Annotated in this window: 411 protein-coding genes and 1 pseudogene (2 of these 412 running past the window's edge); 230 read left to right on the top strand and 182 right to left on the bottom strand. The window is 44.2% G+C overall.

Going from position 1 to position 461,373, the window contains the following annotated elements; genetic code table 11:
* Positions 1-272: the 5' portion of an HTH-type transcriptional regulator UlaR gene (ulaR, locus tag VME0621_RS05600; protein WP_006069732.1), read on the bottom strand. It extends 484 nt beyond the left edge of the window; only the first 272 of its 756 coding nucleotides appear in the window; its start codon is at positions 270-272; its stop codon lies off the left edge, out of view.
* A 365-nt stretch (positions 273-637) separates the two neighbouring features.
* Here ulaR and VME0621_RS05595 point away from each other — a divergent pair, with 365 nt between their 5' ends.
* The 7 genes from VME0621_RS05595 to VME0621_RS05565 all read left to right on the top strand — a co-directional run bounded on the left by VME0621_RS05595 (position 638) and on the right by VME0621_RS05565 (position 6,566).
* Positions 638-2,398 (top strand): PTS ascorbate-specific subunit IIBC, encoded by a 1,761-nt coding sequence (locus VME0621_RS05595; protein WP_006069733.1) that lies wholly within the window; start codon positions 638-640, stop codon positions 2,396-2,398.
* A 56-nt stretch (positions 2,399-2,454) separates the two neighbouring features.
* The gene (locus VME0621_RS05590; protein ID WP_062456467.1) at positions 2,455-2,934 is read left to right on the top strand and encodes a PTS sugar transporter subunit IIA; all 480 of its coding nucleotides are present in this window, start codon (positions 2,455-2,457) and stop codon (positions 2,932-2,934) included.
* 10 nt (positions 2,935-2,944) lie between these two features.
* Positions 2,945-3,637 (top strand): L-ribulose-5-phosphate 4-epimerase, encoded by a 693-nt coding sequence (locus VME0621_RS05585; RefSeq protein WP_006069735.1) that lies wholly within the window; start codon positions 2,945-2,947, stop codon positions 3,635-3,637.
* Between the two features lie 4 nt (positions 3,638-3,641).
* Positions 3,642-4,463 carry a Cof-type HAD-IIB family hydrolase gene (locus tag VME0621_RS05580; RefSeq protein ID WP_006069736.1) on the top strand — a complete coding sequence of 274 codons (822 nt, stop codon included), beginning with the start codon at positions 3,642-3,644 and terminating at the stop codon, positions 4,461-4,463.
* A 5-nt stretch (positions 4,464-4,468) separates the two neighbouring features.
* Positions 4,469-5,116, top strand: coding sequence for a 3-keto-L-gulonate-6-phosphate decarboxylase UlaD (locus VME0621_RS05575; protein ID WP_006069737.1), 648 nt, complete (start codon positions 4,469-4,471; stop codon positions 5,114-5,116).
* Positions 5,117-5,125: 9 nt separating this feature from the next.
* Complete coding sequence (locus VME0621_RS05570) at positions 5,126-6,004, top strand: L-ribulose-5-phosphate 3-epimerase (RefSeq protein WP_062456464.1); 879 nt, start codon at positions 5,126-5,128, stop codon at positions 6,002-6,004.
* A gap of 136 nt (positions 6,005-6,140) precedes the next feature.
* Positions 6,141-6,566 carry a hypothetical protein gene (locus tag VME0621_RS05565; protein ID WP_062456461.1) on the top strand — a complete coding sequence of 142 codons (426 nt, stop codon included), beginning with the start codon at positions 6,141-6,143 and terminating at the stop codon, positions 6,564-6,566.
* A 16-nt stretch (positions 6,567-6,582) separates the two neighbouring features.
* Here the strand turns inward: VME0621_RS05565 and VME0621_RS05560 are convergent, their stop codons facing one another.
* Complete coding sequence (locus tag VME0621_RS05560; protein WP_062456589.1) at positions 6,583-7,041, bottom strand: GNAT family N-acetyltransferase; 459 nt, start codon at positions 7,039-7,041, stop codon at positions 6,583-6,585.
* A 163-nt stretch (positions 7,042-7,204) separates the two neighbouring features.
* Between VME0621_RS05560 and yegD the strand changes: the two genes are divergently transcribed.
* Positions 7,205-8,557, top strand: coding sequence for a molecular chaperone (gene yegD, locus VME0621_RS05555; protein ID WP_062456459.1), 1,353 nt, complete (start codon positions 7,205-7,207; stop codon positions 8,555-8,557).
* Between the two features lie 55 nt (positions 8,558-8,612).
* Here the strand turns inward: yegD and VME0621_RS05550 are convergent, their stop codons facing one another.
* Positions 8,613-10,631 carry an alkyl/aryl-sulfatase gene (locus VME0621_RS05550; RefSeq protein WP_038227602.1) on the bottom strand — a complete coding sequence of 673 codons (2,019 nt, stop codon included), beginning with the start codon at positions 10,629-10,631 and terminating at the stop codon, positions 8,613-8,615.
* Positions 10,632-10,737: 106 nt separating this feature from the next.
* Here VME0621_RS05550 and VME0621_RS05545 point away from each other — a divergent pair, with 106 nt between their 5' ends.
* Complete coding sequence (locus VME0621_RS05545; RefSeq protein WP_062456456.1) at positions 10,738-11,652, top strand: LysR family transcriptional regulator; 915 nt, start codon at positions 10,738-10,740, stop codon at positions 11,650-11,652.
* 44 nt (positions 11,653-11,696) lie between these two features.
* On the opposite strand, the gene VME0621_RS05540 is transcribed toward VME0621_RS05545, so the two are convergent.
* The 5 genes from VME0621_RS05540 to VME0621_RS05520 all read right to left on the bottom strand — a co-directional run bounded on the left by VME0621_RS05540 (position 11,697) and on the right by VME0621_RS05520 (position 19,884).
* The gene (locus tag VME0621_RS05540) at positions 11,697-13,037 is read right to left on the bottom strand and encodes an MATE family efflux transporter (RefSeq protein WP_062456453.1); all 1,341 of its coding nucleotides are present in this window, start codon (positions 13,035-13,037) and stop codon (positions 11,697-11,699) included.
* A 97-nt stretch (positions 13,038-13,134) separates the two neighbouring features.
* Positions 13,135-13,971: an AraC family transcriptional regulator gene (locus VME0621_RS05535; protein WP_062456449.1), complete on the bottom strand. Its 837-nt coding sequence runs from the start codon at positions 13,969-13,971 to the stop codon at positions 13,135-13,137.
* A gap of 432 nt (positions 13,972-14,403) precedes the next feature.
* Positions 14,404-16,146: a methyl-accepting chemotaxis protein gene (locus tag VME0621_RS05530; RefSeq protein WP_006069747.1), complete on the bottom strand. Its 1,743-nt coding sequence runs from the start codon at positions 16,144-16,146 to the stop codon at positions 14,404-14,406.
* A gap of 204 nt (positions 16,147-16,350) precedes the next feature.
* Positions 16,351-17,055, bottom strand: a complete 705-nt coding sequence (locus VME0621_RS05525; protein ID WP_062456447.1) for a DUF445 domain-containing protein — start codon at positions 17,053-17,055, stop codon at positions 16,351-16,353.
* 78 nt (positions 17,056-17,133) lie between these two features.
* Positions 17,134-19,884, bottom strand: a complete 2,751-nt coding sequence (locus tag VME0621_RS05520) for a hybrid sensor histidine kinase/response regulator (RefSeq protein WP_062456444.1) — start codon at positions 19,882-19,884, stop codon at positions 17,134-17,136.
* A gap of 170 nt (positions 19,885-20,054) precedes the next feature.
* On the opposite strand from VME0621_RS05520, the gene VME0621_RS05515 reads away from it, so the two are divergent.
* Together VME0621_RS05515 and VME0621_RS05510 are read left to right on the top strand one after the other, a co-directional pair.
* The gene (locus VME0621_RS05515) at positions 20,055-20,465 is read left to right on the top strand and encodes a hypothetical protein (protein WP_231892910.1); all 411 of its coding nucleotides are present in this window, start codon (positions 20,055-20,057) and stop codon (positions 20,463-20,465) included.
* Between the two features lie 3 nt (positions 20,466-20,468).
* Positions 20,469-21,554 carry a porin gene (locus VME0621_RS05510; RefSeq protein ID WP_062456442.1) on the top strand — a complete coding sequence of 362 codons (1,086 nt, stop codon included), beginning with the start codon at positions 20,469-20,471 and terminating at the stop codon, positions 21,552-21,554.
* An 81-nt stretch (positions 21,555-21,635) separates the two neighbouring features.
* Here VME0621_RS05510 and VME0621_RS05505 read toward each other — a convergent pair whose 3' ends face one another.
* Entirely contained in the window at positions 21,636-22,559 is a 924-nt protein-coding gene (locus VME0621_RS05505) for a polyprenyl-phosphate transporter (RefSeq protein ID WP_062456439.1), read from the bottom strand.
* Positions 22,560-22,927: 368 nt separating this feature from the next.
* Between VME0621_RS05505 and phnF the strand changes: the two genes are divergently transcribed.
* From phnF to VME0621_RS05440, 13 genes are all read left to right on the top strand, one after another.
* On the top strand, positions 22,928-23,623 hold the full coding sequence (gene phnF / locus VME0621_RS26535; RefSeq protein WP_038227594.1) for a phosphonate metabolism transcriptional regulator PhnF: 696 nt from the start codon (positions 22,928-22,930) through the stop codon (positions 23,621-23,623).
* Positions 23,624-24,070, top strand: coding sequence for a phosphonate C-P lyase system protein PhnG (gene phnG / locus VME0621_RS26530; protein WP_062456436.1), 447 nt, complete (start codon positions 23,624-23,626; stop codon positions 24,068-24,070).
* 55 nt (positions 24,071-24,125) lie between these two features.
* A complete protein-coding gene (gene phnH / locus VME0621_RS05490) occupies positions 24,126-24,767 on the top strand; it encodes a phosphonate C-P lyase system protein PhnH (protein ID WP_062456434.1) in 642 nt (213 codons plus the stop codon).
* Positions 24,758-25,867: a carbon-phosphorus lyase complex subunit gene (locus tag VME0621_RS05485; RefSeq protein ID WP_062456428.1), complete on the top strand. Its 1,110-nt coding sequence runs from the start codon at positions 24,758-24,760 to the stop codon at positions 25,865-25,867. The genes phnH and VME0621_RS05485 overlap by 10 nt, the downstream gene beginning before the upstream one ends.
* Complete coding sequence (locus VME0621_RS05480; RefSeq protein ID WP_006069757.1) at positions 25,864-26,763, top strand: alpha-D-ribose 1-methylphosphonate 5-phosphate C-P-lyase PhnJ; 900 nt, start codon at positions 25,864-25,866, stop codon at positions 26,761-26,763. The genes VME0621_RS05485 and VME0621_RS05480 overlap by 4 nt, the downstream gene beginning before the upstream one ends.
* On the top strand, positions 26,760-27,602 hold the full coding sequence (gene phnK / locus VME0621_RS05475) for a phosphonate C-P lyase system protein PhnK (protein ID WP_062456426.1): 843 nt from the start codon (positions 26,760-26,762) through the stop codon (positions 27,600-27,602). The genes VME0621_RS05480 and phnK overlap by 4 nt, the downstream gene beginning before the upstream one ends.
* 24 nt (positions 27,603-27,626) lie before the next feature.
* Positions 27,627-28,382 carry a phosphonate C-P lyase system protein PhnL gene (phnL, locus tag VME0621_RS05470; protein WP_062456425.1) on the top strand — a complete coding sequence of 252 codons (756 nt, stop codon included), beginning with the start codon at positions 27,627-27,629 and terminating at the stop codon, positions 28,380-28,382.
* A 14-nt stretch (positions 28,383-28,396) separates the two neighbouring features.
* Entirely contained in the window at positions 28,397-29,530 is a 1,134-nt protein-coding gene (gene phnM, locus VME0621_RS05465; RefSeq protein WP_062456423.1) for an alpha-D-ribose 1-methylphosphonate 5-triphosphate diphosphatase, read from the top strand.
* A gap of 3 nt (positions 29,531-29,533) precedes the next feature.
* Positions 29,534-30,172 (top strand): ribose 1,5-bisphosphokinase, encoded by a 639-nt coding sequence (gene phnN / locus VME0621_RS05460; protein ID WP_081875825.1) that lies wholly within the window; start codon positions 29,534-29,536, stop codon positions 30,170-30,172.
* Positions 30,172-30,939, top strand: coding sequence for a phosphonate metabolism protein PhnP (gene phnP / locus VME0621_RS05455; RefSeq protein ID WP_062456422.1), 768 nt, complete (start codon positions 30,172-30,174; stop codon positions 30,937-30,939). Before phnN ends, phnP begins: the two co-directional genes overlap by 1 nt.
* Entirely contained in the window at positions 30,936-31,580 is a 645-nt protein-coding gene (locus tag VME0621_RS05450; RefSeq protein ID WP_038227585.1) for a DapH/DapD/GlmU-related protein, read from the top strand. Before phnP ends, VME0621_RS05450 begins: the two co-directional genes overlap by 4 nt.
* 307 nt (positions 31,581-31,887) lie before the next feature.
* The gene (locus VME0621_RS05445; RefSeq protein WP_062456420.1) at positions 31,888-32,655 is read left to right on the top strand and encodes a hypothetical protein; all 768 of its coding nucleotides are present in this window, start codon (positions 31,888-31,890) and stop codon (positions 32,653-32,655) included.
* Between the two features lie 80 nt (positions 32,656-32,735).
* The gene (locus VME0621_RS05440; protein ID WP_062456419.1) at positions 32,736-34,007 is read left to right on the top strand and encodes a DUF1254 domain-containing protein; all 1,272 of its coding nucleotides are present in this window, start codon (positions 32,736-32,738) and stop codon (positions 34,005-34,007) included.
* Positions 34,008-34,091: 84 nt separating this feature from the next.
* On the opposite strand, the gene VME0621_RS05435 is transcribed toward VME0621_RS05440, so the two are convergent.
* The 5 genes from VME0621_RS05435 to VME0621_RS05415 form a co-directional block, all read right to left on the bottom strand.
* Complete coding sequence (locus tag VME0621_RS05435) at positions 34,092-35,030, bottom strand: LysR family transcriptional regulator (RefSeq protein ID WP_062456416.1); 939 nt, start codon at positions 35,028-35,030, stop codon at positions 34,092-34,094.
* Between the two features lie 117 nt (positions 35,031-35,147).
* Positions 35,148-35,711 (bottom strand): HdeD family acid-resistance protein, encoded by a 564-nt coding sequence (locus VME0621_RS05430; RefSeq protein WP_006069768.1) that lies wholly within the window; start codon positions 35,709-35,711, stop codon positions 35,148-35,150.
* Positions 35,712-35,774: 63 nt separating this feature from the next.
* Positions 35,775-36,392 (bottom strand): protein-methionine-sulfoxide reductase heme-binding subunit MsrQ, encoded by a 618-nt coding sequence (msrQ, locus tag VME0621_RS05425; protein WP_062456413.1) that lies wholly within the window; start codon positions 36,390-36,392, stop codon positions 35,775-35,777.
* Positions 36,389-37,393 (bottom strand): protein-methionine-sulfoxide reductase catalytic subunit MsrP, encoded by a 1,005-nt coding sequence (gene msrP / locus VME0621_RS05420; RefSeq protein WP_062456409.1) that lies wholly within the window; start codon positions 37,391-37,393, stop codon positions 36,389-36,391. The genes msrQ and msrP overlap by 4 nt, the downstream gene beginning before the upstream one ends.
* A 161-nt stretch (positions 37,394-37,554) precedes the next feature.
* Entirely contained in the window at positions 37,555-38,052 is a 498-nt protein-coding gene (locus VME0621_RS05415) for a GlcG/HbpS family heme-binding protein (RefSeq protein WP_031495903.1), read from the bottom strand.
* A gap of 164 nt (positions 38,053-38,216) precedes the next feature.
* Here VME0621_RS05415 and VME0621_RS05410 point away from each other — a divergent pair, with 164 nt between their 5' ends.
* Entirely contained in the window at positions 38,217-38,891 is a 675-nt protein-coding gene (locus tag VME0621_RS05410; RefSeq protein ID WP_006069772.1) for a response regulator transcription factor, read from the top strand.
* Positions 38,875-40,257: a sensor histidine kinase gene (locus VME0621_RS05405; protein ID WP_062456406.1), complete on the top strand. Its 1,383-nt coding sequence runs from the start codon at positions 38,875-38,877 to the stop codon at positions 40,255-40,257. Before VME0621_RS05410 ends, VME0621_RS05405 begins: the two co-directional genes overlap by 17 nt.
* A 142-nt stretch (positions 40,258-40,399) precedes the next feature.
* On the opposite strand, the gene VME0621_RS05400 is transcribed toward VME0621_RS05405, so the two are convergent.
* The gene (locus VME0621_RS05400) at positions 40,400-40,831 is read right to left on the bottom strand and encodes a GNAT family N-acetyltransferase (protein WP_062456403.1); all 432 of its coding nucleotides are present in this window, start codon (positions 40,829-40,831) and stop codon (positions 40,400-40,402) included.
* Between the two features lie 251 nt (positions 40,832-41,082).
* Here VME0621_RS05400 and ahpC (VME0621_RS05395) point away from each other — a divergent pair, with 251 nt between their 5' ends.
* Positions 41,083-41,640, top strand: coding sequence for an alkyl hydroperoxide reductase subunit C (gene ahpC, locus VME0621_RS05395; RefSeq protein ID WP_006069782.1), 558 nt, complete (start codon positions 41,083-41,085; stop codon positions 41,638-41,640).
* Positions 41,641-41,754: 114 nt separating this feature from the next.
* On the opposite strand, the gene VME0621_RS05390 is transcribed toward ahpC (VME0621_RS05395), so the two are convergent.
* Entirely contained in the window at positions 41,755-42,462 is a 708-nt protein-coding gene (locus tag VME0621_RS05390; protein ID WP_082795468.1) for an ArsR/SmtB family transcription factor, read from the bottom strand.
* An 87-nt stretch (positions 42,463-42,549) separates the two neighbouring features.
* Entirely contained in the window at positions 42,550-42,894 is a 345-nt protein-coding gene (locus VME0621_RS05385) for an antibiotic biosynthesis monooxygenase family protein (protein ID WP_062456400.1), read from the bottom strand.
* Between the two features lie 376 nt (positions 42,895-43,270).
* Here VME0621_RS05385 and VME0621_RS05380 point away from each other — a divergent pair, with 376 nt between their 5' ends.
* Positions 43,271-44,473, top strand: a complete 1,203-nt coding sequence (locus VME0621_RS05380; RefSeq protein ID WP_062456397.1) for an alpha/beta hydrolase — start codon at positions 43,271-43,273, stop codon at positions 44,471-44,473.
* Positions 44,474-44,689: 216 nt separating this feature from the next.
* On the opposite strand, the gene VME0621_RS05375 is transcribed toward VME0621_RS05380, so the two are convergent.
* Positions 44,690-45,184, bottom strand: coding sequence for a YcxB family protein (locus VME0621_RS05375; RefSeq protein ID WP_038227573.1), 495 nt, complete (start codon positions 45,182-45,184; stop codon positions 44,690-44,692).
* Between the two features lie 274 nt (positions 45,185-45,458).
* Between VME0621_RS05375 and ahpC (VME0621_RS05370) the strand changes: the two genes are divergently transcribed.
* Both ahpC (VME0621_RS05370) and ahpF read left to right on the top strand, forming a co-directional pair.
* Complete coding sequence (gene ahpC / locus VME0621_RS05370; RefSeq protein ID WP_006069782.1) at positions 45,459-46,016, top strand: alkyl hydroperoxide reductase subunit C; 558 nt, start codon at positions 45,459-45,461, stop codon at positions 46,014-46,016.
* Between the two features lie 211 nt (positions 46,017-46,227).
* Positions 46,228-47,820 (top strand): alkyl hydroperoxide reductase subunit F, encoded by a 1,593-nt coding sequence (ahpF, locus tag VME0621_RS05365; RefSeq protein WP_062456394.1) that lies wholly within the window; start codon positions 46,228-46,230, stop codon positions 47,818-47,820.
* Between the two features lie 60 nt (positions 47,821-47,880).
* Here the strand turns inward: ahpF and VME0621_RS05360 are convergent, their stop codons facing one another.
* A complete protein-coding gene (locus VME0621_RS05360; protein WP_062456391.1) occupies positions 47,881-48,852 on the bottom strand; it encodes a hypothetical protein in 972 nt (323 codons plus the stop codon).
* On the bottom strand, positions 48,849-50,177 hold the full coding sequence (locus VME0621_RS05355; RefSeq protein WP_062456388.1) for a sphingomyelin phosphodiesterase: 1,329 nt from the start codon (positions 50,175-50,177) through the stop codon (positions 48,849-48,851). The genes VME0621_RS05360 and VME0621_RS05355 overlap by 4 nt, the downstream gene beginning before the upstream one ends.
* Positions 50,178-50,487: 310 nt before the next feature.
* Between VME0621_RS05355 and VME0621_RS05350 the strand changes: the two genes are divergently transcribed.
* Together VME0621_RS05350 and VME0621_RS05345 are read left to right on the top strand one after the other, a co-directional pair.
* Entirely contained in the window at positions 50,488-51,420 is a 933-nt protein-coding gene (locus VME0621_RS05350) for an esterase/lipase family protein (protein ID WP_051868086.1), read from the top strand.
* Positions 51,421-51,423: 3 nt separating this feature from the next.
* Positions 51,424-52,278, top strand: coding sequence for a lipase secretion chaperone (locus VME0621_RS05345; RefSeq protein WP_062456385.1), 855 nt, complete (start codon positions 51,424-51,426; stop codon positions 52,276-52,278).
* Positions 52,279-52,352: 74 nt separating this feature from the next.
* Here VME0621_RS05345 and VME0621_RS05340 read toward each other — a convergent pair whose 3' ends face one another.
* From VME0621_RS05340 to VME0621_RS05330, 3 genes are all read right to left on the bottom strand, one after another.
* On the bottom strand, positions 52,353-52,811 hold the full coding sequence (locus tag VME0621_RS05340) for a hypothetical protein (RefSeq protein WP_062456382.1): 459 nt from the start codon (positions 52,809-52,811) through the stop codon (positions 52,353-52,355).
* A gap of 209 nt (positions 52,812-53,020) precedes the next feature.
* The gene (locus VME0621_RS05335; protein ID WP_062456379.1) at positions 53,021-53,785 is read right to left on the bottom strand and encodes a hydratase; all 765 of its coding nucleotides are present in this window, start codon (positions 53,783-53,785) and stop codon (positions 53,021-53,023) included.
* A gap of 99 nt (positions 53,786-53,884) precedes the next feature.
* Positions 53,885-54,799 (bottom strand): LysR family transcriptional regulator, encoded by a 915-nt coding sequence (locus VME0621_RS05330; RefSeq protein WP_062456377.1) that lies wholly within the window; start codon positions 54,797-54,799, stop codon positions 53,885-53,887.
* A gap of 162 nt (positions 54,800-54,961) precedes the next feature.
* Here VME0621_RS05330 and VME0621_RS05325 point away from each other — a divergent pair, with 162 nt between their 5' ends.
* Entirely contained in the window at positions 54,962-55,822 is an 861-nt protein-coding gene (locus tag VME0621_RS05325; protein WP_062456374.1) for an SDR family oxidoreductase, read from the top strand.
* A gap of 72 nt (positions 55,823-55,894) precedes the next feature.
* Here the strand turns inward: VME0621_RS05325 and VME0621_RS05320 are convergent, their stop codons facing one another.
* From VME0621_RS05320 to VME0621_RS26525, 4 genes are all read right to left on the bottom strand, one after another.
* Complete coding sequence (locus tag VME0621_RS05320; RefSeq protein WP_062456371.1) at positions 55,895-56,413, bottom strand: phosphoribosyltransferase; 519 nt, start codon at positions 56,411-56,413, stop codon at positions 55,895-55,897.
* A gap of 3 nt (positions 56,414-56,416) precedes the next feature.
* Complete coding sequence (locus VME0621_RS05315) at positions 56,417-56,983, bottom strand: sugar O-acetyltransferase (RefSeq protein ID WP_031493768.1); 567 nt, start codon at positions 56,981-56,983, stop codon at positions 56,417-56,419.
* Between the two features lie 24 nt (positions 56,984-57,007).
* Positions 57,008-57,604 (bottom strand): sugar O-acetyltransferase, encoded by a 597-nt coding sequence (locus VME0621_RS05310; RefSeq protein ID WP_062456368.1) that lies wholly within the window; start codon positions 57,602-57,604, stop codon positions 57,008-57,010.
* A gap of 86 nt (positions 57,605-57,690) precedes the next feature.
* Complete coding sequence (locus VME0621_RS26525; protein ID WP_006069804.1) at positions 57,691-57,858, bottom strand: hypothetical protein; 168 nt, start codon at positions 57,856-57,858, stop codon at positions 57,691-57,693.
* Positions 57,859-58,060: 202 nt separating this feature from the next.
* Here VME0621_RS26525 and VME0621_RS05305 point away from each other — a divergent pair, with 202 nt between their 5' ends.
* Positions 58,061-59,821, top strand: a complete 1,761-nt coding sequence (locus VME0621_RS05305) for an SgrR family transcriptional regulator (RefSeq protein ID WP_065311650.1) — start codon at positions 58,061-58,063, stop codon at positions 59,819-59,821.
* Between the two features lie 95 nt (positions 59,822-59,916).
* The gene (locus VME0621_RS05300; protein WP_062456582.1) at positions 59,917-60,390 is read left to right on the top strand and encodes a peptide-methionine (S)-S-oxide reductase; all 474 of its coding nucleotides are present in this window, start codon (positions 59,917-59,919) and stop codon (positions 60,388-60,390) included.
* A 13-nt stretch (positions 60,391-60,403) separates the two neighbouring features.
* Here the strand turns inward: VME0621_RS05300 and VME0621_RS05295 are convergent, their stop codons facing one another.
* The 3 genes from VME0621_RS05295 to VME0621_RS05285 all read right to left on the bottom strand — a co-directional run bounded on the left by VME0621_RS05295 (position 60,404) and on the right by VME0621_RS05285 (position 62,849).
* Positions 60,404-61,066 carry an NADPH-dependent FMN reductase gene (locus tag VME0621_RS05295; protein ID WP_062456358.1) on the bottom strand — a complete coding sequence of 221 codons (663 nt, stop codon included), beginning with the start codon at positions 61,064-61,066 and terminating at the stop codon, positions 60,404-60,406.
* 124 nt (positions 61,067-61,190) lie between these two features.
* On the bottom strand, positions 61,191-62,396 hold the full coding sequence (locus tag VME0621_RS05290) for a multidrug effflux MFS transporter (protein ID WP_006069808.1): 1,206 nt from the start codon (positions 62,394-62,396) through the stop codon (positions 61,191-61,193).
* Between the two features lie 21 nt (positions 62,397-62,417).
* Positions 62,418-62,849, bottom strand: a complete 432-nt coding sequence (locus tag VME0621_RS05285) for a MarR family winged helix-turn-helix transcriptional regulator (RefSeq protein ID WP_231892909.1) — start codon at positions 62,847-62,849, stop codon at positions 62,418-62,420.
* 278 nt (positions 62,850-63,127) lie between these two features.
* On the opposite strand from VME0621_RS05285, the gene phnC reads away from it, so the two are divergent.
* From phnC to phnE (VME0621_RS05265), 4 genes are read left to right on the top strand one after another with little or no spacing between them, the layout of a single operon-like run.
* Positions 63,128-63,967, top strand: a complete 840-nt coding sequence (gene phnC, locus VME0621_RS05280) for a phosphonate ABC transporter ATP-binding protein (protein ID WP_038227561.1) — start codon at positions 63,128-63,130, stop codon at positions 63,965-63,967.
* 42 nt (positions 63,968-64,009) lie between these two features.
* The gene (gene phnD / locus VME0621_RS05275) at positions 64,010-64,933 is read left to right on the top strand and encodes a phosphonate ABC transporter substrate-binding protein (RefSeq protein ID WP_006069811.1); all 924 of its coding nucleotides are present in this window, start codon (positions 64,010-64,012) and stop codon (positions 64,931-64,933) included.
* Positions 64,934-64,993: 60 nt separating this feature from the next.
* On the top strand, positions 64,994-65,869 hold the full coding sequence (gene phnE, locus VME0621_RS05270; RefSeq protein WP_062456353.1) for a phosphonate ABC transporter, permease protein PhnE: 876 nt from the start codon (positions 64,994-64,996) through the stop codon (positions 65,867-65,869).
* Positions 65,866-66,732, top strand: a complete 867-nt coding sequence (phnE, locus tag VME0621_RS05265; protein ID WP_062456349.1) for a phosphonate ABC transporter, permease protein PhnE — start codon at positions 65,866-65,868, stop codon at positions 66,730-66,732. Before phnE (VME0621_RS05270) ends, phnE (VME0621_RS05265) begins: the two co-directional genes overlap by 4 nt.
* 62 nt (positions 66,733-66,794) lie before the next feature.
* Here phnE (VME0621_RS05265) and VME0621_RS05260 read toward each other — a convergent pair whose 3' ends face one another.
* A complete protein-coding gene (locus tag VME0621_RS05260) occupies positions 66,795-67,805 on the bottom strand; it encodes an arginine deiminase-related protein (RefSeq protein ID WP_062456346.1) in 1,011 nt (336 codons plus the stop codon).
* A gap of 436 nt (positions 67,806-68,241) precedes the next feature.
* Between VME0621_RS05260 and VME0621_RS05255 the strand changes: the two genes are divergently transcribed.
* Positions 68,242-68,898: a Qnr family pentapeptide repeat protein gene (locus VME0621_RS05255; protein ID WP_006069815.1), complete on the top strand. Its 657-nt coding sequence runs from the start codon at positions 68,242-68,244 to the stop codon at positions 68,896-68,898.
* A gap of 32 nt (positions 68,899-68,930) precedes the next feature.
* Here VME0621_RS05255 and VME0621_RS05250 read toward each other — a convergent pair whose 3' ends face one another.
* Entirely contained in the window at positions 68,931-69,719 is a 789-nt protein-coding gene (locus VME0621_RS05250; RefSeq protein ID WP_006069816.1) for an IclR family transcriptional regulator, read from the bottom strand.
* Between the two features lie 156 nt (positions 69,720-69,875).
* On the opposite strand from VME0621_RS05250, the gene pta reads away from it, so the two are divergent.
* A complete protein-coding gene (gene pta / locus VME0621_RS05245; RefSeq protein WP_062456343.1) occupies positions 69,876-70,925 on the top strand; it encodes a phosphate acetyltransferase in 1,050 nt (349 codons plus the stop codon).
* Between the two features lie 8 nt (positions 70,926-70,933).
* Positions 70,934-71,692 carry a sulfite exporter TauE/SafE family protein gene (locus VME0621_RS05240; protein ID WP_062456340.1) on the top strand — a complete coding sequence of 253 codons (759 nt, stop codon included), beginning with the start codon at positions 70,934-70,936 and terminating at the stop codon, positions 71,690-71,692.
* Positions 71,693-71,758: 66 nt separating this feature from the next.
* On the opposite strand, the gene VME0621_RS05235 is transcribed toward VME0621_RS05240, so the two are convergent.
* Together VME0621_RS05235 and VME0621_RS05230 are read right to left on the bottom strand one after the other, a co-directional pair.
* Positions 71,759-73,489: a cobaltochelatase CobT-related protein gene (locus VME0621_RS05235; RefSeq protein WP_062456337.1), complete on the bottom strand. Its 1,731-nt coding sequence runs from the start codon at positions 73,487-73,489 to the stop codon at positions 71,759-71,761.
* Positions 73,482-74,471: an AAA family ATPase gene (locus tag VME0621_RS05230; protein ID WP_062456334.1), complete on the bottom strand. Its 990-nt coding sequence runs from the start codon at positions 74,469-74,471 to the stop codon at positions 73,482-73,484. The genes VME0621_RS05235 and VME0621_RS05230 overlap by 8 nt, the downstream gene beginning before the upstream one ends.
* Positions 74,472-74,739: 268 nt before the next feature.
* On the opposite strand from VME0621_RS05230, the gene xsc reads away from it, so the two are divergent.
* From xsc to VME0621_RS05150, 16 genes are all read left to right on the top strand, one after another.
* Positions 74,740-76,551, top strand: a complete 1,812-nt coding sequence (gene xsc / locus VME0621_RS05225) for a sulfoacetaldehyde acetyltransferase (RefSeq protein WP_006069821.1) — start codon at positions 74,740-74,742, stop codon at positions 76,549-76,551.
* Positions 76,552-76,759: 208 nt separating this feature from the next.
* A complete protein-coding gene (locus VME0621_RS05220) occupies positions 76,760-77,650 on the top strand; it encodes a YeiH family protein (protein ID WP_231892908.1) in 891 nt (296 codons plus the stop codon).
* Positions 77,651-77,678: 28 nt separating this feature from the next.
* A complete protein-coding gene (locus VME0621_RS05215) occupies positions 77,679-78,491 on the top strand; it encodes an FRG domain-containing protein (protein ID WP_062456331.1) in 813 nt (270 codons plus the stop codon).
* Positions 78,492-78,757: 266 nt separating this feature from the next.
* The gene (locus VME0621_RS05210) at positions 78,758-79,183 is read left to right on the top strand and encodes a nuclear transport factor 2 family protein (protein ID WP_006069824.1); all 426 of its coding nucleotides are present in this window, start codon (positions 78,758-78,760) and stop codon (positions 79,181-79,183) included.
* A gap of 49 nt (positions 79,184-79,232) precedes the next feature.
* Entirely contained in the window at positions 79,233-80,684 is a 1,452-nt protein-coding gene (locus tag VME0621_RS05205; RefSeq protein ID WP_062456328.1) for an NAD(P)/FAD-dependent oxidoreductase, read from the top strand.
* A 114-nt stretch (positions 80,685-80,798) separates the two neighbouring features.
* Entirely contained in the window at positions 80,799-81,800 is a 1,002-nt protein-coding gene (locus VME0621_RS05200; protein ID WP_006069826.1) for a TRAP transporter substrate-binding protein, read from the top strand.
* A 123-nt stretch (positions 81,801-81,923) separates the two neighbouring features.
* A complete protein-coding gene (locus tag VME0621_RS05195; RefSeq protein WP_062456325.1) occupies positions 81,924-82,466 on the top strand; it encodes a TRAP transporter small permease in 543 nt (180 codons plus the stop codon).
* Between the two features lie 21 nt (positions 82,467-82,487).
* Positions 82,488-83,828, top strand: coding sequence for a TRAP transporter large permease (locus tag VME0621_RS05190; RefSeq protein WP_006069828.1), 1,341 nt, complete (start codon positions 82,488-82,490; stop codon positions 83,826-83,828).
* 11 nt (positions 83,829-83,839) lie between these two features.
* Complete coding sequence (locus tag VME0621_RS05185; RefSeq protein ID WP_062456322.1) at positions 83,840-84,742, top strand: cache domain-containing protein; 903 nt, start codon at positions 83,840-83,842, stop codon at positions 84,740-84,742.
* Positions 84,743-84,991: 249 nt separating this feature from the next.
* The gene (locus VME0621_RS05180; RefSeq protein ID WP_082795466.1) at positions 84,992-85,456 is read left to right on the top strand and encodes a toxin-activating lysine-acyltransferase; all 465 of its coding nucleotides are present in this window, start codon (positions 84,992-84,994) and stop codon (positions 85,454-85,456) included.
* A gap of 69 nt (positions 85,457-85,525) precedes the next feature.
* Positions 85,526-91,993 (top strand): calcium-binding protein, encoded by a 6,468-nt coding sequence (locus tag VME0621_RS05175; RefSeq protein ID WP_062456317.1) that lies wholly within the window; start codon positions 85,526-85,528, stop codon positions 91,991-91,993.
* 61 nt (positions 91,994-92,054) lie between these two features.
* On the top strand, positions 92,055-92,342 hold the full coding sequence (locus tag VME0621_RS05170) for a hypothetical protein (protein WP_031493268.1): 288 nt from the start codon (positions 92,055-92,057) through the stop codon (positions 92,340-92,342).
* A 32-nt stretch (positions 92,343-92,374) separates the two neighbouring features.
* Positions 92,375-94,558: a peptidase domain-containing ABC transporter gene (locus VME0621_RS05165; RefSeq protein WP_082795465.1), complete on the top strand. Its 2,184-nt coding sequence runs from the start codon at positions 92,375-92,377 to the stop codon at positions 94,556-94,558.
* Positions 94,555-95,901: an HlyD family type I secretion periplasmic adaptor subunit gene (locus VME0621_RS05160; protein ID WP_062456312.1), complete on the top strand. Its 1,347-nt coding sequence runs from the start codon at positions 94,555-94,557 to the stop codon at positions 95,899-95,901. The genes VME0621_RS05165 and VME0621_RS05160 overlap by 4 nt, the downstream gene beginning before the upstream one ends.
* Positions 95,902-97,371, top strand: a complete 1,470-nt coding sequence (locus tag VME0621_RS05155) for a TolC family protein (protein WP_062456310.1) — start codon at positions 95,902-95,904, stop codon at positions 97,369-97,371.
* A 221-nt stretch (positions 97,372-97,592) separates the two neighbouring features.
* Positions 97,593-99,287: a hypothetical protein gene (locus VME0621_RS05150; protein WP_062456307.1), complete on the top strand. Its 1,695-nt coding sequence runs from the start codon at positions 97,593-97,595 to the stop codon at positions 99,285-99,287.
* 72 nt (positions 99,288-99,359) lie between these two features.
* On the opposite strand, the gene VME0621_RS05145 is transcribed toward VME0621_RS05150, so the two are convergent.
* On the bottom strand, positions 99,360-99,566 hold the full coding sequence (locus tag VME0621_RS05145; RefSeq protein WP_038227536.1) for a hypothetical protein: 207 nt from the start codon (positions 99,564-99,566) through the stop codon (positions 99,360-99,362).
* Between the two features lie 197 nt (positions 99,567-99,763).
* On the opposite strand from VME0621_RS05145, the pseudogene VME0621_RS26080 reads away from it, so the two are divergent.
* A pseudogene (locus tag VME0621_RS26080) lies at positions 99,764-99,972 on the top strand (ABC transporter permease); the annotation flags it as partial.
* A gap of 441 nt (positions 99,973-100,413) precedes the next feature.
* A complete protein-coding gene (locus VME0621_RS05140; protein ID WP_062456306.1) occupies positions 100,414-103,227 on the top strand; it encodes a DUF3472 domain-containing protein in 2,814 nt (937 codons plus the stop codon).
* A gap of 181 nt (positions 103,228-103,408) precedes the next feature.
* Here the strand turns inward: VME0621_RS05140 and malT are convergent, their stop codons facing one another.
* A complete protein-coding gene (gene malT, locus VME0621_RS05135; protein WP_006069831.1) occupies positions 103,409-106,117 on the bottom strand; it encodes an HTH-type transcriptional regulator MalT in 2,709 nt (902 codons plus the stop codon).
* Positions 106,118-106,662: 545 nt separating this feature from the next.
* On the opposite strand from malT, the gene VME0621_RS05130 reads away from it, so the two are divergent.
* From VME0621_RS05130 to VME0621_RS05110, 5 genes are all read left to right on the top strand, one after another.
* Entirely contained in the window at positions 106,663-109,116 is a 2,454-nt protein-coding gene (locus VME0621_RS05130) for a glycogen/starch/alpha-glucan phosphorylase (protein WP_038227534.1), read from the top strand.
* A 250-nt stretch (positions 109,117-109,366) separates the two neighbouring features.
* Positions 109,367-111,544 (top strand): 4-alpha-glucanotransferase, encoded by a 2,178-nt coding sequence (gene malQ, locus VME0621_RS05125; protein WP_006069833.1) that lies wholly within the window; start codon positions 109,367-109,369, stop codon positions 111,542-111,544.
* 310 nt (positions 111,545-111,854) lie between these two features.
* Entirely contained in the window at positions 111,855-114,038 is a 2,184-nt protein-coding gene (glgB, locus tag VME0621_RS05120; RefSeq protein WP_062456304.1) for a 1,4-alpha-glucan branching protein GlgB, read from the top strand.
* Positions 114,039-114,156: 118 nt separating this feature from the next.
* A complete protein-coding gene (locus VME0621_RS05115) occupies positions 114,157-114,543 on the top strand; it encodes an MAPEG family protein (RefSeq protein ID WP_062456301.1) in 387 nt (128 codons plus the stop codon).
* A 3-nt stretch (positions 114,544-114,546) separates the two neighbouring features.
* The gene (locus tag VME0621_RS05110) at positions 114,547-115,062 is read left to right on the top strand and encodes a hypothetical protein (RefSeq protein WP_038227531.1); all 516 of its coding nucleotides are present in this window, start codon (positions 114,547-114,549) and stop codon (positions 115,060-115,062) included.
* An 83-nt stretch (positions 115,063-115,145) separates the two neighbouring features.
* Here the strand turns inward: VME0621_RS05110 and kdgR are convergent, their stop codons facing one another.
* Positions 115,146-115,928, bottom strand: a complete 783-nt coding sequence (kdgR, locus tag VME0621_RS05105) for a DNA-binding transcriptional regulator KdgR (RefSeq protein ID WP_006069853.1) — start codon at positions 115,926-115,928, stop codon at positions 115,146-115,148.
* A gap of 259 nt (positions 115,929-116,187) precedes the next feature.
* Between kdgR and kduD the strand changes: the two genes are divergently transcribed.
* The 6 genes from kduD (at position 116,188) to VME0621_RS05080 (ending at position 120,935) form a co-directional block, all read left to right on the top strand.
* The gene (gene kduD, locus VME0621_RS05100; RefSeq protein ID WP_038227527.1) at positions 116,188-116,949 is read left to right on the top strand and encodes a 2-dehydro-3-deoxy-D-gluconate 5-dehydrogenase KduD; all 762 of its coding nucleotides are present in this window, start codon (positions 116,188-116,190) and stop codon (positions 116,947-116,949) included.
* Between the two features lie 17 nt (positions 116,950-116,966).
* Positions 116,967-117,479 carry a YgjV family protein gene (locus tag VME0621_RS05095; protein ID WP_062456298.1) on the top strand — a complete coding sequence of 171 codons (513 nt, stop codon included), beginning with the start codon at positions 116,967-116,969 and terminating at the stop codon, positions 117,477-117,479.
* A gap of 87 nt (positions 117,480-117,566) precedes the next feature.
* Positions 117,567-118,202 carry an RpiB/LacA/LacB family sugar-phosphate isomerase gene (locus tag VME0621_RS05090; protein WP_062456296.1) on the top strand — a complete coding sequence of 212 codons (636 nt, stop codon included), beginning with the start codon at positions 117,567-117,569 and terminating at the stop codon, positions 118,200-118,202.
* 149 nt (positions 118,203-118,351) lie between these two features.
* A complete protein-coding gene (locus VME0621_RS05085; protein ID WP_062456293.1) occupies positions 118,352-119,209 on the top strand; it encodes an alpha/beta hydrolase in 858 nt (285 codons plus the stop codon).
* Between the two features lie 210 nt (positions 119,210-119,419).
* Complete coding sequence (locus VME0621_RS26075; protein WP_082795464.1) at positions 119,420-119,791, top strand: hypothetical protein; 372 nt, start codon at positions 119,420-119,422, stop codon at positions 119,789-119,791.
* Positions 119,792-119,987: 196 nt separating this feature from the next.
* Entirely contained in the window at positions 119,988-120,935 is a 948-nt protein-coding gene (locus tag VME0621_RS05080; RefSeq protein ID WP_062456291.1) for a DMT family transporter, read from the top strand.
* A 71-nt stretch (positions 120,936-121,006) separates the two neighbouring features.
* Here VME0621_RS05080 and VME0621_RS05075 read toward each other — a convergent pair whose 3' ends face one another.
* The 4 genes from VME0621_RS05075 to VME0621_RS05060 all read right to left on the bottom strand — a co-directional run bounded on the left by VME0621_RS05075 (position 121,007) and on the right by VME0621_RS05060 (position 125,022).
* Positions 121,007-122,761, bottom strand: a complete 1,755-nt coding sequence (locus VME0621_RS05075; RefSeq protein WP_006069860.1) for a sodium:solute symporter family transporter — start codon at positions 122,759-122,761, stop codon at positions 121,007-121,009.
* Positions 122,762-123,094: 333 nt separating this feature from the next.
* A complete protein-coding gene (locus VME0621_RS05070; RefSeq protein WP_006069861.1) occupies positions 123,095-123,718 on the bottom strand; it encodes a bifunctional 4-hydroxy-2-oxoglutarate aldolase/2-dehydro-3-deoxy-phosphogluconate aldolase in 624 nt (207 codons plus the stop codon).
* A 13-nt stretch (positions 123,719-123,731) separates the two neighbouring features.
* Positions 123,732-124,661 carry a 2-dehydro-3-deoxygluconokinase gene (gene kdgK / locus VME0621_RS05065; protein WP_038227520.1) on the bottom strand — a complete coding sequence of 310 codons (930 nt, stop codon included), beginning with the start codon at positions 124,659-124,661 and terminating at the stop codon, positions 123,732-123,734.
* Positions 124,662-124,686: 25 nt separating this feature from the next.
* Entirely contained in the window at positions 124,687-125,022 is a 336-nt protein-coding gene (locus tag VME0621_RS05060; RefSeq protein ID WP_031496039.1) for a cupin domain-containing protein, read from the bottom strand.
* Between the two features lie 306 nt (positions 125,023-125,328).
* On the opposite strand from VME0621_RS05060, the gene VME0621_RS05055 reads away from it, so the two are divergent.
* The 3 genes from VME0621_RS05055 (at position 125,329) to VME0621_RS05045 (ending at position 131,449) form a co-directional block, all read left to right on the top strand.
* Positions 125,329-127,467 (top strand): heparinase II/III domain-containing protein, encoded by a 2,139-nt coding sequence (locus tag VME0621_RS05055; protein WP_006070259.1) that lies wholly within the window; start codon positions 125,329-125,331, stop codon positions 127,465-127,467.
* Entirely contained in the window at positions 127,468-129,618 is a 2,151-nt protein-coding gene (locus VME0621_RS05050; protein ID WP_062456289.1) for a heparinase II/III domain-containing protein, read from the top strand. It abuts the gene before it with no gap.
* Between the two features lie 73 nt (positions 129,619-129,691).
* A complete protein-coding gene (locus tag VME0621_RS05045; protein ID WP_006070261.1) occupies positions 129,692-131,449 on the top strand; it encodes a sodium:solute symporter family transporter in 1,758 nt (585 codons plus the stop codon).
* A gap of 432 nt (positions 131,450-131,881) precedes the next feature.
* On the opposite strand, the gene VME0621_RS05040 is transcribed toward VME0621_RS05045, so the two are convergent.
* The 9 genes from VME0621_RS05040 to VME0621_RS05000 all read right to left on the bottom strand — a co-directional run bounded on the left by VME0621_RS05040 (position 131,882) and on the right by VME0621_RS05000 (position 142,456).
* On the bottom strand, positions 131,882-133,882 hold the full coding sequence (locus VME0621_RS05040) for a methyl-accepting chemotaxis protein (protein ID WP_062456286.1): 2,001 nt from the start codon (positions 133,880-133,882) through the stop codon (positions 131,882-131,884).
* A gap of 231 nt (positions 133,883-134,113) precedes the next feature.
* A complete protein-coding gene (gene choV, locus VME0621_RS05035) occupies positions 134,114-135,301 on the bottom strand; it encodes a choline ABC transporter ATP-binding protein (RefSeq protein WP_062456282.1) in 1,188 nt (395 codons plus the stop codon).
* A 2-nt stretch (positions 135,302-135,303) separates the two neighbouring features.
* On the bottom strand, positions 135,304-136,146 hold the full coding sequence (choW, locus tag VME0621_RS05030) for a choline ABC transporter permease subunit (protein WP_006070265.1): 843 nt from the start codon (positions 136,144-136,146) through the stop codon (positions 135,304-135,306).
* Between the two features lie 51 nt (positions 136,147-136,197).
* Entirely contained in the window at positions 136,198-137,136 is a 939-nt protein-coding gene (locus VME0621_RS05025) for a choline ABC transporter substrate-binding protein (protein ID WP_062456279.1), read from the bottom strand.
* Between the two features lie 37 nt (positions 137,137-137,173).
* Complete coding sequence (gene betA / locus VME0621_RS05020) at positions 137,174-138,862, bottom strand: choline dehydrogenase (RefSeq protein WP_062456276.1); 1,689 nt, start codon at positions 138,860-138,862, stop codon at positions 137,174-137,176.
* Positions 138,863-138,885: 23 nt separating this feature from the next.
* Positions 138,886-140,346, bottom strand: coding sequence for a betaine-aldehyde dehydrogenase (gene betB, locus VME0621_RS05015; protein WP_062456274.1), 1,461 nt, complete (start codon positions 140,344-140,346; stop codon positions 138,886-138,888).
* A gap of 19 nt (positions 140,347-140,365) precedes the next feature.
* Positions 140,366-140,962, bottom strand: a complete 597-nt coding sequence (betI, locus tag VME0621_RS05010; RefSeq protein ID WP_038227511.1) for a transcriptional regulator BetI — start codon at positions 140,960-140,962, stop codon at positions 140,366-140,368.
* A 434-nt stretch (positions 140,963-141,396) separates the two neighbouring features.
* Entirely contained in the window at positions 141,397-141,717 is a 321-nt protein-coding gene (locus VME0621_RS05005) for a cupin domain-containing protein (RefSeq protein ID WP_006070270.1), read from the bottom strand.
* Between the two features lie 22 nt (positions 141,718-141,739).
* On the bottom strand, positions 141,740-142,456 hold the full coding sequence (locus VME0621_RS05000; protein ID WP_062456272.1) for a FadR/GntR family transcriptional regulator: 717 nt from the start codon (positions 142,454-142,456) through the stop codon (positions 141,740-141,742).
* A 330-nt stretch (positions 142,457-142,786) separates the two neighbouring features.
* On the opposite strand from VME0621_RS05000, the gene VME0621_RS04995 reads away from it, so the two are divergent.
* From VME0621_RS04995 to VME0621_RS04985, 3 genes are all read left to right on the top strand, one after another.
* Positions 142,787-143,506, top strand: coding sequence for a FadR/GntR family transcriptional regulator (locus VME0621_RS04995; protein ID WP_006070272.1), 720 nt, complete (start codon positions 142,787-142,789; stop codon positions 143,504-143,506).
* Positions 143,507-143,640: 134 nt separating this feature from the next.
* A complete protein-coding gene (locus VME0621_RS04990; protein ID WP_062456269.1) occupies positions 143,641-145,548 on the top strand; it encodes a DUF294 nucleotidyltransferase-like domain-containing protein in 1,908 nt (635 codons plus the stop codon).
* 27 nt (positions 145,549-145,575) lie between these two features.
* Complete coding sequence (locus VME0621_RS04985) at positions 145,576-146,280, top strand: 3'-5' exonuclease (RefSeq protein WP_167542815.1); 705 nt, start codon at positions 145,576-145,578, stop codon at positions 146,278-146,280.
* A gap of 59 nt (positions 146,281-146,339) precedes the next feature.
* Here the strand turns inward: VME0621_RS04985 and VME0621_RS04980 are convergent, their stop codons facing one another.
* A complete protein-coding gene (locus VME0621_RS04980; protein ID WP_062456263.1) occupies positions 146,340-147,026 on the bottom strand; it encodes an oligogalacturonate-specific porin KdgM family protein in 687 nt (228 codons plus the stop codon).
* A 1,253-nt stretch (positions 147,027-148,279) separates the two neighbouring features.
* Between VME0621_RS04980 and VME0621_RS04975 the strand changes: the two genes are divergently transcribed.
* Positions 148,280-150,055: a sodium:solute symporter family transporter gene (locus tag VME0621_RS04975; protein WP_062456261.1), complete on the top strand. Its 1,776-nt coding sequence runs from the start codon at positions 148,280-148,282 to the stop codon at positions 150,053-150,055.
* Positions 150,056-150,177: 122 nt separating this feature from the next.
* On the top strand, positions 150,178-151,803 hold the full coding sequence (locus VME0621_RS04970) for a polysaccharide lyase 6 family protein (RefSeq protein ID WP_062456258.1): 1,626 nt from the start codon (positions 150,178-150,180) through the stop codon (positions 151,801-151,803).
* Positions 151,804-151,884: 81 nt separating this feature from the next.
* On the opposite strand, the gene VME0621_RS04965 is transcribed toward VME0621_RS04970, so the two are convergent.
* Together VME0621_RS04965 and VME0621_RS04960 are read right to left on the bottom strand one after the other, a co-directional pair.
* Entirely contained in the window at positions 151,885-152,781 is an 897-nt protein-coding gene (locus tag VME0621_RS04965) for a GGDEF domain-containing protein (RefSeq protein WP_062456256.1), read from the bottom strand.
* A gap of 193 nt (positions 152,782-152,974) precedes the next feature.
* A complete protein-coding gene (locus VME0621_RS04960; protein ID WP_062456251.1) occupies positions 152,975-153,370 on the bottom strand; it encodes a MaoP family protein in 396 nt (131 codons plus the stop codon).
* Positions 153,371-153,639: 269 nt separating this feature from the next.
* On the opposite strand from VME0621_RS04960, the gene VME0621_RS04955 reads away from it, so the two are divergent.
* Both VME0621_RS04955 and VME0621_RS04950 read left to right on the top strand, forming a co-directional pair.
* Positions 153,640-155,013: a DNA-3-methyladenine glycosylase 2 family protein gene (locus tag VME0621_RS04955; protein WP_062456248.1), complete on the top strand. Its 1,374-nt coding sequence runs from the start codon at positions 153,640-153,642 to the stop codon at positions 155,011-155,013.
* The gene (locus VME0621_RS04950) at positions 155,010-155,486 is read left to right on the top strand and encodes a methylated-DNA--[protein]-cysteine S-methyltransferase (RefSeq protein WP_062456244.1); all 477 of its coding nucleotides are present in this window, start codon (positions 155,010-155,012) and stop codon (positions 155,484-155,486) included. Before VME0621_RS04955 ends, VME0621_RS04950 begins: the two co-directional genes overlap by 4 nt.
* Before the next feature lie 423 nt (positions 155,487-155,909).
* On the opposite strand, the gene VME0621_RS04945 is transcribed toward VME0621_RS04950, so the two are convergent.
* On the bottom strand, positions 155,910-157,457 hold the full coding sequence (locus tag VME0621_RS04945; RefSeq protein WP_081875821.1) for a DUF3612 domain-containing protein: 1,548 nt from the start codon (positions 157,455-157,457) through the stop codon (positions 155,910-155,912).
* A 155-nt stretch (positions 157,458-157,612) separates the two neighbouring features.
* Between VME0621_RS04945 and VME0621_RS04940 the strand changes: the two genes are divergently transcribed.
* The 3 genes from VME0621_RS04940 (at position 157,613) to VME0621_RS04930 (ending at position 164,198) form a co-directional block, all read left to right on the top strand.
* The gene (locus tag VME0621_RS04940) at positions 157,613-158,185 is read left to right on the top strand and encodes an aldolase/citrate lyase/malate synthase family protein (RefSeq protein WP_038227499.1); all 573 of its coding nucleotides are present in this window, start codon (positions 157,613-157,615) and stop codon (positions 158,183-158,185) included.
* A gap of 282 nt (positions 158,186-158,467) precedes the next feature.
* Positions 158,468-161,248 (top strand): HD domain-containing phosphohydrolase, encoded by a 2,781-nt coding sequence (locus VME0621_RS04935; protein WP_065311667.1) that lies wholly within the window; start codon positions 158,468-158,470, stop codon positions 161,246-161,248.
* 55 nt (positions 161,249-161,303) lie between these two features.
* Positions 161,304-164,198, top strand: a complete 2,895-nt coding sequence (locus VME0621_RS04930; protein WP_062456238.1) for an HD domain-containing phosphohydrolase — start codon at positions 161,304-161,306, stop codon at positions 164,196-164,198.
* Positions 164,199-164,272: 74 nt separating this feature from the next.
* Here VME0621_RS04930 and VME0621_RS04925 read toward each other — a convergent pair whose 3' ends face one another.
* Both VME0621_RS04925 and VME0621_RS04920 read right to left on the bottom strand, forming a co-directional pair.
* Positions 164,273-165,295 (bottom strand): GGDEF domain-containing protein, encoded by a 1,023-nt coding sequence (locus VME0621_RS04925; protein WP_038227496.1) that lies wholly within the window; start codon positions 165,293-165,295, stop codon positions 164,273-164,275.
* Positions 165,296-165,534: 239 nt separating this feature from the next.
* On the bottom strand, positions 165,535-166,776 hold the full coding sequence (locus VME0621_RS04920; RefSeq protein WP_062456236.1) for an NADH:ubiquinone reductase (Na(+)-transporting) subunit B: 1,242 nt from the start codon (positions 166,774-166,776) through the stop codon (positions 165,535-165,537).
* A gap of 143 nt (positions 166,777-166,919) precedes the next feature.
* Between VME0621_RS04920 and VME0621_RS04915 the strand changes: the two genes are divergently transcribed.
* From VME0621_RS04915 to VME0621_RS04905, 3 genes are read left to right on the top strand one after another with little or no spacing between them, the layout of a single operon-like run.
* Positions 166,920-168,260 carry a DASH family cryptochrome gene (locus VME0621_RS04915; RefSeq protein ID WP_062456578.1) on the top strand — a complete coding sequence of 447 codons (1,341 nt, stop codon included), beginning with the start codon at positions 166,920-166,922 and terminating at the stop codon, positions 168,258-168,260.
* An 11-nt stretch (positions 168,261-168,271) separates the two neighbouring features.
* Positions 168,272-169,822, top strand: a complete 1,551-nt coding sequence (locus tag VME0621_RS04910) for a cryptochrome/photolyase family protein (protein WP_062456233.1) — start codon at positions 168,272-168,274, stop codon at positions 169,820-169,822.
* Between the two features lie 16 nt (positions 169,823-169,838).
* Entirely contained in the window at positions 169,839-170,555 is a 717-nt protein-coding gene (locus VME0621_RS04905; RefSeq protein WP_062456575.1) for an SDR family NAD(P)-dependent oxidoreductase, read from the top strand.
* A gap of 5 nt (positions 170,556-170,560) precedes the next feature.
* On the opposite strand, the gene VME0621_RS26070 is transcribed toward VME0621_RS04905, so the two are convergent.
* Complete coding sequence (locus tag VME0621_RS26070) at positions 170,561-170,719, bottom strand: DUF2256 domain-containing protein (protein ID WP_081875819.1); 159 nt, start codon at positions 170,717-170,719, stop codon at positions 170,561-170,563.
* Between the two features lie 133 nt (positions 170,720-170,852).
* Here VME0621_RS26070 and VME0621_RS04900 point away from each other — a divergent pair, with 133 nt between their 5' ends.
* From VME0621_RS04900 to VME0621_RS04890, 3 genes are read left to right on the top strand one after another with little or no spacing between them, the layout of a single operon-like run.
* Entirely contained in the window at positions 170,853-171,650 is a 798-nt protein-coding gene (locus VME0621_RS04900) for a PhzF family phenazine biosynthesis protein (protein ID WP_062456230.1), read from the top strand.
* A 43-nt stretch (positions 171,651-171,693) separates the two neighbouring features.
* Positions 171,694-172,275, top strand: a complete 582-nt coding sequence (locus tag VME0621_RS04895; protein WP_062456572.1) for an HD domain-containing protein — start codon at positions 171,694-171,696, stop codon at positions 172,273-172,275.
* On the top strand, positions 172,272-172,511 hold the full coding sequence (locus VME0621_RS04890) for a GNAT family N-acetyltransferase (RefSeq protein WP_038227490.1): 240 nt from the start codon (positions 172,272-172,274) through the stop codon (positions 172,509-172,511). Before VME0621_RS04895 ends, VME0621_RS04890 begins: the two co-directional genes overlap by 4 nt.
* Before the next feature lie 59 nt (positions 172,512-172,570).
* On the opposite strand, the gene VME0621_RS04885 is transcribed toward VME0621_RS04890, so the two are convergent.
* Positions 172,571-174,424 carry a heparin lyase I family protein gene (locus tag VME0621_RS04885; RefSeq protein WP_062456228.1) on the bottom strand — a complete coding sequence of 618 codons (1,854 nt, stop codon included), beginning with the start codon at positions 174,422-174,424 and terminating at the stop codon, positions 172,571-172,573.
* 534 nt (positions 174,425-174,958) lie between these two features.
* Between VME0621_RS04885 and VME0621_RS04880 the strand changes: the two genes are divergently transcribed.
* From VME0621_RS04880 to VME0621_RS04855, 6 genes are all read left to right on the top strand, one after another.
* The gene (locus VME0621_RS04880) at positions 174,959-175,735 is read left to right on the top strand and encodes an alpha/beta fold hydrolase (RefSeq protein WP_038227488.1); all 777 of its coding nucleotides are present in this window, start codon (positions 174,959-174,961) and stop codon (positions 175,733-175,735) included.
* A gap of 425 nt (positions 175,736-176,160) precedes the next feature.
* On the top strand, positions 176,161-177,612 hold the full coding sequence (locus VME0621_RS04875; RefSeq protein ID WP_062456225.1) for a YfcC family protein: 1,452 nt from the start codon (positions 176,161-176,163) through the stop codon (positions 177,610-177,612).
* 597 nt (positions 177,613-178,209) lie between these two features.
* Positions 178,210-179,430 carry an arginine deiminase gene (gene arcA / locus VME0621_RS04870; protein WP_062456569.1) on the top strand — a complete coding sequence of 407 codons (1,221 nt, stop codon included), beginning with the start codon at positions 178,210-178,212 and terminating at the stop codon, positions 179,428-179,430.
* Between the two features lie 38 nt (positions 179,431-179,468).
* Positions 179,469-180,380 (top strand): carbamate kinase, encoded by a 912-nt coding sequence (gene arcC / locus VME0621_RS04865; protein WP_062456222.1) that lies wholly within the window; start codon positions 179,469-179,471, stop codon positions 180,378-180,380.
* A gap of 95 nt (positions 180,381-180,475) precedes the next feature.
* Positions 180,476-181,486, top strand: coding sequence for an ornithine carbamoyltransferase (locus VME0621_RS04860; RefSeq protein ID WP_006070300.1), 1,011 nt, complete (start codon positions 180,476-180,478; stop codon positions 181,484-181,486).
* Between the two features lie 189 nt (positions 181,487-181,675).
* The gene (locus VME0621_RS04855; protein WP_050798595.1) at positions 181,676-182,161 is read left to right on the top strand and encodes an arginine repressor; all 486 of its coding nucleotides are present in this window, start codon (positions 181,676-181,678) and stop codon (positions 182,159-182,161) included.
* Positions 182,162-182,247: 86 nt separating this feature from the next.
* Here the strand turns inward: VME0621_RS04855 and VME0621_RS04850 are convergent, their stop codons facing one another.
* Together VME0621_RS04850 and VME0621_RS04845 are read right to left on the bottom strand one after the other, a co-directional pair.
* Positions 182,248-183,918 carry a glycoside hydrolase family 13 protein gene (locus tag VME0621_RS04850; protein WP_442478146.1) on the bottom strand — a complete coding sequence of 557 codons (1,671 nt, stop codon included), beginning with the start codon at positions 183,916-183,918 and terminating at the stop codon, positions 182,248-182,250.
* Between the two features lie 47 nt (positions 183,919-183,965).
* On the bottom strand, positions 183,966-184,985 hold the full coding sequence (locus VME0621_RS04845) for a LacI family DNA-binding transcriptional regulator (protein ID WP_006070303.1): 1,020 nt from the start codon (positions 184,983-184,985) through the stop codon (positions 183,966-183,968).
* Between the two features lie 327 nt (positions 184,986-185,312).
* Here VME0621_RS04845 and VME0621_RS04840 point away from each other — a divergent pair, with 327 nt between their 5' ends.
* The 4 genes from VME0621_RS04840 (at position 185,313) to VME0621_RS04825 (ending at position 190,118) form a co-directional block, all read left to right on the top strand.
* A complete protein-coding gene (locus tag VME0621_RS04840) occupies positions 185,313-186,665 on the top strand; it encodes an ABC transporter substrate-binding protein (protein WP_006070304.1) in 1,353 nt (450 codons plus the stop codon).
* A 116-nt stretch (positions 186,666-186,781) separates the two neighbouring features.
* Positions 186,782-187,795, top strand: coding sequence for a carbohydrate ABC transporter permease (locus tag VME0621_RS04835; protein WP_231892907.1), 1,014 nt, complete (start codon positions 186,782-186,784; stop codon positions 187,793-187,795).
* Positions 187,795-188,994, top strand: coding sequence for a carbohydrate ABC transporter permease (locus tag VME0621_RS04830; RefSeq protein ID WP_062456216.1), 1,200 nt, complete (start codon positions 187,795-187,797; stop codon positions 188,992-188,994). Before VME0621_RS04835 ends, VME0621_RS04830 begins: the two co-directional genes overlap by 1 nt.
* Positions 188,995-189,026: 32 nt before the next feature.
* Complete coding sequence (locus VME0621_RS04825) at positions 189,027-190,118, top strand: ABC transporter ATP-binding protein (protein WP_006070307.1); 1,092 nt, start codon at positions 189,027-189,029, stop codon at positions 190,116-190,118.
* A 46-nt stretch (positions 190,119-190,164) separates the two neighbouring features.
* Here VME0621_RS04825 and VME0621_RS04820 read toward each other — a convergent pair whose 3' ends face one another.
* From VME0621_RS04820 to VME0621_RS04810, 3 genes are all read right to left on the bottom strand, one after another.
* Positions 190,165-190,953: a helix-turn-helix transcriptional regulator gene (locus tag VME0621_RS04820; RefSeq protein WP_062456213.1), complete on the bottom strand. Its 789-nt coding sequence runs from the start codon at positions 190,951-190,953 to the stop codon at positions 190,165-190,167.
* Positions 190,954-191,010: 57 nt separating this feature from the next.
* Positions 191,011-191,685: a GntR family transcriptional regulator gene (locus tag VME0621_RS04815; protein WP_006070309.1), complete on the bottom strand. Its 675-nt coding sequence runs from the start codon at positions 191,683-191,685 to the stop codon at positions 191,011-191,013.
* A 186-nt stretch (positions 191,686-191,871) separates the two neighbouring features.
* Positions 191,872-192,975, bottom strand: a complete 1,104-nt coding sequence (locus VME0621_RS04810; protein ID WP_082795462.1) for a DUF3541 domain-containing protein — start codon at positions 192,973-192,975, stop codon at positions 191,872-191,874.
* A 244-nt stretch (positions 192,976-193,219) separates the two neighbouring features.
* On the opposite strand from VME0621_RS04810, the gene VME0621_RS26785 reads away from it, so the two are divergent.
* Positions 193,220-193,375 (top strand): hypothetical protein, encoded by a 156-nt coding sequence (locus VME0621_RS26785; protein WP_006070311.1) that lies wholly within the window; start codon positions 193,220-193,222, stop codon positions 193,373-193,375.
* A gap of 81 nt (positions 193,376-193,456) precedes the next feature.
* On the opposite strand, the gene VME0621_RS04805 is transcribed toward VME0621_RS26785, so the two are convergent.
* Positions 193,457-195,118 carry a methyl-accepting chemotaxis protein gene (locus VME0621_RS04805; RefSeq protein WP_031493454.1) on the bottom strand — a complete coding sequence of 554 codons (1,662 nt, stop codon included), beginning with the start codon at positions 195,116-195,118 and terminating at the stop codon, positions 193,457-193,459.
* Between the two features lie 402 nt (positions 195,119-195,520).
* Here VME0621_RS04805 and VME0621_RS26780 point away from each other — a divergent pair, with 402 nt between their 5' ends.
* Positions 195,521-195,676 (top strand): hypothetical protein, encoded by a 156-nt coding sequence (locus VME0621_RS26780; RefSeq protein ID WP_006070313.1) that lies wholly within the window; start codon positions 195,521-195,523, stop codon positions 195,674-195,676.
* 29 nt (positions 195,677-195,705) lie between these two features.
* Here the strand turns inward: VME0621_RS26780 and VME0621_RS04800 are convergent, their stop codons facing one another.
* The 9 genes from VME0621_RS04800 to VME0621_RS04760 are packed head-to-tail and all read right to left on the bottom strand — an operon-like array spanning position 195,706 to position 205,707.
* Positions 195,706-196,209 (bottom strand): YgjV family protein, encoded by a 504-nt coding sequence (locus VME0621_RS04800; protein ID WP_062456210.1) that lies wholly within the window; start codon positions 196,207-196,209, stop codon positions 195,706-195,708.
* Positions 196,206-196,835: a hypothetical protein gene (locus VME0621_RS04795; RefSeq protein ID WP_062456207.1), complete on the bottom strand. Its 630-nt coding sequence runs from the start codon at positions 196,833-196,835 to the stop codon at positions 196,206-196,208. The genes VME0621_RS04800 and VME0621_RS04795 overlap by 4 nt, the downstream gene beginning before the upstream one ends.
* Before the next feature lie 56 nt (positions 196,836-196,891).
* The gene (locus VME0621_RS04790; RefSeq protein ID WP_062456204.1) at positions 196,892-197,521 is read right to left on the bottom strand and encodes a bifunctional 4-hydroxy-2-oxoglutarate aldolase/2-dehydro-3-deoxy-phosphogluconate aldolase; all 630 of its coding nucleotides are present in this window, start codon (positions 197,519-197,521) and stop codon (positions 196,892-196,894) included.
* A gap of 9 nt (positions 197,522-197,530) precedes the next feature.
* A complete protein-coding gene (locus VME0621_RS04785) occupies positions 197,531-198,490 on the bottom strand; it encodes a sugar kinase (RefSeq protein WP_062456201.1) in 960 nt (319 codons plus the stop codon).
* A gap of 14 nt (positions 198,491-198,504) precedes the next feature.
* Positions 198,505-199,914, bottom strand: a complete 1,410-nt coding sequence (gene uxaC, locus VME0621_RS04780; RefSeq protein ID WP_038227453.1) for a glucuronate isomerase — start codon at positions 199,912-199,914, stop codon at positions 198,505-198,507.
* Positions 199,915-199,935: 21 nt separating this feature from the next.
* Positions 199,936-201,399, bottom strand: a complete 1,464-nt coding sequence (locus VME0621_RS04775; protein WP_062456198.1) for a fructuronate reductase — start codon at positions 201,397-201,399, stop codon at positions 199,936-199,938.
* A 12-nt stretch (positions 201,400-201,411) separates the two neighbouring features.
* Positions 201,412-203,808, bottom strand: a complete 2,397-nt coding sequence (locus tag VME0621_RS04770) for a glycoside hydrolase family 31 protein (protein WP_062456195.1) — start codon at positions 203,806-203,808, stop codon at positions 201,412-201,414.
* A gap of 60 nt (positions 203,809-203,868) precedes the next feature.
* Positions 203,869-205,170 carry a TRAP transporter large permease gene (locus VME0621_RS04765; RefSeq protein ID WP_062456192.1) on the bottom strand — a complete coding sequence of 434 codons (1,302 nt, stop codon included), beginning with the start codon at positions 205,168-205,170 and terminating at the stop codon, positions 203,869-203,871.
* Between the two features lie 18 nt (positions 205,171-205,188).
* The gene (locus VME0621_RS04760) at positions 205,189-205,707 is read right to left on the bottom strand and encodes a TRAP transporter small permease (RefSeq protein WP_006070322.1); all 519 of its coding nucleotides are present in this window, start codon (positions 205,705-205,707) and stop codon (positions 205,189-205,191) included.
* Positions 205,708-206,015: 308 nt separating this feature from the next.
* Between VME0621_RS04760 and VME0621_RS04755 the strand changes: the two genes are divergently transcribed.
* The 4 genes from VME0621_RS04755 (at position 206,016) to uxuA (ending at position 210,968) form a co-directional block, all read left to right on the top strand.
* Positions 206,016-207,005 carry a TRAP transporter substrate-binding protein gene (locus VME0621_RS04755; RefSeq protein WP_006070323.1) on the top strand — a complete coding sequence of 330 codons (990 nt, stop codon included), beginning with the start codon at positions 206,016-206,018 and terminating at the stop codon, positions 207,003-207,005.
* Positions 207,006-207,059: 54 nt separating this feature from the next.
* Positions 207,060-208,859 carry a glycoside hydrolase family 2 protein gene (locus VME0621_RS04750; protein ID WP_062456189.1) on the top strand — a complete coding sequence of 600 codons (1,800 nt, stop codon included), beginning with the start codon at positions 207,060-207,062 and terminating at the stop codon, positions 208,857-208,859.
* Between the two features lie 81 nt (positions 208,860-208,940).
* Positions 208,941-209,690: an FCD domain-containing protein gene (locus VME0621_RS04745; RefSeq protein WP_006070325.1), complete on the top strand. Its 750-nt coding sequence runs from the start codon at positions 208,941-208,943 to the stop codon at positions 209,688-209,690.
* Between the two features lie 96 nt (positions 209,691-209,786).
* Positions 209,787-210,968: a mannonate dehydratase gene (uxuA, locus tag VME0621_RS04740; protein WP_062456186.1), complete on the top strand. Its 1,182-nt coding sequence runs from the start codon at positions 209,787-209,789 to the stop codon at positions 210,966-210,968.
* 61 nt (positions 210,969-211,029) lie between these two features.
* Here the strand turns inward: uxuA and VME0621_RS04735 are convergent, their stop codons facing one another.
* Positions 211,030-211,761 carry a sulfite exporter TauE/SafE family protein gene (locus VME0621_RS04735; RefSeq protein ID WP_006070327.1) on the bottom strand — a complete coding sequence of 244 codons (732 nt, stop codon included), beginning with the start codon at positions 211,759-211,761 and terminating at the stop codon, positions 211,030-211,032.
* A 244-nt stretch (positions 211,762-212,005) separates the two neighbouring features.
* Positions 212,006-212,149, bottom strand: a complete 144-nt coding sequence (locus VME0621_RS26775) for a hypothetical protein (RefSeq protein ID WP_006070328.1) — start codon at positions 212,147-212,149, stop codon at positions 212,006-212,008.
* A 255-nt stretch (positions 212,150-212,404) separates the two neighbouring features.
* Here VME0621_RS26775 and VME0621_RS04730 point away from each other — a divergent pair, with 255 nt between their 5' ends.
* Positions 212,405-213,061 (top strand): cupin domain-containing protein, encoded by a 657-nt coding sequence (locus tag VME0621_RS04730; RefSeq protein ID WP_062456183.1) that lies wholly within the window; start codon positions 212,405-212,407, stop codon positions 213,059-213,061.
* Positions 213,062-213,106: 45 nt separating this feature from the next.
* Here the strand turns inward: VME0621_RS04730 and VME0621_RS04725 are convergent, their stop codons facing one another.
* Entirely contained in the window at positions 213,107-213,826 is a 720-nt protein-coding gene (locus VME0621_RS04725; RefSeq protein ID WP_062456181.1) for an SDR family oxidoreductase, read from the bottom strand.
* A gap of 233 nt (positions 213,827-214,059) precedes the next feature.
* On the opposite strand from VME0621_RS04725, the gene VME0621_RS04720 reads away from it, so the two are divergent.
* Positions 214,060-214,563 carry a L,D-transpeptidase family protein gene (locus VME0621_RS04720; protein ID WP_006070331.1) on the top strand — a complete coding sequence of 168 codons (504 nt, stop codon included), beginning with the start codon at positions 214,060-214,062 and terminating at the stop codon, positions 214,561-214,563.
* Positions 214,564-214,650: 87 nt separating this feature from the next.
* On the opposite strand, the gene VME0621_RS26520 is transcribed toward VME0621_RS04720, so the two are convergent.
* Complete coding sequence (locus VME0621_RS26520; RefSeq protein ID WP_006070332.1) at positions 214,651-214,794, bottom strand: hypothetical protein; 144 nt, start codon at positions 214,792-214,794, stop codon at positions 214,651-214,653.
* A gap of 182 nt (positions 214,795-214,976) precedes the next feature.
* Between VME0621_RS26520 and VME0621_RS04715 the strand changes: the two genes are divergently transcribed.
* The gene (locus VME0621_RS04715; RefSeq protein ID WP_062456177.1) at positions 214,977-216,755 is read left to right on the top strand and encodes an SgrR family transcriptional regulator; all 1,779 of its coding nucleotides are present in this window, start codon (positions 214,977-214,979) and stop codon (positions 216,753-216,755) included.
* Here the strand turns inward: VME0621_RS04715 and VME0621_RS04710 are convergent.
* Both VME0621_RS04710 and VME0621_RS04705 read right to left on the bottom strand, forming a co-directional pair.
* Positions 216,725-217,351, bottom strand: coding sequence for a hypothetical protein (locus VME0621_RS04710; protein WP_062456175.1), 627 nt, complete (start codon positions 217,349-217,351; stop codon positions 216,725-216,727). The two genes, VME0621_RS04715 and VME0621_RS04710, sit on opposite strands and share 31 nt — an antisense overlap.
* Positions 217,352-217,449: 98 nt before the next feature.
* The gene (locus tag VME0621_RS04705; protein WP_062456171.1) at positions 217,450-218,325 is read right to left on the bottom strand and encodes a DMT family transporter; all 876 of its coding nucleotides are present in this window, start codon (positions 218,323-218,325) and stop codon (positions 217,450-217,452) included.
* Between the two features lie 225 nt (positions 218,326-218,550).
* On the opposite strand from VME0621_RS04705, the gene VME0621_RS04700 reads away from it, so the two are divergent.
* Both VME0621_RS04700 and VME0621_RS04695 read left to right on the top strand, forming a co-directional pair.
* Entirely contained in the window at positions 218,551-219,036 is a 486-nt protein-coding gene (locus VME0621_RS04700) for a GNAT family N-acetyltransferase (protein WP_062456168.1), read from the top strand.
* A gap of 20 nt (positions 219,037-219,056) precedes the next feature.
* Positions 219,057-219,941 (top strand): LysR family transcriptional regulator, encoded by an 885-nt coding sequence (locus VME0621_RS04695; RefSeq protein WP_062456166.1) that lies wholly within the window; start codon positions 219,057-219,059, stop codon positions 219,939-219,941.
* Positions 219,942-219,966: 25 nt separating this feature from the next.
* On the opposite strand, the gene VME0621_RS04690 is transcribed toward VME0621_RS04695, so the two are convergent.
* Positions 219,967-220,461 (bottom strand): SRPBCC domain-containing protein, encoded by a 495-nt coding sequence (locus VME0621_RS04690; RefSeq protein WP_231892906.1) that lies wholly within the window; start codon positions 220,459-220,461, stop codon positions 219,967-219,969.
* A gap of 262 nt (positions 220,462-220,723) precedes the next feature.
* On the opposite strand from VME0621_RS04690, the gene VME0621_RS04685 reads away from it, so the two are divergent.
* Both VME0621_RS04685 and VME0621_RS04680 read left to right on the top strand, forming a co-directional pair.
* Positions 220,724-221,602 (top strand): NAD(P)-dependent oxidoreductase, encoded by an 879-nt coding sequence (locus VME0621_RS04685; RefSeq protein ID WP_006070339.1) that lies wholly within the window; start codon positions 220,724-220,726, stop codon positions 221,600-221,602.
* Positions 221,603-221,803: 201 nt separating this feature from the next.
* Positions 221,804-222,826, top strand: coding sequence for an MBL fold metallo-hydrolase (locus tag VME0621_RS04680; RefSeq protein WP_062456164.1), 1,023 nt, complete (start codon positions 221,804-221,806; stop codon positions 222,824-222,826).
* A gap of 50 nt (positions 222,827-222,876) precedes the next feature.
* Here VME0621_RS04680 and VME0621_RS04675 read toward each other — a convergent pair whose 3' ends face one another.
* Complete coding sequence (locus tag VME0621_RS04675) at positions 222,877-223,533, bottom strand: HAD family hydrolase (RefSeq protein ID WP_031493809.1); 657 nt, start codon at positions 223,531-223,533, stop codon at positions 222,877-222,879.
* 471 nt (positions 223,534-224,004) lie between these two features.
* Between VME0621_RS04675 and VME0621_RS04670 the strand changes: the two genes are divergently transcribed.
* The 5 genes from VME0621_RS04670 (at position 224,005) to glmS (ending at position 230,703) form a co-directional block, all read left to right on the top strand.
* Complete coding sequence (locus VME0621_RS04670) at positions 224,005-225,897, top strand: PTS mannitol transporter subunit IICBA (protein ID WP_062456561.1); 1,893 nt, start codon at positions 224,005-224,007, stop codon at positions 225,895-225,897.
* A 131-nt stretch (positions 225,898-226,028) separates the two neighbouring features.
* Complete coding sequence (locus tag VME0621_RS04665) at positions 226,029-227,177, top strand: mannitol-1-phosphate 5-dehydrogenase (protein ID WP_038227437.1); 1,149 nt, start codon at positions 226,029-226,031, stop codon at positions 227,175-227,177.
* 50 nt (positions 227,178-227,227) lie between these two features.
* Complete coding sequence (locus VME0621_RS04660) at positions 227,228-227,761, top strand: MltR family transcriptional regulator (RefSeq protein WP_088879014.1); 534 nt, start codon at positions 227,228-227,230, stop codon at positions 227,759-227,761.
* A 268-nt stretch (positions 227,762-228,029) separates the two neighbouring features.
* Positions 228,030-228,797 (top strand): DeoR/GlpR family DNA-binding transcription regulator, encoded by a 768-nt coding sequence (locus tag VME0621_RS04655; RefSeq protein WP_038227436.1) that lies wholly within the window; start codon positions 228,030-228,032, stop codon positions 228,795-228,797.
* A 73-nt stretch (positions 228,798-228,870) separates the two neighbouring features.
* Entirely contained in the window at positions 228,871-230,703 is a 1,833-nt protein-coding gene (gene glmS / locus VME0621_RS04650; protein ID WP_062456160.1) for a glutamine--fructose-6-phosphate transaminase (isomerizing), read from the top strand.
* A gap of 706 nt (positions 230,704-231,409) precedes the next feature.
* On the opposite strand, the gene VME0621_RS04645 is transcribed toward glmS, so the two are convergent.
* Both VME0621_RS04645 and VME0621_RS04640 read right to left on the bottom strand, forming a co-directional pair.
* Positions 231,410-232,963: an alpha-glucoside-specific PTS transporter subunit IIBC gene (locus VME0621_RS04645; RefSeq protein WP_038227420.1), complete on the bottom strand. Its 1,554-nt coding sequence runs from the start codon at positions 232,961-232,963 to the stop codon at positions 231,410-231,412.
* A 57-nt stretch (positions 232,964-233,020) separates the two neighbouring features.
* Positions 233,021-234,349, bottom strand: a complete 1,329-nt coding sequence (locus VME0621_RS04640; protein ID WP_062456157.1) for a 6-phospho-alpha-glucosidase — start codon at positions 234,347-234,349, stop codon at positions 233,021-233,023.
* Positions 234,350-234,533: 184 nt separating this feature from the next.
* Here VME0621_RS04640 and VME0621_RS04635 point away from each other — a divergent pair, with 184 nt between their 5' ends.
* Both VME0621_RS04635 and VME0621_RS04630 read left to right on the top strand, forming a co-directional pair.
* Positions 234,534-235,241, top strand: coding sequence for a GntR family transcriptional regulator (locus VME0621_RS04635; RefSeq protein ID WP_062456154.1), 708 nt, complete (start codon positions 234,534-234,536; stop codon positions 235,239-235,241).
* A 163-nt stretch (positions 235,242-235,404) separates the two neighbouring features.
* A complete protein-coding gene (locus VME0621_RS04630) occupies positions 235,405-236,664 on the top strand; it encodes a metal-dependent hydrolase family protein (protein WP_006070347.1) in 1,260 nt (419 codons plus the stop codon).
* 106 nt (positions 236,665-236,770) lie between these two features.
* On the opposite strand, the gene ykgO is transcribed toward VME0621_RS04630, so the two are convergent.
* Both ykgO and VME0621_RS04620 read right to left on the bottom strand, forming a co-directional pair.
* Positions 236,771-236,914, bottom strand: a complete 144-nt coding sequence (gene ykgO / locus VME0621_RS04625; RefSeq protein WP_006070348.1) for a type B 50S ribosomal protein L36 — start codon at positions 236,912-236,914, stop codon at positions 236,771-236,773.
* A gap of 9 nt (positions 236,915-236,923) precedes the next feature.
* Positions 236,924-237,181, bottom strand: coding sequence for a type B 50S ribosomal protein L31 (locus VME0621_RS04620; RefSeq protein WP_006070349.1), 258 nt, complete (start codon positions 237,179-237,181; stop codon positions 236,924-236,926).
* Positions 237,182-237,359: 178 nt separating this feature from the next.
* Between VME0621_RS04620 and VME0621_RS04615 the strand changes: the two genes are divergently transcribed.
* Positions 237,360-237,803, top strand: a complete 444-nt coding sequence (locus tag VME0621_RS04615) for a DUF2753 family protein (RefSeq protein WP_006070350.1) — start codon at positions 237,360-237,362, stop codon at positions 237,801-237,803.
* 233 nt (positions 237,804-238,036) lie between these two features.
* The gene (locus tag VME0621_RS04610; RefSeq protein WP_062456152.1) at positions 238,037-238,327 is read left to right on the top strand and encodes a hypothetical protein; all 291 of its coding nucleotides are present in this window, start codon (positions 238,037-238,039) and stop codon (positions 238,325-238,327) included.
* Between the two features lie 81 nt (positions 238,328-238,408).
* Here the strand turns inward: VME0621_RS04610 and VME0621_RS04605 are convergent, their stop codons facing one another.
* Both VME0621_RS04605 and VME0621_RS04600 read right to left on the bottom strand, forming a co-directional pair.
* Complete coding sequence (locus VME0621_RS04605) at positions 238,409-238,975, bottom strand: hypothetical protein (protein ID WP_062456149.1); 567 nt, start codon at positions 238,973-238,975, stop codon at positions 238,409-238,411.
* A gap of 139 nt (positions 238,976-239,114) precedes the next feature.
* Positions 239,115-240,713, bottom strand: a complete 1,599-nt coding sequence (locus tag VME0621_RS04600) for an isocitrate lyase (protein WP_038227404.1) — start codon at positions 240,711-240,713, stop codon at positions 239,115-239,117.
* A 173-nt stretch (positions 240,714-240,886) separates the two neighbouring features.
* Here VME0621_RS04600 and VME0621_RS04595 point away from each other — a divergent pair, with 173 nt between their 5' ends.
* Together VME0621_RS04595 and VME0621_RS04590 are read left to right on the top strand one after the other, a co-directional pair.
* On the top strand, positions 240,887-241,840 hold the full coding sequence (locus tag VME0621_RS04595; protein ID WP_038222008.1) for a LysR family transcriptional regulator: 954 nt from the start codon (positions 240,887-240,889) through the stop codon (positions 241,838-241,840).
* 113 nt (positions 241,841-241,953) lie between these two features.
* Positions 241,954-244,140, top strand: coding sequence for a malate synthase G (locus VME0621_RS04590; RefSeq protein WP_062456146.1), 2,187 nt, complete (start codon positions 241,954-241,956; stop codon positions 244,138-244,140).
* A gap of 323 nt (positions 244,141-244,463) precedes the next feature.
* On the opposite strand, the gene recQ is transcribed toward VME0621_RS04590, so the two are convergent.
* The 3 genes from recQ to ohr all read right to left on the bottom strand — a co-directional run bounded on the left by recQ (position 244,464) and on the right by ohr (position 248,422).
* A complete protein-coding gene (gene recQ / locus VME0621_RS04585) occupies positions 244,464-246,596 on the bottom strand; it encodes a DNA helicase RecQ (protein WP_062456557.1) in 2,133 nt (710 codons plus the stop codon).
* A gap of 332 nt (positions 246,597-246,928) precedes the next feature.
* Positions 246,929-247,729 carry a glucosamine-6-phosphate deaminase gene (gene nagB, locus VME0621_RS04580; RefSeq protein ID WP_031493925.1) on the bottom strand — a complete coding sequence of 267 codons (801 nt, stop codon included), beginning with the start codon at positions 247,727-247,729 and terminating at the stop codon, positions 246,929-246,931.
* A gap of 270 nt (positions 247,730-247,999) precedes the next feature.
* Complete coding sequence (gene ohr / locus VME0621_RS04575; RefSeq protein WP_062456143.1) at positions 248,000-248,422, bottom strand: organic hydroperoxide reductase Ohr; 423 nt, start codon at positions 248,420-248,422, stop codon at positions 248,000-248,002.
* Positions 248,423-248,527: 105 nt separating this feature from the next.
* On the opposite strand from ohr, the gene ohrR reads away from it, so the two are divergent.
* The 3 genes from ohrR (at position 248,528) to VME0621_RS04560 (ending at position 251,051) form a co-directional block, all read left to right on the top strand.
* Positions 248,528-248,983: a transcriptional regulator OhrR gene (gene ohrR, locus VME0621_RS04570; protein WP_062456141.1), complete on the top strand. Its 456-nt coding sequence runs from the start codon at positions 248,528-248,530 to the stop codon at positions 248,981-248,983.
* Between the two features lie 6 nt (positions 248,984-248,989).
* Positions 248,990-249,904 carry a LysR family transcriptional regulator gene (locus tag VME0621_RS04565; RefSeq protein ID WP_062456139.1) on the top strand — a complete coding sequence of 305 codons (915 nt, stop codon included), beginning with the start codon at positions 248,990-248,992 and terminating at the stop codon, positions 249,902-249,904.
* Positions 249,905-250,133: 229 nt separating this feature from the next.
* Positions 250,134-251,051, top strand: coding sequence for a DMT family transporter (locus VME0621_RS04560; protein ID WP_062456135.1), 918 nt, complete (start codon positions 250,134-250,136; stop codon positions 251,049-251,051).
* 61 nt (positions 251,052-251,112) lie between these two features.
* On the opposite strand, the gene VME0621_RS04555 is transcribed toward VME0621_RS04560, so the two are convergent.
* A complete protein-coding gene (locus VME0621_RS04555) occupies positions 251,113-252,249 on the bottom strand; it encodes a BamA/TamA family outer membrane protein (protein WP_006070362.1) in 1,137 nt (378 codons plus the stop codon).
* 388 nt (positions 252,250-252,637) lie between these two features.
* Between VME0621_RS04555 and rarD the strand changes: the two genes are divergently transcribed.
* Positions 252,638-253,564 carry an EamA family transporter RarD gene (gene rarD / locus VME0621_RS04550; protein WP_006070363.1) on the top strand — a complete coding sequence of 309 codons (927 nt, stop codon included), beginning with the start codon at positions 252,638-252,640 and terminating at the stop codon, positions 253,562-253,564.
* 34 nt (positions 253,565-253,598) lie between these two features.
* Positions 253,599-254,138 carry an RNA polymerase sigma factor SigZ gene (gene sigZ, locus VME0621_RS04545; protein WP_082795474.1) on the top strand — a complete coding sequence of 180 codons (540 nt, stop codon included), beginning with the start codon at positions 253,599-253,601 and terminating at the stop codon, positions 254,136-254,138.
* A 71-nt stretch (positions 254,139-254,209) separates the two neighbouring features.
* Here the strand turns inward: sigZ and VME0621_RS04540 are convergent, their stop codons facing one another.
* The 4 genes from VME0621_RS04540 to VME0621_RS04525 form a co-directional block, all read right to left on the bottom strand.
* Entirely contained in the window at positions 254,210-254,518 is a 309-nt protein-coding gene (locus VME0621_RS04540) for a DUF6482 family protein (RefSeq protein WP_062456128.1), read from the bottom strand.
* Between the two features lie 197 nt (positions 254,519-254,715).
* Complete coding sequence (locus VME0621_RS04535; RefSeq protein ID WP_062456125.1) at positions 254,716-255,864, bottom strand: iron-containing alcohol dehydrogenase; 1,149 nt, start codon at positions 255,862-255,864, stop codon at positions 254,716-254,718.
* A 218-nt stretch (positions 255,865-256,082) separates the two neighbouring features.
* Positions 256,083-256,421, bottom strand: a complete 339-nt coding sequence (locus VME0621_RS04530; protein ID WP_062456122.1) for a hypothetical protein — start codon at positions 256,419-256,421, stop codon at positions 256,083-256,085.
* A gap of 95 nt (positions 256,422-256,516) precedes the next feature.
* Positions 256,517-257,056 (bottom strand): NUDIX domain-containing protein, encoded by a 540-nt coding sequence (locus VME0621_RS04525; RefSeq protein WP_006070368.1) that lies wholly within the window; start codon positions 257,054-257,056, stop codon positions 256,517-256,519.
* Positions 257,057-257,194: 138 nt separating this feature from the next.
* Here VME0621_RS04525 and VME0621_RS04520 point away from each other — a divergent pair, with 138 nt between their 5' ends.
* Together VME0621_RS04520 and VME0621_RS04515 are read left to right on the top strand one after the other, a co-directional pair.
* Positions 257,195-258,829, top strand: a complete 1,635-nt coding sequence (locus VME0621_RS04520) for a mechanosensitive ion channel family protein (protein ID WP_062456554.1) — start codon at positions 257,195-257,197, stop codon at positions 258,827-258,829.
* 155 nt (positions 258,830-258,984) lie between these two features.
* A complete protein-coding gene (locus VME0621_RS04515) occupies positions 258,985-259,839 on the top strand; it encodes an SMP-30/gluconolactonase/LRE family protein (RefSeq protein WP_082795460.1) in 855 nt (284 codons plus the stop codon).
* Positions 259,840-259,895: 56 nt separating this feature from the next.
* Here VME0621_RS04515 and VME0621_RS04510 read toward each other — a convergent pair whose 3' ends face one another.
* The 3 genes from VME0621_RS04510 to VME0621_RS04500 all read right to left on the bottom strand — a co-directional run bounded on the left by VME0621_RS04510 (position 259,896) and on the right by VME0621_RS04500 (position 262,493).
* Positions 259,896-260,147 carry a hypothetical protein gene (locus tag VME0621_RS04510; RefSeq protein ID WP_062456117.1) on the bottom strand — a complete coding sequence of 84 codons (252 nt, stop codon included), beginning with the start codon at positions 260,145-260,147 and terminating at the stop codon, positions 259,896-259,898.
* A 299-nt stretch (positions 260,148-260,446) separates the two neighbouring features.
* Positions 260,447-261,178 (bottom strand): carbonic anhydrase, encoded by a 732-nt coding sequence (locus VME0621_RS04505; RefSeq protein WP_062456115.1) that lies wholly within the window; start codon positions 261,176-261,178, stop codon positions 260,447-260,449.
* Positions 261,179-261,302: 124 nt separating this feature from the next.
* Positions 261,303-262,493, bottom strand: coding sequence for an MFS transporter (locus tag VME0621_RS04500; protein ID WP_062456112.1), 1,191 nt, complete (start codon positions 262,491-262,493; stop codon positions 261,303-261,305).
* Positions 262,494-262,610: 117 nt separating this feature from the next.
* Between VME0621_RS04500 and VME0621_RS04495 the strand changes: the two genes are divergently transcribed.
* The 8 genes from VME0621_RS04495 to VME0621_RS04460 all read left to right on the top strand — a co-directional run bounded on the left by VME0621_RS04495 (position 262,611) and on the right by VME0621_RS04460 (position 274,655).
* The gene (locus VME0621_RS04495) at positions 262,611-263,378 is read left to right on the top strand and encodes an ABC transporter ATP-binding protein (RefSeq protein ID WP_062456110.1); all 768 of its coding nucleotides are present in this window, start codon (positions 262,611-262,613) and stop codon (positions 263,376-263,378) included.
* A 21-nt stretch (positions 263,379-263,399) separates the two neighbouring features.
* A complete protein-coding gene (locus VME0621_RS04490) occupies positions 263,400-264,326 on the top strand; it encodes an ABC transporter substrate-binding protein (protein WP_099046304.1) in 927 nt (308 codons plus the stop codon).
* A gap of 11 nt (positions 264,327-264,337) precedes the next feature.
* Positions 264,338-266,329 (top strand): Fe(3+)-hydroxamate ABC transporter permease FhuB, encoded by a 1,992-nt coding sequence (gene fhuB / locus VME0621_RS04485; protein ID WP_062456106.1) that lies wholly within the window; start codon positions 264,338-264,340, stop codon positions 266,327-266,329.
* 270 nt (positions 266,330-266,599) lie between these two features.
* Positions 266,600-268,342 carry an IucA/IucC family protein gene (locus VME0621_RS04480; protein WP_062456103.1) on the top strand — a complete coding sequence of 581 codons (1,743 nt, stop codon included), beginning with the start codon at positions 266,600-266,602 and terminating at the stop codon, positions 268,340-268,342.
* A 15-nt stretch (positions 268,343-268,357) separates the two neighbouring features.
* Entirely contained in the window at positions 268,358-269,203 is an 846-nt protein-coding gene (locus tag VME0621_RS04475; protein WP_062456102.1) for a GNAT family N-acetyltransferase, read from the top strand.
* Positions 269,204-269,206: 3 nt separating this feature from the next.
* The gene (locus VME0621_RS04470; protein ID WP_062456099.1) at positions 269,207-270,985 is read left to right on the top strand and encodes an IucA/IucC family protein; all 1,779 of its coding nucleotides are present in this window, start codon (positions 269,207-269,209) and stop codon (positions 270,983-270,985) included.
* Between the two features lie 11 nt (positions 270,986-270,996).
* Positions 270,997-272,334, top strand: a complete 1,338-nt coding sequence (locus VME0621_RS04465) for a lysine N(6)-hydroxylase/L-ornithine N(5)-oxygenase family protein (protein ID WP_062456097.1) — start codon at positions 270,997-270,999, stop codon at positions 272,332-272,334.
* Between the two features lie 185 nt (positions 272,335-272,519).
* Positions 272,520-274,655 carry a TonB-dependent receptor gene (locus VME0621_RS04460; RefSeq protein WP_062456094.1) on the top strand — a complete coding sequence of 712 codons (2,136 nt, stop codon included), beginning with the start codon at positions 272,520-272,522 and terminating at the stop codon, positions 274,653-274,655.
* A 64-nt stretch (positions 274,656-274,719) separates the two neighbouring features.
* Here the strand turns inward: VME0621_RS04460 and VME0621_RS04455 are convergent, their stop codons facing one another.
* The gene (locus VME0621_RS04455; RefSeq protein ID WP_006070382.1) at positions 274,720-274,965 is read right to left on the bottom strand and encodes a hypothetical protein; all 246 of its coding nucleotides are present in this window, start codon (positions 274,963-274,965) and stop codon (positions 274,720-274,722) included.
* A gap of 83 nt (positions 274,966-275,048) precedes the next feature.
* Here VME0621_RS04455 and pcp point away from each other — a divergent pair, with 83 nt between their 5' ends.
* Positions 275,049-275,687, top strand: a complete 639-nt coding sequence (gene pcp, locus VME0621_RS04450) for a pyroglutamyl-peptidase I (protein ID WP_062456091.1) — start codon at positions 275,049-275,051, stop codon at positions 275,685-275,687.
* A 57-nt stretch (positions 275,688-275,744) separates the two neighbouring features.
* Here pcp and VME0621_RS04445 read toward each other — a convergent pair whose 3' ends face one another.
* Positions 275,745-276,242 carry a GNAT family N-acetyltransferase gene (locus VME0621_RS04445; protein WP_031494714.1) on the bottom strand — a complete coding sequence of 166 codons (498 nt, stop codon included), beginning with the start codon at positions 276,240-276,242 and terminating at the stop codon, positions 275,745-275,747.
* Positions 276,243-276,330: 88 nt separating this feature from the next.
* A complete protein-coding gene (locus VME0621_RS04440) occupies positions 276,331-277,242 on the bottom strand; it encodes an endonuclease/exonuclease/phosphatase family protein (protein WP_062456088.1) in 912 nt (303 codons plus the stop codon).
* 161 nt (positions 277,243-277,403) lie between these two features.
* Between VME0621_RS04440 and VME0621_RS04435 the strand changes: the two genes are divergently transcribed.
* Positions 277,404-278,591: an MFS transporter gene (locus tag VME0621_RS04435; RefSeq protein WP_062456085.1), complete on the top strand. Its 1,188-nt coding sequence runs from the start codon at positions 277,404-277,406 to the stop codon at positions 278,589-278,591.
* A gap of 75 nt (positions 278,592-278,666) precedes the next feature.
* Here VME0621_RS04435 and katG read toward each other — a convergent pair whose 3' ends face one another.
* From katG to VME0621_RS04420, 3 genes are all read right to left on the bottom strand, one after another.
* Entirely contained in the window at positions 278,667-280,871 is a 2,205-nt protein-coding gene (gene katG / locus VME0621_RS04430) for a catalase/peroxidase HPI (protein WP_062456082.1), read from the bottom strand.
* A 370-nt stretch (positions 280,872-281,241) separates the two neighbouring features.
* The gene (locus tag VME0621_RS04425; protein ID WP_006070388.1) at positions 281,242-282,717 is read right to left on the bottom strand and encodes a Na+/H+ antiporter NhaC family protein; all 1,476 of its coding nucleotides are present in this window, start codon (positions 282,715-282,717) and stop codon (positions 281,242-281,244) included.
* A gap of 17 nt (positions 282,718-282,734) precedes the next feature.
* Positions 282,735-284,081, bottom strand: a complete 1,347-nt coding sequence (locus VME0621_RS04420) for a glutamine synthetase family protein (RefSeq protein WP_006070389.1) — start codon at positions 284,079-284,081, stop codon at positions 282,735-282,737.
* Positions 284,082-284,428: 347 nt separating this feature from the next.
* Here VME0621_RS04420 and VME0621_RS04415 point away from each other — a divergent pair, with 347 nt between their 5' ends.
* From VME0621_RS04415 to VME0621_RS04370, 10 genes are all read left to right on the top strand, one after another.
* The gene (locus VME0621_RS04415; RefSeq protein ID WP_062456078.1) at positions 284,429-285,175 is read left to right on the top strand and encodes a gamma-glutamyl-gamma-aminobutyrate hydrolase family protein; all 747 of its coding nucleotides are present in this window, start codon (positions 284,429-284,431) and stop codon (positions 285,173-285,175) included.
* A gap of 16 nt (positions 285,176-285,191) precedes the next feature.
* The gene (puuR, locus tag VME0621_RS04410; protein ID WP_006070391.1) at positions 285,192-285,749 is read left to right on the top strand and encodes an HTH-type transcriptional regulator PuuR; all 558 of its coding nucleotides are present in this window, start codon (positions 285,192-285,194) and stop codon (positions 285,747-285,749) included.
* Positions 285,750-285,775: 26 nt separating this feature from the next.
* Positions 285,776-287,260: an aldehyde dehydrogenase gene (locus VME0621_RS04405; protein ID WP_062456076.1), complete on the top strand. Its 1,485-nt coding sequence runs from the start codon at positions 285,776-285,778 to the stop codon at positions 287,258-287,260.
* A gap of 31 nt (positions 287,261-287,291) precedes the next feature.
* On the top strand, positions 287,292-288,569 hold the full coding sequence (locus tag VME0621_RS04400; protein WP_062456073.1) for an NAD(P)/FAD-dependent oxidoreductase: 1,278 nt from the start codon (positions 287,292-287,294) through the stop codon (positions 288,567-288,569).
* A 78-nt stretch (positions 288,570-288,647) separates the two neighbouring features.
* Complete coding sequence (gene aguB / locus VME0621_RS04395) at positions 288,648-289,514, top strand: N-carbamoylputrescine amidase (RefSeq protein ID WP_062456070.1); 867 nt, start codon at positions 288,648-288,650, stop codon at positions 289,512-289,514.
* An 11-nt stretch (positions 289,515-289,525) separates the two neighbouring features.
* Positions 289,526-290,608, top strand: a complete 1,083-nt coding sequence (aguA, locus tag VME0621_RS04390) for an agmatine deiminase (protein ID WP_062456067.1) — start codon at positions 289,526-289,528, stop codon at positions 290,606-290,608.
* A 66-nt stretch (positions 290,609-290,674) separates the two neighbouring features.
* Positions 290,675-292,102, top strand: a complete 1,428-nt coding sequence (locus VME0621_RS04385; protein WP_006070396.1) for an NAD-dependent succinate-semialdehyde dehydrogenase — start codon at positions 290,675-290,677, stop codon at positions 292,100-292,102.
* Positions 292,103-292,134: 32 nt separating this feature from the next.
* Positions 292,135-293,409 carry a 4-aminobutyrate--2-oxoglutarate transaminase gene (gene gabT, locus VME0621_RS04380; RefSeq protein WP_062456064.1) on the top strand — a complete coding sequence of 425 codons (1,275 nt, stop codon included), beginning with the start codon at positions 292,135-292,137 and terminating at the stop codon, positions 293,407-293,409.
* Positions 293,410-293,799: 390 nt separating this feature from the next.
* Positions 293,800-294,990, top strand: coding sequence for a mannose-6-phosphate isomerase, class I (manA, locus tag VME0621_RS04375; protein ID WP_062456061.1), 1,191 nt, complete (start codon positions 293,800-293,802; stop codon positions 294,988-294,990).
* A 173-nt stretch (positions 294,991-295,163) separates the two neighbouring features.
* Positions 295,164-295,703, top strand: a complete 540-nt coding sequence (locus VME0621_RS04370) for a GNAT family N-acetyltransferase (RefSeq protein WP_006070399.1) — start codon at positions 295,164-295,166, stop codon at positions 295,701-295,703.
* Between the two features lie 76 nt (positions 295,704-295,779).
* Here VME0621_RS04370 and cscK read toward each other — a convergent pair whose 3' ends face one another.
* Entirely contained in the window at positions 295,780-296,700 is a 921-nt protein-coding gene (cscK, locus tag VME0621_RS04365) for a fructokinase (RefSeq protein ID WP_062456058.1), read from the bottom strand.
* 165 nt (positions 296,701-296,865) lie between these two features.
* Between cscK and VME0621_RS04360 the strand changes: the two genes are divergently transcribed.
* Positions 296,866-297,873, top strand: coding sequence for a LacI family DNA-binding transcriptional regulator (locus VME0621_RS04360; RefSeq protein WP_062456055.1), 1,008 nt, complete (start codon positions 296,866-296,868; stop codon positions 297,871-297,873).
* 240 nt (positions 297,874-298,113) lie between these two features.
* Here the strand turns inward: VME0621_RS04360 and VME0621_RS04355 are convergent, their stop codons facing one another.
* The gene (locus VME0621_RS04355; RefSeq protein WP_038227355.1) at positions 298,114-298,296 is read right to left on the bottom strand and encodes a hypothetical protein; all 183 of its coding nucleotides are present in this window, start codon (positions 298,294-298,296) and stop codon (positions 298,114-298,116) included.
* A gap of 611 nt (positions 298,297-298,907) precedes the next feature.
* On the opposite strand from VME0621_RS04355, the gene VME0621_RS04350 reads away from it, so the two are divergent.
* Positions 298,908-300,107: a carbohydrate porin gene (locus VME0621_RS04350; RefSeq protein ID WP_062456052.1), complete on the top strand. Its 1,200-nt coding sequence runs from the start codon at positions 298,908-298,910 to the stop codon at positions 300,105-300,107.
* Positions 300,108-300,570: 463 nt separating this feature from the next.
* On the opposite strand, the gene VME0621_RS04345 is transcribed toward VME0621_RS04350, so the two are convergent.
* Positions 300,571-301,941, bottom strand: a complete 1,371-nt coding sequence (locus tag VME0621_RS04345) for a YjiH family protein (protein WP_062456048.1) — start codon at positions 301,939-301,941, stop codon at positions 300,571-300,573.
* Between the two features lie 299 nt (positions 301,942-302,240).
* On the opposite strand from VME0621_RS04345, the gene VME0621_RS04340 reads away from it, so the two are divergent.
* From VME0621_RS04340 to VME0621_RS26880, 8 genes are all read left to right on the top strand, one after another.
* On the top strand, positions 302,241-302,867 hold the full coding sequence (locus VME0621_RS04340) for a hypothetical protein (protein ID WP_038166986.1): 627 nt from the start codon (positions 302,241-302,243) through the stop codon (positions 302,865-302,867).
* 123 nt (positions 302,868-302,990) lie between these two features.
* Complete coding sequence (locus VME0621_RS04335) at positions 302,991-303,299, top strand: isoamylase early set domain-containing protein (RefSeq protein WP_006070410.1); 309 nt, start codon at positions 302,991-302,993, stop codon at positions 303,297-303,299.
* 138 nt (positions 303,300-303,437) lie between these two features.
* The gene (locus tag VME0621_RS04330; RefSeq protein WP_062456046.1) at positions 303,438-304,754 is read left to right on the top strand and encodes a peptidoglycan DD-metalloendopeptidase family protein; all 1,317 of its coding nucleotides are present in this window, start codon (positions 303,438-303,440) and stop codon (positions 304,752-304,754) included.
* A gap of 27 nt (positions 304,755-304,781) precedes the next feature.
* Entirely contained in the window at positions 304,782-305,132 is a 351-nt protein-coding gene (locus VME0621_RS04325; RefSeq protein WP_006070412.1) for a hypothetical protein, read from the top strand.
* A gap of 125 nt (positions 305,133-305,257) precedes the next feature.
* The gene (locus tag VME0621_RS04320; protein WP_062456043.1) at positions 305,258-306,619 is read left to right on the top strand and encodes a DUF1800 domain-containing protein; all 1,362 of its coding nucleotides are present in this window, start codon (positions 305,258-305,260) and stop codon (positions 306,617-306,619) included.
* Positions 306,620-306,625: 6 nt separating this feature from the next.
* The gene (locus VME0621_RS04315) at positions 306,626-307,759 is read left to right on the top strand and encodes a DUF1501 domain-containing protein (RefSeq protein ID WP_062456548.1); all 1,134 of its coding nucleotides are present in this window, start codon (positions 306,626-306,628) and stop codon (positions 307,757-307,759) included.
* Between the two features lie 82 nt (positions 307,760-307,841).
* On the top strand, positions 307,842-308,219 hold the full coding sequence (locus tag VME0621_RS04310; RefSeq protein WP_231892905.1) for a sigma-70 family RNA polymerase sigma factor: 378 nt from the start codon (positions 307,842-307,844) through the stop codon (positions 308,217-308,219).
* Entirely contained in the window at positions 308,153-308,377 is a 225-nt protein-coding gene (locus VME0621_RS26880) for a sigma factor-like helix-turn-helix DNA-binding protein (protein ID WP_503169817.1), read from the top strand. The genes VME0621_RS04310 and VME0621_RS26880 overlap by 67 nt, the downstream gene beginning before the upstream one ends.
* Positions 308,378-308,408: 31 nt before the next feature.
* On the opposite strand, the gene VME0621_RS04305 is transcribed toward VME0621_RS26880, so the two are convergent.
* Positions 308,409-309,545: a MalY/PatB family protein gene (locus VME0621_RS04305; RefSeq protein ID WP_062456040.1), complete on the bottom strand. Its 1,137-nt coding sequence runs from the start codon at positions 309,543-309,545 to the stop codon at positions 308,409-308,411.
* A gap of 316 nt (positions 309,546-309,861) precedes the next feature.
* On the opposite strand from VME0621_RS04305, the gene VME0621_RS04300 reads away from it, so the two are divergent.
* On the top strand, positions 309,862-311,454 hold the full coding sequence (locus tag VME0621_RS04300) for an ATP-binding cassette domain-containing protein (protein WP_062456037.1): 1,593 nt from the start codon (positions 309,862-309,864) through the stop codon (positions 311,452-311,454).
* Between the two features lie 33 nt (positions 311,455-311,487).
* Here VME0621_RS04300 and VME0621_RS26515 read toward each other — a convergent pair whose 3' ends face one another.
* The 3 genes from VME0621_RS26515 to VME0621_RS04285 form a co-directional block, all read right to left on the bottom strand.
* Positions 311,488-311,817 carry a DUF4870 family protein gene (locus VME0621_RS26515; RefSeq protein WP_062456033.1) on the bottom strand — a complete coding sequence of 110 codons (330 nt, stop codon included), beginning with the start codon at positions 311,815-311,817 and terminating at the stop codon, positions 311,488-311,490.
* Positions 311,818-311,956: 139 nt separating this feature from the next.
* Positions 311,957-313,117, bottom strand: coding sequence for an MFS transporter (locus VME0621_RS04290; protein WP_062456030.1), 1,161 nt, complete (start codon positions 313,115-313,117; stop codon positions 311,957-311,959).
* Between the two features lie 305 nt (positions 313,118-313,422).
* Positions 313,423-314,187 carry an AraC family transcriptional regulator gene (locus VME0621_RS04285; protein ID WP_062456028.1) on the bottom strand — a complete coding sequence of 255 codons (765 nt, stop codon included), beginning with the start codon at positions 314,185-314,187 and terminating at the stop codon, positions 313,423-313,425.
* 97 nt (positions 314,188-314,284) lie between these two features.
* On the opposite strand from VME0621_RS04285, the gene VME0621_RS04280 reads away from it, so the two are divergent.
* Positions 314,285-315,436 (top strand): multidrug effflux MFS transporter, encoded by a 1,152-nt coding sequence (locus VME0621_RS04280; RefSeq protein ID WP_062456026.1) that lies wholly within the window; start codon positions 314,285-314,287, stop codon positions 315,434-315,436.
* 447 nt (positions 315,437-315,883) lie between these two features.
* Positions 315,884-316,948 (top strand): porin, encoded by a 1,065-nt coding sequence (locus VME0621_RS04275; protein ID WP_062456023.1) that lies wholly within the window; start codon positions 315,884-315,886, stop codon positions 316,946-316,948.
* Between the two features lie 30 nt (positions 316,949-316,978).
* On the opposite strand, the gene VME0621_RS04270 is transcribed toward VME0621_RS04275, so the two are convergent.
* Entirely contained in the window at positions 316,979-317,854 is an 876-nt protein-coding gene (locus VME0621_RS04270) for a LysR family transcriptional regulator (RefSeq protein WP_062456020.1), read from the bottom strand.
* 101 nt (positions 317,855-317,955) lie between these two features.
* Here VME0621_RS04270 and VME0621_RS04265 point away from each other — a divergent pair, with 101 nt between their 5' ends.
* Together VME0621_RS04265 and VME0621_RS04260 are read left to right on the top strand one after the other, a co-directional pair.
* Positions 317,956-318,921, top strand: a complete 966-nt coding sequence (locus tag VME0621_RS04265; protein ID WP_062456017.1) for a nitrilase family protein — start codon at positions 317,956-317,958, stop codon at positions 318,919-318,921.
* A gap of 102 nt (positions 318,922-319,023) precedes the next feature.
* On the top strand, positions 319,024-319,353 hold the full coding sequence (locus VME0621_RS04260) for a 2Fe-2S iron-sulfur cluster-binding protein (protein ID WP_062456014.1): 330 nt from the start codon (positions 319,024-319,026) through the stop codon (positions 319,351-319,353).
* Between the two features lie 23 nt (positions 319,354-319,376).
* Here VME0621_RS04260 and VME0621_RS04255 read toward each other — a convergent pair whose 3' ends face one another.
* Together VME0621_RS04255 and VME0621_RS04250 are read right to left on the bottom strand one after the other, a co-directional pair.
* Complete coding sequence (locus tag VME0621_RS04255) at positions 319,377-320,288, bottom strand: DUF808 domain-containing protein (protein WP_006070427.1); 912 nt, start codon at positions 320,286-320,288, stop codon at positions 319,377-319,379.
* A gap of 107 nt (positions 320,289-320,395) precedes the next feature.
* Positions 320,396-321,112, bottom strand: coding sequence for a GntR family transcriptional regulator (locus VME0621_RS04250; protein ID WP_062456010.1), 717 nt, complete (start codon positions 321,110-321,112; stop codon positions 320,396-320,398).
* Positions 321,113-321,416: 304 nt separating this feature from the next.
* Here VME0621_RS04250 and VME0621_RS04245 point away from each other — a divergent pair, with 304 nt between their 5' ends.
* The 5 genes from VME0621_RS04245 (at position 321,417) to VME0621_RS04225 (ending at position 325,997) form a co-directional block, all read left to right on the top strand.
* The gene (locus VME0621_RS04245) at positions 321,417-322,337 is read left to right on the top strand and encodes a siderophore ABC transporter substrate-binding protein (RefSeq protein WP_062456006.1); all 921 of its coding nucleotides are present in this window, start codon (positions 321,417-321,419) and stop codon (positions 322,335-322,337) included.
* A gap of 84 nt (positions 322,338-322,421) precedes the next feature.
* A complete protein-coding gene (locus VME0621_RS04240) occupies positions 322,422-323,381 on the top strand; it encodes an ABC transporter permease (RefSeq protein WP_006070430.1) in 960 nt (319 codons plus the stop codon).
* Positions 323,374-324,324, top strand: a complete 951-nt coding sequence (locus VME0621_RS04235) for an iron chelate uptake ABC transporter family permease subunit (RefSeq protein WP_038227327.1) — start codon at positions 323,374-323,376, stop codon at positions 324,322-324,324. The genes VME0621_RS04240 and VME0621_RS04235 overlap by 8 nt, the downstream gene beginning before the upstream one ends.
* A gap of 10 nt (positions 324,325-324,334) precedes the next feature.
* Positions 324,335-325,096, top strand: coding sequence for an iron ABC transporter ATP-binding protein (locus VME0621_RS04230; protein WP_062456003.1), 762 nt, complete (start codon positions 324,335-324,337; stop codon positions 325,094-325,096).
* 217 nt (positions 325,097-325,313) lie between these two features.
* Positions 325,314-325,997, top strand: coding sequence for a DUF1868 domain-containing protein (locus VME0621_RS04225; protein ID WP_006070433.1), 684 nt, complete (start codon positions 325,314-325,316; stop codon positions 325,995-325,997).
* 60 nt (positions 325,998-326,057) lie between these two features.
* Here the strand turns inward: VME0621_RS04225 and VME0621_RS04220 are convergent, their stop codons facing one another.
* The 9 genes from VME0621_RS04220 to VME0621_RS04180 all read right to left on the bottom strand — a co-directional run bounded on the left by VME0621_RS04220 (position 326,058) and on the right by VME0621_RS04180 (position 337,185).
* Positions 326,058-327,395 (bottom strand): glycosyltransferase family 4 protein, encoded by a 1,338-nt coding sequence (locus tag VME0621_RS04220; protein WP_062456000.1) that lies wholly within the window; start codon positions 327,393-327,395, stop codon positions 326,058-326,060.
* Positions 327,392-328,993, bottom strand: coding sequence for a hypothetical protein (locus VME0621_RS04215; RefSeq protein ID WP_062455997.1), 1,602 nt, complete (start codon positions 328,991-328,993; stop codon positions 327,392-327,394). Before VME0621_RS04215 ends, VME0621_RS04220 begins: the two co-directional genes overlap by 4 nt.
* Before the next feature lie 30 nt (positions 328,994-329,023).
* The gene (locus VME0621_RS04210) at positions 329,024-330,124 is read right to left on the bottom strand and encodes an ROK family transcriptional regulator (RefSeq protein ID WP_038227789.1); all 1,101 of its coding nucleotides are present in this window, start codon (positions 330,122-330,124) and stop codon (positions 329,024-329,026) included.
* Positions 330,125-330,241: 117 nt separating this feature from the next.
* Positions 330,242-331,357 carry an extracellular solute-binding protein gene (locus tag VME0621_RS04205; RefSeq protein WP_006070807.1) on the bottom strand — a complete coding sequence of 372 codons (1,116 nt, stop codon included), beginning with the start codon at positions 331,355-331,357 and terminating at the stop codon, positions 330,242-330,244.
* A 39-nt stretch (positions 331,358-331,396) separates the two neighbouring features.
* Positions 331,397-332,281 (bottom strand): ABC transporter permease, encoded by an 885-nt coding sequence (locus tag VME0621_RS04200; protein ID WP_006070810.1) that lies wholly within the window; start codon positions 332,279-332,281, stop codon positions 331,397-331,399.
* Positions 332,281-333,147: an ABC transporter permease gene (locus VME0621_RS04195; protein ID WP_038227318.1), complete on the bottom strand. Its 867-nt coding sequence runs from the start codon at positions 333,145-333,147 to the stop codon at positions 332,281-332,283. The genes VME0621_RS04200 and VME0621_RS04195 overlap by 1 nt, the downstream gene beginning before the upstream one ends.
* Positions 333,140-334,210, bottom strand: coding sequence for an ABC transporter ATP-binding protein (locus tag VME0621_RS04190; RefSeq protein WP_062455994.1), 1,071 nt, complete (start codon positions 334,208-334,210; stop codon positions 333,140-333,142). Before VME0621_RS04190 ends, VME0621_RS04195 begins: the two co-directional genes overlap by 8 nt.
* 263 nt (positions 334,211-334,473) lie before the next feature.
* A complete protein-coding gene (gene cpsG, locus VME0621_RS04185) occupies positions 334,474-335,835 on the bottom strand; it encodes a phosphomannomutase CpsG (protein WP_062455991.1) in 1,362 nt (453 codons plus the stop codon).
* A 9-nt stretch (positions 335,836-335,844) separates the two neighbouring features.
* On the bottom strand, positions 335,845-337,185 hold the full coding sequence (locus VME0621_RS04180) for a glycosyltransferase family 4 protein (protein ID WP_062455987.1): 1,341 nt from the start codon (positions 337,183-337,185) through the stop codon (positions 335,845-335,847).
* Positions 337,186-337,467: 282 nt separating this feature from the next.
* Here VME0621_RS04180 and VME0621_RS04175 point away from each other — a divergent pair, with 282 nt between their 5' ends.
* The 10 genes from VME0621_RS04175 (at position 337,468) to VME0621_RS04130 (ending at position 348,212) form a co-directional block, all read left to right on the top strand.
* Complete coding sequence (locus tag VME0621_RS04175; RefSeq protein WP_062455984.1) at positions 337,468-339,165, top strand: alpha-amylase family glycosyl hydrolase; 1,698 nt, start codon at positions 337,468-337,470, stop codon at positions 339,163-339,165.
* Between the two features lie 66 nt (positions 339,166-339,231).
* Complete coding sequence (locus VME0621_RS04170; RefSeq protein ID WP_006070820.1) at positions 339,232-340,581, top strand: ABC transporter substrate-binding protein; 1,350 nt, start codon at positions 339,232-339,234, stop codon at positions 340,579-340,581.
* Between the two features lie 103 nt (positions 340,582-340,684).
* Positions 340,685-341,548, top strand: coding sequence for a carbohydrate ABC transporter permease (locus tag VME0621_RS04165; protein WP_006070822.1), 864 nt, complete (start codon positions 340,685-340,687; stop codon positions 341,546-341,548).
* 6 nt (positions 341,549-341,554) lie between these two features.
* The gene (locus VME0621_RS04160) at positions 341,555-342,517 is read left to right on the top strand and encodes a carbohydrate ABC transporter permease (RefSeq protein WP_006070823.1); all 963 of its coding nucleotides are present in this window, start codon (positions 341,555-341,557) and stop codon (positions 342,515-342,517) included.
* Between the two features lie 5 nt (positions 342,518-342,522).
* Positions 342,523-343,620: an ABC transporter ATP-binding protein gene (locus VME0621_RS04155; RefSeq protein ID WP_062455980.1), complete on the top strand. Its 1,098-nt coding sequence runs from the start codon at positions 342,523-342,525 to the stop codon at positions 343,618-343,620.
* Positions 343,621-343,659: 39 nt separating this feature from the next.
* The gene (locus tag VME0621_RS04150) at positions 343,660-345,510 is read left to right on the top strand and encodes a hypothetical protein (RefSeq protein WP_062455977.1); all 1,851 of its coding nucleotides are present in this window, start codon (positions 343,660-343,662) and stop codon (positions 345,508-345,510) included.
* Between the two features lie 7 nt (positions 345,511-345,517).
* Positions 345,518-346,537 carry a LacI family DNA-binding transcriptional regulator gene (locus VME0621_RS04145; RefSeq protein WP_062455975.1) on the top strand — a complete coding sequence of 340 codons (1,020 nt, stop codon included), beginning with the start codon at positions 345,518-345,520 and terminating at the stop codon, positions 346,535-346,537.
* A gap of 171 nt (positions 346,538-346,708) precedes the next feature.
* Positions 346,709-347,065 carry a hypothetical protein gene (locus tag VME0621_RS04140; protein ID WP_006070829.1) on the top strand — a complete coding sequence of 119 codons (357 nt, stop codon included), beginning with the start codon at positions 346,709-346,711 and terminating at the stop codon, positions 347,063-347,065.
* Positions 347,066-347,068: 3 nt separating this feature from the next.
* The gene (locus VME0621_RS04135; RefSeq protein WP_062455971.1) at positions 347,069-347,419 is read left to right on the top strand and encodes a GlpM family protein; all 351 of its coding nucleotides are present in this window, start codon (positions 347,069-347,071) and stop codon (positions 347,417-347,419) included.
* 100 nt (positions 347,420-347,519) lie between these two features.
* The gene (locus VME0621_RS04130; RefSeq protein WP_062455969.1) at positions 347,520-348,212 is read left to right on the top strand and encodes a DNA alkylation repair protein; all 693 of its coding nucleotides are present in this window, start codon (positions 347,520-347,522) and stop codon (positions 348,210-348,212) included.
* Positions 348,213-348,236: 24 nt separating this feature from the next.
* Here the strand turns inward: VME0621_RS04130 and VME0621_RS04125 are convergent, their stop codons facing one another.
* The 3 genes from VME0621_RS04125 to VME0621_RS04115 form a co-directional block, all read right to left on the bottom strand.
* Positions 348,237-348,821, bottom strand: coding sequence for a GNAT family N-acetyltransferase (locus tag VME0621_RS04125; RefSeq protein WP_062455966.1), 585 nt, complete (start codon positions 348,819-348,821; stop codon positions 348,237-348,239).
* Between the two features lie 69 nt (positions 348,822-348,890).
* Positions 348,891-349,730 carry a helix-turn-helix domain-containing protein gene (locus tag VME0621_RS04120; RefSeq protein WP_062455962.1) on the bottom strand — a complete coding sequence of 280 codons (840 nt, stop codon included), beginning with the start codon at positions 349,728-349,730 and terminating at the stop codon, positions 348,891-348,893.
* Between the two features lie 503 nt (positions 349,731-350,233).
* The gene (locus VME0621_RS04115) at positions 350,234-351,118 is read right to left on the bottom strand and encodes a LysR family transcriptional regulator (protein WP_062455959.1); all 885 of its coding nucleotides are present in this window, start codon (positions 351,116-351,118) and stop codon (positions 350,234-350,236) included.
* A 150-nt stretch (positions 351,119-351,268) separates the two neighbouring features.
* Here VME0621_RS04115 and VME0621_RS04110 point away from each other — a divergent pair, with 150 nt between their 5' ends.
* Positions 351,269-352,282 (top strand): linear amide C-N hydrolase, encoded by a 1,014-nt coding sequence (locus VME0621_RS04110; protein WP_062455956.1) that lies wholly within the window; start codon positions 351,269-351,271, stop codon positions 352,280-352,282.
* 772 nt (positions 352,283-353,054) lie between these two features.
* Here VME0621_RS04110 and VME0621_RS04105 read toward each other — a convergent pair.
* From VME0621_RS04105 to phnW, 4 genes are all read right to left on the bottom strand, one after another.
* Positions 353,055-354,563 (bottom strand): DUF3360 domain-containing protein, encoded by a 1,509-nt coding sequence (locus VME0621_RS04105; RefSeq protein WP_062455953.1) that lies wholly within the window; start codon positions 354,561-354,563, stop codon positions 353,055-353,057.
* Positions 354,564-355,004: 441 nt separating this feature from the next.
* Entirely contained in the window at positions 355,005-355,823 is an 819-nt protein-coding gene (gene phnX, locus VME0621_RS04100) for a phosphonoacetaldehyde hydrolase (protein WP_062455951.1), read from the bottom strand.
* Complete coding sequence (locus tag VME0621_RS04095) at positions 355,816-357,189, bottom strand: aspartate aminotransferase family protein (RefSeq protein WP_062455949.1); 1,374 nt, start codon at positions 357,187-357,189, stop codon at positions 355,816-355,818. The genes phnX and VME0621_RS04095 overlap by 8 nt, the downstream gene beginning before the upstream one ends.
* Complete coding sequence (gene phnW / locus VME0621_RS04090; protein ID WP_062455946.1) at positions 357,189-358,292, bottom strand: 2-aminoethylphosphonate--pyruvate transaminase; 1,104 nt, start codon at positions 358,290-358,292, stop codon at positions 357,189-357,191. The genes VME0621_RS04095 and phnW overlap by 1 nt, the downstream gene beginning before the upstream one ends.
* 221 nt (positions 358,293-358,513) lie before the next feature.
* Here phnW and VME0621_RS04085 point away from each other — a divergent pair, with 221 nt between their 5' ends.
* The 7 genes from VME0621_RS04085 to VME0621_RS04055 all read left to right on the top strand — a co-directional run bounded on the left by VME0621_RS04085 (position 358,514) and on the right by VME0621_RS04055 (position 365,312).
* Entirely contained in the window at positions 358,514-359,524 is a 1,011-nt protein-coding gene (locus VME0621_RS04085; protein ID WP_062455943.1) for a putative 2-aminoethylphosphonate ABC transporter substrate-binding protein, read from the top strand.
* 201 nt (positions 359,525-359,725) lie between these two features.
* The gene (locus tag VME0621_RS04080; protein WP_062455940.1) at positions 359,726-360,832 is read left to right on the top strand and encodes a putative 2-aminoethylphosphonate ABC transporter ATP-binding protein; all 1,107 of its coding nucleotides are present in this window, start codon (positions 359,726-359,728) and stop codon (positions 360,830-360,832) included.
* 45 nt (positions 360,833-360,877) lie between these two features.
* On the top strand, positions 360,878-362,581 hold the full coding sequence (locus VME0621_RS04075) for a putative 2-aminoethylphosphonate ABC transporter permease subunit (RefSeq protein ID WP_062456546.1): 1,704 nt from the start codon (positions 360,878-360,880) through the stop codon (positions 362,579-362,581).
* A gap of 27 nt (positions 362,582-362,608) precedes the next feature.
* The gene (phnR, locus tag VME0621_RS04070; protein WP_006069272.1) at positions 362,609-363,313 is read left to right on the top strand and encodes a phosphonate utilization transcriptional regulator PhnR; all 705 of its coding nucleotides are present in this window, start codon (positions 362,609-362,611) and stop codon (positions 363,311-363,313) included.
* Between the two features lie 65 nt (positions 363,314-363,378).
* Positions 363,379-364,278: an EamA family transporter gene (locus tag VME0621_RS04065; RefSeq protein ID WP_062455937.1), complete on the top strand. Its 900-nt coding sequence runs from the start codon at positions 363,379-363,381 to the stop codon at positions 364,276-364,278.
* Positions 364,212-364,877, top strand: a complete 666-nt coding sequence (locus tag VME0621_RS04060) for a GNAT family N-acetyltransferase (protein WP_082795454.1) — start codon at positions 364,212-364,214, stop codon at positions 364,875-364,877. Before VME0621_RS04065 ends, VME0621_RS04060 begins: the two co-directional genes overlap by 67 nt.
* Before the next feature lie 126 nt (positions 364,878-365,003).
* Positions 365,004-365,312 (top strand): hypothetical protein, encoded by a 309-nt coding sequence (locus tag VME0621_RS04055; RefSeq protein WP_062455931.1) that lies wholly within the window; start codon positions 365,004-365,006, stop codon positions 365,310-365,312.
* Positions 365,313-365,377: 65 nt separating this feature from the next.
* Here the strand turns inward: VME0621_RS04055 and VME0621_RS26060 are convergent, their stop codons facing one another.
* The gene (locus VME0621_RS26060) at positions 365,378-366,259 is read right to left on the bottom strand and encodes a DoxX family protein (RefSeq protein ID WP_062455928.1); all 882 of its coding nucleotides are present in this window, start codon (positions 366,257-366,259) and stop codon (positions 365,378-365,380) included.
* Here VME0621_RS26060 and VME0621_RS26510 point away from each other — a divergent pair.
* Positions 366,238-366,402, top strand: coding sequence for a hypothetical protein (locus tag VME0621_RS26510; protein ID WP_156750258.1), 165 nt, complete (start codon positions 366,238-366,240; stop codon positions 366,400-366,402). The two genes, VME0621_RS26060 and VME0621_RS26510, sit on opposite strands and share 22 nt — an antisense overlap.
* A 21-nt stretch (positions 366,403-366,423) precedes the next feature.
* On the opposite strand, the gene VME0621_RS04045 is transcribed toward VME0621_RS26510, so the two are convergent.
* Positions 366,424-367,599, bottom strand: coding sequence for an MFS transporter (locus tag VME0621_RS04045; RefSeq protein WP_006069267.1), 1,176 nt, complete (start codon positions 367,597-367,599; stop codon positions 366,424-366,426).
* A gap of 374 nt (positions 367,600-367,973) precedes the next feature.
* Here VME0621_RS04045 and cfa point away from each other — a divergent pair, with 374 nt between their 5' ends.
* Both cfa and VME0621_RS04035 read left to right on the top strand, forming a co-directional pair.
* Positions 367,974-369,122 (top strand): cyclopropane fatty acyl phospholipid synthase, encoded by a 1,149-nt coding sequence (gene cfa / locus VME0621_RS04040; RefSeq protein WP_062455926.1) that lies wholly within the window; start codon positions 367,974-367,976, stop codon positions 369,120-369,122.
* A 181-nt stretch (positions 369,123-369,303) separates the two neighbouring features.
* On the top strand, positions 369,304-369,789 hold the full coding sequence (locus VME0621_RS04035) for a MarR family winged helix-turn-helix transcriptional regulator (RefSeq protein ID WP_231892903.1): 486 nt from the start codon (positions 369,304-369,306) through the stop codon (positions 369,787-369,789).
* A 201-nt stretch (positions 369,790-369,990) separates the two neighbouring features.
* Here the strand turns inward: VME0621_RS04035 and VME0621_RS04030 are convergent, their stop codons facing one another.
* Complete coding sequence (locus tag VME0621_RS04030) at positions 369,991-370,191, bottom strand: hypothetical protein (RefSeq protein WP_006069264.1); 201 nt, start codon at positions 370,189-370,191, stop codon at positions 369,991-369,993.
* A 163-nt stretch (positions 370,192-370,354) separates the two neighbouring features.
* On the opposite strand from VME0621_RS04030, the gene VME0621_RS04025 reads away from it, so the two are divergent.
* From VME0621_RS04025 to VME0621_RS04015, 3 genes are all read left to right on the top strand, one after another.
* On the top strand, positions 370,355-371,248 hold the full coding sequence (locus tag VME0621_RS04025) for a DMT family transporter (protein WP_062455923.1): 894 nt from the start codon (positions 370,355-370,357) through the stop codon (positions 371,246-371,248).
* Between the two features lie 123 nt (positions 371,249-371,371).
* Positions 371,372-372,151, top strand: a complete 780-nt coding sequence (locus tag VME0621_RS04020; RefSeq protein WP_062455920.1) for a glycine betaine ABC transporter substrate-binding protein — start codon at positions 371,372-371,374, stop codon at positions 372,149-372,151.
* Between the two features lie 396 nt (positions 372,152-372,547).
* The gene (locus VME0621_RS04015) at positions 372,548-373,987 is read left to right on the top strand and encodes a catalase (protein ID WP_062455917.1); all 1,440 of its coding nucleotides are present in this window, start codon (positions 372,548-372,550) and stop codon (positions 373,985-373,987) included.
* A gap of 76 nt (positions 373,988-374,063) precedes the next feature.
* On the opposite strand, the gene VME0621_RS04010 is transcribed toward VME0621_RS04015, so the two are convergent.
* From VME0621_RS04010 to VME0621_RS04000, 3 genes are all read right to left on the bottom strand, one after another.
* Positions 374,064-376,274, bottom strand: coding sequence for an SGBP N-terminal domain-containing protein (locus VME0621_RS04010; RefSeq protein ID WP_062455914.1), 2,211 nt, complete (start codon positions 376,272-376,274; stop codon positions 374,064-374,066).
* Between the two features lie 99 nt (positions 376,275-376,373).
* Positions 376,374-377,801 carry a melibiose:sodium transporter MelB gene (melB, locus tag VME0621_RS04005; RefSeq protein ID WP_062455911.1) on the bottom strand — a complete coding sequence of 476 codons (1,428 nt, stop codon included), beginning with the start codon at positions 377,799-377,801 and terminating at the stop codon, positions 376,374-376,376.
* A 70-nt stretch (positions 377,802-377,871) separates the two neighbouring features.
* The gene (locus VME0621_RS04000; RefSeq protein ID WP_062455908.1) at positions 377,872-379,224 is read right to left on the bottom strand and encodes an alpha-glucosidase/alpha-galactosidase; all 1,353 of its coding nucleotides are present in this window, start codon (positions 379,222-379,224) and stop codon (positions 377,872-377,874) included.
* Between the two features lie 327 nt (positions 379,225-379,551).
* On the opposite strand from VME0621_RS04000, the gene melR reads away from it, so the two are divergent.
* From melR to VME0621_RS03990, 3 genes are all read left to right on the top strand, one after another.
* Positions 379,552-380,556: a transcriptional regulator MelR gene (melR, locus tag VME0621_RS03995; protein WP_065311648.1), complete on the top strand. Its 1,005-nt coding sequence runs from the start codon at positions 379,552-379,554 to the stop codon at positions 380,554-380,556.
* Positions 380,557-380,744: 188 nt separating this feature from the next.
* Positions 380,745-380,900, top strand: a complete 156-nt coding sequence (locus VME0621_RS26770; protein ID WP_038226209.1) for a DUF5993 family protein — start codon at positions 380,745-380,747, stop codon at positions 380,898-380,900.
* Positions 380,901-380,915: 15 nt separating this feature from the next.
* Positions 380,916-381,464 (top strand): disulfide bond formation protein B, encoded by a 549-nt coding sequence (locus VME0621_RS03990; protein WP_062455905.1) that lies wholly within the window; start codon positions 380,916-380,918, stop codon positions 381,462-381,464.
* Between the two features lie 58 nt (positions 381,465-381,522).
* Here the strand turns inward: VME0621_RS03990 and VME0621_RS03985 are convergent, their stop codons facing one another.
* The 5 genes from VME0621_RS03985 to VME0621_RS03965 form a co-directional block, all read right to left on the bottom strand.
* Positions 381,523-382,923, bottom strand: a complete 1,401-nt coding sequence (locus tag VME0621_RS03985) for an amidohydrolase (RefSeq protein ID WP_062455902.1) — start codon at positions 382,921-382,923, stop codon at positions 381,523-381,525.
* Between the two features lie 112 nt (positions 382,924-383,035).
* Entirely contained in the window at positions 383,036-383,980 is a 945-nt protein-coding gene (locus VME0621_RS03980) for an FAD:protein FMN transferase (protein ID WP_062455899.1), read from the bottom strand.
* 53 nt (positions 383,981-384,033) lie between these two features.
* A complete protein-coding gene (locus VME0621_RS03975; protein ID WP_062455894.1) occupies positions 384,034-387,054 on the bottom strand; it encodes an NADH-dependent flavin oxidoreductase in 3,021 nt (1,006 codons plus the stop codon).
* A 636-nt stretch (positions 387,055-387,690) separates the two neighbouring features.
* A complete protein-coding gene (locus VME0621_RS03970; protein ID WP_038226228.1) occupies positions 387,691-387,972 on the bottom strand; it encodes a hypothetical protein in 282 nt (93 codons plus the stop codon).
* A gap of 185 nt (positions 387,973-388,157) precedes the next feature.
* Complete coding sequence (locus VME0621_RS03965) at positions 388,158-389,249, bottom strand: alkene reductase (protein ID WP_062455891.1); 1,092 nt, start codon at positions 389,247-389,249, stop codon at positions 388,158-388,160.
* Positions 389,250-389,443: 194 nt separating this feature from the next.
* Here VME0621_RS03965 and VME0621_RS03960 point away from each other — a divergent pair, with 194 nt between their 5' ends.
* The 4 genes from VME0621_RS03960 to VME0621_RS03945 all read left to right on the top strand — a co-directional run bounded on the left by VME0621_RS03960 (position 389,444) and on the right by VME0621_RS03945 (position 394,530).
* Positions 389,444-389,932, top strand: a complete 489-nt coding sequence (locus VME0621_RS03960; protein WP_062455889.1) for a hypothetical protein — start codon at positions 389,444-389,446, stop codon at positions 389,930-389,932.
* 22 nt (positions 389,933-389,954) lie between these two features.
* Entirely contained in the window at positions 389,955-391,571 is a 1,617-nt protein-coding gene (locus tag VME0621_RS03955; protein WP_062455886.1) for an ABC transporter ATP-binding protein, read from the top strand.
* Between the two features lie 194 nt (positions 391,572-391,765).
* Complete coding sequence (locus VME0621_RS03950) at positions 391,766-393,460, top strand: phospho-sugar mutase (protein WP_062455883.1); 1,695 nt, start codon at positions 391,766-391,768, stop codon at positions 393,458-393,460.
* A gap of 197 nt (positions 393,461-393,657) precedes the next feature.
* The gene (locus VME0621_RS03945; RefSeq protein ID WP_062455880.1) at positions 393,658-394,530 is read left to right on the top strand and encodes an aspartoacylase; all 873 of its coding nucleotides are present in this window, start codon (positions 393,658-393,660) and stop codon (positions 394,528-394,530) included.
* 131 nt (positions 394,531-394,661) lie between these two features.
* Here VME0621_RS03945 and VME0621_RS03940 read toward each other — a convergent pair whose 3' ends face one another.
* From VME0621_RS03940 to VME0621_RS03900, 9 genes are all read right to left on the bottom strand, one after another.
* Positions 394,662-395,810: a nickel/cobalt transporter gene (locus VME0621_RS03940; protein ID WP_082795453.1), complete on the bottom strand. Its 1,149-nt coding sequence runs from the start codon at positions 395,808-395,810 to the stop codon at positions 394,662-394,664.
* Entirely contained in the window at positions 395,807-396,487 is a 681-nt protein-coding gene (locus tag VME0621_RS03935) for a DUF1007 family protein (RefSeq protein WP_370736750.1), read from the bottom strand. The genes VME0621_RS03940 and VME0621_RS03935 overlap by 4 nt, the downstream gene beginning before the upstream one ends.
* Before the next feature lie 6 nt (positions 396,488-396,493).
* Positions 396,494-397,498, bottom strand: coding sequence for a CobW family GTP-binding protein (locus tag VME0621_RS03930; RefSeq protein WP_062455877.1), 1,005 nt, complete (start codon positions 397,496-397,498; stop codon positions 396,494-396,496).
* Entirely contained in the window at positions 397,488-398,048 is a 561-nt protein-coding gene (locus VME0621_RS03925; RefSeq protein WP_006069242.1) for an LbetaH domain-containing protein, read from the bottom strand. Before VME0621_RS03925 ends, VME0621_RS03930 begins: the two co-directional genes overlap by 11 nt.
* A gap of 63 nt (positions 398,049-398,111) precedes the next feature.
* Positions 398,112-399,446: a dihydroorotase gene (locus VME0621_RS03920; RefSeq protein ID WP_062455874.1), complete on the bottom strand. Its 1,335-nt coding sequence runs from the start codon at positions 399,444-399,446 to the stop codon at positions 398,112-398,114.
* Between the two features lie 48 nt (positions 399,447-399,494).
* Entirely contained in the window at positions 399,495-399,953 is a 459-nt protein-coding gene (locus tag VME0621_RS03915; RefSeq protein WP_031493159.1) for a Fur family transcriptional regulator, read from the bottom strand.
* Positions 399,954-399,958: 5 nt separating this feature from the next.
* Positions 399,959-400,627, bottom strand: a complete 669-nt coding sequence (locus tag VME0621_RS03910) for a DUF1826 domain-containing protein (RefSeq protein ID WP_062455871.1) — start codon at positions 400,625-400,627, stop codon at positions 399,959-399,961.
* A 6-nt stretch (positions 400,628-400,633) separates the two neighbouring features.
* On the bottom strand, positions 400,634-401,443 hold the full coding sequence (locus VME0621_RS03905; RefSeq protein WP_062455868.1) for a metal ABC transporter permease: 810 nt from the start codon (positions 401,441-401,443) through the stop codon (positions 400,634-400,636).
* The gene (locus VME0621_RS03900; RefSeq protein WP_006069237.1) at positions 401,433-402,164 is read right to left on the bottom strand and encodes an ATP-binding cassette domain-containing protein; all 732 of its coding nucleotides are present in this window, start codon (positions 402,162-402,164) and stop codon (positions 401,433-401,435) included. Before VME0621_RS03900 ends, VME0621_RS03905 begins: the two co-directional genes overlap by 11 nt.
* 148 nt (positions 402,165-402,312) lie before the next feature.
* Between VME0621_RS03900 and VME0621_RS03895 the strand changes: the two genes are divergently transcribed.
* Complete coding sequence (locus VME0621_RS03895; RefSeq protein ID WP_062455865.1) at positions 402,313-403,296, top strand: zinc ABC transporter substrate-binding protein; 984 nt, start codon at positions 402,313-402,315, stop codon at positions 403,294-403,296.
* A 65-nt stretch (positions 403,297-403,361) separates the two neighbouring features.
* Here VME0621_RS03895 and VME0621_RS03890 read toward each other — a convergent pair whose 3' ends face one another.
* From VME0621_RS03890 to VME0621_RS03865, 6 genes are all read right to left on the bottom strand, one after another.
* Complete coding sequence (locus VME0621_RS03890) at positions 403,362-403,874, bottom strand: GNAT family N-acetyltransferase (protein ID WP_062455862.1); 513 nt, start codon at positions 403,872-403,874, stop codon at positions 403,362-403,364.
* 289 nt (positions 403,875-404,163) lie between these two features.
* A complete protein-coding gene (locus VME0621_RS03885) occupies positions 404,164-404,613 on the bottom strand; it encodes a PTS sugar transporter subunit IIA (RefSeq protein ID WP_062455860.1) in 450 nt (149 codons plus the stop codon).
* The gene (gene ulaA, locus VME0621_RS03880; RefSeq protein WP_062455856.1) at positions 404,610-405,866 is read right to left on the bottom strand and encodes a PTS ascorbate transporter subunit IIC; all 1,257 of its coding nucleotides are present in this window, start codon (positions 405,864-405,866) and stop codon (positions 404,610-404,612) included. The genes VME0621_RS03885 and ulaA overlap by 4 nt, the downstream gene beginning before the upstream one ends.
* A gap of 12 nt (positions 405,867-405,878) precedes the next feature.
* Entirely contained in the window at positions 405,879-406,148 is a 270-nt protein-coding gene (locus tag VME0621_RS03875; protein WP_006069230.1) for a PTS sugar transporter subunit IIB, read from the bottom strand.
* A 296-nt stretch (positions 406,149-406,444) separates the two neighbouring features.
* Positions 406,445-406,930, bottom strand: coding sequence for a hypothetical protein (locus VME0621_RS03870; protein ID WP_038221557.1), 486 nt, complete (start codon positions 406,928-406,930; stop codon positions 406,445-406,447).
* Positions 406,931-407,087: 157 nt separating this feature from the next.
* Complete coding sequence (locus VME0621_RS03865; protein WP_006069228.1) at positions 407,088-407,300, bottom strand: hypothetical protein; 213 nt, start codon at positions 407,298-407,300, stop codon at positions 407,088-407,090.
* Positions 407,301-407,541: 241 nt separating this feature from the next.
* On the opposite strand from VME0621_RS03865, the gene VME0621_RS03860 reads away from it, so the two are divergent.
* From VME0621_RS03860 to VME0621_RS03850, 3 genes are all read left to right on the top strand, one after another.
* Entirely contained in the window at positions 407,542-408,372 is an 831-nt protein-coding gene (locus tag VME0621_RS03860) for a hypothetical protein (protein WP_062455853.1), read from the top strand.
* Between the two features lie 171 nt (positions 408,373-408,543).
* A complete protein-coding gene (locus VME0621_RS03855; RefSeq protein ID WP_062455850.1) occupies positions 408,544-409,173 on the top strand; it encodes a 3TM-type holin in 630 nt (209 codons plus the stop codon).
* The gene (locus VME0621_RS03850; RefSeq protein ID WP_062455847.1) at positions 409,167-409,631 is read left to right on the top strand and encodes an N-acetylmuramoyl-L-alanine amidase; all 465 of its coding nucleotides are present in this window, start codon (positions 409,167-409,169) and stop codon (positions 409,629-409,631) included. The genes VME0621_RS03855 and VME0621_RS03850 overlap by 7 nt, the downstream gene beginning before the upstream one ends.
* Before the next feature lie 15 nt (positions 409,632-409,646).
* Here VME0621_RS03850 and VME0621_RS03845 read toward each other — a convergent pair whose 3' ends face one another.
* The 5 genes from VME0621_RS03845 to VME0621_RS03825 all read right to left on the bottom strand — a co-directional run bounded on the left by VME0621_RS03845 (position 409,647) and on the right by VME0621_RS03825 (position 415,993).
* Positions 409,647-410,633: a helix-turn-helix transcriptional regulator gene (locus VME0621_RS03845; RefSeq protein ID WP_062455844.1), complete on the bottom strand. Its 987-nt coding sequence runs from the start codon at positions 410,631-410,633 to the stop codon at positions 409,647-409,649.
* 171 nt (positions 410,634-410,804) lie between these two features.
* Positions 410,805-411,758, bottom strand: a complete 954-nt coding sequence (locus tag VME0621_RS03840) for a LysR family transcriptional regulator (RefSeq protein WP_062455842.1) — start codon at positions 411,756-411,758, stop codon at positions 410,805-410,807.
* 71 nt (positions 411,759-411,829) lie between these two features.
* Complete coding sequence (locus VME0621_RS03835; RefSeq protein WP_038221555.1) at positions 411,830-412,570, bottom strand: DeoR/GlpR family DNA-binding transcription regulator; 741 nt, start codon at positions 412,568-412,570, stop codon at positions 411,830-411,832.
* 94 nt (positions 412,571-412,664) lie between these two features.
* Complete coding sequence (locus VME0621_RS03830; RefSeq protein ID WP_062456540.1) at positions 412,665-415,088, bottom strand: formate C-acetyltransferase/glycerol dehydratase family glycyl radical enzyme; 2,424 nt, start codon at positions 415,086-415,088, stop codon at positions 412,665-412,667.
* Positions 415,089-415,093: 5 nt separating this feature from the next.
* Positions 415,094-415,993, bottom strand: a complete 900-nt coding sequence (locus VME0621_RS03825) for a glycyl-radical enzyme activating protein (protein WP_062455839.1) — start codon at positions 415,991-415,993, stop codon at positions 415,094-415,096.
* Positions 415,994-416,156: 163 nt separating this feature from the next.
* Here VME0621_RS03825 and VME0621_RS03820 point away from each other — a divergent pair, with 163 nt between their 5' ends.
* The gene (locus tag VME0621_RS03820; protein ID WP_062455837.1) at positions 416,157-416,831 is read left to right on the top strand and encodes a fructose-6-phosphate aldolase; all 675 of its coding nucleotides are present in this window, start codon (positions 416,157-416,159) and stop codon (positions 416,829-416,831) included.
* A 90-nt stretch (positions 416,832-416,921) separates the two neighbouring features.
* On the opposite strand, the gene VME0621_RS03815 is transcribed toward VME0621_RS03820, so the two are convergent.
* Positions 416,922-417,452, bottom strand: coding sequence for a dihydrofolate reductase family protein (locus VME0621_RS03815; RefSeq protein ID WP_062455835.1), 531 nt, complete (start codon positions 417,450-417,452; stop codon positions 416,922-416,924).
* Between the two features lie 87 nt (positions 417,453-417,539).
* Between VME0621_RS03815 and VME0621_RS03810 the strand changes: the two genes are divergently transcribed.
* The 7 genes from VME0621_RS03810 (at position 417,540) to VME0621_RS26505 (ending at position 423,189) form a co-directional block, all read left to right on the top strand.
* Positions 417,540-418,109 (top strand): TetR/AcrR family transcriptional regulator, encoded by a 570-nt coding sequence (locus VME0621_RS03810; protein WP_062455832.1) that lies wholly within the window; start codon positions 417,540-417,542, stop codon positions 418,107-418,109.
* A gap of 41 nt (positions 418,110-418,150) precedes the next feature.
* Complete coding sequence (gene lhgD, locus VME0621_RS03805) at positions 418,151-419,377, top strand: L-2-hydroxyglutarate dehydrogenase (protein ID WP_062455829.1); 1,227 nt, start codon at positions 418,151-418,153, stop codon at positions 419,375-419,377.
* A gap of 67 nt (positions 419,378-419,444) precedes the next feature.
* Positions 419,445-419,900 (top strand): GNAT family N-acetyltransferase, encoded by a 456-nt coding sequence (locus VME0621_RS03800; RefSeq protein WP_062455826.1) that lies wholly within the window; start codon positions 419,445-419,447, stop codon positions 419,898-419,900.
* A gap of 4 nt (positions 419,901-419,904) precedes the next feature.
* The gene (locus VME0621_RS03795) at positions 419,905-420,324 is read left to right on the top strand and encodes an N-acetyltransferase (RefSeq protein ID WP_038226292.1); all 420 of its coding nucleotides are present in this window, start codon (positions 419,905-419,907) and stop codon (positions 420,322-420,324) included.
* Between the two features lie 67 nt (positions 420,325-420,391).
* A complete protein-coding gene (locus tag VME0621_RS03790) occupies positions 420,392-421,555 on the top strand; it encodes a MalY/PatB family protein (RefSeq protein WP_062455823.1) in 1,164 nt (387 codons plus the stop codon).
* Between the two features lie 155 nt (positions 421,556-421,710).
* Positions 421,711-422,862 (top strand): arginase family protein, encoded by a 1,152-nt coding sequence (locus VME0621_RS03785; RefSeq protein ID WP_038226295.1) that lies wholly within the window; start codon positions 421,711-421,713, stop codon positions 422,860-422,862.
* Between the two features lie 174 nt (positions 422,863-423,036).
* A complete protein-coding gene (locus VME0621_RS26505) occupies positions 423,037-423,189 on the top strand; it encodes a hypothetical protein (RefSeq protein WP_006069207.1) in 153 nt (50 codons plus the stop codon).
* Between the two features lie 62 nt (positions 423,190-423,251).
* Here the strand turns inward: VME0621_RS26505 and VME0621_RS03780 are convergent, their stop codons facing one another.
* Entirely contained in the window at positions 423,252-424,784 is a 1,533-nt protein-coding gene (locus VME0621_RS03780; RefSeq protein WP_062455820.1) for a phospholipase D family protein, read from the bottom strand.
* A 206-nt stretch (positions 424,785-424,990) separates the two neighbouring features.
* Between VME0621_RS03780 and yddG the strand changes: the two genes are divergently transcribed.
* A complete protein-coding gene (gene yddG / locus VME0621_RS03775; RefSeq protein WP_006069205.1) occupies positions 424,991-425,905 on the top strand; it encodes an aromatic amino acid DMT transporter YddG in 915 nt (304 codons plus the stop codon).
* A gap of 22 nt (positions 425,906-425,927) precedes the next feature.
* Here the strand turns inward: yddG and VME0621_RS03770 are convergent, their stop codons facing one another.
* Positions 425,928-426,608 (bottom strand): cation efflux transmembrane domain-containing protein, encoded by a 681-nt coding sequence (locus VME0621_RS03770; RefSeq protein ID WP_062455817.1) that lies wholly within the window; start codon positions 426,606-426,608, stop codon positions 425,928-425,930.
* Between the two features lie 177 nt (positions 426,609-426,785).
* On the bottom strand, positions 426,786-427,664 hold the full coding sequence (locus tag VME0621_RS03765) for a LysR family transcriptional regulator (RefSeq protein ID WP_038221630.1): 879 nt from the start codon (positions 427,662-427,664) through the stop codon (positions 426,786-426,788).
* Between the two features lie 180 nt (positions 427,665-427,844).
* Here VME0621_RS03765 and VME0621_RS03760 point away from each other — a divergent pair, with 180 nt between their 5' ends.
* From VME0621_RS03760 to VME0621_RS03750, 3 genes are all read left to right on the top strand, one after another.
* The gene (locus tag VME0621_RS03760) at positions 427,845-428,426 is read left to right on the top strand and encodes a class I SAM-dependent DNA methyltransferase (protein ID WP_006069202.1); all 582 of its coding nucleotides are present in this window, start codon (positions 427,845-427,847) and stop codon (positions 428,424-428,426) included.
* A 98-nt stretch (positions 428,427-428,524) separates the two neighbouring features.
* Positions 428,525-429,244: a lipid-binding SYLF domain-containing protein gene (locus tag VME0621_RS03755; RefSeq protein WP_062455814.1), complete on the top strand. Its 720-nt coding sequence runs from the start codon at positions 428,525-428,527 to the stop codon at positions 429,242-429,244.
* Positions 429,245-429,333: 89 nt separating this feature from the next.
* Positions 429,334-429,909: a DUF4136 domain-containing protein gene (locus tag VME0621_RS03750; protein WP_062455811.1), complete on the top strand. Its 576-nt coding sequence runs from the start codon at positions 429,334-429,336 to the stop codon at positions 429,907-429,909.
* 74 nt (positions 429,910-429,983) lie between these two features.
* Here the strand turns inward: VME0621_RS03750 and VME0621_RS03745 are convergent, their stop codons facing one another.
* From VME0621_RS03745 to VME0621_RS03735, 3 genes are all read right to left on the bottom strand, one after another.
* Positions 429,984-430,472 carry a fasciclin domain-containing protein gene (locus tag VME0621_RS03745; protein ID WP_062455808.1) on the bottom strand — a complete coding sequence of 163 codons (489 nt, stop codon included), beginning with the start codon at positions 430,470-430,472 and terminating at the stop codon, positions 429,984-429,986.
* A 392-nt stretch (positions 430,473-430,864) separates the two neighbouring features.
* Positions 430,865-431,392 (bottom strand): GNAT family N-acetyltransferase, encoded by a 528-nt coding sequence (locus VME0621_RS03740; protein ID WP_157769567.1) that lies wholly within the window; start codon positions 431,390-431,392, stop codon positions 430,865-430,867.
* A gap of 8 nt (positions 431,393-431,400) precedes the next feature.
* Positions 431,401-432,309: a hypothetical protein gene (locus tag VME0621_RS03735; RefSeq protein ID WP_231892902.1), complete on the bottom strand. Its 909-nt coding sequence runs from the start codon at positions 432,307-432,309 to the stop codon at positions 431,401-431,403.
* A 280-nt stretch (positions 432,310-432,589) separates the two neighbouring features.
* On the opposite strand from VME0621_RS03735, the gene VME0621_RS03730 reads away from it, so the two are divergent.
* From VME0621_RS03730 to VME0621_RS03715, 4 genes are all read left to right on the top strand, one after another.
* Entirely contained in the window at positions 432,590-433,387 is a 798-nt protein-coding gene (locus VME0621_RS03730; RefSeq protein ID WP_143696311.1) for a helix-turn-helix domain-containing protein, read from the top strand.
* A 96-nt stretch (positions 433,388-433,483) separates the two neighbouring features.
* On the top strand, positions 433,484-433,993 hold the full coding sequence (locus VME0621_RS03725) for a YgjV family protein (protein WP_062455797.1): 510 nt from the start codon (positions 433,484-433,486) through the stop codon (positions 433,991-433,993).
* Between the two features lie 102 nt (positions 433,994-434,095).
* The gene (locus VME0621_RS03720) at positions 434,096-434,515 is read left to right on the top strand and encodes a universal stress protein (protein WP_006069193.1); all 420 of its coding nucleotides are present in this window, start codon (positions 434,096-434,098) and stop codon (positions 434,513-434,515) included.
* Positions 434,516-434,688: 173 nt separating this feature from the next.
* Complete coding sequence (locus VME0621_RS03715) at positions 434,689-437,049, top strand: Lon protease family protein (protein ID WP_038226307.1); 2,361 nt, start codon at positions 434,689-434,691, stop codon at positions 437,047-437,049.
* A gap of 46 nt (positions 437,050-437,095) precedes the next feature.
* Here the strand turns inward: VME0621_RS03715 and VME0621_RS03710 are convergent, their stop codons facing one another.
* Positions 437,096-437,740 carry a flagellar brake protein gene (locus VME0621_RS03710; protein WP_216613819.1) on the bottom strand — a complete coding sequence of 215 codons (645 nt, stop codon included), beginning with the start codon at positions 437,738-437,740 and terminating at the stop codon, positions 437,096-437,098.
* 397 nt (positions 437,741-438,137) lie between these two features.
* Here VME0621_RS03710 and VME0621_RS03705 point away from each other — a divergent pair, with 397 nt between their 5' ends.
* Entirely contained in the window at positions 438,138-439,139 is a 1,002-nt protein-coding gene (locus VME0621_RS03705; protein ID WP_062455790.1) for a 2-hydroxyacid dehydrogenase, read from the top strand.
* A 152-nt stretch (positions 439,140-439,291) separates the two neighbouring features.
* Positions 439,292-439,939 (top strand): hypothetical protein, encoded by a 648-nt coding sequence (locus VME0621_RS03700; RefSeq protein ID WP_062455787.1) that lies wholly within the window; start codon positions 439,292-439,294, stop codon positions 439,937-439,939.
* A 37-nt stretch (positions 439,940-439,976) separates the two neighbouring features.
* On the opposite strand, the gene VME0621_RS03695 is transcribed toward VME0621_RS03700, so the two are convergent.
* The 7 genes from VME0621_RS03695 to VME0621_RS03665 form a co-directional block, all read right to left on the bottom strand.
* On the bottom strand, positions 439,977-440,546 hold the full coding sequence (locus VME0621_RS03695) for a glucose-6-phosphate isomerase family protein (protein ID WP_051867914.1): 570 nt from the start codon (positions 440,544-440,546) through the stop codon (positions 439,977-439,979).
* A gap of 1 nt (position 440,547) precedes the next feature.
* Positions 440,548-441,675, bottom strand: a complete 1,128-nt coding sequence (locus VME0621_RS03690; protein WP_062455785.1) for an AGE family epimerase/isomerase — start codon at positions 441,673-441,675, stop codon at positions 440,548-440,550.
* A gap of 51 nt (positions 441,676-441,726) precedes the next feature.
* Positions 441,727-442,575 (bottom strand): PTS system mannose/fructose/sorbose family transporter subunit IID, encoded by an 849-nt coding sequence (locus tag VME0621_RS03685; RefSeq protein ID WP_006069166.1) that lies wholly within the window; start codon positions 442,573-442,575, stop codon positions 441,727-441,729.
* The gene (locus VME0621_RS03680; protein WP_006069165.1) at positions 442,575-443,378 is read right to left on the bottom strand and encodes a PTS mannose/fructose/sorbose/N-acetylgalactosamine transporter subunit IIC; all 804 of its coding nucleotides are present in this window, start codon (positions 443,376-443,378) and stop codon (positions 442,575-442,577) included. Before VME0621_RS03680 ends, VME0621_RS03685 begins: the two co-directional genes overlap by 1 nt.
* Before the next feature lie 80 nt (positions 443,379-443,458).
* Positions 443,459-443,953 (bottom strand): PTS sugar transporter subunit IIB, encoded by a 495-nt coding sequence (locus VME0621_RS03675; RefSeq protein ID WP_006069164.1) that lies wholly within the window; start codon positions 443,951-443,953, stop codon positions 443,459-443,461.
* An 11-nt stretch (positions 443,954-443,964) separates the two neighbouring features.
* Positions 443,965-444,393: a PTS sugar transporter subunit IIA gene (locus tag VME0621_RS03670; protein WP_062455782.1), complete on the bottom strand. Its 429-nt coding sequence runs from the start codon at positions 444,391-444,393 to the stop codon at positions 443,965-443,967.
* A 2-nt stretch (positions 444,394-444,395) separates the two neighbouring features.
* Complete coding sequence (locus VME0621_RS03665; protein WP_062455779.1) at positions 444,396-446,156, bottom strand: class I mannose-6-phosphate isomerase; 1,761 nt, start codon at positions 446,154-446,156, stop codon at positions 444,396-444,398.
* Between the two features lie 242 nt (positions 446,157-446,398).
* Here VME0621_RS03665 and VME0621_RS03660 point away from each other — a divergent pair, with 242 nt between their 5' ends.
* On the top strand, positions 446,399-447,400 hold the full coding sequence (locus tag VME0621_RS03660) for a LacI family DNA-binding transcriptional regulator (RefSeq protein WP_038226332.1): 1,002 nt from the start codon (positions 446,399-446,401) through the stop codon (positions 447,398-447,400).
* Between the two features lie 131 nt (positions 447,401-447,531).
* The gene (locus tag VME0621_RS03655) at positions 447,532-448,122 is read left to right on the top strand and encodes an alpha-ketoglutarate-dependent dioxygenase AlkB family protein (protein WP_062455776.1); all 591 of its coding nucleotides are present in this window, start codon (positions 447,532-447,534) and stop codon (positions 448,120-448,122) included.
* A gap of 56 nt (positions 448,123-448,178) precedes the next feature.
* Here the strand turns inward: VME0621_RS03655 and VME0621_RS03650 are convergent, their stop codons facing one another.
* Positions 448,179-449,819 (bottom strand): diaminopimelate decarboxylase family protein, encoded by a 1,641-nt coding sequence (locus VME0621_RS03650; protein WP_062455773.1) that lies wholly within the window; start codon positions 449,817-449,819, stop codon positions 448,179-448,181.
* Positions 449,820-450,055: 236 nt separating this feature from the next.
* Between VME0621_RS03650 and VME0621_RS03645 the strand changes: the two genes are divergently transcribed.
* Positions 450,056-451,219: a BamA/TamA family outer membrane protein gene (locus VME0621_RS03645; protein WP_231892901.1), complete on the top strand. Its 1,164-nt coding sequence runs from the start codon at positions 450,056-450,058 to the stop codon at positions 451,217-451,219.
* Positions 451,219-451,971: a hypothetical protein gene (locus tag VME0621_RS03640; RefSeq protein ID WP_062455770.1), complete on the top strand. Its 753-nt coding sequence runs from the start codon at positions 451,219-451,221 to the stop codon at positions 451,969-451,971. Before VME0621_RS03645 ends, VME0621_RS03640 begins: the two co-directional genes overlap by 1 nt.
* 24 nt (positions 451,972-451,995) lie before the next feature.
* Here the strand turns inward: VME0621_RS03640 and ggt are convergent, their stop codons facing one another.
* Together ggt and VME0621_RS03630 are read right to left on the bottom strand one after the other, a co-directional pair.
* On the bottom strand, positions 451,996-453,732 hold the full coding sequence (gene ggt, locus VME0621_RS03635) for a gamma-glutamyltransferase (protein WP_062455767.1): 1,737 nt from the start codon (positions 453,730-453,732) through the stop codon (positions 451,996-451,998).
* A gap of 148 nt (positions 453,733-453,880) precedes the next feature.
* Positions 453,881-454,657, bottom strand: coding sequence for a sulfite exporter TauE/SafE family protein (locus VME0621_RS03630; RefSeq protein ID WP_038226342.1), 777 nt, complete (start codon positions 454,655-454,657; stop codon positions 453,881-453,883).
* A 198-nt stretch (positions 454,658-454,855) separates the two neighbouring features.
* Between VME0621_RS03630 and VME0621_RS03625 the strand changes: the two genes are divergently transcribed.
* Positions 454,856-455,374 (top strand): DUF2058 domain-containing protein, encoded by a 519-nt coding sequence (locus VME0621_RS03625; protein WP_038226344.1) that lies wholly within the window; start codon positions 454,856-454,858, stop codon positions 455,372-455,374.
* A gap of 304 nt (positions 455,375-455,678) precedes the next feature.
* Complete coding sequence (locus VME0621_RS03620) at positions 455,679-457,331, top strand: SgrR family transcriptional regulator (protein ID WP_065311662.1); 1,653 nt, start codon at positions 455,679-455,681, stop codon at positions 457,329-457,331.
* A 39-nt stretch (positions 457,332-457,370) separates the two neighbouring features.
* Here VME0621_RS03620 and speB read toward each other — a convergent pair whose 3' ends face one another.
* The 3 genes from speB to VME0621_RS03605 all read right to left on the bottom strand — a co-directional run.
* Entirely contained in the window at positions 457,371-458,297 is a 927-nt protein-coding gene (gene speB, locus VME0621_RS03615) for an agmatinase (RefSeq protein WP_062455761.1), read from the bottom strand.
* Positions 458,298-460,208: a biosynthetic arginine decarboxylase gene (gene speA, locus VME0621_RS03610; RefSeq protein ID WP_038226350.1), complete on the bottom strand. Its 1,911-nt coding sequence runs from the start codon at positions 460,206-460,208 to the stop codon at positions 458,298-458,300.
* Between the two features lie 239 nt (positions 460,209-460,447).
* A protein-coding gene (locus VME0621_RS03605) for a sigma-54-dependent Fis family transcriptional regulator (protein WP_062455759.1) crosses the window boundary here: on the bottom strand, positions 460,448-461,373 show its 3' portion. It continues 859 nt past the right edge of the window; only the last 926 of its 1,785 coding nucleotides appear in the window; the start codon falls outside the window, past its right edge; it ends in the stop codon at positions 460,448-460,450.

The raw sequence follows: 461,373 nt of genomic DNA, 5'->3' as shown, positions 1-461,373 counted from the left end.
CACAAAGAGGCGGCTTTCACTGCAATGCGTGATTTTTCGTGGTAATGATCGGTGGTATCAATATTGAGCGGGCTCCAAGCCTTACGCTTAATCTCAATACGTTCTGCACCATTTCTTACTTTTTTTAATTTACCTAGCTCATCTAGTTTTGCGATATCCCGTCTGGCCGTTGCAGGCGAAACATCGAAGTTCTCGATGATGTGAGCCACATTGATGACTCGTTTTTCATCAAGTAGAGACAAGATTCCATCATGTCTTTGTAATTCATTCATGGTTATCACCTTAATTTGTCATCAAGTGATTACTTGGTGATTATTTTTGATTTGTAATGATTCTATTTTGCTCAGGGCTGACTGTCAAATTCTCTCGTCCTAAAAGTGCTAAGTAAATCACTAAAAATAGTTAAGTTATTGATATTAAATGACTTGTTGTTTTTGTGTGTGATCGTGTTGGCAAAAATACAGTTTATAGAACGCGAAAATTGATAAAAATCAAAATAATCATAAATGAGCATTGAATGATTACTTATGATTGGTAATGTTTGTGTTGTGAGCAACTACTGAACAGAACATCAGTGAACGACACGGACAATCTCTGACCTACACATAAATATAAAACATTACCAAGGGGCAAGAATATGGAGTTTCTATACGACATCTTCTACATATTTTACAGTCAAGTAATGACCAAAGCGCCGCTGCTACTGGGTCTGGTAACTTGTATTGGTTACTGGCTACTTAGACGTGACGGCACCACCATCATCAAAGGTACAATCAAAACTATTGTCGGCTTTATGCTGGTACAAGTCGGGGCGGGAACCTTAGTCGCAGGTTTCAAACCCGTAATTGAAAAACTCTCTGAGTTCCACGGACTCACCGGTTCGGTCATTGACCCATACACATCAATGATGGCTACTATGGAGACGATGGGTGATAACTACTCATGGGTAGGCTATGCCGTTCTTTTAGCACTCGGCATCAACATTCTACTAGTTCTTTTCCGCCGTTATACCGGTATTCGCACCATCATGCTTACTGGACATATCATGTTCCAACAAGCGGGTTTGATCGCAGTATTCTACTTCGTGCTTGGCGCTAGTATGTGGGAAACGATCATCTATTCAGCAATTCTGATGGCGCTGTATTGGGGTATCTCCGCCAATATCATGTTTAAGCCAACAGAAGCCGTCACCGGTGGCGCTGGGTTCTCAATTGGTCACCAACAACAGGTTGCTTCTTGGATTGCTACCAAAGTGGCACCAAAACTGGGTGACAAAAATGATAGCGTTGACCAATTAGAACTGCCTAAATGGTTGCACATATTCCACGATAGCATCGCGGCAACAGCGATCGTGATGACGGTTTTCTTCGGTATTATCCTTCTTTCATTTGGCCTCGATAACCTACAAACCATGGCTGGAAGCACGCACTGGACAATCTACATCCTTGAGACTGGTCTTAAGTTTGCGGTAGCGATTCAGGTTATTGTTGCCGGTGTTCGTATGTTTGTCGCTGAGCTGTCAGAAGCTTTTAAAGGTATTTCTGAGCGAGTAATTCCAAACGCGGTATTGGCAATTGACTGTGCGGCTATCTACGCATTCTCTCCAAACGCAATGGTATTTGGTTTCATGTGGGGTGCGATTGGTCAATTCGTCGCGGTTCTTGCGATGTTAGCGTTTGATGCGCCAATCATGATCATTCCTGGATTCATTCCAATGTTCTTCTCTAACGCAACGATCGGTGTGTTTGCTAACCACTTCGGTGGCTGGAAAGCGGTAATGAAGATCTGTTTCGTTATGGGCATCATCGAAGTTGTGGGTTCGGCTTGGGCTATCCACTTATTCACCCAACAAGGCACTGAGTTCAGCGGCTGGATGGGTATGGCGGACTGGGCGTTAATTTTCCCACCAATCATGCAAGGTCTATCAGCATCTAACTTGTTCTTCTTCGTTCTTGTCGCGCTATCCGGTGTGTACATGTTCTACGCATCACGTGCGTTGCGTGCAGAAGAAGATGCTCAAGGTACGGTAACGGTTACAGAAGAACCGGAAGTGATTGAAGCTGTAGCTAAAGCAGTAGAAGCCAGCGACGGTGTACGTCCAGTAAGCATCCTTGCTGTGTGCGGTAACGGTCAAGGTTCATCAATGATGATGAAGATGAAGATTGGCAAGTATCTTGAGAAGAAAGGCATACCCCACGTGATGGATTCATGTGCCGTGTCTGACTACAAATCGAAACTCGCATCTACCGACATCATCGTGTCATCTAAGCACCTTTCTGCTGAGATGGATCCAGGCGATGGCAAGTTTGTGCTGGGTGTACAAAACATGCTTAACCCAAATTCATTTGGTGATGAGCTACTCGACATCATAAACACCAACTTCGCAACACAAAAATAATAACGACACACCAAAAAGGGCCAGCGTAATGGCTGGCCCGATGAAGGAGATAAATCATGGCTCTGAAGCAATCCCTAATCGAAAACAACTCTATCAAATTGCACGCTCATGCGGGTGATTGGCGTGAAGCGATTACCATTGGTACCGACATGCTTATTACCTCTGGCGCTATCAAGCCCTCTTACCATGAGGCCATCATCAGTAGTGTAGAAAAATTAGGTCCTTACATCTGTATCGCTCCGAATCTTGCACTTCCTCATGCGAGACCAGAAGACGGTGTGATTAAAACCGCGTTTGCGCTAGTGACTCTGAACACGCCAGTCTATTTCGAAGGTGAAGATGAGCCTGTCGATGTGTTGATTACTTTAGCGGGTAGTTCGTCTGATGAGCATATGGAAGGCTTAATGGAAGTTACTCAGGTACTCGATGATGAAGACAGTGAAACGGGCGTTGACCTAGATAAATTGCGCCGCTGCCAATCAAAAGAAGACATCTACCGCGTTATCGATGAAGCCTTAGCCGCTGAGATGGCTTAACGGAGGCGTTATGTATCAAGCACTAAAACAACGAGTTCTCGCTGCCAATCTCGCATTACCAAAATATGGACTGGTGACGTTTACTTGGGGCAATGTCTCCGAAATTGACCGCGAACGTGGCGTCATTGCGATTAAACCATCTGGCGTTGAATACGATGACATGAAGGTAGATGACATCGTAGTGATTGATCTTGATGGCAACCGAGTGGAAGGGTCGCTCAATCCATCCAGTGATACCGATACGCATGTTGAACTCTATAAAGCGTTTCCGGAAATTGGTGGCATCGTTCATACCCACTCACGCAGCGCTACTATTTGGGCTCAAGCGGGCATTGATATCCCGTCACTGGGTACGACCCATGCAGACTATTTTTACGGCGACATTCCTTGTACGCGTAAGCTAACTAAAGCGGAGATCGCAGGGGAGTACGAGCGCAATACTGGTTTGGTGATAGTGGAGGAATTTAACCAACGCAATATCAAACCGATGTCGATTCCAAGTGTGATTGTAGCTGGACACGCGCCATTTTCTTGGGGCAAAGATGGTCACGATGCGGTTCACAACGCTGTCGTGCTTGAAGAAATCTCGGCGATGGCATTAGCGACACGTTCTCTCAATAGCGGTATCAAGATTCAACCAGAACTGTCAGACAAGCATTACTTGCGTAAGCATGGTGAGAACGCCTATTACGGCCAGAGGTAAGCCTATGTATAAAGTACTAGCTCTTGATTTAGATGGCACGGTATTAACGGATGACCACACGATCCACCCGGAGGTGAAATCTGCTATCCACATGGCTCGAACGCAATGTCATGTCGTCATTGTTACTGGCCGACATCATACCGCAGCAAAGCCATTCTACGATGAGCTAGAGCTGACGACGCCAATCATATGTTGCAACGGTACCTATGTGTATGACTACCAACGAGATGAGGTAGTAGAGCATAACGCTATCGATAAAGACAATGCGTTGAAGTTCATTGAACTAGCCACTGAATTTCAAATGAAAATGGTGATGTACGTAACGCATGAGATGACGTACAGCCGAGCCAATCCTATTGCTTATATGCAAGCGCTGGAGTCTTGGGCAATGCAATTTCCGAAGCAGCATCAGCCACAAATACGCAAGATAGATTCGTTCAGCCAATTGGCACAACAGACTGATTATGTGTGGAAATTTGTGGTGGAGGGCGCTCCGAGTTCGGTTCAGCGTCTCTCAGAACACTCTTGGATAAAGCGCAATTTTAATGGTGAGCGCTCTTGGTCCAATCGTATTGATTTTGCCGCTCAAGGGAATAGCAAAGGTAAACGATTGGCTGATTATGTCAAAGGACTTGGCTACGAAGCACATCATGTCATTGCTGCTGGTGACAACCACAATGACATTTCCATGCTTGAGTATGCCGGGCTTGGCATCGCCATGAAAAATGCCGATGAGATGGTAAAACAAAGCGCCAAAATCACCTGCAAAACGAATAACAACGAAGACGGCCTTGCCCGTTTAATACGTGAAAAAATTAAAGGATAAGTAAGATGACTAAACCAATGATTCAAATCGCTCTAGATCAAACCAATCTATCTGCAGCGATTGAAGTAGCAAACAATGTAGAGAGCTTTGTGGATGTAATTGAAGTAGGCACCATTCTCGCGTTTGCAGAAGGAATGAATGCAGTAAAAACACTAAGAGCGAACCACCCTGAGCATGTACTTGTTTGCGACATGAAAACTACTGATGGTGGTGCAATTCTTTCTAAAATGGCATTTGAAGCTGGTGCAGACTGGATCACGGTGTCAGCTGCCGCTCATATTGCAACCATAGGCGCATGTAAGAAAGTTGCTGATGAGTTTAACGGTGAAATTCAAATTGAAATTTACGGCAACTGGACCATGGAAGATGCACAAGCTTGGGTGGATCTAGGTATCAAGCAAGCCATCTATCATCGTTCTCGCGATGCAGAACTTGCTGGTGTGGGTTGGACTGAAGAAGACTTAGTTAAAATGCGTCAATTGTCGGACTTAGGCATCGAGCTATCCATTACAGGTGGTATCGTGCCAGAAGATTTGTACTTATTTGAAGGCATTAAGGCAAAAACGTTTATCGCAGGTCGTGCACTCGCGGGCGAGAACGGAAAAGCGACCGCAGAAGCACTGCGTGCGCAAATTGACCGTTTCTGGAACTAAGGAGCCACTATGTTTCAGATGCTAGATAGACCGCGGATGGGACTGTATGAAAAGGCGTTGCCTAATGAACTGTCGTGGGAAGAAAAACTGCAACAAACCAAGCTGCTCGGTTTCGATTTCTTAGAAATCTCCGTCGATGAATCGGATGAAAGAAGAAGCCGCTTAGATTGGGATGACGAGACCATTTACGATCTGAAAAGGTTATGCGAACGCTACGAGATCCCTTTGCAATCAATGTGTCTTAGTGCTCACCGCAAGTACCCTTATGGTTCTTTGGATCCACAAGTACGTCAACAAGCACACCTACATATGGAAAAAGCGATTACGTTAGCGTTTAAATTGGGTATCCGAACCATCCAGCTCGCGGGCTATGATGTTTATTATGAGCCTGCTAACCAAGAGACGCATCAGAACTTTATCCAAGGGATGAAGCAAGCTGCAAAAATGGCAGAGCGAGCTGGTGTGATGCTAGCGGTCGAGATAATGGATACCCGTTACCTCAACTCATTAAGCAAATTTGAAGTGCTTAATCGTGAAGTAAACTCGCCATTTTTTACGGCCTATCCTGACGTGGGTAACATCTCAGGTTGGAATTATGACGTATCGACGGAACTGGCCTTGAGTATGCCGCACATTGTGCAAATTCACCTTAAAGACACTTATAAAGTTACCAACGATTACCAAGGTCAATTTAGGGATTTGGTGATTGGTGATGGTGAAGTGGATTTTGAGGCAATTTTCGGGACACTTAAACGTACCGATTGTGTCGTACCAATGGTGATTGAAATGTGGGCGCAAGATGATAACTGGCGCGAAAATATTGAGATAGCCAAGCAACGATTAAACCAAGTTTGTCAGAGCGTGGAGGTACCTCTGCTGTTTAGCTAGTTGGGAAACATTGGTTAATATGAGCTCCTGAAGTAAGACGCAGCGATTTCCCTCCAAGCTGCGTCTTTTTTCATCTATTGACATCCCTCGTTGATTACCTCAGAGTTAGCCCTCCATTTTCGACACTAAGCCTGCTATGAAACTTCTGCATCTCCAATTATTTTGGCATCAAACACAGAATACGTTGCTAGAAATGGAAGATCTTCCAGTTTTGACTGAGCAACAGCAGCGAGATTTCAAACTGTGGATGAAAAAACGTAGGAAAATCCTAAGCTTTGAAGTACATCAACAATCATGGGTCAAGGTTAACCAAGATGGCTTTAGTTCGCTTATTGAGCTACGTCCTAATGGTAGTTTAGTTGAGCGTGATATGTTTGGCGGCCGGTCGTTATCGGGTTTGTGGAAAGTCATCGATGGGTTACTGTTTATTAAAGTGATCAGCGGTGAGTTCATCGTTGAATATCAAATTGTGGGTAGTTCTGAGCAGAACATTCACGACGGTGTAGAATATATAAACGGTAAGGTCAGTACTTACAGTAAGTTTGTTCAAGTCAAAGCATAGTAACGAACGTTGTGAATTATTGCTCCTGCACCCAACAAAATACTATATCTTCTAGCCCTTCTTCGTTATCGCTATTACCTTCATGTTCGGTAAATCCAAGTCGACGATAAAACTCGATCGCGTTGTGATTGATCTGAAATGTTCTCAGTGATAATTCCCCTCCGCTACGAGCTTGTGCTTCTTCGACTAACAACCGTCCAATCCCCTTTCTCTGAAACTCAGGTGCAACATACAGTTGATTGATTTCGTTCCGATCCATGGCCATAAACGCCACGGGTTGTTTTGATTCTAGAGTGAGTACCACCCAAATATCATGACTGTGCGGCAAAATATTGGTTAGAAAATACAATTGAGATTCAACAGAATGAATAGGCTCTATGCCTAACGCCTGCACGAAAGCACGGCGCCAAAGCGTCACGATTTGCTTAGCGTATTTAGGTTCGAAGCGCTCTAAAGTGAACGGCGGTTCATGCATCACACAACCTTTATTCTGCTTTACACTGTAAAAATGATGTCTACAGTGTAGCGCAAAATTTCTTTTGACCTGTCTACATGTGTAGGGTTTAAGGTTCTGCCCCTTGAACTTCATTGTCAGGCTGCTATTCTTTGCCGCCCTTTTTCTTATGTTGAGGTAACCCATGGCCATTGGTTTTGACTACGGAACCGCGAACTGTTCTATCGCTCATCTTGTGAATAACGCCATCGAGCAGATCCCACTGGTAGGTGATAACTGTTATATCCCCTCAACGCTTTGTGCTCCGACGGCTGAAACTGTGTCTGAGTACTTGTTTCGTTGCTTGGATATTCGACCTTCCAACGAAGTAGGTGAAGCCGTGCTTCGACGTGCGGTAAAGCTCAATCGAGAAGAAGGGATTGAAGTGATTCCTACGGATGTACTGTTTGGTGAAGCAGCGCTGGATCTGTACCTCGAAGACCCTAAAGACGTCTATTACATTAAGTCGCCGAAATCTTTCTTGGGCGCGATGGGGCTTCGAGATATGCAGCTATCATTTTTTGAAGATTTGGTGTGCGCCATGATGAGCAATGTAAAACGTCAGGCGGAATTGCACTTGGGACAAAGCATCAGCCAAACGGTTATTGGTCGACCTGTTAACTTTTTAGGTCGTGGCGGTGATGCCTCTAACCGTCAGGCGGAAGGTATTTTATCGCGAGCGGCAACGCGTGCGGGCTTCAAAGATGTCGAGTTTCAGTTTGAACCTGTAGCGGCAGGGCTTGAGTACGAGTCATCGTTAACTGAAGATAAAAATGTGCTGGTGGTCGATATCGGTGGTGGTACGACGGACTGCTCATTTATTCAAATGGGACCAAGTTGGGTGGGCAAAGCAGATAGAGACTCTTCACTCATAGCTCACACTGGTCAACTTGTAGGCGGAAACGACCTGGACATTTACATTGCATTTCGCCGCTTTATGCATGCATTCGGAATGGGGACTAAGCGCCACTCAGGATTAGACATCCCTGTGACGCAATTTTGGAACCCTATAGCGATTAATGATGTTCAAGCTCAACGTAAATTCTACGCTCATGACAATCTAAAAGAGCTAAAACTTCTTGCTAAAGAAGCCATTGAACAAGACAAAGTATCGAGACTGGTCACACTGCACAAAGACACGTTAGGTTATGCCGTTATTCGCGAAGCTGAGAAGGCAAAAATCGCACTAGAATCTTCAGCAGAATATCGCGCTATGATTGATTTGTTCTCTGAACAAGTTGGCATTGATATCAGCCATGCTCAAATGGCAGAAGCCATTGATAACCCAACCAGAAAAATCCAGGCATTAGTCAAAGAAGCAGTAGATCAATCTGCGACCTCACCTGATGTCATTTATATGACTGGCGGATCAGCACGCTCTTCAGTATTACGCAATGCGGTTCAAGAAGTGCTACCTAACATCCCTGTAGTATCTGGCAACTACTTTGGTTCGGTAACGGCAGGGTTAGCGCGTTGGGCGGACGTGTGTTTTAAATAGTGTGTGTTTTAGATTGAATAAAATAAGCCCAGAGCTTAGCTCTGGGCTTATTCATCTATTTGGTTGGCATCGGAAGTATTTCAAACATTCCGTCAAATTCGTCCAAGGTGTCGGCTAGTTTGCCGATTAACTCGCCATCTCCTTTGATTCCTGCTTGCCCCGACTTCAACAAAGCTTCTAAGGTCGTTTGGCCCAATGCGATTCGTGTTAAATCCGCTTTGTGTACGATGAGCTCCACATCGGTTTTCGGTAGAGTGTCCACTTCGATGTTACTCATGTTGGCATTAGACACTTCACCGTAGTAACGCTCTGCCACATCTGGGTGATATAAACCGAAACTAAAGTCCAATTCAGCTTGTTCTGCTTTTTCTGCGTTGAGTTTAACTGCAATAAAATCAAGGAACATGCCTGTAGGAGTATTAGCAATTACGTCAGCTGATGCCAGCTTGATTGAAGGTGATATCTCGCCAGTTCTTAACTCCACTGCACCTTGTAAGTAGGAATTACGCCATGCCATGGTTTCTGATTGGTAGCCTTGCTGCTCAAAGCTGTCAGCCAAAGCAAATCGATAGTCGATATTGTTTGGATCGCACTGTACCAAGTCGTTGAGTAGCTGAGAAGCCTCTTGATATTGACCTTTGTTGAAGTAGTCTATCCCGGCCTTGTATAGAACATCGGCGCCAGCTGCCTCAACATAGACACACGATTTATCTTGAGTCTGCAGCGGGTTAGTATTGACTGGGTTCATATCGTGATAGCCAAGATATAAGTTCACAACAGCTCGCGCGTTGTGGCTATAAGAGCCATGATATCCATTAGTGTGCCAGGTTTGCTTTTGTGATTCTGGTACTAGGCGTTCAATTTCTCTGCCCACATCATGGATGGTGACCCCGTGGTTAGCAAGACGCATTGCTTGATTGTGGATGAAACCATAGTTGTCGCGTTGCAACGCCATATAGTCGGAAATTTCGTTACCTTCCGTGTTTGGATCGTTCCAAACCGGAGCTGAGTGCGCGGCGTGAATGTTATCGACTAAGCCAGAATCAACATAGCGTAGCTTCAGTTCGGTTAAATACTTAGTCCAAACCAAGGAATCACGTACTTTTGCACCGCGGAAGGTGTAGATATTGTGCATACCGTCATAGGTTAGCTCTGCGGTATTAAGTGAGCGATACTGAGGAACATATAAGACGATTTCAGCTGGTGCTTCCGCGCCCGGCATATTGATGGCGTGGAATTCTAGGCCGTCAATGGTAATAACTTTTTCGCGTTCTTGGATTTCTGTTGTTGGAGCTACTAAGGTCACTTCACCGCGTGATGTGCCAAGACCTAACGCGTTATCAACGATCCCTTTCGCATCGTTCACCAGTGTCGTACCGTATTGGTAATTTGCTCGGCGTCCCATTGCTGTGCCGGCGATGACATTTTCATCTGCTAGCTCTTTGATAAAGTCTTTTGGCGCATAAATCTTTGCATTGTCAGCAAAATCTCCAGATTCAACAATGCCTCTTGAGCCACCAAAGTGGTCAGCGTGCATGTGCGAATAGATCATGCCGGTGATTTTGTGCTCGCCATTGATCTTTGGAAGGTGTTGCTTGGCAAAGTCCCAAGACGCTTCAGCGGCTTCGCGTGATAGCAATGGGTCATGAATAACGTAGCCGTTGTCAGTGCGATAGATGGTCATATTAGACAGGTCGGCACCACGAATTTGGTAAATGCCATCGGTCACTTCGTACAGTCCACCAGCAGCGTAGTTCAACATACCTTGGCGCCAGATCGATGGATTTACCGTCGGTGGGATGTCTTCGACTGACATTTCAGCCATAAATTCGAAGCGATTTTTCAGCTCACCTGCAGCATGATTACCAAATTCAGCAATCAGCCCCTTTTGCGTGCGTTCAAAAGCAGAAGTATCTTCCCAAGGAAGAGTGGCGGCTAACGCTTGGTTAGCTTCAATAGTATGACTAGTCGCAGGTTTGCCTTGATAGTCTTCTAGGCCAACGTAATCAGCACTAGCGTTGAATGATGCAAGAATCGCAATGGTGATAGTAGATGGCACAAGTTTGCGGTACATAATTGACCTCACACGGTTAGAACAGGAATTAAGGTCAATATAGCGGCTTGACTCATAACTAAATATGCAATTTAATTTAGTTAATACATAACTAATGGTGATGTTTATGAATACCTCTGATTTTGATCTTAACCTGATGCGCGTGTTCGTGACCGTATATCGTTATCAGTCGATAACCGTGGCGGCAGAGGTACTTAACTTGACTCAACCTGGTGTCAGTGGGGCTTTAAAGCGACTTCAAGCTCAACTCGGTGAGCAGCTTTTTGTTCGTGATGGTCGAGGCATTGCGCCGACGCATTTAGCTCACGAATTAGCTCGCCATATTGAGCCAGCTCTGGAAACCATAGAGAGCACCATTGATGGTGTTAAAGATTTCAGTGTGCAAGGCAAAAGGCGTTTTGCCGTTTACACGTCAGAACCAGTGATGCTGATGCTATTACCGAAAATTGAAGCGGATGAAACCTTGGGAGAGCGTGAGATCGTGCTCCATCCTACTTTAGCGACCGAAGAGGAGCTGCTCGATAAGCTCAATTTACGTCAAGCAGACCTAGCGATAGACTTTGCCAAACGTACACCTTCGCTGTGTTTTTCACAGCCGTTCTTTACTGACCAAATCTGTTTGATCGCCAGCAAATCACATCCACGAATCAGCGGCAATATCACGGTTGATCAGTACTATCAGGAGAAGCACATCACTCTTAAGCTCAGACGAGAAAACGCCTTCTTAGCGGACTATTTTACTGAGGAGAATATTAGAGGGAGAAAGGTAGCTGCAGAAAGCGATTCTCTTTTGGTGTTGATGGCATTAGTGGCAAGTAGTGAGAGTATTGGAATGATGAGCCGTAGCGTGGCTACTTTGTTTGCGGAGCGTTTTGATATTCAGATTATCGAAGCACCGTTTCGCCCTATCCCTGTCGACTTTAAGTTGGTCGCTCATAGTCGAGAGCAGAGCAGCAAAGCCAATATATGGCTTCGGGAAAAGCTGCTTTCCTACCTGTCTGAGCTAAACCTCGGTCACTGAGAGTCGACAAAAATGGCGACTCCCACTTTATTTAAGTACAAAATTTAAGTACGAATCGCCGCCATTTTCTGTGACTTTATAAAAGTTAGTAACAGTCCCAAACTGATGATAGCTGTCATGGCCTCTGCAAATAGAATACTCGCCCAAATGCCATTAATAGGGAACAAGCTTGGCAGGATAATGACGCCTAGTGCAACAAATACAAACCCACGAGCAAGAGAGATTATGGTTGCTTGATTGGGTTTTGCAATGGCCTGAAACAGGTTGGCGACGACAAGGTTTAATCCCATTAACGGTGTCGCATAAAAGAAAAACAGTAGCGCAGTCGCGGATAGTTCAACGAGCTCGATATTATCGCCAAGGTAGAAACGTGCGACTGTCTCTGAGAACAATCCGATCACAGCGAGAAATAGTAAGCCACTGCCAATTGACGTAACAAGCCCAAGTTTGAGCGTAGCTTTCACTCGTTCCGGCAAGTTAGCACCATGGTTAAAACTGATAATAGGCTGACACGCTTGATTAATGCCAACGATAACAAATAACGCAAATACACCCACATTTGCGGTTAAGCCATAAGCGATGATGTAGCTCTCTCCAAATTGGCTAAGCAGTACGTAGTTGAATAAGAGTATCGTCAGTGCAGAGGTGATCTCAATAAAGAAAGTGGGGGTGCCTATCTTTAGGATCTGTCCTACCTTATCCAGACCAAGCCCTTGTATGGTCAGCTTCAGCTGACCTTTAGCTTGCCAAAAGTGGCTGAGAAGAATCAGTGCTATGACCGCCTGAGAAATCGCAGTCGCGTATGCCGCTCCCTTCATTCCCCAGCCAAACTGAAGCACAAAGAAGTAGTCCAAGACCAAGTTGGTGACTGCGCCTGCTGACATGGCGTACATAGCGAGTTTTGGGTTGGTATCATTACGTATAAAGCAAGACATAACCCAAGCAAGAGCATAAAGAACAAAGAACTTGAGCATCACACCCAAATAGTCATGCGCTAGTTGTGCCATGTATCCAGTAGCGCCCATCAAGCGGATAATATCGTCTAGCCAAAAGAGTGCGATTGATACAGCAATGGTCGAGATAATTGCTGTGGCAAGCATCGCCTGACTAAACAGCGTTTGGCCAACACTTAGATTGCCCTTTCCAAATTCAATCGACATGAGCGCTGCACCACCGATACCTATCATCATTGCAATCGCAGTGAACAAGGAAAAGGCAGGAATCGTCAAAGAGATAGCACCAAGACCTTCTGCGCCGACACCTTTCCCCACAAACCAAGCGTCACCCATAATGAAAATGGACTTAATGACCATGCCTGATAGCGCTGGTAGAAGATACTGAATGAACGATTTCTGGATTGGATCGGACTTGAGGTTTATGCTCATTGGAAACGACAATACCTATAAATTGATGAACAGAGATAATGGTATTATCGTTACGAAATTTGACATTAAAAAGGGATTATCTGCCTTTAATCTGGCACTATTTGGATGTTCTTCTTCGAAATTCAGCCGGAGATTCACCCATGTTCGTACGGTAAAATCTGCCAAAATAAGCGGGGTCTTCAAATCCAAGTTGCAGTGCTATGGCTTTAACGGTTTTCGTCGAAAAGATAAGTTCACGGTTCGCTTCCAGAAGTACTCTATCATGAAGCAACTTGGTAATGGTTTTACCTAGGTGTGCTTTACTTAGCTCATTAAGGCGCTTACTGGTAATGGAAAGCTTATCGGCATAAAACGCCACGTTTCGTTCGCTCTGATAGTGGGTTTCGATAAGTGTTATCACCTGTGAAATTCGTTCATCCCGCACAGTAATTGCTTCGGTTTTGTCCACCGAAAAGCGAACAAGATAGCGCAAAAAACAGGTAAGCAAGGATTCGATCAAATCCCAATCAGTGTCTTCACGTTGATACTCTTCCAGCAGCAAATCGAAAACGGCATCAAGTTGCGTTGCTCCTCTGCCCTGAGTATCGATATAAGGGTGCTGATTCTGGTGAGCAGAAAATATTGCGTCAAACATTAATTGATGGCGGTAGCGATTTTCGAAAAAATCGGTTGAGAAAATGAGCATTTTGACGTTACTACCTAGTGAGTTTGACTCATGAACTTGCCCTGGGGCGATTGTGAAAAACCGTCCTTTTACACTCTGATAATCGACAAAATCGATACGTTGAGAGCCGGAGTCATCCAAACACCAAATGACTTCAAAATAGTCGTGACGATGTGGTTCCAAGAAGACTTCTTCTGACTCCATACGGCAATCGACGACCTGACAAGGATGACCTTTGGGTAATGTTACCAAGTTAATTTTGTCTTTCATGATTCACATAGGCGGCAAGGAAAGATGTGTCTAGTATGACACTTATGGATAAGTGATTCGAGGTGACAATCCGATCACGAGTAGGAATTGGCCTACCTCAGGTTGTGATGAGAGCAATATGGTTTTAACTATAAAGTGGTAATTAACTTGGGCTGGCGATAAGTTGAGCTGTGATGTAAATCCAATAGTACATAAATTGCTGATATAAATGGCAATTGTTGCTTGAATTTGTCTCGTTTATGAATCTAGAATGATTCGACCCTCTGATTTAAGGGTCACCTAGCCAACTGACGTTGTTAGTGAACACCTCTTGTTCACACGTTATATAGCCAATCGCCTTGTTTTCGCGATTGGCTTTTTTCTTGTCGTAAACTTGTCCTAGCATTAAAAAAGCTCACCGAAGTGAGCTTGCAACGATATATGGAGCCGGAGCTACACTTTGAACTGTTCAACGGTAGTGAGAAGCTCTTGGTTTCTGCCTTTTAAGTCATTGGCATTTTGTGTTGCCAGCTCTCCATTTTGGACCAATGTGCGTACCATATCTTGAATCGTCACCATGTTCTTATTGATCTCTTCCGATACAGTACTTTGCTCCTTCGCTGATGATGCAATTTGAGCAACGAGACCATTGATCTCATCAGTAAAGGTCATCATGGAGTCGAGAGAGTTAGTCACCCCGCTGGTTTGTTCTTCATACAGCTTACAACGATGCTTGGTGGAGTCCATATTGGCGACAACGGCTTCGTTGCCAGCATGAAGCTTAGATAGCATTTCATTGATTTCAGATGTGCTTTGTCGAGTGCGAGAAGCCAGAGCTCTCACTTCATCAGCGACGACGGCAAATCCGCGTCCTTGTTCACCTGCGCGTGCAGCTTCGATTGCAGCGTTAAGTGCAAGTAGGTTGGTTTGCTCTGCGATATCACCGATTACTTCAAGTGTGTCACCAATCTTCTGTGTATCGGCACTCATAGCTACAACAGCTTGTGAGGTGTTTTCCACTTCTGCGACCAGAGCCTGCAAGCTTGAGATAGCTTCTTCGACAATCAGCTTCGAGTCAGAGCTGGCTTGGTTAGCCGTTTCAGTATTATTTGATGCTAGTTGCGCATCATTGGCCACTGTATCGGAAGAGGCACTCATTTCATGAATAGAGGTAACAATCTGGTCCATTTCATTCTGGTGTGATTGGAACAGAGCCTGATTTTCTTTAGCTTGTTGCTCGATATGTAGGATTGAACGACTGGTTTCATTACAAGACTGAATAACATTGCCCACTAAGGTCTGCAATTGAGCGATAAAGGTATTGATGTCTTGGGAAATTTTACCAAACTCATCGTTAGAGTCGACCGTAAGTCTTTGAGTAAGGTCGCCTTTACCTGTTGCGAGGTTTCTCACCACGTTCTGAAGCAGTGTGATAGGTTTTAGTAAGAAGGCGATTATCATCATACTCAACGGAATAATGATAACAGCAGCTACGAGCAGTGCTTGGGTTATTTGCGTACTGATTGTGGCGGCATTAGCCTCTGTAACAGCACTATCTAAGTAAGCGGTCAATGTCCAAGTATCGTTTAATACAGGAATCGTTGAGTCAAACTCGATATGTTGACCCGGAGTAGTATTGGAGAATAGGACATTGCCAGCACCATCTTTGAGTGTCAGGTAGTCACCGTTGCCGCTGGTTTCTGCGAGCGGTTGAGTAATAAAGCTGAGATCGAGTTGGTAGAATGTCACTTCATTACTTTGAGCATTGGGTACCACTATATTCAGTAGGAGCTTATCATCCTGTTTGACGATTTCGTTTGCAACGATCTGTCCGTTGGCTTTGGCTAATTCTGCCTCTAATGCCGCAACAATATTCTCATCTTCCACAATGCCGGATTTGTCGAAAACGAAACCAGAAGACATTTTAGTGATGTTATCAAACTCGGTTTTTTCGACGATATCTTTTACGTCGATAAAGCTGACATTAAGGGACTTGGCTTGTTGAAAACTGTAGTTAAGTTTGTCGGTAACACTTTGGTTCAAGAGGGTAAGCTTTTCTTGTGTTGTAGAAGAACCACTGCGCTCAATATAGGATTCCACAAAGCTATTAGCAGCAAAATAGCTGGTGCCAATGGTAGTAAATATAATTGCTATGACTATTGAATAGAGTTTTAGTTTGAACGAGAGGTTCTTCATTATTAGTAGGTCCATTTACCGAAGTTATTGATGTATATAGTAATATTTTCATCATTTAGGTAACGTGACATAGGTAATAGTTATGAACCTAAGTTTATTTATGTCTAGTTTTGATTAAAGATGTCCATTTATATTGAGTAAGATACAAAAAAGCCAGCGAATATAACGCTGGCCCCTGCATAGTAATTGTCAACACGACAAGTGCTAGACAAAAAGTGAGGACAAAATACCAATAACCCCACCAAATACGCCGCCCCAAACCACAAGCCAGCCTAGGTGCTCCTTTATCATCTTTTGAACGATTTCTTTAACCAGCTTTGGTGTTAATTCACTGAGTCGCTGGTCGATAATCGCTTCAACATTGCCTTTTACTTCGTTTAACATCTTCGGTGATTCGAGTTGTTCAACCAGAGCTTGTTTTACTGAGTCGCTTTGGCTGATTTCAATCACCGACTGCTGCATCTTTTCAACGAACGGCTGTTTCATTGGTTCCAATGCTTCGGTGCCGCCAAGCATCGCCAACATACCACCAAATTGAGAGTTCGCGATCACTTCAACCAGCGAATCAAAAGCAGGGTTAAAGTCGACCTTTTCTAATATTGGTTCTAAATCCAGTGGAATACCTGAGCTCATTTCTTTATTGAGGAAGCGATCGATGTTCTCATTGGTAAAGAACTGCTCCATCATTAAGTTTTTTATCGCTAATTTAAAATCTTCAAAGCGTGCTGGGATAACACCAGAGCCATAAAGTCCTGGCACTTTCTCGAACAACATATGAATGGCGAGCCAGTTAGTCACCGCACCTGAAAAGGCGAATAGGCCAGCATATAGCACTAGGGTGTTGTCGAGTTGGTAGCCAGCAGCGAGTAGCGCTAGGGCAATGAAATTAGTAATGAGACTCTTATTCATAATGTCTTGCTAGATTAATAACGTTGCGCTGATTCTATTGAAAAAATGCCGTTATAAAAAGCCACTTTTTGTCGACGATTAGTCAGCGTTGTCACGAATAGTTTTGATTTTTTCTAACAAGACGGTTTTATTAAAGGGCTTTGATACGTAATCGTCCATTCCGCTTTCGGTACAGCGACGGATATCATCATCAAGCACACTAGCAGTAAGAGCAATAATTGGCGTTCGTGCTTTGTTGTATTGTTCCTCGTAAAGCCTGAATTCTTGCGAAGCGGTGAAGCCATCTTTTACTGGCATCATGCAGTCCATTAATATTACGTGGTAGTGGTTAGAGTCATCACAAAGAAAATTCAACGCTTCCTGTCCATTATTGGCAATATCAACTTCGTAACCAGACTTCTTCAATAACAGGCTCGCGACCTTCTGATTCACTAGGTTGTCTTCGACCAGCAATATAGATTGGCTGTCTGGGTTGCTCACTATGTTAAGCAGCGACTTAGGCGCATTTTCTGAGTTTGTATTAGCAGCCTCGTCACCCACAATCTCAAGGGTATTTGGAGTGGGCTGTTGCAAGGATTGATGCTGACTTGGTGCATGTTTCAATGTATCAATCAACCGAGCTCCCAGCAGAGGGAAAGTGACTAAACCAGAAATAAGTTGTGGGTAGTGAGTGGAAGAAGAGTTTTGTGGCTGTACGAGCACAATTGGGCTGTCAGGTGATCGCTTAGCAATATCAATCAAGTCAGCCTCGCTATCATGCTCTTCGCTTGCACAATAAAGAATAATAGAGCGATCGTTTGGAGAGGCTTCCTCATAAGAAGTGCATATAGACAGATTATCTAAACCAAACTGATGCAGTTCTTGGCTTACTTGTGCTGCATAAGTTTGTCCATTACTGATGATAACAAAATTGCTGCCGTCCAATTCATTGATATGCGGTGATGTGGCTTGATTTATACTAGATTCGATTTTGAAAAAGAATCGGCTTCCTTTACCTTTTTCTGAGTCAATTTCAATATTTCCTCCCATCAACTCAACTAATTGCGATGAAATAGCGAGTCCCAAGCCCGTACCGCCGTATTGTCGTGTCACAGAACTGTCTTCTTGCGTAAATGGTTTAAAAATTGAGTCTTGTTTATCTTTGTCGATACCTATACCAGTATCGACAATGGCAAAGTAAATACTGCAGCGCTGTTCATCGATCTCAGTCACGTTGATCTCCATTCTTACATGACCTTTGTTGGTAAATTTCACTGCATTCGACATTAAGTTCATCAAGATCTGACGCAAACGGTGATCGTCGATGATCAGCATATGTGGCATCTGAGGTGAGAAACAGATCTGCAGTTGGAGATCTTTTTCCTTCGCTTTTGACATTACGATCGCGATCGTGTCATAAGCGATCTCGCGCAAGTTCGAGCTATGCAAAGAAATCAATAGGTTACCTGACTCAATCTTAGAGATATCTAGGATGTCATTGATCAAGATAAGTAGGGTCTGCGATGAGGTGTCGATGGTGTTGAGATAATCGCGTTGAATCGGATCGAGATTAGATTCAGAGAGAATGCCAGACATGCCGATAATGCCGTTTAGAGGCGTTCTTATCTCATGAGACATATTGGCAAGGAAAGAGCTTTTCGCCACGTTGGCTCGTTCTGCTTCCTCTTTGGCTGCTAGCATTCTGTGTTCATTTTCTCGTCTTTCATGAATGAGCTTGTTCATTTTCTTACCAAAATGACTGAACTCATCTTGTCCCTCGGTTGAGGCTAGAGTATCTGATTCCTCTTGATTCTCGAGCCGCTCAAATGTTTCTAGTGTATTGTTTAGGAAAAAGATGATTCGACGAGTGATGTTTATACTCAAAATGAAGAGCGCTGCCATAATTGACACAGTAAGGCCAATGGTTAACCAAAGACGCTGTTCCAAGTCTTTGATGCTTTGAGCCATTTCATTGGTCAGCTGTTCATTGATTTGATCGGTCGCTTGCTGAATAAGTTTTAGCCTCTTATCTAGAGCAGCAATACCAGATGTAATCTCTTGCGTTGCCAGCTCCGGCTGGCTTTCATCTAGTACACGGTCCCTAAAAAGGATGCTCTCCACAAAAGACTCATCGGAAAACGTTTTTAGCAGTAAACTGACTTGAGATGCATCGGCATTGATATTAAGGAAGCGTTCTATAAGATACTGTTGGCGCTCAAATAAAGTCGAGAGTTGTTCATGAGCTGCATGAGAATCATGATGCTCTTCGGCGTGTCCTTCGACAATATCAATATGGATTAACCAATTCTCTTCTGTTGCCCAGAGACGAATCCACTCGAGGGTAAATAAAGCATTTAAATGCGATTCCAGTTTAATTGTTCCGGTATCGACTTTAGTGCTTTCTAATTGCGCGATCAGTTGATTGATAAGGTCATTAGTCCATGAACTCCATTCTTCCAGTTCGTCCATTTCCGTGACGGATTGCAATTCACTTTGAGCGTCTCGAAGTTCTTCGAGAGTAGTATTTGCCATTGAGAGTGCGTCTGCAGAATAAATACTCTTCACGGTGTTGGCTATTTTGTCTAAGCATTCATTTAGCTCGCTAAATATGACATTTTTATTACTATCAAATGTGTTTTCGAGCTTTTCTAGACGAGATTTATGGAGTGATGTGCTATATCCGGAAATATAACCTAGAGCGGTCACTTCACTCGATAAAACAGACATTTGTTGCAGACTGTTTTGAGTTCTAAACGCTTCCCAAGCGGAAAATATTAAGATAACGGTCAAAGGTAAAATAGCTAGTAGTATGATCCTGCTCTTAATAGACATCTTATTTAGCAAATTCATATCACTATTCCTTGATAATAATCTTGAACATCGTTTTTGGTGAACTAATCTGTTTGTTAGTTTAGGAAAGGATTTCGCCTGAGTGTAATAAAATGACTCAAAACTTACTGACAAACATAGGCATACGGATAGGGCTCTTTCGTGGTAGCGCCATAATAGCCTTGGGTTTGATGTTAGCTTTATCATTTGAAAGTAGAGCTTTTGCTGCGAATGAATATGCGGTGTTCACCTTAAATGACAATTTTGATGAATTAAGTCGGAGCAAAGCTAGGATGCTTTATCGAGGTAAGACTAAATCGTTGCAAGGGAAACGGATAGAGCTATCCGATTGGCCTGAAAGTTCATCTGAGCGTTCTGAGTTTTATCAATACTTGCTAGGGAAAGATGTCTCGCAAATGAATGCCTACTGGGCAAGTCTTTCGTTTTCTGGCAAAGCCCGACCGCCCAAAGAAATTGATGATGCCAATGTCAATGCGCTTATCACCTGGTTATCAGCAAAACCCAACCGAATCGGCTATGCCCCATTGGACGCTTTGCCTAGTGACGCAAAAGTGCTCTACATCGTGAGTAAGGAGAAATAGCAAATGACGAATAAAACTTCATTACTCGCACTTCTTACTACGGCCATTAGTCTTCCCGCGGTTTCAGCTATCGATATTAACGACAACTTCTCAATCAGTGGTTTTGGCTCTACCTCTTGGGCTAGGTCTGATAATGAAACGCCACTACTTATCAATAGAGGCATCAGTGACGAAAACTGTTTTGATTGCGACACAACATTTGGGATTCAGCTGGACTACTTCTTTGACGCATTTAAAGCTTCGGTGCAGGTGGTAAAACGTCCACAAGATAACTGGAGCGAACCTCAACTGGAGTGGGCGTATCTTGGTTATTCCATCGGTGATTTTGAAGGGCGTGCGGGTCGACTTCGTCTGCCTGTCTTTCTAGCATCTGAGTATTATTATGTTGGTCAAGCATACACGACAGCTAGGCCAAACGAAGAAGTGTACAACAGTATCTTAGGGGTAACTGCATTTAACGGGCTGAGTGTTACTTGGAACCATAGTCTTACTGATGAGCTACAATTGTCTCTCACACCATTTGTAGGTTTTAAAGACAATAATGAAGTGGAATTTAACCCGAGCTTAACGCTAGAGTTTGAGACGAAGAATATGTGGGGTGTCAATGCTCAGCTTATCGGCGATAACTTCCGAGTGAACTTTGCCTACCTCGATTCCAATTTTGACCAAACGATAAAGCAACCTCAGTTACCGCCTCCGTATAATGAGATCTTACTCGCCGACCAGAATATTAAGCTCTATTCATTAGGGGGAGAGTATGATTTTGGGCAATTGAAGCTAACGGCTGAAGGACAAAAGAATGATTTGGCCTCTTCTTGGTACGGCAGCGCGGCTTATCGTATTCAAAAATTCACGCCTTATGTCGTTTATGGCCAAACGTATAGTGAAGGTGGCGATAATCGATATGATGGAAAAACAGGGGATAGTTGGACCTTAGGGTTACGTTACGACGTGTTATACAACGTCTCATTGAATGCTGAGTGGCAAACTTTTAATAGCTTTGGTGGACAGACTGGACCATTTGTAAGTAACCCTGGTACAGATACCGATGCCAATATGTACACCGTCATGCTTAATTTTGTGTTCTAGTTCCTAGGTTCGCTGACCCCAATATCAAAAAAAGGGCTCACCATTGTGAGCCCTTTTTGTCGTTTCAAACTTAAGTAATCGTTACTTGTCGCTACTTTCTGCGATCTTCTCTAGTGCAAGCACTAAACCTACTGCCGCCAGCATCAGAACAATTGCGATAGCCAGTTGCGAAGGTTGGCCAGTTACAGACTCAAAGTTAAATGGTGATAGGTTCTCTTGAATAAGAGGCACTTGCTCACCCTTTGAGTTGATGCGCCATGAGATGGTTTCTTTCCATGGCCATAGTTTTGGTAATGTACCTAGCATTAGACCAGTCAGGAACACTAATGCGAAATCACGGTAGCGTTTTAGTAACCATGATAGGACATGAGAGAATGACAATAGACCAATCAAACAACCCATCGCAAACAACGCCATTACATCGATTTGTAGGCTCTTCACTGCGCCCAATACCGGCGTGTACATACCTAGTAGCAATAGAATAAAGCTGCCTGAGATACCTGGAAGAATCATGGCACAAATTGCGATACAGCCAGCGAAAAAGATGTTGATGCTGGTTGGATCCATTTGCAGTGGTTTCAATACCGTGATGCTGTAGGCAAATACGGCGCCAAGTAATAAGAACACGAAACGCGATAGTGTCTTTTGCTCGACTTGCTTAATCATGTGATACACGGAGACCATGATAAGGCCGAAGAAGAAGGACCACACTGGCACTGGGTGAGTTTCTAGTGCCCAAGAAATGAATTTCGCTAGTGATAAGATAGAGGTCAGGATGCCACCAAACAGCGCGATTAAGAAAAAGCCGTTGATGTGGTCGAATGCAGCCTTGAATCCGTCACGTTTCCAGATCCCAAAAATACTTGGGTTAATACGACGGATACTTTCTAAAAGCGTGTCGTAAATACCTGTAATAAAGGCGATCGTACCTCCCGATACCCCAGGTACAACGTCTGCTGCACCCATCGCCATTCCTTTTAAGAATGTAGTCAGATAGTTCTTCATGATTTCTTCTAGGTTTAAAAAGTTGATGCAGAGTATATATGCATGCTTGTTTTGATGCACTATTCAATTAGCGCCGTAAAGTTGCGACATCACGTATCAAGATATTGTGAATTCGTGATGTATATATGTCTGCCACTTAGGGAGAAAAGTTCCCTATTACTTCAATTAATTCAAAGCCTTTTTCTTGTCTAGATAAGTTGTGCATGCCTTAGAAATGTTGCAATTCTGCAAACAAATCGACACGTAACTTTCATCTTTCCCCGTCAAAGTACAGTTATCAGAGAAAACACATGTGACATGAACAGCAAGCGGATTGCTGTTTTTAAGTTGAGCACATGTCTAGATAACTCACTCGCTAGGGGATCACCATGCCAGTTTACTTAGACATTGCGTCGGTATTAGAACAAGAAGTTCGTGAACGTTATGTTCCGGGCGACTACCTGCCGCCAGAAGGACAACTTGCTCAGCGCTTTGATGTCAATCGCCACACGCTTCGTCGAGCTATTGATGAGCTCGTTAACACTGGCATGGTCCAACGTCATCAAGGTAAAGGCAATATGGTGATAAGGCAGCCTAGTGAGTATCACGTGCATTCGGGCGCGCACTTTACTAAGAATCTGATTGAACAAGGGGCAAGGCCACGCTGCGAAGTCATTCAACATCGAGTGTTTGTCGCTCCTATGGACATCGCCGCCAATCTTGGCGTCGTAGAGGGCAGTAAGATCATCCATATCCGCACACTGCGAAAAACCGAGGAGTGTCCTCGCACCATCATTGATCACTACCTAGCCAATATAGAGTGGTGGAGCATTTTGAAGAATTACCAAAGTGGTTCATTACACGAATTCATTAAACGTGGGCTTGATATAGAGCTGGAGCGCAAAGAGACCCGAGTAGGGGCCAAAACGCCAACAGGTGAAGAGTGCCGACTGCTGCAAATTACATCAAGCACACCAATTCTAAGAGTCAAAACCAAAAACGTTATCAAGGGGACCGACATGGTGGCCGAGTTTTCGACCTCCAATAGCCGTTCCGACGCAACTGAAATAGTAATGGAGCATTAAATGACTGCTGTGAGCGAAAGAGCAAGCTGGATGTCAACATTGGCACAAAGTCAGCAGAGCGAGTTAGAGCAACTGTGGCACTCAACCAAGATTGAAGCGAGTTATCAAATGGTACGTCAACCAGAGATAGGGTTGGCACAGGTACGTGCTCGAATGGGGGGGAGCGGTCGTGAGTTCAATATGGGGGATGCCACGATCACTCGAGCAGTCGTCAAATTGGACAGTGGGGAGATGGGCTACAGCTACTTGCGCGGTCGTAATAAAGCGCAAGCAGAGCTAGCTGCCGTTATTGATGGCCTACTGCAGACCCAATCGCACCATGAACAATTAATGCGCATGGTCATTGAACCCTTGGCAGCGATGAAGCAAGAACAGCAGCAACTCAGAGCAAAAGAAGTGGCGACCAGTAAGGTGGACTTTTTCACCATGGTACGCGGTGAAGATTGATTCAAGGAACATGAACAAGTTTGGTTTAACGAATTAACCAAGTAAGGCAACGATAATGACCACAATTACTACTGCATTCAAAGATGCAGTTCACGACAGCCAGCAGTGCTTCAGATTGCTGCTTAAGGCGATGTCTGAACCGGGTGAAATAGTCACTCTAGAGATGAGCGAAGGTTTTGGTGCGATGCATAAAGCAGCGACACAAACCTTGTTGAGCTTAAGCGACAATGCGACGCCGATATGGCTGTCAGAGTCACACTTAAAAGACGCTGCTATTCGTGAAAATATCCGCTTTCACTGTGGCAGTCCCGTAACTGAGCGACAAAACAGTGCCAGTTTTGCTGTGATTGCTGAACAAGATTTGGCTGACTTCGATTGGAATAACGCCACATTTAGCCTTGGCTGTGAAGAGTACCCAGATCAGTCTACGACGGTCATTGTTGAACTAGGCAGCTTAACCAATGGCTCTGACGCGAGTCCATCTAAAGGTGGCCTCACGCTAACGCTATCTGGACCGGGAATCGAATCACAATCGGTGTTGAATATTGGTGTGGCCTCTAAGGCATTTCAGCACTTCTTACAAGGACGCCAAGAGCATTTCGCTTTTCCGCTTGGTATTGATTTGATCTTGGTAAACGATGAGAGCATTGCCTGCTTACCACGTACCACACTTGTTGAGGTGAACTCATGTATGTAGCAGTAAAAGGTGGCGAAAAAGCCATTAACAACGCGCATCAGCTGCAGGCTAAAAAGCGTCGTGGTAATCCTGAATTTGCTGAGTTGACGGTGGCACAAATCAGTGAGCAGCTCTCTGGCAGCGTTGATCGCGTGATGACGGAAGGTGGCATTTATGACCGTGAATTGGCCGCACTGGCTGTCAAGCAAGCGAACGGCGATCTAGTAGAAGCTATCTTTTTGTTGCGTGCTTATCGTACCACGTTGCCGCGCCTTTCGGTTTCACAGGCTGTGAACACCAGTGAAATGCGCATTGAGCGCCGCATCTCTGCTACCTATAAAGATCTGCCTGGTGGACAAGTGTTGGGGCCGACATATGACTATACCCATCGTTTGCTGGACTTTAGTTTGATTGCTGAAGGTGAAGCACCGCGAGTCGACACCTTAGATGTTCAAGCGATGGAAGTGTGCCCTCAAGTGATGAGCATTCTTGAAAATCTCGACTTGATGACGACCGAAGAAGATAACCAACAAACCCCAGAAGATATCACTATGCATCCGGTGAACTATCCGTGTGATCGCAGTGCGCGATTACAGAACTTGGTTCGCGGCGATGAAGGATTCTTGCTGGCACTCGGCTATTCAACGCAGCGCGGCTATGGACGAAATCACCCATTTGCAGGCGAAATTCGTATCGGTTTCTGCGATTTAAGTTTGGTGCCAGAGGAGCTTGGCTTTGCTATTGATATCGGTGAAGTTGAGTTAACCGAGTGCCAAATGGTGAATGGTTTTGTTGGTAGCAAAACAGAAAAAGCCAAACTGACTCGCGGTTATGGTTTGACGTTTGGCTCCACCGAGCGCAAAGCGATGTCAATGGCGCTGGTGGATCGCTCACTGCAAGCGGCAGATTACGATGAAGCCATTGATGGGCCAGCTCAAGACGAAGAATTCGTGTTATCGCATTCTGATAACGTGGAAGCTGCAGGCTTCGTTTCTCATCTGAAACTGCCTCACTACGTGGATTTCCAAGCAGAGCTAGAACTGCTTCGTAAGATGCACAAAGAGCATGATGAATTCATTCAGTCTCAGGGTGAACAGAACCAACAGGAGAGCCAGTCATGAGCCAAGTACAAACTAACACTCATGCGCAAGGTGTGACCGGCTACAACTACGGTTACCTTGATGAACAAACCAAACGTATGATTCGTCGCGCTCTGCTCAAAGCAGTTGCGATTCCTGGTTATCAAGTGCCATTTGGTGGCCGTGAAATGCCGATGCCGTACGGTTGGGGAACCGGCGGTGTTCAGATTACCGCAGCGATCATTGGTCAAACTGACACGCTGAAAGTGATTGACCAAGGTGCCGACGATACGACGAATGCGGTTTCCATTCGAGAGTTTTTCAAGTCAGTAGCAAGCGCGAAAACCACCGAGAAAACGGTAGACGCCTCAATCATTCAAACGCGTCACCGCATTCCGGAAATCACTCTCGATAAAGACCAGATCTTAGTGTATCAAGTTCCGATTCCAGAGCCGTTGCGCTTTATTGAACCGCGAGAGACGGAAACGCGAAAAATGCACGCGCTGGAAGAGTACGGAATCATGCACGTCAAACTTTATGAAGACATCGCACGATTTGGTCATATTGCTACCTCTTACGCGTATCCGGTTTGCGTCAACGATCGCTATATTATGGACCCTTCTCCGATCCCTAAGTTTGACAACCCGAAAATGGACAAAATGGCGGCGCTTCAGCTGTTTGGTGCGGGACGTGAAAAACGAATCTATGCCATTCCGCCATTCACAAAAGTGAAGAGTTTAGATTTTGAAGATCATCCATTTGAAATCCAACAATGGGATGAGCCGTGTGCCATTTGTGGCGCAACGGACACCTTCCTAGATGAAGTGGTGATGGATGACAAAGGCAATCATATGTTTGTTTGTTCGGACACTGATTACTGCTCTCAGCAAGTCGAAAAACACACCATCCATACTAAGGAAACGGAGAGTCACGCATGAGCACGTTAGCGGTGAAACAGCCAACATTAGACACCAATACCTTTGATGTAAGTGAGCAGCCACTATTGTCGGTTCGTAATCTCACCAAACTTTACGCACCAGGAAAAGGCTTTACCAATGTCTCGTTTGATTTGTACCCCGGCGAAGTGCTAGGCATCGTGGGCGAGTCAGGTTCAGGTAAAAGTACCTTACTAAAATCACTGTCGGGTCGCCAAACGCCAGACAGCGGTGAGGTGCTTTACATCCGAGGTCGCGGAGAAGATCAGGTAACTCAACTCGAAGACCTCTATTTGATGGCAGAAAGTCAACGTCGTCAATTACTGCGCACAGAGTGGGGCGTTGTGCATCAGCATCCGATGGATGGATTGCGCGGCCGTGTTTCTGCGGGCGGTAATATTGGTGAGCGTTTAATGGCCGTAGGCGAGCGTCATTATGGTGATATTCGAATGGCATCAACCAAGTGGCTCACTGATGTAGAAATTCCTCAAGACCGAATTGATGACATGCCCACCACGTTTTCCGGCGGTATGCAGCAGCGCTTGCAGATTGCTCGCAACTTGGTGACTCATCCAAAACTGATTTTTATGGATGAGCCAACAGGTGGATTGGATGTCTCGGTGCAAGCAAAACTCCTCGATCTATTACGTCGCCTTGTCACAGAACTGGAACTGGCTGTCGTTATTGTCACTCATGACCTAGCGGTGGCGCGTTTACTGGCTCATCGACTGATGGTGATGCGTCGCAGTGAAGTGGTAGAAACTGGGCTGACGGACCAAGTACTTGATGATCCGCAGCACCCTTACACCCAATTACTGGTTTCGTCCGTGTTGCAGAACTGATGGCTGAATAAAGGAATTACTATCATGACAACTGAAACAAAAATCATCGTTTCCGATGTAAACAAAACCTTTGTTCTGCATAACCAAAATGGCATTACTTTGGATGTGCTGAGCAACGCTAATTTTAGCGTCGCAAGTGGCGAGTGTGTGGTGCTTAATGGCCGCTCCGGTTCAGGGAAATCCACTTTGCTACGGGCACTTTACGCCAATTACCTTGTGGATACAGGCAACATCGAAGTCGAGCATCAAGGGCGCTGGGTCAATATTGCTAAGGCGCAGCCGCGTGAAATCATCAATGTTCGCAAACATACCATCGGTTGGGTCAGCCAATTTTTGCGTGTCATTCCTCGTATTAGCGCATTGGAAGTCGTGATGCAGCCAATGTTAGAAATGGGTGGCTGTCGTCATCAAGCTGAGCAAAAAGCGAAAACACTGCTGACTCGTCTTAATGTACCAGAGCACCTTTGGAATCTAGCGCCTGCCACATTTTCTGGTGGTGAGCAGCAACGGGTGAATATCGCCCGAGGCTTTATCGTCGACTATCCCATTCTGCTGTTGGATGAGCCTACGGCGTCGTTAGATGCCACCAACAGCGCAGTTGTGGTGAATCTGATTCAAGAAGCGAAAGATCGCGGCGCCGCCATTGTGGGAATTTTCCACGATGAAGCGACTCGAGATCAGGTGGCTGACCGTTTGTATGACGTGAAGAAACAAAACGAAGCCACTCGACAGGCCGAGCAGGGCAGTGCTCAGGCAACCTCCATCTCAGCATGCGCATAACGGGAGAAAGCAGCATGATTATCACCAATGTAAATTTGGTTCTTGAGAACGAAGTAGTAAAAGGCTCATTAGAGCTCCGTGACGGCAAAATCGTTAGTATGTCAGATTCACAAAGTCAGGTGGCAGGTGCCTATGACGGCGAAGGTGACTTTCTCATGCCGGGCTTTATTGAACTGCATACCGACAACCTAGAGCAGTACTTTACTCCGAGACCAAAAGTGGATTGGCCGCCTTTCTCTGCGATGAGTGCGCATGATACTCAATTGATTGGCTCAGGCATTACCACGGTACTAGATGCCGTGGCGCTGGGTGATTTTCGAGATGAGAAACGTCAAACTAACTTGGATCTGTTCATCAATACGGTAGTGGATAGCCAAAAACGTAACCTGACTCGTGCTGAGCATCTACTGCACCTTCGCTGCGAAGTACCACATGAAAGCACAGTCGGAATGTTTGAGAAATATGTCGACTTACCGGAAGTCCAGTTGGTGTCGTTGATGGACCATGCACCGGGTCAGCGCCAGTTTGTGGATGTAGAAAAGTATCGCACTTACTATCAAGGCAAGCACAACTTAACGGACACTGAGATGGCGGCGTTTGAGAAGAAACAAGTAGAGCTCTCTGAGCGCTGGTCGACACAAAACCGCAATGAAATTTGTCGTCAGTGCCGAGAACACAACATCCCAATGGCGAGTCACGATGATGCGACAAAGGCGCATGTTCAAGAGTCAAAAGACTTAGGAATGGTCATTGCAGAGTTCCCTACGACAGTGGAAGCGGCGAAACGCTCTCATGAGCTTGGACTGAAAGTGTTGATGGGCGCGCCCAATGTGGTTCGCGGAGGGTCTCATTCAGGCAATGTCGCTGCGCACGAACTGGCCTCTCACGGTGTATTAGACATTTTATCGTCAGACTATTACCCAATGAGCCTGTTAGAAGGTATCTACAAGTTATCGTGGGATGAGCGCAACACGTTAACGCTGCCGCAAGCTGTTCAACTGGTCACCAAGAATCCAGCGCAAGCACTGAGCCTAAATGATCGCGGTGTTATTGCAGAAGGGAAGCGTGCCGACCTTGTATTAGCAAAACAAGTGGATGGGCATCCTTTGGTCGCTCGTGTTTGGCGACAAGGTAAAAAGGTGTTTTAGCCGATGACTAATAACACATTATTAGAAGCATCTTCGGATGCTTCTTTTTCATCTACGGCGGACTACGCCGACGCCTCAACCAAACGCAAAGGTAAGCTCTACTACGTGATAGGCCCTTCAGGTGCGGGCAAAGATACCCTGATTGACGCCATTCGCGCCGATCATCCTGACGATATTATTGTTGCTCATCGCTATATCACGCGTCCTTTTGGTGCTGGTGGTGAAAACCATGTTGCCGTTAGTGAGCAAGAGTATTTATCAAGACAGCAAAAAGGACTATTTGCTATGAGTTGGCAGGCCCATGGGCTGTGCTACGGTGTGGGGTTAGAGGTGAAAGCGTGGCTAGATAAAGGCTTTTCGGTTTTGCTGAATGGCTCGCGTGCGGAATTGGCTCAAGCGCAACAGTGCTTTGGGTCAGATCTGGTTCCTGTTGTAGTCAATGTAGATTTGGACGTATTGCGGACTCGATTGCAAAACCGAGGACGCGAATCTCGCGAAGAGATTGAACGTAGATTACAACGCGCCACCGAATTCACCTTATCGAAACAAGAGGGTTTTTACCCAATTGATAATAGCGGTGACGTGCAATCGAGCGCAAAGCAGTTCCGCCACATTCGTTTTCAACTTGAAGGTAAGTCGTGATGAAGCTTGTCATGTTGGGCACGGGGAACAGTGCCATGGTGCCTGTTTGGGGCTGCGACTGCGAAATATGTGCTGAAGCCAGGCTGGATAGAACTCTGCGACGTGAGAAAAGCTCGGCTTATGTTGAACACAATGGTCGTAAGCTGCTGTTAGATGCCAATGCTCCCGATCTTCTGGATCGTTTCCCATCTGGGTCGATCGATAAGATTCTGTTAACACATTTTCATATGGACCATGTGCACAGCTTGTTTGATCTTCGCTGGGGGAAGGGGGCGCTCATTCCAGTGCATGCACCTGAGGACGAGCAAGGGTGTGATGATTTGTACAAATACCCCGGCGTGTTGGATTTCTCGCAGCGTTCACTGCCGTTTCAATCCTTTATATGGCAAGACATCACTATAACGCCACTTCCCCTCAACCACTCTAGACCTTGTGTGGGCTATGCTTTTGAGCTGAATGGCCATTGCATTGCTTACTTGACCGATACCAATGGGCTGCCAGAAGCGACGACACAGTGGCTTAAACAGCGCACAGTGGACTGGATTGTCACCGATTGCAGCTTTCCCCCTGTCGAGAGCGAACACACAAGACTTAGCAATAACCACAACGATATCTACCAAGTGCAGAACATCGCTGAGCAATGCCAACCTGAGCGTATTGGCCTGATTCATTTAGGTCACAACGTTTTGCTTTGGGCCAAGCGACATCCACAGTGTTTTTCTGACAGCTTTCAGCTTCTTCATGACGGACAGGAGATCCCACTATGAACCAGCCGCTATCACCAACTCTCTCTGCTGAGCCGAGCGTATCGCCTTGCAGCCAATTACATCGCACCGAATTAGGTCGTTGGACTGAGATTGCGCAGCGATGCGTGTTAAATAACGTCACCGTTGGTGATTACAGTTATATCCAAAATGATTGCAATTTGATGTTTACCGAGGTGGGAAAGTTCACGTCTATCGCCGCCGCCGTTCGCATCAATCCAAGCAATCATCCATGGTGGAGGCCAACTCTGCACCACTTCACTTATCGCCCAGGTAAATACGGTTTGGGAGATAACCCATCGGTATTGGATGACGAAGTGTTCAGTTGGCGTGAAGAAGACAAGGTAGTGATAGGTCATGATGTTTGGATTGGCCACGGCGCGATCATTTTGCCCGGAGTGACCGTAGGCAATGGCTCGATTATTGGAGCGGGGAGCGTAGTCACAAAAGATGTCCCAGCTTACTCAATTGTGGTCGGTAATCCGGCGCGAGTCCTTCGTCCCCGTTTTGATGATGACAGCTTCGGCCCCCGCTTAGAGGCTCTGGCATGGTGGAACTGGAGTGACGAGCAAATCGCGATGGCGCTGCCGCTGTTTCAAAAGGATACTCGAGAATTTTTAGCTTACTTTGAAAATATGCAGTAACCCACTTTCTTCCTACCTGATTATCTATAGATGCTCGAATAAGCGCGACATCATTGGTGTCGCTGCACATTATTCGCCGCATCTACCTATCCATTCTACGGTTAAATCCGAGATATTACTTTAGGTAATATTTTAAGTTTAATGAGTCATTTCAGACACCAGTTAACTCTGTTTTATTATTCATTCTGTCAGGTGAAGGTATGGTTTACCTGAGTTTGCTTGGGATTAATTGCCTGAATTTAATAAGTAATTAAGTCCAATAATTTATTTTTGCTAAGGAGGGCTTTTGAAATAAATCAGAGTAATTATGAATTTACAAACAGCAAAAAGTCCGCTGAGTTGGACGATTTTAACAGCATTGGTTTCTTTTACCTCAGTTTCAGTAACGGCAGACGAATATCAGGATATGTCTGACCCACTAGCGGTGTATTCGCAAGCGGGTATGGGCGTGACCAATAAAGGCATCAACTTTAAGTTTGGTCAGGCTTACGATACCAATAATGACTCAACCATGGCGATGCATGTACTAGAAGCCAAAGGGTTTGCTGCAGACAGCTTGGGGCTAAAGGGTGATGATAGTTTCGACTCACTACGCTATCGACATTTTAATGTCGACATCAATAGTGGGCTGGGCTCTCAAGTTGATCTTAGCTGGGACTTTGATAACAAATTAGGCTCAGCTTCCTATTCCTTGATTCAAGCGTTACCAAAAATGGGCGCCGTACAGTTTTATCCACTAGCGGGAATTGGCATTAATGTGGCGGATGTTCATTCGTCTTTGATTCAACCGAGCCCGGATTATGACGGTTCTATCGGTTACACCATCCCCTCGAGTTTTGCTCTAGTGGGTTTCTACTCAAAAATCGAAATTACCGATGATATCTGGCTGAACTACAACCCGATGTACACCACTCAACTTGGTGGAGTGGAGTCTTTCAGTAACTTTTATGGTTGGCAGCATGAAATTGCGGCGAGCTATCAGTTGAACAACCGAAGTAACCTGCGAGCATTCTGGAACTTTGGCGAAGTGCTACAAGGCACGGACTTTAGAGTGGAATACAACTACCAATTCTAACTCTGGCTTTCTTACCACCCATCAAGACGACAATCCAATGAATTGCTAAGGCAATCACAAACGGTTTTATAGGTACGACGATGAAAAAAACAACACTCTCTTTATTAGTAGCATCCTTGTCTTTCGGCTCTGTAGTCAGCGCCGCAGATACCACTCCTACGAACGCAGAACTTACGGGTCAACGTGTCTACCATCATATGGAAAATATGGTCGCGTTTATGGAGCAAAATGGAGTGAATACTTTTGAGTTCCCAGGTTTGGCAGACCACACATGGGATGTCATTACCCCTGCACTGGACCATATTTATGGCAAAGCGATGCTGGATGTAACAGCAGGTCCTGTGGAGTTGACGGTTCCCCCTCGTGAATCAGAGCGTTACGCATCTCTGCACTTGGTGGATGCGGAGCACTTCTCGGTTTATCACGAAGTGACACCAGAAGTTGGCGGTACTTATCTAATCGTACGAGAAGGCGCTGACTATACGATTCCACAAGGCGATTATATCGATACAATTACGGTGAAAGACGACCTTATTTTCTCTTTCATTCGTGTCCAGACATTTGAGTATCGCGATAGTGGTGTTGCCGATGCTTGGCGTAAACAGATTGAGGTTAACAACCTTGCGCCGAAGTCTGAGATTGCGTTGCCAGATCGCAACAATATTCATGCTGTAATTAAGTTTGCCGATGAGATTTCAGATGGTTGGGCACAAACGCATAGTAATATGCAAACCATTATTTCCGATGACAGCTTTGATAAACAAAGACTTAATGAGGTTCGCAATTACGTACACGAACTAGGAACATCTGGCTTGGTGGTGAATAACTTATCCGGTTTTGAGCACCCAGGACATGCTGATGACCTTGCTGATGAGCGACGTCGTTCGCTGTTGACTCATTTAGGTCACTTAGGATTCCCTGCTGAGCACGCTTATTATGAGCTAATTCCAATGACGCCTGAAGGTAAGCAGTTGAATGGTTCCGAAGATTTTGTGTTGACCATGCCTCATGACCAAGCGGTGGGTAAGTTCTGGTCGGTGACGCGCTATTCTGATGAGACGCGCTTACCGCTGGACCCAGCGACGATAGGTGGGTCTGACCGTCAAGTATGGGCTGGTGGCAATACTACGCCAGACGATGAAGGAAATGTCACCATTACTTTCTCAAGCGACAACCCTGAAAATGGGACTTATTGGATGCCAGTGGTCGATGGAGAGGACTATTACTTTGTGGTCCGCTATTACCTACCTCAAGCGGGTCTAGCTGGTAATACTGCGCAAAGTATTATCTACAAGGGAACCGAGCTGGAAAGTTTGATGGTTCCTAAAGCGACGTTTAACTATGGTAATTAACTGAGCGTACAACCACGCTGATACTTTTTGCCCCACTGTAAATGGGCTAGTTACGGAAACTAGTTCGCAGTGGGGTTTGTGGTATTAATGCTCTTGCACAGTCTTTTCCTGCTGTTCAAATACGGTGCGAACTTCGCTATATAACCATTTCACCAATGGCGCATTGGAGAGTTTGCTTGGAATCAAGGCACCAATATCACTGCCTAGTTGGTGTTCTTTATGAGCTGAGAAGAACTGAGTCCCTTGCGGTAAATCAGCATCAAAAATGTCGACACAAGGCAAGATTGAGTCGGTTTGAGCAACGACATGTAGGCAGATACTGAGTTGGTCCGCTCTAAGCCCGACTTGCGGCGTAATTCCAACTTCTCGCAGTTTGGTTTCAATTAAGTTTTCTTTCTTATTGAAGTCAGGAAGCTGAAGCAATGCGAGTGGATATTGTCCAATATCTTGTGTGGTTCTTTGTGTTTCAAGGACTGGATGCCCGTCTCGACAAATTAGCTTGAAATAGCAATGAGTCAGCTTTTTCTGTATCACCTGTTTGGAGATATCTAGAGGTAAGTAATTGATGCCAATATGAAGGCGTGCAAGCTTAAGATCGTGCTCGGTATCTTGCCCCCAGTTGATGATTTTGAGCGTAGCGTTAGGCAGCAAAGGACGAAGGTGGTGATACAGACGCCTGGATACTGGTCTGTATAGAGTGGTATTGATGGCGATGCTAATGTCACCGGTATACAACGCTGGATTGAATTGTTGATTTCGAGAGAATAGATCTTCCAATAGCTCGAACAGAGCAGGCAGCTTTTCCAGCAGCTCCAAACAATAGGGTGTGGGTTCTAATCCATACTGCTTGCGGATAAACAGCTCATCGGCAAACTCTTCCCTGAGCTTTTTAAGCTGCTTGCTGACCGCAGGTTGTGATAAAAACATGCGGTCGGCAGCGCGTTTGGTGTTGCGTTCTTCACCAAGGACTTTCAGCAGCTTTAGTGTATTAAAGTCTAGCCTTCTTAATAGGTTATCATCCATCTGGGCTGGTATCCCGCGTCATGTGTATTCACTCAATACTACAATGTCATAAGTAACTCGACCAGCTTAACCTAGACCATGTAAAGCTATAATCCTCTCGCAATCTCGTTTCCAGTTTTAGTTGCTTAGCTGTTTTAACTTCATACCTAAAAAGACAAAGCTGACTCCTTCAATTAGCAAAGAAATGCCAATGAAAGTACCCAGCAATGAAGTGGAGAAAGCGGGGTCTTCAAGTAACGTGAAGAAGTAACCACCTATGATGACGGACAGAAGTCCGCTGAAAATGATGAGGCCACTACTTGGAAGGCTGCGGTTGGCGAGCCCAAAGAAGATTCGTGTCAGTCCGTTTAATATCATCACCAACACCATCAGCATAGTAATGGTGACCAGTCCTGCAAGTGGCTTAAATAAGATGAATAAACCGCCGATTATGTAGAGTACCGCGCTTAAGACATACCACAGCTTTTGTCCCCACGCATTTATCGAAAAGGTGTGATAAGCCTGCACAAGCCCGCTGAACAAGAGTACGGCACCGATAATGGTTGAGATGGTGACACCAGCAAATACAGGTAACGCCATTGCCCCAATACCCGCGAGGGAAACGACGATGCCTACAGTAACAAAATACTTCCATCCTTTTGAAAGGAACTGAGCTTGTGGGGATTGGTTTGAATCTACCATTGAGCGCCTCTTAGATTAATGCTTTGGTTGCATATTCAGCTTAGTCTAAGAATCATCAATCGCTCAACTGGATAGCATTTTTCGAAACACTCGTTGTTTCAATGTCTTCCAACGGGCGAGAAGTAGACCTATAGCGATTACGATGTAGATAGTAGGCTCAGCCACTTCTGACTTTACCGACCAGTAAAAGTGAATCGGTGCCAAGATGGCAGCTAAATAGACCCAATTATGCAGTTTTTGCCATCTTGCGCCCATTTTACGTTGTATTGCTTGAGTGGATGTAACCGCTAGCAGCAACAAAATCACCCACACTGCCGCTCCGACGGTGAGATATGGACGTTTAACGATCTCAGAGGCCAACAAGCTCCAATCCAACCCTAAGTCTAGCGTCGCGAAGGCAACCAAATGGAGCACTGCCCAAAAGAAGCTGTACAGTCCCAATAGCCGTCTTACGCGAAGAAGCAAACCTTGTTTAGTCCATTTTGCCAAAGGAGAAACCAGCAGAGTAATAAACAAGGTATTCAACGCGCTAATACCAGTGTAATGGATGATGCCTTGTACCGGATCGCCACCTAAGTTATCGGTATTAATAGCAATGACAAGCAGTGCTAAAAATGCCAATGATATAACGTGGATGACGACTTTTAGCGCGATGATCGTTTTTGGCGTTAGCTTTCTCAATAGAACTTCCTCAGATCCATATTTTTATATAGATGCGCCACTTCTTCTTCATAGCCGTTGAACATTAGAGTTGGCTGCCTGCGTGTACTGAGGACACTACCTTCTCCGATGAAACGCTCACTGGCTTGACTCCAACGCGGGTGGTCGACATTAGGATTCACATTGGCGTAAAAACCATACTCATTAGGAGCCAAACGATTCCACGTTGTTGGTGGCTCTTGGTCGGTGAGACGAATACGAACAATCGATTTGATGCTCTTAAATCCATACTTCCATGGCACAACAAGTCGAAGCGGGGCGCCATTTTGTGGGGCGAGTGTTTTGCCATATAAACCAACCGAGATCAGAGCTAGAGGGTTCATGGCCTCATCAAGGCGAAGTCCTTCTATATAAGGGTATTCAATGCTACTAAATGAACCTTGAGCCGGGAACTGTTTGGGGTCGTAGAGGGTTTCAAAAGCAACATATTTGGCACCGCTTTTGGGGTCGGCCATTTTAATGATGTCTGCAAGTGGAAAACCAATCCAAGGAATGTTCATTGACCATGCTTCAACGCAGCGAAGGCGATAGATGCGTTCTTCTAACGTGAATTTACTAAATATGTCGTCATAGTCGAGTTTCATTGGGTTGTTGACCAGCCCGTCGATTTCTATGGTCCAAGGGTCTGCCACAAACGCCGACGAGTTCTTCGCAGGGTCGGATTTATCAGTACCAAACTCATAGAAGTTATTGTACTTCAGAACCTTACTTTCTGGCGTTAACGAAAGGTCGGCTTGGTATTGTTGTGGTTTAGTGGCTTTGAGATCAATTCGACTATCAGTGACGGGTTTCTCATCGGAAGAAAAGATATCCAGTATGCCCGCTTGGGCATTAGCCGCGATAGGCATGCCGACGACAGCAATACCGAGCTTCTTTAGTATGTCTCGACGCTCTTTGTAGACAGACTCTGGCGTTGCTTCGTTTTCAGACAGAGCCCAGCGATGATTCTTTTTGATCCACATAATCTTCCCCGAGTGTGATTCACGTTTAAGTAAACAGCAAATTGGTGATACGTTGATTAGAGCAGACCGTAGCAATGTCGATTCTCTTTCATAAAAATCAAAAAAACACGCATTCATAACAAAATGCGTGTTCTAAAGGCTGTGGTTATAACTGATTATTTTTAGAAGAATTTTTTAATGGCTTTTTCGGCACATGCGACATCAAGGTGACCTCCTGGTGCGCCTCCAACACCGATCGCACCAATCATTGCGCTGTTAACTTGAACGGGTACACCGCCTGCTAAGAACAGCAGATTGTCGTCCATATTTTGTAGCGGTTGCATGATAGGTTTGTCGGCAATCAGCTTCATTAAGTTACCTGATGGTTGTTTCATACTCGCCACTGTGAAGGCTTTTTTACGTGAGCTATCCAGTGTGTGGATCCCTGCATCATCAGAACGAAGCTGAGCAATCACATTCCCTGATAGGTCGACAACAGTCGCGGAGACTTTATAGCCATCCGCTTCGCATTGATTTACCGCTTCATGAGCCAGTTCGAATGCCGCTTTTGATGAAATTTGAGTGATTGATACTGTTTGTGCATCTGAGGCCAGCGCGTTGTTAGAAAGGCTCAGAAAACCAAGGGTTGCAGCGAATACAGTCAGTGTTGTCGTTTTCATGTTTACTCCGTTAATAGCGTGTTTTTATTCAACGAGTTCATAGTAACCAACGGAGGATTGCGACAGGCTTTCTAGAACATTACAAAGTTGTAATCTTGGTTATATTCGAGAAAGGATATTGATAAAGTATATTCAGACCAAGGTTAAGAGGTACATGGACGTTAATGAAAATTCTACTGATCGAAGACGATAGCCATATCGCGAAATTTCTAGTGAATGGCTTCCAGCAAGAAGGAATCACGGTAACGCATTCAACAGATGGTGTAGACGGATTGCACGAAGCCGTTACCGCAGACTTTGATGTCATTATTCTCGACATTATGCTACCTAAAAAAGACGGCTTTGAAGTGTTGGCGGAGCTGCGAGGACAAGGACATGCTACCCCAGTCATCATATTGAGTGCCAAGCATTCTGTAGAAGAGCGGGTACAAGGACTGCAATCGGGTGCGGATGACTACTTAGTTAAACCATTTGCTTTTCCTGAACTACTCGCTCGGTGTCAAACCTTGATGCGCCGGGGCAAGCCACCTTCGCCTCAAGCATTAGAACTGAATTATGGCCCTCTTAATTTGGATTTACTGAAGCATACTTTGCAAAGGGAACAGCAAAATATCGCCATCAATCAACGTGAGTTCATGTTGATGAAGTTACTGTTGGAAAACCCAGAAACCGTCATGTCGAAAACTGCCATTCTTGAACATGTGTGGGGGCATCAATTTGACCCACAAACTAACGTTGTGGATGTGTTAGTTTGCCGATTGCGCAGCAAAGTGGATAAAGGCTTCGCGACACCATTAATACATACACTGAGAGGTGTCGGTTATGTCCTCAAGTCATAGTATTGAACAAGCTCTTGCTGGTACGCAGCGACATCTTTTAGTGCGCTTTATGGCGACCTTACTACTGTGTTTATTACTGGTGGAGCTAATTGTAGGCGCGATATTTTTCTACGATCTGTTTCAAACAGAAAAGAAGATTCTAACGTCCATGTCGACCGAGTATCAGCGTATTTTGACCTACGATTCGAGTGACCGTTTAATTCATGTTTTAGAAGCCAACCCTCACCGACTGGTCGACAACAACATCGCTGCCTATTGGGCGCAAGACAATTCGTCTCGACCAACGTTTGTCGCGGGTGATAAAAATGTTGTGCTTAATCTGCCCTTTGCTGACTATCAGATTGATGAGAGTCGTTCTTGGTTTGACACCTTTATTGTCAATCCGTATATGACCTTAAGCATCAAAGGGGAGCAACAGCAGTTTTGGTTGGTTCTGGATAATCGTGCCAGAGACTATATCGCATACAATCAATGGTTAATGACATTCTATGCACTGATTGCATTGGTGATAGTGACGACTGTTTTCACTCGTAAAATCATTCAAAGTGCCATGTCGCCGTTAGTGACGTTTGGAGACCTGTTAGACAAGCTCAAAAAAGGGCAGTTAGAGTTCGCTGAACCAGAGCCAGAGAGTGGCCAAGGACTTACGGTTATTAGCTCTAGTGTTCACTCTGCCGTGGCCAAATTACAGCATGTCACCACCACGTTAAACACGACGGTAGACGCTATCGCACATGATATACGTACGCCGCTATCGCGAATTACTCTCGCGTCTCAAAGTGCGTTGCTGAATAACGCTGATCCGCAAGCAATGCGTGATGCTTTGGCCGATTGTGCAGAGCATGCCATGCAGGCCAGCAATATGTTGACCGCATTAATGAAACTAAACGATGAAGTGACCGGAAAGCGCCAGCCACAAAATGTGGATACTCAGGTGTCTGACGTGATTTCCAAGGTAGTAAGCTGGTACGACGATGTAGCGGAAGATAAACAGATTCAGTTAGTCAGTGACGTTGCCGATGAGCTTATTATCCAGTCCGATCCGGATAAACTGACTCAAGTACTGGTTAACCTTGTTGATAATGCGATCAAGTATACCGAACCCGGTGGCTGTGTGACGATTAAGGCTGAACAAAGCTCGAACATCAAGGCTAAGATAAGTATTCAAGACACCGGTATTGGTATTGATCCCAAATACCAAGATCTTATTTTTGAGCGACTTTATCGAGTGGATAGTAGCCGAAGCAATATCGAAGGTTATGGTCTTGGCTTATCGTTGGCACTTGCTATGGTGGAGAATCTTGAAGGACAGTTGATGGTGAAATCTGAATGTGGTGTAGGTAGTACGTTCACGATTTTGTTGTGATTTTCCCTGACCAAGTAATATGAACGCAACCCTGGGGGAGCGAGATCATAAGAACCAATACGGAAATGCCCAAAGTTATTAGCTTTGGGCATTTCTTCTGGCATTTTGTCAATCACGGACAAGGTTTTACGTACCGAGATGATTACAACGTCATATGCAGAATTGGGAAAGGTTTTCCCATCTCATCAAGAGGTGATCGAGAGCTGATCTTAAAGCCCAGGTGTTGGTAAAAGCCAACAGCACTAGGGTTTTGTTCATTAACGTCTACTTTATTTGCTCCTAGTTTCTCTATTGCGTATCGCAAGAGTACTGTGCCAGTACCTTGTCCACGCTGTTGGTCTAGGACAAACAACATTTCGATCTTATTCTCATGAACACCAACAAAACCAACAATTGCTCCTTTGGTATTCTTAACACATTTCAATGTTACCGCAGGGAAAGCTTGCTCGATAATGATGGGTTTAAAAAACTCAATATCTTGTTCTGTTATAAAGTCATGAGTCGCTCGGACAGAGTTTTCCCAAACATCAAGCAGTTCAGCGTAATCTTTGGGAAGCACATTTTCGACAATCATAGAGTTCTCTCTGATTAGATTGATTAATTGACTGATGAAGTGTGCAGCCGCTCGGGGATTCTAGCAGTTAATTCCTTATTAAACACACCGCTTTAAGCGAAGTTTTACCACCAAGCTCGTTTGATAGATTTTACCAATTGAATAGATAGGAAAGGACGAATTCTCAAATATGCTCTCGCATTGCAATATAAACCCATCAGCGCAGGACAGCGCCAATCCGAATTACAAGACCATATTGAGAGAGTAAAATTATGATCAACACGACTATTAAGCCATTTTCAGCAACTGCATTCAAACAGGGCGAATTCGTAGAAATCACAGAGCAAGACGTGAAAGGTAAGTGGGCTGTATTCTTCTTCTACCCAGCAGACTTTACTTTCGTTTGCCCAACAGAGCTTGGTGATCTTGCAGACCACTACGCAGAGCTTCAAGAGCGCGGTGTAGAAGTTTACTCAGTATCAACAGACACTCACTTCACTCACAAAGCATGGCACGACAGCTCAGATACTATCGGTAAAATCAACTACTACATGGTTGGCGATCAAACGGGTACTATCACTAATAACTTCGGTGTAATGCGTGAAGGTCAAGGTCTAGCAGACCGCGCGACTTTCCTAGTTGACCCAGAAGGTGTTATCCAAGCAATGGAAATCACTGCAGAAGGTATTGGTCGCGACGCAGAAGACCTAATGCGTAAAGTGAAAGCAGCGCAATACGTAGCGGCTAACCCAGGTGAAGTTTGCCCAGCGAAATGGAAAGAAGGTGAAGAGACTCTAGCACCATCTCTAGACCTAGTTGGCAAAATCTAAGTCATACAAGCCTTAGCTTAAACGGAATATCGGGTCCGTGTTGCATGCCCCAATATCGCATAGCGAATTGGGGCATGTTTTTATTTAGCTTTTATGATGAATACCAGCGCAGAGTCATATGCTGATGGAAAAATGCCGTTTAAGTTCCTGGCGGCCTTTAGGTGTAATTATCACCTCTCTGTATCCGGGAACTCTTTCAATCCAGCCATTGTTTTCTAAAAATTCAAGGATAGAGGCGCCTAAGTAGCCGCCTAGATGAAATGTCCTCTCACTCCAGTCTAAACATGGACAACATTTTTTCCGCTTAGTTTTGGCATCGACGGTAATACCAAGTTTCAGAAACTTCTCTTTACCTTGTAGGGTTAGGTCGCTTCCATCACTTTCGAGCCAATGGTTTGATATTAGGCAGTTGTAGAGTCTTACTGCTACGTCTCCGGCTAAATGGTCATAACAAGTTCTTGCTTTCAAGAGCTCTTTTGGGATTTTCGAACGCGCAGGGTTGTTGGGTTGAAAAGTAATATTCATCATACTTTCCAGTAATGAAGCAATGTCACTGCTATAAAGGCGAAAGTACCGGTGTCGACCTTGGGATAAACAAGTGACAACATTGGCTTTCATTAGACGAGCTAGATGTGAGCTGGCTGTAGATGGAGAAATGTCAGCGACGGCACTTAACTCTGTCGCAGTCCAGGCTCGCCCGTCCATAAGAGCACATAGTATCTTCATCCTTGAAACATCAGACATGGCAGCAGCTAATGCTGCCATATTGGCCTCTTGGCTGTGGACTTTAGGTTCACTAAAAAACGGATCTTGTTTACTCACGTATGGGTTACCTACGCTGTTCTGACCTAGACGGTCACTGTATAGCGACTACGGATGACTATCAAATGTTTAAGACCAATTAGTACGTTATCCATGAGTGTGAACGCTATCTTCAGGCGCTTCGGCGCGTTGATTCATACCATAGTCTCTGACGACACCTGCCACTCTTAGTCGATAGTTTTCAAATATGGTGTTACGTCCTTCGGATTGCGCAAATCGGTGGGCTTCTAAAGCGCGCCACTCTTGAATAGACTCTTCATCTTTCCAAAATGACAAAGAAAGGACTTTTCCTTCATTGGTTAGGCTTTGAAAGCGTTCAACTGAAATAAACCCTTTTATTTCAGATAGTAATGGTTTTAGATTATTAGCAATATCTAAGTATTCGTCAGACTGGCCTTTGGCAATTTGAACTTCGAAGATCACAGCAATCATGGTTTATTCTCGTTAATCTGATTGGATTGGTGCGTTTATTGTAACGACCAAATTTATGGATACTTCGTTGGGTGTCGAAATGTGATCGTCGAAACTGCCATGCTTCAATATCAAACAAGAACGCTGAGAGGGTACCCTTTAAGAGTTAGTGCTCTCAGAGACACCGTAAATGATCACCTCACTCTGCGTTTACCATGCTGGCAAGTATTTGAAGTTGCTTGTCATCGACTAATACAAGCGGTGATGTAAATTCAGTGTGTCTACGGTACTTTCCACATACTGTTTGAAGTGAGAGTCATATATCGACGTTTTTTCGACATTCATAGGAATACTCTACATGTATTGAATTAATCCACTGACATGAAAAGAGTATGGTATGAAAAAGAAACATCTCTCCCTAAGCGTATTACTAGGCCTAATGACATTGTCGACACTGGCTTTTGCAACTACTTCAAACAACATTGACGCACATAAGAAATTCCGAGGAGAACAAGCTCTTGAAGTAGACCAATCACAATGGTTTCGAGAGCTAAGAATGGAAAATTGGACTCACGTTGTATCCGAGCAAGACATACGAGATACGTTAGTTAAGATTGATTCGGGTGAACCGCTGCGCGATTTCATCAACACAAACGAAGCGGGTCACTGGACATATGAATTCGCTCAAGCTGCTGATGATTATGCAAACTCAGCAAGTGATTATGAGTCGTATCGTAAGGCATCCATGATGTACTTAATTGCTTCATACCCAAACCACATGACAGAGCACGAACACGAAGCCATAGAGCGATCGGTTGATATGTATCTTAAAGCAGAAGCATTGAGCCCTACTATTGATGTAGAGCGCGTGGAGATGCCGCTCACGACTAAAGGTTCGATCACGGGTTTATTACATATCCCCAAAGGTGCCGAGAAGCCCGGCGTTATCCTTTACACAGGAGGGGTCGATAAAATTCTGACTGAACACCGTGATGCAATTGATACCCTTTTGAGGCAAGGCTTTGCTGTGCTGACTTTTGATATTCCTGGTGGCGGCTTGAACAACAACATCATTATTGAGCTGGGTAAAGAAGATCAGGCCCACCAAGCGGCATTAGCGTACGTTAAATCTGATTCAAGGCTGGATAGCAACAATGTCGGAGCGCTGAGTTCATCGGGTGGTGGCGTTCCATTGATGACATTCATTCTCAACACTCCACAACTCAAAGCGGGTGTTGCTCGCTGTGCAGTAGTGACTGATGTACTGACAGATACGCAGGTATTTCATCACGCCCCGCTCATGTCATCGATGTCTTACGGTTATCGAATTGGTGTCAAAGATGTCAGCGATCTTAATTCTTACGGACAATGGACGATTCCATTAGCACTAATGACTAAAGGCTTTAAATCTAATGAAACCGATATTCCTGTATTGGCGATTAATACCAAAGATGACATGGTGAACCCGCCGGAAGAAATGAGGTATACAGCAGGGCTTTCAACAAGAGGTGAAGTGGCGTACTTCGGTAACTCAGGTCATTGCCCGGATGGAGCAGAAGCTGAGTTGGCGATTACTAACTTTTTCCTTAGGTACATGTAAGATAACTAAACTTAGGCAGCTTTGTTGAGATTACAGCTTTGTTGAGCCTGCATAGTGCCTTAGTTCTATTGCTCTAAAGTTGCCGTCATCCAAACTATCAGTGATACGATGCGGCCACTTTAACTAAATGACTGCCTGTCCTAACACTCTTAACTGATTGGAAATGACGCCCCTGTTCATTTCCATTTCATCGCACCTATCCTATGTACATCGATGCTAGTTCATTTTTGATTCTGAGTGTTGCTCGATCATAAAGTCAATCACTTCATCATTTAAGCAAGATTTACTGACGTATTGGCGTTGTTTGCCTATATGAAGGATAAAACCCAAATCGCTTTGTTCAAGCTGATCAATATCATTCCAAGTGATGTTTCGGGTGTTCTTGCCGCTTTTATAACTCATACCGTCAGAGTTAATTTTAAGTTGCACTTTACCGCCAGAACTCGTACTGAGTGTTTGCCTCCACAACCACCAAGTTCTTTTAAAATAAACACTTAAAGCTTCAATAATACTCAAGACAATAAAGAACCAACCCACGTAACCACTTGGAAGCAGCTCAAATTTTACGAGTACTACACCAAAAATTAGAAAAAGCATCCCTTTATAATAAGCTTTTGGAAATGTAGCGGGGTGGCTAGTTTGATCAAAGCATTCCGCAAAAAAGGTCTTGTCGAGCGTGTATTCTGTAGTGAAATCATAATCTTTAGACATAGGCAGTTACTTTGGACCTTTCTGTGAGTGAGTATTTCATGCTACGGCCGTGCAGCGAGAGTATTGTATCGCTTAACGGTGTGTTGTTTTAATTGTTTTTGCCCCTCTTCGTCTCTACCTACTTTTTAATCAAGAAAGTGTTTTGATAGGAAACCCCTATCAAATAGATAGGAAAGGACGAATTTTCAAAAACACGCTCTCATTGCAATATATATACATCGGCGCAGGACAGTGCCAAAACAAACAATACGAACACTTTGAGAGAGTAATCACTATGATCAACACAACTATCAAGCCATTTTCAGCAACTGCATTCAAACAGGGCGAATTCGTAGAAATTACAGAGCAAGATGTAAAAGGTAAGTGGGCAGTATTTTTCTTCTACCCAGCAGATTTTACATTCGTATGCCCAACTGAGCTTGGTGATTTAGCTGACCATTACGCAGAGCTTCAAGAGCGCGGTGTTGAAGTTTACTCAGTATCCACAGACACGCACTTCACTCACAAAGCGTGGCACGACAGCTCAGACACTATCGGCAAAATCAACTACTACATGGTTGGTGACCAAACAGGCACTATCACTAACAACTTCGGTGTGATGCGTGAAGGTCAAGGTCTAGCAGACCGCGCGACGTTCCTAGTTGATCCAGAAGGCGTCATCCAAGCAATGGAAATCACTGCAGAAGGCATCGGCCGTGACGCAGAAGACCTAATGCGTAAAGTGAAAGCAGCACAATACGTAGCGGCTAACCCAGGTGAAGTTTGCCCAGCGAAATGGAAAGAAGGTGAAGAAACACTAGCGCCATCTCTAGACCTAGTTGGCAAAATCTAAGCTAATCACACTCTAGCTTAAGCGGAATATCGAGTCCGTGTTGCACGCCCCGTCGTCACTTTTATTGCTTCTACCATTGGCAGGTAAAAGTGGGGGCGTGCACCCTTAAACCATCATTTTAGTGAATAACCAAACATCAAAAGGGTCCCCTTTTATTTTTCCCTTTTTAATTCCTTCTGATGTTAAGCAGTCTTATAGAATAGGTATCAGTATGTTAGATCAAGCAATGAAGCAGCAGCTAAAAGCGTATTTAGAAAACGTAAAAACCCAAGTTCAATTAGTTCTCAGCCTTGATGACAGTGATACTGCGAGCAAGATCGAATCTCTTGCTAACGACATAGCATCACTTAGCAGCAAAATTGACGTCGTTCGCGACGACGCTGCAAGCCCTCGCAAGCCAGTCATGCGCGTTATTAACCCAGAGAAGGGCACCGCTATTGGTTTTGCCGGTCTGCCAATGGGTCACGAATTTACGTCACTTGTGCTAGCGCTACTGCACACAGGTGGCCACCCAATCAAGCTAGAAGCGGAAACCATTGAGCAAATCGCAGAGCTGAGCTCACCGCTAGATGTCGAGATTTTTATCTCTCTATCATGCCAGAACTGTCCAGAGGTAGTTCAAGCCTTCAACATGATGGCGGCAATTAACCCGCTGGTAAACGTCACTATGATCGACGGTGCAGCGTTCCAAGAGGAAGTGAAGCAGCGCGATATCATGGCGGTACCAAGTGTATTCATTAACGGTGAACTATTCGGTCAAGGCCGCATGTCACTAAATGAAATCCTAAACAAAGTAGACACAGGTGCAGCGGAGAAAAAAGCTAATCAGTTAAATGAAACAGCACCGTTTGATGTTCTTGTCGTGGGCGGCGGCCCTGCGGGCTCTTCAGCGGCTATCTATGCAGCTCGTAAAGGTATCCGCACTGGTGTGGTTGCTGACCGTTTCGGTGGTCAGGTGATGGACACCATGGCAATAGAGAACTTTATTTCAGTGAAAGCGACCACAGGTCCTAAGCTGGTGGCAAGCCTTGAAGAGCACGTTAAAGAGTACGGCGTTGAAGTCATCACTGAGCAGCGTGCTGCAAACATCATCGATTCAGAAGATACCGATGACGGTTACACCCACGTAGTACTAGAAAGCGGCGCAGTACTAAAAGCTCGCTCTGTGATCACAAGTACTGGTGCTCGCTGGCGTGAAATGAACGTACCGGGTGAACAAGAATATCGTAACAAAGGTGTGGCGTACTGCCCTCACTGCGATGGCCCACTATTTAAAGGTAAACGTACCGCGGTTATCGGTGGTGGTAACTCTGGTATTGAAGCAGCCATTGATCTTGCGGGTATTGTGGAGCACGTAACGGTTCTGGAGTTTGCTGATACACTTCGCGCTGACCAAGTGCTTATCGACAAAGCGAATAGCATGGCGAATATCGACATCATCACGATGGCACAAACCACAGAAGTTCTGGGTGATGGTACGCGTGTTACTGGTCTTGAGTACAAAGATCGCAATACGGATGAAATCAAGCATATTGAACTTGCTGGCATCTTCGTACAAATCGGCCTAGTTCCTAATAGTGAATGGTTGAAAGGGACAAAAGTTGAGTTGTCACCTCGCGGAGAAATTGAAGTAGACGCTCATGGTGCAACCAGCATGAAGGGAGTCTTTGCGGCAGGTGATGTCACCACTGTTCCATACAAGCAAATCATCATCGCAATGGGTGAAGGGGCAAAAGCTAGTTTGGGAGCGTTTGATTTCTTGATTCGTAATCCAGCTCCTGTGAAGCAAGCTGAAACGGCTTAAGGTTAAATAACCTATTTTCATAGCGCTGTTCTCAACTGAGAGCAGCGCTTTTTCGTTTTGTTACTGAGAAAAAAACGCCCGACGAAAATCAGCAACTTGCCGGGCATAGTAGTGTTGCCACTCATCCTGTGATAACCCCGAAAATTGCGTCACTCTTTGTTGTTCAAGGGAAGCTTCTAGGCGCTGTAGTTCACTCTGGTAGTTACTGACGACGGCTTGTTGTTGAGTGACCTGCTGCTGCCGAGTTGCGATCTCTGCACTCTGTTGGGGGGTCAGGAAATGGTGTTCTAGCTCGCTAATCAAAGCTTCACGCTCTGATTCACTGAGATTTTCAGGTACAAGAGTAACAGCTTGTTCAAACTTCGCTTGGTTGCTCACCAGTCCTAATGATTCTGCTCTTTCCTGCCATGCCTGCATCAGGTCTTCAAAATTCTGAATATAATCCTCTGCCGAAATGTACTCTGGAGCTCCCACCTCCAAATGCTTACTCTGAATGGTAAAATCATACAGCGCAAATTCATCTTCAAACATGACGTCAGCCAGTTGACCCCAGACTCTTCTCGCCTCTGCTTTTAATTGTTCGATACGTGCGGCTAATGATATTTGTTCATCAAACAATAAGTTGCCAAGTGTTTGTTGCCATTGGTTGTTCAGTTGTTGATAGTTTTCAATGAGATAAAACCGTTCAGGTGTGAGAAATAGAGCCAGATTATCTAGTAATACATCACAGTTCTCAGCTAAGTTACATTGACGCCAAAACGACTCGATGTCAGAGATTAAATCGCGACCTCTCGCCTTATTGAAAGCTGCTGCGGTCGCTTGAATGTCGGATTCGCCTTGTTTATTTATGGATGGTGTAAACGATGTTTGTTCTACAGGTACTAAAATGTCGGCTGTCGTTGTTTTTGAAATCGTTGAGGTAATGTCAACGGATGCCGTAGCTTGTTTGACTTGTGGATGGTTGTTGTCGAATGACCACCAAACCGTGCCCACCAAGATGGCGGACACAATGATTAGCGTGAATTTGTTCATGGCTTTATAACAGCCGTAACGGGAAAGTGATCCGAGAGATTATAGTGTTTCCATAGACTCTCATCCGTTATGCGAGGCACATCAACTCGGTTGTCGTTATACGATTTTGTACCATATTCATTGCTGACCATGACGTAATCGAGATATTCAACATTAGCACCACCTGACAGTGCCCCACCGGCGAAATCATTGATCCGAGGGTCGAATGTTGATGCGGTATAGCCAGAATATTGCGGTTCAGACACGTTTAGGTTTGTCATCATTTGTTGATAATCATCTGGGAACTTGAGTTTATTGACATTAAAGTCACCACTGTAGATTACCGTTTCATTTGCTGGGATATCGAGAGATTGGGCTAATGCACGTATTTGTTTGAACTGGCGCTGACGATAATCACGAGCGGTGTCGGTATCAAATGATGCGGTATGTGTTGCAAATACATGATAAGCCTGACCACCTTTAATGATTTCTGCGTAGTTTACTCCTTTATCGGCAAAACAATCGGTTCCGGAGCAATCTGGAAATACGTACTGAGCTTCATTAACGATGGGGTAGCGACTAACAATGATGACGCCCCCGTCGTAAATATTGATCCCTTCCTTATCCAACATTTTCGTTTGATAAGGGTATTCTTTGGCAAGCTCTCTTAAGAATGCGTCGCGTCCACTAGCAAACACTTCTTGTAGAGCAAGTACGTCATAACCCTTCACATATTCTGGAATTAGCTCATATCGGTCTCCAATATGAGAGGCGATAGCGGGAAGTGCCCAGATGTTATAGGTCATTAGCTTTAAGTTCTGTTCGTCGTTATCGACCTCTTCATCAACATGAGCAGGGGTAATGGTGTAGTACAAGTCATCGTAGCGTGCGGTCTTTGCTGATTTGAACGCCAATTCTGTATTGAGACTGCCAAATGAGTTTGTGTTTTGGCGATGAATATTTCGATCATCTTTTAAGGTTAAGTCGACGTCGGCAGCGGACATTCCATACTCTATGGTTGAATTGTACCAGTGACCCTCCATCACTTGATTAAGTGATACGCTTTCACCGTGAGGATTCGAGACTATGGTTTCGAAGCGATAAGTCTGATTCGATTTCACGCCTTCCCAACGATTAAAGCTCAGTATCGACTTTGTTTCCCAAGGGGCTAGAACTTGAACATGTTGCTGCCATTCCTCTCCCTCTTTCAGTAAATCAGTGCCTTCATGACTGATCTGGATTGTTAGCGGCTGATCTGAGTTATTGGTTAGGTACACATCAGTGTCTGCCAAGGCTGGCAAGGCGATTAAGCCACTGAGTAAAAGATTCCACTGTGAAAACTTCATCTTACTTATCCATGGTTTGAGTTAGAGTAATGATTCTGATTGATAAATGTTACTCAAGCGTTAAATTTGAATTAAGCAAATAAAACTTGCTAATTTTGTTATTTAATTGTGAACTTCGTTCAAGATTGGTTTGGTTTGCTAGAATAAACCACGCTATTCTTCCAATTCTTGTCATCTTAGGTGTCGATTTTGGTGTATCTACAGCATATTTTTCGGCATAACTTCACAATTTTGTAACATTATCTTGGCGGGCTAGAGTTGTGCAATCTACGCTCAATCACTCATCGGAGGTCTGACAAGGAGGTGTTAAATGAAAGCGTTCTTCACATTCATTTTATGTAGCGTAATCGCATGGAATGCACAGGCGATAAGTTTTTGGTCGAGCAAAGGGTATACCGAAACCAAATACCCAATTGTGCTAGTTCATGGCTTATTTGGTTTTGATTCACTAGCAGGGTTCGATTATTTCTATGGTATCCCTCAAGCATTGAGCAAAAGCGGAGCAAAGGTTTATGTTGCCCAAATCTCGGCGACCAACAGTTCGGAAGTACGGGGTGAACAGCTTCTAGCACAAGTGGAAAATGTCTTGGCGATCACGGGTGCCGACAAAGTAAATCTAATAGGTCATAGCCATGGCGCGCCAACGGCGAGATATGTTGCATCAGTTGCACCGCAAATGGTCGCGTCAGTCACCAGTATTGGAGGCGTGAATAAAGGGTCGAAAGTTGCGGATATAGTGCGAAATACCGTACCGGAAGACTCAGTGTCTGAGGCAATCGCTGTTGAACTGGCTAGTGCACTTACGACGATCATTGGTGTGTTATCTGGAGGTAGTGACTTACCACAAGATGGTTTGAGCTCATTGCAGGCGCTCACCACAGAAGGGTCGCTGGCCTTTAATGAGCATTATCCAGAAGGCGTGCCAAAGTCGTCTTGTGGTGATGGTGAATGGCAAGCTACAAACGGTGTGTACTACTACTCATGGACAGGGACTTCGACTTACACTAATGTGCTAGACCCGGCTGATCCCGCAATGTTTATCCTAGGTTTAACGTTTGATGAACCTAATGATGGATTAGTAGGAAGGTGCAGTACTCATTTAGGTCGAGTCATCCGTGATGATTACAAGATGAACCACCTAGATGAAATCAATGGTCTACTCGGTATCCACCATCTGTTTGAAACGGATCCTAAGACCTTGTATCGACAGCATGCTAACCGTCTGCAGCAACAAGGACTTTAGGCCATGAACAGGTTCTCCAAAACAACAGCAGTGATGGCCTTATTGGTGGTGATAGCAGCAGGATTGTTCTCTGTGTTCGACGCGGATGATCATGACTCGCTCAAAGTGAGCTCTCAGCTTGATACTCAAATCGACAACGCATCAGAGCGTGATACCTTCGAGTATTTTATCTCGGGGCTTGTCGACAACGACACCGATACGATAGAGCAGCGGTTTGAACACTACAGTCAGCAACGGGATGGCTCTGAACAGCTTGAGCCAGAGTTGTTCGAAAAATATATGCGATACAAAGCTGCACTAGCTGCGCTCAAACGAAACGGTGACGAAGCTACAAATTTTCAAGACCTGCACCAGCAAATCTTACTAATGCAAAGTGAATTTTTCACTGCGGATGAACAAGAGCGTTTGTTTGGTGAAGAGAATCTACTGCGTGAACTCGCCCTGACTAAAAAAGCCATTAAAGAGTCGGCACAAACCCCAGAGGAGTATCAACAGCGTTGGGAGAATGAACTCAACCAACTGTCACCAGAGCTGCAAAACAGCTTTCGTAATGCCACAGTGTTGACGGCTCTCAATGATACCAATGCTATGGATACGCAAAGTCAGTACATCGCTCGAGAGGCACTGGTGGGTAGTGAAGCCGCAGAAAGGTTAATGACGCTGGACCAAAAACGTGCTGATTTTGACCAGCAGTTCGACTCTTATCTAGTGGCGAGAGCCGACATATTGAATAACGCATCATTTAATGATGCAGAAAAAGCTCAGGCTATTAACGACCTTAGAGAACCGCTGTTTGATAAGAATCAGTGGCGAAGGATTGAGGCGTTAGAGCGGATTCATGATGGGCAGGGTGAATAGTTGAACAATAAATTAAATGAAATATTGGTGCTTTTCTCTTAAAGCACCAAAACTCAAAAGCAATTTTTTGATGGTTATGCCCCAGGAACCTGTTTCGTTCTACCCTCATAGGCTGGCGTAGTTCGGTACACGGCTTTAAATGTGCTATCGACCCAAAGCGCACAGTTTTGACAAGGTGAGGCAAAATTCCCTCTTTCGTTCAGGGCTCCGATAATGTAGTTCTTTGGGTTTTTACCTCTGGCTACTATTTCAAACCAAACATGGGCTTCAGCACAGTCACAAAATTGTCGGGTTAGGTTTTTTCGAATTAAACTTCTCCAAGGAGCTTCAGCGGCAAACTCACGTGCATATTCTTGATAATTCTTGCCGGGAATATAACCACTTGCTTCGAATACTGCTTGCTTACCGTCATACGCAAACGCCATCATCTTGCCTAAGTATTCGCCTTTGCATTGATACAAGTACTGCCTAGCTTCTGATCTAAATTGACGCATTTCCTGATGCTCACGTTTCCAATTTCTCTGTTTGCCCATAGCAACCTCGCTGTACTTGTAAATGAGAGACGGGAATTTAGTTTGTTAAACGTAGCTCATTATTATGTTGGTTGTATATTAAATTGGAAAGAATGTGCTACAGGAAAGTAGATAGCGCTTCTGCTCTTATCCAAGAAGCTTATTAAAGAGTGACAGATTGGCAGAGACTACCTTGAATCGGTTATCAAGATAGCCACTTGGTTGATGTGTTAGTTTTTCTCTTTAAAGGCAACTTGATACATACCTAACCCTTCATAGTCAATTGTCGTAGGCTTATCAAAATCTACTTCAATAATGCCACAGTAGGATCCAGTAATAATTGCTTCACCCGCTTTAAACTCAATACCACGACGAGTCATTGCATTAATGAGCCAGTAGATCGGAGTCTGTGCTAGCTTGTTTGGATGTTTTCCGGCGAACGTCTGCACATTGTTATCTTGAGATACGGTGATTTGGATGGTACTAGCATCAAAAGCTTGTTCACGAGCAATTTCTGGCCCAATGAACAATCCTTGGTTAACCAAACAGTCCGCTAATTTCTCATAAAACTCAGCGCCACTATCATCGGCATAGCGAGATTGCATAAGTTCCAATGCCATATGGCAAGAGCCAATGGCATCATTGATCTGTTCTTCACTATAGCCATCAGGTTTTGCGGGTAACGATTTTGACAGGAGGAATGCGATCTCAGGCTCTATCCGAGCGGTATTATTGTCGGCAAAGAGCTCACAGATTTCTCCTTTTTGCACGCTATTAGAGAAAATTGGTGCAACGATAAATTGGTCATCGGATAGAGGCAGGAGACACTTCCATCCTCCAACTTCATCGCTATGCATATCGATCATTGAAGATTGGATTTGTAGTGCGTCATCCAAGGTATTTGGACGTTGCAGTTCATTCAGTCGTGGTGCTTTGGTTCCCGCTACACGGCGGCTTAGCAGCTCAGAGGCAGCTTGCTGAAAAATATTTGTCATATAATATCACCTGTGTTGTATCTTTTAATCATATAGCAAATGTTTCCAGCAAAATAGGTGATGAGATCATGAAGTCACGAGTTTTTCGCAACTGAATTTCTAATCTGTTGTCCCCGCCAACTTTTTACTAAATTCGCTGCGCTTGTTACGTATAAATTCAATAAAAAGCTGAGACTTAAGTGGCAAATGACGCTTGTCTGGGTACACCAACAACATGGTTCGATCTTGTGGAACCCAAGGTTCAAGAAGTGTTTTTATAGCACCGCATTGGATCTCTTGGCGCAGCAGCGAGTAGGGTAAGTAACAGATCCCAGCATGGTGAAGGGCGAGTTCTTTTGTGACGTTGAAGTCATCGGATATCAACTCTGAGTTGTGGGTGATTTCTATTTCTTCGCTATTGCGAGCAAAACGCCAAGGGAGAAAATAGCCTTCGACGTGATTCTTAATACACGGTTTTTGATATAGCTCTAACGGGTGTTTGGGTTCTCCATATTTATCTATGTATTGCGTTGAAGCGGCTAATACGTATTTCACAGGAGACAAAGTTAACGCCACGAGACTGGAATCATGCAATGGACCAAGCCGAAAAGCGAAGTCGATACTTTGCTTGGTAAGGTCTTGATAACGATTTGATGATGCCAAGTTGATGCGAATGGTTGGATATAGCGCTCTGAACTCAGCAAACATAGGAGCAAGTAAATCTTGGCTCAGAGCTTTCGGTGCGGTGATGGTCAATGTACCAATAGGCTGATTGGCCATGTCTTCTGCATCGCTATATAGTTCGGCGACCGTGTCGGCGATAAGCTGAGCTTTTGGAAGAACTTGAATACCCAATTCGGTCAAAGACAGGGAGCGGGTGGAACGATTCAACAGCTTGCCACCAAGATCATGTTCAAGTTGCTGTATTTTGCGGCTGACTGTTGTAGTGGGCACATTGAGCTGTCGTGCTGCTTCAGCGAAGCTACTGAGTTCTACAACTTTGGCAAACAACGGTAAAGCCGAGAGTTCTTTCATTGTATTGATTATCTATTCATCCCATATATGGGATAGTAAAGTTCATTTTAACCTTCTAATCAATGTTTTTGGTATTGGCTATAGTTACGACATACCGACGCGGCACTCTCAAACTATGCTGCACTATAAGGTTCAATAGATAAGACGATTAAGGGGGTCACGATGGAAATTCTAGTACTAGGCGCAACAGGTAACACAGGTTCAGAAGTGGTTCGTCAACTTAAACAGGTTGGTGCAAGCTTTGGTGTTATGGCACGAAATCTCGACGCTGCTACCAAGTTAGATCTCAACCCAGATCAAGTTCGCGTGAGCAACTACGACGATGTCGATACCATGACTGAGGCAATGAAAGGCATCAAAAAGATCTATGTAGCAATGCCAGCCCATCCAAACAATCAGCAGTGGATGAAAAATACGGTTGCGGCAGCCAAGGCAGCAGGTGTTGAGCTTATTGTAAAACTATCTGGTATGGGAGCAAAAGCTGACGCGGGGTCAGAAATTATTCGCACGCATGTTGTAACAGACGATATTGTAAAGGCATCGGGCATTGCCTATACCATCGTGCAACCTAACTCCTTTTTCCAAAACCTATATGGCAGTCTTGGGACGATCAACGCAATGGGACAATTTTTCTTACCGATTGCGCAAGCAAAACAGAGTGTGATTGATATTCGTGATGTGGCGGCTGTTGTGGTTGCGGCATTAACTCAACCTGGACATGAGAATCAGACTTATCTTATTTCCGGTCCTGAGGCCTTAACGTTTGCCGAGCAAGCAGAGATATTAACGCAAGTATCTGGAAAGCAAATTGACTACGTTGCTGTACCACAAGAAGCAGCAGAAGCGGCAATGAAAGAGGCGGGGATGGATGACTGGAGTGCTGAAAGACTTGCGGAGATAATGGCGTGGTTTGGTGAGGGTCATTACGCAGAAGTTACAACTACCTTCGAGCAAGTTACCGGCAAAAAGCCAAGAACCTTCCGTGCTTTTGCTGAAGAATTTGCATCGGTTATTGAGAAATAATCTAATTTTGGTCTATCAATAGAGGAGAGCCTTGGCTCTCCTCTACCTGTTGTAATTTAGTAAGGAGCTAGGCTATTTCACCAACTTAGAAACATAAGGCACATTTCTGAGTTTATCTTGCCACGGTAAGCCATAACCAACGAGCAAGTCGTCGTTTTCCATTTCATAGGCGTAAAACTGTTGGAATGGGATATCCACTCGACCGGGTTTTACGAACAGAGTGGCAATAGAGACCGATTTCGGGGCAAAATTCTCAGCAAGATACTGGACCAGTCGCTTCATCGTCCCTCCTGATTCAATCGCATCGTCGATAACAATGACGTCTTGACCCTCAATGCTTATGTTCTGATGATAAACAATTTCTGAAGAGTTGTTGCTATCGCCAGGAGTATGAGGACAGGAAATATAGTCCATTTTTATGTCAAAGGTGAGGTGACGGACGAGATCGGCAGTAAACAGTATGCCTCCCGGAACAACACTGATGATGGCCGCAGATTCAAAATCGTTATTAAGCACGTCCGCAATCGCAATCACGCCGTCTTGTATCTGCTCTGTACTGAGAACCAGCTCTCCAATATGTTGACTCTTCATTGGCTACGCCTCTTCTATTTCGAGATGTTTAATGATGTGTGCTGGGTTTCCACCAATCACGACATTATCTGCAAAGCTTTTTGTAACGACTGCACCTGAGGCAACGACAACGTTATTACCAATGATAACGCCAGGATTAATCGTTGCGTGCCCTCCTATCCAACAGTTATCTCCAATCGTAATGGGTTTAGCGAACTCAATACCCGTGTTCCGAGTTGTAGGGTCCAGTGGATGGCAAGCGGTATATAGCCCTACTTGAGGGCCAATAAAGCAGTTATCGCCGATTCGTACTTCGGCACAATCGAGAATGACACAGCCAAAGTTCATGTAAAAATTGGTGCCAACATGAATGTTCTTGCCATAATCGCAATGAAAGTTTGGTTCAATTTTAATCTCACCACCAATAGTGCCAAACAACTGCTGGAGCAATTGCTTCCTATCATTATTTTGGTGACGAGAAGTACGGTTGTATTGTTCGGTTAGATCGCGCGCTGCAGTGCGCAGCGTCGCCAAGGTGTGCTCACTTGGGTCATAGTGAAGTCCCGCAAGCATTTTCTCTCTTTCAGTCATAAGGTCACTCAAGTGTTTTAAGCTCTACTCATCAAAGCGACGATCTTTGTAAAAGTAGGTTTTATCGCGGTCATTAATCTCTCTGAGTACTCGACAAGGGTTACCAACTGCCACCACATTGGCAGGAATATCTTTCGTCACCACACTGCCAGCGCCAATGACACTGTTTTCTCCAATAGTCACGCCCGGAAGCACGACAGTATTAGCACCAATCCAAACGTTATTTTCAATGTGAACGGGTATATTGAATTGAGCTAGAACCTTGCGCTGCTCTGGCTCAATAGGGTGTCCAGCCGTTGCTATGGTTACATTAGGCCCAATCATTACATGGTCACCAATGTAAATATGGGTATCGTCAACCAGCGTGAGATTGAAGTTAGCGTAGACGTTATTACCAAAATGGGTATGGATACCCCAATTAGCATGTACAGGAGGCTCTAAATAACAATCTTCACCAACTTCTGCGAACAAAATTTGCATTATTTGCTCTCGTTTTTTGGTCTCACTAGGGCGGGTATGATTAAAGTCATACAGTGTTTCTAAACACTCAGTTTGACGTTCAGCAAGCGCTTCATCATAAGCATAGACATTTTGACTGTGCAGTTTTGACATTGGATTCATGTAGGTATTCACTATTAAGCTGGTATTGGATAATGATCGATATCCTAGCACTACGATTTATCCATAAGCCACAGACTTCGAAAGGTTTAATTCGAATCTGACAGCCGCTTCTCATTGGTGTTTTCTTCCCACTCATATAGAGCCATTAATGAATTTGTGTATTCGCTGACGGCTTGCTCAATACAGACTATCGCTTCATCGAGATCGGTTTCAGAAAGATTGAATGTGAGTGCGTTTTTGATGGCTTTCAACATAATTTAGTCCTCATTAATCGTGGCACAGTCATTTGGTGTGGAGCTGTTGGTGTTCAAGACTCGAGATAGATTATGAACAATTAATAGGAGGGCAAAAACTGAGTAATTGGTGTTGTTTAGTTCCACATTTAACGTTAATTTGTCTGGATGAGGTTATGTTTGCCTGATTTTTGGTCTTATGTGGAACTAAGGTGATATAGAAATGCCGGAAATAAGTAACGATAGAGCACTGCTGTATTATCAACGTCTAGCGGTATTAGGAACGAATAAAGACATCAGTACCACAATAGATAAGCTTGCGGAGCTGATGTTTACCAGTACGCGGCATAGTCGAACCTTACTTAAACAGCTTGACGAGAAAGGGTGGATCGATTGGCAACCCAAAGTGGGACGGAATCAACGCTCGATACTTCATCTAAACCATTCTGAGAGCACGTTGGTCGTCAATGTTGCGTCAGAGCATATCTCGCAAGGTCACTATGAAAAAGCACTGCAACTGTTAGGTGGGGATAAAGCGTTATTCGGACAAGTGTTACAACAAACTGCCGGTCCGCAAGTAAGAGAAGGCGTAGTTCATATTCAGCTTACTTATGACCGCTTATTGTCACCGTTGGATACCACCAACTCGTTACGAAATAGTGAGCGATTCCTAACCCGACAAGTATTCTCTTGTTTGACGCGCTGTGACGGTGAGGGAAATGTCGAACCCGATCTGGCTCATCATTGGCGCTATGACTCGCAGGCGCTAACTTGGCGATTTTATCTAAGACCTCATCTTAGATTTCATGACGAAGCACCAATAGATGCAGAGACCATTGCTGAACTCTTCATGCGTCTTAAACAGCACCCTAATTATTGTTCTTTGTTAGCTAATGTTGTGACGATCTGCGCCGTGGGGCGATTGTGTATTGAGTTCACTCTGTCTCAGCCAGAGCCAAGCTTTGCTGCACTGCTAGCGGATTACCGATTCTCTGTATTACCGAGCGCTCAATTAGAAAATAATTCCGTTCGTATTGGTAGTGGTCCCTTTAAGCTAGTCGAGCATTCTCAGGAACAGCTTGATTTACAGGCGTTTGAGCATTATCACGGCCTTTGTGCACTATCAGACAGCGTGACGATCTGGCAACTCCCAAAAGCAGGAACAAGCAGTTGTTCTACCTCACTTTCTACTTATGATTTACCTACACCCTATGATGCTGTTTGTAGTCATTTGGTCTCAACTGAAAGCGGTACTGAACCATCAACTCAGGCGACTCCTCAGAGCCGGATTGAGGATGGCTGCTTACTGGCGATGTTCAACCACTCTGCAGCTCTGGATAGCACGCAGCGTCACTATCTTGGTCAGTTGATGAATTCAAGGCCGGTGTTGCAGCAGTTGTCCAATAACGACGCAGCCAGAGTTCAGGGCATTGCGGCATACAACCTTTTGCCAAGCTGGATGAAAGTATTGATTCCTCCAGCAGAGACATCTCCTTTGCCGAAGCAGCTAGATATCGCCATCTACCAACATCATGCTTTACGCGCAAGCGCCCAAGTAGTTGCCGATTTGTTGCTGCGGGTTGGTGTGAGCTGTCAGATTAACGAATACAGTTATGCCGACTTTTACGAACTGTGCGCGCGTCATAATCTTGAGGAAGAGATTATCCTCACCAGCATGAGTTTGGATGACAACCGACCGTCTTCGGCGTTTATTTGGCTTGCGACGGATAGAGTGTTAAGACAGTGCCTGACACCGTCCACGGAGCAATGGCTGCAACATGAGCTTGAACAAGTGAGACAACAGAACCAATCTACGGAATATATGACGGTCCTTGAACCGATCGCATCGACATTAGTCTCTGATAGATGGATAATCCCACTGTTTCACCATAAGCAAACTCTGAATTTTGCTGACCAGCTGCAAGGCGTATCCATGACTATTTGGGGCTGGCCGGATATTAAGAACGTCTGGGTCGAGGAGTAGAGTTTCTGTATTACTTTAACAACAGGTTGGAGTTGATGTTGGCATAATTCTGCTAAAGTAGCCGACAGTTTGAGACGTGGATGACTGAATTTACGATGCAAGAGATAGTTTTCGCTGGTGGCTGCCTTTGGGGCGTCCAAGAGTTTATGCGACATTTACCTGGGGTCATAAATACCGAAGCGGGTAGAGCCAATGGCAGTGCGAGTACCACACAGTGTGATTACGATGGATACGCTGAGTGTGTTCTAACTCAATTTGATGCGAACCAAGTGTCAATTGAGGAGCTTATGGATTTCTTTTTTGAAATCATTGACCCCTATAGCGTCAACAAGCAAGGGGTAGATGTAGGAGAGAAGTATCGCACTGGAGTTTATAGTGTAAATCCAGAACATCTTGAGCGAGCGAAACGCTACATTGCCGAGCGTTCCGATGCAGATAAAATCGTGGTAGAGGTGTTGCTACTTAGTAACTACGTAAAGAGTGATGACGAGCATCAAGATCGGCTCACGCTTCACCCCAATGATTATTGCCATATACCCAAGGCGATTTTGCATAAGTACAAAAAATAGCTTCAAGTGCTGACTATTTTGGCGCATTCCTCTGTGAAGGATCGCGTTGAAACGCATGAATAAGTTCGGCCGGATCGCTGGCGCTGCGCTGAACTTTGGCACCTTCCGCCCACCAAATAAGTTGAGCAAGCGTTCGATTCATATAGCTATCCCACTCTTGTTGAGATGCTTCGTTTAGCACCTCACCTTTTTCATTGAATACGCTAGCAGCATTGGGAATGTGAATCATGGCAGATACTGGCAAACAGCCTAGCTCGGAGAGAAAAGTTCGCATTGAAACGGCTGCTCTAGCGCCGCCCCACTGTCCTGCAGAGTAGGTCACAATTGCACTGGGTTTATAAGAAAATAGAGAGCTGCCAAAGTGGTTAAGAAGGTGAGCAAGTGCTGGACTCATAGAGTGATTGTACTCAGGTGAGACCATCACATAGCCATCAGCTTGTTCAATCTTCGCTGCCAGCTGCTTTAAGCCTTCTGGTACTTTACTTCGGCTGTAAGCAAATTCAGGTTTAAAAACCGCATCAAAACTCAAAGTAAGAGGATCGATGATTTCCACGTCAATCTCGGGATAAAAGCGTGTTAGCAGAGACTGACAGGCATCACTGACTCTTGCGCCCAGTCGTGCGGGGCGAGGTGGGGTACTTTCTCTTACAGAGCCGAGAAAAATCAATAACTTCACTATCTAGTACTTCCCTAATGTTTTCTGATGTTGTTCGTTTTAGCTTAAAGGGTCTGGATTTTGTTGCAATGAGAAGTCACAAAAAAAGGAGCGCTTGCCCCTTTTCTGATTTTTAGGAGTCTAATTAGACACTTTTGACCAGCTTGTCTGTGACAAATGCTCGATTGCGAACCACAAACCATAATAGACCACCCACAATGCCGATTGAGAGCTGAATCATACCTAAATTGGCGATGAGTGCGTCGGGACGCATGGAAACCAGCAACATGCCCGCAGAGCCACAAATCATGGCAAAAAACTGAATCAATGCCACAGCGGAGCCGGTGTCTTTGTCTTGCTGATCAAGCATCAAGTTGGTACCAGGCACTCGCATCATAATAACCATTAGCGTCGCTGGAGCGGCTATTAATGCGAAGACCCAAGGCGCGGTAGAACCAATACTGAGCGTTAACACACCCATCAGTGCCAAAATAAAAAAGCACAAAGTAATCACTTTTTGTACTGAAATATGGCGGGATAACTTCATGTAAATAGAAGGGCCTAAAGAGGCGCACATCGCATTGAATGCGAAATAGTAACTGAACTCTTGCTCAGTCAGGCCAAAACCATTGATGTAAATGTACGAACCGGCCGCTAAGAAGGCCATAAGGGCCATGGGTGCGATTGAGAAAATACACAGCAGCATCACGAATCTTGGATTCGTCATTACCACGCCAAGTCGAGTCCAAGAGCGAGCCAAAGAGCCTGTATACTGACTTTGCAGTGTTTCGCGGTAACACATGGCTAAGATGGAGGCAAACGCGCCAAATACTGCCAAGGTCACGAACATCATTCTCCATGAAGCGACTTTGAGAAGAAACGCACCGAGTACGGGAGCGACCATTGGCGCAATAATCACGAGCGACATGATAGTGGCCATGATTTTCTCGCGCTCACGTCCTTCGAACATATCTTTGACGATGGCGGTAGAGACGACAGTAATGGCACTGCCAGCAAACGCTTGTAGTACCCTTGAGCCAATGAGGTGCTCAATGCTTCCTGCCATCGCACAGGCAATACTAGCAAGCATGTAAGCACCGATACCTATCAATAAAATTGGCTTGCGACCAAATTTCTCACTTAGCGGCCCCCAGAATAGAAGACCAATCGCGTAAGTAACGAAATAGCTACTTAACGTGAGGTTTACCATTGATTCAGTGGTACTAAATATATCGACCATAGTAGGCAAAGCTGGCAGATAAAGGTCAATCGTTAATGGTGGAAATGCACTGATAATAACGAGAAAAAATAGAGTGCCTTTTTGCCCAAGGATGGGTTGTGTTGATTTCAAATGATTCTCCTGTGGGTGAAATTAGTAACTCAAGTTGTCGTTAACGCGTTCTAATAGCTGCTTCAGTGTGCTTGCTTCGGCCTGAGAAAACCCAGTTAGCATTTCCGTTATCATTTCCATTTCGACTTGGTCGAGGCGTTCTAGCAGCTTTTCCCCTTTTTGGCTGAGGTATAGTGCAACGGAGCGTCGGTCGTTAGGACAACTTTGTTTGATGATGAGATCTTGACGATGAAGCCTTGCGATAATTCTCGCAATTTGGGCTTTATCTCGGTTCATTGACTCGACTAACTTCTGCTGAGAGGCGCCGCCGAAGGCACGAATATCACTCATAGCTTTATGCTCAAGGGGGGAAAACTCGACTTTTTGACGGGTGATCTCCGCCACCATCTTGCCGCGGGTTTTCATTCGAATTTCACGTAAGGCGTGATTAATTGCTCGATAGTCTATTATCATCAATGAAGGCCAATTAGTTGATCTAGTCAACCATTTTAGCTAATTAGTTGATTAGATCAACTAATTAGTCACAGTTTTGAGTTTTTGTTCTAAGAGCAAAAATCATAGATGTGCAGTTTTTGCTATTTAATATATTGAATTAAAAGTAGTTATTGGCGTAGTTCTATTGAATGGTGCACTTTGTTTGTTCATAAATTAGTCACAAAACTATCCCGAATTCGTCAAAAATCCACGCTCTAATATTCAATCAATAACTACTATTGACTGGAATGAAACTTATGGCCATGACCATGCCTGAACTGACGGTTGTATCGGATGCAGAAGAGTTTGCATCGCCGCAACTGGGTAGAAAAGTTCTTGAAACTCGCGCTTTGACTAAGTCTTACCAACAAGGAAAAGTGGTTCTAGATGGAATCAGCTTTGATCTTCACGCTGGCGAATTTGTTGCGGTGGTAGGCCGTTCTGGAGCAGGAAAGTCTACGTTGCTGCATACGTTGAATGGCACCATACCCGCGACCAGCGGCGAAATTCTTAATGTGCATAAAGACTTATCGACTGACAATGTACTATCAATGTCGAGAAAAGAAATCCGTGAGTGGCGTACTCACTGTGGCATGATTTTCCAAGATTTTTGCTTAGTGCCTCGTTTGGATGTGATTTCCAATGTCTTACTTGGACGTTTGAGCCATACCTCGACGCTTAAATCGCTGCTTAAAATCTTCAGCGACCAAGACAAAGCTCAAGCTATCCAACTGCTTAAATGGCTTAACATGTTGCCGTACGCACTGCAACGCGCAGAAAACCTCTCTGGGGGACAACAACAGCGTGTGGCGATTTGCCGTGCGATGATGCAAAACCCCAAGATCCTGCTTGCCGACGAGCCAGTGGCCTCGTTAGACCCAAAAAATACCGTTCGCATTATGGAAGCGCTGCAAAAAGTTAGCCGTGATGGTGTGGCGGTAATGGTAAATCTTCACTCAATCGAACTGGTTCAGGAGTATTGCTCCCGCGTAATCGGTCTTGCCAAAGGTAAGGTGATTTACGACGGACATCCTTCTGGCCTCAATGATGATGTTTTACATCGTCTCTATGGCGATGAGATCGACCAAATCAACTAATCCAATCGGAAAACTGGACACAATAAATTTTAAGGACAAGTGATGAAAAAGCTTCTATCTATTGGTATCGCTGTTGCGTCTGCTATGACTTTTAACGCAAGTGCGGCTGCTCCAAGTGAAATCAATCTAGGTATTCTAGGTGGTCAAAATGCAGCAGACCAAATTGGTGATAACCAGTGTGTTGCTGATTTTCTCAATGCCGAGCTTGGTGTAAAAACTAATATCCGCAACTCAAGTGACTACAATGCTGTGATTCAAGGTTTGTTAGGTGAGAAGATTGATCTGGTTATCAACATGTCACCAAAATCGTATGCTGAAATATATTTGAGCGACCCTAAAGCGGTAGATTTGGTGGGTATCACAGTAGATAACACTGACAACTCTCGCGGCTATCATTCGGTTATTTTAGTTAAAGAAGATAGCCCTTATCAGTCCATTGAAGATTTGAAAGGTAAAGTATTCTCCTTCGCTGATCCAAATTCAACGTCAGGTTTCCTTATTCCAAACAACCAGTTAGAAAACACTCTGGGTGGAAATATGGATAATCAATTTGATGGTTTTTTCAAATCGGTCAACTTCTCTGGTGGACATGAGCAAGATATCGTTGGTGTTCTTAACGGTCAGTTTGATGCTGCGGTAACTTGGTCATCAATGGTGGGCGATGCAGATAAAGGGTATAGCGCTGGGGCGTTGCTACGTTATATGGACCACGACGCTGACCTAATGAAAAAAATCCGCATTATTTGGGAATCGCCACTTATCGCTAATGGCCCAACTATTGTTAGCAACCGCCTAGACCCCGATTTCAAAGATAAGCTTGTTGCTGCTGTGAAGAAACTGGACCGTGAAGACAACGCTTGCTTTAGCAAAGCGGCGGGTGGGTCGCTTCACCTAGAAGAGACCAGTGTTGCTGAATACCAGTCAATCATCGACTTAGTTAAAGCGACTAAATTCGCTCAGCGTTAATCCCCCCTCCAATTAAAAGCTGGCAGGCGCTGCCAGCTTATTACTTCTACGGTCAATTTCATGCAGTTTGAACAATATTACCAACAGGCTCGTCGTAAGCAGAAGATGGATGCACTTATGTGGTCTTCCATGTTTATGCTGCTTTACTTGCTTTCTGGGCATTATGCAGAGTTTAGCCTTTCAACCATTCTACATAACGCGCCTGCACTTTTTGATTATATCTACGACACACTTCCGCAGTTGTCATGGGATGTCTTATTCGCCAGTCGCGATGAGACTGGTCGCGCGGTTCCGGGTTCACTCATCTATTGGGGCTACCGACTACCGATTCAAATCCCTCTATTGTGGGAAACCATTAACGTTGCGATCGCCGCGACTCTAGTCTCATCAGTTATTGCGATTATCTTGGCATTTTTAGCCGCCAGTAATGGTTATGCGCCTGCATCTGTCAGAGTGGCAGTGCGTTCTTTTGTTGCCTTCTTGCGCACCATGCCGGAGCTTGCTTGGGCGGTGATGTTTGTGATGGCTTATGGTGTCGGAACGTTCCCTGGGTTCGTGGCACTGACGCTGCATACGATAGGTAGCTTGACCAAGCTGTTTTATGAATCCATCGAGACCATTTCTGATAAGCCAGTTCGAGGTCTAACGGCGTGTGGTTCAACACCAGTCCAACGACTACGTTTTGCCTTTTGGCCGCAGATTAAGCCAACAGTACTGTCGTATATATTTCTAAGATTTGAAATCAATTTTCGCTCATCGACCATTCTTGGTTTAGTTGGGGCGGGTGGTATTGGTCAAGAGTTGATGACGAATATTAGCTTGGGTAGACATGATCAGGTCAGCATCACGCTGTTGTTGATCATCATTGTCGTCGCGCTCATAGACATGACGTCTGGAGTGTTACGCAAAAAAGTCATCAGTGGAGATGTAAAATGACGGAACTAACGTTAGAGCAAATCAAACAAGAAAATAAAGCGATTTTCTCGCAACAAAAACGTTATTTAACCATTGTTGCAATGCTCGCGAGCAGCGTTTTGGTGTACTACTTCTTGTTCTTTACGTTTTTTGGCGTGTCTTCAAAGCAGTTTGAAATGGGCAATAGCAAAATTATGAGCTATTTCCTGCATATGTTTGTATGGAGAGACTTTTGGGATTGGCCGTTTGCCTATTACTTTAAGCAAATAGCGATAACACTGGCGATTGTATTTGGCGGCACGTTAACGGCGTCTCTTGTGGCGTTGCCTTTGTCATTTATGGCTGCTCGTAACGTGATGACGGGACCATTTCGCTTTATTGCTACCTTTATGCGCCGTGTGTTCGATGTTTTACGCGGAATTGATATGGCGATTTGGGGCATGATCTTTGTGCGTGCTGTGGGCTTAGGGCCTCTTGCCGGTGTAATGGCGGTATTCGTTCAAGATCTAGGGCTATTCGGAAAACTGTATGCAGAGAGTCACGAATCAGCAGATAAGAAACCGTCACGTGGCTTAACCGCGTTGGGCGCGAATAATCTACAGAAACATCGTTTTGCCATCTTTACTCAGTCTTTTCCGACTTTTCTTGCATTAACCTTGTATCAATTGGAATCAAATACTCGTTCTGCGGCGGTATTAGGTTTTGTTGGTGCTGGCGGTATCGGCTTAGTTTATGCGGAGAACATGCGCTTGTGGAATTGGGATGTAGTGACGTTTATTACGCTGGTTCTTGTTGCCATCATCATGGGTCTGGATAAGGTATCGAGTATTCTGAGACAGAAATACATTGTGGGAGAGAATGTCCCGTTGTATGAAAAGCGTTAGTCAACGCAGGGTTAGCCTTAAAACGGGCTAACCCTGGGTGCTTGTTCTTGTGTGCTAAAGGGTTAGTCTTCACGTACCAATGCGGCATGACTGCAACGCATTCCACCACCAGTGGCGTGATTGGTTTCAGTCATATCTGTGTAGAGAACTTCGATCCCTTTAGCTTCAAGCTGATCACCAATATGCTTGAACTCGCTCGACATGGCATAAACCCCTTTTCCTAATGGGAGACCATTACAGGCGTCTATTCGAGCTTCTTCCAATGTGCAATTGACAATATCCCAGTCTTTAATCAGATCTGGCAAGCCGTGAGGGAAGGCATCTAGACAGACTAATGCTAAGCCTTCTCGAGGTAAGGACAAGCAACAGTCAAGGTGCATTACCTCTGGGCTATATTCGACAAAGTGAACGGTCCAACCTTGTGAATGCAGGAGATCTGCCGCCCATTGTAATCCTTTCATATTGGAGTCAATACCGTTGTAGCCCAGCAACACGTTATTGTTGCCCATAACGAATATGTCACCACCGGTTAAAAATGGGCCTTGGCCGCCCTCCGAACACTCCATATCTGTTTCCGGCATTGGTATATTGACCCATTTAGCATCGGTACCTGCGACACGTTCATTAAGAATATGGCGATATGTGAACACATCTTTATGGCGCATTGGGAAGCGATTAGCACCTTCGATGACAATGTTACCAACTACTGAGAGCGGGTCTTTCACAAACAACGAGCCTACACCGGATTCTTTGTAGAGTAGTTCTTGTTCGGTTAACAATCTTGGACGGTGTACTTTAATACCTTTAGTTTCAAGCAGTTTGACCCAATCTTCGACTTCTTGTTTAATTTTCTTAAAGCGAACCGGATCGGCGTCAGCAAAGGACTGACCGCCATCAACCATAATTTTGTCTCGATCTTCTTTATTAAAGATGCCCATGCGGTTGGCTAAGGTCTTGCCGATAACCGGGTAGGCGAGTTGGTCGGCGCGTCCAATGATTACCTCTTTCAGAGTTCCCCATTCTGACCCGACCCAAATATCAGATTTTCTGGTTTTACTTAACATTTTTTGCATTTATCCACCTCACGCAGTTGTTGTAAAGTGAGCATGCCATTGTCTCGTCTCTGTCCATAATCAGACACCGATGGGAGAAAACAACAGTTTAAAAAACTTTAAAAACAATGATATATGATTTTCTCCGCTATTAATTTTATCTTGAGCGTTCGTTCAAAATGATTTGGAACGAGCGTTCAGTTTAAGCAATTGAAGTATTTCGTGAACTCATGTGTACGGAACGATCATAAAGAACTCCTAATCGCTGATAAGAGTCATTAAACTTTTTTTCGAGTACGAGCATCCGATGAGAAAGTTTTAATAAGCTTAGGAGCGTTTCTAGGGGCCTTAAATTGGCGATTTATAGGGGTGGTAATGTACTGTATTTTAAAGGTTTATTTTTCTAGGAACTGTGCGTTATGAGTGTTAGTCTCGCAGCATAATGAGGAGCAACACTATGAATCTGAAAGATAAAGTATTCCAACACCATGACTTTTCTCGGCAAGATCTTTCTGGAGCCGTTTTTGAAAACTGTCAGTTTTTTCACTGTGACTTTGCTCGGGCAGATCTCACGGATGCAAGGTTTGAGCGTTGTAAATTCATCGAAACCTCGGACCTAGAAGGATGTCATTTTGACTATGCCAATTTGAAGGATGCCAGTTTTAATAATTGCCAGTTAGCCATGTGTAATTTTGAAGGAGCTGATTGTTTTGGCATAGAGCTACGTGAATGTGACTTGAAAGGGGCGAATTTCCAGCGTGCAAGATTTGCCAATCAAGTCAGTCACACTATGTATTTTTGTTCTGCGTATATCACGGGTTGTAACTTGTCTTATGCCAACCTAGAGCGACAGGTTTTAGAAAAGTGCGAGCTGTTTGAGAACCGTTGGATTGGGGCTAACTTAATGGGAGCGTCATTAAAAGAATCAGATCTCAGCCGTGGGGTATTCTCAGCGGACGCTTGGTCGCAGTTTCGGTTTCAAGGAGCGGATTTGTGTCATGTAGATCTTGAGGGGCTGGACCCCAGAAGAGTGGATCTCACCGGAGTCAAAATTTGCGACTGGCAACAAGAGCAGCTATTAGAGCCACTGGGTTTGGTAGTTCTACCGGGCTAAGTGCTCTTGGTGCCTTTTCATCAGATTTGGGGTTAATCATTACCCCAATTATCGGCTTCTATTTTTGCCAGTGCCTTCGCTGCTTTTTGTAGTGCAGGCAAGAACTTGATGGCTTCATCCGGTTTAACGCGAATAACCGGAGCCTGTATCGCTAAACCGAGGTTAGATTGCCCGGTTGGAGAGGGTACCAGAACCGCAATACACACCAAGCCAGGTAAGAATTCCTCATCATCGATAGCGAAACCTTGAATCTTTGCTTCCTCAATGTCTTTTTCCAATTCTGAGTATTCGGTGATGGTGTTCACGGTATATTGAGTAAGCGGAACGTTTTCAATCAGGCGTCTACGCTGTGACTTCGACATATGTGCGAGAAACAGTTTGCCTGTTGCAGAGCAGTGAACAGGAACACGCGAACCTGGATGTAAGTGGAAGCGAAGCGGGGCTTCTGTCTCTGCTCTATCGAGGTAAATGATTTCGCCACTGGAGAGCGCTGTCAGGTTACAGCTTTCGCCCACTTCGGCCCGTAGGTTCTCAAGAATCGTGCGGCGGGCACTGTGCATGGTGCTGTTTAGCAACAAATTCTCGGCTAGCTTTCTCAAACGAATTCCGGAGCTATAGTGCTTTTCATCCCCATCTTTTTGAATGATGCCTGCGGCCTCTAACTGCTGCAGCATACGATGTAGGGTTGGCTTTGGTAATCCCGTTTCTTCTACTAATCCTTGAAGAGATATGAACTCGTCTTTTTGCGCTATCACCTCTAATAGTGCAAAAAGTCTGAGTGTAGGAGTATCTCCTTGAACTTGTGGTGTTTCTGTTGGCATAGAGTCATTCATCCTTGCGATACGTCGAAGTCTAAGATTGTACATTCCAATTTAGTATATATCCATTTTCTGAATAAAATTTGATCTTTTGTATTAGTGTCATTAACATGAAATAAAATAATGGAACAATACGTCTCGATAAATGGAGTTTGTTATATGAAGGCGATAGAAAGGATTGTCAACAAAGCTCACTTAGATCGTAAGAGGGTGGTGTTGAGTGAAGCAGAAGACCCTCGTGTGCTTACCGCTGCTCGCATGGCTGTCGATAAGCAATTGGCATACATTACCTTAGTTGGCGACGAACAAACCATTGCAGAGGCTGCGGAGCGGTATCATGTGAGTCTCGCTGGCATTCATATTGTTTCACCACAGAGTTCACCGCTTAAAGAAGTGTTAGCAGAGCGGTTATATCTGCTGCGTAAAGCAAAAGGTATGTCTTACAACGACGCGCTCGAACAAGTGCAAAACCCGCTTATTTTCGCCAACCTAATGGTCAGAGAAGGGCTAGGCGACGGTACTGTGAATGGTGCTGTGTACACTACTTCTGATGTGGTTCGTGCAGCGCTTCAAATCATCGGTCCTGCTCCCGATAGCGAGCTAGTATCGAGTTTCTTTTTAATGATGTTATGTGAGCCTTTTCATAACCTCAAAGGTGGTTTGATTTTTAGTGATTGCGGATTAGTCATTGATCCGAATGAAGCAGAGCTGGCGTCTATTGCGATTTCAGCTTCAGCCAGCGCCAAATCGCTATTAATGGAAGAACCTAAAGTTGCCATGTTGTCGTTTTCCACCAACGGCAGCGCTAAACATGAGTCCGTTGACAAAGTTCGCAATGCCGCACAACTTGTAAAGCAGCGCTGCGCTGACATCGCTGTTGACCAAGATGTACAGTTGGATGCGGCAATTGTTACTGAAATTGCTGCAAAGAAGCTGCCTGACTCACAAGTCAAGGGCAAATCAAATGTACTGATATTCCCCAATTTGGAAGCCGGAAACATCGGTTACAAGTTGGCGGAGCGATTAGGTGGTGCAGTAGCTATAGGACCGTTGTTGCAAGGGTTAAATCAGCCTGCGAATGACCTATCTAGGGGATGCAGCGCCGAGGATATTCTTCATGTTATTGCGGTTACTGCAGTGCAAGCCCAACAAGATCGAAACATCAAACACACTCCACCCGCTTCAATAAAAGAAGGGATAACCAACTAGGGAAACAAATGGAATTACCGACGTTACTCGCCATTCTTGCCACCATAGTCATTGGCACCTATTTTCAGACAGTAACTGGCTTTGGCCTTGGCATCATTGTCATTGGTTTGACGGTGAGCCTAAATCTGGTCGCTTTACCTGTGATTGCAGCGGTGGTGAGTATTGTTACCTTGTTCAATTGTTTGGTGGCGTTGGTAGGTAAACCATTATCTGGTGATCTTAAAACCATGTTGGTTCTGGTAATTGGCATTATACCGGGTGTCGTTGCTGGAGTATTTTTGCTTGATCAACTCAGTGAATCGGCAACCAATATGTTACGCGGTCTTCTTGGTGTCATGATTTTAGCGGCTGGACTCAATTTCATGTTTAAACCGAAAACGTTAATGCGGCGTTCTGCTGCAGCGTCTTTTCTATTTTCTGGCTTTGGTTCGGGGCTTACTGGCGGTCTATTTGGTATGGCGGGCCCACCGATTGTTTACCATCTTTATCGGCAGCCTTTTTCTATTGAATTAGTGCGCAGCACGCTGTTGATGGTCTTCGCTTGTACCTCGGCTTCGCGCACCGCTTACGTGTATTTCGACGGTAGCTTGAGTGTCAGTATCCTTTGGTTATCTGTCATTGCCGTTCCGCTGGTGGCTTTGGTCACTCTAATCGCTAGGCGTTATCCGCCTCCATTATCAAACGATCAGTTAAGAAAGACGGTGTTCGGTGTCTTGATGGTTATTGGAGGGTATTTAATGGGGGTATCTGCGTCGGTGTTGGTGTGAAAGGTCCCCCCATCTAGTTACGGTCAAACCCTCAACTTAGCTATGTTTAGTCGCCACACTGTTACTCTAACTTGCGTACTTTCTCAACATCCCAAACACCTCTCGGCATAAACTAAACAAACAACTTTCTTGCACATCTAGGGTGATGTTGTTGCGATAGTAGGGGCTCAGGTCGATGCCCATGCCGACGCCGTAGATCTCGATGTTATTACGGTGGGATTCGCGCTCTATGGTTTGCTTTAGGTGGTTGTCGAGATAAAACTGATCGTTGGCGGTGCTGGTGGCGGTGTCCATAGGGCAACCATCTGAGAAGATGATGAGGATTTTTCGTTGCGCCCCTTGCGATGTTAAACGTTGGGTGGCGAACTGGACGGCTTCTCCATCGATGCCCTCTTTAAAAATATCAGCCTTTCGTAAGCTGGCGATTCCGAGTCGAGCGCGTCGCCAATGTGTCTCAAAGTCTTTGAAGACGATATGTCTAAGCTCGTTCAGACGGCCAGGGTGTTTTGGCTGGCCTTGCTGAAGCCACTGTCGATATACTCTTCCACCATTCCAGTTACCGGTCGTGAAACCAAGAATTTCGAAAGGGATATCGGCTAACCCTACCGATTTAAGTAAAGTATCCATCAACAAGCTCATTTTGTGACTGTGCTTTTGCATAGAACCAGAGCAGTCCATTAGAAAGGTAATTGCACATTGGTGGGAGATGCCTAGTTCTGGCTGTGAAAAGATGCTGCGTTCAAGAGGTGACGTAACCAGCTTCGTGAGAGTGTCGGCGTTGACGACCCCCTCTTCGAGATGGTCTTGGCGCTTATTGTGCTGAGGAGTTTGTACAATACTAGACAAGATAGCGGCCAACCGGCGAGTATTCACTTGCCTAGCCATCATGTCATCTGTGAGTTTTTGCCGTAGATCCAGTAGTAATGCTCGTCTAACCAAAGTGTCCCCTCTAACCTCTCTGTCAAACTCCCGACTAAACACTTGGTAATTTGCTCCAGCCAATTGAAAAGCTTTACTGTTGCCTGTGATGTCTGCTTCGACGTCATGATCTTCAATATCGCCGTCTACAATCAAGGCAAGTTGCGCGAGGATTTTAATGTCTTCCTCTACTGTTGGTGTGGGCTGGTTGTTGGATTGTTCCTGCTCTTGCTTTATGAGTTCACTGGCTAGCGCGGCAAGCTCCTTAGCGTAAGCAGCATATAGTTGTTGATCGCAACGGTGTTTTTTAAGCTGAACTAAACAGGTGCCGATTATCGGCACGATCCCTGCGCGAGTAGATTCTATTGCTTCGGCGATAGGCTCTGAAACCGGCATGCCAATCATACGTGTGTAAATGACTTGCATAAGAGTGAAAAGAAGCATCCCGAGACGAGACTCGGTAAAGCCGTTTTGATGATACTGCTCACTCCAATAACTGAAATTAAATCGAGTGCTGGTCTGAATACCAGCTAAGTAATGCGGGATTTGCGACTCGATACGTACTTGTTCGCAAAAGTCGAATAGGAGCCGTTCTACTTCATGACTTGGACGCAGCGAATAATGTAATTCTGCGTCAGAAATCAATAGTCGGAATGCTGAAGAGTCTATCTTTCCCTGCATCGCCAGTTTACTTTTCGTTAACTCATGTCGAGAAACAAACGTGAGATCGTTAGCATGCGCTGAGAGAAAGTAGCAAGGTTGGTCGCCTTTATACAATCGCTCACCACGGTAGTTTAGCGTGGCATCCCCGCTGATTGCGCGGGCAACAGAAACGCTTAGGTCAAGAATCTTCTTCTGTCGAGACGACACATTAGCCATGGCTTGTCTGCTCCATAGTCGAGGAGGAAGTGCTCGCAATCAAAGGTTCGCCGAAGCATCGGAAGTAGTACTCGCTAACAAGTTGCTTTTCTTCTTCTTCACATCGATTTAGGAAGGACAGCCGGAACGCTGTTGCAACATCATTAAAGATTCGAATGTTCTCTGCCCAAGTCAGCACGGTCCTGGGGGACATAACGGTAGAAAGATCGCCTGCCATAAATCCATTGCGCGTCATTCCTGCTGTCGCAATCATTTGCTCGATGAGTGCTAAGCCAAGCTCATTATTAAGTTCCGGATTCTTGGATAACACGATATTAGCTTCGTGTTTAGGGTCGAGATAGTTCAGAGTCGCAATGATATTCCATCGGTCTAGTTGGCTATGATTGAGTACTTGAGTACCGGAATATAAACCCGAGAAGTTGCCAAGACCTAGGGTGTTACAGGTAGCGAACAACCGGAAATAAGGATGCGGAGTGATGACACGGTTTTGCTCCAGAGACGTGTATTTGCCATCTTGCTCAAGTAACTGTTGAATCACAAACATCACGTCTGGTCGCCCTGCATCGTACTCGTCCAATACCAAAGCGATAGGTTGTTGGATACTTTGTGGCAGAATCCCTTCTTTAAATTCGGTCACTTGCATTCCATCTTTTATAACTATGCTGTCTTTGCCGATCAAATCTAATCGACTTAGATGACCGTCAAGGTTGATCCTCAAACAAGGCCAATTGAGTCGGGCAGCAACTTGTTCTATATGCGAAGACTTACCGGTACCGTGCGTACCTTGAATCAAAGTTCGGCGATTAGATGAGAAGCCAGCTAGGATGGCCAACGTTACTTCGGGATCAAAACAGTAGTTGGGGTCGATTTGTGGAACGTATTCTCCAGCTTCCTCAAACGCCCACACGGTTAAGTCACTATCAATACCGAAGTACTCTCTAACGCTAACCTGTTTCGTCGGTACCCATTCCTTTTCTTTCATTGCTCATTCCCTCTATATAGCGTGCAAATTTCCGCTAACGGTTGGTGATGTTCATCGATTATGAACAGCGTAGCCTGAGTTAACGATACTTTTTGTACAAAAAACTATCAATAATGTGATCTAGTTTTATTAATTGGAATGAAATATTCCAATTTAAGATAAAAAATTGACGCGCAAAAATTCTACTACTAAGGTGAATGTGAATTTAAAAAAGAGACAATTCATTCCGAAAAATGAAATTTTAGTTCAACTCAAGGAGAAGGGAAGGATGAGCGAGCAAGAAAAACGCACGGTTGTTTCCGGCAATACAACGATGACACCATCAGAAGCGTTTGTTGAAACTATGGTCGCCAATGATGTTACTGACATGTTCGGCATCATGGGGTCAGCATTTATGGACGCAATGGATATCTTTGCTCCTGCTGGCATTCGATTAATTCCAGTGGTTCACGAGCAGGGCGCTGCTCATATGGCGGATGGTTACTCACGAGTATCTGGTCGTCATGGCGTGGTTATCGGACAAAACGGTCCGGGTATCAGTAACTGTGTTACTGCGATTGCAGCAGCTTATTGGGCACATAGCCCAGTGGTTATCGTCACGCCAGAAACCGGAACAAAAACAATGGGACTGGGTGGTTTCCAAGAGTGTAACCAACTTCCTATGTTCCAAGAGTTCACTAAATATCAAGGTCATGTGACGCACCCCGATCGTATGGCGGAATACACGGGGCGTTGTTTTGACCGTGCGATGAGTGAGATGGGTCCAACGCAATTGAACATTCCGCGTGACTACTTTTATGGTGAGATTCAAACGGAAATTCCAAAACCTGCTCGTTTAGATAGAGGGCCAGGTGGCGAAAAATCTCTGAATGAAGCTGCAGACCTTATTGCTGAAGCGAAGTTCCCAGTCATCATTTCTGGTGGTGGTGTGGTGATGGCAGATGCTGTCGAAGAATGTGCTGCATTAGCAGAAAGACTTGGCGCACCAGTTGTAAACAGCTACTTGCACAACGATTCCTTCCCAGCAAGTCACCCATTATGGTGTGGTCCTCTTGGATATCAAGGTTCGAAAGCAGCAATGAAGTTGATGGCGCAAGCAGACGTTGTTATTGCTCTTGGTACTCGTCTTGGTCCATTTGGGACTTTACCTCAGCATGGTATGGATTACTGGCCGAAAAACGCGAAGATCATCCAAATCGATGCAGACAACAAGATGCTTGGCTTGGTTAAGAAAATTTCCGTGGGCATCTGTGGTGATGCTAAAGCGGCGGCAGTTGCACTAACAGAGCGTTTGGAAGGTCGCGAACTGCTATGTGACGAAAATAAAGCGTCTCGCCAAGACACAGTCGCAACAGAAAAAGCACTCTGGGAGAAGGAACTGGATGAGTGGACGCACGAACGTGACCCATTCAGCCTAGATATGATTGAAGAAAACGCGCAAGAAACGCCGTTCTCCGGTGGTGAGTATCTCCACCCTCGCCAAGTGCTTCGTGAGTTGGAAAAGGCGATGCCAGAAGATGTCATGGTCTCTACCGACATTGGTAACATCAACTCGGTTGCTAACAGCTATCTGCGTTTTGAAAAGCCACGTAGCTTCTTTGCAGCAATGAGTTTTGGTAACTGTGGTTACGCATTCCCAACCATTATTGGTGCGAAGGCTGCTGCACCACATCGTCCAGCTATTTCTTATGCCGGTGACGGTGCGTGGGGAATGAGCCTGATGGAAACCATGACATGTGTTCGTCATAACATTCCTGTGACTGCAGTAGTATTCCACAACCGTCAGTGGGGCGCAGAGAAGAAAAACCAAGTGGATTTCTACAACCGCCGATTCGTTGCAGGCGAGTTAGATAACCAAAGCTTCGCGGAAATTGCACGTGCGATGGGCGCTGAAGGGATCACGGTTGATAAACTAGAAGATGTCGGCCCAACTCTTCAAAAAGCCATCGATATGCAGATGAACGAAGGCAAAACGACGGTTATTGAAATCATGTGTACACAAGAACTGGGCGACCCGTTCCGTCGTGATGCGCTATCAAAACCGGTTCGCTTCCTAGATAAATACAAAGACTACGTATAGGTCACGGGAAGACTGTCCGGTCAATGTTTGGCCGGACAATACGAACACACGGAAAGGTGAGCGCGATGATTTCGAAAACCATGAAAATGCCGAGAACGCTGTATGGAGAAGCGACGGGTATCGCACCTGGCTTATTACTCAGCATAGTAATAAGCCAGGTGCGACGTTCGTCTCCGACCATTATGGTGGTCCCAAATTTCTTTATGCATTGTTGCTTGGTATTTCTCTGCATTTTCTTTCTGACCATGAAAAATGTGGTGCAGGTATCGAGTTTGCAGCTAAAAAATTGGTGCGCATAGGTGTTGCTTTATTAGGGGTACGCATTGCATACAGCGATGTCAGTACTATCGGATTAGATGGCGTTGGTATTCTTGCTGGTGCGGTGGTGTTGACTATCATGTTCAGCCTACTTTTTGCCAAGCTGTTGAATGTTTCTGGCACATTTGGATTACTTGCAGGTGGCGCAACGGGAATCTGTGGTATTTCTGCGGCGATGGCCATTTCATCTACGATACCGCAAAACAAAGAGAATGAGCAGTACACGTTAATGACTGCCATTGGTGTGGCTGCGTTTTCAACGATTGCTATGGTGCTTTACCCATTAGTGGTGACCTCATTGCAGTTGTCATCCAGTGAAGCAGGCATGTTCTTAGGTGGTTCAATTCATGATGTCGCTCAGGTTGTTGGGGCAGGTTTTATGTTGTCGACAGAGATCGGTGATGCATCAACGTTGGCGAAAATGTTCCGAGTAGCCATGCTAATGCCAGTGATACTGCTAATCGCATTGTCATTTCGAGCGCAAAAACAAAGTGACGGAAAGGAAAACAATATTAATGCGCCAATAATCCCTTTTTTCCTATTGGTGTTTATTGCTCTGATTGTTGTCAATAGCTTTAATCTTGTCCCTGATTCTGTCTCGGAAGGCATGTCAGAAATATCTAAGTGGTGCTTGGTTATTTCAATTGCAGCCTTAGGCGTAAAGACATCATTTGAGAAGCTTTTCTCATTAGGGTGGAAACCAATCATATTGCTTTTACTAAATGCAATGTTCATTGCTGGGTATATGTTGGCGGTAATTTACACCCAGAGAATGATTTAATTAGCTAATTCATATTTCGGTAGCAAGAGTGTTCATTATGAATGATAAGCATTATATAAATACAATAGAAGAACTATATGAAATAGTGAATTTATTTTCTGAATGCAATAATAATGACCATTTGATATATCGAGCAGAAGAATGTTCAAAAGGCGGACTAATTCCAAGCTTGGGTAAAGTAAATAGTAATAATCTAAGGCGAGTAGAACAAGAGCTTCTTTCAACTATGAAAGTTTACGGTATGCCGATGTTGGACTCTCGTGACATCAATGAATGGCTATTAATGTGTTTATCCAATCAGCAAGGGTTTCCAACGCGTTTACTTGAATGGACTGACAGTCTGTTTAACGTAATGTGGTCGGTTTGTAATAGCTCAACAGAGGACTGTGTAAATATTCTTAAGGTCCGGGATTGTCATAAGGTGAATTTTGTAAAATCTCCCCATGACATTGAAAATACGAAAATATTTAAAGCGACCGACTGCAATTTTAGAACTACGAAAAACGATGAATGGTACTCAATTCATCCATTTGAAAAGGAAAGAAATGGCAGCCTTCTTTCTCTTTATGATGATCAGCGATATGTAACGGATTTGATATCTATTTACATATCGCCATCGGTAAAAAATAACTTATTAAAGGAGCTAATATCTATGAGTGCATTAAACAAAACTTCAATAACAGTTGAAGAAAAAATGACGAATATAGATTCCAAACATAATGTAGATAATAACGGTAAGACTAATAAGGGTGAAATAAGTAACGACCTTGAAGTAATTGTTCATGATAGAAAACTGGAACAATATGGACGTAAGTATCATCAAGATTTTGATTTCGACTAGAAAGAATTAGCAGAGAAAGTAAACAAGCGTTTGAATTATCAGTGAGTGATAAATGCTTTTAAATCTAACGAGGTCAATAATTAAATTATAAAAAAACTAAATCTGTGAGCTTAAAGTTTGTACATACCATAACTCAAAGTTAGAGTTGGAGTTATGTTATAAATTTGTTAACTTGCTGTATTTCTAGTTTAAATACTCTAATAAAACGGCAGTCTAAAACTGCTTTGTATTAAATCAATAACGAAAACATAAAAGGACCCTGGAATATGAATATGCAAACCAATGCCGCGACATTAGTGCAGGAAAACCAAGTCGATACGACATTTTTACAGTCCTTTAGTGATGCGTGGAATAACCACGATATCGAAGCCTTGATGTCATTTATGACCGATGATTGTGTGTTCCACACTGTTGCAGGTGATGGCTTGCTAGGAAACACCATTGAAGGGTACGAAGCGGTTCGCAACAGTTTTGAGTTGGTATGGCAAAACTTTCCAGACGCAGCTTGGAGCGACCCTGTGCACTTTGTTTGCGGCGATCGAGCAGTAACAGAATCTACATTCTCCGCAACTAACCCAGATGGCACTGTTATCGAAGCTCGTATGGTGGACGTTTTCACGCTACGTGAAGGGAAGATCAGTGTTAAGAACGCCTTTAGAAAAACTCGACCAGTAATCACTCCCAATAAGTAAACGCGGCAACCACTGTTCGTTCACGTGTTATGACTAGGAGAGTCGAATTATGAGTTTAGTAATGGAACAACCAGCAGTAGATGCTGTAGAAGCTAAAGCGAAAAGTACCCAAGCCAAAGACAAATACGACCCGAAATATGATCCTCTAAAAGACAAAACGCCAGGTCACGGTAAAGAGTATGCGCCAACATACTGGGTTGATACGGCAGGTGCACCACCAGAAGATGATGGGCCAATAATGTCCGATATGGACGTTGATGTTGCCATTATTGGTTCTGGATTTACTGGGCTGAGTACGGCTATACACCTTGCCGAAATGTACGGTATTCAAGCAACCGTTATTGAGGCGAATCGCTTAAGTTGGGGCTGCAGTACTCGAAATGGCGGTCAGGCTCAATGTGCTTCAGGGAGGCTAAAGCGCTCTCAGTGGATTGAACGCTGGGGTCTAGAAACGGCTTTGAAAATGCACCGCGAATGCGTTGATGGTATGAACACATTTAAAGAGTTAATCAAAGATATCGACTGCGACCCACAGCCTGGCGGTCACCTCTATGTGGCGCACCGACCCAAAATGATGCCAGGTTTAGAGAAAGAAGCAAAACTGCTGCGTGACACCTTCAATTACGATGCGCAAATTTTGGATGCTGAGACAGTAAAACGCGATTACGTCGGCGATCAAGAAGCCGCAGGTGCAATGCACGAGCCAGAAGGCATCGGCATTCACGCAGGTAAACTGGCGTTTGGCTACTTGAGAAAAGCACGAGCATTGGGTGTGAAAGTTCACCCGTCAAGCCCTGTTATGGGATGGGAAACTCGCGGTGGCGTGCACTACCTTAAAACACCAGGTGGTGTGGTAAAGGCTCGTTCAGTTGGGGTTTGCACTGGTGGCTACACCAGTCAAGGTCTGCACTCTGAGCTAAAAAACCGTTTGTTGCCAGTGCTGTCCAATTCAATGGTTACGCGCCCTTTGACGCAACAGGAGATTGCCGCGTGTAATTTCAAAACCAATCAGGTGATTACCGATACGCGTGTTCTTCGTCATTACTATCGCTTACTACCAGACAATCGAGTTCAGATAGGAACTCGCAGTGCTATTACAGGTAAAAATGCGCCAGAGAAGAAATATGAAGATATGTTGCGCGCCGATCTCACGCGTAAATTCCCAGCCCTAGATCAGATCAAAATCGATTACTCATGGTGGGGATGGGTGGATGTAAGCCACGACATGATGCCAAGGATCTATCAGCCCAATCCATCGCAATCCATATTCTACGCCTTAGGTTACGGCGGTAATGGTGTGATGTATTCCGCACAAGCCGGCAAACGTCTGGCTCAATGGATTGGCGGAGAAGGACACAAACTGGATCTACCCATATTCGAATCAAAACTTCCGTTTCCAAACGTGAGGGAAGTGGTGGAATCAGAGATGTTTGCACCATTTCGACGAGTAGGACAGCGATTCCTTTATCAGTGGTATTCGCTAAAGGATGAGGTGCTGTGACACTCAAAATATGTTTCCAAAATAGGGAAATAATGACGACCAGGAAAGTTGTACCAGGTCACCTTGTGAGCAAAGTACAGAGCGGATGTCTGTACGATATTAAAGGTTAAGACTATGAAACTTATTAAGAACAAAATCATTGCGGGCATGACAATTGCGGCGACGGCAGTGTTCTCATATACGGCTGCGGCAGCAAATTTCAAAATGGCTATTGGCGATGCCGCTGGTGGAACGCAATGGGAGCTAGCCACAACGTTCTCCGAGCTAATGGAGAAAAAGACGGATGGCAAAGTAAAGATTGACCTATTTCCAAATGGACAATTGGGTAATGAACAAGACACCGTCAATGATGCGGCTATCGGTCTATTAGACTTCTCTGTTCTAGCTATAAACAACGTAACCCCATTTTCACCAACGGTTGGCCTACTTACCATGCCATATGTGATTCAAAGCCCTGAAGAAGCAGTGCTATTGACACAAGGCCAGGTTGGTCAGGAGTTGGTTGAAAACACCATTCGTGACGCAGGCGTTCGTATTGTAGGTTGGGCGTACTCAGGCTTTAGAGTCTTGACCAACTCGAAGAAACCAGTGGCTTCACCGGAAGATTTAAAAGGGTTGGTTATTCGTGTTCCTCGCAACGAAATCATGATCGCGTCTTATCAAGCATGGGGCGTAAACCCAACTCCAATGGCGTGGTCTGAGACTTTTACAGGTCTGCAACAGGGCGTGGTAGATGGTCAAGATAACCCATACATCACAGTGTATGCGATGAAATTTAATGAGGTACAAAAGTATGTCACTAATATTCGCTACATCTTCTCTCTTGAGCCGTTGATTGTCAGTGAAACTGTATTCCAGCAACAAACTCCAGAGATGCAAAAAACCATTCTGGAAGCAGGCCAAGAGGCGACAGAGCATAGCTTCGCTTACCTTGAGCAAACTGAGAGCAAGATTCGTAAAGACCTTGAAGACAAGGGCATGGTATTTACCGACCCTGCCAATGGTGAAAAAGAGTGGATCGAGAAAGTCACGACGTCTGTTTGGCCAAAATTCTACTCAAGCATCGGAGGTAAAGAGAAGCTAGACAACGTTCTTGAGCTACTGGGTAGACAATAACGATTAGTTACGCCCTATCTATTGGTGACCTGATAGATAGGGTTTTTGCATGGCTTTACTCGTTTATCTGTTCATACATATTGAGCGACTGGTTGTCATGTAAAAATCAACATTGGAGGTTATATGTCAGTCGCTAAAATAATTAGAAAACACCTAAACAACATTGAGGAGTACACCTGTTGTTTACTACTAGCGAGCTTTGTCTTACTGCTGTTCACGCAAATTTTAACTCGTCAGTTGTTTGACTATTCCATTCCTTGGGGTGATGAAGTCGCCACCTACATGTTTGTTTGGTTCGCTTATCTAGGTGCGGTAGTTGCCGCGAAAATGTCCGCTCATAACCGAGTGAGTTTCCACTTCAAGTTCTTTCCACCGATTGTTCAGACCATCAGTGAAACCATCGCAGATTTCTTATGGCTGCTGTTCAACGGTTACTTTGTTTACCTCAGTTACGACTTTGTTTTCAACAAAATGAATCTATTTTGGAAATCGCAAACGACTGGCATCCCAATGAAGTACTTCTACATGATTTTGCCGATAGCCTTTTCCCTAATGATGGTTCGAATCATTTGGAACAATTATGAGCGTTTATTCAAAGGGGCTCAAAATGAAGACCCCGAAGTAAAAGAGCTTCGCAAAATGACCGCTCAAAAGTCACTGCCATAGTCGTAACAGAGAGATGTAATTATGGAATCCTATTTAACTCTAATCTTATTTGGTGGCTTTTTAACGCTGTTAATCCTTGGCGCGCCAATTACCGTATCGCTCGCAGGTGCCTCCATGGCCGCGTATTTGATATTGGATAAAAACCCGATTGCACTTGTGCAAATTGCGTTTACCTCAGTGGGTAACTTCCCGTTGATGGCATTACCATCGTTTGTACTGGCTGGTGCTTTGATGGAAGCTGCTGGTATCTCTAAACGCTTGGTGGACATTGCCGAAAGCTTAGCGGGGCCTGTAACCGGCGGCCTCGGAGCGGCAACCGTTATGGCGTGTCTATTCTTTGGTGCCATTTCTGGCTCTGGACCCGCAACCACTGCAGCAGTAGGTATGTTAATGGTACCGGCTATGGTGAAGCGTGATTATGAAAAAAGTTATGCTTCCGCGGTTACCGCGGCCTCCGGCGGACTTGGGATCATTATTCCACCGTCGATTCCGTTGGTCATCTTCGGTATCTCTGCAATGGGTTTGATGGCGCCGCCTGAGGCTATTGCTCAGCACGGCCAGTTTGCCTCGCTGTCGATTCCTAAACTGTTTGTCGCGGGTGTTATTCCTGGTTTGATCATGGCATCAACCTTGGTGTTCACCAATTACATGATTGCCAAAAAACAAGGCTATCAAGGGCTGACTGAAAACTGGTCTTTTGGTGAGATTCGACACTCATTGCGTCGGGGACTTTGGTCAATATTAGCGCCATTTTTGATTCTCGGTGGTATCTATAGCGGTATGTTTACTCCAACAGAGTCTGCGGTGGTTGCTATTTTCTACTCGCTATTTGTTGGTTTATTTATTCACCGCGAACTGTCATTCAAAAATATCCTTAAGTCCCTGTCGACGACAACATGGATTACTGGGCGTGTCCTATTGATCTTATTCGCGGCAACCGTGTTTGGTCGCTTACTGATTGAGCAAAAGATTCCAGTAGTGGTCGCCGAGTCATTGCTTGGCTTTACCGACAATATGTATCTCGTTTGGGCATTAACTATCATTTTATTGCTGTTTATCGGCATGTTTATGGAAACGTTAGCGGCAATCATGATTATCGTGCCTGTTCTGCTACCTATTATGTACATGCTTGGCGCTGATCCAACTCACGTAGGTATTGTTGTGGTATGTACGTTATCGATAGGGTTTGCGACGCCACCTCTCGGGGAGAATATTTTTGTCGCCTCAGGGATAGGGGGAGCCACGGTGGAACAGATTACCGCGAAGATCCACCCATTTGTGCTGGCTTCGGTAATTGGCGTGTTTGTTATTGCCTTCTTCCCACAAATTACGCTATGGCTTCCGTCATTAGTCGGCTATTAGGAGAGATATCCATGAACGTATTGAAACTGATGGTGATAGGCTGTGCCTTGTCCGGCATGTTAACGAGTTTTGTTGTAAGAGCTGAAAGCAGCACTGCCGTCAATGTCTTGGATATTACTGAGCCTCATGTCGCCAGTGACGCAGAAAAGCGTGCCAAAACCTTGTTGGCGAAAGCGGTGATACATGTACAAACCGAAGGGGATGAGAGTGTTAAAGATTTCATGAGTGACCCCGAATACATTGATGGAGAGCTCTATGTCTTTGCCTTAGGTATTGATGGCGAATTTCTCGCCAGTGGAGGTTCGTCCATGGTGTTGGTTGGTGACAGTGTGCTTGATACTCAAGATGTTTACGGTAAGCCGTTTTTCCGAGAGATGATCACGAAAGCGGTACATGATGGTTACGGTGAAGTGAAGTACAACTGGGCTAATCCTACCGACCGTATGGGGGAGCCCAAAACTACGTTCTTTGAACGTGTAGGTGATGTAATAGTTGCTGTGGGCTATTACCCCGAGCGTTCCAGTGCAGCTGAGGCGAAACGATTACTGGCTAGGGCAATGAAAGCCATGGTGGAATCTGAGCAGAAAAGTATCGATGAGTTTAACGACACCGACGGTAGTTTCGTGGAGGGGGATTTATACGTATTTGTGATGGATATGAATTCGGGTAAGTTTCTTGCTCATGGTGCGTCTCCTGAATTAGTGGGCCGCTCACATGATGAGATCCTAAGCCCAGATAACAAACCTATTCTTACCGAATTACTGACTCTAGCTAAGGAAAATGGACGCGGCGTTTATACCTATAAATGGTTGAACCCTCAGTCGAACAAAGTTGAAACCAAACATACATACTACCGTGTGATCGACAATAAACTTGTCGCTGTGGGCTATTACGTTAAAACTGCTTCATCTTAATCCCATCACCCCCTCTTCATCGCTATCAGCCGTGTTGTATTGGTTGGTAGCGAACCCTTTAAATTCCTCTTTTATATTCACATAAAGCACAATAATGGAACAATTTGTTTCATATACATTGATTATATAGATCTGTGTCATGGTATTTAAAACAAATTATAACAATTACTGTATTTTATATTGATTGAATTCCATGAAGTTACTAACAATATAGATATGCTCAAAATATAACCAGTTAGAGGTCGCTTCATGTCACAGGAACGAACTGTTTCGAATGAAAAGGAAATGCAACTCATAGGAGAAGTGACGTGGTTGTTACTGCAATCTCCCTTACACAGAGAATACCCCCTTCACGTCCTGGAGAGTCGCTTCCTTAACGCGATTCGACTGGGGCAATGCCGCATTTACTACGATAGCAAGGGTCCAATTGGGCTAGTGACTTGGGCTCAAGTGACTGAAGCCTGGCATCAAAAACTGATGGAACAGGATGAATGGCTACCTGAAGAAGAATGGAACCGAGGTAACTATTTATGGTTTATGGACTTCATTGCTCCATTTGGTAACTGCACATCTATTCGCCGTTCGCTCAGTGCTCAATTTCGACATAAAACCAAAGCATGGTGTCGCCGGATAGGTGATGAAAAGCGAGCGGACCGCGTGTTCTTGCATCGCAAGGGTCATTTAACGGATGAACAAGAAGGATATTTTAATTGATGGCACTCGATGAAATTTTTAATCGAGTGGCGACATCAATGTAAGGCAACCTAAAAGTAAGGGAGAAATATGGGTACTCGAAATTACCGAGGTGGCAATGGCGCGGATAGGCTCCATGCGGGTCACGCCACACACAAAAGCATCATCTCTGGCGGAGGTGGTAACGACGATTTGAATGCTGGACACACAACATGGGAGTCTTGGATTTACGGGGGAGATGGCAACGACGTCATTGGTAACTACAACAAGGCCCTTAATCAAATCTACATCTGGGATGGTGCGGGAGATGACTATGTTAATGTCGGTGCTGTCAACGTAAACATCTACGCCAGTTCCGGCAACGATACCTATAAAGTGACGTCTGGTAGCAACGTGTATATTGAGCTAGGTACTGGTGAGAAGGATGTTACGGTCAACTACGTAGGTTCGAAGGCCACCTTAGTTGAAAAGGGTTATTGGTATGACCGTGATATTAACGTGAAGTCTGCCAACACCAGTGTCACGACTGGCTATGGTGACGATACGGTATACGCGTTTGGTCTGTTCTCATGCAAAGTGGAAAGTTGGGGCGGTAACAATAACATCATTGCTGAGGGTGCTGGGGTTAACGTGAAAACAGGCAGTGGTCACGATACCATCACAAGCAGCGCTGTTTCCTCCTATATCCACAGTGGTGATGGCGATGATTGGATTGTGTCAAAAGGCGCATCGGTCACAGCTCATACTGGTTGGAATGGCAACAACTATGTCTATGCTGGAGGGGCGCACGCTGACATATGGACTGGTAATGGGCACGATGAAATTGATGCGAGAGGCATTTACGCCAAGATCCGTACTGAAGGCGGCGATGACATAATCAACATCAATGCTGTGGGTGCCACGGTCAATGCCGGAAGTGGCAATAACGATTTATATATTCGCGCAGCAGGAGCCAATATCACCGCCGGAAATGGTAATGATTATGCCTATGTCGGGGCAGGTGTTGGGTTAGTGGACCTAGGGCACGGTAACAATACGGTTGATTATCGAGCTGTTGGGGGCACGGTACGTGTTGGTAATGGCAATGACCGTATTAATGTTCGTGCCGTCGGTGTCAGCATGAATGTTGGAGAGGGTAATAACCACCTCGACGTTAGAGCCGCAGGCGCAAATATTACCGCGGGTAACGGTAACGATTATGCCTATGTTGGCGCTGCAGTAGGCCTGCTCAACTTAGGACATGGCAATAATACCGTCGATTTTCATGCGGTAGGTGGTGAAGTGCGTGTCGGTGATGGTAACGATCGTATTAACGTTCGAGCTGTTGGCGTCAATATTGATGCGAAAGGGGGCAATAACCATATTGATGTGAGAGCGGCAGGTGCTCGTATTACCGCAGGAAACGGCAACGATTACGCGTACGTTGGTGCGGGTGTAGGGTTGCTCGATCTTGGTCACGGTAACAACCATGTTGTCTTACATGCAGCTGGTGGCAATGTGTTTGTCGGTGATGGTGACGACCGCATTGAAGTGAGAGCGGTCGGCGTAAAAATCGACGCAAAGAATGGTGACAATTCGATTTTTGTCAGCGCAGCTGGAGCGGAGATCAGTAGTGGTAGTGGTAATGATGTCATTGAATCTCTGTCCATAGGTGGCCAGTCGATAGATTCAGGTAACGGTAATGACGCTATCAAAGCTTATGGCGGCGTTAACGTGGTCTCCGCGGGTTGGGGCAACAATACCATTGATGCTCGTGGTGGCCTTAATGTGGTTCAAGTGGCGCATGGAGACAACTCAATTTATACCGCTGGAGGTATGAATGTTGTGCTGTCAGGTCATGGTCAAAATAATATTGATGCCTTTGGTGGTGGAAACTTTGTCTTTACGGGTAATGGCAGAAACACCATTCACGCAGCGGGCGGTCTAAATATCGTCTTTGCTGGTGACGGTAAGAATATTATCCGTGCAGAGGGCGGCTTTAATATTATTGGTACCGGCAATGGCGGTGGTTCGGGGGCTTCACCTTTGGGTCAGCTATCTCATGGCGAAATTGTGGGTAACGAAATCCGCTCTTACAGCTTTGGCAATTTGATTGTAAATGGTGACTTTGAACAGGGCGGTCATGGCTGGAAATCAACCAACGGAATAGAGGCGAGTCATGCTGCGTCCGTTTATGGGGTTAGCAATGAAGGCCATGGTTCTAGGGTTACTGAACTTGCGACTGACCGAAATACGACAATCTATCAGGATATCACCGATCTAGAAGAAGGTGACAAAGTAAGATTAAGCTTTGACTTCGCTAAACGAGCAAACATCTCCAACAACGAAGGCATGGAGGTTATTTGGAACGGAGAGGTGGTATTTTCGAGCTCAGGTGATTCTGCAAATTGGCAACAAAGAACACTGGAGTTGACGGCAAGTGCCGATAATAATCGCATTGAATTTAGAGGAACAGGTAACAACGATGGTGTTGGCTATGTGCTAGACAACGTTGTTGCTCAAACGGAAACTGTTGAGATCGCAGGTAATGAAATCCGAGCCTATAGCTTTGGTAACTTTATTTTGTCTGGTGATGGAGACGACAAAATTCGAGCAGGTGGATTACTATCGATCGTGACCGAAGATGGTGATGACTTTGGCAAAGACACTGGTGTCGACCATCTAAAAAATCTCGCCAACGTTACCAGTGCTGGCAACATTGTGTTGGCTGGAGAAGGGAATAATGTTGTCAAAGCATATGGTGGCGGCAACTTAGTGCAAACGGGCTCAGGTAACGACCTCATTGTCGCCTTTGGTTACGCTAACCTGATTATTGCTGGTGATGGCACCAACGATATTACGACCTTGGGAATGTATAACATCATCTGGGGTGGTTCTGGCGATGATACCCTTTGCTCTATGGGTGATGCCAACATATTTATTGCAGGTGATGGCAATAACACTATGACGGCCATAGGCACCAATAATGTGTTCCTTGGTGCTGGTGGTAACGATGATGTAATGGTTGGCGGCGCCAATAACATCATGGTGATGGGGGGCGGCGACAATATTGCTATCGCAGTGGGCGCGAATAACTTTTTCCAAGGCGCGAGTGGTAACGATACCTTCGCCGGGTTAGGTAATCTCAATGCTATGCTCGCTGGCAATGGTGACAACTTCTTGCTGGGCGTGGGAGCTAAAAACTTATTCTGGTCTGGCGATGGTGACGATACGCTCATTGCGTTAGGTCAACTAAACGTGATGCTAGCCGGTGACGGTGAAAACAGCGTGATAGTGGCCGGAATGGACAATATCGTTTTGACTGGTAGCGATGATGACTCTGTTGCGGCGCTCGGTTCCAAGAACATTATTTCTACAGCATCAGGTAACGACACCATCTACGCGTTTGGTTACACCAACTTTGTTCACTCAGGTGGTGGTGACGATGTTGCTATTATGGGGGGCCGCTACAATGTGGCACTCACAGGGTGGGGTAATGACATTGTTGCTGCTGCAGGGCAACATAACATCATGCTTACCGAAGGTGGAGACGATGTCGTATTGACTATTGGTCAAAATAACGTCGTTATGTCTGGCAGTGGTAACGATGTTGTTGCCGCATTCGGCAAAGAGAATTGGATCGCCGCAGGTGGTGGGGCCGATATCATTCTCGCTGTCGGTAAGCGCAATATGATCGCCGCGGACAATGAGATTACTTTTTCTACGGAAGAGATTACCGAGCTCAAAAAGGGCACTGGCAATATGTTCCAAGATAAGGATGAGAAAGGTGAGCGCAGTGGTGATCCCGTTGAAGGCAGCTTAGGTTCTGCAAGTTTTGAAGCAGAACTACAAGCGACCGCTAACTTCAATGTCCTGTTCCCTGAACTAGACTTCTCTGATCCGAGTGTGCCTGATTGGAAAACCCCTTCCTTCACCATTCCTCAATATGATTTTGAGATTCCACCTATTCCCGAGGTGAAGTCTGCACCATCATACAAATACGGTTCTCTTGGCAACTATGGATTACCGGAAATTCATCTGCCTACATTAAGTACTCCTGAAATTGAGATTCCAAGCATCACGCTTCCATCGCTATGCATGCCTTCATTAAGTGGCTTTGGTGTTGAAGTGGATAGGTTTGATCTTGAGCTCACTTATGAGTTGGATGTGAATTCAGGGATATTCAGCGGTATGGATTCGTTGATTGGTGATATTGCTGGCTATGAGTCGGGAGGCGGTCAGAGTCGCAACATTCTCAACTCTCAAGCGGAGTTTAAACCGAGAATCAACGACAACGGTGTTTTCCTCAATACCTACACACACCAGTCGGCAGATTTGGGCAATATCGACACCGCAACTAAAGCGGCTTCAGACAATTACTTTTTGTACGGAGATGAAGACACTCCAGCAGAAGCGGGAACCAATAATCATCTGATTAATGACACCTCTGTCGGAACTTGGAACACGCCGGACGACTTTGAGCTTCGTCATAAGGATGATATTACCCTCGGTGAATCCTCGGACTCTACGGCGGACAGTTCTGGCGATTCTGCACCTACTCCAGAATTTACTACGGTTCAACTGCCTACCTTATTGCTGCCTGAAATTAAAGTGCCAGAGTTCAATTTGAATGGTTTTGATTTGTCGGGCTTTAGCTTGTTTGGAACGGCATTGAGTGGTCGCGAATTTTACGGTTTCCAAATCCCAGATTTTGAGATACCAGAGTTTGGCGTGCCAGATTTTAGCCTGGGTGATTATGTGGAAATGGACTCGCTGACAATACCATCTCAGACGGTGAATATCCCTGCTTTCTCCATTCCCAATGTGATTGGTATTGATTGGTCACAGAGGTTGCCATCGTTTAACCATGACTACTATCTGTTGCAACAGAATCAACAAGGTGACTGGGGTGACTTGATGTTGGCGTTAGGAGATACCAACCGCATGATGGGTGGTCGTGGTGACGATGTAGCCATTGGTGTCGGACGCGAGAACGTAGTCTACACCGGGCGTGGTAACGATATTGCGCTGATGGTTGGTGCGAAGAATATCTGGCGTGACGACTACGGCTCCAATGTGGCGCTCGCGATTGGTGCCGAAAATACCTTAGCTGGTGGCTTCGATAATGACGTGATGCTGGCGATTGGTAATGAGAACAACCTAGCTGGTGGCACTGGTGAAAACTTGATGGCAGCGATCGGTAACAAAAATACTATTAAAGGCGATACTGCACCCGGCCTTCCGGGGGTGACCTCGAAGAACGTCATTTTCGCTCTAGGTAATGAAAATACCGTGAAAGGTGGTTTTGCCGTAACAACCGCCGTTGTTGTGGGTCGTAAAAATAATGTCAGTACGACGTTTGAAAATGACTACGTGGTGTCCATAGGTGTGGAAAATACAGTCTCCTTACATAAAGGTAGTGACGTTGCTTTCGTGATGGGTATTGATAACAAAGTATATGGTGACTATGTCGATGAGTTTGGATCAGCAAGTGATGTGTTGTTTGCCGCAGGCGTACGTAACCTAGTCGATGGTGGTGGAGGTAATGACGGTATCTTTGTTGGTGGCCTGTTCAACCATGTTGTAGGTGGTAATGGTGATGACCTCATAGTTGCCATGGGCAGTAAGTCGGTTGTCAGCGGCGGTAGTGGTAATGATGTGATTGCTACTATTGGTGGTGCTAACACGGTGACCGCAGGACTAGGTGATGACTTTGCGATTAACATGGGACTGGCCAATGTGGTGTCCATGGGAGATGGCAATGACACCGTACTTAATATCGGTTTAGCAGGTGTTAGTTCTGGTGGTGAAGGTAATGATGTCTTCCTCAACCTAGGTTGGGAGACCTTCGACTTACTAACCTCAAGCGGCGCAACAATCATCAATAATGTGTTAGGTGGTATTACCGACTTTATGGGTAACGTTGTGAGTACCTTTGGTGGTGATAAGCACGATAGTATCGCTTCTCTGTTCAGCTTTGATGATCAGTCGGTATCTTTAGGGAACTCAGGAAATGACGTGTTCGTATCTGGATTCGGTAGTGCTCAAGTAACTGGTGGCGAAGGCAATGACAGCTATCGGTTTACATTGGGAAGCGGCCGTTTTGATATTTATGAGTCGGATATTGTGTCTGAAGTTGACTCGTTATTTATCAACAGCAACAACACTCAGAATGACCTGAATTTTACCTTGGATAACCTCGTTCTTTCTGAAGATCACTCTCAGGTCGATATTGTTTTTGGCAATGAGTCGCTTGGCGAAATTGGCTTAAACAACTGGGGCGATAACGACGTATTTGAAGTCCAAGGATTGTCCAGCCTAACCTTCGCACAGCTAAAACAGCACTGGGATAGTATGGATGCGTCGGCATCTGAACAGCTGCGTGGCTTTGCTGCTTTTGATTCAGTTGCAGCGTTAGAGGCAGGAGCTGAAGCAACGGTAGCTTGGTTACAAGATGGAGAGGCAAATAAGGTTGACTTTGGAGATGTAAACAACGAGCTGTCGAGCGTTGTGGAAACAATACTTGGCGACATGCACGATTCTAAATCGAAAATTGATAGCGCAGTAAGTCTTGCGTAATCGGGAGCCTGACTCAGTGATTGAGTCAGGCCTTTTTTTTCTAAATAAGGAAAGCAAAATCATGGCAGATCAACATTACATTGATGGTATTGAAAACGTCGCAATTATCGCGGGCAATATTCGCATGGATTTCTACACCTTTGCGGTGGATCCAGAGACTAGCGGTAAAGAGCCTCCAAAGGAGCATAACTTGCGATTGGTGATGTCTCCCGATGCGTTTTTACGAAGCTGGCAAACCCACACTCAGCTACTCGAAGAATTGAAAAGTAGAGGTTTGATTACTGAGAAGCCGGCCGAAGGTACAAGCAGCGACCAAGAGAAAACCACATTAGCGCCAAGTTTTAGCTAATTGCATCATCACTGAAAATAGTAGGAATAGATATGAACACAGCATTGGAGGCGTACGTTCTTATCGCTAGGTATTATCAGGTTTATCACTCTGTCGATACTTTAAAGCGGGATCATGAAATCAAGGAAGATGACATGAGTTCGCTTGATTTAACACTGCTGATTAATCAAACGGGGCTTAATGCCAAATGCGAAAAACTGCGTTGGCGACAACTATCGAAGTTGGGTGCTGCGTTCCCAGTGATTCTTAAATTGAAGCACGGTGACTTTGTCATCGCTGCGGGCGTGCAGTCTACGTCTGAAGGCAAACTAGAAGTTCTGATTCAAGATCCTAAGGCGGAATCAACAGAATTGTTGTCGGTTGATGAAGCTACCTTTCGTCGCTGTTGGAAAGGAGATGTGATTTTTGTTAGACCTCTCGGTGTGGATGTTGGCATCGAACAACCCTTCGGTTTTGGCTGGCTGTTCCACGAAGCACTTAAGCAGCCAAGCTTACTTTACACTATAGGAGCAGTGTCTCTTTTTCTGCATATCATCGCCTTTGTCGTGCCGTTATTTTCCATGATTGTTTTCGACAAGGTTATTGGCTATTCCGGCTACGCCACTTTACACGTGCTGTTCATCGCTGCTATTGCCGCTCTTGCAATCAGTGGTGTATTGGCGTTCATCCGCAACCTGATCGTATTACACTCAGTGGCACGATTGGATATCGAAATAGCACACTTGACTTGTCGTAGGCTGTTTCGGCTACCGCTGGCTTTTTTCCACAAGGTGGCATCCGGCAAACTCGCCAAGCAAGTTCAAGAAGCCAGTGGCATTCGTGAGTTTATCACTGGCAACCTATTGTTTACTCTGATTGAACTCACGTCAGTGGTGGTGTTACTTCCTGTGATGTGGTTTTTCAGTCCTACGCTCACTTGGATTGTGGTTGGGTTTTGCTGCGTCATTATGATGGCATTATTCGCAATTCTTCGGCCTTATCGACGCCAGCTAGAGGCGCTTTATCTCTCGGAAGCAGAGCGACAATCCATAGTGGTTGAAAATGTGAAAGGCATGGAAACCATAAAAAGTATGGCGATAGAAAAACGTCAGCAACAAGAGTGGCTGGATGTCACAGCTGATGTAGTGTCTCGTCAGCACACCGTTGGCCGTTGGAGTGGTTACATCAATGAGATCAGTGGCTTTTTGCAGAAAGTGATGTCATTGGTGATCATTTGGCTTGGTGCTCAGTTGGTATTAGCTGGGGAGCTGACGATTGGTACTTTAATTGCCTTTAATATCATGGCGAGCCGTATTGCAGGGCCTTTAGTGCAACTCATTGGACTGACGAGCAAGTTTCAACAGATATCCATTAGTGTTGATATGCTAGGTCGAGTGCTTAATAGTCCTCCAGAGCGGGTGAGAGAAGGAGGAGTGACGTCGCCAATCAAAGGGGAAATCGCCATCAGTCAGTTGGGATTTCATTACGCACCTGATTTACCTGCCGCAATTAATCAGCTCAGCGTACATATTCATCAAGGCCAGAAAATAGGCATTGTAGGCCCTAGTGGTTCAGGAAAGAGCACCTTAACTCGCTTGCTACTCGGATTTTATCGACCGAATCAAGGCTCGATTCGTATTGATAACAATGAACTACGCGAATACGAACCGGGGTATCTTCGCTCCCAAATCGGCATTGTATTGCAAGACAGCTTCCTGTTTCGAGGCACGATAAAAGACAATATCGCTAAAGCCAACCCGAGCAAATCATTGGAAGAGATCATCAATGTTGCCAGGCTCACTGGCGCCGATAGCTTTATCGATAAACTCCCTATGGGTTACGACACGGTGTTGGAAGAAAATGGCAGCAATTTGTCGGGAGGTCAGCGGCAGCGACTCAACTTTGCGCGTGCGTTACTAAATAGCCCTCCAATATTGTTAATGGATGAAGCAACGAGTGCACTTGATGCCGACAGTGAGCAGCACATACTTAACAACCTTCATGCGCTTGCTCGTGGGCGAACGCTAATTAACATTTCTCATCGTTTATCTTCCATGGTTTACATGGACAAAATCCTTGTTCTCAAAGATGGTGAGCTAGTAGATTTTGCACCTCATCAGGAGCTGTTAGCACGATGCGATTTGTATCAGCAGTTGTGGCATAAACAGCATGCGTCCATTGAGCATAAGTCTGCACAACCTAGCTTCGAACAGCCTGAGGAGAACGTGGCCTCATGAATATTAAGCACAAGGATGAGCTGTTAAACCATGCTCCCTTATGGCAACAAATTCGTCATTCTTACCCTAATCGGCTGGTTTCGCTTTCTGTTTGGGTGATTCTAGGTGCTTTATTTCTACTGATTATTTGGGCCAGTGTATCTAAGGTAAACACCTTTGTTGTTGCTCGTGGCCACGTTAAACCTATGGCACAAAATATAGTCATTCAAAGTCAAGCCGAGGGTGTTTTAGAGCAGTTTGTCGCTCAAGTTGGCGACCAAGTAACAAAAGGTGATCTTATTGCTGTTATCGATGGTCGAGCGATCGATTCGGATATTCACGTGACTCGATATCAAATGACGCGCCTTAAAGAACGCATTCGTCGCTTGGAGGCAGAGCTTGCCGAGACGCCTTACTTAATAGAAAACCCGCCTCGCTCAGCGCAGAAATTAGAAATGACTCTGTTTGACGCGAGAAAAGGGGCATACGGTGCCACAATTGCGGCCAAAAAAGAGACCTTGCTGTCGCTGGATGAACGAATCCAAAGCTTGCATCAAGAGCAATCGGTGGTTATCGAACAAATCAGTTTGCAAACGTCGCTAGTTAAAGAGAGGCGACGTTTATATGAGCAGGAAAAGGACAAGTACAGACGCACGGGACCAAAGCGCGAGGCATTCCTAGATTCTCAAAAGCAACTCCTGGAACTACAAAGAAAAAAGACGTCACTTCTCAGTGGCATTACCTCTCTGACTACTGAAGCAAAAACGACGCTTAGTGATCTTAAACGCTACATCAGTCAGCACAAAGTGGACGTTTCCGATCAACTGGTTAGTGCAACGCGAGAGTACATTGCGTTGAAGCAGCAATTAGTGTCGGCGCAAAGTCAGCAGAGACTTTCAAAAATCCATGCTCCCATTGACGGTATCATCCTCAAAGTCGCAGATAAGACTTCGGGAACCTATGTGGCAACAAATGAATTCCTATATGAGATTGTGCCTATTAACACGCGAATGGAAATCGTAGTTGATTTGAATCCAGCCGATATTAACCAAGTTACATTGGGGGATGAGGTGACTGTTAAGCTGGATTCGTTACCTTTTACCAAATACGGCACCATGCAAGGCAAGCTGCGCCAAGTAAGTGAGGATGTGTTAACTGATGATGTTTATGGGAAAGAAGGGTTAGCGTATCGAGGTTGGATTGATATCACTAGTGTTGAAGGTATTCGTAATAAACCAGAGGAGTTTCGATTACAGCCTGGTCTGTCGCTTGAGGCTAATATCCAAACCGACAGAAGAACATTGATCTCGTACATTTTGTTCCCGATTGCGAGAGCGCTCGATGAGAGCTTTAGGGAGCCATAAATGAATAGATTATTGGTGGTAATGGTTGTGTTGCTTGCCGGGTGCTCAGTAACGCCAGACAAAGTATCTGATGAACAAATAGAGTTGCGAGTACTGCAGCAACTTAACTGGATTCAAAACACGCAGATAGAAATTAACAAGCCTCTCACACTGTCGGATGCGGTGATTTTGGCGCTGAAAAATAATCTGGAGATTGAGCAAGCGAGATACAAGAATTTAATCGGTCAATCAGCGTTAAATAACGCCATGTTTGGCTTTTTACCCAAGCTAGATTCGAACTCCAATCGCTATGTGCGCAACAACGATGGTGGCGCAGTAGACGTACTTCCTCCTGCCCGAGACAAAAATTCGTCATCCACTACTATTTCTTGGTCCTCGTTAGATCTTGGTCAAGCGTATTTACGCGCGCAGCAAGCTGGTAATGACCTGTTAATGGAACAGCAGCAACAAAGAAGGGTGATGAGCCGCATTGTTAGAGAAGTACTAAGTGCCTACCTAGTAGTTTCTGCCATGGAACAAGAAGTGTCGATCTCTCGCCAAACGCTGCAGACATTAGGTGAGATGTTAGACCAAGCAAAAGCGCTGGAGCAGACAGAGCTGGTTGACCCCTTAGTCCTATTGCAATATCAAGAGCAAATATTAAGCCTTAGGGTACAACTGCAAGATGTAGAGCAGGAATTTCTGAGCGCCAAGCAAGACCTCATGGTACTGATAAGTGCACCAAGCCTAGATATTCCTCTTGAGCACAAAGGTGTCAACACGTTGGGGCTGAACATTGAGGATATTGCCCTTCCGGAGCTTGAACGATTCGCGCTTTATCATCGTTCTGACCTGATGGAGTCGATGTATCAAGTTCGCAACGCCGGTCTTGAGATCAAAAGAGCTTGGCTTGAGGCACTGCCAAATTTCTCAGTGGGTTATTCCAGTTACTACGACTCTGATCCTAACTTGCGTAATAATGAGTGGTTTCAGGTAGATTTAAATTTAGCGATTAAGGTGATCGAGTTGCTGACATTGCCTGCAAAACTGGACGAGTTGGAGCAGAAACAAGCATTAGAGAAGTTAACGTCGCTAGCCAATGCGGTAGCGATCATCGGGCAAGTTCGTGCGGCGAATATTGATTACCAATCAGATAGGCTGCGATTGCAGATTCAATCTCAACGCGAAAGAACGTTACAGGAAATAGTGCAGCTTCGTTCAGATCGTTTGAGTTATGAGTTAATGGATGAACTAGAAGTGTACAAAGCCAAGGTACAGCTGATCATCGCAAGAGTGAAAAAGGCACAAGCACATAGTCAATATCAAAGCTCGACTCTCAAAATGTTGGAGCAAGTTGGTGTCGACCTATTTCCCACCACATCCAATGTGGCAAGCAATGAACAGTTCAAACAAACCGTCGAGGCATGGCTCGATGACCTGCCAGTTCGAGTCTCAGCTATGCTCTCACAACGTACTCCACCTCTTACTTAAACACCAAACAATAGGATGTAACTTCAGAGGCGAAATGTTTTTTTGAATTTGTGGCTAGTTGAGTCACGGCCCTTTTTACTATTGAATAGAGCTGAGATAATTTTAAATCATTCGAATCTGAGATAAATATTTATCAGTAAGCTAAATAATCACATTCCATATATTATCTTTATTTTCAATGTATGCCGAATGACAATCGCGTTCCTATATGAGGGATGTGTATGAAAAATAAATTATTAATAACAATGTTAGGCAGTGCGGTTAGTTTGGTTGGTTGTAATTACAGCGATGATGGGTACTTTGATACCCATAACAATCAAGGTGGTCAACACTCTAATTCTCATACGGGGCGAGCGATAAATGAAAAGAGTTTCAGCACTCAATATGAAGTTAGCCCTACTCAACTTCAGCGAGTGGATATAACTCCACGAGATATCATACCAATTGCTACACCTGATACGTTCGCATTCTCCGAGATGAAAATAGAGCAAAAAGGCGTAGATGCCCTATTGACGAACAGCACTCCGCAGCCGGTAAACCGCTTCATAGCAAGGATAGGCGACGACCAGCGTCTTGTCACAATTGTTTTGGACCAAGAAATTCCTGCGTATAGCCAAGCGAGACTGACCTCCGGAACGACGACATTAGAACATATCAAGGTTGTGAACCAAATGCGACTATTTACACCTGAAGTAACCATGATCGGTGAAGATTGTTCTTTAAAGGGGCCTGGCCAGGCATGTTATGCCACGCCAACGAAAGAGCAAAGACAAGTTTATGAAACCATGCTAACGAATATGCATAATTCATTTAATCGTAAGAGCTTTTTAGACAACTTGAACAAATATTTCGCCACTCCAAAGGAGTGCCAGAAATATGATTGTAAGTCATGGACAGACAAAAAACTTAGCTATTCAGAAATGGCATTTTTAAAGTATGGCTCTAAAGGCCATCGCCTATCAATGCGTGTGATGACCGCTCACTATGCTGCCCACGGTATGGGCGGAGGAACGTCACCTGATATAACCAATGCCTTGTCAAATGGGAGGGGATGGGCATCAGCTTGGTGGGAGGTAGTGGATCCAAAGTTTGATTCTAATCGACCTTATACGAATGAAGCTTACAATGTTATATGGCATGAAGTCGCTCATGCTTATGGTTTCAGTCATGAGTCTGGAATGACCTATGGTGCCCAAGCTTCATGGGCATGGAGTGCCATTACGGGAGATAAGTATGGGAAAGACGAGTCTTATATGGAAACTCATGTTACAGAGCATGATAGAAAGAACGTAACCAAAATGAAGTTGCCTTCCGTTCTTATAGAGAAAAAGACGCTAGCAAATAACGAAGTGATGCTAACCTTTTATCGACCAGTAGGTGAAGATGAGGATGACACAATTGATGTGGACTTTTTATCAGCGTCTGAAGTAAGTTTTCAATCTTCGTATTCCAAAGGAACTAACTCAGTAGTGCTCAAGTTCTCCAAACTACCGGAGGCTCCTTTGTATGTTAGAGCGAAAGGTAAGAAAGATGATTATATGGGGACTATTCTTATACAGAAAGATGACCTTATACCTTCTAAGACATACCTAATTGGAGATACAAACTATAAGGTTCTGGCCGATGAACTTTTGAATTATAAAGCCAATGCTTGGGACATTCGAAATACATGTAAGAGTTATGGTGGAATTCTCGCAGAGAAGGCTGAGTATCAAAAGCTATGGGACTTCCTAGAAGCTCATCAGCTAATTGCAGAACTTCCCAAAAACGTATTCTTATCTCGAGACGAGCCTCATGGGTATCGAGTTTGGCAATTGACTTTCGGTGATAACGCTATGGACGCCGTAGAGGTTCCTATGGGAGATCAATTAGGACAGAGTCGAGGTATCGTTTGTTTGTCCAAACGATTCAATTAGGCTCAGGAACACACTCAAGCTTTTCTTAAACACCAACCACTACTTGGTAATCACTTCCACAATTTACCAGACTCAGGGTACGTAAGGTTCGTACCCTGAAAACCCATTCTGTCCCCAATACTTGTTATTCGATTTTGCGTTAAGGACTAAAGCCTGAATGGTTTCCACACGACAGCCTAGCTGTTGTGCTAATTCAAAGACACTGCCCCGAATCACCTCAGAAGTAGAAGTGTTAATTAAGCAATGTTCTTGCTGGTAATGGTTTGATTGTAAATCCATACATGCTCTCCTCTACGTTTGTGGCCCTGGGGGTAAGATCTGACGTTACGGGTCTAGATGCTAGTAACTGCACTTGTACAAATAACATACTATTAAATTATAATAAATGGAATGAAATATTCCAATAAATGTAATTTTTATTCATTTTGAAGGTGGTGATTAGACGTAGACCAGAGCCGTGTAACCTTTCCTCTGATACGTCCGGGGGTGAGGTCGTGCTAGCGCTTTTCCTTACTGGTGCTTCGCTGCGAACTGTACCTAGACAAATGTGGTTGGGAATCCGCGAGCAAATCAGCCCAACTATTTTGGCGGTAGCGTCAATGTTTGTCCTGATGTCGGTATTGTTGTTGGTCACACTGGAGTATTTAGACGACGAAATATGATAGTACGCGGTATTGAGGAGTAATTAGGGTAAAGAGTGCATCAGCTATCTTCGAAGGTAGTGTGAAAGCAAACCATTAACTCAAGCCCCCTTTCTTGTGGGCGCATTTTTCTTGGTCAGAATCAATAATACCTCTAGCTGGTGTTTTTAATAGTATTTCTTGATTTTAATTCCATTAGTTGACCTATTATAATGTTAATAATGACAATACTAGTGCTAGGATATTTAATTTAAAGGATTAACCATGTGTTAATAAAGGTTTATTTGTTCTGGAATTTTATTTGGGTGCTTTGTGTATGTAATAAACGTTATTCCAAGAGTGTTGTTCTAATTGTATTTTGTATTTGTAATTATGAGTTTAGTTATGAGTATGCCTAGCCTATATCACCTTTTTACATCTCATTAGTGTAGTGTTGAAACGGCTACCCATAACGGTTCAAATAAACTAACTATGGATGCAGGAATATGAAAGGAAAATTAAAACCTCTTGCACTATCTGGCTTGGTAGCTATGTTATTCTCGCCAAATGTTATTGCAGTGGAATGTGAAAGTGCTGTTGGGGAAAAGTCTTACTCTGGAGAAGGACAATTATACTCACCTGTTCAGATTAAAGATGTTGATAATATTCGTCGCAACGCTTTTTTCAAAATACAACAAACTGAAGACAGTTATTTGGTATTGAACCCTAATAACTCTTTCTTTCCTCGGGGAGAAGGTTTTAAGGCGTCTAATGATGATGGTACCGGAAGTACGTATCCTGATTCAGATATGCGCCAAAATAAAAACTTCCTAGAAATTTCACAATGGAGAAAAGTCGCAGAGCCGATTAGTTGGCCGTTAATGGTAGAGCAAGATGGCGATCTGGAGCTCTTTATTGAATTAAAAGCGTCAGCGGAGCATCTTAATGAAGATGGAGACGGCTCGACAGTCCGTGTTTTATTGGTCGATCAAGAATCCAATCAAAGTGTAGAGTCGACTTGTCATGTAACAGATAACTCTGATTCCGATGGCGATGCTCAGTGGAAGTTATCGATACCTAATGTACAAAAGGGTTATTACTATTTATCACTGATTGCTGACAATATACCCAGGACCGATGTGGGCACCCTTAAGCGGTTAACCATATCAGGTCAAGCCGCATCTCAATCTAGTGTGGTACGAGCGCGATGGCGACCTGCCGCTGTTCATGCGAGTTTTTCTTCCAGTTACCTTCCTTCAGGCGTCGATGCTGTTCTGACCGTAATGGAAATACAACAATTAACGGAGGGTGGCAGTTCATATTCACCAGTGACTACGCCGTTCGGTTATTACGGCTCTACATTTACCAAGCAGCGACTACCATCTGGATTTAATTTCAGTTTATGGGCGTTTGGTGAGAATGATGAGATCCCAGAGTTCATCCAAATGCCGCATTTATTATCTGTTGGAGACAAAGACGCAACGTATAGCTGGTTTGGGCATGAAGGAACCGGTGTTAAGTTTAGGGATTTTGACCCCTACGAGAACAATGATAACCCGGTACAAATAATCGGCTACTCCACAATATGGGGCGATAAAGATATTGAAGTTGGAGAAGATGGTTATTATCACCATTACTCAACATATTTCTATGATCATGTTTCTAAGGAATTTCGATTATTCGGTACCGCGCATGACGTACCAAATGCGAGCCCTAGAAATAACTACAGCGCCTTTGTTGAAGTCCCCGGTCCTGCCGATGTAGAACGTACTGGCAATCTGTTGAGAACTGTTGCGCATAAAGGTTGGATCCTGGGGAGTGATGAGGTCTGGTATCCAGTGGATACGATGACAACTTCTGGTAAAGGTTCGTTAGAGAACCCACTCAATAAGAACTGGACGGTAGATGAAAACAACGGTCAGTTTTTAATGCATATGGGTGATCTATTTCACTATGCTTCACATGAAGATTCACTGCATCTCTCCAATGTAGAATGGGAACCCGATTACCTTGAAGGCAAAACCTTAGACAACTTTGTTGAATTACCTTTAGAGGTTGAAATTATCTCTGATGTTGTTGAAGTCATTGATGGGGTAGCCGATATTGAATTCTCACTAAATCAGCTTCTAGATGAGACAGAAGTGACCTTGTATTGGGAAACTGAGAACAGACTTACTTATTTAGAAACTATGAGTGGGAGCAATAATACAGGTGACTATCACTTTGAGGCCTGGGATCCGGAACGCTCGATAAGTTTGACGTCCGCAGAACTCAATCAGGGCGTCAATATTATTTCGATAGAGGGGTTAGACCAAGACACTAAGTTCTACTTTAGAATATATGGTCGAAATATCAATGGGCAGACCTTCAGCAAAACTACAGGAAAAATCAACTTTCCAATAGTACCAGATGGGTACAACCAGGAGCTCGTTTTCAGCCGAGTGCTAAGAAATTTTCAAGATGCGTCAGACTATTGTGCAGATCTAGGTGGTGAACTGCCTAGCAAAGACAAAGTGGCTCACTGGCGAGGTATGTATTCTACGTCTGAACACGAACGACACGATTTTCAATATTGGAACTGGACGTCAACTCCGTTGGCGGATGGAAGAGTACCGTATCGAAGTTTATATACGTCATCAGGTGGTGCAGTTCATCAAGATGCTTTATATGGAACGTTATGCCATGTTCCAAATGGAGAGCTAAATTACAACTTACCAAACGGTTATGAAGGTGAAGTTGCGTTTAGTACCAAGAGTCTTACCTTTCCCGAAGCAGAGGCATTTTGTTCTGCCCTAGAAGGAGAGCTACCGACGAGTGCTCAAATTACAGAGTGGCGTAATATGTACTCAACAGATGAGCACCTTCAGCAGGGCTTTGAATACTGGAATTGGACATCGACACCAACAGAAGATGGGAAAGTACCTTATCGGAGCTTGTATACTTCTTCAGGTGGACGTGATTCGATCACTAACTATTACGGTGCTATTTGTAAGGTTGATCGATATAAAATCCGAGGTGCTACACTTGCGGACGGATATGATGATGGGCTCGTCTATGATACAGCAATGACGAAGCGCACTTTCATTGAAGCAACAGAGTATTGTGAATCACTAGGTGGAGCGCTACCGACAACCTCTCAGTTTTCTACGTGGCGAAATATGTATACAAAAGAAGAGCATGAACGTTATGGCTTTCATACTTGGAATTGGACATCGACACCGAAAGAGGATGGAACTGTGCCATATAGAAGCTTGTATACAGGCTCAGGCGGGGCTGCCTCGCCAACCTCAAAATACGGGACCATCTGTCATGTTAACTAGTTTACAACGTTGAGTGCTTCTGTTTGACCTGTAATTTAGGAACATTCGATTACACCAACTTGTTTGGAGAATAGGTTATCGGAGTTGCTCTTTTTCTATAGACTCTTGTCACTATTACTCTTTAAAAATGATAAAGCCCGAGTTGATTGATGACTCGGGCTTTCTGTAGCATCGGTTTTATCTAATACCCCATCAACTGCAACAGATTCTCAGCGGTGCTGATTGCTTCCTTACGATTTGCGATATTGAGCTTCTGATACAAATTACGGATATGTGTTTTAATTGTTGTACCTGCGACGTCCAGCTCTTGAGCAATCTGCTCGTTACTGAACCCGGAATATATCAAACCAAGAACCTGCCATTCTCTTTGTGTTAGAGGGCTAGTGCGTACTAACTCAGGGATATTCGGGTGGTTGATTAACTTTTCCACAAACTCTTCGTTAAAGTGGACGGAACGGCTACGCTGCGTGGTATTGATGTCTTTCATCAATAGTTGTGCGCGATGACGCTCCAAATCCCCTAATTCAGACTTAGAGACCAGTTTCTCAAGCAGATGGCCGATGGTTGCACCGTCGACTAAGAAATTACCAATCATGCCAGTTTGGTTCGTTAAGACTAACGCTTCTTTTAGCAGAGCTTTGGCGGTCTCTTCATCCTGGTTTTGCACATTGAGTACCGCTTCCACAATCAGGTTGCGGTTGCGATCGGTCACTAACTGGTGGGCTTCTGCCTTGTCATTGAGATAGTTTAGAGTTTGCTGAGCATGCTCGAACTGGCCTAGGTTGATTTGGGCACGAGCGATGTTTCGCCACTGAAGCTGCTCGAAGTGGTTACAAGCGTTGTCTGGTCGAATCGCAGTTTCTAGCCATTGTTCGATGGAGTCCACGTCACCGCGTGCTTGCCAGTAGAGGAGCAGCGATAATGAGGCGTTTGCGGTCCAATCAACATGGTAAGTTGACTGTTTCATCAGATGTTGGATCTGCTCAATGAACTTAGCGGCTTTATCGAGCTCCCCGCGACCAATTGCGATGCGTGCAATCATCGAGTAGCTATGAAGGTGCTTGCTCGGTGAATGGTTGCCAAGTACATCAAGTCCTTTATAAGCACACTCTTCAGCTTCATCCAATCGGTTCCAGCACCATAATACTTGCGCACGAACACGCAGCAAGAACTCATGCAATGGGACTTGATGTAGCTGCTGTTCTTCGATGAGTTTCAGTGCGCTATCCTGAATTTCGAACGCGGCTTGTACGTAGCCTTGTGCAATCAGAATTTCACTCTGCTGAAGCTGGGCCCAAAGTGCTTGGTGATAGACATGGTACTGACGCGCGAGCTTTTCAGTCTGCTGCATCATCGACAAAGCACGGCTAAGCTGACCGATGACGTGATTCACTTCACCCACCACCGAAGTTGCCACGATACGGCTGCGATAAACAGAATGGTCGAGTTCACTCAATGCTTGCTCGGCAAGTTCAAGCGCTTTTTCTGGTGAGTTTTGGTTAATGGCAACTTGAGCTAGCAGCGCGTGGAATTCACCTTCTTGCTTCTTCGAGCGCTCAACGTTGCGCGTTTCCATTTCTTTGTCGGCTTTAGCAATCAGCTCGCCAACATCGTTGTAGCGGTGCTGACTTTGCGCCAACCACGCCTGCAACATACACAGCTTTGGCTGGCTATATAATTGGTCTTGGGTCAGGACCGCAATGGCTCCTTCCAGAGTCGCAAGCTCACCTTGGTTGAACATTTTCCAGCCAAACTCGCTTAAGATTTTTGCAACCAACTCACTGTTATTGGCCAGTTGAGCATGACGCAGTGCTTGGTGCGGCACTTTTTGCTCTAGCCAAGCTTCGGCTGCTGCCAAATGAAGTTCGTGTTCCTGCTGAGGAATACGCGCTTTGCGCTCATGGGATAAGAACTCGGCAAACAGATTGTGGAATCTAAACCAGTTATTTTCTCCCTCAAGCGGATAGATAAATAGGCCAAATCGGTTAAGAGATTCAATCATGCTTAGCGCATCGTCGCGCTTGGTTAGGGCGATAACCAGACTGTCATTGAAGTGATCGAGTACTGAACACTGCATCAAGAACTTGCGGGTATCTTTGTCTAACAGGTCAAACACTTCCTCAACCAAATAGTCCCAAAGGTGTGCATGGTTGAATTGAGAAATAGTCTCGACCGATTGGGCAAGAGTACGTTTTTGGTGCTGTGCTTGTAGTGCAAATAACTGCAATGCAGATGGCCAGCCTTCAACGTAAGTGCGCAATGAATCGGCGGTCTCATTATCGATATCGCTAGCGAGTCGTTGGCTAAAGAAACGCGTGGTCTCTTCGGTATCAAAAGCGAGTAGCTCGTTGCCAATCTCGATCATTAAGTCACGCACACGGAGGTTTGCTGTGCCTAAAGGAGGGTTGCCTCGACTGGTAACCACGAGAGTAACATTATCTGGCATGTGCTTAAGGAAAAAGCGCATCGCTTCGTGAATCTCTTCGTCAGTGATTAAGTGGTAGTCATCAAGGACGATATAGCACTCGTTATGATAGCTCGTCAGTTCTGCAAACACTTCACTAAACAGGGAGTGGAGTGAAGAGAATTGACGACGCTCTGCCAAGGTTTGTGCATTTGGACACGTGTTATTCGTGGCTTTGTTGATGGCCTGCAATAGGTAGTTGACGAAGCGGAATGGGTCGTTGTCACTTTCATCGATGCTGTACCAGCCAACGTTTGGTTTATCTGATAGCCATTGAGCTGCCATCGTTGTTTTGCCGTAACCGGCGGGCGAGCGAAAAAGTACAAGCTTATAAAATGGAGCCTGTGCTAGCAGGTCCAATACTCGTGGACGCACAATAGCGTTATGTAAGCGTCCAGGTCGAGTTAGTTTTGAAGGAATCCACATAGATATTTCCTACCAATTTATTATGTTCTACTCCGTCGGGGAGTAGGGAGCGAGTCACCAGAGCTTTTTATTGCACGTTCGATGGTATGAGAGAGTGAGCTCTACATTTATTGATCGAGGGCTATATTTTGATTTTTAAGCTTTTTTCACAGCTACTACGCCTTATAAGTGTGATTGATATCACTTTTATTGCTTAGTATGGAGTGTGAATGGTCTGTCATGTATACAAAAAAACCTTGTGATTTGCGGCTTTTTTCGAGGCTAATTGTGATCTGAACAGCAGAATTTGTATTTAGTCCGATAATGGATAGCAAATGTTTCTTAATTAACGCTTAGAGTGAAATGTGAGCTTGGCGTGATCGTTATCACCAGAAAAAACAGAATGGTTAACCGGAATGGGAGATCGATCACTAAGTGGAGGGGAGTACGCCCTCTACGCCCTCCTCACTCATCCTCCATGGAGTCGGAACTAGGAGGATGTTTATGGAAACGTCACCATGCACGATATGGGACAGATGGATAAAAACTTAAAGTGAGATTTCTTAATGAAACCTACTCAGCAAAAACAATTTGATAAAGCTTCTTTCCAAGAAAGTGTTAAAAAGCACCTGTCTGCTACTTACGCAACGACTGTCGAGGCTGCTTCTGAGCGCCAATGGTATCTAGCAATGGGTCGAGCGTTAGCGGAATTAACTACGTTTGACCTTCTTGCTACTGAAGCGGACGAGCGCATCAAAAAAGCAAAAAGTGTTAACTACCTATCTCTTGAGTTCTTGATTGGTCGTTTGACGGGTAACAACCTGATCAGCATGGGCTTGTATGAGCAGATCACTGAAGCAATGGCTGAGCTAGGTCATAATCTTACCGATCTTCTTGAAGAAGAGCGCGACCCATCACTTGGTAACGGTGGTCTTGGTCGTCTAGCGGCATGTTTCATGGATTCATGCGCCGCTCAAGAATACCCAACGGTAGGCTACGGTCTGCACTATGAATACGGCCTATTTAAGCAGTCATTCAAAGATGGCCGTCAACAAGAAGCACCAGACGCATGGCGCGGTGTAGAAGGTTATCCATGGGAAGTGGCGCGTCCAGAACTTGCGCAAGAAATTGGCTTTTACGGTCACGTTGAAGTTGTCAACGAGAACGGTAAAGAAGTTCGTAAATGGGTTCCTGGCATGACAGTAAAAGCGATGCCTTGGGATCTACCTATCGTAGGTTACGAGTCAGAAACAGTGTACCCATTACGTCTTTGGGAATGCCAAGCTATTGCACCATTCTCATTGGCAAGCTTCAACAATGGTGATTACTTCGAAGCACAGCACGCGCTAATTGACGCGGGTAACATCACTAAGGTTCTATACCCGAACGACAACCATGAAAAAGGTAAGACTCTGCGTCTAATGCAGCAGTACTTCCACTCAGCAGCGTCAGTGCGCGATATCCTGCGTCGTCATGAAGCAGCGGGTTACACGCTAGCATCTCTACCTAAGCAAGAAACTATTCAGCTAAATGATACGCACCCAACGATCGCAATTCCTGAACTAATGCGCATCCTTCTTGATGAAAAAGGCATGAGTTGGGATGACGCGTGGGCGATTTCTTCTAAGACATTTGCATACACTAACCACACACTACTTCCAGAAGCACTAGAGACATGGCCTGAGTCCTTAATCCAGCGTCTACTTCCGCGTCACATGGAAATCATCTTTGAAATCAACCACCGCTTCCTGCAAGAAGTACGTGCAATGTGGCCTGGTGATGGTGAGAAGCAAGCGAAACTGTCTATCATCCAAGAAGGCTTCCATCGCATGGTTCGTATGGCGAACCTATGTGTTATTGGTTCATACGCGGTTAACGGTGTAGCTGCACTTCACTCTCAATTGGTTAAGAAGGACCTATTCCCAGAGTTCGATGCAATGTACCCAACGCGTCTGCATAACGTGACTAACGGTATTACGCCTCGTCGTTGGTTGAAGTTCTGTAACCCTGGTCTATCTGCTCTGATTACTGACAAGATCGGTGATGAGTGGCCTGCGAAACTAGAACAGCTTGAAGGCATCGCTAAGTTTGCTGATGACGCTAAATTCCAGAAGGAATATATGGCTGTTAAGAAGCAAAACAAACAGCGCCTTGCGGATTGGGTTTCTGAGAACATGGGTATCGAGCTAGATACTAACGCTATCTTTGATGTTCAAATTAAACGTTTACACGAGTACAAGCGTCAGCACCTTGACCTTCTACACGTACTAGCGCTTTACCACCGCCTACTGAAAGATCCTTCTTTCGACATGGTTCCACGCGTTGTGTTCTTCGCAGCGAAAGCAGCGCCAGGTTACCACCTAGCGAAAGAAATCATCTTTGCAATCAACAAGATTGCTGAGAAAGTGAATAATGACCCACGTATTGGCGGTAAGCTGAAAGTGGTATTCATCCCTGATTACCGAGTAAGCATGGCTGAGATCATCATCCCAGCAGCAGATGTGTCTCAACAAATCTCTATGGCAGGTAAAGAGGCATCGGGTACAGGTAACATGAAGATGGCTCTAAATGGTGCTCTAACTATCGGTACGATGGATGGTGCGAATGTTGAGATTCGTGAAGAAGTAGGCGACGAAAATATCTACATCTTCGGCCTAGATGTTGACGGTGTTAAAGAAGTGAAGGCGGCGGGCTATAACCCTTACGACTACTACAACGCGGATCCTCTACTAAAAGCATCTCTAGACCTACTTCTAGGTGATGAGTTTACTCCAGGTCAACCAGGTCTACTGCGTGCTACCTACGATAGCCTACTAGATGGCGGTGACCCTTACCTATGTCTTGCTGATTTTGCTTCTTACGTTGAAGCACACGAAGCGATGGACGCGCAATACCGTGACCAAGCAGGCTGGGCTAAGAAAGCGATTCTGAACACTGCTCTAGTTGGTAAGTTCAGCTCTGACCGAAGCATCAGAGACTACGTGAATAACATTTGGAAACTAGAAGCAGTTTCTCGTTAACCACGATGACCAAGGTGCTCAGAGAGTGCCTTGGTCGCTTTAATTGCTTCATCTCTGTTTTAGCGCCATCCCTGCGCGGGCAGGGATCTTCTAACAGCGATAATGAATACTTTGAGTAGATTTCTGCCTGCGTAAATGCGCGATGAGCAGGAATGACGAAAATAGACTGTCGAGCGGCATAATAAGCTCGAATCAAGAATTACACTAACCCTACCGTTTTGAAGGTTAAAGAAGTCCTTCGGAGAGAGCGATGACAGAACAAACAGCATTAAAACAAGTTGCTGAAATGGCAAAAATAGCCGACAGCTACGTAAGTGCGTGGGGCAGTCCAGCGAAAGTAGAAGACGAAACAATTCTTCGTCTGCTAGCGTCTTTAGGCTATGACACCACAAATGATGAAACTTTGCTTAAATCTGCTGAGAAAAAGCATAAAAAAGAAGTGATTGAACCAGTTCTTGTTGTTAAAGACGAGGATGCGGTTGAAGTCGAACTTCATTTAGGTGTTAGCGCTCGCGAAAGCGATTTCAGCTGGCGTTTAGAGACCGAGCAGGGAGAAGTACTTGAAGGCTATCTTCAATCTCAAATCGTTCGTGATGAGCGTGCTGAGGGTGGCCCTTTAGTATTTTCGTTACCTAGTGACCTACCATGGGGTTACCATAAGCTTTACCTAGAGCGTAAGCGTCGCAAAGCCCCTTATGAAATGACACTGATTCGTACGCCACGTGCCTGTTTCAAACAGAGTGCCATTGACCATGGCAAGAAACTATGGGGTCCGAGTGTCCAGCTTTATACGTTACGCACTCAGCACAACTGGGGTATTGGTGACTTCGGTGATCTAAAACAGTTGGTGGCAGACATTGCTGCGCGTGGTGGTGACTTTGTTGGTTTAAACCCAATTCATTCACTATTCCCAGCCAACCCAGAAGGAGCAAGCCCTTACAGTCCTTCTTCTCGTCGTTGGTTGAACATACTCTATATCGATGTGAGCTCTGTCGCTGAATTCGCTTTGAGCGCTGATGCTCAGCAAATGGTCGGCAGCTCTGACTTCCAAGCTCGCCTTCAGAAGGCGCGTGATTCCCACTGGGTTAATTACACTGAAGTCGCGGATCTGAAAATGAGCGTGTTACCTCTTCTTTTTGAAGAGTTTAAATCTCGTCATTTGGATAAGCAGTCTGAGCGCGCAAGATTGTTCTTAGATTTTGTGGAAGAGGGTGGCGAAAGCCTTCTGCATCAGGCGGCATTTGACGCGATCCATGCCGAATTGCACGCAGAAGATTCAAGTGTTTGGGGGTGGCCTGTTTTCCCTGAGAAATATCGCCGTTTTGAAAATAGCGCTACTCAGAAATTTATCGCTGATAACCGCGATAAAGTTCAGCTTTACATGTACTTACAGTGGATCGCTGATGTTCAAATCAACGAAGCACAAGCACTTGCCGAAGAAAAAGGCATGGCTGTAGGTCTATATCGTGACTTGGCGGTTGGCGTTGCAGATTCTGGCTCTGAAACTTGGGCAGACAATGGCAACCTTGTGATGGATGCAAGCATTGGTGCTCCACCTGATATTCTAGGTCCGTTAGGTCAAAACTGGGGTCTACCTCCACTGAACCCACAAGTATTGCAAGCGACGTCCTATGATGCCTACATCAAGTTACTGCGCGCTAACATGAAACATTGCGGTTCACTACGTATTGACCACGTACTAGGCCTGTTGCGACTATGGTGGATTCCAAAAGGTGAAAATGCCACTAAAGGTGCTTATATCTACTATCCAGTGGAAGACATGCTAGCCATCTTAGCGCTTGAATCACATCGTCATCAATGTAGTGTGATTGGTGAAGACTTGGGTACGGTGCCAGATGAAATCGTTGAAATCCTTCGTGAAGCAGGCGTCCACTCGTACAAGGTGTTCTTCTTCGAAACAGCAGAAGATGGTGGTTTCATCTCACCAGCGCACTACGCCGATCAGTCAATGTCAGCACTATGTACGCACGACATGCCGACATTACGTGGTTTCTGGCATTGTGACGACCTAAAAATGGGTAGCGAGATTGGTCTTTACCCTGATAAAGAGCAACTTGAAGGCTTGTTTGATGATCGACTGGAATGTAAACAAGGCATTCTTGATAGCGTAGCATGGCACGGTTATCTACCAGAAGGTGTTGGTCGTGATGCTAGCCTAGTGCCGATGGACGCTTATTTAAGTGAAGCACTTCAGCTGCATGTTGCTGCGGGCGCATCAACGCTATTGAGTGTCCAGCTTGAAGATTGGTTAGAAATGGATAAGCCAGTTAACATCCCTGGAACGGTGAATGAGTATCCGAACTGGCGTCGCAAACTGTCGATGAACCTTGAGGAAATCTTTACTCAAGAAGGGGTGAATCGTATCGCGAAACGTCTAACGGAAGTGCGCGCTAACGCAAGCAAATAATCCGCCTCAAAATCGCTAATCAAGCACGGCTTCTTCAGAGATTTGTTCTGTCATCTCTGGGAGTCGTGCTTTTCTTTTTATCGCTTGTCACTATTGGGATTTATATTGTAAAGAAGTGCGTAAAAATACCGTATTGCACCCGAAAATTAGGGTTAAATCACTTCCCGTATAGGTGCAATCAAGTACAATGAAACCTTGCTGGTAGCCCGCGCTTTGCGGGCTTTTTTATAGTGCCTCAAACGTCAGTGAAACCAACTATTGGTTTCGAAAAAATAATCATGGGGCTATTTAAGGTCGAGGGAGATGAACGTTGAATAATAAAGGGCTTAAAAAACTAAAACAGGCGTACGATCGACTCTCGAGTGCATCGTTTGCTGATCCATTTTCATTCTTAGGACCTTATCTACAGGAAGAAGGTATTGCCTTAAGAGTATGGATGCCAGGTGCCGATGGGGTAGCCGTTGAACTAGCATCAGGTGAAAGACTACCGATGGTGAGAGATGAGGCGTCAGGTTTTGTTCTCAAATCTGATTTGGACCTGCGATTTACTCACTATCAGTTAGCGGTAGATTGGAATGGTACTGAGCAAATGCTGGATGACCCATACCAATATCACGCTTTGTACGCAGAATACGATGAGTTACATACACCAAAAGAGATGTATCACCATATGGGCTCACAATTTATCTCGCTTGAGCGAGACGGTGAGAACATTGAGGGGACACGCTTTTTGGTTTATGCCCCTCATGCTACAGCGGTTAGTTTAGTCGGTAGCTTCAATGCTTGGGATGGGCGTCGTAATCCAATGCAGCGATTGGATTATGGAATTTGGGGTATTTTTATTCCAAATCTGCCAGAAGGAGCACAATACAAATTTGAATTGAAAGGACCAAATGGTGAAGGCTTACCGCATAAAGCGGATCCTTGGGGCTTCTACTCCGAGCAATACCCTTCTTTTTCATCAGTGACTTACAATCATAATCGCTACGATTGGCAAGATGAAAAGTGGCAATCTCGACCTGTCACCGAAAAGCGTAAAGAGGCGCTGTCGTTTTATGAGTTGCACGCAGGTTCGTGGAAGCGCAATGATAATGGCGATTTCCTGACTTATCGTGAATTGGCCACCGAACTTATCCCTTATTTGACCGATATGGGTTATACCCATGTTGAGCTAATGCCAGTGTCTGAACACCCATTCTACGGTTCTTGGGGCTATCAACCAGTTGGGTTGTTCGCACCGACGAGCCGATTTGGTTCCCCAGATGACTTTAAGTATTTCGTAGATCAGTGCCACCAAGCAGGCTTAGGTGTTGTTCTGGATTGGGTACCTGCACACTTCCCATCAGATGATCATGGCTTGGCGAATTTCGATGGTACGCCTCTATTCCACGATCCTGATCCGCGTCGTGGCTGGCACCAAGATTGGAATTCTTATATTTACGATTTAGGCCGTGAACATGTTCGTCGCTTTTTAGTGTCCAATGCGCTTTATTGGTTTGAGCAGTTCCATATTGATGGTATTCGCGTTGATGCCGTTGCGTCGATGTTGTATCTAGACTATTCGCGTAGTCACGATCAGTGGATTCCAAACGTCGATGGCGGTCGCGAAAATTACGATGCTATCGCAACCCTTAAGTGGATGAACGAAGAAGTCTACAAGCACTTCCCGAATGCGATGACCATTGCTGAAGAATCGACCGCATTCCCAGGCGTATCGGCTCCGACCTTTATGGGTGGTTTAGGCTTTGGGTTTAAATGGAATATGGGGTGGATGCACGACAGCCTTTCTTATATTCAAGAAGACCCTATTAACCGTAAATACCATCACGATACCATCACATTCCCGCTTGTTTATGCCCATAGTGAGAACTATGTTCTTTCACTATCACACGATGAAGTGGTATACGGTAAGCACTCTATTCACAATAAAATGCCGGGTGATGAGTGGCAGCAAACTGCCAACTTACGAGCGTATTTAGGCTATATGTATGCGCAACCTGGCAAGAAGCTTAACTTCATGGGAGCTGAGTTTGGGCAAACCGGTGAGTGGAACCACGATGACCAGTTACAGTGGTTCTTGTTAGATTTTGACCGTCATCAGGGCGTGCAAGCGCTAACGCGTGACTTAAACAAACTGTATCGTAATGAGAAATCACTGTTCGAACTCGACTCAGAACCTAAAGGCTTTGAGTGGCGTCTTCAAGATGCGGCAGAAGCGAGTATTCTAGCTCATGAACGTATCAGTGAAGAAGGCGAACGTATGTTAGTGATCAGTAACTTTACCCCTGTACCCCATGAAGCTTTCCGCTTAGGTGTGCCGTTAGCAGGTAAGTATGAGCTGATGTTAAATACCGATGACTCTATCTATGCTGGTAGTGGGTTTGGTGCGGTGCAAACTGCATTGACTGAGCAAATGGAAAGTGAAGCACAACCACAATCGTTGTCGTTACGCTTACCACCGCTTTCAACGGTATTCTATAAGTACTTAGGTTAGCGATCATTTTGACTTAATGATCTAAGCCCAGCTAATGCTGGGCTTTTTTGTATCTGGAGAAACTAGCTGAATAGTCTACACTCACTAAACCTAACTCAATAAAAAATAAGGTTTATTAATGATCACTGCGCTGTACGCCTCTCTTTTAGCTTGCCTTATGCTTTGGTTAGCTTTTCAAGTAATCAAACAACGACGAATTAATCAGGTAGCATACGCAGATGGCGGTGTAGAAGGGCTCCAAATTGCCAGAAGTGCTCAAGGCAATGCGATGGATTATATCCCTATTACGCTGATATTGATGGCGCTGGTAGAGTACAATGGGGCTCCCGCTATTTGGATTCATCTAACGGGACTCAGCTTTGTTATTGGTCGTATTCTACATGCTCATGGCATTCTAAATAAGCGCTTTAAAGGGCGTGTTCTAGGCATGCAAGTCACCGTGTTGGTTATCGTAGGGCTTATCTTATCTAACCTCGTTTATCTGCCGTTCGATAGGTTGTTATAGTCTATGAAAGTCGCACTTCCTCCCGCTTGGGTAATGGTTTCAGTTGGGTTAATTCTTAATATTACGGCCATCATTTTATCGAGTCAGGTGCTTGATAAAATGTCTGGGGAAGTCGCGATGCTTCAGGAGCGTAAAAACAGTAATCTATACTCCATCCAACTTGCCTGGAACCAAGTGGAAACACTGGAACGAAAGCGAGAAACCTTGCAGCTTCATCTCGCTCAATCTCAAACTATCACGCCAGAAATTTCTCAATTACTAAGAGGACAGCTCGCTCGATGGGTAAACGCTGATGTCCCAGAAATAGAGTTAGCTAACCTTTCTGAATTGATGCGTTTGATTAATAAAGCACAGCAAGGACAACGCAACATTATCGATGAACTATACTTGGATAACCTGTCGCTGACTGAAGCGATTCAATTTGTGGAAGAAGAAATGGCGTATTATAAGAATATCGCGCTGTTTTTGCAGATCTTTGGTTTAGCGTTGATTCTAGCTCGGGACTTGTCTGTTCGTTGATAGGGAAACGGGATCCTTGATAACCTCCCATTCTTGAGTTTGATCTCAGGCTAGTTCCAACTTAGCCCGAGATTCCACGATAACTAGACAGGATAGTTGTGATAACCCAACTGCTCAGAAATGGTCCTTCCGGCATTGTGTAGGAGAGTGATGTATTCTGCTTTCTTCTCTTCGTCGAAACGGATGATGGGGAAGGAGACAGAGACTGCAGCGATAGCATGGCCGAAACGGTCGTAAACAGGGACAGCGATGCAACGTAGTCCAGGCTCTTGCTCTTCGTTGTCTTCACCATAATGACATTCACGAACGGTGTTCAGCTCTTCAATCAGTTGCTCTGTGTTGTCGTGGGTTTTGTCTGTGTGTTTGATGAATTCGACCGTGTCTAATATTACACGAACTTCTGCGTCAGGAAGGTGGGAAAGTAGCACTTTACCTATCGCTGTGCTGTAGAGTGGATTGCGGCGGCCTACCCGAGAATGCATACGTAAGTGATAGCTTGAATCTATTTTGTGTAAATAGATGATCGAACCATCGTCAATAGAACCCAAGTGAACCGTTTCATTAGTCACTTTGTTAATCTCACGCATTTCTTTATCTGCAATATCAATAAGGTCGACAAACTCCAATGATTTCGAACCAAGTTCGAACATTTTAAGAGTAAGTGCGTACTTATCTGCTTCTCCTTCCTGAGAAACGTAACCGAGCGTTTTCATGGTTTGTAGGAAACGATAGGTCGTCGCTTTTGACATCATGAGTCTTTGTGACAGTTCTGAAACGCCAATTTCCTTTTGCTCGCCCAAGGCTTGCAGAATATTGAACACTTTGAGTACCGAGGACACGGCTTCTGGCTGCGTGGACTTATCCATCTATCTTCCTTTGATTTTTTGTTGTGGGCGCGATTATAGCCTTGCAACCTTACCATGTCAGTAATTTCAAAAAGGCTTTTCATAAAAATTAGAACCGAATAGTGCGATTGCGTTCACAAACTTGTATAAGTTAAATATAAAAATGAAACAGCATTTCAAAAATAACTTTAATGTGATTCATTTTTTGTGTATGGTTAATTTAACAACAGTGAGAACTTTCTAAGGTTCGTCCTCGAATACATCTATGAAGGAATAAAAAATGATTCTTGATTCATTCAAATTAGACGGGAAAGTCGCAGTCGTAACTGGCTGTGATACTGGTTTGGGCCAAGGTATGGCATTGGGTCTGGCTAAAGCAGGTTGTGATATCGTCGGAGTGAATATTGTTGAGCCGACAGAAACCATTGCTCTTATGGAAGAAACGGGCCGTAAGTTTATCGACATTCGTGCTAATTTGATGAAGTTAGACGACATTCCAGGAATCGTAGACCGTGCAGTTACCGAATTAGGTCGAATTGATATCCTAGTTAACAACGCAGGTATCATCCGACGTAACGATGCTATCGATTTCTCAGAGCAAGACTGGGATGACGTGATGAATATCAACATCAAGTCGGTGTTTTTCATGTCTCAAGCAGTCGCTAAGCAGTTCATCGCTCAAGGCGAGGGCGGTAAGATTATCAATGTTGCCTCCATGCTTTCGTTCCAAGGTGGCATACGTGTTCCATCATATACCGCTTCAAAAAGTGGCGTGATGGGTGTAACGCGTTTGATGGCAAATGAGTGGGCCAAAGAAGGCATCAATGTTAACGCAATTGCACCTGGATATATGGCGACGAACAATACTGCGGCGCTACGTGCAGACGAAAAGCGTAACGCAGAAATTCTAGAGCGTATTCCTGCCGATCGTTGGGGTACGCCAGAAGATCTAGCAGGTCCCTGTGTATTCTTAGCTTCACAAGCATCAGACTATATTAATGGTTATACCATTGCGGTTGATGGTGGATGGTTGGCACGCTAACCGGAGACGATTAGGTGATGGACGCGTACATTGTTGGGCAGATACTAGGGTTTGTAAGTTATGGTTTAGGTATTTCTACCTTTTACCAAAAAAACGACAAACGACTGAAGATTTTGATGCTGGCACTGAACGTTAATCACCTTATCCACTTTTTATTGTTGGGTTCGTTAACTTCTGCGTTAGCTGCTGCACTCTCTGCGGTCAGAACAACTGCTGCCATTTACACAAGTTCCAAAATCGTCGCTCTGATTTTCATTGCGTTGAGTCTTCTCTTAGGTGGTGTGATAGCCGAAAACTTATCGCAGCTTTGGCCAATTTTAGGGGCGGCAATTGGTACTTATTCGCTGTTTATGCTTCAGGGCATTGCGATGCGAATCGGTTTTTTATTAGGTGCAGTGTGCTGGTTAACAAACAATATTATGGTGGGTTCAATTGGCGGCGTCCTGCTCGAAGCTACGCTTCTATTAACAAATTTATTGACCATTTTTAGATTAGCTCGCGATGGTCAGCGCACGGTTCATGATGTTTGAGCCGTAGCATGGCCAACGTATTGGTCGACAACACAGTTATTTAGTTTTAGGAAAATTCGCGGTTAATAAGGCCGTTGGGGAAAGAACATGAAAATTGCACTGATGATGGAAAACAGCCAAGCACCGAAAAATGCTATGGTAGCGGCTGAATTAAATACAGTAGCGGGCGGTTTAGGCTACGACGTATTTAACGTAGGTATGATGGATGAAAATGACCATCACCTTACCTATATTCACCTTGGTATTATGGCGAGCATTCTACTGAATTCAAAAGCGGTGGACTTTGTCGTGACTGGCTGTGGCACAGGACAAGGCGCGATGATGGCAAGCAACCTTCACCCAGGAGTAGTATGTGGCTACTGCCTAGAGCCATCTGATGCATTCCTTTTCAATCAAATTAACAACGGTAATGCGATTTCACTGGCGTTTGCGAAAGGCTTTGGTTGGGCCGGTGAACTGAATGTACGTTATATCTTTGAAAAGGCCTTCACTGGTAATCGCGGCGAAGGTTACCCTATTGAGCGTGCAGAACCTCAACAGAAAAATGCTGCGATTTTGTCAGAAGTAAAAGCTGCCGTTTGCAAAGATGTTATGGCGTCACTGCAGGCCATTGACCAAGAGTTAGTGAAAACGGCGGTCGGTAGTGCTCAGTTTCAGGAATGCTTTTTCTCCAACTGCCAAGAACCGGAACTGGCAGAGTATGTACGCACACTTATCGATTAATATACTGTGCATTGAAGTTTTAAAAGCCGACGTATGGTCGGCTTTTTTGTACTGAGAAGCGGCTCATTGTTTACACAATAAACGCTTGTCGACATTTAAGAAGCGTTTTACTTTGGTATTTAACTTAAAGAGTAATAACGAGTAATTTGATGCAATCTATTTATTCGCTTTCGGAGTTATTCCCAGCAGTAACAGTCCATTCCCTTGAGCAAGGTGATGGATTTTCGGAACGCTCTCCAATGAAAGTAAACGATTCGCAAACTCCGCTCCGCTATCCCCATCGGCTCATTTCCGATATATGCTCCCCTGAACTGCTTGAATTTCCGCCTGAGCGAAGCAATGGTCACGCTATTCTCATTATCCCTGGTGGAGGCTATCAAATTGTATCGATTGATAACGAAGGCGTAGAGGTGGCAAAGTGCCTTAGCGAAATGGGTTATCATGCGTTCTGTTTAAATTATCGACTGCCTATTAAAAACAATGGCTCTGACATAGAAAAGCTTGCGCCCATCGTCGATGCAAGAGCAGCATTGACTTTGATTCGCCAGCTAGTCCCCATGGCAAGGGTAGGTATCATGGGCTTTTCCGCAGGTGGTCATTTAGCCGGATGGTTAAGTACCGATACGCTTTCTAACCGACCAGACTTCACTTGTTTAATGTATCCTGTGGTATCGATGACCTCTGGTGTCGCTCATTTGGGTTCTTATGAGAATGTCGTTAATGCCTTAAACGATGCGCAGCAAATAAGTTTGTTGTCTATTGATGAGCGTATTTCCCCAGATGTTGCCCCGATGCTCATTATGCACGCTAAAGACGATGATGTTGTTGTAGTTGAACATAGCCTTAAGCTGCACAATGCACTAGTGGCAGCATCTGTGTCTAGTGAACTCACATTATTTGAGCGAGGTGGACATGGGTTTGGCGTCTATGTCCGAGAAGGAAGTGATGCCGACGATTGGCTACGACGTTTTGATGATTGGGTACGCAAGGTGGATTATTGTCAGTAATGATGCACGAGAGCGATGGTGCAAGTTAACGTTATTTCTACAAAGTAGCGTTATTCACACAAAGGTATCGTTGCGCTAATACAGGTCACCAAATTCGCGTAAAAAAATGTAAAGTCGTCTCAAAGGCTATTGTGTGTTCCAGCTTGGATAGGTATCTTCAGACTCAGAATTTTTAAGTGTTTTTTCTACTTATTTGAATGAGACGTTGTGATGCTCGCTAAAAGCGTATCTACAATCTGTAGCTTGCTAGCGATACTGGTAATATTCGTATTATCCAGTGGAGCAGTGCGTGCAGAAGTCTCGTTACCGCAATCAACACTGAGCATGGCGCAAGTCATCCATGTGAAGTTCTGCGGTATCACCTCCGATACATTGCAAACTAAGGACTCAGGCTGTTGTGAGCCTGGAGGAACCTGCTTCGAAAAGCAGTGTTGTTCCCATGGTCACGCATCAGGCTCTGCTTTAGTTGAGACGTCACAAGATTCTCGCCTTGCTCCGTATCGTTATGAACTCACACAAAGACTGGCTAGTCTTTATACGAGCGCAGATATGCACTCACTCTACCGGCCTCCCATCGCCTAGTTCCTATCTTACAGCGCTTCGCTGTTAACAATTTTATTGTGTGATTATTCACGCGAACTTGTTGTGCGTGCAAATAAAGCTATTTGCACCGTCCTGTGATGGGAATAAAAAATGAAAACTAAATCCAAAGCTTGTGGCAAGCTCAATGCCATGTCTCTGTGCTATCTCATTCGTTGTAGTAAATTAGGAGGTTGTGATGTCGCATAAACAGCTACCTATTTTACTGTTTGTCTCTGTGTGCCTTATTTGGGGGACGACGTGGTTTGCAATGGAAGTAGCCGTTCAGACTATTCCACCAATTTTCGCAACGGGGATGCGTTTTCTCATCGCTGCCCCTCTATTGGTGATGCTGGCGAAATACCTAAAACAACCATTATTCTTTCCTAAAGGAAAGCGAGCGTGGATGTATGTGGTCGCCATTTTCTACTTTGCGATTCCGTTTACGTTGATGATATTTGGCGAGCAATATATTTCCTCTGGGTTGGCTTCGATTATCTTCGCCAACATGCCGATTGCGGTGATGGTTATGTCGAGCCTGTTTCTTGGTTTACGCCTGCGAAAAGTTCAAATCGCAGGACTGCTAGTCGCGGTGTTAAGTCTCATTCTGATTCTGGCGACAGAGATGAAATTGGGAGGCAAAAACTACTTGGTTGGCTTTGCTGCCCTAGGGGGGGCGGTAGCGATTCATGCAGTTATGTATGTGTTTATGGAACGGTTTTGCAAAGGCACGCCAGTGCTGACCTATAATGCGGTACCAAGCTTTCTTGCGTCATTGTTTTTGTTGTTCACTTCTTGGGTGATTGAGCAACCAGACATAAGCCTGTTCACATTGGACTCGATGACAGCGGTGTTGTACCTAGGGGTATTTGCTAGTGTCGGCGGCATTGTGGCGTATTTCAAATTAGGTCAGGTGTCTACGCCGTTTACTGCTTCGATCTGTTTTCTGTTCTTTCCGCTTATCGCATTGAGTATTTCTACATGGATTGCTGGGAACTCGATCTCGTTAGTATCTGTGGGTCTACTTTTACCTTTGCTTGGCGGGATTTTTGTCACCAAAGCCGAACCTGAGTTTTGGTTAAAGTATCAGCGAACAAGACCGAAACCACAGTTGTGTGAGATGTGTATGAAGGAAATGATGGACTAACTTTCACTTACGTTTAGCAAAAAAAAGCCGCCCAGAGAAGACTCTGCGCGGCTTTCTGTTGAGTTCAATGATTAGCTCGCAATTTGCGCTTTTTTCGTTGAACCAGATTTAGATGCGTTAACCAATAGGATTCCCACAGTCAGTACCATTGAACCGCAAAGTAGGAACAATAGGCGTCCTGTTGGTTCATTTGGAATTAGAGCCATAGCAAGGATACCGAAACCAGCCACACTGATAAGTTTACCTAGCATTGAACGTTGTTTAGTATCTAGATTTTGCTGCTCTTCACCTTCTGCAACAATCGGGGTATTCCAGTTGGTAAATAACTGTTCTACTTCTTTCTCACGCTCAGGCGATAGTCCTCGGTAGAATTTAGTCGTTAGGATGAAGAAGCCACCAGTGAACACAACGTGTGCTGCTAAGCTCAATCCAACTTTAAGATCTCCCCACTCACGACCTGTTAGAGCTTGCTCCAAACCGAACAGGTGCTCGATGTCTTCTGCTTGTAGTGAGATACCGAAGATGTAAGAAACGAAGCCACCGACGATAAGTGTTGCCCAACCAGCCCAATCTGGCGTTTTGCGAATCCACATACCAAGTAGCACAGGGATAAGCATTGGGAAGCCGATAAGCGCTCCAACGTTCAATACGATGTCGAATAGGCTCAGGTGACGCAATGAGTTAATAAACAAACCGATACCGATGATGATAAAGCCCATCATGATAGTGGTAAGTTTACTTACTATAACTAGCTCTTTTTGAGACGCGTGAGGGCGAACAATAGGGCTGTAGAAGTTCATCACAAAGATACCAGCATTACGGTTTAGACCAGAGTCCATCGAAGACATAGTCGCCGCGAACATAGCTGACATAAGTAGACCTACCATGCCTGCTGGCATTACGTTCTGCACAAATGCTAGGTATGCCGCGTCACCGCCTACTGAACCATATTGCTCAGCAAAGTCAGGCATAAATGCTGCTACGTACCATGGTGGTAGGAACCAAATTAGTGGGCCAACGACCATTAGGATACAGGCTAGACCAGCCGCTTTACGCGCGTTCTCACTGTCTTTAGCACATAGGTAACGGTAAGCGTTGATGCTGTTGTTCATAACACCGAACTGTTTAACGAAGATGAACACTACCCAAAGGATAAAGATGCTCACATAGTTCAGGTTATTACCCATCATGAAGTCGCCTTGGAAATTATCTACGATATTTCCTAGACCACCACCGTGGAAGTACGCTGCAACTGCACAGGTGATTGTCACAGCCATGATGACCAACATCTGCATGAAGTCAGATGCTACGACCGCCCATGAACCACCTGTTACTGCCATTAGCATCAGTACTAGACCAGTAACAACGATTGTTGCTTCCATTGGGATGTTGAATACAGCTGCCACGAAGATTGCTAGACCGTTCAACCAAATACCGGCTGAGATCAAGCTGTCTGGCATACCAGCCCAAGTGAAGAACTGCTCTGAAGTTTTACCGAAGCGTTGACGAATCGCTTCAATTGCCGTTACTACTCGTAACTGACGGAATTTTGGTGCGAAGTAGAGGTAGTTCATGAAGTAGCCAAATGCATTGGCTAAGAATAGGATTACAACAACGAAACCGTCGTTGAACGCGCGTCCTGCGGCACCTGTAAACGTCCATGCTGAAAACTGTGTCATGAAAGCGGTAGCACCTACCATCCACCATAACATCTTACCGCCACCTCTAAAGTAATCACTGGTCGACGTGGTGAATTTACGGAACATCCAACCGATAGCGATCAGGAAAAAGAAGTAGGCGAGTACTACAAGAGTATCAATAGTCATGTTTCAGCCTTATATCATTCATACTGACGATTATAGTAAATAATCCTCTTGTAGTTTTGTATTACAATAAGCTTAAAGTGTGATGGGAGACGCATCTTTATTTTGTGTGGAAAACGATACATAAATCCTCACAAATTAACTCTAATACAAATCAACGAGTTATGAACGAGTTATATTTGAATTTGCTTTGCCTATTGTGCGGTTGTTACGCCTATGCTTTTTCAAACGGTGAAGACTTCAAGCGAAAGTGGGCAGATATGCACTTATTGTGGGACAAAAAAAGCGAGCCAATGGCTCGCTAATTCCCGAATTAAACTGCAAGGTCAATACGGATTAGTTTACGTGTGCAACTGCATCTTTAACCAGTTGACCGAGTTCTTCCCAGCGACCTTCGTCTATTAGGTTGGTAGGAACCATCCATGTACCGCCACAAGCCAATACTGACTTGATAGACAGATAGTCGTCGACGTTCTTGAGGCTTACACCGCCTGTAGGCATGAATTTTACTGGGTAAACCGCCGTGAGTGCTTTTAGCATGTTTACGCCACCTGAAGGTTCTGCAGGGAAAAACTTAAGGGTACGTAAGCCCATCTCCATTGCTTGCTCAACAAGGCTTGGGTTATTTACGCCCGGTACAATTGGTACGTTTTTATCCAAACAATATTGGACTGTTCGTGGGTTAAAGCCAGGACTTACGATGAAATCAACACCCGCTTCAATTGCTTGGTCAACCTGCGCGTTAGTCAGCACAGTACCTGCGCCGATAAGCATTTCAGGGAACTCTTTACGCATTACAGCGATAGCTTCAGCTGCACACTCAGTGCGGAACGTAATTTCAGCGCATGGCATACCGTTGTCAACCAACGCTTTGCCTAGTGGAATAGCGTCTTCAACTTTGTTGATGGCAATTACTGGAATTACTTTCAAGCTTGCTAGCTGTTCGTTTAATGTCGTCATTTTATTTGTCCTACTAATCAAGAGTTGGTGTTGCGTTCTTGGGAATAATGGCACCGCGATGCTGAATAACCGTACCTGCGACTTTGTGACCCATTGCGGCTGACTTTAGAGCATCGCCGCCAGTTAGGCGTTTCGCTAGGTAACCTGCGCTAAACGAGTCGCCAGCTGCAGTGGTGTCGATAATATTGTCAACTGGTTTAGGTGCGACGTAATTAGCCTGATCGTTCACAATAACCAAGCAATCTTTTGCACCTCGCTTAATAGCAATTTCTGAGACGCCAGCTTCGCTTGTGCGTTCAATACATTGCTCAACAAACATGTCACCAAACAACGCCTGTTCATCTTCAAATGTTAACAAGGCAGTATCGGTATAGCTAAGCATCGCTTTGTAAGTATTGATTGCTGTGAGCTGATCTGCCCACAATTTCGGGCGGAAGTTGTTGTCAAAGAAGACATGCCCGCCTTTTTCTTTAAATGCTTTTAGGAAGCCGAACAATTTATCGCGTCCTGAATCAGTCAGGATCGCAAGGGTAATACCACTTAAGTAAACCGCATCGTAACCTAATAAGGTGTCGATGAGTTGTTCTGATTCTTGTTGGTCGAAAACGAATTTGGCCGCTGCATCATTTCGCCAATAAAAGAAGGTACGCTCACCAGTTTCATCGGTTTCAATGTGGTATAGGCCTGGCATTTTGTCATTAAGGCGCAGAATTAAGCTTGTATCGATACCTTCTTGATTCCAGCTCTCTATCATCTCAGCAGAGAACGGATCGTTACCTAGTGCTGTAATGTAACTTACTTTAATGTCGTGAGCATGAGTTAGCCGAGATAGATATAGTGCAGTATTGAGCGTATCACCGCCAAAGGCTTGTTTTAAAAGGTCACCTTTGCGCTGTAGTTCTACCATGCATTCGCCGATGATGGCGATTTTGTATTGGTTCATTGTGTGCGATCCCACTTTGGAGTGATTAACTTAAAAAGTCTTCACGTGAAGGAGAAAAAATATCGAGTAGAACACTATCCTGTTCTAGTGCGGTGGTGCCATGGTCAAGAAGCTTTTTCACCATAAATGCATCACCCGCCTTTAACTCACGCTTTTGCCCATCGACGATAGCTTCAAAACGGCCACTAACGACATAAACAATCTGATCGTGTATTTCATGCCTATGTATCGTACCGCTTGCTCCTTTGTCGTAACAAAGATGCATCGCCATCAGATCATCGGTAAAGCCGACAATCTTACGTTTGATGCCTTGACTCACCTGTTCCCAGGGGTGTTCATCAGCAGAGAAAAAACGGTGCACTAACTGCCTCCTAGACCAAGTTAATGTCTACTCTTAAATTCGTTGACGTCATAATAAGCAGATTTATTAATTTGTAATACAATAAGCTTACTGCAATGTGATCTTGATCTGTTTTATTATTAAAACGCCGTTTTAATAATGTGTAATTTACCAGTTTGTGCCCGTGAATAGTAGTGTTCATATCGCACATCCTTGGTTAAATGTGACTAATGTCCACTTTTGTCTGATTTCTTGTATGACAATAATGCATATTGTATTACTTTATATGGGTCGGATTTATAGATTCAATAGATTTTGAGGGTGAAAATGTCCACATTGGTTCAACCCATACTGTTAAACGAAGACGAAATAGAGCAATTACGAAGAGAGCTCGGTCGCGATACCTTAATGGGAAAAGCGATTGCAAAAGCCATCAAAGATGTTGAAGCATTCATGAAGCTTCCTCTTGAAGTACCAGGTCACGGTGAAGCAGGTGGCTACGAGCACAACCGCCACAAGCAAAACTATACTTACATGAACCTAGCGGGTCGTATGTTCCTCATTACGGGGGATGATCGTTACGCTAAGTTTGTGCGTGATTTACTGGCAATGTATGCAGACCTATATCTCACCTTCGATTTTCATGTTCAAAAGAACACGAACCCAACAGGGCGTCTGTTCCACCAAATTCTAAACGAACACGTATGGCTAATGTTTACTAGCCTTGCATACTCATGTGTTGCCGCAACCATGAGTGAAGAAGAACGCCAGAACGTGGTTGACCGTCTGTTTAACCCAATGCTGGACATGTTCACTGTGAAATACGGCCATGATTTCGACCGTATTCATAACCACGGTGTTTGGGCAGTAGCGGCCGTTGGTATTTGTGGCCTAGCGGTTAACCGTCGTGAGTTCCTAGAGAAATCCGTATTTGGTCTTGAGAACAACGGCACGGGTGGTTTCCTAGCGCAGATCACTCAGCTGTTTGCTCCGTCGGGTTACTACATTGAAGGTCCTTATTACCACCGCTATGCGATTCGTCCACTGTGTGTGTTTGCTGAGGTTCTTCATCGTCATATGCCAGAACTCGACATCTTCAATTACAAAGATGGTGTGATTGGTAACACGGTTGAGGCGATGCTAGCAACGGCCTACCCAAATGGTCAGTTCCCAGCACTTAACGATGCATCTCGCACCATGAGCATCAATGATGCGGGTGTGCAGGTCGCAGTAAGTCAGTACGCGAAGCACTATGGTATCAACGATAACCTACTCGGTATGGCGAAGATCCAAGACTCTGTGTGGGTTCACGGTTGTGGTCTAGAGCTATCACAAGCGTTTGAAAAAGCAACTGATGTGGGTCTTCCATTCTGGCCAAGCGTTGAGTTAAACGAAGGACCAAATGGTGACCGTGGTGCGCAAGGCTTTATGCGTGTCCAAGACAAGAACAAAGACGTATTTCAGCTAGTGATGAACTATGGTCAGCACGGCATGGGACATGGCAACTTTGATACGCTGGGTATTTCTTACTTCAACCGAGGTAAAGAAGTGCTTCGTGAATACGGCTTTGGCCGTTGGGTTAACGTTGAACCTAAGTTTGGTGGACGCTACCTAGACGAGAACAAAACCTATGCTCGTCAGACGATTGCTCACAACGCAGTGACGGTTGACGAAACGTGCCAAAACTACTTTGACGTAGAGCGTGCTGACAGCGTACACGGTCTGCCACACTTCTTTGCTGCAGACAACGAGCAGATCGTTGGTATGAGTGCTTTTGCTAATGAGCACTACGACGGTGTACAGCAGCAGCGCAGCGTGTTCATGTTGAAACATGACGATCTTGAAGCGCCATTACTCATCGATCTATTTCGCCTAACAGGCGAAGGTGAGCACCAGTACGATTATTCGCATCAGTTTGATGGTCAGGTGATCCGCACCAACTTTGAATACCAGGCACATAAAGAGCTCAACGTATTGAGCGAAGAGCTTGGCTATCGCCACCTTTGGAATGTAGCACAAGGCGAAGCAAACGAGACGGCGCTAGTCAGCTGGCTACAAGAAGACAGCTACTATACTTGGCTAGGTACCAGCTCGAATGACAATGGCGAGGTTATCTTCACTCGCACGGGCGCCAATGACCCAAGCTTTAACCTACGTAGTGAGCAAAGCTTTATTCTTCGCACTAAGGGTGAAGACACTCTATTTGCATCGGTAATTGAGACACACGGTTACTTCAACGAAGAGTTTGAGCAATCGGTCAGTGCCCGTGGTAGCGTTAAAAATATCCAAGTTGTTGGTCACAACGCGCAAGCGTCAGTGGTAGAGATTGAAACGGAAACCTCTCGCTTTACGCTAATGGTGAGCAACAACCCACAAGTTACTAAAGATACAACCAACAATGCTGAGATCGCAGGCAAAACCTACTCTTGGGTTGGCTGTTTCGCGATTGAGCAGGAGACACTATAAATGAGCTATCAACCACTACTATTGAACTTTGAGGAAGCAGCGGAGCTGCGCAAAGATCTAGGTAAGGAAACCTTGCTAGGTAAGAAACTAGCGCGTGATATTGCTCAAGTGAATGACTACATGGCTGAAGTGGGTATTGAAGTCCCTGGCCACGGTGAAGGCGGCGGTTACGAGCATAACCGTCATAAGCAAAACTATATTCATATCGACTTAGCTGGTCGTTTGTTCCTTATCACTGAGGAAACTAAATACCGTGACTACATCGTAGAGATGCTAACCGCGTACGCGAATGTTTATCCAACACTGGAAAGCAACGTGAGCCGTGATACTAACCCACCGGGTAAAATCTTCCACCAAACGCTAAACGAAAACATGTGGATGCTTTACGCATCTTGCGCATACAGCTGCGTGTACCACACGCTTTCGGATGAGCAAAAGCAACACATCGAAACAGACCTATTCAAACAGATGATCGACCTTTTCGTTGTGACTTATGGTCACGACTTCGACATCGTCCACAACCACGGTCTGTGGGCAGTAGCCGCTGTGGGTATTTGTGGCTATGCGATCAACGATCAACAGTCTGTTGATAAAGCGCTTTACGGTCTGAAGCTTGACAAAGTAAGCGGCGGTTTCCTAGCTCAGCTAGACCAACTGTTCTCGCCAGACGGCTACTATATGGAAGGTCCTTACTACCACCGCTTCTCGCTGCGTCCAATCTATCTGTTCGCAGAAGCGATTGAGCGTCGTCAACCAGAGATCGGTATCTATGAGTTTAACGACTCAGTGATCAAGACGACTTCTTACGCGGTATTCTCTACAGCTTTCCCAGACGGCACGCTGCCAGCACTAAACGATTCGTCGAAAACCATCAGCATTAATGATGAAGGCGTTATTATGGCGACAAGCGTGTGCTACCACCGCTATGAGCAAAGCGAAACGCTGCTTAGCATGGCAAACCACCAACAAGATGTTTGGGTTCAATCAGCAGGTAAAACACTGTCTGACGCAGTCGATGCCGCGGATGAAATCAAACCGTTTAACTGGGGTAGCCTGTTTGTTACTGACGGCCCTAAAGGTGAGAAAGGTGGACTTACTATTCTCCGTCATCGCGATGCTCAAGACGATGATACGATGGCTCTTCTATGGTTTGGTCAACACGGCTCTGATCACCAGTATCACTCTGCTCTTGACCACGGTCATTACGATGGGCTTCATTTAAGCGTATTTAATCGTGGACAAGAAGTTCTGCACGATTATGGTTTCGGTCGTTGGGTAAACGTAGAGCCTAAGTTTGGTGGTCGCTATATCCCTGAGAACAAGTCGTACTGTAAGCAGACGGTCGCGCATAACACAGTAACAGTTGATCAAAGAACGCAAAACAACTTCGACACGGCAACCGCGGAGTCTCGTTTTGGCTCGAAGCAGTTCTTTAAAGCTGATGATGCAAAACTGCAAGGTATGAGCGGTAAAATCAGCGAGTACGATGAAGGCGTGGATATGCAGCGTTCAGTGCTACTGGCTGACATAGAAGAATTCGAGAAACCATTGGTTATTGACGTTTACCGTATCAAAGCGGACAAAGAGCACTCTTACGATCTCCCCGTTCACTTTTCTGGTCAAATCATTCGTACCGACTTTGAATACAACACAGAATCTACATTGCGCCCAATGGGTGAAAACTTTGGTTATCAGCATCTATGGAACTTAGCTAGTGGTAACGTTGAAGGTAGCTCTCTTGTATCTTGGTTACACGGCAACAGCTACTACAGCTTGATAACAAGTGCAGTAGCAGATTCAAAAGTGTACTTTGCGCGCCTAGGTGCTAACGATCCAGACTTCAATCTACGCAGCGAGCCTGCACTTATCTTGCGTCAATCTGGTCAGAATCATGTATTTGCTTCTGTACTTGAAACTCATGGTTATTTTAACGAAGAGTTTGAGGCTTCAGTGGGAGCCCGTGGTCTTGTCGAAGCGGTGACAACGTTGGCTGATAATGACGATGCGACTGTCATTGAAGTGACAACCACAACAGGTAATGCATATCGATTTGCCATCAGTAACCGCGAAGCGGGGCAACAAGAGTTATTACATGAAATGACGATTGGCGACGAAAGCGTGAGTTTTACTGGCTCGTTTGCTCAACTCTAACTCTATATCTATTTCTAGCCGGGCATTGCCCGGCTTTTTGCGTTGACGATTTTAGCAATTTAAAAGGGGAACTATGGACACTCTTGATGGTGTGATTGTCATTGGCTATTTTGCTTTTGTGCTGTTCGCTGCGTTAGCTTTCAAGCGTTTTACTACTGACTCATCTGGCTTTATTCGTGGTGGTGGAGCGATGATGTGGTGGATGGCTGGCGCGACGGCCTTTATGACTCAGTTCTCCGCGTGGACATTTACTGGTGCTGCGGCAAAAGCTTATGAGGATGGCCTAACTGTGCTATTTATCTTCTGGGGCAACGCACTCGGTTTCTTTGTAGCGGCTTGGTATTTTGCCGAACGCTATCGAAAGCTACGCGTTGAAACGGCGATGGAAGTGATTAAGGTTCGTTTTGGTCGTAGTTCAGAGCAGGTCTACACTTGGATTTCTTTTCCTCTTACCATTTTATCTGGTGCAATATGGCTCAATGGCTTAGGGATCTTTGCTTCTGCGGTATTTAATATCGATTTAATGGTTACCATTATTGGTGTTGGTTGCTTGGTGACGTTTATTGCGGTGAGTGGCGGCTCATGGACGGTATCAGCGACGAATGTGATTCAACTGATTTTGCTGGTGGCTATTACGATGGCGGTTGGCGTTTACGCACTCATTGAAATTGGTGGTCCATCTGAACTAATTAATCAATACCCGACTGAAACGTATATGGGGCATGACATCAGTTATTGGCAGATCTTCTGGTTATGGGTCGTGGTTATGATGATGAAGCAAACCATGAACACCAATAACGCATTATCCTGTTACCGCTTTTTGGTGACAACCAATGAGAAAGAAGCGAAAAAAGCGGCTCTGGTTACGGGTATTCTTTTCATTGTTGGACCTGTTATGTGGTTCGTGCCGCCATGGGCAACAGCAGCAATGGGTGTTGACTTGATGGCGTATTATCCAACGTTAGGCACGAGTGCCAATAACGCTGCATATGTTTACTATATTGACCACTTCTTACCTGCTGGGATGTTAGGTTTGGTATTAGCTGCAATGATTGCTGCGACGATTTCTCCAATGACAACAGCATTGAACCGTAATGCAGGTATTTTCGTGCGTAATGTCTATCAATCCATTATTAAACCTCAAGCTAATGAAGTAGAGCAGCTTCGCGTGGGGCAAGTAGCCACATTAGTGAATGGTGTGCTTTGCGTTCTTGCTGCCTTGATGTTTGCGTCGATTAAAGAATACAGTTTCTTCGATATCATGATGTTATTTGGTGCTCTACTACAGACACCACTTTCTATTCCATCGCTGTTGGCGTTTGTGACGTTAAAAACACCAGACTGGTCTGGCTGGGCGACTATTGCTGTGGGACTCTGTGTGTCAGCATTTATGCAGTTCATATTCCAAGTGGATTGGTTGTTACCACTGTTCGATACAGCAAGCTTTAGCCATCGTGAAACAGTGGATCTGCAAGTCGCAGCGACCATGTTAGCTCACCTCTTTATTACCGGCGGGTTCTTCATGATGACACGTTATTTTTATCAAAAGCCGATTGGTGCGAGATTAGGTGAGTTGAATACGCTGAAAAAGAATTTACTCACGCCGATTAGTAAAGAAGAAGAGGCACCTGTAGATTTTCGTCAAGGCGCTTATCTAGGAAGAATGTGTCAAGTGCTAGGATTGCTGGTGGTGCTTATTTCAATGACGACTGACTCGTTACGTGATGGCAGTATTTTTGTTGTCATTGGTGCTCTTATAGTGTTGGCTGGTACTCATTTATATCGAACCAGACATAATGACGACAAGTTAGAAGATGCGACTTCACATTAAAATTACCGTATTAACAATACATTAGTTGAATTTTCACTCTAGGATAGAATTTGAGTGAATTTTATTTATCAGAGTGGCTGGTGTCGGTAAAAATCTATCATCTTGAGGGGCTGAAATAGTTGCTTCACTATTGAGATCCTTTTCCTCATACAGTTTTGGCATTATGGAAATATTTCAGCAGCAACACGAAGCGATTGCTTTCATTGGATTAGCGTTAGCTTTTGTTTGTGGATTTTCAGCAGTGTTTTGGCAAGCTCATCAATAAGGCAAATACATGTTCGATGTCCCTACTCTAGAAGCGCTAGCATTGGTATTGGTTGTCTTTATCGGTGGTTTTGTTTACCGCTCGAAAATTGAAGACTAATACGCATTGTCACGACGATCCAAAAGGCCCTAGTCATCACTGACTAGGGCCTTTGCTTTTATACTTGATTAGGCGTTTAGCTTAAATAGAGAAACTTCCGACACTAACTCTTCCATTCTTTGTTTCACAATGTGCATTTCTTTGTTCATTTTCTGAATATTACTATCGGTTTCCTCCACCATAGAGAGCAGGTTATCGATATCTGATTCAACCGATTGTGTGGTTTGTGCTTGTTCTTCAGTCGCTGTCGCGATACTGCTGTTGTAGTCTGTGATCTTCTTGGTGGTGCCAATAAGTGTTTCGATCACGGCATTGGTTTCCGATACCATAGATTGTGCCGAATAACTGGCATCACGACTTTGCTGCATGTTCTCAAATGAGGTTTTCGCGTTACTAGAGATATCATCCAGAAGGTTGCGGATGACTTCAGTTGATTCTTTGCTGCGCTGAGCAAGTGAACGAACCTCGTCTGCTACCACGGCAAACCCACGCCCTTGCTCACCCGCTCGTGCTGCCTCAATAGCGGCATTCAGCGCCAGCAAATTGGTCTGCTCAGAGATGGCATTAATGTTGTCGAGAATCTCAGACACGTTCGCCATCTTCACTTCCAACTGTTCTAGACACGTGTAAGTGTCGTCAACACTCGAAATTAACTTGGTCGTGGTCGAGAGTGAATGTTCCCCATGGCTTTGACACTGCATTGCATCATTCTGAGCGCTATCAGCGCTTTGTTGGGCTTCTACGGTAATGCCCGCCATTTCTTGACTGGTTTGGGCCATTTCTGTCATAGCCGTTGCGATATTGTCACAACGCAGATGAGTTTGCTGACTCACGGTTTGAGTCGAGGCGACCAACCTACTCATTTCTGCCATTTCTTGCTCAGTTTTTTGTGCGACATCGAGAGAGGTTTGTAATGCCGATGCAAAGCTGTCCGTTAGCTGATTAAAGTGGTGAGCGATGTTGCCAAGTTCATCTTTTTGCTCACAAGGCAGTTTTAGGCTCAAATCCTTGCTGCGCGCAATGGTATCGATTTGTTCGACAAAACGACTAACACGGCGATGTAGGCGATTGGTTGACATGAATGCGATGATGGAGAGAGGTAGCACCACAAATAATGTTAAAGCGATATACGCATAGACTAGTTGCTGTGCTTGTTGCTGGTTTTGTAACGCCAGTGCTGTCATATCGTTGGCAATGGAATCGGCCATAGACTTAATCTGTCCGATACGCTTAGTAGCAAGTTCAAACCAAAGAGAAGCACTTGGTCCTTGCAAGTTGTCCAGCGTTGTTTTCTGTGACAGGTAATCTTGTTGAATGGCATTCACGTCACGCCAGTTTGAACTGTTAGTCATTGCGGATAGCTGATGAGCTTGCTCGGCGGAAAACAGAAGCGTTGCTTGACGAAGGGCATAGGCTTCGGTTGCGATATAACTGGTGATGTTGGCGTATGCATCCAGTGTTGAACGTTGTCCGGCAAATGCACCATTGAGAGCGCCACGAGCTTTACCGGCTTCCTCTTTCATAGCTAGTAAGGCGTGTAGACCACGTAACTGCTGTTCAAGCTTTGGTGCGTCAACCTGAGTTAAAATTACCGATAGATTATCAAGCGCCATGCGGTTGATATTGGAGTAAAACGCAAAGGGTGAATCCTTGATATTCAGAGTATCAACTTGCTGGCGAATGCTATTGCGTTGTTCCAACTGTTGTCGAACATCCTGGCTTAAACGGTCTATCAGTTGTTTGTCCAACACTTGTGGTGCAAAGGCCAATAGACTTTGATACGCCTGATCGGCTTTCACCCTTTGCTGTTTAAGTGCTGTGACTTGCGGCCCTTGTCCTTTGGATGCTACCACACCTGCCGTTAATCCTCGTTCAACAGCAAATTGATGAGCAATGTTATCGAACAGATGGAACAGCTCGACCGCTTCTTGTGATGCTTGGGCATGGTCGGCACGTTCTTGGGCTTTGAAGATCTGGGTAGCGATGAGTCCCATCAAAAGTGTTGTTGGAATTAGAAAAACCAAGAGAATGGTGTTTTTAATATTAAGTAACTTAAGAAGGTTAGGCATTGTATAAACCGTGTATAAAAAACTGGATGCGTAACCTAAAGATTTTACAGAGTTCAATACACGTATTACACGTCAGGGTATTAGAACTTTGATACGATACGAGAAGCGTCAATGGTTTGATGAGTGTCAATTTTTTGGCTACCACTTTGTGATTATAAAACAAAGTGATAGCCAATAAAATTGAGAGATTCTTCCAAGCTTCAACAAGGAGGCGATCATTTCTTGGCCATGTTAGGCTGCCTGGTGAGTACTAAAGTTACCTAACAATGCGTCATAAAATTCGCTGTCATCGAGAATGCCAACGACTCTACCAGACTCAACCAACAAAATCGGTAACCCACTACGCTGCTTAAGTTCTATTGCCTCTCTCATACCGATGTCTGGACTGGCGACCACGACGGTACTTTGATCAATATGGGTCAGATCACCTCGATTTGCATCCCAATGGACGAGCTTTAGTTCCTCGTCTTTAACGATGCTGAGTTTGCCATTCGCTTGATTGACCCAAACCGATTGATCGGAACAGATCTGCAAACGATCATGTTCTTGCTTTAACTCACTTGCTGGTTGCATTAATGAGCGGCCTTTAAGTACGTTAAGCGGGTTAGTGTGAGCAACAAAGTCACGGACGTAGTCGTTTTCTGGTGTGAGGATAATTTCTTCTGGCTTCGCATGTTGAATTAGTTTGCCAGATTCCATAATGGCAATATTGTTGCCTATTTTTAGAGCCTCATCCAAATCGTGACTGACGAATAGAATAGTCTTATTGAGTTTCTCTTGGAGAAGAATCAGCTCATCTTGAAGCTGGGTTCGAATCAATGGATCTAGGGCAGAAAAGGGTTCGTCCATCAATAAGATGTCAGTATCCATGGCAAATGCACGAGCGAGTCCCACACGCTGCTGCATACCACCTGATAGCTCATGCGGGTACTTATCTTCCCACTCAGAGAGACCAACAAGCTCTAGCTGCTCGCGTGCTTTGTTTCGCCTTGTCGACTTTGACATGCCTTGTAGTTCAAGTCCAAAAGCTACGTTATCCAACACGGTGAGCCAAGGCATCAAAGCAAATTTCTGAAAGACCATAGAAACACGATGAGTACGAAGGTGACGCAACGTTTCGTCATCACAAGTGGCTAAATCAACATATTCGTCACCATTTTTCAGCGCTAATGAGCCTCGGGAGATGGTGTTTAATCCGTTGACTGCACGGAGTAAGCTGGACTTACCTGAGCCTGAAAGTCCCATCAGGACGCAAATCTCACCTTCTTTTACGCTCATCGACACATTGTCGACCCCGACGACTTGCGAGGTTTGGTCGATAATTTCTTGACGAGTCTTGCCTTGGTCAAGTTGCTCAAGCGCTAATTGCGGCTTATCACCGAAGACAACGTCTAGGTTTTTAATCGTAATGGCATCCATGACTAGGCTTCCTTTTGATTCGGCGATTTACAGAGTCGGTCTAGGATAATAGCAACTAGGACAATCGCTAATCCGGCTTCAAATCCTTGAGAAATATTGACCGTATTTAGGGCTCGAACGACGGGTTTACCCAGTCCATCCGCACCGACGAGAGCGGCGATGACCACCATGGATAAAGACAGCATGATGCATTGGGTCACGCCAGCCATGATGCTGGGCATGGCCGCTGGCAGTTCTACTTTAAACAACAGCTTCATTCGTGTGGCACCAAATGCCTTGCCTGCTTCCACCAACTCTTCCGGTACTTTGGTGATGCCAAGGTAAGTTAGTCTAATTGGCGCGGCGATGGCGAAAATAATGGTGGAGATCAATCCAGGAACAATACCGAGCCCAAACAGAACCAAAGTTGGAATCAGATAGACGAAAGTGGGGACGGTTTGCATTAAGTCGAGAATGGGGCGCAGCAACGTATACAGCCAAGGGCGGTGTGCTGCCATGATGCCAAGAGGTACGCCAATTAATACAGAAATCGTTGTCGCGGCAAACACCAAAACAAAGGTTTCTAGCATTTCTTGCCAGTAGCCAAGGTTCAAAATCGTCAGCAAAGCACCAATGACAAATAGTACCAGAGGGATACTACGGTGCAGATACCAAGCAATGGCTGCGGTCATAATGATCGGCATTGCAGGTGGCATCCATTTAAACACATCAACGACAAACAAAATGATGGTTTCAAGGAAGATAGAAATTGCGTCGAACAGGCCTGCGGCATTGAATGTCAGCCAGTCGACACCTGCTTCCATCCATTGACCCAGAGGGATTTTGTTGTCAGTAATAAAATTCACAATACAACCTTAGTGTTTTTTGAGTGGGCAGTGATGCCCACTCGTTTTGAATTACGCTTTTGAGTCGATGTAGTTTTGTACCGCTGCATTTGCGTCATCACCCGACAGAGTTTTCACGCCAGATAGCCAAGCTTCTACTTGCTCTGGATTTGCCTTCATCCATTGCTGTGCCGCTTTTGACGGTTGTACATTTTGATTTAAGATGGCTTCCATCAATTGGTTTTCCATCTCAAGGCTGAACTCTAGATTTTTCAGCAGTTGACCCACGTTTTGGCATTCAGATAGATAGTTGGCACGCACGTTGGTGTAAACGTTGGCACCGCCGTAGTTAGGACCGAAGTAATCGTCACCGCCAGAGAGATACTCCATTTCGATATTGCTGTTCATTGGGTGTGGTGCCCAACCCAAATACACAATCCATTGGTTGCGGCGTGCAGCGCGAGAAACCTGAGATACCATGCCAGCTTCACTAGATTCGACTAAGTTAAAGTCCTTGAGGCCGAAAGCGTCACTGTCGATCATGGATTGAATAAGGCGGTTACCATCGTTGCCTGGTTCTATGCCGTAGATACGATCGCGGAATTTGTCGGCATGTTTGGCTAGATCAGCAAAGCTTTTTACGCCAGCGTCATAGACATATTTAGGCACGGCTAGGGTGTACTTAGCACCTTCTAGATTGGCACGAACGGTTTCTACGGTTTTGGCTTCACGATATTTAGCGATATCTCCCTCCATCGTAGGCATCCAGTTGCCAAGGAAGATATCGATATCACCGTTCGCCATTGAAGAGTAAGTGACAGGTACTGACAGAAGATCGGTTTTGGTTTTATAACCCATCCCTTTTAGTAGTTCCGTAGTGACCGCAGTGGTTGCAGTGATGTCTGTCCAACCAACATCGGCAAAACGTACCGTTTCACATTGGTTGGCATAGGCGTTCATCGCCAGACTACTAAGAGCGAGTGCTGAGAGTGTTTTTGTCATCGTTGACATGCTATTTCCTTTTTATTTTTGGCTGACTTTGGTGGACTTAGTCCAGCTCTCTCAATGGAGAGCCAATTCGTTGTGTTTGTTCCCAGTTCGGGGCGAGCCAAACGGGTTGCTTGTCTTGTTGAAGAGGTTTACCCAAGATGATGTCGGCAGCGCGCTCGGCAACCATGATGGTTGGACCGTTAAGATTGCCGTTTGGAATCGTTGGGAAAATGGAAGAATCGACCACGCGTAGTGCTTTGATACCGCGAACGCGGCACTGCTCGTCGAGTACGGCTAGTGGGTCATTATCGGCTCCCATTTTGCAGCTGCAAGAAGGGTGATATGCGCTTTCTACGTTCTGCTTTACCCACTCATCGATAGCGTCGTCGCTTTGAATATGGAGCCCAGGTTGAATCTCATCACCGCGGTAGGCATCCATTGCGGGTTGATTTAGAATCTCACGAGTCAGGCGAATGCAGTCTCGCCAATCTTGGCGATCTTGCTCGGTCGAGATGTAATTGAACTCAATTAATGGCTTGTCATGCGGATTTGCCGAACGAATCTCTACGGTGCCACGGCTCTCGGGTTTATTAGGCCCCACATGCACTTGGAAACCATGCCCATCAAACGCCGCTTGCCCGTCATAGCGCATGGCAGCTGGAAGAAAATGGTATTGAATGTTGGGCCACTTCAGTCCTTTACGAGAACGAATAAACGCGCAAGATTCAAAGTGGTTGGTCGCACCTAAGCCTTTGCGAGTAAGAATCCATTCTGCGCCAATAAGCCCTTTGCTCACCAAACCGAGTTTGCTGTTTAGCGTGATTGGCTGAGAGCAGTGGTATTGGAAATACACTTCAAGGTGGTCTTGAAGATTAGCACCTACACCAGCGAGGTCATGTTCTACCGTCACGCCTGCGCGCTCCAACACCTTCTTAGGACCGATTCCGGAAAGCTGCAAGAGCTGCACTGAACCGATAGAACCTGCACTAGAAATGACCTCTTTGTTTACTTTGGCATCGACGACAATACCAGACTTTTCATACTGGACGCCGGCAGCCTGCTTAGCTTCCAATAGGACTTTATTAACCACGACACCTTTAATCAGCGTGAGGTTAGGGCGCTTGAGGGCACGTTTTAGATAGGCATTGGATGTAGAAGCTCGGACCCCACCATCAACGGTCATATGCATCGGACCAAAGCCTTCTTGCTGATAACCGTTATAGTCTTGAGTTTCAGGGTAACCGGCTTCTTTGCCTGCATCGATAAAGGCTTGATAGAGTGGATTACGAGTCATGTTATTGCCATTGCAAGTGCCAACTGGGCCGTCCCCACCACGATACTCATCGCTGCCACCATCCCAAGACTCTGCGCGGCGGAAATAGGGTAAACAAGACTGGTAGTTCCAACCTTTTGCACCTTGCTGTTCCCATTGGTCGAAATCACAAGCATGCCCGCGAACATACACCATTCCGTTAATGGATGAGCTACCGCCAAGCACTTTACCGCGAGGACAATGTAGCTTGCGTCCATCTAGACCCGCCTCTTCAGTGGTTTCAAATTGCCAAGCGTATTTTTCGGTGTTCATTGGGTAAGAGAGGGCTGTTGGCATCTGAATAAAAATACTTTTATCGCTGCCACCTGCTTCTAACAGTAATACAGAGTGCTCACCGCTTTCCGTTAGTCGGTCTGCCAACACACAGCCAGCCGATCCCGCGCCGACGATAATATAATCGTAGCGTTGTTCCATAATCTGTCTCCGTAAACTCATCGTTAGGCGTAAGGGCTGACGTATTCGCCAAGCTCGATTAAAACACTCTTAGTTTGGGTGTAATGCCTTAAGGTCTCAGGTCCATTTTCACGGCCAATACCAGAATGCTTATATCCGCCTACGGGCATTTCTGCTGGAGAATCACCCCATGTGTTCACCCAGCAAATACCAGCTTGCATTTGATGAATAACGCGATGTGCTCGTGCTAAATCTTGAGTGAAAAGTCCAGCGGCCAATCCATAATCGGTGTCGTTAGCGCGTGCAATAACGTCTTGTTCGTCATTGAAAGTAAGTACTGACATTACAGGTCCGAAGATCTCCTGCTGTACATGCGGCATGTTGTCGTCACAATCGACGAAGACAGTTGGCACGACGAAGTTACCTTTGTCTAACCCATTTTCAGTCACCTGATAACCGCCAGTCAGTAGGTTTGCGCCACTTTTCTTAGCACTTTCAATGGCGTCTAAAACTTTAGATAAGTGTGTTTTTGAAATGAGGGCACCAACTTGAGTTTTGCTGTCCATCGGGTCGCCAACGATCAGTTTTTCAGTGCGGGATTTCAGCTGCTCAATAAAGGCTGAGTATATAGATTGATGTACAAAGACGCGGGTGCCGTTAGTGCAGACCTCGCCTTGGGTATAGAAATTCGCGACCATAGCGGCAGATACTGCGTCATCCAGTTTAGCGTCTTCAAAGATGATCATTGGAGACTTACCGCCAAGCTCCATGGTGACGTGTTTAAGGGTTCGAGCACTATCAGCCATGACTTTCTTCCCTGTACCTGATTCACCGGTAAAGGAAACTTTGGCAATATCAGGATGTGCTGTCAGCATCTGACCAACCCGATGATCACCTTGAATCACATTGAACACACCATCTGGTACTCCCGCTTCACTATAGACTTCCGCAAGCTTTAGTGCGCTTAGAGGCGTTTCTTCCGAAGGCTTGAAAATCATGGCATTACCCGCAGCAAGTGCCGGTGCAGACTTCCACATAGCAATTTGAATCGGGTAGTTCCAGGCGCCAATTCCCGCGCAGATGCCTAAAGGTTCACGTCTGGTGTAGAAAAACTGATTCTCGCTAAGTGGTTGTTGCTCACCTTGCAATGCTGGAGCGAGACCAGCGTAGTATTCAATGACATCGGCACCAGTGGCAATATCCACTTCAAGGGCTTCTTGTAGTGGTTTTCCGGTGTCAGTAACTTCGAGAGCAGCGAGTTCAGAATTGCGTTCGCGCAGCAATGCCACTGCCTTGAGAAGAATTCGACTGCGTTCAATGGGGCTCATCGCAGACCAAATGGCGAAGCCTTTTTTAGCAGATTCAATAGCAAACGCTAAGTCTTCAGAATTTGCTTGGACGATTTCAGCTAAGGGCTCACCGTTAGCAGGATTATAGGTCGTAAAGTATTCGTCGGATGAGCCTTGTTGAAGTTGTCCGTCGATGTAGAGTGTTTTCATATCCATTTGAAAGTCTGACTTATGATTATTTTAATGAGTAAAAAGTGAGTTGCTTATCTAGATAATCGTTGATGATGAAACGGGCTTTTTCAGCGTCAATACCTTCTGGGGTCAAGGTGCCTCTTAGCCAAATTCCATCGATAAGCGCAGCGATACCGTTAGCAACGACATCGGCTTGTTCCGGTGTGAGCAAAGTGTTGAGTTCAATCTTAAGGTGCGATAACAGGCGTTTTTCATTGACACGTTGTAGGCGCTTCAACTGGACGTCGTGCATTGAATAAGACCAAAACGCTAACCAAGTTTTCGCCACTTTATTTTCTGCCTGAAATCCTACGAAATTGGCGTCAATAATGGCATTGATACGTTTGACATGTTCTGTTTTGGGGATTCGACTCAGGTGAGATGTCACGGTTCTAGAAAGCTGCCTTAGGATCTCTCGCATGGTCTCTTCGAGAAGGCCGTGCTTACCACCAAAATAGTGATTGATGATACCTGTAGAGACGCCTGCTTCCTTGGCAATTAAAGAGATACTCGCGGCGTGCAAGCCCACACGATCTATAACAGACATGGCTGCTTGAACTAGCTGTGGTTTCCTGACTAATGGCATGCCAACCTTCGGCATTTGAACTCCCTTTTATTTTTAATTGAACGTTCAGTTAAATATAAAATGCCTGAAAAAAGATTTGAGTTCAAATTAAATCTCTCTTTTTGCGTAACCAGTAAGTAAACATTTTTTAACACAACCAAAGAGTAGGTCTATCATTCGACACCAAAGAAACAGGTCAATAAAAGTGCTAAACCAAGCTGTATAGTTGATTTTTTGGAATCTAATTCATTGATTTAAAATGATTACTTTGGCTTGTAATTTGTCTGGGAGTGAAAGGTTTGGAATTTCGGTTCAGCGGAAAAACCATATTGAGTAGGCTGACTTGGCTCAATAAATATTTAGAGTACGAACTATTAAGAAATAACAACGCAAGAGAGTCACTAAGAAGGGTCATTTGGAGAAGCGCAATGGGCAGTTAAGAGAGCCTCTACTGCCCATTGCGTTAGCGTTTAAATGAAGTCTTTACGCATTGGGGTAAAGTTATCAATTAAGATACCGGCTTTTAAGCACTTACAGCCGTGCATAATGTTTGGCACTTTATAAACAGTATCTCCCGCTTTGACGATTTTTGTCTCTTCACCTACTGTGAATTCAAATTCACCAGAGACAACATAGGTAATTTGCTCGTGAGGGTGGTTGTGCATTGGTGCAACCGTTCCATCTTCGAAGTGCACTTCTACGGTCATCATGTTTTCACAATGCGCCAACACTTTGCGGCGTAGGCCGCCACCTTGATCTTCTAATGCTACATCTTTGTTGTATACGAACATTGCTGTTTCCTCTAAATCAGGTTTAAACCGCCTCTAATAGGGCAAGTCTTTGGTTGTGATCATCTAATAATTGGCGTGATGCGACTTTTGCAGAGTCTGCATCGCCAGTCATAATTGCGTCGTAAATATCCCCATGCTCTTCAATACAGAATCGCCCGCCCACGGCAGCTTCATCGATAAAAGTCTTAAAAAGCGATTCAAGAATATTGGCAAAAGGGACGTAAAACGGATTAGCTGTCGCTAAGAATATCGTTTTGTGAAAGGCATGATCGTTATGTGTCCACGCTGTGTAGTCGTGATTAAACGCGGCCTGTTTCATGTTTTGAAAACAGACAGACAGTGCCTTGCGATGCTCGATAGAGGCATTTCTCGCTGCCATGGAGCAGGCTTCTGGTTCAATCGCTTTTCGAAGTCCCAAAAATTGGGTGAGGAAGCGTTGGACATTCTCAGTGTCTTTTACCCAGTCAAGAAATTGAGGGTCGAGAAAGTGCCAATGGTGACGAGCTGTCACATTGGTCCCGACTTTAGGTTTTGACTCGATTAAGCCTTTGGCAGAAAGCAGTTTAGTGGACTCACGAAGCGCAGTACGGCTGATGCCAAACTTCTCGCAAAGTTCTAACTCGCTCGGCAACTTCTCACCTTCTTCTAATTCACCGGTAAGGATTTTGCTGGCGATTTCTTTTGCCACTTGAACGTGAATTCTTCTGCTAGAGTCTGCCACGGTATGGAACGTAGCCATAGTTCTGACCTTGTTGGTTGTTAGGTTCACACGTCAATTAAGTTCACGTGTGTTTGTGTAATAACTATATAATCATACAATATCACTTAATGGCGTCAATGGACAAAATAGTAAAAAAACAATTCTAGGTCGCAAACTGAGCATGAGACTCGGATTATGTGATGGGTAACACGTAAATTAGCCGGTTATTGGGTAATAGGGTGGTTAATTGGGGCAAAACGTAAGACATTTACATTGAATAAATGCGATGTATCACATCTATTCTGGAAAGTTTAGTGATAGAATAGCTGCTAAAATAATACATAAACACTTTAAGTAAGCGATAAAGATATGTCAGGTAAGTTTAATTCTATTACGGGTTCAAAGCGCAGTATCCACGTCCAGGTCGCTCGTGAAATTGCTCGAGGTATTCTCTCTGGTGATTTGCCGGAAGGTTCAATTATTCCAGGCGAAATGGCGTTGTGTGAACAATTTGGTATCAGCCGTACTGCACTTCGTGAAGCAGTTAAGCTATTGACGTCAAAAGGCTTGCTTGAATCTAGACCTAAAATTGGTACACGTGTTGTTGATCGCGCGTACTGGAACTTTCTCGATCCACAGTTGATCGAGTGGATGGATGGTCTTAACGATGTAGAACAGTTCTGCGGTCAGTTCCTTGGACTGCGCCGTGCTATTGAACCAGAAGCATGTGCGTTAGCGGCCAAGTTCGCGTCTGCAGAGCAACGAATTGAGTTGTCTGCGACCTTCCAAGAAATGGTCGAAGTGTCTAAAGAAGAAAACTTTGAACAGTCTAAATGGTTAGATGTTGATACTCGTTTCCACAGTTTGATTTTTAATGCGACGGGCAATGACTTTTATCTCCCGTTTGGCAATATTCTTACCACTATGTTCGTTAACTTTATCCAGTTCTCTTCAGACGGCGGCTCGACGTGTATCAACGAACACCGAGCTATTTACGAAGCGATCATGGCAGGGGATAGTGACAAAGCTCGTGAGGCGTCAGCAAACCATCTACGCGAAGAAAACCACAGGCTTCCTGTAGCAAGTTAACACCAAGAGATGAGCGCGCTTGTTAACAATTTGAAGAAAAAGGCAGCATATAAGCTGCCTTTTTTGTATTCAAAGTGCACCATTGTGAAATTTCTATTGATATAATAATACAAAATGTCAGTTGGAGACTTCACATGCCTCACGCGCTTCTACCCAATATCACGCAATTTCTATGTAGCGTTGATCCGTTCGATAAACTTCCCAAAGAGCTGGTTCGTAAGGTCGCTGCGGAAATAAAAATCACCTATTTGGGTAAGGGTGAGGTGATTGACCCTTGTAACGGGCAATCTGGGCTTAGTGGAGAAGGGGAGAATTTGTCGAAAAGCCAACAGAAGTTTCTATATGTCATTCGAACTGGCTCTATGGAGCAACGCAAACCCGATGGCGTTCTTCGCGCAAGACTGGGAAGTGAAGATTTGTTTGGCTTTACTTTTCTCGATGATCAAGTTTCTAAAGAGTCGGGTTATCAAGCGGTTGCCATCGAAAATACGCTTCTATATTTAATCCCTCATTCTACGCTTGAAACCATCTTTAAACGTAACCCAGAGTACGCGGAACACTTTGCTTCTCAAGCGCAAGTTCGCCTTAAATCTGCACTAGATGTTGTTTGGTCCAATAAAGAAAAAGGTCTGTTTATTAAAAAGGTGTCTGACGTGGCGAGTGGAGTCATTGCGATTGTTGATGCCTCTATGTCGATTAAAGATGTCGCACACGAAATGCGAGTTGTTAAACGATCTTCAACTGCGGTGGTGTGTGACAACGGCAAGTTAGTTGGCCTGATGACGGATCGTGATATGACCAAACGAGTCATCGCAGAAGGCCATGATAACAGTGCTCCGATTAGGGATGTGATGACGCCTAATCCACTAACAGTCAGCCCAAACGATCTGGTTTTGCATGCCGCATCATTGATGATGCAACATAATGTTCGGGGTTTACCCGTTGTTTCTGAGGGTAAAGTGGTGGGCCTGCTGACCACTTCGCACTTGGTGCAGAATCATCGCATGCAAGCGATATTTCTTATCGAAAAAATCAAATACGCTACCAGTGTTCGTAACATGGCGAGTTTCACCACGGAACGTCAGGCCATATTTGAAGCTCTAGTAGAAGGAAATGTCGCACCTGAGACCATAGGTCGGGTAATGTCGATGATTATGGATGCGTACAATCGTCGAATTATTCAGATTGCGATTGATAAACTGGGGGAGCCACCATGTCATTTTTCGTGGATAGTTGCAGGTTCTCACGCTCGAAATGAAGTTCACATGCTTTCGGATCAAGACAATGCAATCATTCTTAGTGATGAGGCGACCGAGAATGACAAAGTCTACTTCCGGCACTTATCACAGTATGTCTCAAATGGGCTTGCTGCTTGCGGATATCCTTTGTGTCCAGGTAAATATATGGCAGCTACGCCCAAATGGTGTCAGCCATTGTCGACATGGAAACACTATTATAAAAAATGGGTATCGAACCCTGAGTACGAAAGACTTTTGAATATCAGCGTGTTCTTGGAAATTCGCTGTGTTTATGGTGAAGCGAGCTATGCCGATATATTACGCGATGAACTTCACTCCAACATTCGTAGCAACCGCGAGTTTTTAGGGATTTTGACTCGAGATGCTATTAATACGTCACCCCCTCTTGGTGTTTTTAACAGCCTAGTGCTGGAAAAAACAGGCGAGAACAAGAAAACTCTGAATATAAAAAAATACGCGATAAACCTCGTTATTGATTTAGCGCGTATTTACGGTCTTGCCGTAGAATGCGACTCGTCGAATACCGACGAACGATTCACTCAAGCCAATGAGCAAGGCATGTTAAGTGATGACTCATACAAAAACATTATCAATGCATACCATTACATTCTTATGTTTAGACAGCATCATCAGCTACAAGCGCTAAAACGAGGTGAGCAGCCGGATAATCACATCAATCCCGATTCATTTGGCAGTTTTGAACGTGGCAACTTGAAAGATGCATTTAGAATCATTTCTACGTTGCAAGATGCGGTTAAACTCCGGTTTGGTGGGAGGTTGTAACTAGTGGCTGGTGTTTTGAAAAGCGTGATGAATCAATTTCACGTTTATAACCATTATCTCAAGCAAAGGCAGCGATATCTCGCCAATCAAAAGATACCCAATGAGTTGAGAAACTTGTTAAGTGAGCAACCGCCGAGAATGGAGGTATTAGCAACAGAAGTCGAGTACCTAGTGTTGGATTTTGAAACGACTGGGTTAGATGCCAATACCGACACCATTCTTAGTTTAGGTTGGGTAGAAATTGCCAACTTTACGGTCAATGTTGCTAGTGCAAAACAGCTGTTTATTGAGTCGCCAAATGAGGTTAAGGCGGAAACCGCGGTCATAAACCATATCATGCCTGAAATGTTGCAAGATGGAATTTCATTAGATTCTGCGATGACACAGTTATTTCAAGCAGCAAAAACCAAAATACTGATTGCACACGGTTCGATGATTGAAGCGGCATTCGTTGATGAATATTTAACTCAGAAGTATGGAGTGTCAGATCTGCCAGTGATGTGGCTGGATACACTAGCTATTGAAAAGTCGATGGCGTTAGCGGTGAATAAAGATGCTGAGATCGATGTTCGTCTGTCTGAGACTAGGAAGCGATACGGACTACCTGAGTATAATGGGCATGAGGCCTTAATTGATGCCATTGCAACTGCAGAGTTGTTTTTGGCTCAGTCGACTCGACTTTTCAACAAACAGCACCCTTGTATTGGAAAATTGTACCGACTAAGCCAATAAGGGGGTAAAAAAGAGGTGCCTATCAAGACACCTCCTTTTACTGATTCTTGAATTACGCCTTAGAAACTGTATGTGACACCCAGTCGGCTACGTAGTTCGCGGCGATCTGTAACAGAATCGACGTTCACATCACCAAACTCAACGTACGGTGCCCATTGGCCGAAGCTACGACGTGCTGTGGCGTTTAGCTCGTAGTTTGTGTCTTTGCCGTTGTACAAGATATAACCATCTGTTGCTGATTTATAATAGTTACCTTCAAGTCCAAAGCGCCACTCGTTTACTGAATAATTGATGTTAGCCGTTAGACGATGACGGCGTTCATTTTGTGCGTCTTCACCGTTGTTTTGACGAATGTCATAACGATAACGACCACTTAAGCTGAGTCCTTCAACACTATCCAGTGCGTAAGTCACGCGAAGCTGTGGTTTGTAAGTCATACCCGCCGAACGAGCTTCGATAGGCATACCTGGTTGGATAGTCCAGTTGTCGTTAATCTTAAAACGATAACCTAAATCCAGCTCCCAACCATTATTTTGCAAGTCTTTAAGAAACGCGCCATCTTCTCCTTTGAACTTTAACTCACCGCTATAGTAGAAGTTACCGATGCTGTCTCCCATTTTGATGCGCGTCGCATGTTGCTCCGTTGTGTGCTTGTACTCAGTACGTATATCTAAAGAAGCTGCGCTTACCGTTGCTGTCGCGAACACAGAAACTAATGCCACTGTTACTTTGTTTAAAGTGCTCATCTTATTTAACCCTTAAGATTTTTAGTTTGTGGTAATGTATGACAAATATGATAAGAGGTTTTCTATGTTTTTAATGTGATACGGATCGGGATTGGCCGTCCTTTGGCAATGCCTTTCATACGGCTTACTGCGGGAAATTGACTTATACTATTGATATATAAGTTTTTATCTGTTGTTGTGTAGTTGTGCCTCTATCGAATTTAACAATAAGATATGTGATGTAGGTAAAGTAATTTTTATATATATTTATACTATAAAATCACAATAATGATGTGGTGCGGTTGATTTTTATCCAATTAAAGCCTTCGAATTATCCTATTGAGGGAGGTTTCTACTTCCAACTCAAATACCATTAAAGTTGGAATGTTGTCGAATAGATTTGGTCTCAGACCACAGCAACAAACTGTTGGTGATTTAGTTTGTTGTTAATGATGGGATAGAGACAGAGTATGCACAAAAATACACTCAGGACTTTTATAAATACTACAATTATGCAAATTTCAACGATTGAAAGAGAGGTGACAGTATTAAAAATACTTGGAAGAGAGTTTTCTATCGAGACTTAGATTGCGAGGTTTGAGAATTAAATTATTTTATTTCAGTATATTAATGTGATTTTCGTGATGTGGTAGTCGCGGAAGAGTTCTACACATTTCCAAAATATGATCCATGTCTCATTAACTCCATTTGTAATACATTAATATTAATTTGCTTTTGGTAGAGCGCGACACGAAGTGTCAGAATTAGCCTGGATGTGGTAAAGCAGCCAAGCGTTCAGATTATTCCATACGACCCCAAGCGAATGGGATGATTCTCCAAAACCTACTTGATAAGTATAAGAGTGTTGTTTACCACCTCACTCAAACACCCCCGGAGTTAATGTCGACGTCACTCTACATTGACAATGGATCTCCTAATGTCGTTTTAACCCTCGCATTATTACAGGTGATGCGAGGGTGTTTTTTATGTCTTACAATAAATTGTCTCATTTACTTATGCTTTCCTTAATTTATAAATCATTCGTTTGGATTGTGGTTTCATTTAACTTATTGTTTTTGCTTTTAAATTATGGACTTGCCTCTCGGTTGTGATGTAGATCTCGATATTCTTTAAAATATGATACGGATCATATGTAATACAATAATGATGGTTAAATAAACGATCTTGTTCACGTAATAATTATATTGTACTACAAATTGTAAGGTATGGACGTATAGTTAACGTAACCGAATAACATATCAAAAGGTTTCAAGATGGATCTCAATACCCTAATTGTAGGCATCTATTTCCTATTTCTTATTGCAATAGGCTGGATGTTCCGAACATTTACTAGCACTACAAGCGACTACTTCCGTGGGGGCGGTAGCATGCTTTGGTGGATGGTTGGTGCAACGGCATTTATGACGCAGTTTAGTGCTTGGACATTTACCGGAGCTGCTGGCAAAGCGTTTACCGATGGTTTTGCCGTTGCCATCATTTTTATTGCCAACGCATTTGGCTATTTAATGAATTACCTATACTTTGCTCCTAAATTCCGTCAGTTGCGTGTCGTCACTGTCATCGAAGCGATACGTATGCGTTTTGGCAAAGTAAATGAACAGGTATTTACGTGGTCAGGGATGCCTAACAGTGTTATCTCGGCAGGTATTTGGCTGAATGGTCTCGCCATCATCGCTTCTGGTATTTTTGGATTCGATATGACCACAACCATTATTCTTACCGGCCTTGTGGTTCTTGTCATGTCTGTGACCGGTGGTTCTTGGGCCGTCATTGCCTCTGACTTCATGCAAATGGTCATTATCATGGCCGTAACGGTAACGTGTGCAATTGTTGCGGTTTATCATGGTGGTGGTGTTTCCAATATCGTTGAGAACTTCCCAACTGAGTCATTTGTTACCGGTGATAACCTCAACTATTTAAGTATCTTCAGCATCTGGGCTGTATTCATTTTCCTAAAACAGTTTAGCATTACTAACAACATGTTGAATTCATATCGCTATTTGGCTGCAAAAGACTCAAATAACGCTCGTAAAGCTGCACTTTTGGCATGTGTGTTGATGACGCTTGGGCCAATCATTTGGTTTATGCCTTCATGGTTTATAGCAGGTCAAGGTGTGGATTTGGCGGCACAATACCCAGAAGCTGGCTCTAAAGCGAGTGACTTTGCGTACCTTTACTTCGTTCAAGAGTATATGCCAGTGGGCATGGTTGGTCTTTTGATTGCAGCGATGTTCGCAGCGACCATGTCTTCCATGGACTCTGGTCTGAACCGTAACTCAGGGATTTTTGTTAAGAACTTCTATGAGCCGATTCTGCGTCCAAATGCCAATGAAAAAGAGCTAGTCGTGGTTTCTAAGCTGACGTCTACTTTCTTCGGCATTGCTATTATTCTAGTTGCTCTGTTTATTAACTCCCTTAAAGGTTTAAGCCTTTTCGACACTATGATGTACGTGGGTGCTTTGATCGGCTTCCCAATGACTATTCCTGCATTCTGTGGTTTCTTCATTCGTAAAACGCCGGATTGGGCAGGTTGGGGAACGCTAGTCGTCGGTGGCTTTGTCTCTTATTTCGTCGGTTTTGTCATTACGGCAGACATGATTCAAAACTGGTTCGGTCTTAATGAGTTGACTGGTCGTGAATGGGCTGATTTAAAAGTCGCTATTGGCTTGATTGGTCACATGATTTTCACCGCAGGTTTCTTTGTACTCTCAACGTTGTTCTATAAGCCTTTACCTGAGCATCGTGAAAAAGACGTCGACAAGTTCTTCAACAATCTAGCGACACCTCTTGTGGCAGAAAGTACTGAACAGAAGAAGCTTGATAATAGACAGCGTCGTATGTTGGGTTCATTGATCGCCGTTGCTGGTGTTGGTGTAATGGCGATGTTCGTCTTGCCAAATCCATTGTGGGGACGTTTCGTGTTTGTTCTGTGCGGCAGCATCGTCTTTGCAGTCGGCTTATTGCTCGTCAAAGCAGTGGATGACAAAGTGGAAAGCGCGGCTGAAGCCAACATAGCTACCGAAAACTAGAGCGCTTTATTCATAAATATTGAGCGGCTGATTCCAGCCGCTTTCAACCTTTCTAATGCTTGCAACGTTCAAGCAAGTCCATTGTTAAATCTAATCCAACAAGAATTCATAAAGAGAATCACATGAAAAAAAATGTCCTCGCTTTATCTTTAACGGCAGTATTCGCCTCAGTTGCGCTGGTTGGTTGTGGTAACACGAATGCTGACACTACTCACGCTAATAAAACAATGCTTCAAACGTCTGTGCCGATGGCGTTTAATGAAGTGACACGCGATTACCTTTTGTCGAGTGACAGATTGGTTGATGTTGATGGTGCGACACTGGAGTCCAAATCAGACCAACAGGTTAACGCACTTAAATCTCAACTTGAGAATGCAAAAGATGGTGAGGTGATTACGATTCCAGATGGAAAATATACCAATTTGGGGCATGTAACAATTGCGGCAAATGGTGTGACGATTAAGGCCGAAACTGCAGGAGCGGTTTGGTTTACTGGTCTGGTTCAATTTGAACTAACAGGTAACAACGTGACGCTAGATAGTTTGGTGTTCACTGAAGGCGGCCCAGCGGAACGTTTCGGCGGAGTTCGCATGATGGGTAACGGAAACACACTGCAAAATTCCACATTCTATTACTTCAATCATGATTATGCGTACGAACCTGACGAGCGTCGTTCTGAATATCCTAAATACCTGTGGGTGTCCTTATGGGGTAAAGATGGAAAAGTCATCAATAATCGATTTGAAGGAAAGCAGAAACGTGGCACTTTGATTGGTGTTCAGAAAGATGAGACGCCAGATAACCACCTTATTGCTCATAATATTTTTGTTGACCAAAAACAGAACCAGTTTAATGAGTTAGATATAAAAGAAGCCGTTCGTTACAACGGTAACAGCTGGGAAGCGATTCGAATTGGTGACTCGAAATCTTCGCAATGGGATTCTAGTTCTAAGTTTGTCGATAATTTGCTCGTAGATATGGATGGAGAACGTGAACTTATCTCGATCAAGTCGGGTGATAATGAGATTTCAGGTAACACAATATTCGAAAGTGCAGCGTTGATTTCATTGAGACATGGTAAAGGTAATAAGGTAGAGAACAACGTTATTCTTGGAAACAAGAAATTGCTAACAGGTGGTGTGCGCATCTACGATGAAGATCATGTGATTCGCAATAACTACTTTGCTAACACACGTGGGCGTGATGGACTAATTGAAGGTAACGCTGATCTTCGAGGTGGTATTGTCATTAATACAGGGATTATCGACGTAAAAAACGGCGAGCAGCTTGACCAGTCAGTAAAAGGGAAAGAGCTAAACAAGCAATGGACGCCTAAGAACATCGACATAGAGAACAACACGTTTGTTGATACCGAGTGGGGCATTGTCTACGGTAATCAATCTCACCGCGTAAGCTTGTTCAATAATGCCGAAGTAGACAATATTTTTGCTGGTGTTGATATTCGTTTTAACAACAATGTCGTCGACAATTCACAAAACCCGGAGTTTGTGAGTGTACGAGCTACAGAGCAGTTTCCTCTGGTTGATGCCAGTTACCATAATGAGTTTTACACCCCAACTTTAGTTGGACAAGAGCAGTTAGAAAATTATTCACTAACACTTCCAAACATGTCCTTGGAAAACGGCTTTAATCAATACCAAGGAGCAGGGGCAAACACCTCTGAGTTGCAATTGATTACCGCTGATAGTGCGGGGCCGACTTACGTATTAGTGAATAGCAACAAGTAACCTGTCAGGAAATTTCGTAAAGTAAAGTCACAGCGGTCAAGTGGCCGCTTTTTTAGTGGCCGAGTACTCTGTTCTGATCGGCTAACTTAATACCATACTTTGATTTCTACCTCGGCTCTTTGCAATGTACAACGCGTCATCCGCTCTTGAAAAAATATGATTATTTCGCTCTTGATAGCGAGCTTGGGTTACGCCAACGCTCAATGTTATCGAAAAGGTCTGCTGTTCATAGTGGAAAGGAGTATCGGCTATGGTACAGCGAATGCGTTCCGCAATCTCGTAAGCCGTGTGCTCTTCAATATCAGGTAGAAGCAGTGCGAACTCTTCGCCACCTACTCGGGCGAAAGTATCATCAGGCCGAATGATATCTTGTATTCGAGCAACCACTTCTTTTAGCGTGTTATCCCCAGCTAGGTGTCCATAGGTATCGTTGACCTTTTTGAAGTAATCAATATCCATCAACAATAAACAGTGTGGGGTCGTGCTTTTAGTTATGGTTGCTAATGTGGAGAAAAAATAGCGGCGATTAGCTATTTGTGTGAGTGGATCGGATTCACTCTGTTTACGGAGCTTTAGTTCAAGGCGATGGCGCTTCGATATGTTTCGAGTGAGCCAACAAACTACCCTTTGGTTTTTACAGGTAAAAGAAAGCGGAAAGATCTTGCCCTCAAACCTCAATGTACCTGCTGGACCCGATTTGGGGTCAATGCCGTTAAGATCTTCAACGCATAGATCATATTCGACAGTCATGACCTGATTATTATCGAGTGATGTGATGATTTGACTGATATACCAGTCGGCTTGCTCGGAAGGCATTACCGAGTGCAGAGTTTGCCCAATCAGTGCGCTGCCGTCATGATACGACTGAGTATCAGTTCCGCCAAGAAAATCAACATATTCTCCTTCTTCACTTATTATGAAGACAGGGTCAGGTAAACAAGAAAGCACCTCATATACTTCGTCTAATTCAGTAAGCATGCTCTTCCACGAATATTTTTATAATTTACTTTATTAACAATAGAGTATATACGCAAAAAATAAATAACAAAGGTGATAGAAAAAGCTGCGGTTGAGATCGAGAAATAGGTTTTAAAGCTATATGTGACGGCCAGTTGTTTAAGCTGTCACATATATTTACGGCAAGCTGGAGAGCCTTAGTTTCCCTGTAAAACTAGTTGTCAGAATCTATATTTTCATCAGTTATCTCATCACTGAGCACATCTGAATCGCTATAGTCCACATCCTCATTGATTGTCTCTGGCTCAGATTTCTTACCATTTAATGCATGAAACCTTTTCCTATCGCGTGCAAGGTGTATGTATTTCACCCATGTTTTTTCTAGTTTGCTCTCCGCATGACTTTCGTCTTGGAGCACTTCTAGAAAGTGTTTTTCTGAATCAGATTCCGGAGATAGCTCGCCACTTTCTAGCAAACTCATCGTATCTCCAAAGCGAATCAAGATATCTTCTTCAGCTAAAGTAAAATCGCCAGATTTAGCAAATCCACGTCGAAACCGCTTGTTATCGTAAAAAGGTCTCTTTCCAAGACGAAAATCTACATTTGACATAGCCACCCTCATAAAATGACGTTAATCATCGAACCCAGCCTCAGTATAGACAGAGGATGTAAGGTTTTTGAAATTCTACCCATCGATTTTTTCAACGTTTTTTGGTTTGTTCATTAACTCATTGGTTAGACGCTACTTTTACTTGGGTTTTTGAATATTGTGTGATGGTTTGATGAAGATTTCATGTCGTCCTTGAGTTCCGAAAGCGGCTAGTAAGATGCAAAATGTGCGTTACACTGGCGATAGAATAGGCAAGGTTAGAGGCAGGTATGGAGTCACTTAGTAGAGAGCAATGTTCTGTTGCCCGATTATCAAGGGATCCAAGGTTTGATGGCGTATTTTTTGTGGCGGTGAAGACAACGGGCATTTTTTGCCGCCCTATTTGTCCAGCAAACTTGCCACGAGAGGAGAATGTTGAGTATTTCTCTACGGCACCTGTAGCGTTGCAGGCAGGATATCGACCTTGTTTGCGCTGTCGTCCGGATAGTGCGCCTAATTCGTGGGCCTGGCTTGGTAAAGAAACCAGTTTTCGACGAGCATTAACTTTGATCGAGCAGGGGGCGTTACAGCACTCCAATTTGGAAAGGTTGTCAGATAGGCTCGGCGTTACCAGTCGATACTTAAGACAACTATTTCAAAACCACCTGGGTATGTCACCCAAGGTGTATGCTCAATATCATCAATTAATGTTTGCCAAACAACTGCTTCACAACAGTTCACTATCAATAACTGATGTTGGTTTTGCCAGCGGTTTTAATAGTACTCGACGATTCAATGATGCCTTTAAGAAGTATCTTAAATTGACGCCTTCAGAAATGAGGCGTCACCATGCAAGGCAAGATAACAGCGGTCGCAATGTGATTCATTTGGCTTACCGAGGTCAATATCACTGGGAGTCGTTACTCGATTTCTATCGTTTAAGAGCAATAGAGGGCGTAGAAGAAGTGACGCAATACAGCTACGCTCGTTATGTGGAGATTGATGGTAGTTTAGCTTGGTTCAAGTTACACGCTGATGTGGAGGGTAAGCAAACAATTAAAGTGGAATTTGAATTGCAAGATGTCACAAAACTGTCTTGGTTGATGAGCAATATAAAAAGAGTCTTCGATTTAAACACCGATGTGGCTTTGATTGAAGAGTTGCTATCGAAGTACGATGACCAATTAGTTATTAAATCAGGACTGCGGCTTCCTGGTGTATGGTCGACGTGGGAAGCAGGGGTTCGAGCTGTGGTTGGGCAGCAGGTTTCGGTAAAAGCAGCCATCGGGCAGCTCAATTTGCTGACTGATACTTTGGGTTATACGGTATATGGGCAGCGTGTATTTCCCAGTGCGGATATCGTAGCCCGCTCCGACCTTAGTTTCCTTAAAATGCCAAACAGTCGCAAAGAGACATTAGCCCGGTTGGCTCATCATATTACTAATTCGCCTGAGGACACGCCAAATAACTGGCTGGCTCTAAAAGGCATAGGTCCATGGACCATTAGTTATGCAAAAATGAGGGGAGCCTCTGAGCCCAACTTGTTTCTTGATACAGATTTGATCGTTAAAAAATACCTTGCTGAGCATCCACAATTGAACGCAGCGAATGTGTCACCTTGGGGAAGTTACGCGACATTACATTGTTGGAGTCATTTTTCATGAACTACTACCTAATAACACCAAGCCCACTTGGGGATGTCACTATTCAAGCGAACGATGATGGGTTGCTAGGGCTTTGGTTTGAAGAACATACTACATTGCCCGATGTTCTGGGTTCATTGGCTCCCGAGCATCCGATTTTGCTTGAAGCTTCTGAACAGCTCACTCATTACTTTGAAGGCAAGGTACGGTCATTTGATCTCCCCTTAGCAGCCGAGGGCACGGATTTTCAAAAGCTTGTTTGGCGTGCCTTGTGTGATATCCCTTTTGGTGAGTCGATAAGTTACCAAGAGTTAGCGAATCGAATAGGCAAACCTAAAGCCGTAAGAGCCGTTGGAGCTGCAAATGGAAAAAACCCCATCTCAGTTATCGTTCCTTGTCATCGCGTGATCGGGAAAAGTGGTACATTGACTGGTTATGCTGGCGGAATTGAACGAAAAAGAAAGCTGTTGGAGCTGGAAGGTATCAAGCTTTGACGCACCAAGAGAGCCTACAATGTTGGAGCATTGTAGGGTTTTTAAACATTAAGCTATTGGTGCTGTTTCATAAATAACGGGTTGTTAGCGATTGGTTTCATATTACTGTGTTTTTTTTATTGCGTTTTCGCAAATATAGAGAGTGAGTAATTGCAAAATGCATCTGTGTTTGCAAAATGAAAATACTATATGAGTATGGTTTACATGAAATCGATACTTATCTGACCAGAATTATCTGAAAACAACGATTTAAAAAGTTGGCACGCTTGATGCATTACTTAAAGCGACCCTTTTTAAGCCGAGGGTCACCTAGCCAACTGACGTTGTTAGTGAACCTCTATTGTTCACACTTGTATATAGCCAGTCACATTTTTTAGTGGCTGGCTTTTTTTCTTTCTAGGCTAAGAGCTAATTCATCAAGGCTTATACAATATCGCCAAGTTGCATTTCCTTGCTTTCGGCACAGCCTTCATAACAGCTTGGTTTTCTCGGGCATGCTGCTCCTCTTGAACAAATTAATCGTGCGTCGCCTTCAATACCTCGTTCAACCCAATTGATATTGAGGATTTTGGCGACTGTTTGCAGATCCTTTTTGATAGAACGAGGAATACTGACACTGCCACCCCCTTCGACACATGATCGTTTTAGTTCACTAGCTATCTCCAATGCGTTGCCGCCTTGAGCATCTATCGCAGGATTTAGATCAATACCCGCGCAGAGTACTCGATTATTTCCAGCCGGGTCGGTCATGTTGATGGATTCACAGCAATAAATACGAGGTTCATCACCCACATTAAGAATAGAGATTTGTGCAGAAGAGCCGTTTTGAGGTTCAGATAAGCGCCTAAATACCGCCCAGTGTTGACACGGATCGTTCACCATCCGCATGTTTCCCCATGGCAGCGGAATACCGTTTCCTCGGTAGACTGCTTTGAGCTTTCCTGGCCCGTAGGCGTCGAAATAGTGCCAATGTGGATAGGGAGATACCACGGTCATACGACGCATGGCGACAGACGGAGATACGCCTGCACGTTTATGAACGTCGATTTCATACCCACTTCTGTCAAGTAGTTGTCTAAATGGGACTTTAGGGCAAAGTAGGGCTCCTGCAAAAAAGCTGGATTCAAAATCTCTCCATGCTTGCAAAATATCTTGTGAGTTCAGAGCAGATGTAGACTGGTTGGCTGCAGAGTCTTCCCAGCTATTGTGGTGACCAACACTGAGGACACTTTTTAGCCCTTCTTCACTGTGCAGAATTCGGTGTCCGATATAAACCGCGAGATCATATTTGAGTCTTGTTGGGTATGCTTTGAGTATTTCGTTGAGGTAGATGGTACCAGGAGGCTCAAAAAACGAGGTAACGAGTTGCTTGGCATTAATTCCTAACTCATCCACCACATCTTTTGGTGTGCGATTGACCCATTGAACTCTCAAACCTAAATCGCCAGCAATATCGATCAGATCTTCTACTGATAGGTTCAATCGCTTCAGTCCCACTTCTTCTGCAGCCCGTTCTAAGTCGGGAAAGTGATTTTGCAAACTTTCTTGGTGAGCGCGAATCAAAAGGTGGGCGAATTGTCTTCCGGTGATTCCGGTTTGCGACAACATTTCCGGAATGGCAATTTGCAGTATGTCGTTTGAAAATAAAAAGCTTGGCTCTAAAGCCATGCCACTGATGCCTCCGCGATTGCCTTTAACCGGAGTAATTTCTTCTTGCTCAGGCTCATTATCTAAAAACCATGCTGGATCTTTTTGGAAAACTTCGGCGATCACTTCAAGCATATCGATGCTTGGGACGCGTTTTCCTCGTTCAATCATCGATAGATACGAAACGGAAGGAGCGTACTCTGGATTGATGCGAATACAACGCGCAGAGAGGTCTTCCATTGTTAAATGGTTGCGTTTTCTAAGGTTTCTTACCTTAGTGCCCAAAAAATGGGACTGACGGATTAGACTTTTTGACAGAGGCATTTTGTAAAATTCACATTGTAAAATTTTTGTTGTGAAATTGTAGTCAAAAACAGGCTAGTCTACAAAGTATACAAATCACAAAACGAATATAAATTTAAACACTTGTTTAGTATATTTGCTCTAAATAGAACAAAAGGCCGTATGAGGGAAAGACTATGAACATGCTGACATTCGATAAAACAGAACTACATAAAAACCACTCAACGTTTATCGCAGAAGCAGTCTTTGCCGTGGAAATGGTGAAAGCCGATGAGCAAATAGAGAAACAAAAGATGGCAAAACAGCTACTTGATACTTTGTTTCCACTAGAAAATGGTTCACACGAAGACGTGGTAAGTTACGAAATAGATTATCGTCACGTACAAGCTTATTTTAAAAATGGTGAGCATACGGGGCTGAAGCGCGCAAAACACTTTGTGGCTTACGCTGGTGATAAATGTGCTCCTGAAGCAATTCTATTCCGTGATGAGAGTGGAACACATGTAGAAGTAATGATGGGTAAGCGCAAAGGAACCGGCAATCTAGAGCTTGTAGAAATTGAAGATATCCAATTAGAAACGTGCACAACCTTCGGCCAAACAGAGAAATGCCATGCGTCTGGCATCCGCCACTGGGTTAGCCTAGTTCAAGGTGATGACCAAGGTCGTCCTAGAGCTTGTAGTGAAGACAAAGAGTTTACGGCGAAAAACGGTGACGATTATAACCTAGGATTTAGTTTCGCCTTTTAATACCCGCTAGCACTTTTATTTAAATACCGTTTTCCTTTGGTAGTGTAGCCCCACATACGAGCAGTGGGGTTTTTTTTATATTAATTTTCTATATTTAACTTCTCGTCAATAGCTAACTCGACTAGTCTTATACGGTGTCAATTCAAAGTGTTAGTCGATATGCCTACCAGCTCGCAATCTAGTAAAAAGTTCACTCTGCCTTTGCATATTCATATCTCCGTAATTTTCGTCATTTTGGTTTTGGTGATAAGTGGTATTCAGATATGGATTACACAAACGAGCATGAATAAAGTTCTATTAAATGCGAATGAAAACTTATTTGAACGTATCGCCGGCGAGACACGCAGCAATATGTCCTATCACTTTGGTCCCGCATTTAGCATTGTTGATGCGTACTCTGCAGGTGAATTGATTCGCGAAGTAGATCCAGAAAAGCGATTTGCGTTTGTGCCTGAGTTGGTGTCTTTACTAAGAGCGAATAAACACCTTTTTTCATTGAAAGCTGCGTTTCCTGATGGTGAGTGGTTAGCGGTTGTCCGTTTAGCAGATGACCGGATGCGGAATCATTTAGGTATCGACCATAGTGCAGAATATGCGGCGTTGAACTACAACGCAGAAACAGAAAAACTGGAGGTAAGAACGTACAGCGCTCACCTTGCTTTGCTGCAATCTTCAGAAATAGACAGCCCTCTTCGCGATCCACGTAAACTCGATTGGTTTCGTTCTGCCTCGTTGGTACAAGCACACGTGTCAGAGCCTTACTTCATGTCTGTGTTGTCTAGGACCGGTATTACGATTCATCGACGAGCGGCCAACGGTGCGGTGTTTGGTGCGGATATTTTATTGGATCAAGTCTCTGAAGTACTAAGGGACAGTGATGAAAACCGTGATGCACTCAGAGTGTTATATGACGATGAGTTTAATGTGTTTGCTTACAGCCGACCTGAACTGTTTGAGGTAAGAGATGCCTTAAGACAATCGAGCCAACTTAAATTAGGGGAGATCAATCATCCGTTGATCTCAGGCACTACTAATATCATCGAGTTTGGTTCACAGGCAAAAGAAATTAACTATGAAGGCGAAAAGTGGGTTGTTAAAGTCGATAAGCTGCGCGGCACTCGTGACCAGCTGTTTAACCTAGTGATGGCGGTCAAGTCAGAGCAGCTATTGAAAGATGCCAATACTGTTGCGAGACGTTCTCTAATCGGTTCTCTCTTCGCTTTGTTAATTGCATTGCCATGTATTTACTATCTTTCTCAGTGGTTAGCGAGACCGATTCGCCAGGCAACCCAGAAAGCACGCGCTATTCAACATTTTAACTTTGACGAGAATAATCAGGAGCACTCTCGAGTCGCGGAAATCAAAGCTATGTCGGATTCATTGACGGTGATGCAGTCGACAATAAAGCGTTTTCTTTCACTGACCAATTCAATGGCAAAAGAGAATGACCTAGAACGAATACTTGAATTGGTTTGTGTCGAAACCGCAGATGCCACGAGCGCGAACAGTACGTATTTGTATTTATTGAGTAAAGATGAGAAGTATCTCGATCCTAAGTTTATTAAGCTCAAAACCAAAGGCATTATTGATGTCGCAACACAGCAGCGACTGCCTCTTTATGAACCTAGGATCGCCGAGGATGTAGAGGTGTTTTTTAATCAAAAGCAGCCGGTTTATTCTAAGTATTACGAGGCCAGGCCTTTTGTTATTAAGGAAAATGAAACCGACAACTTATTGTTTATTCCTTTGATAGACCGAAGCAAAAAAGTAATTGGTGGTTTGGGTTTAGGCTTTGATGAAGAGCATGAATCTCAAGTATTAATGGACAACAAAGAATATCTAGAGACATTGGCAGCGTATGCCTCTGTTACCATTGAAACTCAAACCATGTTGGCTGACCAAAGAGCGCTATTGGACTCCTTCATTCAAGTGATGGCAGGAGCTATTGATACCAAATCGCCCTATACCGGTAACCATTGCCAGCGTGTTCCTGTGTTGACTGAAATGTTGACTAAAGCTGCGCAGGACTCGACTCAAGGGCCTTTCGCTAATTTTTCAATGAGCAAAGAGCAGTGGGAAGAGCTGCATATTGCTTCTTGGCTGCATGACTGTGGGAAAGTGACTACACCTGAGCATATTATTGATAAGTCCACCAAACTGGAGACCATTTACAATCGAATTCATGAAGTCAGGACTCGCTTTGAAGTACTAAAGCGCGACGTGGAACTTAACATTTATCGAGCTAAATTTAGTGGTCAATTAGATAACCAGGACCTAGAAGCGGTTCACTTGGCTCAGGAAGAGTTAGATAAGGATTTCGCACTGATTGCCGAAATCAATCTGGGATCTGAGTTTTTAGATGACCAAAAAGTAAAACGTTTAGAAGCCATTGCTCAAAGAACATGGCAGAGCACAATTGATCCTAGATTAGGCCTTTCATGGGAGGAGCTCGCACGTTATTCGGACAATCCTTTTGTTGAAGGTAAACATGTTCCCGTGTTGGCAGATAATGAATCGCACTTGGTTGCGTGGGAAAAAGCGCCTCTTCGGGAAGAACGTTTTGTTTTAAAGGCTGGTGAGCATCAAAATAACCAAGGTGAGATGTACAACTTATCCATTCGCAAAGGCACGTTGAACCCTGAAGAACGCTACATCATAAACAGCCATATGATAGAGACACTGCGAATGCTAGAGAGCTTGCCATTCCCAAGACATATGAAAAATGTGCCTCTTTTAGCTGGCAGTCATCATGAGAAAGTGGACGGAACCGGGTATCCATTAGGTTTGAAAGCCAGCGAACTTCCCCTCCCTGCTCGTGCCATGGCTATCGCTGATGTTTTTGAGGCACTAACAAGTTGTGACCGACCATACAAGAAGTCAAAGATGCTTTCTGAAGCCATCAAAATTATGAGTTTTATGGTAAAGGACGGACATTTGGACCCAGCTTTGTTCAAACTGTTTTTAACCTCTGGTGTCTATCGTGATTATGCGCAGGCGCACATTGATAGTAAGCAAATAGATGACGTGGATATTTCTCAGTATGTGGATGAGTTAAGCTACTAAAATCGGTGGCGTAACCTATTATTAATTATCAGTTAATTAGTTTTAGGTACGTGAAATGGATTTCAAAAGTGCGGGCAAAAGCTGGTTCCGTTACCCACTGCACATCCACATATCGAGTTTGTTTATCATCATTGTGATGTTGGTATGCGGTGTGCAGTTATGGCTTACGTATTCAAGCTTAAATAAAGTATTGGTTGACGCTAATGACCATCTATTTGACCGAATCTCTGGTGAAGCGAGAGCCAATTTGCTTCACCATTATAGTCCTGCATTTTCGACCGTCACTGCGTTTTCCAAAGGGCAGTTGAGTCGTTTTTCAACACATGAAGAACGTCTAAATTACGTCCCCGAAATCAGTTATTTATTATCCGCTAGCCCTTCTATTTTTTCCTATACCTTAACACTACCTAATGGTGACCATTTTAGTGTTTATCGAGTATTTGACCGTAAGATCCAAAAAGGCTTTGAGGTTTCTCCTGAGGCACATTACGTGGTGTTTAGTTACTATGCTGATCAGCAACTCTTGCACAGATACGAATACAATGAAGCGCACGAATTAGTCAATTTTACCTCGCAAGATGGATATCAGACCGACTTAAGAGACCGAGAGTGGTTTGATATAGCCAATCGCGACTCTGTAGCCATGTCGGCCCCCTACTATTTTCAAAAGTTGGGTAAAATTGGTGTCACGGTATCGAGGCGCTCCGAGAGTGGAGCGGTGGTCGCGGCAGACATCACCTTGGGTCAAATTTCCCAAGTGCTTGCCGAAACCATCAGTCGCAAATCTTCTTTTCGGGTGCTCTACGATGAAAGTGGGCGTTTGTACGCCTACAGCAACCCGAGGCAAGTAATCATTCAAGAAGACGCTTTGGATAGTACCACTATTCTTATTGAAGATATTGATAACCCAGTTGTTCACGAAGCCGTTCTATTATTTGGCAATACGGTAGATACCGTACATGAGTTTTATGTCGACGGTGAAAAATGGATAGGTAAAGTCACCAAGTCGGTTAACAACTCGGGTCATGACTTGTATTTGATGATGGTGGTGAAATCCACAGAGTTGTTGGATAAGTCTCAAGTTATCGTCAAGCGATCGATTCTGACCTCTGTGATCGTCTTATTGGTTGCTCTCCCTTTTGTGTATATTGCAGCACAGCGCGTTTCTGCACCGATTCGAAGGGCAACATTACGGGCACAGAAAATTGAGAGTTTTGACTTTTCTAAAAAGACACCGCAAAAGTCACATATCAAAGAGATTCATGACTTATCTCAAGCCCTGTTTGGTATGCAGCAGACGTTGTCTAGGTTCTTGCTATTGACCAACGCGATTGCAAGGCAAGACGAGTTGAAACCTTTGTTGGACTTAGTGGCTAACGGAGCATTAGATGCGACCAGTGCGAAGCGTGCTTTGTTGTATCTAAGTGATGATGACAACGTGTTGATTCCGCACAGTGTGGTCTCAAAAACGGACGATAAGTTTGATCTCTCTGAACTGTCACCACTTGATGCAAAGAATCCAGATGTCGCGTATTCATTCGAATCTTTAAATGGCACCCGCCCAAAAGCGTTAGCGGTCGAATATCAGGAAATCAAGCATGCTATTCCGCAAATAGGAGCCCATGACGTATTCTTGTTTCTACCGTTGTTAGACAGAGGCGGTCAGGTATTAGGTGGTTTCGGTTTGATTATTGAAAATGAACAGCTTGATACGTTGTCGACCACACGTTTGCCATTTATTGAATCGTTAAGCGAATACGCTTCTGTTGCCATTGAGTCTCAGCAAATTCTTGCTAATCAAAAAGCGTTGCTTAACTCGTTTATTGAGGTCATGGCGGGAGCGATTGATACGAAATCTCCATACACAGGCAATCACTGTCAACGTGTTCCAGTACTAACAGAAATGTTGACCAAAGCCGCCGAGCAGTCTGAAGCCGAACCATTTAAAGACTTTAAGCTGTCATCTGAAGAGTGGCAAGAGTTGCAACTTGCAGCTTGGCTACATGACTGTGGCAAGGTGACGACGCCAGAGCATGTGGTTGATAAAGCAGTGAAGCTAGAGACAATCTATAACCGTATTCACGAAATAAGAACACGATTCGAGGTGCTTAAACGTGATGCACATATCTTGATATTACAGCAGGCCCTAGGTGAACCATTATCGTTGGAATTACAACAAGAGCTTGATGCTACATGGAAGCACATTGATGACGATTTTGCCTTTATTGCTGCTACGAATGTAGGCGGTGAATTTATGACGGACGATGCGGTGACACGTCTTCATTCTATAGCTCAGAGGCAATGGACTAAAACTATTGATGAAGGTCAAGGCTTGTCGTGGGAAGAGCGTCGACGTTATGAGCAAGCTGAAACAAAACTTGGTGAAAGTGAGTCGGTGTTGGCTGATCAACCCTATCACACCATCCCATGGGCAGTTGAAACAGAGCCTTCGACTCGATTTACGCTTAAAAAACCGATGTATCAGAATAATTTGGGAGAGTTGTATAACTTATCCATTCGCAAAGGCACGTTAAACGATGAGGAGCGTTATGTGATTAACAACCATATCGTTGAAACCATCAAAATGTTGGAGAGCCTGCCGTTCCCGAAAGGAATGCGTAATGTTCCTGCTATAGCTGGCGGTCATCATGAAAAAGTGGATGGAACTGGATACCCGATGGGGCTCAAATCCGATGAAATGCCTCTTACTGCCAGAGTGATGGCGTTAGCCGATGTCTTTGAAGCGTTGACCAGTGCGGATAGACCTTATAAAGAACCTAAAACGTTATCAGAGTCGATTAAGATCATGTCTTTTATGGTCAAAGACCAACACCTGGATGCAGAGTTATTTAAGCTATTCTTGACGTCTGGGGTTTATCAAACATTTGCCATGGAGTTCTTAAACCCAGAACAGATTGATGAAGTAGATATAGAGCAGTATTTATCGTGAAGTAGTAACAAGGGCAGAGAGTGAATTATCTGCCCTTGTTATTTTAATTTACGACTATGGCTTTTATTGAGTTGTTAAAAAGGCATAACTCGGTTGCGGCCTGCTCGTTTGGCATCATAGAGCATCTTATCTGCACGATCGACCAGTGAGATGTAGGTATCACCCGCTGTAAATTCAGCGACACCAAAGGAAGCGGTAATATTGCCGACCTTTGAACCATTTTTTCGATCTTTAATCGTCATTTTTTCGATGGCTAGACGTAGTGCATCTGCCATTTGTCTTGCCACTCTTAAGGACTTATTAGGAATGATCAATGCGAATTCCTCTCCACCAAAACGGTAGGCAGTTATCCCACCTCGACAAGCTTGTTTTAGACGTTGTGAAATGCCTTTTAAGATCGTATCACCAAATAGGTGCCCAAATTCGTCATTGAATTTCTTGAAGTGGTCAATATCCAAAAAGATGAGGCTCATTGGCTGCTTAGCATCACAGAACATGTTGAGGTCGGCGTCAAACGCTCCGCGGTTATATAATGACGTCAAACTATCGAATAACGCATTGCATTGAACCTTAGCCAACTGAGATTTTAGGCGTGCTATCTCATCACTGGCGTTTTTTAACTGGTTATGAATGAAGTCGGTTGAATGGCGAATGTCGTTTGCTTCGTCAACCAACTGTTGAATCAAAGGCATTACTTCATCAAGTGTCGGATCGCGCTGCGATTCTATTTGCGTGCTTAATCCGTCAAAACTTTGCTCAAGCACTTTGGAGAACTGTGATGTATCGGCGATGGCGTCCGTCATTGAACTTGAAACTTCAGTAACGAGGGCTTCCATATTGTGCTTGAGATCTTGCAAATTGACTTCGGCTTTGCCAGCAATATGGTCGCGATAAAGTAGATTGGTGTTTGCTGGCGGTAAAACGTCGAAATCTTTGAGAATAGAGTCAACTTCAGCGTTCAGTTCTGGAATAGTCTGATCCACATAAGTGTACCAAAGTGCATAATTGGCAGGCGTCGCGGGAACGTGGTGTTTTACCATCAATGGTACTGCTTTTTTTAAATTAGCCGCCGATTTCTGAAAATCGTTCTTTTTCATGATCTAACTATTGTCCTTGGCTCATTCTGATTGGCGAGGCTTGCACTTAATTCGAAGTCAGACTCTCCTGGTCCGATTATTTATAATTATCCAACGAGTTCAGTAGTTTGTCACTTTAGAAAGTTCAGTTTTTGAAAACGGACTCAAATATTAACGTGATTTTGGTTCAATAATGGCGCTATTTATAAAATGCATTAAAATTAACGCCATTATTTATCGGCTGTATAAATTGATAGCGCCTAATTACTGATGCGTCTCGCTCGCCGTCTAACTACGGCCTCTTTCACGAAGTGGTCGAATAGCGGTGCGAATAAATTAGCAAATAATATGGCGAGCATAATACCTTCCGGATAGGCTGGGTTGAGCACTCTGATACCAATAGTCATAACTCCTATCAGTAAACCATAAGCCCATTTCCCTGTATCAGTAAACGCCGCGGACACTGGGTCGGTCGCCATAAAAAAGGTACCAAAAGCGACACCACCAATGACGAAATGCCAATAAACAGGCATCGAAAACATAGGGTTGGAATCCGAACCAATAGCATTCAGTAAAGTGGCGGTTACGGTGAGGCCAATTAAGACTCCCGCCACAATTCGCCAAGAGGCGATTCCGATTGCTATCAAGAATATACCCGCCAACATAATCAGTAATGTTGATACTTCTCCCATAGAACCGGGCAAATTGCCAAAGAACGCATCCCACCACGTCAGTGGCTGTCCGGTTAGGGTACTATATAGGGCACTCTCTCCACCTTCATACCATTGGCTTAGCGGTGTAGCGCCTGAGTAGCCATCGGCGGCGACCCACACGGCTCCTCCAGACATTTGAGCAGGGTAGGCGAAGTAAAGAAATGCCCGTCCAGCAAGAGCCGGATTGAGGAAATTGCGCCCTGTTCCACCAAAAACCTCCTTTGCAACCACAATACCAAAGGTAATCCCTAACGCTGCTTGCCACAGCGGGATAGTTGGCGGGAGGATGAGAGCAAACAAGATTGAGCTGACAAAGAAACCTTCGTTAACTTCGTGCTTGCGGACGATAGCAAACAGGACTTCCCAAAAACCGCCCACAATAAATACGGTGAGGTAGACCGGTAAGAAGTAGCTAGCGCCAAACAACATTTTACTTGCCCAGCCCGCCGCAATCAGATCATTGGCAGAGCCAAATGCCAATGATAGGCGCCAGCTTTCGGCGATTATTTGATTGATTTCTTCTGGGGAATAGGTGACCGATAGCGCTGCGACAGTCTGGTTGCCAATATTAAACATCCCCCAGAACATAGCGGGGAATACAGCGATCCAAACCATTATCATGATGCGTTTGAGGTCAATACTATCCCGCAGATGTGTCTGTCCTCGAGTGACGTGCCCAGGCGTGTAAAACAACGTGGCGACTGCCTCATAAAGTGGATAAAAAGTTTGGTATTTGCCTCCAGCTTCAAAATGAGGAGCGAGTTTATCGAGGTTTTTTTTCAATGACATCCCAAAGCCCTCCTTGAGGTGTTGTTTATAGCTTCAACAAAGTTTCTACGTGATGGAATCACAGAATGACCAACTCTCTTCTAAGCTATCAAGGGTGTTACTGCGTATCAGATGACTGGGAAAAGATGACGTTGGGAAATGGTATGTCAAAAAGAAGAGGAATTTATTGGTTCAACCATGATCTCCGGTTGCATGATAATCGGTTGTTGCAAAAAGCCAGTGAGCACGTCGACAGACTGCATTGCGTGTGCTTTGATGAGCTGAAAACCATGTATGACAGACGCTTTCTGCCGGTAGAGATAGACGATTCAGCGAAGCGAGAGTTCAAGATGCAGGCGCTGGGTGAGCTGAACCAATCTCTGATGCAACTAGGGCAAGTACTACATCAAGTTTCAGTCACCAGCCTCGATGAGGCCGTGAGCCAGCTAGAACAGATGTTCGACTATTATTCGATTACTGACCTGTATGTAGCGAACAGTGCAAGCTGGTACATTGACTATGTGGTTACTAAAGCGCTCTTCAAGCGCACCGATATCGTTTTGCATCGTGATGATACCGAGTCCTTGTTTCACCAAACGTTACTGCCTTTTGACTTAGAAGACTTGCCACATTCTTTCACTCGTTTTAAGAATAAAATGGAAGGCATTGTAGTGCCGTCCCCATCTCAAACTACGACCCAGCTACCACCTCCAATGAATAATCGAGATGGCCTCCCTGCCAGCTATGGGTGCGAACCTTCTTCTTTGAAGCTTCATAGCAGCGTTCGTGGAGGTGAACTGGCGGGCTTAGGGCATGTGCGAGACTACTTTGCTACTCAGGCGGCGCTTAGTTACAAATCCACACGCAACGAACTCGATAACTGGAGCAGCTCGACCAAATTTTCTCTCTGGTTAGCCAACGGCAATGTGTCGCCCAGAGCAGTGGTGAATCAACTACACCGTTTCGAGCAAAAGCATGGTAGTAACGAGTCCACTTACTGGATTCTGTTTGAACTACTCTGGCGCGAGTACTTTCATTGGTACAGCCACAAACATGGCGCCAAGCTGTTTGCATTTGGTGGGATACAAAACAATCGTCCCCTGACCACTTTTTATGCCTCAAGATTACGTCAGTGGGTCGAAGGCAACACGCCGTTTCCCATTGTGAATGCTTGCATGAACCAACTCCGCGAAACGGGTTACATGTCTAATCGGGGGAGGCAGCTGGTCGCGAGCTGTTTGGTGCACGAGCTATCACTCGATTGGCGCTATGGTGCGTGTTATTTCCAGCACATGCTTATTGATTATGATGTCGGGTCGAATTGGGGAAACTGGCAATATTTGGCTGGAGTAGGTGCTGACCCGAGGGGAAATAGAAAGTTTGATCTAGATAAACAGACCCAACTCTATGATCCTGAAAATGTTTTCATCCGTAAGTGGAAAGGTGACCAGCCAAATTCTCGTTTGAACGCGGTGGATATGGCGGATTGGCCAATTCAGGACTGATAGGAATGAAAATGGGATACAAAACGCTGAGGCTCGTCTTAGGTGACCAGTTGGATAGCCAACATTCGTGGTTCTCTCAACAGGACAATGATGTGCTCTATCTAATCGCCGAACTAAAGCAAGAATCTGAATACGTGACGCATCACATTCAAAAGCAAGTGGCGTTCTTCCTATCAATGGAAAGCTTTGCGCAAAGCCTAATGCAGCAAGGGCATCACGTTCACTATCTCACTCTAGATGACACTTGCGCTTTTGACTCTTTATCGGAGCTGATTGCCTCAGTTGGTGAGCAATACAACATCGTTAGATTTGAATATCAAAGGCCAGATGAATATCGTCTACTTGACCAACTGTCTCACTTTTCTCACCCACAATTTTCAGCCACTTTGGTGGAGTCTGAACACTTTTTACTGCCTTTTTCAGAATTAGAAACCTATTTCGTGGGAGGTAAAGCATTAGTCATGGACCACTTTTACCGCAAAATGCGCAAGAAACATGGCGTGTTGATGGAAAGTGAAACTAAACCGCTTGGTGGTAAGTGGAGTTATGATGCCAATAACCGCAACAAACTGAAAAAATCTGACATAAAAGCGCTACCCACACCGTTATTGTTTGCATCACCGACGAAGGAGACGGTGTCTCGGATAGAGCGTCACAACCTAAACTCGATAGGACGAATTGAAGAACAACTCATTTGGCCTATCAATCGCTCTCAATCTCTCACTCTACTGGCACACTTTTGCCAAGTCTGTTTGCCTAATTTTGGCCGTTTTCAAGATGCCATGACGGAACAGCATGAGAGTCAGTGGAGCCTGTACCATAGCCGCCTTTCTTTCTCGCTCAACTGTAAGATGCTATCCCCTCTAGAAGTACTATATGCAGCCATTGAGCAATATGCTCACTCTGAAGGAAAGATCACACTTGCGCAGATTGAAGGCTTTGTCCGACAGATACTCGGTTGGCGTGAGTATATTCGAGGCATGTATTGGAGCAATATGCCAGACTACTCGACGACCAATGTGCTAAAAGCTTCTAGGGCGCTACCTCAATATTTTTGGAACGGCGAGACAAAGATGAGTTGTATGAAGCGAGCCATCACTCAGTCTCTTGATTTCGCTTACGCTCATCATATTCAGCGTTTAATGGTGACTGGTAATTTCGCGTTGCTCACAGAGTTGGACCCAGACCAAGTAGAACAATGGTACCTTGGCATTTATGTTGATGCGATTGAGTGGGTAGAAATGCCCAATACTCGAGGTATGGCTTTGTACGCAGATGGAGGACTTATTGCGACCAAACCTTATGGTTCAAGTGGTGGCTATATTAACAAAATGAGTGATTATTGTAGTGGGTGTTTTTATAACGTCAAAGAGCGTTCAGGCCAACAAGCCTGTCCTTTTAACGGCTTCTATTGGCGGTTTATGCATAAGCATCGTGATTGGTTGAGTAAGAACCCTCGTACGGCGATGATTTATCGAACTTGGGACCGGTTGGCGCCCGATGTTCAAGATGAACATCTTACAACGGCCGAAGCAAACTTAGCTCGAATAGAGCGCCTGTGAGGTAGAGATGCAGCCATTGAATGTTTTGATCGTTGGTGCTTCCGGAGGGATAGGGAGTGCGTTATGCCAGCAGATTCTGACTCATACCAATGCCAATGTCTTTGCTACTTATCGCCGTGCTCAGCCTAGAGTGCAGCATGCGCGATTGTGCTGGTATGCTTTAGATGTCACCGAAGAAGATGATTATAGCTCGTTAACGACGTCACTCGATGCTGAGGTTGACCATCTAGATTGGGTCATCAATTGTGTTGGTGTCTTGTCGATAAATGAGCTCACTCCTGAAAAGACTTTAAAGGCAGTTACCTCAAACAACTTTATGACCAGTATTCAAGTTAATACCCTGCCTACTTTGCTGTTAGCAAAGCACGTTTTACCTTTTCTCAGACGCTCGGATGCTCCCCGCTTTGCCACCATCTCAGCAAGAGTGGGAAGTATTGACGACAATGAGTTAGGTGGCTGGTACAGCTATCGCTGCTCAAAAGCCGCGTTGAATATGGCGGTGAAGAACATAAGCATTGAATGGGGGCGTTTAATGAAACGTTCTTGCACGATAGCTTTACATCCAGGGACCACGGACACAGCACTTTCTTTGCCTTTTCAAGCAAATGTGCCAGAAAAACAGCTATTCGCGCCGGATGAAACCGCAAATTTACTGTTCCACGTTTTGAAAAATCTTAGTCCAGAAGACAACGGGCGCTTCATTGCTTACGATGGCAGTGATATTACGTGGTGACGTTGTTAACATTCAGACGATTTCTTAGCTCCGCGCGCTTTACTTGAGCATCGCTTTGAGCAATATCGAACTTGTTCCCAACAGTGTTGCCACTTTTTGCGCCAAGTGAAAGGCTTATCACAACCAATGCAGATCTTACTCGGTAGGTGGGCTTTTCGGTGCATATTAGCTACTTTTTGACTCTTTTTGTTATCTACGAATTGATAACAGGCGAGATCATCACCCATAACAATTTAAACTCCGCTCGCGATTATTTTATCTATCCTTTAAAGTAGTAACGGTCCATAAGGAGTTGTCATGCAGTTAGATATCTATCAAGTAAATGCATTTACCAGCGAGCCCTTTAAGGGGAATCCTGCTGGTGTGTGTATTACTCAAGAACCGTTACCCGCCTCATTAATGCTGTCTATTGCCAAGGAAATGGCGATCTCAGAAACCGCTTTTCTATCACTATCCGATAACAGATTGCGTTGGTTTACACCACAAGTGGAAGTAGCGCTTTGTGGTCATGGAACACTGGCTACTGTTAATGTGCTAGATGAGATAGGGCTGCTAGAAAAAGATGGAAAGTGCAGTTTTCATACTCTATCGGGTGAGCTTCATGCAGAGAAAGCTGGTGAACGTATTTCTTTAGACTTTCCACTTTACCCTGCCAATGAGGCTGAAAAGTCACTCGCGAAACTGGAAGCTCTGGGCTTGAAAGAAGAGGATGTCGAGTACTGGGGTGAATTCGAAGGTGGTAAAGATTTACTGGTGCTAAAAAGTGAAGAACGCTTGCATCATCTTACTCCAAATTTCCACGCTCTTATCCAATGTGAAGGTCGAGCCATGGCGGTAACGGCCAAGTCTGAGCGGAGTGATGTGGATTTCATTGCTCGCTATTTTGCTCCTTGGGTTGGAGTTAATGAGGATCCTGTTACGGGGTCTGCCTATTGCGCATTGGCTCCTTATTGGGCCGATAAGCTCAACAAGTGTTCGCTGATCGGTTACCAAGATTCTGAGCGCGGAGGCTACGTTGGTATGATGTTGAAACAAGACCGTATTGAGCTTAGTGGTCAAGCGATTACGCTTATCAAAGGTACTATTCGTGTTTAATGAGAAATGGATTCCTCAGTTTCTGGACTTTATTCAAGCGGAAATGATCACTGATGCGGCGCATGATCTTAACCATGTATTACGGGTCGTTAATTGTGCTAAACGCTTATCAGTGACAGAAAACGCTAATTTGGATGTGGTTATTCCAGCGGCCTATTTGCATGATTGCTTTACTTATCCTAAGGATCATCCAGAACGTGCGAGCAGTTCAACTATCGCGGCGCACAAAGCGTGTCAGTTTTTGAGATCGATAGGTTACCCAGAGCTGCATATTGATGCCATCCACCATGCGATTGTCGCGCACAGTTTTTCCGCCAATATCGCAACTGATTCTATTGAAGCTAGAGTAGTACAAGATGCTGACAGATTAGATGCCTTAGGTGCTATAGGTGTTACGCGTTGTATTCAGGTTGCGAGCAGTCTGGGTCGAACTTTGTATAGTACTGATGACCCTTTTTGCGTTGAGCGTTCTGCTGACGATGCCAAGTTCACCATTGACCATTTTTACATCAAGCTATTTTCCATTGCAGACACAATGAAAACCGAAGCGGGTAAACAGGAAGCAATCAGTAGAGTGGCGTTTATGAAACAATATCTAGCGCAATTAGGGCACGAAATATCATGATTGAACATCAACAAGATAGACAGAGATTTGTACTCTCTTCGAACGGGCAAGACTCGGTATTGGATTACAAGCTTTCGGGTAATACGGTTAATTTTACCCACACCTTTGTACCAGAATCACTGCGTGGAAAGGGCGCGGCAAAACAGTTAGTCGATCACGGTCTTGCGTGGGCTGGAGAGCAAGGCTATCAGATTGAAGCCGACTGTTGGTATGTGGCTAGATTCTTGAATAGATAACCGTGCCTTGGGTTAGCTTAGCGACGGTTTTCACACCGTCGCTGCAAGAGTGACGAAAGCTAACGTTCTGGGTCAAATGGATACGGGTCTAAGCCATTACTTTTACCGTCATCGTCACTGTCATTATAGATACCATCCACGGGGGAGCGTCCCCAAGCATCCAACTCTCTATTAATGGCTTTAGAGACAGAAACGTTGTCGAAATAGATTGTCCTAGGATTGCGAATTTCTGTATACATTCCGATCTTGGTGTAGCCATTATTGCTAATCAGCATGTTTTTACCTTTCCGGTCGAGCTTCAGCTCACCATTGACCCAGACTTTTACTCGTCCATCGTCGGCCAAAGACTTTTTAAAGTAGATACGAATATCAGTCCATTGGTCTTGTGGGGCAAGGCCTAAATCGATCACCGGATAGTTAGGTGCGTGGAAGCTGAGTTTGAAAAGCCCATCATTGCTTAGACGCACTGCGGCGTGAGGACCAGAGCTGAATGACTTCCACTGCGCCAAGATAATGGAGTATTTAGTGATGGTCTGCCAAGATGCATCGGGGCGAATACTGGCACTAAAATAGAAGGCATCTCCCGGTGCATACTGATAGCGGCCATCCATAAAGGCTGTTTCGCTTCGATAAGCTGGCGGCTCGCCGTAAAACTTCATCACATGATTACCTGTGCGAGCCCAATCTACTTGAGCTACCTCGTAATAGTGATAGCTGGCGGGTATTTTGGTGAGTGAGTCGTAACTACTAGAAAAAGAAGGGGTGAGTTCCCCAGGTAAGCCGGAGTCTGCCAGACCGTTTTCCCAACCAGCAGTGTATATGGTGGCTGGATTTTCGATTGTCGTGGTTCGGTCGATTTGAATGTCGACCCAAGCTGGTTGCGATTGGTTAAATCCGTCTTCTACATGGTAGAAGAAGCCATCTAAGCCGACAAAGTCAGCATTTGGCTGATATAGTATTTGTCCTTCGACAACGGTAACTGTTCCATAGTTTGGTTCAGATGAAATGACGATGGTTAGTTCATCACCTTCAGGGTCTAGGTCGTTTGCTAACACATTGCATAGTAGTGCTTGGTTCTCTAAACCATTGCAGCTATCTGGGGAGATAATGGTGACCTCATTTTTCCACCTTTCTGAGTCAAGTGGATAATCATCGTCTATATCGGCAACACCATCTCCATCATCGTCGGTGTCCTTGTTATTTCCAATGCCATCGCTGTCCGTGTCGACAGACTCGGTAGGGTCATAGGGAAAGGCATCTTCGGCATTGACGACACCGTCATTATCAGAGTCTTTGGAAAGGGGCGATAAGTCAAACTGCAAGCGATCAATACGGATTGAACCTTCTACTGCTGCGAGCGTAAACGTATGTTCCCCTTTAGTTAACCAAATGGTGTGAGGTGAGGTTTGCTCAAATTCGCGAGTAATCTGGGTGGAGGAAAGGAATGGAATCCGGAACAACACTTCTGTGCCCTTACGCAGTTCTACATGTTTGGTTTTGTCGGCAGAAGAACCTAACCAAGCAGAGAATTCGTAGTAGGCATCCTCTTCGACTTGCACGGTGTAGTTCATCCATTCGTCGCGCGCAAACCAGCCAACGTGTACCTGCCCATCAGTGTGAGTAGATAAATCCACACCATCGTTACGGTATTGCTTTCCCCCACGGTTCTCTGGTTCTTTGTCGAAGTAGGCGATGCCTTGTCCACCAAGGTCATAATCTTCCGCTTCCACAATGGAAGGTAATCGGTGAATAGGTAAGGCAGACTTGGTGTCGTCCCAAGGATATATATCTTCAAGGTCGGGGATACCGTCGCCATCAGAATCGACATTGGCGAAGGTCAGTGAGGTATTCAGCAACATCCCAAACATCAATGCGGGGAGAATCATTGCAGGGTAATTTAATCTTGTTCTCATAATATATTCCTTAGTTATTTACGCCTGTTACGAGCTCAGGTCGCAACATCTAGTAGGCGGATCAAATTGGAATTAAATGAGTGCACTCTTCAACACCTTAGAAAGTTTGGAATGCATATCAAACAGGTTTTATATTGATGTGGTGAATGCATTTTAGGAAAGAAAGGCTATTTAAACGCATTAGATAGAAAAATAGCGATTAAGGCTTAAAATATCACCAATAAGTCCGTTAGCCACTATATCTATGTGGTACTAAGGGTTAATACGACAGTAAATTTGTTAGTGATTGACACATAAAAACGGTGAATATAATAAGATTTCTTTGCGATCGGTTAGCAATGAGCGCATAAGTTTCAAATTGTTAGCTTTCACACTCCAGTGCATTGAAGAACCGATTAAAAACTCAGCGGTAAAGTGGTTTTTGATTTTTCGTAAATTTACTTAGATTTGGAATGAAAGTCTTACAGAGATAGTGTAGAAGTGGTTAAACCACTTTGATATTCTGGGGTGGGTATCGAGGTTAGGAGGCGTAGAATGAAGTGGAAAGTCAGTATGACAATATTGACTGCTCTTGCTCTAGTGGGTTGCAGTAAGCCGGAGATAGAAACCGTCGATAGTGAACTAAATGCACACCACTTAGATCAAGTTGTTGTAGTGCACGGCTTAGCGAGAAGCGCTTGGTCGATGCAGAATATGTCAAAAGGTATTGCCAAACAAGGCTATCAAGTCTGTGTCGTGGATTACCCAACGCTTCGCCAGCCTATTGAAAATACGCTTGCCGAGAGTGCCAAGGAGCTCTCTCGATGTATTGACGAGTTTAATCACTCAAAAAACCTTGTCACTAATCAGTCGAAAATTCACTTTGTTGGGCATTCATTAGGTGGATTAGTTATCCGCTCGTATTTGGCACAGCACCCTGATTTTGTCGACTCATCGGAGATGGGAAAAGTGGTGTTTGTTGGTACTCCCAACCATGGTAGTGATGTTGCTGATTTCTTTTCGGACACTTGGATGCTATCTCTAGTGGGTGGTACCGCTGAATCGCTAACAACCAGTCCTAATTCATTCCCAAACAGTTTGCCAACTCCAAACTACGATTTCGGTGTCATAGCAGGTACGCAAAGCTACCCGGTTTTCAGTGGCATGTTTAGCAAAAGCAACGATGGGCTGGTCTCGGTAGAATCTACAAAACTTGATGGTATGCGAGACTTTATTGAAGTAGATATCAAACACGATAGGCTACGTCGTGATCCTTATGTAACCTCATTGGTACTGAACTTTATTGAGACCGATAAGTTCGAATCGAAATAACGTAGCATTATAGAACGATACGATAGTGTTAGTTCTTTAGTGCTACGGCATTTTGTCTCGTGACTTCGTTAGCTAATAGCATTTTGAGTGACATTCTTCAAAAAATAGAAAATTCATTTCGTTAAATATTTATAATTATATATCTGAATAAATATCCAAGTTCAAAAGTAGTTATCATTTGAGATTGTTTTGTTTGCGAATATTCTTCAAAAATATCTAATTATTAATCCAGACAAATAATTCTATTTCAGCGGCCATTTAACTATTGCAGGAATAAGTGTGAACAAGGCACAAGAATAACAGTAAATAAAGGCGTATATTTTCTTTGAAATTATGATTAGTAATTCTTATGGCTTCAATGTGGTGATTGAATGTAAAACATACAGCTAAAGTAGCAGGATAGCCCTTCTACTAAGGAGAATACTATGACTACCCACGTCGTTCACGAGCCGAAAAAGTCGGGAGGCTTTTTTGCAAATTTCAAGTTTCCCTCAGCCTATACCATTTTATTTGTGTTGATTGCTATCGTTGCAGTCATGACCTGGATTATTCCTGCGGGTCAATATGAGAGAGTGATGAATGAAGATCTGGGCAGAGAAGTGCCAGTGGCCGGAACTTATTCGAGCGTAGAAAGTAATCCACAAACTCCAATCGACGTCTTAATGGCCCCTATTGATGGCTTCTATGATCACAATAGTTATGAAGCAGGTGCAATTGATGTCTCGTTATTTGTATTAGTCATCGGTGGCTTCTTGGGATTAGTGACTAAGACCGGAGCGATAGATGCTGGAATTGAGCGTGTAACTCACAAGTTAGAGGGTAGAGAAGAGTTGATGATTCCCATCCTTATGGCCTTGTTTGCTGCGGGTGGCACTGTCTATGGGATGGCGGAAGAATCTCTACCATTCTACACACTTCTCGTCCCAGTAATGATGGCAGCTCGATTTGACCCACTTGTAGCGGCCGCTACCATCTTATTAGGAGCTGGGATTGGAGTTCTGGGTTCCACAATTAATCCATTTGCTACGGTGATTGCTGCGAATGCATCTGGTATTCCTTTTACTGATGGTATTTTACTGCGTCTAGCCATGTTAGTGATTGGATGGATCATCTGTGTCGCTTATGTCATGAGATATGCTCGAATGGTCAAGGTCGACCCGTCTAAATCTATTGTTTATGATAAACAAGAGGAGAACAAGGCTCATTTCCTCGGTAATAAAGGAGAGGAAAAACTCGATTTCACTACGACGAGAAAAGTGATTTTAGCGATCTTTGGTGGTTCATTTGCTGTGATGATATATGGTGTTTCGGTTGCTGGCTGGTGGATGGCAGAGATCTCTGCGATGTTCCTAGCCTCGTCTATCTTGGTTGGGCTTGTCGCTAGAATGAGTGAAGAATCTTTCATCAATAGCTTTATTGAAGGGGCGAGAGACTTACTCGGAGTAGCTTTGATTATTGGTATTGCTCGAGGCATCGTTGTTGTGATGGACCGAGGGATGATCACTGATACCATATTGAATTCGGCGGAACATATTGTCACTGGTCTTTCTTCAGTTGTGTTTGTTAATGTTATGTTTTTCCTAGAAATATTATTATCTTTCTTGGTGCCTTCGACCTCGGGATTGGCTGTGTTGACGATGCCGATAATGGCTCCTCTAGGTGATTTTGCTGGTGTTGGTCGAGAGTTGGTTATTACAGCGTATCAGTCTGCTTCAGGGCTGGTGAATTTGATAACCCCAACTTCTGCTGTCGTGATGGGAGGTCTTGCCATAGCTCGGGTTCCTTACGTGAGATGGCTGAAATGGGTGGCTCCACTAATGGCTATTCTGACCGTATTCTGCGTGGTAATGCTTAGTATTGGTACGCTTGTCGGTTAAATGTTCTTTCGCCTAGTCTTTATACTGGCCCATTGCTATTAGCAGTGGGCTTTTTTGTTGCAGTTTCTGAGTTAGCTGCGAAAGAGAGTCGTCACTTCTATGCCCTTGTGACGAAATACCAATTTTTCTCCTTTTTGTTTGAATATGAGCAGCGTTCTATCGCTTATGTCCGACGGTCTCTTGAATGTGATATTTATCACGAAAATAGACTAAAAATTGTTAATGGATACAGAGGAGGTGAGCTAGGAATAGGTAACTAACAAAAGCCAATGCATATTTCTTCCAAGTAATTATATCCATTAGAATTAATAATGCGAATCAAGTTTCTTAAAAGAACGTAACTATGACTGCTTCACGAATAATCCATGCATACTATTTCATTTAATATGCGAGATTAATTCTCGGTAATTATATTTATCAAGGAATAAATATTGTTAACAGCCACTTTTATGACGCCTTTGTTTACATATATATTTGTGTGATCGGTGTCCAATATTATTTTGAATGATTAGTACATATTAATTACACCACAACGAAGCTATTAATATATTCCATAAAGAACGATTTTGGTTCTTATAATATTAGAGAGACATGATTATGAATAAACTATATGTTGGTTCTGAAGTTGGTCAGTTACGCCGTGTCTTAATACATCGTCCGCGACGTGCTCTCACGCACTTAACGCCTTCTAACTGCCATCAACTGTTGTTTGACGATGTACTAGCGGTAGAGAAAGCTGGCGAAGAGCATGATGTTTTTGCCAAAACACTAGAATCACAAGGTGTTGAGGTTTTACTTCTAACAAATTTGCTTGCTGAAACTCTCGCTATTTCAGAAGCAAAAGATTGGCTGCTAAATATTCAGGTTTCAGATTTTCGTTATGGCAATACCTTTGCCAACGATGTGAGATGTTATTTGAGTGATATGCCAAATATCGAATTAGCTAAAGTACTTACTGGGGGCTTGTCATTTGGTGAAATGCCGCTTGAGTCTTCGTCAATGTTGCAATCTTTATATAAAGCTAACGATTTCATTATCGACCCGTTGCCAAATCACTTATTTACTCGTGATACATCATGCTGGGTTTATGGTGGTGTCTCTATCAACCCGATGGCGAAGGTCGCTCGTCAAAGGGAAACAAATCACTTACGTGCAATATATCGCTGGCATCCGACCTTTGCTGGGCAAGACTTCATTAAATACTTTGGTGATGAGCAGCAATCGTACGATCACTCGACTATCGAAGGTGGAGATGTATTGGTCATAGGTAAAGGCTCTGTGTTAATCGGAATGTCTGAGCGTACTACGCCACAAGGCGTAGAGCATTTAGCATCGAGCCTATTTAAGAATAATCAAGCCAAGCAGGTTATTGCCTTAGAACTACCGAAAGATCGCTCATGCATGCACCTAGATACGGTTATGACACACATGCGTGAGGATACGTTCTCCATCTACCCTAATGTTATTCCTGATGACGTGAAATGTTGGAGTCTTACTGGTGATGAATCCGGTCGAGTAACGGCTACGCAGCAGAGTTCGTACATTACGACGATCGAAAAAGCGTTACAGATCGATAAGTTAAATCTTATCACTACTGGAGGCGACAACTTCGAAGCTGAACGTGAACAATGGAATGATGCAAATAATGTCCTGACGGTCAAACCCGGTGTTGTTATTGGTTATGAACGCAATACCTATACCAACGAGAAGTACGATAAAGCCGGCATTACCGTACTACCAATCCCTGGTGATGAGCTTGGCCGCGGTCGCGGTGGCGCGCGTTGTATGAGCTGCCCAATTGAACGTGATGGTATTTAGTCACTTCGCTTTTCATTACCTGTATTGGATAAAAGATTATGAAGAAACAAACTATCGTTGTTGCTTTGGGTGGTAATGCCTTACTAAAGCGCGGAGAGCCACTCGAAGCAGAAGTACAACGCCACAATATTGAAATCGCGGTTAAAACCATTTCGGAAATTGCCCTGCAATATAACGTCGTATTGGTGCACGGAAATGGCCCTCAAGTCGGGCTATTGGCATTGCAAGGACTGGAATATAAGAAAGTGAGTCCTTACCCACTTGATGTATTGGGTAGCGAGACACAGGGCATGATTGGCTACATGTTGATGCAAGAGTTCAAGAATCAAATGCCCAGCAAGAATATCACCTGCATGTTGACACAAATGACTGTGGATCCAGCCGATCCGGCATTCAAAGATCCTACCAAGTTTATTGGCCCTGTTTATGACAAGCAGGAGGCATGTGAACTGGCTGAGAAATATAATTGGACTGTGAAACCTGATGGTGATTATTTCCGCCGTGTGGTCCCAAGTCCATTACCAACTGGCATTGTTGAGCACGAAGCTATCACCTCCCTTATTGATGAGGGGCACCTTGTTATTTGCACTGGTGGGGGTGGTATTCCGGTCACGCATAAAGATGGCAAGCTGGTTGGAGTTGAGGCGGTGATTGATAAAGACATGTCGGCAGCTTTCCTTGCCAAACAACTTCACGCAGACCGATTACTGATATTAACTGATGCCGACGCCGTTTACCTAGATTGGGGTAAACCAACTCAACATGCGTTGAGAGCCACGACACCATCAGAACTGACACGTTACCAGTTCGATGAAGGTTCAATGGGGCCTAAAATTGATGCCTCGTGTGAGTTTATTAATCAAGGTGGGCAAATGGTGGGGATCGGCGCGCTACAAGATGGTCTTCGCATTCTTGAAGGGACCGCAGGTACCACGATTTCAAAACACTAATTTTGTCGTCGAATACGTATTTAAATTAAAGCACGAGCGTGTCAGTAGCAGAGTGATGTCGTGACTGACACGCATAGATAGAAAAGGAACACAATATGGCTTTCAATCTTCGCAATCGCAACTTCCTTAAACTTCTAGATTTTACTCCTCGTGAGATTCAGCACTTGCTTGAGCTGTCCATTGAACTTAAAAAAGCCAAGTACAACGGATACGAACAACCTCGTTTAAAAGGCAAAAATATCGCGCTCATCTTTGAAAAAACATCGACCCGCACTCGTTGCGCTTTTGAGGTGGCGGCATTCGATCAAGGAGCACAAGTTTCTTATCTTGGGCCTACGGGCTCGCAGATCGGCCATAAAGAATCAATGAAAGATACCGCTCGGGTACTTGGGCGTATGTACGACGGGATTGAGTATCGCGGCTATGGTCAATCTATCGTTGAAGAGCTTGGTGCTTATGCAGGTGTACCGGTTTGGAACGGCTTAACAGACGAATTCCACCCAACTCAAATTCTTGCAGACTTTATGACCATGATGGAGCATGCTCCAGGTCGTCCATTGCAAGATATTCGCTTTGCCTACTTAGGGGATGCTCGTAATAACATGGGTAATTCGTTAATGGTAGGCGCGGCAAAAATGGGTATGGAAATCCATTTAGTTGCGCCAAAACAGTTCTGGCCTGAAGAAGCACTTGTTGCGGAATGTCAATCCATTGCTAAACACACCGGAGCGAAAATTATACTCACGGAAGACGTACGTGAAGGTGTTCAAGGGTGTGACTTCCTATATACAGACGTTTGGGTTTCTATGGGTGAAGCAAAAGAAGCCTGGGCTGAACGTATCAAGTTGATGCTGCCTTATCAGGTCAATATGGAAATGCTCAAAGCGACAGGCAATCCAAACGTGAAATTCATGCACTGCTTGCCTGCTTTTCATGGCGAAGATACGACGGTGGGTAAGTCTTTATCAGCAGAATATCCAATGTTAGCTGATGGCTGCGAAGTGACCGACGAAGTGATTGAATCCGAGCATTCTATTGTCTTTGATGAAGCGGAAAACCGTATGCACACGATTAAAGCGGTAATGGTCGCGACCTTAGGTAGCTAAAGGGCTAGCATATTGCATGAGAGGAACAGGAATGTCCTCTCATCTTAACTAAAGTAGCAATAAGTTGCTGTAACAATGCGATTGGATCGGGATTTTTCAGAACGATTAATTGTTACGTTATACCAGCGAAACAAATACAAGATCACGAACCCACTCATGGATGAGTTTCAATATTTTACAGGTGATAACATGTATGAAACTCCAACTTGTAACGACATGCTCGATGTCGATCAAAAACTGACAGATGTATGTAAGAAGCTTCTTCAGCAGCAGAGCTTTACTACACAGAATAAGCTCCGCGAAGCACTGGTAGACCTTGGTTATGATGGGATTAGTCAATCGACGGTCTCTCGTCTATTGACCAACCTGGGAGTAGTCAAAGTTCAAAATGCCTGCGGTAAAAAGGCGTATTGTCTAACGTCGGAGAACAGCCCTGTTCGTGTTGACTCTTCTATTTCGTCACAGATCGAGCTGATCACTAACAATCAGTCTCTCGTTGTCGTGAAAACTCACCCTGGAAGTGCCCAGCTTATTGCTCGCTTGATTGATATTGACCCGCACGCTGATATTTTGGCGACTATTGGTGGCAATGATACGATTCTAGTGATCCCGAAACAGGCTTCTGAAGTGAGTCGATGTGAGCGTGTCGTTAGAGCCAGGCTTGGTGCACTGTAGCCATATTGATACAACACGATAACTGTTGTACCCCAACAAAAAAGCAGCGATGTTGTTAATCGCTGCTTTTGCTAAATTTGCCTTAGTTATTCAATATCAATGATCATGGCTTGATAAGGCTTCAATACTAGCTCGTGTAGTGAGCTTGGTGCATCATAATAGTTATTTAGTACGACTTGTTTCACACCGTATTGGTAGGTTCTCTCTAAGGTACTATCAGTAAAGTTAGCAATGATAAGCAAAGATTTTTCGCCGCTCGAGCGAATATATGCGTAGACTTCACTGTCTTGTGGGTCGAGTAACGTATGATTGCCATAAACCACAACATCCCCATATTCTTCACCTTGGCGCAGTTGGATAAGCTGGCGATAATGATGATAAATGGAATCCTCGTCGTTAACCGCTTGTTCTGCATTGATCTCCACATAGTTTTCATTCACTGGGAGCCAAGGCGTGCCTGTAGTGAAACCTGCATGAGCTTTTGTATCCCACTGCACTGGGACACGGGCATGGTCACGAGAGAAGTAGTTTAAAAACTCAATGGCATCATCATTGGAAACGCCACGTTCAATCATTTTCTGGTAATGGAACTGCGCCATGAGGTCATTAAACTCTTCGATGTTATTGAAGTGCTTATTGGTCATGCCGATTTCTTCACCTTGATAAATATACGGGGTGCCGCTCATCATATGTAAAACCGTGCCGAGCATTTTTGCACTGATGATGCGATATTCAGGAGAGTCAGAGCCATAACGCGATACCGTACGAGGTTGGTCGTGATTACTCCAATACACACTATTCCAACCTTTCTGGTATAAGTCTTCCTGCCAGCGCGACATGATTTCTTTGTACTGAACTAAGTCAAAATCTTTTTTCACTGCATTGTGTTCTTCGCGGTCGATGCTGACATGTTCGAATTGGAAGATCATACTAATTTCATTGCGATCAGGGTGAGAGTAGTAACGGCCATCCAGTGTTGTGGTGAAGGGAGTTTCACCTACGGTGAGTACATCGTAATGCTTCAGAACTTTATCGTGCATTTCACGCAGATACTGGTGCACAAGTAGGTTATTTGACCAATGCTCCCAACCTGCTACTCCTGCGTCAAAAATAGTTGCATCTGGATAGTCTGACGGTTTGCCGATCATATTAATGACGTCCATTCGGAAACCACCTAAGCCCTTTTTCAGCCAAAAGTGCATCATGTCGTAGACCGCTTCTCGTACCTCTGGATTTGCCCAGTTTAGGTCAGGTTGTTTATTGCTAAACAGGTGCAGATAGTATTGGCCGGTCGCTTCATCAAGTGTCCACGCTTTAGGCTTGAAGAAAGATTCCCAATTATTGGGTTCACTGCCATCTTCTTTGGGATCTTTCCAAATATACCAATCGCGTTTTGGATTATCCTTACTGCTTTTGGATTCGATAAACCAAGGGTGTTCATCTGAGGTGTGGTTTACCACGAGATCCATGACAATTTTGATACCGCGTTTATCCGCTTCGAATAGCAGCTTTTCCATATCGGACATGGTGCCAAATTCTGGTGCAATTTCACGATAGCCAGAAATATCATAGCCGTTGTCATCCATCGGAGATTTATACACAGGACTGAGCCAAATGACGTTCGCGCCAAGGGCTTTGATGTAATCCAATTTTTCTATAATACCTGGGATATCACCAATGCCATCTCCGTTAGAGTCGTTGAAACTTCTTGGATAGATTTGATAAACGACAGCGTCATGCCACCAACGCTTTTCCAGTTGTTCCGTACTCATGGATCAATTCTCCTTAGCAAGTGAGGTAATGTCTAACTGCTGGTACGAATAATAAGCTCCGTATCCAGTTGGATAGATTCGTAGGGTAGTTGGCCGAGCGCCATCTTTGCAGCGATTCGGCCTTTATTCTCAATAGGTTGCTGAATAGTCGTTAAGCCGGCTTCTGCAGCTTTGGGTATTCCGTCAAAGCCAACAATTCGAATATCGATGTTGATTTCTCTTGCCACTTCCAGAGCGGCCAAAGCGATTTTATCGCTCATACAAAGCAGTACATCCACGCGCTTAGGGGCCGTTAGTGTGCCACGCAACATGGTTTTTAACGTTGTTTCGTCAAGATCGTGAATTTGCCAGACATTTTCGAATGACAACGGTATGCCGTTTTCCTCGAGAGCTTTTTTATAACCTTCAAAACGACAACGAGAAACGGACTCTTCGCTGGTATAAAGATTGTCGAGGTTGGCAAGCGATAACGATGTTGATGGCTCAAGACGCAGCCCCAAGATAAGCACATTGTCGTCGGATGAATGAATGGCATGCATGGCTATGTCGTAGCTTGCTTTGCGGTTGTCGACATTGATGGATGGAATGTCAGGCAAGGCGAAATCGACTGCCACGACAGGCTTATGCTGGCGTAGTATCAGGTTGATTATGCTTGAGTCCACAGGTTTGCCATAAACTATGAAACTATCGGGGATAGTTTCAACCTGCGTATTCTGATAGTTATCACTGCTTGATGGCAGCAACAGCATGTTGACATGAGACTCGTCTAAAGTCTTTGATATTCCAGCTAAAAATTGAGTAGCTACTGGGTCGGTAAAGTTATAGGCGAGGTTGTCTGCGAGCAAAACTCCGATTACGCCGGTCTTTCCGGTGCGTAAGCTTCGTGCAGTGATACTTGGGCCGGTGTAACCGAGTTTTTCACATTCAAGCAGAATGTTCTCTCTCAGCGCCTTCGAAAGTTGGTTTGGACGGTTGAAAGCGTTTGATACGGTAGCCGTTGATACACCTAGGTGAGCGGCGACGGTTTTCAATGTAGGTTTCTTCCGTTCCATATCAGTCATTGTCCATATTTATATTATCTGCAATCTAGAATAGCGAAATTTATCAGTTGAGTCTAAATCGATTAAGAAGGAATGCGAAATTAAAATTTCATAGCCATTATAATTTGTTTGATGCTTGTCACTTAATTGTAATCAAGGTATTTCAAAACATGATCAAAGGCACAAGATTTGGCAAGAAAGTGGTCGAATTGTCAATAAGGTTTTATGGTATTCATTAACGGCTTAACCGATTAAGTAATTAAGTAAGAAGTTAAGTCGAGGACATAAGAACTGACTATAAAAACGAAACAAAGTATCTGAATACATGGAGTCTTACTGATGAAAACCTCTCTACTTGCTAGCGCAGTAGCTCTTGCTGTTTCTGCATCCTCCGCATTCGCCGCTGATTTAAAATTCGCACCTGGCGAAGACGCACGCTTTAACTGGCAAAGCTACGAAGAGCTGAAAAATATGGATCTGAAAGGTGAAACGGTCACCATTTTTGGTCCTTGGTTAACAGAAGATAAAGAGCTTGTTGAAAGTGTCATTGCGTATTTTGAAGAGGCAACTGGTGCCGATGTGAAATATTCAGGCTCTGACTCATTTGAACAGCAAATTGCGATTGATGTGCAAGCAGGTAGTGCACCTAACATTGCTATTTTCCCGCAGCCTGGTTTAGCGGCAGACTTAGCCTCTAAAGGTTTCCTAACTCCACTTGACCCTAAAATGGGTGATTGGATTAACGACAACTACGCCGCTGGTTCTTCATGGGTTGACCTAGGCACATTTGCAGGTAAAGACGGTAAAGACCATCTGTATGGTTTCTTTTATAAAGTTGATTTGAAGTCACTAGTATGGTATGTGCCTGAAAACTTTGAAGATGCCGGTTATGAAGTACCTCAATCAATGGAAGAGCTAAAAGCACTGACTGAACAGATTGTTGAAGATGGCGAAACACCATGGTGTGTTGGGTTAGGTTCTGGTGGTGCAACGGGCTGGCCTGCAACGGACTGGGTGGAAGATATGATGCTTCGTACTCAATCGCCAGCTGATTACGATAAGTGGACTACAAACGAACTCAAGTTCAATGATGAGAAAGTTGTTGGTGCTATTGAAGAGTTTGGATGGTTTGTACGTAACGATAAGTTCGTCGACGGCGGTGCACGTGCAGTAGCTGCAACGGACTTCCGTGATTCACCAAAAGGTTTGTTTACATCGCCAGCTAAGTGTTACATGCACCGTCAGGCGTCATTCATTCCAAGCTTCTTCCCAGAAGGTACAGAGCTAGGTGCTGACGTTGATTTCTTCTACTTCCCTGCGTATGAATCAAAAGACTTAGGGAAGCCAGTACTTGGCGCAGGTACTATGTGGAGCATTACTAAAGACTCTAAAGCAGCACGCGCATTTATGGAGTTCTTACAGTCACCAATCGCACATGAAATCTGGATGGCTCAATCGGGTTTCCTAACTCCGCATAAAGGTGCCAACGTTAATGCTTATGGCAACGACACTCTGAAGAAACAAGGTGAAATCTTGTTGGATGCGACGACGTTCCGTTTCGATGGTTCAGACTTGATGCCAGGTAAGATCGGTGCCGGTGCATTCTGGACAGGTATGGTCGACTACAGTGGCGGCAAACCTGCGAAAGAGGTCGCTGATGACATCCAAAAAACTTGGGATGCACTTAAGTAACCAAGGAAGTAAGTAACTTGGCGAAGTAACGCGATGCCGGTAGACGTAATTTCATTGGGTCGTCTATCGGCTTTCGCAATCTTGATATTCGTTAAGTCTCTCTATAAAGCGAGGTAATGATGGAACAGCTTTATTCCTCTTTATTTATCATGGCACTAGGCGTCGCTGGATGTGTGGTCTACTTCGTAGGCAGCAACTGGCTTCTCACTATCCTATTTCCTACCAGAAATGTCTCAAACCAAAAGATGGCACAAAACCTTAGACGAGCGGCAGCGATTCGTCCTTGGTTATTCCTTGGGCCTGCTTTGGCGTTTTTAGGCCTCTATCTTGTCTATCCAGTATTTGAGTCATTCTATCTGTCAATGCACGACAGAAATGCTGACAAATTTGTAGGATTAGGAAATTACATTTGGCTCTTCAACGATCCTGAGTTTAGAGAGTCACTATTTAACAATCTATTGTGGTTATTGGTTGTGCCTGCCGCCTCCACATTTTTTGGCTTGGTTATCGCAGCACTGACTGACAAAGTGAGCTGGGGGAATATTGCTAAGAGTTTAATCTTTATGCCAATGGCCATTTCGTTCATTGGTGCATCGATCATTTGGAAGTTTGTCTACGACTACCGTGCGCCGGGGTCGGAGCAAATAGGTATTTTGAATGCCGTGGTTGAGTACTTTGGAGGTACTGCACAGGCTTGGATAACCATCCCGTTTTGGAATAACTTCTTTTTGATGGTCATTCTTATTTGGATTCAAACCGGCTTTGCAATGGTTATTTTGTCTGCGGCTCTGCGCGGTATTCCAGAAGAAACGGTGGAAGCGGCGGTACTGGATGGTGCCAATGGAGTACAAATATTCTTTAAAATTCTCATTCCACAGATATGGGGAACGATTGCAGTAGTGTGGACCACAATCACCATTCTGGTTCTGAAGGTCTTCGATATCGTGTTAGCGATGACGAACGGTCAGTGGAGTACTCAGGTTCTGGCAAATATGATGTTTGACTGGATGTTCCGTGGTGGCGGTGACTTTGGCCGTGGTGCAGCGATTGCGGTCGTGATCATGGTGGCGGTAATCCCTGTCATGGTATGGAACATGCGCCAAGCTAGCGCTCAAATGGAGGGGCGATAATGACTGAAAAAGCCCAAACGGCGCCAAGTCTTGAAGAGAGTAACGCACGCTTTAGCTTAAGCAAATTGCGACGTTCGCCACTGACTATTTTGGTTCACGCTTCGGTGTTGCTGATTGTGATTCTATGGACTCTACCAACAGCAGGTCTGTTTATCTCATCGTTTAGGGACAAAGATCAGCTTGCTTTATCAGGTTGGTGGACGTCATTAACTGCTTCCGAGCAGAACCTAGTAGACCGTACCGGAGCACCCGATACTCAAATTCAGGAAGGTGACGTTTATGTACTCAAGGGACAATTACTTGTGGACGGCAAGCCTGCTGATGTACATGCTTTTGGTTTCTCTTCTCGCGAACCGACAAAATTCGTCCCTGGTGATGTTGCTGAAATGAGAAAGGGTGGCACGCTAACGGTAACGGAAGATGGCCACTACAAAATGACAGCACTCGAACCGTTCAAAGGCAAACGAGGGAAACGAATTTTCTTTACCGCTGTGGTGCCACCGAAGTTTGGTTTAGACAACTATCGTGAAGTACTTACGGCAGAAGGTATTGGTCGTTCGTTTATTAATTCTTTGACCGTTACTATTCCCGCAACAATCATCCCAATTCTTATTGCGGCGTACGCGGCTTATGCGTTGTCTTGGATGAGAATGCCGGGTAGAAACCTACTTATTGCAGTTGTGGTTGGTTTGTTGGTTGTACCTCTGCAAATGTCTTTGATTCCTCTTTTAAGACTTTATAACGACATTGGGGCTTTCTTCGGTGTCGGGGCGAAAACCTATTTGGGAATATGGTTAGCGCATACTGGGTTTGGATTGCCATTGGCGATTTATTTGCTGCGAAACTACATCTCCAGTTTGCCTAGAGAGATTATCGAGTCGGCGAAAGTGGACGGTGCGACTGACTTCGAAATATTCATGAGAATCGTTCTGCCGCTGTCGTTCCCGGCACTAGCATCATTCGGGATATTCCAGTTCTTATGGGTATGGAATGACCTTCTTGTTGCAACGGTATTCTTGGGCACTGGCGAAGAGCACATGGTACTCACAGCACGATTACGTGAACTATTAGGCTCTCGTGGTGGTAACTGGGAGATTTTGACAGCATCTGCATTTGTTTCGATTGCTGTGCCTTTGGGCGTGTTCTTTACGCTGCAACGTTATCTAGTTCGTGGCCTACTTTCTGGTTCTGTTAAGTAAGCAGTTCCTGATTCAACGATGAGAAGAAAGAAATGACAGGATTATCTCTAACAAACGTTAAAAAATCATACGGTGAAACTCAGGTACTGCACGGCATCGATCTGGACATCGACCAAGGCGAATTCATCGTATTCGTTGGGCCTTCAGGTTGCGGTAAGTCTACTCTGCTTCGAATGATTGCGGGCCTTGAGGACATCACTTCAGGTGAGCTTTGTATTGAAGGGGCTCGAGTGAATGAGTTGCCAGCCGCGATGCGGGGCATTGCCATGGTGTTCCAGACTTATGCTCTCTATCCGCATATGACCGTATACGACAATATGGCTTTTGCGATGCGCATAGCGAAGGAGCCGAAAGACGCTATACATGAGCGCGTTATGGAAGCCGCTCGTATGTTGCAACTTGAACCGTATCTTGATCGTCTGCCTAAGGCGCTCTCCGGTGGTCAGCGACAAAGGGTAGCGATTGGTCGAGCGATTGTTCGCCAACCTAAGGTGTTCTTATTCGATGAACCGCTTTCCAATTTAGATGCAGCGTTACGTGTTCAAACGCGAATCGAAATTGCCAACTTGAAGGAAGAGTTAACGGAAACCACGATGATTTACGTGACTCACGATCAAGTAGAAGCAATGACGCTCGCTGACAGAATCGTTGTCTTATCAGCCGGTAAGATTGAGCAAGTAGGCACGCCACTTGAGCTTTATACCAATCCGGCGAATGTGTTTGTGGCTCAGTTTATTGGCTCTCCGGCGATGAACATTAGTAAAGCGCGTATGGAGAAGGCAGGTGAGCACTCCTTGGTTACTGCAGAGAGTGGCCACAACGTAGAAATACCAATTGCAGCAGCACAAGAGCTCAATGGCTGTACGTTACAATTGGGAATCAGACCGGAAGACTTTTTAGTCGCTGAAGAGTCCGATGCACTTATGTCTGGGAAAGTGTTATTTGTCGAATCCTTGGGTGAAGTGACTCTCCTACATATTAATGTTGAAGGACATGATGAGACGGTCGTGGCAAAGTTACCAGGTATCCTTGATTTCCACAAAGGTGAAACCATTCACTTAAAAGCGCAACCAGAGAAAATTCACTTATTTAATGAAGAGGGTATTTCTTTGAAATATCTTTAGATAGAGGTTGTTAGCAATTATTCAAAGAGCTCCTTTCAGGGGCTCTTTAACTTTTAAGAGGTGAACCTAAACCGTTTCTTAAAGCAAATTGAATGAGCTCCGCCTTGCTATCCAAACCAAGACCAATCTGCATACGGTACTTGTGTGATTCAATGGTCCTTGGGCTTAGATGAAGCAATTCTCCACATTCTTTAGCGGATTTACCTTGAGCAAGTAACGATAAGATGGTCGTTTGCTTTAGCGTCAGTTTAATGAGTCGTTCATTGTCGGACTCTTGAGCAATACTGCCAGCATTGCCATGTAAACTTAAACGTAAATCAGCATGCTGCCAATAACACAACCACATTTCGGCGACCATTTTTATCTGTCGAGCTAGAGTCTCTGTGAACTCATCATAACCTCGTTCAAAGTTGGTTAACGATATTGCTCCCCACGGGTTGGCAAAGAAACTTAGGGGAATAATGGCGTGCCAACGTCCGCCTTGACGAAAAATACGTTTTAAAACGTATTGACTGGATGTCGCTAATTCTACTTCATCAAATACTCGATAAAGTGATTTCGTTTTGAGCAAGCGCAAGTAGTGTAAATGACTATCATCATCCGACAGATAATCGAACTTATGCAGGGGGGGGATAGTTTCACGAGCACTGGAGAGAGTTTTTTGATCTCGGAGTAGTATTGGAGAGTTTGGATAAACCGTTAGTCTATCCAAACCATAAAATTCAAGTAGTTCTGAGGCGCAGGCATTCCATGTGCCAACAAATTGCTCGATTTCTCCAGCATGCAGTTTTTGGGACTGAGATAAAATCAAAGACTCAAAATTCATTTTCGACATAAAGACTTATTAGCTTTTCAACATACACTAAAAATAATTATAGGCGCGTAGATGAAATTAGTGATCGTAACTTTGTTCTAAACAGAAAACTTCTTGAATCGTTTTTGTATTAGCTTGTACAGCGCGCTGAATAATCTCTTCATTTTCATAGCTTACTTGATTGAATGACCCATTCAGTAGACTGAATAGTGACTCAATATCAATCATCTGTTTATAGCTTCTGGTTTTCAGGTAATACAGACGGCGATATCGGGATAGTACACCAAGTATTGTCTTAAGCAGTTGGTGGGAAATAGTCTTTGATTTTTCTTCAGTGAGAGTCAGCAGAAATCGCTGATAAAGTTGCTCTATTCTATCGATATGGTTGAGTGTTAATGGTGATTCTAATAATGCGTGAGATAACTCAGTAACCAAGGTCTTCGCTTTTTTCAGCTGTGCAGGTGCTAGGGGGTATTCTCGTTGAGATAAAAGCTGTGACAAGATGAAGTTTGCAGTGGAAGTGGATTCGATGAACTCTTTCCATGTTAGGTTTGAAACAAAACCTCCCAAATGCGTTTTATATTCGACGAAACCTTCGCTACTTAATGCAATTATGGCTTCTCGCATTGGAGAAAGGCCTACATCATAAAGTTCTGCTAATTCGTTTACTCTGAGTTTTTGACCGGGTGGAAATTGATAATTAATGATATCGGATTTTAAGCGAAGTTTGGCTCGCTCTTTTGCTAGTGACATTCAGTACTCCTTAACCTGAACTACTTTGTAACTAATAATTGCCCGACTGAGTACCGTAAAACTACTGCATTATCGTTGAAAAACGATTAATTATATAAGTGAGATGTATGGTGGTCGATTAACCACTCCGTCAGTTGAATGTTTACTCGAAATTTAGACTACTAGTTAATCGCCATATTCGACGTGCTACTGAGGTTTTGAAATCTTCTTTACGCCGTAAGGGAGTTCAGAGAACAGCTTTGGAACTGTGACTGTGCTTGGTCCCTCTTTGGGCGGTTGCCAATCGAGCAGCATAATAGCAAGGACATTTCGATGTTCCCCATAAGCAAAATCAAAGTCGCCGGAAACTGATGGGATCATGCCTTTATCTTTGTCGATGGCTTTTTGTATCGACACTCTTGTTTTCGCTACAACAGGATCATCATCTAACCCAGCAAGCAAGAAACTTAACCCGACTTCTGCTACGACGTCTTCTTTAGTATGTAAAATGATGTCATCGATGTTTTTTCTAAAGTAATCGAAGATCCACTGGTGCTCTTTTTCGTCGACCAATCGTTGGTAATAACCCGAGTCTGCAAGGATAATATGCGTCATGCCGTAAAGTTTATTACCGAATTGCTGATTGCTTAATCGGTAGTCCTCACCATCAGGGTAAGTTTTTCTAAATGCAGCGATAAATTCATCAACAAGATCTTGTTCACCGATTTGCTTCAGCCAATAGGCTTGATTTGCTAGTTGAGCAGCCCAAGCTGTAATCATTTCTGGGTCAGTTAATACAGTTTCAAAATCGTATTGCTGTAAAATCGACCTTAGTTTTTTATCGTCTTTATGAACTACACCGTATTCATTCAGTCGTGCCAAATAGCGCAACAAGTCCAGTCCCATATAGAAATATTCAGGTTGCTCTTTAGTTGCTTCGTAGCGACGTTGGCTGCGTTCATCTTTGCCTTTTTTATAGTCGTTAAGTCTTTGCAGAGAATACGCTCGAATGGCTTTAGGCGTGGTTACATCAGCCGCAATTTCATTCACTCTAGAAGTTACGTTGGCAAGATCACCTAAAACGACAGCATTGTATCTAGGGTCTTGTGTTTGCCTATACATACGCAGTCCGAAGTGACCTTGTTTGTAGGCAGACAGAGTAAATAATTGTGACTCGTAGGTGTCTTTAACCACGTTTGCTGACGCCTGGAAATGTTGCTTGGTTGGTGGGGTATCAAGAGTGATGATACTAGCACCGGTTAGCAAAAATACGCTAACAATTATTGCAACGATCGCCTTGTTCATTTTCATAACGTGCAGCCTAAATGGTAAGTGAAAGGTGGATTGTAAAAAGTTATTAATAAACGTGTGTGATTTTGAGGTTAATTTTTATTCAGAATATTTATGAACACTTGATTTTAGATCCCTCACTTTTTCATTTAGCTTGGTTGTAGAAGCGCATAATTTGAAATCGAATTGTTTTTTCCTAGTCTATGTTATGCAGAGGCAGGGAGGCGGCGCTTCTGTCTAATTCTAGTACAGAAGGAGTGACAAAATGAGAACATTATTAGTGACACTTAGCTTGATATTCGTATCATTCTCAAGCTTTGCTGAAAATGGTGGTGCGCCAGGTACCATCTGTCAGATGGAGTCAGGACAAGTGATTACGACTCATCTGGAGCGTTGTCCTAAAAACACAACCAAACTCTGATCATCTATTAGTATGATTGAGAAACTAACACGAACCAGCTATATATCGCTGGTTCGTTTGGTCTTATAGGGGGAGGACGGGTTATACGGTAAAACGGGATACCAGTTGCTCTAACTGCGTTGCGCGTTGATTTAGATTGTCACTCCCGCTCTTATTTAGACCTGCAAGTTGTGCGGATTCACCACTTTGGTCTGAAATCACCACGATACGTTGAGCTATATCTTTACCGACAATCGCTTGTTCCTCCGTTGCCGTTGCAATTAGCGCGTTCATATCGTGAATATTAGCGATGGCTCGTTGTATTTCTTCAATGGCGGTAGCGGCATCATTGGTTTGACGTACCGTTTCATCTCCTCTAGTTCGGCTGGAGTCCATCGCTCTGACGGCTTCATCGGAAGCGCTTTTGAGTTGCTCGATCATCTGATGGATTTCGCCTGTGCTGTCTTGTGTGCGGCTAGCTAACTGTCGAACTTCATCCGCTACGACGGCGAAACCTCGTCCTTGTTCACCCGCTCGAGCTGCTTCAATGGCTGCATTTAATGCCAGTAAATTAGTTTGCTCGGCAATATCTTGAATAACGGTCAAAGAGGTAGAGATGTTTTTGACATCTTCTTCTAACTTACTGATAACTGAACTTGCCTGGAGGACTTCATCAGCTAGAGCTTGTACAGACGTTGCAGCTGTATTCACCGTTTGTTGGGCGTCTCGGGCATTTTCGTCTGCTTGCTGTGCTGATGTTGCAGCGCTAGTGGCGTTAGATGAAATTTCAGAGGATGTTGTCGTCATTTCAGTCATAGCTGTGGCTACTTGTTCGGTCTCTTCTCGCTGATTAGTAGCAAGGCTATCCACCTGCATTGCTCTTCCTTTCATCGCGCGAGTTTCTTCCACAACAATATGGCTGGTCTCCGAGACGTTGGTAATGATCTCCTGGAGACTGCTCACAAACGCATTGAAGTTCTCTCCAAGACGTTTAAATTCAGGTGCATCGAAGCTCTCCATTCTTGCAGTCAAGTCGGCATCACCTGTCGCAAACGTTTTTAGCGAAGCATCGAATTTATCAAGTGGCTTCATAATGCTTCGGTTGATGAAGGTAGCCATACCAAATACCACAACCAGTGTCAGTCCAGATAATAAAATGATAGTGATAATTTTCGCATTAAGCGCTTCTGTTGCTTGCTGCTCCATAGCAGAAATAGTGGTGTCTATGTCGTCTATGTAAAAACCAGTACCGAGTATCAAATCCCACTCAGGTATATATATCGAGTAGCTTAATTTAGCTTCAGGATTGGTTTGTCCTGGTTTAGGGAAATAGTAGGTAGTAAATGCATTAGATTTGGCGTTATTAATAAGATCTTTAATAAACAAGTTGCCTTTGCTGTCTTTAGCATCGATAAAGTTTTGGCCTAGACCTGAACCATTTTTACCTACAAGCAGACGATTGCCTTTCGAGTCATAGCCAAATAGATAGCCATTTTCTCCATATTCAAGATTTTTAAGTAGCTGAAGCACCTCTTCTCTCTGGCTTTTTTTCTCAATTAGAGGGAGAAGTGAGGACTTAGCAAGTTGTAAGTAGTTGCGCAGTTCTTGTTTCTTATTAACCAGCAAGCTTTCTCGGGTATCATCAAATTGTTGTTGGTTGAGTTCAGAAACCTTTGAGTAAGTGACTCCTAAAATTCCTAATGTAACGAGTAGTAAAGGAAGTATCGTTAAGACATACAACCGCTTTCGAATAGACAAATTCATAACATTCGTATCCTAATTATTATAATAAATACGCAATTATTGAGTTACGCATCAATAACAAAGCAAGTGGTGTGCCTAAAATTTATTCAGGGAATGGTGTTTGGAAAATAGTTCCTCTACCTGAATGGTTTATAAAGGTTGTGCCCTCAAGTCAGCTAATTTGAAGAAGTGCTTGTCAAATTTTCTATAACGGCTTTTGTTCCGTAACCGGAGAACGATTGCCGCTGAAATTACCGATTATATGATTCAGCGGACAAATCTTGCCATTTAACATATTGATGTGGTTTATCTATTTGAAAAATAAAGATAAAAATTAGTTTGCGAGTTGATTTCTTCGACTAAGCTATAAATGACGAAGTAAAGGAAATCGTCATTTTTGAACGTAATGACATGGAGAATAATATGAAAGCAGTCTTTATTTTTATGCTAGGCGTTATGTGTTCGTTCGCTTCTATAGCTGAGGAAGGAGGCGCACCAGGTAATATTTGTCTAACGGAAGCGGGTTTAGTTGTCACTACCCACCTCGATACCTGTCCGAAAACGATGACGAAGCTTTAATAACTTGAGGCAAAGTGTTGAACCAGCATTTATGCTGGTTCGTGTTTTTTCATGCACAAGCGATATATCGTGGTGGTATTAGCTATCAGAAATGTACCTTCGACTAGTGAACCGCCGATAGAGCCAATCCACATATTATGGGTAAACCAACATGCGGAGTTGAATAAAATTAAACTCCGCATTTTGATACCAGATGCGGAGAATAATGCCCATGTGCCCACTGCGGAACCAATAATTGGTAAGAGCTCTACAGGAGAGGATACATTGGGGAGGGTCATGCCAAGTAGAATAACAATGAAGAACCACATAGCGCGCTTAGAGCGAGTTTTAATGGAGACGAAAGCACGAATACCATTGATAGCGACACCTATTGCACCAACCACGGCCCCCATCATGGCGAAATGTATCATCATGATGAAGCAAAACGCGACCATACAGTAACGAAACCGAAGGTCGTCTTTTTGTAAAAATGCCATGATCCCAAAGACAAAAGCAATACCACCAACAAGTTGGGCGAATAGCATTAACGTCATTCTAATTGCTTCTCCAGATAGTTCAGGCAACTTTGTGGGCTGGATAAAACGGTAATGTCAAACTGACACTCCGCTAATGCATATGCCATTGACGCTTGCGCTAACACGATAGCATCATAACGGTCCGTAGAATGTGTACGATGCTCAGTGATAGTGTTTGCAATGCTTGAATTGAAAGCCTGCATTGAGCCCGCGACATAATGTTCCCACGCCGCAGGAATAAATAAAAACTCGAATTGAGAATGGTTGTTGGAGCTTTCTAGTAAAGATCGAGTGGGTTCTATCGTACTTTCAAGCGTAACAGCAACAAGTATCCGACTGTAGCCAATGGTTTGTTCTGCCATCGGTCGGTCGACTCGAAAAACACGGTTATCAGGGTAAGCATCCACAATTGGGCCCAGGGTTGAACAAGTGCAAACAATAAAGTCATAGCCTTGAGTAAGCCGCTGGCTTAAATAATCTTGAATCTGCTTGACGATAGAGGGAGTTGCCCCTGTTTTGCGTATGTTGCTTAGAAATGATTCTTGGACATCGTGGAATATGTCATGTTTAGGGAGCGATGTTGCGGCTAGAGGTTTAAAGAGGGTGATGTTGCTCGCTAAAGTGTGCAGGAACAAAATCTTCATAAAAATCCTTTTCGTTATTGCTTGGGAGGCTCCTTCTGAAGCCTCAACAATACAGATTAATTATTCACTAATGCAACCGCTTCACGGGTAAGTCGAGCAAGTTCTTCCCATTCTCCAGCTTCGATTAGCTTTTTATCAACCATCCATGTCCCACCACAAGCGAGTACACGAGGGATCGCTAGATAGTCTTTGATATTCTTAGGGTTGATTCCACCAGTTGGCATTAAGCAAATATCACCGTAGGGTGCCAACAGTGATTTCACCATACTAACGCCACCAGATGCTTCCGCTGGGAAGAATTTTAAAGTAGTGAGCCCCATTTCCAACGCCGCTTCAACCGTACTTGGGTTATTGACTCCGGGTACAATGTCAATCTCAAGCTCTTGGCACGCTTTAACGGTATTTGGGTTGAATCCTGGTGAAACAATAAATGTCGCTCCCGCTTCTTTTGCTGCAATCACTTGCTCGCGATTTAAAACAGTACCAGCTCCAATCAACATATTTGGTTGCGTTTCTCTTAGCAAACGAATCGCTTCGACCGCGGCTTCAGAGCGGAAAGTGATCTCAGCGGCAGGTAGGCCGTTTTCAGCCAGTACTTTGCCTAAAGGGATAATATCTTCCGCTTTGTCGATAGCGATAACAGGGATGACTTTAAGCGCCTGTAATTTTTCGTTGATAGTCGACATGTAAATTCCTTATTTTTCTTGGGTCACGACATCAGTCGCAGTCTTGGGGATTATTGCCCCTTTATGTTGAATTACGATTCCCGCGAGACGATTGCCTCTCTGACAAGATTGCTCCATTGAGCCACCAGCGAGATAACAGGAGAGGAAGCCACCGTTAAATGAGTCGCCCGCCGATGTTGTATCTACAACATTTTTCACGGGCTGCGTGGGAACGGTTAGGGATTGCTTGCCAAAGTTTTCTGAAACTAAGCAACCCTCTGAGCCCAGTTTTAGCACAACATTTTTGATGCCCTCACTATGAAGTCGTTCTATGGTTGCTTGAGGATTGAGGTCTCCCCAAATTAGCTTTTCATCATCAAAGGTGACCAATGCTATATCAGTAAGTTGATACATCTGGCGGTAGTTTTCTTTGACGGTAATAAGTCCATCTGAAGGCCACAAAGCTGGACGATAGTTGCTATCAAAGCTTATTTCGATATCATTTCGTTTTAGCTCGTTAAGTAAGCCGAAAAGTTTGACTCGATCTTCAGTGGGTAAAATAGCTAAGCTAATGCCGCTGAGAAAGACCATGTTTGTCGACTTTAGATCGTGAGCAATGGCGTCAAAATTAGGGTGTTGTAACAGGTATTTTGCTGCTGACTGGTTACGCCAATAGAGAAACGTCCGTTCCCCTTGTTCGTCTAGCTGAATAAGATAGAGGCCAGGCGTTCGATCCCCGTCACGCAACACGAACTGCGTATCGATATTTTCATCTTGCCAACGCGTAATCATTCCTTCGCTGATCGCGTCGGTTCCCAAAGCGCTGACAAAGGAGGTTCTTATTAAGGTGTCCTCAGAGTTAAGCTGACAGCCACGGTTCAAATAAACCGCGGCATTAAGCGTATCTCCACCAAACGTCTGATGCATCTCACCAAATGGTTTCCCATTTAGTTCAATCATACATTCACCAATGATGGCGATATGTTTCATCGCAAGTCTCCCAATTACTTGATGGAAAAATAACGCTTGGCGTTGTTAAAACAGATATCTTCAACCATAGGACCTAACAGTGATAGGTCGTTTGGTACTTCGCCATTTTCCGCCCAGCGACCAATCATGTCACACAAGATACGACGGAAATATTCGTGGCGAGTGTAAGAAAGGAAGCTGCGAGAGTCTGTCAACATACCAACAAACTGGCTTAGTAAACCCAGTTGAGACAACTGTTCCATTTGTCGCTGCATGCCATCTTTTTGGTCGTTAAACCACCAACCAGAGCCAAATTGAACTTTGCCCGCAATGCCGCCACCTTGGAAGTTTCCAATCATCGTCGCCATCATTTCGTTATCACGAGGATTCAGGCAGTAAAGAATGGTTTTAGGTAGTTCATTACTTTGATCCATTTCATCAAGAAGATGAGCTAATTCGAATGCGAAGGTACGGTCACTGATGGAGTCGAAGCCGGCATCTGCACCAAGCATTTGGAACATGCGCGTATTGTTGTTTCGCTGTGCGCCAATGTGCAGTTGCATTACCCAACCTAGCTTGGCATAGCGTTTACCTAACCAGACTTGTACCGCAGTAGAAAACTGTGCGCACTCTTCTTCTGTGAGTTTTTCTCCGCTTAAGCGGCGTTTTATCAGGTGGTCTAATGCTTGCTCTGATGGAACTTGTGCGTAACGAACGATTTCAATGCCATGATCGGCTGCACGACAGCCGTGAGCATCGAAGTGAGAAAGACGTCGATCAAGTGCGTCAAGCAGGGTTGCGAAACTGTTAATCTCAACATCTGCTGCGCGGCCTAATAACGTCATATAGTCTGCAAAACCATCCAGCTCAATTTTGAAGGCTTTATCAGGACGCCAACTAGGCAGTACTTCAATATCGAAACTTTCATCATCAGCAATCGCTTTATGATGTTCAAGCGTATCGACTGGGTCATCAGTTGTCCCGGCCATGACAACATTCATTTGCTTCATAATACCGCGTGCTGAAAACTCAGGCGTTTGTAGCAGCTCGTTACAATGGTTCCAAATGGTGTCAGCCGTCTCGGGACTAAGTCGCTTCCCTGTAATACCAAATGGTCGACGCAACTCTAAATGCGTCCAGTGATAGAGCGGGTTACCTAACGTCATAGGCACTGTCTTAGCCCACGCTTGAAATTTGTCGTAATCAGAGGCAGAACCTGTGATCAATTGCTCTTGAATACCAGCTGAGCGCATACCGCGCCATTTGTAGTGGTCGCCTTCAAGCCAAATTTGACCGAGGTTATCGAACTTACGATTGCTTGCAACTTCGGCTGGATTTAAGTGGCAGTGATAATCGTAAATTGGCTGGTCCGCCGCATGCTCATGATAAAGGCGGCGAGCAGTTTCATTACTCAGTAAAAAATCTTCACATAGAAAGTCTTTCATCATTAATTCCTTAACTCACCCTTAAAGTGCCGCGACGGTCGCTTTTGCACCATTGTCGATTAGTGATTGATAAGCGCTCGAAACGGCGTCTATAACCTGAAGGTCACGGCCAATATCAGCTGGGAAAATTGCTTCGATGCCAAGTAATGCTGGGACGACAGTGACATTCAGACCGTGCTGTTCGCAGACACTACGAAGCATCGTCGCCATTGGGTCGCGGACGTCGATTTCGTTACCTTGCTCATCAACACCAGACACATAGCGCATCCAGCCAGCGATACCTGCTGCAAGCCATTTAAATTCAGAACCTTGGTCTAGATGGAATTTTAGGCTTCCTCCCATACGTTGAGGGATCTTTTGGCTACCATCCATCGCGATCTGCCAAGTCTTATGTTTTAAGCTAGGGTTAGTGAAACGATCAATGAGCAGCTTGGCGTAAGCTTCTAAATCTGTCCCTTCGGGCATCTTAAGCGATGGGGCTTGCGCTAACATCATCATATCGAAAGCGGCTTTGCGATAACCGGCATCTGTCATCGTGTCTGAGATATGAGCGTAACCACCGAGGTAACCTAAGTAAGCTAAGAATGAGTGACTACCGTTGAGCATTCTTAGCTTCATCTCTTCATAAGGCACAACGTCTGCGACAAACTCTGCACCAGCAATGTTCCAATCTGGACGACCAGCTACGAAGTTGTCTTCAATTACCCATTGACGGAAAGGTTCACAAGCAATACCACATGGGTCTTCAACGCCGAGTAGTTCAGTAATTTCACGTAGCGTTTCTTCCGTTGCAGCAGGAACGATACGGTCTACCATAGTGCAAGGGAAAGTTACGTTTGCTTCAATCCAGGCACCTAGCTCAGCATCTAGTAACTTGGCGAATTCTAAAATAGCCGCTTTCGCCACGTGACCGTTTTCTTGTACATTGTCGCAAGACATGACGGTAAATGGTGATAGACCACGTTCGCGACGAACTTTCAAAGCTTGAACTATGTAGCCTAGTGCTGATTTTGGAGAAGATGGGTTTTCTAAGTCGGCAATGACTAAAGGATTGTTCTTATCTAGTCGACCAGTAGCAGGGTCTGCGCAGTAGCCTTTTTCAGTGATAGTCATTGAAACAATGACGACCTGTGGTTCGGCCATTTTTTCAATAACAGCATCGATGCCGTCTAAACTTGGGTGTAGAGATTCTGTTACTGAACCAATGACCTTGACGTCTGTCGATAGAGCGCCTTTTTCAGCGACACTATATAAATGATCTTGCGCACGTAGCGAAGTAATTAATTCTTCTCCACCGAAAAGGTTGATTTCACAAATACCCCAGTCACTTTGTGATTTTCGCGCAACTTCATCAGTAAAGAGTCCTTGGTGTGCGCGGTGGAATGCACCGAAGCCTAGATGAACGATTCGTGATTTCAGCTCAGAACGCGGGTAGTTAGGTTGGCTTACAGATGCGTTCAGTGTGTGGTTACTGATATTTGTCATTGAATCGGTTCCTTATTTAGCCGCTGAAAGTGGAAACGCATCACCATTTTGATATGTGTTTCCGTTAACGATGAGTTGACGTTTTTCGCTGTTTGGAAGGTTCAGCGTTAATGTGTCATATGCCGGCAGGAAGTCACCGGTACGAGTAATATTCAAAGTAATGGTGTTGTTGTCGCAAACCATTTCGATATTCAAAGTAATATGGTTGCCTGTTAGATAACCGTTAGACTCACCGTCATCATCAAAAATGCTACATTGAGTCTGTCCTACCCCTTGAAGTGGGTAAATATTTAGGCCACGACTGTCATCTTTTTGGGCGTTGGCATTAGCGATTCTCGCACTTGTCGGGATCACTGCACCTGCACGAGCAAGCAGAGGGATGCGCTCTAGTGGTGCGGCGACGGAAATGGTGTTACCAGCGCTATACCATTGACCTGTGTAGAAGTCGTACCAACCATCCTCGTTATTTGGAAGGTAGATGTCACGTTCACGTTGTCCTTCTTCTACTACGGAAGCGACGAGTAGATCTTTGCCTAGCAGGTAGTCGTCATTTTCGATAAACGTATTTTCATCATGCTCATGGTCCAGGAACGTAGGGCGAAGCATTGGTTCATCATGAGTATGAGCCTGATACAACGAATCATAGATGTACGGAAGAAGCTGGTAACGAATCTTCATTGCGTCACGTATAATAGGAGTGACAGTTGGATGCATCCAAGGTTCGTTAACGCTGCCATCGTCATTCCAAGAGTGGATGGTGAAACGTGGGTGCATAACACCGTTCTGTACCCAACGAGCGAAGAGTTCAGGATCAGGCTTGTCACCCGAGAAACCACCAACATCATGACCAAGGTTATACAAGCCAGACAAGCTCATACCTAAACCCATTTTGATATTGTATTTTAAGCTGGTCCAGTTGGTTCTGTTGTCACCACTCCAAGTTTGAACGTAGCGGTTCATCCCAGGGCACCCTGAGCGTGAAATCAAGTATGGGCGAAGTTCTGGAGCAAACTCGGTTTGCGCTTCGTAAGAAGCACGCATCATGAGTAATGGTTGCAGCGGGCGAATCAAGCCAACAGGAATCTCTTTGCCGAAACCGAAGCAACGTGCACTCTTGTCCCATATCTCGTATTCGTTGTTGTCATTCCAAGTAGAATCGATGCCTTTCTCTAATAACTGCTCTTTAACATTGTCCTGCCACCACTTGATAGTTTCTGGATTGGTAAAATCAAGGTGTGAGCCGTCCGCGTCCCAGAACACCGAGTTTTCTGGTACGTCATACTCGGAATCTTTTATGAACAAGCCTTTCTCTTTGACTTCATCGAAACGAGGGTGATCATGTAGCAAACAAGGCTTAATATTTGCGGCTAGCTTCAGCCCATGAGCATGGAAATGGTCTGACATTGCATTTGGATTAGGAACTTTTTCGTAGTTCCAGTTGAAGACATAGCGTTTGTCCCCGATAGACGTATAACCCGAAGAAAGTTGGAACGAGTCACAAGGAATACCGTGCTCTGCACATTGGTCTACAAAACCTTCTAGTAGCTCCTGAGAATTAGGTGCGTCTGTGTATTGCATGGTTGAGCCGCTGTAACCCAAGCTCCATTTTGGACCAAAGGCAGTGCCACCAGTTAAACGGACAAACTGTTGAGTCACATTTTTGATGCTTTCGCCGTACATGAAATACAGATCTAGGTCACCGTCTTCGGCACGATAGCTACGGTATTTGATGTGGTAGTTATCCAGCTCATTTCCTAAATCAAACCAGCAACTTGCTAAGTTGTCATAAAAGACACCAAACGATGCGCCACTTTCATCAGAGGTCGTTTTAGTGATATAGAAAGGAACATGTTTGTACAGAGGATCGGTCTTGCTTGCGTCATAACCCATTGCATCGAGGTTGCGCATCTCAAAACGACGACCTTCACGATTGAGGTTGCCAGTCTTCTCTCCAAGACCGTAGTATAGTTCGTTGTCACCACGATTCATAAAGTGGGCAATACCTGGTTCACTCACACCCAATTGGTATGCGCCTGTTTTGCGATCTTTAGTTAATGGTTTCCACTCACCGTTTACTTTATGTTCCCACTCCATCCATAGAGGCTGGTGGACGGTTAAACGCAACTGCTCTGTCTCGATGCGCAGAGTATCTTGGTTTTCATAGAGTTCGAAAGTAGGTAAGGTGAACCCCTCTAGTGACATTCTGTCGCGACCTTCCCATGGTACATCGTTACCATCGGGTGCCACCATCCAAGTTCTGTCAAGGCGAAGAGTATTGTAACGTTGGAATAACACACGAATTAGATGGTTCTCTAGCACGAATAAATGAAGAGTGTGTTTGTCGTCGCAGCTTAGAATGATTTCGTTATTATTTTGCTGCTTAAATTGCCAGTTTCTAATGGTCTTCACTTTAGAATTCCTTTCAATAGAGAGAGCCCAAACGGGCTCTCAGAATGATATTTGGTGAGATTAGTAGCCTAGGAATAGTTGAGGTAGTATCAGGCTTACTTGAGGTACGAAAGTCACTAGCATTAGTGCTAGTACCAATACAGCGTAGAAAGGCAGTAATGGTTTGATAACTTTGTCGATCCTCACATCGCCTACAGAACAACCGATAAATAGTGCACTACCTACAGGTGGAGTACAGATACCGATACATAGGTTGAAGGTCATCATGATACCGAAGTGAACTGGATCCATACCTAGGTCCATCGCGATTGGAAGGAAAATAGGTGTAAAGATCAGTAGCGCTGGTGTCATATCCATGAAGATACCGACAATAAGCAGAATCAAGTTGATGATCAGTAGAATGATCAATGGGTTTTCCGATACGGCTAATAAGGCATCACTTATCATATAAGGGATATCAGCGTTCGCCATTGCCCACGACATGCCCATTGACGCACCAATAAGTAGTAAAACAATGGATGTCGTAACGACAGATTCAAGAATGATGCCCGGAAGCTGTTTGATCGATACTTCACGATAGAAAACTACAGCCAGCAATAGCGTATAAACAACAGCAATGGCAGATGCTTCAGTTGCTGTGAAAATACCACCGATGATACCGCCCATGATGACGATGATTAAGCTCAGCGCTGGTAAAGCATCAAGTGTTTTCTTAATGACGACAGAGGTAGATGGCTTAGCGGCAACAGGATAGCCTCGTTTCTTCGCAATAATAGCGGCAACGATCATAAGGCCAAGGCCCATAATCATTCCTGGGATGTAACCCGCTAGGAAAAGTGCGCCGATTGATGTGCCACCGGAAATAAGAGAGTAAACAATGAATGTGTTACTTGGTGGAATCAATAGGCCTGTTGGACACGAAGTAATGTTAACAGCTGCAGAGTAGGCTGGGTCATAGCCTTCCTTCTTTTGTAGCGGTGCCATAGTGCCACCAACAGCTGCGCCAGAGGCCACGGCTGAACCTGAAATAGCACCAAACATCATGTTAGCAAGTACGTTTACGTGAGCTAATGACCCTGGGAGGCGGCCACCAAGTACTTTTGCGAATTCAATAAGGCGAAGTGCAATACCGCCTTGGTTCATGATATTACCCGCTAGGATAAAGAATGGTATTGCTAGTAGAGCAAAGCTATCAAGGCCGGATGCCATTTTCTGAGAAATAACGGCGATAGCGGCATCAAAAGGTAGTGTCATCATTACCGTTAATAATGACGCAATACCAATAGCGAACGAAATAGGAACCCCTAATCCTAGGAAAAGGAAAAAGCTACCAAATAAAACAATAATTATTTGCCATTCCACAGTAATATTCCTTATTAATTATTGGTTTGAAAGAGTGGAAGAGTTGGTATTTTTTGAGGTCATAAAAGCGATATTCTCAAGAATATCTTGGACCAAATAAATCACCATAAATAAGCCCGCAAGAGGAATTGCGGCATACACTAAACCCATCTCTATACCTAGAGCGGGAGATACTTGACCTGTCGCTAGAGTTTTTAACATTAATCTACCGCCACCATAGACCATAATGATGGAGGCGAAAGACATGCTGATCATATTAATCAGTAACTTCAACTTGTTATGTTTAGCTTCGTCGTGTTCGATTTTCATTGCTAATAAGTCAATAGCAAGGTGGCGTTTTTGTCCTAGCGTATAAGCTGCACCCATCAAACCGACCCAGATAAAGAGAAAACGGGCAACTTCATCAGTGAAAGTACTCGGCGCGTTTAATACATAGCGAGAGAACACCTGCCAAGACACGCAAACAACTAAAACACTACTCAGCGAAATACAGAATAAGGATAAAACCTTATTCATTATCGTAATGAGCTTATTCATAACATCTCCTAGTTGACGAAATCCTTCGTCTTATAATTTGGAAAAAGAGCAAGAGGTAAGGTTGAGCAGATTTAAACACAGTAAATTGAAACCGCTTGTGACAAATCTCACAATAAAATTGGTCCAACCAATTTTAGCGATAAAAGTATGACATTGGTCAACCAATTCGATTTTTCACGTTGATTATTGGTTGGTGATGGTTCAGATTGATAGCGTAGTTAATAAGAAACGGAATTTAGCCATAATTGGTTAACCGAATTGTAATAATTAATCCTATAACTGAACATAAATTGAATGGAGACTCCCCTATGCGTTGGAACAAAACAGCACTAACAACTTTCGTTACTTGTGCTCTCGCTGCATCGACTTCTTTTACCGCTTCTGCAGTAACCACGCTAAAACTTAGCCACAACCAAGACCGTAATCACCCTGTGCATAAATCAATGCAGTACATGGCTGATGAAGTGAAAGAGCTGACAGATGGTGAAGTTCGTATCCGTATTTATCCGAATGGACAGCTTGGCACTCAACGTGAATCGATGGAATTGCTACAGAATGGTGCTTTAGACATTGCGAAATCAAATGCGAGTGAAATGGAAGCGTTTGAACCAGCTTATGGTGCGTTTAACATTCCTTATATCTTCCGTGACCGTGACCACTACTACCGTGTAATGCAAGGTGAAGTAGGTGAAAAAATCCTAGATTCCTCTCACGATAAAGGTTTTGTTGGTTTAACTTATTATGATGCTGGTGCTCGCAGCTTCTACGCCTCAAAAGCCATTAAAACACCTGCTGATCTTAGTGGTATGAAAATCCGCGTTCAGCCAAGTCCAACTGCTGTTGAAATGATTAAACTGATGGGTGGTTCGCCAACTCCACTATCTTACGGTGAGCTATACACTGCAATGCAACAAGGCGTTGTTGATGGTGCAGAAAACAACCCTACAGCGCTAACAACCGCTCGTCACGGTGAAGTTGCTAAAGTATTTAGCCAAGATGAGCATACGATGATTCCAGATGTTCTAGTAATTAGCTCTAAAGTTTGGGACAAGCTGCCGAAAGACCAGCAAGAAGCTCTTAAGAAAGCGGCTAAAGATTCCATGATGTATCACAAAGATCTATGGACCAAAATGACGAACGAAGCTATCGAGAAAGCAAAAGATAGCATGGGCGTAGAGTTCGTGACTGTAGAAAAACAACCATTTGTTGATGCAGTGAAACCAATGCACGATGCGGCGTTGAATAACCCTGCAATTGCAGACTACGTACGCGATATCGATGCGTTAGCAGTTCAATAATTAATGAGTTTTTGGGAGCACGATTTGTGCTCCCGCTTTCGGAGTTTAAGTAAGATGCTAGAACGTTCTGAACTTGCTGAGAATGCAATTAATTGTTTGCATGACGAACAATACGATGTGCCTTTCAATCTGCAGAATTTAAACCATAGCAATATGTTGTTTATGGGGGGACGCAACACTGAGTCTCTAAATGGACATTGGAACTTTGCGGTTGACCTTTTAGATACAGGCCTTCGTCAACGTTGGTATGACATGAAGCCGATGCCAGCAGAGCAACGAATTGAACCTTGGGACTATGACCCATACGTCGGCGAAACCATTCCAGTACCTTCGTGTTGGCAAATGCAAAAGGAGAAGTGGTATTTCTTCGAAGGCAGTGCTTGGTATACCAAATCTTGGGATTATGAAGAGTCTAATACGGATGAGCGTGTATTCTTACGTGTTGGTGCTGCACAATATGATTGTAAGGTATTCTTAAATGGCGAGTTTCTAGGTAATCACTATGGTGGTTCCACGCCATTTTTCGCTGAGTTTACGGGTAAATTAAACCAGGGGCGTAACTGGATAATGTGCTGCGTTAACAATACTCGCACCCTAGACCGAGTCCCAATGCGCAATACCGATTGGTTCAACTACGGTGGTATATATCGTGATATCGAGATTGTAAGAACCCCAAAAGAGATCATTCGAGATTTGCATGTCTACTTAGTACCAAACGGTCAATATAACTTGGTGCATGTTGACGTAGAAGTTGAAGGTTCACAGTCTGAAATAACCTTTGCAATTGAAGAGCTGGGTATCAATGAGAGACTGTCAATTGTAGATGGAAAAGCAACAATAGAATTAAGCGTTGAGCCTGAGCTTTGGTCTCCAGAAAGTCCGAAACTGTATGATGTTTCAGCAACCTACGGGAATGATGTCGTCACAGATCGTATCGGTTTTAGACAGGTCGAAGTTAAAGGTACCGAAATCTTTGTTAATGGTGTGAATACTTTCTTACGTGGTATCAGTGTCCATGAAGATGACAAAGAGATAGGCAAGGTTGTTACACCGGAAGACCTAAAGCGTCGATTCCAGCATGCGAAAGAGCTGAACTGCAATTACATGCGATTTGCGCACTATACGCACCACGAAATGGCGACCAAAATGGCTGATGAGCTTGGTTTCCTTATCTGGGCTGAAATACCAGTATATTGGGCGATAGATTTCGAAAATCCAGCAACTTACCGAGACGCAGAAAACCAACTACTAGAGATGATTAAGCGTGACCGTAACCGCGCAAGTATCATTATGTGGTCAGTGGGCAATGAGAACGCTGATACGGATGCGCGCTTAGAGTTTATGTCTGGTCTAGTTCGTACCGCGCGTGACAATGATCCTTGTCGTCTAGTTTCTGCTGCTTGTTTGGTTAACCATGCGAAGAACAAGATTGAGGACCGTTTAGCTGAGCATCTAGATATTATTGGTATCAACGAGTACTACGGTTGGTATGAAGAAGTGTTTGATGACCTTATCGAAATCGGTGAAAACTCTAATCCAGGTAAACCGGTTGTTATTTCGGAGACTGGTGCTGATGGCTTCATTGGTGAGGGTGCGCCGAAAACCGGCTTCTTCAGCGAGTCATACATGACAGATGTATACAAAAAGCAAATCGAATATCTGGAAAAACTGGATTACATTAAAGGCATTTCGCCATGGATTCTTTATGAGTTCCGTGTGGAACGTCGCCAGAACATGTTCCAGAAAGGTTGGAACCGTAAAGGTCTCATCTCGAATGACAAATTTACGAAAAAAGAGTCATTTATGCTACTTGCTGACTTCTATGGCAAGTTGAAACAAGAAAGCTTGAAATGACATATAATTGGTCAACCAATTGGTTGACCAATTTAAACCAAGTGATATTATTAACCTAAGACCAATTTATAAGACGATGCTATGAATATCGCTATTACTGCACCTAAAAGACTGTATCAAGAAATCGGACTTGCGCTTCAAGAGCGTATTCAATCAGATGAATTCAAAATAGGGGACAGACTGCCTCCTGAACGTGATATCGCTGAAGAGATGGAAGTGAGCCGATCTGTGGTGCGTGAAGCGATTATCATGCTAGAGCTGCAAGGATTAGTTGAAGTTCGCAAAGGCTCAGGCGTTTACGTCAACGCAAAGCCCTCTGCTGATGCTCAGCAATCTCAATTGGCAACGCTTAGGGCAAATTCTGATATTGGTCCTTTTGAATTACTTCAAGCTCGACAAGTACTCGAAAGCCAAATCGCCAGTTTTGCAGCGATGCATGTGACGAAAAACGATATCAGTCGCCTCAGAGAGGCATTAGATACTGAGCGTCAACAGTTGGAAACAGGTCATGGGGATTACGATGGTGATGAACTATTCCATTTAACCATTGCAGAAGCGTCTCAAAACAGTGTTCTTAGTGATATTGTTAAAGATCTTTGGATGCGCCGCGATGAGAGTTCAATGTGGAGACAGTTGCACTCACGTATCACTAACATGAATTATCGTACCGCTTGGTTAGACGATCACGAAAAAGTGTTGCTTGCCCTTCAACGTAGAGATCCTGAAGGTGCAAGAGAAGCAATGTGGCAACACTTGGAAAACGTAAAACAAACGTTATTTGAATTATCTGACGTAGATGATCCGCAATTTGACGGCTTCCTTTTCCGTTAGTTAAAAATAACAATTTAGCTCTTCAATAATAATAACGACTAGTGAGTATGAAATTATTCGCTACGCACTAGTCTTGTCCAAAGATAGGTAATTAATATGGAACAAACATGGCGTTGGTATGGCCCTAATGACCCTGTATCACTAGATGATATTAAACAGGCGGGAGCAACTGGTATTGTAAATGCTCTGCACCATATTCCAAATGGTGAAATTTGGACAAAAGAAGAAATACTAAAGCGCAAAGAAATAATTGAAGCAAAAGGCTTTGTTTGGTCGGTTGTAGAAAGTGTACCAGTACATGAAGAAATTAAGACTCGCTCTGGTAATTATCAACAGTGGATTGATAACTACAAGCAATCGCTAATCAATCTTGCTGAATGCGGTATTGATACGGTGTGTTATAACTTCATGCCGGTATTAGATTGGACGCGTACAGATTTGGAATATGAATTAGCTGATGGCTCAAAAGCACTGCGTTTCGACCAAATCGAGTTTGCAGCGTTTGAACTATTTATTCTCAAACGTCCAGGCGCGAAAGCTGAATATACCGAACAGGAGCAAGCGGATGCCAAGGCGTGTTTTGACGCTATGTCTCAAGCTCAGATCGATAAGCTAACGTCTAACATCATTGCTGGATTACCTGGTGCCGAGGAAGGGTACACTCTTGAAGAGTTTCAAGCGCGCCTAGATACCTATAAAGGCATCGATAAAGAGAAGCTGCGCGAACACATGGTGCTGTTCTTACAAGAGCTGATTCCAGTTTGTGAGCAGTATGGACTTAAGTTGGCGGTTCACCCTGATGATCCACCGCGTCCGATTCTTGGTCTACCGCGCATTGTGTCGACGATTGAAGATATTGAAGCGTTAACAACGGCAGTGCCGAGTAAAATGAACGGTATCACGATGTGCACAGGTTCGTATGGTGTCCGTGGTGACAATGACTTGGTGAAAATGATCGAATCATACGGAGATCGCATTTACTTTACGCACTTACGCTCTACTCAGCGTGAAGATAATCCGATGAGTTTCCATGAGGCAGCTCATCTGGAAGGCGATGTCGATATGTACAATGTGATCAATGCGTTGTTGAAAGAAGAGAACCGTCGAGTAAGCGCCGGTGAGACTCGCATGATTCCAATGAGACCAGACCATGGCCATCAAATGATCGACGATCTAAAGAAACATACCAACCCAGGTTATTCTTGTATCGGTCGTTTGAAAGGGTTGGCTGAGATTCGTGGTGTGGAACTCGCTTTGAAGCGCGCATTTTATATGTAATGGCTCCACCATTCGTATACTAAAAAAGAAGGAGGCGTTTGCCTCCTTCTTTGTTTTGTTGTTAATGAATTAGACCTTGAACAATAGCGGTAACACCACTGAGTGAACATAATGCCAGTGCGCCAATACGGATTTTCTCTTTTGGTAGGGAATGAGTAGTCATTAAAGCCAACTTATAGCCTAACCATGCTGCTGGGATAAGCGGTACCGTGATATACAAATGATGTAGTGTTAGGAAGCCTATCGGTGCTTGCACGACTAATGACATGATCGAACTGAATACGAAGAAAGCGGACAAATTGCCTCTTAATTGGTTCGCCTCTTGGTGCTGGAGTAACAAGGCCATCGGTGGCCCTCCAATGGCACTACTGGTACCAAAAAAGCCGGAGAAGAAGCCAGCGACACCCATTCTGGTAGGTGTTGGTTCTATTCTGAATGGCAGTAGGCTAACTACAACGGCGAATACTACCAATACCCCTAACCACAGGGATAAAACCTGTGTGGAAACGTACAGAAGCAACGCAGCTCCTGCAATCGAGCCCGGTACACGACCAATCATGGCCATTTTTAATCCGCCGATTGCAATATTAGAGCGATGTTTCGCAGCATTAAGTAAAGAGATAAATAATGCAACCAAGCAGATAGGGGCCGGTACATAGTCAGGAGATACTTGGAACAGCAGTGGTGCAGCAACGATCGCTAACCCAAATCCAATGGCAGTTTGTACAAACGAACCCAAAAAGATCAGCAACATCGCGATAAGTGCCGTGTGACTAAACCAGTCAGCGAGCATGGGACTTCCTTTATAAAGAACAACATTACAACAGCAGTGCTGCTATTGTATACAATTGTCATCACGTAGACACGCTAAAAGTAACAAAATATTTAAAATAGATGATGTTAAGAATTATTATATGAAGTGATATGAAAAATAAAAAAAGGGAGCAATAATGCTCCCTGAAATATTAAGCAACTAAAAGAAGTTAAAAATGAATGCCGCTAATATTCCTTTATTCCTTGCGAAGTATAGTTATGTCCTATTCAGAGCTTTCTAACCCAGTGCAGAGTAGTAATTCTGTCGCTAAAGCACCAGTACTGAAAGTAATACCAGCTACAAGTAGTACAATGGCATATTTGCTTGCTATGATGCATAGGCCAATGGTATTAATTATCTTCTCCATATCGCTTCTCCTTTGAAACGTGAACAGTATTTATCTGCTATCTATTTTATGTCATTGGTAGAATATTAATTGCGACGTCAAGCTATATATTGAACTTTATCTTTGAACTAATTGTATAAAAAGCGAGTAGGTCATAAATTTACAACTGCTTACAATGACAAGTCTGGGAATGTAATTTGATATATTGAAATGTTTGTACGTGTTTTGAAACAAATATCTTATAATTAAATCATCAATCAACAAGGGATACGTTGTATGTTGAATATGGATTTCTCCCAAAGAGTTGTTATCGATACATTGACTATGGAATGGATCGCCTCTCCCGCAAATGGTGTGAATCGGAAGCCTTTAGAACGAGAAGCCGCTGAGTCAGGTCATGTTACTAGCATCGTTGAATACCGCCCAGGAACTCGGTTTAGTCAACACTCGCATCCACTGGGTGAAGAGATATTTGTATTAGACGGTGTGTTTTCTGATGAAACGGGAGATTACCCAGCAGGCACATACCTTCGAAACCCACCGGGTAGCTCACACGCGCCATTTAGTAAACAAGGGTGTGTCATCTTGGTAAAACTCAATCAGTTTGATGAGAATGATCTCAAGTTTGTTAGAGTTGATACGACCCAAGCAGAATGGCGACCGGGGATAGGTCAAATGGAAATTTTGCCTTTGCACTCCTTCAATCGGGAGAATGTTGTGCTACTGCGTTGGAATGGTCCGGATAACTACCATTCACATGGTCATTTTGGTGGTGAAGAACTGTTTGTTATAGAAGGGGCGTTGATAGACGAACACGGAGAGTACCCCAAAGGAACATGGACGCGAAGTCCTCACGAAAGCCAACATACACCCTATGTAAAACAACCGACAACCATTTGGTTTAAGACCGGCCATCTACCAATCAAAAAATAAGGCGACAATAGATTGCCGCCTTACGTTTTTTAACAACGAGCCTTATTAAGGCTGTTGACGTGTTGGTGCTAGGACGATTTCACGAATGCAGACATTCTGAGGTTGGGAGTAAGCAAACTCTACCGCACGAGCCACATCATCTGCAGCTAACACGCCACCCATCACTTCTTTCCACTCATCATAACCGTCTTTAATTTCTTGAGAAGTAGTATGTGAAAGAAGCTCAGTTTCTACAGCGCCGGGTGCAATAGTAACAACACGTACGTCTGATTCTGCAACTTCTTCACGTACGTTTTCTGAAATTGCGTGAACGGCAAATTTAGTACCACAATAAGCAGCGTGATTGCCGAACGTCTTGCGACCTGCAATGGAACTGATGTTGATAATTGTACCAGAGTTACGAGCTTTCATTGGTGCTAGCACCGCTTGCATGCCGTTTAGTAGACCTAGTACATTAACGTCAAACATGGTTTTCCACTCTGCAGAGTCTTGCGTATCGATCTGGCCAAGTAGCATCATGCCGGCATTGTTGATAAGAGCATCGGCAGGACCAAACTGCGCTTCAGCTTTAGCGATTGCAGCTTCAAACGTAGCTTTGTCAGTGATGTCGACTTTTTCACACAGTGTGTTAGGAAGTTGCAGTGCTTCAAGTTTTTCTACACGACGAGCCAAAAGCAATAGTGGGTGACCAGCGTCACTTAAACGACGAGCAATCGCTTCACCAATACCAGAACTCGCACCTGTAATTACAATCAGCTTTTTCATTTGTTCACCCTCTAAGTGTTATTTGTGATTAGACTTCTTTTTCGAAGATGTGTGTATTGTAGTAGATGAATTATTGTTGATATATGGGGATTTAATTGAAACTGTGTTGTCATATAGCAACAATGAAAACTAACCTTCTGTTCCTATACTAAAAAAGATATGCACCTAAACACCTCGTTGGATCGTGTGTCAGAAAGGGTTAAAATTCCTGTCAGTTGTTAGGGGACGAACTGATGTATAAGTGGTTATTAGTTGTATTGGTTATAGTGGGGCTGCCATTTCGATCTTTTGGTCTGGAGATCTCTCCAGATGTCAAAATTGATAGAGTAGAGGTAAAGAAATCAGCAAGGCGAATGTACTTGATGGATGGCGATACTGTTATCCGTGAGTATAGGATTGCGCTTGGTAAGAATCCGAGAGGGCATAAAATCCAAGAGGGTGATAATCGAACGCCGGAAGGAAAGTACTATCTCGATTTTGTTATGGACGATTCCGCTTTTTATCGCTCCATGCACATTAGTTATCCTAACCTGAGAGACAAAAATCGTGCAAAGAGTTTGGGTGTCGCGCCTGGCGGCAACATTAAAATTCATGGGTTGAAGAACAACAATACTAAGCCACCTCAATTCGTACAAAGCTTTGATTGGACTAATGGTTGTATTGCCATTACTAACGATGAGATGGATGAGCTTGTTTCTTTAGTGAAAATAGGCACGCCTATTTATATTCGATGGTAATGAAGTTAGTCGGAATAGCGACAGCAAGCTTATGATTGCGGGGGTGGAGCATAAACATAATGGATCTTACCGTCGCTAAATTCTTAGTTACATGTAGTTGCAGGTTTGGGCCAGTCGAATCAACGTTTCTGATTTGAATTTGGATTTACTGCCGGCAAGTTGAGCCAAGTAGTAGTCTCGCAATGGACGTTTTGCATCTTGTTTTGCTTTAGGCTTAGTGTGTTTCATCATGTTCCTCCAGCCTGAGTTTGCTTCAGAATCTGAACTCATTGTCGGTTAAAATACGGCAGTTAAAAACAGAGTTATTTTTGTCTCAAATGTTCCTTATAAGTAAAGCTTTGGCGATTAATCTATGAATGCGGGTTTAAATTGCTAAAATAAGGAACATTACTAAGACGAATTGGTACCTGTTTTTGGAAAGTATTAACCTTTATCGTTACTTTAAGCGCCTAGAGGCTTTTGAAGTCGGTCATCAGCATGCAGTGACACTTTCTGACGTCGCAGAGCGTTTCTTTTCTAGCCCAAGGCACACGCGTTCGATCCTAAAACACCTAAGCCAAGCGGAATGGATTACTTGGGTGCCCAGAGCGGGCCGAAACCAGCGCTCTACACTCATTCGATTATTGTCTGAAGGGGAGGTTAAACGTCGTATTGCTTCTCAATGGGTTAAAGAGGGTAAGTATGACCGGGCTCTGGAATTTTTAGATAATGATCAAGTGGCGTTTGGTCAACTGCTACAACAAACCTCAGGTGCAAAAATCACTGAAGGACGTGTCAATGTCCAACTGACCTATAACCGACCATTAACTCGATTAGTTCCTCATATTCCACATCGAAATAGCGAACGATTCTTGAATCGCCAGCTCTATAGTTGTCTGGTTTCAATGGATAAAGCTGGCGAGCTCAAACCTGATGTGGCGCATCATTGGGAAGTGGACCCGTCGTTTCAAGTTTGGACTTTCTACATTCGACCTTCCGTGTTTTTTGACAACGGTGACCGGATTGATGCTAAGACGATTAAAAGCTTATTGTTGCAACTTCAGCAACATCGCTACTATGCGAATGAACTCGACCATTTGGAATCCATAGATGTTAAGCCCCCCTATGTGATGACCATCAATCTTAGCCGTCCTGACAGAGGGTTTGCCGCGCTGCTCACCGATCTTAAGTATTCGATACAGCCACCAGAGCAATTGGCACAAAATGATCGAAACATAGTCGGTAGTGGTGTCTTTTCACTTAATAACCATTCAGAACAAGTACTCTCCCTCGTTGCTAATGAACAGTATTTTGGGCTAAGAGCCTTAACCGATAATGTTACGATTTGGTCTTTGGATGGCAGTATAGAGAAAGTGACTGAGCGTGATGCAGCATGTGCGCACCGTGTTTCACCCACCATTAAGTGTATCGAGCCCTCATCTAGGTCGACTATATCCCATCCCGCCATCGACTTTGATCAGAATGAATTGCTCAGTGCCACATCACGAGCAAGAATTGAAGATGGTTGCCTGTTTCTCCTCTTTAATCAGTATGGTAGAGCACTTACTTACCCTCAACGACGTTGGTTTAGTGAAACCTTATGCGGTGAAAATGTTTGGCACCAGTTAACGCTGGATCAGCGTACCTTCGGTGCGGAAATAGCGAGTAATTTCTTTCCTTTCTGGCACAACGTTAAGCGAATTCATACCGCTCAGCCCGTTGACCTACCTGAAACTATTCAGATAGCTTTCTATGCTCATCCCGGTGTTTTACGAAGCGCTGATGCCGCGAAGAAGATTCTTGAGCGACAAGGGGTGAAAGTAGAACTCAACTTGTACAAGTTTCATGAGTTTATTGAAAAAGCTATGGCAGAAGGGTTTGAAGAAGAGCTTATTATGAGCAGCTTAAACTTAGATGATAATAGGCAGGTATCGGCTTTATTGTTTTTCCTTAGTGACCCCGTACTTCATTCTGCAATTGGTAAACAAGCCAGTGATTGCCTTATTTCGGAGATTGACAAGATTAGGGCGAGTTCAAAGCCAAGTGATTATTTAAAACAGTTAGAACAGCTAGGTTCGCTTTTGATACATGAAGGGTTAGCCAGCCCAATGTTTCATCATCGTCAAACATTGAGCTTTCATGGCATCTTGAAAGGTGTGGAAATCACGACTTGGGGCTGGCCTCAATTACGTGATGTTTGGTCTGTAGATTGAACCTCGTGCGCTGCTAAGCGTTCGGTTAGCACCTTTTGATTGGCTGTGGTCGTTTCTAACGATTCTGCCGTTTGATGGATCGCACTGGCCATTTTGGACACGTTTCGTGTGGCGTGAATAATGGTGCCTTGCATTGGACGAAGAATTAACCAGTACGCTGCAATCAAAGCCAGAACAATGGCGAAGACAAGTAGAGCAAGCAATAACAACACATTAAATCGAACGTCGTAGGCAAATTTTTTGGTGCTGTTGGCGATGGAGTTTTGTGATTGTTCTAAAGCGCCCGGTAAGGCAATAAGTGATTGTTTGGACATCTCAGTGAGTTCGTTGATGTTATCCATGGTATCAACGAGCACTTGTCGTTGTTCCTCATTCAAGCTTTCATTTTTTGACAGTAAAGTTAACGATGTCGCCAAATTATCGATGGCAACTGCAGAGCGCTCAATGGACTGTTCGATTCCCTTAAGATCTAGCATCATTTTAATATTGACTAATGGCTCGTCTAGCTCGCTCGGCTCTGTAGTTTCTGAGGTCGCGGCAAAGACGCTTTGCAATGGTAATAAAAGGGTCAGGGCGATAGTTAATAACGTTTTCATGGGTATCCCAAGCAGAATAAGTGACTATTTTAATGCTACTAACTTAGTTCAACTTTAAGGTAGATACCAATTAACGTTTTGTATCCTATCTGTATTTTCTATTTACGTTGCAACTTAAACCAAGACACTAAACCTATTCCGCCCAATATAAGAAAGGTTGATAGGAGTGACATGGCAGACACGGTTTCACCGATAAATAGCCAACCAAGAACCATAGCAATAACAGGGACTGTTAGTTGCAGTAATGACGCATCAAGCACATCGATCTTCGGAAGCAGTGAGTACCATAAAAAGTAACCCACAGCAGAGGCGAGTGAACCCGATAAAGCGGCGTAAAGAACGCCAGACGCATTAAATAGAATCGATTCTGAACTAACAAATAGGCTCAAAATAAAATAGAGAATCATGAATCCACTGGCCACGAGAAAACCTTGTTTAGTGGCTAAGATAGGAGATGGGACGCTTTTCCCTAATACTGTGAAGATACTCCAGCAAACCCCAGATAAGACCATCAACACAGTGCCGACAACAGAAGGTTGAGATGCGGACGGCAATAGTAATGAAGCAAAACCGGTTAACGCGATGGTAATACCCACCATCTCTAACTTGGATATTTGATGTCCACTGATTCGGTGATAAGCGATCAGTGCCAATTGTACGGTGCCAAACAAGATTAAGGCGCCAGTCCCAGTATCAAGCGTGATGTAAGCAAAAGAAAATAGTAATGCATAGCCAAAAAGTGACAAGCCTAGGGAGAGTGATTGACATTGACTGAGCTTGGGTGAACTTTGGTTTTGTCGTTGGTCGTCCAATAGATAGCTAAGGGCAAGCAAGGTGACGGCTCCACTGACTAAGCGAATTAAAGTAAACCCTACTGGATCGATGACCTCGGTTCCCAAAGCGAATCGACAGAATAGAGAGTTAAGCGCAAATGCCGTCATGGCAGTGAGCGCCAAAGGGAAGTTTTTGTTCATCGGGCTTCAATCAGTTATAACCAGTCATTATCCTAACGGTCAGACTCCTTTCACGGAATAACCAATAACTTATATATTATGTTTTTCACTTCCATCTAATCAGAGTTACTCTGCTTAATCGTATAACTATCACTTTTTATCATGATTAACTAAACTAAATATCACTTTTATTGGCCTTTTAAGCGGCATACAGTGAAAGGACATTTAATAGAAGTAGAGAACATTATGAAAGTCGAAATAGTAAGTGCAATGCCAAAGTACGATGAGGCGTTGTGTGCTGTGATTCAGTCCGTGGGAGCCGAGTTTGGCGCAGTGGGCGAAGGGTTTGGTCCTTCGGACCCGGAAGTGTTAGCAATGAGCGAAAACTACAGTGAAGCAAATCGCAGTTTGTATCTTGTTGCGTTAGTGGATGGCAAGGTAGTTGGAGGTTGCGGATTAGCACCATTTGGTGAGCATCAAGACGTATGCGAGCTAAAGAAACTTTTCTTACTACCTGAAACTCGCGGGCTTGGATTAGGTAAGGAGTTAGTGCAGCAATGTTTAGCGTTCGCGACCGAACAAGGCTACGCATCTTGCTACTTGGACACACTCACTTCCATGTCGGCAGCAGTGAGATTGTACGAGAACTTTGGTTTCACACATTTAAATGCACCCTATGAAGGTACGCTGCATAACGGTTGCGATGTTTGGATGCTTAAGTCTCTACCGTAAAAAAGGAAATCGCGTTACGGATGATAGGACACAACTACAAGTTATTGCGACCACTGCAAGCTCTACTTGAAACACGTAGCCTCACTGAAGCTGCAGAACGGTTGCGAGTAACTCAGTCGGCGATGAGTAGAAATCTCACTCAACTAAGAGCGGAGTTTTCTGACCCTCTGTTAATTCGAGAGGGAAAAACATTTGTGCTCACGGCGCGTGGGGAGTCGCTTAAACGAGCGCTACCTCATGTTCTTGGCGCCATTGAAGGCTTATATTCAGACAGTTCGATTGAGCCCAGTGAAATAAAGCGCATCTATCGAATAGCGTATTCAAGTTTTAGTTCATTATCGCTGGTAAAAGACTTGAGTTTGGCGTTGATGAGTCAAGCGCCGAATGCCTCCTTCAGTATGGAATTGTGGCAACATCGGGATATTGATGAGTTGTCCACGGAGGATGTCGATATACTGATCACCCCAGCACACCGGATCCCGAACAACATCTATGGGAAGCGCATTGCTGACAACGACTATGTTGTTGTTAGGTCTAAAGAGCACCACAAGTCTCAACAGACGCTTTGTCTTGAGCGATATCTTGAGTCTCGGCATGTCTTACTGCATTTGGTGGCGAATATTGATCTTGAGGTGAACGAGTTTTTTGCTAACTTATCGGTGAAAAGAAACGTTGCGTTGACGTTGTCGAGCGCTCGCGAAGCTCTTGACGTTGTTCGAGAAAGTGACTTATTGGTAACCTTGCCTAAGTATCTGGTAGATAGACTGCCAGACAAAGCGGACTTTGACATTCAACCACTGCCATTTTTATTGCCATCACACAGTTACTACTTACTGTGGCATGCTAAATGGCAAAATGATGTGGCACACCGTTGGTTACGCGACACAGTGTTTTCGCTGTTGTAGACGCTGCGTGTCTTCTGTGATTTGGTTATCCTTTTGCTTGCTCACATAGTAGATGCAACCATTGTTGGTGATGAGCCGCCACTTGTTTGGTCACGAATCTACCGGTTAGCCAACGGAGTCCACCTCGCTGAGTTGATTCAGTGACAATGCGGCAACCGTTGTCGCAAGGACTTAATAGCCAAGCGTGGTACATATCAACGCCTCCACATTTCCCTTTCCAGGCAATACGCTCGTGAGGGATATATTCCACTACCGTACATTCAAAGCTCATGGTCTTGGTGATCCAGTTGAACATCGTTCCTTTGTGAAGCTCACGCGTGTCACCTTTTGTTATCTGAACCGCAGTTTTTCTATGATGCCAATTAGGCCAACAAGGCGCTTGAACGATACAAGCCCATATCCGTTCACATTCTGAAGGTACGACAATCTCTTCCTTAACGTGTACGGATGAGTTTTTAGGATGGTAATAGTCAGGCCAATGAATCTCTGTTAACTCGCTCATGCCTATCTGTTTTCCCATGTTAATGAGCCTTTGTTAACTATAGTCACGATATACAGGCCGTCATAGAAATTGGTTAACGTTGAACGGAGTCTTCATAAAGATTCTGTTATCAGAACGTAATGAAAAACTGCTTTTGTATGATTATATGCTCAATTTTCGAGTGTTAGATCTCATTATCTAGCATTGATCACAAAATCTCACCGGAGATTGATTGCTTAACCCAAACAGAGCATATATGATTAACTCAAATAGTCATACAATAGTATTTTAGGAGTCACACATGACAAAACCAGTCATTGGTTTCATCGGCCTAGGCCTTATGGGCGGTAACATGGTTGAGAACCTTCAAAACCGTGGTTACGAGCTAAACGTAATGGACCTAAACAAAGACGCTGTTGCTGCTTGTGTAGCTCGTGGCGCTAAAGAAGCAACAACGGCAAAAGAGCTGGCTGAAAACAGCGACATTGTAATGCTGTGTCTAACCACTTCTGCAGTAGTAGAGAAAGTCGTTTATGGTGACGAAGGCATCCTAGCTGGTATTAAAGAAGGTTCAACACTTATCGACTTTGGTACCTCTATCCCTGCTTCCACTCGCAAGATTGGCGAAGAGCTTGCAGCTCGCGGCGCTGGTATGATCGATGCGCCACTGGGTCGTACTCCTGCTCACGCGAAAGATGGTTTACTAAACATCATGGCTGCCGGTGATATTGACACGTTTAATAAGGTAAAGCCTGTTCTTGATGAACAAGGCGAAAACGTATTCCACCTTGGTGCGTTAGGCTCAGGTCACGTGACTAAGCTAGTGAATAACTTTATGGGTATGACCACTGTAGCAACGATGTCGCAGGCATTCGCTGTTGCGAAACTAGCCGGTGTTGATGGCCAACAGCTATTCGACATTATGTCAGCAGGCCCATCTAATTCTCCATTTATGCAGTTCTGTAAGTTCTACGCCGTAGACGGCGAAGAGAAATTGGGTTTCTCTATTGCTAATGCAAACAAAGATCTAGGCTACTTCCTAGAAATGGTATCTGACCTAGGTACTGAGTCTTTGATTGCTGAAGGGACTTCTAAGAGCCTACAAGCAGCGGTTGACGCAGGTCTAGCTCAAAACGACGTGCCAGTAATCTTCGACTACTTTACTCAACTTAAGAAGTAACGGTTTGTTGCTAAGTTAATTGAGCCCCGCTATCAAGCGGGGCTTTGTCATTTTTACTTGGGAAATAATACAGACTCCACTTCTAGCAATTGTTTCAGTTTGGTCAATTTAACGACATATAATGTTCGTGTATTTTGCATCTCGATGTCATTTTGGCAGGCAACACTGAATGAACATAATCAGCTACAAGGAAAGTCATGTATGCCAGTGTTGTTATCTCGCAGTGTAAAAGCGCTGCCATTTACCCGCAAAGCTAAGCTTCAACCATTCACCAATACCGAACTCATCTACAATCCCTCTTTCAAAGATACGCTAGCGACACTGCGTTCATATTTAAATGTGGATAAGCTAATCTACTCTCAGGTTCCTAGCATTCCGGTTGAAACGATTAGACGTGAAAGCATTGAGTCAGATACAGGCGATTGTGTATTTCGCTTAGGACACTCTGCGGTGTTAATGAAAATAGACGGTAAAGTGTTGCTCACTGATCCTGTATTCAGCGACAGAGCATCGCCTTTGTCTTGGGTTGGTCCTAAGCGTTTTCACCCCTTACCTATCTCTTTAGAAGATCTTCCTCGCATTGATATCTGTTTAATCAGTCATGATCATTATGATCACCTTGATAAACAAACCATTAAACAACTTCATGAACGAGTTGATCAATTTCTTGTACCGAAGCGTGTCGGACACTATTTACTTAGCTGGGGGGTGGCGCGAAATAAAATCCAAGAATTGGATTGGTGGCAGTCGGAGAGAATTGGGACATTGACGTTTGTTTTCACTCCAACTCAACATTTCTCTGGTCGTTCCTACAAAGAGCGTGATTTGTCGTTGTGGGGAAGCTGGGTGATACAGGGTAGTGAATCAAATATTTACTTTAGTGGTGACTCTGGTTATTTCAGTGGTTTTCGCGATATTGGTGAACGTTATGGTCCCTTTGATTTAACGTTGATGGAAACGGGGGCTTATGATGATAGGTGGGCCGGTATTCACATGTTTCCAGAGCAAAGTGTTCAAGCGCATATCGATGTAAAAGGGAGTGTCATGTTGCCCATTCATAACAGCACGTTCGACCTCTCTTTCCATGCTTGGAATGAGCCGTTAAAACGCCTAGTTCACGAAGCTAGTGAACGCAATGTTAATGTCGTATGTCCAAAAATTGGAGAAAAGGTACTCATATCGGAGTTGAGTGTAACTGAGAATCAACAGGTTTGGTGGGATTAACCAATGGTATCTAGGTTGACACCATTGGTTTGCGTAATCACCGACGTTGTTTAAGAACTCGTTTGGCTACGAATGAGGTCGGTGACCTGTTCCAATGACTCGAATAAATAGTCAGCTATTTCAGCGATGTCTTTTTGGGGTGGTGTTATGTCTGGAATCATCGCTGCCTGGCATCCAGCATCTTTTCCTGCGCGCATGCCATTATTCGAATCTTCCAGTACCAAGCATTCACTTGGAATCAGGTTAAGGCGTTGGCATGCCATGATGTAGCAATCTGGCCTAGGTTTACCATTTTGTACATCTTCTGCGGTAATTATGGTATCGAATTGCTCAAGGTAGTCTGAGTTTTGAAAGTTATGTTTTACTTCAGGCAAATGGGAGGAGGTGACGAGTGCAGTGATAAGATTGAGTTCCTTAGCCGTTTTGAAAAGCTGGTGGAACCCATGTTTGTAGTCTATTCCTTGTTCTCTTGTTTCATGAAAATGTTGGTCGCGAATGACCTTGTATGCGGCTAAGTCAAATCCTTCACCAAAGTGCTCACACAACATTCGTTCACAGTCAGGGTCTTGCACGCCAATAAAACCTTGATAGTAGTCGTCGGTTAATTCATACCCCATCTGGGTAGCCGCGTATTGCCAACTCTTTTTGTAGACCGTTTCCGTATCGAATATCAATCCGTCCATATCAAATAAAAGTGCGGAGATCATTTAGGTAATCCTCTTAGGTTTCACGTTTTGTTTTTATAGCGCTACTTTGTCAGAGATTAAATGAAAGTCAAAAAACATATTTGTAATAAAATTACATTATGGCGATTTTCGACTATTTGTTGAGCTATATTGGTCGGCTTTAAGTAGGGTTAGATGAGCATTCTGAGTGGTAATTTAATCAAAGTGTGACTTGAGTCTCTAATTATTTTATGTGTCACGGGCTAATAAATGTGATGCCGATCAACAATAAATGAGATTCATTATCAATAAAGTTGCTGTGTAATTTATCAACGCTGAAATTACGTGATCTACATCACTTGTTATTGTTGTTTGTGGTTTTTGTGTGGTGATTTGGATCACAAAAATGCCGTCATGCTGACTTTTGGAAATCTTGTGTTACTTTTTAATGGACTTTTGAATAACAACTTTTGGTCCAAAGGGACTACTTTTTCTGATAACGAGGATGACCTTATGCTATCTCCTGAAGCGAAAATCAAAGTACAGAACTTTGGTCGTTTCCTCTCCAACATGGTGATGCCAAACATTGGCGCATTCATCGCTTGGGGTTTGATTACGGCACTATTTATTCCAACCGGATGGATTCCAAACGAAACTTTGGGTTCGATGGTCGGTCCGATGATTACTTACCTTTTACCGCTATTGATTGGTTATACCGGCGGTAAAATGGTTGCTGGCGACCGAGGTGCGGTTGTTGGTGCTATCACAACAATGGGTGTGATTGTTGGTACAGACATTCCAATGTTTATGGGTGCAATGATTGTAGGTCCACTTGGCGGTCTAGCGATTAAGAAGTTTGACCAAGCAGTTGAAGGTAAAGTTAAGAGTGGCTTTGAGATGTTGGTTAACAACTTCTCGGCTGGTATCGTTGGTATGCTTTGTGCCATCCTTGCTTTCCTAGTTATTGGCCCAGCAGTTAAGGTACTCTCTACTGCCCTTGCTGCGGGTGTAGGCGTAATGGTTAACGCAGGTCTTCTGCCTCTAACCTCTATCTTTGTTGAACCTGCGAAGATCCTGTTCCTAAACAACGCGATCAACCACGGTATCTTCTCGCCACTTGGTATCCAACAAGCCGAAGAAATGGGTCAATCAATCTTCTTCCTGATTGAAGCGAACCCAGGTCCAGGTCTAGGTCTACTACTTGCTTACATGTTCTTTGGACGCGGTAATGCTAAAGAGTCAGCACCAGGTGCGGCGATCATCCACTTCTTTGGTGGTATCCACGAAATCTATTTCCCATACGTGCTAATGAACCCACGTCTGATTATCGCAGTAATTGCTGGTGGTATGACAGGTGTGTTCACATTAACGATGTTCGACGCGGGCCTAGTATCTCCAGCGTCTCCAGGTTCAATTTTTGCTGTACTTCTGATGACTCCTAAGTCTTCATTTGTTGGCGTGATTCTATCTGTAATTGCATCAGCAACAGTGACATTCTTCATCGCATCGCTACTAATGAAAACATCTAAACAAGATGACGAAGAAGAGTCTCTAGAAAAAGCAGCAAGCCAAATGGCAAGCATGAAAGCGTCTTCAAAAGGTCAAACTGGTGCAGCGCCAGACCTAGCAAAAGTTCGCAAAATCATCGTAGCGTGTGATGCGGGTATGGGTTCAAGTGCGATGGGCGCAAGCATGCTTCGTAAGAAGGTAGATGCTGCTAACTTAGATATTTCAGTCACTAACTTAGCGATCAACAGCTTACCGGATGATGCTGACATCGTCATTACTCATAAAGATCTGACTGACCGTGCACGTACACATGCTGCAAACTCACATCACATTTCTCTAAGCAACTTCCTAGATGGTGCTTTATATGATGGTCTGGTTTCTGACCTTGTGAATGCACAACAAGCGGGTGCTGAGCCAAAAAAGCCTGAAGCACCAGCAGACACTAGCTCAAGCGAAGAAGGAACGCTTAAGCTTTCAAATGAAAATATCTTCTTAGGTATGGAAGCAAAAACCAAAGAAGAAGTTATCAAGTTTGCTGGTGAGCAACTCGTAAAACTTGGTTATGTAGAACCGCAATATGTTGAAGGCATGTTGGCTCGTGAAGAGTTGGTTTCTACGTACCTTGGTGAGTCGATTGCAGTACCTCACGGCACTATTGAAGCAAAACAGTTCGTCAACAAAACCGGTATCGTGTTCTGCCAATTCCCTGAAGGTGTTCAATGGGGTGAGGACGAAGATGATGTTGCGAAGATGGTCATTGGTATCGCAGCTCAAGGTGATGAACATATTCAAGTTATCACAGCGATTACGAATTCACTTGATGACGACGAAGCTGTTGAATGTTTGAAGTCTACCACTGACGTTGAGGATGTACTTCGCATCCTAAGTGGTAAGTAGCATAAATGGTGATGATCACCATGGCTTTAAGTCATAGCTCCTAAGTGAAACGAGACCAACGCTCCCCCTGTTGGTCTCATTTTTGATTTTGTTTTTTTCTTTTTTTAATGAGTTATTTAGGAAGACGTCTTATGAAAGCACTACATTTTGGCGCAGGTAATATCGGTCGTGGCTTTATTGGTAAACTATTGGCAGATGCGGGTATTCACGTAACATTTGCCGATGTAAACGAAACAGTGGTTAATGCCCTAATCGAACGTCAATCCTACCCAGTAAAAATCGTTGGCGAAGATTGTGTTGTAGAGCAAGTTAACAATGTGACTGCCGTAAACTCAACGAGCGCAGACATCATTGAGCTCATTGCGACTGTTGATATGGTAACAACTGCAGTTGGCCCTACGGTTTTAAAAATCATCTCTAAATCTGTTGCTCAAGGTATCGAAAAGCGCCTAGAAAGTGGCAATACTGCACCTCTTAATATCATTGCATGTGAGAACATGGTTCGCGGCACTAGCCAGCTCAAAGAGATGGTGTTTGAGCATTTATCAGATGATGCTAAAGCGTTTGCTCAAGAGCACATTGGCTTTGTAGATTCTGCGGTAGACCGTATCGTTCCTCCTGCTGAGGAAGGCGAAACCGATCCTCTGGCAGTAACGGTAGAAACGTTCAGCGAGTGGATTGTTGATGAAACTCAGTTTGTTGGCGACATTCCTGCTATTAAAGGCATGGAATGCACGGACAACCTAATGGCGTTCGTAGAGCGTAAGCTGTTTACATTGAATACTGGCCACCTAATAACGGCTTACTTGGGTGTGCTTGCAGGCCATGAGACAATTAAAGATTCTATTGAAGACCCTGCGATCTTTGCAGATGTTCAAGCAGCTATGCAGGAAAGTGGTGAAGTATTAATTCGTCGTTACGGCTTTGATGCAGAAGCACACGCGGCGTACATTCAAAAAATACTTAACCGTTTTGCCAACCCATACCTACGTGATGAAGTAGATCGTGTTGGTCGTCAACCAATTCGTAAGTTAAGCCCACAAGATCGTTTGATCAAACCACTCAACGGTACGATTGAATACGGTTTACCTAACTCTCATCTAATCAAAGGTATTGCGGCTGCGTTTCTTTATAAGAATGACGATGACCCACAAGCAGTAGAACTTCAAGCTATGTTTGCTGAACAAGGCTTTGCTAAAACACTCGCTCATTATTCAGAGCTGAATGTTGATTCAGAAGTTGTTACACTAGCGCACGAAGCGTATCTAGCGCTCAAATGATTCAAGCTGTTGGTGCCACGCAAGTGGCACCCTTTGTATTAAGAGATGTTATGCCACTGCACCCACCTAATGAAACTGAACTTTTAGAGGCGCTGTCTGAAGCGAAAGACGCGAGTGAGTGCCTTATGGCGGCTTATGATGCGATTGATGACACGTTAGATACGTTGATCAATAGTATTTTTCATAAAGACGACTATGCAGTGAAGTACGTGGTGGATCCTCTCCTGACCAACGATGGTCCGCTGGGGGATATTCTTGTTCGGGCTAAGCTACTTTTAGGTCTAGGTGTTATCTCTAAGGAAGTATTCGATGATATCGATATCTTCGTAACACTGCGCGAATGGACCAAACATCAAGAGAACGATGTGAGCTTTACCGAAAGAGACGTGTTGTTTGAGTTGAACAAAATCAGTGCTATCCAAAAAATGATGCCGATCGAATACGATGAAAGCATGACAGATGGCCTAGACGCAGTGATGTTGGAAATGTTCTTAGAGCGCCACTATCAACGCGTTAAATCCACCATTATTTTGGCGATTACCGAGCTGGTTGAAACACTGTGTCGAGATAACCCGCTGGTTTAAATAGTGATGAACTTCGGCACTATCCTGTGCCGAAGTTATATTTCGTTTCTGTCTCTCCTTCTTTTCTTCTTTATTATTCTCAATTTCTCCTCGGCTTTTTTCGCACAATTCTATCCATTCTTGTGATATTAACTTTCGAAACGAAACTTTATTGTGTGTTTTTTCATCAAATAAACTCGGTCTTAGATTTAATACAGCGGATTTCTTGCGTGATAACTTACGTTGTGAAATAATTTTGCTACCAGTTAAGTTTTGAATCGAAATTAAAGTGCGAAAACGAAATACTCAAGTCAGACGTCATTCCATTGCTCAGCTTGTTAAAGAGCGTGGAGAGGTGAGCGTAGAAGAGCTATCCGCTCTATTCGATACCTCTGAAGTGACGATTCGTAAAGATCTTACTTCTTTAGAAAAGAACGGCCAGTTACTAAGACGCTATGGTGGTGCTGTAGCGCTGCCCCAAGAAGCCGTAGATGAAGTGCTTAATGAGTCGAGTTTGACGTCCGCCTCGAAAGAAAGCATCGCAGAGGCCGCAGTTGGTTTAATCAATGATCATTATCGAATTGTTATTGATTGTGGCAGCACAACAGGCGCTTTGGTTTCAAGGCTTGGTAGTAAGAAAGGTTTGGTGGTAATGACAAATTCACTGTCATTGGCGAATGCCATCAATGACTTGGAAAATGAACCAACGCTATTAATGACAGGCGGTACTTGGGATAGTCATTCAGAATCATTCCAAGGGAAGGTTGCCGAGTCGGTACTTCGTTCTTACGACTTTGACCAGTTATTTATCGGTGCCGATGGTGTCGATTTAGCGCGCGGCACCACCACATTTAATGAGCTGATCGGTCTTAGCAATGTTATGGCAGAAGTCGCACGCGAAGTCGTGGTGATGATTGAATCCGAGAAAATAGGCCGAAAAATTCCTAATCTAGAATTAGCGTGGGATGCCATTGACGTCGTCGTTACTGATAAAGGCTTAACTAACGAGCAGAAAGCTCAAATCGAATCGAACGGCGTAAAGGTGATTTGCGCTTAACAAAATTACTCCCTCCATTATTGATTTGCTTGCACTCAGAGAGGGAGACAGAAATGAGAAACGGAGAATTGATATGTGTGGAATCGTAGGTGCGGTAGCACAACGAGACGTAGCGGAAATTTTGGTAGAGGGTTTACGCCGTCTGGAGTACCGTGGATATGATTCAGCGGGTGTAGCCGTTGTTGATGCAAATTCAGAACTGAAACGCGTTCGTCGTTTAGGTAAAGTTCAAGAGCTCGCGGATGCGGTTGACTCTCAAGATGTGACTGGTGGTACGGGTATTGCTCATACTCGCTGGGCAACACACGGCGAGCCGTCAGAAGCGAACGCTCACCCACACGTATCTGGTGATATCGCTGTGGTTCACAATGGCATCATTGAGAACCATGAAGAGCTACGTGCAACGCTTCAAGGGCGTGGCTATGTATTCCAATCTCAAACCGATACGGAAGTTATCGCACACTTAGTTGAATGGGAACTGCGTACTTCTGCAACCCTAGTGGAAGCGCTGCAAAAAACGGCGGCTCAACTTGACGGTGCGTACGGTACGGTTGTGGTTGACCGTAAAGACCCAAGTCGTATTGTTGCAGCTCGCTCTGGCAGTCCAATCGTTATTGGTTTTGGCGTTGGTGAGAATTTCTTGGCTTCAGATCAATTGGCGCTATTAAGTGTGACACGCCGTTTTATGTATCTTGAAGAAGGCGATGTGGCAGAAATTACTCGTCGCGAGGTTACTGTTATCGATGTAGACGGCAACCCAGTTGAGCGTGAAATCACTGAGTCTAATGCGGAACATGATGCTGGCGACAAAGGTCAATACCGTCACTTTATGCAAAAAGAGATCTTCGAGCAGCCTCGTGCGTTGATCAACACTATGGAAGGTCGTATTACCGACAAAGCGGTAGTCACTGAAGCAATTGGTGTTAACGCGGTAGATATTCTTAAGAAGGTCGACCACGTTCAAATCATCGCTTGTGGTACGTCTTATAACTCAGGTATGGCAGCTCGCTATTGGTTTGAGTCGATCGCAGGCGTAAGCTGTGATGTCGAAATCGCTTCTGAGTTCCGCTACCGTGATTTTGTGGTTCGTCCAAACAGCTTGTTAGTGACATTGTCTCAGTCTGGTGAGACGGCTGATACTTTGGCTGCTCTTCGTTTAGCGAAAGAAAAAGGCTACATGTCGGCAATGACTATCTGTAACGTTGCTGGTTCATCGTTGGTTCGTGAGTCAGACTTTGCCTTTATGACTCGTGCAGGGACTGAGATTGGTGTGGCATCGACGAAAGCCTTTACGACTCAACTAGCAGCAATGTTAATGATGGTAGTGTCTATCGCTCGTTTGCAAGGTCGTATGACTGAAGAACGCGAAGCTGAAATCGTAAAATCTCTACATGAACTTCCTGCAAACATTGAAAAAGCGTTAGCGTTCGACAAAGAAATCGAGGCATTAGCAACTGACTTTGCAGATAAGCATCACACACTATTCCTTGGCCGTGGTGAGTACTACCCAATTGCTATGGAAGCGTCGCTGAAACTCAAAGAGATCTCATACATTCACGCAGAAGCTTATGCAGCAGGTGAACTGAAACATGGTCCTCTAGCACTTATTGATGCAGACATGCCAGTGGTAGTTGTTGCGCCAACTAACGACCTTCTAGAGAAGCTGAAATCGAACATTGAAGAAGTACGTGCGCGTGGCGGTCTACTGTATGTATTTGCTGATGAGAAAGCAGGCTTTGAAGGTGATGAGAACATGAAGATCATCCAAATGCCACACGTTGATGACATCATCGCACCAATCTACTACACCGTACCAATGCAGCTACTGTCTTACCATGTTGCATTAATCAAAGGTACTGATGTGGACCAGCCACGTAACTTAGCGAAAGCGGTAACGGTTGAGTAAGAGCAATTAAAAGATCGACAAAGAGCTGTCGGTGGACAATAAAGATCGAAACTCGACAATAATGATTAGAACTACGACAATAAAGTGCGAAACTTTTCGATGCTTTTTGTCGTAGTTTGCCTTCTTCCCTGAGAAGGTTTTGCCCCTTTTCGTGTCAATAACCTAAATCCAAATCCGGTCATTCCTGCGAAGGCAGGAATCTACTGACAGCCCCCGCTGAATCACATGGTCCACTCCGCAAACTGAGTGACGAGGCTAGCTTATTTTTGCCCCTTTCCGTGTTCAAAGCATCCCAAAAAATTACAGTCATCCCCTTGAAAAAGGGGATCTCATTCAGCGCGTCCCGCAGCCGAATTACGTGACTTAGTCGCCAATTTTCAGTCACCTACACGCGGTAGGAGGTCCTCACTTTCGTGAGGATGAGGGCTATAGGGGGCATGTTAGAAATGAAGGGGTGTAGAGCATTTCTTTCCAAAAGTGAGTTTCAAACTTTGTTGTCACAATCTGTTTGGATAGCAACGATGATGGAGTCAAAGTTTCGATCTTTGTTGTCACTTTTTGGCTGTTACATCAGGTAGTAATCAGCCCTGTTTAGGAGAAAAGTTTCTATCTTTTTTGTATCTTAATAAAATTAATTGTTATGTCCTCAAAATAAAAGCCTCCGTATAAACAGAGGCTTAGTAGAAGTATAAAAATAGTAGGGAAGTTAGGCTTGAATGAGTTGGCTCATCTCTTCTCTAACTTGTGGTACAGTCAAGCCAACAATAATTTGGAAACTCTCTCCATTACGAACCACGTTAACAGCACCTTGTTGTTGGAAATAGGATGTTGGTTGAACCAACTCAGCGTTTTTGACTTTCACACGTAGTCGTGTAGCACAGTTAGTTAGTAACTCGATATTGTCGCGCCCACCTAAGCCTTCAATGAATGCATTGGCTTGGCCGTCTTCGCTACCGTTTACAGTATTTCCTTTTTGTGATGCACGATACTCTGCCTTAGACACAAATTTCACTTCCGCATCATCGCGCCCAGGAGTCATTAAGTTGTACTTCAGAATAATTGCACGGAAGCTGAAGAAATATATAGCCGTGAAGGTGAGACCTAGTGCTATCTGAATCACATACGTACCCATGTGGTTTGCACCTAATGGCAGCCAGTTCTGGAAAACAAAGTCGATTAATCCAGTTTGGAAGTTACCCGATACACCAAGCATAAAGGCAAGCGTCGCCATTGTTGCTGAAAGTAGTGCATGTAAAACAAATAAAGCAGGCGCAATAAATAGGAATGTGAACTCAATAGGTTCGGTAATCCCTGTCAGAATTGCGGTAATGGCTGCACCTAGAACAAGTCCTAGTACCATCTTCTTCTTTTCTGGTTTCGCGGTTGAGTAAAGGGCTAGTGCGATACCTGTACATCCAAACACTTTGCCCATACCTGTTAACATGAGGCCGCCCTGAGGGAATTGTTCAGTTAAGGGTGCGCTGCTTTCTGCAAATTGCTGAATGTGCTGGATCCAGTAAGCAACAGTACCACCATCAACCGCGACTGGACCATAGAATACGGGACCATAAACAAAGTGATGCAAACCAGTAGGGATCAACAGACGCTCAAGAAGAGTAAATGCCCAAACACCGAACGAACCTGAGTTGACTAAGAACGTTTGTAGACCATTGATACCACCTTGGATAGTTGGCCATACAAAGCATGTGATAACGGCAAGTGCAACCATCATAGGGAAGCTAATGATAACCACTAATGGGGTGCCATTGAACACAGAAGCCCAGTCCGGCAGTTTACGGTCAAAGTATTTGTTATGAACCCAAACCGATACACTCGCGATAACGATAGCACCTAAAAGGTTGGTATCCAGTGTTAAGATTCCGCCAATTTCAGTTAGACCACGCTCACCAGCAACATAATTGACGCCAAGATCGGTCCCCCAAAATTGTAGTATTCCACCAATAACGTAGTTAAAAGTGATGTAAGAGACGAGGGTGGCAAGTACCGCACGACCTGACGCTGATTTTGCTAGCGCGATGGGTAAGCCAACTGCAAAAATAAGAGACATATTTTTGAAAACAGCTAATGACGCTTGTAGCAAAATGGTTGAAACACTGTGCCATGTTGAACCAGGAACTGCCCAAGGGAACAGATCTTGGTTTAGGAGCATAACGGTAAATCCAAGCAGCATACCTGCCGCAGGGAATAGCAAAACAGGGACAAACATGGCTGCCCCAAATCTTTGTATCATGTCTTTCATAGTGACCTCAAAGGTGCCTCTTAACAGGAGTTCCTTCCTGCTCAGAGGCGGTTCAAGTTATTGGGAAAATTGTGGCAAATAGTTTTTATTTTCTTCTAGAAGATCGTTAACGATAGCTTTCGCTTTAGGGACATTAACAACGGTACGGTTGAGGGTTAATGCATTGATTAATTTCTGTCTATTACCTTCATACCATGCGTCGACAACTAATTTTTCGTATCCTAACTGACTTTCAATCATGGCCTTCTGGAATGTTGGAATGGTGCCAACTGCAAACGCTTTAGGGCCGTCATTAGTTAGGGCACAAGGCACCTCAACCATGGCATCATCCTGAAGATTTGAAATCGCACCATTGTTTGGCACGATGACCAAATAAGTGTCGCCCATGTTGTACGCTAGGGATGCTGCTACCCGAACCATATAGCGTCCATGAATGTCAGCGTGTAAGGTCTCATTAGCGGTTGTCCCAGCATCAATAATGCGTTGGTTTAACTCAAACACTCTCTTTTCACGACCGTTGATCACTTGGCGTGCTCGAGTGTTGTTGATCTGCTCTTTTGCGACCATTTTTTCTGGATACAAGTAGTACTGGAGATAGGTATTTGGCAGATACTCTGGATTATCCTCAAGCATCGTTTTCATATTTTGGAATGTGGCTTGCCATGACGGATCATCAGCAATTTCAGGATCAACGGCACTAATTCCTTGGTGTAGGATAATGTTCTTGATTTCATCCGTCAGATCTTGGCCTCGTTTATTTTTGATCTTGGTAAACCAACCATAGTGGTTTAGGCCAAAGTACTCAGGTACTAGATCCCAGAACTCACAACCCAATAGGTTTGCGTAGCTCACCATGATAGCGGCTGGCATATCGCAAATATTCAGGATGCGCTTATCATCTGGGAATTCACGGTTAAGTGCTTCTGCAACAATCGCTGCTGGATTGGTGTAATTAAGGATCCATGCTTCTTTTGAGTACGAGCGGATATCGTTAACCAACTCAATCATGTCACCAATAGAACGAAGGCCGTAAGCCATACCGCCAGCACCACATGTCTCTTGACCGACACAGCCGTGAGTGAGCGGAATTTGCTCATCTCGTTCGCGCCCTTCTAAGCCGCCAGTACGAATCTGAATAAAGAAGAAGTCTGAGTTTGAGAATGCGACACTTTTATCTGTTGTGTAAATGAATTCTTCAACTTCCGGATAATGCTCTTTAAATAGAATCTCTGTCGCTTTGGCATTTGATTCTTGGCGCTCAGCATCAATGTCATAAAAAACAACACGCTTTAAAGGAAAGGTATCTTTTTCTGCAATTAGGCTGTTCATCATACCCAGCGTGTAGGTACTGCCTGCGCCAACAACGGTTAGGTTTTGCTTGTTCATTGAAATGTCCTGATGTTTAACTTGATGACACAAAAGTATCTTAAAAGTATTATTTTGGGCAATACATATAAGATACTTTGAGTGTGAATTATAATATCCTTCACAATAATCGAGCCTAAAAGTATTTTAAATGTATCGTCGATCACAGTTTACTTTTATCATGCTTGGAGATTAAGGAGATGAGATGAGTAAACCTAGATACTTGCAGATAGCTGATACTTTGATTGAAAAGATCAGTAATGGTGAACTGTCAGCAGGCTCTATCTTGCCAACTGAAGGCGAGCTGCAAAAAGAGTTTGATGTAAGCCGAGTGACTATTCGTAAAGCAATGCAACTACTGGTGGATAAAGATTTATTGTTTCGCCAAAGGGGCAGCGGTACTTATGTTAAAGCACCTAAGGCGCAACATAATGCTCTGCACTTGAGCGGCTTCGTAGAAGAGGTTTCGGCACAAGGCAAGACGCCAAGCTCGAAGATAATTACGTTTGAACTTATTGAATGCAATGAGCTAGTGGCAGATAAGCTTAACGTTTCAATTGGAGAAGAGGTGTATTCAATCCGCCGTTTACGAATGATAGATGATGAGCCTGAAGTGCTAGAACACACGTATTTACCCGTTTCTCTATTTCCCGATCTTAGTATTAAAGCCATGCGTAGCTCCAAATACGACTACATAGAAAAGACGAAAGGACTAAAAATCAAACTTTCTCGTCAATCGATCAAGCCCGAAATATTGAATAAAATAACCGCTGACGAACTCAATATGGATATGGCCGATCCGGTTATTCGCGTCGATTCTGTTGGTGAGCTAGAAAGTGGTATCGTGTTTGAGTATACGGTGCACTATTTTAGAGTAAATCAGTACAGCTTTGACTATATAGCCTATCGGTGATTTAAGAAGTAAATTGTGTGGCAGTATTATCAAGGGTGAAACCCTTTAGGGATATTTGGTCTGCCTAAATAATCAGCAATTATGTCGCCAAATGGCAATTCACTAACCTTTGCTTTGTCTATGATGCCTCCATCAACTTAATAGTGTTCTAGAGGAAGCCATCATGAAAAAAGTGATTATCAATACAAATGTATTTAACGGTGTCGATGACAAGCTGATAGAGAATGTATCGATTCTCATTGAAGACAATTTGATAGTAGAGATTGGTGATATTGATCTTTCAGTTGCTGATGAAGTTATTGATGCGAAGGGTGGCACAGTTATGCCTGGTCTGATTGATGCCCATGTACATATTACTCTCTCTGCGCCGTTTAATGTTATTGATACCATGACACGTGAGGAAGTGGCGATTCGTTCGGCCAAGATTTCCGAAGAGATGCTAATGCGTGGGTTCACCACCATTCGTGACGTGGCTGGTAATACGCTTGGACTCAAAACCAGTATAGATAATGGTTACGCATTAGGACCTCGCATTTTGCCGTCTATGGCGGCTATTTCTCAAACGAGTGGTCATTCTGACTACCGCCAAAACCGAGCTCAAGAACGCAAAGGTGACCACGAAGATTCACCGATGATGAAACTGGGAGCGATGAAAGTCGCGGATGGTCGTGCTGAAGTATTAAAAGCAGTACGCGAGCAGTTGTTTATGGGCGCCTCTCAAATCAAGATTATGGCCGGTGGTGGTGCTTCCTCAACATTCGATCCACTAGATACATTGCAGTACACGTTGGATGAAATGAAAGCGGCTGTTGAAGCGGCCTCTGATTATGGAACCTACGTAGCGGCGCACATTCATACCGCAGATGCGATGCGCCGAGCTGCTGAAGCGGGAGTCATGTCTTTTGAACATGCGACAATCATGGATGACGATATCGCACAAACTATCAAAGAAAAGGGGATTTGGGTTATCCCGTCATACTTCACGTCGTCCTTAATTGCAGAGCGAAAAATACCGCTGCCAAATGAAGAAACTTATCGCAAAACTGAGCGAGTTGGTAAAGCGATGTTTCACTCCGCTGAGCTTATTAAGAAATATGACATCCAAAACTTGGCATTCGGTACTGATTGTGTGGGTGAGAAAGATGTGCACGCGACTCAACTTAATGAGTTGGCGGCTATCGAGCAAACCTTCGATACGATAACTGCGCTGCGTATGGCAACTTCAAACTGTGGGCGCTTGTTTGAGATGTCAACGTACCAGCACCCATACCCGCAAGGGAAACTGGGTCAGATTGTTGAAGGAGCTTACGCGGATCTATTGATTATCGATGGTAACCCGCTCAATGGCGTAGATTGTGTTATGAATTGCGATAGACAAAAAATCATCATGAAGGATGGTGTCGTTTACAAAAACACTCTTTAGCCTCATGAAAGCGGCACTTTCTTCAATGTAAAAGAACGAGCAAATATACAAAAAAGGGCAGTGAAGTCATCATTCATTGCCCTTTTTTATTACCGATAACTTGCAGTCAGGCTTTCTTCTTCACTTTTCCTTGAACCGCTTTAAATCTTGGGTTGGATTTGCATATTACATAAATACGACCGCGGCGCTTAACGACTTGGCAATCATGGTGGCGCTGTTTAGCACTTTTGAGTGAGCTAAGTACCTTCATTTGTGTTCCTTACTTGTTGGTGGCGACATGGCCGAAGCGGCGATTGAAATTAGCTACTCGTCCTTCTTTATGAATAACTCTTTGTTTTCCTGTGTAATAAGGATGTGATTCCGATGACACTTCAATAGTCATATACGGATAGGTTTTACCATCCTTCCACTCGATAGTTCGGTCTGTTTCCAGCGTTGAGCCAACGATAAAGTACTTGTCTACGCTCGTATCGTGAAAAATAACCTGACGATAATTTGGATGAATATTCGGTTTCATAATACCCCAATTGTTATGTTATAACATATCAAATGATAATCGTTATCGAATGAAGAATGCAACAGAAATTTCAATAGTGGTCTGTGTGATGACTAATCCATAACAAAGTTACGGTTGATATTTAAATGATAATCAATATCATCTAATTTCTTGGTAAGGAGAGTTGAAGGTTAGACCGATGGATATGAAAAAATGGGAAAGACATACACTGTTAGCCGACGAAGCGGAGAAACAAGGGGAGTTGATGGCAGCGGTCGCCCATTACCAAATCGCGCTGTCTGAATCACAGCAGATGAAATTTGATACATCAGACCTTGAAGAGTTGGAAGATCTGCTGGCGGTTAAAGTAATGTCCTGCCATAACCTTGCTGACTTTTGGCGTGCACAAGGAGACAGTGAGTATGAACTGAAGTACTTACAACTAGCTTCAGAAGAAGTGATGACCTTGTTACCCCAATGCCCGCGCACTAGTTGTGATCGTTTTATCTCTTCGTTGGGGTGTTGCAAGTCTGCATTGGTCGAATTTCTTAAACGCCATCCGAATCCAAAGGTTGCAAATCATATAGCTGACATGCAAACGACAAATGATTGTGAGTTGATTGTGAAGTTTAAAATTCATTGATCGGCTTAAGTTGTCTCTCCTATATGCAATTCTCCTTTAATCTTCGCTACATATGAGATGTGATGATAGTTCATTGTTCTCATTGCAAAGAAACAATGACTTATGAAAATGTATCAGTTTTCCTGATAGTACGTGTTTTTTATTGGTCAAAAAAACGCCTTATAGTGTTCGACATGAGCAGAGTAAAGGAGTATTCGGCTATTCGCTAACGATTAACGTCAAGGGGAATTATTATGAGCAAACTTACTCAAATCATATTGGCTTCGATCCTTCTTTCACTCTCATCATTCTCATTTGCTAACGAGCAAACGCCGCGACATGGTGAGTATGTTGGTGAAGCGGAAGTATTGGTTAGGAATGTAGTCAGCACAAAAGTAAAAACCTGCCTTTATAAAGGCAGTACCGAAGAGCCCGTAGAGCTTAAATGGGGCAAAACGTTGACCTGTCCAGACTCAATAACCATCAATGGCAATGTGATTCATGAAGGTGATGGGCTTAATACATCAGGCCACAAGCGAATGTAAGGCGAAATCTATGTTCGTTAAATGAAAGAAACCGAGATTTGATATCTCGGTTTCGAAATCTTGGGGGAAAACTAGCAGGCGTTATGCTTCAGAAACAACGCTAACACAAGCAAGGCTGACGTCTTGATCGATATAGGCCATGCCGAGCTTATTTAAGTAATCCATTCTATCCGCGGTTCGCAGGTCAATATCGGGACCTTCAATATTGTTGCTTTGATAAATCTGCGCTAAGTGCGCCATAAACCGCTCACCTACGCTCATCATTAGTAGGCTCATCGCCCCCACATCGGGCTTTACTTTGGCACGTTGTTTTTCTGATAAATTTACCGCAAGGACGATAGGTTCTTCTTCACCTTCAAAACGAACGCTGCGGTCTCGAACGGTTTGCTGTGCCCAATAATAAGCCAATTCTTTACTTTGAGTCAGAAAAACAGGCGCGACAGATTCGGTGTAATTGTTACCTATCGTTGCCATGGTCTTTTTCGCGGCTTGGTTAAGAGCTTTGTCGCCGGAGCGCTTAAGCCCTTGTCCTTGGATTGAACTTAGTAGCGCCGATGAGGTGCCGTGGTACCAAACATCACTGGTTGCAAAGCCATCTTGTGATAGTAACTCTTTAGCATCTTGGAGATAGGAAGGAACTGTAGTCATAGGCATTCTCAACAAACATGAATGAATTTAGTCTAACAGAAGTGGAGAGTGAGACTGCGTCTTGGGGCGCAATTCTCACTCTCTAGGTGTGTTATCAATTTACTCTCATAAGTGTGTAGAGAGCAAATCGCCACCTTAATTAGTCGAACTGGTGAGAAGTATTAAGTTCACCGGCTGCTTTCAACGCATTTTCACCTGCAAAGTATTCTTTGTGGTCATCACCCATGTCTGAGCCAGACATGTTTTGGTGTTTCACACAGGCAATACCTTGGCGGATTTCTTTACGTTGAACATTGGCTACGTAGCCCAACATGCCTTGCTCACCGAAGTACTCTTTCGCTAGATTGTCAGTTGACAATGCAGCAGTGTGATATGTTGGTAGCGTGATTAGGTGGTGGAAGATCCCTGCTTCACGAGAGGCATCCGCTTGGAAAGTGCGAATCTTTTCATCAGCACGCTTAGACAGTTCAGTTTCGTCGTACTCAGCGCTCATTAGGTTAGCGCGCTCGTATGCTGATACATCTTCACCTGCTTCAACCATTGCATCATAAGCTTGCTGACGGAAGTTAAGTGTCCAGTTAAATGATGGTGAGTTGTTATAAACTAGCTTAGCGTTCGGGTGAACTTCACGTACGCCGTCCATCATCTCTTTGATTTGACCAATATGTGGTTTCTCAGTTTCAATCCACAGTAGGTCGGCACCAGCATTAATCGCCTCGATACAGTCAAATACGCAACGGTCTTCACCAGTGCCTTGACGGAATTGATATAGACCTGAAGGTAGACGCTTAGGACGTACCAGCTTACCTTCACGGTTGAAACAAACGTCGCCTTGCTTCATATCTGCTACATCGATCTCTTCCACGTCTAGGTAAGAGTTGTAGATGTCGCCTTGGTCGCCTGGCTCTTTAACTACTGCGATTTCTTTTGTTAGGCCAGCACCTTGTGAGTCAGTACGTGCAACGATAACACCGTTATCGATACCTAGCTCAAGGAAAGCGTAACGTAGTGCACGAAGTTTGGCATGGAAATCAGCGTGAGGTACCGTTACTTTACCGTCTTGGTGACCACATTGTTTCTCATCCGCTACTTGGTTTTCGATTTGAAGACAGCAAGCACCAGCTTCGATCATCTGTTTCGCCATTAGGTAAGTTGCTTCTGCGTTACCAAAGCCAGCATCGATATCCGCGATGATAGGTACAACGTGCGTTACGTGATTATCGATTTGGTCTTGAATAGAATCTTGTAGATCCACATCACCCGCTTCACGAGCAGCATCTAGAGCACGGAATAAACCACCCAGCTCACGAGCATCGGCTTGACGTAGGAATGTGTATAGCTCTTCTACTAAACCAGCAACCGACGTTTTCTCGTGCATTGATTGGTCAGGCAGTGGACCAAACTCTGAACGAAGTGCTGCAACCATCCAACCTGAAAGATAAAGGTAGCGACGGTCGGTTTTACCACCGAAGTGCTTTTTAATAGAAATCAGTTTTTGTTGACCGATGAAACCATGCCAGCAACCCAATGATTGAGTGTACTTAGAGCTGTCTTCATCGTAGGCCGCCATATCAGCACGCATAATATCTGCTGTGTATTGCGCGATATCTAGACCCGTTTTGAATTTGTTTTGAGCACGCATGCGAGCAGCAGATTCTGGATTAATAGCATCCCATGGAGCACCAGCAGCGCGTTTTGCAACTTCTATCATTTCGATATCTTGAGTGATTTGCGACATAACTATTCCTTAGTTTCACGTTGGATATTATTGGCCAAATGGCTTAGTCATCTTTCTCCGAGGGCTTCATGTTTCAGATGGGACGACCCGTTTAATTTGTTGTTATGGACAAATCGTAGCCGCATGTGTGATAATTTTGTTAATTTATAGTTATTATATTCGGTATTTTTTATATGAATATTGCTCGTATAGACCTTAATTTGCTTGTGTATTTAGACATGTTGCTACGGGAAAGAAATGTCACCAGAGCGGCAAATCAGTTGGGCATTACCCAACCCGCCATGAGTAATGGTTTGCGCCGATTACGTGATCTGTTTGAAGATCCGTTGTTGGTTAGAACGAGCGAGGGAATGATACCGACAGAGCGTGCGCAAAAACTGCAACCAGTGATTCGCAATATCTTGGCAAACGTTGAAAAGACACTACAGCCGACCACTGAATTCCATGCCGATGACAGTGAACGCGTGTTCCGCATCATGGCAAGTGACTATGCGGAATCCACCATCATCCAACCTTTGCTTAAGCGGCTAAGTGAAATAGCGCCAAAAATCCGCTTAGACATCATGACCCCCAGTGATGTGAGCTACCAAGATGTAGAGCAAGGAACGGTGGATATCATCATCAACCGATTTGATGATATTCCTCAATCCTTCCATCAAATGAGTTTGTGGCACGATGGCTTTTCGTGTTTGTTTAGCTGCGACAACCCGATAGCGGATAACTTTGATTTGTTGTCGTATTTGAAAGCACAGCATATTTGGGTAAGTAAAACCGGGATGGGGACTGGGGTTGGGATTAATCCCAGTGAGGCACAAAAGCTCGGTTGGATTGATGAAGCGCTGATGCGTATTGGTAAGACCCGCAACATTACGGTGTTCACTCGACACTATTTGTCGGCCATCCTATTTGCTCAGCAGAAAAACTTGATCCTTACCATTCCAACCAAAGCGGCGCAGCTTCAGCGTCATAATCCTAAGCTTCTGATAAAGCCAGCACCATTTGCGATTGAGCCTTTTGAAGTGAAGATGGCATGGAGCCCACTTTTGCAAAGTAATCCGGATCACCAATGGATGAGACGCTTGATTAAGAGTGTGGCAAACGAGCTAGAAAGTGGTGTAACAGAGTAGTGAAATTGGGTATTTATTATGTGAATGTTCACTATAAATGGCATAAATTAGCTAAATTTTCGTCTGTTACGTAAATTTATTGAATAGTCATCGATTAATTCGAGAGAGATTTTATGAGCAATCGTATTCAACAGGGAAGCTTGAACATTGATAGCACCCTCTACCAATTAGTTAATGAACAGGTGATGCCTGGCACTGGCATTAATGCTGACGACTTTTGGCAATCTTTTGAGTCCATTCTTAAAGACTTAGCGCCTAAAAACCGCGCGCTGTTAATTAAGCGTGATGATCTACAACATCAGATTGACGCTTGGCACCAAGAGCGGGCTGGACATGCAATAGATGCAGCAGAATACAAACAGTTCCTACAAGAGATTGGTTACCTAGTACCAGAAGGCAATGACTTCCAAGTCACCACTGCCAGTGTTGAACCTGAGATTGCAACGCAAGCAGGTCCTCAGTTGGTTGTTCCTATTATGAATGCTCGCTTTGCCTTGAATGCTGCTAATGCTCGTTGGGGAAGTCTTTACGACGCGCTTTATGGAACAGACGTCATCAGTGAAAATGATGGTGCAGAGAAAGGTGGAAGCTTTAATCCGGTTCGTGGAGCAAAAGTGGTGGCTTATGCCCGAGAGTTTCTTGATGAAGCAGCACCGCTAAATGGTGTCTCTCATAAAGACGTGACTAAATACAGTATCAGCAACGTCAGTATCGGCAATACGTTAACCGCAACGTTGGAAAACGGTGAGGAAGTTACGTTGATCGACAGTGATCAGTTCATTGGATACCAAGGGGATGCAAGCGCACCATCTTGCATCTTGTTGAAGCATAATAATCTGCATATTGAGATTCAAATCGATCCGACAGCTCCTATTGGAAGTGTTGATGCCGCGGGTATCAAAGACGTGCTGGTGGAAGCGGCACTGACTACGATTATGGATTGCGAAGATTCAGTAGCTGCAGTGGATGGTGAAGACAAAGCGCTTGCCTATCGAAACTGGTTAGGGCTGATGAAAGGCGACCTACAAGAGTCGCTTGAGAAAAATGGTAAAACCATTGTTCGTAGTCTCAATCCCGACCGTCACTATACTAGCGTGTCAGGCGGAGAAATTTCGCTCAAAGGCCGCAGTATGTTGTTTATACGAAATGTGGGCCACTTAATGACGAACCCGGCTATTATTGATGCACAAGGTAATGAAGTGCCTGAAGGTATCATGGATGGCATGATTACATCGTTAATTGCAATGCATGACTTGAAAGGCAACAGCCAGTATCAAAACTCAACCGCTGACAGCATTAATATCGTTAAGCCTAAGATGCACGGCCCTGAAGAAGTAGCATTTACCAATGAACTGTTTGGTCGTATTGAAGATGCCCTAGGTTTAGAGAGATACACCATCAAAGTTGGCATTATGGATGAAGAGCGCCGTACGTCGGTTAACTTAAAAGAGTGTATCCGCGCTGCGAAAGATCGTGTGGTGTTTATTAACACTGGGTTCTTAGACCGAACTGGTGATGAGATTCATACCAGTATGGAAGCTGGCCCCTTCGCTCCTAAAGCACAGCTGAAGAGTATGACTTGGATTGGTGCATACGAAGATCAAAACGTTGACCTTGGTCTTGCCTGTGGACTGCAAGGTAAAGCACAGATCGGTAAAGGGATGTGGCCTGAGCCCGATAATATGGCCAAGATGATGGAAGCTAAAATTAGTCACCCTCAAGCTGGTGCGAATACCGCTTGGGTTCCATCACCAACAGCGGCAACACTCCATGCGCTGCACTACCATAAAGTGAGTGTGCCTAGCCGCCAAAAAGAATTACGCGAGCGAGTTCGAGCGAATGTGGACGACATCTTGACGATTCCGTTGCTAGGCAATCAAAAGTTGACGGCGAAAGATATCCAAAGCGAGCTAGATAACAATACGCAAGGTATCTTAGGTTATGTTGTACGCTGGATTGACCAAGGTGTTGGCTGTTCTAAGGTACCGGATATCAACGATATTGGCCTGATGGAAGACAGAGCGACACTACGTATCTCTAGTCAACATATCGCCAACTGGCTACGTCACGGCATTTGTAATGAGGCGCAGGTTATGAAAACCATGAAGCGCATGGCTGCGGTTGTTGATGAGCAAAATGCAGGTGACCCTAACTACAAAAATATGGCGCCTGATTTTGAAAGTAGCATTGCGTTTTCAGCCGCATGCCAGCTTGTATTTGAAGGCTGTGCACAACCTAATGGTTACACGGAGCCTGTTCTTCATGCGATGCGCTTGAAGCTAAAAGCAACCCAACACTAAACAATCAACTATAAAAAATACACCCCCAATTAAACCGAGCCCAAGGTGCCGCGCTTTAGAGCGCGGTTTTTTTTATCTTGCGATGAAGGGTTTTGAACGTAGGGGGAATATATGACAGATAAAAAAACACCGAGAACATAGTCTCGGTGTGAAAGATAGTAATAGTAAACTCGGGAGGGCTGAGTCTCCCAATACAAAAATCTTAAGGATCGTTGGCTACATAATGATGTAGAAACAGTTTGATCATATATTCACCACTCCGATTGGAACATTAGACTAAAGTGGTAAAGCGAATAGCAAACTTGAAAACTGATTTTTCATTTTTATTTCACAGAATTTTTTGCGTTTGATGAGATTTTTGCTATGACGCACTTCAAAACCGCATAGTCGTAGTTCTGCTCAAGGTACTCATAGAGCGGCTTGAGTTTGTAATCTTGCAATGTCTTTAAACTTATTGCTGCTGTTGTGATGGTGTCATACTCTGCCTCACTAATATCGACGACTTGTTCGAGTTGGCAGGCATTGATTTCTATTGCTTTGGCTAAATGGGCCAATACCGTTGCTGGTTTAATATTACGCTCAGTCGCAATCTGTTCAGGCGCCAATCCTTGTTGAAGTCGTGTTAGTGACTCAAGCTCAGTCTCATTTAAGACGATTTCTTGCTCTGTTTTGGGTTCGATAGCATCAATAAAGCGCTGACCATATTTACTGATTTTAGTCTCGCCAAACCCTGAGATTTGATGCAGCTCGTCAAGTTGTTGAGGTCTCTCAATCGATAGCGCTTCTAGTGTTGCGTCGCTACAAATGATATAGGCTGGAACTTGTTGCTCTGTCGCTAAGGATGAGCGCACCTGTTTTAATACATCAAACTGTTTGATGTCTCCTGTTGAAAGTCCAGTACGGCGACCTTTAGTACTAGAGCGAGCTTTTGAATTAGAACTACGAAGCTTTCGTAATTGGATGGGGGCTTCACCTTTTAAGTATGGTCGACAATGTTCGGTCAAGCGGAGACTGCCATGGTCGCCATGTACCTCTAGCAGGTTCATTGCAAGCAATTGACGAAATACGCCTTGCCATTGTTTCGCATTTAATTCGGTGCCGATACCGAACGTAGAGACGTTATGGTGCTGGTTCTGTTCAATTCTTTGGTCTGACTTGCCAAGTAGAATATTAATTAAATAGCTGGCACCAAAGCGTTGCTCGGTACGAAACACGGTAGAAAGTGCTTTTTGAGTCGCTTTGAGTCCATCCCAAGTCTCGGGTGGTGTAAGGCAGTTATCACAGTTACCGCACGGCTGTTCCAGTGATTCTCCAAAATAAGCCAAGAGTGCTTGGCGGCGACAAGTGGCAAGGTCGCAGTAGCCTAGCAGTGCATTGAGTTTTTGAATGGAAGTAAATTTGAATTGCTCCGAAGCGTCGGAGTTTTGCACCATTTGGCGTTGTAATACCATATCTTGCATGCCAAATGCCATCCAGGCATTGGCTGGCTGTCCATCACGTCCGGCACGTCCTGTTTCTTGATAATAGGCTTCGATACTCTTCGGCAGACTTAAGTGTCCAACAAAACGTACATTAGGCTTATCAATCCCCATACCAAACGCAATCGTGGCAACTATGATGATGCCATCTTCTCGTAAGAACCTTTGTTGATTCAACGCTCGCTGATCCGCAGACATACCCGCATGATAAGGGAGGGCAACTTTACCTAACTCATTGAGCCATTGAGCTGTTTCTTCCACCTTTTTTCGGGACAGGCAATAGATAATACCTGCATCTTCTGGATGATGAGCTTGGATAAATGACCAGAGTTCTTGCTTGGCATTACTAAGGTCTGAGACGTGGTATTGAATGTTTGGTCTATCGAAACTGTGAACAAAGACCTCGGCGTTCTCCAAGGCCAGCTGTTCGATAATTTCTTGCTGTGTCCGACTATCCGCAGTCGCGGTAAGTGCTATTCGTGGAACAGAAGGAAAGCGCTGCTTTAGGACATCTAGCTTTTGGTATTCAGGACGAAAGTCGTGTCCCCATTGGCTAACGCAGTGTGCTTCATCAATGGCAAATAATGATAAATGGCACTGCTCTAGCAGACTAAGCGTTCGCTCCAGCATCAGTCGTTCTGGAGCTACATACAAAATATCGATATCGCCAGATCTTAGCTGTTGTTCGACAATCTGCTGATCATAGGGCGTTAAAGTTGAGTTTAAATATGCGGCTTTTACACCTATCTGATGAAGGGCATCGACTTGGTCTTGCATCAAAGCAATGAGTGGTGACACAACAATCCCAACCCCTTGCCGCAAAATGGCAGGGATCTGATAACAGATCGATTTACCGCCTCCAGTAGGCATTAAGGTCAGTACATCGTTTCCTGATCTAAGAGTGTTGATGATGGACTCTTGCTGATGACGGAACTCATCATAACCAAAAAGGGATTTGAGTAATTGTTGTGGAGTCATTGGTTTGGCTATATTCGGATAGGTCGACACAGTTTCTCAATCGTGACGATCGTTTTCAAGCGCAGTCTGTTGTCACTTGAGGTTACTCGGGTTAACTCAATGAAAGGATGCAATAAAAGTTGTAGTCGATGGTTTAGAAATCAAAAAAACGGATTAAGTAGGAAAGAAGGGGAAGAAGAGATAGTCGGGCTTAGCTTGGCATATAAGCCCGACTTATACGGAGCTTTGGAATACGTTAGCACTCCATTGCTAGTCACTTTTTGTTGCAAGTGACGTCTTTTTAGAACAAAGGGTAACAAAAAAGTTCCATTACCCTTGTTCAAAAAGTTGGTTTATAGACCTTTGATGTTCTCAACTTCAAGTTCGTTGAAGTAGCGAACAGTCTTCACTTTAAGCTCTTGCTGAGCTGCATCGTCAGCAACGATGATCGCTTTGCGGTGCATTTGAAGTGCTGTCACTGTCCACATGTGATTTACAGAACCTTCAACTGCCATTTGTAGAGCAAGTGCTTTGTTGTGACCTAGAGTTAGGATCATTACTTCTTCAGCATCTAGAAGAGTCGCCACACCGATAGTTAGTGCGTACTTAGGTACTTGATTGATATCGTTATCGAAGAAACGAGAGTTAGCGATACGAGTATCTTCTGTCAGAGTTTTGATACGAGTACGAGATGCTAGAGAAGAACCTGGCTCATTGAATGCGATATGACCATCAATACCCACACCACCCATGAATAGGTTGATCTTGCCGTATGAACGAATCTTTTCTTCGTACGCAGCACAGTGAGCATCGATGTCATCAGCAAGACCGTCAAGAAGGTTGATGTTCTCTTCTTGGATGTCTACATGATTGAAGAAGTTGTTGTACATGAACGAACGGTAAGATTCTGGGTGCTCAGGGTCGATACCAACGTACTCATCCATGTTGAAAGTAACAACGTTTTTGAAGCTTACTTCACCAGCGTTGTATAGTGCGATCAGCTCTTTGTATGTAGAAAGAGGTGTTCCACCAGTTGGCAAACCTAGAACAAATGGTTTTTCAGCAGTTGGTTGGAATGCATTGATACGCTCTGCGATATGGCGTGCTGCCCACTTACCTACTTGTTCTGCGTTTTGTAATGGAATAAGTCTCATGTTGATCCCCTAATAATAGAATTTAGTTTGTTCTGAAACATTAATTCGCATTATAAAATAAGTTTTTCGAGTCGGCTATTACTTTTCTGTGAATTTTGCGATTTTTCTTGATCGGGATCGCTTTTCATTAGCTTTATGTCGACAAAATCGACAAAGTGAAAGGGATGAAAGTTAAAAATTTCGATAGGTAAATAAAGTGGTTACAACACGTAAGCTAGGTCATTTTTGAGGGGAAAAGCGAAGAGGGCGCGATGCACCCTCTAGAATTCTTTAGATAGCTTGACCGTTTGCAGTAACTGCAACATCGACATTGCCTCGTAGAGCGTTTGAATATGGGCATACTTGGTGTGCAACACGAACCAGTTCAATAGCAGCGGCATCTTCCATATCTAATGTCACATCAAGCGCAACATCCAAAACAAACCCGCCTTGTTCGTTTGCTTTTAATGCAACCGTTGCCTTTGTCGGCGCTGCTTTTAGGCTAAGCTTCTGCTGCTGAGCAACATGAAGGATTGCGTTCGAAAAACACGCTGAATAACCAGCAGCAAAAAGCTGTTCTGGGTTAGTCGCCGTTCCCGTGCCGCCAAGTGCTTTAGGATATGACAATGCAAGATCTAATAGACCGTCATCTGTAGTCACTTGTCCGTTACGTCCAGCAAGAGCGGTAGCAGAAGTTGTATAAAGTGCAGACATGATTCATTCCTTATGTATTAATAATGATTGTGTGTAATTAGATTGTGCGCAAATCATATTGCCAAATAAGAGTGATTGCAAGTATATTGTGCGCAATATAAATAAATGGTTTGGAAAGATATGAAGTTCGACCAGCTAGAGTCATTAGATATCGATAAGCAAGTTTGCTTTGCACTGTATAGCGCAAGCAATGCGTTGACGCGTGCTTATCGACCAATTTTGGAACAGATTGACCTGACATATCTGCAATACATGACCATGCTTGTATTGTGGAAGAAAGCCCCGATGAACGTTAAAGACATTGGTGCAGACTTGAAGTTGGATTCTGGAACGCTAACTCCTTTACTTAAAAGACTTGAACAGAAAGGGCTTGTGGAGAGAAAACGCAGTGAAACAGACGAGCGTGCGAGAATGATTACTGTCACAGAACAGGGCTTTGCTCTGCGTGAAAAAGCCATGTTAGTCCCCAACTCCATTGCATGTAAGGCTCAATTGGAACTGGAAGACGCGCTGACATTGAAACGAATCTGTGAACAATTGACCAATAACCTAATGGATTAGTACTTGATGGATATCGAAGGATTATCAAAAGTAGGCTTTAAGCACCTTCTGGCGCTTCATGTCATGCTTGACACAAGCAGTGTCACCAAATCAGCAGAAGTACTGTCGGTTACGCCATCCAGTGTGAGCAAAACCATCACTCAGTTACGTGAAATATTAGACGATGAATTGTTTTACCGTGATGGTTCTCAACTCACGCCAACCCCTTATGCCGTAAAAATCGCGCCATTGATTCACTCTATGCTGGCAAGTATGAACGGCTTATTGAACCAAACACGATTTGAACCAAACTCATTTGAAGGTCGGTTCAGCCTATCGATGAGAGAAAGCACTTTTGAGTTGTTTGCGCATTCCTTGGCGCGGCTTACCATAGAGTGCACTCCAAAGGCCAAACTCCAAATCATGACAAAGGCTCGATTTGGCTTCGACGCTTTGCACAGTGGCCAAGTAGATTTCATTATTCTCCCTCACGATGTGAGCCAAGCCCCAACCAATACCAAAGAGTTGATTTGGGAAGTGATTCTGGAAGATGAATTGGTTTGCCTAATGTCTTCTGAAAACCCGTTAGCAGGACGTGAACTGACAATTGATGATTATCTAAATAGTCAGCATATCGGTATTTCAGATGCCGAACTCAATCGCCCTTATTTTGAGCAGACTCTACGCCAGAAATATCGCGCTAGAGATGTAAAAGTGAATGTTTCAGACTTTGGTGCGGCAGCTGTACTGTGTCATCAATCCAATTTGCTGTTTACTTGCTCTAAAAAATGGGCCGATATTGCGCTTCAAGCAAAAGGATTGGTAGCAAAACCCCTGCCTTTTGAATACGGTAAGGTGGCATACAGTTTGGTGTGGAACCGAGCTAGCATTAACGATCATGCCATCGCATGGCTATGTAATTATCTTCGAAATCTCGCTTAACCCTTAGCTGCTTGTTTATGAAAACCGTATTGGCAGTTGCATATTGATAGGTGATGAAATAGTCTGTTATTTCATCACTAAGGAAATTCATATGTTTGCACAGTCTAACTACCTCTGGCTTCTACTCGATATACTAGTAGCTCGGTAGGTTTTTCTGTGCCTGGCTACGAGTAAAGCGTAGCCAGTCCACACCGCTTATTCTCGTAGCCTTTATTTAAAGGGAGTAAGAATGAGCAACGCGATAGAATCATCCCAAACGTCATCGAAGCCCCAATATGTTAAAGGGTTAATGTTCGCTTTATCTGGAGCGGCGCTTTTCTCACTCAAGCCGATATTGATTAAAATCGCTTTTCAATATGGTGGCGATGCTACAACCATCATGTCGTTGCGCGCATTTAGCTCGCTGCCTTTTTATTTATTGGTGCTTGGTATTCTTTGTCGCTCAGCGGAAAAGCGCCAGCACGTTAGACGTCATGGCTGGCAAGCTGCATTAGTAGGCGTTTTAGGTTACTACGTTGCCAGTTATCTAGATATAGCCGCATTGGAGTACATCAGTGCTCAACTCGAACGGTTACTTATATTCCTATTCCCCAGCTTCGTGGTGCTATTTTCTTGGGTATTTTTGGGACAAGCGCCGTCCAAGCTTGTGCTTAAAGCCGTTGGTATAGGGTATTTAGGTATTGGTTTTATTATCGCTCACGACTTACAGTCTTTTGGCGGAGAAGTATGGAAGGGGAGTGGCTTGGCTATAGCATCGGCCATCGTGTTTGCCGCTTACTTAATGTTAAGTAAAAACATCATAAGTAAGATAGGAAGCGAGCTGTTTACCAGTATTGGTATGGGTAGCGCCGGATTAGCGATCCTAGTGCATTTGTCCTTATCAGGGATTAGTCCGAGTGACTGGTCGTTTCCTCTAATTTTGCTGGGTATTATATTAGGAATCTTCTGCACAGTGCTTCCCTCTTACCTTATCGCAGCTGGAATGGCACGACTAACCGCGACCGAATTGAGTGTCACCTCAAATATAGGTCCCGGCATTACGGCATTAGCGGCGGTGTTTGTTCTAGGTGAGGCATTTACTGTCTATCACGCCGTTGGGTTATGCTTAGTATTGTACTCGGTATACAGTATGAAACAGGCAAACTAAGATATCACTGTGGCTAGATTGGTTACCCAACTAGCCACATTTAACATAGCGGAGGAAAGGTTTATTTCCATGCGCTACCGAATTGAATATAGGTTGTCCACTCTTCAGGTCCTTTTGCGACGTCGATACCCATACGCAAACCAAGCTGACGGGCAAGCAAGTATCGAAAACCGGCACCTTGGGTATAATATACTTTGCTTCTAGAGATGCTTTCATCATGATTGAATGCAGTACCTGCACCAGCAAATCCAAGAATCGTCCAGCGATTATCAATGTCATAGCTCAGTTCGATTTCACCCAAGGCCGTATTGTCGCCACGATAACGCATGGCTGCTATGCCTCTCATTTCAATAAATGGTTTGGCGTACACTTCTGCTCGTGGGTCAACGTTGTCCGAAATAGATTTTACATCTGCGCGCAGGCCTAGCCCCCATTGTGATGAAAGTCTCGAGTAGTTGAGGAAATAAGCATTGTATTTTTGGTAGTCAAATTGACCCCCGAAGGCTTTTCTATGGTAATCCAGTTTGATACCCGCTTTAGTCCCTTCTCTTGGGGAAAACTGGTTGTTGCGACTATCGTACATCGCTCGAATGCCCACTCGTCCATCTCTAGAGTTTAATGCTAGCTCATTCAATTGGTCGAAGGTCGATGTCGAAGACATATAGCTGTAAGCGCCACCAAGGAAGAAGTTTGACTCTCCTAATCGAAAATCAATCTCCTGAAAGAAATACAATCCTTTTAAACTTAGATCGAGAGGGGTATCTTGTTCGTACATTTTCAAGTTGAACTGTGCGCCAAACAAACCGCCAAGATAACGGATTTTGTCGTTACGCCAGTTGCCAGAATGAAAACCACCATAAAGATGGGAGCCGTTGCTTGTTCCAAGCGCCATCAACCCGGAAGCACTGGCTGGAATATCTTCAACTTTTTCACCGGCCAAGCGTTTCGCTTTACGTTCGTCTGATTCGTGGAAGAAAAGCAACGCTGCACCACCACCGACGCCAACTGCTGGGTCAGTGACTGTAAGGGGAACTGGCAAAAAACCAGCGGCGTTATCCAAGATAAATTGGCTGCCATCCAGTCTGCCGTCCGTAGGGTCGATAAAACTGTCCATCATTCCCGCACTGGTGTTTTTTGAAATGAAAACAAGTGGTAGTGACAGTAAAGCGAATAGGTGGGTTCTATTAGGTATTTGCATGTTTTGCTACTTAGTTAGGCCTATTAGGTGAAAGTTGACTCCCTATTTTTCCTTTATTCTATAAAGGATTCTGGTCTTCCTAAGTCAGATTTGTGTAGTTTAACGATGAATGAGTAAATACTCCAACTGCCATCTATTCGAATGCTTTATGAGTCTTAGTTGGACATTAGAAGGTTTACTCTAGTGGCCTTGAGACTGTGCTCTAATTGAATCAATAAATTCTAGTGGGCTGAGTAGAGCAAGAAAGGAAGCAAAAGATACAAAGTAGTGATAATTATCACAGCAAACAGTGCATAAAAAGTGAATCAGACATCGAAAAATCCTATATAAAATAGGCTCAAAATGCGGTAATGTCCGCGTGTTATTCCTAACAAATAAAAAGCGTCCAATGATTAATAAGTTCTTAAGCTTGTCCGACACAGCGAAGGGGATTAGCGCGTCGATTTTAGCCTCATGCTTGTTTGGCTTATTGCCTCTTTATGTTCAATTTCAGCCCGAGTTAGAAGCATTTAATGTTGCGGGAGGCGAAGGGCATTGGATCGCGGCACAGCGTATTATCTGGAGTGTGCTTGTTGTGCTCTTGTTTCTTACACTGAGCCGAAGAATTGGTATGCTTTTTAGCGCGCTAAAGCAAGTCAACCGCTGGCATCGGTATTTGTTCTCTGCGTTACTCGTTGGACCGCAATACTGGATTTTTGTTTGGGCACCTCTATATGGGGAGACCTTGTCAGTCGCCTTAGGCTACTTCTCTCTACCTTTAGTGCTGGTGGTGGTTGGGCGATTTGTTTATGGCGATAGACTGACACCGCTACAAACTCTGGCTTGCTGTGTGGCTGGTGCCGGGGTGATATACGCTTATATGATGGCTGAAGGGTTATCGTGGATAGTGCTTTTGATTGCGCTTGGTTATCCAGTTTATTTCGTCCATAGAAGGACTTTGGGTGTCAAAAGCGATGTTGGTTTTGCGCTCGATAATTTATTCCTGTTGCCATTTGCGTTAGGGGCCACACTCTATCTTCAACCGTGGAGTTATATCCAGCAATTGGATGCATCGGTTTGGATTTACTATGTTGGCTTGGCGGTAGCTGGCTCAGTTCCTATGTTGCTCTTTTTGTTTGCGTCACAGTCTTTATCTATGTCGCTCTTTGGCTTGTTAGGGTATGTTGAACCTGTTTTAGTATTCTGTGTAGGACTACTGTTAGGGGAGCGTGTGGCTGCGAGTGATATGCCGACGTATTTATTGGTGATGGTTGCTTTACTAATATTAGCCATAGATGGATTAAAACGCGCCCGTTCTCACGGCGCCGTGAAATAATCAGTTTACCAAGTATTAGCATAGAGAATTGATGATGTTAGAAAAGATTTGGTCAGAATATCAATCAGGCTTGCGAAACTTCTTGAGAAGTAAGATTTCCAACGAATCGGATGCGGAAGATGTGCTGCAGGAAATTTTGATAAAAACCTATCAGAATCTCGACAAGCTACAGAACCCAGACAGCATCAAATCTTGGCTATTCCAAATCGCTAATCGTTCCGTAATCGATTTTTATCGAGCAAATGGTAAAGCTTCTTTGGCAGAGGGAGAAACCTTGTGGTACGAAAGCTCAGAAGAAGATGCCAAGCAACAACTCGCGAGTTGTATTCAGCCACTGATGAGCTCATTGTCTGATTCTTCGGCCGAGCTTTTACAGTCGATAGATATCGAGGGTAAGTCGCAGAAAGAAGTTGCTGAGCATCTAGGTGTTAGTTACTCAACACTGAAGTCGCGAGTGCAAAAAAGTCGTACAGAATTGAAAGCTGTTTATGAGCAATGTTGCCGTTTCTCCTTCGACTCGCGAGGTGCTGTCATGGATTACGAAGCGAAAAAATCGAAATGTGATAAGTGTTAAGCGTTCAGTCTTGGTTGAATTCTGTGCAGTGCTGGTTATGGGGCACTGCACACTACCTTAATCGCGAGATGTTACATTACCGAGCTAAAACTTCCCAAGGGCACTTCTAAAGTGTTTTCACCGACTCTGATCGGGCTTCCAATCATTTCGTCATACGCATTATCTTGTCTTAGAACGACTTCCTTTGCCTCAATGTTATGGCACAATCTGCGCATATCAACAATGTTGTGACTGCGTATCAGCCGCCCATCTTCTTCTGTAATGTAGTGTTCGTCACCATCAATAATCACCGATGCTTGATAAAGCGACATTTCAAGTGAGTGTATGACCAACTTATCAAACTGAACAAACTGTTCTAAAGCGCTTAATTTTGTGTTCATGCTAACTCCTCCTTGCTAGACAAATTTCTTACGATGCTAGTCGTCAAATTGTTCAAATAATGTTCGTTCAGGCTTTGGGTCCAGGAGGTTGAGAAGGCGTTTGTTAACGGTTTTGAGTTCGGTTTACAATGTAAATGCAAGGCATAGCTGAGGTGCTATGCCTATTACATTTAGGGATTGTGACTACTTCAATTTAACTACCAAGCCGCTTGGAATATTTCCGCGATTTCTTGTTTAGTTGCCTGACGAGGATTGGTTAAACAGCAAACATCATTCAGTGTACTTTCTGATAGTTTATCAATATCACCTTGGTTAACACCTAATTCTGCTAACGTCGCAGGAATGTTTACCTTTCTTGCAAGCTCATTCATCGCTTCAATTGCCAGCTGAGAAGCTTCTTCTGTTGTTAATCCATGAACCTCTTTGCCCATTGCTTGCGCAATATCGACGAATTTTTCAGGGTTAGCCGTGAGATTAAAACGTTGTACATGAGGAAGGAGTACAGCATTACAAATGCCATGTGGAAGGTGATAAGTTGCGCCTAACTGATGAGCCATCGCATGTACGTAGCCAAGAAGCGCGTTGTTAAATGCCATACCTGCCATAAACTGAGCGTAAGCCATTTGCTCCCGAGCTTCGAGGTTACTTCCGTTGCTGACACACGTTGGCAAATGTTTAGTAATTAGCTCAATTGCTCTTAATGCAACCGTGTCTGTGATCGGGTTCGCGGCAACTGAGACATAAGCTTCAATAGCATGAGTAAGTGCATCCATGCCTGTTGCAGCAGTCAGTGAGCTCGGCATGGCAAGCATTAACTGAGGGTCGTTGACTGAAATCAATGGGGTTACCTTTTGGTCAACGATCGCCATTTTGATTTGTCTGCTTTCGTCCGTGATGACGCTGAACATCGTCATCTCAGAAGCGGTGCCAGCTGTGGTATTAATCGCAACTAAGGGGAAGGGTGATTTACTCGCTTTGTTGATCCCTTCATAGTCGGTGATTTTGCCGCCATTAGTTGCGACTAAGGCGATACCTTTTGCACAGTCATGAGGTGAGCCACCACCAACAGAGATAATAAGATCACAATCATTGTCTACTAACGTAGAGAGACCTTGTTCTACATTGTCGATGGAAGGGTTAGGCTGTGTTCCATCGTAAATAGCAAAAGACATGCTTTTGGCGGCAAGTTGCTCAGTAATCGTTGCCACGAGGCCAATTTGAGTTAAAACGGCATCCGTCACTATCAGCGCTTTGCTAAAGCCTTGTTGGTGAATGGTATCTACGGCTTGAGATAAACAACCATTGCCTAATAAATTGGTAGAGGGAAGGATAATAGAACTGCTCATTTGAATGCTCCTTGCTATTCGCCATGATGTATATGATAGCGAGAAGCTAACATGGGCAAGAGCAAGTTCTTATGATGTAAATCAATGGGTTAGTATGAGATAAATTTAGTATAAATTATGTACTAACCCTTTTAAAACAATTGGTTAAGCGGTTTTTGTGGGGTGGTCTATTACTATTTGTGGTATTGAGCTCCCTGAACTATTAGTAATACGAATGGTTAAATGTGACCGAGTTCACCAAGTGTTACTTTAGATAATGCACGATCAGCTTCGAGAGTGTGGGCAATTAACTTTCGTGCGTCATCAAGTTCAAAGCCTTGATCTAATGATCGATCTGCTTCTTTTGTGACCATTTTTAGGAGCTCGATAGAGGAAGAAATATCGTCAATTGACCCTTTTAGCTCGCTCAGTATCTGAAGACTAAAAAGTTGCTCTGTGAGCTTTTTAATCGCAGATTCAAGATCATAGGCGTCCTCTCTCAAATACATTGTAGTTTTGTATTTTTCTAGTCGCCGAAGTGTGTCGATTAAGCACTCTTGAAGAGTTAACTGATCCATAGTCATTCCTCAATCAGGGTCGTATTCTCCTAGCTTGGGATATAATTACCTAATATCGAACTTTATAAGTACTTTTGTGACCAGTTTCCGATTTTCTAAGGTATCAAGCCTTTCATTTTGGTCAGTCCCCATGCGCCCGTGGTAACGATATCCTGGATCTTTCCTTCGATGATCATGGTTTCAAACTCTTTGATCGTGAAGGCTTGAGTGATGAGATCTTCTTCTTCACTATCAAGGCGTTGTTGCTTTTGAGTCAGTTCAGTGGCGAAGTAAATGTGGCAAGTTTGATTGAGGAAACCGTACGCGATGAGTTGCTTGCCTACATATGTCATATTTTGAGCTTCAAGTCCGGTTTCTTCTAATAACTCACCCTTGGCGAGATCCAGATGATCGGCGTCGGGATTAGACTCCCAGGCCCCCTGAGGAAGCTCCCAAAAGCGATCGCCCACCGAATATCGGAACTGTTGAACTAAGTGAATGTTCTGACCGTCAAGAGCAATAATAACCGCGCAATCTGGTTTATCTACTACGCCATAGATTCCTTCTTTGCCACTGGGTCGCTCTATTCTATCTTCGCGAACGGTCATCCAATTGTTCTTATAAACGACTTTTGAATCTAGTGTTTTTATGGTCATGCAATTCTGGCCCTTAAATTGTTCTAGGAGAGATAAATCACATTACTTCGAACTCTTATAATTTCAATAAGAAAAAACGAGAATTCAAAGAATTAGATCCTATTCTTATAGAAAATCATACTGTTAATGGATGACCAAATGAAACACTGGCTGATAGTATTCTTGAGTTATTGTGTCGCCATGACTTCTTGGGCAGAGAGTGCTTTTCCATTAGCACCCCCGGATACCAGTACGCCAAAAGCAACTTATGAAAGCTATCTTAAGCGAGTGACTGAGGCGAATTTGGCTCTGGGAGAAGTATATGGCGATATTGCTAATGTAAGTGTGGAGCAAAAGCAGAATATCTTCGCGCTGTTCGATAAAGCCTCACAAACTTTCGATCTTTCTGCCATTTCCGATCTCAATCGTCATAGAGTTGCGATGGAATCGGTAATGTTAATGAAAGAGGTTCTGGATCGTATCCCAAGCTTTGACCCGGCAATGATACCCGATTCTCAAGACGTTCAAAGTTGGACGATTCCGAACACCAATATACAAATAGTAAAACAAGAGTCTGGTAATTATCTGTTCTCAAGACAGACGGTAGCGAATCTTCATTATTATTACTCGTTAGTGAAACACTTACCTTCGAAGTTGGAATCCACGCCTGATTATTATCAATATTATTCATTGAGTGCAGGACGATTGATTCCGCCAACGTGGTTTTCACTCATTGACTCGTTACCTCCCTCGATGATGTCTGAGATCGCCGATCAAGCTGTATGGCAATGGGTTGCGTTCCTATTATTAACAGCTCTTCTTACAGGTTACGCGTATTTGGTCTATCGACAGGTGCACCATGCGCTGTTGAAGCCCTCTTTGATGGCATTAGGATTGTTTGGCTATACATGGATTGCTGATTATCAGCTCAATCTAACTGGTGGTCTGATGAACCTTCTTAATGTGGCAGGGGAGTTATTGTTCTGGCCTTTGATTGCACAAGTCGCATACATCGTCGCATCTTCAAGTTGTAAAGTGTTATTCGCAGGCAATGGCCAGGTTAGCGGCTTGAAAAAGAGTTTGAGTCAAATCACGGGAACCATTGTTGGGACCTTATGTGGGGTGGCCATTCTTGGGTTCGGTTTACATCGCTTGGGTGTTCCAGTTTATGGGATTGTTACCGGGCTAAGTCTAGGTGGTATGGCAATTGCTCTGGCGATAAAACCTACAATGGAAAACCTGATAGGCGGGGTCATTCTATTTATGGACAAGTCTTTGTCTGTTGGCGACTTTTGTAAAGTAGGTAGTGTTTCTGGAGTAGTTGAGCAAATTGGTGTTCGTTCTACATTGATTCGCGCTAAAGACCGAACGCAAGTCACTATCGCTAACGGCGATCTAGTGAAAATGCAAATCATCAATTTCAGCCGCAGGGACCGTTATCCACTTTTGCTGACTCTCAATCTTCGCTATGAAACTCCAATGGAAACGATGGTGAGCTTGACCCGCGATATTCGTTCAATGTTGGAAGCGCATGAGTTGATTTTGGCATCACCACTCAGAGTACACTTTTCTTCGTTCAGCGATTACAGTCTGGATATTGATGTATTCGCCCACATTGATACCCAAGAGCGGGAAGCGTTCTTGACCATCCAGCAAGAGTTATTGATGAAGATAAATCAGATAGTCACTGAGCATGAAGCCAAATTTGCTTTGCCTTCGAATACCACGTATTTAAAATCCGACTTCCAGCTTAACAATCCCAATCAGCTCAAAGTCGCGGGCGATAGAGACTGAATTCTTCGCTGATTATTCAATAGGGGCGATTCTCCGTCCCTTGCTTACATAATTTGTCCTTCAAATTGTTAATCAGCGCTAGCACCCTAGCGCTGATTTTGTTACAACAGTGCCAGAAAATTACCAACCTTAATTGATACAAAAAGGACATGAACGTGGCACAACCTATTCAGTTTGAAAAGTTCGTCGATCTAGATTTTGATTTGGCGGAATGTCCACGCTGGGACTGGCGTAATGAGTCTTGGATGTGGGTCAACATCTGTGACGGAGAGCTCTGGCGTCAAAAAGATGGTGTGAACGAAAAACTTGAGTTTGGCGAACCTATTGGTTGTTTCGCTATGCATGGTGAGCAAGGGTTCATCGTAGCGCTTAAGTCAGGTATGTATCACATTAGCAATTGGGGTGCAGAAAAAACGTCTTTGGCACCGTTAGTCTCTGAGTTTCCACGCATGCGTTACAACGATGGTCGCACTGCACCTGGCGGACGCTTTATAGCAGGTACGCGCAATGGCGCCAAGGTTGGTGACCAAGGGCAATTCCATCAGTTACATCTTGATGGCACGATTGAAGCGCTACCAATGTTCGCTTGGACATGTAATGGCCTAGCGTTTTCACCAGATGGTCAATGGTTGTACTGGGCAGATACAGGTTCAAGTAAAGTGTATAAGCACAGCTACAACGCTGAAACAGGTCAATATGGTGAGCAACTAGTGCATTGTGACCTTACTGAACACAATGGTCGTCCTGATGGTGCAAGTGTAGATGCTGAAGGGAACTATTGGGTCGCTATGTATGCAGGTCAATCTGTGGTTAAAATCTCACCTGATGGCGACGTTATTGACGTGATTGCTGTGCCATCAGAAAACCCTACAATGGTCGGTTTTGGTGGTGAAGAGTTAACGGATCTTATTGTGACTTCTGCAGAAGGCAGTAATGAGAAAGGCAAGCTTCTGATTGCTAAAAACGTAGCACAAGGCCTAAAAGAAACACTAGCAGCAGTGGCGGTATAAGCTCGCTACGGCGCGTACCCAATGTAGTCATAGCGGTGCATCTGAGTGCACCGCTGTCAACAACTCATCGACATCTGCTGTTGGCGATACACAGCTCGATTCATGTCACTTAAGTCATCTTCTGTAATATACTTTTTGGCGACCACGTTGCCAGACACCACCAGGTGAGAAATGTAATCTCGGCAACTCGTTGTGGGCATATTGCTCCACATAAAGTCTGCTTTGGTGGTATCGCTAAAGCCGATATTGAGCACGATAAACCGCTGCTTATTCCTCATATCGTATACGTTGATCTCACACTGTTGCATACTGCACCCCCCTTGTTTTGCCCACCGCTATTCAAGGCTAACCTACTATTCTCAGTAAGGAATGCTTTTGAACATCGTGTTATTCAAAATCTCATCATTGCAACATATTCTAAATTTTGTTTAACAGTTAAGTTACACGCTACGCGTACGGTAAACTTTGAAGCAGTTCAAAGAGTTAATTTTCGAAAGGTTGGGATTCGTATTTCTGGAAGGTTGATCAAAAAAATCCACCACTAATGTAATGATTTTGTTAATAAAAACAAGAGTGCAGAGTGCACCCTTGTCAATTTAGAGCTGAGTTACTTTAGAATGAGGCGGGCGTTATGTGGTTGTATAGGACGTGCATTATTCCCCATAGTATCAGATAAGTTTTCCAGAGGTGCTTGTTCAATAAATTGTGGGTCAGTTAAGACAATCCAACGTACTCCTTCGCTGCATGGTGGGGTGGTTAGTGAACCGTTGTAACGATAATAGCTATGAACTCTTGGAAGCAGGGATTTAAGTTTTACATCGGATTCCACTTTTATCGACTGGCCATTTGCTGGCAGTGTATTCAGAAGAGCCGATAGGGCGGAGTCTTCTCGTTTTCCTATGTCGTACATAACGGCAACAACCGCGAGTTCACCATTGTCATTGGCGTGGACGAAATGCGCTTCAAGTGGGGCGTGTTTACCGTTAATGGTATTCTCAGAGGGCGTATGAAAGTGGAACTGTTTTAACGTGAACGTTTGTTGGTCCAGTTTCAAGGTGTTGCTACCAGTGACATTGATTTGAATGGTATGCCCATTATTAACAACGTTGCCAATGCTACCTGAATAGTCAAACTCAAGTGGCGTCATCTCTGCTGCGGTAAGCGATTGTGTTTCTATATCGATGGGGCTTTGATTTTTACCTTGGCTGCATGTGCTACTGAATGAGCCCCAGTGTGCGGGGCCGTTATCCGCGCCGTAACCCCAACTTTGCGCGACTACCGCTTGAGAGAATGGCAGTAGTGACGTGAGAGTTAGAGCGAGTGTTATCTTATTTTTCATCTGATGATTATCCTTGTCTGACGTAGAGAGTGTGAATACTCTGGCGCTAGAATAATGGATAATTTTAAAATGCAATTATTTGCATATTTAGTTTGCGATTCTGCTCCAATCTTAACCAAAAAGACTATGTCTTGAGCTGTCGAAATGTAAGTAAAATCATCAAACCAGCAAGCAAGATGCTAAACCCTATTGGAGCAGCGTCTAAGTAGGCGCTCAATGACATGATAAGGCCTGCCAATCCAAACCCAATAGTGTGTCCTGTTGCAATAAGCCCACTGATCTGTCCCTGATTTTCACTATGATGTTGCATTGCTTTTGCTGTGTAGGCTGGAGCCATTACTGCATTACCTGAAGAAAGAACGATGATAGCAATTAGGTACGTGGTAATGCTAGGTACCAGAAACAGTCCGTAGCCAATGAGTGTGAGAGTGGCACCCAGAGTCAGCATCTGATTGACTGAGAACAACTTTTTCTTTACGACAAATAGCTGCGTCAATAACGTTGCCACTGCACTGGTTGTCAGCAAATAGCCAACCCAATCTGACCATTGTTCGGGTGTTAACTCAGGTATGCTTTGCAGCAACGGCGTTAACGAGTAATGCAATACACCAACGGCTGCACAGAGACAAAGCCCAATGGTGATATAGTTCTTAATGCTGCCGAGAAGCGCGCGACTTTTTATCTTCTTGGGGCTTACTGTCGACGGTATAGAAGGTTGCAATAGACATAGTGTCACCAGGAATAGCGCGGAGGAACCGACGAAAGCGAAAGGAAGTAACGGATTTAACTTTACTAAGGCGACGGATAACAATGGTCCACCAATTCGGCCAACGCTAAGTGCGGCGCTGACAGAGGTAATCGCACTCAACCGATTTTCTTTCCCAACAGTTTGTATTGCCCAGTGTTGACTGGCCGGAACTAATCCTGACACCGTCAAACCATAGATTATTCTCAATGTACCCAATAACAAAATACTTGTCGTCGTTGAAATCCAGCTCTGTTCTAGGGCATGGATGATCAAAGCAAAACCGATAAAGGTAACAGCAAGACCTAGCAATCCGATAGAGACCACTTTCCTAGGTCCGGATTTATCGCTCTGCTTTCCCCAGAATGGAGCGCTAGGTAGAAATAGAACACTTCCAATGGCAATTAGTATCGACCATGTGCCTAAGTCAATATCTGTAGTCAATACTAGTATCGGTAGGGAGACAAGTAGCGCATTTTGTCCGAAACCGATCAGCGAAGCGAATGTGCCAATTAGCCATAGAGTGCGGGTCGGACGTTGTTGCGCTTGAATGGTACGAGTATCGAGCATAGCAATGAGATTTTATAGAGTGGTGACAGAACACTCTAAAGTAATTACAATGCGCATACAAATCTTTCTCATTTGCAATTATATTAATTGCTTTAATAATAAGATGCTCAATTTATTATGTTTTCATTAAAGCAAGCAAGCTTCCAAATAGGCTCACTTGAAATCTTAGTCCCTTTTGATTTGGACTTTGTCGCAGGGGAAGTCACATCACTGTTAGGTCACAATGGTAGTGGCAAATCAAGCTTGATTAAAATGCTTAGCCGCCAGAATCAAACTGCATCAGGAAAGGTGACCTTAGAAGGCAAAATCATTGATGATTACTCACCAAAAGAGTTTGCTAAGAAAGTGGCTTACCTTCCTCAACATCCACCTATCACCGATGGTGTGACAGTTCGTGAACTAGTGATGTTTGGCCGTTATCCGTGGAAAGGAGTGTTAGGCCGATATACCGCTGAAGATTATCAGCTTGTCGAAGATGCAATTAAACGTGTTGGCTTGCAGCCGTTCGCTGAGCGTTTTGTGAGTACGTTATCCGGTGGTGAGAGGCAGCGTGCTTGGGTTGCTATGCTATTGGCTCAACAAAGCGAATGTATCTTGCTTGATGAACCAACTTCCGCACTCGATGTTACCCATCAATATGAGTTACTGAAACTGATTCGAGAATTAAACCAGAGCCTAGGTTTGACGGTGATTATGGTAATCCATGACGTCAATATGGCTGCGAGGTTTAGTGATCGTCTGGTGGCTCTTAAACGAGGACGAATTGTTGTTGATGGCTCGCCAGAAGCGGTGATGAATGAAACATCACTATCAGAAATCTACGGGATGCCTCTCTCTACCTTTACTGATCCACAAACTCAGAACGTCATCAGCTACGTTCGTTAACCCAATCAAGGAAAGCTCACTGTGTTAAACCGAACTCAATCAAAATTCATCATTACTACGCTCATGGCATTTATGCTGAGTGTGGTGTCAACGTTGTCCATGGCAAAAACAGTTCAGCATGAATTGGGAACCGTGACATTCGAGCAAACTCCGAAGCGTGTCGTGGTGCTAGATTGGGCATTAGCTGAGTCGGTGCTAGCGCTTGGTGTGCAGCCGATTGCTGCGGCTGACGTCAAAGGCTATCAAGATTGGGTAGGGTCGCCGGCATTACCCTCAGACACGATCGATGTCGGTTCACGCCGTGAACCAAACTTAGAACTTATCGCTAGCTTAAAACCTGACCTTATTCTGATGAGCGGTCATTTAGCGCCTGCTTATGAAAAACTGAATGCTATTGCTCCAACCATTGCGATGAGTATATACAACGACAAGCAACAACCTTACGAGAATGCTAAATCATTAGTGACTATGTTGGGAGAGGTATTTAATAAACAAGAACAAGCCAAGTCGGTGATTGCACAGACAGAGAAAAAGCTGGCAGATAATGGTGCTAAGGTCGCGCAGTTGAACAACGGTAAACCATTCCTAATGGTGCGCTTTATTGGCGATAAACATGTTCGAGTCCACAGTACAGGTTCTCTGATGAATGACACTATCTCGGCTATGTCGCTTAAAAATAGCTGGAATGGTCCAACTAACAGTTGGGGGTTTTCTTCTGCAAGTGTTGAACAGCTTGCCAAGTATCAAGACAGTAACGTACTTATTTTTGGTCCGCTTACCCAGCAAGAGCAAACGCAACTTAACGCGTCTCCATTGTGGGGAGCCATGGCATTTTCACGAGAACATCGCGTGAAGATTATTCCTAAAGTTTGGACATTTGGCAGTTTGATAGCGATGCAGAGACTCAGTGATGAAGTCGTCAATCAAGTCTCAACACTTGGTCATTAACAGGTTTGCAGATGCAGTTAACAGCAACACAGCGCACTTCCTATAACATTAAAGCTCTTGTTTTAGTGCTCCTTGGATTAGTGGCGTTGACCTGGCTAGTAGATAACGCGCTACCCTACCAATTATCGGCGACAGAGTGGCAGACCTACTTTTTTCATCGAGATGATAGTGACTACCGTCAACTGATCCTCCATTTTACCTTTTTCCCTCGCTTATCGATGGCGCTGCTATGTGGCGCCGCGTTGGCGATTGCGGGATGCTTAATGCAGCATCTTTTGCAAAATCCGTTGGCCTCTCCAACAACACTTGGCGTGGCTGCTGGAGCAGAACTTGGCATGACGACCAGTCTGCTGTTTGGTATCGCTGGTGGCAGTATTATTCAGTACTCCTTTGCTTTTGGTGGCGGTATGGTTGCCGCCGCGTTAGTGTTCTTGTTGACCGCTAAAAAAGGGTTCGCTCCTTTGCAAATGGTGCTGGCTGGTATGGTGGTGACTTTGTTTTTGGGGGCGACCAACATGATGTTGGTTATGCTTAATGAGCAGCAGCTAACTAGTCTGTTTGTATGGGGAGCTGGCGCGCTCGCCCAGCAAGGTTGGGACAATAGCATCACCATTTTAACTGTGTTGAGTGTGATTCTAGTGGTGGTCATGGCAATGCTACGGCCGCTTTCTGCCTTAGAACTAGGTAGTGAAGTTGCTGAGTCGGCTGGCGTGAATGTCGCTAGAGTTCGAGCCATCGGCCTGACGCTCGCGGTTATCGTGACATCGGTTGTTGTGGCGACAGTGGGAGTGATTGGCTTTGTCGGTCTTGTCGCTCCCACTATTGCAAAAATGCTTGGTGCTAGACGGTTCGTGCATCGAGTGTTTGTTAGCGGTGGTGTTGGCGCATTACTGCTGTTAACCGCTGATCTGATCATTCAACCATTCTCAGGTGTCTCAAGTGAACTATTGCCAACCGGTGCCATGACGGCGTTGTTTGGGGCGCCATGCCTTCTTTGGTTGCTGACTAAACACAAATTTGCTTCCAGTTTTAAGGCAGAAGAAGTTGCCAGCAAAGTTTACAATCCAAAACCTTTTGTTCTAGTTTCTTTGATTCTTGCTGCGATATTACTCACGATAGCAAGCTGTGCGCTGTTCTTGGGGCGAACTCATTTAGGTTGGAGTGTTACAGCGGACCTTAATATTCTCAACCTTCGTCTTCCTCGTGTTTTAGGCGCAATATTTGCGGGCTGTGGACTGGCTTTAGCGGGGACCATGGTACAGCGAATCACAGTTAACCCAATGGCGAGTCCAGAGGTAATGGGTATTAGCTCTGGTGCAGCATTGGCTTTGGTACTTTGCGCGTGGTTTGGCTTCACACCAACAAGAGGCGAACAAATCCTTTATGGAGGAGTGGGTGCGGCACTAGTGATGATGGTGATCTTGCAGTTTAGTAAACGCTCGAACTATGCTCCATCGCAGTTACTTCTCACGGGTATTGCTGTGAGCGCGGCGCTAGATGCTATCCTTCGAGTGGCGTTGTCATCTGGTCAAGATAATGTACAAGCACTATTAACATGGTTGTCGGGCTCAACTTATTTGGCGAGTTACAGTGATGTGTCGGCATTGGCTATTGGCGTTGTGGTATTGGGAGGCGGGACGTTTATCGCGAGTCGTTGGTTGGATATTCTAAATCTAGGGCAGGTATCTGCTGTCTCGGTTGGAGTGAATACCAAGCGTACCCGATTGTTCTTGCTAGTGATGGCGTCTCTGCTGACGGCTCTGTCGACACTGGTCATTGGTCCCCTCAGTTTTGTCGGACTGCTTGCCCCTCACATCGCTCGTGCATTAGGCCAGTATAAAGCGAAGAACCAACTTATCGTTGCTTGTTTTGTAGGGGCGATATTGATGGTATCTGCTGACTGGCTTGGTCGAACTCTTTGGTTTCCATGGCAATTTCCTGCGGGTTTAATGGCTTCTGTTGTTGGTGGTGGTTACTTCCTCCTTCTACTACGAAAGGCTTAAAAATACGCAGTAAAATGTGACTAGTATCATAAAAATGGCACATTTTAGTGCCATTTTTCATTTCTGCTTTCTGATGATTCTATCATCCTGTTCCACGTCATTTCCCCGATTTTATCTGCACACTTGTTTCTTTTCACGTTCGTCCCTTGTTGGGTGATGGCTATTTCTCTGTTTGATGCTATTTCGGTAAAGATTCAATATATTGATGTTGATTGTGATAATCATTAGCATTCGCATCTGATTGTCAGGGTTACGGAAGAGGTAAGAAAAATGACAACCCATCATGCCCATTTTACTGATGTGGCGGCGAACTGTTTTTGGAATGGACTGTATCGTGAGTCTGCTCTAGTTGAGATTGTGAGTAAGGAAGCTACCAAGTACCTTTGCGCTCCAATTCGAGACGGCAAGTTAATTATTGTTGAGGTATTGAGTGAGTCTAGCACCGGTATTAACCGTTATTCACCATCAATTGAGCTGCGCAATTCACGTGGTGATTACGCAGAGACATTAAGCTTCCAGCAGGCCTGTGAACTCATCATTGCCAATGACGACATTGTTGGTAGCATCGACGCTACGCAGCGCAAGCAATTCCTTGGAGCTGTATCGGAAAGTCATCGCAATACCTGGGTGGCACTTGAGCAGTATGGTCAAAGTCTAGGGGATCAGCAAACATCGTTTGAGGAATCTGAGCAGAGTTTGTATGTCGGGCATTCGTTGCACCCAGCGCCGAAAAGTCGCTCCAATCTTAGCCTTGAAATCAGTAAACAATTATCTCCAGAGTTAAAAGCCAATTTTGCTTTACGTTGGTTTGCAGTGCGCAATGAGTATGTATTTGGTGGTTCGGCAACGGGTAGTGATTGGCGAGAGTATGTTAAGCAGCTTCAGGTGAGCGAAACGACATTACCTGACACCGCCAAACCGTATTTAAATAGTACCGGTTGGCAGGTTCTCCCGATGCATCCTTGGCAAGCGACACAGCTATTAGCGCTGCCTCAAGTTCAGGAACTGACAAACTCAGGAAAGCTAATTGATCTTGGATTCGGACACTCTACATGGTTTGCAACGTCATCCACTCGCGCTATTTATAATCCGACTGCACCATTTATGCTCAAGTTCTCGCTGAGTGTGAAATTGACCAATTCGATTCGCTTGTTATCTGAGAAGGAAGTGAAGAGAGGGACGGCACTTGCAGATATTTGCCAATCACTCTCTGAAGATGCGAGGAAATATTTTGCCAATGGATTGTCTATCATCCACGAGCCCAGTTACTTTGGTTTAAAGGACAACAAGGGTGAGGTTATCGATGAATCATTGGCGACCGTGCGCGACAACCCGTTTGTGGTTGATGACCAACAGCCGATGAAATCTCATGGCGTGCTTGCGACCCTTTGCCAGCAGACTCCTTACAAGCAAAGCGGCTATGCATTGTCCAACGAACTTCTCATGTTGGCGCACCGAAATCAAGCAGATGCCGAAACACTGGCAACGCAATGGTTTGAAGCGTTTTGTGACAATGTTGTAGTACCGATTTTCGAGTTGCAAAGCCAGTTAGGCATTGTGCTACTCGCTCATCAACAGAATATCGTTGTAGAGCTAGACCAAGGTATGCCAACCAAAGGTTACTTTAGAGACTGCCAAGGTGTCGGGTTTACCAAACTCGCTTTTGAACACTTCCCACAACTGGGGAGCCCTGAGACGACAGAGAACTATTGGGATAGAGCAAAAGTAAACCGCTATTTCCCCTACTATCTGATTTTGAATTCATGTTACGGCGTCATAGCAAGCTTATCGCCATTAGTTGAAGAAGCGATTCTATTTGACCTGTTGAAGCAGCGTTTAACTCAACTATACCAATCTGCCCCAGCCGATACAGACTGCCTGCATTATGTGCTCAACTCTGACTCCTTGTGCTGCAAAGGCAACTTCTATTGTTACCTCCAGGGTTTCAACGAGAACTCTATTCCCGATCCTTCGGTTATCTATTTTGAACTTCCTAACTATTTATCACGTTGATTAAAGGATTACGTCGTGAATACAGAACAACTTGTGCGTGATGTTGAGACGCAGTTTACTCATCACCCCAACTTAGGGGCAGTTTCGCTAACAGAACAAGAATGCCAGCTTTTAGGTTTTCCTATGCAGTGGTTAGATAAAACGGGAATTGATAGAGCTTGTTTCTTCCAAATTAACCACACCGGCCTTTGCCATCAGCCTTCTGATCGTTTTCCTTATAGTAAGCAGCAAGACGACTCTACGAGAGGCTATTTGGCTGCACGTCCACCTAAGCCCGAAGGTGAAGTTTACCGTCGATTTGATGTGGCCTTAGAGAAAGTCATATCGTTTCGAACGTTTGATTTCGACAAAGATCTAGCTCGCTTTACCCAATGGATGAACAACCCTCGAGTCGCTGAATTCTGGGAGCAAGCTTGGACGGAAGACAAGCTCAAAGAGTTTGTTGAAAACCGATTCTCTGATGGTTTTACTTTGCCCTTGATTGGCGAAATTGACGGCCAACCATTTGGCTATTTTGAAGTGTATTGGGCCGCCCAAGATAGGTTAGCGCCTTATTATGATTTTCAGGAGTTTGATCGAGGAATCCATCTGCTTGTTGGTGACGAAAATTATCGAGGCAAGCAGTACTTCGATGCATGGTTGCGTGCCTTGTGCCATTACGTTTTCTTAGACGATGTTCGAACGCAACGTATTGTCATGGAACCTAGGTTCGACAATGTGAAGCTGTTCAAACGTCTTGCGAGCAGTGCGTTCGAAAAGCAGTTTGAGTTCAACTTTCCACACAAACGTTCGGCATTAATGATGATGAAACGAGAATTGTTTTTCAATCTCGCTTGGTCGATGGATAGTGAGAGGGCATAAGGTATGGACGCTAGTCAGGCTATTTCTCGGTATTGGTCGCACGCCAATCGGAATTTGGTGGCAAAAATCATCAGTGAGTTTCACTACGAGGGGGCGTTTGAGATAGGCGAGACCTCAGATTCAAACCTCTGTGCCGCTCGTATCGGCAATGCGCAGTATCATTTTCAGGGGCGTAAGCAGATATGGGGCAGCTATCGCATTGATGCCGACTCATTAGTGCGTGTTTGTGAAGAGCAAAATAAGACCGCTGTCGAGGCAAACTTACTATTGGCTGACCTCAAGCTTCATCTCTCAATGAGTGATCATCGAGTCGCTGAGCACGTCGAAGATATGAACGCCACGCTGTATTCCGATTGCTTGATGATGGCTGAGAATGCAAAGCGAACTGCGAGTGACATGTGTTCGATGAGCCTAATTGAACAGCAGGCGGCGATTGCAGGGCACCCTAAGTTCGCCTTCAACAAAGGAAGAAGAGGCTGGGGTGTGTGTGATTTAGAACATTACGCACCGGAATTTAGTGGTCACTTCCAGCTCGTTTGGTTGGCGATTCGTCGCACTAGTTTACAAGTTGGTATTGCCAACAATTTAAACTGGAATCACGATCTTGTAGCAAGCATGCTATCTCCATCTGAAATGGTTCTATTTGAGAACAAACTTGCTGCCGATTCGCTGGCTCCAGAAGACTATCTGTTGATACCTGTTCACCCATGGCAATGGGAGAATAAGTTGGCGATGGCCTACATTAAAGAGATAAGTGATAAGACACTGGTTTATCTTGGCGGAGCTGGTAAGCAGGTCTCGCCGCAGTTATCCATTCGCACTTTGAGTGTCATTGATGATTCGAGCGGTATTCCAGCGTTTGATATCAAACTTCCTCTTACTATTATGAATACCTCGTGTTACCGAGGCATTCCAAGTCGATATATCCAAGCGGGACCTTATGCTTCGAGCTGGATAAAACAGAAATGCGAAACAGATGCTGAACTGCAACAGCTAGGCACTCAAGCGTTGGAAGAGCCAGCAAGTGCGTATTTAGCGTCCACTGCCTATTCGCAGTTACAAGACGCTCCCTATCGATTTCACGAGTTACTCGGCGTTATTTGGCGAGAGTCGGCGGAGAGTAAACTAGAGCAAGGTGAACACGCCTATCTGATGGCATTGCTGTTTGAGATGGACAGTCATGGTCAACCTATGGTGTTAGAACTGATCAAGCAGTCTGGTCTGACGGCGACACTATGGCTAGAAAAACTGTTTGCTGCGGTTGTGATTCCTTATTATCACTTGCTGGTGAAGTATGGAATATCGCTCATCGCTCATGGGCAAAACGTCACAGTAGTCTGTCGTGACGGCATTCCTGAGCGAATTCTATTAAAAGATTTTCAAGGTGATATGCGATTAGTTCAAACGGACATTCCTGAGCTAGATGCACTGCCAGATATCGTCAAGCAAGTCACTACACGTCTACCGGAAGAGCTGATTATTCATGATCTGCAAACCGGTCATTTCGTTACAGTGCTTAGATTTTTATCTCCGCTGCTTGAGAAAATTGAGGTGACAGAGCTGGAGTTTTACTCCGTATTAGCGAGAACCATCCGACAATATCAAGCCCGACATCCAGAGCTTGCTTCACGTTATGAAGCACTGAACCTATTCAAACCACAGATCCTAAAACTGGGCCTCAATCTGTCTAAATTCAGGCACGACACCGATAACAGCAGCGACCGTATGCTTCCGGATATGGATCTTTATATGGACAACCCACTTTATTTTTCAGAGCGATAAGGACGACTACTATGGCAAATTCAAAGCAACACGAAATATACGATCTTGTAGGGATAGGCGCAGGTCCTTTCAATTTGAGCATTGCTGCGCTGTCTAATGAAGTTAATACACTAAAAACCGTATTCTTAGAGGCACGAAGTGAGTTTTCATGGCATCCGGGGTTATTACTGGATGGTGCTAATATGCAAACTCATTTCTTAAAAGATCTTGTTAGCGCTGTCTGTCCGACGAGTGAATATTCATTCTTAAATTACCTCGTCTCTAATAAAAAGTATTATCGTTTTTTGAGTACGGAACAGAGCTGTATTAGTCGACAAGAGTTTTCTGATTACCTTTCTTGGGCAAGTAAAAATATGCCTAACGTTGTGTTTGATAGTGCGGTACAGAATATTGAGAAGCACGATGGCCTATATCATATTCACACTAAAGATTCGGTTTATCGTGCCCGACATATTTGTCTTGGAACGGGCAAAACGCCGTATTTCCCCGAATGCACCAAGCCTTCTCTAGGTGCCAATGTATTTCATGCTGCCGAAATTGGTCTGCGAGAGCGGAACTTAACAGGAAGAAGAGTCACCATTATTGGAGGAGGGCAGTCTGGTGCTGATATATTCCTAAATGTTTTAAGGGAGAAATGGGGTAAACCAAGTCATTTAAACTGGGTGACAAGAAGAGCGAACTATCAACCTTTAGATGAAGCTGCCTTTACCAATGAATACTTTACCCCGGAATACGTTGATACGTTTATTGGATTAAACGACAAGGTAAAACAACGTGAAATCGCCCATCAAAAACTTACTTCTGACGGTGTTACTCAGAAATGCCTATTGGAGATATATCAAGAGTTATATCAACGATTTGACGTTATGAAAGAAGAGCGTTGGATAGAGCTTCTCCCGCATCGCACTCTGACGGCACTGGAAGAAACATCACAAGGGCTGAAGCTCAACTACGCTAACGCCATCACTGAAACAGACGAAGAAGACAATGCCGACGTAGTCATTCTAGCAACGGGGTATCAAGGGCAATTACCTTCCTGTGCTAAAGCACTTGAAAGTAGCTTTAAGCGTGACCAAAACAGACAGATTCGACTCAATGGAGCATTTTCTATTGAACTGAGTGATAGTGATGAAATAGGTAATGTATTTGTGGTGAATGCAGGTTTACATTCACACGGAATTGCTGAGCCGCAATTAAGTTTGGCAGCATGGCGTGCGGCGAAAATAATAAATCAAGTTGCAGGCCAAGTAGCTTTTGATATCGAGGCTGTTAATGGTCTTATGAATTGGGGAAACATTAAGATGGAACGTTGTGAAGAAAGGGCATTAAAAGAATTAGCTACTTCTTAAATAACAAAAACATCAACTATATAACTGGGTTATTAACGACTAATTATTGCAAAACGTGACAAATTAATAATAGAAATGGTAATAATTATCATTTATCATTCGTTTCGCTTGTGGAGCGGACGTGCTACACCAAAAGCGCTGCCGATAATTAGAGTTAATAACCAAAAATGTAAAAGAGTCATAAAATGAAAATCAGCTCAAGGAAGTTCCCCCTTAACGCCATTTTGGCGACCATGATAGTGTCAGGTGTTTCAGCTTCAGCAGTGGCGGAAACTGAATCGTCAAATACCGCTACGAATACCGATGAAAAAATGGTGGTGGTAGCGAGCCGCACTCCAAAAAGTATTAGTGAAATTCCAGGTACGGTTTGGTATGTGGGTGCAGAGGAAATTGAAGAACAATATCGCGCAGGTAAGAGTTTGGATGAAATTCTTGCGGCAACTGTGCCCTCACTAGATGTAAGTAGTGGTGGTCGAACGCACTCTGGTCAAAACCTACGTGGTCGAAGCATCATGGTAATGATTGATGGTGTGTCACTGCAGTCAGTTCGTTCTATTAGTCGTCAGTTAGACTCCATTGACCCGTTTAATATTGAACGTATTGAAGTGCTATCAGGTGCGACGTCGGTATATGGCGCTGGTTCGAGTGGTGGTGTCATTAATATTGTGACGAAAAAAGCACAAAGCGACGATCTTCAATTTGAATCATTTGTCGGGGGTACATCAGGCTTTAACTCTAGTGAAGACGGTGATTATAAGCTCGCTCAGTCTGTTTCTGGCGGTAGCGACAAAGTGCGTGGTCGTGCATCGGTTGCTTACACCAAGACTCAAGCTTACTACGATGCGAATGGTAAAATGGTGACGCCTGATATCACTCAAGGCTCGACTCAGTTCAACGAGACAGTCGACTTATTGGGTAATATGCAAATTAGCCTTACTGATACTCAAGACCTTAACCTATTAGCTCAGTACTACAATAGTCAACAAGATTCGCCTTACGGTTTGTACTTTGAACAGGACAACAATGGTGTCTATAAGTTTGTTGATGTTCGCAAAGGCTATGAGGCTGATCGTCAGCAAGGCACTGAGCGTTATATGCTAAGTGCACAATACACCAATCAAAGCTTCCTGAATCATTTGCTCATTGCTGAGCTATCGTATCGTAAGGAAGATCATACGTTCTCACCATACACCCAAGATGGTGGAACATCACTTAAGTTAAGTTCATCTAACCAAAATACCGATATCTTCGCGCTAAAAACGGCGTTAAGTAAATCGTTTGATAAGCTGCAATTAACTTATGGTGTTGATGGATTTATTGACCGATTCTCAAGCGATCAGGCACTTTATAACCAAACCATCACGGAAAATACCGGTGGCTTGGTTAACAAGATTGATTCTATTCAAGGACGTTATCCAGGGATTGATACTTATGCCTTAGCGGGTTTTGTTCAAGCTGAATACGCACTGACCACTGACTGGATGCTCCAAGGTGGCTATCGTTATCAGTACATGAACACCAAAGTAGATGACTTTAAGAAAAATGCCAGTACAGCGCTCGTTCCGGGTGGTGAAACGGACTACTCTGCGAATTTATTCAACTTGGGCACTATTTACCATCTTGATCAAACCTCGCAAGTTTGGGCTAACTTCTCTCAGGGCTTTGATCTAGCAAACCCAGCGAAGTACTACGGCAAAGATCCTTCGGTCAATGTTAACGATACTAAACTAGATGGTATTCGTACCAATAGCTACGAAGTGGGTTATCGTAGCGATTGGGATAAAGTGTCACTGCAAACGGCGGCATACTACTCATACTCTGATGGTTCGGTTGAATACTCGGCTGATCAAAGTATTAAAGGTATATCCAATCCAATCCGCATTTACGGTGCGGAAGCTCAATTAACGTACTGGGCGACCAACAATCTTCAATTAGGTGCAACAGGCCACTATGTGGTTTCTGAAGAGAAAGCAGACACTGGTTGGGAAGCGTACAAGGCGATGGAAGCCAGTGTTCCAAAAGCAAGTGCTTGGTTAGGCTGGTATGAAGACAACTACAACGTGAAGCTGCAAAGTCTATCATCGTTTGACTACAAGGATGCGGATGATCGTAAACTTGAAGGTTATACCGTTGTTGACCTAATGGGTAGCTACAAGCTGCCAGTGGGTAGCCTTGGCTTTGGTATTAAAAACCTATTCAATGCTGACTACCAAACCACTTGGAGCCAGCGTGCAACATACTGGTATAGCGGTACTCCAGCACTATATGACTACAAAGGTCGCGGACGTACGTTTACTTTGAACTATCAAGTGAAGTACTAATTGTTGTGATAAATAAAAGGTCTAGCACAGTCTAGACCTTTTTACTTTCAATCTGTCGGCGATGTTAGTTACGCTTTGGACCAGTTCTCACCAAGTCTTTGCCGTTTTCATATACATCTTGAGAGACCCAACGCCCTAGCAGAAGCTCGTGTTTGTCGCTTAATACCGCCACAAATGGACGACCATCAGAATTAGAAGTTGCTAACGCGATGCCAGCAACATCTTTTAGTCCCAATGCCCCACTTTCTACTTGAATGAGAAAGTTCTCTAGCTGCTCAAGCGTTTCAATTACATCATTTTCAATATTCATCAGATTCTATCTCTTGCAGATAATGACTGGTGGCGTACTCTACCTAAGTTAAACCAAGAAACCAATAATAGGCTGGGTAGTAAATGAAAAAAGTGTTGATAGCGGGCTTTGATATGTTTGGAGACAACACGATTAATCCTGCGTTGGAAGCGATCAAGCAACTATCCAATCAGCAGCTCCAGGGCGCAAAAATACAGGTATGCAAAGTACCTGTCACACAATATGAATCTATCGACACAGTGATTGCCGCTATTGAGACTCACCAACCCGATGTAGTTCTAACGGTTGGGTTAGGTGCAGGACGAGCTGCGATTACACCTGAACGAGTTGCAATTAATGTCGATGATTTTCGTATCGCTGATAATAATGGTAATCAACCGATTGATGTTCCTATTGTGAACGATGGGCCCGATGCGTATTTCAGCACGCTGCCTATTAAAGCGATAACACTAAAACTCCAACAACAGGGTATTCCTTGTCAGGTATCTAATACGGCGGGGACGTTTGTGTGCAATCACCTATTTTACGGTGTGCAACATTACTTGCGGGGTAGTGGTATTAAACATGGTTTCATTCACGTTCCATTGTTACCTGAGCAAGATATTGACGGCAGTCAGCCCACTATGTCGTTGGATAAGATTGTCGAGGGGCTGAGACTTGCCGCTCAGGTTGCGCTTAATTGTGATAAAGACAGTAAAGTGGGTGCAGGACAGATTTGCTGACAGAAGAGAAGCGAGTACCAAGAACACGGTGAACTCGTGTTCTTGGTAAAGTTGACACTACAATTGATCTTTCAGTCGAGCCATATAATACGTCGAGATAAATTCACCGTCTCGAAAGACTGAGCACAGCGCCTCACCTTCAATCTCAAAACCGAATTTAGAGTAGAGGGCGATAGCTGCTTTATTATCGGCGTTTACTTCGATCTGTACCCTTTGAACATTGAGCCAATTATCTGTTAGGTCTAACACGGTTTCCACCAATCGACTACCAATGCCTAAACCATGATATTCATCATGAACTCCAATCCCAAAGCTTGCACAGTGTGCCGTTCTTGGGCGCTGAGAGTGTTCCAGTCCAATATTACCGACAATTTTTCCGTCTAATTCGGCTACGTAGCTATACACCCCGACAGGCATATTACTTAGTCTTTCTTGCCACATTGCGACCGAAGGTAAAGGCAGTTGCAGGGTTTCTCGTTGTGCTTTTGGTTGCGAATAGAGCTGACTCAGACCCTCTGCGTCTCGTAGTTCTGTTGGTCGAATAATAACGTTCATGTCAGCCTCCTCGCTTGTGATGTTGTTAACCCCTATAACTAATTGAATTTTTTATCATAAGCAAGCGCTTTATCTTATTGGATTGAGATTAGGCACGTGTTTCAAACGAGACAGAAACCAAAGCATGGTCGGTACTGAGATCATCAATGCCAAATATGGGGTCAATAATATGTTTGTTAGTGAGCTGATAGTCAGTCACCTCAAACATTGAGCGTTCATAGTTAGGGCAAAACTCACTGGATAGAAGAATATGGTCTAATCGACTGCCAGACTCACCATAGTAATGAGTGATAGGTGGCTTAATCTCATCTACAGGGCGAACCGGCTTACCTTTTGGTACTAAATCCCAACTGTCGTGAAAATGATAAGCTTTGATGTCTGCGCGGGTATCTTTCCTTCGATGACGGTATTGGCTTCGAAATGGTTCGAACTCGTTACTGCCAATATTGTTGTTGAAATCGCCAAGCAGTAAAAAAGGTCGTTGGTAGCGTTGTTTATTTTGCACTATTGCTTGGTGCAACGCGCCTGCCTCTTGAATTCGCATCAACGATGAAAGTGTCTGACCTTGCGTTTCAACGAGCCAAGCATCGACAGTAGACTTGTTGTCTAGATTCTCGTCAGGCAGCGTTGGTCTTTTTGACTTGAGATGAACGTTGTACATGTCTAACTCCCCGATCCCCTCAATATTCAAGGAAATGTGTAATGCTGGACGGCTGAACTCGCCTTCAAAAGGCGCAAGGGAGGTGAGATTTGAATGTCGGACGATTGGGTAACGAGAGGCAAAAGCTAAAGCTGGGTGAGAATAAATATATCCGGATTCTAACCGTGGCTCAGTATTGTAAGTAAAATAACCATAACCCAATGATTTAACTAAAGCCCGCAGCGCTTCTACTGAAAACACTTCCTGAAAAGCAATGACATCGGAGTTGAGTTCGTTCAGCGTTTGCTTTAGCCACAGTGTTTTTTGTTGCCATTGTTTTGCCGTGTAGATGTTCTCCATCTCATAATAGGCAAACGGTGGCTCTACAAAATTACATAAGTTGCAGGTGGTGACTTTTAATTTATTTATCTGTGTCAACGTATTAGACTCCACTAAAACTCATGTCTAATCGTGAGCATACATTTCCCAAATTAAAAATAACAGCTCCTTAGGAATTGATAATGTCTTCAACGCAAAGCGCTAGCGGATGGCGAACCCCAAAAAACTTTCTCATCATTATCTCGATTATAGTGCCAATTGCGTTTTCGAGTTGGATGGCATTGCTGAACAACTTCGTAATTGAGAAAGCTAATTTTGATGGTTCCGATATTGGTCTATTGCAAAGTGTTCGTGAGATCCCTGGATTTCTAGCCTTCACTACCGTCTTTGTTTTGCTGTTCATTCGAGAACAGAAGTTCATGATTGTTTCTTTGTTACTGCTGACCTTTGGCACGGCGATTACGGGTATGTTTCCCTCGGTTGCCGGTTTGCTAATTACGACATTAATTATGTCGACGGGTTTTCACTACTTTGAAACACTAAAGCAATCCCTATCACTGCAATGGTTAAGCAAAGAAGAGGCGCCTGAAGTGCTGGGTAAACTCATCTCTGTAGGAGCATTAGCTTCGCTCTTAACCTATGGCGCGCTATGGGTGATGGTTGAGGTGTTCAAGCTAGACTACGTATGGGTTTATGGAATTAGTGGCGGTATTGGTTTTGTCTTAGTGCTGTTTATTGCCTTGGCTTTCCCACAATTCAAAACGGAAACCCCTCAGACTAAAAAGCTGGTGCTGCGTAAGCGTTACTGGCTGTATTACGCCCTAACGTTTATGAGTGGAGCAAGAAGGCAGATCTTTACCGTCTTTGCCGGTTTCTTAATGGTGGAAAAGTTTGGTTATAGCGTCTCTGATATCACACTCCTTTTCTTGATTAACTACTTGTTTAATTTTCTATTTGCTAAAAAAATCGGTCGGTTTATTGGTGTTGTTGGTGAACGTAAGGCTCTTATGTTTGAGTATGTTGGACTGATCTTTGTTTTTGTGGGTTATGGACTGGTTCAAACGGCAGAATGGGCCGCGGCGCTTTACGTTATTGACCATCTTTTCTTTGCGCTAGCGTTAGCTATCAAAACCTATTTCCAAAAAATCGCAGACCCAGCGGATATGGCGTCTACGGCGGGAGTATCCTTTACCATTAACCATATTGCAGCTGTTGTCATTCCTGTTACCTTTGGATTCATTTGGCTGATTTCACCTTCAAGTGTGTTCTATATTGGCGCAGGAATGGCCGTGATTTCACTATTGTTGTCACTTAACATTCCTCGAAAGCCCGAAGAAGGCAATGAGGTAAGAGTACTTAACTGGAATTAGGTTAATGCCGAACCGATCCTAGAAACAAAAAAGCCACTTGGTAACAAGTGGCTTTTGCTTATGGGTTTATCGTAATTAGATGTCGAAACGGTCCGCGTTCATCACTTTGACCCAGGCGGAGACAAAATCGCAAATAAAGGTCTCTTTGGCATCATCACAAGCATATACTTCTGCCAACGCACGCAGTTGCGAGTTTGAACCAAACACCAAGTCAGAGCGTGTGGCTTTCCACTTGGTTGCACCTGTTGCTCTCTCTAAACCGACAAACTCCGTAGCCTCTTCGTTACTCGGACGCCACTCGACATTCATATCGGTTAGGTTGATGAAGAAATCATTGCTAAGAACACCTTTACGCTCTGTAAGAACGCCATGCTCACTATTGCCGAAGTTTGCGCCTAGAACACGCAAACCACCAATCAAAACAGTCATTTCTGGCGCTGTTAGTGTTAGCAGTTGAGCTTTATCTAGCAGTAAATCTTCTTCAGACACTGAGTAGGCTTTTTGTGCGTAGTTGCGGAATCCATCGACTACGGGTTCGAGAACATTAAAGGATGTTTCATCGGTTTGAGAAGCCATTGCGTCCACGCGACCAGCAGTAAATGGAACCTCAACGTTAGTACCTGCTTCTAGGGCTGCTTTTTCAATCGCAGCGTTACCGCCAAGGACAATCAGGTCAGCAATGGAAACCACTTTGTTACCATCAGCTTGATTGAACTCCTCTTGAATTGCTTCAAGGGTTGCTAGAACACGTTCAAGTTGCGCTGGCTGGTTTACTTCCCAGCTGCGTTGAGGCGCAAGGCGAATACGTGCTCCGTTAGCGCCCCCGCGGAAATCAGAGCCTCTGAAGGTCGATGCGGATGACCACGCGGTGTAAACCAGTTCAGAAATGGTTAAGCCTGAAGTAAGGAGCTTGTGCTTCAATTCTTTAATGTCTGTGTCATCGATCATGTCACCAGAAACTGCAGGTAATGGGTCTTGCCAAATGAGATCTTCACTCGGAGCTTCTTCGCCTAGATAGCGAGATTTTGGTCCCATATCACGATGAGTCAATTTGAACCAAGCGCGTGCAAAAGCATCTGCGAATTGGTCTGGGTTATTATGGAAACGTTTAGAAATTTCCCCGTAGATAGGGTCCATACGCATTGCCATGTCGGCAGTGGTCATGATAGTGGTGACTTTCTGTGATGCATCATGAGCTTTTGGGGCCATATGGTCTTCTGGAACCCCTACAGGTACCCATTGCCAAGCGCCAGCTGGACTTTTAACAAGATCCCAATCGTAGCCAAACAACATATCAAAGTAGCCGTTGTCCCATTGGATTGGGTTTGGAGTCCAAGCTCCTTCGATACCACTGGTTGTTGTGTCATCTCCCAAGCCGCTGCCAAAGTGGTTACGCCAACCGAAGCCCATTTCTTCCATTGGTGCCGCTTCCGGTTCTGGGCCCATCAGTTCAGGATCGCCTGCACCATGCGTTTTACCGAATGTATGGCCACCGGCAACAAGTGCAACGGTCTCTTCGTCATCCATGCCCATTCGAGCGAATGTGTCTCGGATATCACGGCCAGAAGCAAGGACGCTTGGCTCCCCGTTTGGTCCTTCAGGGTTAACGTAGATAAGTCCCATCTGTACCGCAGCGAGTGGATTCTCTAGTTGACGATCGCCGGAGTAACGCTCATCGCCTAACCAATCACTTTCCATGCCCCAATAAACGTCTTCCTCAGGTTCCCAAATATCTTCACGGCCACCCGCGAAACCAAAGGTTTTTAGCCCCATTGATTCTATGGAAACATTACCTGCAAGAATAAATAGATCTGCCCATGAAAGAGCTTTGCCATATTTTTGTTTTACTGGCCATAACAGGCGACGAGCTTTATCTAAATTACCATTATCTGGCCAGCTGTTTAGTGGTGCAAAACGTTGGTTGCCTGAGTTAGCGCCGCCACGTCCATCCGCCGTACGGTAAGTACCAGCCGAGTGCCAAGCCATACGAATCATAAAGGGACCATAGTGCCCATAGTCAGCGGGCCACCAGTCTTTTGAATCGGTAAGAACCGTTTCGATAGCTTGCTTAACTTCTTTTAGATCAAGTGTTAGAAATGCCTTCTTGTAATCGAAGGAAGGATCGTACGGGTTACCTTTTTTATCATTCTGATGAAGAATTCTGAGGTTAAGTTGATTAGGCCACCATTGTCGGTTTTGTGTACCTTTACCACCAACTCGAGTATGACTGCCATGCATCACTGGGCATTGCCCTTTTCCTGCGCCACTATGGTGTTTCATTTTCATCTCCATAATTTGAAATGTCCTTAAAAGCGAATGCGAATAAGGAAAATAACTAACACTGTGCACGTCCATTTCGCTGTAATACATTCGATTCTTGTAGTTACAGTATGGTCGTTTGTATCACAATAAAACAACAAAAATGATTGAGTAAAATTGATTTAAATCAAGCAATTAAATAAGAATGATACTCTTTACAATAACTTACAAAATGTAAGGCTATTATGTTTAAATGCTTCAAGAGTGTAAGACACATATTTGTAGGAAAGTGAGAACAGGTGCTATTTTTTCGAAATCAAAAAGCTAGAGAGCGGAACAAAAAAAGGGATACCCGCTGAGTAGGTATCCCTTTGGCATTCTTAGATCGCTGTTATGCAACGACTATGAAGAATAGGGTGGTCGCTACAATACCAATCAACGCATATGGGAACTGCGTTACGGCATGTTGCATTGATGTACATCCAGATCCTTGAGCCGATAGCACCGTGGAGTCACTGAAGAAACATGAATGACTACCTGCTGCTGATGCTGACAGCATAGCGGCGATGGTTAAGTGCAGTGGAACACCAATTTGCTCCGCGAGAGGAAGAATAATTGGCATTGCGACCGCAAAGGTCCCCCAGGATGATGCTGATGCAAAGACAAGGCCGCCTGTTACTAGGAAGATCAGGGCTGGGAAGTACTGTGCTGACAAGTATGGGCTTACAGTCTCAATTACGTACTGTGTTAGCCCCAATGAGTCGTTAACACTCTTAAGCATAAAGCCGCCAATCACTGTAGCTAGAGGCAGTAACATGACCTTAATGCCATCGTACACTGCATCGAACAGTTCATTCATGGTGACTAGTTTTTGAATGCCGTAGAAACAGATAGTAAAGATAATGGCAACAAACACACCTGCTAATAGGTCAATACCGAAGTACCAAGAGGCTCCGACCAGAACAACCATTGGCAATAGGAAGTTAATTAGTCCCATAGTCGGGTTTGAGTGTGCTTTGATGTCAGCACCAAAGTCGATATCTGTTGCGCCATCTGGTTTAACTTGACCGTTGCGAGCGCGCTCTTCTGCTTTTTTCATTGCGCCTAGGTCTGGCATTTTGCCAATAGCTACGAAGAAAACAATCGCCAACGTTACCCAGCCATAAGCCATATACGGAATGGCTTGAATGTACGCAGCAATACCTTGTCCTGGTTCAGCAACTTCATTGGCTTCCAATAGAGAACTGAAGAAGATAGCCCAAGTAGAAATTGGGACCAGAATACAGATAGGTGCTGCCGTTGAGTCAACAAGATAAGCGAGCTTCTCGCGTGAAACCTGATAGCCATCAGTAATTTTCTTCATTGATGACGAAATCGCAATGGCGTTCAAGTAGTCATCAATGAAAATCAGAATACCTAGAAAAAATGTCATCAATAGCGATTGATTGCGGCTCTTAACTTTGTTCACCAGCATGTCACTGAAGCTAAGGATACTGCCACCTTTTTCTAGAATCGCAATCAGGCCACCCATTAGACCGCAGACGAGAATGATCCATGCGATGGTTTCATTCATCATCACATCCATCGAAATGCCAACGATCTGTTCTACTGCTTGAGTAGGGTCAAGCAGTAGAACACCGGCAATGGTGCCACTGAATAGTGCTTCAACGGTGCGGTGTGTGGTTAATGCAAAGACAAGTACTAACGATGTCGGTAACAGTGCCAACCAGCCGTAGCTTTCGCCTTCAACATGATTGAGTCCAATCGAGGTAAAGGTTATAAACAGGAAGACTATTGTAAGGCTAACCGCCAAATGTTTACTGCTTATTTTGAGCGGCGCCTCCAGCGCCTTTGTCTGCGTAGTCATAAAACTCATTCCTTTCGTTATGCAGAGTGAAGCATCCAATCAATTTCTAACGGTGTAATAATGCGTTCGAATTCGGCCAGTTCACTTCGTTTGCAAGCGAGATACATATCAATAAAGTCTTGAGAGAAAAAGGCACCTAATTCACTGGCTTCAAGCTGTGTCAGTGCATCAGACATACGCGTTGGTAGGTCTACGGCGTTTTCACTAAGAGCTGGTGGACATTGTTCTTGGGTATAGTTATCACTCGCTAATACGGCTGAGAGTACTACTGCAGCGAGAATGTATGGATTGACATCCGCACCTGCGATGCGATGTTCAATACGACGGTTTTTACCATCGCTAATTGGAACGCGAAGGGCTACGCCTCGGTGGTTCTCACCCCAATCCGCTTTTGTTGGTACGTAAGCACCAGGCACAAAACGGCGGTAAGAGTTCACGTTAGGACATAGGAGGGCCATCGCATCCGAAATCTGCGATAACATTGCAGCCATAGTTTGGTAGAACAGTGGGCTTGCAGAGTCATCGTCTTTATTGGTAAACAGGTTATCGCCTTGCTCATCGATAAGGCTGATGTGCATGTGCTGTCCATTTCCTGCTTCTTCAAGGAAAGGTTTTGCCATGAACGTGGCATCAAAACCATGTTTGTGGGCGATTTGTTTAATAAGACGCTTAGAGAAAATGATTTCGTCACATACGCGAAGTACGTCTTGTGAGTGATTAAAGTTAATTTCAAACTGACCCGGTGCAGATTCTGATAGTGCACCGGCCGTATTTAAACCTTGATCAGCGGCTGCAGCGTTAAGCTCAGCTAGGAAGTCAGCATAATCATCAAGCCCATCGACATCATAGACTTCGGTATCTCTTTCACGTCGATTCTTCGTCGGATTAATAGCGGTTTGCAGTTCACCATTTTCACCGCGTTCTTTATCAATGAGGTAAAACTCGAGCTCTAAAGCAACAACTGGAAACATGCCTTTTGAATGCAGAGTATTCAACATACGGTCGATGATGTTGCGGATGAACAAACGGTGAGGGGTTTTTCCGTCATCTTCCATCATGCTGAGTAGCAGTTGTCCGGTACCTTCCTTTGCTGTTGGTAGCAAAGTGCCAGCGACAGGAAAGCAAAGGTTATCGGGTTCGCCAAGATCTTCACCTAATCCTGCTGATTCAACAACAGCACCTTTGGTATCGAGCGTAATAGTAGAAAGAGGAAGAGCAACACCTTTCACTAACTTGTCTAAGGAATCTACTGGTATGCGTTTACCGCGTGGTGTTGCGTTGACGTCCGTGAAAATGAGGTCAACGTACTTAATTTCTGGCCAACTTTGTCGAAAATTTTTAACTTCCTGTAAATAGGTATCCATCTTTACTACTCCTAGTGGCCCCACTCTTTGATGAAAAATTAGCTTAGTGTTTAACAAAAAGAACACAAGAGCCATGTCTTAAATGGGGTTTTTGGCTGTTTTATAAACTTATGTAATTGTTTTTATTGTGATTTGTTTAATTTGGTGATTATTTCGACCTTGTTAAACGTTAACTAATTTGTAACAGTTGATCGCCTTTTGCTCAATATATCGAGCGAAATTAGTGCTTTTTTTGAACAAAATAGAGATCGAAGTCACGATTTGGAACCTATTTTGAACACTTGTGTTGATAATTTTGTACATGGGTTGTACGGTTTTTGTTAAATAAATCGAACGTGAGTGTGACAATGTCTGAGATAAGAAAACCGATAATAGGACTCGTAAGCTGTAAGAAAGAGCTCGCTGGATATCAGATACAGGCATTGAATGAGTTCTACCTTCAAGCAGTGAAAGACTTCGGTGGCACACCAATCATTCTTCCATCTGTAATAGAAGACAGTGAGTTAGATAGAGTGTTGGCGGTTTGTGATGGATTGTTATTCCCTGGTAGTCATTCCAATGTGGCGCCTCATCGATACAACGGCTCACATGAAGAACTAAAGAAAGATGAAGCGCGAGATGAATTAGCTATTCAGCTTATACGCCGTGCTATAGATATGAACATTCCGTGCCTTGGTATTTGTCGTGGATTCCAAGAGATGAACGTGGCGTTAGGGGGAAGCCTAAACCCTGCGGTTTACGAAGCAGGTTTCGATGACCATCGCGAAAGCGAATCAAAAGATTTTAATGAGAAGTATGCACCCGCTCATCCTGTTTATGTTGAAAGTGACGGTATCTTTCAACAATGGTTAGTTAAAGCAGAGTGGAATCAAACGGAGAAGTTTGAAGTAAATACGCTTCATAATCAGGGAGTTGAGAAGCTGGCTACAACCTTAAAAGTAGAAGCTAAAGCGCCTGATGGTCTAGTAGAAGCTTTTAGTCTGCCTGGTCAAAAATATTTTGTTGGCGTGCAGTGGCACCCAGAATGGCAAGCAAAACACAATCATTTCTCACAAATTTTATTTAAAGAATTTATTATGTCAGCTTCACAGTAATTTAGAGGCTGAATGCATGGATAACCACCAGATTGGTAAAAATATCGCTCAACTAAGAAAAGAGCGAGGACTTTCACAACGAGAACTGGCAGAAAAAGCGGGCATCACCCATAGCGCTATTTCTTCAATCGAGAATGCCAAAGTGAGTCCTTCGGTGAGTTCTCTGCAAAAAATAGTGAACGTTTTTTCGTTGTCTCTTTCAGAGTTTTTTACTCTTGAGCAACAAGAAAATAAAGAGATTAAGGTCGTAGTTAAACCAGAAGACCTCATTGAAATTGGCAGTGAAAATGTCTCAATGAAGTTGGTTAACAATGGCAGCAATAAACAAGAAATCGGCTTTCTTATTGAAGAATATGGGCCTAACAGTACAACGGGCGCATCCAATATCAAGCATGAAGGTGAAGAAGTCGGCACCGTATTAAGTGGTGAAGTTGAACTTGAATATAACGGGGAGACCTACCTAATAAAGGCAGGGGAGTCTTACGTTATTGATACAACGATTCCACATAAATTTACTAATCACTCCGATAAGGCTTGCAGAATGATAAGTGCACACACGCCAAAAGCATTCTAGCGCCTTGAGGTAACCAAGGAGAGCGTATGAAAACGCAGCAACAATGGATTGAACAACGAAATGCTCTAAATATCGAGCAAAGAGCGTTTCTAAATGGTGAGTATACCGCAGCAGCAGATGGCAAGACGCTAGAGGTCGTAAACCCAGCTACCGATGAAATCATTGCTAATATTGCACGTTGCCAAACTGCCGATGTTGATTGTGCTGTATATTACGCAAGACAAGCATTTAAACAAGGTGAATGGAGTCAAATTGCTCCAGCGGCGCGTAAAGACGTACTGTTGAAGTTTGCTGCTCTTATTGATGAAAATGTTGAAGAATTAGCGCTATTAGAAACACTTGATACTGGTAAGCCGATTGCACACAGTGTGTCGACGGATATTCCCGGCGCAGCGAAATCTATTCGCTGGTATGCGGAAGCCATCGACAAAGTTTATGGTGAAGTTGCACCTACAGAAAAAGATGTTCACGCCTTTATCTCTCATCAAGCGATCGGTGTTGTCGCTGCTGTTGTTCCGTGGAACTTCCCGCTATGGATTGGTTGTTGGAAGTTAGGTCCAGCCTTGGCTGCGGGCAACAGTGTCATCCTAAAACCATCAGAAAAGTCTTCATTAACGGCAATCTTCTTAGGCAAACTGGCGAATCAAGCAGGTATTCCAGCGGGTGTATTTCAAGTTATTACTGGTTATGGCCATGAAGCGGGAGAAGCGTTGGCACGTCACGAAGATGTAGATTGTATCGCTTTTACAGGCTCAACTCGTGTGGCTGGTCATCTTATGATTGCCTCCGGTGAAACTAACCTAAAACGTGTCTGGGCTGAGGCTGGTGGTAAGAACGCAAATATAGTCTTTGATGATTATGCCGATCTTGACCGCGCAGCTGCAGAAACAGCCGCAGGTTGTTTCTATAACCAAGGTGAAGTATGCGTAGCAGCAACACGCCTTTTGGTTCACGAAAGCATTAAAGATGTATTTATCGATAAAGTGATTAGCGCAGCTCAGGGTTTCATACCTAAAGATCCAATGGATCCCACGTCTTCTATGGGGGCGCTTATCGACCGTGAACACAAAGAAAAAGTGCTCGATTACGTTAAGTTAGGTCAAGATGCAGGGGCTACGCTGCGCTGTGGTGGTGACGCAGGCGGTAAAGGCGCCTTTGTTGAACCAGTGATTCTCGATAATGTGGACAACAGTATGCGTGTGGCTCAAGAAGAGATCTTTGGCCCAGTGTTATGCGTCATTCCATTTAAAACAGAGCAAGAAGCTATCGCTATTGCTAATGACTCCAAATATGGCTTAGGCGCTGCACTTTGGAGTGACAATATTAATCGCGTACATCGAGTCGCAAAGCAGTTAGAAGCTGGCTCTGTGTGGGTGAACAACTACAACGAGGGCGATATGACCGTCCCATTTGGTGGATTCAAAATGAGTGGTAATGGACGTGACAAGTCGATTCATGCCATCGAAAAATTCACTGAAACCAAGACGACATGGATTCGTCTCCAACCTTAAGCCTGAAGCTGTAATCGAAAGGAATATAACCATGAACAAACATACTGATTCATATTATGCTCACTCAATCCCGAATGTAAGTGAGTACCCACAACTGCAAGACAATATTGAGTGTGATGTGTGTGTCGTAGGCGCGGGTTTCTCGGGTCTTTCCTCAGCTCTTCATTTAGCAGAAAAAGGCTTTAAGGTTGTAGTGCTGGAGAATGCGAAAGTAGGGTTCGGCGCGACAGGTCGTAATGGCGGCCAGATTGTTAACAGCTATAGCCGCGACGTAGACGTTATTGAGAGTCGCTATGGTGAAAAGCAAGCTAAGGCACTGTGTGACATGATTTTTGAAGGTGGTGATATCATTCGCGGCCTTATCGACAAACATAACATTGATTGTGATTTCAAGCTGGGGGGAATGTTTACTGCTCTGAATAATAAGCAATTAAAAGGTCTAGAAGAGCACAAAAAGCACTGGGAACGTTATGGTAACGATCAGCTTCGTATGATGGATGCGAGCGAAGTGGAAGCCGCAGTCGGTACCACTGCTTATAAAGGCGCTCTACTGGATATGCGTGGTGGCCATATTCACCCACTCAAACTGGCGTTGGGCGAAGCAGCAGCTGTAACGGCACTTGGCGGACAAATTTTCGAACAGTCCGGTGTGACTCGCCTGGAAAAAGGCGCCAATCCTGTTGCTCATACAGAAAAAGGCAGCGTAAAAGCGAAATACATCGTTCTTGCGGGTAATGCTTACCTTGGTGGGCTTGCTCCAAACATCAGCAATAAAGCGATCCCGTGTGGTACTCAGGTCGTAGCCACTGAGCCCCTTTCCGAGGCGCAACTTAAAGAGATCTTGCCATCAGATTACTGTGTTGAAGACTGCAACTATCTATTGGACTACTTCCGTCTTAGCGCGGACAAGCGCTTACTATTTGGTGGCGGTGTAGTTTACGGTGCTCGTGACCCAGAAAATATCGAAGGCATCATTCGTCCTAAGATGGAGAAGATCTTCCCACAATTAAAAGGTATCGGTATTGATTATAAGTGGACGGGTAACTTCCTACTGACTTATTCCCGCATGCCGCAATTTGGTGCTTTTGCAGACAATATTTATTACCTACAGGGCTACAGTGGCCACGGTGTTACTTGTACTCACCTTGCTGGCAAACTGTTGGCTGAAGCACTAACCGGACACGCAGAACGTTTTGACGCGTTCGCTGATTTAACCCACATCGCGTTCCCTGGCGGTCGTCATTTTGCTATCCCAATGACGGCGATGGGGGCGGCTTATTACAACTTACGCGACAAACTAGCAATCTAATTCAGAAAATAACAAGAAGTGCCTGCTATGACAGGCACTCAGTCAGCCTCAAACAAAGAATAGATAAAGGAAGATCCGATGAGTAGAGTAGTTAAATTTGCTGCGATGCAGTTAACCAAAACTTGGGATTTAGAAGCGAATCTAGAAAAAATTAAAGGTGCGATTCGCGAAGCCGCGGCAAATGGTGCGAATGTTGTACTACCTCAAGAACTCATGGCAGCGCCTTACTTTTGTAAGAAGCAAGAAGCCAAGTATTTTGAACTTGCTGAAGAAACGGATAACTCTCGTCTGATCACAGAGCTTAGCGCGCTAGCTAAAGAACTGAATGTGGTTATACCTGTGAGCTATTTTGAGAAAGCGGGAAACACCTTTTTCAACTCTTTAGTGATGATCGATGCAGATGGTACGGTACTAGAAAACTACCGCAAATCCCATATTCCAGATGGTCCTGGCTATAGCGAGAAATACTATTTCAGCCCTGGTGATACAGGATTTAAAGTATGGAAAACCAAGTTCGGTACTTTCGGTGCAGGTATTTGTTGGGATCAATGGTTCCCTGAGCTGGCACGTTGCTTAGTGCTTAACGGTGCAGAAGCTATTTTCTACCCAACAGCCATTGGTTCAGAGCCGCAAGACCTATCTCTGGATTCACGTGACCATTGGCAGCGTACTATGCAAGGCCACTCGGCTGCCAACCTTGTACCCGTTATCGCGTCTAACCGTGTAGGGGTAGAAGTGGATGATGGCATTGAAACTACCTTCTATGGTTCATCATTCATCACTGATCATACTGGCGGTAAGTTGGCAGAAGCTCCAAGAGAAGGTGAAACTATCATCTATGCGGAAATTGACCTAAAGGCCACTGCGCAAGCGCGTCACGCGTGGGGACTGTTCCGTGACCGTCGTCCGGACTTATATCAAGACATAATGAGCTTAGCTAAGTAACGAGGTAGCCGATGAAACTCGATACGACCCCAAAGCAAGACGGTTTCTATTTTCCAGCTGAATATGAACCAGTCAGAGAGGTCTGGTTGGCATGGCCTGAGCGTCGTGATAATTGGCGCGCTAGTGCAAAACCTGCGCAACAAACCTTTGCCAACGTGGCGAATGCGATTGCGGACGCAGTGTGTGTTTCTGTTGCTGTAAGCTCTTCGCAATATGAAACCGCAAGAAGCATGCTGCACTCGTCCGTCAAACTGGTTGAAATGGCATTCAACGATTCTTGGATGCGCGATATCGGTCCTACTGTTGTAGTGAATTCATCGGGAGAGAGACGCGGCGTCAGTTGGAAATTCAATGCTTGGGGAGGCGAGTTTAACGGCCTTTACGAAGACTGGAGTGATGACGATAAAGTTGCCGCATCCGTCTGTGATGTGTTGGGAATCGATCATTATCGCGCTCCTTTTGTTCTGGAGGGTGGCGCGATTCATACCGATGGCGAAGGCACGTTATACACAACTGAAGAATGCTTATTGAGTCCGGGACGTAACCCAGAACTAAGTAAACAACAGATAGAAGCGCTACTAGCCGAATATCTTGGTATCGAAAAGGTCGTCTGGCTTCCAAACGGTTTGTTTAATGATGAAACGGATGGGCATGTCGACAACTTACTTCACGTTGTCGCTCCAGCAAAAGTGGTACTAAGCTGGACGGATGATCCGTTTGATCCGCAATTTAAGTTATCACGTGAAGCGTATGCGGCGCTTAGTGCACAAACTGATGCACAAGGTCGAGCCATTGAGATTGTCAAAATCCCAGTTCCGGGTCCTCTTTACTATTCGCAGGAAGAAGCGAATGGAATTGAATCAAGCGATGGTATGAATCGTCACGAAGGTGAGCGACTGAGTGCTTCCTATGCTAACTTTTTGATGGTGAACGGGCATATATTTTTACCATTACTTGATGACCAGTATGATGATATTGCTATCGAGATTTTGACAAAAGCGCTTCCCGATTATGAGATTGTTGGCATACCAACACGAGAAGTTTTACTAGGCGGTGGCAATATTCACTGCATTACCCAGCAGATTCCCGCTTAGGATTCATCTGCTTTTTATCCACAGCATTCCTAGCGAAAGCTAGGAGTAGGAACAAAAGGAATTACCATGCAGCAAATAAATAATAAGAGCTTACTCTCCTTTATGGTAACGGCAGCGGACAACGCTGTAGCCGTGACAAACCCAGCAACAGGCGAACTTGTGGGTCATGCTCCTATTTCATCTGAACCTGAGCTGATGGATGCGATCGAGCGAGCTCATGTGGCGCAGAAAGAGTGGGCCAAAGTGCCAGCTAAGTCGCGCGCAGTATTATTAAACCGCTGGTATCAACTAATTCTTGAGAACAAAGACGACCTTGCTCGCATCATGACTGTTGAACAGGGTAAGCCATTGGCAGAAGCCGCGGGTGAGGTTCTGTATGGTGCCAGCTTTATTGAATGGTTTGCTGAAGAAGCCAAACGCACCTACGGTGACTCCATTCCTGGACCAACGGCAGACAAGCGCTTGGTAACCATCAAGCAACCTATTGGTGTCGCATGTGCGATTACGCCATGGAACTTCCCTATCGCTATGATCACACGTAAAGCAGGTCCTGCATTGGCTGCCGGTTGTAGTTTCGTTGTTAAGCCATCGGATTCAACACCGCTGTCTGCGTTTGCAATTGTGGAACTCGCGTACCAAGCGGGCATTCCGAAAGACGCGCTGCAAGTGGTTCTAGGTGAAAGTTCACGCAAAATCGGTGCGATCTTCACTTCTCACCCACTGATTCGCAAGCTGTCTTTCACTGGTTCTACTCAAGTGGGCAGTGTGTTAATGCAACAAGCCGCAAAAGACATCAAACGCACTTCAATGGAACTGGGTGGTAATGCGCCATTCATCGTCTTCGATGATGCTGATATTGATGCAGCTGTGCAGGGCGCTATGGCCTCTAAGTTCCGCAATGCGGGTCAAACTTGCGTCTGTGCGAACCGATTCTATGTGCATAGTAAAGTGTACGATGAGTTCGTAACGAAATTTGATGCAGCAGTACAGCAGCTAAAAGTCGGAAACGGCTTAGATGAAGGTGTCAACATTGGACCAGTTATCAATGAAAGTGCAAAACAGGGCATCCAAGCACTGATTGACCGTGCGGTAGAGCAAGGTGCAGTGCCTGTCACCCCTCTTAAACAATTAGACGGTTTGTTTATGCAGCCAGTCGTCCTCAAAGACGTGAAACACAGCATGGATATCGTTCAAGAAGAGATATTTGGTCCGGTGGCTCCAGTAATTCGTTTTGATACGGATGAAGAACTTATCGAAATGGCGAACGACACGATTTACGGTTTGGCGTCGTACTTCTACAGCCAGAACATCCACCGTGTTTGGAAAGTAGCAGAAGCACTGGAATACGGCATGGTCGGCATTAATGAAGGTATTATCTCGACAGAAGTAGCGCCGTTTGGCGGTGTGAAGCAGTCGGGTATTGGACGTGAAGGTGCGAAGCAGGGCATCGACGAATATATGGATGTGAAATACCTGTGCTTTGGTGGCAACTAAACGTCTAGCGGTAACAAATAAAGGACTAAACAATGAAAAACCAACAACTACACGAAAGAAGAAGCAAAGTTATCGCTCAGGGTATGGGCGCGCTGTACCCACTTTATGTTGAGAAGGCTGACAACGCTCATGTATGGGATGTCGATGGTAACAAATACATTGATTTTGCAGCGGGCATCGCGGTGACAAATACTGGGCACTCAAACTCGCGCATCACTGACGCTGTAAAAGCCCAGATCGACAACTTCTCTCATACTTGCGCTATGGTGACACCGTATGAATCTTTTGTTGAGCTGGCAGAAAAGCTGACTGACATTGCTCCGGGCGACTCGGAAAAGAAAGCTATTTTCCTAACAACGGGTGCCGAAGCGGTTGAAAACGCGGTGAAAGTAGCACGTGCTCATACTGGGCGTAGCGGCGTCATTGCCTTTAAAGGTGGTTTTCACGGTCGTACCAATATGACCATGGGATTGACTGGAAAAATCGCACCATACAAAGCGGGCTTCGGTCCTTTCCCGAACGAAATCTACCATGCACCTTATCCAAATGCGTTCCACGGCATCAGCACAGAAGATAGCTTACAGGCATTACAAGATTTGTTTGCTTGCGATATTGAACCTAGTCGCGTTGCTGCGATCATTTTTGAGCCTGTACAGGGCGAGGGTGGTTTTTACCAAGCGCCAGCGGAATTTGCTCAGGCACTACGCAGCCTTTGTGACCAGCACGGTATTATGCTAATAGCAGATGAAATCCAAACAGGCTTTGCCCGCACCGGTAAAATGTTCGCAACGGAGTATCTGGATATTGAACCAGATATGATGACGATGGCGAAAGGCATTGCTGGTGGTTTTCCAATCTCTGCTGTTGTAGGTAAAACGGAAGTTATGGATTCTGCGTTACCAGGTGGTTTAGGCGGTACTTATGCTGGTTCTCCATTAGGCTGTGTTGCCGCTTTGGAAGTGCTTAAGATAATTGAAGAAGAGCAGCTATGCGCTAAAGCCCAAGGTATTGGTGAAGTGGTTAATGCGCGTATGACTGAGCTTCAAAAAACGGTGCCTGCGATTGGTGAGATTCGCACCATTGGTGCAATGATGGCGATTGAGTTTACCGATCCACAATCGGGGCAACCACTTCAAGATGTTACCAAAGCGGTGATTAGCAAAGCACAAGAAAACGGTTTAATTCTGTTGTCTTGTGGCGTTAAAGCCAATGTTATTCGCTTGCTCCCGCCACTAACGATTGAATCAGATGTATTGGCAGAAGGTTTAGACAAACTGGAAGCCATCATCGCAGAAGTAGCGAAATAGAACGACGTTACGTAGGATAATATAAGCCCCCTCGATTCGAGCCCGAGGGGGCTTTTTTAATGTTCATGGCAATTTGTCTAGGAGTGATAAACCAAATTGTATCTTGGGTCTATCACAGTTTTTGCCTGTTCCCTTCAGCGGTTAATAATCTCTAACCGCTTAAGCTATGAAATAAAATGTATTGATTACAGCGGGTTAATGGATTGGTTTCTTCCCGAAGATACCATTTCTGCGTTGAATATCTTTTTTCAATCTCTTACTTAAAAACTATACAGTTTTACTCTAAAGTCTGCTAATTTGTGCTGACAAAATGAGAGTGATCAAAATCTCGACACCATGATTAAGATACATTGCTGCTCAGAAGAATTTAATAATCGCTTGGACTGAAAAATGAAACATCAACATTTCTTACCTATGCAGAACGTAATCCAAGATTATGCTTGGGGTAGCGTGACGTCTATTAACACTCTGTTTGGCATTGCCAACCCAGATAACAAACCACAAGCTGAGATCTGGATGGGTGCACACCCAGGCGGCTGCTCTGAAGTGGTCACCGCAGATAAGACTTTGCGTCTGGATCAGTTTGTTACTGATAACCTAAGTGATGTTTTGAGTGAAGCCATTAGCCAGAAATTTGGTGAGCTGCCTTACCTGTTCAAAGTCCTTGCTGCAGCGAGCGCTTTGTCTATTCAGGTTCACCCCAGCAAAGCTCAAGCAGAACAAGGGTTTGCCAAAGAAGAAGCCGCTGGTATCGCCCGTAACGCAGCAAACCGCAATTATAAAGATCCAAACCATAAACCAGAGTTGGTTTACGCATTGACACGTTACCAAGCAATGAATGGTTTCCGCTCTTATGAAGAGATCTTAAACAACTTCGAACAGCTTAATATTGAGGAGTTAGCGCCTCTTATTAATGCTTATAAAGCATCTCTGGACGCAACAGGTCTTGAGGCGTTGTTTGTTAGTATGCTGAAGCTTGACGGCCAAGCAAAAGATACGGCATTGAATAAGTTGCTTGCTTTCGCTGAGACCAAACAAGGCGACGAAACCTTTGAACTCATCTTATGGCTAAAAGATCTCTACCCTGGTGATATCGGTCTTTTCTCGCCATTATTCTTACACGTATTGACGCTTGAGCCGGGCGAAGCGATGTTCCTTCACGCTTGTACTCCACACGCATACTGTCGTGGTACTGGACTTGAAATTATGGCGAGTTCAGACAACGTACTTCGTGCAGGCCTAACGCCAAAACACATTGATGTTGAAGAGCTGGCTTCTTGTACCATTTTTGAACCTAAGCTGCGTGAGGAGTTGTTAACTCAACCAGAAATGGATAATGGTGCAGAGCACTATCCAATTCCGGTAGAAGACTTTAAATTTAGCGTCTACGTTGACCAGCAAGACCGATTTGTCAACGTCACAACACCAGAGATTCTATTTGCATTGGATGAGCCAATCGTATTGACGCATCTAGATGGCGAAATCATTTCGGTTGAACGCGGTCATTCAGTGTTCATCCCTGCTTCTGCGGGTAACTACAGCGTGACTTGTGCTGGCAAGTTCGCAAGAGCCTATTGCTAGCGTAATATGCTGCCAGTAGGGCAGTAATCCTACTTATAAAGGGAGATCGTGAAAGATCTCCCTTTTTTTGTGCAACTTGCCTATTACTTATGCAGCATGGATTGCATTTTAGTTGCAGATAATTAGTATGTAATGAAAGGATATGTAAAAACTTAAGCAGTAGGTACTATAAAATGGAATTTAGAGTAGCAGAATATTCTGACTACCAAAGTGTGGCGGAACTACACGCGGTAAGTTGGCAAAAAGCCTATAAAGGCATCATGCGTCAGTCGTATTTAGACGAGTCGGTTCTTGAAGACAAGCAACTGATTTGGCAAACCCGACTATTAAACCCTCCTTTCAGCCAACATGTCATTATTGCCGAGCACCAAGGCGAATTAGCGGGTTTTATCTGCCTGTTTGGTAATCACAATGTCGAGTTCGGTACTATCATTGATAACCTTCACGTTAGGGCAAGTGCGCAAGGCAAAGGTGTGGCGAAGAAACTGATTGCGTTGGCGATGGAATGGGCAAGTAAGTACTATCCGGACAATGGTGTGTTTTTGGAAGTACTGGCGGATAATTCGAACGCCATTAAGTTCTATGAATCCATAGGTGCGAACAGAGCGATGAAACAGCGTGGCGAATCGCCATGTGGGCGCCACGTCGATGAGTTTATCTATGTATGGAAAAATCCAGAAGCGTTGATGGAACAGTGTGTTGTGTCGGTGTAGTTTGCCTTTTCAAACAATCGAATTAAAAAAACGCCTAACATGAATCATGTTAGGCGTTTTTGTGTTGTGTCAGGAGCTACTTGATGTATTCCAAAAGTGCATTTTCATTAGGCAGTGCGGTCATTGCGCCTTTTTGCGTGGTTGCCAATGCCCCACAACCGTTAGCCCATCGTACAGCGTCATGAATGGTTTCATCATTTACCCAGCTTTCTGTTTTCGACAGGCGAGTTAGCAGACCACCAACAAAGGCATCGCCTGCACCTGTCGTATCGACGGGTTTTACTGGAGTGCCAGCAATCAACTCTTGTTGTGCGCCACGAATAACCAGTGCTCCTTTCGCTCCTTGAGTAATCAAGACCAATGTATTGCTAAAGGATTCAAGTGCTTCAATACCTGCTTCTAAGGTATTGGTGTCTGTGAGGAACATGAGTTCGTCATCTGAAAACTTAACTACATCGGCCAGCGCAATAGCTTCTCGGCAAACAGGTTTGATTAAGTTTTGATCGCCCCAGACCTCATCACGTAAGTTGGGGTCGAAGCTAACAAAGCCTCCAGCAGCCTTAATTTGTTTCATTGCGTCAATCGTAGAACTGCGGCTAGGTTCATTGGCAAGAGCGATTGAACAAACGTGCAGCCACTCGCCTTTTTCGAAAGCAGGAATGTCACTTTTTTGCATAAACTGGTCGGCACTAGGCTTAACCATAAAGGTAAAGCTGCGCTCACCGCTGTCATCTAAGTCAACAATAACGGTAGAAGTGCGCTGTTGCTCATCAAGCAGCATATAGTCGGTATTGACGTTTTCGTCGCTCAAAGTCTGCTTCATGAAGCGACCTAGCGGGTCTTGTCCGACGCGACCGAAAAATCCAGTGTTACCACCTAAACGTGCGATAGCCACAGCTACGTTTGCAGGCGCACCACCTGGACATTTCAAATAGGTAGTTGCCGTATCTGGTATTAAATCTACGACAGCATCTCCGGTTACCCACACTTTGCTCATGAGAAAAATCCTGTATTAACTAAGTTGTTTTTAGTTTACTAAATCGATTTAGCAAAGAAAATGTGTTTTAATAAACCTCTAATGGATTGAAAATGAATTTGTGATCTCACACACGATCTTTTAGGAAAATAAGATCAAACTGACCGAGTGGAAGAGTAGGAAGGAATGAGCAAAAAATTAAAACTTGCTGACATAGCAAAACTCGCTGGTGTATCGAAATCAACGGTGAGTTTTGTATTGAATGGGCATGCAGAAAAGCATCGAATCACGAAAGAAACCGTGGAGAGAGTACTGCATGTTGTGCAAGAGAATAACTATTCGCCTAGTGTTTATGCCCGAGCGCTAAAATCGAAAAAGAGTTCTACTTTCGGGCTTGTGATCCCCGACCTACTCAACCTTGGTTTTGCGTCTATTGCCAAAGAATTGGAACGTCTTTGTTTAGCATCAGGCTATCAGTTATTACTGGCTTCAACCGATGATGACCCTGAAACAGAAATGCGCGCAGTAGACAATCTAATATCACGTCAAGTCGACGGCATCATGATTGCGTCTTGTCTCACCAGTGATGCTTTCTATAGCGGATTACCTGACGATCTTCCGCTCGTTTTCTTTGACCGTTCGTTCGAATCTTCAGATTTTAATATGGTGACCACTGACGCTTACGATGCAACGAGACTGTTATTAACGGAACATACGAAAAACGTGGCAGAGTGTATTTTTATTGGTGGACAATTAGAGCTTTCACCAAGTAAAGAACGCTATCAAGGTTATGTAGATGCGTTAGCTGCAAACCAAATTCCATTGAATCAGAACTTAGTGTTCAATCGTGATTATCAGCCTTCAAGTGGTTACGACATGATGGCAGCGTGTGTTGATGAACTTGGTCGATTGCCACACTGTTTATTTACGGCATCTTATTCATTGTTAGAAGGGGTGCTGCGCTATCTTAACGAACATGATCTGTTTGCAACAGCAACCAATGCTCGGATGCGAATTGCTACGTTTGATAATTACGCCATATTGGACTGCTTACCGTTACAGATAGACTCTATAGAGCAAGACTGTAGCCAAATAGCGTCGGAGGTATTTGATTTCCTGCAAAAAGCCATGTCTGACTCCAATTACCAATGCAAGGCTAGTGTTCCTGCTGTCATTCGTCAGCGTCACAACTAAATACATTTATCGTGACGCTGTCACTTACTGGCTGATCTCAAAATAGAGAAGGAAGGCGCTCAAATCTGGTACGAAGTACCAAAGTAATGCCCAGTAAGCTTGCTCATTTATATAATGTGGCTGCTCTTGATTAAGACTTTTAGCCTGTCAAACGAACTTCATCGTGCAGCTCTACTGTACAAAAAGCAAAACGACCAGCCTGCAGCTGGTCGTTTTGCTTATAAGATTTGTAGTTCCATATTAGCGGTAGCTTCGCTTGGATGTGCTTAGTTCCATAATCATGGCTAATTCTTCTTCCGTAACCAAATCGCTGGGCTGTTGGCGTGTTGATAAACGCTCAACAAATCGCTTCACGTCGCGAAGCTGCTCAGTATTTAAATGATGCATAGCGTCGACAATGTCTTTTTCTAGCGCATGGTTCATATCAGCATCACTCCTTTGTTTTTCCTTATCTCTAACTTAGACCATATGAGTCTAATAGCAAGGCTTTTATGCATATTGTTACACTTGATATCTATAACACTGCATGGATAACGAGAACTAGATTAATAGAAAGGCAATACAAATAGTGTGGAAAAAATAAACATGAGCATTAGAGGTGATATAGAAAATACATTCACACCATTGTTACATTTTGGAAACTGATAATTAATAATTTAAATAGTAGTTAAGAATTACTATGTGTGTGAGCAAGATCACTGAAAGTAATTTATCCGCCAAAAAGTTCCCCTAAATTACCTCAATAAATGTTTTTAAAGCTAAATGTATATTTATTTATATATAAATAATTGATAAATAAGAACATTTGCATTTTTATAAAAACGTGATTTAGATAGGCATTTTCAAATTCTTAGGATTGCTGCATGTCGGGATATTAGTGAAAATTTGTCTCGTTCATTCGGTACATGATTTTCAAACTTTTGAGTGATGTGACTGGTGAATGAGTTTTCAAAGTTTAACGATGCTTATTCACGACAACTCAATAGCTTTTAAAAAATAACAAAAATAGTTAATTACAATCCTTGGGGTTAATAATGAAAAATACTTTCAAACTATCGCTAGCTGCAGTACTTGTTTCTTCTGCAATGGCGGCAAACGCTGGTATCGCGATCACTGATACTGAAACTGGTAAGTTCTCTATTGGTGGTGATGTTGAATTTGATTTCAACTACCAAGATCTAAACTCAGAAAGAGACTTTGATGCTAACAACGGTGGTTGGGTTGAGGGCAGCAGTAACTCAAACTTTAACCAAACTGGCCGAATTCTTCTAGAGTTTGCTGGTGAACGTTACACTGAATCAGGACACGTTTTCCAAGTAAACGTTCAACCTCTAATGGAAAGCAGTGGTAATGTTGCACTGGATGACGCATGGTTTGCATTCGGTAAACAAGATGGTTGGAACTTGCGTATGGGTCGCTTCGAAGCGTTCGATATGTTCCCTGTAGGTCAAGATACGTTCCTGGAGTACTCTGGCGATACTGCTAACGATCTATATGTTGATGGCAACGCATATGTTTACCAGATGAAAGAGGGTCGCGGTCGTGGTTCTGATGGCCAGATCATGTATAGTCAAACTTTTGATAATCTGTACGTAGAATTGGGAACTATGATTGGTGACCGTTCAGTTCTATTTGGAAGTTCAAAAGCGACAGATCCAACTGGTGGCGAAGTTACTTACCACGGTAAGAAAGTTGTTAACAACAAAGACTCTGTTCTAATTCGTCCAGTTGTTGGTTACCAAGCAGGTAATTTTGGTATTGCAGCCTCCATGGAAGCAAACCTTGTTAAGAACGCTGTGATTGTAGAAGATGGCGTAAACGGTGAAGTTGATATCTCTGACCGTATCGGCTACGGCGTGACTACTAACTACACGACAAATGATTGGAACTTGATCGCCAACTTTGCATACATGGATGCGGTTGATGAAAATAACATGACAGTTGGCGTTAACGCTCTCTACAAAGGTTTTGGTCTTGGCTACATTTGGGCAAACAACGAGTACGAAAACAATAAAGTTAACACTAATTGGGCTGACGGTAACGTAGAAGTGAGCACTCTGTATGCTTCTTATGAGTTTGCTAATGTACTGCAAGTTGAAGACTTCTCTCTTTATCTAGGCGCATACTACACTGACGTGAACAATAAACTTGATTCACAAGCAGACACTTCAAACTACGCATTTAGCGAAGATGCAGACAAAGGTGTTCGCGTACGCTTCAAGTACTTCTTCTAAGCGCTTAGCCGTATAGAACAGAAACACTGCCTTAAATAAACGGAGCCCATTGGCTCCGTTTTCTTGTTTGGACTACTGGTATCAATAGTCGTACAATTACCTGAGATTCCCCCAAAACACTTCACTTGCATCCCGACATTGGCGAATGCTTACCACGTCTTACCCTCACCATTATGTTCTCGTTGATTTTCTCATAACTTATCTCTTCAAAAAGCCTCTACACGATGCGATGTTGGACCGTAATTAATAACAGTAGGCGTTGTCCAATAATCAATAACAACACTACTCTGTTGCCATGTGGGCGCTTAAATTAGCGAGTTTGCTATTGAGTACAGCAATTAGTTAAGGGAAAGGGGAAAGGTTTGGATTATGGTTGATACGATGGTTTGAATGGAAACGCAAAAGGTAAGCCATACTAAAAAGGCCCACCGAAGTGAGCCTTTTAACTGAGCAATATGTTTTACTAGAAAATCAAATGCGCGACACCAGCGATAACAGGTAACGTAATCAAAGTACGCAGGATGAAGATAGCAAACAGTTCGAAGATGTTTACTGGGATACGGCTACCAAGTAGTAGCGCCCCCACTTCAGACATGTAGATAAGCTGAGTAACGGACATCGCAGCGATAACAAAACGCGTCATTTCACTATTGATTGATGCTGCTAGGATTGACGGAATAAACATGTCTGCAAAGCCAACAACCATAGTCTTGGATGCCGCAACTGCTTCAGGTACGCCCAATAACTCTAGGTAAGGAATAAACGGTGTACCTAGCGTTTCAAACACTGAAGTGTATTCAGCGATAACAAGCGCGACTGTACCTAGGCCCATAACCACAGGAAGAACCCCAAACACCATATCTACGGCATTCTTAATACCTTCGCCAAACACCGATTTTGCAGAGGTAACAGTGCCTGCTCTTTTAAGTGCTAAATCAAGACCCCAAGAGAAAGTAGAATGGCCCTCAGGAATCACTTCAGCATCTTTAGCTGGTTTAGTGCCGTCAATGAACACGTCTTTTTTGTTACGTAGTGGCGGCAAACGAGGAATGATAATCGCTGCAACGACACCGGCTAAACAGATAGCGCCATAAAACGGTAAAAACAGGTGCTCAAGCTCAACCTGAGCGATAACCACTAAGCTGAACGTGATTGATACTGCTGAGAACGTAGTACCAATAACGGCTGCTTCACGCATGGTGTAGAATTTGTTTTCGTACTGCTTGCTCGTTAGAAGAATACCAACACTACCGTCACCTAACCAAGACGCCATACAGTCGATAGCACCACGACCTGGTAGGTTGAATACTGGGCGCATGATTTTACTTAGTAACGCACCAAATAGTTCTAATAAACCAAAGTTAAGCAAAAGAGGTAGCAATAAACCTGCAAAGATAAATACGGCAAATAGAGTGGGTAGCAGGCCTTCAAGTACTAGACCACCGGTATTTTCTTCCCAAATCGCTTGAGGACCAACTTGGAAGTAAGTCATTACTACCGCTAAGCCACCGATCAAACGGACTGCTAACCACATTGGACTTGGATTAAATAGACCGTTTAAAAATTCATTATTATTAATGAATGCAGGCTTAGCAATGCGAGTGATGACTGACGCGATAGCCATAAATGCGATGATAGCTGTAACTAGAGGTACGATGAAGTCGCCAACCGCCGCTTGTAATGATTTAGCTAAGACAGCTACAGGTATAGTTAGACCGCCGTCAAAGGTGATTGGAGCCATAAACAGGAACAGGCCAATTAAAGACGGGATGAAGAACATCCAGAAGTTGCCTTTCTTTCCAGACTCAGGAACAGATTGAGCGCTATTTTGCATTTTTCTCTCGTGTTACAACTAGTTAATAATGGACAATTCCATTGCCTATTTATTCACTAAACATCCATATTTGCTCATTGCGCGCAAGATTACTGCTTTTTATCAATCAAGGCAATACTATTCATCAACAAAGACTAAATATTCACAATTTAGTACTGATGTCGCAAATGATATGCAAAACAATGTTCGGTGCTAAGGCTAGGTAAATCTGTCTAAGTATAGTGGGTTGTTACTCTTTGAGCTTAGTAATCGAAAGCGCTACACTGAACGAAGAACTTAACTTATTGAGAATCATCACAATGCCTCGCAAGAAACTTCCAGTGCCACTGATTTTACTGATCCCACTTTGTCTTCTCGTCGTTGTCATTGTGGCTGGAGTCTATCGATTTTCGATGAGTGATGAGGAGATACTGGCCAAATTCCCATCTCATCAAGCAGAAAAGGCCGATGTCGTCGTAGAGACTATTCTAGGCGTGAAGGTGGCTAATCCATGGACAATTCAGGTACCAGAAACCAGTGCGTTCTCTCTACTCACTGACATCGATATTGATAAACAAGTGGCTGCAGGTAGTTATGATGATGGTATGGAGCGTGGCAACGTATACCTACTGTATCAATTTAAGCAACTCATGTTTGAAAACAATAAGCTTCATTTCGCTGTTGTACCATTTGCCGTGAGTAACCAAGGCTCGGGAGTCTTCTATTACCTTGGCTTGTTTAATTGGGACGAATCAAGACAGCGAGTAATCCTTATTAACGCTAAACTAGCAGGGGATCGCGTGGATATTGAATCTTTAGACTTATCTGGACAGGATGTAACAATGAAGTTCAAAAGCCATGGCCCTGAACAGTCAATGGCGGAGACGCCAACAAAGGAAAACTCACTGGTTTGCACACTGAAAAATGGCAAATTGACAGGATGTTAATTGGAATTTGTTTCCAGCCGTAAATGATATGCATCTTTGTCACTTATTATGTTGAGAATGTGAGCTTGATTACATAATATGACACTTTGATGTTGTTATTTTTTAGACAAACGGAGCTTGCAAATGATCAATAAGCGTTTTTTTAAAACTAAAGATGAAGTGGAAGTCACATTCGAACTGGATGCGACCAATATTGAAAGTGCGGTACTAGTAGCAGAGTTTCACGATTGGCAACCTATGCCAATGAAAAAAGTTGCGAAAACCAAGTCTTTCAAATATAAAACTCGTCTGCCAAAAAACGCGGAATTTCAATTCCGCTACCTTGTGAATGAGAATGACTGGGTTAATGATGCTGAAGCGGATAACTATGTACCAAATGGCTTCGGTGCTGATAACTGTATCGTAAAAACAGAACAAGCATGTGAAGCCTAGCTCTCAGTAATGCTGATTTTGTAGAAAGCGAAGCGACAAGCTTCGCTTTTTTACATTCTCATCACAGGTTTTACCTTAATTTTCCTCTCAATCGGATGCAATTCGCCGAAGAAACGATTAATCTGTTGGCTCTTTTTAATGGAATGCATTGGAACCATTGTGCAATCGAATCAACCTATAGACGGCGTATGCACGGCAAAAGCGCCGTCACGAAAACTAAAACGCGGCCTAGCTTTTACCGTGCCTCTTATCGCGGCGTTTCTGTTTCTTCATAGTCTGCCTAGTTCAAACCTCAACGGAACGGTAGAGCTAGACCTCAATGATTCACCAATCGCCAAAGCCATCACTCCTGAGCCAACCAAAGCTGAACTACCACCTAAATTCGCCTATACCGTAAAGTCAGGTGACAGCTTGAGCCAAATTTTCGACCAACTTGGTTTTCCGTACTCAGACATGATGTCAGTAATGGAAACCGATTTGGATTACTTAGTGCTCGACACGCTGCGTCCCGGTGACAAGATGCGATTTTGGCAAGATGAAGCCTCTGGCGCACTCGGTCAATTGGAAGTTCAACGTAGTGTGGCCGAGAAAGCCGTTTATACTCGGCTAGACGACGGTAGCTTTGAATTTAAGGATGTCTCTATTCCCGGCGTGTGGGAAAGCGTGGCTTTGGTCGGTGAAATTCACGGCAGCTTCTCTTCTTCAGCGAACAAATTGGGTTTAAACCCTCGTGAGATTGACCAAGTTGTTACACTGCTTAAAGACAAACTGAGTTTCACTCGCGACCTTCGTGCTGGTGACCGTTTTGAAGTTGTTAAAAACAGCCAGTTTGTTGATGGTACCGCGACAGGTAACTCTGAAATACAAGCGATTAAGATCTTTAATCGTGGCGCGATGTACTCAGCTTACCTTCATACTAATGGCCAGTACTATGATGCCAAAGGTGACAGTTTACAGCGTGCATTTATGCGCTATCCGGTGAAAAATCATCGAATTACCTCAGGCTTTAACCCTAATCGTCGTCATCCTGTAACAGGCAGGATTGCACCGCATAACGGTACTGATTTCGGTGTTCGTACTGGTACTAGTGTTTATACCACTGGTGATGGCGTTGTTGCTATGGTGCGCAACCACCCATATGCAGGTAAGTATATCGTTATCGATCATGGTGGTCCGTACAAGACTCGTTATCTTCATTTAAGTAAGATTCTAGTGAAGAAAGGGCAAAAAGTGACTCGTGGTACTCGTATAGGCTTGTCTGGAGCGACTGGGCGAGTGACTGGGCCTCACTTGCATTACGAATTGATTTCTCGTGGGCGACCAGTTAATGCTATGCGAGCGAACATTCCTATGGCAGACTCTGTGCCCAAGAACGAGCTCAAGCAGTTTATTGCTCGTCGCGATGAGTTAGACTCTATGCTTGAGAAACAAGAAACTAAACTGGCGAGCTTGTAGTTCGCTAGGTTAATAACGGTATTGATAATGCAACAACTAGAATTTCAACTACTTGTCATGCAGCTTTGCGAGTTCAAAACGCTCCCAGATGCATTGAATAAGCTTAAAAGCGTCGAGAACCAAGAGATTGTCGAAGCAGCAAACAGTTTAAGCGGTCAATTTGCATTAGCGGATGTCGATGGTGAACAGCGTATTTATCATGTATTCACCGATATCGATGATAACGGTGACGAGCAAGAATACGTAGAGCACATTATGAACGAAGGTGACGATATCATTAAGTTTGTCGCTTGGTTCTTCGACGCTATGTTCGAAATGAAGCAAAGTGACACGTATAAGGCGGCAGGTAAGACTTACAAGCAACCTAAACGTTCTTAATCCTATCCGGATAAAGTCAAAACGGCGCTCAAATGAGCGCCGTTTGTTATTTTATCGTCAGGGCAGGTGTGCAATTTTTGCTTAGTGTGTAATGCTTTAGGTATCGCATACTTACAGAGGTTGCCATGGAGAACAAGGACACTGCTCAATACATTGTTTCGCAGCGATTTGGTTTTGGGCCAAGAGTTGGTGATGCTAAGCTTGAACCCAGTTTAAATGAGCAACTCAAAGCTCAGGCTTATACTCATAAGGCGATTTCATCGCTTCCATCTACCGATGAAATGTTGGCACATTTTGGTGACCTGAATCGAAGACGAAAGGCAGCAAAAAGCGCAGAAGAGAAAAAACAGTTTACCAAAACCAATAACGCGTTTTTTCAAGAAAACTTCCGCAATCTTGTTCATGCGAGAAACATACAAACCCTATACACTCCACTAAGCTTTCAAGAACGTTTAATCCAATTTTGGAGCAACCATTTTGCGATCTCCGCGGATACACGTAGAGTCCGTCCAATTGCTTCTGGTGTTGAAAATGAAGTAATCAGAGAGCTTTGGTCTATCGATTTTCCGAGTATACTGGTAGGCGTGATTCAACACCCCAGTATGCTGATCTTCCTTGATAACCACCAGTCAGTTGGGCCTAACTCCAAAGCAGGGCAAAAGCGCAATAAAGGACTCAATGAAAACTTAGCTCGAGAGATTTTAGAGTTGCATACTTTAGGCGTGGATGGTGGCTATACACAAAACGATGTTGTTGAGCTCGCGCAGGGTATCACTGGTTGGACGGTGAGCTTTAAACCGGACAGTCCAGGTTATCGCTTTTCATCGACCATGCATGAACCTGGTGCGATTAACGTATTGGGTAAAGTGTACGATCAGCAAGGTGAAGAACAGGGCATGAGCTGTCTTCGCGATCTTGCAAATCATGAAAATACCGCAAGACATCTATGTGGCAAATTGGTCGAGCATTTCTACGGTGTAGGACACTCTTCATTGGTAGATAAACTCACCAAAGTCTGGATAGATAACGAAGGCATGTTAATTCCGGTATATCTGACATTGATTAATAGCAGCCTCAAAAATAAGGATGAGCGCCTGCGTTTTCGTACACCTCAGGAATGGTATTTTGCCGTGCTCCGCAGCGCCGATTTTGAACCCAACCAGAAGCAGATGCATTCAATGTTGAGACAATTAGGGCAAGAACCGTTTATGTCAGGGTCGCCCGCAGGGTGGCCTGATAACGACGCTGATTATAATAGCTCGGCCGCATTGACTCAGCGTTGGCAAGTCGCCAACCAAGTGGCTAAGCTTCTGATTACCCAGATTGAGCGCAGTAAACAGAATCCGGATGACAGGGTGACACAGATTGCACAACGCCTTTATGGTAATGAAGTCGATGAACACCTACTGACTGCGTTAGAAAAGGCACAAGATGCCAGTTCCAAGTTTGTTGCGCTTTGGATGAGCCCACAGTTTCAATATAGGTAAATGGTTATGACGACACGACGACATTTTTTGAAAGGCGTAGGAGCGGCGTCTCTGGTTACCTTGCTACCCAATTTCTCCTTTGCGTCAACGCAAAGCCCAAATGTACTCATTTGGATAACACTTCGTGGCGCGATGGATGGCCTCAACGTGGTAGTACCAAGTTTTGATGAGCATTACCAAAAGTTGCGGCCAACAATAGCACTCACCAAAGATCAGCTTAACCCGTTAGAGAAAGGGTTTGGCTTACATCCAGCATTAAAAAGTGTTCATCAGATGTATCAAGACAAGCAAGTCATGTTTGTTCATGCTTGTGCCACTGGTTATCGAAGTCGTTCTCACTTTGATGGTCAGAAGATTCTAGAAAATGGCTCCACGGATCCATTTGATCCTGTGGGGTGGTTGAATCGCTTTTTGTCGACACAACAGAACAACCAAGCGATTGCTATTGATGCCGGGCTACCATTGATTGCTCAAGGTGATGTCAAAGTCAGCAGTTGGTTTCCTCACAAGCTAAAAGCTAAAGAAGAACAAGCCAATTTACTTGCCGAAATGTTCCAATCTGATGCCAAACTCTCTGCAAACTTTGAAGAAGCAATGAAGTTAGAGTCAATGTCCATGGGCGGCAATCAAAATAAACAATTTACCAACTTAGCCAAGCAGGCTGGCAAGTTTGTGAGCTCGCCCAATGGGCCTAATATCGTAGTGCTAGAGCTGGGCGGATGGGACACACACTCGTCGCAAGGGGCGGACAAAGGAAGACTTGCCAATCAGCTCAATAAGTTTGATCAAGGTATGGCAGCGTTAAAATCCGCATTAGGCGAAAAATGGCAGTCGACTGTGGTAATTGCAGCGAGTGAGTTTGGACGAACCGCCGCCGAGAATGGGACCAAAGGGACCGATCACGGCACAGGCAATGCGATGTTGGTAATGGGAGGAGCAGTACAACGCTCTAGGGTTTTATCCGATTGGCCAGGATTAGCTAGCAATCAGCTCTATCAGGGGCGTGACTTACAACCAACGTTGGATGTTCGTGCAGTCATCAAAGGTGTATTAGAGCAGCATATGGGGGCGGATCAAACGACGCTCAACAACACTTTCCCAGAGACGCAAGATATTCAGCCTATTCGTGTTTTATCATGACCTTAATGCATCGGCAGAAATATGGGGTTGCTTCGTCTTAAAGAGATTAACTAAGGCAATGTGGGGTTAGGAGCCTGGGTTTATGCTTGCAGAATGGCAAAATCACAAAACAAAACTAAGAAATTACATCGCGAAACAAGTGGATGATGAGCATTTTGTTGACGACATTTTGCAGGATGTTTACATCAAAGCGAGTGATAATTTACATCAGCTCAAGTCCCAAGGAAGTTTGAGTAGTTGGCTATTTCGCATTGCCCATAATACGATTATGGATCACTACCGTCAGCGTCGTGATTTCGACCAGTTACCGCAAGATCTTGTTCATGAAGAGCCGGATACGGCAGAGCAGGCTCATCAAGAGGTGGCACAATGTTTAAGACCGCTCATAGATGAATTACCAGAGCAGTATCGCACACCTATAATACTGGCGAACTTGAGGGAATATCTCAAAAAGAGATAGCGGAGCGAATGGGGATATCGTTATCTGGTGCTAAGAGTCGAATTCAACGAAGCCGAATCAAGCTGAGGGAGCATATCATGCGATGTTGTGATATCGAAATCGGTCACGGCGGTGTGACCGATTATGCTCCAAAGGAAGCGTGGTTAAATCGGCAGTGAATCTCCCCTTAGCCAGTAAGGGGAGTGGGATTTAGAGAGATTTAATTGCGGTGTGCAACCTAGCAAATGACGCTTGGATCTGTGCTCTGTCCACTGCGATATTCATGCGATAGTAATTAGGGTTGGTTTCGCCAAACCATGCACCCGGAGTCAGCCCCATTTTTGCCTCGTTAACCAGCAAAGACTTCAGCGCATCCGGCGCTAGTTGTAACTTGGAAAAATCGAACCAGATTTGGTTGGTACCCTCAGGTTTATACATGGTGATTTCTGGCAAAGATGAGGCAACAAACTCTGCGATCCAATGAACAGTGGTTTGAGTGTATTGTAAGTAGCCTTCAAACCATTCTCGACCTTTCTCGTAAGCAGCGATGGTGGCATAAGTTGTTAGCGCATTCCCATGGTCGATAGCCAATGAACTCACGGTGTATATATATCCGTTCGCTATGCTGTTAAGTCCAAAGTTTTTAGCGGGTGAGCCAATAATAGAAACCGCTTTCTCGTATCCCAAAGAAACAATTGATGTGAATGTATGAGCGTCGAAAACGATATCGGCATGGATTTCGTCACTAACGATAATCACATCGTAACGGCGGGCAATATCGACCATCGTTTGAAGTTCAGAGCGAGTCCAAACACGACCAACAGGGTTATGAGGGTTACACAAAAGAACCATTTTGGCATTGCCCTGTTTGAGTTGCTGCTCAAAATCGTCAAAGTCGATGGTGTAGTGTCCATCTTCGATCTTGAGAGAATTACCTGCAACCACTCTGCCTGCCGATTCAATCAATCTGCGGAACTGATGATAAACCGGTGTTTGAATCAATACGCCGTCGCCTTGCTGGGTAAATTCGCGAATCAACAGGGCAATAGCACTCAAGACGCACGGTACTTGCACGAAGTGATTTGGGTCTAATGACAGGTTATGCGCGGTTTCATTCCAGCGCGCAATGGCTGAAAAAACTCGAGAAGAGTCGAACTCGTAAGCGTAAACTTCGCGATCAACAAGACGTTGTAATTCCTGCGTAATTGGATTTGCAATGGGAAAATCCATATCAGCGACCCAATAGGGTACGACATCGTTTGTTCCGTAAAACTGGTTCAACATGGCAGAATCATGTTTGATAAAGTTGTTCTGCGTAGCGGACGTTGATGAGGTTACTTTAAACATAGGTTTCTCTTATCATAAATAAGTGGTCATTAAATTAGACGGTGCTAATTCAAAAAAGACGCAGAGAATTTTGCTTTTTTGAGCAGAACAGTAGTTTTCTCATGCCGCTTGAGTTATAAATTCACTATCACTTTCCTAGGAGTACACGCCTACATGAACAACTAACTCAATTTCGATCGTTTTATACAAGTAACTTTTGAAATCGCAGAGTTAGTGGGCGTTGGCTCGTTCTATCTACACATCTCTATCATCAGCATATAGCTGACTTAAAATAGTACTATCTGCCAAGCGTCACATGCTCTGTAAAGGAGGATGTATGACTGCATTTCATGCAATTTCAATCTCAAAGCAGTTTCCTGATGGAGACCGACTATTTTCATCGATTAGCTTCTCAACTGAAGAAGGCATCACAGCGTTAGTAGGAAAAAATGGCAGTGGCAAGAGTCATTTGGCGCAGATCCTCGCTAAATTAACCCCACCGTCTGAAGGGCGAGTGGAGTGGGGAAATCAGATCAAATCTGTTGGCTTTTATAGCCAATTAGAAAGTAAATCAGACTTGTCTCAAAGCATTGCTCAACAATTAGGTGTGGAAAAGAAGTTGCTCGCCCTTGAGCACATTCAGCAAGGTGACAGCTCTTGTCATTGGTTTGACATGATTGCCGATGGTGAATGGGATCTTGCTGAACAATTAGCAAGGCTACTCACGCAACTGCGTTTGCCTACCGACCTCAATATCAAACTGGCGCAATTAAGTGGTGGGCAACGCGCTGTATTAAGGCTTTATGTACTGCTGCAGCAAGATTATGACGCATTCGTTCTTGATGAGCCTACTAACCATTTAGATTCTGAGCATGTTGATTGGTTAGTGAAGCAATTAAAAACAATAGATAAACCAGTGTTGGTGGTGAGCCACAATATTGCGTTCCTCAATCACGTTGACAAAATACTCGAGCTGAACTCGATAGGTATTACCAGCTATGGAGGCAACTACCAAACCTTCGTAGCTCACAAAAATGAGCATCTGCAAGCGTTGCAGGGCAAAGCCAAATCACTGACTAGGGAGAGAAAGGTAAAAGTAGAGAAAGCGCACCAACGTCTGATCACAGCTCAAAAGCTCGCGACAAGAGGCAAAGCACAAAGGACGAGTGGTAGCCAGCCCAAAATACTGATGGATGGTAAAAAGCAAGGCGCACAGAATGCTAACGCTGCGATTGCAGCTCAAAGTGAACGCCAGTTCGCGGTTTTGGACCAAAAACTTCAGCAAGTGAAGGATCAAATAGAACAGAATAAACCGCAGAAATGGTATACCGGAGTGGTTCAAACGCAGGGTAAGACAGCCATCGCGTTTGACGCATTTCAGCATGCTAATGTGTTTGGTGCACCGATTCGTGCGACGGTACTTACCAGCGAGCATGCGTGGTTAAAAGGTCGTAATGGCTCGGGTAAGTCGACCATTTTAAAGAGAGTACTCGCTGTTAGCCAAAACTCAAGTGATGTGACTGAAGGGCTTCGAGCCAATACGCAGTGTTTTTACTTAGATCAGCACTTTTCTATGCTTAACGGTGATTTAGCGCTGATTGACGCTGTGTGTGAAGGGTGTGAGGAGATGACAATTCCTGCCGCTCGTACGCTATTAGCTGGCATCGGTTTTAGGCGAGACAAAGTCTATGACAAAGTCGAGCAGCTTAGTGGTGGCGAGAAAATGAAGCTAGCAATGTTGATTGCTTCACACCAAAAACAGGTAGCGACTCTGTTATTGGATGAGCCGGATAATCACTTGGATCTCGAAGCAAAACAACAGTTGATTGCTGCTATTAACGGCTACGTAGGGACTGTGTTAGTCGTCAGTCATGATATGGGATTCATCGAGCAATTAAGGATAGACAAAGTCATTGCCCTAACTGACTGACGAAAAAGAGAGGCTCAATCGAGCCTCTCTTTTTTAGTTGTAACCTTGATTGTCGAGCACCCTAACGAGTCCTTTCACACAGCGATAGATGACCCAAACGGATGTCCCAACAAGTATTAAGTAGCCAATGCCAAACAGCGGCATGGAGAAGATACCCACGACCGTCAAAATAATGGAGACCCAAAATGTCTGTACTGCGTTTTCGAGGTGGTCAGCCAACGGACTACCTGCTGAGGAACTGCGCTTAAGCATGGCCCAGATACCGCCAACGAGATAGAAAATGCCAGTGAAACTTCCTAAAAGTAAACAGGCGTAAGCGACAATGGCGTTAGTTTTAGTTTGTTGGTCTTGTTCGGATAGCATAACCGTTCCCCTGTAATGACTTGATTTAACTATAGTACTTAAAACATGAACCAGAGATGAAACTGAAGGTTTCAAAGTAACAAAGCGGCCTTGAAAGCCGCTTTGTTGTTTACGCTGCACGTGAACTTAAGGTGTGATGTTACTCGCCAGCCACCAAGTGTTTCTTAGTACGAATACTGGCAATGAACATATAGATAGCGGTTGCCATCATGGTTGCAAGTAAATAAGCCATCAAACCTTGTGTACCTTCCATAAACCAATCCGCAAGTACTGGACCAGCGACTGAGCCGATGCTGTAGCAAAACAGCATAACTTGCGTTGCAGAGACAATAAAACTCTCGTCCAATTTGTCACAGCCTAAGTTAATAGCAATCGGGTACAGGGCGAACGTTGCCATCCCAATTAGGAATAAGCTGATCGCCAGTACACTCAGATCATCGCTGAGAATTACTAGGCCGACACCAAATACACCCAATAAACAGAACATGCCCATTAGAGGAGTGCGACCCGCTACTTTAAGTAGTGGAGGTACTAGTGTTTGTACTGCCATACCGCCAAGGATCACTAATGCCATTAATGCACTTAAACTGCTTTGTGACACGTCGCGGTGCGTTAACTCTACAGGCATCAGACCATAGATAGATCCAAGGGTTAAGCCTGAAACAATACAGCCGATGATTGCAGCATGGTTCAGTTTTGCAATTTGTTTGAACGATAGTGTCGCCGAGTGAGCACTCTGTGGTTGCTGTGTTGGAACGAACATCAGAACCAGAATAGCTGCGCTTAGCATAGAGAGAATCGCCACAAATGGCAGACTACCCTGAACACCGATAAAACCAATCCCAAGCTGACCTAGTGCAGAGCCGCCATAGAGCGAACCCATATAGAGGCCAAGACGTTTGGCACGGCTTGATTCATCACCTACAAGTAGCCATGACTCAACGATAACGAAGACACCCGCGACAGCAATACCTGCAACAAAGCGTGCAATCAGCCAAGCCCATGCGACAGGCATCAGTGGCAACGCAACGATCGTAGCGATAAATAGCGCTAGACAGGCAATAAATGCGATACGGTGACCGATATGCTTTACCGCCGGTTCAATAACAACAGCACCAACTAAAAGACCCGCGTAGAACACACTTGCTAGCCAACTTGCGTTGCTTGCATCAATACCGTATTCACCCAGCATAAGCGGGATTAAGCTCATCAAATAACCTGATGCGACGGCATAAAGTGATAGCGCAATAACAGGTACTTTAAAGCCAGTTTTTACTGCGAAATCAGGTGTGTTTTCCACTAGCAGAGCCTCCTAAATAGTCGTTGGAAAATCGAAACAGAATTGAGAAATTGATTAGGTTTTCGCCGCGACTATGAGGCTTGAAAGAGGAGGAGTAAAACTAAAAAAAATGACCATAACGACAACAAATATTTATCGACGTATTGGCATTAGTTATCGTTGAAGCTAAGTATAAATGTAGCTAATGTTTAATAAGCTAACATACTGTTTTTATTGAGTAGTCTAGGGAAATCTCGTTGTGAATGTTTGGCGGAAATATCAGTGCTTTATCAAAAAATTAAATCATGGAATATTATTTTCCGACACTAAAAGAGCTGTTTGGGGGTGATCCCCATATGTTGCTTAAAGAAAGCGATAAAAGCACTGTCACTTGAAAATTCCAAAGTATAAGAAACATCTAGAACACTTTGCCCCAGTGCCAATAGCTCTGTGGCTCGCTGCAACCGCCATTGTTGCCGCCAAGATTGAAAGTTCATACCGGTTTCTTTAGCGAAAATTCGACTGACGGTTTTGCTGCTGGCCCCCACATGACGGGAAAATTCCTCTAGTGAAGGGAGGCTTTGATCTCCGGTCAAAAAATGATTCAAGATGCTCGTGACTCTCGGATCGCTGGGGATAGGTAACAGGTGCACCTCTGCTAACGCTAATTGAAACTCTTCCCAAAACAGCGCTGTGGTGTTGCGGGTTTGTTCGATACTAATGTCCCAGGACCAAAAGCTCATTCTATCAATCAAGGCTTTCAACAGCTCGTTTACGGTAAGGTACTGTATGGTGTCTGGGGCACTATCAAACAAGTTGGTATCAAAGTATAGCGAGCGATACTCGACGACATTATTCATGCTCGCTCGATGTTCTGTGTTTGGTGGTATCCAAGCGGCTTGAGTTGGCGGCAAAACCGAACGACATCCTTGAAGTTCGATGGTCATGCAACCTTGAGGTGCATAGAGCAGTTGTCCTTTCTGATGCTGGTGCATACCTGAATCATGTTTGCCCACTCTTGCTGCAATACCAATAACAGGTGCACTCAATGCGTCAGCATCGAAACGTGTCTGGTGATCAATTAGTGCCATTTGTCTTATTTTCGATGTTTTTTGTTCTTATGATGATATTAGTACAAAATCCATTAAGGCTAAACTCCTCACCATCAAATTAAGAGGAGGAATCACAATGATTCAACAAACAAAATATGGGGAAACAGCGAAACCCCCTTTGTGGTTAATGGTACTACTTATTATGTTTCCTCAAATTGTTGAAACTATCTACAGCCCGGCGCTAGGAGATATTGGGCAACATTTTGGGGTGAGTGATAGTCTCGCGGCAGCAACCATTGCAACGTATTTTTATGCATTTGCGATAGGAGTTGTAGCTTGGGGTATTCTGTCTGATGTATTAGGACGTCGAGCAAGTATGCTATTGGGCTTAACAACCTACGCTATCGGTGTTTTTACGGCTGTATTCGTGACATCGTTCGAGATGCTGTTGGTCGCTCGTGCTATTAGTGCTTTTGGCGCAGCAGCAGGTTCAGTGGTCACACAAACCATGCTGCGTGATAAATTCTCCGGTGAGGAATTAGGGAAAGTATTTTCTTTAATGGGGATGGGCATCGCCATTAGTCCGGTTGTTGGCATGTTCGTAGGCGGACAGCTCACCCAATTAGGCGGACACACCTACGTATTTTGGGCGCTATGCCTACTGGCAGTGATACTGCTTGGTAAAAGTGCGTTGCGATTGCCAGAAACAGGCAGCCAAGAGTCGTGCGAAACGTCGTTAATCCAGACGGCTAAACAGATGCTGCTTGATAAACATATCTGGGTATCGGCACTATTGGTCGCTGGTTTTAATATTGTGGTATTCAACTATTACCAGATTGGCCCATTTTTATTTCGTGAACTGGGTTTTGACGCTCAACAGTTCGGATACTCAGGTGCGGTATTGGCGCTTGGAACGTTTTTAGGCAGCTCTATCAACAAACGGCTTCTTAGCAAAGGGAAAGCCTCGGCATCGTTAATCAAATTGGCTGTTACTTTATCCACCTTAGGCTCTCTAGGTGTCTACATGATGCAAGACAGCCTATGGTTCTTACTGCCTATGATGGTCGTGGTTATGGCGTTTGGTGTTGGTATTCCTAACGTGCTAAGTCAAGCGTTAGTGAACTATAAACAAGCGGTTGGTAGTGCGAGTGCGATTCTTGGTCTGCTGTATTACATACTGATTGCTGCTGGACTATCGGTGTCAAGTGCAGTGGCTAACTTAGGGGGGACGCTTATTATGGTATCAATAGTCATGGTGTTAGCTCTCTTTTACATCGCTATGAAATGACACTAGTCTAAGCGAAACGTCTAGATCGTATGAAGGCTAGTAGTGACAAGTAGGAAGTTGATATTAGTGCACAGATATCTATTAATATTTCAATTGCCGAAAATGAGATTGCCGATATCAATTTATTACCTATCAAGTTACAAGTTGTTTTAAATATAATACATCTGTAAAGCAATAACAGTGAACGATTTGGGTATATTATGTTCGGGTTTCGATTAACATGACATTAATTTCCCCCCACCACTGTTCATTGGTTAATCCAAAGAGTTTACATGCTATTATCACACGACTAATCAATTAGCACGGATGTTGAATAATAGTACATATTGCTTATACGCCTATATAACCCTCTGCCAACAAGAATGATTGGTAATTATAGTGCAAAGGACTGCTCTCTTTCCTTATTGTGGGTTATTTATATTCAGCAACTGTCAAACTGAGAAATACATGAAAAAAACTACGATTTGTACCCTAGTTTCGATTGCACTAGTATCATCCTATGTAAATGCAGCAGAGGTATATAGTGATGAAACGACTTCTATTAAAGTAGATGGTCGTATTGAAGTGCGAGGAAATATTTCAGATGCTAACAAGAGCGAATTTGGTGACAATGCATTTAAAGATGCATCACGAGTTCGCTTGAATATTGAAGGTTTAGAGAAAGTAACTGACAGTGTAAGCTTGTTAGCTCGATATGAATTTGAAATGTCAGAGATTGCTCCAGGGCAATATGATACAAACGGCATCAATACTCGTCAATTGTATGCTGGTGTGCAAACAGGTTTTGGTACTGTAACCTATGGTCATCAAAATAATGCATCGACAATGTTAACTGATTGGACTGATTTGGCTGAAACTTTTTCTGGTTATGTAAACGAGTACTCTGTAGCTAGTGCTGATCGCGCTAATGGCGTACTAGCTTATCGTCTTGGCATAGACTCAAAGTTCGACTTTGCTGCTTCGATTAATTTAGATTCTGAACATCAAAATGGTAGTATTGGTTCGGTAAATACTAATACTGGTGATGTTTCGGAATATACGGGATATAGTGCAACAGGTTCATATGCGATTACTGATAGTATTAGTTTAGGTTTGGGTTATATGTCCTCCACACAGGTAGAAGACTCTAACTCATATTCTAATTCAGGACTGATTGCTGCAAAATATAAAGCAAATGGTATTAATTTAGCTGCTATGTTAATGTCTGGTGAAATTGCAGATAATGGCGATACATATGGTTTGTATGGTAGTTCAGACTTCACTGCTTACGACTTATATGCAGGGTACACATTTGGCAAAAATAATATTAACTTAACGCGTAGCTATTTTGATGTCGATAACGAGGCATTTAGAGATCTAAATGTGGATTTTATAGCAGTAGAATATGCTCGTTATATCAATAACTCATCTTTGTATGTGTCCTACAAAATTAATCAACTAGGTGAAGACGAAGGTGGTATCTTAGACAATAATGAAAATGAACTACAGTTCGGTTTCAGGTATATGTTCTAAGTGAATGATGAAAAAGGTTTAGTGAGCGCACTAAACCTTTTTATTGTGCTCTAAAGTCTTTAGCAGGTTTATATATCGATCTCTAGCTGGATTATTGAACTTAGGATTCCATGTAACACCTATATCCCATTGATAATTAGAAGCTGATATGGGAATGAAATGAATAGTACTGTCTATTAATGTGTTAGCACTTTCAGGAACAATAGCAAATCCAATATTGGCTTTAACCAATGACAGCAGCGTTAAGATATCATCGGCAAATTGGCTTGGTTTTAACTGCCAATTTAGTTCCGTAGCAACCTTTGATATCTGTTGGTGTAACCCCATCCCTCGCTCTGGTCTCAATGCTAAGTAGGGAAGAGAAGCAAATATAGACGTCAGTGACGACTCGCTATGACTGTGGTTGATAGCTACGCAAAGCCGATCACTGGAGAGTGTGATTGAAGATAGGCTGCTTTCACATGGTAGGCGCGAGTACGCGACGTGCAGTTCGCCTGACAAGAGTTGTTCTGTCTGGGTCTGGGAGGGGAAATCGTTGAGTGTGACATGGACATGGCTAAAACGTTGCTTGAACTCAGAGATATGCCGAGGCGCAATGTCAAAGCTCGAAATACCAAAGCCAATATTGAGATAACCTGATTGTCCGGTAGCAACTTGGTTGGATAACTGATCAAACTTTTCTGCACTCGCAATGACGCGCTTCGCTTCGGGGAGCAGGCACTCTCCAACAATGGATAATTTCGTCCCGCCTCGATTACGGTCAAATAAGGTCGCGCCAATATCACTCTCTAACCGATATATTTTTTTCGTCAATGCTGACTGAGTGATAAACAGTGCCTCAGCAGCACTGCGATAGGTATCGCTGCGAGCCAAGGTCACGAACGCTTTTAGAAGGTCGATATTCATGATTCTAAATGGTAATCAATTTGTGATTCAAATTCATTATACGGAATCAACAGTATTTTTTACACTGTGACTTCACTGTTAAGCTCTCATAAGGAGAAAGTATGAAGTCGGTAAAAGTAGCCTCAGTTCAGTTCAATCAAAAGTCGGGAGATAAATCTGCCAATTTAGCGATAATAGAGCAATTTGTGACTCGAGCCGCTGCTAACAAGGTAGATATCATCAGCTTTCCCGAAATGTGCGTTACTGGTTACTGGCATGTTTCAGCGCTTACTCGTGATGAGATTTCTGAACTCTCAGAACCTGTGCCATCGGGCGACACGAGCCAAGCACTGTTGGCACTCTCACAACGTCATAATATGAGTATTGGCGCGGGGCTGATTGAAGAGGGTGAGTGCGGTCAGTTATACAACACCTACGTGTTTGTGATGCCGAACGGTGTGGTTCAAAAGCACAGAAAGCTGCATACATTTGTCAGCCCCCATATGAGTAGTGGCGATGAGTATACGGTGTTTGACACCCCTCACGGCTGTAAGGTTGGAATCCTGATTTGTTGGGATAACAACTTGGTTGAAAACGTGAGAATCACGGCGTTAAAAGGAGCGGATATCTTAATTGCGCCTCATCAAACAGGCGGTTGCGACTCTCGAAGCCCAAATGCTATGGGGCTGATTGATCCTCAGCTTTGGCATAATCGACATCAAGATCCACAGACTATCTACAATGAAATGCAAGGTAGGAAAGGCCGTGCTTGGTTAATGCGCTGGCTGCCTGCTAGAGCTCATGATAATGGACTATTTGTAGTATTTAGTAATGGGGTTGGTGTGGACATGAATGAAGTGCGCACGGGACACGCGATGATTCTTAACCCTTATGGTGAAGTGATTACTGAGTCAAAGAGTCTTGATGACGACATGGTTGTCGCTGTACTGGACGGTCAGGAATTAGAAATGTGTACTGGCCGTCGCTGGATTCGCGGTCGCAGGCCAGAGCTATACCAAGAGCTAACCGAAAAGCAGGGAAATGAGCTCGACCCTTATCATGCGAGATTCTCGCGAGATAAGATCTGAACTTGTTCTAAACACTAAATTGAATAATATTTCGAGAATTGGTCGTCTTTTTTGATTTTGCTTCGTCTTATTAAGAGAGTTAAAACAGAACAGTTGAGAAATATGTTTCAGATTAAACCTGCCACCTTGACTATTGATGGTCAAACGACAGTTATTGGTGCTTCAGAAAAGAACTTAGTCGAATTAGCGAGCAGAGTAGGGGTAAGGATCCCCGCTCCATGTTTGAAAAATAAACGCAAGCATGGTTGCTGTAAAGCGTGTTTGGTTGAAGTGGATGGCCAGCAAACTTATGCTTGTTCAAGTAAGCCTAAGTCGAATACAGAAGTGATAGTTAAGCGTCGAGACCTCGACCAAATCCGAAAAGCGTCGCTGCAAAATTTCAAGCAGCAAGTGAAGTCGGGTGATACGTCATCATGCGGTTGTAGCTGTTAGTCAGCTACAATCTCAGTTAATTGTTAAGAAGCGGCGGCTTTAAGTTTGCCGATTACGCTAAATACAGCCACAACAATGAGGCCTGCGATGATACCGATAACGCCGTTGAGCAGAGCTGGGATAATGGCTTGAGCAACGGATAGGTTGGGAATATCCATGATGATAGGTTCAATAAGATGGTGAATGGCGGGTACGTTATGGACAACAATACCGCCGCCCACTAAGAACATAGCCGCAGTACCAACGATAGTGAGCGTGCGCATCAGTTTAGGGGCAAAGGCAATCAATCCTCTACCAATGCTGGATAATAGTCCTTTTCCTTGAGACTTTCGTTCTAAGTAAAAACCTAAATCGTCGAGTTTAACAATACCCGCAACCAGTCCATATACTCCAATCGTCATTACAACGGCAATCAGACTAACCACCATGATTTGGATACTGGTGGACTGTCCTTGGACCGTCCCTAAAGCAATAACTATAATCTCCGCTGATAGGATAAAGTCAGTGCGAATCGCGCCGGCAATTTTCTTTTTCTCGTATTCCTCAACGGAGTCACCACCAAGATCCGGTGTAGTTTGATCATCAGTGTGTTCTTTGCTGTGGAACAGCTTTTCCAGAATCTTCTCAGCACCTTCGTAGCAGAGAAACAGCCCCCCAAGCAGCAATAATGGATTGATCAGCCAAGGAGCAATAAAACTGATAATGAGCGCGGCGGGTACAAGAATGCATTTGTTCTTAAAGGATCCTTTCGCGACGGACCACACAACAGGGATTTCACGTTCGGCGGAAACGCCAGAAACTTGATGGGCATTAAGGGCGAGATCGTCACCCAATACCCCAGCGGTTTTCTTTGCTGCTACTTTTGAGAGCAGCGCAACATCGTCCAATACCGCAGTAATATCATCGAGAAGAGTTAATAGACTCAAACCAGCCATAAGCGTTACCTGTTTGCGAAAAAGTCGTCATGCCTGTAAGCAAATGTAACACTAATTAGGACTTTAACAAGCTAGCAAGCAAATGTCGGTGTTCAACCAGATAAGTCTTACAGTTTCACAAAGTTAGTGGCGAACTTGTAACCTTCCCATCGATGCTTCACATTGGAGTACTCGAAAATTTCGCCATTATCGAGGTAAACAATCTGTTCTACATTGACTAAAGGTTCGCTTAGTTTTATGTCTAACTCAGTGGCATAAAACTCATTCGCTTTGACGACCGTGATTTCCATCGTTGAACTGTGGATCTTGAGACCTAGTGTGTCTGTGATATAGCTATAAATAGAATCTTGGGCATGTTCACGCTTTAAACCTTGAATGACATTAATAGGCATATAAGTCTCCTCAACCGCACCCGGTATGTCATCAATGATGCGTACCCGCGTTGTTTTGTACAACATATCTTCAATGTCGCAGTTCAATCTCTCTGCTAAGAAGGTGTCTGCAGGGACGACGGAGAACTCCAGTACTTTTGTGGTTAGGGTTTGACCACTGTCTTGCACATTGGCTTTGGTGCCGTAAAGATGCTTATAACCGGAGTTACCAAGAGGACGTTTCACATACGAGCCAGACCCTCGTTTTCTCACCACTAAACCGTCGGTGACAAGAATATCGAGTGCTTTCTTTATGGTGAGCTCGCTGCATCCGAATTCTACTGCTAACTCACTACCACCAGGTAATTTTTGGTTAGTTGTGTACTGTCCAGAGAGAATCCTCTCCTTGATCGCCTGATAGATATCAGAATACTTAGCTTTGGTGGTGGACATAGTGAATAGATTCTCGCAACATGATAAACATTCTTCATACTAAGCCAAAAAAACCACCAGTTAAAACAATATGGTTATTTTTATTAAATTATATTGTTATTGATCGAGTTTTCTTCTTGCCTCTTATTTGTTTGTCTTTCCGCCAATGATTATCACTGGTTACACCATTGAGCTAATAATCCGTATTTCTTTGCGTTATAACAATAAAAATGCAATTAGCTATGAAAATGATATTGATTCCCATTTGATCGTAAGTGATAATGATTCTGTTTAATATAACCATAAAATATATAAGGAAAACGGAATGAGTCAGTCTATGAGTTTCATCAAGCGTGTCGCGCTGACACTAACGGCCAGCTTCGCCATGGTTGCGAACGCAAGTGCAGTAACTATTCAGCACTTCAAAGGCACAGCAGAGTTTGATGAAACCCCTAAGCGAGTAGTGGTGTTAGGTAATGGTAGCTTAGATGTTCTAGACCGTTTAGGTGTACAACCAGTTGGTGCTCCACATTCATTGCTTCCAGACTATTTAGCGCAGTACAAAGCGTCGACGGGGAATACAGGTTCAGTAAGCGAGCCTGATTTTGAAGCTATCTTCACGTTGAAACCTGATGTGATTATCGCTGAAAACCGCATGCTTCGCGTTTACGATGACTTAAATAAAATTGCGCCAACAGTGATGTTTTATGTTGATAACGGTGAGTATTGGCAAGATACGCAAGCAAACTGGCGTATGCTTGGCAAACTGTTTGATAAAGAAGCGGAAGCAGAAAAGCTAATCGCAGAGACTCAAGCTCAATTTGATAAAGTAGCTGAGGCGGTTTCCAAGCAAGATTTGGACGCACTTATGTTGATGAACAATGGCAACAACGTGGCGATGTTCAACAAAGGTAGCCGTTTTTCTATCGTATTTGATGATTTTGGTTTTGGTGAATCGACTAGTCAAAATGTTGCGCCGATCCAAGGGTCTCACGGTAACTTGATCTCATTTGAATATGTGGCTGATGCAAAGCCTGAAGTTATTTTCATTTTAGACCGTGAACAAGCCATTGGTCGCAGTGTGGGTAAGGCGAAAGAGTTATTTAACAACCCTCTAGTGAACTCAACGCCTGCGGCGCAAAATAAAAAAATCGTCTATATCAATCCAAATGCTTGGTATATCTCAGGTGGTGGTGTAACCGCTACACAGACCATGATTGCTGATATCGATAAAGCTCTGAACTAATTAAAGTATTCAAAAAGTCTCTCTTAGTTCTCTAGGAGAGACTTTTCTAATTCTTGTTGTTAATTACTGGCCATCACATTCTCAATGACCATCCATAAATACATTCTTGCATGCACATTACTGGTCGCATTAGCGGTTAGTTCCCTCGTACTCGGTGCTGCTCACGTGTCCATTGCGGACTTGTTCCGTGGCGATGAACATGCTTATTCCATCTATGTTGTCAGTCGAGTTCCGCGACTACTAGCAATAATTCTGGCTGGTGCTGGTCTTAGCGTTGCGGGTCTTATCATGCAGCAGATCGTACAAAACCGCTTCGCTTCTCCATCAACGACAGGCACTATCGATTGCGCTCTTTTAGGCTACGTTGCTGGGCTTATCTTTTTGGGTGGTGCCAGTCAGTGGATGCATCTTGGTGTTATCTTCTTTTTTGCCGTTGCAGGCACATTGATCTTTGTGAAATTCTTGCAACGATTGCAATTCAAGAATGCGGTTCTTGTACCTCTTATCGGTATTATGTATGGCAATGTGATATCCGCACTGACAACCTTTATTGCCTATAAGCACGACCTAGTGCAGACCATGTCTTCTTGGACGGTGGCTAACTTTGCGAGTGTGCTGCAAGGGAATTACGAAATTTTGTATCTTGCGGTTCCAGCATGCGTACTTGCGTATTTATATGCACGTCAGTTTAGCGCGGCTAGTGTCGGTGAGAGCTTCGCTAAGAATATAGGTCTCGATTACCAAAAAATCGTTTTCATTGGCGTTATTTTGGTGGCGGTGAGCTCATCAACAGTGGTAATGATTGTTGGTGTGATTCCATTCTTAGGGCTGATCGTACCGAACATTGTCTCTCTATTTATGGGGGACAACATGAAACGCATTCTACCTTGGACGGCGTATTGGGGCGTTATTCTGGTTCTCGCCTGTGACATCTTAGGCCGCTTAATTATTTTCCCTTACGAAATGCCTATCTCGATGATCATCAGTATTTTCGGTGGTGCTGTGTTTATTTATCTGGTGTTGAGAGATAAAGCCAATGCGTGATTCGTTGAAAGTAACCCTACTTATCGCAGGTTGTTTGGCGATCATTGCGTGGTTTATTGGACAGGGACTGACTGCGGATAACTACCAGTTTTTCTTGTCTCGTCGTATTCCTAAAGTATTGGCCATTATTCTGGCGGCCGTGGCGATTTCAGCATCGTCTTTGGTATTCCAAACCATTACCAATAACCGCATTTTAACGCCATCCATACTCGGGTTTGATAGCTTGTATCTTATGGTACAGGTGCTAATGGTGGTGATTCTAGGCAGTACAAGCTTTTGGGTTATCCATGCGATGAGCAACTTTATGTTGTCCACTGCAGTGATGATTGGTTTTTCACTGTTGCTGTTCCATTTCTATTTCAAACGCCAGGATAGCAATGTGTTTACCTTATTGCTCATTGGTATTGTCTGCGGAAGTTTATTCAGCAGCGTCACAGGTTTCTTGACGATGTTGGTTGATCCAAATGAGTTTGCTTCCATCCAGAGTTCTATGTTTGCGAGCTTTAATAACGTCAACGCTAAGCTGGTGTACTGGAGTTTGATTCCACTGTCTCTCTGTCTGGCGATTCTGTTCTACTATGCTCCGAAATTGGATGTGTTGTGGCTAGGCATTGATAATGCGACCAGTTTGGGTGTTAACACCAAACAGCTTACTCAGCGGATTATGATCTTGATTACTATTATGATCGCGATTTCAACGGCGCTGGTGGGTCCTGTACTGTTCTTCGGACTTATTACAGTGAGTCTGACTCGAGAAATGTTCAATCACTACCAGCATCGCTTTCTTATTATCGCGAGCAGTTTACTCGCGGTATTACTGTTAGTTAGCGGTCAATGGTTCGTAGAAAAAGTTCTCGCATTCGAAACCACGATCAGCGTGATTATTAACCTCGTAGGTGGTTCTTACTTCCTGTTCTTACTACTAAGAAACAGAATTAATTAAGGGTAATGAAGTGATTAAGTTAACAGGTCTAAGTAAAAAGTACGGGAAGACATTTGTTGTTAAGGATGCCGATGCACTATTTCCTAAAGGTGAAGTGACGTCAATTATTGGCCCAAATGGTGCCGGTAAAAGTACTCTATTGTCTATGGCAAGTCGCCTCACGGAGAGTGATGCGGGTGAAGTTGTGATTGGAAACAAGTTGCTCGCTCAGTGGGACACCAAAGAACTGGCTAAACACCTAGCGGTACTGCGCCAATCAAACAACATCAACATGCGCTTCACGATCCGAGAGTTGGTCTCTTTTGGTCGCTTTCCACATTCTCAAGGTCGACTAACCGATGAAGATAATAAAATTATCGATAAAGCACTAGGGCATCTAGGTATTGAAGAGATCCAAAATAAATACCTCGACCAACTCAGTGGCGGTCAGCGTCAAATGGCGTTTATCGCTATGGTTGTCGCTCAGGACACTGACTACGTGTTCCTTGATGAACCGTTAAACAATTTGGATATTAAACACTCTGTAGAGATCATGCATACGCTGCGTAGACTGGCTCATGAATTCAACAAAGCTGTAGTAATTGTGATTCATGATATCAACTTTGCATCCTGTTACTCGGACAACATTGTGGCGATGAAAAAAGGGCAGGTGGTTAAATCGGGTAAAGTCGAAGAAGTAGTGCAGCAAGGGATTATGGAATCCATCTACGAGATCCCATTTGATATCCGTGACGTAGATGGTCGTCGAGTGTGTTTGTACTTCAACAGTTGATCGAGCACGATGTAAAGTCTTACCGTGTTAACGAAATACAAGAATTCAAAGCGTCCCATTTGGGGCGCTTTTTTAGTATTCACAATATGGACTGCCTAGTGCATTGACGCGGAATTATGCAGCGCTCACAAAATTACCACGATGATAGTAATTAAATTAACTAGGTTAATTTAATTACTATAGAATGTGTCAATAGAAACAATTTGGAGAGAACCCTATGAATTATGCTCCGTCTGTCGGTGTCAAATTTAATGAGGACGGCACCGTTCGCCGATTCCCCGGCAACACCTTCCTTTGTCACGTTGATAAAACCAGCCCGGTATACCAAGAAGTGTTATGGGCACAGCAGCAGTTAAAAGCGATGAAGTGCGCAACTAACTATGCCTTCTTGCCAGAAGCTAGTATGCATATGACGGTTATTGAAGGTTTGTGCGATCAGATTCGAGAGACGACACACTGGAGCTCAAAGTTGGCCGAAGATGTGAATATTGAATCGGCAACAGAAAGTTTCCAAGCTTGGTTACAAGAGGCTGCAGCGACACCTAACTTCCAAATGAAGTTTGATTACGTGTACAACAGTCGCGCGGGCGGAACCGTATTAAGGCTTAAGCCTGCGAACGACGAAACTAAGTCTGCACTTAAAGTATGTCGTGATAATTTGAGTGAACTGACAGGTATTCGTCACCCAACGCATGATGAGTACCACTTCCATATTACGCTAAGTTACAAGGTTATTAATCTTGACGAAAAGCAACAAGCCGAATTGGAGCAAACTTGCCAGCGTATTGAAGAAAGGCTCAATCAGTCTTTTGGAGTGCTTACTCATGGCGCGGTGGAGTTCTGTGTCTTTGAGGACATGTTTGAGTTCAAACCAGTAAAACTGTTGTCGTTGGAAAAGTAACTTACTGACATATAATAAAAAACGGAGTCTATCGACTCCGTTTTTTCATCCCACCTTAACTCAATTAAAGACCTTGCCTAGAATTTCGCCAAGTGCTCGATAAGACAAATGCGTTTGCCCAATAACAAAGTTGTCATTCATCGCTTCCTGGCGGTACTCTGCATCAAATAGATATTGTTTGGTTTGCTCAGCAGCCAGTGACAATTGTTCATCAGATATCGTGGCTAAGCCTTGTGAATCCCACGAATGGTTCTCTCCAAGATCGATGATATTGAAGTTGAACTGCGCAATATCGGTTTCATAAACAGGATAGCGATAAACGACTTGTGGTACTTTAGCCACTAACCCTTCTAAGAACTGATTACCCCAACCTTCAAGCCAGCTCGGGTAGGTAACAATATCCGCATGAACATAAGCGTCCCAGAGGGAATAGCATTTTTCGCCATTTATTTCACAGCGACTGTGTTCGATATAATCATTGATAAACAGCATCTGCACATTGTTTTGATCTGCTTTTTGCTTCAGCTTATCAAAGTACTCTTGTTCTTCGTTCATACCTGCTAGAACAAGGACAATTCGACTCTCTTTAGTGATGGTTTTGTCGTTGTAAAGTGCTTGTCCAACCCAGTTTGGCAGTTGCCGATTGAGCTTCGCAATAAGGTCAATCGCCAGTTCAATACCTTTGCGTGCAACGATTCGAGTGGCTTGTAGAAAGACGATGTCGTTATCGGTTAGTCCGATTTTCTGTTTCAAGTCTCGGTTATAGTCGTCAAGGCACCAATGACTGTTGTCGAAATCAAACACATTGGGGACGACGGTGGCATGCTTGCCAGTTTTGTTCTTGAGTGACTCAAAAGCAATCTGATTGATTACGCAGTGTTGGTCGGCGTCGCGACGTGGAGGAAAGTATTCGTCTAATATGTCTTGGATTTCTGGGTACACGGGTTTAGCGAATTTCTCGCGTTCCCAGTGGAAATCGTGATGGTGATTGACAACTTTAACATGAGTGTTGCGAATGGCTTTCTCCAATCCAATTGCGGCAGCGAGGCTGTGCCCGACTGCGAAGATATTATTAGGAACGATAATATCTATTTCAAGGTCTCGAATGATAGCTGTTACTGCGTGCTCAATATCATCAGCTTGAGTGTGAATGGCAGTGAGCAGGTCATCTGAGCTAGTGAAAAACTTAGGCTCAATAAATGCGTCGTGAGTAATTTTAGCGTTCAATTCATCTTCATAACGAAGTGCTTCGACACAAGAAGCATTAACATTTCCAGCACTGCCTGCCAGATAGAAAACCTGGTGACCCTGCTGCTCTAATGCCCACTTCCATTTATCCATTTCTAGCGAAACACCGTCGGTTTCGCCAACACGATAGTGCGTTAGTAGTATTCTCATGCGTTATTGAGTTCCAAGATGACCGTTGAATACAAGTTGAGGCCTTGAGGATCGTTTCCTGGAGCGTTCCTACCTCCGGCCGCAACGCGGTTAAGTAAATCCATTGTTGGTGCTTCAGTGGTGCTTGTTTTTGCGGCGTATACCTTCATCGCTGAGCCACCGTCGATGGAAATCGCGTTAATGACAGATTCACCATCGAAGAAGTCGATATCGGGTTGTGATAAACGCTGAACAAGGTTGGCAACGTCAACAATGTTGGCGCCAATACTCATCTCGTGTCGACCATCAAACAGCAGGTAACCGATGTGGTTTTCAGTTTCGATAAATAGACCAGAAGGTTCTCGGATGAGCGCATCAAAATTGTTGGTTTCTTTTCCTGAACGCGATAGAGGAGAATCGGTGTTGGCGACAGCATCTAGTGCGGCTTCTGCTTGCATTGCGGATACTGTAGGACCAGTTGGAACCAACGATTGTCCGTTAATAACAGAAGGAACTAGGCCACCCAAAATCTGTTTATAGTCGCAAAGGTCAATCTCGTTTGCGACAGGGATAACCTTAACCGCTTGTCCGACTTGAGGTGTCTCAGAGAACAGCGATTCAAAATACTTCTCCTCAATGGATATGAGTGTTCCGAAAGAAGGAAGAGGACATGTGCCATTCCATATCGCGACAACCTCTTCGAATGGCTTAATGCCATCGCCTTGATTGGCTAGAAACAGGTTCACTCTTCCTTCTAACTCAAGCATTGGAGAGAACTCAACTAGGTCGCCTTGGTGCTGCATTGGGAACTTAACATTAAACAGAGCGACATCGTGCTGTGAAAGTAACTCTAGCGATGGGTTAAAGCAATCAACATCAAAGTTTGTCCCGCCAATAGTGACGTTAAATTGGCGAAAAGTCAGAGATGGAACGATCTGCACATTGCCTGCATGATCTATGGCAACAGCGGCGTCATGGGCACTTGGGAAACCGGCAGTTTCAACCTTGCCATTTTCATCTGAGAAATAGTAAAAACCTAGGTATGACAGCACTTCTGGCAGTTGATGGTCTGGGTTTGGAAAGCGGCGTCTGTGTGACCAAATATGGTCTCCGATATTCAGCTCTTTAGTCATAAAGTAGCCAAGGTTACCAATCAACCCATCCAGATTGTTTTCTGATTCAAGTCGATCTCTCAGGTCCTCTAGCTTATTGCCCTTGAAGTGATAGCCAATGCGCGCTTTATCGATGTCTGCTTGTGGTGCTAACACTAAAGAAACGGATGTAGAACATAGTGAACGAGGCTCGCTAATTAGCTCGTAATCCGAGGCGCTAGGAAGTTGCGCAGCGTCAAGCTGCGGCATTGCAAAATGCGCTCTTTTTACCTTTAAAGATGGCTTTTCATGCTTTAACTGTTGGTATCGTTGTGCCAGTCCTTGTTCAAAGGCGGGCTCAACACAACCATGTAAAGGGTTGCCTTTCGGGCCATGTTTAATTTCATAGCCAGGCACCACGGATGGGTTGAAGTAACGATTTGGCTCGATATCAATAGGCTCCCAACATTGGGAATTCATGCTTGTGACGTTGTTAGAGACTCGCTCTGGAAAACATTTGGTGTTCATGGTTGTTGTTCTTATTTCGTGCTAGTTGTTTTAGTAAGCGAGGTTGTATAGAGGCAGCATAGCCGCACCTGTAGCTGCAATTTTGTCACCGGAAATGGCCGCCGGAACAATGTTAGGCATGGCTTCATCAGGTTCGAGATACTGTTGAATGGATGCAATAGCAGCAAGGTGTAGTTCTTCGACTAATTGTGGTGGTAACAAGCCGCCAATGATGATCTCGTTTGGATCGCAAATAGAGCGAATAGCTTGCAGCGCAGACGTTAGTTGCAACTGAGCATTACTTTTCCATTCGACCACTTTTTCCGGTTTCTTTTCTAACAAAGTTGCAAGCGTATCGGCTCGGTGAGCGCTAGGCTCCGACAGCCCTAGTTTTTCATACAGGCAAGACAGAGAAGGACGATTGTCACGCTCAGGAAACAGCTTACCAATGCGACCTGCATTGCCTCGTGCACCGCGATAGACCTCGCCTTCAAAGAAGTGACCGCCACCAATACCATAACCAAGATATAGATAGAAAAAGTTCGCACCAGTACTTCGGCGGGAGCGCACAGACTCACCCAATGCCGCGGCAATACCGTCGTTCTCAATCCAGCATGGTAAATTGAATTTAGCTTCTACCGCGGCTTTGATGTCGATCTGTTCCCAAGCTTTTAAGTGAGGAGGCATGGTGAGGGTGCTAGACTCTTTGTTGAAGTTGCAACTGGTCGTGACGCCAACCCCAATTAACTTAGAAAACTCGCTGCCAAAGGCAACAGAAGTGACATCGATAAGACTGGATAGTTCTTCAAGTGCGCTATTAGGGTCTGAATAGATGCCTTGAATGGCTTTAGAGAAAATAGCTTCTCCTTCAAGGTCTACCAATTCAATGCTGATTTTTTCCAGCTCTATGTTTACCCCTAAGCTATAGGCTGCTTGAGGGTTAATACCTAGCTCAATACCAGGTTGACCTCTGCCCCCTTGTTGCTTACCAGTGACGACAATAAGACCTTCATCAAGCATCTTCTTGGTGATCTTTGTAATGGCCGCAGGCGTTAAACCACTGGTCTCAGCAAGGGCTGCTCGTGTGGTTGGGGCTTGTTGACGGATCAATGCAAGAATTGAACGCTGTGTGTCTGTTCCGAAATCTATCAATGGTGTTTCCTTAACTGAAAATCTCTTTCTATTTGATTTGAAAGCTAAATCAATGACATACATTGACACATTTAACCTTCAAACCAAATAGGCCCGGCCAAAGACCGGGCAAAAATGTTACATAAGTACGTTTTGAACAAATGCTTTCTTGGCTTCCGTTGCGTACTCTGATGTAAAGAACTCAGAGCTGTACTTACGCTGTGCGTTGTCGATAAGTGCGTTGGAGTCATCAGCATCTGGATGTTGCGGTGCTGCACCAAACGTTGCGTTTAAGCCCGTTTGTGCTTGTGCCGACGTAATCCAGTGAATGAATACCGCTGCCGCTGCTTTGTTCTTAGCATTTTTCGGCATTAGGATGATGTTACCGCCACCTGGCATACCAAACTCTGGAATATAGAACTTGATGCGTTTAGTGATCGCACCTTTTTTCTGTAGACCTGCTAGATGATCTTCCCAAGCTGGTGCCATAGAGATTTCGCCATCATTGATGCGCGTTAAGCTGTCTGCATTTGAAGCGGTGATAACGATGTTGTCTTGGTTACCTTCAAACCACTCCCACGTTTTTGACCAAGTAGGAATTACAGACTTGTCCATTTCATTTTGGAAGTAGACATCGTTGTTGCCTGATGCGTAATAAATTGCACGTTGAATGAAGGCATTACCTGCACCGCCTTTGTTTGGATCGTTCACACCAAACTGTTGTTTGTGTTCTTTGATCCAAGTTGTCAGGTCATCAAAAGACTGTGGCAGGTTATTTTCATCGACTCGAGTTGGGTCATAAGCAAAACCTGTTTGGTTGCCCCAGAACGCATAGGCATAACCTTGAGTGTCGACACCAACAAGATTAGTTCTTAACTTTTCGCTACCCGGAATAATATCGGTCAATGGACCATAAACGACGTTGCTTTGCAGTAGCATCGGCAGTTTCACAGTATCGAGTGCCATCACGTCGATGCTGCCTTGGTCGCGGCGTGCTTCAGCAAGTAGCTTATTGCGGTTACCTGATTCATTACCTTCTGGTACGCGAACTTTAATGCCGTACTCTTTCTCAAATTCTTTAAAGAATTTTCTGAATTCAGGCTGTAGATACCAGATATAAGCGTTCACCATTTTTTCTTGTTTCGCTTGCTCGACAATTTCATCCCATGTCATGTCGTTTAGGTCATAAGCCAGTGCATTGGTAGAAAGACCTGCAAGTGCAGTCATTGCTGCGGTTAGAACTAATTTTTTCATAAATCCATTCTCTTAATATCTTTATAGTTGTAGGTACAGTTAGGCTTTACCGGTAGAGTCCGCCAGATAGTTGCCTTTAAGCAAACGCTCGATAATGAGCATCAAAATTACGTTTGGAATCACAAGAATAAGTGATACCACCGCCGCGTTTGGACGGATGAATGAGTAACCTAAGTAGGAATACAGGATGGTCGGTACGGTGACATAATCCGGTGATCCAAGAACAAAGGCGATGTTGAATTCTTCAATACTGATCACCAGACAGAAGATCAACGATGCCAATAAGCCAGGTTTTAGCATTGGCAGATACGCGTGTTTAAATGTTGTCCAAGGGCTGCCACCTAAGTCACGGCTTGCCTCAATAAGATCTTGAGGAACGCTTTTGAAACTGGCTGACAAAATACGGATAGCATAAGGCAAAGCCAGTACCGTATGGCCAATCACAATGCCAAGGTAGGCGTTAGACAAATTCAGGTTGATCAGCATCGAGCTAAAGAAGACACCGATGATCATACCCGGCATAACAAGCGGTAGAAGTGTGACAACTTCGGCCACTTTCTTGCCCGGAAAATCCTTGCGACCTAGTGCGTAAGCCGTTGGAAGTGCGAGCAATACTGTCAAAAGAGCGACTGCTGGAGCAATCGAGTAACTGTTAGTTAGTGCTTCCACTAGACCTGAGTTTTCCCACATGTCTGTCCAACGTCCGAATGACATCACCGGTGGAAGAACATCTGGATAGCTCCATGGGTGTTCCGGATCTACGAGTGACCAGATGAGCGCCATAATAAATGGCACACCTAACCAGAAGAAGTTGACCGCAAGAAACAGTCCAATAGCGATTTTGTTGATCAGTTTGCCATTTGCCGTTCTGATTTTCGGCAGCTTACGGCGTGGTGCTTTTGCTGTTGAAGCGAGTGCAGTCATTATTTCAGCTTCCCTTTCTTAGTGGCTAGTGGGGCAGTCAGTAGAGAGATAGCCAGTGAGGCGATCACAGCGGTCACCATGATGATGACGGCCACAACAGCACCTTTGTTCCATTCCATAAACTCTGTTGAGGTAATGTGCATTAGCATAGATAGCGAGTAGGTATTCTTAGGACCTGCAATCGAGTAGAACGAGTAGTCACCTAGAGCACCGATGAAAATTAGAATCAAAGAGACTTGCAGGGCTGGTATAGATAGTGGGAACACGATGCCAGTGAAGCGACGCCATGCGTTTGCGCCAAGATCTGAGGCGGCATCGAGAACATCATTTCGAATTGAGTTCACCGCACCCGCAAGTAGAATCATTGCAAACGGCAGCTGTTTCCATATTTGAAGAATGATAACGCCCCAACCGAAGTTGTCGTTTTGCATACGGATCGGTTTTTCAGTAATGCCAAGCCACATCAAGCCTTGGTTAACCACACCATGGTACGAAATTACGTTAACTAACAAGAATGCGGCAACCAAGCCTGGAATGAACATAGGAGCGCGCAATAGACCCGTAATCGTGGTTGAACCGGTGAAGGGCTTACGTAGCCAGAGCACAAGCGGGTAGGCCAGAGACACCGCGCCAAGAGCGCCAATGACTGATACTTTAATAGAGTAAATCAGTGACTTGTGAAGTGTTGGGTCAGCAAGTGCATCACGCCAAAATTCAGTGGAGAAGCCACTCTCTCCCATCATGTTGTGAAAACCAAAGCTCTGGGCAACCACCATGTAAAACGTTGACCCCATCAAAAGTAAGATGGTGCCTACGCCAGGCAATAGCATGAGCCAGGTTTTCCAGTGGGTACGTAGACTAGTCATGCGGCACCTCTTCAAGGAACCTAATGCCAGTCTTAGGCAAACTGAATGTTAGCTGGTTATCTTGGAACTTAGGCTGTTTTGGTAATTGAATACGCATTTCTAGTGGAACTTCATTAAGTGATTCCACTAGAAGGTCGGTGACATTACCCATGAAAGCCATTTGATTGACGCGCACTTGAAAGCGGTTGATATCGCTATCTTCAGCTAAGCGAGCGTCTTCTGGTCGCCAACAAACAAAAATATTGTCTGACTTTGGTGGCTCATCAGATTCAACGATGAAATCACCAATTTCTGTTGTGACCGAGTAAGTGTTGGCTTGCTCTGTCTTGTTTACTTGTGCAGGTAGAATGTTAGCGGCACCAATAAAGTCAGCAACAAAGCGGTTTGCTGGACGGTAATAGATATCTTCCGGGGTACCAATCTGTTCGATACGGCCACGATTAAGCACAACGATCTTGTCTGACATGGCTAGTGCTTCTGCCTGATCGTGTGTCACGTAGATAGCAGTAAGGTTGTAGCGTTTTTGAAGTTCGCGGATCTCAAAACGAACCGACTCTCTTAATTTCGCATCTAGGTTAGATAATGGCTCGTCGAATAGGATTACAGCAGGTCGAGTCACCATCGCGCGAGCAAGTGCGACGCGTTGTTGTTGTCCACCTGACAATTCGCTTGGCATTTTATGAGAATGTTCACCCAGATCGACCTGTGCGACGGCTTCTTGAACGCGCTCAATCTGTTCTGCTTTTGCTACGCCTTTTTGGTTCAAACCGAAGGCAATGTTGTGCTCAACGCTCAAGTGAGGGAAAAGCGCGTAAGATTGAAAACACATAGAGGTATTGCGCTTTTCTGGAGAAACATTAGTGATGTTTTCATCGCCAATTAGAATCTCACCAGAATCGGGAGTGTGGAAACCACCGATCATTTTTAACAACGTTGTTTTGCCGCAGCCAGAAGGCCCAAGAAGAGTAACCATCTCTCCCTCTTCCGCCACAAAGCTAATGTCTTTAGATGCGATAAAATCATCAAAATTTTTACAGATATTTTTTAGTTCTAATCGGGACATTGAGTTGCATTCCGTTTCAGTAGAAGTTTGCACAGATTTGGAGTCTAGCGCTTCATTATTGCAATTATATTAACTAAGTTAATTTAATTGATCTGTGAAAGTGGTCACGTGATAAGCGTTATTGACGGATTTACTGATGTAAAAGGTTGGATAGTGTGATCTGACGCATGTAAATAGTCAGCTTATATTAATCTTGTTAATTTAATTGGGATGTTTTTGAGGAAGAGAAAAGAGAGAGGGAGTGGTCACTCCCTCTCTGAAGGCTAGCTAAGCAGATCGAGAATCTGCTGAGTTTTTGAGGACATTAATTCGGTATTGTGTCGTGACTCTACGTTCAGTCGCACCACGGGTTCAGTATTAGAGGTACGTAAGTTGAATCGCCAGTCATTAAACTCCATGCTGAGACCATCGGTATAATCGACAACGAGGGCACCGTGTTCAAAAGTTTGTTGAACGCGCTTGATGGCTGCTTGTGGATCTTGCAGTTTGGCGTTGATTTCGCCCGAAGATGGGAACGCGACAATACGATCGGCAACCAACTTAGAAAGCGGCTGCTGCTTCACACAAAGAAGCTCACTGACAAGCAGCCAAGGAATCATTCCACTGTCACAGTAGGCAAAGTCTTTGAAGTAATGGTGCGCACTCATTTCGCCGCCATACACTGCATCTTCCAAACGCATACGCTCTTTGATGAAAGCATGTCCCGTTTTAGACATTATCGGAGTACCGCGATTCTCTGTGACGATGTCGATGGTATTCCAAGTTAAGCGAGGATCGTGGATGATTCGAGCATTTGGATTCTTCTGCAAGAACGCCTCTGCTAATAGACCCACAATGTAGTAGCCCTCAATGAACTCACCTTGCTCGTCAAACAAGAAGCAACGGTCAAAATCACCATCCCATGCAATACCCATATCAGCACCGTGTTTTACAACTGCTTCAGAAGTGGCCGCACGGTTTTCCGGTAGTAGTGGATTAGGAATACCATTTGGGAAACTAGAGTCAGGTTGGTGATGGACTTTGATAAATTCGATGGCAATGCCCAACTTGGCGAATTTTGCTTCCAGATCGTCAATAACATGACCTGCAGCACCATTGCCTGAATTTACTACCAGCTTAAGTGGCTTGATGTTGTTCGGCGTAATGTAGCTAAGCAAATGCTCGGTGTATTCATCAAGGTTAGACAGTTTTTTGTATTGTCCAACTTGAGCAATTGACTCAAAGTCATTTTGTTCAGCGAGCTGTTTAATGTCGTTCAAACCAGTATCACCACTGATTGGCTTACCGTTATCTCGAACCAGTTTCATCCCATTGTAGTTAATAGGATTGTGGCTTGCGGTGACTTCGATTCCGCCATCTACGTCCAGTGACTGGGTCGCAAAGTAAATCTCTTCTGTACCTGTCATACCGATATCAACAACATCGGAACCTGCATCCATAATGCCGCGCGCCAAGGCGAGTTTAAGACTTTCTGATGTCTCACGAACATCGCCACCCACAACTACGGTTTTAGGTTTTAGAAATTGCGCATATGCTCTGCCAATGCGGTAGGCAATATCCTCGTTGAGTTCGTCTCCCAACTTGCCGCGAATGTCATAAGCTTTAAAACAGCTGAGTGCTTTCATGACTAGACCTTATCCTTGAAAAATGTCCGAAAGCATCGCTTTTAATGCGCTATAAGACAAGTGCTTTTCTCCAATGTCATAGTTTTGTTGCATACGGGATGATCTCAAATCAGCATCAAACAGATACTCAAGCGTTGAATTGACGGCGCCGTTTAACGTTTCTGGAGCGATGACAGCGAGTCCAGATTCATCCACTTGATGGTCATTGCCAAGGTCGATAATGTTAAATTGGTAATCGGCGATATCTAAGTCAAATACAGGATAGCGATACACTACCATAGGGACTTTAGCGACAAGTCCTTCTAGAAATTGATTTCCCCAACCTTCTAGCAAACTAGGGTAGGTGATGATGTCAGCGTGTGAGTAGACGTCCCACAAAGAGTAGACTTTTTGCCCCTCTTTCTCACCGCGAGAGTGACCTACCCAATCATTGATAAACAGTAATTCCACATTGCAGGCTTTGGCTTTATCCGTCAATAAGTCAAGATAGCTGTCTTCTTCACACATTCCTGCAAACATAAGGATTAAGCGACTGTCTGCACGAAATATTTCTCCGTTATAGATCGTTTTTCCAACGAGCCCTTCACGCTGTCTGCTCATTGCATCAATCAAGTCGATTGCCAGTTCGATGCCTTTTCTTGCAACAATACGTGTTGCTTGCAGAAACAGGATATCATTTGCGCCGACACCGAATCGTGCTCGCAGATCTTGATTGTATTCATCAACTTTCCAATCGCTGCCCTGAAAATCGAACACATTGGGCACCACCGTAGAGTCGGTGTCGCGGCGTTTTTTAAGTTCTGTTTGCGCAATACGGTTGATCACACAGTGCTCAACCAGCGGGTGTTTAGGAGGAAACAGGGTGTTGAGCAGTTGCTGAATGCCTGGAGACGTTGGGTTTGAGTATTTAACACGTTCCCAATGAAAATCATGATGATGACAAATAACACGAGTCTGAGTGGCTTCGACCGCTTTCATAATGCCGAGTGCTGCTGGTAAGTGATAGCCAAGCGACAGCATGTTATTTGGGACAATAATGTCAATATCTCGTTGGTCGATAATCTTGATGATACCTGCGGCAATGTCATTGGCTCGATGTTCAATGGCGTCTAACAAAACCGATTCTGATGAGTAATCATCGCGACTCACATAAGCGTTTTGGATAATTTTGTCGTTGAATAGCTCTAAATAATGTAACTCTGGCACGAGATCAGCGTCTGTACTACCCGAACTCCCTGCCAGGTAGAAAACCTTATGTCCCAAGCTTTCCAGCGCCCATTTCCATTTGTCCATTTCAAGAGACACGCCATCAGTTTCACCAACACGGAAGTGTGCAAGTAGGATATTCATAATTCAGTTTCCTTTTGTTTTCTGAACCTTGTTGGGCGTAATTTAGAGGATTATGTAAATGGATTTAATGATAGTTTTACAAATTAGTGATCAAATTCACGATAATCCGAAACCGGTTTTGGTTGACTAGAAAAATGAGACTTGGCTCAATAAATAATCAATAAAGCCTGTCTAGACTAAATGGAAGTCGCAATTATCAAGTGGTGAATTTCAAAGCCACTATTTTTTGGAAAAGTATCAAAACCGGTTTTGGTTGTTTGATTTGTAATAATGGATATCAACATGGCTCAGGAACAGACGGCTAACTCTCAAGTTAAAAAAGACCTGCAACAAATCTTGGCAGGTGTGTATTCGCCAGCTCAACTTAATGAACTCATCCCCAACCTTCTCAATGTTATTGCGAATCAGCCTGAGTATGTGGGCAAAAAGCAATGGGTAGATCAAAACGACATCATGCTGATTACGTATGGTGATTCAATCAAAAAACAAGGAGAAGCACCTCTTCATACCCTAAGAGAGTTCTTAAACGATAATGCTGCGGATGTGCTCTCTGCGGTGCATATTCTCCCGTGTTATCCCTATACCTCAGACGACGGATTTTCTGTCGTTGATTATTGGAAAATCAACCCAGAATTGGGTGATTGGCAAGATGTTCAATCATTGTCGAACAACTATGACCTAATGTTTGATGGGGTGATCAACCATATTTCAAAATCCAGTGATTGGTTTCAAGGGTATTTAAAAGGGGAAACGCAGTATCGAGAGTTTTTCACCGAAGCTAATCCAAACCGAGACTACAGTTCAGTTACACGCCCTAGAGCATTACCATTACTGACGACTTTTGAAACCGCAAACGGTACAAAACATATCTGGACTACGTTCAGCGAAGATCAAATTGACCTTAATTTCCGTTGTCCTGAAGTGTTTCAGAAAATTGCCGAGCTACTGCTGTTTTATGCTCAGCAAGGAGCCTCTTTTATTCGTCTTGATGCGATTGGATTTATGTGGAAAGAGTTGGATACCCCTTGTATTCATCAGCCCCAAACTCATGCCATTGTTCAGGCGCTGCGAGCATTAATGAGTGCCGTGGCTCCTCACGTTAAATTGATCACTGAAACCAATGTACCGCATAACGACAATATTAGTTATTTCGGCAATGGTGAGAATGAAGCTCATTTGGTGTACCAGTTCCCGCTACCGCCATTAACACTGCATACATTGCAAACTGGCAACAGTGACAAGATTGTTGATTGGATGTCGAGCTTAGAGCCGTGTTCGGAACAGACCACATTCTTCAACTTTTTAGCCTCTCATGATGGCATTGGTGTGCGTCCTGTAGAAGGTATCTTAAACAAAGAGCAAGTCGACCATTTACTATCGGTAGTGCAGACCAATGGTGGCCGCGTTTCATACAAAGATAACGGTGACGGCACACAAAGCCCTTATGAGCTGAATATCAACTATTTCGATGCCATCCGTGATGCGAATTCGGATGACCAAACTAACCTAGATCGCTTTATGGCGGCCCAGTCCATTCTCATTTCGATGGCGGGGGTTCCTGGAATATATGTACACAGTCTATTGGGGTCGGGAAACGATATAGAAGGATTGGAACGTCTGGGGTATAACCGCGCGATTAACCGTGAAAAGCTCGAACGTACCGAAGTGGAATCTGAGTTGGCTAAGCCAGAATCTCGTCGTGCCCAAGTGCTATCTCGCTTTAAACACATTCTGGGTATTCGTAAGCAACAGAGAGCATTTGCTCCTAGCGCAAGTCAGCGTGTAGTGGCAACCAGTGAGCAATTGGTCACTTTTGTGCGTGATGAGCAAGTATTGGTGGCTATTAATATTTCAAATCAAGCGGTTGAGCTAGATACCAATGCAGTGCTTAAAGGAGTCTCTCACGATTTGATTTCTGGTAACGACTTAAGTGGTGTTGTTACTGTACAACCATATCAAGTGATGTGGTTAGCTAAGTAGAAAATAGAGCCAGCCTGGCTGGCGACTCATAAATTACATGAATCCTAAATCGTAAAGGATATAACGATGAAACTAAAAACTCTGACCCTTGGACTTGCTGTAGCTGGTTTAGGCTTATCCAGCCTTGCACAAGCGACTACAGTTGAGTATTGGACAACACAAACCCAATCAGACCGCCTTCAGACGATAGAAGTGATGGCTGATGTGTTCGAAGCATTGAACCCAGGTATCGATGTAAAAGTAGTGGCAGTAGATGAAAATGACATGCCAAAGCAGATTGCTGCAGCTGCCGCATCGAATACGCTCCCAGATATGATTGAAGTAGGCTCTAACCTGTCATTAGCGTTTGCTGAGCAAGGTATTGTTGATTTAGACGCCACGACCGCAACGATAGAAGCAGTTGGTAAAGACCGTTTTTATAAAGGTTCATTGAAGTTGGTAGAAGACCCAGACAACAATAAATTTGTTGCTCTACCATATCGAGGTTGGGTTCAAGGTATTTGGTATCGTGCAGACTGGTTTGAAGAAGCGGGTTTAGAGCCACCGACAACATGGGAAAACATTCAAAAAGCGGCGAAGTACTTTAATAAGCCTCAGGAAAACCAATACGGCATCTTAATTGGCACTAAAGCGGATAGCTATGCTGAGCAAGTTTATACGCAGTTTGCCCTATCAAACGATGCAGGTCAGTTTGATAAAGACGGCAACCTAATATTCAACTCTGAAGCGCAAAAAGAAGTTTTAGACTTTTATAAAGATCTTTCAAAGTACACACCTCCGGGTCCACAAACATGGCGCGCACGTGACTACTATTTGCAAGGCAAGCTAGCGATGTTCTTCTACTCCACGTATATCATGGATGACATTGCACTCGCCGAAGCTGCGGCAAGTTCATTGAGTAACGAGAACTTCAAAGATCTTAAAGGCGCGACATTCGATCCTAATCTAGCGAAGAACACGCGTTTAGCTCCAGCAATCACTCATACTTCAGCTTCTACATTTGGTACCTTGGTTGGTTTCTCTATCATGAAGAACGATAACAAGGATGAAGTAGAAGCGACTAAAGCGTTCATTGAATACATGAACGAGAAAGATCAGGTTGTTGCATACTCTCATATGGCACCTGGTGGCCACCTTCCTATGCTTCGAGACATCGCTGAAACTGATGAATTCCTTAATGATCCAAAAGGCATTTTTGCTAACTATGGTAAAGAGTCCATTAAGGAGATCATTGCCGGTTTTGAGAACATCAAGAACTTCTCCATTGTAGACGGTAAGGCGTTCCCTGAATCTGGTGAAATCTTCTCGAAACAAATCATTCCACGCATGATCTATAGCTCTGTGATTGAGGGACAAGACACGCAAAAATCGTTGGATTGGGCTGAAAACGAGATGCAGCAGCTTATCAAAAACTAACTCTGCATAGCGAAAGACGTCGCTGGCTAACCAGCGGCGCACCTTCACTAAGAACCTTTACGGGGCAGCATGGTGCGCTGCCTCAGATTAACAAGGAATTACCATGACACCATTAGAGAGAGCAGAAGCGCGGTTCGGGTGGAAGCTTGTCGCTCCGACCATTGGCATTATTGGGCTTTTGATACTCTATCCAATCGTTTTTAATGTTTATCTAAGCTTCTTTGATGTAAAGCTGAACGGTGACAAAACTTTTGTCGGGATTGCCAACTACGCTCGCTTACTGGCAAATCCAGACTATTACTCATCAATTGCAACAACCGGTATCTACCTATTTGGTACTGTTGCTGGCACTACGCTGTTAGGACTCGCAGTCGCATTATTGATGCGTAATCCGTTCCGAGGTCGTGGCCTAGTGAGTGCCGCTATTCTTATGCCATATTTTGCGCCGGTTATTTCCGTTGTGTTTGGTTGGCAATTTCTTTTTGATCCAGTTAATGGTGTCTTCAACTGGTTAATGGTTGATGTACTGCATATCTGGAATCAACGAACCAACCTCATTGGTGAGCCGGGTTCGGCTGTTTGGGTCGTTATTATCTTTGATGTTTGGAAGCATTTCCCAATTGCATATCTATTGATCCTATCCAAGTTGACGTCGATTCCTAAAGACCAGTACGAAGCGGCGGCGATTGACGGTTATGGACCAATTGGACGTTTCTTCCATGTGACGCTGCCAGAGATTTATTTCGTATTGGCAACGGTAGTGATTCTACGTTTGATTTGGAACCTGAACCGCTTTGAAGACGTGTTCCTTTTAGCGCCCAATGTTCAAACTCTTCCAGTATTTACGTACTACCAAGCCTTCACCGGGGTCATTGATCAAGGGCTTGCTGCTGCAACCTCCGTGATTCAGTTCAGCGTCTTGTGTGTGCTGATTTGGTTCTATGTTAAGAAAATTCTTAAGTGGTAATTCATTATGTTAGGAAAACCAACAATTAAAGGACGTATTGGATTTGCGTTAGCAATTTTCTTACTGGTGAGCTTCTGCTTACTTCCATTTGCGCAAATTCTGTCGACCTCATTAAAACATCAGTTTGACTGGGGTAACCCGTCATTGATTCCGCAGGTCGTTAATCTCGATGCCTATAAGGAATTATTAGGCTTAACTGAGCAAAAACAGGTAGAGATACCGGCAGCAATACAAAAGATTCTTGAGAATCCTAAACTGCCTCAAGATAAGAAAGACGCCATTATGGCGAAATACGCCAGTAACTCTGATGTGTTTCCCTTTGGCCGGTTTATGCTGAATAGTTTCGCTATATCTGCGGGAGCGGCTACGGTGTCGCTCATATTCGCAGTCATGGGGGCTTATTCCATTTCGCGCCTGCGATTTACTGGGCAGGTAATTGTTCAGCGCTCGGTGCTCTTCGTTTATATGGTGGGCGGCGTACTGTTGATGGTACCGCTGTATCAAATGGCGGTAAACGTCGGGTTAGCGACCAGTATGTGGGGTAGTCTGTTCTGTCTCTTCGCCATCTATATTGTGCAAACATTGCCAGTCGCGCTGTATATGCTGGGTAACTACTTCCGCACGATTCCTTTTGCGTTAGAAGAGGCGGCGATGATGGATGGTTACTCGCGCAAAGAAGCAATATGGAAGGTGGTATTGCCGCTATCGGTACCTATGCTCGCAACCGTATTTATGTACTGCTTTATTATCGGCTGGAATGAATACCTATTTGCGTCTGTATTCTTAAAACAATTCAAAGAGTTCTACACATTGCCACTCGCGCTACAAGAGCTATTTGTATCGAAAAATGCGATTTGGGATCGAATCATGGCAGCGTCCATGTTAACTCTGGCTCCAGTCGTAGTGTGTTTCTTGTTTGCTATGCGTCATATGGATGGTGGCAAAACTGATGGTGGTGTGAAAGGTTAATAATTATGGCTTCTATTTCATTAAAAAATATTGTTAAAAACTACGGTGACACCAAGGTTGTAAAAAACATCAGTCTTGATATCGAAGATGGCGAATTTGTGGTGCTAGTTGGCCCATCGGGTTGTGGTAAATCGACGACGTTACGCATGATTGCAGGTCTTGAGCAGGCGACATCAGGTGAGATCTCCATTGGTGACCGAGTGGTTAACGATGTCGAACCACAACATCGTAATATCGCAATGGTGTTCCAAAACTACGCACTGTATCCGCACAAAACCGTTGAAGAGAACATCGTGTTTGCTCTACGCCGCTTAAAGATGGAAGAGTCGGAGATCCAGCGCCGGTTGGAAGATGTTGCCAAAATGCTCAAGCTGGAAGATTATCTCAAGAGAAAGCCGGCTGATCTTTCAGGTGGTCAGCGCCAACGTGTCGCAATGGGTCGCGCCATTGTTCGTGATGCTGACTGCTTCTTGTTTGATGAACCTTTGTCAAATCTGGACGCCAAACTGCGTAATCACATGCGCACCGAGATTGCGCAAATCCACAACCGATTTGGCCGCACCAGTGTTTATGTTACCCACGACCAAGTCGAGGCAATGACGCTAGCGGATAAAGTGGTGGTATTGCGCGATGGTATTATTGAGCAAGTCGGCTCTCCGATGGAGATTTTCCTCAATCCAGTCAATATTTTCGTTGCGACCTTTATTGGCTCTCCGTCAATGAACATCATGGACGGTACACTGTACAACGACTATCTGGAACTAGGAGGATATCAACTGCCTAGAAAGCTGCTGACCGGAGTTCATTTTGATGAGGCAGTACCGGCGGAGGGACTTGCTGTAAAGGTGGGCATTCGTCCAGACTTTTTCAATGACATGGAGTTCTTTGGGGAGAGTGACTCAACCTTTAACTTCGATAACATTAACATCGACCTAGTTGAACCTATGGGGTTTGATAAAGAAGTGTTGTTTAAGTTGGGAGAAGAGAACGTGAAAGCACGCCTAGACCTTCGCTCAGAAGTAACACGCGGCCAAAAAATGGACTTGCTCGTCGACTTATCTCGTGTCCTTCTGTTTGATGTGAAAACAGAGCAACGCCTTTAATTGCTAATCCCCTTCATAGGTTTGTGAAGGGGATTTTTTATGGATGCCAATATGTCTCTATTGCCGAAAATTTGTGAATATCTCAACGTAAATAATCAGTTTTCCCTATTAAAAGGCTCTGATCTCTCCAGTCAGCTTTGTCACGCGTGGTTTATTAGCCAGCAGCCTGACCATGTTGAATATCAGGTCGCCTGTGAGCTTCTTACCATAAATAAATACCATCCTGTCTTGGAGTTCCTAGATGCGTTTGTACCGGACGCTGAAGCCGAGCTTTCACATAACTATGACGAGTTACTCGAAGGCGATAATCCTCTGTGGCAACTATTCAGCCCCGAAGCTATAGCGGCTAAATCGACACCCGAAAAGGTAAGAGAGGATATTCACCGCAATCGAACTCTGCATAATATGACCAAGTCGTCACAGGCGATTACAAATGTCGCTGAACAGGTCTTGTTCACGAGCAATGTGTTATTGGGTGTGCCACTCCGAGGGGATGATGTTAGCCACTTAACTTTGGGGGAGTGCTTCCATCAAGCCTTACAGCAGGCTCAAAACCAGCAGCAACAGTATTGGTACGATCATCCAATTCCTGTTGGTATCTCTGCCGAAGAGAATGAGATCCTTTACGGTTTAAAGCACCTTGATAAAGCGTTGGCTGGGGAAGTAGACCGAGGCAACCTTGCACCAGACGCTAAGGCAACTATCGTGCTGTCATGTTCGGTGACACACCCTGCGTTGGCAGATATTGCGAAACAGTATGTCGAGTTTGAGATCAACGCGCACCTTAACCTCAAGCACCTCAATGTGGCAGTTTTTGGTGAAAGTGAATGTCTTGAGGTGCTGCGTCATGCATTTCCAGAGGCGAGTGATGACCTTAAAGGCGTATTCGGAGTAAACGGGGCATATGGAAGACACTATAGCTTCCTTAAAGCTGTTGCGCCTTTGTGGCAAAAAGCAGTGAACCCAGAGCTCAAAGCTACATTCAAAATTGACCTTGACCAAGTGTTCGACCAAACCATGCTCATCAACGAAACGGGCAAATCTGCGTTTGAACACTTTTTGGATTCTAATTGGGGCGCTAGTGCAGTTGATAACAATGGTCACAAAGTCAAACTGGGCATGATTGCTGGTGGACTGGTCAATGAATGCGATGCTCATGTGGGTCTGTTTACCCCTGATGTGACGTTGCCGACGGGCAGTGATTATGCCATGTTTGAGCAGCTGTTCTGTGCTCGTTGGGGGCAGGCTATATCCACTCAAGAAGAAGTCATCAGCCAGAGAGATGACATCCAGCGTGTGCATGTCACTGGCGGAACCAACGGAATCTTGATCGACGCACTGTATGAGTTCCAACCTTATACGCCAACGTTTATCCATCGAGCTGAAGACCAGGCATTTATATTGTCTGCCTTAGCTAACCCAATCGATGATCATTACCTTGCGTACAGTCATCAACCGGGGCTGATTATGCGCCACGATAAAGAAGCGTTTGCGGGACGAGTCATGGAAGTATCGGAGGCTGGAAAGGTGCTCGGTGATATCGAACGAGTGCTGTTATTTAGTGGCTACGCTAAACAGCATCCATTAGGAATTGAAGCGTTAAAAGAAAAACTGTATCCCTTTACCGGTACGTTTGTCTCGAAAACGCCAATCGCACTTGCACTGCTGAGGTTTATGTTAGAAGGTTGCTATCGAAACAAAGATTACTTAGATGATGGTGCACAGCGCTTGGTTAACTGCTTGAATTATTGTAAAAATGATTTAGAGAATGAGGTCATCTCCAATCAAAAAGGTTGGCAAGAATACTATTCACAATTGAAGGACGGAGTGTTGACGCCACAAGCGGTTACCTCTATCGGTCGTTGTCAGCTATTGGTCAGTGAGTGCTAAGGATATTATGTCGATAAAAAAACTAGCAGAACATTTAGGGCTCTCTAAATCTACCGTTTCGCGGGCGTTAAATGGATACAACGATGTAAACCCAGAGACTCGACAAAAGGTGTTGGCTGCGGCAAAAGAGATAGGCTATAAACCTAACCCAACAGCGAAGCGTCTCGCATCTGGTAAATCAAGAAACGTTGGTATCATTCTACCGGCTAACTCGCGGATGTTCGTTTCACCCGCTTTCTCAAAAGTATTGGCGGGAGCTTCAGCATTTCTTGCTCGTCATGATTACCAACTGATCGTAACAACGATTGCTGATTGCCAAGATGAGAATAAGGTCTACTCAGATTTCATTGAAAGTGGCCTGATCGATGGTATTTTTATTGTTCGTACACGCAGCAATGATGAACGTATTGCCATGCTAAAACAGAAGCAGTTTCCTTATATCTGTCATGGTTACGATATCGGCTTTGAGGAAGATTGCTTTGTCGACGTTGACAATGAACATGCCTTTTATCAAATGACAAAACGTCAGCTAGAGCATGGACATACGCGTATTGCTTTCCTAGACGCGCCTATTGAATTGACGCTCTCTCAAGCTCGTAAGCGAGGGTATGTTAAGGCTATGGAAGAGGCCGGTCTATGTGCAGATGACCGTTTATTGCTCAACGGTGAACTGAACGAAGAAGACGCGATCAAGATGGCAAAAGAAGTATTGTCATTAGCTCATCGCCCAACGGCGATCTTGTGTGCTGATGACACCATGGCGTTAGGTACTATAGCTGCTTGTGAGGAGCTTGGTTATCAGCCTGGTGTCGATATTGCGATTGCCGGCTATGGTGACTATGAGCACAGTCGTTACAGTAAACCTTCCATCACAACCTTGCATTACGATACGCATAGTGTGGGCGAAGAAATGGCCAAACTGATGCTTAATCGTTTGGAGAACAAGGGTTTTGAGATTCAAAACTGGTTCGAAGCGGAAATTGTGTCTCGTCAATCTGACAAAATCACAAACAAGTCATTAACCTAATCCAAACTGGGCAGCCTACAGCTTAAACAATGGTAGGCTGCCTCATTAATGCTACGATTGTTTGCATGTTTTACCATCGGCTGAGAATTCACCTCTACCTATTCCTCGCTAGTCTTTACCATCCGCTCTAACCTGATGCTTGTTATGACCGACAATCATGGATCGCAAGCAATGAACTTAATCGTCAACGTGCACAAAGGTGTTCGCAAACTCGGCTTTGAGTGGGCTACTCGTCAAGCATGGAAGTGTGGAATGAAAGCCAACTTGGTGAATCGAGTGATTGGTGTTGCTCGTGGGCAAGTGGTGTGCGTGATAGATGGCGCACGAGCCGAACTCTCTACCGAGTTGAATAACCCTCACCACCATGAAGAGAAGCAAGGGCGATATGTGTTTGTTGGTGGAGTAGTGTGGGAGCCAAACGACCTGCTAGCTCCAGCTTTCCCGGAATTTATGTTTATGCATGTTCGCAACTTAGGCAGTAAGCATAAATACATGACCGACGACGAGCTATTCTTCAATTTGGCTTAACCAATGATCGCCTTGTTTATTAAGTGCTTGATTGGATCTCTAGCGGTTTTGCTTATTGCGATTCTTTCGAAAAGTAAAAGTTTCTATATCGCTGGGCTAGTGCCTCTGTTTCCTAGCTTTGCGCTTATTGCCCATTACATCGTGGCTACTGAGCGCAACATGGAAGCGCTTCGTATGACGGCACTGTTTGGGATCTATTCATTACTCCCGTATGCCGCCTACCTATTGGCTGTGTACTATTTTAGTTACTTCTTGACTCTAACTGGGACTTTACTTTCTGCTGTTATGGTATGGGTTCTTTTCGCAACCATTTTATTGGGAGTGTGGAACAGAACCATGGTGGTTGCGGCTTAATAGAGGTGGTCTTTAGTCATAGGGGTAGTGTACGCTCTAGACAGCTTTTTTCCTCAGATTGGTAGATGGTTGAATAATTCGTAGGAGGAGTGTTGAAGATATGCACCCATGGAATCAAACAGTAAAAGCAGCATTAGAACCATTGGCAAACGCTGAAAACGCCAGCTTTATGAAAGCCTACATGCGTGACCAGTATACCTTCTATGGTATTCAGTCTACACCGCGAAGAGCAGCTTTAAAGACGTTATTTACCAAGAGCCAACTTCCTTCTTTGGATGAGCTTTCAGGTGTGATTGATGAGCTATGGTTGCAGCCCGAGCGAGAGTTCCAAATGGTCGCAGTTGACTTGCTTATCAAACTCAAAACTCAATTACCGTTAGCGATGTTAAAGGACTTAGAGCACTGGTTAACCACGAAGTCATGGTGGGACAGTGTCGATATGCTAGCAACACATATTTTGGCGAGTTATTTTGTTCGCTTTCCCGAAGAAACTGCGCAAGTCATAGGGAATTGGCGGCAGTCGGAAAATATCTGGTTGCGACGTTCAACGCTCCTCTATCAGTTAAAATTCAAGCAAAATACCGATAGAGCTTTGCTTTTTGAATTGATCCGAGAAAACCAATCAGATAAAGAGTTCTTCATCCAAAAGGCAATAGGTTGGGCATTACGAGAATATTCAAAAACCGATGCGGAATCTGTCGTGCGATTTATAGAAACAGAACGAATTGAAGGGATAGCGAAGCGAGAAGGGCTGAAGTGGTTAAAGAGTAAGCAGCTTATTCGAACACTTTAACCACTCCATATGCTACAGGAACGTTTAGGTACGTTTTAAGTACTGTTGTTTCGTCATGCCATAAAACAACTTAGAGTCAAAACCTAACGTGGTTTTGTAATAATCAGCGTGCTCGCCCTCTCTGACATAGCCACACTTTTCTAGCGTTTTGTATGAGCCAACATTTGAACCGTAACAGTCGGCACAGACTTTATGACTGTTAAGCTCATTGAACGCTAACTCAGTCATAAGTTGACATGCACGAGTAGCAATACCTTGTCCCCAAGCGAGCCTTGGAAGTTGATATCCTACCTCGCGGTTGCCCTCTAAGAACATAACTTGAGTTATGGCAGTCATCCCCATGTATTGTCCTTGATGGTCTCGAATGACAAACGTTGGGTTATCGGGCCAGCGCTGCTCTTCGAGTGCTTTTTCAGTATCTTCAACAATGGGAGCAAAAAATCCTTGGTATAAGGCTTCGTCTGCTGGGGCAAAGAATAGATATTGATTTACTTTCTCGTCGTCAAACATCTTGAAGATATCGACGAGATCCTTTTGTTGGATCAATTGGATAGATAGCGTTTCATTAAACGGTACTGGCTCGCCGTGTTTTAATTTTGAATATGACATTGTTTACCTCGTTATTTGCGGACCATGTTAATGAACTTTTCCAAAAACGAATTGTACTTTTGCGACAAATTACGTCTCAAAGTCGCCATAGATGTCTATAGTAAGGTCGCGCTGATTCAGGTAGCGATTCGGTGTTCGTTTGATCTGCTGTTTGAGTTGTTTTATGAGGTGTGATTGGTCGCTAAAACCAAATCGTTGAGAAAATGCAGCCCAATTAACAGACTCTGATTCTCGGTACAGTGCGAGCACCATCTGTTCCAGTTTTAGCATTGATTGGTATTTCTTAATACTGAGCCCCATAATTTGGCGAAAGTGCCGTTCAAGCGTGCGCCGAGTGCTATTACAATCTCGCGCCAGTTGGTCGACATTTAGCTCGCTGGCTTCATCACTACTTAGTTGGTTAGCGATAACGGAGAGAGCCTGAGAAACTAATGAATGGGCTTTGTCTTGTTGATAGCTTATTCCTAAATATTCAAGCTGCTTTTCTATACAACTGACGACTTCTTGTTGAGATATACAGTCGAGTAACGACGCTTGAAATGACTTGTCAAAGCGTAAGGCTAACCAATCGTACCAGCCACATTGATTTAGTATTTCAGAAGATTGTGGATTGAGTAAATAAAGTGCGTCAGGTTGAAAGGTGATGCCAATGCGCTTTAAAGGAGCAATATCATCCATTAGCAACAAGTGTTCGGAGGCCGAGAGTAAATGACTACCTTGCCCACTCATTACCTGTTCGCCATTGTCATAATGGTAATGCTGCTCCGGTGGCGTAAATAGCAGGTGAGCCCTCGGGTTCGGGATCAATTGTGGAGGCGAACTAATTATCTCGTTAGGTTTAACCTCTAGATACCAAACTTGATGAATTAACCATTCGTACCCTTCAAGGGACTGCTTCCAAGTGATCATTGATACCGTATTGTTGATTTAGGGGCTTTGGGTTAATTGTAATTTAATTTGTGGGGAGCTGGTATGGGTATGTGTTGTAGTGCTGCGAGTGGCACTCTCATTAGTGATAAAGATTGCTAATATTTCAGTAGGCTGGCTCAAGCTTATTTTTGGACAGAAATGCTCTACATCCCTTCACTTCTAACATGCCTCCTATAGCCGTCATCCTCACGAAAGTGAGGATCTCCTACCGCGTGTAGGTGACTGAAAATTGCCGACTAAGTCACGTAATTTGGCTGCGGGACGCGCTGAATGAGATCCCCTTTTTCAAGGGGATGACTGTAATTTTTGGGGATGCTGTGAACACGAAAAGGGGCATTTCTGTGTTACAGCCCCCCGCTTCCGCACGTCTTTAGATAAAATCTTCAGAGAGCTATCACTGAGATTAAAAAACTTGGATACCTTTTAGTATCGGAAAAAAGTTCAGCAAGGACCATTAACTCACTGAAACAGAGTGCCTCAGTTCACTCAATGATTTCCGTTAAGTGCATAACCCTCTCGATAAACACGTCTGCCGCTATACTTAACTGGTTCTCATTTGGGTAGTAGAGCATGGCATGCCAACTGACAGGTGTTGAGCCTTCGGTATAGAATTCATTCAAAACCCCTTCATCAATGAGTTTGCTGGCTTTGAAGTTTGGTATTCGTGCCCAACCGGCACCGGCTTTAAGCATGGACAACACCTCGTCAAAACCTGTGCATGAGATTGTGTTGTCACTGAGTATGTATCGTTTTTCATGTCCGAAGTCGTAAACAAACTGAGGAACAATTTGAGTCATGTCATTTTGCTCTTCTTGTGTAAGCACAGCACCTGCAGAAACAAGTCTTGATGATGCCACTTCTGTTGTTGGGAAATTAAAAGCAACCATTTCTTGAACATCTTCAATTTGTGATAGTGGTGAAAAAACTAATGCAACTTCCGCTTGTCCGGACGTAATCCAATCAATCACTTGACTTGTATCCCCACTTTTTACTACCAGGTCGATACTCGGAAACTCCGATAACACATCCAAATAGCATTGAGTAATAGGCTCAGAAGATAGGTAGTTATCAATTGCGACTGTAAATGAGTTTGGTAGCTGTTGGTCAAAACTGGCTAGCTGAGCATTTAGCTTTTCACTGTCCAGTATGATTCGTTTAGCGTAACGATAGAGTTTTTTACCTTCTTCTGTGAGCTGTAACTGTCTGATTTGGCGCTCAAATAGCAATACACTACAGCTGTCTTCCATCATACCAACAAGGCGCGCCACCACTTGGCTACTCTTGCCCAATTTGATGGCTGCAGCTTTAAAGCTACCTGCTTCAACGGTTGCAACAAACGCCTGCAACTGTGCCAGTGAATAATCCATACCGCTCTCCCGAAAGATTTCGCCTATAAACACCATTACATTGCTTAATAGCGTTATATGATAAACCAAACGTTGTGAATAATAGCACCCAACTTCAGGACTTAACAGCATCGGAACGCTGCAAACTAACTCTCTGTAATGAGGCTTATCATGAAAAAGACACTACTAACTATCGCAACAACTGCTGCACTCACTGCTGGTCTAACTGCCACGGCTAACGCATGTTCATACTCAACTTTCGAAGTTGATGGAAACGTATACGTTTCTCGTTCAATGGAAGCTCCAGATTTCATGGGTGAGCACCTAGTAACTGTTCCTCGCGGTTATGAAATCAACGGTAAAACTGGTGATTACGGTTTCGTTGGTATGCGTCATGAAGATACTGAGTGGATTTCATCAGGTTTGAACGAACACGGTCTAAACATTGAATCACTTGCACTACTTGAATCAGAATATGCTGAAGAAGGTAAAGGCGACATCAACTACTTAGAAGTTGTTGGTCACGTACTGGCTAACGCGAAATCAGTAGACGATGCGGTTGAGTTACTTAAGAAAACTAAAGTTGAAACCACCACAATAAAAGTGGCTCACGACCTAACGGTAGGCATGCATTTCGCGATTCGTGACAAAGAAAGTGCAATTGTGGTTGAGTACATTGATGGTTCGGGCTACCCAGCTATCTATGAAAATGAGCTAGGTGTGATGGCGAATGACCCTCGATTCCCAGTTCAAGTAGAAGAAGCGAAAAAGCACATACAAACTGTGGCAGCACGTGATGAAAACACGCTTGATGTATGGAACAAGTTAGACTCAAGTGTAACAGGGCGCTTCTCTCACCTAGCTGCTATCAACTATGAGTACACAAACCGTGGCGCAGATTCAGACGAACGTAATAACGGTATTGGCCGCGCATTCTCAATCTTAAACGCGATGGAAATTGTACCAAGCACTATGTACTGGCTATGGGTATCACCAGATTCGCAAATGATTGGTTACGGTAACGTAGTTGATTTCACTAACAACGATTACTACTATCGGACTGTGAACAACCCAGATATTCGTAAAGTTGACCTAGACAAGATCGATTTCGGTACAGTTGAGTACTCCGCTCAAGATATCTACAAGCAAGTACCAACATTTACAGACGTAACGATGGCTAAGTGACAACAAAGCTACGATACACAAGTAAATAATGAGATTACCTCGCATTGACTCACCCCAGAGACTCTGCGGGGTATTTTGTCATTATTAGCTTTATAAAGTATGTCTGCCGCCTTACGTGATGGTCAGATACTCGTATACTCGTCCTGATCAAAAGAAGACGCACTTGGGTTGTATCATGGCGCGTTCAAAAACGTTTTTCGTCAAAACACCAACAACCAATGTGAATAAATCAATATGGAATCTGGAACCTCCGAGATTTATATGGCTGATACGACATATGTGAGGTGTAATAACTTCATACCAAGCTACTGCTTTTAGGAAGTTAATGGTATTGGTGCATCAGATATCAGAAAAAGTTAGTCAAGTACTCGTCCCAAAAAGCATGACAAAAAATGCTCTAGCAAACTTCGGGGCAAAAATAAGCTAGCTTCGTCAGCCAGCTTGTGGAGCGGACCACATGATTCAGTGGGCGTTGTCAGTAGATTCCTGCCTTCGCAGGAAAGACCGGATTTGGATTTGGGTTATCGATACAGAAAGGGGCAAAAATAAGCCAGCCTCGTCAGACTGCTCGTGGAGTAGACCATATTATTTAGTGGGCGTTGTCAGTAGATTCCTGCCTTCGCAGGAATGACCGTATTTGGACTTGAATATTTGATGGCAAGTAGCATCGACAAGGGAATAAACGGTTTAGAACCACTGAACTAAACCGTTTCTATCAGGTTAGAAAAAGTACCTTCAAACTATTCTCCCGTATAGAGAGCTTATCTAAAGGTTAACGAAAGCTTGGGATAATCGCAGGTATCCCTGGTAGAAGACCAACCAACGCCATCACACTACTTAGCACAATAAACATAACTCCAGGTAGCACCCAACGGCTCATTTTACTTAGTTCACCGCTACGTTCTTTACAGCCGACTAAGCCTAAGTTATCTAACAGCATGGTCAGAGACCAGCCAAATGCTGGGTTAACTAGTGCGGAAGAAAATACAACGATAGCCGCCGATTGCGTGGTTTTCCCTTCACGAGTCATTTCCATTCCTGCTTCTAGCAGTGGAACAAACACTCCAACAACTAACGCAACGCAAAGTACAGGTTGCCATATAGCTAAATCCATAGGGTAGCCCCAAACTGCCGCTATGATGCAGAACAGTGCTGTCAGCAAGGCACCGGCAGGAATAGGGCGTTTAGCTATAGCGGCCGGCACGATATAAGTGCCCCATGAAGAAGTAAAATTAGTACCACCGAGCAGAGAGCCGAATGTTTGACGAATTGAAGCCGTGGTCATGGTATCGTCAATGTTCATATGGACTTTTTCTGTACGGTCTGGATAGCTGATTTTTTGAAACACTTGATGCCCTAAAAAATCTGGCGACCACATGGCCACTGCTAAAATAGCAAAGGGCAGTACCACCATGAAATGTTCAATTGTGGGTAAGCCGAGCATCCAGCCAGTATCCTCTCCCCACCAATACATAGGGTTCATATTGGGTAACCCTGGCTCGGTTTGAAAAGAAAACGGGGCACCCATGGCAAAAGCTAACGAACCACCTAACAAGCAACTAAGAGGAACGGCTAGCCAACGCTTACGAAAATGTTCCAATAAAGCATACAAAATAATAGTGCAGAAGATCACGACAAACGCAATATGACTCATGCCTATTCCCTCAGCCCAAGCAAACAGTTTTTTAACTTGAGAAACGGTTCCAACAAAGCCAAGGTAGAGTAATAAACCGCCACACACACCTTTACTCGTGAGACTTGCCAACATACTGCCGCCTTTACTGATGGCTAAGATTAAGCCAAAAGCGCCAATCAGTAACCCAAAAGCCATAGGATGCCCGCCTGCTGCGACGACAATAGGAATTAAAGGGATTAGTGGGCCGTGTGTGCCTGCGAGATTAGCAGTCGGTAATAAGAATCCTGAGAAAAGAATAATGAAAACAGATGCAATGAGTAATTCATAACGAACATTTTCCAAAACAAAGCCTTCATTTAGCCCAAGCGCTCCAGCAAAGGTGGCTGCAATGGCGCCCACCATAACTACTTTACCAATCGTCGCCGCCATAGCTGGGATGGTGTCTTCGAGCTCAAATCGATAATCTTTAAACGGCAGATTGGCGCGCCAGCGTTTGGGTGCCATGATTTGTAATTCATGCTCTAAATATTGTTCTCGGGTATCAAATTTCGATCTTGGTTTATGTTGTTGTTCATAAGTTAGTTCATCCTCGTTGACCTGAGGCTTATCTACTCGTATATGCACGGACTCTATAGTACTGCTCATTTTGATTCCTTTCGCTCACACTCTAAGGTGTGTTTTTCCAACCAACGTTATTTATTCACTGTACGAAGACTACGCGAGTAGTTGTTTACATGTTTTCTGCTACAAAGACTCGAGAACTCTTTTTGTGACGCCTGAAAATCAGTTGTTAGTACCTTATACCAATCAAAAAAAAACAAATAGTCTCAGACAGTTAGACATTAGTCGTAGAGTGCGGTTGCTAGTATTAGCTTTGTTGTGGAATTCGATAGGGTCGAATCAGTAACTTACGATCAGAACGATTACTTCAGTTGAACAACGCAATCCCACGTCGAAATATCGTTACAAAACATCGCACTGCGAACAGAACGCAAAAAACCGCAGCTAGGCTGCGGGTTTTTGCGTTCAAATGCTCGATAAGCCAAAGGAGCTTAGCGCGCTTCTTGTACTGTCGAAATGTCGTCGTTAAGGACGTTCGCCAGCAGCAAGACGTTTTTCGATATCCGCTACGACGTCTGGGAGGTCGGCGATGGTATCGATGAGGTAGTGCGGTGATGCTTTGCCAAGTTTCGTGCGAGCGCGCTCACGAGCTGCATTAAGAGTGGCGTGATCCGCGGATTGGTATTCGTCAAACGTTAAGCCTGCTTCGTTGCCTGATAACAGCAGGCCAACGGTCCACATTCCCGCATTATGACCTTCTTCGATGCCCGGCGCAGCGTCATCGACTTTCACACAAGCACCAACACAGCCAACACCAAGCTCAATAACGTTTTTCAGTGCCATAAATGGTGCAGGACGGCCACCTTGAGGGAGATCATCTGTGGCAACCACATAATCCGGCTTGTAGCCATAGTCCGCAGCGACAGGAATAAGTGCATCCATGACCTCTCTCGGGTAACCAGAGCAAGAGCCAATCTTGATTCCTTTATCTTTGAATGAATTCACCACCTCAACGGCATTAAGAATCGGCTCGGCATGATCGGCGACTTTGGCTTTTTGCAAAGGCATGAAAGCAGCGTAAATAGCGTCTACATCTGAATCACTCATCTCTTTGCCGAATTGCGCAACCCAGCGCACTTTTACATCTGGTAATTGGCCGACCGCTTTAATGTGGTCCCATTTACCAATGCCCATAGGCTCACGAGCTTCGGCAAGCGTAATATCGAAGTCGAAACCTTGTTTAAATGCTTCCACGAAAATACTCGTTGGTGCAAATGAACCAAAGTCCACGATAGTTCCTGCCCAGTCGAATACAATGGCTTGAATTGGAGATGAATTAGACATAGTTGAAATCCTTACATACTTTAGTGATTGCTTGCTCGAAAATATCGAGTGCGGTCGTCAGCTCTTCACGAGTAATAACGAGGGGGGGACTAAGCTGAATAACGTTGCCTTGCGACACCTTAAAACTCAGTCCGTGGTTCAGACATTGGTAAAGAACTTGTTCTGCCTCATCGAATGCGCGTGCTTTAGTGACATAACTCTTCACTAATTCCACACCCCAGAGTAGACCAATACCGCGTACGTCACCAATGACTGGATACTGTTGCTTCATCGTTTCTAGGCGAGCTTTGACATACTCACTGTCACGACGTGTTTTTTCTAAAAGATTCTCTTGTTCAATGGCTTCCATGGTAGCCAGTGCCGCCGCGCAGCCAAGCGCACTTTTCTCGTGGGTATAGTGACCCAGAGAAATCTCTGCAGCGATGTTGTATTTTTCTTTGGTTACCATGGCGGCGATAGGCACCAAACCACCACCGAAACCTTTACCAATGCATAAAATATCCGGTTCGATATCAAAGGCTTGATAGGTGAACCACTCGCCGCTTCGGCCCATACCGTTTGGGATGTCGTCGATAATCAACAGTACATTATGCTTGTCACATATTTCGCGTACGCGTTGCCAGTAGGCTTTACTTGGCACTTGAACATCGGTATTGCGAACACCTTCAGCAATAAAGGCACCTATGCCGCCCTCTTTCTCGATAACGTATTCTAGATAATCTGCATAATGTACATCGCTGCCATCTTGAGAAGGTAAGGCACCTCGGTAGGACACGGCGGGTGGAATACGCTCAACACCTGCCATCAAAGGCCCCATACCTTCACGAAAGCAGGCTTCACCTCCGACAGAAATGGCGTCCAGTGACGCACCATGGAAAGAATCCCATAATGAAACTACTTTGTGGCTGCCGGTAATGTAGCGTGCTAACTTAAGTGCCATGCCAACAACGGAAGTGCCTCCAGGCGCAAATAACACACGGCTCAAATCTCCACCGCAAATCTGCGTTAGTTTTTCTGCACATTGCACCGCCGTTTCGTTGGTAAAGCGACGTGGCGAAAACGGTAACGAGTGCATCTGCTCGGTTACTCGTTTAATCACATGAGGATGACCATAGCCGAGTTGGTGAACATTGTTGCCATGAAAATCCATATAGCGCTTACCGCGGGTATCTTGAATGTAGATACCTTCAGCTGCTTCTAAAGAATCCAAGCAAGGCGTGGACATTGATTGATGCAGAAACACATCCGAGTCACGTTTAAGCAGTGCTTGAGTCGCTTGGTCTTGAATGTTCTGATTCCACTCGTGGCGAGCGGGCGTATTATTCACGTCCCCCTCGCTGCGTAAATGGGTCGCTTGCTCTGGCATTATGCTACCTCCCAGTACATTGCCTTTTTGATGGCAATGATAAGGCGCTCAATATCTTCAGGGTGTACGTCGCCAATGTTACCGATACGGAAACAGTCCGCGTTGGAAACTTTGCCTGGGTAAATTACAAACCCTTGCTGTTTTAGACGGTCGTAGAACTCTTTGAACTGATAATCACTGTGCTCTGGCGAGTAGAATGAAGTGATAATCGGTGAGTGCAAATCGTCGTTAAGAAGTGTGCGAAAGCCTAGCGAACGCATGCCTTCAACCAGCGTTTTCTGATTGGTAAAGTAACGTTGATGACGAGCGGGAATCCCACCTTCTTGTTCCAGTTCAATTAATGCTTGATAGAAGGCGCGCACAGTATGAGTTGGCGAAGTGAAGCGCCACTTGCCGTGGTTAACTTCCATACATTGCCATTGGTCATAAAGATCGAGACTGAGAGAGCGGGCCTGACCTTTACATTTCTCAAGATCTGTTTGCTTGGCAATAACAAACCCAAAGCCAGGAACACCTTGGATGCATTTATTGGCAGAGCTGATCATAAAGTCGATACCCAACTCACCAATATCCATTGGAATACCACCAAAGCTCGACATCGCGTCTAGAATGACCACTTTGCTATGTTGTTTTGCCAACGATGCAATTTGCTTAATAGGGTTCAGCATGCCTGTCGTAGTTTCGCAGTGTACGATGGCAACGTGAGTAATCGTGTCATCTTGCTTGAGCAGCGTATCAATAGCATCAATATTTGGTTGGTTAACCTCGCCAGGATCAACTACTTGGGTTGCGATATTGAGATAGCTTGCAATCTGGGCGATACGCGCACCGTATGCGCCATTGTCGATGACAAGCAACTTTCCGTCTTTACTGATGGCACTGCCAATAGTTGCCTCTACCGATGCAGTACCACTACCTTGCATTAAAACGCTGGTATAACCGTGATGGGAAGTCGCTAACTGGGTCAGCTTGGCACGAATGACTTCGACGACATCTTTATTGTATTCATCGTCCCACGTACACCAGTCTTTAAGCATCGCTTGACGCACCGTTTCTGATGTAGACAAAGGACCTGGAGTTAACAGCAAATAATCGTTCTTCATGTTATTTCTCTATTTGGACTATACCAATTTGTTTTGATTAATCTAACAGCGATAATTAGGGGAAGTAAACGGCACAACTTAAGGTTTCATAAAACTTTCACACTCGCTCTCCTTGCCAATCAAAGTTTCTTTAAACTGCCATTATTCGTTCATTTAATCGTCATAATTGGAATTTAACGTTTAGCGCACAAACTGGTACAGACCAAATCTAACTGGAGAGAATGATGAAAAACCGTTTGATGAAGGGAACACTAGCGACACTGGTTTCTCTACTAGCGACAAATGCACTAGCAGCAACAGAAGTCACGGTGTATACCGCTTTCGAAACTGACATTCTGGCGAAATATAAGAATGCGTTTGAGAAAGAAAATCCGGATGTAAAAATCAAATGGGTTCGAGATTCAACGGGCATCATGACGGCCAAACTTCTTGCTGAAAAAAACAATCCGCATGCCGAAGTTGTGTGGGGATTAGCAGGCTCTTCTATGGCATTGCTTAAAGAAGAGGGGATTCTTAAGCCTTATACTCCAAAAGGTGCAGATGAGCTAAATGCCAGTTTGAATGACCCACAATCTAATCAAGCTTGGTTTGGCAATGATGCATTTTTCAATGCTGTGTGTTTTAACGAAGCGGTGGCAAAGCAACTCAACCTACCTAAGCCACAGTCATGGGAAGATTTAACCAAACCAGAGTACAAAGGTCATATTGCCATGCCTAATCCTGCTTCATCAGGAACAGGTTATATGCAAGTCTCAGCTTGGCTACAAAACATGGGTGAGGACCAAGCATGGGATTACATGAAAAAACTCGATAACAACATGGCACATTACACGCACTCTGGTTCAAAGCCTTGCGTTCAAGCTGCGATGGGTGAGGTGGCAATCGGTATTTCGATGGCTGTGCGTGGTGCGAAGCTCAAGAATCAAGGTGCGCCTCTCGCGGTTATCACACCTAAAGGTATTGGTTGGGAATCAGAGGCTGTGGGTTTGGTGAAAGAGTCTGAGGCGGCGAAGCGTGTTGTTGACTGGTCAGTGTCAAAAGCGGCGAACGAACTCTACGTTGAATCCTACCCAGTGGTTGCTCATAAAGACGTGAAAGCAGTGGTCTCGAACTACCCTGAAGTTGAAGGTGCGATGGCTGAGATGGATTTTGCGAAAATGGGTGCCGATCGTGCTGATATCTTAAAAACATGGTCGAAAAAGTTTGATGGAAAGTCAGAGCCTAAATCCTAATTTTAAAGAAATAAAATAACTGGGAATTGGTAGATTATAAGCTATTGAGGGAGATTGTTATTGATCTTCCTCTTGTCATTTCTGCTCTCCAATCACACCAGAAAAGCCAATCATTAAACTGCAATCAACCTGCTACAAAACTGTCATCCCAATGAAATATACCAGATTTAAATTTGGTATATACCATTTGGAGAGTAAACGATGTCAGTATCCAAACCTTATCTAGAAATCAACAATGTGGTGAAGCAATTTGGTCAGTTCACGGCATTAAAGCACATTTCCTTGTCCATTAATAAAGGCGAGTTCGTCTGTTTCCTCGGCCCTTCTGGCTGCGGTAAAACGACGTTGCTTCGCGCTATTGCAGGTTTGGATCTTCCAACCTCAGGAGAAATCCATCAAGCGGATGAGGCGATTACGTTTTTACCACCAGAGAAGCGTGATTTTGGCATTGTGTTCCAGTCATACGCGTTGTTTCCAAATCTGACGGTACAAGAGAACATTGCTATCGGTCTTAAGAACCAAGGGATGTCGAACAAAGAGGCGCTTGAAAAAGTAGAGCACTGGTTAGAAATGATCGGCTTGCCAACCTCGGGAGAGAAGTTTCCTAACCAACTATCAGGTGGTCAACAACAGCGTGTGGCTCTGGCTCGTGCATTGGCGTTGTCTCCGGGTCTGCTGCTTCTGGATGAGCCGCTCTCTGCATTGGATGCGAAAGTGCGTACTCACCTGCGAGATGAAATTTGTCAGATGCAACGCAAACTTGGTATCACCACCATTATGGTGACTCATGACCAAGAAGAGGCGCTATCTATGGCTGACCGCATTGTGGTGATGAACCACGGTGTGATTGAGCAGGTTGGAACGCCACAAGAGGTGTATGAGCAACCTGCGACTCGATTTGTCGCTGATTTTGTTGGCAGTATGAATTTTATCGAAGCATCGGTGCCATCTGCTAACACTATGCGCGTGGCTGAGTCGATGCTGCGTTTGCCTGCGTTAGACAATATGACTCTAAAGCATGGCGATATATTTGATTTAGCCGTGCGACCGGAGAGTCTGCACTTTGTCGAGCACGCTTCGAACGCTATTCCTGTCAGAGTGTTATCCAAGGAATTTCAAGGGTCTTACTATCGCGTCGAAGTAGCAATGCAACATGCACCAATGGCCAACGCTCTATATGCGGACGTACCCGTGAAACAGGCGAATGAACTTAATCTGCGCCGTAATGATATTTGCTATGTTGCGTTTTCTGAAAGTGGTTTGCTGGGCTATCCATCGCTAAGTGCAACGTTAGAGTCGGCGGCTTAAGGGACAGACATGCAAGCATCTTCAACCTTGACGACAGGCGGGTCTATGAAACAACGAATTGCACAGTTGGCAACGCAAAAAGCGAGCTCAACAATGAGCAAAGACAATATTGTTTTGTTTGGTCTTCTGACGTTCCTTTTTGTGGCGATGACACTGTTTATCTTGATGCCTCTTTGGGCCATGATGAAAAAGAGTGTCCAAAACAGCGACGGTGAGTTTGTTGGTCTACAAAACTTTGCCACCTATTTTGCTACCGACAGTTTATGGTATTCACTAAGTAATACCTTTACCCTTGGTCTGATTGTGACCGTTGTAGTGGGCTTTTTGGCGTTTGGGTATGCGTTCGCATTAACGCGCTCTTGCATGCCCTTTAAAGGCGTGTTTCAACTGATGGGCACGGCTCCAATATTAGCGCCTTCTCTGCTGCCTGCTATCAGTTTGATTTTTCTGTTTGGTAATCAGGGCGTCGCAAAAGAGTTGCTGCATGGGCATTCAGTCTATGGCTTAGTTGGCATTTCTCTAGGCTTGATATTTTGGACATTCCCTCACGCCTTGATGATTCTCAACACCTCTTTACGCACCTCAGATGCTAGGCTTTACGAAGCGGCTCGAGCTCTTAAAACCTCTCCGTTCAAGACCTTCTTTATGGTGACGTTACCTGCTGCAAAGTACGGTTTGATCAGTACGTTAATCGTCGTTTTTACGCTGGTGGTGTGTGACTTTGGTGTGCCTAAGGTCATTGGTGGCAGTTACAACGTGCTGGCTACGGATATATTCAAGCAAGTTGTGGGGCAGCAAAACTTCTCCATGGGGGCGGTTACCAGTATCTTACTTCTGCTTCCTGCGGTATTGGCCTTTGTGGTTGATCGCTGGGTACAAAAAAAGCAAAAGAGCATGTTGGACAGTCGTTCCGTGCCTTATCAACCATCCCCTAATAAACTGCGAGATTCGGTGTGCTTCGTTTATTGCCTGGTTATTTCCCTCGCGGTTCTAGCGGTACTTGGTATGGCGGTTTATGGCTCGCTCGTGACGTTTTGGCCTTGGAACAAGGCGCTGACGCTAAATAACTATAACTTTGCTGAGATGAGCACCTATGGGTGGAGTCCGTACTTTAATTCGCTGAAACTGGCGACGTGGACGGCGATTATTGGTTCTGTAGTTATCTTTGTCGGTGCTTACTGTATTGAAAAAGGTCGTGCCTTCGCTCCCGTTCGTCAAGCGATGCAAATGATGAGTGTGATTCCCATGGCGGTACCTGGACTCGTACTCGGCTTGGGATATATCTTCTATTTTAACGATGCCAACAACCCGTTGGGTGTCATGTACGGTACGATGGCGTTTCTGGTGATTAATACCATTGTCCATTATTACACGGTTGGACACATGACAGCTTTGACAGCTCTGAAGCAGTTACCGGCAGAGATTGAAGCCACCGCTGCTTCGGTTAAACTCCCACAATATAAGCTGTTTTTCAAAGTTTCGCTGCCTTGCTGTTTACCAGCGGTATTAGATATAGCGATATATTTATTTATCAATGCTTTAACAACCACATCGGCAGTAGTATTCTTGTATTCAACCAACACCATTCCGGCATCAGTAGCGGTGCTGAATATGGACGATGCAGGGCAGACGGGCAGTGCTGCGGCAATGGCAGTGATGATCATGCTATCGGCAGCGGTGGCAAAACTTACCCATATGTTTGTTGGAAAGCTGTTTGAAGGTCGAACTCAAGCGTGGCGCAAGCGCTAATAACAATGATTGAATTAAGGATGCGGTGTGCAATACGTAAAAATTAAAGACGCTATCGTTGAGCAAATAGACTCAGGAATGCTCACACCAAGACAAAAATTGCCAGCAGAAAGAAAGTTAGCAGAGTCTTTTGACACGACTCGTGTAACGCTGCGTGAAGCGTTGTCACTACTTGAGTCGGAAGGTCGTATTTATCGCGAAGATAGGCGCGGCTGGTTTATCTCACCAGAACCACTGCGTTATGATCCTACTCAAACATTGAACTTTACCAATATGGCGAAAAGTCAAAATCGAACGCCAAAAACTGAGCTGTTGTCAGCCAAAGCGATGTTAGCCACTAAGCAAGCAGCAGAGCTTTTACATTTGCCGCCGTTCTCCGATATTTATCGAGTAGATCGCGTTCGTTATTTAGAAGATCGCCCAGTCGTGTTCGTGACAAACTTTATTCGGACGGAACCATTTGCGAACTTGTTAGAGTTTGATATGGAAAACTCCTCTTTGACGGATATCTATCGCGACGAGTATGGCGTTACCTACAGTAAGGTGAAATACCGAGTCAGCACTACTTCGCTTCTTGGTGACATCGCGCAAGCATTACGTGCGACTTCTGGCACTCCGGCTATGATGGTTGAGCGCATTAATTACAACCAACACGGTGAGTTGATTGATTGCGATATTGAATACTGGCGACACGATGCCATCAATATAGAATCTATTGCTCAGCTCGATTGATACCCTTCTGCTCATCCCTTTTGACGTCTCGAGAGGGGTGACTTTCATGTTTGTTGGTGCCCACTTTGACTCTCTATGCCGCTTTTCTTGTTATTTTTTCTGCACTGCTCCACGCGGGGTGGAATATTCTTGGAAAATCGAATACTGGCTCTGGGTATTCGTTTACTTTAGGCGCGTCTATTGCTCCACTTATTTTACTATCGCCGTATATAATCTGGTGCATTTCGGTGATTGGTTTTGACAGTCTTGACGGTTACTTTTGGCTTCTGGTCACGCTAAGTGGAATCGGGCAGGCTATCTACCTGATTGGTTTAATCAAGGCTTATGATGCCGGTGACATTGGTGTAATTTATCCTATCGCGCGAGCCTTACCAGTTCTGATGGTTGGGATCGGGACCGTATTCATAGGCCAATCGCTGTCCCCCAATGCATGGATAGGGTTTGTGGTCTTAACATTGGGTTGTTTGTTGATCCCAATGCGACACATCAAAGACTTAAGGCTTGGCTCTTATTTAAATTTAGGTGTGTTCTGGTCATGTATTGCCGCAATCGGCACAACTATTTACTCCATCATCGACAAGCAGGCACTAACATGGCTACAGCTTGAAACTAGCGGACTAACCAAAGTTCAAGTAGCTATTTTCTACCTAGGTGTGCAGTTTGCTGCGATTGCGTTTGTTTTGGTAGCTTGGTTATTAGCGACTAATAAACGCAGTGAGTTAGCGCTAACTTGGCAGCATCGCTATCGTTCGTCTATCGCAGGGATTATGATGGGACTGACCTATGGCATTGTGCTGTATGCAATGACTATGGTCGATAACGTTAGTTATGTGGTTGCTATGCGTCAGGTGAGTATCGTCTTTGGGCTCCTGATGGGCATCTGGTTTCTCAATGAGAAATGGCTGTATACTCGAGGTATTGGGGTTACGCTAGTACTGGTTGGGCTGGTGGTTGCTTTGACTTAATGAAGTTGATGCTGAGGTTATCGAATCAGATGGCGACTTACCGACGAGACTTCCTACTATTGAATGAGTTTGGAGATACCATGACTTTTGAAACGCTGCTTGATACAGCTCGAATTCAACTTGATCACATTACCAGTAATGATGCAGGCTTCTTTGTTAAGTTGATGAACAGTGAAGGATGGCTCAAAAACATAGGTGATCGCAATGTTCGTACGTCAGATCAAGCTCAAGAGTATCTAACCAACGGTTTCATCAAAGCCTATCAAGAATTGGGCTTTGGGTATTACGTTGTGCGCCTCAAATCATGTTCAACACCAATAGGAATCTGTGGTTTCTTAAAGAAACCTGACCTGAGTTACCCAGATTTCGGCTACGCGTTCTTGCCCTGCTATCAAGGTAAAGGGTATGCGCATGAGGCTTGTAGCGAATTACTGACTTTTGCTATTGATGCTTTCCAACTTCCAGTGATTGACGCGGTATCACTGCCACAAAATTCACCTAGTATACGATTACTCGAAAAGCTGGGATTTCAATACATCGGCTTACATCAAACTAATAGCGATAGCCCTCTTTCTTTATATCGCCTGAGCATAAAGTGATTATGATCGACAGTATCGAAAGTCCCCGAAAGACTCAATTTGATCCAATACATGTTATCTACCGATCAGATAGTGTAGACTCGGCGTTCGAGCTAAGCATCTGATAAAAATGGAATTGAGTAGTACATGCAATTGGAACAAATTGAAGAAATTATCGAATTCACGGATACGGATCACCTTAGTCAGGCAATGGAAGTGTTCAATGAACAAGGATTAGTCAGTCAGGAATTATTGCCCTTTCTTAATGTAGTATTCGATAAAGCGCCAGAGAAACTTTGCCATAAGCTATCCCGTATCGGTTTCAAAGGCCAACCAGCTATCATTTCAACATCAAGCGCTTGTGATTCTGCTGTAACTCAGTTTTTTATCTTTAACGCGAGTATTCTCAGTGTGTCGGATGTTCTCAATCAGACAGAAAAACCTACGGTGAAGTAGCTATATGCGATTGAAAGCGGGCAATGAGGATTGCCCGCTTTTTTAGTTACTCAGTTTGGTATAGGTTAAACCAAATATTCCGGCAAACTAATGGAGTTTTGCCCCAGCTTTTTTCTAAGCAAGTAATCAACAGACAATTTCCCTCCGCCTGCTAACATGAATATCCCAGATACGAAGATCCACATTGCAGGGAATTCCCAGCCACCCGTGGGTAGTACCCATACATACCCCACTGAATAGTGGCCGCCCAAGCCTACAGATACAAATAAGTAGACTGCCGAACCAAACCCTGCGAGGCGTGTGAACAGGCCAAAGGACAGCATAATCGCCAAAGATATCTCAATGATTCCTGCAAGAATGACAAAGGCCTGAGGGAAGGGGAGGCCAATGCTGCCAAAGTAATCGGTAAATACGGCAAATGGATTACCTCCGACTAACAAGTGACCAGTGAAATGGGCAATAAACATAAGTCCTACATATATTCTGACTAATGTCATGCCCCACGCGTAGTGGTCTGGTTTTCCTATTGTCGATTGAGTTTGCGACAGTCTGGTTCTCCAAGGAAGGGCGATAAGTTGTAGGGCCAATAAGACGAACAACAGGGTGCTGGTTAGCTCAATGTTTGGGATACCTGGGCCTGTCTCTGCCACCATCAGAGGATCAAGTGACGACAATGTGGAAATATCGATTGATTCAAGGTGAATGGTTGAAAATATTCTTCCTAAAGTGAGCTGTGCAAACAAAGCACCTATCAAACCAAAAAAGTTAACCTGTCCTTTGTTATAGGTTTTAAGTAAGGAAGCGATAAGAACGGCAATAAATAGGCCTGTGGAGGTAGAGACCCAACTACCTAGTCCGTTGTCCACAACGGCTTTGACAGAGAGTATTACCGTGAAAGTGGCGGCAATGAGGGTGAGTAGTCGTAATGTCTTATCAAAAGTGTTCATCTTTTTCTCCTCAAAGCAAAGCCAATAAAGGCGATGTTGACTTTGCTGAATATCGAATTTGGCTTTTTCAGAATGGTACAGAGCTTGTCGGACTGCTAATGCGTATGCCGTGGCGCATTAACACGCCACGGCAAGGTTGGTAAGGCAAGGGGGAGAAAAGCCTATTACGCTTCTACTGGTTGTGCTTGTTTCTCGTTGCGGTTCGCTTTAAGAATCAATAACACACCGATGATTGGAACGATAACACCCACGTAAGGAATCATTTCTGCACCAAGCTGACCATCAAGAACCATACCTCCAAGGAAACCACCGAACGCATTAGCAACATTAAACGCTGAGATATTTGCTGTTGCTGCCAGCTCTTGTCCGTCACCACCATTGTTCATTACACGCAATTGCATAGATGGAACGTTAGCGAATGATGCGATGCCGAAAATAAATGATGCGGCGACGAATAGGATTTTGTTGTCGGTAAACACACCGACAAGTACTAGAGAAGCAATCATTGCAATGGCCCAAAATAGAGAAGATTTGTTTAAATCTTTGTCTGATGAGTGACCACCAAGCGTATTACCAATGATTAAGCCAAGACCTACAATGACCAGAATCCATGTCACAGCACTTTCACCGTAACCAGCAACATGCATAGCGATAGGAGCAATGTAACCGTAAAGTGTCATGAAGCCAGTCCAAACTACAGCGGTAATCGCTAGGCTAATAAGAAGCTTTGGATTTTTGAACGCAGCAAGTTGTGCTTTAACATTTTTCGCTTCGCCGTGACCTGTTGAATGGATAGCGGCAAGAATGGCGAATAGAGCTACGACACCGAATGCAGCGACCACAATAAATGTCGTGTGCCAGCCGAATTCAACACCGATCCAAGTACCACCGGGAACGCCTAGTACATTCGCTAGAGTTAGGCCTGCAAACATTTGTCCTACAGCGCGACCAGCCATTTTCTCAGACACGAGGTTTGTCGCTACAACGGCACCAATACCATAGAAAGGCCCTTGTACTAAGCCACTAATAATGCGACTGATGAACAAGATGTCATAACTTGGTGAAAAGGCTGACATGAGGTTACCGACTATAAATAATGCCATTAATCCGATAAGAACCATTTTCTTATTAAAGCGTGCGAGATAAATGGTTAAGATTGGTCCTCCAATCACAATGGCAAGTGCGTATGCACTGATTAAATAACCTGCCTGACCCTCAGTAATCGACAGCGATGTGGCAACTTGCGGCAAAATACCTGCGATAATGAATTCTGCAGTGCCGATAGCGAAGGCGGCGAGTGTTAGTATCCAGACTTGAAATGGCATCTTCTCTTTGTTCATGGTTTTTCTCCTCTAAAACGGTTTGGGATGAGTCACGCTGAGTTGTAAGGTGGCTCGTCTCTCAAGTGATGGTGAGAGTATATTTATTCATTTTAGTTTTTAGAATTACCCAAAAAATGAAATCATTATTCGTAAATACTGAACAATATAATCAAATCTCTTTGTTTGGCAGCAGAACGGTTAAGAGTATGGGTAGCGGTAGGGCATTCCACTCACGTTGGTCCGAGCTGTGTTGAGCGTCTTAGTCACAACACTCCAACTGTCGCCAAAAAAAACACTCTTCTGAAGTTATAAATGTTTAAATAAATTATGTTTACGTAAATATATATTGGGAATAATGTGAAGCTTCAAGGTGATTCTTTTGGAGTTAACACATGAAGGGTAATGAATACGCAATTTTCGAAAGTATGTTGAGTTCCGCGGACATCAAGATTAATGGCTCTAGACCATGGGATATTCAGGTCAATGATGTTGCCATGTTTGATCGAATATTAGCCGATGGTTCGCTTGGTTTGGGCGAATCCTATATGGAAAAGATGTGGGAATGTAAGGACATCGCAGAATTGGTAAACAGGATCTTAGCGTTTGAGCTCGACAAGCACTTAGATTTAAGGACCAAAATGATACTTGGTGCCAAAATTGGTAAAGACAAAATCAAAAAGTTTTTTAACCCTCAAGGCACGACAATTTCCAAGCACAACGTCTCATTTCATTACGATATCGGTAACGACTTATACCGCGCTATGCTCGATAAACGTATGACGTATACCTGTGGATATTGGAAAAATGCAGATAACCTAGATGACGCTCAAGAGGCCAAGTTGGATCTAATTTGTAGAAAACTAGGCTTAAAACCAGGTATGCGGGTTTTGGACATCGGCTGTGGTTGGGGGAGTTTGATGCTCTATGCCGCCGAAAAATACGGTGTAGTTTGTGATGGTTTAACGTTATCTGAAGAACAAGCAAAGCTAGGTACTCAGATGGTGGAGGAAAAACAACTTCCCGTTAATTTCATTCTTCGAGATTACCGACTCTATGAACCGGAAACGAAATACGATCGCGTTGTTTCTGTGGGTATGTTAGAGCACGTTGGTTCATCGAATTATCGAGACTTTTTCACATGTGCAGATAACTTTTTGAATCAAGATGGGGTCTTTTTACTTCACTCTATTGGTACGTTTGAATCGACAGAAACCAATGATCCGTGGATCCATAAATACATTTTCCCTAATGGTGAAATTCCTTCTTTAGCTCAGTTAGCGACGGCGATGGAGCCAGAGTTCAATATGGAAGACCTGCATAATATTGGAGAGGATTATGATCATACGCTTTGTGCATGGTATCGTAATTTTGACAAGGCTTGGCAGCAAGGTGACCTCAACTACAATGAGAGGTTTTACCGTATGTGGAAGTACTATCTATTGAGTTGTGCTGGTGCATTTCGTTGTCGAGAACTGAGCGTGTGGCAGATGGTACTGACAAAAGTTGGAACGCCAAAACCAGCTAGCGCTCGTTCTGAATAACCTTTCTATTGAGTAAACCGACACCAAGCTGTCGGTTTTGTGATTAATGATGTTTGGCGGACTTTAGGTATTTTATCGTCAATGGAATGCTGGTGGACTAGCGGATGTTAAAGCGAAAAACGGCGAAATATGCTAGGGTAATGCTCTGTAACCATCGTCAATATTAACCGAGGTTAATCGTTTGATTAATAGAGAAAAAGAAGAATCTATCGTAAGTCAGTGGATGAGTGCGGACGCTGGTCTATCTGAATCGTCCGTTAGGTTAGTGACACAATTTGTTTTAGCTTCGAATCAGTTTACTCATGTTCGTTGTGAGTTTTGCAAGCAATATGGATTAAATACGTCTGAATTCGATGTCATCGCAACACTTTATCGAGCGGGTGACGTTTATGAAGTGACAGCGAAAGAACTGAAAGAGCAGACCTTGCTTCCTTCTTCGGGCGCGTTATCAAATCGAATTGATCGCCTGGAAGCGAAAGGTTTGGTTCAGAGAAGACATGATACGATTGATAAGCGCAGCGTAAAAATATCTCTCACTGAAGACGGCGTGGAGTTAGTCCGTCAAATGTATCCAAAGTTCTTCGAGCAAATGTCCAGTCAGTTTTCATCCCTAGAGCCAAGTGAGATAGAAACACTAATGGTATTGATGAGTAAGATGGGAGCCTGAATCTAGGTAGCGCCTTAGACTGGATACCACGCAACGGGTATCTGCGATGGCTCTTATAAGTATATGCACTTTCATGACTTAAAAAACTGTCTTGCCTGATTTAAGGCCACCATTTCATGTGTCAAGCTTCTGATATGAAATGGGGCCTTAGTCTTATCTAAAAATAATCTCAGCGGAGATTCATAATCTTGTCTATTCATACTATTTGAGTTGATTACCCATATGGGACTGACGGTATTGGTGTCTTGCAATGCTGAGTTTTACGCCGTAATACATAATTTTGCTGATCGAACTGATTACATGGAAAACCAGCACAAGTAGTGAGACTACTTCAATTGCCAAAAAAATAGTCTTAGTGACCCCGACGCTCGCGCCTTTTTTGAATATGGATAGTGCTTTCATAGTAACTCCTAACTCTTACTGACCTTATGTGGCTCATTCGAACCTGATTGATAACACGGCACACGTTAACCCCGCATACCCCATTTGATGACTTGAAGGCACTTTACTATCTATTTTTGTTTATGTAAAGTATGTTTAATTAAACATAAATGAGAGTCGTAGTATGAACATCTTTCTAGCCATGTTGGCTCCGCTGTTGTGGGGGACCACTTATGCCGTAGTGGCTTCTGAATTTGTCGGTTGGTCACCATTTGCGCTGGCGGTGTGGCGAGCATTACCAGCGGGCATAATACTGCTGTTACTTAAACCAACCTTACCAAAGGCGTCAGAACTGCCTGCATTGCTACTGATAGGGTTTCTTAATATCGCTTTGTTCTTTGGTTTGCTCTTTGCTGCAGCGATGCAGCTTCCTAGCACTTTGGTGGGCGTTGGAATGGTCGCATTGCCTGTGATTGGTTTGGCTATAATGGGTATATTCCATCAAGTAAAACCGTCTCTGATTCAATTGCTATCAGCCTTAATTCTTATAGCCTGTGCAACGTATTTGTTCTTTTCGAGTACCGTTCCTGTCAATGTGAGTGCGGTGGTGCTACTTATTGGTGCGATGACGGCACTGATAGGCGGTAGCGTAGTAGCAAAGCACGTCATGAAAAAGATCCATTGGTGGAAGTTACTCACATGGAAACTGATTTTTGGAGGCTTGCTGTTGATCCCCATGGCATATTGGGAAATGGTATGGAGCGGTAGGTCATTTGTCGCAGCCATCCCGGTTGGTAGTGAGCAGTGGGCCGCGATGTTTTGGTTGACGATAGGACTCACTTCTTTGGCGTATGGTGCTTACATTTATACAATTCCGATGATATCTACTAATGAATTGAGTTTTTTTGGAACCTTCAATCCTATATTGGCGATGGTTCTCGGAGCGACAATAATGGGAGATTCATTTAGTCAAGTTCAAATATCAGTGATGGCTTTAATGGTTCTAAGCAACCTAATGGCACAGTTTTTCGAATATAAGAAAAAGCTACCAACCGAACAAACCATAATTGATTACTAATCTTCCATCTCTTCAAATTCCATTTTAATAGGGATTTAATCGGCGTGTATTGAATGTTATTGAAAGAAAATATTCGCTAACAAGTCAGAACTTTTAATATAAATAAATTTATACGGTGAAATAATGAATAAAAAAATAAACTTAGGCGTAACAGATTTATCATTCCATAGAATTACCGCCTCTCTTATATCTCATGTGCTTACCGACATGGGATTTGAGGTAAATCGAATCTACTCTCCGCACCAAGAAAATTTCGCAAAGCTTAAGTCTGGTGAGGTTGATATTCTAACCTCTGCTTGGCTGCCTTCTAGCCATGGAATCTACAAACAGGATGTTGAACAAAAACGTCCCGTGATTGAGTTGGGTTTGCACTATGAACCTTATGCGCATTGGGGAGTGCCAAGTTATGTTCCTGAAGAAGCAGTTCGGGAAGTGAAGGATTTGCTCAAGCAAGATGTACTGGGCAAAATGCAAAAGGATATTCAGGGCATCAATCCTGGAGCCGGCATTACCAGATTTTCAATTAAAATGATGGAAGAGTATGGACTAAGTGAAGCTGGGTACGAATTTCACACTGGGACTGAGGAAGACTGCTTTACTACCTTTGAGCAACGAGTCGCCAACAATGAGTGGTTCGTTGTGCCACTATGGAAACCGCAGTTCCTGCATTTCAAGTACGACATTCGAGAGATAGGAGACCCTAAAGGTTTGCTCGGTATTGTTGACCGTGCGGTACTACTCGTACCTGAAGACGTAGCAGTTAGGTTTACGGCAGCGCAAATCAATCAGCTAGATGATTTGAAGTTTTCTAACGAGATTATCGCAGAGCTAGACTACAAAGTGAGTAGGGAAGGTTTGGATATTGATATTGTGACTAAGCATTGGTTGGAAAATAATCGATAAATAGCTTTGTCGTAATTGCTGATAAAAATCACTCTTTATGAGTGATTTTTTAACTTAGTAAGCAAGTTTTCAATAAGAGAGCTTGCAAGGAAATTTCAAAAAAGTTATTCCATGTGATGGAAATTATTATATGGACTCATCTATTTAGTTTGCTTCTTTGTATTATTCGCCTGTGCAAAAAAGAGAATTCGCTTTTTTAGATATTATGTTATTCATTATAGAGCGTATCCTACTCTGTGTTTACTACTACAAAATGCAAATAAAATCTCTTGCTACCTGTCGATAACGCCTTTTGGTCCACTTTGGGCGTCTTAAATAAAGGCAATTACTGTTCTTGTATTTAATTTGAGCGGTAGTAAGAGGTTACCTACTCGCGAAGTAATGGAAGGATAAACAATGACTAAAAAACTAACCACTGCAACGGGTTGTCCTGTTGCTCATAATAATCACGCGCTAACAGCTGGTGAGCGCGGTCCAATGCTTCTTCAAGACACTTGGTATTTGGAAAAACTCTCCCATTTCAATAGGGAAGTAATCCCAGAAAGGCGTATGCATGCTAAGGGTTCTGGCGCATATGGTACTTTCAAAGTGACTCAGGACATCACTAAGTTCACAAGAGCCGCGATGTTTTCTGAAGTAGGTAAAACAACCGAGATGTTTGCTCGGTTTACTACCGTTGCAGGAGAACGTGGTGCTGCCGATGCTGAACGTGATATTCGCGGGTTCGCACTCAAGTTTTATACCGAACAAGGAAACTGGGACTTAGTGGGTAACAATACACCGGTATTTTTCCTCGCCGATCCTCTGAAGTTTCCAGATTTAAACCGAGTGGTGAAACGCGATCCGAAAACGAATATGCATAACGCCGAGAGCAACTGGGATTTTTGGACCTCTCTACCGGAAGCACTACATCAAGTCACTTACGTTATGGGAGATCGTGGGATACCTGCGAGCTATCGCCATATGCACGGTTTTGGCTCACATACATTTAGCATGATTAACTCTGTTAATGAGCGCTTTTGGGTTAAGTTTCACTTCAAAACCCAGCAAGGTATTAAGAACCTGACTGACGAACAAGCTGCAGTTATCGTTGGAGCAGACAGAGAGAGCCACCAAAGAGATCTATTCGATGCGATTGAGCGTGGTGACTTCCCGAAATGGACCTTGTTCATTCAAGTAATGTCTGAGGAACAAGCTGAATCGGTGGACTTTAACCCGTTTGATTTAACCAAAGTATGGACTCACGCTGATTACCCACTAATAGAAGTTGGTGAATTCGAGCTAAACCGTAACCCTGAGAATTTCTTTGCTGAAGTTGAACAGTCGGCTTTCAACCCGGCCGCTGTTGTACCTGGCATTGGTTACTCTCCAGACAAAATGCTTCAAGGTCGACTCTTTGCTTATCGCGACGCACAAAACTACCGTCTTGGAGTGAATCATCATCAAATCCCAGTCAATGCACCGCGCTGCCCGGTACACTCCTCGCATCGTGATGGGTTGATGCGAGTGGATGCTAACTCGGGCGCAACAATAGGTTATGAACCGAATCAATACGGAGAATGGGCGGAGCAACCAGACTATTCAGAGCCACCTTTGAAAATCTCTGGGGACGCAGACCATTACAATCATCGAAACAATGTTGACCAATTCCAGCAGGCTGGCGATTTGTTCCGCTTAATGTCTGAGGATGAGCAACAGCGTCTGTTCGCAAATACGGCTCGTGCTATGTCGGGAGTGAGTGAAGCAGTTAAGTTGCGTCACGTATACAACGCTTCTCAAGCGGATACGGCTTATGGAGAAGGGTTGGCGCGCATATTGGGGTTGAGTAACAACTAGCAATGACATCAAGGCTCCACGGCATGAATCCGAGGAGCCTTGTTCTTTGAGCCTTGTTCAATGAACGATCAGAGCGCTACTTGTGAACGGTGCTTGTGTCTCCCGCTGCTACAGAGACCAGTACATAGCTGACTTGCTGACCATTAACTTGTTTGTGCTGACTGCGAACGGCTTGTCCATCGACAACTAAACTTGGATAATTACCATAGAACCACACCTCCCAATCTAGGTTATGATTTGAGTCGTTAGTGAGTGTGGACTTACTTAAGCCATCGTGTCGGACAGTAAGCTCATGTTCTCCCATTGGAAGTTGTGTTACTTCCAGCCAACCAATGTCTGGAGTGAGATGGGAAGCGGTGACCACTTTGTGGTTCGCTGCATCAGGTTTAATGCCCATCAAGCCTTCGATTGTGTTGGAGATAAAGGTAAACGAGATTTCAGGGTAATCACCGTTAGTACCTTGAGTTGGACGTTCATGTGGCTCATCTTTGATATCCATGATGTATTGCATCCACTTCCATGCCTCCTCATTACGATTGTACGGGAAGTAGGTTTCTGGAATGTAAGTGTAGGCCTCAATATTATTTGGAGCTTCTGGAGTCGAACCGATACCATCTCCTAAGTTTTTGGCGATAAAGTCAAGATAACGATTATTACGCTCCCCGGGTTCGGTAATTCGCTTCATTGGCATAAACCAACTGTTTTCCTTACCAAAATCATTCATTCTAAAGCCATCTCTTTGAACGATATTGACGTAGTTGTCGAGTGGTTTATCAGGGTCGGCGATGCTCCATTCATCGTTAAAGTACGTTTTGAGTTGCTGGGCTTTCTCACGCCAAACCGCAGCTTCACTATACTCTTCACGAGCTTCTAACATAGCGGAGTAAGCCACTGTTGCTTGGTATTGTGAGCCAATACCATCTCCGGCTTCAATTGGAAACTCGCCGCGCTCGTTGTAGGTTGCTGACCCCTCAAAAATCCCACCGTAACCTTCTGCGATTCCGTTTGGATCTTGGTCGTCGTGTAATTCGATATAGTCTGTGAGCACTTTAGTGTAAAAGCGCCATAGGTCCTCATCTTCGATGTAGCGCTTATCACCAGTCCACTGATACTGCTGCCATGCTTTTTCGACGAACTCAAACTGAGCCGGAACCTCGCGGACAAACCAACTATCATCTTTGTAATCAATAGTATGAGGCGTGCCATCAAAGTTCACAGCCCACAAGGTGTACCACTTTCTGGATTCTGTTGAGTGTTTGGCAAAGGTCTTAAACATGGAAAAGTTTTCGATATCCAATCCAGCGATCTTTGCTCCGCTCGCCTGATGCAAAAAATCGCGAGAATAGAAGGCTGTTCTATCAAAATACCCCGCCCAATAGGATGGGATGTAATCCGCGGTGCCATCTCCATCGTTGTTGAATTCGTCACGGTTGACCAGATCATGCTGGCCAGTCATAACGAAGCGACGGGTTTTATCGATAGCCCAATCGAATGACTCTTGGAGCTTTTGGTTGGAAGAGGTGACAACAACTTGTTTCTCTTTTTCGATCGCTTTGATTGTCCAGCGTTGCTTATTACCTTTTAGATCGGTTACGACAGCACGAACAGGCTGAGTAAAATCAACCGTGTCTCCGTTTTCTAATGAGACATTGCTGGTGGATGAAACGAGAATATTATCAATGGTGATACGGGTTAAGTCGGTACCATAAGGGACGTAAAACTCAATCTGTTTAGACTTCTTGTTAAGGTTTGTTGCGCCCACTTGCTCTAGAGCGGAGAACTGGATGATCTGATTGAAGTTCAGCTTTTTGTTCTTGTCACTCTTAGTCAAAGAAACACTGTCGACACTAACACCACCACGTTTAGAACCCGAGAACCAGACCTTTAATTGTTCACCTTGCTCCAAAGGAATATGCTTGAGCTTGTTACGTTTGTATTTTTTGCTCTGTTTAGCTTTATCTCGTACCAAGATTTCATCGTACAGGTTGGTAATAGCAAGAGTGGCGTCTTGTCCTGGACTGATGATAAACGCAGATAAATCATAATAGCCACTTTCAGGAATCGTGATTTCTTGGCTTATGTGGTGGTTTCGACCTTGGGCAATACGGCCTCGGTATTCACCTTCATGAGTTTGGTCGTTTTTGATATTGGCAAACCAATAGCTCCAGCCTAGCCCTTTGTTTTCAAATGTTGGGTTCACAATAAGGTTGTCGTTCTGTTGTGCAATTGCCGCACCAGATAGTGTGAGGGCAAAAGTGATTGCGGATGCAAGGACTTTAAGTTTCATACTGTTCTCTTTATTGGAAATGGAAAATCTAGCCGATGTTTGACGATTGTTAGTGAACCCATGCAGACCGGACTTCTGCATGGGTTTTATTGTATTGGGTTATAGAGCTTGTGCTGGCTCAGCAGGTTTAGTCGATTGACCTTTTTCGGAACCATCATTGGTAATGTGGTCGTATTTCTCTGTGAGATGGTCTTGAATTTGTTGGTGATAGGCTCCGTTCAACTTGTAGAAGCGGAAATAGACCACCAATGCAATCGCAAAGAAGAACGCAGGTAAACCAACCATGATGCATTGCATGCCAAAGACAGTGTCAGCACTTTGTTCTACGTTTGGCACGTAATCGACAGCAGTGAGCGCGATACCGATGAAGAACGCGGCGAATGCTGAACCTGCTTTTACCACTAATGTCTGTACCGAGTAGGCGATACTCTCACAGCGAGAGCCAAGCTTGTACTCACCGTAATCAACAGTGTCTGCCACCATGATGACATTCAGTACCCAGAACAAGGCAGTACCGATTTGGAGTAGGACACCAGCCGTTGAAATCAATAGAATGCTCTGTTTGTCGTACATGCCTACATAAATAAGTACCGCGCTACCTAAAATCGGGAAGCTAGAAGCACAAGCCCAAAGAACCCGACGTGAGAACATTTGTGCTAATTTCGGGAACAGTACTAAGGTAATGAGGTTCGCAATCCCCGCATAAGCCATGTAATAAGGGAATAGAGCTTCGTTGCCGACCACGTAGGTAAAGTAATAAACCGCGAACGCTGTAATGATGTTTGTCGCTAGATTGTAGGATAGTGCCATACATAGCACGCTCGTTAACTGATCATTTTTGTAGATGAGTTTAAGAAGCTGTTTTAACGATACTTTTTCTTCCTGTTGTGTTTCATCCAAATTAGCGGTCGAGTAGCGCTCTTTGACGTTACGAAGAGTGATGTAAGTTGAGACAAGGAAACAAGCGATTAAGAGTAACGTAAAGATTTGGAAGCCAAAACCTTTGTCATCACCACCTACATAGTTCACAAACGGCATAGCAATGGCAGCAGTGACTATCCATGCAAGACTTGCAAAGAATCGAGGATAAGGAACAAGCTCTTCGCGCTCACGTTTGTCTAAGGTTAGAGTTGGTACTAGAGACCAGAACGGGATGTCCATTAAGGTGTAAGTCATACCCCATAAAATGTAGGTGACAGCGGCATAAGCAATCAGCCAAGGGCCGTCAATATAGTGTGCACTGAACAGCATCAGAAGGACTACAGAGTTGGCAAGTGTGCCAATCAAAATCCAAGGTTTGAATTTACCCCAGCGACTACGGGTATTGTTAACGATCCAGCCCATTATCGGGTCGTTGACCGCATCCCAAATACGTGCCACGAGGAAGATGGTACCCACCGCCGCAGCGGAGATGCCTACGACATCGGTGTAGTAGAACATTAGATACATATAGACGATGGTAATTGCGAAGTCCTTGCCAAATGCGCCGAAGCCATAGCTCAGCTTGGTATTCATTGAGATACTCATTTGTTACTCCTTACGCCTTCCCATAGAGAAGGCGTTAAATATTCACGTTATTGTTTTTATTGGTATTGATTTACTGGTTTACCCACTCAGGCAGCCAGCCTTCATGAGCGTCGATGAGGTCATCAACCAGTGCATAAATTTCCTCTAATCCAAGTACGGCAGCGGTATGAGGATCAAGCATGGCAGCGTGGTAGATGCGCTCGCGGTTTTCGGTGAGAATCGCTTCAGTTAACAGTGTTTGAACATTAATGTTGGTTTGCATCAACGCGGCTAAGTGATTTGGTAGTCGACCCGCTTTGATTGGTTGAACACCATTGGCGTCAACCAAGCAGGCGACTTCTACACAACAACCCTGAGGTAAGTTATCGATCAATGCCTCGTTCTTGACATTGCCGTAGATGACGCTTGGAGTTCCTGTCCAAATTGAGTTCATGATAGTACTGGCGTATTCATGTGACTCTTGAACCGTAATTTGGTCGGCGTTTTTGAATGCTTGAAGGTCTTTTTTCCAGTCTGCAATTTGTTCTACACAGCGTTTCGGATATTCATCTAGTGGCACTTTATAACGTTCTATCAAATCAGGGCGATTTGGTTTGATAAAATATGGCGTGTATTCAGAAAAATGTTCTGAAGATTCAGTGACAAAGTAGCCAAGCTTTTTGAACATCTCATAGCGTACGAGGTTGGTACAGCGTCCATTGTGGTGAAGACCTGGCTTAGGCGCTTTACCACTTTCAAAAGCTTCGAGAAGATCAGGGTAGATATCAACATACTCGCCTTGCTCATTTTTCTTCTCTAGTGTGAGGTAATAAGCCATGTGGTTGATACCTGCACAGGTATAGCGAAGGTCAGCATAATCAAGGTCCAAATCACGAGCTATCTCTTCAGCCGTGCCTTGCACCGAATGACAAAGACCCACTTGCTTAATATGCGGATACTTTTCATACATTGCCCAAGTGTTCATCGCCATTGGGTTGACGTAGTTAAGCATGGTGGCGTTTGGACAGACTTCGGTCATGTCTTCACACACACTCCATAAATGAGGAATGGTGCGCAGCGAGCGCATGATTCCACCAGGGCCTAAAGTATCAGCGATGGTTTGCTCTAAACCATGACGCTTACACACTTCAAAGTCTGTCACCGTACATGGCTCATAACCGCCAATTTGGAATGCGATAACCACAAAGTCAGCATCTTTGAGTGCTTCTTTTTGGTCTAGATAACAAGTGATGGTGCCGGTCGCACCAGAGGACTCCATAAGTTTGCTCACGACAAGGTGAGATTCTTCTAAACGCAGTTCATCAATATCCATCAGCGCAATCTGCGCTTGTTTTAATGCGGGTTTGTGGAAAACATCACCAAGGATGTTCTTAACAAAAATGGTGGAGCCAGCACCGATGAATGTGATTTTAGGGCTTTTCATAGTCGAATCCTTTATCTCTCAAAGTTCTGTTTCGATGAAGCTAAGGTACACCTGTGGCAAGAGTAGATTCGTCTCAGATATAACAATGAGTATCCTGTTTTCTCATATTTCTAATGAGCCAAACAAAAATCTTAGGAAATGGGACAATATTGTCATTTTTGCGGATAAAGGTTGTGAAAGTGTTAGTGTATTTCATGTAACATACTGACTTTAATCACATAACTTGAATCTTACTTATTGGGGTAGTCTGGCTATATGATCCTGTTCAGAGTTTTAAATTGCACGATTTGCTAAAACGGGTTTGTACGATTTCCTAAGGAGTGATAGATGAAACAATATGACCCAGATGCGCTGAAAGTTGTCACCCAAGACAAATACTCATCAGAAACGGTATCGGTCAGTCCGCTGTCGCTCTATTCGTCGTATGAGAAAATTGATATTGAATTGAGACCGCCACATTCGATGCCGGGATACCATTGGCATGGCCAAATTGAAGTTAATATTCCATTCGGTGATGATGTGGAGTACATAATTAACGGCAGCCCCATTGTTGTAAAAAGCGGTGCGATTGGATTGTTCTGGGCATCGGTGCCACATCGCTTGACTGACCCGGGTCACAGCCACAATATGGGAATCATAAATATACCTATCCATCACTTTATGTCTTGGACATTGAGCCGAGATCTCGTCAATCAAATCACTCACGGTAGCGTAATTCAATCCAACTCATGTTCGCTGATTAGTGAGTTTGAAATTGCCCGTTGGGCAGAAGAAATGAACCATCCATCGGAAAGCCGCCAGCAGCTTGCTGTGGATGAAATTGGCTTGATGTTAAAGCGGATTTGCCTTGATGGTTGGCAGCAATTACTTATTAATAAGCAGGACAAGTCAACACCTAAAGGGGTATCTAAACACTCTCAGTTTTACGTCAGTCAGATGTTGGAATACATAGCAACTCATCACAATCAACCTCTGACGATCAAAGATATCGCTGAACACATTGGCTTGCACACTAACTACGCAATGAACGTGTTCCAACGCACCATGCAGATGACCATTAAACAGTACATCACCGCCATGCGCATTAACCATGCCCGAGCTTTGCTTAGTGATACAGACCGAACCATATTAGATATCTCACTTACCGTCGGCTTTAACTCAAGTAGCCGCTTTTACGAGACATTCCAAACCTATAGCGGAGTCACGCCCACACAATATCGCAAGCTGTCGAGAGAAGACCACCGTTGGAGCAGTCACGGTACTAGTCCGTTGTATGATCTTGAGAAAGGAGCCTGCGATGGGAAAAGACCGCTGACGGTATTGGGGAGCTAGTATGATAGCTTTTTCCATGTTTTAACAAGGGCGCGAAATAGCCTGATAAAGAGCATTCAATTGATTTGTACAATCTAAGTCTGCAGATTTCCCACACCTCATTTTTTGCAACCTATGCAACTCTTTCTATACTTAAACTCATGTTATCGGAAGGATAATACTCTATAAAACAATAAGGTAAGTCGCTTATGATGAGTTTAATTTTCTTATTGCTTTTGATCGCCATGGTTAGCGCGTTCATTGGTAAGAAACAGGTGGGTTACGCATTTTTCGGAGTCTCAGTTGTGCTGGGTCTATATTGGTTTCATCACCATGCAACCGATACGTTATCGATCTTGTTATAGCGGAGGTGACTACTTATGAATCAGAAGCACATCACTTTGCTGAATACTCTAGGATTACTTGGAATTACCTTTGTTTTGCTCATGGGCTCAGTTTTACAGGTGGCGTGGAATGAACTGCCATGCCCACTTTGCTTATTGCAACGGATTGGTTTTGTAATGGTCATGTTTGGATTCCTGCTCAATATTGTGTATGGCACGGAGCAGCGTCACTATGGTGTCATTTTAGTGGGGGCTCTATTTGGTGCGGCGACAGCACTTAGGCAGGTTTCACTGCATGTCATTCCGGGAACCCCGGGTTTTGGTAGCCCGATTTTGGGAATGCACTATTACACGTGGGCTTTTGTGATTTTTGCTATGACTATCGCGGGAGTTGCATTGTTATTGGTACTTTGGAATAAAGACTGGAGTGATGACCACTACCAAATGAGTATGTTTGGTCGAGTCGTCTGTATTTTGGCTATCGTGGCGGTTGCTATTAATGTGCTGTCGACCTTTATTGAATGTGGTCCGTATCAATGTCCGGATAATCCGGTTAGTTATTGGTTGCTCGATAGCTTCAGGTAGCTTCCAAATAAAAACGCTTGGCTAACACCAAGCGTTTTTCTAACGGTGAATTAGATATCTACTGAACTACTTCGCCAGCTTCAACGACGGTCTTGCGAACCACTTCCGTGAACGCTAATGCTTCCTCTCGAATCTTATCTTCATCTACGGTTAGCATGTCGCGGTCTTTCATTATGATTTTACCATCGACGATAGTGTGTTTAACGTTAGCGGAGTTCGCTGAGTAAACTAACGCCGAATAAGGGTTGTAAACCGGAACCATGTTTGGCGCTTTGGTATCAATGACGATGATATCTGCCAACTTGCCAGCCTCTAGTGAGCCAATTTTATCTTCCATGTGCAGTGCACGTGCGGCGCCCATGGTCGCCATGTCGATAACTTTGATTGGAGGCATCGCTGCTCGGTCTTTGTTGACTAGCTTGTGGACCTTAGCCACTTGATTGAACTCGTCAATAGTACTTAGTGTGTTACCAGACATCGGGCCATCAGTACCTAAGCCAATACGTACACCTTGGTCATACATTTTGAGCGCCGGAGATACACCTTTCGCCGATTTGATATTTGCACTCATATTGTGTGCCACACCCATATCAGACTCTTTCACCAACTTGATGTCTTCGTCATCGACCAAAATCATGTGAGCACCAACAAGGTTTTTATTGAGCGCGCCGATACTGTGCATGTATTGAACGGGAGACATGCCATTGGAACGTTCTGCGATCTTCTCTTGTTCTCGATGAGATTCAGCAAGATGGATCATGACGGGCACGTCGTGCTCCAGTGATAGCTTAGCAATTTTTTGTAGTGTTTCTGTCGTATTGGTATAAGGACCATGAGGGGCAAACGCTGGGGTAATACGAGGGTGGTCTTTATACTCTTCAATAAAGTTCAAAGCGTATTTGATGCCTTCATCAGCATTGGCAGCATCTGCTACTGGGAATTTAATCACGGTTTCGCCCAACACTGCACGCATACCGATTTCATCAACGGTTTTTGCCACTTCATCTTCAAAGTAGTACATATCAGCGTACGTGGTAACACCACCTTTCACCATCTCAACGTTGCCAAGGTTTGCCCCGATACGAACCATATCACGAGACACCAATTTAGCTTCAAGCGGGAAAATGTAGCGGTGTAAGCGATCTGGCACATCATCGGCAAGAGAGCGGAACACGGTCATTGATACATGAGTATGGGTGTTGATTAGGCCGGGCATCACGATATCACCATCAACATCAAGTGTTTGTTTGGCTTTATATTGTTCAGCTAGCGCTTCGTCCCCTACGGCGACAATCTTGTTGTCGTCGATAACCACAGTGCCGTTTTGGTACACGGTTTTCTCTTGGTTCATTGTAAGCACGTGAGCGTCGGTGATCATCAGATCGACTTTTTGGGCAGCGTGTGAAAAAGTACTTAAGCCAGCGATCGTCGTGGCGAGTAACGTTTGCTTGATATTCATAGTAGCTCTTAATTATTGTTTTTAATTAGCGCGAATAATAGTGAGTTCTAGATGAATTGCAAACGTTTGCTGGAGTGAGGTTGCGCAGGGTGAATGAGTTGGGCTAATAGTCTCACTTTTCGAGAATCGTATGGCCGTTGTCGACAAGTCCGTGAGTGATATGTACGTGACCTTGATTGGAAATGACGATGGCTTCAACGTGCTGTTGTTGATTCAAGTAAGCTAATGCGTCGTCAACCGAATTCAGGAAACCTGCCGTGCTCCATATTTCACCATCGACAGACAACTTGGAAATAATCGTTACGCTCGCGATATCAGTCACGATGGGCTTGCCGCTCTGTGCATCGAGTAAATGATGATATCGTACCCCTTTGTGTTCAAAGAAGCGTTCATTGATGCCAGATGTGACGACGGACTTGTCGTTAAGCGGTACGATTCGGCAAACTTGGCCCCTTGGGCGAAATGGATCCTGAATGCCAACCGTCCATGCTTTTGCTTTGCTATCTGGTGCATGCCCTATGGTTAATACGTTCCCTCCCAAGCTGATATAGCCGGACTCTACCTCTTTGCTAATTAAATACTGCTTTATCCTGTCAGCGAAATAGCCTTTGGCGATAGCGCCTAAATCAATCTGCATACCTACTTTGGTTAAGAATACCGTTTGGTAGACGTCATCAAACACAATGTGTGAGGGATTCACAAGTTCGAGCTTTGATGCAAGCTCAGAATCGGAGGGTAGGGTCGCGTCCTTAAAACCAATACGCCATGTTTTGATTAACGGCCCATTGGCGATGTTAAAAGGATTGGCGTTATCAAGGCTCACTGCGGTGGCAGTTTTCAACAGTTCATATAAATCAGCTTTGACACGCACCGGGCGTATACCTGCATTGTGATTGACGTTCATCAGCTCCGAGTGAGACTGATTCACAGTAAAGCGCTGGGCGAATTCTTGGAGTTGGAGATAACAGTCCTTTAGCAACTGTCCGCCATTGTGATGATGAATAACAAGATCAATGAAGGTACCCATCATTTGAAAGCGAGTTTTATAGCTAGGCATAATGTGTCTCCGAACAGGAATAAAAATAGGGAAGCCAGAGGCTTCCCTTTTGTTTACGAGTTTCTCATAGAAACGTTTTGACCTGCGATTCGGCCGTAAGTGAATATATCAATTAAGGCGTTACCGCCGAGGCGGTTACCAGCGTGAATGCCACCCGTTACTTCACCAGCGGCATATAGCCCAGGAATTGGTGCTCCCTGTTTATTTAACACACGAGCGTCAGTGTCGATCTTGAGACCGCCCATCGTATGGTGTACAGATGGTTTTCTAGGCGTCGCGTAGAAAGGCGCCTGCTCGACCTTGAGACCAAGTGCACCTTTTTGGAACTCTGGGTCACGTCCATTATCAACGTAGGAGTTATACAAGCGAATGGTTTTGCTAAGTTCGGCAGTCGGAACATTGATCTTCTGTGCTAACTCTTCAATTGTGTCAGCTTTAATGATAATACCTTCTTCAATTTCTCGTTCGATAGTCTCGTCGGTTGTGTTTGCCGCTGTTTTACGAATCTCTTCATCCGCAATCATGTAAATCACACCGCCATTATCGAAGAATGAGTTAGACAGCACATCACGGCTTTCACATTCGTTGACAAAGCGCTTGCCCTGTTGATTAACAAAGACAAAGTTTTCTGGTGGAACAATCAAGCCTGTAAGCAATGCACCTGACTTAGGGTCGCCAATTGGCATCAGCTGGATATACTCCATACCGACTAATTCTGCTCCAGCGTTTTCACCAATGGCAATACCATCACCCACAAGCGCTGGAGAGTTAGTTGTCTTGATGTCATCGGCGATTTCGTTCCAGTAGTTATTGTACTTCTGAAGCATCTTAGTGTTGGCACCAAATCCGCCAGATGCCATTACTACACCTTGCTTCGTGGTTAGTTTGTATTTCGTGCCGTTTGAATGAGTGGCATTAATACCCACGACTTGACCGTTCTCAATAATCAGATCGTCTGCACGTGTATCAGTGATAATACGACCACCTTGAGCGACAATGTGCTTTTGCAGTTTTTCAACAAACTCAACACCTTTAGGGCGATTTGGTTTGTGGGCGCGACGCCATAGCGCACCAACCGCAATGTCGACCATACCACGGTTAAAATCGATGCCTTTCTCTGTTAGCCAGTCGATCGATTCCATCGCTCGGCTAGTCAGTGTATGTACAAGATCGTATTGGCCGTAGATTGATTCACCATCTAAGTTAGTGCGTTTGCCGCCAAGATAAGTCTGAATCAAGTGCAGTTCTGTTGAGTCGAACAGATAGTGGTTACCAGCGTCTACATCTAAGAAATAGTTTGCTAACTGATCTTTCAACATGCGGAAGTCCGCGAGATATTCTGGCGCAATCTCAGACTCTGGTGTGTCAGCAAGTGCTTTTAGATAGTCTGCTTCCCCGGCAAGAGCTGGGAATGCTTTTTGCCATTTTGGCTCTGCAGCGTTAACCCAACCACCAGTACGAACTGTATTACCACCGATCGCTGGGAACTTCTCAAGTACTATCACTGATTGATGATTATCTAATGCGGTAAGCGCTGCGCTCAAACCTGCGCCACCACCACCGACTACCACCACATCTACGGTGTCTTCGATGACTTCTGTTGACCACTCAACTGCTTCACGTGCTTTACAACGTAGTGCCTCTGAATTGCCCCCGGCGAGATCCACGGCATTGGACACACCATCAAGAACAGCTTGGCTACTGACAGTAGCGCCGGAGATAACATCGATATTCAGTGTTTGACCATCGAGTATTTGCTGAGGAATACGTTCAAAAGCAGGGTTGGCGATACCGTCTGACTCTTTTGAGGAATCTACGGCGATATCAAGAATTCTGTCTTCAGAGAAACTAACCGTGACTGGAAGTTGACCGTTATGGCCATAACCATACGCTGTGTATTCGCCGGGTTCGAACTTGATCTCGACGCTTTGAAGCTCTTTGATACGTTGGTGTTTTAATGCTTCGGCTGCGCTGTCGATGATCATGTAATCCATGATCTCCCACAATGGTGTTGGGATCATTAATGCTTGTTGTTGAGCGATATCAGCAAATTCAGCGCAGACTTCGTCATTGATTGCTTTCTTTGCCCATGTTGGTTCTACAAGGAAACCTTTACCAATACTAACCATGTCATAACCATACTCAAGCGCAGTATCCGCATCTTGACGCTGAGCAATGCCACCGACACCGATAACTGGGACTTTAGCAACATCTTCAGACTTCAACGCATGGAATTTGCGGATAAGCGGTTCTTTGTCTTCTGGATTAACAATAGAGTTTCGAGCGTAGTTACCCATTGAAAAATGGAAGTAATCAAGGCCGCTTTGAGCGAGTTTATCAAGAAGGAACATGGTCTCTTCAAAACGGATTCCCGGCTCTTCAATCTCTTCAGGAGAAAAACGGTAGCCAATAATGAACCCAGGCATTTGGTGAGATGTGGCTACCTGTTTCGCCTTCTCTAAAATAGCGAGCGGGAATGTGGTGCGTTTCTCAATATCACCACCCCACTTATCAGTGCGTCGGTTGGAATGTGGAGAGAAGAATTGTTGGATAAGGTAAGTGTTGGCGCCATGGATTTCAACGCCATCAAAGCCGGCAAGAATGGCACGATTAACTGCGTCACCAAAATGGTCGATCATGCCAACAATTTGTTCTTCGGTCATCTCGAGTGGGGTCTCTGCGTTATCGCGCAGAGCGGCAACAGGACTGGCAGAGATCGGTTGGTGGCCGCCATTGAATTCACCATTTGCCATGCGTCCAGCATGATAAATTTGTAAAATAGCCTTCGAACCTTTAGCTTTAATTGCCGTTGCCAATTTTTCGAGGCCAGCAATTTTACTGTCGTGGTTGATACCTAGAGCCCCAGGGAATGCACGGCCGTAATTTTCGACAAATGCGCTTTCCACGATAATAGCCCCTGCATCTCCAGAACGAGAGGCATAGTAATCCACCATTTCTTGAGTCACTCCACCATCAAAAAACGCAGATTGAATGGTCATTGGTGCCATGACAATGCGGTTTTTAAGCGTGGCCTTAGAGAGCCCAAGCGTTATCTCTTCGATTAACTTTGTCATTAGTTAATATTCCTTATACTGATTAATTCTTATATGAAAAATCCCTCAAGAGCCGAATGCACTGCTCAAAGTATTTTTCATATAAGAAAAACATCATCAGATGACTTTCCCTCAAAAATACTATGGATAATTTTTATGAGTAAAATGAAAGGTTTGCATTCAATGTATGCTAATTATGCATATGTTTAAGAATTGTTTATGTATCAGGTGCATTAAGTCTATTTGTTACGACAAGCGCTGGCTCTGTTTTTGGGAGGAGCGGATAACTATATAAATCTTTTAATAACAATGGTTTATTTTATTTATTAGTTAAGCTGACTGAGTCTAACAGCGTAATAGCCCTATTTTCACCGCAGTTTGAACAGGTAATGCTTTCAGCTTTGTGTCAGAGACAAAGAGCAACTGGTGACATTAATGTAACTTTTTAAGCTTTGGATATTGGTGCTAGCTGAAAATAAGATTCCACTACCGGGCATCATTCGTCAGACGAGTTAATGGTGTTGAGGGCGGTAGTTAACAGAGAAAGATAGTGACAAGAAACGTCGAATTGCTCAGTGAAGTACGTAACTGAATACGTCGATCGCGGTTGAATAAGGGTAATGGTCAGGATGAATTGAAGATTACCCTTAAAGCGTATTAGTGTGGAAGTTGCTCGCTTTTACTCTTCATCAACAAATATTGCTCAACGGCAGTGACCGTCTCTGCACGGTTGATGTGTCTTGCTATGAAGTAGGGTGGAATAAAGAAAGCGATGAGGTAGAACGATTCGTGGAAGAAGTCAGAGGCGAGAATCGTTTCGTGGTTTACGTATGCGAACAGTGCAAGTAAGCAAAGTAAAACACACAATCCTGCAAGTACAGTACAGACGATTAATAGTAATCCCAGAAAATCCCTTACAAACATTTTTGAAGCCGTCATGTTTTTCACTCCTGAAATATGAACGTTCCTAAAATACTCCTAATGATGCATATATTTTTGAGCGAGGTCATATTTTGTGCAAATGAAGGATTGTGACGGGTTAATATATGATTAAAAAGAAGAAAAGCAGGATTGATGTAGGAATTTGGTGACAAAAAAGCCCGCACAAAAGGCGGGCCTGAGAGTTACGGCATTGTTGGATAATCGGTATAACCTTTGTCATTGCCACCAAACAGAGTAGCGCCATCGAGTTCCGCTAGTGGTTTGTCGTGTTGTAAGCGATAGACCAAGTCTGGGTTAGACACAAACGGGCGACCAAAGGCGACAATATCGGCATAGTTTTTAGCTAGTACGGCCTCTGCATTTTGCTGAGTGTAACCGCCGGCAACAATGATGCAGTTGTCGAAACGTTTGCGAAGCTCGATACGAAATGCTTCAGGAATTTCAGGCGCGTCATCCCAATCCGCTTCAGATAAATGTAAGTAAGCGATATCACGTTGTTGTAATTCTGTCGCTGCGTCAAGAATGGTCGGTACGATGTCTGGGCAATTCATATCTTTAAAAGTTATGAATGGTGCTAATCGGACGCCGACTTTGTGAGCACCTATCGCGCTGACAACTGCATCCACAACCTCAAGTAAGAAACGAATACGATTTTCGCGTGTACCGCCATACTCGTCGGTACGCTTATTGGAGTTGGTGCGAAGGAACTGGTCGATAAGATAGCCATTGCCACCGTGAATTTCGACACCATCAAACCCGGCCTCTACAGCACGCTTTGCAGCGGTGGCAAAATCGTTAACCACACGCTGAATGTCGTCTTTGGTCATTTCGCGTGGCTCGACACAATCTATCATGTTGCCATTGCCGTTTTCGTCTGCAATCCATACTTGAGTTTCTACTGGTGCTAGAGCAGAGGGGGCCATTGGCTTTTCACCGTTTTGGAACGTCGGGTGGGACACTCGGCCTACATGCCAAAGTTGGCAGAACATTTTTGAGCCTTCACTGTGCACAGCTTGCGTCACTTTGCTCCAGCCGGCCACCTGTTTATCAGTATAAACACCTGGAGTAAAAGAGTAACCTTGAGAGTCATCGGAAATCTGCGTCGCTTCGGAAATGATCAATCCAGCGGTGGCTCTTTGTTGGTAGTAGGTAGCCATCATATCATTAGGAATATTGCCTGGCTGACTAGTGCGTGCTCGAGTCATTGGTGCCATCGCGATACGATTTTGAAGTCCTAGACCTTTAATCTCTGTTTGCTCAAATAACTTGCTCATGTTGAATGTCCTGAGTGGCTGATGTTTATTGTCTGCTCATTGTATTCATTTAATTAGATTTGATAATTGGCTTTATTTTGAATTTAGTATTCATTATTTTCGAATAGTGAAGTCATTGGCTAAATGATAATTACTTGCATTCGCATTTGGTTTGAATTTTAATAGGCAACTATCGTTTTAAAAAGGCTCACCCAATGGAACTTCAACAGTGCTGGTCTCGTTTTGTAAATGCAGAGAAATTACTAAAACAAGGCAGTTGGCCTGAGGCAAAACACTTGTTTTCACAAGTGTTAGATAGCTTACCTTCGCATGTCTATCATGCACTTGAATGTAAACAAACTCGCCCATGTCAGTTCGTTTTCTTGGTGACAGGATTACGAGACGCGTCTATCTATCAATCAAGTATCCTCAATAGTATTGGTGAGCCACAGCAAGCGTTTGAGATACTCAATCGCTGTTATGCATTACTGCAATTTTTGTCACTAGAGCAAACTCAACTTATCAAGATCGTTTATGCGGCGATTGAAGAGAGTACGGATCTTGTGCTCAGCCATATGGAAGCCTTCTGCGCTTCTCAACACAGTGCTGAGTGGACTCAAAAATTCAATGAGCTTAGCCGATCGCATCATAGTATTGCGGTCTTGAATCCACACACCAACCCGACACCAAACTCACATTACTAATTCGAATGAGCAAGGAAGCATTATGTCTCAAGACCCTATTCTAACTGTCCGCGACCTTTCCGTAAGCTTTACCACCAATGACGGTATTGTTGATGCAGTGAAACAAGTCAACTTCGATCTTTTTGCGGGTGAAACATTAGCTATTGTGGGTGAATCAGGAAGCGGTAAATCTGTATCAACCAACGCGCTGATGCAGATTTTGCCTAACAATGCGATTATTCACACGGATTCAAACATCGCATTTAACGGCCACTCGCTACTGAAAATGGATGATAAGGCGATGCAAAAGATTCGTGGTGACCGTATCGGAATGATCTTCCAAGAACCAATGACCTCACTTAACCCTTATATGAAGGTGGGCATTCAAGTCGCTGAAGCATTGATGTGCCATAGAAAGGTGAGTGGTCAACAAGCCAAGAAACGCGTTTTGGAGCTGTTTGATTTGGTGCATTTGCCAGAACCAGAAACGGCTTACTTTAAGTACCCTCACGAGTTTTCTGGTGGCCAGCTGCAACGCATTATGATTTCTATGGCCTTGATTAATGAGCCTGACATTTTGATCGCTGATGAACCAACCACTGCACTCGATGTAACGGTTCAAGCTGAAGTACTTAATCTCATCAAAGAAATCCAAGCCAAGCTTGGAACAGCGATTCTGTTTATTACTCATGACTTGGGTGTGGTCAAACACTTGGCAGACCGAGTGATAGTGATGTGTAAGGGGGATATTGTCGAACAAGGCGAATGCCAAGCGCTGTTTTCATCACCCCAGCACGATTACACCAAGATGTTACTCGATTCTGTACCTAAGGGACAAAAAGAGGAAGTAGAAGAAACCGCCCCTACTTTGCTAGAAGCTGACGATATTCGAGTGAAATTCTTGATTAAATCGAGCTTTATACAACAGCGTAATCAGTATTTTGAAGCGGTTAAAGGGATTTCGTTGCAGCTCAAGCAGGGTGAAACCTTGGGTATTGTAGGGGAGTCAGGGTCGGGTAAATCGACTTTAGGACGTGCATTGATCGGGTTGCTACCATGCACTGGGACTGTGAAGTTCAAAGGTCAAGAAGTGGACAAACTGACGGCTAAAGCTCGATTTGCCCTTAAAAAAGACATTCAAATGGTGTTTCAAGATCCCTATGGGTCGCTCTCGCCACGCATGACCGTAGGTGACATCATTACAGAGGGCCTTACGGTTCATCATCCCAATTTGTCAAAAGCCGAACGCATGCAGCGTGCACGGACTGCGTTAGAAGAAGTTAGGCTTGACCCTCACAGTATCAACCGTTATCCCCATGAGTTTTCAGGCGGGCAGCGACAACGTATTGCTATTGCCCGAGCACTCATTCTTGAGCCATCATTTATCTTGCTTGATGAACCTACTTCAGCATTGGATCGCTCGGTACAGCTTACCGTTATAGACCTTCTTAAAGACATTCAGAAGAAACATAACATCGGTTTCTTGTTCATCAGCCATGATCTGAGCGTAGTTAAAGCACTATCTGACCGTGTTCTAGTAATGCAAAAGGGTGAGATTATGGAGCAAGGCACCACTGATGAAATCTTCTATCATCCAAAGAGCGACTATACCCAGAAGTTGATTGATGCGTCGTTCGATTTAGACCCTGAAGAGGCATAGTCACCCTGTCCATTGGTAGGTAAGTGTTGGTTTACCTATCATTACTGTTCTAGCTTGTTATCAAATTGGAGTTCATTTTATCGGTTGCTCTCTCTTTAATGATATTGAGAGTCATTTACTATTATTAAATAGACAAATGAGAACCTGAAAGATATCCCTCTCCATCAGGTTGCCTCAATTAAGGAAACATCACTATGACTGAACAAATTTCTCAATGGTTAGCACGCGATCCTGATCCAATTACTAAACACGAATTGCAGCAGCTGGTGGACTCGAACGATGAACGAGAGTTGAAAGATCGATTCAGCTCTCGCCTTGCATTCGGTACCGCTGGCTTACGCGGTAAAGTGGGGGCTGGACCAAATCGTATGAATCGTTTAGTCATTCAAGAAACTGCGACTGGGTTAGGTCATTATCTTCTCGAACAAGTTAGCGAGGCCTCATCGCGAGGTGTAGTGATCGGTTATGATGGCCGCCCTGACTCCAAGCAGTTTGCGCACGATACCGCGTCCGTTCTAACAGCGCTCGGTATCAAGGTGTATCTAACCTATAAAGTTGCAGCGACGCCTATCGTTGCCTTTGGTGTTCGTGAATTGAATGCAGCAGCAGCCGTAGTGGTGACGGCCAGTCATAATCCACCAGAATACAATGGATTTAAAGTCTATTGGGAAAACGGGGCGCAGATTATTCCTCCACATGACTCTGGTATTGCGGCACAGATTGACGATGCGACGACGCAACCTCTAACGTTGTTACCCTTAGACCAAGCGAAACAACAGGGGTTATTGATTTGGTTAGAAGAGGATTACTATCAAACCTATCGTAAGGCCATAAACCAAAGTGAACTTCTAACACCGGATAGCAATACGGATATTTCCATTGTTTATACTGCGATGCATGGTGTCGGTGCTGACATGGCAGAAACACTGTTAGCAGACGCAGGCTTTAACCAAGTGGCGAGTGTAACTGAGCAGCGAGAACCGGACGGTACGTTCCCAACCGTTAGCTTCCCAAATCCAGAAGAAGCTGGAGCAATGGATATGGTGATGGCGCTCGGCAAGTCTGTAGGTGCAGATATTGCCTGTGCCAACGATCCAGATGCTGATCGTTTTGCAGTTGCAGTTAAACGTCCTGATGGTGAGTACCAAATGCTGACGGGAGATCAAGTAGGGTCACTATTTGGCGATTACTTGTTGGCGGGTCAACCTAATGCGCTGGTGGGGAATACCATAGTTTCGTCGCGCCTACTAAGAAGTATTGCCAAGGCGCATAGTGCTCAGTATTACCAAACATTGACGGGATTTAAATGGCTAACCAATGTCGCAATGACCCAAGAGAGCGTGGACCATCCGTTCCTGTTCGCTTATGAAGAGGCATTAGGGTATACGGTTGGCAATAAAGTGTGGGATAAAGATGGGCTCTCAGCACTTGTGGCGTTTTCACAGTTAACCGGTAAACTCAAAGCGCAAGGAAAAACGCTGTGGGATAAGCTGGAAGAGCTGTATCGTCAACATGGTTTCTACTTTAATGCTCAGCGTAGTATTGCGTTAGATCCTAAGTCGCCACCTATTGGCGAGAAGCTTCGTCGCAACCCACCGACAGAGATTGCCGGCAAGCGTATTGAAGTCATTGAAGACCTAAATACATCCGTTCGACAATTCGCCGACGGAACGACAGAAACCATCGATTTACCCGCAAGTGATGTGCTGATTTATTTGCTTGAGGATCAATCGCGAATCATTGTGCGTCCATCTGGCACTGAGCCTAAGCTTAAATGCTACTATGAGATCATCAGCGATTTTCCACCAGAGACGGACTACGCTCAAGCGAATCAATCGGCTGAAGCCAAAATGTTAGCATTAATTGAAGCGCATCAACGGAGTTTATAACTCAGAAAAAATACAGTAGAAAAGAGCGGCATGTCAGCCGCTCTTTTGTGTTTTTAACCTATCTAAATCTAGTCTTTTTTTATTTTTAATTGATATGTTATAACATATCAATTATTCCTGGCTTCCCTTTACACACTTCGTAGGCAATCAGCCCTAGTTTAGGAATGTTATTAATTTTAATTGGAGATATTAGATAAATGGATAAACTCAAGCAGGTCCTGATTGTGGCTGGGACCCATGGCAATGAACTTTCTGGGATTTATCTACATAAGTTAATTAAAGAAGGTCTTTATGCCGTTGATCGCTCGACGTTTTCTGCCTCTTCCATCATTGCTAACCCTGAGGCTCAAAAACAGAACATTAGATATATTGATTCTGACTTAAATCGTGAATTCTCCGCATCTAATAAGGTTGAGAGTTCGAATTCGCACGAATCGAAAGTCGCCAATCAGTTTATTGAACATCACGCAAACACAAATGATCAACTGATCATTGATCTGCATAACACCACAAGTAATATGGGGGCGACCTTGATTCTACTTGCGGATAGCCCGTTTTATCGAATGATGGGCGCGTATGTGAAGCAACGTCTACCTAAGGCAAATATCTTATTTGAAAGTAGGAAATCTTGGAGTGATCAGCCCTATCTTTGCACTGCTAGCGAATATGGCGTCATGATAGAGGTCGGGAGTCAAGCTCATAGCTCGCTAAAATACAGTACGTTGGAGCTTATGAAAGCGATGTGTTCTGTGGTTTTGGATTATGTGGAAAAGCATAACCTGAAGCAGCTTGGTGAGTTGAATGATTATGACGCTTTTTACTATACCGAAGAGGTCAAAGCACCAGTCGGAAACGATGGTATGCGTGAAGCTGTCGTACATCCCACGCTATGTGGGCGAGATTTCGAAGTACTAAGGAAGGGAGAGCCTTTGTTGGCCACTCTCAGTGGTCATGATGTTTATTGGGAGAGCGACAATGAGGTCTACCCACACTTTATAAATGAGAGTGCCTACAGTGACTCGAATATCGTGATGGCTTTGGCTGAGAAACACACGGTTTCAGTTCGATAGGATGGGCTTCTATCTTATATAGTGACTACTGTGATGACCTCGAACCCGCTGGGATATGTTCTGGATAGACAATACAGCTGGCATATCATAGTAAACAAGCTCTAAATAGTTTCTATTTAGAGCTTTCTAGATCAGCTCGACAACACAGGGGACATTCCGTAATCCTGCCCGCCCATGAAAAGTAAGCCAATGATCATCAGTATAACGCCACCAACAAGCTTGAGATAACTGCCAGCTAGCTTCCAGTTAACTGAGTGCTCACTGTTTGCCACCATTATATACCGTTTAAGTATATGTTTGCCAGACAGAGTCATTAGTGCAATCAGTGACGTTGTTAAAGCCGTTCCTAGTCCCATCAGAATCGCACTGATTACCCCCATCCAATATAGACCAACAACGTTTGCGAAAAGCAGGACCATAATGGCACCACTGCAGGGTCTAACACCTATGGACGCAACAATGCCTAAGTATTCTTTCCATGTTGAAGCTTCGTTGATCATCTGTGCACTAACAACATGCTGATGCCCACAACCGCAGTCATCGCCATGGGAATGGTGATGTTGAATACCTGTTGCTTTAGCCACTATAGGTGAGGGCTTGAGAGCGTAGGTGGCAGGATTTACCTCAAGCTTTGTTTTCTGTTTCGTGTTTAGAGAAGAGAGCGGAGCTAGACTACGGATCTTGAGGTTGTGAGAACGCAAGAGCTGAAAAATCTGCGCTGCGGCCTTCCAGCAAATAATGCCTCCCAATAAAGCAACGAGCGCAAAGCTAATTGAAACAAAAATCATAGCATCACGGTTGACGGCCTGCATTGAGGCATTGAAACCCCAAATGAGGACGCTCACGAGTACAATAGCAACGAGTGCCTGACACAACGCAGAAATAACGGTTAAAACTAAGCTAGTTTTAACTTTGGTTGGGTGGGTTGCCAGATAAGTGGTCACGATGACTTTACCGTGACCTGGACCAATGGAATGAAGCATTCCATAAAGAAAACTGGCGCCAATCAAGTAGCCACCAGCGATCAAAGGTTGTGTTTGAGCATCGTATAGCAAATCGGCAAGTTGTGTGTTCACCTCACGCTGCCATTGAATGCTCATCACGACCAGTGACGGCCATGCTTGCCATAACAGATATAAGCTTACAACCAGTAGTATAGAGACGACTATCGCTACAAAGATACGTCGATAATGTAAGTGTGCTTCTTTGGTGTGATTGAGTGTTACATTGTTCTTGTTTTGCTTCATAACGTTTGATTCAATTTGCTTTGAGTTTGTCATTGCGAGTCGGAAACATTGGCACAATGGATATTTGCAGTTTGTGTAAACAGGTGACCCAATGTGTTATCCGGATCCGCGTCAGCAGGGAGAGACATGGCATAACTCATTTGCTCTGGAGTAGGGTTTGGCTCAATGATGTTGACCTGACATTGGCGGGCTAGCTCTGGTGACAGGACGACATCATTAGTGGATCGCCAAGCCATATCAACATAATAACTCGGCTCATATATTAATAGCTTTAATGAATCGCGAGTAACAGGCAGCGGTTTGGTAAAGGGAATCTCAAAGCTGAGCACCAATTTTGCTTTATCACGGGTCATCTTTGCATTGCGTGCTAGCCCGTACTTTACTGTTTTTTCACCGTCGTAAAAGTGAGTGAAGTAATGTTCATCTTTCATATTGTTGAGGACTGACATCGACAAATTATGCAACGTTTCCTGCTCTTTATCGGGAGAAACATCTTCTCCATCAAGCATATAGATAGAGGTTATTGCGTCGAAAGACCACTCCATACTTAAGCTTGTGATGATACCGTCTTGGCCATTGATATGTGTTTTCATTTCAATCCAAGAATGAGGATGAGCCGCAGCAGCGTTAACGAATAACGCTGCGACGAAACCTACCAATAAATACTTGCTCTTTTGGCGGGCTCTATTTTTTAGTTCATAAATCGTCAAAGATGATTACTCCTGTAAACAGCTTAGGAGCTGTTCTTCAAACGTATCATCAATAGTATCTGAAATTAGTTCGATTCGGCTTTCAAAATAATCGTCGAGGACGACTTCTGTTAAGCCATCTGACGTTAAGTTGTAGCCGAATATTCCATCTTCGGTAATAAATACGGCTTTCATGCGCTCAACGTCTAATTCAACCAGTAATAAAATGAGTTTCTGTCGGTTAAATACTTTATCGGGACTAAAGCGCCACCCCACGCTTTGAAAGCCTTCCCCCTCATTTTCTGCTTTAAGAAAACCACTCTCTGGTAGGTCCTGCTCAGACGCTAGCGGCTTTTTTTGAGAATGATGGTGGTGATGATGAGGTGGGTGTTGATGAATGCTTGTCTCACCTTCAAACTCCGATAGAGGGATGGATCCGTGCTTGGCAAAGACCACTTTTGTACTTGGTCGACCTACTTTCGCTACGTAGGCTGTTAATTTCTCAGAATCACCTGGCTGGTAGAGATCGAGCTTGTTACCGACGATAGTGTCAGCTATCGATATTTGCTGGTTGAAAGTGTCGTGTTGAGTATAGCGAGAGTCGGACAAACGACGAGCATCGACAAGCGTGATTGTTTTTTGTAATGAAAGCACTTGGCGATAGTGTTTGGTAGAAAGGACTTCTAACACCTCTTTGGGGTGACCAAGCCCAGTAGGTTCGATCAAAAGACGATCGGGTCTTGCTTCCGATAATAATTGGTTTAATGCAATTTGCATGGGTAACCCGGCTGCGCAGCACATACATCCGCCCGGGACTTCACGAATGAAGACTTGCTGCTTATCTTTGTGTTGTCCTTGCACCAGACTACCGTCGATACCAATTTCTCCGAACTCGTTAACTAATATGGCCCAACGCTCATTTTGGGGCTTATCCTTCATCAGGTTAAGAATAGCCGATGTTTTTCCAACTCCGAGAAAACCAGTAATAATGTTAGTTGGAACGCCAGTTATAGGTTGATTGTCAGAGTTCATTAGCGATTCTCCTATAGCCTTGAACTAGTGTATGGTTAGCTGAAACCACCGACTCGGAAAAGGCTGAATATTCAGGTGGTACTTTAGAAATGCTGTTTAAATCAAAATCTGCACCAATATTGGTCATAGGTGGGACATGAAAGTGCTGAGGGAGGTCAAGCCCATCAATCACACAGTTATGACGTACCACGCATCCTTCCCCTATGACAGCATTAAACACAACGGAATTAAAGCCGATAAATACATCATTGCCGACCTCACACGGTCCGTGAACAATAGAGCGGTGCGCAATTGAGGTTCGCTCACCGATGATGACAGAGGCTCCAGCTTTGGAATGAATCACGACACCGTCTTGAATATTGGTGTCTCTTTTGATGACTATCGCTTCCATATCGCCCTGTTCGTTGGTTTCATCAGCACGGATAACGGCATAAGGACCAATAAAAACATTGTCTTCGATAATAACTTTGCCACAGATAATTGCAGTGGGGTCGATGAAAGCCGTTTCAGAGACTTGCGGCATATGACCATTGGGGTTTCTTCTTAGCATAGTGTTCTTTGTTCAATAGTGAGTGAAAATTGCGCTGTATCGCATGATTAAAAGTCGTCTGAGCTATTTATTGAACACCAATCTCATTGCTCCCACGGGCTGCTCAACCACTTTTTGATTGGCGTAGACGAGATTGCCATTTACCCAAGTCTTGTTGATTTGCGCAGAGAAAGAGTGTCCATTAAATGGCGACCAACCACAGTGGTACAGGCTATTGTCGTTAGTAACGAGGGTCGTCGTATCTGGGTCGATGAGAACCAAATCGGCATAGTAACCTTCGCGAACGAATCCGCGCTGCTGAACACCATAACGGACCGCTGGGTTATGGGCCGTTTTCTCAACCAGTTGCGTCATAGTCATGTGACCCTGTTTCACTTGATCGAGTAAGCTGAGTAGGGCATGTTGAACCAAAGGTAGCCCAGCTGGGGCTTGCTCGTACGGTACATGTTTTTCTGCCCAAGTGTGCGGTGCATGATCGGTAGCGATAATATCGATTTTTCCTGTCTTCAGAGCTTGAAGCAGGGCATCACGGTCACTTGGGTATTTGATAGCAGGATTACATTTAATTTGATTACCAAGGCGCTCATAGTCTTTGTTGCTAAACCAAAGGTGATGAACACACGCTTCGGCGGTGATATATTTTTTATTAATTGAACCAGACTCAAACAAAGACAGTTCTTTTGCGGTAGTGATATGCAGAACGTGCAACTGACTTTGATACTTCTTTGCCAGTTCGACGGCGTAGGATGAGGAAGCAAAACACGCTTCTTCATCGCGGAGTATTGGGTGATCGTCGATGGTCAATGGTGACTTGTCTTGTGCTAATTTCTGTAGGTTTTGCTTTATTACAGCACCGCTCTCACAGTGAGTGACGATGAGCACTGGTGAGTCGCGAAAAATAGCCTCTAATGCGGCTGGATCTTCAACTAATAGATTGCCAGTTGAAGCACCCATAAAGACCTTCACGCCACAATGTTTTTGAGGATCAAGCCGCTTTATCTGCTCAAGATTGTCTTCGGTGGCACCCAAGTAAAATGAGTAGTTGGCGAAAGAGGTTTGCTCTGCAATGCTAAATTTGTGCTCTAATGCTTCAATGGTTGTTGTGGCTGGATTGACATTTGGCATCTCCATATAGCTGGTGATGCCACCCGCTACGGCCGCTCGGGATTCACTTGCAATAGTCCCTTTATGGGTAAGACCTGGTTCGCGAAAGTGGACTTGATCATCAATCATCCCTGGAATGATGTAGCCACCTTGGGCATCGACAATGGTGTCACCTAGTTTACTGCTAATGTTGGATGCAATCATCTCGATTCGCTGACCAACAATTCTAATATCCGTCTCAATGATGCTTCCTTCATTGACTAAGCGAGCGTTCTTGATAAGCGTGGCAGACATGGGAATTAGGGACTCCTTTGGGTGAAATAGGCTATTAAATGGTGGTGATTAGTCGTTTCTCGCACATTCGTCGCACACGCCGCTGATCTCAAATTGTGGACTTAGCACGGTAAAGCCTTCCTTTTTGGCGTGTGACTGGAGGCCGGATACCACATTAGGATCAATGATTTGTTCACTGATCTTGTTGCATTGAGAACAGATAAGGAACTGAGGAACGCCGTGCTCATGTTCGCAAAGAATGTGAGAGCAAAAGATGTATTTGTTAGAAACATTGAGCTTATGAGCAAAGTGCTCGCTCTCAAGAAACTCCAAAATACGATAGACCGACATGGCTTGAATATTCTGGTCAAAATGTGTCTTACAATAATCAACTAAGTCATAGGCGGATAACGCTTTATCAGCATGGACTAGTGCTTTTAGAACCAATTTACGTTTAGATGTCAGTTGTTTACCGCGAATCTTACAGCGCTTTTCGGCATGCTCAATAATGTCGTTAATGTCACCCATAATCGCTATACCATATCTAATGTGAGTAACAGCCTTCGTTCATTTGGCAGAACCTCAGGTGAGCGATGAACCAGCCCCAACGCTTCGTTACCTTCCCATCCACTGCCTTTTAACAACGCAACGTCACCAGAAGACAGTTGATTGATACTAGCTTCATTAGGATAAATACCAGACAGATGATCGGGCTTACCATGACTTCCTGCACCGAGTTTACGGCGGTCAACGTCGTTATTACTTAGCCATTGGGTCGCACTGCCAAGATAAGTCGTCACGAGTCGACAGGGGACATGATCGACATGAAATTTAGGACACATGGGGTTATCTAAACGAGTCAGACGCAAGCCCGTCTCCTTTAAATCGAATAGACAACAGAACATATCAACGATAAGCGCAATGTCTTCGCCTAGAGCGTCTGCGCAATCATGACCAGCCAGCTTCTCCTTTACCCAATGTGCAGTGTTGCTGGGTGTGACAGTTTGCACTAGCGCTAAAGATGTCTGCTCTTGAAGCAGCAACTTTATACTTTGTGTCATTTCTGTTGAGAGTGAGCGATGCCAAACCGCGATGTTGTGTTCTGGCTGATAAATTCCCGTCAGAGCGCTGGGTTGCAGGCTCAGTGGCAGTGGAGGGGACATTCCCAAATCTGTGGCTGTATTGGTTAAGTAGTTATGCATAAGTGCTTAGCCTCCATTCTCTTGACGTTTGACGGTAACTTTCCAAACCAAGCTTGAAACAAGAAATAGCCCAGCGGCGACACAAACGATCGTTGGGCCGGTAGGCGTATCCATTAGATAAGAAGTGCGCAGACCTACAATGCTGGAACTGCTTCCAATAACCGCCGCCAATACGACCATGATTTCGGGGGTGCGGCTAAATGGGCGGGCGGTGGCAGCAGGAATGATCAGCATGGCAACAATCAGCAAGACGCCCACCACTTTAATGGCGACTGCAACGACGACAGCGAGTGCGATTGTGAGAATCAGTTGCTCCCTTTTGGGAGAATAGCCACTTGCTAACGCGAGATCTTTGTTTAAGGTGGAGAGCAGTAATCCAGACCAACGAAAGCCAATCAGTCCAACAACTAGTAACGTACCCAGCCAAATCACCAATAAATCGGTTTTGCTTACTGCCAGAATATCGCCGAATAAATAGGCCATCAGATCAAGGCGAATCCCGGATAAAAATGAGACAGCAACCAGACCAATTGCCAATGCCGAATGAGCCATGACGCCGAGTAAGGTATCCATGGCGTAACCTCTGTCGCTGAAGGTGGAGACGGTTATGGCCATCAGAAGCGCAATAAACAGCACGCCTGGAAAAATAGGCAGCGAAAATGCCAGTGACAACGCAACGCCCAGCATAGAGGCATGAGCGGTAGCATCACCAAAATAGGCCATGCGACGCCAGACAATAAAACAGCCCAATGGCGCGGCGGCTAATGTAACGCCAATTCCTGCTAAGGCCGCTCGCCATAGAAAATCATCCAACATTGAGTCTTCCTTCTTGGAGAGCGATTGGGGAAGAGTGGTGTCGATAGACACCTAGCACGTCTTCATCATCCAAACCGAATAGTGCTTTGTACTCTGGTGACGCACTGACCTTCTCTGGAACACCTTCGCAGCACACATGTCCGTTTAAACAGATCACTCGATCTGTTCTTCGCATAACAACGTGAAGATCGTGACTAACCATGATGACAGCACATCCTGTTTGTTTGCGGATCGCGTCGATTTGTTGGTAGAAATCGACAGTACCTCGCTGGTCAAGTCCTTGAGTGGCCTCGTCGAGTAACAGTAGGGACGGTTGCTCCAGAAGTGCTCGAGCCAGTAGGACGCGTTGTAGTTGCCCGCCTGATAGCGACCGAAGTTGCTGTGTTTCTAAGTTAGCAACACCAGCTTGCTCCAAGGCTTGTTTTATCCTTGATTTGGAATGACGCAGAGGAAGCGTTAGAAAGCGATATACCGTCATAGGTAGGGTTTCATCAATATGTAAACGCTGGGGCACGTAGCCGATCTTCAAACTCTCACTGCGCTCGATGTGACCGCTAATTGGGGAGATTGCGCCTATCAAGGTCTTCAATAGTGTGGATTTACCTGACCCATTGGGGCCGACAATCGTGACTATTTCCCCCTGACTCACCGAGATATTTATGTTGTCCAATATTAAATGGCTGCCAAATTTAACTGACAACCCGTGGGATGAAATCAACATTCACCTTCTCTCAACTTACTAAGTAACGACGATTTGCAAACCTGTGCATAGAGAAAAGATGCTTGCAAGACGTCTGGAATAAAAGTTATGTTATAACATAACAATTGTAGTTGCCAATCTTATATCTTAAAAAAACAGGGAGAAGAAAATGTTTAAAAAAGCCTTATCAGGCATGGTGGTTGGTTTGGTCGTAGCTTCAAACGCTTACGCTAAGGTACCTAATGTGGCAGTGGATATTGCTCCATTGCATTCGTTAGTGTCTCAGGTGATGGATGGCGTTGGTGAGCCTGACTTATTGATTCGTCCAGAGTCATCACCACATGAATACCATTTGCGTCCATCAGAGGCTAAAGCTCTCTCAGAAGCGAACGTTGTATTTTGGGTTGGCGAGGGGTTGACCCCATGGCTCGAAAAACCACTATCCAGCTTAGCGGGATCAGCAAAGAAAGTTGAGATGATGGAAGTGGATGGCACAACCTTGTATGACTTCCGTGAGGGTGCCACATTTGAGGCGCATGAACACCATGGAGATGAGGCTCATCATGATGAACATGAACATCACGATGCTGACCACCATGATAAACACCAAGAAGAGCATCATGAGCACCATCATGAAGGCCATGACCCACACGTATGGTTAGATCCTCAAAATGCCGAGGTTTGGGTTAAAGTCATCGCTAAAACACTCTCTGAAGCTGATAGTGAGCATGCATCGATTTATCAGCAGAACGCAAAAGCGACGATTTCTCGCTTACAACAACTGACTTCTGAGATAAAACAGCAAACCCAGAATCTGGGCGGTATTAAATTCATTGTTTTCCACGATGCCTATCAGTATTTCGAACAACGTTTTGGAGTGTTAGCGTCAGGAGCAATATCAGTATCGGACGCGTCGAAGCCAAGTCCTGCGCGTATTACTCAAATTCGCAACACGGTAAAAGAGCTCGGAGTGACTTGTGTGTTTACGGAACCTCAGTTTAATCCGCAACTGGTAAATTCAGTGTTTGAAAACTCTACTGTTACTACCATCGGTGTGATGGATCCTATCGGTGCTGATATCGCAGTAGGTAAAGACCAATATAGTCAGCTGTTGCTGGCGATGCTAGGTAGCCTTCAACAGTGCCAACAGTAAACTCACAATAGTGAATAACCTCTCTGCATTGTGATATGCAGAGAGGTTTATCTGTTTGTTATGCCTTATGCCGTTTCAAAGAACGCCTTGTGATAGCTTACTTCACCTTTAGGGATAGTATTCTCAAATCCTTTCACCAAGAAGTATTCTGCTGGGACATCTGCAAACGTTAGGTTTGGATGAGATTCGAAACCAAAGCGTCCGTAATAACTTGGGTCTCCAAGTAACACAATGCCTTGATAACCGAGTTGTTTGATTTGAGCTTCCCCTTCTCGAATCAGCGCTCCGCCTATGCCCTTGCCTTGATGCTCTGGAATGACAGATACAGGACCCAATCCAACCCAAGTTGAAGCTTCACCATCTATTAGGATTGGTGAAAACGCAATATGACCGATAACCTCGTTATTGGCTTCGCACACAAGAGAAACAGTAAGTGCGTTGTCACGACGAAGTCCGTCAACAATGAGATGTTCTGTTGGTTTCGCACCTGGTTCGTGATGTGGGTGGTTCTCAAATGCTTGATATGTTATTGAGTGGATCTGTTTAATATCTTCGTGAGTTTCTGTTCTGATTTTCATGCAATTACCTGCTATTTGGCCACGCTTGTTTAAGCATCAAGCCGCTGTTCTTAGCTTATGTGATGTCGTCACTATAAAGTGTGAAGTTATAGACAGGTCAACGACAATTTTAAAAAACTCTTATTCGATTGGGAAAGGGGAATAACGACGAGTTTTATGAGGACTCATATTGCTGACAATCTTCACTCTAGAACTAGAACTGAATGTACAAAAAAAGACCTATATGAATAGGTCTTTTCAATCTAGCTACTTTAAATTTAAAAGCATGCTTAACGCAACTTTTAAACCCTTAGTACTTTTTAAGAATTTCCACGATAGCGGCTTCATTATCCGCGGCGATGATGGCGTCCACGTCTTCATCGTTTTGGAACAGTTCTGCCAACGCCATGATAGTTTGGATATGGCTATCAGAGTCCATCGCTGCCAATGTGACCGAGAAGTAGACGTCGCCGTTATCTTCTGATTCTAAGTCAACACCATTCTTAAATACCGTGATTTGAAGCGCTTGCTCATTCACGCCGTCTTCTGGACGAGCATGTGGCATGGCGATTTTTGGAGCTAGTACATAGTAAGCACCAATTTCTTTGTGCTTAACCTTAATTGCTTCCAAATAACTTGGCTCGACCTTACCTTGTTCAATCAGCTTTGAACATGTGATGTCTAACGCTGCGTCTACGCTTAAGTTCGTTTCGTGAGAGATAACGATGCCGTTATCTCCAATTAGATTCATGATGCTCATGATACAATCCAACCTAGAATCAGACCAACTACACCGAAGTCGAAGTCAGCGAACGTCGTTGCTTCAAGACCTAGGCCACCTAGTACTGGTAGTAGTAACATTGGTAGGAACGAGATACATAGACCTTGAGTGAATGCACCTAGAACTGCGCCGCGAAGACCACCTGTTGCGTTACCATAAACACCTGCCGCACCACCTACGAAGAAGTGAGGAACAACACCTGCTACGATAATGGTCCAGTCAAACATGCCTTGGATACCCATTGCTACAAGACCTGCTGAGAATGAAGATAGGAAACCAATCAGTACAGCGTTAGGAGCAACTGGGAATACCATAGGACAGTCTAGTGCTGGTTTTGCACCTGGTACAAGTTTGTCTGAGATACCCTTAAATGCCGGTACAATTTCAGCAATCAGCATCTTCACGCCTTGCAGTACGATGTACACGCCACCAGCGAAAGTCAGAGATTGCATGAAGGTGAATACTACCCAGTTTTGACCACCTGAAACACCTTCTACAAACTCACCGCCTGCAAAGATAGATGCAATCATAAAGAACACAGCCATAGTTGTTGCAACAGCGACAGGCGTATCACGCAAGAACATAAGGCTCTTTGGAACATTAATGTGCTCAGTTGATTTTTCTGGGTTACCAAATTTGCTACCGATGAAGCCAGCAACGATGTAAGACAGTGTTGAGAAGTGACCCATTGCTAATTGATCGGTACCCATAACTTTCTCAGTATATTTCTGAGCTAGAGCAGGCATAATGACCATTAGAGAACCAACAATTATTGCACCCATCGCAACTAGAGTCGCACCTGTAATACCTGCTGTTGACAGAATAACTGCAACTAGCATAGACATAAACATAGTGTGGTGACCAGTTAGGAAAATATATTTTAGCGGTGTGAAACGAGCCAAAAGAATATTAACGATAAATGCGAAGAACATAATTAGTGCCATTTCATAACCGAATGCTTCTTGTGCTAGAGCAACAATTGCTTCGTTATTTGGAATAACACCACTTACGCCAAATGCTTCTGTAAATACAGTGGAGAAATTATTTAGTGCGCCAACTAAAGCGCCAGCACCAAAACCTAAAATTAGGAAACCCATTACGGTTTTAATAGTGCCTTTTAGAATAGTTGAAACATCAGCTTTCTGTGCAACAAGGCCAATGAAAGCTATTAAACCAACCATGATTGCGGGCTCTTTTAATAAGCCCAGCATAAACTCGAAGAAGTTAGCCATTATACTTTTTCCTTAGATGAATTTTTTTAATTGCTCTTCAATTGAAGCTTTGTCAAAAATATTCGCTAGGCTAACAATATTCTCTTTACCAGCGTCTGCTAATTGCGTTGCAACATCAGTAGCTGCTACCCAAATATCAGCATTGCTTGATGCTGCTGATGATAGATCTTCATGATCAACTTCTGCATCTAGACCAATTTTCCCTGCTACTTCTTTAACTGCCATTTCCATCATTAATGAAGTACCAAGACCGTTTCCGCATACAACCATTATCTTTTTCATATCGTCATTCTCTGTAGAGTTATTGAGAAGGAGGCCGTTCACCTCTCTATTGGATTGAGTGCATCATAACGAAAAACAGGAGGGTTGCCATGGATCCAAATCACAAAATCAAGTTGACCTTATGATCTGGATCACAGTATTGGCGGAGTAATATCGATTAAAACTTGAGCGCTAATACTTAAGGGTTATTTGTGGATTTAATAGGATGGTAGCGATGAAACATCACAAGAGAAATAATGTGATCTGTGTATATGAATAGATTTTCACTTGTTTATAATTGGTAGGGGACGATGTCATTACTTACCATAATCAGTGAGCATTTTCTTAAGGAGCTTATTAACGTCCTTGGTCTTTTTATTTCTTTTTGTAAGAGCACTTAATGAGGTTGGTAGCTGCGGTTTATCGGAATCTTCGACTGTATCTTCGGCTTTATCTCTCAATTTCTGTACCGCAGGTAAAAGCATGCGAACTTCATCACCGAGTTCATTTTCCAATACGACAATGTTATCTGACTCAACTTGAATAATAGTTAACAAACCATGGTTGGGTGATTGAATAGTTTCACCAACCATTGATGATTGAACTGGAACAGAGCGGTCGGTAAGTTGACCACTTCGAAGCTTAGCGGCTGTAATTGAACGTATATTACCGGTGTTTTCAAACGCAACAATGACGGTATGTGTATTGTAGTATTCCACAACAGTAACATAACCATGCTTTTTAGTTTCAAATCTCGCACCTATTTGCATATCTAATGGTGCGTCCATTTTTTTTATTAACATTTAGTTTCCAGTGTACAAACTTTTTAATTTCACTTAGCTAAGTATACACCCTAGATTTTTCAATATAAATATTTGTATTAGGCTAGTCACCATATTAGTTAAGGTTTTGGGCAACATAAGGACTTAAAGGCAACCATTAAATGCCGCCTTAGATCCTCTAGCGATCTTCTGTTGACTGTTTTTCCTTCAAGGCGTTAGCTGCGTAGCGAACTGCGAACACACACAAAAGCATCATAATAAAAGGAATGGACGCCAAGGAGATTTCTAGCCAAGGGAAGTCGGTGAAGTATTTTGAAAGTAACAAGTGGGAAATGATGTTCAGTAAAGCAATCACTATTGCCACCACGAGTAGTTTCATCTCTTTGTTCATCCGATTTTCCTGCTGAGAATGATAGTTTAGGAGAGGCGCTATGGTTTCAAGCATGAGGGCGTTATTGTGCCACAAGGAGGACAGCGTTTGTCGTGTTCATGATCTCGTATTCTCAAATTGTAGTAACCGCATTTAATCATCAGATGAGAGTGGTTAACGTTCCCTAACGTAGGCATTTAGTTCGCTCGATTAGCTATGTTAGACTCGCCACGAAAGGACGAAGTTTAAAAAGGAAGATAGATTGAAATCTGGTTTAATATCATTTCTTGCATTTGTGCCAGTGTTAAGTCAAGCAAGTACCTTGTGTCACCAAGAAGAAAATTGGTTAGCGGGATGCGAGCTTCGTAACGATAAGGTTGTTAGTTTCTGTACTGATAAAACAGGGTTAACGACATATCGTTACGGTAAACCTAACAACATTGAGTTGACTATAAAGGAACGCCAGCCAGGGACAATGAAGACACTGAGTGAAGGGTATTCACGAGGAGCTGCTTCGGAGTATCAAGCTCAAAATGGCCGTTATACCTACACTTATACTGATGGGCTTTATGGAAGCAACGACGCAACCTATCTCTTAATGGAGCTCAATCATAGAGGATTTGAAATTGCTGGATTAACTGAAAACACGCTGTCTCATCATACCGTAGACAAATCGCTTACCGTTTCTCACGATTCTAAGGGCGAACTGGCCAGCATCAAATGCGATGACGACAGCCATTTTTATGGAGAGCCCGTTGGACGAAGTGAATACATTCATATCCTCCGAAATGTAACGGATGAATATCGCTTACCATTGGCGGACTTGCCTCCTCAATGTCAGTCTGATGCCGCATCTTGTGTAAAACTGTATGAGGACTTCAATCGAGATTTCATTTTTGTTCAGTTCCAATCTATCGATCAAAGTAGTTTTGTGAATGACAAAGCGTATTTAATCAAAATGGCAACGGGAGATATTAGTCAGGTCACAATGCAAACTCTGTCATCGTCAGATGAGACTCTGATGAAACCGCTGCTTTATCTTACTGTCGATGCAAAACAGTTGGTGGTTAGCCTAGAAAGCGAAGTACGTTAGTAACTCTTCAGCGCTACTCAACTAATTGTCCCTAGTCCTAGGTAACATTTCATCCTCACACGTGAATACGGTCGAAAAATCTCATACTTCACGCGACGTCAGTGTTCTAGTTGTCATTATAATTTCGCTACCCAACGTTTTGATGTGTAAAGGAATAAGGAGAACTTGAACATGTGGAGTCAGATCTGGGGATTTGTGACTGGTAATGCAGCTTCGATAGTTGAGCAGGTAGAATCTGCCGTAGATGATTACTTCTATACGGATGAAGAAAAGAGAAGAGACAGCGTCTCAGCACAGAAAAATCGCACAAAGTTTAAAGCACAAATGGCGGCGATTACTTCACAGTTAGCACATAATGAACAGCGCTTTAAAGTTCAACTAGAACAGCTAATCGCAGAGCGCGAAAAACAAATCCACGATACCTACCGACGAGAAATCAGTGCCTCGAAAGATGTCATTGTCGCCGAGCTTCACCAATCCGATCTTTACACTAAGCGAGCAAGGCCAACAGTGATTTATGCGGGGCTTTTGTTTGTGTTTCTAGAGCTGCTTGGGTTGAGAGTAGCGTTACTTTCCCACCTTGAAGCGAGCTCGGCCGTCATTGAAAGCTCTACGGCAATATTATCGGCATTTCTGTATATGTGGGGAACAGTAGCGGGTGCCTACGCATTAGGGAGAAGTGCCGAAAAGCGCGGCATCTCTAATTCGGTTACGCGATTGGTAACCGGTGCTTCAAAAGCACAAAGTGACAACTCCGCTAAAACCCTTGAACAGAGAGTGAAGGAGCAAATTACGTGGTAACCATAGTGTTGCATTGTTCTGATTCTCATTTTGGTAATGCTGCGCTCATTGCGAAATGGCATCTGGCGAGAGGCTGGCAAGGGATTGGATATCATTACGTGATTTTGAATGGTTGGCTGAGCGCCAAATCTTATCATCCTTGCTATAACGGCCACATCGAAACTGGACGAGCGTTGAATAGCGATTCCTTGGTCTCTCCTTTTGAAGTAGGTGCTCATGTGAAAGGGCACAACGCTCAATCTGTTGGGATATGCTTGATTGGTCGCTCTGGTGTGTTTACCGATGAACAGTTGAACGCAGCGTTGTCGATTGTCTATCAACTAGAGAGACAGTTTGGAGAGATAAGAATTGTTCAACATAGTGAGCTTGATGGAAACAAACCAGAGTGTGCGGGTTTAGATATGGTTCGTTTCCAAGCTAACCTTCGACGTTATAAGTGGATAATCAACTCAAACTGACACACCGTCAGGTGGTTATAAGGGGCGGATAGCAATACGTGAGGGAGCAATACCTGTCATTCGTTTAAAGGTGCGTGAGAATTGCGATATGCTGGCAAAGCCTACGTTAACCGCTACGCGAGATACTGCCTCACCTCGCTGCAATTGCTCCATCGCCAGATCTAAAATCAAGTTATCTCGAAGTTGTCGAAACGTGATGCCATGCTCTTTAAGGCGACGCTGTAATGTGCGCTTACTAATACTGATGACTTGTGCGGCACGTTCAAGATCAAACTTAACTTCCAAAACGTACGGACGCAGAGCACTGTATATTTGACTGATAGCGTTGTAATGAAAGCTCTCGTTTTCTTCGGGCTCATCATTAAAACCGTTACTCTCTTTATTTATTTTCACCAAAGATTGTACAAATGATCGTTCGATAACGAGCCCGCAAGTTGGGCGAGCTTGAACAAATTGAATCGTTTTTGGGAAGCATGCAGTAATGTCGTCGCTACATAGTGACTGTAAGTGAACTTGCTTTGGCATCCAATCCGCAGTTGTTAGTGCTCGTACTGTCTCAATCATTGCCCAAAGACTAAATACTTCAGACCATACGAACGTAGCGTGCGCGGTATTGTTTTCTTTGTAGCGAGAGAACAATAAGTGCTTGCTATAAGGTTTTAGTTCAATCTTAGCTTGAGGTAACTGAACTTGAAGTGCTTGTATGGTCTGCAGCAACGCATGTTCTAGTGTAATGTCCGAACTGATATTATTGAGTAACTGAGGAACGGTATGTTCGCGCAGTGCAACACGCATGATCTCTGTTCCTATTTTTGGCCCGAGTTGTTCATAGCTAAGTTGAACTAAGCGAATTACCGCTTGCTGAGGGAGGAACGTTGGCTCAGTTTGTTCGAACTCGGTTGGCAATCCTGCAGAGGAAATAAAGTTGTGTACATCGACATCGTGATGACGTAACTGAGACAAAATGCTGGTGGCGTAGTTGCTATAAACAACAGGAATCATAATTTCTCCTTTGTATTCATTTGCAGTAAGTGAAAGATCAAAAAAGAAAGCTGCGATTAACTCAACCTTGTATTTAATAGCGCCATCGAACGTTAATAAGAATAGCGAGAGATGGGTATTTCGACCAATGATAAATGTGGATTAAAGATATGCGTAAAACGTATATCACTGCTAGGTATCTGATACTGTGATCTTTTCCGCCAGGGTTTCTAGCATGAGCGATTTAAACCATATATGCGCAGGGCTGCTCAGTGTGCGGCGATGTTCGATAAGATAGATATTGACTAGGTAATGCCTATCACTAAACGACTTAATAACTCTCAAGTTAGACGTTTTCTCGAACGCTTTAGATAAGGCGTGGCTTGAGATCATTAACCTATCCGTTTCTTCCAGTGACTCAATTAATGTTGAAAGTTGCCCTGATTTCAATGCGATATTTCTTGATAGGCCTTGATTAGCAAGCTCTATGTCAATTGGATTGAGATAATGCTGAGTCGAGCGAACATCTAGAGACAGATCGACAAATTGATATTCTAAGCAATCTTTAATGCTGATATTTCGTTGATCCCGTAATGGGTGGCTATCTGAACCATAGATAACCGGGTAAGTGCTACCAATCTTCTCGCAATGGTACTCTTCACTCTGAATTACTTCTTCAACGTGAATTGAAAAATCCACTTGCCCGTCTTTTAGTAGCTGAGCAGGGTCGAGGGAAGAGGGATACTCTTCAAGGGAAACGTTGGGAGCGACTTCTTTGATTGCTTTAGCTAAAGGAGCGGTGAGAAATCGGCTCATTAGCGGCGGTACAGAAATTCGAAAGGCGCGTTCACATTGACTGGGTGAGAAGGTTAACCCGTTGAGCAAGGTATCGATGGAGAGCAGTATTTTGTCTAGTGCAGGCTCCAGTTCAAGTGTTTTGGTAGTGGGTTGTAGGCCATTGGATTCGCGGTAAAACAAAGGATCGTCAAAAAGTGCTCTCAACCGAGAAAGGGTACGACTCATCGCTGGTTGGGAGAGGTAGAGCTTTTCAGCCGCTCGTGACACATTGCGCTCTTTTATTAGAACGCTAAGTGATACCAGCAAATTTAAGTCTATTCTCGATAGTTCCTGCTCAAGAGTCTTCATATCTTCCTTGCTCACCATTTATTACACAAAAGCATATCAGTACTAATACTATTGCTTTTGAACTAATATCGCTAGCCGATAATGACCTCGACGTGCTTGGACCGCAAATGTTTAACCATGTTTTCTGGTACTGCGTCATCAGTCAACAAAATGGAGATTTCGCTGGTGTCGCCAATCGATGACGGAAAGATCTGCCCGAACTTGCTGGAATCGGTTAAGACGATATTGCGGCGTTTCTTCTGGATGATAGTATCGGCAATGTCTGCACGCATCATATCGCGACTGGTGAAGCCGGTATCAATATCAAAGCCATCGATACCTAAAAAAGCAGTACTAAAATGAATGTTCTCAATGCAAAGCTTGGTTAGTGGTCCAACTAAACTTTCACCTTGATGTTGGTAAACACCGCCTAGCAAAATGATATTGGCTGAGGTATGACGAACGAGATGCGCGATGTAGGCCGAAGGAGTTATGATGGTGACATCACCCCTTTCTGCTAGTGTACGAGCAAGTAACGCATTGGCACTGCCGCCTTCGATAAGCACCGTTTCATTAGCTGCAACAAGAGCAGCAGCCTTGTTGGCAAGCTGCTGTTTTATATCGAAATGCACTTCAAGGCGCGAGTCGATGTCATCACTTTGCAAGGAAACAGCGGCACCATGAACTCGTTTTAAGTAGCCGTTTTGCTCTAGATAGTTGAGGTCTTGACGTATGGTCACACCGGAAACACCAGTGAGCTCAGAGAGGTCGGTGACTTGCACTCGTGTCCTGTCGTTCACTAAGTTTAAGATTTCAGACTGTCTGGAATTCATTGAGGCCCCGGGCGTTACGTAAATCAATAAAGAAGAGGGCTAGTATAGCCCTCTTTCGTTTCAATTTCATTTGAAAGTGGTGATTTGAAACTTGTTACAAGTCGTGCTCGGTACGAGCGATGATGTCATCCTGCGCGTCTGGAGATAATGCAGTAAAGAACGCTGAGTATCCTGCAACGCGAACCACGAGATCACGATACTGTTCAGGATTGCGTTTGGCTGCTAATAAGGTGTCTCTCGATACGATATTGTATTGAACGTGCCACCCCTTATGATGATTGAAGAAAGTTCGAATCAACATGGATAGCTTCAGTTTGTCGCTTTCCGACTGCACAGCAGCAGGAGAGAGTTTCTGATTCAACAACACGCCTCCAAGAATCTGATTTGCTTGGATTTTGGCCACTGAGTTGTACACAGCCGTTGGTCCCAAACGATCTGAGCCAGACGAAGGGCTTGCTCCTTCAGCAAGTGGAGTTGACGCTTTTCTGCCATCAGGCGTTGCCATCGTCGAGGCTCCGAATGGCACGTTAGCAGAGATACTAGAGGTCCCCGCATAGTACCCACCACCAATCGGGCCTCGTCCATGTCGGGTATTAACGAATTGTTTAAGCTCATCAATGTAAACTTGATACGCTTGCGCTAGTAGATGGTCAACAGCGTCATCGTCGTTGCCATATTTAGGCGCAAAGTTAATCAACTGGTGGCGCAACTGTTCTTGTTGTGAGCCTTCAAAGTTCTCTGCCAGCGCTTTCGCCAATTCCGGCTGGCTGATCTGCTTTTCATCGAACACCAGATGCTTGATGGCTGCCAAGCTGTTACCTAAGTTTGCAATACCCACTTGTAATCCGGATATCCAATCATACTTCGCGCCGCCTTCCTTGACGGTTTTGCCACTTGGTAAGCAGTGATCAACCAACGATGAGCAAAAGATATCGTGCGCCTGTTGTTCCAGCACAGAGTCGACAACGGTATCAATTTCAATCGACTTTCTGGTGTAGTAGCGGATTTGATCTGCCCAGCTGTGCATCACTTCATCCATACTAGCGAAATTGTTTTTCTCCAGTGATTTAGCGTGAGGTAAGAAGCACTCGCCAGACGTGGCGTCGACACCTTCATTTAACGCGGCCAATAGGATTCGAGCAAAGTTAATAAAGCTCATACCGGTGCAGCGATAACCCCACTTACCAGGGACCGCGGTTTCAATACAACCAATCGACGCATAGTTGTAGGCATCCTCTCGCTCGACCCCTAGTTTTATAAACTCAGGAATAACGATTTCATCGTTGTTAAACGCTGGCATACCAAAGCCACACTTAATGACTTCGATACAACCCATTAAGAACTCGTGATTCAGGCCTTCGTGATAGCGAACACTCAAGTTAGGCTGCGTGGAGCGGAGTTGGCCACATGACTCAAGAATTGCCCAAGAAAGTGGGTTGACCGCATCCATTGACACTCCTTTCTCATCAAGCTTTTGACCGCCAATACAGACGTTTTGATAAAGTGGAGAACCAGCCGAGGCTTTGGAATGAGCCCCTGAGCGTATTTTGTTGACTTCCAGCAGCTTTAACCAGCAGCTTTGTAGTAGTTCTGTTGCAAAGCTAGGTTGTAAGGAGCCATTGTTGATATCGGTGATGTAGAAATCATTAAGATATTGGTCCATACGACCAAATGAAACCGAGTGACCGTTTGATTCGATTTGCAGCATCAATTGCACAAAGTAGCTTAGCTGTAATGCTTGCCAGAAATTGCAAGGTGGGTGGTAAGCAATGTGTTCACAGTTTGCGGCAATGGTTTCAAGCTCTAGTTTGCGCTGAGTATCCGACTCCTTTTTCGCCATGCTCAGTGCCAATTCCGAGAAACGCAAAATATGTTGCTGAATCGCGCGTAATACAATATCGACCGACTTATAAAACTGCTCTTTCTTAAGTCCTTCATAAGTGGAAATATCGTTATTTAAACGGTGGTCGTCCACTTCGGTAATGAGTCCATCTAAACCAATGGCGAGAATTTTCTCGTTATCGACTGCTAGGTGAGCGTCACCGGATGTCATATTACCTTCGGCTTTGATAATGGTCGTTGCCAAAATGGCTTGTTGTTCATCGGTGAATAAACCATAGCAACGATCCTTTACCGTTTTACCCCGCCAATATGGGGTAAGGGCGTGAATAACGTCTTTGTCTTGCTCGGTGACAGCAAAGCCCGCTCCTGGTCGGTCAGCAAGCTCATCAATCTCTGCTTCAATCCAACGTACGGTGTACTCAGGGAAGATAGGCGCCGCTCTCAGTTTGCTGGCTTGGTTGCCCACAATTAGCTCGTTATTATCGATCCAAATTGTGCGTGTCGCTAAATGTTCTTCCAGTGCTAGTGCACGTTGGACGATAACAGGCTTGTCTTCATTCTGCTGGTAGACTTTGGTGTATGCTTGCGCACGCTCGGTACAAATAGGTGGCGTAATAATATTAACCAGAGCTTTCTTATGTTCTTGAATACGCTTAGGTAAGTAATTGAGTTCCATAGTCATTAGCCTCTTACAATCACGTTGATACGTGGATACTGCTTGGCGTACTGTTGCGCGTATTCAAGCAGCTCGGGGTTGTTGAGTGGTTTGTCGGAGCATAAATAGGGCATGTCCAACAAACGGTATTTATTGATGCCTAGTGTGTGATAGGGCAGCAGGTGTAGTTCGGTGCAGTTTTCGATATCAGCTGCGAAATCAATAATGTCTTCGAGCTCTTCGGGAGAGTCATTAAAGTCTGGGATTACGGGTACACGAATGATGATTCGTTTTGCAATAGGCGCTAGTTTGTGGAAGTTGCTCTTAATACGTTTCAGTGAACCCTGTGCCCAGTCCAAGAATTTTGTTTCATTGGTGTGTTTAAGATCGGTTAGCCAGCAATCAATATAGGGCGCTGCTTGTTCAATGTTTTTCCACGGTACATGCATACACGTTTCTACAGCTGTATTTACACCTTCGGCTTGGAGCTGCTTGGCTAAGGATGCCACTAAATCCGACTGCATTAATGGTTCACCACCAGAGAAAGTTACCCCGCCACTACTTTGATCATAAAACGGCTTATCCTTCATTAAGGTATCGAACAGCATTTTTTGCTGAGTATCTTCTCCACACACGGTTAACGCTTGTGTCGGGCACACATTTCGCAAAGCAATGATTTGTGAATCATCAAGGGTATCTCTGTTTATCTTGATGCCTTCTGGTGTAGCTTCAATTGAAGGGCAAGCGTCCGAGCAGCGATGACAGTCACTTAAACAGCTGCGTTTATCGAATAGCACAGAATGCTTAGCACTGCGACTTTCTGGGTTTTGGCACCAGGGGCAAGCCAAGCTACATCCTTTGAGAAACAGTAGGCTTCGAATACCATCACCATCATGAGTAGAGAATCTTTGGATATTAAAATACATGTGCCATCCAATCTTTCATTTTAAGAAGTTATATACTTTCATTAAATGAAACTTTAGCTCTTCATATGAAGATTGTCTTGATCAAAATCAAGATCCATCAAATTGGCAAGATCTATATTGTTGGTAACTTGATAATGTTCAAATAAAGGTTTGAGAATAGAAGATGATTGAACTCTACTTAGATACGGCGGATGTCAGCGAGACCGCACGTTTTAACCAATGTTTCCCGTTAAAGGGAGTGACCACCAACCCGACGATTGTCGCTAAATCTAAGGTGGGGCTCACGACGACACTTGCTAATATGAAAGAAGTATTGGGTGATACAGCGCGTTTTCACGCTCAAGTGGTGAGTAAAGATCCTCATTCAATGTTAGCGGAAGCAAAGAAGCTAAGTGAACTTCCTTACGATATGGTGATAAAAGTTCCCGCTACGGAGGCAGGGTTAGCTGCTATTAAGTTAATGAAACAAGAGGGTATTCAGGTTCTAGCTACAGCAATATACACGGTGCAGCAAGGATTCATGGCTGCATTGTGTGGCGCCGATTATCTTGCGCCTTACGTTAACCGTATTGATGCTATGAATGGTGATGGCGTTGCAGTGGTTCGTGACCTTCAATTGCTGATCGAAAAACATGGACTTTCAACAAAAATCCTCGCTGCAAGCTTCAAGAATGTCCAGCAGGCGATGGATGTGATGAAGTTGGGGATTGGGGCAATTACTTTACCAGTTGATGTGGCGGCGCAAATGTTCTCGCATCCAGCCATTGAACCAGCAGTAGCACAGTTTGATAAAGATTGGTCAGAAGTGTTTGGTGACAAGCTTTCATTTGAAAGCTAGAAACTGAAGCGTCGCATTCTGAACGCACTTATTGTTGCTATAGTAAGCATTGAGGTGCTAGATAAGCCATCTAGCACCTTTGGCAAATGGTTACGCTCTTACGTATCGGTTTTTAACTATACAATCAAGGTAACGATCTGCTGACACATGCTTGAATTTCAGGGGCTTATCGAGTTCACCGAACAATGAAATGCCGCCACCAAGAAGGGTTGGAATGGTGGTGATTATCATCTCATCAATTAGATCTTCCGCTAAGAAACTCTGAATCGTCTTACCGCCATCAATGTAGAGGTTTTTGTAGCCTTTCGAGTTCAAGTCACTAACGATGTCGCTTAGCTTACCTTTCACCAAAAAGACTTTGTCTTCATAGCCTTCAGGCACTTTAGTAAGTGTATTACTTAACACAAATACTGGCTTAGAGTAGGGCCACTCAATACCAAAACTCAGAACGATTTCTAGAGTGTTTCTGCCCATGACGAGCCCATCAACTCGGTCCATAAACTCCGCAAAACCAAAATCTGAGCCCTCAGGGTTTGGCACATCATGTAGCCAATCGAGACCGTTATTTTTGTCTGCGATATAGCCGTCTAGACTGGTTCCGATGTATACGATATTTGCCATTATTGAGACTCCGCTATTTGATATTAAAGGTCATTTTGCTATAATTCTACAGTGTAGAAATTAATATTAGTTTAGCTAGGATCTTTTATGACTGTCAAGGCCAAAAAAAGGGGACGTCCAACTAAAGGTAATGTCACGCTGAGCAAAGAAGTGATAGTGGAAAACGCAAAGCGCTTGATGCAAATGGATGGAAAGATCCCAAGTATCAGAAGTCTAGCTACTGAGCTGAATATAGATGCGATGGCCATCTACTATTACTTCAAAAACAAGGATGAGTTGCTAGAAGCTGTAGCAGTATCTTTGGTTGAGGGGATATATCTGCCGGAGGAAGGACGAGAATGGCAACAGGAGTTACAGCAACTGGGTTGGAGTTATCTTGAGCTATTGGGACAATATCCGGGCTTGCTAGAAACACTGTTCAAGATGAAAACAGCAGGACCCGCTAATGTATTTATCAGTCGGTTCAATCAAGTTATTGAGGAACTTGATCTATCTACGACAGAGAAACAAAACGCAGTGAGTCTGCTTGCGGATTATTTGCATGGGTTCGCATTCTCTATGCAGTTTTCCGAGATTAACCAGCAAGCGAAATACGACATTTATCAGGGGTCAATAACGCTGTACTTAAAAGCTGTGACACCTTCACTTTCCTCCTAGCAGCCAGCGGAGTAAGGTAGTCAATATCGAGTTTCACAAGGATGAGAGACATGTACGACTTTATTGTGGTTGGTGGTGGCATTGTAGGTGTATCAACCGCATGGCAGCTTAAGCAGCGTTATCCCGACAGTTCTGTTCTGGTTGTGGAAAAAGAATCGCATGTGGCGCAGCATCAAACCGGACACAATAGCGGCGTTGTTCACGCAGGTGTTTACTATCAACCCGGCAGTTTAAAAGCGGATTTCTGTAAGCGTGGTCTTAAAGCGACGATAGAATTTTGTCATCAACACCAAATACCCGTTGAAAACTGTGGCAAGCTACTTGTTGCGACCTCTGAGCTAGAAATGCAACGGATGCAGAGTTTGTATCAACGCTGCCTACAAAATGGAATTGAGGTCGAGCTTATCGATCAAAAGCAGTTAGCAGCGTTAGAACCCAATATATTGGGATTGGGAGCTATTCGAGTGACCGAAACTAGCATTGTTGATTATCGAAAGGTTACCGAAGTGATGGCACAGCAATTTTCGCTATTGGGTGGTGTAGTGCAGCTATCAACGTCTGTAAAAGCGATGCAGGAGTATGACGACCATGTGACGTTAACCTGCTTGCAAAACGGCGTTTTGAACACTCTTAAATGTCGACAACTAGTGGTTTGCGCAGGTTTAATGGCGGATCGAATGGCCACTATGATAGGTATTAAAACCGACTTCCAAATCATTCCTTATCGCGGTGAATACTATCGGCTTGCTGATAAGCATCGTGATGTTGTTAACCACCTTATCTATCCTATTCCCGATCCCGAGCTACCTTTTTTAGGTGTTCACTTAACAAAAATGATCGATGGCTCTATTACTGTTGGCCCTAATGCAGTGCAAGGTTGGAAACGAGAAGGTTACGGCTCATTTAACATTAGTTGGCGTGACTGTTGGCAAATGCTGACATTTTCTGGGTATTGGAAAGTTACGTTGCAGCATTTAAGGGCTGGATTGTTTGAATTCAAAAATTCCATTTGGAAGCCCGGATACTTAGGGCTAGTGCACAAGTACTGTCCGTCGATTGTCTTGGATGATCTTAAACCCTACCCCGCCGGAATTCGTGCGCAGGCCGTCAAAGCAGACGGTTCGTTAGTGCATGACTTTTTATTTGCTCAAACTTCTAGAAGCTTGCATGTCTGTAACGCACCTTCTCCGGCAGCGACATCGGCCATACCGATTGGTGAGTATATTTGTGACAAGGTAGCGCAGCAACTTGTTGATTTTAAGCTGTAAAGCTTTAGTCATGAATGGTCTGCATACTTAACGATACCTTTCTCAATTTGAATAAGTGAAAGTTGTTATGACCATAGAAATCCGTATTGCCCGCTCTGACGATCTGCCTTCAATACTGCCTTTGTTTTGGGATGATAAGCCCGAATTAAAGCAAGCTTGCGATGGGCAAATTACTGACGATATGTATCGGATATTTGACCATTTTGCGACATCTAAGGATCATTTCCTGTATGTCGCTACTATTGATGACAACGTCGTTGGGACGTTGCAACTGAGTTTTATTCCTCAATTTACCTATAACGGCGAAATACGAGCTAATATTGAAGGCGTGTTTGTCGCAAATCATGCTCAAGGAAAAGGTGTAGGGGCTACTTTGGTTGAGTTTGCTATTGAGCAATCTAGATATCAAGGGTGCAAGATAGTCCAACTTGTTAGTAATCAAGTTCGCGAACGTGCCCATCAGTTTTATAAGCGTCTTGGTTTCGAGAAAAGTCACTACGGATTCAAATACTATATGGAATAGGTCAATGATCAGAGAGTTTAGCGAAGAAGATTTAGACAGTGTGTTAAAGATTTGGCTCAGCGCGTCAGTAGAAGCGCATGATTTTGTTGAGCCGCTATTCTGGCACCAACGTGTAGACGATATGCGTAACAAATACCTTCCGAACTCAGATACCTTTGTATATGAGCGAGCTGGACGGGTTTTGGGGTTTTATTCTTTGGTAAATTCTAATTTAGCGGCCTTGTTTGTTGACCCACAAGCACAAGGCGACGGCATTGGGATGCGTTTAATAACGGATGCCAGAGAGAAAAGCCAGGCGTTATCCCTGTCTGTGTATAAACACAACTGTCGTGCAATAGGCTTTTATCATCGTTGTGGTTTTAGCATTGTTGATGAAAGCCTTGACCCCCACACAGGTCACATTCAATTGACAATGTCGGGCTAACTGTCTGGTTCCCTGAATATCAACGAGTTAAACTGTTTCTCCAACGAAATGGACGGTGAAATAAGCAATGTTTAACTTCGATGAGATTGTAGAGCGTAGAGGTACCCATTCGGCCAAATGGGATGAGATGGAGAGTAGTTTTGGTGTTTCTCCTGATGAAGGGTTACCCATGTGGGTCGCTGACATGGATTTTAAAGCGCCGCCTGCCGTCAATCAGGTTTTAATGGAAGCCGCGGATAACGGGGTTAATGGTTACTATGGTGATGACCATCGCTATAGAAATGCCGTTATTACTTGGATGAGTAAACGACACCAATGGAGTGTTCAGCCTGAGTGGATAGTAACCTGTGCAGGATTGGTACAAGGTACGGCATTCTGCGTTCAGGCGTATAGTAAGCCTGGCGATGGCGTTATTTTGTTTACTCCTGTCTACCATGCTTTTTCGCGCGTTATCAATGCCAATCAACGAGTTGTGGTAGAGAGTCCGCTAGTACAGGAAGGCGGTCACTACAAAATGGATCTACCAGCTTTAGCGGCTAATCTTAATGGCCGAGAAAAGATGGTGATCTTGTGTTCTCCTCATAATCCCGGCGGCCGTGTTTGGAGTGCGGATGAAATCCGTGAGGTGGCCGAGTTTTGTGCTCAGCATGACTTGATATTAGTAGTGGATGAAATTCATCATGATCTGGTTTTCCCTCCTAATAAGCACATTGTGGCAACACTTGCAGCCCCTAAACATGAACAGAATATGATCATCCTTGCGGCGACAACTAAGACATTTAACATAGCTTCCGCTTTGACCGGTGCCGCCATCATCCCAAATGAAACGTTGCGAGCGCAGTATACGAGTGTTCTTAATGCTGCCGGTGTTGGTCCTAACCGCATCGGTATGCTGATGGCAACGGCCGCTTATGAACAGGGTGAAGCATGGTTGGAAGCGCTGGTGGAATACCTGGATGAAAACCGTCGTATCTTTGATGAAGCGATTAATGCTATTGATGGATTGCAATCTATGACTTTGCAAGCGACGTATTTATCGTGGGTAGACTTTTCAGGTACAGGTTTAACCCCTGATCAAGTGATTGAAAAAGTCCAGAGCGAGGCAAAAATCGCTGCGAACCATGGTTCGTCATTCGGTACGGGCGGTGAACAGTTTTTGCGATTTAATCTAGCAACACCGAGAGCGCGAGTGGTAGAAGCCATTGAGCGACTACAGCGAGTATTCGCTTAGCCTGATATCACTAAAATGGTGGCGCGACTTACTATTGGTAACCCTGATACCAGACGACGTGTCAGGGTTACTTAAGTAACATACCCCTTGCTACTGGTTTTGCCATAACAGAGTCGCTAAAGTGATGATGTTCAACAGAAATGAGAGGCAATACCATGTCTAATGTTAAGAAGTGGCCAGCAATTGACCCAGAGAAAGTTGCTAAATATAAACATATTTGGGAAAACGTATCGGCAGCAGATAACCTTGATCCTGAAGTAGCGGCTTACTTAGCTCGTGTTAAAGAGCAAGGTGGTGGCAAAGGTATCGAGCAGATGAGTTTCATCAATAAAGATTACCTAGGCTTCTATCAAGCGCCGTTCTCGCAAGATTTGGATAACACTGATGTTGTTATCTATGGAATGGGTATTGAGAAATGCTCTCCAACTGGCTCTTCTCACAAGTTCGCACCACAGCGTCTACGTCACCTAAGTAAAATGGGGATGGGAACGGTTGGTGATAACGGTGAAATTCCATTCGAATGGTGCCGCGTTTCTGACTATGGTAACTGGGACAGCTTAGGTCAATTTGAACTAAAAGCAGAAGTCGAGCAGTTAACCGAGCTTCTACACCACATGGTGGTCGAAAAAGACTGTACTCCACTGATTTTTGGTGGTGACCACACAATCCCATATCCAACGATGCGTGCACTTGGTGAGAAGTATGGTCCTTTGCGAGTGATTCACTTCGATGCACACTATGACTTGTCGACACGTGCAGACTTTGATTACCCGTACACATCAGGTCACTGGTTACCAAAGCTTTACTCTGAAGGTCTAGCGGACCCAGAGCGCACGGTACAAATTGGTATGCGTGGTCGTCAAACGGCATTAGTAAAAGGTAATCATATTGCATTCGGGACTACAGGTTTCACGACCAATGAAGTTTACGAGCAAGGCGTAGACGCTGTTGCGGATAAGATCATCGAGCTTTGTGGTGACGGTGGTCCGGTATACTTTACATTTGATCTTGATGCTCTGGATACTGCATTCTGTCGTTCAAACTCAAGCCCAGATCCGTTCGGCCTTACTCACCTGCAAGTTTACGATATCATTCGTAAAGTAAAGGCATCAGGCAAAGTACGTTTGGTGGGAGCAGATATTGCAGAATACACGCCTGATACGGATCCAACTGACAAAGATGGCATCATTGCTGCTGGTTTTGGTTGGGAACTTCTATGCTGGCTAGCTGAAGAGCGTAAGAGAGAAAACGGTGGTGAGAATCGCCACACAGTTTGGCATCAAGCATTCGGCTCAGTGTCACTGTAATATATTGATTATGAATAGTAAAAACCATCGCTGCAGCGGTGGTTTTTTTATGCCTGCCACAACAAAATAATCTTGTCCAAACGACAAAAAATCAGATTAGTTCAAACGCATCAACTTTGCTTCAATAGCGCCCGAAAGATTGCTGTTAATCTTATTTCCAATTAAGGGTTCAAAATGTTTGCTATTGATGATGTTGTTGTTGCAACAAAAGGTATCGATCTAGGTCAGATGGTTGTTACTGGTTTGAGCAGTGGTGGCTACTACGTTCACGTTAAAGTAGACGGCATGTCTCTAACTTACCCAGCACGTGATCTTAAGAAAGCATAATCACTTTCAAGATTGAGAAAAAAGGTAGCCAAGGCTACCTTTTTTAGTTTTTATCCCATCCATTAGAGCTGTTCTTCAATGGGTAGTATGCCACTGAACCACGCGCCCATTTTGCGCCAGACACTAGCATCAGGCTCAGAGGTGAGTGTTTTACCTGTTGAATGATCTATCCAAACCACATCACCATCCTTGACGGCAATCTCATACGCAGTAGTAGGTATTTCTCGCATAATTTCATCATAGACTTTTTGTGCGTATTCTGGCTGTTCAACAACGACGCCCATTTCCGTATTCAAGTGCGCGGAACGTGGGTCCAAGTTCATTGAGCCTACAAAGATCTTGGTTTTGTCGATAACCATGGCCTTGGTGTGCAGGCTTGAACGGCTACTCCCTGTCAGGCTCCAGTTCTTTTTGATTTCTGCATGAGATTTTACTTCCCATAGTTGCACGCCGCCTTCCACTAAATCTTTACGGTATTTGGCATACCAACCGTGAACGGCAAATACATCATTGGAAGCCAGTGAGTTCGTTATAATGACAACTTCTAGGCCATCCTTGACGGCATTCACCAAGTCTTGGGTACCACGCTCTGTGGGAACGAAGTAGGGTGAAATGAATATTAAAGAAGTTTTTCCTTCTTCCAGAACGGCATTCAAGCTATCGATTAAGGTACTTTGTTTGCTGTCCGGTTTATTTGGCAGGTCATACAACAAGTCGCTTTCTCCCCAATACAAATCAATGGTTCCATTGATTAGATCGGTATAAAGAGGCAGCTTAGCAAAGTCATAAACACCGCCTGAGAACTTCGCTTCTAACCCTAGACTTTTAACCCAAGTTTCTACATCTGCGTCAGTGTAGTGTTCCATTTGAGGTGTTATCCATTCGATAGGGACGCTGTAATCACTATTCCAATAAAGATCAAATTGTCGATTTACTTGTCGAACCGATTTCCCAACCATAAGCAGATCTAAATCGGCAAACTCAACCGTTGATTCGATGGAGTAGTATTCGTTGCCAACGTTTCTTCCACCAACAATGGAAACCACACCATCTACGGTCAGTGACTTATTGTGCATTCGGTGGTTGAGTCGCTCAAAATCACTAAGCATCGCGATGCCACGAGCCGAGCGTAAGTGATGCGGATTGAACATACGTACTTCGATATTTGGATGACTGCTAAAGCGCACTAGATCATTGTCGTTGTACTTTTGCATGTCATCCAGTAGCAACCGAACTCTAACTCCCCGTTCTGCTGCTTCGAATAGACGCCAAGCAATTAAGTTGCCGGCCTCATCATCGCGGAAAATATAGTATTGAACATCAATGCTAGATTGTGCTGTTTCAATTATCGCTAGACGAGCAAGCAGTGCATCATGACCTTTGTCTAGTGGATAGAAGCCGGTCTCAGTGGTCAAGGAGTGCGAGGCGACCTCTCGTGAGAAATAGTCGTCCAAACGTGTGGGTGTGTCGTTGATGATTGTGAAGGACGGGGATTTTTCGTACCTCGATGGATCAATGCTTGATGATACACACCCACTTAAGGCAATAATCAGTAAAACAGAAAACAGGTTTTTTATAGACAAAAAATTGAGCATAGTTAAAGTGTTACTTTAAATTGTGATTTCCTAAAAATGCAGAGCGAGTTTAGCCACTTCCATTGGCAAATGCACTGTATCCTCAGGCTTTTGACTGATATTTTTCACACTTGCTTAATCTAAGGTTAATAGAAACCCGCTCAGTTGCATAGCAATTGCTGATATCAGTTTATAGAAAATTAGCTGCCATTATTTAAGGAGAGATTATGGCTGGACTTGGTTCAAACAAATACACGCTGTTTGGAGTTGCCGCAATATTATTGTGGAGCACGTTAATGGCATTGACTCGTAATATTGCCGAGTTGTTTGGGCCAATTGGTGGGGCAGCGATGCTGTACACTGTGAGTACCATTTCACTTGCTATGGTGATGGGGGTTCCTAAGTTATCAGACTTCAATCGTAAATATCTGTTACTAGGTGGGGCACTTTTTGTAAGCTACGAAATCTTCTTGGCTCTCGCGCTAGGAATGGCAAATGACCGTCATCAAGCGATGGAAATGGCGGTGATCAACTATCTGTGGCCAGCCCTAACGGTATTGCTTGCCGTTGTATCGACTAAACGCAAAGTCAGTGCCCTGGTGTATCCAAGTGTATTGGTGGCTTTTGTTGGCGTCGCATGGTGTATTTCGGGGGACTCTGGTCTAGCGTTGTCTGTACTTGCAGCAAATATTGCGACGAATCCGATTACCTATTTTATGGCATTTAGTGCGGCGTTTATTTGGGCATTTTACTGTAATATCACTCCGAAAATGAGTAATGGGAAGAATGCCATAGTATTATTTTTCGCCGCGACAGCCATCACCCTGTGGATTCAATATGCATTCAGCTCTGAAAGTGGAATGACATTTACGCTCTCATCTGTATCAACATTATTGATATCGGGTGTAGTCATGGGAGCGGGTTATGCACTGTGGAATCAAGCTATCATTGGCGGAAATATGGTGCTTCTTGCGACCTTCTCTTACTTTACGCCAGTATTTTCGACGATCTTCTCTTCATTCTATTTATCGGTTGCTCTAGGCGCTTCATTTTGGCAAGGCGTGGCATTAGTAACGATAGGGTCACTTGTGTGTTATTGGGCCACCAAAGAAAAGCCAGAGCATGAAAATGCTCCGGCTTAAATAAAGTTATATTGAATTTGAGTTAAGCGTTAGATGTTGATACTTGCTTACTTTGTGGGCTAGAAAGCTGTTCACATGCGTCCTTTAACATGACGGCAGGCACCTTAATAAAATACGCTGAGATCAAAATCATCATCATTGGGTCAGCATAGACGCTGTATGCAGCGAATGGCGATTGCTCTAGTACCCAAGCTGCAATGAAGCCCGTCATTACAGCGACACTTAACATGGTGTCCATTTGCCATTGTTTTGTTTCAGCATCAATAAGATTTGAGTTAAGTGCTACGTTTTTCTTAGCGATATACCACCATGAAAGCGCACATCCGATAACGTTAAACAGTCCAAATATGGTTGCAATAGAGGTATCTACTGGACGGCCACCACCAAATATTGCTGTTACTGCGGAATACAACGACGCCAATACAATCAGTAGAATTACAGAAGCTTTAATGGCGATCACGGTACCTTCAACTGTCGTACGACCGTATTTGGCAAGCGCGCTGTTTGGCTTTTTCAACTGTGTCGCAGCAACCAGCGACAATAAAGTTAACAGTAGGCTGACTAATGAGTACACACCATCAAAAGCGATAACTAATGAGCCCATCACCACACCGACAACAAGTCCTGCGATAGCAAAGCCTGTTGCAATAATGGCTGATACTGTCAGAGTTTTTGACTCATTATGTGGATTATTGGGATACATACGATTTACCTTCTTTAAAATCTGTATCCATTGTTGAGCTAGGCTGGTTATCTTTCAAACAAAAGTTTGCTAAACATGACTTGAAAATCTAATGGTGTGAATTAATTTTATGAAAATCAATATATTAGAACGCTTTTCTGGTGGCAGGAATATTGACGCTCACTGATGGTACTTGGCTTAGAAAGCAAACAAGTATTCACTGACTTGGTCTGCAAGCCAAATCATCGCGGGGTGTTCGGACATACCTGCTGAAGTGAACATGCAATAATCTTCTTGTGTTAGACCATAAGTGTGTTTGATGACTGAGAGTTCTTGCTCTCTTAGGTGCTGTCTTATCAGCGGCTCTGGCAGTACACCCCAAGCTCCCTCGGACAGAATCGTTTTCAACATAAATTCAAAGCTAGAAAACCCAATGTACTTTAGTGAGAAAGGCAATAGTTCTGGGTTATCGCGATGATTTAGGTAAGCGAGGGAAACCTGCATAGAGTCGCGTAGAACTTCATCAGAGACACGGGGCAGCTTGGAAAGCTTATTATCGGAACGACATACTGACATCATGCGTATTTTACCCAATGGCTGATAGGCCAAACGAGGGTTTTCAACGCGCTCGAAATCAACACCAAACGCGAAATCTACCTGTTTCTTCTCAACAATGTCGGCTAGGTCCCCTGAAGAAACTAGAACTACATTGAAAGAGATGGCAGGGAACTGCTGATTTAAGTGGATTGAGAAATCACGCCACAAGGTGTCTGGCAGCGAGTCATCATGGGCTATGCGTAACTCGGTGGCAAAATCACCAGAGACTTGCGCACAGGTTTGACGAATGCGCGCCGAAGTAATCAGTAAATTCTCACAGTCTTTGTAGATCGCTTTACCCGTCTCAGACAAAGAGACGTTGTTGCCCGTGCGCACAAACAGTTCGGTATCGAGATCTTTCTCTAGTGCTTTGATTGCCATGCTAAGTTTCGTTCTATTACAGTCTAGGACTCTTGCAGCTTCAGAGACTGAACCAGTGTCGGCCACTGCACAAAATGCCTCTATTTGAGAAAGATTTATCGACATAGCGGTGAAACTACCTGTTACTTAACGGAACAAAAATCATAGCATGTGTGCCAAAGAATACGAAGATAACACTAGGAATTGATTGGTGTTCTGGTTTAATCTATGCCTAGTTATTAAGGATTAAAGTTTGGTGCCTGAGATATCGTGGTACTAGTAGAAATAATGGAGTGAACTATGTCTAACGAGTGGGATGAGTACGCCGCGACATGGGAAAACAACGAAGCAACGGCAACCTTTGCACAAGCCTGCTTCAAAGAGTTAACTGAACTCACGTCACTTAAGCGTAAATCGGTATTAGACTTTGGCTGTGGAACAGGTCTTTTAAGCCAATTGATGTCTCCTGAGACGAAAGAGATTGTGGCATTGGATGGCTCTGAAGCGATGATCGAAGAGTTAGACAAAAAAGGCTTGGAAAACGTTGAGCCGGTCGTTGATCTTTTGACTCGCGGTTTGGTTGCTCAGCACCCAGCATTTCGCAATCAGTTTGATCTGGTCGTTGCGTCTTCGGTATGCGGCTTTTTAGATAACCTTCAAGAAACGGTTAATATCATTTATACGCTGCTTGATGAATACGGTTTATTTGTTCATTGGGATTGGGTGGCAGAGACAGACAACCAAGATTATGGTTTGACACTGAAGCGAGCAAAAGACACGTTGCTTAATGCCGGTTTTGATAAAGTTGACGTTACGACACCATTTGAAATCGATACTGGCAAAGGTGTGCGAAAAGTGCTGATGGCAGTCGCTCATAAGTAATTACGTTTAACGTATCTGAATTTTAAATAGGTGATGCCATTGGCGTCACCTTTTTTTTGCTACAATTCGCATCCATATTTCTACTTGGGTTTGCTTATATGTCGTTAACTCATCGCACTCTATCAATGTTACTTTCCTTCGCCCTGTTAGCTTTGGTGCTACCGGCTAGGGCATATGCTATTGAATCATCAGATAACAAATCTTCTCGTCAAGCCCACGCTATCATTGTTGATTCTGCTGAGAAAATTGACCAGTTCGACTCAACATCTCATTGGGACTCGGTTAAAAATCTCACTGGTGTTGCTAAAGCCATCGTGATTTTCCCTTCCGGTGGACAAGGCGGTTTTTTACTAGGCATGCAAAGAGGTCAGGGCATATTAATGACCAGACAAGCACACCATTGGAGTCAGCCGGTTTTTATCAATTTCAACAGCTTTATGTTTGGGCTTTTGGCCGGAGCCCAGTCTCTCAGCGGCGTAGGTGTTGTGCTTTCAAATGATGTGCTGTCTACTTTACAGCATCAGCCAGTCAAATTAGGGGGAACGGCAGACCTGACTGTTGGTAAAGGTGTCAGTGGCAAAGTGATTGGTGGAACGAGTGGAATCAGTGCCATGATGGTATCTGAAAACAAAGGGCTTTATTTTGGTGGCAGTATTGATACGTTTCAACTGTCCTTAAATGATGAACTTAACAAGGCCTATTATGGGGAGGGTTTTGATTTAGAGCGCGTACTCTCCAACTTTGACGATAACCAAGGTACGGCACAAAGCCTGAGAAAGCGATTGGAAGGTATCTCGTATCGCGCTGTATTTGAGTAGAAAACTCATCGTTAATGCATGAAAAACGGTGTCATTCTTTATAGAGTCATTTAGTATTGTAACGGAAAGGCTAATAGAAGAGTGACGAGATGATGAAGAAACTATCCCTATTACTGATTGCTGGATTAGCACTTGTTGGTTGTACAACCACTACTATCTCACCGCAACCCAATTTATCCTATGGTATTGCTACCACTGGCGATTTCTCTTTTCTGCCAACACAAGGTGTTGCAACTTACGCGTGGAGACCAGACTCTGCTGTGGCGAGAGTATCGGATAATGTTGATGGCGAAAAGTATCTCAAAGTTATTAAAGATCTTATTGATAAAGAGCTTGCCAACAAGGGTTATGTTCAAGTTTCCTCTTCTCAACGTCCTAATATGTTCATGGATTTCGGAATTGCGACGGAATCTGGTATGAACGATCAAGAGATCTTTGAATCGACCCAAATATCTACCGGTATTAAGGTGCAGGCAAAACCTGGTGAGGAAGGTGAGAAAGGCAGTGTCTACGTCGCCGCTTTTGCCCCAGTTGGCGATTTCCCACGTTGGCGAGTGTTGGCGCAGGGGCCTACTGAGGGGCGCATTGATGACCCAAATCTGCAACATGAAATGGAAAGAATCATTACGTCAATGCTCAACTTAATTCCTTCTAGAGCCAATTAGCGCACTGATTTGTTGAGAGGTAGCCAGAAGTAGGTGGTCGTTGTCTTGGCCACCTACTCAAAATTATCCTGAGTTTATTTCGGCATGATTACCGTATCTATGACGTGAATTACACCATTCTTCGCCATCACGTCGGTAGCAACAACCGTTGCATTATCTACCATTACCTTACCATCCTTCTTAGTAATCATGATGTCTTGCCCTTGAACGGTAGTTGCCTTGTCGAGCCCCATGACGTCAGCTGCCATTACTTTACCAGGAACGACATGATAAGTGAGTATCGCGACTAACTTGTCTTTGTTTTCTGGCTTTAACAAACCTTCAACCGTACCTGCTGGCAATTTAGCAAAGGCTTCGTCGGTTGGAGCGAAGACAGTGAATGGACCGGGGCCTTTGAGTGTATCGACTAATCCTGCTGCTTGAACCGCAGCAACGAGAGTAGTGAACGAGCCATTTTCAGAGGCGACGTCGACAATGTCCTTTCCATGATGTCCTGCACTAGCCGAAAACGAAAACAGAAGCACAGAAAAAAAGGTTATCACGCGAGATATGAGGTATTTCATAGTTGCATTCCTTGTTTGTTCATATAGGCAGAGCTCTGTTACGTGTTGAGTTTTCTATCGATCACTTAGCAGTGATTGAAGTCATCGTTTAGCCATTAAGTGGCGCTAATCTCTAGTCACGAATATCTGAACTAACCTATTGATAATAAATGCGGTGGCGGATTAAAGATGTTGGGTTATATCATTAATAGAGGAGCCGATATCTAGTTTACTCCCGAACATATCAATCGGCTTTTAGCTCACGATTCAGTTGCAATCTAAGTGCGGCAGAGGAGGCAGCTTGGCCTCAAGAGTTATATCAATAACCCTGAGCAAATTACGCCGCATGAGTTAGCCACCGAGGTCATCTTGTTCAAACGTTAAGCTTGTTTACTGCTAAAAGAATGGCAGAACTAGAATGCTAAGCCTTTTAGCTCTACGTTGAATCGTGGCCATTTCTTATCAGTTAGCGGAGCAATCATGGCTGAGACTGAAGTGGCTCGCGGCGGAGTCTCTTCTCCAACTAGGTAAAGATTAGTGACGCGTTCATAGCCGCTAGAGCTGTATACTTCGTCTCTCCCAAATAATACCGAATAGACATAGCCTTGCTGCGCCATCCAGTTATGAGCCTGTTTTAACAACAACTTCACATACCCATGACCTCGATAATCCGGATGCACGCACACCTCAGCAACGCCGCCAATCAAGGCTTTTTGTGAGCCAATACGAGCTGTTTTCTCATGTACCGCCAGATGAGCAATAATGGCGTCTCCCGATGGTGACTTAATATACCAACGATGTTGTGGCATCTCATTGTAGTAGCGTTGCACCTTAAAACGCTCATCGCTGGGCTTGGTAAAACAGCGACTTAATAAAGCGATCAACTGTTGGTTGATGGTGTCGTCTACGTTGTCATCAAGTATGTATTTAATGTCTGTCACGATACTTCCTAGAGTTTTATACATTTATCTGTTGTTACGCTGTGTGTGCCTTTATCTGGGCCAGAGGCAATGGTGAGTCGACTCAGTATGGTGAAGCAGCGCGATTCACTCGAGTCTTTCATTGATTGAATACTAACGACGCCTGAATTACCGGAGGAACGGTTACTCCATGTCTTCGATTTACCTGATTTTGGATTTTTAACTAGGGCTTCGACTGCTTCTTTATGAAGTTCTTTATCTTTCTTGGTGTAGCTGTCGCTCTCTTTTAGCCCAAACGTATCAGCCGACACTTCGGTTATTTTATCAACCAATTGAAAAGGGGAACTTAAAATACCACCAATGACTCCGGAGACTGCACCTTTACTCGCTTCTCTTCCGGCCTGTTCAGCTTGCTCAACAAGGCCTTCTGCTTGAGAAAGAATATCAGGTACTTCTTTTCTTAGAGCTGCACTTTCCGACAAAATGAGCGGAATTTGTTTATTTGTCGAGGCGATTTGCTGGTTTGTTTGGCGAACTGTTGTATTGGTTTTATCCACTTCTGCCAATATATCGGGTACAGACTGATGCCATTTTTGAGATTCATTGAGAATGGGGGGAATGGCTTCACGCACTTGGGCGACCTCAGTGACAATTACCGGAACCTGCTGATTGACATCGTCGATTCGTTTTAGGACTTCTGGAATAAGTCTCTGGTACTCTTCACTTTGAGCCAGAATTTGAGGCACAATTTCTTGGATATTTTTTATTTCTTGAATGACAGGGGTGATTCTCTGAGCAGTCGAGTCAACTTGTGCCAGTAGCGTTGGAAGCTCGAGTCTGAGTTGTCTCGCTTCCTGCGTAAAGTTATAGATGGACGCTGCCATCACAATCAAAGCAATCGAAAAGGCGAACTTGGACGCCGCCACAAACTTTTCCATGTATTAAACCTATCACATCAATCCTGCATAACAAACAACATAACTGATGTGATTTTAGGAGTAAATGGTAGGTTAAATGCTAGGGTAGAAAAGTTTTTTTGTCTGCTTCTCATTGAAAGATGATTGGGTGTTATGATGGGTGACCAGCGCATCACTATGACGAACAAAACGAATAACAAAAAGACTTGAGTTGCTAGCTGCAAACTTCAGTTTGATGACTGCGGTTTAGTGTGAGTTTTATCTATTACTAATAAATCTAATAATAATGATTCGAGGTTATATGAATTCGTTTAGCCGCCAAACATTTTCCGAGGCGATGCGTTATTTCAGAAAACAATGTAAATTATCCCAAACAGAGTTAACTGACCAATTGTCTACCTCTCATAAGCTATATCAGAATGTGAGCCAGAGTATGGTTAGCCATTGGGAGAGGGGAAATGTTGAGCCTTCTCTATTAAGACGAATTGGTATCGCCAGCTTTTTCTCTCAAGATTATGTTTATGAAGACGCCGAAACTGCGATTATTTCAAAAGCACTTAAAAATAAAGATAATCTATTGGCCCAGCAGTGCCTTTATAATTTTACCGTTGATAAACAGGTAGTAACGCATTGGGATATGTTGGACGATAGTAGTCAGCAACTTATCCTGCAGGGCCACTCAAAAATATTCTCGTTACCTCTTGAACGTGTATTGAATAAGATGAATATTCAGCGGCCTCAGGTGCTGCGGCTATTGCATGGTGGCGCTATTATTGGGCATGCGATTTTCTCCATTGAAAACGGCGTATTTTCCCTTGCCAGCTACGGAGCTCTATCGGAAGAGGTTCGCATTTGTTTGACCAACACCATTCTAGAGCTCTGCATTGGTTGTGAGCTTCACGTATTGGTTCATGCATCTAGCCTGGAGTGTTTTTTGCGAGATATCTATTTGGAAAAAACGGAACAAATTGGCAATGTAAGTTTCTATCGAGGTCACAGTACTCAACTGCTTAATAACCCGCTTTCAGAACCAAATCTGCATACCAATAGTAACTTCAGATGTCTGCGTTATTTGCAACAAAAAGGAGCCGAGTTTTAAATGTAAGGAATGGATAACGCCTAGCTGTTAATCACAATACCGTTTCAAGACTAGTGACATAATAGTGTTTTAATAAAAACAATTAACGAGAGCTATGTGAGCAGTGAACTAATACAAGCATTAGGGTTTATGGCGTTTGGTATCAACCTCTTAGCAGGGAGTACCGTCAATGATAATAGAATGCGAGCCCTTATTTGTTGCTCTTGCTTGCTGTTTTCGACCCATTACTTTTTTATGGGGGCCGTGGTTGCTGCCATTAATCTATTGATCAATTCGGTGCGTGCATTTGTCTCTTTGAGGCTTAAAGGCGCGCCTATGTTTTGGTTATTTTTGGCTATCCAAACCGTAATGACCATCACCTATTACTCGGAGGCGAAGGATCTTCTACCTTGGCTGGCGTCCTCGTTGAGTTGTTGGGCACTATTTCTTGGGCATGGTTTAAAAATGCGATTGGCGTTTTTACTATGCACGTTAATTTGGTTGGTTAACGCGGTGATAGTAGGTTCTTATGGTGGGATGCTAAACGACACATTTAATGCCATCGTATTATCGACCACCGTGTATCGATTATATCGCCTGGAATGTCAGCCTAGCAAAGAAACTTGAGCGAATATGTAAACTTAGCTTGCTGGAATTAATTCACTAATATCTTGAGTTTTATCGTGTTAAGACCGAAATTATAGGTAGGTATCTTAACGGGACGAAACCATGCTTTATCAAACTATTCTTCTAGCGCTTGACCCAGCTGACGAGCGCTCTCACCGATTATTGGTGAAAGCTGGTGTTATTGCAGAGCAAAACAACGCCGATTTACATGTTGTTTATGTTGAGCCAGGAATCGGCAATAACAGCTTCAATGATCTTGAAGTCGAGTTAGCGTCTTTTCATGACTCCGAACAGTTTCGTAAGTTTGAAGAGCTTATGGCGCTTGCCAAGGGAACGAGTTATCCCATTCGTGCTATCCATATGTCGGAAGGGAATGTGACGAAACACTTACTTAAACTGATTGAGGAATTGAACGCGAACCTAGTTGTGTTTGGTAAAGAGCACAGCTTTTTCTCTGCGATCTCCGGCGCTGAATCTGAACTTCGAAAGCACAACTCCATGGACTTACTGTTTATTGGCTAAACATCTTGTCTGCGTGCCAGAGTACACCCTTACTCTGGCACTTTTCACTTCTATTATAAACTACTGCTTTGTCTAAAAACTGACCACTTAAACGTAATTTCTTACTAAGTCACTAAATTGTAAAGCCAATTCGGCTAAACTGAAGTGAAGAAGGAAATGATAAGGAGCTGGTTATGGCGATCCAACGATTAGAAACAAAACAGCTATACCACGCAGCAGAACTGGAAAAACTGCCTTGTAAATCCACCAAAGAACTTCCACCAATTGATGAAATCGTCGGACAAGAACGCGCTCAGAAAGCGGTTGAGTTTGCGATGTCGATTAAAGAGAAAGGCTACAACATCTACGCTATTGGCCAGAATGGTCTGGGCAAACGTACGATGATCTTACGTTATTTAAGTCGCCATCCTCATGATAGCAGTGACCTCTATGACTGGTGTTATGTGGCTAACTTTGCCGATACTCGAACGCCTAAAGTGTTGAAGTTGCCTTGCGGTGTCGGCGAGAGGCTAAAAAAAGATGTTGAAAAACTTATCCTCAAGCTAGTAAAAGCCATACCTATGGCGTTCGACAATGAACTTTACTTTGGTCGTGCTGATAAGCTTAAAAATGATCTCGCTAAGAAACAGCAAGTAGAGTTACAAAAACTCAGTGAAGAGGCTAAAGAGAAAGGTATTAGCCTGACCATTACGCCTCAAGGTGACTACCAATTTGTAGCGATGAACGAGGATGAACTGCATACAGAAGAAAGTTTTGCAGAATTGCCGGATGATGAACAGGAGCGCTTTGGTTTAACGATTGATGAGTTGGAAGTGAGCCTACGTGGAATGGCTCGTGAGCTAACCGACTGGGAAGAAACCTATACCGACAATATTCAAAAACTTAATGAAGAAGTGACGCTTGGTGTTATTAGCCATCTGATTAAAAAGCTTAAGAAAGAGTATAACGGTTACACTGAAATCAAGAAGTACTTTACAGAGTTGCAAAAGGACATCTGTGAAAACGTTGATATTTTCTTAGAGGAGGGCAGTGAGCAGGGCGAAATCGCGTCTGCTTCCCTTGATAAGAAGTTCCCGCGTCGCTACAAGGTAAACTTGATTGTTAAGCAGTCTTGTTCCGACTTTCCTATCATTGTGGAAGAAAACCCGAACTATCACTCATTATTCGGCTATATCGAGACGGCGACTTACAAAGGCACAGTATTTACCGATTTCTCATTGATTCGAGCTGGCAGCTTACATCGTGCTAATGGCGGCGTACTGTTAATGGATGCGGTAAAAGTACTGGAGCAGCCTTATGTCTGGGATGGTTTGAAGCGTGCTTTGCGTTCACGACAATTAAGTTTCACCTCATTAGAGAAAGAAGTCACTCTGACTGGTACGGTTTCGCTTGATCCGCAGCCAATTCCTCTTGACGTAAAGATCATTTTGTTTGGTGATTATCGTACCTACCAATTGTTGCAACACTACGATCCGGAATTTAGTGAGTTGTTTAAAGTGACCGCTGATTTCGAAGATGAGATGCAGCGGAGCGCGGACTCCGAGCTACATTATGCCCGCTTTATCTCCAGTATCGTTCATGACAACAATATGTTGCATTGTGACCGTAAAGCGATAGCTCGTATCATCGAGCATAGCTCTCGTTTATCGGGTGATCAAAACAAACTGTCATTGCACTCGGCACACATTGCGAATCTATTGCGAGAGTCAAACTATGTGGCTCGTAATGCCAAATCCAACCTGATCCGAGCTGGGCACGTTGAGCAAGCGTTGGAATACCAACAGATGCGAGTCAATCGTTTACAAGATAATGTAATGGAAGGGTTTGTAAATGGCACGACGCTAATTCATACCCAAGGATCGGCCATTGGGCAAGTGAACGCGCTTTCGGTTCTGACAACCAGCGATCATATGTTTGGCGCACCTAATCGCATTACCGCTACGACCTCTTACGGCGATGGTGATGTTATCGACATTGAGCGCAGTGTGGATTTGGGCGGCAGTATTCACTCAAAAGGGGTGATGATCTTAACGGCGTACTTGTCTTCGGTATTTGGTAAGACGGCTAAAGTCCCGCTGACCACGACCATCACCTTTGAGCAGTCGTATGGTGGTGTCGATGGTGATAGTGCGAGTATGGCTGAGTTTTGTGCGGTAGTATCGGCGTTCTCAGGACAGGCAAATCGACAAGACATCGCTATCACTGGGTCGATGAACCAGTTCGGTGAATCTCAACCTATTGGTGGTGTGAATGAGAAGATCGAAGGCTTCTTCGATGTCTGTGCCATTAAAGGTAGAACCTCTGAACAAGGCGTCATTATTCCTCGTTCAAACGTTCATAACCTAATGCTAAGACCTGATATCGTTAAAGCGGTTGATAAGGGTGAATTTAATATTTGGGCGATTGATCATGTGACAGAAGCGATAGAACTGTTTACCGGAAAAGAGGCGGGCACACCGTCATTGGAAGGCAGCTATCCTATAGATACTGTTTATGGCATCGCACAAGCAAGGCTCAACGCACTTAGAAAGTAGTTAGCCCCTCACGGGAGAGAAAGCCAAGTGTTATCACTTGGCTTTTTTAGGCGCGTAGTTTGAGTTTAGTACCATCAAATTTTAAGTGAGAGAGCAGCTCTTTTGCGTTCTTCTCTCCTTCTTCATCAAACTTTATTCCGTAACCAGTGTAGTGGCTGGACTTTTGCTGATTACAAATTAAACCTGATAGCGCAGGAAAGAAGCGGTCTTTGTCTCCACCTGCGGCGACTTTGAGGGCGACTTCCTGTCCAACGACCAAGCTCTTCCCAAGAGCTGGTAAGATAAATCGGCATCCACTTTTTGACATGTCACGAAGTTCACAACGAACTTGTGTATCACCAGTACAAAGACGTGCGCCCAAATTTACCTCATATCGTGGCTCCTTGCGGAGATTGGTCACCTGCATGGATTGGGGAATCGACAGGATGATTAGTGATAGCGGCTCATCAACGATATGCAACAGTTGGGAGCGGAACTGAACCACACCACCTTCTCCACGTTGAGAGATAGCACGAACGATTAACCAAAAGCCTTCTTGAAAAAAGTACTTAAGGTCACTTTCATCGATATTGGGGATTTCTAACAGAATGCGATGATCGGAGTGAGCACCAATGAATTTAGTCGCACTACGAAATGAGGTGCCAACGGGAGTGGTCACTGTAAGCGTCACATCCCCGCCATGCTCTATCATGGCTAAAGCATCCGTACTATTTAGTGTTTGTGTACTTTTTTGAGTTGTGTTGGAGAGTGTTTTTTTATTATTTGTTTGCGTCACTGCCTGTTATTCCTGACATTTGTTACTTCACACCTATTATTTTTTGGAATGGTGTTCGCGAAATACTAGGATCTCAAGCAGTGATATGCAATCAAAAAACTTATCGAAGAGTCAAAATATTGACTTAGTTGTCAATTTTAAAACTAAGTTGGGGATTCAAATGATAGAGGTATTAGAAAATTGATGAGTTTTATAGACGTTACAGCCATAACTTATTAATTCATCAACAGTTTAACCATACTTTTTGTCATGTGTAATTGCTTAAAAGTCGGCGTATGCTAACCGATATACAATAATCGATGGGAGAGTGAGTATGACTTCGATTGCTTTTTTCAGCTCTAAATCTTACGACCAGGAATCATTTTCAAATGTGAACCAACGCTTTGGCAATGAAATGCATTTTCATGATTTCAGGTTGACCGAAAAAACGGCCAAGATGGCAGCTGGATGTGATGTGGTGTGCGCTTTTGTCAATGATGACTTATCGAAGCAAGTGCTGATTAAGCTCCAACAAGAGGGAGTAAAACTTATTGCGATGCGTTGTGCTGGGTTCGATAAAGTGGACTTAGATGCGGCAAAGGCGCTAGGTTTGCAGGTAGTTCGTGTTCCAGCGTACTCGCCAGAAGCAGTAGCTGAGCACGCCGTAGGTTTGATGATGTGCCTAAACCGTCGCTTTCATAAGGCTTATCAGCGCACACGTGACGCCAATTTCTCATTAGACGGCTTAGTGGGTTTTAATCTCCACGGTAAAACAGCAGGAATTGTCGGCACTGGAAAAATCGGTGTAGCGACCATGCGAATCCTCAAAGGATTTGGTATGAAGTTGGTGTGTTTCGATCCTTACGAAAACCCACAAGCGTTAGAATTAGGAGCAACCTACTGTAGTAAGGAAGAGTTATTCCGTATCAGTGATATTATTTCTTTGCACTGCCCAATGACCAAAGACAACTATCATCTACTCAACGAGCAGGCATTTAGCTTGATGAAGGATGGGGTTATGATCATTAATACCAGCCGAGGCGAATTGTTGGATTCCTCTGCAGCTATTGAAGCACTGAAGTCTGGAAAGATAGGCTCACTTGGTCTTGATGTTTACGACAACGAGAAAGATCTGTTCTTCCAAGATAAGTCTAATGATGTCATCGTTGATGATGTATTTAGACGTCTGTCAGCCTGCCACAATGTACTGTTTACTGGCCATCAAGCCTTCTTAACCCATGAAGCGTTGGACAATATCGCTGATACCACATTGAACAACATCCAAGCGTTCTTCTCTGGTTCACCTTCTAGTAACGAACTCATCGAACTTAGTTAATGCTCGCATACCTAAGCCCAGCAACAGTGTATGCTGGGCTTTGTTTTTTCTATTACTACTCTTTACTAAAGCTATAGAATTAGACTGAAAAGAGATTGAAAACGTATGATTGCGGCCATAAGATAATCAACGAATCATAAGTGAGATTGAAAATGAACGAAAACGCCAAAAATGAGCTAGGTAAGCTATTAGTGAACCAGGAAGCTCTGCTAGAAGTCCTTTCAAAAAACCATGCTTCATTGACCGACTACCCGGAACTTCAGGAATATTTGGCTCGTAAAAATCCTAACGTTGCTCAGTATGCGAAAGCGGTAAGAGAAGGGCAGTTTACGCGTCAGGAGTATTTAGACGAAATAGGCGAACGTCTTAATTGGCTTGCTTATGAGCTTCAACCACTTATTGATATGGAGTTCATTATTAATCGCGTTGCCTCTATCGTTGGAGACGACATTGATAAAATTAAGACGCTGACTATCGAAGACATTGGTGCCGATTGTATTTCTAAGTTACTCAATCTTATTGGGCACGCGGTCTACGCTACGCAGCAGGTAAAGCCAAGTTACCCATTCCTTGCGACAAAAGGTCAAGTTGACCACGTTTTCTGGAAACAATCACACCTTGCGTATGATGCATGGGCAGAGGGGTATCAAAGCCATTATAAGCTGACGAATTTCTGCCAAGATCAACTTGATTGTAAAGCGCCACAAAGTTCAGTCCGATTCTTCCGTCAGTTCGGTGACCCTCGTGATATTCCTGAGTGGCGCGAGTATGCGGGTTATGTGGTTGAAGATAACGCGTAATATCAACAATGATGAGTGCAAGGGATTTGCACTATCGTTAAACGGTTTGCTGCTCTTCCTCAGAAACTATTTGGTATCCGTCATTACTTTTTAGTACCCGTACTTTAAACCCCACCTCATTTAGAAAATCATAGTTATGTCCTGCTATGGCAGGCCAAACAGCAAGTGCAGATAATCGCGTGTTACCTGTATTGATCAATCGATGGGCGACAAAGCCTGGAATATGATGCACGCTGCCTGGGAACACTTTCTCAATCGACACTTCTCCTTGCTCTGTTTGCATGAGTAATAAACCCTCACCCTGCGAGCCGAAATAGAACTCTGCTTGCTCTTTACGTTGGTGGATGTGACCTCTCGTCATGTGGAACTCATCACCTACAGAACCGGGCTCAATATGCGAAACACCAAAGTTTAGTTCTCCTTCTGCATCCTGGGCAGGTAGCATTTCTACTTGGTAGATAATTTGGTGCTGTGCACTTGCGGCACGTTGGGTTTCGTCAGCAAATACACCTTCAAGTGAGCCAAGTGTAGTTTCTTTGCAGACGACGTTTTCTGCATCAATATGACCAGTTAAGTAATTAATGCTAGGAGGAATAGATAAATGCATGTTAATCCTTATTGGCAATTCTGAGTAATTCAGAAAAGGCTAGAAATAGATGATAAAAACTGCTCGCTGGAGAGTGTTCATTTAACGGTTCACCCGTGCTATCTACTTGATCGACCCATAACCCTGGCAACGCTGGATTCAAGTAATGAACGAAGATGTGTTCCACTGCTTGACTGACTGCGGCTCTGCGAGTTTCGCTAGGGTCTCTTTCCCAAAGTGCAATACAGGCTTTTAAGTACTCGGTTTGACACCAAAGGCGTGATGTTGAGCGCAACGGCTTGCCGTTGGCGTATATCTCGTCTCTAACAAGACCATTGTCGTTGTGCCCATATTGCTGTGCAAAGTGGTACAACACGTCGATGTTTTTTTGGACGTCAACGCCAGTCAGTTTCTGATAATGGCTGAGTAACCAGATCCATTCATAATGATGACCAGGGTCAATATGGGTACCTGTTTCCACGTCAAGTGAGAAATCGGCCTGAAAGAACTCGGCTAAATGGTCACTTTGCATAAAATGAGTTTGGAACAACTGATAGATTTGTGTTGCTCGCTCTAGCCAAATGGGGTTGTCGGTATGCTCATAGCTGACCACTAACGCTTCGAACAAATGCATGTGGGGGTTTTGCCCTTTGTTGACCGCGTTGCCTTCAGTCAGAAAGAAACCACCTTGTTCTGTATCCCAAAGGTGCGTTGAGATGTATTGATAAATGGCTTCCATTGAGGCTAGTGCACTTTCATCCGCCGCTAGTTTGTAATGCCAAGCAAACCCAAGAAGGGCGAAAGCTTGTTCGTATAGGTTGATCGCCTCACTCTCACTGTCATTGCTTTTACACAGCGCGAAATGATAACCGGATGATGGTGAGCCAAAGTGTGCGAATCCTCGTTCAATGGCCGCTAAAACTTGATTGCGACCGTCGATTAGATTGAGCTCAGTGGCGTGCGCGAAGACGTAAACCTGGCGTGGTTGTACGCGAAATCTTAGTAAACTGTCACTAAACTCTTGTCCGTCGGAAAGTAAGCCTTCGGCAAAAATCCCGTTTTGATGGGATTGTGCTTTTTGCCACCGAGGTAGGGCATGCTGGGTGAGCCAGTGTTGGCAACGAGCAATTTGAAAGGTTAGGGAGTCCATGGTTTGCTCCAAAGAATAGGGCACTCAATGAGCGCCCTAAGTATTGAAAAATTAGAAGAGACCGATAGCGACACCGATGAAAGAGATAACCACTAATGAAAGCATTGCTTTTACTGGGCTAAGGCCTTTTTTCGCCATCGCAAACCACGTGCCTAAAACGACAACTAATGGTAGTAGTTTAGGGAAGATTCCATCGAGCATCATTTGTACGTTAATGTCGACGCCGTCTTTGGTTGCAAACTCAAGACCAGTGCCTAGGTTGACGTAACTGGCCGCAACACCGCCCATGACGAAGACACCTAATAGTGACAACGCTTCACGGATCTTGGTTGAACGGTGGCTTACAAGCATCTCAACGGAGCCTGCACCCATCTTGTAGCCTTTCATAAACAGCTGGTAAGAGCCGATGATAGCGATGGCGTTGAATGCCACGATGTAGAAGATCGGGCCTAGCATGCTACCGCCAGCGGCTAGTGCCATACCAATACTGAGTAAGATAGGTACTAACATACCCGGAATCATGGAATCGCCAATACCGGCAACTGGTCCCATCAAACCGACTTTGAGTGTATTGATGGTCTCACCGTCAATAGGCTCGCCGTTGGCTTTCTTCTCTTCCATACCCACAGCCATACCATTGATGATAGCGCCCAACTGCGGTTCGGTGTTATAGAAGGAAGCATGACGTTTCATTGCTTCTTTTCGATCTTCTTGATTCGGGTAGAGCTTTTTCAAAGCAGGCATCATACCGAGACAGAAGCCAAACGATTCCAAGCGTTCAAAACTCATCGATGATAGGTTGTACATCATCCATGCACGCCAACATTTCTTAAGATCTTTTTTGTCGAGTGCGACCTTTGGTTCGATCTCAGTACCAATTTTGTTGTGTTGTACAGTCATTAGAATTCATCCTCGTCATCATCAGCCTGTTGAACTGGCGCAGCGTTAGCTGTTTGTGGTTCTGGTTTGTAGTTGTAATGAAGTAGAGCGAATAGTGCGCCAATCATTACCAAACCCACCATGTTGAGGTTTAGGAATACGATGCCAACGAAACCGACTAAGAAATAAATCAGCATCGTAGACTCTTTGATAATCTGCTTTAACAGAATTGCGATACCAACAGCAGGTAAGATGCCACCTAGAACCGTCATAGTGTTAATCACCATATCCGGGAGGCTAGCCATAAACCCTTCGATGTATTGGTTACCGAAGTAAACCGCAATAAAGGTCGGAATAAAGCGCATTAAGAAGTTGGTGACCTGCGGATAAATGGCGGAGTTCATGTACACGCCTTTCTCATCACCAGCTTCTATGGCTAAATCCGCTTTATGGTTCCAGTAGGAGTTAATAACCATCATAAAGTTGAAGATGATGGTGCCTGCGATACCGATGGTTGCGGCGATAGCAACAGCGACTTCCACGCCCTGTCCAGACATGATGCCTAGCGCGACAGCAGGGTAGGCGACGAAGTTAAGGTCGGCTGGCATGGAGCCGCCAGGTGTTACCATTGCGATGTAAACGGCTTGTACTGCCACACCAACCATGATGCCAGTTTGAATATCACCTAAGATGATACCCACCAACATACCGGACACTAGTGGTCGAGTGATTGTGTACCAACCACCTGTTAATCCAAGTAACCAGGGGGTGGAGAGGGCACCGAGATAGCAGAGTATCCCGATAAATACTGCTTCTATAAACATAATGTCATCCTTTAGCTCACGTATTAGTCGCTCCACTTTTGCCGCGAAAAGTCGCGTCAAAAGTGGAGGTTGTCTTGTTGTTATTTCAGTTTTTGCAGTGCATCTTGCCAGGTGTAGGAACTGGCATCAGGAACCAATCTGAAGTCGATGTGGTGACCGTCTTCTGAGAGGTAGTTAAATGCAGAGATTTCTTCTTGGTTGACGCATTGGTTGCCGCCAATTGTCGTTGTGCCTTCTCTAGCGCTCATTGGGCCAACGTTGATTTTGTTATTGAGATTTTCAAGGCTAATACCCGCTTCGCGAATGCGGCGCAGCGTGACTGGAGATTTCGCGATGACGAAATACTTCTTGTCGCTGGCGATCACCTTCGGTAGCTTGCTGACGGCGGTCGCCGTGTCAAATAGCCAAACTTTAACGTCGGTTACAGCGCCTTTCATGACTTGTGATAGCAATGGGTCAGCTGCAACAGCATCGTCAATGGCTACGATGCCATCACAAGGAAGTTCTTTCGCCCAACGAGTCATTAACTGTCCATGAATAACGCGGTCGTCGATACGCACAAATGAAATAGCCATAGTGTTTCTCCTTAAAAATCGTCTTCTTGTGCCAGCTCTACTGGCTTGGCAACGACAACCGTTTTTAGCGCTTCTTGCTGCAAGGTCGTTGCAACGTATGAAGCGTCCTTCTCTTCAACATAGTCTGCCGTCATTAAAAGTGTTGGGAAATTCACCCCTGTAACGACTTCAACCTTTGGATTGAAATCTGGGTTGAATGCGTAAGTGCAAGCAACGTTGTAAGGCGTGCCGCATTCCAAATCGCATAGCACAACAATGCCGTCGACATTGGGCGCTATCGCAGTGATTTCACGGTGGAAATCTTGTTTAAATTGCTCGATGCCTCCCTCTTCGGTGAGACAGATCGCAGTCGTGTTACTAAGTTCGCCAAATACCATGTTGGCACTGCTGATAAGTGCAGTGGCTAATGGACCGTGACTGGCTACGATAAAATGGAGCATGATTAACCTCTTACGAACGCTTTAATAGTGGCAATTTCTTGTCCTTCGCTTTCGCCATATGGTTGGATGACATAAGCGTCTATGTGAGCTGGGATAACGAAGGTTTCGGCATAATGAACAACAAATGGCTCAAATTTATTGTCTGGACTCAAGATAATTGCCTCTTTACCTTCGACTAAGTTCAGAACATTGACGGTTCCCTCAGTTTTATGAAGAACGGGTTTGCTGAACCAGTGGCGTCGAGTCTCGATAAACTCACGCTCATGCAGGCCTGTTTTTTCTTCTCTCCAGCCTTCACCTTCTGCGATTGGCGTAATGGCGTTAACTAGATGCTCCTTACACCATTCCGTGTTGCGTTCCCATTGAATGACTTCTTTACCGTGATCCAAATGCACTGGTCGTGGCAGGCCATCAAGCCCTAGACGATCCCAATCCCACAGTTTGAAAGTGAAGATGTATGGGGTTGCACTGATTTCAAGCACCATAGAGTCGGAGCCTGAGCAGTGAATAGTGCCCGCGGGGATTAAGAAATGGTCGTGCTTTTTCGCTGGGAATTGATTGATAAAGCGCTCATCATCGAATGACTTTTCGCCGCGCTGCGCTGCATATAAATCATCCATCATTTCATCTGGGTTGATGCCAGACTTAGTACCAAGGTACACACTGGCTTTTTCTCCAGCGTCTAACATGTAATAGCTTTCGTCCTGGGTATAGTGCATCCCAAATTCGTTCTGAATGTACTCTGTTAGAGGATGTACTTGCAGGCTTAGATGCTGACCTTGCATGGTATCGAGGAAGTCGAATCGAATTGGGAACTCGGCGCCAAAGCGCGCGTGAACACTGTCGCCTAAGAGAGCGCGCGGTTGTGTTAATACCAAGTCTTGCGATGGAATCTCGACAACAACGTCACCGTACTTAAGCAGTAGGCTGTTTTCTTCAGGAACGCAGTCAAAACACCATGCATAGTTGGGTTTGTCTTGGTCGAGGTCGCAGACTTCTTTCATCCATTGACCGCCCCAGACTCCAGGGTCAAAGAAAGGTACCAGTCTAAATGGTTGAGTTGTCGCTTGCTGTAAGCCTGCGTTGAACGCTGCGCCCGAAACCATTTTGGGGTCAAAAGCGGTGTTAGTGTCTAAGAGAAAATCAACATCTGACAACAGCTTGGTTTTATAGCGGTCGAAGACCCGCCATTCAATAAAGAATGAACGCTTGTATTTACGTAGGATGTCTTCGTTGTAGTTTCCTGCTCCCCAGTTGCCAAGTTCGCCACGGCGGAAGCGTTGCTGAATTTCCCAACGGGCTAAATCGGCGTAAACAAAGGTATCACCATCGACGACCAGTCTAGCGCCATGGCCAATAACAACGATCAAACCAGAGCTCGCATCGCGAACGGTTTGTTTTAGCCCTTGTAGCTTCTCGCTATCAAAAAACTCGTCCAGCTTGTGTGGTGCAATGACGCCAAATACTCGGTCATCGGTAATGTTGCGTTCTAGCATGGCGAAGATGTGTTCTTCGGAGTATTTCGCATCGTCCATTGACACCACAAGAGCGGGGGAGAGCGGTGCTACAAGCTGGTCGAGGAGTTCATTGTGATTGACACCATGATAGGTGTCGATCACCAAAATATGTTTATCTTGGCCCTGAATGCGTTGTTCAATTGTGTCAACGATACTGTCCCAACCGCGAACGGCAGCTTGGTCAAAGCCCTTCACTTCTACCTTTGGAAACTTGTCATAATTGGATTGACCAGATAGGTACTTCATACATCACCTTAAGTTAATCATTTGACTACAGTCTAATCACTCAGTTAATCAACTAACAAACTGGTTAACACGTTTAACCACTCATTTAGCAGTTGTTAACCAATAATTAGCAAGGCAATTTTGTAGTTAATCACATAATCATGACGATAAATGACAGTTGATTAGGTTAATCGATTAACCTTGTTTTAATCAGAAAAGAAAGTCGCTATAACTGGTGCTAATTTCATTTACTGGAGTTCAACATGGCCAAAGCAACCATTGCGGACGTGGCTAAGTATTGCGGTGTTTCCACCGCGACCGTGTCCATGGTATTGACTAACAAAGGGCGAATCTCGGCGACTACTCGTGAGCGGGTTTTAGAGGCGGTTAAGGAGCTTGGTTATGTTTACAATCAAGCAGCGGCTAACTTGCGACATAAGCGCAGTAATCTAGTGGGGCTCGTCACACCTGATATTACCAACCCTTTTTTCTCTGAAATGATCGCAGGACTTAGCCATTATCTTGAAGAGCAAGATTCGCTACTGTTTCTCGCCAATGCTGAAGAGAGCGTTGAGCGTCAAAGCAAATTCATCGATTCATTGCTGAGCCAGAACGCTGGTGGTGTAGTGATGTGCCCTGCGATGGAAACTAACTTGGACTTTTTGGAGACAGTACAAAGTCGTGGTTTCCCAATAGTGTTGGCTGTTCGACCTATTGGAGAAGATCAATTTGATTTCGTTGGTACCAATAACTTCATGGGCTTACAGTTGGCAACGGAGCACCTTATCAAAAAAGGTCACAAACACATTGCGTTCGTTGGTGGACTGGAGATCTCGAAGACGCGATCCCATCGTCTCGGGGGTTATATGTCGAAGTTGATGGAACATGGGATTCCGTTCAATGAACGATACATTCGAAGCTGTTCAGCGAGTCGTTCTGAGGGTGCTAAGGTAACGAGGGAGTTACTGGATCAGCACCCTGAAATTACCGCTATTATTGGCTACCAAGACATTGTTGCTTTTGGCGTAATGCGAGCCATTAAAGATCTCGGTAAAACCGTAGGCAAAGACATTGCGGTTGTGGGTTTTGATGACGTAGCAGAATCCGCGGATACTAATCCAGCGCTGACTTCCATCTCTGTTTCAGCACGAGAAATTGGCCGTGCGGCGGGAGAGATCATTCTGTCTCGCATGGAGGGCGACAAACAGCCATACAAAAGCGTGGTGTTCCCACCCAAATTGGTGGTGAGAAGCTCATGTGGCTAACGATAGAGTAACTTAGACTTATTAGAACGTTACTTAATTGAACGAGAAATGATATGTCGAACATTGGAAAAACTCGGTCTCTTCGATAAAGTATTGATTCCTACAGATGGATAAATCATCGGGTTTTAGTTATGGAATTAGCACGAGGAAGTTGGACTGAAATACCGGGCGGTAAACTACTGTGGATTCCTGATTTTATTGACGTGTTCGAATCATTAGAGTGGTTTCGTCTGTTAGACAGCGAGCTGCAATGGCGTGAAGATAAGATCATGATGTTTGGTAAATGGGTGACGATACCAAGGTTGCAAGCATGGTATGGTGATGCGAGTTATCAATACTCCAATTTAACGTTGGATCCGCTACCTTGGACACCGCATCTCGAAGACTTAAGACGGCGATGTGAGTTGGCTTCTGAAGCACCGTTTAATTCGGTTTTAGCTAATCTGTATCGAACAGGACAAGACTCGAATGGTTGGCATAGCGATAACGAACCAGAACTTGGCAACTCTCCAGTGATCGCATCGTTGAGCTTTGGTGGCACCCGCCGATTTGCGCTTAAACATCGAGAAACCAAGCAAAAGATAACGCTAGATTTACCCAGTGGAAGTCTATTAGTGATGGCTGGTGATACACAGCACCATTGGTTACATACGGTACCGAAAACAGCCCGCCATGTTGAACCGAGGATTAATCTCACGTTTAGGCATATCTACTCCAAATAAGCTTAAGGCAAAAAAGCTCCTACCAGTGGCGAGGAGCTTTTTCGTTCTACGTTACTCTATATTTTGTCGGCGCTTCGACGAGACACTCTGCGAGCCGCAGGCTTTTTGGCAGCGGGCTTTTTAGCAGCTGTTTTGGCTGCTGGCTTCTTCGTCGCAGCTTTACGTGCTGGCTTTTTCACTGGTGTTCTGGCTTTTTCGAGTTCCGCTTTTGCTTTGATAAAACGTTCTGGAAGTATCTGAGTTGCAAACACATCTTCTACGGTTTCTGCGCGCTTGATTAGTTCAGATTGACCATCCTTAACCAGTACTGTAGCCGGGCGCGGTAACGAGTTAAATTGGCTGGCCTGAGACTCAGCGTAGTGGCCTACATCCATAATCGCCAGTACATCTTTTGGTTGCAGTTCAGGCATGGTGGCTCCACTTTCCCAGATTGAAGGGATGCAGATTGGCCCTGCAATTTCAGTGGTTTTTGCTACCACTGGCTGTGTCATTTTATTCGCTGGAAGGACAGGGTTTTTAGACTCCTGAGATTCCACCAAGGTCGCTAGGTAAGTAGACGCATCTACCATAGTGTAGGTGTAGTCCATTTCTTGATCGTCTTTAACGACATAAACTGATGTGAGAAGCGTACCTATGTTACCTGCAATATAGCGGCCCGGTTCTAACCACAACTGAGGGATGTCAAAACCAGCACGGTTGAATTCGTCCAACATGCCCGCGCAAACCACTTTTGCGTAGTCTTCAATGGTATTGGCGTTCATCATGTGCTCTTTGCTACGACATTCAGGCTCACGTTCACGTGGCCAACCGCCGCCAAGGTCGACTTGGAATGGTTGAACATCACAAGCACGAGAAATTTCAATCACATCTTTAGCGTATTGGCGATACAACGCATCCCAGCCTGCTGGATCTTTAGAGAAACGACCTAGGTGAGTGTGGAAGCCGTAGAATTCAAATATATCGATCTCTTTTACGCGGTTAACGATTTTCTTCGCTTCTTCACGCAATAAACCAAACTTGATCCACTTCATTGCACCTTTGAAGTCAGGGAATGGGTAGGCATCTGGTGTGAAGTTGTCGAAGAAGTCGTCTGGTAGAACCTTGAGACGAACAGCAATTCTTACTTTGTCCTCAGGTTTTACTTCACGGGCGATACGTTCAACTATTTCGATTTCTTCATAAGAGTCTAGGTGAATGGCATAGCCGTACTCAATCGCTTTGCGAATTGCTAGCTCAGGCTTCACGGTGCCGTTGAGAGCGATCGTTTTCGGATCTGCTCCAGCAATATGAGTCGCTTCTACTTCACCTGGACCAAAGCAATCACCGCCAACACCTTCTTCATTACAAATAGCACGTACCGCGAAGTTCGTATTCGACTTGATCGCGAACATAACGTTGACGGGTTTCGGCCAGTAACTCCCAAACGCTGCTTTAACACGACGCAGGTTACCACGCAGTGTATCTTCACTCAGCACAAATAGCGGGCTGCCATACTGTTCAATAAGATCGTTTGCTTTGCAGCCTCCAATTAACAGATCGTCGCCTTTAGTCGTGAGTGTGTCTGTTGGAGTGAGAATATTCTCAAGACGCTCGGCGTAGTTCATGGTTGCTTTGTGCTCTTCAAGTAACTGCTTTTGCTCTGCTAATACCATGCCGAGATGGTTCACGGTTTCTTCTAAACGATCTTGATATTTCATGTCTGGCCTCTGTTAAAGGTAAAGTCTTGATTCATTTAACTAAGGCCTAGATTAACCAGTGGTTAAAACAGCATCATGTCACTCAGTGTCAATAAAAATTACGCTAAATCCAAATCGGTGTTAAATGAGAAAGAAACCCTTAGTACTAGGCTGTTAGTAGGTCGTTGATTTTAATTCTATTCCCCCCAAGCATCCCTTGCCGTATACTGTCGTTTTTCTCCAACGATTTCATAAACATGATGTTTAAATTTGCACAAGGAACCGTGTGTCGGTTAAGCGTGTTGCTCGCCGGTTTCTCTCCAGTTGCATTCGCTGTTGAACCTCTTATTGCTACTCCTAACGATTACCAGCCCAATATCGTGGACGATGTTCTGGATATATTCGGTGCTGATGCAGATTTTGATCGCTCAAAAACAATAGACATGAGCTATATTCCGACCGCCTACTATACGCCTGAAAAGCAATTCGGAGTGGGGCTGCTACTTGTGGGTTTATATAAAACTGATAAGGCGACAGAACAAGAACAGCCTTCTTCCCTAGTTGTTAACACTTATGCGTCAATGAACCAGTCTTATGGCATCAGTGCGGAAAACATGACCTACTTTAACCAAGGTCAGCAACGTCTAAATTTGGAATTGGAGCTGCATAATGAAGCGGCAGTTTATTATGGGATAGGTAGTGCCGCCGGAGATAACGAGAATAATAAAAATGATTTTGATGAAGTGCTGGTATCTTTCAAACCGACATGGATGACCGCACTAGCTGATAATTATTTTGTGGGTATAGGGGCAGAGGTTACACACGCTAAAGCAGAAAACATAGAAAGTGAAGCTGGGCCGACTTCTTTAACTTTGCCGAGTAGTACCAGTTCCGGTATTCGTCTTCTTAGTAGTTATGATTCGCGTGATTATCGTCTAAATGCCTCAGAGGGCTGGTTATTTGAAGTCGATGCGGCTTTGTTTCATCGTTCTGATAATAATGAGCAATATGGACGTTATGGCGTTGAACTCAACAATTATATTGATCTCTCTCCAATGCCTGGCCTTTTGGCTTGGCAGCTGCAAGGTCAGTTCAGCAGCGGTGATGTTCCATGGTATGCATTGCCTGATCTTGGAGGTTCAAGTGCGATGCGCGGTTATATTCGAGGTCGATATCGAGACAAGCAAATGGCGATGGGACAAGTCGAATACCGATTACCCGTTTTTCAACGTTACGGTGTGGTATTCTGGGGCGCGGCCGGTAGTGTAGCACCTAGTATTCATGAGTTGAACCAAGATGTACTTGCCTCTGTTGGAACTGGTTTTAGAGTCAGAATTAAAGACCGAATCAACCTGCGTGCAGACATAGGTAAAGGTAAGCATGAAACGCATTTCTATTTGAATGTGAATGAGGCGTTTTAATGGTTGTTAAGTTAACAAAAGCGTTGAATCACCTCGCTGGATTTGGTGTGCTGCTAACCTCTGCCGCCGTCAGTGCTGAAGCAATGAAATCGCATGATAATAGTGCACTGTGCCGAAATAGCTTTGACTATGCGATTTATTTTAGTGGCATTCGAACAGGCAGTATGCAGCGCTATGAGACGTTTGATGGGCACCAAGGGAGTGTCGAGTCTTATAGTCGCGCCAGTATATTAGGCATTGGTACTAAGTATCATCAGAAGGCTCAGTTTGTTTACCGAAATAACACTTTCCTTACTCAAACCTTTCATCAAAAGGTATCTGGATTTCGAAGTCGGGATATGTTGGTTAGCTTTTCTGAAAGTGGTCTTCAAAGTGAAGTGAACCTCAATGGTGAACTAACTTCCTACGATAATCCAGCCGAACCGCTTCGTGATATGGATACGCTTTCTCTTCAACTTAGAGAATGGGTCAAACAAGGGCTTAGTAGCTTCACGTTAACTAGGCAAGCTTCTGACGGCCCCGAACCGTATCAATACCAAGTAATGGCCTCGCAGCGAATGACGGTTGAGCCGTGGGGCGAGCTTGAGGTGATCCAAGTAGAGCAAACAGGTGCGGAAACCGTAACGTATTGGTTTTCACCAAAGTTAGATTATCAACTCGTCAAAGCGACTTATCATGGTTTTTTATTCAATGGTGGTTTAGAGCTCAAATCCATGACTTTAGGCTGTGAAGAAACAGAGTCCAGCATTTAGCCTCTAGACTCTGTTTCAATGATTTTAATCACCTAACGAAGTCGAGGCTCGGCGACGATCAGTGGCACCATGTAACTCGCCATCTTTAATTTCAATTGCGTTGAGCCCACTTACCACAGGGATGACGTGAACTTTGTAGCCCATTTCGGCAAACTCCGGCACCATAGACTCTGCAAATGTGCGCTTTTCGACCAATAGACCTGTAGGGTTATATGGCTTGGTACGGTCGATTTTTGTCCCGTACTGAATATTGGGCAGATCGATAGCATCTTGAGCTGGAAGATTCCAATCAACAATACCAACGATGGTTTTTAGCACATACCCCGGAATCTGAGAACTACCCGGACTGCCAACTACCAAACGCAACTGGCCTTTGTCATCCATCATCATTAGTGGCGTTATGGCAGAACGTGGTCGCTTACCTGGTTCGATAGAGTTTTGAACTGGCTTACCCTTGATACTCGGAATTGAAGAGAAGTTTGCCATCTGAGCATTAAGTAAAACGCCATCGACCATAACGCCGGAGCCCATTCCCGTTCCGACGGTACTCGTCATGGCTACCGCGTTACCTTGTGCATCGATGATAGAAATATGTCCAGTGTCTTGACTCTCAAAACCCTCGTGATTGGCTGGCGTCTTAGCCGGAGGCAATCCTGGTTTTATCGATTTCTTATTACCTGCCCCTTGCTCAGGAATGAGCTCATAGCGATCATCGATATAGTCTTCCGCAAGCAGTTCTTTGACGGGTGTATCAACGTAGCTAGGATCGCCTGCGTATGCGATACGATCTTCCTTAGCGAGTCTCATCGCTTCTACCATTAGTCGCCAAGGTTCGGCGCTGGTGTACGTCATGTTGGAGATATCATACTTCTCGAGCATGTCAAGTGACTGAGAAACAAGGACACCGCCGGAAGCAGGGTAACCGAATGAGACGATTTGATTGCCTCGGTAATTTGAGCGGATGATATCGCGTTGCTTCATTCGATAATCGGTAAAATCCTTTAGAGTGAGTTTGGCTTGTCCGTCTTTTAGCTGTGCGTTGACCGTCTCAACAATACGCTCTGCCAATGGCCCCTGATAGAGATAGCTATCGCCTTGTTGGGCGATCATTTTAAGTGTTTTCGCCATTTTAGGGTTGGTCATTTTGGTACCAGTTGGCCGAATCGTCTCTCCTTTCCAGTACAGCGCTTTTATCTCCGGGTCATTGACTAAACGTTCACTTTCACGCACGACAATGTCATAGGTATAGCTGTTCATAGCGTAGCCGTTTTCAGCATAATCTATAGCTGGCTGGACCAACTGTGCCCACCCTAACTTGCCATGCTTTTGATGTGTTTCGTAGAGGAGCTTAAGGGTCCCTGGTATTGCGACGGAGCGAGGTCCCAATATGTCGTTTCGGCTTATTGCCTTGCTGTTGTCATCGAGAAACATGTCGGGCGTTGCACTCGCTGGAGCGGCATCTCGTCCATCGTAGGCGGTAAAGCTTTTGGTTTCATTGTCGTAATATAAGGCGAAGGTACCACCGCCAATACCAGTCATGTCCGGCTCAACAACCGACATAACCATTTGCATAGCCACCATAGCATCAATAGCATTTCCACCTTGCTTGAGAATGGTGTAGCCAGTGCTTGTGACGTAAGGATTGGTAGCACTGACCATAAACTCTTTCCCAGTATCATTGGGAATGGTCGGGAAAGGGCTTGGCTGTGCAAAAGCCGCCGATGAAACAAGCGATAACAGAACCGCGTAGCGTACTGACATGAGGGCCTCGGTGTTTTTGGATACATTTACTATTAAGGGTAGGAAGTATCAGTAACATATCCACACACCGAGTTGATTACCGTCCGGTCATCACTTTGTCATTGATAGGTCAGAGGGTTATATAAGTTATATTGATTATTCCCACTGGTTATAGATATATGTCGTAGAAAAAGTAGCAGGTGATGGCAATTGAGCTCAGCGCAACAAAGCCACGAACGTAAGATTGGGGTACTTTTCGTGATAAATCAGCAGCAAAGTAACCGCCCGTTAATGTGCCCAGCATGACAGCAATGCCTGATTGCCAATCAATCAATCCGTTGAAGATAAAAAGTACGATGGCAATAGCTGACACACAGGTAGAAATTAGCAGTTTGAGTCCGTTCATTAGATTGATATCGCGATAGCCTGCGACCGCTAAATAACTCAGCCCGATAACCCCTAAACCCGCATTGAAGAATCCGCCAAATACACCTACCCCAATTAGGAACAATGAAAGCATCAGCGATATTAACAAGCCAAGCTTAGCGTGACTGCTCACTTTTTTGAGGTGGTTATTGATGATGTCGCCAAATAAGAACAACAAGGTAGCGACTAAAAGAAGCCACGGCACCGCGGTAACAAACTGTTGCTCAGAGACTTGGATCAAAAGGAAGCTACCAGTAATGCCGCCAAAAAGGCTTAGTACAATGATCTTGGCAAGGTTTGCCCTGTCTCTGACAATTTCACGTCTGAAAGCGTAGGTGCCACTTATATAACCAGCACATGCAGCGAATGTGTTGGTGGCATTGGCAGTAATTGGGGGGACACCAGCAAGAAGTAGGGCAGGGAAAGTAATAAAACTTCCCCCTCCAGCAATGGAGTTGAGAATACCGCCGAGAATACCGGCAACAAATAAGGTGGCTAATTGAGTGATGTCGAGCAGCATAAAATCGTTAATTTTTTGTTATTTTCTAAGCACTAACATATAGCAATCCTGCGTAAGTCTCAAAGTGTTTAAATACCAACGTGATCTCTGATTTGATGTAGGAGATTTTTATTTTGAGATAACAGCGTAGCACTTGCTCTCGCGCGAATTTCTTGGGAACATTAAGGCAATAGGTAAATTGATTCAGGTCTACATCCCATGTCGAAACTAAGCCTACAAGAACAGATGTTGAAAGCTGGCCTTGTAAACGAAAAAAAACTGAAGAAAGCCAAAAAAGGCTCTAAAAAATCTCGTGTTCAAGCGCGTGAAGCAAAAGCAGCTGTTGAAGAGAACAAAGCGGCTCAAAAAGAACGAGATCAAGCGTTAAACAAACAACGTGACGAAGAGAAGTTGAGCAAAGAGATTAAGGCTCAAGTTAAACAATTGGTCACACTAAATGCTATTGAGCAACGTGACGGTGACATTAAATACAATTTCACTGACGGCACGCTTGTGAAGTCTATATATGTGACTCAAGAAGTCAGAGATCAGCTTAGCAAAGGAATACTTTCTATAGCACGACAAGAAGACACTTATACGGTTATTCCAAGTATCGTTGCCAAGAAGATCATGGAACGTGATTCAGAAACTATCATCGAGAATGAATCGAAAGAGGAAGTCCTTGAAGAGGATGATCCATATGCACAGTATGTGGTGCCTGATGACTTGATGTGGTAAATAGGTATTTTCTAGAAGCCTCGATGCTGGCAACAGTATCGAGGCTTTTTTCTATCTGCAAAATGTGAGTTTGCTCTCATGGTATCGGCTTCTCCCTAATCGCTTACAGAACAAGAATGAGTTGAAGAAATATAAACAAAATGCTCAGCAGCTTAGGTTCGGTCGCTTTGGCGGCATAGCGGTAATCTTGGCGTTCGGCCCTTACAGTGTGTGTTGGATAATATACAGGATACATATTGACCTCCGGGTTGAGTGTGTGGTTATTATGTAAACTAATTGACGAACAAAGAATGAAGAGATGATTATGGGAAGTTCACCTTTTTACTCGATAACGCAACTTAGAAGGCTCCAACAGCTCAATCAGCTGTATTCAGTCGGAACCATTCATCCTGTTACGATAGGAGAACTTGCGGAAAATCTGTCGTGTTCCGAACGTAATGTCAGCAAGCTGATGGGCACTTTGATGGAGCGTGGGTGGCTAGATTGGAAAGCAGGGAGAGGGCGAGGTAACTTGTCCAAAGTTACATTACTTGTTGACTTTAAGGCAGTTATCCTAAATCAGCTGAGAGCTTTAGTTGGTGCAGGACAGGTCCAAACAGCGTTTGAATTAGCGGAACATTTTGATTACCAGATTGACTTTAAAGCCAACCTTTCTAATTGGTTACAAGATGCAGAAAGTGAGCTAAGAAAGCAAAATACGTTGATCTATGCGACTCCATTCCCACTTCCTGAATGGCGACCGATGCATGCTCGTTCGTCTCGCTCTATCATGCTACTTGAGGGCGTATTTGATACATTGTTAAGATTTGATACTGTCACTCAGCGTGTCATTCCGCACCTTGCCCACCATTTCAGCTATCAAGATAATCAACTGAGCTTCCGATTAAGAAATGACGTCTTTTTTCATGATAATCAAAGACTAACGGCAGATAGGGTGAAGGACAATCTGTTAATCAGGCATACTTGTGAGCATAGCTACAAAATGCTATTCAGGCATTTAGAGAGCATCACTATTGAGGGACAATGGGTTCACATAAAACTACGTCAACATGACCCTGTATTTGTTCACCTTTTAGCGGACGTCCATTCAGGTATCTTTGATACCGAACAACCAAGTTTTCCTAACGGAACGGGGCCTTACTCTGTTGGTATGTTTAAGACTTTTCACTGGAGTTTTACTAAAAACCACAGATATTTCGCACTCGGTGGCTTGATAGATCAAGTCGAATTTTGGGAAGCGGATTCTTCTCCCACAACTGCCCACTTTCAAGAACTAAGAGAGTTATCACATAGCAATGATGAAGATAGCCAAGTAGCTGAGCAAGATGGTGGTTTAGTACTTCAGTTCATTCATCATAACAACATGTTATCGTCTGAAGAACGACATTGGATCGTGAATCAGTTCAGATCGGTTGAAATGAATATGTGTCAGGCAAACAGCATAATGCGATGTCATCAAAAGGAAGGACTGTACTTCTTTACGACAACATCTGCATTACCTCGAAGACCTGTGGTTATTGAAGTCAGGCACGTACATCGCAGCCTGCTTTTGAAAGTGCTAGAGCAAATCGATGTCGCGTCTGAATCTTGGGTCGTGGTAGATAAAGATGAAGCACATAATTACAGCGTTGATATCTCTTTTGACTGTTATGTGTTTAGTGAGGACCAAGCATTTCAGTACTACGAATGGCTCTTAACTTCTGATGTTTTCCGAAGGTGTCTCTCTGTGGAGAACCAGAAAAACATGACCCGCTTTCTAGATGAGTGGCTAGAAGAGAGTGAAACTAGTGACGACTTCCTATTAAAGATGCACAAAGCTGAAAACTGGCTTATTCAACAGTTCTACTATTGCCCATTATGGCGAGATGACATGATCTTTAAGACGTCACACAACTTATCTGGGGTTGAGATCAATGGTATGGGGGTACCGACGCTGGCGAAAATGTGGTTGGATTAGAAAAGCAGCAAGGCCAGTAAGCCTTGCTGTTTTTTATGTTTAATCTTGAGTCGGTCTACTCGCCCAAACATAAAGCAGCTCTAGCGCTATGGTTGCACCAGCGAGAGCAGTCAGTTCGCTTTGGTCGTAAGGAGGTGAGACTTCTACCACATCCATACCTACCACGTTGATACCAGCCAAAGCGCGGATGATCTTAAGCACTTTATCTGAGTTTAGTCCGCCGCAAACAGGCGTTCCCGTTCCTGGTGCGAAAGCGGGATCCAAGCAGTCGATATCAAACGTGATATATACTGGTTTGTCAGCGATAGTTTCACGGATCTGGCTAACAATTTCGTCAACACTCTGGTCATTCGCTTGCATTGCGTTGATGACTTTAAAACCATGGTCATCGTAATCATACTCAGTACGAATGCCTATTTGGACCGAATGCTTGGCTGAGATTAACCCTTCTTTTGGCGCATGGTAGAACATGGTACCGTGGTCGTAACTACTGCCATTAGCATAAGTGTCTGTATGTGCGTCGAAATGGATTAGCGCTATTTCACCGTGGTGTTTAGCGTATGCGCGCAAGATCGGCAGTGTGATGAAGTGATCACCACCCAATGCAAGCATAGTCTTACCACTCTTTAGAATTTCGCTAGTCGCTGCTTCTAAGCGATAAGTAAAATCTTCTGCGTCACCACAGTCGAAAACTAGGTCGCCAGAGTCGATAACTTTTGTTTTGTCGAATACGTTAAAATCCCAAGGAAACTTCTTTCCTTCCCACGCAAGATTGACTGATGCTCGGCGAATGGCGTCTGGCCCTAAACGAGCGCCAGGGCGACCAGAGGTCGCCATGTCGAGTGGAACACCCAAAACAACCACATCTGCGTCAGTAGAAACTGGATTTTTCACGTATGGACGACGAACAAATGTCATCGCGTTTGAATACAGTGAATAATCAGTTTTAGTAAACAAATCATTCATTTAAAAATCCTCTAAATAGGTATAGCCTGTTAGGCCGTATTCTAATTCTTCTAAAATTAAGGCCTGTTCATCGGCTTCGATGTGTTTCTCAACAAGCTCTTTGTAATTGTTTTTGATCGCTTCTACGTCAATGTGCACGTAACGCATCATATCTTCAACGGTATCGCCAAGGTCGATAGCAGCAAACTCGAAATCGCCATTATCAGTGACGTTAACTACCGCGCTGTGCGTATCGCCAAACAGGTTATGCATATCACCCAAGATCTCTTGGTATGCGCCTACTAGGAAAAAGCCCATTAAGTATGGTTGGTCTTTGTTCCAAGCTGGCACTGGTAGTGTTGACTCAATACCTTGACCATCAACATATTGGTCAACTGCACCATCAGAGTCACATGTGATGTCTAGCATAACAGCACGAGTCTGCTCTTCACTTCCTAAACCAGATAGTGGTAGCACTGGGAATACTTGGTCAATTCCCCAAGCATCAGGAAGCGACTGGAATAGCGAGAAGTTCACGAAGAACTTGTCAGCCAAACGCTCGCTTAGTTCGTCAAGAATCGGTCTGTGGAAACGATTCTTGTTGTCCATTTGTTTATGTAGCTCGCCATAAATGCTTAAGCTTAATTGCTCAACCCAAGCACGCTGATGCAAATCCACGACACCAGAAGTGAAGAGTGTTTGAGCTTCGCTCAGGTCACTTTGAGTATCGTTGTAAATCTCGATAAGTGCACGTGCATCGGTGCCTGCTCTTAGGTTTTGCCAGTTCTGCCACATATTTTGCAGCAGCAGTGGTGCGTCTTCGCTCGGTGCATCAACCGTTTCCACATTATAGCTTTCCGTACCTATTACATTGGTAATCAATACAGCGTGGTGTGCAGTGAGTGAGCGACCAGATTCTGAAATGATCACTGGCGCGCTTTCTTCATAAAGAGCACACACATCACCTACGGTACTTACGATGTTGCGAGCGTACTCCGCCAAGCCGTAGTTCATGGAACTGCTTGATTGGCTACGTGTACCATCGTAATCAACGGCTAGGCCGCCCCCAACGTCGAAGTAAGCAATAGGCACTGACATTTTGCGAAGCTCACAGTAGAAACGTGCAGCCTCGTTCACACCATTGCGTACATCACGGATGTTGGCCATCTGCGAACCTAGATGGAAGTGAACTAACTGAAGCATTTCTAGCTGGTCTTCAGCTTTCAATCTTTCAACGACTTGTAGCACTTGAGACGCTGACAAACCAAATTTCGACTTTTCACCGCCGCTTGCTTGCCACTTACCTGCACCTTGTGATGCTAGGCGAATACGTAAACCGACACGAGGTTTAACGTTTAGTGCTTTTGCTTCCTTAAGAACGATATCCAGCTCGGATAGCTTCTCAAGAACGATGAACACTTTGTGGCCAAGCTTTTCGCCAATCAGTGCAAGACGTACGTATTCTCTGTCTTTGTAGCCATTACAAACAATCACTGAGCTCGCACGTTGAGCCATGGCCAGTACTGCCATTAACTCAGGTTTGCTTCCTGCTTCAAGGCCAAGCTGTTTCGTTTCTGCTTCTGCTTGGCTAGCAAGAATTTGTTCTACTACGTCTTTTTGTTGGTTTACTTTAATTGGGTAAACTAATAGATATTCGTTGTTATATCCGTAATCATTGATCGCTTGGTTAAACGCGTCGCAGATACCATGAACTCGTTGATGGATGATTTGCGGAAAACGCACTAAGGCAGGCAAGGTTAAGCCTTTTTCTTCAAGTGCTTGTGCAATACGAGTTAATGGAACATGGTGTTGACCGTCTTTACGGGGAGAAACAGTTACGTCGCCGCTATCATTGATGCCAAAGAAATTTTGGCTCCAGTGTTGTACGTTGTAGTCGGCGCGGATGCGGTCAAGTTTGGAAGTATTAGTCACGGCATGTCTCACTTATCATGCGCTCAGGCTGGTACTAATCTTTTTCTTTTTCGAATTTTCGCTCGATTTGATGATTGGGAATTAGCGTTAACCTGAAAAATCAAACCTCGTGATGATCTTCCATGATGGTCACGAACAGCTTCTTGAATGCCAATGTTGTGGAGCAGGGTACTCAAGAGTCGTGCGCATTAACGGATATATTGGGTTTAATGTCTAACAAAAGGTTTTTCTCGAAACGATTAGGAAATTTTGTCTATCCCGAGCTTCCTCAATTTTCGATAAACAGTGTTTCTACTCACGCCTAATATTCGCGATGCCAAGCTCACATTTCCGTTTGTTTCTTCGATAGTTTTCAATAGCTTATTGTCAATGGTCGATTGTAAGTCGTTATCTTGTTCGAGAGTAGCAGTTCGTGTAGTGGTGAGCTTACGGATTATGTTTTCTGGAAGATCATCTAGATTGACGATGGGATTATCACATAGAGCGGCGATCAAACGGCAGGTAGAGTGCACTTCTCGAAGGTTTCCCGGCCAATCATACTTAAGCATGAGGTCAATAACGTCATCTGAGAGACGCTGTTTATTGGACTCCTGCGTAAACGTTGACTCAATCAGCTGTTGAGTGTCTTCTCTTTCACGAACGCTTGGTAAAGTGATACTCAGTCCTTCAAGTCGATACCATAGGTCTTCTCTGAACTCCCCTTTAGCGACCATATCAGTCAGGTTCTTGTGGCTAGCAACGATGACGTAGACATCAACAGGATAGCTGCGATTGGCTCCAATGGGTGCAACAATTTTCTCTTGCAGTACATGTAAGAGGCGAGATTGAGCGTTAAGGGGAAGGTCTGCAATTTCGTCGAGAAACAAAATACCGCCATTGGCTTGCCTAAATCGACCTTCGAACCCCTTAGGGTGAGCGCCTGTAAAAGCTCCTGGAGCATAACCAAATAACTCGGACTCAATAAGGTCCTTTGGCAGCGCTCCACAGTTGATAGCAATAAGAGGTCTTTCGGCAAGTGAACTTTGTTTATGCAATGCTTTTACAAATTCATTTTTCCCGGTTCCGGTTTCTCCTGAAATTACCAAGCCGATACGTTTTGACATGACTTTTGTAGCTTGTTGCCAAGCTTTTTCAACACAACTATCTCCTTGGTGTAATGGGCAGC

The sequence above is a fragment of the Vibrio mediterranei genome, from assembly GCF_900088415.1.
Lineage (GTDB): Bacteria > Pseudomonadota > Gammaproteobacteria > Enterobacterales > Vibrionaceae > Vibrio > Vibrio mediterranei.
Note: the sequence above shows the minus strand (reverse complement) of the source record. Positions and strands in the feature narration are given on the sequence as shown.

Coding starts and splice junctions, on each gene's coding strand:
- VME0621_RS04510 (WP_062456117.1), bottom strand. CDS start 260,147: ATGCAACAGTGTGAGATCAACGTATACGATATGAGGAATAAGCAGCGG.
- VME0621_RS04890 (WP_038227490.1), top strand. CDS start 172,272: ATGATTGAACATCAACAAGATAGACAGAGATTTGTACTCTCTTCGAAC.
- VME0621_RS04605 (WP_062456149.1), bottom strand. CDS start 238,975: ATGACTACAGTTCCTTCCTATCTCCAAGATGCTAAAGAGTTACTATCA.
- VME0621_RS05360 (WP_062456391.1), bottom strand. CDS start 48,852: ATGAACAAATTCACGCTAATCATTGTGTCCGCCATCTTGGTGGGCACG.
- VME0621_RS05080 (WP_062456291.1), top strand. CDS start 119,988: ATGTCGCATAAACAGCTACCTATTTTACTGTTTGTCTCTGTGTGCCTT.
- VME0621_RS03730 (WP_143696311.1), top strand. CDS start 432,590: ATGAATTCGTTTAGCCGCCAAACATTTTCCGAGGCGATGCGTTATTTC.
- VME0621_RS03650 (WP_062455773.1), bottom strand. CDS start 449,819: ATGAAATATCAAGATCGTTTAGAAGAAACCGTGAACCATCTCGGCATG.
- VME0621_RS04800 (WP_062456210.1), bottom strand. CDS start 196,209: ATGACGTTAATGCTATTCGCCCAACTTGTTGGTGGTATTGCTTTTGTC.
- VME0621_RS03745 (WP_062455808.1), bottom strand. CDS start 430,472: ATGAAATACCTCATATCTCGCGTGATAACCTTTTTTTCTGTGCTTCTG.
- VME0621_RS04255 (WP_006070427.1), bottom strand. CDS start 320,288: ATGGCTGGTTTGAGTCTATTAACTCTTCTCGATGATATTACTGCGGTA.
- VME0621_RS04225 (WP_006070433.1), top strand. CDS start 325,314: ATGAATTATGCTCCGTCTGTCGGTGTCAAATTTAATGAGGACGGCACC.
- VME0621_RS04220 (WP_062456000.1), bottom strand. CDS start 327,395: ATGAGAATACTACTAACGCACTATCGTGTTGGCGAAACCGACGGTGTT.
- fhuB (WP_062456106.1), top strand. CDS start 264,338: ATGCAGTTAACAGCAACACAGCGCACTTCCTATAACATTAAAGCTCTT.
- VME0621_RS04345 (WP_062456048.1), bottom strand. CDS start 301,941: ATGCAAAATAGCGCTCAATCTGTTCCTGAGTCTGGAAAGAAAGGCAAC.
- VME0621_RS05375 (WP_038227573.1), bottom strand. CDS start 45,184: ATGTCTAAAGATTATGATTTCACTACAGAATACACGCTCGACAAGACC.
- VME0621_RS03875 (WP_006069230.1), bottom strand. CDS start 406,148: ATGAAAAAGATAATGGTTGTATGCGGAAACGGTCTTGGTACTTCATTA.
- VME0621_RS03695 (WP_051867914.1), bottom strand. CDS start 440,546: ATGCATTTATCTATTCCTCCTAGCATTAATTACTTAACTGGTCATATT.
- VME0621_RS03985 (WP_062455902.1), bottom strand. CDS start 382,923: ATGAATATCAAGCAAACGTTACTCGCCACGACGATCGCTGGCTTAAGT.
- VME0621_RS04935 (WP_065311667.1), top strand. CDS start 158,468: ATGAATAAAGTTCTATTAAATGCGAATGAAAACTTATTTGAACGTATC.
- VME0621_RS04250 (WP_062456010.1), bottom strand. CDS start 321,112: ATGTCCACCACCAAAGCTAAGTATTCTGATATCTATCAGGCGATCAAG.
- VME0621_RS03870 (WP_038221557.1), bottom strand. CDS start 406,930: ATGTTAATAAAAAAAATGGACGCACCATTAGATATGCAAATAGGTGCG.
- VME0621_RS05160 (WP_062456312.1), top strand. CDS start 94,555: ATGAATATTAAGCACAAGGATGAGCTGTTAAACCATGCTCCCTTATGG.
- VME0621_RS05580 (WP_006069736.1), top strand. CDS start 3,642: ATGTATAAAGTACTAGCTCTTGATTTAGATGGCACGGTATTAACGGAT.
- VME0621_RS05180 (WP_082795466.1), top strand. CDS start 84,992: ATGTCACAGGAACGAACTGTTTCGAATGAAAAGGAAATGCAACTCATA.
- VME0621_RS05025 (WP_062456279.1), bottom strand. CDS start 137,136: ATGTCAACGATGACAAAAACACTCTCAGCACTCGCTCTTAGTAGTCTG.
- melR (WP_065311648.1), top strand. CDS start 379,552: ATGAAACAATATGACCCAGATGCGCTGAAAGTTGTCACCCAAGACAAA.
- VME0621_RS04110 (WP_062455956.1), top strand. CDS start 351,269: ATGAAAAAGACACTACTAACTATCGCAACAACTGCTGCACTCACTGCT.
- phnD (WP_006069811.1), top strand. CDS start 64,010: ATGAAAAAGCTTCTATCTATTGGTATCGCTGTTGCGTCTGCTATGACT.
- rarD (WP_006070363.1), top strand. CDS start 252,638: ATGATTAATAAGTTCTTAAGCTTGTCCGACACAGCGAAGGGGATTAGC.
- phnH (WP_062456434.1), top strand. CDS start 24,126: ATGACCACAATTACTACTGCATTCAAAGATGCAGTTCACGACAGCCAG.
- VME0621_RS04675 (WP_031493809.1), bottom strand. CDS start 223,533: ATGATCTCCGCACTTTTATTTGATATGGACGGATTGATATTCGATACG.
- VME0621_RS04025 (WP_062455923.1), top strand. CDS start 370,355: ATGAACATCTTTCTAGCCATGTTGGCTCCGCTGTTGTGGGGGACCACT.
- VME0621_RS04930 (WP_062456238.1), top strand. CDS start 161,304: ATGGATTTCAAAAGTGCGGGCAAAAGCTGGTTCCGTTACCCACTGCAC.
- VME0621_RS05260 (WP_062456346.1), bottom strand. CDS start 67,805: ATGCAAAAAATGTTAAGTAAAACCAGAAAATCTGATATTTGGGTCGGG.
- VME0621_RS04190 (WP_062455994.1), bottom strand. CDS start 334,210: ATGTCCCGATTAGAACTAAAAAATATCTGTAAAAATTTTGATGATTTT.
- VME0621_RS04385 (WP_006070396.1), top strand. CDS start 290,675: ATGCAGCAAATAAATAATAAGAGCTTACTCTCCTTTATGGTAACGGCA.
- VME0621_RS03925 (WP_006069242.1), bottom strand. CDS start 398,048: ATGCTAAGAAGAAACCCCAATGGTCATATGCCGCAAGTCTCTGAAACG.
- VME0621_RS03710 (WP_216613819.1), bottom strand. CDS start 437,740: ATGATAGAGCATGGCGGGGATGTGACGCTTACAGTGACCACTCCCGTT.
- VME0621_RS04785 (WP_062456201.1), bottom strand. CDS start 198,490: ATGAAACATATCGCCATCATTGGTGAATGTATGATTGAACTAAATGGG.
- VME0621_RS04445 (WP_031494714.1), bottom strand. CDS start 276,242: ATGAACGTTATTATTCGACCAACAGAACTACGAGACGCAGAGGGTCTG.
- VME0621_RS04945 (WP_081875821.1), bottom strand. CDS start 157,457: ATGCCTCTGTCAAAAAGTCTAATCCGTCAGTCCCATTTTTTGGGCACT.
- VME0621_RS05235 (WP_062456337.1), bottom strand. CDS start 73,489: ATGGCTAATGTGTCGTCTCGACAGAAGAAGATTCTTGACCTAAGCGTT.
- VME0621_RS04595 (WP_038222008.1), top strand. CDS start 240,887: ATGAATATTGCTCGTATAGACCTTAATTTGCTTGTGTATTTAGACATG.
- aguA (WP_062456067.1), top strand. CDS start 289,526: ATGAAACTCGATACGACCCCAAAGCAAGACGGTTTCTATTTTCCAGCT.
- phnE (WP_062456353.1), top strand. CDS start 64,994: ATGCAGTTTGAACAATATTACCAACAGGCTCGTCGTAAGCAGAAGATG.
- VME0621_RS05115 (WP_062456301.1), top strand. CDS start 114,157: ATGATCACTGCGCTGTACGCCTCTCTTTTAGCTTGCCTTATGCTTTGG.
- VME0621_RS04920 (WP_062456236.1), bottom strand. CDS start 166,776: ATGTCATTGAAAAAAAACCTCGATAAACTCGCTCCTCATTTTGAAGCT.
- VME0621_RS04175 (WP_062455984.1), top strand. CDS start 337,468: ATGGCTCAGGAACAGACGGCTAACTCTCAAGTTAAAAAAGACCTGCAA.
- VME0621_RS03980 (WP_062455899.1), bottom strand. CDS start 383,980: ATGCCTAGCTATAAAACTCGCTTTCAAATGATGGGTACCTTCATTGAT.
- VME0621_RS04695 (WP_062456166.1), top strand. CDS start 219,057: ATGATAGGACACAACTACAAGTTATTGCGACCACTGCAAGCTCTACTT.
- melB (WP_062455911.1), bottom strand. CDS start 377,801: ATGAGTATCTCAATGAATACCAAGCTGAGCTATGGCTTCGGCGCATTT.
- VME0621_RS04120 (WP_062455962.1), bottom strand. CDS start 349,730: ATGATCACTTGGAAGCAGTCCCTTGAAGGGTACGAATGGTTAATTCAT.
- phnM (WP_062456423.1), top strand. CDS start 28,397: ATGATTATCACCAATGTAAATTTGGTTCTTGAGAACGAAGTAGTAAAA.
- VME0621_RS05335 (WP_062456379.1), bottom strand. CDS start 53,785: ATGACAAATATTTTTCAGCAAGCTGCCTCTGAGCTGCTAAGCCGCCGT.
- cfa (WP_062455926.1), top strand. CDS start 367,974: ATGAAGGGTAATGAATACGCAATTTTCGAAAGTATGTTGAGTTCCGCG.
- VME0621_RS04160 (WP_006070823.1), top strand. CDS start 341,555: ATGTTAGGAAAACCAACAATTAAAGGACGTATTGGATTTGCGTTAGCA.
- msrP (WP_062456409.1), bottom strand. CDS start 37,393: ATGTGGATCAAAAAGAATCATCGCTGGGCTCTGTCTGAAAACGAAGCA.
- VME0621_RS04180 (WP_062455987.1), bottom strand. CDS start 337,185: ATGAATATCCTACTTGCACACTTCCGTGTTGGTGAAACTGATGGCGTG.
- VME0621_RS05240 (WP_062456340.1), top strand. CDS start 70,934: ATGGAATTACCGACGTTACTCGCCATTCTTGCCACCATAGTCATTGGC.
- VME0621_RS05050 (WP_062456289.1), top strand. CDS start 127,468: ATGAGCTATCAACCACTACTATTGAACTTTGAGGAAGCAGCGGAGCTG.
- VME0621_RS03670 (WP_062455782.1), bottom strand. CDS start 444,393: ATGCTCCATTTTATCGTAGCCAGTCACGGTCCATTAGCCACTGCACTT.
- VME0621_RS05210 (WP_006069824.1), top strand. CDS start 78,758: ATGAATATGCAAACCAATGCCGCGACATTAGTGCAGGAAAACCAAGTC.
- VME0621_RS03915 (WP_031493159.1), bottom strand. CDS start 399,953: ATGGGTGACATTAACGACATTATTGAGCATGCCGAAAAGCGCTGTAAG.
- VME0621_RS05410 (WP_006069772.1), top strand. CDS start 38,217: ATGAAAATTCTACTGATCGAAGACGATAGCCATATCGCGAAATTTCTA.
- VME0621_RS04525 (WP_006070368.1), bottom strand. CDS start 257,056: ATGACCATAAAAACACTAGATTCAAAAGTCGTTTATAAGAACAATTGG.
- VME0621_RS04315 (WP_062456548.1), top strand. CDS start 306,626: ATGACGACACGACGACATTTTTTGAAAGGCGTAGGAGCGGCGTCTCTG.
- VME0621_RS05315 (WP_031493768.1), bottom strand. CDS start 56,983: ATGACTGAAAGAGAGAAAATGCTTGCGGGACTTCACTATGACCCAAGT.
- VME0621_RS03800 (WP_062455826.1), top strand. CDS start 419,445: ATGACCATAGAAATCCGTATTGCCCGCTCTGACGATCTGCCTTCAATA.
- betB (WP_062456274.1), bottom strand. CDS start 140,346: ATGGATATGAAAACACTCTACATCGACGGACAACTTCAACAAGGCTCA.
- VME0621_RS05505 (WP_062456439.1), bottom strand. CDS start 22,559: ATGAAGAACTATCTGACTACATTCTTAAAAGGAATGGCGATGGGTGCA.
- VME0621_RS04495 (WP_062456110.1), top strand. CDS start 262,611: ATGTTTTCATTAAAGCAAGCAAGCTTCCAAATAGGCTCACTTGAAATC.
- VME0621_RS05570 (WP_062456464.1), top strand. CDS start 5,126: ATGTTTCAGATGCTAGATAGACCGCGGATGGGACTGTATGAAAAGGCG.
- VME0621_RS04030 (WP_006069264.1), bottom strand. CDS start 370,191: ATGAAAGCACTATCCATATTCAAAAAAGGCGCGAGCGTCGGGGTCACT.
- VME0621_RS03770 (WP_062455817.1), bottom strand. CDS start 426,608: ATGTATCCCAATAATCCACATAATGAGTCAAAAACTCTGACAGTATCA.
- VME0621_RS03655 (WP_062455776.1), top strand. CDS start 447,532: ATGGAATTAGCACGAGGAAGTTGGACTGAAATACCGGGCGGTAAACTA.
- VME0621_RS04965 (WP_062456256.1), bottom strand. CDS start 152,781: ATGCTTACTGAATTAGACGAAGTATATGAGGTGCTTTCTTGTTTACCT.
- VME0621_RS04700 (WP_062456168.1), top strand. CDS start 218,551: ATGAAAGTCGAAATAGTAAGTGCAATGCCAAAGTACGATGAGGCGTTG.
- VME0621_RS04710 (WP_062456175.1), bottom strand. CDS start 217,351: ATGAAAACGTTATTAACTATCGCCCTGACCCTTTTATTACCATTGCAA.
- VME0621_RS05230 (WP_062456334.1), bottom strand. CDS start 74,471: ATGAAAGAAAAGGAATGGGTACCGACGAAACAGGTTAGCGTTAGAGAG.
- VME0621_RS04760 (WP_006070322.1), bottom strand. CDS start 205,707: ATGAATAAGCTCATTACGATAATGAATAAGGTTTTATCCTTATTCTGT.
- VME0621_RS05095 (WP_062456298.1), top strand. CDS start 116,967: ATGGACGCGTACATTGTTGGGCAGATACTAGGGTTTGTAAGTTATGGT.
- VME0621_RS04150 (WP_062455977.1), top strand. CDS start 343,660: ATGGATGCCAATATGTCTCTATTGCCGAAAATTTGTGAATATCTCAAC.
- VME0621_RS04095 (WP_062455949.1), bottom strand. CDS start 357,189: ATGCCAGAGCAAGCGACCCATTTACGCAGCGAGGGGGACGTGAATAAT.
- uxaC (WP_038227453.1), bottom strand. CDS start 199,914: ATGAAAGACTTTCTATGTGAAGATTTTTTACTGAGTAATGAAACTGCT.
- VME0621_RS05575 (WP_006069737.1), top strand. CDS start 4,469: ATGACTAAACCAATGATTCAAATCGCTCTAGATCAAACCAATCTATCT.
- VME0621_RS05320 (WP_062456371.1), bottom strand. CDS start 56,413: ATGAAGAGTCAACATATTGGAGAGCTGGTTCTCAGTACAGAGCAGATA.
- VME0621_RS05110 (WP_038227531.1), top strand. CDS start 114,547: ATGAAAGTCGCACTTCCTCCCGCTTGGGTAATGGTTTCAGTTGGGTTA.
- VME0621_RS05005 (WP_006070270.1), bottom strand. CDS start 141,717: ATGTTCGTATACAACAAAGATGTAGCATTAGAAGATCAAGGTGGCGGC.
- VME0621_RS03945 (WP_062455880.1), top strand. CDS start 393,658: ATGGATAAACTCAAGCAGGTCCTGATTGTGGCTGGGACCCATGGCAAT.
- VME0621_RS05430 (WP_006069768.1), bottom strand. CDS start 35,711: ATGGTAGATTCAAACCAATCCCCACAAGCTCAGTTCCTTTCAAAAGGA.
- VME0621_RS03645 (WP_231892901.1), top strand. CDS start 450,056: ATGATGTTTAAATTTGCACAAGGAACCGTGTGTCGGTTAAGCGTGTTG.
- VME0621_RS05340 (WP_062456382.1), bottom strand. CDS start 52,811: ATGGGCAAACAGAGAAATTGGAAACGTGAGCATCAGGAAATGCGTCAA.
- VME0621_RS04270 (WP_062456020.1), bottom strand. CDS start 317,854: ATGAATATCGACCTTCTAAAAGCGTTCGTGACCTTGGCTCGCAGCGAT.
- VME0621_RS04970 (WP_062456258.1), top strand. CDS start 150,178: ATGAAAAAAAATGTCCTCGCTTTATCTTTAACGGCAGTATTCGCCTCA.
- pta (WP_062456343.1), top strand. CDS start 69,876: ATGAAGGCGATAGAAAGGATTGTCAACAAAGCTCACTTAGATCGTAAG.
- VME0621_RS04275 (WP_062456023.1), top strand. CDS start 315,884: ATGAAAAAAACTACGATTTGTACCCTAGTTTCGATTGCACTAGTATCA.
- VME0621_RS04665 (WP_038227437.1), top strand. CDS start 226,029: ATGAAAGCACTACATTTTGGCGCAGGTAATATCGGTCGTGGCTTTATT.
- VME0621_RS04690 (WP_231892906.1), bottom strand. CDS start 220,461: ATGGGAAAACAGATAGGCATGAGCGAGTTAACAGAGATTCATTGGCCT.
- VME0621_RS04990 (WP_062456269.1), top strand. CDS start 143,641: ATGCCTCACGCGCTTCTACCCAATATCACGCAATTTCTATGTAGCGTT.
- VME0621_RS04320 (WP_062456043.1), top strand. CDS start 305,258: ATGGAGAACAAGGACACTGCTCAATACATTGTTTCGCAGCGATTTGGT.
- VME0621_RS04060 (WP_082795454.1), top strand. CDS start 364,212: ATGGCTGTATACTCGAGGTATTGGGGTTACGCTAGTACTGGTTGGGCT.
- VME0621_RS04895 (WP_062456572.1), top strand. CDS start 171,694: ATGATCACTGATGCGGCGCATGATCTTAACCATGTATTACGGGTCGTT.
- VME0621_RS04815 (WP_006070309.1), bottom strand. CDS start 191,685: ATGTCACTAGCAAAAGAGCGAGCCAAACTTCGCTTAAAATCCGATATC.
- VME0621_RS05255 (WP_006069815.1), top strand. CDS start 68,242: ATGAATCTGAAAGATAAAGTATTCCAACACCATGACTTTTCTCGGCAA.
- VME0621_RS03780 (WP_062455820.1), bottom strand. CDS start 424,784: ATGCTCAATTTTTTGTCTATAAAAAACCTGTTTTCTGTTTTACTGATT.
- VME0621_RS04950 (WP_062456244.1), top strand. CDS start 155,010: ATGAACTACTACCTAATAACACCAAGCCCACTTGGGGATGTCACTATT.
- VME0621_RS05090 (WP_062456296.1), top strand. CDS start 117,567: ATGAAAATTGCACTGATGATGGAAAACAGCCAAGCACCGAAAAATGCT.
- yegD (WP_062456459.1), top strand. CDS start 7,205: ATGGCCATTGGTTTTGACTACGGAACCGCGAACTGTTCTATCGCTCAT.
- malT (WP_006069831.1), bottom strand. CDS start 106,117: ATGTGGATTCCTTCAAAACTAACTCGACCTGGACGCTTACATAACGCT.
- VME0621_RS04245 (WP_062456006.1), top strand. CDS start 321,417: ATGAGTCAGTCTATGAGTTTCATCAAGCGTGTCGCGCTGACACTAACG.
- VME0621_RS04860 (WP_006070300.1), top strand. CDS start 180,476: ATGGCTTTCAATCTTCGCAATCGCAACTTCCTTAAACTTCTAGATTTT.
- VME0621_RS04820 (WP_062456213.1), bottom strand. CDS start 190,953: ATGTCGAAAATGAATTTTGAGTCTTTGATTTTATCTCAGTCCCAAAAA.
- VME0621_RS03950 (WP_062455883.1), top strand. CDS start 391,766: ATGACTGAACAAATTTCTCAATGGTTAGCACGCGATCCTGATCCAATT.
- VME0621_RS03910 (WP_062455871.1), bottom strand. CDS start 400,627: ATGCATAACTACTTAACCAATACAGCCACAGATTTGGGAATGTCCCCT.
- VME0621_RS04075 (WP_062456546.1), top strand. CDS start 360,878: ATGAAACAACGAATTGCACAGTTGGCAACGCAAAAAGCGAGCTCAACA.
- pcp (WP_062456091.1), top strand. CDS start 275,049: ATGAAAAAAGTGTTGATAGCGGGCTTTGATATGTTTGGAGACAACACG.
- VME0621_RS04915 (WP_062456578.1), top strand. CDS start 166,920: ATGTCAAAAAGAAGAGGAATTTATTGGTTCAACCATGATCTCCGGTTG.
- VME0621_RS05170 (WP_031493268.1), top strand. CDS start 92,055: ATGGCAGATCAACATTACATTGATGGTATTGAAAACGTCGCAATTATC.
- VME0621_RS05055 (WP_006070259.1), top strand. CDS start 125,329: ATGTCCACATTGGTTCAACCCATACTGTTAAACGAAGACGAAATAGAG.
- VME0621_RS04960 (WP_062456251.1), bottom strand. CDS start 153,370: ATGTCAAATGTAGATTTTCGTCTTGGAAAGAGACCTTTTTACGATAAC.
- VME0621_RS26510 (WP_156750258.1), top strand. CDS start 366,238: ATGTCTTATCAAAAGTGTTCATCTTTTTCTCCTCAAAGCAAAGCCAAT.
- VME0621_RS04835 (WP_231892907.1), top strand. CDS start 186,782: ATGATGGAACAGCTTTATTCCTCTTTATTTATCATGGCACTAGGCGTC.
- betI (WP_038227511.1), bottom strand. CDS start 140,962: ATGCCGAAGGTTGGCATGCCATTAGTCAGGAAACCACAGCTAGTTCAA.
- VME0621_RS04535 (WP_062456125.1), bottom strand. CDS start 255,864: ATGAGCAGTTCTATTATCCTTCCCTCTACCAATTTATTAGGCAATGGT.
- VME0621_RS04015 (WP_062455917.1), top strand. CDS start 372,548: ATGACTAAAAAACTAACCACTGCAACGGGTTGTCCTGTTGCTCATAAT.
- VME0621_RS05530 (WP_006069747.1), bottom strand. CDS start 16,146: ATGAAGAACCTCTCGTTCAAACTAAAACTCTATTCAATAGTCATAGCA.
- VME0621_RS04610 (WP_062456152.1), top strand. CDS start 238,037: ATGAGCAAACTTACTCAAATCATATTGGCTTCGATCCTTCTTTCACTC.
- VME0621_RS03750 (WP_062455811.1), top strand. CDS start 429,334: ATGATGAAGAAACTATCCCTATTACTGATTGCTGGATTAGCACTTGTT.
- VME0621_RS04685 (WP_006070339.1), top strand. CDS start 220,724: ATGACAAAACCAGTCATTGGTTTCATCGGCCTAGGCCTTATGGGCGGT.
- VME0621_RS05040 (WP_062456286.1), bottom strand. CDS start 133,882: ATGCCTAACCTTCTTAAGTTACTTAATATTAAAAACACCATTCTCTTG.
- VME0621_RS03990 (WP_062455905.1), top strand. CDS start 380,916: ATGAATCAGAAGCACATCACTTTGCTGAATACTCTAGGATTACTTGGA.
- VME0621_RS05540 (WP_062456453.1), bottom strand. CDS start 13,037: ATGAGCATAAACCTCAAGTCCGATCCAATCCAGAAATCGTTCATTCAG.
- VME0621_RS04170 (WP_006070820.1), top strand. CDS start 339,232: ATGAAACTAAAAACTCTGACCCTTGGACTTGCTGTAGCTGGTTTAGGC.
- ahpC (WP_006069782.1), top strand. CDS start 41,083: ATGATCAACACGACTATTAAGCCATTTTCAGCAACTGCATTCAAACAG.
- VME0621_RS04350 (WP_062456052.1), top strand. CDS start 298,908: ATGAAAAATACTTTCAAACTATCGCTAGCTGCAGTACTTGTTTCTTCT.
- malQ (WP_006069833.1), top strand. CDS start 109,367: ATGACAGAACAAACAGCATTAAAACAAGTTGCTGAAATGGCAAAAATA.
- VME0621_RS04470 (WP_062456099.1), top strand. CDS start 269,207: ATGGACGCTAGTCAGGCTATTTCTCGGTATTGGTCGCACGCCAATCGG.
- VME0621_RS04750 (WP_062456189.1), top strand. CDS start 207,060: ATGCTAGAACGTTCTGAACTTGCTGAGAATGCAATTAATTGTTTGCAT.
- VME0621_RS05250 (WP_006069816.1), bottom strand. CDS start 69,719: ATGCCAACAGAAACACCACAAGTTCAAGGAGATACTCCTACACTCAGA.
- VME0621_RS04415 (WP_062456078.1), top strand. CDS start 284,429: ATGTCTGAGATAAGAAAACCGATAATAGGACTCGTAAGCTGTAAGAAA.
- VME0621_RS04200 (WP_006070810.1), bottom strand. CDS start 332,281: ATGACTGCACTCGCTTCAACAGCAAAAGCACCACGCCGTAAGCTGCCG.
- VME0621_RS03845 (WP_062455844.1), bottom strand. CDS start 410,633: ATGATTCCTGTTGTTTATAGCAACTACGCCACCAGCATTTTGTCTCAG.
- VME0621_RS04335 (WP_006070410.1), top strand. CDS start 302,991: ATGATCAATAAGCGTTTTTTTAAAACTAAAGATGAAGTGGAAGTCACA.
- VME0621_RS04875 (WP_062456225.1), top strand. CDS start 176,161: ATGACTACCCACGTCGTTCACGAGCCGAAAAAGTCGGGAGGCTTTTTT.
- VME0621_RS04985 (WP_167542815.1), top strand. CDS start 145,576: ATGAATCAATTTCACGTTTATAACCATTATCTCAAGCAAAGGCAGCGA.
- VME0621_RS04280 (WP_062456026.1), top strand. CDS start 314,285: ATGATTCAACAAACAAAATATGGGGAAACAGCGAAACCCCCTTTGTGG.
- VME0621_RS04140 (WP_006070829.1), top strand. CDS start 346,709: ATGAACTTAATCGTCAACGTGCACAAAGGTGTTCGCAAACTCGGCTTT.
- VME0621_RS04680 (WP_062456164.1), top strand. CDS start 221,804: ATGCCAGTGTTGTTATCTCGCAGTGTAAAAGCGCTGCCATTTACCCGC.
- VME0621_RS03905 (WP_062455868.1), bottom strand. CDS start 401,443: ATGTTGGATGATTTTCTATGGCGAGCGGCCTTAGCAGGAATTGGCGTT.
- VME0621_RS05175 (WP_062456317.1), top strand. CDS start 85,526: ATGGGTACTCGAAATTACCGAGGTGGCAATGGCGCGGATAGGCTCCAT.
- VME0621_RS04115 (WP_062455959.1), bottom strand. CDS start 351,118: ATGGATTATTCACTGGCACAGTTGCAGGCGTTTGTTGCAACCGTTGAA.
- VME0621_RS05190 (WP_006069828.1), top strand. CDS start 82,488: ATGGAATCCTATTTAACTCTAATCTTATTTGGTGGCTTTTTAACGCTG.
- VME0621_RS04080 (WP_062455940.1), top strand. CDS start 359,726: ATGTCAGTATCCAAACCTTATCTAGAAATCAACAATGTGGTGAAGCAA.
- VME0621_RS04460 (WP_062456094.1), top strand. CDS start 272,520: ATGAAAATCAGCTCAAGGAAGTTCCCCCTTAACGCCATTTTGGCGACC.
- VME0621_RS26070 (WP_081875819.1), bottom strand. CDS start 170,719: ATGCACCGAAAAGCCCACCTACCGAGTAAGATCTGCATTGGTTGTGAT.
- lhgD (WP_062455829.1), top strand. CDS start 418,151: ATGAGAGACATGTACGACTTTATTGTGGTTGGTGGTGGCATTGTAGGT.
- VME0621_RS03630 (WP_038226342.1), bottom strand. CDS start 454,657: ATGCTGCTCGACATCACTCAATTAGCCACCTTATTTGTTGCCGGTATT.
- VME0621_RS04000 (WP_062455908.1), bottom strand. CDS start 379,224: ATGAAAAGCCCTAAAATCACATTCATCGGTGCTGGCTCCACCATTTTT.
- VME0621_RS05440 (WP_062456419.1), top strand. CDS start 32,736: ATGAAAAAAACAACACTCTCTTTATTAGTAGCATCCTTGTCTTTCGGC.
- VME0621_RS26515 (WP_062456033.1), bottom strand. CDS start 311,817: ATGCTATCCGAACAAGACCAACAAACTAAAACTAACGCCATTGTCGCT.
- VME0621_RS04900 (WP_062456230.1), top strand. CDS start 170,853: ATGCAGTTAGATATCTATCAAGTAAATGCATTTACCAGCGAGCCCTTT.
- VME0621_RS05305 (WP_065311650.1), top strand. CDS start 58,061: ATGCCGGAAATAAGTAACGATAGAGCACTGCTGTATTATCAACGTCTA.
- VME0621_RS04505 (WP_062456115.1), bottom strand. CDS start 261,178: ATGAAAAATAAGATAACACTCGCTCTAACTCTCACGTCACTACTGCCA.
- phnN (WP_081875825.1), top strand. CDS start 29,534: ATGACTAATAACACATTATTAGAAGCATCTTCGGATGCTTCTTTTTCA.
- VME0621_RS04790 (WP_062456204.1), bottom strand. CDS start 197,521: ATGTCGACTATCAACGAAAAATTACAGGCGCTTAAAGTCATCCCTGTT.
- VME0621_RS03755 (WP_062455814.1), top strand. CDS start 428,525: ATGTCGTTAACTCATCGCACTCTATCAATGTTACTTTCCTTCGCCCTG.
- phnC (WP_038227561.1), top strand. CDS start 63,128: ATGGCCATGACCATGCCTGAACTGACGGTTGTATCGGATGCAGAAGAG.
- VME0621_RS04125 (WP_062455966.1), bottom strand. CDS start 348,821: ATGTCATATTCAAAATTAAAACACGGCGAGCCAGTACCGTTTAATGAA.
- VME0621_RS04360 (WP_062456055.1), top strand. CDS start 296,866: ATGAGCAAAAAATTAAAACTTGCTGACATAGCAAAACTCGCTGGTGTA.
- VME0621_RS04660 (WP_088879014.1), top strand. CDS start 227,228: ATGCCACTGCACCCACCTAATGAAACTGAACTTTTAGAGGCGCTGTCT.
- VME0621_RS04635 (WP_062456154.1), top strand. CDS start 234,534: ATGAGTAAACCTAGATACTTGCAGATAGCTGATACTTTGATTGAAAAG.
- VME0621_RS03705 (WP_062455790.1), top strand. CDS start 438,138: ATGACTTCGATTGCTTTTTTCAGCTCTAAATCTTACGACCAGGAATCA.
- VME0621_RS05345 (WP_062456385.1), top strand. CDS start 51,424: ATGAACAGGTTCTCCAAAACAACAGCAGTGATGGCCTTATTGGTGGTG.
- VME0621_RS04045 (WP_006069267.1), bottom strand. CDS start 367,599: ATGAACAAAGAGAAGATGCCATTTCAAGTCTGGATACTAACACTCGCC.
- VME0621_RS05415 (WP_031495903.1), bottom strand. CDS start 38,052: ATGAAAACGACAACACTGACTGTATTCGCTGCAACCCTTGGTTTTCTG.
- VME0621_RS03640 (WP_062455770.1), top strand. CDS start 451,219: ATGGTTGTTAAGTTAACAAAAGCGTTGAATCACCTCGCTGGATTTGGT.
- katG (WP_062456082.1), bottom strand. CDS start 280,871: ATGAAACACCATAGTGGCGCAGGAAAAGGGCAATGCCCAGTGATGCAT.
- VME0621_RS04240 (WP_006070430.1), top strand. CDS start 322,422: ATGACCATCCATAAATACATTCTTGCATGCACATTACTGGTCGCATTA.
- VME0621_RS04640 (WP_062456157.1), bottom strand. CDS start 234,349: ATGAACAAGCAAAACCTAACCGTTGTTGGCGCAGGCAGTACCTACACG.
- VME0621_RS05155 (WP_062456310.1), top strand. CDS start 95,902: ATGAATAGATTATTGGTGGTAATGGTTGTGTTGCTTGCCGGGTGCTCA.
- VME0621_RS05400 (WP_062456403.1), bottom strand. CDS start 40,831: ATGATTGTCGAAAATGTGCTTCCCAAAGATTACGCTGAACTGCTTGAT.
- VME0621_RS05590 (WP_062456467.1), top strand. CDS start 2,455: ATGGCTCTGAAGCAATCCCTAATCGAAAACAACTCTATCAAATTGCAC.
- VME0621_RS03715 (WP_038226307.1), top strand. CDS start 434,689: ATGGCGATCCAACGATTAGAAACAAAACAGCTATACCACGCAGCAGAA.
- VME0621_RS04735 (WP_006070327.1), bottom strand. CDS start 211,761: ATGCTCGCTGACTGGTTTAGTCACACGGCACTTATCGCGATGTTGCTG.
- VME0621_RS03815 (WP_062455835.1), bottom strand. CDS start 417,452: ATGGCAAATATCGTATACATCGGAACCAGTCTAGACGGCTATATCGCA.
- ahpC (WP_006069782.1), top strand. CDS start 45,459: ATGATCAACACAACTATCAAGCCATTTTCAGCAACTGCATTCAAACAG.
- VME0621_RS04130 (WP_062455969.1), top strand. CDS start 347,520: ATGCACCCATGGAATCAAACAGTAAAAGCAGCATTAGAACCATTGGCA.
- VME0621_RS03960 (WP_062455889.1), top strand. CDS start 389,444: ATGGAACTTCAACAGTGCTGGTCTCGTTTTGTAAATGCAGAGAAATTA.
- VME0621_RS03620 (WP_065311662.1), top strand. CDS start 455,679: ATGGGAAGTTCACCTTTTTACTCGATAACGCAACTTAGAAGGCTCCAA.
- VME0621_RS04105 (WP_062455953.1), bottom strand. CDS start 354,563: ATGAGCAGTACTATAGAGTCCGTGCATATACGAGTAGATAAGCCTCAG.
- VME0621_RS26780 (WP_006070313.1), top strand. CDS start 195,521: ATGAAAGCAGTCTTTATTTTTATGCTAGGCGTTATGTGTTCGTTCGCT.
- VME0621_RS05480 (WP_006069757.1), top strand. CDS start 25,864: ATGAGCCAAGTACAAACTAACACTCATGCGCAAGGTGTGACCGGCTAC.
- VME0621_RS05510 (WP_062456442.1), top strand. CDS start 20,469: ATGACGAATAAAACTTCATTACTCGCACTTCTTACTACGGCCATTAGT.
- VME0621_RS05435 (WP_062456416.1), bottom strand. CDS start 35,030: ATGGATGATAACCTATTAAGAAGGCTAGACTTTAATACACTAAAGCTG.
- VME0621_RS05485 (WP_062456428.1), top strand. CDS start 24,758: ATGTATGTAGCAGTAAAAGGTGGCGAAAAAGCCATTAACAACGCGCAT.
- VME0621_RS04340 (WP_038166986.1), top strand. CDS start 302,241: ATGCCTCGCAAGAAACTTCCAGTGCCACTGATTTTACTGATCCCACTT.
- VME0621_RS04955 (WP_062456248.1), top strand. CDS start 153,640: ATGGAGTCACTTAGTAGAGAGCAATGTTCTGTTGCCCGATTATCAAGG.
- ulaA (WP_062455856.1), bottom strand. CDS start 405,866: ATGGCTAACTTCTTCGAGTTTATGCTGGGCTTATTAAAAGAGCCCGCA.
- VME0621_RS04565 (WP_062456139.1), top strand. CDS start 248,990: ATGGATATCGAAGGATTATCAAAAGTAGGCTTTAAGCACCTTCTGGCG.
- VME0621_RS05520 (WP_062456444.1), bottom strand. CDS start 19,884: ATGAATTTGCTAAATAAGATGTCTATTAAGAGCAGGATCATACTACTA.
- kduD (WP_038227527.1), top strand. CDS start 116,188: ATGATTCTTGATTCATTCAAATTAGACGGGAAAGTCGCAGTCGTAACT.
- VME0621_RS03795 (WP_038226292.1), top strand. CDS start 419,905: ATGATCAGAGAGTTTAGCGAAGAAGATTTAGACAGTGTGTTAAAGATT.
- VME0621_RS05145 (WP_038227536.1), bottom strand. CDS start 99,566: ATGGATTTACAATCAAACCATTACCAGCAAGAACATTGCTTAATTAAC.
- VME0621_RS05285 (WP_231892909.1), bottom strand. CDS start 62,849: ATGATAATAGACTATCGAGCAATTAATCACGCCTTACGTGAAATTCGA.
- VME0621_RS04720 (WP_006070331.1), top strand. CDS start 214,060: ATGTATAAGTGGTTATTAGTTGTATTGGTTATAGTGGGGCTGCCATTT.
- VME0621_RS26520 (WP_006070332.1), bottom strand. CDS start 214,794: ATGATGAAACACACTAAGCCTAAAGCAAAACAAGATGCAAAACGTCCA.
- VME0621_RS03835 (WP_038221555.1), bottom strand. CDS start 412,570: ATGAATTCCAGACAGTCTGAAATCTTAAACTTAGTGAACGACAGGACA.
- VME0621_RS04620 (WP_006070349.1), bottom strand. CDS start 237,181: ATGAAACCGAATATTCATCCAAATTATCGTCAGGTTATTTTTCACGAT.
- VME0621_RS05000 (WP_062456272.1), bottom strand. CDS start 142,456: ATGGCTACGTTCCATACCGTGGCAGACTCTAGCAGAAGAATTCACGTT.
- VME0621_RS04600 (WP_038227404.1), bottom strand. CDS start 240,713: ATGTCGCAAATCACTCAAGATATCGAAATGATAGAAGTTGCAAAACGC.
- VME0621_RS05325 (WP_062456374.1), top strand. CDS start 54,962: ATGGAAATTCTAGTACTAGGCGCAACAGGTAACACAGGTTCAGAAGTG.
- speB (WP_062455761.1), bottom strand. CDS start 458,297: ATGAATGATTTGTTTACTAAAACTGATTATTCACTGTATTCAAACGCG.
- VME0621_RS05165 (WP_082795465.1), top strand. CDS start 92,375: ATGAACACAGCATTGGAGGCGTACGTTCTTATCGCTAGGTATTATCAG.
- xsc (WP_006069821.1), top strand. CDS start 74,740: ATGAGCGAGCAAGAAAAACGCACGGTTGTTTCCGGCAATACAACGATG.
- phnF (WP_038227594.1), top strand. CDS start 22,928: ATGCCAGTTTACTTAGACATTGCGTCGGTATTAGAACAAGAAGTTCGT.
- VME0621_RS04440 (WP_062456088.1), bottom strand. CDS start 277,242: ATGGAGAACATCTACACGGCAAAACAATGGCAACAAAAAACACTGTGG.
- VME0621_RS03720 (WP_006069193.1), top strand. CDS start 434,096: ATGCTTTATCAAACTATTCTTCTAGCGCTTGACCCAGCTGACGAGCGC.
- VME0621_RS03735 (WP_231892902.1), bottom strand. CDS start 432,309: ATGGAAAAGTTTGTGGCGGCGTCCAAGTTCGCCTTTTCGATTGCTTTG.
- VME0621_RS04825 (WP_006070307.1), top strand. CDS start 189,027: ATGACAGGATTATCTCTAACAAACGTTAAAAAATCATACGGTGAAACT.
- phnW (WP_062455946.1), bottom strand. CDS start 358,292: ATGAAGAACGATTATTTGCTGTTAACTCCAGGTCCTTTGTCTACATCA.
- uxuA (WP_062456186.1), top strand. CDS start 209,787: ATGGAACAAACATGGCGTTGGTATGGCCCTAATGACCCTGTATCACTA.
- VME0621_RS04260 (WP_062456014.1), top strand. CDS start 319,024: ATGTTTCAGATTAAACCTGCCACCTTGACTATTGATGGTCAAACGACA.
- glmS (WP_062456160.1), top strand. CDS start 228,871: ATGTGTGGAATCGTAGGTGCGGTAGCACAACGAGACGTAGCGGAAATT.
- VME0621_RS04325 (WP_006070412.1), top strand. CDS start 304,782: ATGCAACAACTAGAATTTCAACTACTTGTCATGCAGCTTTGCGAGTTC.
- VME0621_RS04215 (WP_062455997.1), bottom strand. CDS start 328,993: ATGAACACCAAATGTTTTCCAGAGCGAGTCTCTAACAACGTCACAAGC.
- VME0621_RS03940 (WP_082795453.1), bottom strand. CDS start 395,810: ATGACAAACTCAAAGCAAATTGAATCAAACGTTATGAAGCAAAACAAG.
- VME0621_RS03900 (WP_006069237.1), bottom strand. CDS start 402,164: ATGTTGATTTCATCCCACGGGTTGTCAGTTAAATTTGGCAGCCATTTA.
- VME0621_RS04810 (WP_082795462.1), bottom strand. CDS start 192,975: ATGAAAATGAACAAGGCGATCGTTGCAATAATTGTTAGCGTATTTTTG.
- VME0621_RS03690 (WP_062455785.1), bottom strand. CDS start 441,675: ATGGACTCCCTAACCTTTCAAATTGCTCGTTGCCAACACTGGCTCACC.
- phnL (WP_062456425.1), top strand. CDS start 27,627: ATGACAACTGAAACAAAAATCATCGTTTCCGATGTAAACAAAACCTTT.
- VME0621_RS05535 (WP_062456449.1), bottom strand. CDS start 13,971: ATGAAAGACAAAATTAACTTGGTAACATTACCCAAAGGTCATCCTTGT.
- VME0621_RS05070 (WP_006069861.1), bottom strand. CDS start 123,718: ATGACGACATTAAACGAACAGCTAGCAAGCTTGAAAGTAATTCCAGTA.
- VME0621_RS03785 (WP_038226295.1), top strand. CDS start 421,711: ATGTCTAATGTTAAGAAGTGGCCAGCAATTGACCCAGAGAAAGTTGCT.
- VME0621_RS04305 (WP_062456040.1), bottom strand. CDS start 309,545: ATGTTTAAAGTAACCTCATCAACGTCCGCTACGCAGAACAACTTTATC.
- VME0621_RS26505 (WP_006069207.1), top strand. CDS start 423,037: ATGTTTGCTATTGATGATGTTGTTGTTGCAACAAAAGGTATCGATCTA.
- VME0621_RS04980 (WP_062456263.1), bottom strand. CDS start 147,026: ATGAGCACTTTAAACAAAGTAACAGTGGCATTAGTTTCTGTGTTCGCG.
- ykgO (WP_006070348.1), bottom strand. CDS start 236,914: ATGAAGGTACTTAGCTCACTCAAAAGTGCTAAACAGCGCCACCATGAT.
- VME0621_RS04615 (WP_006070350.1), top strand. CDS start 237,360: ATGGATATGAAAAAATGGGAAAGACATACACTGTTAGCCGACGAAGCG.
- VME0621_RS26770 (WP_038226209.1), top strand. CDS start 380,745: ATGATGAGTTTAATTTTCTTATTGCTTTTGATCGCCATGGTTAGCGCG.
- VME0621_RS03890 (WP_062455862.1), bottom strand. CDS start 403,874: ATGAAAATCAGAACAGAAACTCACGAAGATATTAAACAGATCCACTCA.
- VME0621_RS04425 (WP_006070388.1), bottom strand. CDS start 282,717: ATGACTACGCAGACAAAGGCGCTGGAGGCGCCGCTCAAAATAAGCAGT.
- VME0621_RS05450 (WP_038227585.1), top strand. CDS start 30,936: ATGAACCAGCCGCTATCACCAACTCTCTCTGCTGAGCCGAGCGTATCG.
- VME0621_RS04235 (WP_038227327.1), top strand. CDS start 323,374: ATGCGTGATTCGTTGAAAGTAACCCTACTTATCGCAGGTTGTTTGGCG.
- VME0621_RS03790 (WP_062455823.1), top strand. CDS start 420,392: ATGTTTAACTTCGATGAGATTGTAGAGCGTAGAGGTACCCATTCGGCC.
- VME0621_RS04300 (WP_062456037.1), top strand. CDS start 309,862: ATGACTGCATTTCATGCAATTTCAATCTCAAAGCAGTTTCCTGATGGA.
- VME0621_RS04805 (WP_031493454.1), bottom strand. CDS start 195,118: ATGAATTTGTCTATTCGAAAGCGGTTGTATGTCTTAACGATACTTCCT.
- gabT (WP_062456064.1), top strand. CDS start 292,135: ATGAAAAACCAACAACTACACGAAAGAAGAAGCAAAGTTATCGCTCAG.
- VME0621_RS03680 (WP_006069165.1), bottom strand. CDS start 443,378: ATGTTTATAGAAGCAGTATTTATCGGGATACTCTGCTATCTCGGTGCC.
- VME0621_RS04795 (WP_062456207.1), bottom strand. CDS start 196,835: ATGAAGATTTTGTTCCTGCACACTTTAGCGAGCAACATCACCCTCTTT.
- recQ (WP_062456557.1), bottom strand. CDS start 246,596: ATGACTCCACAACAATTACTCAAATCCCTTTTTGGTTATGATGAGTTC.
- VME0621_RS04845 (WP_006070303.1), bottom strand. CDS start 184,985: ATGGAACGGAAGAAACCTACATTGAAAACCGTCGCCGCTCACCTAGGT.
- VME0621_RS04135 (WP_062455971.1), top strand. CDS start 347,069: ATGATCGCCTTGTTTATTAAGTGCTTGATTGGATCTCTAGCGGTTTTG.
- VME0621_RS04855 (WP_050798595.1), top strand. CDS start 181,676: ATGTATGAAACTCCAACTTGTAACGACATGCTCGATGTCGATCAAAAA.
- cpsG (WP_062455991.1), bottom strand. CDS start 335,835: ATGAAAGCACTCAGCTGTTTTAAAGCTTATGACATTCGCGGCAAGTTG.
- VME0621_RS04530 (WP_062456122.1), bottom strand. CDS start 256,421: ATGGATCAGTTAACTCTTCAAGAGTGCTTAATCGACACACTTCGGCGA.
- ahpF (WP_062456394.1), top strand. CDS start 46,228: ATGTTAGATCAAGCAATGAAGCAGCAGCTAAAAGCGTATTTAGAAAAC.
- aguB (WP_062456070.1), top strand. CDS start 288,648: ATGAGTAGAGTAGTTAAATTTGCTGCGATGCAGTTAACCAAAACTTGG.
- VME0621_RS05085 (WP_062456293.1), top strand. CDS start 118,352: ATGCAATCTATTTATTCGCTTTCGGAGTTATTCCCAGCAGTAACAGTC.
- VME0621_RS05560 (WP_062456589.1), bottom strand. CDS start 7,041: ATGCATGAACCGCCGTTCACTTTAGAGCGCTTCGAACCTAAATACGCT.
- VME0621_RS04205 (WP_006070807.1), bottom strand. CDS start 331,357: ATGAAAAAATTAGTTCTAACCGCAGCAATGACTGCACTTGCAGGTCTT.
- VME0621_RS04975 (WP_062456261.1), top strand. CDS start 148,280: ATGGATCTCAATACCCTAATTGTAGGCATCTATTTCCTATTTCTTATT.
- VME0621_RS04355 (WP_038227355.1), bottom strand. CDS start 298,296: ATGAACCATGCGCTAGAAAAAGACATTGTCGACGCTATGCATCATTTA.
- VME0621_RS05355 (WP_062456388.1), bottom strand. CDS start 50,177: ATGAAGTTTTCACAGTGGAATCTTTTACTCAGTGGCTTAATCGCCTTG.
- VME0621_RS03760 (WP_006069202.1), top strand. CDS start 427,845: ATGTCTAACGAGTGGGATGAGTACGCCGCGACATGGGAAAACAACGAA.
- VME0621_RS04165 (WP_006070822.1), top strand. CDS start 340,685: ATGACACCATTAGAGAGAGCAGAAGCGCGGTTCGGGTGGAAGCTTGTC.
- VME0621_RS04010 (WP_062455914.1), bottom strand. CDS start 376,274: ATGAAACTTAAAGTCCTTGCATCCGCAATCACTTTTGCCCTCACACTA.
- VME0621_RS03675 (WP_006069164.1), bottom strand. CDS start 443,953: ATGGCTATTTCATTTGTGCGTATCGACGACCGCGTTATTCATGGACAG.
- VME0621_RS04590 (WP_062456146.1), top strand. CDS start 241,954: ATGAGCAATCGTATTCAACAGGGAAGCTTGAACATTGATAGCACCCTC.
- VME0621_RS05385 (WP_062456400.1), bottom strand. CDS start 42,894: ATGATTGCTGTGATCTTCGAAGTTCAAATTGCCAAAGGCCAGTCTGAC.
- VME0621_RS26060 (WP_062455928.1), bottom strand. CDS start 366,259: ATGAACACTTTTGATAAGACATTACGACTACTCACCCTCATTGCCGCC.
- VME0621_RS05545 (WP_062456456.1), top strand. CDS start 10,738: ATGAATACCTCTGATTTTGATCTTAACCTGATGCGCGTGTTCGTGACC.
- VME0621_RS04055 (WP_062455931.1), top strand. CDS start 365,004: ATGCAATTGGAACAAATTGAAGAAATTATCGAATTCACGGATACGGAT.
- VME0621_RS05350 (WP_051868086.1), top strand. CDS start 50,488: ATGAAAGCGTTCTTCACATTCATTTTATGTAGCGTAATCGCATGGAAT.
- VME0621_RS05075 (WP_006069860.1), bottom strand. CDS start 122,761: ATGACTATTGATACTCTTGTAGTACTCGCCTACTTCTTTTTCCTGATC.
- VME0621_RS04520 (WP_062456554.1), top strand. CDS start 257,195: ATGAAACACTGGCTGATAGTATTCTTGAGTTATTGTGTCGCCATGACT.
- VME0621_RS03665 (WP_062455779.1), bottom strand. CDS start 446,156: ATGAAGTACCTATCTGGTCAATCCAATTATGACAAGTTTCCAAAGGTA.
- VME0621_RS04840 (WP_006070304.1), top strand. CDS start 185,313: ATGAAAACCTCTCTACTTGCTAGCGCAGTAGCTCTTGCTGTTTCTGCA.
- VME0621_RS05130 (WP_038227534.1), top strand. CDS start 106,663: ATGAAACCTACTCAGCAAAAACAATTTGATAAAGCTTCTTTCCAAGAA.
- phnX (WP_062455951.1), bottom strand. CDS start 355,823: ATGTCTAATTCATCTCCAATTCAAGCCATTGTATTCGACTGGGCAGGA.
- VME0621_RS04560 (WP_062456135.1), top strand. CDS start 250,134: ATGAGCAACGCGATAGAATCATCCCAAACGTCATCGAAGCCCCAATAT.
- VME0621_RS05565 (WP_062456461.1), top strand. CDS start 6,141: ATGAAACTTCTGCATCTCCAATTATTTTGGCATCAAACACAGAATACG.
- VME0621_RS04435 (WP_062456085.1), top strand. CDS start 277,404: ATGTCTTCAACGCAAAGCGCTAGCGGATGGCGAACCCCAAAAAACTTT.
- VME0621_RS26775 (WP_006070328.1), bottom strand. CDS start 212,149: ATGGAGAAGATAATTAATACCATTGGCCTATGCATCATAGCAAGCAAA.
- VME0621_RS03865 (WP_006069228.1), bottom strand. CDS start 407,300: ATGAACAAAGAGATGAAACTACTCGTGGTGGCAATAGTGATTGCTTTA.
- VME0621_RS05140 (WP_062456306.1), top strand. CDS start 100,414: ATGAAAGGAAAATTAAAACCTCTTGCACTATCTGGCTTGGTAGCTATG.
- yddG (WP_006069205.1), top strand. CDS start 424,991: ATGGCTGGACTTGGTTCAAACAAATACACGCTGTTTGGAGTTGCCGCA.
- ggt (WP_062455767.1), bottom strand. CDS start 453,732: ATGTCAGTACGCTACGCGGTTCTGTTATCGCTTGTTTCATCGGCGGCT.
- VME0621_RS04400 (WP_062456073.1), top strand. CDS start 287,292: ATGAACAAACATACTGATTCATATTATGCTCACTCAATCCCGAATGTA.
- VME0621_RS03820 (WP_062455837.1), top strand. CDS start 416,157: ATGATTGAACTCTACTTAGATACGGCGGATGTCAGCGAGACCGCACGT.
- VME0621_RS04500 (WP_062456112.1), bottom strand. CDS start 262,493: ATGCTCGATACTCGTACCATTCAAGCGCAACAACGTCCGACCCGCACT.
- VME0621_RS05205 (WP_062456328.1), top strand. CDS start 79,233: ATGAGTTTAGTAATGGAACAACCAGCAGTAGATGCTGTAGAAGCTAAA.
- VME0621_RS26525 (WP_006069804.1), bottom strand. CDS start 57,858: ATGTTGAAAGCCATCAAAAACGCACTCACATTCAATCTTTCTGAAACC.
- VME0621_RS05150 (WP_062456307.1), top strand. CDS start 97,593: ATGAAAAATAAATTATTAATAACAATGTTAGGCAGTGCGGTTAGTTTG.
- VME0621_RS03885 (WP_062455860.1), bottom strand. CDS start 404,613: ATGAGCATCATGAATCTAATTGGAGATAACGGCATCGTTATCTCTCAC.
- VME0621_RS05515 (WP_231892910.1), top strand. CDS start 20,055: ATGTTAGCTTTATCATTTGAAAGTAGAGCTTTTGCTGCGAATGAATAT.
- VME0621_RS03830 (WP_062456540.1), bottom strand. CDS start 415,088: ATGGAACTCAATTACTTACCTAAGCGTATTCAAGAACATAAGAAAGCT.
- VME0621_RS04020 (WP_062455920.1), top strand. CDS start 371,372: ATGAATAAAAAAATAAACTTAGGCGTAACAGATTTATCATTCCATAGA.
- arcC (WP_062456222.1), top strand. CDS start 179,469: ATGAAGAAACAAACTATCGTTGTTGCTTTGGGTGGTAATGCCTTACTA.
- VME0621_RS04455 (WP_006070382.1), bottom strand. CDS start 274,965: ATGAATATTGAAAATGATGTAATTGAAACGCTTGAGCAGCTAGAGAAC.
- VME0621_RS04465 (WP_062456097.1), top strand. CDS start 270,997: ATGGCAAATTCAAAGCAACACGAAATATACGATCTTGTAGGGATAGGC.
- ohr (WP_062456143.1), bottom strand. CDS start 248,422: ATGTCTGCACTTTATACAACTTCTGCTACCGCTCTTGCTGGACGTAAC.
- VME0621_RS05585 (WP_006069735.1), top strand. CDS start 2,945: ATGTATCAAGCACTAAAACAACGAGTTCTCGCTGCCAATCTCGCATTA.
- VME0621_RS05380 (WP_062456397.1), top strand. CDS start 43,271: ATGAAAAAGAAACATCTCTCCCTAAGCGTATTACTAGGCCTAATGACA.
- VME0621_RS04730 (WP_062456183.1), top strand. CDS start 212,405: ATGTTGAATATGGATTTCTCCCAAAGAGTTGTTATCGATACATTGACT.
- VME0621_RS03685 (WP_006069166.1), bottom strand. CDS start 442,575: ATGACTGTACAACACAACAAAATTGGTACTGAGATCGAACCAAAGGTC.
- VME0621_RS04265 (WP_062456017.1), top strand. CDS start 317,956: ATGAAGTCGGTAAAAGTAGCCTCAGTTCAGTTCAATCAAAAGTCGGGA.
- VME0621_RS05595 (WP_006069733.1), top strand. CDS start 638: ATGGAGTTTCTATACGACATCTTCTACATATTTTACAGTCAAGTAATG.
- VME0621_RS05300 (WP_062456582.1), top strand. CDS start 59,917: ATGCAAGAGATAGTTTTCGCTGGTGGCTGCCTTTGGGGCGTCCAAGAG.
- VME0621_RS05330 (WP_062456377.1), bottom strand. CDS start 54,799: ATGAAAGAACTCTCGGCTTTACCGTTGTTTGCCAAAGTTGTAGAACTC.
- cscK (WP_062456058.1), bottom strand. CDS start 296,700: ATGAGCAAAGTGTGGGTAACCGGAGATGCTGTCGTAGATTTAATACCA.
- VME0621_RS04670 (WP_062456561.1), top strand. CDS start 224,005: ATGCTATCTCCTGAAGCGAAAATCAAAGTACAGAACTTTGGTCGTTTC.
- sigZ (WP_082795474.1), top strand. CDS start 253,599: ATGTTAGAAAAGATTTGGTCAGAATATCAATCAGGCTTGCGAAACTTC.
- VME0621_RS04540 (WP_062456128.1), bottom strand. CDS start 254,518: ATGAACACAAAATTAAGCGCTTTAGAACAGTTTGTTCAGTTTGATAAG.
- VME0621_RS04880 (WP_038227488.1), top strand. CDS start 174,959: ATGAAGTGGAAAGTCAGTATGACAATATTGACTGCTCTTGCTCTAGTG.
- VME0621_RS04145 (WP_062455975.1), top strand. CDS start 345,518: ATGTCGATAAAAAAACTAGCAGAACATTTAGGGCTCTCTAAATCTACC.
- ohrR (WP_062456141.1), top strand. CDS start 248,528: ATGGTTTGGAAAGATATGAAGTTCGACCAGCTAGAGTCATTAGATATC.
- VME0621_RS26075 (WP_082795464.1), top strand. CDS start 119,420: ATGCTCGCTAAAAGCGTATCTACAATCTGTAGCTTGCTAGCGATACTG.
- phnG (WP_062456436.1), top strand. CDS start 23,624: ATGACTGCTGTGAGCGAAAGAGCAAGCTGGATGTCAACATTGGCACAA.
- nagB (WP_031493925.1), bottom strand. CDS start 247,729: ATGAGACTTATTCCATTACAAAACGCAGAACAAGTAGGTAAGTGGGCA.
- VME0621_RS05200 (WP_006069826.1), top strand. CDS start 80,799: ATGAAACTTATTAAGAACAAAATCATTGCGGGCATGACAATTGCGGCG.
- VME0621_RS05405 (WP_062456406.1), top strand. CDS start 38,875: ATGTCCTCAAGTCATAGTATTGAACAAGCTCTTGCTGGTACGCAGCGA.
- VME0621_RS03930 (WP_062455877.1), bottom strand. CDS start 397,498: ATGAACTCTGACAATCAACCTATAACTGGCGTTCCAACTAACATTATT.
- VME0621_RS04995 (WP_006070272.1), top strand. CDS start 142,787: ATGTCAGGTAAGTTTAATTCTATTACGGGTTCAAAGCGCAGTATCCAC.
- VME0621_RS04885 (WP_062456228.1), bottom strand. CDS start 174,424: ATGAGAACAAGATTAAATTACCCTGCAATGATTCTCCCCGCATTGATG.
- VME0621_RS04285 (WP_062456028.1), bottom strand. CDS start 314,187: ATGGCACTAATTGATCACCAGACACGTTTCGATGCTGACGCATTGAGT.
- VME0621_RS04725 (WP_062456181.1), bottom strand. CDS start 213,826: ATGAAAAAGCTGATTGTAATTACAGGTGCGAGTTCTGGTATTGGTGAA.
- phnK (WP_062456426.1), top strand. CDS start 26,760: ATGAGCACGTTAGCGGTGAAACAGCCAACATTAGACACCAATACCTTT.
- VME0621_RS03895 (WP_062455865.1), top strand. CDS start 402,313: ATGTTTAAAAAAGCCTTATCAGGCATGGTGGTTGGTTTGGTCGTAGCT.
- VME0621_RS03920 (WP_062455874.1), bottom strand. CDS start 399,446: ATGTCTGCCACGCTTATCAAGAACGCTCGCTTAGTCAATGAAGGAAGC.
- VME0621_RS03840 (WP_062455842.1), bottom strand. CDS start 411,758: ATGAAGACTCTTGAGCAGGAACTATCGAGAATAGACTTAAATTTGCTG.
- VME0621_RS04195 (WP_038227318.1), bottom strand. CDS start 333,147: ATGACTAGTCTACGTACCCACTGGAAAACCTGGCTCATGCTATTGCCT.
- VME0621_RS03855 (WP_062455850.1), top strand. CDS start 408,544: ATGTGGAGTCAGATCTGGGGATTTGTGACTGGTAATGCAGCTTCGATA.
- manA (WP_062456061.1), top strand. CDS start 293,800: ATGAAACATCAACATTTCTTACCTATGCAGAACGTAATCCAAGATTAT.
- VME0621_RS03825 (WP_062455839.1), bottom strand. CDS start 415,993: ATGTATTTTAATATCCAAAGATTCTCTACTCATGATGGTGATGGTATT.
- VME0621_RS04940 (WP_038227499.1), top strand. CDS start 157,613: ATGAACATGCTGACATTCGATAAAACAGAACTACATAAAAACCACTCA.
- VME0621_RS04925 (WP_038227496.1), bottom strand. CDS start 165,295: ATGAAAAAGAACGATTTTCAGAAATCGGCGGCTAATTTAAAAAAAGCA.
- betA (WP_062456276.1), bottom strand. CDS start 138,862: ATGGAACAACGCTACGATTATATTATCGTCGGCGCGGGATCGGCTGGC.
- VME0621_RS03810 (WP_062455832.1), top strand. CDS start 417,540: ATGACTGTCAAGGCCAAAAAAAGGGGACGTCCAACTAAAGGTAATGTC.
- VME0621_RS04420 (WP_006070389.1), bottom strand. CDS start 284,081: ATGGATACCTATTTACAGGAAGTTAAAAATTTTCGACAAAGTTGGCCA.
- VME0621_RS04330 (WP_062456046.1), top strand. CDS start 303,438: ATGGAATGCATTGGAACCATTGTGCAATCGAATCAACCTATAGACGGC.
- VME0621_RS26785 (WP_006070311.1), top strand. CDS start 193,220: ATGAGAACATTATTAGTGACACTTAGCTTGATATTCGTATCATTCTCA.
- VME0621_RS04310 (WP_231892905.1), top strand. CDS start 307,842: ATGCTTGCAGAATGGCAAAATCACAAAACAAAACTAAGAAATTACATC.
- VME0621_RS03700 (WP_062455787.1), top strand. CDS start 439,292: ATGAACGAAAACGCCAAAAATGAGCTAGGTAAGCTATTAGTGAACCAG.
- VME0621_RS04480 (WP_062456103.1), top strand. CDS start 266,600: ATGACAACCCATCATGCCCATTTTACTGATGTGGCGGCGAACTGTTTT.
- VME0621_RS04645 (WP_038227420.1), bottom strand. CDS start 232,963: ATGAAAGACATGATACAAAGATTTGGGGCAGCCATGTTTGTCCCTGTT.
- VME0621_RS05550 (WP_038227602.1), bottom strand. CDS start 10,631: ATGTACCGCAAACTTGTGCCATCTACTATCACCATTGCGATTCTTGCA.
- VME0621_RS04085 (WP_062455943.1), top strand. CDS start 358,514: ATGATGAAAAACCGTTTGATGAAGGGAACACTAGCGACACTGGTTTCT.
- VME0621_RS05445 (WP_062456420.1), top strand. CDS start 31,888: ATGAATTTACAAACAGCAAAAAGTCCGCTGAGTTGGACGATTTTAACA.
- VME0621_RS03970 (WP_038226228.1), bottom strand. CDS start 387,972: ATGACGGCTTCAAAAATGTTTGTAAGGGATTTTCTGGGATTACTATTA.
- VME0621_RS05045 (WP_006070261.1), top strand. CDS start 129,692: ATGGACACTCTTGATGGTGTGATTGTCATTGGCTATTTTGCTTTTGTG.
- choV (WP_062456282.1), bottom strand. CDS start 135,301: ATGGATGCCATTACGATTAAAAACCTAGACGTTGTCTTCGGTGATAAG.
- VME0621_RS04630 (WP_006070347.1), top strand. CDS start 235,405: ATGAAAAAAGTGATTATCAATACAAATGTATTTAACGGTGTCGATGAC.
- VME0621_RS04910 (WP_062456233.1), top strand. CDS start 168,272: ATGGGATACAAAACGCTGAGGCTCGTCTTAGGTGACCAGTTGGATAGC.
- VME0621_RS05195 (WP_062456325.1), top strand. CDS start 81,924: ATGTCAGTCGCTAAAATAATTAGAAAACACCTAAACAACATTGAGGAG.
- VME0621_RS03955 (WP_062455886.1), top strand. CDS start 389,955: ATGTCTCAAGACCCTATTCTAACTGTCCGCGACCTTTCCGTAAGCTTT.
- VME0621_RS04745 (WP_006070325.1), top strand. CDS start 208,941: ATGAATATCGCTATTACTGCACCTAAAAGACTGTATCAAGAAATCGGA.
- VME0621_RS04755 (WP_006070323.1), top strand. CDS start 206,016: ATGCGTTGGAACAAAACAGCACTAACAACTTTCGTTACTTGTGCTCTC.
- VME0621_RS04830 (WP_062456216.1), top strand. CDS start 187,795: ATGACTGAAAAAGCCCAAACGGCGCCAAGTCTTGAAGAGAGTAACGCA.
- VME0621_RS04370 (WP_006070399.1), top strand. CDS start 295,164: ATGGAATTTAGAGTAGCAGAATATTCTGACTACCAAAGTGTGGCGGAA.
- VME0621_RS05185 (WP_062456322.1), top strand. CDS start 83,840: ATGAACGTATTGAAACTGATGGTGATAGGCTGTGCCTTGTCCGGCATG.
- puuR (WP_006070391.1), top strand. CDS start 285,192: ATGGATAACCACCAGATTGGTAAAAATATCGCTCAACTAAGAAAAGAG.
- VME0621_RS05525 (WP_062456447.1), bottom strand. CDS start 17,055: ATGAATAAGAGTCTCATTACTAATTTCATTGCCCTAGCGCTACTCGCT.
- VME0621_RS04555 (WP_006070362.1), bottom strand. CDS start 252,249: ATGCAAATACCTAATAGAACCCACCTATTCGCTTTACTGTCACTACCA.
- phnE (WP_062456349.1), top strand. CDS start 65,866: ATGACGGAACTAACGTTAGAGCAAATCAAACAAGAAAATAAAGCGATT.
- VME0621_RS05310 (WP_062456368.1), bottom strand. CDS start 57,604: ATGAATCCAATGTCAAAACTGCACAGTCAAAATGTCTATGCTTATGAT.
- VME0621_RS03625 (WP_038226344.1), top strand. CDS start 454,856: ATGTCGAAACTAAGCCTACAAGAACAGATGTTGAAAGCTGGCCTTGTA.
- VME0621_RS04405 (WP_062456076.1), top strand. CDS start 285,776: ATGAAAACGCAGCAACAATGGATTGAACAACGAAATGCTCTAAATATC.
- VME0621_RS04775 (WP_062456198.1), bottom strand. CDS start 201,399: ATGACAAATATCAGTAACCACACACTGAACGCATCTGTAAGCCAACCT.
- VME0621_RS03660 (WP_038226332.1), top strand. CDS start 446,399: ATGGCCAAAGCAACCATTGCGGACGTGGCTAAGTATTGCGGTGTTTCC.
- VME0621_RS03965 (WP_062455891.1), bottom strand. CDS start 389,249: ATGAGCAAGTTATTTGAGCAAACAGAGATTAAAGGTCTAGGACTTCAA.
- VME0621_RS04705 (WP_062456171.1), bottom strand. CDS start 218,325: ATGAACAAAAACTTCCCTTTGGCGCTCACTGCCATGACGGCATTTGCG.
- kdgR (WP_006069853.1), bottom strand. CDS start 115,928: ATGGATAAGTCCACGCAGCCAGAAGCCGTGTCCTCGGTACTCAAAGTG.
- VME0621_RS03975 (WP_062455894.1), bottom strand. CDS start 387,054: ATGACAAAGTTAATCGAAGAGATAACGCTTGGGCTCTCTAAGGCCACG.
- arcA (WP_062456569.1), top strand. CDS start 178,210: ATGAATAAACTATATGTTGGTTCTGAAGTTGGTCAGTTACGCCGTGTC.
- VME0621_RS04155 (WP_062455980.1), top strand. CDS start 342,523: ATGGCTTCTATTTCATTAAAAAATATTGTTAAAAACTACGGTGACACC.
- kdgK (WP_038227520.1), bottom strand. CDS start 124,661: ATGAACCAATACAAAATCGCCATCATCGGCGAATGCATGGTAGAACTA.
- phnP (WP_062456422.1), top strand. CDS start 30,172: ATGAAGCTTGTCATGTTGGGCACGGGGAACAGTGCCATGGTGCCTGTT.